The organism is Staphylococcus cornubiensis, assembly GCF_900183575.1.
Taxonomy (GTDB): domain Bacteria; phylum Bacillota; class Bacilli; order Staphylococcales; family Staphylococcaceae; genus Staphylococcus; species Staphylococcus cornubiensis.
In genome coordinates this window covers 288,358-628,445 of record NZ_FXUZ01000001.1, presented here as the reverse complement: position 1 = coordinate 628,445, position 340,088 = coordinate 288,358, and the positions used below count along the sequence as shown (strand labels likewise).

Here is a 340,088-nt window from a genome sequence, read left to right as displayed (position 1 = left end):
ACCGTCAGCAAAATCATATTTGCGATTATTACTATAAATTAAAAAAGCCACCTTACAATAAACATCATAAAGTGGCCATGATTGCTTGTGTGAACAAGCTCATTAAAGTTATTCATTACTTAAACGCAACAAACTCAAGATATGACTATGAACGTGCGACAAGCCATTTAAAGACTAACTCAACAAAGCCTTCAAACTAGGATAACCGCATCCATTAGCTAAGCACTAAACACATCTTGAATTGTGCATACAGGAGAATTATGCATTAGTCATACTCATAATGACTAAACAACTCATCATTTTCCTACATATTTAGTATAACACCTAGAAAAAATTTTTAAAATTAGCTAGGTGTAGTTCAGTGATGCCAAAATACTTAAAAAAACACTTGCAAAACAGTAAGAAAGGGAAGCCTAGATGGCAATCAAAGCAAAAAATCATTGAGGGCAAGTTAAGCAAAATCCCCTGTCAATAGCCTTCAAAATTTTTGTATCCCATCCCCAAATGTGCACAGCATGACAGAAATTTTAATTGGTAAAGTATTTTCTCTTTACAAAATCATGAGTTCCTGTTATTATAATTTCTTGTAGATAACAAAACTTATGAAATTAAAGGAGAGAATTATAAATGGCAGTTAAAATTCGTTTAACACGTTTAGGTTCAAAAAGAAACCCATTCTATCGTATTGTAGTAGCAGACGCACGTTCACCACGTGACGGTCGTATCATCGAACAAATCGGTACTTACAACCCAGCAGCGGTGAATGCACCGGAAGTTAAAATCGATGCAGAATTAGCACTTAAATGGTTAAAAGACGGTGCGAAACCAACAGATACAGTTCACAACCTTTTATCACGTGAAGGTATTTTAAAAACTTTTGACGAACAGAAAAAAGCAAAATAATGTAAGCATATCAACGGGGAAGGGAGAGACACCTTTCCTATTTGATTTTAAGCGATAAAGTATGTTTACAATGTGGTGATTCAAGCCTAATAGCGAATAGCATGGTCGATAAGAGGAACACTCGCCATGTGATAAGTGACTGACTTTTAAACAGTATTTTTCAAGTTTTAAAAATCGAGTCAACTTTGCGGCGTTCAAGTTGATATCTCATTTGAACCTCTATATTCATGGCATCACCAATGACGAGGTGAGACGAGAAGTGACTTGATGAGAGACGCTTCAATGTCTCATCTTTTTTTGTATAAATTGCGATAATAGGAGGCTCACGACATGAAAGTAGAAGTGGGTAAAATTGTGAACACACACGGTATTAAAGGTGAAGTCAAAGTTCAATCTCATTCGGATTTTACAGATATTCGCTTTCAACCTGGTGAAGTGTTACAAGCTGAATATCAAAATCAAACGCTTTCGTTAACTGTGAAGTCACACCGTATGCATAAAGGCTTACATATGTTGACGTTTGAAGGCTATACGAATATTAATGACATCGAATATTTGAAAGGGACACATCTCTATCAAGAACGTGATCATGAAGCGATTGAATTAGATGAACATGAATTTTACTATTCAGACATTATCGGTTGCACGGTATTTGACGGCGATCGTCCAATTGGTCGCGTCACTGAAATTTTTGAAACAGGTGCGAATGATGTCTGGGTTGTTAAAGGCGATAAAGAACATCTCATTCCATATATTGCAGATGTTGTGAAAGAAGTGGACATTGAAGGCCGTCGTATCGTTATTACGCCATTAGAAGGGTTGTTAAACGAATGAAAATCGACTATTTAACGCTCTTTCCAGAAATGTTTGAAGGCGTGCTCAATCAGTCTATTTTAAAGCGTGCAAGAGAAAACGATGTGTTAGAGACACGGACGATTAATTTTCGCGATTATGCCAACAATAAACACAATCAAGTTGATGATTATCCGTACGGTGGCGGTCAAGGGATGGTACTGAAGCCTGAACCGATTTTTAATGCGATGGCGGATTTGGAAGTTTCAGAAACGACACGTGTAATTTTAATGACGCCACAAGGGCAGCCGTTCAATCAAAAGTTGGCGGAATCTCTTGCTGAAGCGGAACATCTCGTCTTTATTTGTGGCCATTATGAAGGCTATGATGAACGTATTCGCGAACATTTAGTCACTGATGAAATTTCTGTCGGGGATTATGTACTGACAGGGGGCGAGTTGCCTGCGATGGTCATGACAGATGCGATTGTGCGCCTCATTCCAGGTGTATTAGGCAATCAAGTGTCGCATGAAGATGATTCATTTTCTAGTGGCTTATTAGAATATCCACAATACACGCGTCCAAGTGATTATAAAGGGATGACGGTACCTGATGTGCTGTTGTCTGGTGATCATGCGAAAATTGCACAATGGCGTCATGAGCAGTCATTGACAAGAACTTTTATGAAGCGCCCGGATTTATTAGAACATTATTCACTGACAGATCAAGATCAGAAATTCATTCAATCGTTAAAAAGAACATTGAAATAAGACTGAATTTGTGCTAGTATAATCTGAGTGTGGAGACACGAAAATCACTATGATCCGCTGCTATATTTTGTCGAGGCAAGAACATAGGTTGAAGGAGAGAATAAATAATGACAAATCACAAATTAATTGAAGCAGTAACAAAATCACAATTACGTGACGATATCCCATCATTCCGTCCAGGTGACACTTTACGTGTACACGTACGTATTATCGAGGGTAGCCGTGAGCGTATCCAAGTATTCGAAGGTGTTGTGATCAAACGTCGCGGTGGCGGTGTTTCTGAAACTTTCACTGTTCGTAAAATCTCATCAGGTGTAGGTGTTGAACGTACGTTCCCATTACACACACCAAAAATCGAGAAAATCGAAGTGAAACGTCGTGGTAAAGTACGTCGTGCGAAACTTTACTATTTACGTAGCCTTCGTGGTAAAGCTGCACGTATCCAAGAAATTCGTTAATTTGAGGATACCAAATACACTTATTAAACAGGGTTGGACATATCAATGTCTCAACCCTGTTTTATTTTGAGTTAGGAGTCCAAATTTCACCATCTCGACATAGCGTCTCTTTTTTGACATGTCATTGAGTCAAAAGGGAAGTATGCACATGCCTCATTATTAATTATAATTCAAACACCCTCTTATTGACTTTCTTTATGACTTTCAACAAGTCCCATGTATGATAATTCGATAAACCTTCTATATTTCGCGATAAATTGTTCGTCAAACAAAAGGCCACTATTTCTTTTAATATCCATAGCAGTGTCATAGATGTTTTCTATAATTTCGGTTGGTCGATGGTTTTCCTTTGCATAATCTTTCGTGAGGAAAAGATAAGCGTTATATAAATCTGCAATCGTTTTGAAATAGCCGTGTTTTGCGATGGATTTACAGGTAAACTCTGGCATATGAACGAGGTTAAAATAATAATCATAAGGCGTCATTTCATCTTCTGACATAGGTCGATGGTCGAGGTGCATGCGATCTCTTAAATCTTCGCCGTATTCACGAATCTGTTGGTGTTCGGATCCTTCCATTTGCGATTCTAAATGTTTCATATTCGAAAATAAAACACTCACTTTGCCGGCACTACTTTCATAATCAACACCACTGACCCGCGTCAACATTTTTGAAATATCTTTCCTAAAAATAACGATGATGATTAAAATGAGCCAAGGAAAATTAAAATGTTCGTACAAGGATGTAAAAAAATGGGCGACACCACTTAAACTTTGAAGCAAAAAATCTAGAAAAACATTTTCAGTGTGGTTCAAAAAATCACCGCCTTTACGAATTTTTGATATAACGTCATTTTAACCTTTTGAAATATAAAATTCCACATTGATTCGATAAAAAAATTATCCGTTTTGTGAAATGAGAGAATTCTAAAACATTCAAGAAAAAGCGATTTCTCGCCTAAGTAAGTAATGGCCGGACCTACTACATATCCAAGCGCCATCCATACTGAGTAGGCGAAAAATCGCTCATGTTTTAATACTGTAATTAATTTGCTTTTGTTTGACGACGTAGCCACCAACGATAAACCACTGTCCCTATAAGTCCGAACACGGTTAATATTGTGAGTAACCGCCAATAAGGAAGTTCATATGTGAGGGTCACTTCACTGTCGCCTTTTTCGACTGGTACGACAGTCATTAACCCGTTTCCTTGTAATACAGGACGTGTTTCTCCATTGACTTCAGCATTCAACCCTTTTCTGTAAGGCGTCGGTAACACGAGATATTGATCTTTTGCTGATTTAAAATGTGCAGTCAAATGGTGATGGTCTGTTTCAACCTTAACTGGTGCCACTTCTGAAGCTGCACGTTTTAATGTACTGTAGTCTTCACCATAAATGCCTTTAAGTTGAAAGCGGTAATCGCCTTGTTTTAACTTCAGTTTTACTGTATCACGAACGGGAACACGTACTGTAATCGGTGTGACGTAACGACGATAGGCATAGTCAAGTTTCGTACGTCTTTGATAAAAGTCATCTAGCTTTAAATAGTGCGGTTGATTCGGTGACAACAATTCAATATCCATTTCAACGTAATAATCGTGATAACGTTGCTGTACATCTTTAGGCAATTGAATATCCACACCGCCATCTTGTTGGCGCACTTTTAACATTTTTCCTTTCATCGATGCATCTCGTGGCGTCACTTTAGCTTTTGATAACAAGTTCGGATTTGCATGAAACGTTTGATTGGCTTTTTGGTTATCGAGCACTACACCTTGCAACATCGCTTGTTCGCGATCTAACGGTGATTTTAAGTCTTTCGCATCATAAACACGAGGGGTTAAATGTGCACTCGGATAATCAATTGTTTGATGTGAATGTGTCCAATTTTGATGTAGATCTTGAATCGTTTCGACTTTTTTCATTCCATATGGTAAAGCATGATCCGGTGCTTTTTTAATGCGATCTGTAACGCCCCATAATGCATATAAATTTTCACGATCACCTAATAAACGATATGTACTATTGCTATCGTATTCCATATTGATTTGCATTTGACGGTCATAATAATCATAAATATCGCCGTCGAAAATACTCGAATACAGTGCGACACCATTAAAGTGATAAATCATACTAGAATTCACAGCGTAAGTGCTCATATAATCGATGCGCTGTAACGGTGATTGATGTTTCTTTATCGTATCAATCTGTTGTTGTAAAGCGGCACTATGATATTTCGATGCTTTCATATCTTGCATGGTAGATTGATATGGCGCGATATTGTTGTGATGATAATTAATCAATAAGACAAATTGTTGTAGGACAAAGAGTATTAAAATCACTCCGCGCATCCTACTTGTTAGTGGTCGACGTTTGTAAATGTGATAGGCAATCAATACTAAAATGACGACACTGACAAGCATCCACCACATTGCCCCGCGTGAAAAGAATAATGTCGCAATCCCAAGAATCCCAACAGGTATGAGCGACTGTAAAAATCCTTTAACAGTGAGTTCGGTAAAATGTTTAATCCATAGCGTGATTAATGCACTCGTCGTTAATGCGAGGATGTATACCCAACGACGCTGTGGAAAAGAAAAGCCATTAAATGCACTGTCAAAATAAGGCGAAAACGAACCGATAATGAGCAACCAAGTTAAAATTGCCACCATTTTGTAATGATAATGACGATACAGTTGGAAAGAACAGAGCGCGACAACTGCAATAAAAGTGACTGTAATGTAAAAACCATTTGTAAAGATATGGTACTTTTGTGAAAAATCGATAATCGGCGAAATGAACACATCATTCGTTTGACGATCGTTATTCAAAAATGACCGCACACCAGTGAAAAAGCCGAATGATGCTATACATAAACTACATAGCACGGCTGGAATGAGTAAATACAATTTTTGCCAACGTTTGACTTGATCATCAGGGTGTTGCCAAATCATCCGATAAACTAAATACACAGTTAAAATAATGGCTTCATAATAACTAAAATAAAAGTTAGAAAAAAGCGTTAATGCAATCGCAACTATAAATAATCCGATACGACGACTTCTAAAAAATCGTTCAATGCCCCAAATAGAAAGAGGCAAGTAAATTAAAATATCGCCGAAAAAGGACCAAGTAAAATTGAAATAATAGACTACAGATGATGTTGCATAAAGGAATGCGCCTAAGTGACTATAAAAACGTTCGAGTTTAAAATTACGAAACATGCCATATGCGGCAAGAAAGGTAAAAATGCAACGCAAATAAGCAGTAAAAATTTGATTACTTGGCCAAAATTCAATGTCACTCGGATTGAAATGTAAGAGCCATTGCCCGATGCCGACAAAGATGAAGTTCAAATACATCATCGGTGAGGTCGTGTAATAATAGGCGAGGTCTGTAAAATAATCGCCACCGAGCCCAAAACCACTGTCATAAAATGAGTGGAATTGAGAAAAATGTTCATATAAAAAGAGTTGAAAAGGCATCATCTGTTTAAAACCATCGCCGTTTCCGCTATAAATGATGCCGTCTTGAATGAAACGGAAAACGACAGGTAAATAAACGACACATCCGACGAGACACGCCACGATGAAGACGGTTAAAAAGCGAGATAAAGTACTTTTTTGTTTATGTTTTTTCAATGTTTTTCACTCTTTCTCAATGATTTATGTTGATACCAACGACTGTAAATGATGCTTATGACAATACTGATGATGGATAGGAAGACCATCGTAATGAAATAAGGCGGACGATAGTGAATTTCGATCTGTTTCGCATGAGATCCAATTGGAATACCAATCATCATGCCATTGACCTTTTGAGCTGTTACGCGCTGTCCGTCAACGCTCGCTTCCATCCCGTTACGATAAGGGATGTTAATGACTGCCATCCCTCCTGAATGCTGGGCTAAATTGACCTGAAGCGTACCATGATGTTCTTGATAATGATGCTCCCCTTTGTTGTTATATGCCCGTTTTAAAGTGTTGTAATCTTCACCGTACAAACTTTGTATTTTAAATTGATAAGACCCAGTAGGTGAAATACGAAGATGAATTTGCCCGTTTTTGTCAGGTTGTACCCGATAGAGTAATGTATATTGTCCAGTGCGATATTTGGAAGCATTGAACAAACGATGATTTTTATAGCCATTGACATCAAGTGTGCTATTACTATCGGGCACACCACGTTTAAAATAGACGGTAACATAAAAATCTTCATATTGTTTGCGCAACTTTTCGGGTACTTGGATGGTCACACCGCCATGAGGTTGAATGACCTTGAGCTCACCGGAACCTTCACTTTGAGCATTGTGTTTCGTCATTCGGACTTCATCAACAAGGTTTTGTGCTTTTTCAGGATAGTTTTCTCCTTGGTGGTCGATAATGACCCCATCCAACATCGCATGTTCTCGATCAATCGGCGTCTTTAAATCTTCTTCACGATAATAATGATTTGTGACACGTACAGCTGGTAAAGGGTACTGATTTTCATACATGTTGTACTGCCCATTATGATCAACTTTTTCAAAATGGGTTGGGAGTTGATGTTGGTAATTTTTCTCCATTTGATAGCGCACAGACAACAGACTCGCAATGTTTGATCGACCACCTGTTGATTGATAGCGACTGACAGATTCTTCTTTTAAATTAATCATCAAATAACGATAGTAAAATTCGATGAGCTGTTGATCGAAAATACTCGAATACAAACTGAGTCCTTTAAAATGTTGATACATCGGGGTATTATCCTGCTCATTAACACGCCAATCTATACGTTCGTCTTCAAGTTTATCTTTTTTCATTTGATTGACTAACGATTGCTGTAAAGGTGTATTGTACAAACTCGCATTCGCATAAAATGTATTTGCACGCGTCTCATGATCTCTATGGAAAATTTGATTTTTAATAAAGACTGAAGAAATCGCAAATTGCAAGATAATGAGTGCTAATGCAAAGCTGATAGTAGTTTGAAAACGAAATGTGGTACGGTGACGATGGATGGTCAATACAATCCAACCTACCAGAACGACAACCGGTATGAGATAGAGCCACTCCACGATACGATCATAAACGAATGCACTAATAACAACGATAGCTACAGCAGGTATTGCAGTCGCGATATATGTATGGCGTGATAATGATTTGAAATGCTGAACATAAGTTGCAATCAAACCACTTGTCACAAAAGCTAATAAATAGTGCCAACGTTTTTGAGGGGCTGAAAAACCATTGAAAATACTATCAACATAAGGAATAAATGCTACAATCATCGTAAAAATACTGAGCAGGGCGAACACTCTAAAATAAAAATGACGATACAGTTTAAATGTAAGTAACGCTTGTACCACGACAAAGGATATGACAATTAAATAGTTGTCATAGAAAATGTTCGTATTTTGATCAAAAGGCGCGATTAACGGAATGTCACCATCAAATGCAATACGTTGATTATTGAAAAAACTGCGTGCCCCATGAAAGAAAAAGAACAAACTTGAGCCTACACCTAAAACCGCTGCCACAATTAAAGGTGGGACTGTCATAACACCTCTTTTTTGGTCATTGGGATGGACATGCAACACTCTTAAAATGTAATAAATCAGCCCCATTAACACTTGATAATATGCAAAGTAAAAATTATTCGCAAAAGATAATGCCGTGATGACAATGAACAGACCTAATTTCCCTGATTTCAAAAATCGTTCGATACTTAACAATAGAAGCGGTAATAAAATGAACACATCACTAAAAAATGGCCAGTACACTGTAAATCGGAAGTAAAGTGGCGACATCGCGAATAATACAGCGAAAACAATTGATGCGACGTGGTGGAGTTTGAGCTGACGTGCATAGGCGTATGTGGCTAACATAATAACGGTACATTTAAAAATTGAAACGACCCATGCTTGTGTAAACCAATACATCATATCTTTTGGGTCAACAAGGTGTGCAAGCGATAAAGCTCGAGTGACCACTGCCGTCAAGATGAAAATGAAATTGGTCGAAAAATAATAGGATAAATCAGTAAAAAAGTCACCACCAAGTCCAAAGTCGGTGGCATAGAAAAAGGTACCTTCAGACCATTTTTCGTATAAAAACATCTGAATGGGTACCATTTGTTCCATACCGTCATTTGGTCCTGTGAATAACAGACCATCTGCGAAAAAACGATACAATATGTAAGCATGTCCAATGAGTGACATGCATAAAAATAAAGCAATAAAGCTCAAGGTTTGAATGAAACGTCTCATAATGCGAACCTCACTTTTAACTTATCGATCTTTAAGGATGAATTTAGATAAAATATAAGTAATGGGTATCGTAATGATGAGTCCTACAAATGGTGCAAAAGTTGCGTTAAAATGCATGAAGTCTACAAATATATAGATGAGTAAAGTTTGTGTCCCCATATTGATTACTTGTGTGAATGGAAACGCTAAAAATTTCTTCAAAGTCGGTCGTACTTTATATACAAAATAACAATTTAAATAAAAAGAGACGACGAACGAAAATATAAATCCTATAGTATGACTAATCAGGTAATGAACATCAAATAAACGTAATAATATTAAGTAGACGATGTAATAATTGAGTGTATTGACGCCACCTACTATAATAAAACGTAAAATTTCAAAAAAACGGGCTGAGTTCACCATTCAATATACCTACCTTTGTTCAACGATATGTGATTGTGAATAGCTATTGACGATAAAGTTGATTATACTTAAAGTGGTGTATATCAAATTATGTTATACAATACATGATGCGGATGGCTTTATTTCGTCATTCAATTTCATACGTATTTATCTTTAAAACTAACAATTAATATAACATATATCATTTAAAAAAACGATTTGTAAGAATAATTAAGAGGAGTTAAAACTATGGTGATTCAATGGTATCCAGGTCATATGGCCAAAGCAAAACGAGAAGTGACGGAACAACTGAAGAAGGTAGATGTGGTCTTTGAATTGGTAGACGCACGCATTCCTTTTAGTTCAAGAAACCCGATGATTGATGAGGTGATTCAACAAAAACCTCGCGTTGTCATCTTTAATAAGAAGGATATGGCCAATTTAAAAGAAATGGAAAAATGGTATGCATTCTTTAGAGAAAAAGGGGCTTATCCTGTAGCCGTTGATGCAAAACATGGTAAAGGCTTAAAGCAAGTGGAAGCAGCTGCAATTGAAGCGACACGTGAAAAGTTTGAGCGTGAAAAGGCAAAAGGTTTAAAGCCAAGAGCGATTCGTGCAATGATTGTCGGCATTCCGAATGTAGGTAAATCAACTTTAATCAACAAACTCGCGAACCGTTCCATTGCACAAACTGGTAACAAACCGGGTGTGACGAAGCAACAGCAATGGATTAAAGTCGGTAAATCATTACAGTTATTGGATACACCAGGGATATTATGGCCGAAGTTTGAAGACCAACTGATTGGTAAAAAGTTGAGCTTAACAGGTGCAATTAAAGATAGCATTGTGCATTTAGATGAAGTGGCGATTTATGGATTAGAGTTTCTTATTGAACATGACTATGAAGCGTTGTTAGCACATTTTAAAATTGACGTGCCGCGTGATGCAGAAATGTTGGATTGGTTTGACGCGATAGGCCGTAAACGTGGTATGTTACAACGTGGCAATGAAGTGGATTATGAAGCGGTCATTGAAGCACTCATCTATGATATTAGAAATGCGAAAATCGGAACATATTGCTTTGACTTATATTCCGAATGGCAGGCCGAGTCCGATGAGTAAAAGTAAAACCATTAAAACGATTAAAGCGGAGTTACAATTCGTGACAACGTTGGAAGATTTAGCCCAGCATCCTGATTTTCAAGACGAACGTAAAGGTGTGCAACAAGCTTTCCAACAACGACGACGTCAACTTGAGAAAAGCCAATTACAGTATCAAAAATATGTTGAAATGTGTCAATATGAGACAGACATTTTAAATGTGCAACCAGATGCGTTGATTTGTGGTGTAGATGAGGTCGGACGTGGACCACTTGCAGGACCAGTTGTCGCAAGTGCAGTGGTGTTACAACCTGGACATGATTTTGTAGGGATTAATGATTCAAAACAACTGTCCGCAGCAAAGCGAACTTTGTTAAATACGTCGTTAAAAGCTCAAGTCCGTGCATGGGCAATCGGCATCGCCACACCCGAAGAAATCGATCAACATAATATTTATGTAGCGACACAAATTGCAATGTACCGTGCCATTCAAAACTTGTCCGTTACACCGACGCACTTTTTAATTGATGCGATGAAACTGGATCAACTGACTGAGCCACAACAAGCAATCATTAAAGGGGATGCGAAAAGTGTTTCCATCGCTGCAGCCAGTATTATTGCTAAAGTGTATCGAGATGACCTTATGGCAGAATATGCACAACAATATCCTGGATATGATTTTGCGCAAAATGCTGGATATGGCACGCAAAAACATTTAGAAGGTTTGAAACAATACGGGGTCACACCTATTCATAGAAAGTCATTTGAGCCTATTAAATCAATGGTTTCGACAATTTAATTAAAGTGAGTATGCATTTAAAAAGTTTTCAAAAAGTTGAAATTGTGTTTTACTAGTAGTAATTTCTATAAAGAAAGGAACATGAAAATCATGGATGAAACTTTACAAAAATTATATAAGGTATTAGTACACTTTGAAGAAAAAGAAGTGGAAATTACAGAAGATGAAGAGAAACTTAAGAAAATTAAGCAAGAAATTGAAGAAAATCTAAATATTTCAATTGAAGAAGAACAACAAGCAGATTTGATTCGTTTGTTGAAAGAGCATCAATTTGTTGTGGAGTCAACTGAGGATGAGCAGAAGATTGTGCAAGTGCCAATGGATGATGATACGCAGATTTCGTTTCAAGTGAATGAAGAGAATTAGTTTGATGTGTGTATGGTTGCGCTAGGATGAGGCGGGAGTGATTCCGTTTTGTCCTAGTTTTTTGTTTGTGGGACATGTTTTGTTTTGGGATACATTTTGCTTTAAGGCACATGATGAGACATTCACAGGTTGGATTGAGTGCGTTTTGTTAGATTACTTAAATCGCGCTACGCTTTCCTATGGGCTGGCCCTTCAACTCAATTCGGCTTGATTGAAATAGACAGTTGTTTGAAGCCAAATTGGATTTTCGGGAGCAGTACAGAAATCTTATAAGCAACAAAGATTTCGTAGTACTATCCCCGCAAGGCTGACTAGATTTCTCAAAAGCGAAAGCATTGAGAAGTCAGACAGCTACTGCGTTAAACAATAGCCACTATTAAAGTTAGAAGATGTCATTTTGATTTCAACTTCATCCCTCAGGAGTCTTGCGCGATTTTTGCAATCTGAGTGTGGTCGTTAAACCGAGATGAGGGGGAGTCCGAGATGTGTTAAAACAAAACCTTCTTCACAACATTCTTCTTTATATAGAGGAGAGGGAGAGGTGCATGATGATGTGATTCTTTCTTCAAATTGAGGTGAGGGGAATCCGAGATGTGTTAACACAAAATCTTTCCCACAACACTTTTTTCTTATTAGAGAAGAGAGGTCCATGGTAGTGTGCGATTTGTAATCAATGAGATGTAAAAAATAATTTTTGTAATTTGATAATAGCTGAAACAATGTATTGCATGTGTTGTAAGGGTGTTGTGCTGTATAAATCCTCATTCGTCTAGAGGGAATCTGTTTACAATAGCGCTTACATTTCCTATAATTGTACTTGAACTTAACCTTAAGAAACAGGAGGATGGAGTATGAATATCCATGAGTATCAAGGAAAAGAAATTTTTCGCTCAATGGGCGTAGCAGTACCAGAAGGGCGTGTGGCTTTTTCTGCTGAAGAAGCTGTTGAGAAAGCAAAAGAGTTAGACACAGATGTATATGTCGTCAAAGCGCAAATCCATGCGGGGGGACGTGGTAAAGCGGGTGGTGTTAAAATCGCTAAGTCTTTATCAGAAGTTGAAACGTATGCAAATGAGTTGCTTGGAAAAGTTCTCGTAACACACCAAACAGGTCCTGAAGGTAAAGAAGTGAAGCGTCTTTACATTGAAGAAGGTGCCAACATCCAAAAAGAATATTATGTTGGATTTGTCATTGACCGTGCGACAGACCGTGTCACTTTAATGGCTTCTGAAGAGGGTGGAACTGAAATTGAGGAAGTTGCAGCGAAAAACCCTGAAAAAATCTTCAAAGAAACAATCGACCCAGTTGTCGGTTTAGCGCCATACCAAGCACGTCGTATCGCATTTAACATCAATATTCCTAAAGAATCAATTAACAAAGCGGTTAAATTCTTAATTGCTTTATATAATGTATTCATTGAAAAAGATTGTTCAATCGTTGAAATCAACCCACTTGTGTTAACAGGTGAAGGTGATGTTTTAGCACTTGACTCTAAAATCAACTTTGATGACAACGCGTTATTCCGTCATAAAGATATCGTTGAGTTACGTGATTTAGAAGAAGAAGATCCAAAAGAAATCGAAGCTTCTAAATACGATTTATCATACATCGCATTAGACGGTAATATCGGTTGTATGGTAAACGGTGCCGGTTTAGCAATGGCAACAATGGATACAATCAATCACTTTAATGGTAACCCAGCCAACTTCCTTGACGTAGGTGGCGGTGCAACTAAAGAAAAAGTTACTGAAGCGTTCAAAATCATTTTAGGCGATGAAAACGTTAAAGGTATTTTCGTTAATATCTTTGGTGGTATCATGCGTTGTGATATTATCGCTGAAGGTATCGTAGCGGCAGTAAAAGAAGTGGAATTAACTTTACCATTAGTTGTACGTCTTGAAGGTACAAATGTTAAAGAAGGTAAACAAATCTTAAAAGACTCAGGTTTAGCAATTGAACCAGCAAATACAATGGCTGAAGGTGCACAAAAAATTGTTAAACTTGTAAACGAAGCGTAAGGAAAGGATGGGACAACTACAATGAGTGTATTTGTAGATAAAAATTCAAAAGTAATCGTACAAGGTATTACAGGGTCAACTGCCCTTTTCCATACTAAACAAATGTTAGAATATGGTACGCAAATTGTTGCAGGGGTAACACCAGGTAAAGGTGGACAAGTGGTTGAAGGCGTACCTGTTTTCAATACAGTTGAAGAAGCGAAAAAAGAAACTGGCGGTAACGTTTCTGTGATTTACGTGCCAGCTCCGTTTGCGGCAGATGCAATTTTAGAATGTATCGACGCAGAATTAGATTTAGCGATTTGTATTACTGAACATATTCCTGTTATCGATATGATTAAGGTTAAACGTTATCTTGAAGGTAAAAAGACACGCTTAATTGGACCAAACTGCCCAGGTGTCATCACTTCAGATGAAACGAAAATTGGTATTATGCCAGGATACATCCACAAAAAAGGCCATGTCGGCGTTGTTTCACGCTCTGGTACTTTAACATATGAAGCGGTACATCAATTAACTGAAGAAGGTATCGGTCAATCTACAGCTGTAGGTATCGGTGGGGACCCAGTTAACGGAACTAACTTTATCGACGTGTTAGAAGCATTTAACAATGACGATGACACGAAAGCAGTTGTGATGATCGGTGAAATTGGTGGTACAGCAGAAGAAGAAGCTGCAGAATGGATTAAAGCAAATATGAAAAAACCTGTTGTTGGTTTCATTGGTGGTCAAACAGCGCCTCCAGGAAAACGTATGGGTCACGCGGGTGCGATTATTTCAGGTGGTAAAGGAACGGCTGCAGAAAAAATCAAAACATTAAATGAATGTGGCGTTAAAACAGCAGCAACACCTTCTGAAATTGGTTCGACTTTAATCGAAGCGGCCAAAGAAGCAGGCATTTACGAATCATTACTTACAGTGAAATAATAGAATGTAAGTACATTCATAAGCGATGTGTAGGTATAATTCTGCACATCGCTATTTGAAGCTATACAAGTATGGACTGGTAGAGCAATGAGGTGCTATCAGTCCGTGTTTGGATAGCTTGGTTTTGGTTTCATTGATTCTCTTTTTTATGAATCTGTATCAATCTATATGCATATGATTTTTCATCCACTTTATGTTTTTATTCTACTTTTTAACAATTCTTCTTTTATCCATTTACTACGCTTATTCTACATCAAGAGGTGAACATGAATTTATGAAACAATTTCTACTATTATTATTGTATGCAGGATTTTCAACACAACATATCCACCACATTTATCCAAAACTTTTGCAATCTACAGGAGCGATTCCCCAAATGATTCAATCTCTCAAAAAGATACTTTCACACATGCCACAATCTCATTTCCAACAAAAGTTAGAACGACTTGAAACATTAAATATCCACACTATTGAAGCGTCATTGCAAGAATATCAAATCACGGCTGTTGCGATTAATGATCCGCTTTATCCCTCGTTATTAAAAGAAATTTACGATCCGCCATTGATTTTATTTTGTAGAGGTCGGCTTGAATTACTCCAAGGTTCAACGCATAGTCTTGGTATTGTTGGAGCGAGACAACATACACCATATACCCTACAAGCGCTGCATATCCTTTTTAATGAATTTCAGCATTTTCCACTTACGATTGTTTCTGGATTAGCACATGGCACAGACGCACTCGCACATCATTATGCAATCCAACAGCACATGTCCACGATTGGTGTGCTCGGTTTTGGCCATTTTCAACATTATCCGAAAGAGACTCGCCAATTACGCCAAACAATGGAACAATACCATTTAACAATAAGCGAGTATCCCCCGCACACGCCTATCGCAAAATTTAGATTTCCTGAACGTAATCGTATTATTAGTGGATTGTCGAAAGGGATATTGATTACTGAAGCGAAAGAAAGAAGTGGTGCCCTCATTACGTTGGATCAGGCATTAGAACAAAATCGCAATGTCTATGTATTGCCGGGGGACATGTTCAATATGCACACAAAAGGTAATATGTTGCGCGTAAAAGAAGGCGCAGAAATTGTTTTATGTGCACAAGATATTTTGAAAGATTATGATGATTTAAATGTTAACGCTTTGTGAAATAAATACAAAAGATTGACAAATATAAAAATAACCGTTTATCATTTATCTTTGTAAACAGAAAAAGCAAGGGGGTAACTACTTTGGCAGATAATCTTGTCATTGTTGAATCGCCTGCAAAAGCGAAAACTATAGAAAAATATTTAGGTAAGAAATACAAAGTGATCGCATCAATGGGTCATGTGAGAGATTTACCACGCAGTCAAATGGGCGTGGATGTGGAACATGATTATGAACCTAAATATATTACTATCCGAGGTAAGGGGCCAGTCGTTAAAGACTTGAAAAGACATGCGAAAAAAGCGAAAAAAGTTTTTCTCGCGAGTGACCCCGATCGTGAAGGTGAAGCAATTGCATGGCACTTGGCAAACATTTTAGAACTAGAAGATAGTAAAGAAAATCGTGTGGTTTTTAATGAAATTACAAAAGATGCTGTAAAAGAAAGCTTCAAAAATCCACGCGGTATTGAAATGGATTTAGTTGACGCACAACAAGCGCGACGTGTATTAGACCGATTAGTAGGTTATAATATTTCACCAGTATTATGGAAAAAAGTAAAAAAAGGTTTGTCAGCCGGACGTGTACAATCAGTAGCGCTTCGTCTAGTGATTGACCGTGAAAATGAAATTCGTAACTTTAAACCTGAAGAGTATTGGTCAATTGAAGGTGAATTTCGTTATGGAAAATCAAAGTTTAATGCCAAGTTTCTTCATTATAAAGATAAGCCTTTTAAATTATCGACAAAAGATGATGTAGCGGTCATAACGAAAGCATTAGATGGTAATCAATTCACGGTTTCCAATGTGACTAAAAAAGAAAAAACACGTAAACCTGCCAACCCATTTACGACCTCCACTTTACAACAAGAAGCGGCTCGAAAACTTAATTTCAAGGCGCGTAAAACAATGATGGTGGCACAACAACTTTATGAAGGTATTGACTTGAAGCGTAAAGGTACGATTGGGCTCATCACATATATGAGAACGGATTCGACACGCATTTCTAAAGATGCGCAAAATGAAGCGAAACAATATATTGAATCAGAATACGGTAGTGAATATTTATCTAAAGTGACGAAAAAGGGTAAACAAGGTGACCAAGATGCCCATGAAGCGATTCGTCCAACAAGTACGTTAAGAACGCCTGCTGAAATGAAAGACTATTTGACACGTGATCAATATCGTTTATACAAATTGATTTGGGAACGTTTTGTAGCGAGTCAAATGGCACCGGCAATTTTAGATACAGTTGCTGTAGATTTAACGCAAAACGATGTGAAGTTTAGAGCAAATGGTCAAACGATTAAGTTCAAAGGTTTTATGACACTTTATGTTGAAACGGATGATGATAAAGGTAAAGAAAAAGAAAATCGTTTACCGAAGCTTGAAGTAGGTAATGAAGTGTTGGCGACAAAGGTTGAACCTGCACAACACTTTACGCAACCACCACCGCGCTATACAGAAGCACGTCTTGTGAAAACGCTAGAAGAACTTAAAATTGGTCGTCCTTCAACGTATGCACCGACGATTGATACGATTCAAAAGCGTAATTATGTGAAGAATGAAAGCAAGCGTTTCGTCCCTACTGAATTAGGTGAAATTGTGCATGAACAAGTGAAAGAATATTTCCCTGAGATTATCGATGTCGACTTTACTGTTAACATGGAAACGTTACTCGATAAAATTGCAGATGGTGACGTAGCGTGGAAAAAAGTAGTAGGTGACTTTTTCAACAGTTTCAAACAAGACGTTGAACGTGCTGAAGAAGAAATGGAAAAAGTTGAAATTAAAGACGAACCTGCTGGCGAAGATTGTGAAGTATGTGGCAATCCAATGGTCATTAAAATGGGACGCTATGGTAAGTTTATGGCATGTTCTAACTTCCCTGACTGTCGAAACACGAAAGCGATTACGAAGCCGATTGGTGTGACATGTCCAAAATGTAAAAAAGGCGATGTCGTTGAACGTAAATCTAAGAAAAATCGTATTTTCTATGGTTGTTCGAATTATCCAGAGTGTGATTTTGTCACATGGGATAAGCCGATTGGTCGTGATTGTCCGAAATGTCAACACTATCTTGCTGAGCATAAAAAAGGACGTTCGACACAAGTTGTTTGTTCGAATTGTGATTATAAAGAAGAAGTTCAAAAATAATATGAGTATTAAAGAGAGGTAAGAACCATGACATCTGTTAATATTGTCGGCGCTGGTTTAGCAGGGTCTGAAGCAGCATTTCAACTTGCGGAACGTGGCATCCATGTGAATCTTTTTGAAATGCGACCAGTGAAACAAACACCTGCGCACCATACGAATCAATTTGCTGAGCTCGTATGTTCGAATTCATTAAGAGGAAATGCGTTAACGAATGCAGTAGGTGTGTTAAAAGAAGAAATGCGCCGTTTAGATTCATTGATTATCGCAGCTGCTGATCATGCACGTGTTCCTGCTGGTGGGGCTTTAGCAGTAGATAGACATGATTTTGCAGGCTACATCACTGAAAAGTTAAGAAATCATCCAAATGTGACTGTGAGCAATGAAGAGGTAACGTCTATTCCTGAAGGGCCAACCATTATTGCGACAGGGCCATTAACTACTGAGCCACTTGCGAAAGAAATTGTTGCATTAACGGGTGAAGATCAACTTTACTTCTATGATGCAGCTGCACCAATTATTGAAAAAGACTCTATCGATATGGATAAAGTTTATTTAAAATCGCGTTATGACAAAGGTGAAGCCGCATATTTAAACTGTCCGATGACGAAAGAGGAATTTGATCGTTTTTATGAAGCCGCACTTGCCGCTGAAGTTGCACCGATGAATGATTTCGAAAAAGAAAAGTATTTTGAAGGGTGTATGCCTTTTGAAGTCATGGCGGGTAGAGGCGAGAAGACGTTATTGTTTGGCCCAATGAAGCCAGTCGGTTTAGAAGATCCAAAAACTGGAAAACGCCCGTATGCTGTCGTTCAATTAAGACAAGATGACGCTGCAGGCACGCTTTACAATATTGTAGGGTTCCAAACGCGCTTGAAATGGGGCGCACAAAAAGAAGTGATTCGTCTCATTCCTGGTCTTGAAAACGTAGATATTGTAAGATATGGTGTGATGCATCGTAATACGTTTATCAACTCTCCAGAAGTGTTGAGTGAGATTTATGAGTTTAAAAATCGCAAAAACTTATTCTTTGCAGGTCAAATGACTGGTGTGGAAGGTTACGTTGAAAGTGCAGCGAGTGGTATGATTGCAGGGATTAACTTAGCACATCGTTTGTTAGGTAAAGCAGATGTGGTTTTCCCGCGTGAAACAATGCTCGGTAGTATGGCTTACTATATTTCGCATGCTTCGAATAACAAAAACTTCCAACCGATGAATGCTAACTTTGGTCTAGTGCCACCGCTTGAGCAACGTATTAAAGATAAAAAAGAACGTTACGAAACTTTAGCGAATCGTGCGTTAGAACAACTTGATCATTTTAAACAAACGTTGTAACAAAACTGTAATTAATGGCAAAATAAGCAAAATTTTGATAAATAGAAAAATTCAATGTATAATCAATGCAGTTCCCCTCATCATTATGCTACAATGCTAATGATGGAGGGGTTTTTGAATTGAAACAAATCCAAGAACAATTTTTAGATATGTTAAAAAGGGAACGTTTTTTCTCAGACCACACGTTGAAAGCCTATCATGATGATCTTGTTCAATTTAATCGATTCCTTGGGCAAGAACAATTAGCGCTTACGGCATTTAAATATTTGGACGCAAGAAATTATTTGCAGACACTTTATGATATGGGACTCCAACGAACTACAGTATCGCGAAAAATATCTACATTACGAAGCTTTTATGCTTTTTGGATGACGCAAGAAGAGGGGATTGTGAATCCGTTTGTTCAGTTAGTCCATCCGAAAAAGGAACGTTACTTACCGACGTTTTTTTACACAGAAGAGATGGAAGCGTTATTTCAAACTGTCATGCACGATCCTCACAAAGGGTTGAGAGACAGAGTGATTTTAGAGTTGTTTTATGCAACAGGCATCCGTGTTTCTGAATTAGTGTCTTTAAAAGTAGAAGACGTTGACCTCGAAATGTGTTGGATTAAAGTGTTAGGTAAGGGTGGTAAAGAACGTATCGTGCCTTTTGGAGAGTTTTGTAGGCAAAGTATTGAACAGTATTTGGTAGAGTTTGCGCCGATTCAAAATGTTCAACATCCTTATTTAATTACAAATTTAAAAGGTCAGCCGATTACTGAGCGGGGTGTACGCTATGTGTTAAATGACATTGTCAAACGAACTGCTGGTGTGACATCGATTCATCCACATAAATTAAGACATACGTTTGCGACACATATGCTAAATGAAGGTGCAGACCTTAGAACTGTTCAAAGCTTACTTGGGCATGTTAATTTATCTACAACAGGTCGTTACACCCATGTGACGAATCAACAATTAAGAAATGTTTATTTAAAGGCACATCCACGTGCGAAAAAAGGAGAGTAATCATACATGAGTTCATCAATACATGCAACAACGATTTATGCAGTGAGACATAATGGTGGCGCAGCAATGGCTGGTGATGGTCAGGTCACTTTAGGTGAAAAAGTGATCATGAAACAAACTGCTAAAAAAGTAAGAAAGCTGTATAATGGCAAAGTCATTGCAGGTTTTGCAGGTAGTGTTGCTGATGCTTTTACACTTTTTGAAAAATTTGAAGCAAAATTACAGCAATACAGTGGCAATCTTGAAAGAGCTGCTGTAGAACTTGCAAAAGAGTGGCGAGGCGACAAACAATTACGTCAACTGGAAGCGATGCTCATTGTTATGGATAAAGATCATATCCTCGTCGTGAGTGGTACAGGTGAAGTGATTGCGCCAGATGATGATTTAATTGCAATCGGTTCAGGCGGCAATTTTGCGTTAAGTGCGGGTCGAGCGTTTAAAAGACATGCGTCACACTTAAGTGCACGTGAAATGGCATATGAAAGTTTGAAAGTCGCTTCAGAAATATGCGTATTCACGAATGATCATATCACAGTGGAAGAACTATAATGGAGGTATCGAGCATGGATCGTAATGCGATTAAATATACACCAAAAGATATTGTAGATCGATTAAATGAATATATTGTAGGCCAAGAAGAAGCTAAGAAAAAAGTTGCTGTCGCGTTGAGAAATAGATATCGCCGTAGTTTAATTGATGATGAAGTGAAACAAGAAATTGCGCCAAAAAATATTTTGATGATGGGGCCGACAGGTGTAGGGAAAACTGAAATCGCACGTCGTATGGCTAAAATTGTCGGTGCACCATTTTTAAAAGTAGAAGCAACGAAATTTACTGAAGTCGGTTACGTTGGTCGTGATGTTGAAAGTATGGTACGAGACCTTGTGGATGTTGCCGTACGATTAGTTAAAGATCAGAAAAAAGCGAATGTTGTTGAAGCGGCGACACAAAAAGCAAATGATAAATTAGTGAAATTACTTGTACCGAGTCTGAAGAAAAAAGCAAGTCAAAATACCAACAATCCATTAGAATCTTTATTTGGTGGCGCGATTCCAAACTTTGGACAGCAAAACGATGAAGATGAAGAAGAACCACCAACTGAAGAAATTAAAACGAAGCGCTCTGAAATTCGTACACAGTTGTTGAATGGCCAACTTGAAGAAGAGAAAGTTAAAGTGAAGGTTGAACAAGATCCAGGTGCTTTAGGAATGCTTGGGACAAATCAAAATGAGCAAATGCAAGAAATGATGAACCAATTGATGCCGAAGAAAAAGGTCCAAAAAGAAGTGCCAGTGAAAACGGCACGTAAAATTTTGGTGGATCAATTTGCTGATGAAATGATTGACCATGAAACTGCGAATCAAGAAGCGCTTGATTTAGCAGAGCAAATGGGTATCATTTTTATCGATGAAATTGACAAAGTTGCAACGTCGAATCAAAACAGTGGTCAAGATGTTTCGAGACAAGGTGTACAACGTGATATTCTGCCTATCCTTGAGGGTAGCGTAGTCAAGACGAAATATGGTACTGTTAGTACGGAGCATATGCTTTTTATCGGCGCTGGAGCATTTCATGTATCAAAACCAAGTGATTTAATTCCAGAGCTACAAGGACGTTTTCCGATTCGTGTAGAGTTACAAGATTTATCTGTTGATGATTTTGTACGAATTCTTAAAGAACCGAAGCTTTCCTTAATTAAACAATACGAAATGTTACTCAAAACTGAAGAGGTTATTGTGAATTTCACAGATGAAGCCATTTATCGACTTGCGGAAATGGCACATCATGTTAACCAAGAAACGGATAATATCGGTGCGCGTCGTTTGCATACCATCTTAGAAAAAATGTTAGAAGATTTATCTTTCGAAGCACCCAATATGCCGCATGCACAAGTGGACATCACACCACAATATGTTGATGATAAATTAAAAACGATTTCGACAAACAAAGATTTAAGCGAATTTATTTTATAAGAAAAAAAGGAGTAATGACATGAGCTTATTATCGAAAACAAGAGAATTGAGTAGTTTGTTACAAAAACATAAGGGCATCTCAGTAGATTTTAAAGATGTTGCACAAACGATAAGTAAAGTGACTGTAACTAATGTGTTCATTGTTTCTCGCCGCGGTAAAATATTAGGTTCTAGTTTAAATGAATTACTTAAGAATGAACGTATTATTAAAATGTTGGAAGACCGACATATCCCAGAAGAATATACAGAAAAGTTAATGCATGTCTATGAAACGTTATCTAATATTTCAATTGATAATGAATTATCAGTATTCCCACCAGAAAATGAAGACGTGTTTAAAAACTCAAAAACGACAGTCTTCCCAATTATTGGTGGCGGTGAGCGTTTAGGTACATTAGTTTTAGGACGTGTATCTGATGAATTTGAAGATAATGACCTCGTGCTTGGTGAATATGCAGCAACAGTGATTGGTATGGAAATCTTGCGTGAGAAACATTCTGAAATTGAATCTGAAGCACGTGACAAAGCTGCAATTTCTATGGCAATCAATTCATTGTCATATTCAGAAAAAGAAGCGATTGATCATATTTTTGAAGAACTCGGTGGCAAAGAAGGATTATTAATTGCTTCTAAAGTGGCTGACCGTGTCGGAATTACGCGTTCAGTGATCGTAAACGCATTAAGAAAGTTAGAAAGTGCGGGCGTTATTGAATCTCGTTCACTTGGTATGAAAGGGACATTCATTAAAGTTAAAAAAGAAGCATTTTTAGACGAGCTTTCACGCACAGAATAAATGGCTTGACTTGTTGCAATTTGTCACATGTTGTGATATATTAATATGCGGCTGAAAAAGTCAAAACACACACGTGCATCAAAGTATAAAAGGGTGCGGTAATTCAAATTATCGTTTTTATATGAGTGGACGTGGCGGATGTAAACCAATAGGAGGAATTTATATTATGGCAGTTATTTCAATGAAACAATTATTAGAAGCTGGTGTTCACTTCGGTCACCAAACACGCCGTTGGAACCCAAAAATGAAAAAGTACATTTTCACTGAGAGAAATGGTATTTATATCATCGACTTACAAAAAACAGTGAAAAAAGTTGAAGAAGCTTATAACTTTGTTAAGCAAGTTTCTGAAGAAGGCGGTAAAGTTTTATTCGTAGGTACGAAAAAACAAGCACAAGAATCAGTGAAAGCTGAAGCAGAACGTGCTGGCCACTACTACGTTAACCAAAGATGGTTAGGCGGAATCTTAACAAACTACAAAACAATTTCTAAACGTGTTCAACGTATTTCTGAAATCGAAAAAATGGAAGAAGACGGTACTTTCGACGTACTTCCTAAAAAAGAAGTTGTAGAACTTAAAAAAGAATATGACCGTTTAATTAAATTCTTAGGCGGTATTCGTGAAATGAAATCAATGCCACAAGCATTATTCGTAGTTGACCCACGTAAAGAGCGTAATGCAATTGCAGAAGCGCGTAAATTAAACATCCCTATCGTAGGTATTGTTGATACAAACTGTGATCCAGATGAAATTGACTACGTTATCCCAGCGAACGATGACGCGATTCGTGCGGTTAAATTATTAACTGGTAAAATGGCGGACGCAATCTTAGAAGGTCAACAAGGTGTATCAAACGAAGAAGTGGCTGCTGAACAAGACATCGACTTAACAGAAGATGAAACAGCAGAAAGCGAATCAACTGAAGCGACAGAAAACACTGAAGCAACTGTTGAATCTAACTAAGACGCATCTTGAAATGGGTGATAAGATAAATATGCTTATCACCTTTTTTTAAAATAAATTAAGTACTTTTTAAAATTGGAGGAATTATGAATGGCAATTTCAGCTAAACTTGTTAAAGAATTACGCGAAAAAACTGGCGCGGGTATGATGGACTGTAAAAAAGCTTTAGAAGCAACTGACGGAGATATTGATAAAGCGATTGACTACCTTCGTGAAAAAGGTATTGCAAAAGCAGCTAAAAAAGCTGACCGTATTGCAGCTGAAGGTATTACACATGTTGAAGTAAAAGGTAATGAGGCAGTTATCGTTGAAATCAACTCTGAAACGGACTTCGTAGCTCGTAACGAAGGTTTCCAACAACTTGTAAAAGAAATTGCTAACCAAATTCTTGATACAAAAGCAGCAACTGTAGAAGAATTAAATGAAACAACATTACCAAATGGTAAAAAAGTTTCTGAACATATGACAGAAGCAATTTCAACAATCGGTGAAAAATTAAGCTTACGTCGTTTCGAAATCAGAACTAAAACTGATAACGATGCGTTCGGTGCATATTTACACATGGGTGGACGTATTGCAGTACTTTCTGTTGTTGAAGGTACAACGGATGAAGAAGCAGCTAAAGACGTTGCAATGCACATCGCTGCAATCAACCCTAAATATGTATCTTCTGAGCAAGTAAGTGAAGAAGAACTTAACCACGAAAGAGAAGTTTTAAAACAACAAGCTTTAAATGAAGGCAAACCAGAAAACATCGTTGAAAAAATGGTTGAAGGTCGTTTACGTAAATATTTACAAGAAATTTGTGCAGTTGATCAAAACTTCGTTAAAAACCCTGACCAAACAGTTGAAGAATTCCTTAAATCTAAAGGTGGAAAACTTGTTGACTTCGTACGTTACGAAGTAGGTGAAGGCATTGAAAAACGCCAAGAAAACTTTGCTGATGAAGTTAAAGGACAAATGAAATAATTAACACGGTTTTGTATAAGAAAGAAGACACCTTTCGTGTCCTCCTTTGCATGACTTCAATGCATGATTGAAGCCGTGTGCAAGGAAGATACTTATTGTGTCTTCTTTACTTGTATTGTTTTACATATTACGAATAGAGAGGTTAAAATAATGACTGAAACTTCAAAATATAAGCGAGTAGTTTTGAAATTAAGCGGAGAAGCATTAGCAGGTGACAAAGGTTTTGGTATCAATCCAATGATTATTAAGAGCATCGCAGAACAAGTAGCAGAAGTTGCTAAAATGGATACTGAGATTGCTGTAATCGTGGGTGGTGGTAATATTTGGCGCGGAAAAACAGGTAGTGATTTAGGTATGGATCGTGGGACTGCTGACTATATGGGTATGTTAGCAACTGTCATGAACGCTTTAGCACTACAAGATAGTCTCGAGCAACTCGACTGTGATACACGTGTATTAACGTCTATCGAAATGAAACAAGTTGCAGAGCCATACATTCGACGTCGTGCTATCCGTCACCTTGAAAAACACCGTGTCGTTATTTTTGCAGCAGGTATTGGTAACCCTTATTTCTCAACAGACACGACTGCGGCATTACGTGCTGCCGAAGTGGAAGCAGATGTAATTTTAATGGGTAAAAACAATGTGGATGGTGTGTATTCAGCGGATCCTAAAGTTGACCCGAATGCTAAAAAATATGATCGCTTAACTTACATTCAATTATTACAAGAAGGTTTACAAGTAATGGATTCAACAGCCTCTTCATTCTGTATGGACAACAATATACCGTTAAAAGTCTTCTCTATTATGGAAGAAGGCAATATTAAACGTGCTGTTCAAGGTGAAGATATCGGTACAATCATTACAAAATAATATAGAGGTGCAAAACAATGAAAGAAATTATTCAAGATGCGAAAAGTCGTATGAAAAAGTCAACTGAGAATTTAACTCGTGAATTAGCTCAAATCAATGCTGGACGCGCAAACTCTAACTTACTTGCTGGCGTTCAAGTCGATTACTATGGTGCGCCAACGCCTGTACAACAACTTGCAAGTATTAATGTGCCTGAAGCGCGTTTACTTGTTGTATCTCCATACGATAAGACGTCTCTAGCTGACATTGAAAAAGCGATTATCGCAGCAAATTTAGGGGTTAATCCGACTAGTGACGGTGATGTCATTCGTATTATGGTGCCTGCTTTAACTGAAGAGCGTCGTAAAGAAATCGTTAAAGATGTGAAGAAAACAGGTGAAAATGCGAAAGTTTCTATCCGTAATATTCGTCGTGATGCGAACGATACATTAAAAAGACAAGAAAAAGATGGCGAAATTTCTGAAGATGAGTTACGTAACGGATCTGATGAAGTGCAAAAAATTACTGATAGCTCTATCAAAGAAATCGATCAGTTAGTGGCAGACAAAGAAAAAGACATTATGTCAGTCTAAATCAAACAGTCATCCGCCTTATGATGAGGTTTGATTTGAGTAAGGTGCGTTAACTCAGTCCAATTTAATAAGAAGACTGTAGAAAATGTTTGTCTACTTTTAAGCTGTACCGAATACGACTTTGGTACAGTTTTTTTCTTTGTTTATTCAATGCAGGTATTGAGTGTGATAAAATGGTAGATAATTGTACGCTTATGAGATTATAATATTTTAAGAGACGAAATAGGCTCGGAGGAACGCGCATGTTTAAGAAATTTAAGAAAAAAAATGACACTCAAAACCATATCGAAGCGCTCGATTTACATAATATACCTGAACACATTGCAATTATTATGGATGGCAATGGTCGTTGGGCCAAACAGCGTAAAATGCCTAGAATTAAAGGGCATTATCAAGGCATGCAAACAATTAAAACAATTACGCGTGCGGCAAGTGACTTAGGTATCAAATATTTGACCCTTTACGCTTTTTCAACAGAGAACTGGTCGCGACCTGATGAAGAAGTGAATTACATCATGGGCTTACCTGTTAACTTTTTAAATACGTTTCTACCTGAATTAATCGAAAAAAATGTCAGAGTTGAGACAGTTGGCTTTATTAATGATTTGCCAGAAAAAACGATTCAGGCAATTGAAGAAGCCAAAATTAAAACATCTGATAATACGGGGTTGACTTTAATATTTGCGATTAATTATGGTGGACGTGCCGAAATTGTTCATGGTATTCAAACATTGATGAAAGATATGCGTCATGCGTCTGATCAGGATATTGATGCGTTAACGGAACAACATTTTCAAAAGTATTTAATGACACGTGACTATCCTGATCCAGAATTGTTGATTCGTACGTCTGGGGAACAGCGAATTAGTAATTTCTTGATTTGGCAACTGTCGTATAGTGAATTTATTTTTAATTCTAAAATGTGGCCGGATTTTGATGAGGCAGAGTTAAAAGCATGTATTAAAACATATCAATCACGACAAAGACGATTTGGAGGATTGTAGATAGGAGTAGTGGGATGAAGGTTAGAACAATCACAACGATAGTGGCACTCATTGTTTTTTTACCTATTTTGCTCATTGGTGGATCAACATGGATGTATTTTACTTTTTTACTTGCATTAATTGCGTTAAAAGAACTTTTAAACATGAATAGAATCCAATTTTTGTCAATACCTGGTCTTCTAAGTGCACTTGCATTAATCATTATGATGCTCCCGCAAGATTTTGGAAGCTGGGTCATCGTGTTACAACAAAAGTCATTGATTGCAATGAGTTTTATTATTTTAAGTTATACGGTGATGTCAAAAAATAGATTTAGTTTTATGGATTCAGCTTTTTGTCTGATGTCTGTCGCTTATGTCGGTATTGGTTTTATGTATTTTTATGTCACACGTGAAGCAGGCCTACAGTTTATTTTATTTGGTTTACTGATTGTATGGTTGACAGACACAGGTGCTTACATATTTGGGCGCCTTTTAGGAAAGCGTAAATTATGGCCGACGATTAGTCCCAATAAAACGATTGAAGGATTTATCGGCGGGTTAATTTGTAGTTTGATTGTGCCGATTGTTTTTATGTTTTTCGTTGACTTTGACTACCCAATAGTTGGCCTTTTACTCATTACAGTTGTATTGAGTATGTTTGGTCAACTCGGTGATCTTGTAGAATCAGGATTTAAACGTCATTTTGGTGTTAAAGATTCGGGTCGTTTATTGCCAGGACATGGTGGCATTTTAGACCGCTTTGACAGCTTTATGTTCGTATTACCATTAATGAATATTTTCTTAATTCAAATGTAAAGAGAAGTGAGAAATGATGAAAAATATCGCTATTTTAGGAGCGTCGGGTTCAATAGGTCAACAGGCTATTGATGTCATTGAACGCCATCCTGAAAACTTTAATTTAATTGCGTTTACTGTAGGAAAAAATGTTGATTTTGCGATTGAAGTGATTCAAAAATTTAATCCTGACATCGTCGCAGTTCAAGAAGTAAGTGCAGTAGAACAATTAAAACCTTATCACAGTCATATCGTCAGTGGTCGCGAAGGCTTAATCGAGGTCGCAACTTATGAAAAAAATGACTTAGTATTGAATTCATTGCTCGGTAGTGTTGGGCTCGAACCGACGATGAAAGCGATTGAAGCAGGTAAGGATATCGCTTTAGCCAACAAAGAAACGTTAGTTGTTGCAGGTGAATTGGTCATGGCACATGCACGTCAACATGGTGTCAATATTTTGCCAGTTGACTCTGAACATGCAGCGATTTTTCAATGTTTAAATGGCGAAGATATGCGCAAAGTGAAAAATGTCGTCATTACGGCAAGTGGCGGCTCATTCCGTGACTTAACACGTGATCAATTGGCTTCCGTAACGGTAGAGGATGCACTGAATCACCCGAACTGGTCAATGGGTCATAAAATTACGATTGATTCTGCAACGATGATGAATAAAGGATTTGAAGTCATTGAAGCAAAGTGGTTATTCGATTTAGATATCGACCAAATTCAAACCATTTTGCATAAAGAAAGTATCATTCATTCAATGGTCGAATTTGTTGATACAAGCGTGATGGCGCAATTAGGGACACCGGATATGCGCATGCCGATTCAGTACGCTTTCACTTATCCTGAGCGTATTGAGCATCAAGCACCATCATTAAACCTTGCTGAAGTTGCGCAGTTAAACTTTAAACCTATGGACTTTGATCGTTATCGCTGTTTACAATATGCGTACGATGCATTACGTATCGGTGGCACGATGCCGGTTGTATTAAATGCGGTGAATGAAGTGGCTGTCGCTAAGTTTTTAAACCGTGAAATTGCATTTTTGGATATTGAGAAAATGATTGAACGTGAAATGACAGCACACGAAGTCATTCAAAATCCAACACTTGAACAAATTTTAGAATTAGATCATTACTATAAAACAAAAGAATATGAGGTGTAAGAAACTGTGCTCATAACCCTTATTGCATTTATTATTGTCTTTGGTGTCCTCGTATTTGTACACGAATTTGGTCATATGTATTTTGCAAAACGTGCTGGTATTATGTGTCCGGAGTTTGCGATTGGTATGGGACCAAAGATTTTTAGTTTTCGTAAAAATGAAACACTCTACACAATCCGCTTGTTACCAGTGGGTGGTTATGTACGTATGGCGGGTGACGGGATGGAAGAGTCCCCTGTTCAACCTGGGATGCACGTTAGAATTAAAACGAATGACGCGAATGAAGTGACACACATCATTTTAGATGATCAACATAAATTCCAACAAATTGAAGCGTTAGAAGTGAAACAAGTCGATTTAACTGAAGACTTGTTTATCGAAGGTGTAACTGCTGATGATGAAACACGTCATCGTTTTAACATCGCCGAAAAAGCTTACTTTGTACAAAATGGAAGTTTAATTCAAATTGCACCACGCCATCGTCAATTCACACATAAAAAGCCTTATCAAAAGTTTTTAACGCTTTTTGCAGGTCCATTATTCAATTTTATTTTAGCTTTAGTCTTATTAATCGGTTTGGCGTATTATCAAGGTGCCCCGGTACCTAAAATTGCGCAAGTCGCTGAAAATTCACCAGCACAACAAATTGGGTTACAAAAAGGTGACGAAATTAAAAAAATCGGTAATCATGACATTCACCGATATAATGATATAAAAAAACAACTTGAAGCAACAGAAGGAAAACCTACAACGATTGTCATTGAACGTGAAGGTAAGACGATTGAAAAGGAATTCTCGCCGAAAAAAGTAGAAATTCAAACGACAAAAACGAGTAAACAAACAGATTATCGACTCGGTTTTATACCCGAAAAAGAACGTTCACTATTTGAACCGTTATTATTCGGTATTCAACAGACAATAGAGTTCGGTAAAATTATTTTCGTTGCAGTCGCAAGTATGATTGCGAGTATTTTCACGGGTGACTTTAGTTTTGATATGTTAAACGGTCCAGTCGGTATTTATAAAAATGTCGATACGGTAGTCAAAACGGGGATTATTAATTTAATTAGTTGGACAGCTGTATTGAGTGTCAACTTAGGTATTATGAATTTATTACCGATTCCTGCACTGGATGGCGGACGTATTTTATTCGTGATTTATGAAGCGATATTTAGAAAACCTGCCAATAAAAAAGCAGAAACAGTGATTATTGCTGCGGGAGCAATTTTTGTATTAATCATCATGGTGCTCGTCACTTGGAATGATATACAACGTTATTTCTTATGATAGGACAAGGAGGAACAATCTAGGATGAAGCAATCAAAAGTTTTTATTCCAACATTGAGAGAAGTGCCTGCTGAAGCTGAGGCCATTAGCCATCAACTGTTATTAAAAGCAGGCTTAATTAAGCAAAATGCTGCGGGGGTATACAGTTATTTACCAGTAGCAACTCGCGTAATCCACAAAATTTCAGATATTATTCGTCAAGAAATGGAACGTATTGATGCAGTTGAAGTGGTAATGCCAGTATTACAACAATCTGAACTGTGGAAAGAATCAGGACGTTGGGATGCATACGGTATGGAGCTCATGCGTTTACGTGATCGCAACCAACGTGAATTTGCATTAGGACCAACACATGAAGAAGTGGTGACATCTCTTGTACGAGACGAATTACGTTCATACAAACAGCTTCCGCTTACGTTGTTCCAAATTCAAACCAAATTCCGGGATGAAAAGCGTCCACGTTTTGGCTTATTACGTGGCCGAGAATTCATTATGAAAGATGCATACTCATTCCATACTGATGAAGATTCGTTGATGGAAACGTATCAAAATATGTACAATGCATACAGTACGATTTTCAAACGTGTCGGCTTAAATGTGAGACCAGTCGTTGCCGATTCAGGTGCGATTGGCGGAAATCATACACATGAATTCCATGCATTAAGTGCGATTGGTGAAGATACAATTGTGTATAGCGACAATAGTGACTATGCGGCGAATATTGAGAAAGCTGAAGTGCCATATTATGAAACAGCTAACATTGATGAAGCGTTACAAGAATTAGAAAAAGTAGCAACGCCTAATGTTAAAACTGCACAAGAACTTGCTGAATTTTTAGGGCAACCTTTAGATCATATTGTTAAAACAATGGTCTTTAAAGTAAATGGAGAATTTATTTTATTACTCGTTCGTGGTCACCATGAAGTGAATGACGTAAAAATTAAAGATTACTTCAAAACAGATGATGTTACAATGGCAACGGATGATGAAATTCGTAATTTGTTAGGCGCATCACCAGGTTCTTTAGGTCCGATTACTGATAGAGATGTCAAAGTATATGCGGATCAATTCGTTCAATCATTGCGTAATTTAGCGATTGGTGCAAATGAAGATGGGTTCCACTACATTAATGCGAATGTTGAGCGTGACTTCCAAATTGAAGGCTATGGCGATTTCCGCTTTATTCTTGAAGGTGAGCCACTTGCAGATGGTTCTGGTCCAGCGCAATTTGCTGAAGGTATTGAAGTGGGGCAAGTTTTCGTATTAGGTGAAAAATATTCTGAAGCAATGAAAGCAACAGTCTTAAATCAACAAGGTCGCGAACAAAACTTAACAATGGGTTGTTACGGTATTGGTGTTTCAAGAACGTTAAGTGCGATTATTGAACAGCACCATGATGAGAACGGCATTATTTGGCCGAAATCAGTCACACCATTTGATGTGCATTTGATTACTGTCAATCCGAAAAAAGACGAACAACGTGAATGTGGCGATCAATTATATGACACATTGTTATCAAAATATGATGTGCTTTATGATGATCGAAATGAACGTGCAGGTGTGAAATTCAACGATGCCGACTTGATTGGTATTCCAGTTCGTGTTGTAGTCGGTAAAAATGCAGCAGAAGGTATCGTAGAAGTGAAGCGTCGTGACACAGGCGATAGCGAAGATGTGCATGTCGATGATTTAGTGGTACACCTTGAAAAATTATACGAACAAATTTAGTAACAACGCATGCTGAATTTGTTATAATACGATTAATCGTTGAACAAAGTGATGGATGAACATTTGATGTTTTAATTTGATTGTTTGTTCACTTTAAAGATTAATATCAGTTTGTCTGATTGCTAAACATGTCCTCGCTTTCCTAGAGGTTGGCGCCTCAACTCAATTTGGCTTGTTAAGTGAAACCATTATATTAATGCCAAATTGGATTTTCGGCTCCAGCTGTTCCCTCAGGAGTCTCGGGCAGTTCTTGCAAACATAGAAAGTTGTCATTGAAAGTTAAAAGTTGATAGGGTGAATGGATGCATTGTTAATACCTCGAACAGCCCTAGTGTAGTAGTTAAGACTCAAATTGATAGAGGCTGGGACATTAAGTTTTCCCAGCCTTTTCTATTGGTATCATGTGTACTTAAATATCAGATGAGACATCAAGCTAGCTATTTTTGGATATTTGAGTCAACATCAATTTCCAAAGTATGATGTTATTTTTTTGTTTTTGAAGAAAGATTGCTAAAATGGATGAGACTCCCGAGGAATCAGCTGAACCGGAAAATCCACCAACGCTTCACTTTATGTCAGATTAAACCATAGCGTTGGTTAGTTAGAGGTTCAGCCCCTGGGAAAGCGAATCCATGAGGGCAATCAAAAAACATCAATCTTAGGAATAGGAAAAGTTATAAAAATATTGCACCGATAGTACTCACGAAAATTGTTCAACATTAACGTATATCATGCATACACGGCAATTCAAATAAGGTGGTTAGGAAAGTGACATTACAGAATCAAGAAAAATTTAAGATTCTTCTTAAACAAATGAATATGTTAGACCATTTTGAGCAAGAATTCGTTGATCAAGGCCAATTGACACGTGTAGATGTATCAGAAAAATCTCGGAAGTGGACGTTTCATATCCAATTACCACGATTGTTAAAATATGAAGACTATGCTGTTTTTACACATGCGATGAAAGAAAGTTTTCAACATATTGCAGATGTGGATTGGAAAATTACCGTCAATGATGCGACACAACAAGATGAATATTTACTGAAATATTTTGGTGACTGTATTGAACAAACGCAATTGTCGCCTAAAGTTAAAGGTCAATTAAAACAAAAACGTATGATTATTTCGGGCGATGTTGTAAAAATATTGGTCCAAAATGATATTGAAGGGAACCATTTCAATAAAGTATGCAACGGTAGTTTAGTACGCGCGATGCAACGTTGCGGTTTTAATGTTCAACAAGTGGTGTTTGAGACGGATGAAAGTGGCCACGATGAAGATTTAGCGTCATTAGAAGCGCACATTCAAGAAGAGGATGAACAAAGTGCACGTGAAGCCACGGCAAAAATTGAAAAAATGAAAGAACAACGTGCGCAACAAGATGATGAGGTCACTGTCGAACGTTGTCAAATTGGTAAGCCGATTCAAGTTGAGAATGTTCGACCGATCGAATCTATTATCGAAGAAGAGTTCAAAGTGGCCATTGAAGGTGTCATTTTCGATATTAATTTAAAAGAACTGAAAAGTGGTCGTCACATTGTCGAATTAAAAGTGACAGACTATACCGATTCATTGGTGCTTAAAATGTTTACGCGCAAAAACAAAGATGATTTAGAGCATTTTAAATCATTAAAAGAAGGGCAATGGATTCGTGCACAAGGTCGTATTGAAGAGGACATGTTCATTCGTGACCTTGTCATGATGATGTCTGATATTGAAGCGATTAAGCGTACACCCAAAACTGATAAAGCTGCGGAAAAACGTGTGGAATTCCATTTGCATACGTCTATGAGCCAAATGGATGGTGTGACGCACATTGGTGACTATGTCGCGCAAGCTGCACAATGGGGTCATGATGCGATTGCTGTGACGGACCATAACGTTGTACAGGCTTATCCTGATGCGCATGCTGCAGCAGAAAAACATGGCATTAAAATGATTTATGGTATGGAAGGGATGCTCGTTGATGACGGTGTGCCAATTGCTTATAAGCCTACTGACATCATGCTTCAAGATGCGACATATGTTGTATTTGACGTCGAGACAACGGGGTTATCCAATCAATACGATAAAATTATTGAGTTAGCAGCGGTCAAAGTGAAAAATGGCGAAATTATTGATAAATTCGAACGTTTTAGCAATCCGCATGAAAAGTTAACAGAAACGATTAAAAACTTGACGCATATTTCAGATGATATGTTAAAAGGTGCACCTGAAATTGAAGAAGTGCTCACTGAATTTAAAGATTGGGTGGGCGATGCAATTTTCGTTGCACATAACGCGTCATTCGACATGGGCTTTATTGATACTGGATATGAACGTCTCGGCTTCGGTCCGTCAACAAATGCCGTTATTGATACGCTTGAGCTCTCTCGTACGATTAATACGAGTTATGGTAAACATGGCTTGAACTTTTTAGCTAAAAAATATGGCGTAGAGCTCACACAACACCACCGTGCGATTTATGATACTGAAGCAACGGCATATATATTTGTGAAAATGTTAGCTCAATTGAAAGCGTTAGATGTGCATAACCATCAAGACATTAACAAAAAGTTATCTAACGAAGATGCATATAAGCGTGCGCGTCCACAACACGTCACATTAATCGTGCAAAATCAAACAGGTCTTAAAAACTTGTTCAAAATTGTCAGTGCATCGCTTGTAAAATACTATTATCGAACACCACGTATTCCGCGTTCATTATTAGATGAGCATCGTGAAGGTTTGCTCGTCGGGACTGCATGTGATGAAGGTGAAGTATTTACTGCGGTGATGCAACGTGATCAGTCAGAAGTAGAACGAATTGCGAAATACTATGACTATATTGAAGTACAACCCCCTGCGTTATATCAAGATTTACTCGATCGTGACTTGATTCGTGATAACGAAACGCTTGTTGAGATTTATGAACGTATTTTAAAAGTGGGAGAGACGAATCAAATTCCTGTCATTGCGACGGGAAATGCCCACTACTTACACGAACATGATGCGATTGCACGTCGTATTTTAATTGCTGCACAGCCGGGTAATCCGTTGAACCGTTCAACTTTACCTGAAGCGCATTTTAGAACGACAGATGAAATGTTAGATGCATTCCATTTCTTAGGAGAGGAACGTGCGCATCAAATCGTCGTTGAAAATACACGTGCGTTAGCGGATCGTATTGACAAAGTAGTCCCAATTAAAGATAAACTGTATACACCTAATATGGACGGGGCCAATGAAGAAATTCGTGAAATGAGTTATCGTAATGCGAAACAACTGTATGGTGAAGATTTGCCACAGATTGTTATCGATCGTTTAGAAAAAGAGTTAGAAAGTATTATCGGTAATGGATTTGCGGTTATTTATTTGATTTCGCAACGACTCGTTAAAAAATCGTTAGAAGATGGCTATTTAGTAGGTTCTCGTGGTTCGGTCGGTTCAAGCTTTGTGGCGACGATGACTGAAATTACAGAAGTGAATCCACTACCACCGCATTACATTTGTCCAAGTTGTAAAAAGAGTGAGTTTTTCGATGATGGTTCAGTTGGCTCTGGCTTTGACTTGCCAGATAAAACGTGTGAATGCGGCACAGAAATGATTAAAGAAGGACAAGATATTCCATTCGAAACGTTCTTAGGTTTTAAAGGGGATAAAGTACCCGATATCGACTTGAACTTCAGTGGTGAATACCAACCTCAAGCGCATAACTACACGAAAGTATTGTTCGGTGAAGACTATGTATACCGTGCCGGAACGATTGGTACAGTCGCTGAGAAAACGGCATTTGGTTTCGTGAAAGGCTATTTAAATGATCAAGGTATTCATAAGCGTGGTGCGGAAGTCGACCGTCTCGTGAAAGGCTGTACAGGCGTGAAACGGACAACAGGTCAACATCCAGGTGGTATTATCGTTGTGCCAGACTATATGGACATTTTTGACTTTACACCGATTCAATATCCGGCAGACGATCAAAGTTCAAGTTGGATGACGACGCACTTTGACTTCCATTCGATTCATGATAACGTGTTGAAACTTGATATTCTCGGGCACGATGATCCAACCATGATCCGGATGTTGCAAGACTTGTCAGGTATCGATCCGAAAACAATTCCAGTAGATGATCAACAAACGATGGGGATTTTCAGTTCTCCAGAAGCGCTCGGTGTGACAGAAGAGGAAATTCTAGCGAAAACCGGAACATTCGGTGTGCCTGAATTTGGGACAGGCTTCGTACGTCAAATGTTAGAAGATACGAAACCAACAACATTCTCAGAGCTCGTACAAATTTCAGGGCTTTCACACGGAACAGATGTATGGCTCGGTAATGCACAAGAACTGATTCGTAGTGGGACATGTACGTTATCAAGTTGTATCGGTTGTCGTGATGATATTATGGTGTACTTGATGTATGCTGGTTTAGAACCGTCACTTGCTTTTAAAATTATGGAAGCAGTGCGTAAAGGTAAAGGCTTGACTGAAGAATTTGAGCAAGTGATGAGAGAAAATAATGTGCCAGATTGGTATATGGATTCATGTAAAAAAATTAAATACATGTTCCCGAAAGCCCACGCCGCAGCTTATGTATTAATGGCGGTGCGTATTGCTTATTTCAAAGTGCATCACCCGCTCTATTATTATGCGAGTTACTTTACTGTGCGTGCATCAGACTTTGATTTAATTACGATGGTTAAAGATAAAGATAGTATCCGCCAAACTGTGAAAGATATGTATGCGCGCTATATGGATTTAGGTAAAAAAGAAAAAGACGTGTTGACCGTATTAGAAATTATGAATGAAATGGCGCATCGTGGTTATCGTATGCAACCAGTTAACTTAGAGAAGAGTCAGGCGTATGAGTTCATTATAGAAGGCGACACATTAATTCCGCCATTTGTTGCAGTGCCTGGCCTCGGTGAAAACGTAGCGAAACGTATTGTTGAAGCGCGTCAAGAAGGCCCGTTCTTATCGAAAGAAGATTTGAACAAAAAGGCTGGCGTCTCTCAAAAAATCATTGAATACCTGGATGATTTAGGTTCATTACCAGATATGCCAGACAAAGCGCAGTTGTCAATCTTTGATATGTAGAGATAAATTTGTCGCAAAATGCAATCTATGGTATAATAAAATTGCTTATAAAATTAGACTCAAGTAGGAAGAGTGGGTGTTACCCGCTCTTTTCTATTTGTTTGTCAGTCATAAGGGGGCTCGTATGAGTAAAGTTACAGAGCAAGTTGAAACCATAATACAACCTGTCCTTGATGAATTGAACTTTGAATTAGTAGATGTTGAGTTTGCTAAAGAAGGTCGTGATCATTATTTACGTATTGCCATTGACAAACCAGGCGGCGTCGATTTAAACGATTGCACACTCGCATCAGAACGTATTAGCGAAGTGATGGATGCGCATGACCCGATTCCACAAGCGTATTATTTAGATGTCTCATCACCAGGTGCAGAACGTCCAATTAAAAATGAAAAAGGCTTTCAAAACGCAATTGAACAGCCAATATTTGTATCATTATATGCGCCAATCGAAGGTGACAAAGAATGGTTAGGTCATTTGAAAGCAGTCACTGAAGACACGATTACAATGGAAGTGAAGGTCAAAGCGAAGACGAAAACCATCACCATCCCACGTGATAAAATTGCGAAAGCACGTCACGCAGTTATGCTTTAAAGACGTAAGGAGGAAATTGAGTGGAAAGTAACGAATTATTATTAGCAACGGAATATTTAGAAAAAGAGAAGAAAATTCCTAGAGAAGTTTTAGTAGACGCAATTGAAGCAGCTTTAATTACGGCATATAAGAAAAACTACGACAGCGCACGTAATGTCCGTGTTGAATTGAATTTAGACAGTGGTACATTCCGAGTGATTTCTCGTAAAGAGGTCGTAGAAGAAGTATTTGATCACCGTGAAGAAATCGATTTATCAACAGCATTAGTGAAAAACCCAGCGTACGAAATTGGTGATATTTACGAAGAAGATGTGACACCAAAAGACTTTGGACGTGTCGGTGCACAAGCGGCAAAACAAGCTGTCATGCAACGTTTACGTGATGCTGAACGTGAAATTTTATATGAAGAGTTCATTGATAAGGAAGATGACATTATGACTGGTGTCATTGACCGTGTGGACCATCGTTATGTATACGTGAATTTAGGACGTACGGAAGCAGTATTGTCTGAAGCAGAACGTAGCCCGAATGAAACGTATCTTCCAAATGAACGCATCAAAGTGTATGTGAACAAAGTGGAACAAACAACAAAAGGACCACAAATTTTCGTATCACGTAGTCATCCAGGCTTATTGAAACGTCTTTTTGAACAAGAAGTACCTGAAATTTTCGAAGGTACAGTTGAAGTGAAGTCTGTGGCACGTGAAGCGGGAGACCGTTCAAAAATTAGTGTGTATTCAGAAAACCCGGATATCGATGCAGTCGGCGCATGTGTGGGTGCGAAAGGTGCGCGTGTTGAGGCAGTTGTTGAAGAATTGGGCGGTGAAAAAATTGATATCGTTCAATGGAGTGAAGATCCAAAAGTATTCGTACGTAATGCTTTGAGCCCTTCACAAGTGATTGATGTCATTGTAGATGAGGAAAATCAATCAACAACAGTGATCGTTCCAGATTATCAATTATCATTAGCGATTGGTAAACGTGGACAAAATGCGCGTCTTGCTGCGAAATTAACAGGCTGGAAAATTGATATTAAATCAGAAACTGATGCAAAAGCGTTAGGTATTGGTGAAGAAGAAGCGGCTACAACAACTGTTGAAACGGAACCTGAAGCGATGACAGCTGAAGATATGGATTTAGCAACAGTGTCTGATGAAGCAATTGAAGAAAATGTAAGCTTAGAGGATGAAAGTAAAGAGAACTAGGAGGGATTTTTATGAAAAAAAGAAAAATTCCTATGAGAAAATGTATTTTATCTAATGAGATGAAACCTAAAAAAGATATGATTCGTGTCGTGAAAAATAAAGAAGGCGAAATTTCAGCTGACGTTACTGGTAAAATGCCAGGACGTGGGGCTTACGTGTCTAAGGACATTGCTTTAATTGAGAAAGCACAACAGGCGCACAAATTAGAGGCATATTTTAAAGCGTCAGAAGAAACATTAGAGCCTGTTTATAAAGAAATTATTCGTCTCATTTATAGAGAAGAGATTCCAACAAAATGAATCAACAACAATTTTTAAATTTTTTAGGTTTGGCGATGCGTGCTGGCAAAGTGAAAACGGGCGAATCTGTCATTATTGCCGAGCTCAAAAAGCATCGTTTGAAGCTTGTATTGATTGCAAGTGATGCATCGGATAGTACGAAAAATAATATCATCAATAAATGTAACAGTTATCAAACACCCTATCGTATTGTCAGCAACCGTAACGATTTAGGAGATGCGTTAGGTAAAGGTACACGGGTCAATGTCGGTATTACGGATCAAGGGTTTGCAAAAAAGTTGATGTCAATGATAGATGAATAATGTTAGGAGTGGTTTAATGAGTAAACAAAGAATTTATGAGTATGCCAAAGATTTAAATATTAAAAGTAAAGATGTAATTGATGAGTTAAAGAAAACGGGGATTGAAGTGTCCAACCACATGCAAACTTTAGAAGACGATCAAGTGAAAGCATTGGATAAAGTTTTCAAAAAAGACCAAGCTCCGAAACAACAAAAAGAGCAAAAAAATACTCAATCAAATCACAAAAACCAAAATCAAGGTAAAAACCAAAAACAAAGCAATAACCAAAAGCAAGGCAACAACCAGCAACAAAAGGGTAAAAACAACGCCTCTAAACAAAACAAGAAAAACAACAAAGGCAATAAAAAACAAAACAAGAAAAATGCACCACAACAACCAAGTGAACCTAAAGAATTGCCTTCAAAAATCACTTACACTGAAGGGATTACAGTAGGCGAATTATCAGACAAGCTCGGTGTAGATTCATCAGAAATTATTAAAAAGCTCTTCTTACTTGGGATTATGGCGAACATCAACCAATCTTTAGATATTGAAGCACTTGAATTAGTCGCATCAGATTACGGTGTTGAACTTGAAGAAGAAGTCGTGATTGATGATAACGACTTATCGATTTATTTTGATAATGTAGAAGAAGATGAAGACGCGATCGTACGTCCAGCTGTTGTGACAATTATGGGACACGTTGACCACGGTAAAACGACGCTACTTGACTCAATCCGTAATACACGTGTGACTGAAGGAGAAGCAGGTGGTATCACACAACATATCGGTGCTTACCAAATTACGAACAACGGCAAAAAAATCACGTTCTTGGATACACCAGGACACGCGGCATTTACAACAATGCGTGCGCGTGGTGCTCAAGTAACGGATATTACAATTTTAGTTGTAGCAGCTGATGATGGTGTTATGCCTCAAACGATTGAAGCGATTAACCATGCGAAAGAAGCAGACGTGCCGATTATCGTTGCAGTCAACAAAATTGATAAACCAACAGCCAATCCTGACCGTGTGATGCAAGAATTAGCTGAATACAACCTCATCCCTGAAGACTGGGGTGGCGACACAATTTTCGTACCACTATCAGCATTAAGCGGTGAAGGTATTGACGATTTACTTGAAATGCTCATCTTAGTTTCTGAAGTACAAGAATTAAAAGCGAACCCGAATAAAGCAGCTGTCGGTACAGTTATCGAAGCTGAATTAGACAAATCACGTGGTCCTGCTGCGTCATTACTTGTCCAAAACGGTACATTAAATGTCGGTGATGCACTTGTAGTAGGTAACACACATGGTAAAGTGCGTGCAATGGTGAATGACCTCGGTAAACGTATTAAAACTGCAGGTCCATCGACACCGGTTGAAATTACTGGTTTAAGCGATGTACCACAAGCAGGTGACCGCTTCGTTGTATTCAAAGATGAGAAAAAAGCACGTCGTATCGGTGAAGCACGTGAACAAGAAAACATTTTACAACAACGTCAAGAAAGCAAAAACGTGACATTAGATAACTTGTTCGAACAAATGAAACAAGGTGAAATGAAAGACTTGAATGTCATCATTAAAGGTGACGTACAAGGTTCAGTGGAAGCATTAGCTGCATCATTAATGAAAATCGATGTTGAAGGTGTCAACGTGCGTATTATTCATACAGCAACGGGTGCCATCAACGAATCTGACGTAACATTAGCACATGCGTCAAACGGTATCATTATCGGTTTTAACGTACGTCCTGATGCAGGTGCGAAACGTGCAGCAGACGCTGAAAATGTCGATATGCGTTTACACCGTGTTATCTACAATGTGATTGAAGAAATCGAATCCGCGATGAAAGGGATGCTTGATCCTGAATTTGAAGAAAAAGTGATTGGTCAAGCTGAAGTACGTCAAACATTCAAAGTATCGAAAGTCGGTACAATTGCGGGTAGTTATGTGACTGAAGGTAAAATCACACGTGATGCGGGTGTCCGTGTCATTCGTGACGGTGTCGTATTATTTGAAGGTGAATTAGATACATTGAAACGTTTCAAAGACGATGCCAAAGAAGTCGCACAAGGTTACGAATGTGGTATCACAATCGCAAAATTCAATGATATTAAAGAAGGCGATATTATTGAAGCATTTGTGATGGTAGAAGTAGAAAGATAATAAACTGAATGAAACCTCCTTGAGTCTATTTTATGGATTGAAGGAGGTTTTTTTCAATTGGAAAGCACAGTGAGTATTTACTTATAAAGTTTAAATTTGGTATAATATTGATAATGAAATATTGTATTGTATAACATATTAATTCTGAAGCGTGCAATGGGTTACATGAGGTATATGATAGAGAGTAAAATCGATTCCTATTTACCAAACGACAACGATAGAATCAAAACTGATAAGGGGATGATTTTTATGACGATTAAAGACATGTGGGAGTACTTTTTGAATCAAAGATGGACAATTAATGGCGTGTTAGTACTGATTGGCATTGTTTTAGTCATCAACTTTTTAATTGATGATTTAGTGGATTTATTTATCTTTGCTACAGTCATCTATCTTGTCTATTTGTATAGAGACGATAAAAAGGCTTCAAAAGAAAAACTTGATATGAAAGATTAAAATTAAGAGCAAGTGAAAGAACTATCATTAACGATTTTCACTTGCTTTTTGTCGTTAATAAAGTATTGATATTTGAATCTTTTTAAAATGGCAAAAATCTCTAATATTATTCCTATCAATTTTAAACTTTTGTATAATAAAGACAAACAAAGGAGGAAATTTATGGGAAAGTTGATTAAGGATTTTGTTATTACATTTGCTATTGGTGTTGCCGTCGTATTATCGGTGTATTGGATCGGCTACGTACCACCGAATCCGCGAATATTCAATGCTGTAGATAAGATTACTGTGACGCATTTCTTTGAGAATCGCATTTATGACAATTGGTTGATGATTGCATTTTTATTTGCGATTGTAGTCACTGTGTTTGATGTAGGGAGTTCAAAGAAAGAGGATAAGTAAAGAGTTGGATTTCGATAATGAATTTACATATGCAGACTAAGGTAGAAAGTATAGAAATATGGCTGTTATGTTAGTTATGCTGCAAAACTGACAAGGATTCGAGGCTTGGATATTGAGGTATCCGAGTCTTTATATTTTTCTAGGTCTAAAAATTTGTTTAACACATAGATACATATATCAGGTTATATTTAGAAATGATATGTAGCATGGCGCGGCGTTTAATGACGAAAGGGTAAGTGAAATTACATTATTGCCCTCAATATACTTTTAAAATAAATACAATGCGCGTATAATACATCTATAAAAACATAGGAGCCTATGAGTCATATGTTTTCACCTACAGCTTGTTAAATTTGTAATAGTAGGGGGTGATACATATGGTGACGATCATTATACACTTAGATATATCTATTTGTTTAAGTATCATTGTCTATTTTTTGATAAGATATCATAATAAAAAGACAAAAAAATAACCCCCGTTATCCGCAAAATAACGAGGGTACCTAAAAATAGGCTGTAATAGTAAAACATATGTCGAGTTTGGACTCACTTATATGTTGCTATGTTTTTAGCTCCTAATCTTCCCTATCAAAGACGGTTAGGAGTTTTTTCTTTTTTTAATCATAGCATGCGCTTGAAATAAATACAAGCATCGCATTCAATAAACCTCAGATACTCATTCAACAATGAACGTTTAAGTGTGATACAAAAATCCGAAGAACATATAAAGCCTAATGAACCATTTTGTGTTTTCTTTTCTCAGTTCTGTAATCTTTAGGAGAGCGATGTACAATTTTTTTAAATGCTTTTTCGAATACAAAATAATCACTAAATCCAACGAGTTGACTGATGATGTTGATAGGATAATCTGTCTCCCTTAATAGTTGTGTTGCTTTATCAATTCTAGCCTCTAAAATAAATTGTTTTGGTGTTTTACCGTACTTCTTTTTAAATTTGGTAAATAACTGACTATTGCTAATGCCAAATTGAAGTGCGATTTCATGAATTTTCATCGGGTTCGTATAATTATTACATATGTATTCGTAAATATGATGAATAATATCTTGATTGTTATTCAAAATAATCATATCAGTTTGCTTAAATTCATCTTCTAAACAAAAGAGTAGCTCATATGTTTTAAACTTGTACCAATAATCAGAAAGGCTCGTGTTTTGCTTCGTTGTATAACAAATTTCTTTAATGATTTTAACTGCATTGCTCTCATCATGAAATTTAAGTATATCTTGATTATTCAGTTGATTCGTCTTTAAAAAGTTTTGTAAGTTTGAGCCTTTTAAACCTACCCAAAACGTCTTCCAAGGTACATTTTTGTCGCCTTTATATGTTACCTTTTGCCCTCTTTTTAAAATGAAACCATTAAAATCTTTCGAATAAAAAGTTTTATGATTGATTTTTAAAAGTCCTTTTCCTACTTCTACAAAATGTAATACAAAATTTTCAGTTACCGTATAACTATACGTTTGATCGGGCAAAAATTGTTGAATCCCACATTCAGAGATGACGATATTGTCAAAAGATATATCAAAATGTTTCCAAACCTCTCTCATTCCCTCACCTCATTACATTTTTCGACATATTTTTCAAACATTATAACATATGCATTCTATATTAGAACTCCTAAAATAAAGGTATAGAAAGCGCTTTCGGATATAAATGTATGCATACGCTATGTTTAAAACAACTATAGTCTTAACCTAAAAGATCGTTCTTCAATAATGAATTTTTAGATTTGATGAAAGGGAGAAGCTTATGAATAAATTTATTGATGAAAAAATCATGCCTGTTGCAGTAAAATTTTCTACAAATAAAGTGTTAGTTGCTATTCGTGATGGTCTTTCTCTAACGATGATTCTTGCCATTGTAGGTTCCATTTTTATGTTAATTGCGAGTTTGCCGATACCAGGTTGGCCTGAATACTTAGACAAAATCGGTATCAGTCAATATTTGTGGAAAGGTGTAGACAGCACGTTTAGTTTGGTTGGGTTAATCGCGAGTTTTTCTGTTGCATGGAGTTATGCAAAGCAGTATCAACAAGATGGTGTAGCGATTGGTATTATTGCACTTTGTTCATTCTTGACAGTGACGCCATTTATTAAAACAGATACTGCTTCTGGTATTACGTTAGGGTATTTAGGTGCTAAAGGGATGTTTACGGCTATCATTATCGCATTAGTGAGCGTACACATTTATAAATTCTTTATTGATCGAGATATTAAAATCAAATTGCCTGATAGTGTGCCGCCAGCAGTTTCACGCTCTTTCGTAGCCATTATTCCTGGTATTGTGATTTTTACTCTTTGGCTCAGTATTTATGCAGTTTTAGATGCCTTTCATTTACCAAACGCTCATGACTTGATTACAACTGCATTGGGTGGACCAATTGGTTTCCTAGGTGGTTCCGTATTTGGTACGGCGATTATCGTTGCGTTAAATAGTTTGTTTTGGTTTGTTGGTATCAATGGTGGTAGTGCAGTCAACTCGATTATGGCACCTGTTTGGTTAGGTAACTTACAAGCGAATATGGAAGCGTACAAAGCGAACGAACCGATGCAGTATATTTTCACACAGCCGTTTATGGATAACTATGTTTACATGGGTGGCGGTGGCGCTACATTAGGTCTTGTGATTGCAATCACGATTATTGCACGCCGAAGAAAAGCAAGTAAACGTACGAAAGCCCTTGCGCCAATCACGTTAGTACCAGGTTTGTTTAATATTAATGAACCTGCAATGTTTGGTTTACCTATTGTGTTGAATGTGTTTTTATTAATTCCGTTTGTATTGACACCAGTTGTCAATCTCTTTATTGCTTATTTTGCGACACTGGCTGGTTTAGTACCTTATACAAGAGCGACAGCCACTTGGACGATGCCACCAATTATTTCTGGTTTCCTAACAACTGGCAGCATTAGTGCATCTATTCTTCAAGCTGTTTTAATTGTGCTCGATATATTGATATATATCGGTTTCTATGCAGCTATTGAAAAATCGTATTTAAAAGAAGAAAAAGACAAATAAATCAAAGCATTAAATGGAAGTAAGATAAATTTTGTTAGATGTAGAGGTGGATAAAATGGTAAAAAGATTAATTAGTGCAGATACCTCAGAAGTCGCACAAATGTCAGCGGAAGAACTTAAACTTAGTATTAAAGCTTCAGAAGGCCGTGTGGTGTTATCAGAAAATGTGGCCACAAGAAATCCTTGGTTACATGAAGTAACGAATGCAGAAATGGCGGCAGCGTTTGGTGCGGATTTAATTTTGCTTAATGGTGTCGATGTGCTAGACGTAAAGATTGCAGGTCTGCTCGATATTGAAAGCAATCCTGTTCAGTCTTTAAAGCGATTGTGTGGTCGTCCTATTGGCGTAAATTTAGAGCCAGTCGATCAAACTGCTGAAATGATGGAAGAACGCTTTGAATTAGAAATTGGGCGTACTGCTCGAGTAGAAACGTTTGAAAAATTAAATGCGCTCGGTATGGACTTCGTGTGTCTTACAGGTAATCCTGGTACAGGTGTATCCAATGATGCCATCGTAGAAAGTGTTAAACGCGCGAAAAATTTATTTGGTGGTTTGGTGTTTGCAGGAAAAATGCATAGTGCCGGTGTAGATGAACCAGTTGTTAACTTAGAACTTGTTCGACGATTAATTGAAGCGGGTGTAGATGTTGTTTTAGTGCCTTCTATTGGGTCTGTTCCTGGTATTACATTAGAAATGGTTAATGAAGTCGTTCAATTATGTCATGCACATGATGTCCTTGTGATGAGTGCAATTGGGACAAGTCAAGAGAGCGCTACGAAAGAGACCATCAGATATTTCGGCATTCAAAATAAAATTGCAGGTGTAGACATTCAACATATTGGTGATGCAGGGTACGGTGGATTAGCGCCAGTTGAAAACATTTATGAACTCGGTGTCGCGATCAGAGGTTTACGTCATACTGTTTCAAAGATGACACGTTCGATTTTAAGATAAGCATTTGAATTAAGGAGGAAACATCATGAAAACAATTCTTTTAGCATGTGCAGCAGGAATGAGTACAAGTATGCTTGTTCAACGTATGGAAAAAGCTTCTCAAGACATTGAAGGTGAATATAAAATCTATGCTGTTTCTGTGCCAGAGGTCGATAAAGAAGTGGAACAAAATGACATTGATATCGTACTTTTAGGGCCACAAGTCAGATACGAAGAAAGGAAACTAAAAGAAAAATTAGATCCTAAAAACATTCCGCTCCGTGTGATTGATATGGCTGATTATGGCATGATGAATGGTCAAGTAGTATTAGAAAAGGCATTAGATATTATTGGGTGATGACTATGGATGAGAAAAATCTAGAAACAGTCATGCAGCTCATCATTCATAGTGGTAATGCGAAATCCTATGCGATGGAAGCCATTCATGTCGTTAAAGAAGGTAAGCGTGATTTAGCTTTTGAAAAATTAAAAGAAGCGGAGAAAACGATTGTTGATGCACATCGCTATCAAACGGAAATGTTGACGAAAGAAGCGGGTGGTGAAAAAACAGAACTCTCACTCCTTGTGGTTCATAGTCAAGACCATTTGATGACCGCTATGAATTTCATTGAGTTAGCAAAAGAAATTGTCACTTTATATGATAAATTAGATTGATTAAAGAAAAAGAGGATGGTACATTGTAAATTTTAAGCCTCAATCCATTCAGAGATTTATGATTCATTAATGACTTTAATGCAGTCGGGAAATGGGGGTGGATGATATACAAAAAATTGATGCTATTGTTTTCTTGATTTCATAAACTTGCCCTCTGTTTCGCTGTGCTGGGTCCAAGATTGCCCAGAAGGCTGAGACTCCTGAAAAATCAGCCCCTCGAAAGCGAAGCCATAAGGGCAATCTAAAACATAAACCTTAGGAAGGGCAAGTTTAACAAAAATAATGCATCAATAGCATCATAAAAAGACAAAAAAATAACCCCCGTTATTTGCAGTAACGAGGGTGCCTAATCATAAGTTGTAATTGTAAAACATATGTCGAGCTACGACTCACTGATATGTGCTATGTTTTTAGCGCCTGATCACTCCTGAGAAAGTTGGTTAGGCGTTTTTTCTTTTTTTTAATCATAGTATGTGCTTAAAATCAATACAAGCATCGCAAGTGTAAAATTACCGTAGACAACAATCAAAAATAATTTCCACAGTGCCTTTTGAAAACGAATGAAAACAAATCATCTTTCCCACTCTGTTTCATTGACGCCTCTTCATACTCTCCTTTATAATGGTGTATTGAGGATAACGCTACGACATTATTTTGAAAGGAGGCACTCTTTATGAATATGCGTGCAGAACGTGTTGGCGAACAAATGAAAAAAGAATTGATGGATATTATTAATAACAAATTAAAAGATCCAAGAGTCGGTTTTCTAACGATTACAGATGTACAGCCAACGAACGATTTATCATTAGCAAAGGTTTATTTAACAGTACTTGGTAGTGATAAAGAACGCGAAAATACATTCAAAGGTCTTGAAAAAGCAAAAGGGTTCATTAAATCTGAAATTGGTCAGCGTATGCGACTCAGAATCGTCCCTGATTTGCAATTTGAATATGATGAATCGATTGAATATGGTAACCGTATCGAGCGATTGATTCAAGATTTAAATCATAACGACTAACAATGTGCGCTAGAGTGCGTGAGATGATCTGCAATTGTAGAGTCCACGTAGTCTAGCTTTTTTATGAAAAGGAGCGATAGTGAATGTATCATGGTATTTTACCTGTTTATAAAGAACGAGGATTGACGAGTCATGATGTCGTTTTTAAATTACGTAAAATTTTAAAGACGAAAAAAGTCGGACATACCGGAACGTTGGATCCTGAAGTAGATGGCGTATTACCCATTTGCATTGGTCAAGCGACGAAAGTGAGCGACTATGTGATGGAAATGGGAAAAACGTACCGTGCTGAAGTGACTTTAGGCGTATCGACGACGACGGAAGATCAAACAGGTGACATCCTTGAACGACACATTGTTACAGCTGATCAAATAGACGTAGCGCAAGTAGACAACGTGTTAGAAACATTTAAAGGATGGACAACACAAATTCCCCCGATGTATTCGTCTGTGAAAGTGAACGGTAAAAAATTGTATGAATACGCACGAAATGGTGAGACGGTAGAACGCCCGGAACGTCGAATCCACATTTCACATATTGCACGTATTTCGGAAGTGATTTTTGAAAATGACATTGCACGCTTTTCGATAGAAGTGACTTGTGGCAAAGGAACATACATTCGAACACTCGCGACGGATATTGGTCGAGCTTTAAGTTTACCCGCACATATGTCATTACTGACACGTACGATGAGTGGCGGTTTCAGTATAGAACAGGCACTCAGTTTAGCAATGATTGAACAAGCCCACCATGACGAAACGCTCAAAAATCAATTGTTACCACTAGCATATGGCTTGAAAGGACTCCCATCTTTTCATGTTCAAAATGAAAGTGATAAAATGAAGATAAAGAATGGACAAAAATTTGCTAAAGGTTATTTTAATGTTCCATTTGAGCATCAACTCGTCATGCTTGATAGTGAAAATGATGATGTACTTGCGATTTATGAGGTGCATCCGACACGACAAGATGAAATCAAACCGAAAAAGGTATTTAATTAAAAGGAGACTTGGTTATGGAAGTTATCGAAATTACACATCCGATTCAACCTGAACAATATATTCAAGAGGATGTTGCGATGGCTCTTGGCTTTTTCGATGGGCTGCATAAAGGGCATCAAGCATTATTTGATGAATTAGATCGCGTTGCAAAGGAAAAGGGTTTGAAGAAAGCGGTCATGACTTTTGATCCACATCCGTCAGTCGTCTTAAATCCTAAACAAAAACGCACAACTTATATTACGCCACTAGATGATAAAATCGAATTATTAGGCGAACAAAATATTGATTACTGCCTTGTGGTAAATTTTTCTTCACGTTTTGCGGAAGTGACACCTGATGAATTTATCCAAGATTATTTAGTGAAAAACCATGCACGTGTCATTATAGCTGGATTTGATTTTACATTTGGCAAATACGGCAAAGGGAATATGGCGATGCTTCAAGAATATCAAGATCAATTTGAAAGCATCATAATCAGTAAACAAGATTTAAATCACGAAAAAATTTCAACGACAGCAATCCGTGAAGCGCTGAAGTCTGGCAACCTTGCAAAAGCAAACGAACAATTAGGTCACCGTTACCGTATGAAAGGAACAGTGGTACAAGGTGAAAAACGTGGCCGTACGATTGGTTTCCCGACTGCGAATATTGAGCCAAGTGATGATTATGTTTGGCCAACGCTAGGTGTATATGCGGTAAGTATGACGATTGGTTCAAGTGATCAAATTTATCGCGGTGTCGCTAACATAGGTGTGAAGCCAACGTTCCATGATGATTTACCACAAGCGGTAATAGAAGTGAATATTTTTGATTTTGCTGAAAATATTTATGGCGAACGTGTAACGATTTATTGGCATCACTACATTCGACCTGAATTGAAATTTGATGGTATTGATCCGCTTGTTGCGCAAATGAACGATGACAAAGCGCGCGCAAAACATTTATTAGCGGTTGATTTTGGTGACAATGTATCATATAATGTATAAGTCTAATAAAGATTAGCACACGACCTTTATCTTGGTAGGTTGAAACTCCGACGCCTGACTCAGATAAGGGAACGAAAAATTTAAAGGAGGAAATTGACAAATGGCAATTTCACAAGAACGTAAAAACGAATTAATTAAAGAATACCGTACACACGAAACTGACACTGGTTCACCAGAAGTTCAAATCGCTGTGTTAACTGCAGAAATCACTGCATTAAACGATCACTTACGTATTCACAAAAAAGACCACCATTCACGTCGTGGTTTATTAAAAATGGTAGGACGTCGTCGTCACTTATTAAACTACTTACGTGACAAAGACATCCAACGTTACCGTGAATTAATTAAGTCATTAGGCATCCGTCGTTAATTTTAATTATTGCGCACGAGCTAGTGGCATTACAGGAAGGAGCTGGGACATTTATCGTATCCGGCTCCTTTTTTAACTATTAAAAGATTATCATGTAAGATATAATTGAAATGTAAAAGGCTACGAAATGTTTAAAGAGGTAGGAGAGGAGATCTATAATGTCTCAAGAAAAAAAGGTATTTAAGACGGAATGGGCGAACCAACCGTTAACGATAGAAACAGGGCAACTCGCTAAACAAGCGAATGGTGCTGTACTCGTACGCTACGGGGACACTGTTGTCTTATCTACAGCGACTGCATCAAAAGAACCACGTGATGGCGACTTTTTCCCATTAACAGTCAACTATGAGGAAAAAATGTATGCTGCGGGTAAAATTCCGGGTGGCTTTAAAAAACGTGAAGGACGTCCAGGTGATGAAGCGACATTAACTGCACGTTTAATTGACCGTCCAATCCGTCCATTATTCCCAGATGGCTATCGTCATGATGTCCAAATTATTAATACAGTATTAAGTGCTGATCCAAACTGTTCACCAGAAATGGCAGCCATGATTGGTTCATCGATGGCATTAAGCGTATCTGATATTCCGTTCCAAGGTCCGATTGCGGGTGTGAATGTCGGTTATGTTGATGGGGAATATGTGATTAACCCGAACTTAGAACAACAAGAAAAGTCACGTCTTGATTTAGAAGTTGCTGGTCATAAAGATGCGGTCAACATGGTTGAAGCGGGTGCCAGTGAAATTACTGAAGCTGAAATGTTAGAAGCGATTTTATTTGGACATGAAGAAATCAAACGTTTATGTGCATTCCAAGAAGAAATCATTGCGCATTTACAGCCTGAAAAGCAAGAATTTATTCCTGAAGAAAAAAATCAAACACTCATTGATTCAGTCACTCAAATGACGAAAGATGAGAACTTAAACGGCGCAATTCAAACGTTTGACAAACAAGAGCGTGATGCGAACCTTGATGAGATTAAAGCGCGTATTTTAGCAAACTTTGAGGATGAAGAAGATCCTGAAAATGAAGCACTATTAAAAGAAGTTGGCCAAATTATTAATACATTAATTAAAGAAGAAGTACGTCGTCTCATTGCGGATGAAAAAATTCGTCCAGACGGCCGTAAACCAGACGAAATCCGTCCATTATCATCAGAAGTGGGTTTATTACCTCGTGCGCATGGCTCAGGTCTTTTCACACGTGGTCAAACACAAGCCTTATCAGTATTAACATTGGGCTCAATTTCTGAATATCAAATTATTGATGGTTTAGGCGAAGAAGAACACAAACGTTTTATGCACCACTACAACTTCCCGAACTTCTCAGTAGGTGAGACAGGTCCAGTTCGTGCACCAGGTCGTCGTGAAATCGGTCACGGGGCATTAGGTGAGCGTGCATTGAAATACATTATTCCAGATGAAAAAACATTCCCTTACACAGTTCGTATCGTGAGTGAAGTGTTAGAGTCTAATGGTTCTTCATCACAGGCTTCTATTTGTGGTTCAACACTTGCGTTAATGGATGCGGGTGTACCGATTAAAGCACCGGTTGCTGGTATTGCGATGGGGCTTGTTACACGTGAAGAAAGTTATACCATTTTAACGGATATTCAGGGTATGGAAGATGCGCTTGGCGATATGGACTTTAAAGTTGCAGGTACAACTGAAGGGATTACTGCGATTCAAATGGACATTAAAATCGATGGCTTAACAAAAGAAGTCATTGAAGAAGCGTTAGAACAAGCACGTAAAGGTCGTTTAGCCATTTTAGAACATATGATGCAAACAATCGATCAACCAAGAAAAGAATTAAGTGCTTATGCGCCGAAAGTAGAAATCATGCAAATTAAACCTGAAAAAATCCGCGACGTAATTGGACCAGGTGGTAAACAAATCAATGAAATTATCGATGCGACAGGTGTTAAACTGGATATTGAACAAGATGGTACAGTTTACATCGGTTCAACTGAACAAGACATGATTAACCAAGCGCGTGCGTGGATTGAAAGTATCGTACGTGAAGCGGAAGTCGGTCAAGTGTATGATGCGAAAGTCAAACGTATTGAAAAATTCGGTGCTTTTGTTGAGTTATTCCCTGGTAAAGATGCATTAGTTCACATTTCACAAATTGCAAACGAACGCATTAACAAAGTGGAAGATGTGTTGAACATTGGCGACACATTGAAAGTAAAAGTGACTGAGATCGATAAACAAGGTCGTGTGAATGCATCTCACAAAGTTTTACTTTAAAAACAAGTATGACATTTAAATAGATGAACTCAAAAACAGAAGTAGATGTGGCGTGTTGACATTGACTTCTGTTTTTTGTTTAATGCATGGGTTTTAGCTGAATGACATCAATGAAGAGGTGGATAATAGTGAGGAAATATAACATGTTTTTTGGTTATCTTATTTTGATGTTGCTATTAGGTGGGATTTTGTTAAGTTTAGTACATATTTCTGATTCAATTTTGGTGATTTATAACATCGGTGGGATGATCATCATATTGCTTTTCTGGATCACTTCTCGTCATTGATGTTTTTTGTTGTAGTTATTATAGTGACTGTTTTATCCAAGCCGAATTGAGTTGAAGGGCCAGTCCCTCATAGAACGCAAAGCCATAAGGGCAATCAAATACCACAAATTTTAGCGAGGGCAAGTTAAACAAAATACTGTATCAATAGCATCAAAAATTTTAATTTCTCATTCCCGTCAATGTAAGTCGTGTTACAACTACGAAAAACCATCCTCCACAAATCACTTTAATAGTGTACAGAGTTTCCATAATCCACTATAATAAAATATGAATGTAAAATGGACGGGCTATATTTATTAGGAGGTAAAATTTTGAATTTAGTAAAGAAGAAAAATAAAGACATACGCATTATCCCCCTCGGTGGCGTAGGAGAAATCGCCAAAAACATGTATATCGTCGAAGTTGATGATGAAATGTTTATGCTTGATGCAGGGCTGAAGTTCCCTGAAGATGAAATGTTAGGGATTGATATCGTCATTCCTGACATCCAATACGTTTTAGAAAACAAACATAAATTAAAAGGTATTTTCTTAACACATGGACACGAACACGCGATTGGTGCAGTTTCATACATTTTAGAACAAGTCGAAGCACCGGTTTATGGTTCTAAATTAACGATTGGCTTAGTGAAAGAAAACTTAAAAGCGCGTCAAATTAATAAAAAAATCCGTTATTATGTGGTCAATAATGAATCCGTAATGCGTTTTAAAGGCGTGAATATTACATTCTTTAATACGACACATAGTATTCCGGATAGTTTAGGTGTATGTATTCATACGTCTTATGGTGCAATTGTGTATACAGGTGAGTTTAAATTTGACCAAAGTTTACACGGCCATTATGCGCCAGACATGAAAAAAATGGCTGAGTTAGGTGAAGAAGGGGTTTTCGCTTTATTAAGTGATTCAACTGAAGCTGAAAAACCGGGTTATAATACACCTGAAAACGTCATTGAAAGTCATATGTTCGATGCGTTTGCGAAAGTGACGGGCCGTTTAATTGTGTCATGTTATGCATCTAATTTTATTCGCATCCAACAAGTACTAAATATCGCAAGTAGATTAAATAGAAAAGTATCATTTTTAGGCCGTTCATTAGAAAGTTCATTTAGTATTGCACGTAAAATGGGCTATTTCAACATTCCAAAAGATCTATTAATCCCTATGAGCGAAGTTGACAATTATCCAAAAAACGAAGTGATTATTATTGCGACAGGCATGCAAGGTGAACCTGTGGAAGCTTTGAGTCAAATGGCACGTCAAAAGCATAAAATTATGAATATCCAAAAAGGTGACTCTGTATTCCTTGCGATTACAGCTTCAGCGAATATGGAAGTCATTATCGGTAATACGTTAAATGAACTTGTACGTGCAGGTGCGTATATTATTCCAAACAACAAAAAAATTCATGCATCGAGTCATGGTTGTATGGAAGAGTTGAAATTAATGCTCAATATGATGAAACCTGAGTATTTCATTCCAATTCAAGGTGAGTTTAAAATGCAAATTGCGCATGCGAAGTTGGCGAGTGAAGCGGGTGTGAACCCAGAGAAAATCTTCTTAGCTGAAGCAGGTGACGTGATTCATTATGATGGCCAAGATATGAGCCTGAATGAAAAAGTCAATGCAGGCAATGTGCTCATCGATGGTATTGGTGTCGGCGATGTCGGTAATATTGTGTTACGTGATCGTCATTTACTCGCAGAAGATGGTATTTTTATCGCTGTCGTCACGCTTGATCCTAAGAATAGAAGAATTGCGGCTGGACCTGAAATTCAATCTAGAGGTTTTGTTTACGTACGTGAAAGTGAAGCATTACTTAAAGAAGCAGAGGAAAAAGTACGTGAAATTGTAGAAGCTGGTTTACAAGAAAAGCGTATTGAATGGTCTGAAATGAAGCAAAATATGCGTGATCAAGTGAGTAAGTTGCTCTTTGAAAGTACACGTAGACGACCAATGATTATTCCTGTGATTTCAGAAATATAGTTTTTAAAATCAGTGTGAAGTTCAAACAAGAAAACGAATCTTACTCTTTGAAAGCCACGCCAATTTGAAGAGGAGATTCGCTTTTTTCATCATACAGGTTGATGATATCATTTTTAGAAAGTAGAAGGTGACGAAGCATGGCGCAAACCAAGAAACGGAAATCCCAAACGACGCGCAAAAGAAAGCGTACTTCGAAAAAGAAGCAGAATGATACGCCTATTCGATTCATACTCGCGATAGTGATGGTTGTTGTCATTATGTTAGGCGTGTTTCAACTTGGCCTCGTTGGAATTGCCATTGATAGCTTTTTTAATTACTTATTTGGTTTAACACGTTATCTTACATACTTTTTACTCTTATTAGCGATTGGTTTCATCGCTTATAATGGCAAATTACCTAAAACGCGTCGATTAACAGGTTCTATCGTTTTACAAGTTGCGCTGTTGTTTGTTGCCCAATTATATTTTATGGCAACAGGCGGCATGAGAGCGAAACGTGAACCAGTCTTATCATACGTATTTCAAAGTTATGATGCAGCCGAACATATGCAATTTGGTGGTGGCTTGTTCGGTTTTTATCTTATTCATCTGTTATTACCACTCATTTCTCTCGTTGGTGTTGTGATATTGACACTTGTCTTACTCGTTTCAAGTGGTATTTTATTACTGAAAAAACGTCATCGTGATGTTGCTAAAATATGGTTAGAGCAGTTTAAACAATCAACGGCATCTTCATATGAAAAGGTGAAGGCACATCAATCTGAAAGACGTTTGACAAGAAAAGAGAAAAAAGAACAAAAGCGAATTGAACGTGAACAACAGCGTGCAGCAGAACCGAAAGATGTTTCAGATTTTCCGGAAGTCAATATTGAACAAGACGAGCCGAGTGATTATCCGTCTATTCCAATATTTAGTCATAAAACAGTTGATGCAGAGACAGACAGCAGCGCGCCACAAAAGCAGCCTGTAGAAACGGCAAAATCATATACACAAGCTAGTCATACAACAGCTTCACGAACAAATGATGATCTAGATACTGGCTCATCTGAAGGTAGTATTGCTGAAGCAGGTGCTGCGGAAAACCATCAATATGAAATCCCGCCATTGACGCTATTAAATGAGCCAAAACGTCAACAAACGACTTCTAAGGCAGAGGTTCAACGTAAAGGGAAGTTACTCGAAACGACATTGAAAAATTTTGGTGTCGATGCGAAAGTGACACAAATCAAAATTGGTCCCGCTGTTACACAATATGAAGTTCAACCAGCGCAAGGGGTTAAAGTGAGTCGTATCGTCAACTTGCATAATGACATTGCGCTTGCACTTGCAGCTAAAGATATCCGTATTGAAGCACCGATACCTGGAAAGTCAGCTGTTGGGATTGAGGTTCCTAATCAAAAAGTTGCGCTTGTGACGTTAAAAGAAGTGTTGGATGAAAAGTTTCCAGCCAAAAATAAATTAGAAGTTGCTTTAGGTCGAGATATTTCAGGTGAACCGATTACGGCGGAACTGAATAAAATGCCTCACTTACTCGTTGCAGGTTCTACTGGTAGTGGTAAATCTGTTTGTATTAACGGTATCATTACGAGTATTTTATTGAACGCGAAACCGCATGAAGTGAAACTCATGATGATTGACCCGAAAATGGTTGAATTAAATGTGTACAATGGCATTCCACATTTATTAACACCAGTTGTGACGAATCCTCATAAAGCTGCACAAGCACTTGAAAAAGTTGTGTCAGAAATGGAAAGACGTTACGATTTATTCCAACATTCTGGAACACGTAACATTGAAGGATACAACGACTTTATTACTCGTAAAAATAAAGAGTTAGAAGAAAAAGAAGCGTTATTACCGTATATTGTTGTCATTGTCGATGAGTTAGCCGATTTAATGATGGTCGCGGGTAAAGATGTCGAAACAGCTATTACGCGTATTACACAAATGGCACGTGCTGCAGGAATTCATTTGATTATTGCAACACAACGTCCTTCTGTGGATGTCATTACAGGCTTGATCAAAAATAATATCCCGTCCCGAATCGCATTTGCGGTGAGCTCACAAACAGACTCTCGTACGATTATTGATAGTGGCGGTGCTGAGAAGCTACTCGGTAAAGGGGATATGCTCTTTATTAAAAATGGTGGCTCAACAAGAACGCGTGTACAAGGTGCCTTTTTAAGCGATAATGAAGTGCAAAAAATTGTGGATTACGTTGTTGCACAACAAAAGGCGAATTACGTGAAAGAGATGGAACCTGATGCTGTAACAGAGGGGAGTTCAGAAAGCGAAAGCGATGATCCGCTGTACAAAGAGGCATATTTATTTGTCATTGAACAACAAAAGGCAAGTACGTCACTGCTTCAACGCCAGTTTAGAATTGGTTATAATCGGGCATCAAGAATTATGGATGATTTAGAACGTAATCAAGTGATTGGCCCGCAAAAAGGTAGTAAACCGAGACAGATTTTAGTTGATTTAAATGATGGAGAGGTGTAACTCATATGTCTGTAAATCCTGATGTAAATATTGTAAAAGAATGGATTCTAAAAGAAATTGAAGCAGAAAACATTAAACCTGGTGAATCATTGCCAGGTTTATTGTCCATTGCCAGAAAACTCGATGTTGCAACAGACCATGTTCAAGTTGCAATTCATGAACTTGTGACAGAGCAAATTATTACGCAAAATTTTGAAGAAGGGGCCCGTGTAAAAATCCCGCAACCTTTCTTTTATCCTCTAGATGAGTTGATGAGCATTGGTCGCATGATTTCTGAAAAAGGGTATGAAAGTGGCACTGTATTTTTAAGTCTTGATGAAGAAATTGCTTCTCTCGACGATTGTAAAATCATGCAATTAGAACCCAATTCACCTATTACTGTAATTGAACGTATTCGTACTGCAGATAGTGAACCAGTCGTTTATTGTTTGGATAAAGTTACAACGAATGTATTGTCACATTTTGGTACACACAACCAACAAACCTCTATTTTAAAAGCCATTGAAGCAGAAAGTCATCAAACGATTGCTTACGCTGAAACTGAGATGGAAGCCATTAGTTATGAACCTTATATTTCTGAGGCATTAGAAGCAGACCCGCAAGATGGTCTTATGTTATTGAAACAAGTGCATTATACAGAAGACGGTACACCGATACTTTATTCTTTAAATTATTTTAAAAGTAGCTTAGTGAAGTTTCGGACAATTCGAAAACGTCTATAACTATGTAAAAACTATTGTTAAAGGAGGAGTTGCATGAAACAACTTCAAGAATACCCGGATCAACGCATATCTGTTTTATCCACGAATAAATTTAAAACGACAACGATGACATTTAAATTCATGGCCCCATTAGATAAAAAGACCATGACACAACGTTCGCTATTGAGTAAATTACTTGTCCGCGCTACACAAAAATATCCGACAGATAAAGCGTTCAATCAATATCTCTCAGAATTATATGGGGCATATGTGAATAGTTACGTGTCAAAATATAAAGACCGACACGTCATTACTGTTACACTTGAAATTGTGAATGAACGTTATTTATTAGATGACGAACCTTTATTTGAAAAAGGGATTGCCTTATTAAAAGAGGTTATACTCAATCCACTGATTACTGATGGTGCCTTTAATGAAACGTTTGTTGCACAAGAGAAAAGTTTATTGAAGAAGAAACTTTCAGCAATTGAAGATAATAAATCACAAATTGCGTATTTACGATTACTTAAACATATGTTTGGTGAACATCCTTACCGTTATATGGCAGCGGGTGACCTAGAAGAAATTGACGCCATTACAGCAACAGATTTATATCATACATACCGTTCGATGATAGACAATGACTACTGTTCAGTATACGTTGTAGGCAATGTTGAGGAAGAAGCAACAATTCGACACATACAAGCGGAATTTAATATTCAACCTTTTACATATCAAGCGACACAATTCGGTCAACATATCCAACACGACGCGCCTGTCAAAGAAGTGATTGAACAGGACGATGTCGATCAAGCGAAATTGAATATGGGTTTTCGTTTTCCAACACATTATGGCGAAGAAGATTTCTATGCATTTTTAGTATTTAATACGATGTTTGGCGGTGATCCGTCATCTGTTTTATTCAATGAAGTCCGTGAACAAAAGAGTCTTGCTTATTCGATTCATTCACAAATTGATGGTAAAAATGGTTTTCTGTTCGTCATCAGCGGGGTATCTGCTAAAGACTATCAATTGGCTAAAGAAACCATTATCGAAGCATTTAACCGTTTTAAATCAGGTGAATTTACAGATGAGAAAATGGAACTCGCGAAAAAGGTCATTTTATCAGGACGTAAAGAATCGAAAGACCGTCCTAAAAATATGATTGAAATGATGCACAATCAATTATTACTTGATGTACCTGAAACAGATGAACAATATGAAGCGCGTATACATGCGGTCAAACACGAAGACATTCAACGCCTCTGTCAAAATGCGCATTTAGATACAATTTATATTTTGACAAAGGAGGATGACACAGATGAAGCAAACGTACTACCAACAAATTGATGAAACGGTCTATCATTCTACTTTGGCGAATGGATTAAATCTTTTCATTATTCCTAAAAAAGATTTTCAAAAAACATTTGTGACTTATACTACACAGTTTGGCTCATTAGACCATCGTTTTAAACCGCACGGCTCTGATGAATTCGTTTCAGTACCAGATGGCGTTGCCCATTTCTTGGAGCATAAGTTGTTTGAAAAAGAAGAAGGCGACTTATTTACTGAATTTGCAGAGCATGATGCACAAGTCAATGCATTTACAAGTTTTGACCGTACGAGTTATTTATTTAGCGCAACGAATCACATTGATGAAAATATTTTGCGTTTATTAAAAATGGTAGAAACACCATACTTTTCTGAAGCATCTGTAGAAAAAGAAAAGGGCATTATTGCTGAAGAGATAAAAATGTATCAAGAGCAACCGGGTTACCGATTGATGTTTAATACGTTACGAGCAATGTATCAAGAACATCCTGTGCGTGTGGACATTGCTGGTTCGGTTGAGAGCATTTATGAAATTACAAAAGAAGATTTGTATTTATGCTATGAAACATTTTATCATCCTTCTAATATGGTGCTGTTTGTCGTTGGAGATGTGGACCCAGAACATATTGAAGATTTAGTGCGTACACATGAAGATGCTCGTGGCATTGTTGCACAACCAGAGATTGAACGTGATCCACTTAGTGAAGCACCGGAAGTCGTTGAGACACAAGTGACTGAAACGATGGCCATTCAATCTCCAAGAATCATGCTCGGATTAAAGCATCCTGTCTATGATACTTCGTTGCAACAAGGCGTGAAAGAAGATATTGAAATGTCATTCTTCTTTGAGATGATTTATGGTGAGGAAACGAATTTTTATCAATCGTTACTAAGTCAAGATTTAATTGATGATACATTTAGTTACCAAACGGTGATTGAGCCGAGTTATAGTTTTTCGTTAATTACTTCAGCAACAACGGAACCTGAACAGTTAAAAACTTTATTGTTAGATGAATTGCGTGCGCGTATCGGTACTTTGGACGATCAACATGCATTCGATTTATTAAAGCGCCAATTTATCGGTGAATATATATCAAGTTTAAATGCACCTGAATATATTGCGAATCAATCCACGAAGTTTTATTTTGATGGCGTGAGCTTATTTGAATTATTGAACGTGATCGACAGCATTACATTAGAAACAATGAATGATACCGTCCGTCGTCGTATGGATTTGAATGCATTAGTCGATAGCCGTTTGGAGATTAAAACGTCATGAAAGCAATCGTTATAGGTGGTTCTGGAACGATAGGTCGTGCAATTACGCATGACCTTCTTTCAAATGGTTATGAAGTGATTGTGACATATCATCAAACCCCTCTAGATACTTTAATGGAGACCTTTCGAGATCAGCCGGTACAATTTGTACAACTCGACTTATCCCAGCCAGTGAGTCTCGAGGAAAAGTTAGGTTTCGTAAGCAATCTAGATGCCATCATTTATGCCAGTGGTCATAGTTTGTTTGGTATGTTACAAGATATGACGGATTCTGACATTCATCAAGCTTATCAAGTTCACGTTTTTCATTTGATTAAAATCACACAATTTTTTGTTAATCAATTGATTCAAAGTCCACATGGAAGAATTGTTGTCATTTCGTCCATTTGGGGTGAGACAGGTGCAAGTTTTGAATCGATTTATTCTAGTATGAAAGCAGCGCAAATTGGTTTTGTGAAATCACTCGCCAAAGAATTAGCGCGTACATCAGTAACGGTCAATGCCATTACACCTGGTGTTGTAGCAGGAACGATGACGGATGCGCTTGACAATGAAGCACGTGAAGCATTATTAGAAGAATTGCCACAAAATCGTTGGGTAGCGCCAAATGAAATTGCACATGCGACACGCTTTTTGTTATCGCCCTTCTCACAAAGTATCACCGGCACAGTTCAACGTATTAATGGTGGTTGGTATTGTTAGTTTGATATAATAGTGATTAAAGATAAAGCCACTGTCGACATTAAGGGGGATTTTGATGATTACACGAGAAAAACGCGAATGGTATTTAGAATATCAAATTAATGTGAACCGTGCAGGGTTATTAGGTGATGTTTCGAGTTTATTAGGGATGATGGGTATTAATATTGGAACGATTAATGGTATTGATAAGTCTATTCGTGCCTTTATTATCAAATCAGATAGTGAAGAAAAAATTAAGCGCTTTGAAACGTTATTGAAGGAAATTGATGACATTTCATTAAGAGTTTTACGCGAGCCTGAACTGAAAGATAGACTTGCTGTAAGACATGGGCGATATGTGAAACAAGATGAACATGACAAAAAAATATTCCGTTTTGAAAGAGATGATTTAGGATTACTCGTTGACTTTATGGCAGAGCTTTTTAAAGAAGAAGGGCACAAGTTAATCGGTATACGAGGGATGCCGCGTGTCGGTAAAACAGAATCCATTGTCGCAGGAAGTGTTTCTGCACACAAAAAATGGCTGTTTATCAGTTCGACGCTCATTAAACAAACTGTGAGAAGCTCGTTAATTAAAGGAGAATATGATAAGGACCATGTGTACATTATTGATGGTGCAGTGACAGCGAGAGAAACGAATCCGAAACATCAGGAACTCGTGAAAGAAGTCATGACCTTGCCATCTGTTAAAGTGGTTGAACATCCTGATTTATTTGTAGAAGCGAGTGACTATATCATGGATGACTTTGATTACATTATCGAATTGCGTGCCGAAGAAAATCAAGAAATAGAGTATGAAGAAATGAAAAAGAAAACAGTCAGAAGTAAAAATAACTTAGATTTTGGTGATACTTTTGGTGGCTTTGGTGACGGTTTCGGTGATGGATTCGGTTCATTGTAATGATTGGGGGGATAACATTTGCGGACTATTGGTGAAGTATTACAAAGCAAAAGAGAACGTTTAGGCATGACGTTAACTGAACTAGAAAAAAGAACACAGATTCAACGAGAGACGCTTGTGGATATTGAACAAAATCGTTTTGATCAATTTAAACATCCGAATCATATTCGAGGTTTTATTCAAAAATATGCCCAATCTGTCAATATTGATGGTCGTTTGCTTATGGAAAAACATCATGAAGAGTTACCAGAAGCACGACGTCAAGCACATGTTATTTTACAAGAAATTGCTGAACATAAAGACGTCCTGACTTTTACACAATCGGATGAACAGCCTAAAAAAGTAGCCATTTTAATCGGCTTATTGACGTGTGTGACAGCTGTACTTTGGGCGCTTATGACCCTTATGTTATAATAAGAACATCAGATATAGATTAGTGAAATGAGGAACAATTAATGAATATACCGAATCAGATTACCGTGTTTCGTGTCATTTTAATCCCTATTTTTATGTTATTTGCACTTGTCGATTTTGGAATGGGTCAAGTGACATTTTTGGGAGGACAGCCGATTCGTATTGAATTTTTAATCAGCGGCATTATATTTATTTTGGCGTCGTTAAGTGACTTTTTAGATGGATATTTGGCACGTAAATGGCAAATTGTTACGAATATGGGTAAATTCTTAGATCCCCTTGCTGACAAATTACTTGTCTCTGCTGCACTGATTGTTTTAGTCGAACTTGGTTTAACGAATTCAGTCGTGGCAGTCATTATTATTGCGCGTGAATTTGCAGTAACAGGATTACGCTTATTGCAAATTGAACAAGGCTTTGTCAGCGCTGCGGGTCAATTAGGAAAAATTAAAACTGCCGTTACGATGGTAGCATTAATTTTAATTTTATTAGGTGAACCATTCAGTCAGTGGATTGGTTTCAGTTTAGGACAGATTTTATTATATATCGGTGTATTTTTCACAGTGCTTTCTGGTATTGAGTACTTTTACAAAGGCCGTGACGTATTCTTACAAGACAAAAAAGCATAGATTTACATATTCAAAATACACTTATAGGGGCTGGAATGTTACCTTTTCCAGCCTTTTTTCTTTTTATAAAATAGTGACGTAAGCTAAAATAAAACGTAATGAACACTTTAATCACCGTGAACGATAAATGGGGGACGAAAACATGAAAGTATGTATTATCGCAGTGGGATCAGAACTGCTATTAGGACAAATTGTAAATACGAATGCACAGTTTGTATCGCAAAAATTTAATGAAGCGGGTCACCATGTGTTAGAACATATCGTTGTTGGAGACAATGCAGAACGACTTGAAAATGTGACAAAACGTGCTTTACAACAATATGACGTCCTCGTTTTTACAGGGGGACTTGGCCCAACAAAAGACGATTTAACGAAGCAAACTGTAGCACAAGTTTTAAATAAAACGCTAGTTATGAATCAAGAAGCGATGGATTATATTGAAGACTATTTTAAACAGCATGGCAAAGTGATGACACCGAACAATAAACAACAAGCGCTAGTGATTGAAGGGGCAGAAGTTTTAGCGAATAAAGTCGGTATGGCACCTGGCATCTATGTCCAACACGACAATAAACATGTTGTGATGTTACCGGGACCACCGAAAGAACTTCAGCCTATGGTCGTGAATGAATTGATGCCACACTTCTCTCAAGGGGGTCAAACGATTGAGTCAGAAGTATTGCGTTTTTGTGGTATTGGTGAATCACAAGTTGAAACGGAGCTGATGGATTTGATTGATGCACAGTCAAACCCAACGATTGCCCCGTTAGCAGGGACGCATGAAGTGACCATTCGACTGACAGCTAGCGGTGAAAATACAGAAATGACAAAACAGTTGATTGCACCGATTAAAGAAGAGATACTGAAACGAATCGGTTTGTATTACTACGGTTCAGACAACATGACACCAGAACGTGTCGTGTTAGCACTGCAACAACAAACTTTTGCAGTTTATGATCAAGTGACTGAAGGCTTATTACATGCACGTTTGAAGCAAGAAGATACAGAACATTTACTAAAAGGGTACATGTTGCATCATCCTCAATTTATAGATACATCTCTTTCTATAGAAGATCAGCTTTATGCAGCAGCGCATTTTGTTCAAGCGCTTTACGATAGCGAACAAGCCATCAGTTTACTCGCTCAAAATAACACGGTTTATATAGGATTGTTGAATGGAGATACGTTCAACATGAAAACGTTTAAAATGGGTCAAATGAGATATTTACAGCGCGATAGAAGTCAAAATTATATTTTAATAACGTGGTTAAATTGGTTAAAACATCTAGAGAATCCGTCTATTATTGATAAAATATAAGCACATGCGTTCTGTTTTGAAGAAAATGAACTTCAAAAATAACGAACAAACATTCGCAAAACACTTGTAATTTGATTTAATACCATGTATAGTAGAATTAAATTAAAAGGAAATTTCGATCAAGTAGGGGGTCCTAAATTGGATAATGAACGTCAAAAAGCGCTAGATACAGTAATTAAAAACATGGAAAAGTCATTTGGTAAAGGTGCCGTAATGAAACTTGGTGAGAATAAAGATCGCCGTGTTTCAAGTGTTTCAAGTGGTTCGGTAACACTAGACCATGCATTAGGGGTTGGCGGCTATCCTAAAGGTCGTATCATCGAAGTTTATGGCCCCGAAAGTTCAGGTAAGACAACAGTCGCTTTACACGCTATTGCTGAAGTACAAAAAAATGGGGGTATTGCTGCATTTATTGATGCTGAGCATGCACTAGACCCTGTTTACGCTGAAGCACTAGGTGTAGATATCGATAACTTATACCTTTCACAACCAGATCACGGTGAGCAAGGTCTTGAAATTGCAGAAGCATTTGTTAGAAGTGGCGCAGTAGACATTATCATTGTCGACTCAGTTGCAGCATTGACACCTAAAGCTGAAATTGAAGGCGAAATGGGTGATACGCACGTTGGTTTACAAGCGCGTTTAATGTCTCAAGCATTGCGTAAACTATCAGCAGCGATTTCTAAATCAAAAACGACAGCTATCTTCATTAACCAAATCCGTGAAAAAGTAGGTGTGATGTTCGGTAACCCTGAAACAACACCAGGTGGACGTGCACTGAAATTCTATAGTTCAGTTCGTTTAGAAGTGCGTCGAGCTGAACAATTGAAGCAAGGACAAGATATTGTAGGTAACCGTACTAAAATTAAAGTCGTTAAAAACAAAGTAGCACCACCATTCAAAGTTGCTGAAGTAGACATTATGTATGGTAAAGGTATTTCACGTGAAGGCGAACTGATTGATTTAGGTGTGCAATACGACATTGTAGACAAATCAGGTGCTTGGTATTCATACAACGGTGAGCGTATGGGTCAAGGTAAAGAGAATGTAAAACAATTCCTACTTGAAAACCCTAAACTCGAAGATGAAATTGACCGTAAATTACGAGAAAAACTCGGTATTTTTGATGGTGATGTCGAAGAGCCTGAGCAAGAAGAAACGCAGACACTTTTTGATGAATAATATCGTATAGTTTTTATTTAGAAGTAGCGCATTCAATGAAAAAGCGATGTGGACAGGATAACTATGTTCTGTGTCCATCGCTTTTTATTTGCAATCACGACAGAAACCTTGATTTTTCGTTGTTCAAAACGTACAATTGAACTTGTATGATTCTTATTTTTATCCATATAATCATATAGATTTATTAACATACAGAACGAAATCCTAGAAAAAGGAGGTGTTTGTGTGAATTTATTAAGCCTCTTACTCATTTTGCTGGGTATCATTCTAGGAGTTGTTGTAGGGTATTTTATCGCCCAAAACTTGATTTACCAAAAGCAGATGCAAGCAAAGCAAACTGCGAAAGATATTCTTGAACAAGCAAACAAAGAAGCAGAAAACCTTAAAAAAGAGAAGTTAATTGAAGCGAAAGAAGAAAACCAAATTCTCCGAGAACGTGCTGAAAACGAACTTAGAGAACGACGTACTGAGCTTCAAAGGCAAGAATCCCGACTTCTTCAAAAAGAGGAAAACTTGGAGCGAAAATCTGATCTACTCGATAAAAAAGATGAGATTTTAGAGCAAAAAGAATCTAAACTTGAAGAAAGACAACAACAAGTAGATGCAAAAGAGAGTAGTGTTCAATCGATAATAATGAAGCACGAACAAGAACTAGAACGCATCTCCGGTCTCACACAAGAAGAAGCACGTAAAGAACAATTAGCACGTGTAGAAGATGAGTTGTCACAAGATATTGCAGTACTTGTTAAAGAAAAAGAAAATGAAGCAAAAGAAAAAGTAAACCAAAATGCTAAAGAGTTGCTCGCTACAGTAGTGCAACGTTTTGCTGCAGATCATACTTCTGAATCGACAGTTTCAGTTGTAAACTTGCCTAATGATGAAATGAAAGGTCGGATTATCGGTCGTGAAGGTCGAAATATTCGTACTTTAGAAACACTTACAGGTATTGATTTAATTATTGATGATACGCCAGAAGCTGTTATTTTGTCAGGTTTTGATCCAATTCGTCGAGAAATTGCAAAAACAGCATTAATTAATCTTGTGTCAGATGGGCGTATTCATCCTGGACGTATAGAAGATATGGTTGAAAAATCAAGACGTGAAGTAGACGAAATTATTCGTGACGCTGGTGAACATGCAACATTCGAATTAAATGTTCATAATATGCATCCAGATTTAATTAAAATTTTGGGTCGCATGCATTATCGTACAAGTTACGGACAAAACGTATTAAAACATTCTATTGAAGTTGCACATCTTTCTGGTATGCTCGCTGCAGAACTGAATGAAGATGTGACATTAGCGAAACGTGCAGGTTTATTACATGATATTGGTAAGGCCATTGACCATGAAGTAGAAGGAAGTCACGTAGAAATTGGTGTTGAGTTAGCTAAAAAATATGGCGAACCTGAAACAGTAATTAATGCGATTCATTCCCACCATGGTGATGTGGAACCAACTTCTATCATCTCAATTTTAGTTGCTGCAGCTGATGCATTATCTGCTGCAAGACCAGGGGCAAGAAAAGAAACATTAGAGAACTACATTAAGCGTTTAGAGCGTTTAGAAGAAATCTCTGAGAATTATGAAGGTGTTGAAAAGGCCTTTGCTATTCAAGCAGGTCGAGAAATTCGTGTTATTGTAGAACCTGAAACGATTGACGACTTAAAATCTCACCGTTTAGCGCGAGATATTAAAAATCAAATCGAGGGTGAACTTCAATATCCGGGTCATATCAAAGTGACAGTCGTTCGTGAGACGAGAGCAATTGAATATGCGAAATAAAAGCGTATGAAAATGAAAAGCAAGTTTCTTTATTGAAGGTGTGTAAAGAAACTTGCTTTTTTATATGCTTCAATTGATGAGAGTACAATCAATGACATAATGAAAACTTTTACCATTGATGTTGGTTTTTAAAATAGAAACTAAAAAATGTCATTCGCTAACTTTATTCTAACTGCACAACCATTAAGAAAAAGAAGATATAAAATTTTTAATCGTCTTACCTTGATATATTTTAATCCAATTGTTCTCATTGATAACCTTTTTAAAATTTCACAATTGCTGTCATGGACTCGTGTTTCCTAGGACTTGCCTCAACTCAATTCGGCTTGATTAAAGCACCTACTTGATGGAAGCCGAATTGGATTTTCGGGGGCAGTACAGAAATCTCATGTGCAACATCGATTTCTGTACTGCCCCCGAAAGGCTGACACTTCTCCTTAATCGTTTAATTTCATTTACTATTTCAATATAAACAAGATGTCTTATTTACAAAGATTTAATTCTGTCTCTTTCAATTCTTCCAATGCACTTGCGGTATCATAGCAATTTGAAGATATGCTTGTGTAGCGTTCTGCCATACGATAAGCATGAATATATAATTCGATACTTTCTTTTGCAATTTCTTCAGGTTCTGACTGTTGTGATGGATTAGCGGTTACTACAAGTTCTGCAAATTTTTCAGGATCAATATGAATCGACATAAATTAAAAAACATCTCCTAGTTTTTTGTCTTATACATGACTTATTCTATGTTAAAGCAATAAGTATGTCTAAAAATGCATTACCCTTTTTTTCAATCATTAATCATCTATTTTCATTCAAACGAACGCTTGAATGTTTTCCTAAAAGAAGTTATAATTTTGTTATAAAAATATTATATAAAAAGGATATGAAGACATGAGGACTCAAAAAATTGCAACTTGTGATACGTTTAGTATTGATGTTGAAGCTGTCCAGCAGTCAAAAGAAGAACTTGCAGCTTCTAATATTGAACAAGTCAGTCAAATGTTTAAAAGTATTGCCGATATCAATCGCTCTAAAATAGTACTCGCGCTTTGTCACCATGATGAGTTGTGTGTTTGTGATATTGCGGAAATTTTAAATGTGACCGTAGCAAATGCGTCTCATCATTTGAGATCTCTATATAAAAATGGTGTTGTAACCTATCGAAAATCTGGTAAACGTGCATTTTATCGTTTGTATGATGAACATATTCGACAATTGATGATGATTTCTATTGAACATAAGAAAGAAGTGGATGAAGATGATTCAAAGTCGTAAAACATACAAAATAGAAGGTTTGTCGTGTGCCAATTGTGCAGGTAAATTTGAAAGAAACGTTCGAGGACTTGCGTCTGTTGAAGATGCACAAGTGAATTTTGGCGCTTCAAAAATTTATGTGACGGGTGACCCAACTGTAGAAGAATTAGAAGGTGCGGGTGCATTTGAAAATTTAAAATTGACGTTGGATGATCGTAAAAAAACGGCTGTTTCATCAGATAAAGCAGCAACGGTTCAAGCAACGTCATGGCTTGGCAGAGCTAAAAATTTTTATGAAACACATCAATCGATATGTGTGGCAACATTATTTATGTTTCTCGGCTATATTTCTCACTTAATGAGCGGCGAAAATCATATGATGACGATTTTATTATTCGCTTGTTCGATTTTACTTAGTGGCAGTGAATTATTGATTCGAGGTGTGAAAAATTTAGTACATCTCGAGTTTGATATGCACACACTGATGACAATTGCGGTCGTTGGTGGCGCGATTATTGGCCAATGGGGAGAAGTTGCCGCGGTGGTGATTTTGTTTGCAATAAGTGAAGCACTCGAGACATTTTCTATGGATAAAGCACGTCAGTCGATGCAATCTTTGATGGATATTGCCCCGGACGAAGCGACAGTTTTACGTAACGGTCAATGGGTGAATGTCCCTGTTGAAGATATTGAACTTAATGAGACGTTGTATATTAAACCAGGACAAAAAATTGCGTTAGACGGCATTGTGATTACAGGACGTGCTGCAGTCAATCAAGCCGCTATTACAGGTGAATCGATGCTGGTAGAAAAAGTGGAAGGTGCTGAAGTGTTTGCAGGTACATTGAATGAAGATGGTGTACTTGAAGTACGTGTAACGAAAACAACTGCACATACGACATTGGCGAAAATGATTCAGCTCGTAGAAGAAGCACAAGTCAATCAAACACCAGCACAAGCGTTTATTGAAAAGTTCGCGCGGTATTATACACCTGCAATTATGATTATTGCGTTACTCGTTGCAATCATTCCGCCTATCGTATTACATCAGTCATTTTTAACTTGGCTTTATCAAGGATTGGCTGTTCTTGTCGTTGGTTGTCCTTGTGCGTTAGTGATTGCTACACCGATTTCAATCGTTTCAAGTATCGGCAATGCAGCGAAAAACGGTGTGCTCATTAAAGGTGGGATTCATCTTGAACAAATGAGTCGTATTCGCGCACTTGCCTTTGATAAAACAGGGACACTGACTGTAGGACAACCTGAAGTGACCACTGTCATATCGTTAACTGAAACTCATGATTTAGCAGATAAATGGATAGGGCAAGTGGCAGCAATTGAAAATCGTTCAGATCATCCACTTGCGCGTGCAATTGTGCGTTATGCCCAAACACAACATCACCATTTTGAACAATATGATGTAACAGACTTTCGTTCGCAAACGGGTCAAGGTGTTACTGCAAATATAGAAGGTCAGCAATTTGTTATTGGACAGCCCCAACTGTTTAAGGCTGCACAATCTTCATCCACAGCAAAACAGGTACAACAATTACAAGAACATGGTCATACTGTGATTCTCGTATCAGTAGACGATCAGTTACGTTTGTTAATAGCGATGCGTGATGAAGTCCGCGAACAGTCACAAAAAGCAATACAAGCATTGCGACGACTCGGAATCCAACATACTGTAATGTTAACAGGGGATAATCGGAAAACTGCACAAGCTATGGCTCAAAAACTTGAATTGACAGATGTGAAAGCCGATTTAATGCCTGTTGATAAATTAAATCAAATCGAACAACTCAAACGCCAATATGGTGCTGTTGCAATGGTAGGTGACGGTGTGAACGATGCCCCAGCCCTTGCAAGCGCGTCAGTAGGGATTGCGATGGGTGGTGCAAGTACAGATACAGCACTTGAGACAGCGGATATAGCATTGCTCAGTGATGATATGTCGAAATTGCCGTTTACATATCGACTCAGTAAGAAAACGATGCGCATTATTAAAGCAAATATTACTTTTGCGATTGCCATTAAACTGTTTGCTTTGTTACTCGTTGTTCCAGGTTGGTTAACGTTATGGATAGCTGTATTTTCTGACATGGGTGCAACTTTGATCGTCGCGTTGAATGCGATTCGATTACTTTATGTGAAAGCAGATGATCCGGAAGTGGTGGCAGATTAATCAAGTATACGCGTTAGCCTGTGTCATTCACATACACGTTTATTTGTGAAGATAAATGTGTATAAGCAAATCATCTCTTCTATTTAGAATTGATTTCGTAAAAAGTAAGGATTGGATTGATTTGAATCAGTAGTTGATTAGAATTTTTCACGCATGCGTTGACATCGTTTGAGAGAACGGTACAATAAAACGTATCAACAGCAATTGTGATATCGTAATGTACATTAAGATATGACGATTCACTTAGGACGTGTCATCACGTAAATGTTGGTGACACGTCCGTTTTCATTTACCCATTTGATATATTTCTATTCGAAAATCATCGAAATAGAAATGAGGGTTATTTAGAGAGGACGAAATATATGAGAATTTTATTTATAGGTGATATTGTTGGAAAGGTCGGTCGCCAAACGATTTCAGAGCTGTTACCGAAACTGAAACAACATTATCGTCCTACGTTAACGATTGTGAATGCTGAAAACGCAGCACATGGCAAAGGGTTAACTGAAAAAATATATAAGCAGTTGTTACGTGAAGGTGTCGATTTTATGACGATGGGTAACCATACGTATGGACAACGCGAAATTTATGATTTTATCGACGAAGCGACACGTTTAGTGAGACCTGCGAATTTTCCAGATGAAGCGCCAGGTGTTGGCATGCGTATGCTTCAACTGAATGCAAAAAAATTGGCAGTCATCAATTTACAAGGACGTAGTTTTATGCCTGTGATTGATGATCCATTTAAAAAAGCAGATGAATTGATTGCAGAAGCGGAAAAAGAAGCAGATTATATTTTTGTCGATTTTCATGCCGAAACGACTTCTGAAAAAAATGCGATGGCATGGTATTTAGATGGCCGTGTCAGTGCTATTGTTGGCACACATACGCATATCCAAACATCAGATAATCGTATTTTGCCAAATGGTACAGCATATATTACTGATGTTGGGATGACAGGTTATTATGACGGTGTATTAGGCATTAACCGTGATGAAGTCATTAAACGATTTATTACGAGCCTACCGCAACGTCATGTTGTACCGGATGAAGGACGCAGTGTGTTATCAGGTGTCGTTATTGATTTGAAAGAAGATGGTACTGCAAAAAAGATTGAACGTATTTTAATTAATGAAGATCATCCATTTGAAGTATAATTAAATAGCTGCATTCAAAAAATGGCTAAATTGTGATGTATCACTATCCGCCATTAGTATGATTTTTTTCAAACCCACTATTTTGTAGAGCAAATAGTGGGTTATTTTGATAAAATATTGAGTGAATTCAAACGTGTAGGAGGCTAAATCTATGAAATCTCAATTATCATGGAAAGTGGGAGGTCAGCAAGGCGAAGGTATCGAATCGACGGGTGAAATTTTCGCTACTGCTATGAACCGCAAAGGCTATTATTTATACGGTTATCGTCATTTCTCAAGCCGTATTAAAGGTGGTCATACAAATAATAAAATCCGTGTTTCGACAACACCTGTGCATGCCATTAGTGATGATTTAGATATTCTGGTAGCGTTCGACCAAGAAACCATTGTGTTGAACCATCACGAAATGCGTGAAGATAGCGTCATTTTAGCAGATAGTAAAGCTAAACCAGAGAAGCCAGAAGATTGTAAGGCGCAACTCATTGTCCTACCATTTACAGAAGTAGCGAAAGAATTAGGTACGACATTGATGAAAAACATGGTAGCGATTGGTGCGACATCAGCATTAATGCACTTGAATACAGAAACTTTCGAATCATTAATTACGAATATGTTCGAGAAAAAAGGGGAGAAAGTTGTTGATTTAAACATTCAAGCATTGAAGGAAGGCTATCGTTTAATGCAAGAACAATTGACTGAAGTGAATGGTGATTTCGAACTTGAAGAAAGTAGTGGCGTTCCTCATTTATACATGATTGGGAACGATGCCATTGGTTTAGGTGCCATTTCTGGGGGCTCAAGATTTATGGCGGCTTATCCTATTACACCAGCTTCAGAAATTATGGAATATATGATTGACAATTTACCAAAAGTTGGCGGTTCTGTCATTCAAACTGAAGATGAAATTGCTGCTGCAACGATGGCGATTGGCGCAAACTACGGGGGTGTACGTGCGTTTACAGCGTCAGCAGGTCCAGGTTTATCACTGATGATGGAAGCGATCGGATTATCAGGTATGACTGAAACACCATTTGTAGTCATTAATACACAACGCGGAGGCCCATCAACAGGTTTGCCGACGAAACAAGAACAGTCAGACTTAATGCAAATGATTTACGGCACACACGGGGATATTCCTAAAATTGTCCTTGCGCCAACAGATGCAGAAGATGCATTTTACTTAACAGTAGAAGCGTTTAACTTAGCTGAAGAATATCAATGTCCAGTGATTTTATTAAGTGACTTACAATTATCATTAGGTAAGCAAACAGTGAAAGCACTTGATCATTCGAAAATTGAAATCCGTCGTGGTGCCACAATTACTGAAGATATTGAAAGAGACGAAGAAGATAAAGACTACTTCAAACGTTATGCCGTTACAGAATCAGGTGTATCACCACGTCCAATTCCAGGTGTCAAAGGTGGGATTCATCACGTGACGGGTGTCGAACATAACGAAGAAGGTAAACCAAGTGAAGCGGCAGAAAACCGTCAAAATCAAATGGACAAACGTATGCGCAAAATAGAAAATTTAATCATTCCAGAACCAGTAGAAGGTACTGTGACACATGATGATGCGGATATTTTATACCTTGGATTTATTTCGACAAAAGGTGCTATCCAAGAAGGGACATCTCGCTTAGAACAACAAGGTCATCAAATCAACCATTTACAAATCCGACAATTACATCCATTCCCGACAAAAGTCATTCAAGACGCTGTCGATAAAGCGCAAAAAGTTGTCGTTGTTGAACACAACTATCAAGGTCAACTTGCCAATATTATCAAAATGAACGTGAACTTAGGTGACAAACTGATTAAACAGACGAAGTACGATGGTACACCGTTTTTACCACACGAAATTGAAAATAAAGGTTTAGAAATTTTGAATACATTAAAGGAGAGAGTGTAATTGGCTACATTTAAAGATTTTAGAAATAATGTCAAACCCAATTGGTGTCCAGGCTGTGGTGACTTCTCAGTACAAGCTGCCATCCAAAAAGCAGCCGCAAACGTTGGATTAGAACCAGATGAAGTGGCGTTAATTACAGGGATTGGTTGTTCAGGACGTCTATCAGGTTACGTGAATTCTTACGGTGTCCATTCCATTCACGGTCGTGCATTACCGCTTGCACAAGGTGTGAAAATGGCAAACCGTGATCTTACAGTCATCGCTTCTGGGGGTGACGGGGACGGTTATGCAATCGGTATGGGTCATACAATTCATGCGTTACGTCGCAATATGAACATCACTTACATCGTGATGGATAACCAAATTTACGGACTGACGAAAGGACAAACATCACCTTCTTCAGCACCTGGATTTGTGACAAAAACAACACCTAAAGGCAACATCGAACAAAACGTAGCGCCGTTAGAACTTGCGTTATCCTCTGGTGCCACTTTTGTTGCACAAGGTTTCTCTAGCGACATTAAAGCATTAACAAAAATGATTGAAGATGCGATTAATCACGATGGTTTTTCATTCGTAAACGTCTTTTCACCTTGTGTCACATACAATAAAATCAATACGTATGACTGGTTCAAAGAAAACTTAACAGCGATTGATGATATTGAAAATTATGACGTCAGCAATAAACAAGCGGCATTACAAACTGTGCTTGAACACGATTCATTAGTGAAAGGGATTGTGTATCAAGATACAACAACACCTTCGTATGAGTCACAAATTGACGGATTAGCAGAAACACCGTTAGCACATCAAGACCTGAATTTAAGTGAAGAACAATTTGAGTCATTCACAAAACAATTTGTTTAATGCATATTTAGAAATGGGATTGAAGTCGAGATAAAGCTTCAATCCCATTTTTTATCATCTTACAAACAAATAATCGGTTTATTGAAGTGAGCGTCAAGCAAACCGACAAAGATAGTTACATAAATTGTACAATAAGAGCTCACAAGTCAATTTTAATGTTAGAAAAATCAAGCGTATCACTAAAAAGTCGTAATTTTTGCAACGCTATCATAACAAAGTCATAATAAAATGTATTAAGGAGGTTTTTCATATGATCGATACGTTAATGAGTATTCAAATTATTCCGCAAACACCGAATGGAGAAGATGTCATTCCTTTTGTAGATGAAGCCATCAAAGTGATAGACGAATCAGGTTTGAACTACCGTGTGGGGCCTTTAGAGACAACAATCGAAGGGGATATGAGTAGTCTGCTCATCTTAATTCAAAAAATGAATGAACGCATGGTCGAGCTGGAATCACCAAGTATTATTAGCCAAGTAAAATTTTATCATGTGACTGAAGGCATCAGTATTGAAACATTGACTGGCAAGTATGATGAAATGGCCTAATCATTTGCACAACTTCAATTGAATTCAGAAGATATCATTTTGCACTTTCGCTAGATTTTTAATATAATGAACTAATGATATATGGGCAGAAAGGGTTTTGCATGTGAATGAAGAACAAAGAAAAGCTGGGACAATTGACGTTTTAGCACATCGTAATAATAAAGAAGAAAAAGATTACAGTAAATATTTTAATTTTGAACACGTTTATCAACCACCAAGTTTAAAAGATGCAAAAAAACGTGGGAAAGAAGCTGTTCAATATAACCGTGATTTCCAAATTGATGAAAAGTATCGCGGCATGGGGAAAGGTCGTACATTTTTAATTAAAACTTATGGTTGTCAAATGAACGCACATGATACAGAAGTGATGGCAGGGATTTTAACAGCTTTAGGTTACACACCAACTGAAGATGTGAATACAGCAGATGTCATTTTATTAAATACATGTGCGATTCGCGAAAATGCTGAAAACAAAGTGTTCGGTGAGATTGGGAACTTAAAGCATATTAAGCAAGAGCGCCCAGATTGCTTAATTGGCGTTTGTGGATGTATGTCTCAAGAAGAATCAGTAGTGAATAAAATTTTAAAATCCTACCAAAATGTCGATATGATTTTTGGTACGCATAACATTCACCGTTTACCACAAATTTTAGAAGAGGCTTATTTATCTAAAGCGATGGTAGTGGAAGTATGGTCTAAAGAAGGCGATGTCATCGAGAACTTGCCTAAAGTGCGCCAAGGCCGTATTAAAGCATGGGTGAATATTATGTATGGTTGCGACAAGTTTTGTACATATTGTATTGTGCCGTTTACACGTGGTAAAGAGCGTAGTCGTCGCCCACAAGATATCATTGAAGAAGTGCGAGATTTAGCGCGCCAAGGTTATCAAGAAATTACGTTACTCGGTCAAAATGTGAATGCGTACGGTAAAGATTTAGAAGACATCGAGTATGGTTTAGGCGATTTAATGGCGGACATTTCAAAAATTGATATTCCACGTGTTCGTTTCACAACAAGCCATCCATGGGACTTTACAGACCGTATGATTGAAGTGATTGCTGAAGGTGGAAACATCGTGCCGCATATTCATTTACCAGTTCAGTCCGGTAATGATCAAGTATTGAAAATTATGGGACGTAAATACACACGTGAAAGCTATCTTGATTTAGTGTCACGTATTAAAGCAGCAATGCCTGATGTTGCTTTAACGACAGATATTATTGTAGGTTACCCAAATGAAACGGAAGAACAATTTGAAGAAACATTATCTTTATATGAAGAAGTTGGTTTCGAACATGCCTACACGTATCTTTATTCTCAACGTGACGGCACACCTGCTGCTAAAATGAAAGACAATGTGCCAACTGAAGTGAAGAAGGAGCGTTTACAGCGTTTGAATCGTCTTGTAGGTGAATATTCTTCACGTGCCTTAAAAGCGTATGAAGGTGAAACAGTACGCGTATTATGTGAAGGTGCAAGTAAGAAAGATGAAGAAGTTTTAGCGGGTTACACTGAAAAGAACAAATTAGTTAACTTCCGTGCGCCGAAATCTGTTATTGGTAAAATTGTAGATGTGAAAATTGTTGAAGCAAAACAATATTCATTAAATGGTGAATTTGTAGGTGTTAGCGAACCTGTGATGGTGACAGTTTAGATGTATTCACGTGAAATGATTTTGGAAGCGGCTCAAAAGTTAGGGGCCTCCATTCAATCATTAAAAACGATACAAGATTATCAACGTATCGAAACACAAATTCATCAAAATGAACAGATTTCACAATATATGTCAGAGTTAAAGCAAAATCAAAAGCAATCAGTCAATCTACAAAATTATGATAAACCTGTCGCATTTGAACGCTCTGAAGCAAAAATTGATGAAATACAAACGAAAATTGACGAAATCCCAATTGTCAATGAATTTAAAGTTGCACAACAAGAAGCAAACGATTTATTGCATGTTGTGATTGGGACATTGTCGACTAGAATTGAACAAGAAAACATCGAGGCTGAGGACGATCACACACATTAATTACTTGTTGTAGATAAAGTGGATAGCGCAGTGATACAATGGACCTCAGCTCTGTCGGAGAGTGATAAGTTTGAACACACGTAAATTAACACTGACCGCTCTCTTTATTGCAGTCAATGTTGTATTAAGTACAGTGATTGTCATACCATTAGGGCCGATTAAAGCAGCACCTGTACAACATTTTGTAAATGTACTCAGCGTCGTTATTCTTGGACCGTGGTATGCGCTCGCACAAGCTTTCCTGTCATCTAGCTTACGCGTGATGTTTGGAACGGGGACACCGTTTGCCTTTCCAGGAAGTATGATCGGTGTATTACTCGCAAGTTTATTTTATTATGTGAATCGTCACTTATTTGTCGCTGCAATAGGCGAAGTGATTGGAACAGGTATTATCGGTAGTTTGGTTTGTATTCCACTTGCTTGGCTATTAAACATCGATCACTTTTTAATCAAACCTTTAATGGCAGCGTTTATCGTTTCAAGTTTGATTGGTGCAACAGTGAGTTATGCCCTGTTGATTTTATTGAAACGTCGTGGCGTATTAAAACATTTAGATTTAAAACGAAAGTACAAAAAGTAATGTTTGAACGATGATGGCAGTGATTTTTAGACTTTGTCGTCGTTGAAACAAGAAACATAACAAGACATTGATGAGGGGCTGGGGGCTTAAACAAACGCGTTTATACTCTCAGCCTTTCATGCTTAAATGTCTTGATGGTTGCATTTTGGTTTGTAATCATGCAGTCTACTAATCATTCAGTTTGCTAAACTTTCCATCGCTTTCCTAGGGGCTGACCACTACAACTAACCAACGCTTTGATTGAACTGTTACATGGATAGTTGAAGCGTTGGTGGATTTTCCGGGTCAGCTGATCCCTTAGGAGTCTCGGAAAGTTGTTGCAAACTGAGATGATTTCACCACTCCAATGGAAAGTTGAAGGCTGAGAGTATTTTTGAATGGGATGAAGAAAATGAGGTGCTGAACTTTCCATCGCTTTCCTAGGGGGTGGCTCCTTAACTAAATTTGGCTTGATTTGAGGTAGGTATTTGAAAGAAGCCAAATTGGATTTTCGGGAGCAGTACAGAAATCTTATGTGCAACAAAGATTTCGTCGTACTGCCCCCGCAAGGCTGACTAGACTTCTCAAAAGTACAACATTGAGAAGTCAGACAGCTACTGCGTTAAACAGGAACCACACACAAAATAAAAAAACTTCACTTTGTTTTCAAATGCATCCCTTAGGAGTCTCGGAAAGTTCTTGCAAACTAACAATGCATGAAAAGCAAAGGCTGAAAGTGTTTTTGAAGGGGACGTAGAGAGGAATTGAGAATTGTTCCTTCAGTTTTAAGAGTTACATATTAGACCAGCAATTGTCATTTGATGAAATGCGAGGTTTTAAATCATAGTTTTGAATGAATACATAGATGAGGTGCTTGTGGAGCACTATTGGTTATACATAAACTCAAATAAAAGGATTGTGAGAAATATATGTCAAATGTCACGCCAATGATGAAGCAATACTTGAGTATTAAAGCACAACATCAAGATGCTTTACTGTTTTTTAGACTTGGAGATTTTTATGAGATGTTTTATGATGATGCGATTACGGCGTCGCGTGTGCTTGAAATTACGTTGACGAAACGTGATGCTAAAAAAGCGAATCCGATTCCAATGGCGGGCGTACCTTATCATTCTGCAGATAGTTATATTGAAACGTTAATCCAGAACGGCTATAAAGTCGCGATTTGTGAACAGATGGAAGATCCGCGGCAAGTGAAAGGTATGGTCAAGCGTGAGGTCGTGCGTGTCATTACGCCAGGTACAGTCATGGAAAAAGGTGGCGTTGATGATACACAAAACAACTACATTTTAAGTTTTGTGAAAGCAGATGCATATGCGTTAAGTTATTGCGACGTTTCAACTGGTGAATTAAAAGTGACACATTTTGAAGATGAGAGTACATTAATTAATGAAATTACGACGATTCGTCCAAACGAAATTGTCGTAACCGAACCTTTATCAGAAGCTTTACAACGCCAATTGAATATGATTACAGAAACGATTACGGTCGTTGAAAAAGTGTCGGATCAAAGTTATGCAGCGAATGGTTTATCTCATCCGTTAATGCATCAAGCTGTTCAAATTGTGTTAGATTATATTTATGATACGCAAAAAAGAGATATGTCACACATTGAAGCTGCCATTCAATATCAAGCGCTTGATTATATGAAAATGGATTACTATGCCAAACGTAATCTTGAATTGACAGAAAGTATTCGTCTCAAGTCTAAAAAAGGGACATTATTATGGTTAATGGATAAGACGAAAACACCAATGGGCGCAAGAAGATTGAAACAGTGGATTGATCGGCCATTAATTCAACAAGCTGAAATTGCAAAACGTCATGATGCAGTGGATCAATTTTTACAATATTTCATTGAGCGTGATACGTTGCGTGACTATTTAACTGAAGTTTATGACATTGAAAGACTCGTTGGCCGTGTCAGTTTTGGAAACGTCAATGCGAAAGATTTAGTGCAACTCAAACATTCTATTGCGCAAATTCCAGCGATCAAAGCACTATTACAGTCTATTGAACATGAAGCGATAGCACATTTTAATGCGTTAGAACCACTCGATGATTTATTGCAAGTGTTGTCGGACAGTCTTGTGGATGAACCACCACTCTCAGTGAAAGAAGGCGGTTTGTTTAAGTCTGGGTTTAACGAGGAGTTAGATCAGTATTTAGATGCTTCCAAAAATGGGAAACAGTGGTTGGCACAATTACAAGCACAAGAACGCGAACGCACAGGCATTAAGTCATTAAAAATTAGTTTTAATAAAGTATTTGGCTATTATATCGAAATTACACGAGCCAATTTAGCACAATTTGACCCGAGTGCATTTGGTTATGAACGTAAACAGACATTATCGAATGCAGAACGTTTCATTACAGATGAATTAAAAGAAAAAGAAGCCATTATTCTCGGAGCACAAGATAAGGCAATCGAATTAGAATATCAATTGTTTGTCGCGTTACGTGAACAGGTGAAAACCTACACTGAACGTTTGCAACAACAAGCGAAAATTATTTCAGAAATTGACTGTTTACAAAGTTTTGCAGAAATTGCACAACAATATAATTATGTGCGCCCACAATTTAGTGAAGATCAAACATTAAATTTAGTCGATTCACGTCATCCCGTTGTAGAACGTGTGATGGATTATAACGATTATGTGCCAAATGATTGTGTTTTAAATCAAGAACAGTTCATTTATTTAATTACTGGACCTAATATGTCAGGGAAATCAACGTATATGCGTCAAGTCGCGATCATTAGTATTATGGCGCAAATGGGCGCTTTCGTTCCGTGTCAATCAGCGACTTTGCCGATTTTTGATCAAATTTTCACGCGTATTGGTGCAGCGGATGATTTAGTTTCAGGAAAAAGTACGTTTATGGTCGAAATGTTAGAAGCGCAAAAAGCTTTAAAATACGCAACTGCTGACAGTTTAATTATATTTGATGAAATTGGTCGAGGCACTTCGACGTATGATGGCTTAGCATTAGCACAGGCAATGATTGAGTATGTTGCAGAAACTTCACAAGCGAAGACATTGTTCTCAACGCATTATCATGAATTGACAGAACTCGAACAACATTTGCCAAGCTTGAAAAATGTACATGTGGCAGCGGATGAATATCAAGGCGAGCTCATTTTCTTGCATAAAGTCAAAGATGGTGCGGTGGCGAATAGTTACGGTATCCAAGTGGCACAATTGGCAGACCTTCCAGAACAAGTCATTGCACGTGCACAAGTGATTTTAGAGACTTTTGAAGCAAATGAAAAAGCGCAAGTGACGCACACATCGACTGTGGACCAAAATTCAGACAATCCAACTAATGTGAAAGCGTCGACAGTTGCTGAGGATAAGCCTCAATTCGAACAGCCGACGTTTGATTTGTTTACATCTGAAGCGGAAGCGAGTGAAATCGAACTTGAGATTAAACAAATGAATATTTCTCAAATGACACCGATAGAAGCATTATTGAAATTAAGCGAGCTCCAAAATAGACTACAATAGAAGGTGAAGAGCTTATGGGTAAAATTAAAACATTACACACCTCTTTAGCGAATAAAATTGCAGCCGGTGAAGTCGTAGAACGGCCAAGTTCGGTCGTAAAAGAGTTGTTAGAAAACAGTATTGATGCAGGTGCGACTGAAATTAACATTGAAGTGTTAGAATCCGGTGTTTCATCTATACGTGTTGTCGATAATGGTTCGGGTATTTTACAAGATGATTTAGGACTCGTCTTCCATCGACATGCGACAAGTAAATTAGTAGAAGATGACGACCTTTTCCATATCCGTACGTTAGGCTTTCGTGGTGAGGCACTGGCAAGTATTGCTTCTGTCGCAAAAGTGACGTTACAAACTTCTACGGACGGTGTGGCAGGTTACGAAGTGTATGCGGAAGAAGGCGAAATCGTTTCAGAAAAGCCTGCGAAAGCACGTAAAGGGACAGATATTCGCGTTGATGCATTATTTTATAATACACCGGCACGTTTGAAATATATTAAAAGTTTATATACAGAACTAGGGAAAATTACAGATATTGTAAACCGTATGGCAATGAGTCATCCGCACATTCGTATCTCCTTGTCGAACGATGGCAAGAAAATTTTACAGACGAATGGTTCTGGACGAACAAATGAAGTGATGGCTGAAATATATGGCATGAAAGTTGCACGGGATTTAATTCGTATTGAAGGGGACACGAGTGACTATCATCTAACAGGTTATGTCGCGAAACCAGAACATTCAAGAAGTAATCGTCATTATATTTCATTGTTTATTAACGGTCGTTATATTAAAAACTTCTTATTAAATAAGGCAGTTCAAGAAGGATATCATACGCTCATGATGATAGGACGTTATCCGATTGTCTATTTAAATATTGAAATGGATCCGATATTAGTAGATGTGAATGTGCATCCGACGAAATTAGAAGTACGCTTGTCAAAAGAAGATCAATTGTTTGATTTGATTGTCGAAAAAATTCGAGAAGCTTTTAAAGACCAATTACTCATTCCGAAAAATGATTTGAAGTCAAAATATGAACCGAAAAAAGTTCTGGAACAGTTTGAACAACAAAAAATGGCATTCGACCAACAACAAAATCATTCATCAGAGACGTCATCGCATACGGATATGACAATTGAGGAACCTTCAGCGCCATACAGTGAAACGACAGATACTCATGAAACATCTCAAACAGCGGCACCAACCTACACAGACCAGAGCGATGATTATGTGATGCGCCAACGTGCATTGTTAAATGATATGTTGGATACCACATCTGAAGACCATAAAGAAGAGACGACTGATAGTAATGATGAAGTCACAGAAGCTACTCGTACACAATCACATATGTCTTCACAGCAGACTCAAAAACCACAGCGCCGTGTGCCATACATGGAGGTCGTTGGTCAAGTTCATGGTACATATATCATTGCGCAAAATGATGAAGGTATGTTTTTGATTGATCAACATGCGGCACAAGAGCGGATTAAGTATGAATATTATCGTGACAAAATTGGTGAAGTGAATAATGAAAATCAAAGCTTACTCATTCCGTTAACCTTTAACTTCTCAAAAGATGAGCAACTGATTATCGAACAACACCTTGAACAGTTACGGGAAGCGGGTATCTTTTTAGAGCCGTTCGGAGGTCATGATTATATTGTCGATAGTTATCCCGTGTGGTTTCCTCAAGAAGATGTAGAAGAAATGATTAAAGATATGATTGAGTATGTCATTCGTCACAAAAAGGTAGATATTGCGAAGTTTAGAGAAGAAGCAGCGATTATGATGAGTTGTAAAAGATCAATTAAAGCCAATCACTACCTTAAACCGAATGAAATGGCCGATTTAATTAATCAATTAGGTGAAATGGAAGATCCGTTTACTTGTCCACATGGGAGACCGGTCATTATTAATTTTTCGAATTACGAGTTAGAACGATTATTTAAACGTATTCAATAAGTTGTTAATTGGAGGAAAATAGGATGAAGCCCCATATTTTACCAGCGATACGATCGACGAAAGATTTAGAGAAGCTTTTGAAAACAGATTATGAAACGTGTGTATTACTTGATACGCATATCGGTCATTTGAATGGCATTATGAAATTAATTAGCCAATATCAGCTCAAGCCATTTATGCATATTGATTTAATTAAAGGGATGAGTCATGACGAGTTTGCTTGTGAATATATTATCCAAACATATCGTCCTCGCGGCATTGTGTCGACGAAAACGAAAGTCATTAAAAAGGCTAAAGCATTAGGTGTCGTGACGATTTTCCGCGTGTTTATTATTGATAGTCACGCATTAGAGCGCAGTATTGAACTCATTCAACGGATAGAACCGGATTATGTTGAAGTGTTACCTGGTATTGCGGATAAAGTGATTCAAGAAATTCATCAAAAAACAGGAACGCCTGTCATTGCAGGTGGCTTAATTAACACACTTGAAGAAGTTAATCGTGCTATTAACAGTGGTGCAGCATACATTACAACGAGCGATAAATCTTTATGGTAATATTCATATTAACAAGGGGGAGATTTGATGATTAAACCACAAAAATTGAAACAAGGCGACACAATTGCGATTGTTTCACCGTCATCTGGATTAGCAGGTGAGCCTCATATTCGTTGGCGGACACAACAAGGTATCGATCGTATTGAAGCACTTGGCTATCGTGTCAAAGTGATGGACAATAGCTTAAATGGTATCTCATGGAACTTCGAACACCCAAAAGAACGGGCTGAAATTCTTACAGCAGCTTTTGCAGATCCAGACGTACAAGCCATTTTATGTACGATTGGGGGCTATGAATCTGTTCGAATCATACCTTTTTTAGATGATGAAGTGATACGACAACACCCTAAAATTTTTATCGGTTATTCAGACATTACACCACTTCATTTACACATGTACAAGTTGGGCATCACATCTTTTTATGGACCAGCATTATTAACTGATTTTGCTGAAAATGTCGCACTGGATGCATATACTGTAGATCATCTATTTTCAGCGATAGGCGAGGCACAACCAGTCGGCGCTATTTCGACATCAGACGAGGTGCGTGTATTTGGTTTGCGTTGGGATGAAGACAAGCGTCATATAGCGCGTGAAAAGATTCCGAATGGTGACTACATGCACATTAGCGGACAAGGTACAGTTGAAGGTGAGCTCATCGGCGGTTGTTTCGAATCATTAGATAAATTAAGAGGTACACCGTATTTTCCGGACTTAGCACATTTCAAAGATAAAATTTTGTTTTTGGAAACATCGGAAGTACAGGTTGATCCTATGAGCTTTGAAGAAACTTTACGTGCGTTTGGCTTAATGGGTATTTACGATGTCGTTGCGGGCATTCTTTTTGGGCGCCCTCAAAATGGTGTCCATCAAGATGCGTATCATGACAAACTTCGCCTTATGATGAAGGAGTTTCATCAAGAAGCGTTGCCTGTGGTAGGTAATGCAAGTTTTGGTCATAACGAACCGAAATGTACGCTCCCTTATGGCGTTCAAGCAACATTATCAGCAGATACGTTAACTTTTAGTATCGACGAAGCTGCTGTCATAGATTCATTTTCAAAAAGTTTATAGTACATATTAATGACGATTGTTAAGAAATAATAAAATGTATTGTAGCAGTATAAAAATTATTGCTCTATTTTAAGAAATAAGGTCAAAGTATTGACAACGCTTTCACGTCAGTGTACTATTATCTCAAGTTGATATTTAGCTAGAGACTAGGAGACTTCTGCTCGCGTTTGATTGTTTTTTAATGCGGATTGGAGTCTCTTTCTATTTAAAGGGAGGAAAAAAAGAATGAACGTCTATTTAGCCGAATTTTTCGGAACAGCATTGCTCTTACTTATGGGTGGGGGTGTTGTTGCGAACGTAAATTTGAAAAAAACAAATGCTAATGGCGCCGATTGGATCGTGATTGCAGTAGGTTGGGGCCTCGGTGTAACGTTAGGTGTCTATGCTGTTGGGCAAATTTCTGGCGCCCACTTAAACCCTGCTGTAACATTAGCGTTAGCCATGAACGGTGATTTTCCTTGGACACAAGTACCAGGATATATCATCGCGCAATTAATCGGTGGGGTGTTCGGGGGCATGCTCACTTGGTTAATGTATTTACCGCATTGGCGTGCTACTGAAGATCAAGCGACAAAACTGGGTGTATTCGCTACTGCGCCAGCATTAAAAAACTATACGGCTAACTTCATTTCTGAGATTATGGGTACAGCTGTATTAACTTCTGGTTTATTATATATTGGTGCAAACAAATTTACTGACGGTTTAAATCCTTTAATCGTTGGTGCATTAATTGTCGCAATTGGATTAAGTTTAGGTGGTACAACAGGTTATGCGATTAATCCTGCCCGTGACTTAGGTCCGCGTATTGCACATGCGATTTTCCCTATCACTGGAAAAGGTGGTAGTGGTTGGGGTTACGCGATTGTACCGGTTTTAGGGCCAATGGTCGGTGGTATGGTCGGTGCGGTACTATACCGTCTTTTCTTTAATGGCATTTTTGATGTATGGACTATTGTTACTATCATTGTTTTAGTATTAACATTATTATTAGGTATGGCAATGAACAAAAAAGCGCCTAAAGATGAAATTGCTAAAATTTAATTGAATTTCAATATTTCAAAATGATATAGAAAGTACATGGATGACGAGGTCGCTATCGTTTTGCTACACAATGGATAGAGGCCTGGTCATTCTTATGAAATTGAAAAGAAATCGTAGCGCTTTATGAGATGTTAAAAACGAAGTGAGCGATGAACTGATCAATTTGAATGAAGCCATATGTTTAAATCAGACATAAAAACGGCTAAAAGTATAGAGAACTTTAATTGGAAAGCACAACATGAATGACATATAACAAGTTAATAATGACTTAGAGATGAAGAGTTGAGAGGAGACAATATTATGGGAAACTACATCTTATCTATTGACCAAGGAACAACAAGTTCAAGAGCAATTCTATTTAATGAGGAAGGGGAAATTGTAGGCGTAGCGCAACGTGAATTTAAACAGCATTTTCCTAAATCAGGATGGGTCGAACATGATGCGAATGAAATTTGGTCGTCTGTATTATCAGTAATGGCATCAGTGATGACTGAAAACAACGTATCAGCGAGTGAAATTAAAGGTATCGGTATTACAAACCAACGTGAAACAACAGTCGTTTGGGATAAAGAAACAGGTCGTCCAATTTATAACGCAATCGTATGGCAATCACGTCAAACACAACCGATTTGTGATGCATTAAAACAAGAAGGCCATGAACAAACATTCAGAGACAAAACAGGTTTATTATTAGATCCGTATTTCTCAGGTACAAAAGTAAAATGGATTCTTGATAAAGTTGACGGCGCACGCGAAAAAGCAGAAAAAGGCGACATCTTATTCGGTACAATCGATACTTGGCTCGTTTGGAAGTTATCAGGTGGCCGTGCGCACGTGACAGATTATTCCAATGCAAGTCGTACGTTAATGTACAACATCCATGAATTAAAATGGGATGACGAATTACTTGAATTACTTGATGTTCCTAAAGCGATGTTACCTGAAGTAAAACCATCAAGTGAAATTTATTGTGAAACGATTGATTATCACTTCTTTGGTCAAAATGTACCAATCGCTGGTATCGCGGGTGACCAACAAGCAGCATTATTTGGTCAAGCGTGTTTCGAACGCGGTGATGTGAAGAATACTTACGGCACAGGTGGCTTCATGTTAATGAACACAGGTGAAGAAGCAGTTAAATCTGGTAATGGTTTATTAACAACAATTGCTTACGGTATCGATGGTAAAGTGAACTATGCACTTGAAGGTTCAATCTTCGTATCAGGTTCTGCAATTCAATGGTTAAGAGACGGTCTCCGTATGATTAACTCAGCACCACAATCAGAAGACTATGCTAAACGTGTTGACTCAACTGAAGGTGTCTATGTTGTACCAGCATTCGTTGGTTTAGGTACACCATACTGGGATTCTGATGCACGTGGCGCGATTTTCGGTATTACACGTGGTACAGAAAAAGAACATTTCATCCGCGCGACATTAGAATCATTATGTTATCAAACACGTGACGTTATCGAAGCAATGGCACAAGATTCAGGTATCGATGTGAACAGTTTACGTGTTGATGGCGGCGCAGTGAAAAATAACTTCTTAATGCAATTCCAAGCAGACTTGTTGAACATTAACGTTGAACGTCCTGAAATCAACGAAACGACAGCGCTTGGTGCAGCATATTTAGCAGGTATTGCGACAGGCTTCTGGAAAGATAAGTCTGAAATTCAAAGACGTTGGAAATTAGAGCAATCATTTGAACCTGAAATGGATCAAAAAGAAAGCAACCGTCTGTACAAAGGATGGAAAAAAGCGGTTGAAGCAACGCAAGTTTTTAAATTAGACGAAGAATAAGCCGTGTGATATACTTGAGTTAAGTTAATAGCTTCACGCGAGATAGTAAGAGACTTTGTTCGTACAACTTGATGAAAGTATGTAGGCGGAGTCTCTCTTTTTTATGAAATTAGGAGGCGAAAGTATATGAGATTATCAACTTTAAAACGAGATTCGGTTAAAAAACGTATGCAAAACGAAGCGTATGACCTGATTGTTGTCGGGGGCGGCATCACTGGTGCAGGTATCGCTTTAGATGCGACTGCTAGAGGTATGAAAGTCGCTTTAGTTGAAATGCAAGACTTTGCGCAAGGTACAAGTTCACGTTCAACTAAATTAGTACACGGTGGTCTTCGTTATTTAAAACAATTCCAAGTTGGCGTTGTTGCTGAAACAGGAAGAGAACGTGCAATCGTTTATGAAAATGGCCCACACGTGACAACACCTGAATGGATGTTATTACCAATGCACAAAGGTGGTACATTCGGTAAATTCTCTACATCTATCGGTTTAGCCATGTACGACCGTTTAGCAGGTGTTAAAAAATCTGAACGCAAAAAAATGTTGAGCAAAAAAGAAACTTCTGCTAAAGAACCACTTGTGAAACAAGACGGTTTAAAAGGTGGCGGTTACTACGTTGAATATCGTACTGACGACGCACGCTTAACAATTGAAGTTATGAAAAAAGCGGCTGAACAAGGCGCAGATATTATGAACTATGCGAAAGTGACAAATTTCTTATACGACAATAAAGAAAAAGTGAATGGTGTTTCTGTCGTTGATCGTTTAGGTAATGAAACATTCGAAATTAGAGGTAAAAAAGTTGTTAATGCTACAGGTCCTTGGGTAGACGAAGTGCGTAGTGCAGACTACTCTAAAAACAACAAACAATTACGTTTAACTAAAGGGGTACACGTTGTTATCGACCAATCTAAATTCCCATTACGTCAAGCTGTGTACTTTGATACAGAAAAAGACGGTCGTATGATCTTTGCGATTCCACGTGAAGGTAAAGCGTATGTTGGTACAACAGATACGTTCTACAACAACGACAAAACAAAACCACTTGTAAACCAAGAAGACCGTGATTATTTAGTGGATGCGATTAACTACATGTTCCCAACTGTTAACGTAACAGATGCAGATATTGAATCAACTTGGGCAGGTGTACGTCCATTAATTTTAGAAGAAGGTAAAGATCCTTCAGAAATTTCTCGTAAAGATGAAGTATGGGAAGGTAAATCAGGCTTGCTTACAATTGCAGGTGGTAAGTTAACAGGTTACCGTCACATGGCTTTAGAAATTGTGGACTTAGTAGAAAAACGACTTAAACAAGAGTACAAACTGAAATTTAAAGAAGTAGATACAAAACACATCCCAATTTCTGGTGGTGATGTAGGTGGTAGTGCAAACTTCGAACAATTCGTTGAAGATAAAGTTGCAACTGCAAAAGCAATGAACCTAGATACTGATTTAGCACGTCGTCTTGCTACAAAATATGGCTCAAACGTAGACGACCTATTTGCCATTGCACAAGCAGCACAACATCAAAATACAGGTCTACCATTAGAACTTTATGTTGAATTAGTTTATGGTATCCAAAACGAATTAGTTGTTAAACCAACTGACTTCTTAGTGCGTCGTACGGGTGCTTTATACTTCGATATTGATACCGTACTTCGTCATAAAGATACTGTTGTAGACGTATTAGCTGATTTACTTGGTTACGATGCTAACGTGAAAGCTGTCTACAAACAAGAATTAGATGAAGCGATTCAAGAAGCAAGACACGGTCAACATCAACCAGCTGAAAAATAATTGAAACAAAACGTCTGAGGTGGACATCATCTCAGGCGTTTTTTCGTCCAAAAATAAAAAGAAAACGGTCGATGAGAGGACTCACCAACCGTTCACCATATATTCATACTCTTAAAATGGTAATGACTTCCCTATATGCGCGAAGAAATGAATGAAGAATTGAAGTGGAAAAATCTGAATCACTTCTCCCTTATTTGTGCTTGTTGTGCACCAAATAATGCCGAATAATGCCCTCACAATAACGACATTGTAGTGACACAAGACTTATCCACTTCAGTTAACATGTTTCTAGTTTGTACCTTCTAAAAATGTACTAATTGCATGTTTGTAAATTAAATGATGACGCCCCTGAGAGAGTATATCAATTACATATTGGTCAAAATCAACAATTGTACCGCGTAATTGGAAACCATTCGTTAAAAATACCGTCAGTTCTTTACCCTCACTTTTAAATTTTTCTAGGTACTCATCTTGAATGTTACGTTTCTCAATCATGTTCATTTCTCCTTTTATTTATTAGGGGTTTAAGCTCAGATAACATTGAAGTAAGTGACATCTTCTCTCTATCTAACCAATGAACATTAAGTTTATTTTTAAACCAAGTCATTTGTCTTTTTGCATAATTTCGTGAATGCTGTTTCAATAATCTCACAGCCTCATCTAACGGCATTTCATTTTTAATTACCGGTATCATTTCTTTATAACCGATAGCTTGCATACTTTGACACGATTCATAACCTAATTCAATAAGTTCTTGCACTTCATCCAATAAACCATGAGACAACATGATGTCGACGCGATTATTTATTCTAGAATATAAGGTGTCACGCGACATTTTTATCCCTATTAATAATGTATCATAATTTTCAGTCAATTGGGTACTTTTCTTGCGATTACTTAAAACTTTTTTTGTACTTAAGTAATATGTAATGGCACGTTCGACCCTTTTACGATTGTTTGGATGAATTTCTCGCTGTGAATCAGGGTCAAATGTACCGAGATAGTCATGTAATGCTTCATTCGAGTACGACTTCAGTTCTTCCAATTGTTGTGCAACCCGTTTTTCAGTTTCGGGTGAGATCGTTTCATCATCAAATTGATAATCATATATGACAGATTGAATATACAATCCTGTTCCTCCAACAATAATCGGTACTTTACCACGTGCAGTGATATCCGTAATTAAATCTTGTGCTTGTTGTTGAAAATCATATGCAGAATATGTTTGATCCGGTTTTAATATGTCAATGAGATGGTGGGGGATGCCGTCCATTTCAGCTGTGCTTACTTTGGCAGTACCAATGTCCATCCCTTGATAAACTTGCATAGAATCCCCACTTATGACTTCTCCATTAATTGCTTTAGCTAGCGCGACACCGAGTTCCGTTTTACCACTTGCGGTTGGGCCAACAATTGCTACGATAAAGGGTTTATTTTTTGACACCCCATTCACCTACTTTTTGCTTTTTAATAATTTGTCGACTCATCCAGTCTAACATATGTCGCCATACGGTTTCTTTATCTTTTTCAAATAAAACTTCATGTCTTTTATTTTTATAAAGTTGGACTGTAATATGATGGACTCCGCCCTTTTTTAAAATTTTACCTAGACGTCGAATGCCTTTCCCATTACCTCCAAACGGATCATCTTTTCCTGAAACGAGTAAGATTGGCAAATCGAGATTCATTTTAGCAATATTTTTAAGGCGTGACGTACGCATCATTGTATGAAGAACACTGTAAATGAGCTGGTTAGATACGAGAAAACCAGTGTGAGGGTCTTGAATAAATTGATCGACCTCTGCTTTATCAGAACTTAACCAATCACTCGTCGTACGTGCAGGTTTAAAATTTTTGTTAAAGCGTCCAGTCGTCATATGGTTAAGCCATTGCATTCGACGTTTCTTACCACAAATGAGGGTAACAATTTTAAGTATAGGTAAAACGAGGCTATAATACCATGTTGAAAAGTATCCTGTCCCGCTCAACACTAATCCTTGTGTTGCTTGTGGAAAAGTTTGGACAAATTGACGTGCAATGATAGAGCCCATCGAATGTCCAATGAGTATCAGAGGCAAATGTGAATCAAATTGAGCCTTCAGTGTACTTTGAATTTCAAAAGCGTCTTGGACCACTTGCTGCACGGAATCAAAATGACCACGAACCCCGTCAACATCATGACCATGACCACGATGATTATGTCGAATCACGTGATAGCCTTGTTGATTCAGTTTTTCAACTAAATGTACATAACGGTCCATATGTTCTGCCATGCCGTGAAAGATATGAACAATGCCAACCGCTTCAAAATCAGCACGATCGACTCTCGCCTCAATCATCGTCCCATCAGTCACTGCAATTTTCATGGCTTCTGATTTTACCATTTTATTCACCTCTCAAGTTCAGATCACTTACTTCAACTTTACCACATCCAGCAGATTGAAACACATTAAAACACACTTGCAATACATAACTTCATATATAAAATAATGATATACAATATAATGGAAGGTTGTAAAAATTGGAATGAATCATCAAGCATATAAAGAAAGCGGCAAATAGAGAAGTGTGGTCGTCATTGGATGTCCAGTGACGAATATACATTTTCAAAAGGTATTATATTTTACAATAGGATTTATGCTAGAACAACATCGAACACTTGTCTGACATTTATTTGAAAAAGATGAAATACAAGGGTGGCTATATGGTCCTGTCATGCCAAGTATCTATATACAGTATCAAGTTTGGCCTAAAAACGTTATGACAGATGAAGGAGAGGTATGTGAAGAACTTAATACTGCCAAAATCAATTCAATCATAGATGTTTTAATACAGGTTGATCCTTTTAAACTTGTGGAAATCAGTCAAGAACATCCTTTTGGCAACAACATGAGCGCGCGATAAGAGAACAAAACGAATGACCTATTTATCGCTTTTCCAATATTGAGCAAGCTTTAGGAAAAGTGAGTTCGCTAAACATTGAAAAACATCACCTATTTCAACGTGGTTAACGTGAAAGGGTGATGTTTAACTTTGTAAATCTATAATAAACTTTCAATATCTTGCTTTAAATTTTCGGGTGTTTTTTGTGGTGAAAAGCGTTTAACCACTTGACCGTCACGATCGATTAAAAACTTAGTGAAATTCCATTTGATTTTATCGCCGAAGATACCTGATTTTTGTGATTTAAGATAGTTATAGAGTGGATGAGCATTGTCACCATTCACTTCGATTTTTTCATGCATCGGGAATGTCACGCCATAATTCAACTGACAATTCGTCGCTGCTTCTTTACCACTACCAGGTTCTTGCTTGCCGAATTGATTGCTTGGAAAACCTAAAATCGTAAATCCTTTGTCGCGATAAGTGTCATAAAGTTTTTGTAGACCTTCAAATTGCGGCGTTAAACCACATTCACTCGCTGTATTCACAATCAGTAAGACATCACCTTTATATTGTGATAGGGAATAGGTTGTACCATCAATTTTTGGGACTTCTATATCATATAAATGCATCGTCTTCACCTCTAAATCTAATATAGCACAATCGGCACGTATAGTCTTAATTCGCACACTATGATAGAATACGTGATGATATGTCAAATAGAAAACGGTGATAATATGCGTAAAACAGAACTTCACTCTACTGAAAAAGTGAAAGAAACAGCGGTACTGATTGGGGTAGATTTGTATCAGTCGGATTATGATTTTGAAAGTACGATGAATGAATTAAACGCGTTAGCTTATACGTGTGATTTAGATGTTAAAGGGCAATGGACACAACAGAAAAATCAAGTGGACCATAAATATTATGTCGGTAGCGGTAAGTTAACAGATATTAAAGATTTTATTGAGTTTCATGATATAGACGTCGTCGTCACAAATGATGAGTTAACGACAGCACAATCTAAAAACTTAAATGCACGGTTAGGTATTAAAGTGATTGATCGAACGCAACTCATACTTGAAATCTTTGCGTTAAGAGCGAAAAGTAAAGAAGGGAAGCTCCAAGTTGAATATGCACAATTAGATTATTTATTACCTCGTTTGATGGGACATGGTAAAAGCTTATCACGTCTCGGTGGGGGTATCGGTACGCGTGGCCCAGGTGAAACGAAGCTTGAGACAGATCGCCGCCATATTCGTACACGGATGCATGAAATCAAACGTAAATTAGTAGAAGTTGAAGCGCACCGAGAACGTTATCGTAATCAAAGGGAACAAAATCGTGTATTTCAAGTTGCTTTAATTGGTTATACCAACGCGGGTAAATCATCGTGGTTCAATACATTAACTGCAGCTGATACGTATGAACAAGATTTGCTTTTTGCAACACTCGATCCGAAGTCGCGTCAACTTAAAATAAACGATGGGTTTGAGATGGTCATTTCAGATACGGTTGGTTTTATTCAAAAATTACCGACAACGCTGATTGAAGCTTTCAAATCGACGTTAGAAGAAGCACGCCAAGCTGATTTACTCATACATGTCGTTGATGCGAGCCATGCAGAATATAAAATTCAATACGATACAGTCAATGACATTATTCAAGAGCTTGAAATGCAAGACATTCCACAAGTCGTTATCTTTAATAAAAAAGACTTATACGAAGGGACATCAACACCTGTAGCTGATGCGCCATCTGTGTTCGTATCCTCAAAAAATAAAGCGGATATTTCGAAAGTGAAAGATTTACTGTTTCAAGTGATTCAAAAGCAATTTGAGTTTTATGCAGTGGCAATTCCGAGCGCTGATGCTGAACAATTGTATTATCTTAAACAACATACGTTAGTGACAAAATTAGAATATGATGAAGCAACAGACCAATATCACATTGAAGGTTATCAAAAATAATAGAAAGAAGCGGAAACATGACACAATTAACCGAACTTATTGAAGAAGTAGAAACAACTTTAGCACCATATTTTAAAGACATTGAAGCGCGTGCATTTGAAAATCAAGCACGGGTCCTCGATGCGTTTCATAAAGTCAAAATTACAGAGGCAGATCTTGTCGGCTCTACAGGATACGGCTATGACGATTACGGTCGAGATCATTTAGAAGCGGTTTATGCTGAGACATTTAAAGCCGAAGATGCCCTCGTACGACCACAGCTCATTTCTGGCACACATGCGATTACAGTCGCTTTACAAAGTACGCTTAAACCAGGTGACAGTTTGATGTACATTACAGGTAGTCCTTACGATACATTATTAGAAGTCATCGGCATTAACGGTAATGGTGTAGAAAGTTTGAAAGAGTATGGCATTCACTACCAAGAAGTTCCATTGAAATCGGGTCAAATCGATGTCGCACGTGTATTAGAAACGATCGATCATACGACAAAAGTGATTGCGATACAACGTTCAAAAGGGTATGATCAGCGCCCGTCTATTAACGTTGATGAAATCGGGGATGCGCTTCAACAAATTAAGGCCAAGCATCCTGAAATCATTGTATTTGTCGACAACTGTTACGGTGAATTTGTTGAGACAAAAGAACCTATAGAAGTCGGCGCAGATTTGATGGCAGGATCACTCATTAAAAATCCAGGCGGCGGACTTGCCAAAATTGGGGGATATATCGTCGGACGTCGTGATTTAGTAGAACGTTGTGGCTATCGTTTAACGGCACCAGGTATCGGTAAAGAAGCAGGTGCGTCACTCTATGCTTTACAAGAAATGTACCAAGGCTTTTTCTTAAGTCCACACGTTGTCAGTCAAAGTTTAAAAGGGGCACTTTTTACGAGTCTGTTGTTAGAACGTGTAAACATGCGTACTTCACCGCGTTATGATGTGAAGCGTACGGATTTAATTCAAACAGTTTCTTTTGACACGAAAGAACAAATGATTCAATTTTGTCAAAGTATCCAACATGCGTCGCCGATTAATGCCCATTTTAGCCCTGAACCGAGCTATATGCCGGGTTATGAAGACGATGTCATTATGGCAGCTGGCACATTTGTACAAGGATCATCTATTGAATTATCTGCTGATGGACCGATTCGCCCCCCATATGAAGCGTATGTTCAAGGCGGTTTAACGTATGAACATGTGAAAATTGCAGTGACACGGGCAGTTGAAAAATTAGTTGAAGACGGACTCATCACATTAAAATAGATAAATTTTACACTTTCACGCCATGTCGCACGTTAAATTAAAGGTCTGAATTGTCAGAAATGTTGTTATATCAAGGGTGTAATGGCTCATGTCAGGTTTTCTGACATATTTTTGAAATGTCCATTTGGGTATGCTATTGTTAAGTCAAGTTCAAAAAGTCAAGGAGATGTAGGAGATGGATAACGATAAGATTCGCCGCAACATGCCTGTATTTCCGATGAGTGTTGTCAGTCGATTAACGGAACTGTCCGCGAGGCAAATTCGTTATTATGAAACACATGAACTTGTAACACCTTCGCGCACAGAAGGGAACAAACGGCTCTTTTCGCTCAATGATTTAGAAACATTACTTTCGATAAAACATTTATTAGAAAAAGGTTTTAATATGAAAGGGATTAAACAAATTATGCTAGCGGACGGCCAGAGTTCCCTAAACGATGAAGAAGAGCGGTTAAGAAAACAAATGCTCGTAGATACGACGCAAAAACCGCAACGTGATTCGATACCATTGAATCGTGGAGATTTATCGCGCTTTTTTAAATAACTTATACTGGAGGACATTTTTCAATGCCAAAACAACACTTTACTAAAGATGATATCAGACGCTTTGCCAAAGAAGAAAATGTACGCTACTTACGTCTACAATTTACTGATATTTTAGGAACAATTAAAAACGTGGAAGTACCAGTAAGCCAATTAGAAAAAGTTTTAGACAATGAAATGATGTTTGACGGTTCTTCAATTGAAGGATTCGTACGTATCGAAGAATCAGACATGTACTTATATCCAGACCTTGACACTTGGGTGATTTTCCCATGGACAGCAGGACAAGGTAAAGTTGCACGCTTAATTTGTGACGTCTATACGACAGATCACGAACCATTCTCAGGTGACCCACGTAGCAACTTAAAACGTGTGTTAAAAGAGATGGAATCATTAGGCTATACAGATTTCAATTTAGGACCAGAACCAGAATTTTTCTTATTTAAGTTAGATGAAAAAGGCGAACCAACAATGGAATTAAACGATCACGGTGGTTATTTTGACTTAGCTCCAACAGACTTAGGTGAAAACTGTCGTCGTGACATCGTTTTAGAACTAGAAGATATGGGCTTTGACATCGAAGCATCACATCACGAAGTAGCGCCAGGCCAACACGAAATTGACTTTAAATATGCAGATGCCGTTACTGCATGTGACAACATTCAGACTTTCAAATTAGTCGTAAAAACAATTGCACGTAAACATAATTTACACGCAACATTTATGCCAAAACCATTATTCGGTGTGAACGGTAGCGGTATGCACTTTAACGTATCATTATTCAAAGGTAAGGAAAATGCCTTCTATGATGAAAATGGCGATATGCAATTAACAGCAGATGCTTGTCACTTCATCGCAGGTATTATGAAACATGCACGTGGCTACACGGCTGTATGTAACCCACTTGTGAACTCATACAAACGTTTAGTACCAGGTTATGAAGCGCCAAGTTATATCGCTTGGAGTGGTAAAAACCGTTCACCACTTGTTCGTGTACCAAGCTCTCGTGGCTTATCAACACGTGTAGAAATCCGTTCAGTAGACCCAGCAGCGAACCCATACATGGCATTAGCAACAATTTTACAAGCAGGTCTAGACGGCATTAAAAATAAATTAGAAGTACCAGAACCAGTGAACCAAAATATCTATGAAATGAACCGTGAAGAACGTGAAGCGGTTGGTATTGAAGACTTACCATCAACACTTTACACAGCATTAAAAGCAATGCGTGAAAACCCTATCGTAAAAGATGCATTAGGTGAACACATCTATCACCAATTCATCAACTCTAAATCAATCGAATGGGACTACTACCGCACACAAGTGTCTGAGTGGGAAGTTGAACAGTATATGAAGCAATATTAATAAGTGGAACCCTTGAAGCAATGCGCTTTGAGGGTTTTTGTTTTGAAATCAAATTGAGACCAGTATGATAAAATTAGTGTTTTGGTCTCTATTTGGTCTCAATTAGGTGCTTAAAAATATTCGAATCATTGAAACAATAAGCTTTGAAAGTTTTTGTCTTTGCACCCAGTTTTTACTTTTTATATGAATTGGGTGCAAAATGGGTGCAGGCTTATCCGAAAAGGTTGCTGTCATTAATAAATTTTTCAAACTTCTCTTTTGCCTTATGATTCATTTTTTCGGTCACAAGGTTTTCAAATTGTATTCTACCCGTTATTCATCAAGAAGAAAATTTTCAGATTGGTAAAATTGCTGATAAAGATGGGAATTTGTTGAAAGAAAAAAAGCTTTGTGGAGTAAGTTAGAAGTTAAGTAACACGTTAAAAAGGTCATACTGTATTATATTTGAGGGGGCATTTCGACTTTCCTGTTTTTGTGTTAAGAAAGTAAATGTCGTATTAAATCCTTAATACTTATACATATTAAAGTAATTGGAATAAAGTACTAATGTGTTATATTTATAATGGGATGTTTATTAAGGGATTGTTTAAACTTTTAAGGGGTTTTTGTAATGAACAAGAAAATCAGTAAAATTGTTACTGCTACAGTTCTTACTTCGCTTTTGACAGGTCCTGTGTATCTCATATTGGATTCTAATAAAGTTAATGCTGAAACGACTAAGGCGATTGATGAAGAAATGAAGCAAAAAAAAGAAATTGCAAATGCTTTATTGAAAGAGATAGACAATAGTAAAAAGGACTTCAAAGATCCAAGTATAGCTGAAAAATTAAAAATTCAAGTTAAAAATTATAGAGATGGTGTTGCTGAAAGAGGGAAAGCTACTTTAACTGCTAAAGCAGGTGCTAAGGCGATTAAGGCAACTGTAAATAAATTTGGCGAAAAGGCGTGGAATAAATTAATTGCTAAGGTAGAAAAAACAAGCGGAACAAAATTAGTTATGTTTCACTATCAAAGTATCAATAAATTTTGCGATGTTTTAACAGGTTTTGAAGGTAATTTAGCGGATGCTATGGCTGCAGGATTGACTAATAATTTTGGTTTTAACAAACAGTTTGCGTATATTGTTGCTAGAGCTTTCATCGCTATAGTATTGTAGGTTTATTTGCTATGAGTACTAATAAAATAGTTTATTTGGTGTTTCTGGTAATAACCTTTATTATTTATGTATCTTTACCTGTTATTCTTGGAAAAAATACATTTGATGCTCGATTATTTGTTATTTTTCCCTTACTGTTCTTTGGAGCCTTTTTATTTTCTTCTGGCAATAATAAAAAGAAGTGATGCTCTAAATGATGAGATTTAAGAGCATATACAAAGTAATATATTTATTCCTCAACTATAGAACAAAAGTGTCTGGAAGTTGAACTGTATATGAAGCAATATTAATACGTGGAACCATTGAAGCAATGCGCTTTGAGGGTTTTTGCTTGGTGCGCCCGGTATGGGTAACATCTTGACGGTGAAAGTCCGTTATAGGCTTGGTAATAGGAACTGTTAGCGAAAGACTAGGTTGTCCATTGTGAAGTGGAATCTGAAGGAAGTCGGACGCAAACACTCGCACTGACAAACAGAAACATCATATTAAGGCTATGTGGAATGGATGAATCTGCTAAACAAGATGAAGTCCGATACTACCCGAGTTCTATATAGTAAATGATGCGGTGACATGAGTGGAAAGGGGTTACACCGTACCCCGGGAGGTCTCATCAGTGGTATCTCTACCGTAGTAACAACGAATGATGAGAAGTCAGCAGAAGTCATAGTAGGGAAAATGTACCGAAGGACTGAACAATATTCAATACCAAGTAAAGATTGGAGGTTATAGATTTACGACGTACAGAATACGGTCTTAACCGGCAACTTATGGAAGGATAACTTATTTCATGCTGCACAAATCTCTCAGCTGACACTCCACGCTTTTATAATTTGAAATATTCTCTTTGATAAAAAAATTCTATTCATTACGTAAAAAATGGGTAGGCATGCTACCCATAAAATTATAAATTTAATAGTTGTTTCTTTTTAGCCTCAAACTCTTCTTGAGTTATAGCATCCATATCTAATAACTCTTTTAACATTTTGATTTTTTTAAAAGCCTCTAATTCGTTATCCAAACTAGAATTATCGGGTTCAGTTTCTAATACATTTTGAGAACCTGTTACTTTACCATTTATCTTTTCGTTTACAAATTCAATAAAATCATCTAACTCGTCATCATTAATCCACTTTATAGAGACTTTATTACCACTTGAATAAAAAGTAATTATGTTACCCATTAATTTTTTACTTAGTTCAAACGTACTTATTTTATTGTAATGAAAAATTTCTGAATCATAGCCACTTAATCTTTTAGCGCAAAATATTATTCTTTCCTCAGTTGCTGCTAAAACACCGTTTTTAACCGTATCGTTTCCTAAGGTTTTAGTTTCATAAGCGCCAAAAATAGAATAAACTATTTCTTCGTTTTTGTGTAAAAAAGAATCTGTAATCAATTCTAAGTTTTTCTTTTTATTAGCCATAATACTATCTCCACTCCTTAAATGTTTTTATATATAGATAACGGCTCAAACCTTAAAATGTATCCACCGTAACTTACAGATCATCCGTAATTTAGTTTGCAGTGTACCTAATACAAATGTTTTTGTGACTTCAAAATATAAAGTCGATTCTAAAACATTTTGCGCACTTTAATGGTATGCGTTAATTAAACCCTACAATGAAATAATAGTCTCTTTTGCAAAGAATCTTGCTTCTAATTCAAGTTTATGATTAAGTATGTTCGACTGATCTAGGATGTTGCAAGAAGAAATTTTATGGGGAGATTGTTTTTGTCTTCGATGTGTATATAATATTATTTTATTAACAGTTCTTTATACTTTTTCAGAAGCTATCATCTTATTAAATAATTGTCACATAATTATCTAATGTTTTCAGTAAACCTCTAAGTTTCAATTGTTGTTTGTCTAAAAATTGCCATATAAATAGGTTTTAAAAATTCCAGTTGAATATACTTATTTTAAACTTGATATTGAACAAAAAACTTATAAATGATTTTATTCGGTTTTAAAAGTAAAAATTTATAATTGTGTTTACTTTAAGGACGACTTGAAACTATTAGTTGATTGACATTGCCATGTTCATTAAGAACTAGTGTCACAAAGTAGTCTTTATTTAACGACTTTGAATGATACTTTTGCTCTGTATCTGTTATATTAGACACAAACTCAGCGTCTTTCGCCATATAATCTTTTGCATGCTCATTCAAAAAGTTTTTGTCTAAATTTTTATCGAGTGGTAGTTTTGAGAAACTTTTTTCAGCTTGTAAAATTTCATCATTTTCACCTAAGACATAAGTCACATCATCGACTACGACTAAGACATAAGTCACATCATCGACTACGACAACGCTATTATTATTATTATGTGGCTGAGATAATTTTCCGTAAACTGTATCATCTTCAGGTGCTATATTAACTTTTTCAACAGTTAAATCAGCTTTTGAATTATCAATTTCAGTATTTTCTTTTTCTTCTTTGCTTGGTGACTTTTCCTCTTTTTTTGATTTTTCTTCAGTTTTTGGGCTTTCATGGTCTTTATCCTTATGAGAGTCTCCAAAAAAAGCGCTACATCCACTAAATAATAAGATTATTAACAGCACTATACCTAAACAGCCAAAACACCCTGAGCATCCAGACTTCTTTTCGTTTTCCTTTGTTAACATGTGCATATCCTCCTTTATAATTTCTAGATTAAATAGATAAAGCTTTTAATCTTCTTATCGTTTATAAGTAAAGGGTTTAATTTAATAATATAATCGTAAAGTTAGTATATAAGTCTTTTGTTTTTCGATCACATTACTATATATTATAAAACTTAATTCTACGTCTAAAAACGGCATCTCGTGGTTAAATGAGATGCCTTTAGTGAAAGTATCTATTAACCCTTACAATGTGATTAAAAGTTATAAATTTTAAAACACTCATCTACTTATTTCTGAATGTTTTTCATCAATAATACTAATTTACAACAATATTTTATGGCGAACAATACTTTTTATTATATCTTTTATATTATATCTGACCGGTGTATTATAATGATAAAGGTCAGTTAAATGAGGATACAGTAAAAATGTAACTGCTCTAAAAAGTAATAGATAAATTAATTATTTAATTTGAGAGTATATAATTAAGGAACTTTAGCAAGTGTATAAATTTGTAATGTAATCATTCTGTATTCGTAAAAAAGTAAAATAATATAGTTACGGTGAATTACCCAAAGTCATTGGTTCTCGTTGTTGATGATTTCAGAAACTCTATCATTATATTCTTCTTGTGGTAAACCTTGAAAATCTTTTTGTATTGTAAGTTCTTCAATTTGCTTTTTCGCTTGTTCAGACATTCCTTCTGTACTAAAGTCTGTTGGAGGTAAACTATTTAAATCGATTTTTGCTTTTTTATTTTCTTGAACAGGATGATTTTGTTGTGATGTATATTCTTTAGGCATTTGTTGACTATCATATTGTGGGGTTTGTTGAATATATTCCAGCTGTGATTGTTCAGATACAGCTACATTATCAGACTGTTGATTATATTCAGAAGTTACAGGACCTTCTGTTGAGGGAGGTTCATTTTCTTTAGTGTTTTTTTCTTCCTTAAGTTCGTCTTTTGTTTTTTCTGGTGATTTAATTTCTTTTTTTGTCGTTTCCTTTTTACTCTCATCATTACCACAGGCACCTAAAAGTAATAAACTGGAAATCAATAAAAATAAACTTTTTTTCATATTTCAAACTCCTTAAATAATTTTTATTCAAAGCATCACATGGGCATATTATCTGTCTTTAATTAGACTGTATTTTAATTATATGTTTAAGACTGTGTTTAATTATTAAATCGTTTTTCTCGTATGTCATATGAAGATTATTTTCTATACGTATTACATTTCTTCATTGACTACAATAAAAACATTTCAATACCGTACAAATAATTAAGGGTACGTAAGAGTACCCCTGAAATTATAAATTATCGACTGCATACTTTGCTTCTTCTTCTGTAAATTTATCACCATAATTTGAAATTAACTGATCATAGATAGCATCTTTGGACATATTTTGGTCTTTTTGATAAGATTTAGCAGCTTTTAAAGCATTTTCTTTATAATCGGCTTTTAAGTGATCGATAGCATATTGTGCATCTTCTTCTGAAAATTTATCACCAGCATCAGATGTTAATTGATCAAAAATACCTTGTTTAGACATATGCATTGTATCAGCATAAACTTTAGCGGAATTTAAAGCAGCCGTCTGATCATTAGTTGCATCTGAATCCTTCTTAATTTCAGAATCACCATTATTTAAGTTTTTATCCACTTCATTCACGAACGCTCCGGTACAGGCAGAGAATAAAATAGCTAAAATGATAAATATACCTAAACAACCTCCGCAGCCCCATAACCAACGCTTTTTAGCTTTAGAAGCCTGCTCTTTTTTGTAATCTTCAAATTGTTGCTGTTGCCTTACTAGCAATTCTTCATTACTGAGTTCTTTCTTTTCTGACATTTTTAAGCCCCCTTAAAATAATTGTGATATTAAACGCATAAAGCGGTTTAATCAGTGCTTTAAACATTATGTAACATGGATTAAAGCTGATGATATGCTCGAAATATCGAGTCGCAAAGTCGCATTTTTTAGTAATCCATCTCAACTTAATTACTGCTAAATCTTCAATATTAAAGTATTCTAAATAAATCACATCTTTTACAACTTTTACACAACTCGAAATTACGGATTAGATCACACTTATTGTTTAAAAATATACTTGTGTTGTATTTATTCTTCTATGCCTTTATTTTTAAATTGGCAACTTAAAATATGAATTTTTAGAGAATGCAACTTTTTGATTCTTTAATAATAATTTACAACAATATACATTGCCCTACAATACTTTTTGTAAATTTTTGTACAATATAAGAATTAAAATAATGATAATGTGTCATCGTAAAGGTGAGAGAATAACAATTTGGATGTCATGACAAGCTATGTGGAGAGAATGTGCTAATAAATTCATGTTTCAATTTTTAACTGTTTGAAAAGAAATATAACTGAGGGAATTAAGAAAGGGTAAAATAGTGTAGTTATTGGAAGGCTCGGATGATAATTTAGGATCACGTGTTTTCAAAATTTTTATAAGAGAACGCTTAAGAGCAGTATTTAATATTTGAATCCATAATTAATTATGCAGCAATTTACCTCTAAAAATGTAGTCGTATGTGTTGAGTTAACAAAAGGAGATTAAATGATTATTACCTAAAGTATTTTGATAAATTGAAGCATAAATTATGATTCTACTCTGTTCAGCTTTTGACTTGACTTAACGACCTTACTTTTCAATCTCTTTATTTTTGGACCGAAAATAGAAATAAACGATGATAATATTGATGATTGCGAAAAGACCATAACCGCGCCCCTCAAATTCTATGAAGTGGAAAGCGACAAGTAAGTTGACGACTAGAGCCAGAAGGATAAAAACGAAAGCAAGATTTGGAATGATTTTTTTGAACATCATGCAACACATCACTTTAATTATTTTTATTATATATTACTTATTGATATGATTTTAACACAAATGAAGAATAGTTTAAATTATTGAAGAAGATACATTAGGTCATTAAACTGTGTTGATTTTATGATATAGTAAACAAGAATATCAATTGTATTTATCGTAATTAATATATGAATAGGGGAATGTGTGATGATATTCAAAATATGTTTAATCGTATTAATATGGCTGCTACCACAAATAATTAGAGTAGCGCGTATTTTACATTTGAAACACTTAGGCTATAAATATATCGGTCACGATCAATATGAGAAAATTGGGGATAAAAAGTACAAGTGGTATGAATGGTTAAGATAATTCAACGTACACACCATTTTGCTGCGTTTGATCAGCATGCATATACAAAATTAAATCAACTGATAGACTAACACTCATGATTTTTAAGTTCAAAAGTCATCGGGTGTTTTTTGTTCGCTACATTTTAATTACTATGTTGCAAAAATGACAAAAAGCTAACTTTATGTAAAAATATGATGCACTTACATTAAAATTTTTCGACAAACTATTGTCATAATTATATTAACGCATTATAATATTGAAAATGTCTAATGGAAACCTTTTCATACGCGTTCTCATCATGTTGTATGCATGCTGTTAATATATGAATTTTCTATTGTGTCACTATTTGAATAAAATAAATGATGTATCGCTTTGATAATAAGCTCCAGTTGCTGCTGGAAAATTAAGCAGATATCGATCATTCATACAAATAACGTATCCACACAGTAGCCATTAAATAAGCATAATGAGAAAAAGTAGGGAAGCATGTTTCTTATTAGAATAATTCATTGACGTAAAAACTAAGAAAGGAAAACTACTCAAACGACATATCAATCAATATAAAAGTCTGTTGTTACAAAAACATATCCTCAATAGAGTTGCACGAGGTACATGTTAAACGTGAATTGTTAGAAAATTCATCGTTTAAACAGACAAAAATAATCATTTGAGTAGTCAGGCACCATTATGACAACAATTTTTGCACACAGAGGTTTGTCGAGTAAGGCACCAGAAAATACATTTGCTGCATTTGATTTAGCTCGAAAAGTGGAAGGCGTGAAATGGCTCGAACTCGATGTTGCGATTACAAAAGATGAAAAGTTAATTATTTTTCACGATGATGACTTAGATCGCACAACAGATACGACAGGGGAAGTAAGTGAAACATTGTATGAAAAGATTGAACATGCCACTTCAGGCGCTTGGTTCGGTCCAGAGTTTGAAAATGAACGTGTCATGACGTTTGAACAACTGATTGACTTTGCGAATCGCTATCAAATGAATCTAAACATTGAACTTAAAGGGGTAACTGGTCCAAATGGCACATATTTGAGTGAACGCATGATTCAATTGTTTAAAGCGCAGATTAAGCAATTGGATTCTAACATCGAAGTGCTCATTTCAAGTTTCAACTTTGCACTGCTTAAATTGGCAGAACAACATGTGCCACAGTATACAAGAGCTGTATTATTTGAACGTTGTGCCTTTTATCCAGATTGGCGAACAATTGTCGATTTTTGTGGCTCATCCATCGTTCATTTAGAGGACATTAATTTAACACGCGATGTCGTACAAGAAATTAAATCATCTGGCTATACATTAAACGTGTGGACGGTCAACGATAAAGATCGTGCAAATACGCTTTTCAATTGGGGCGTAGATGGCATATTTACAGACTGTGCTGACGATTTAATACATTTACAAAAAGCATAGGATTTACAACTTAAAGAAAGGAACATCATCGGTATGCAAAAAATACTTGATAAATTAAATTTTAAAGACCGTAAAACATTGATTGGATTTTTATCAGTTGTGACGGCAGGACAATTAATCTATTCCAGCTTTGAAGCTTTTAAAGGGACATTCTACAACTTATTATTAGAAGTATTGAATGTGAGTAATGCAGAGTTAGGTGCTATTTTCGGTTTAATTGGTATTTCGATATTCTTTTATATTCCAGGTGGATGGATTAATAACCGTTTTTCCATCAAATCAATCTTAATTGTTGGTTTATTGATTCGTTTTTTAACAATTTCAGTGATCATCTTCTTTAGTCCAACATTCCAAGTACTGAAAATTATCGCAATTATTTGGGGGATTGTGGACTCGTTTTTCTGGCCGGCTGTATTGAACGGTGTCATCTTTTTCACAGACCAAAGCAAGCGTGGTATGGGATTTGGTCTATTAGAATCAGTTCGCCGTGCAGAAGAGATGCTCATGAACTTACTGATTGTCGGTATCATGTCATTAGTCAGTGGTATTGTTGTATTTAAAGGTGGTATGTTCGCATATAACTTGCTTATTATTCCATTGATTTTACTCATTATCAAATATGTTCCTAAAAATGGTATTGCCGCAATGGATGAAGAAGAAAAAACTGAAATGAGTGGTAATAAATCTTTAGAGGCATTAAAAGGATTATTTTATGTATTATTGAAACCAAAAGTATGGCTTGCGTCAATAAGTGCGATGTCTATTTATTGGGGCTATATTATTTTGATTTACAGTGTTCCATATTTACAAAAAACGTTTGACTTATCAACAACACAAACAGCACTTTTTGGTATTTTTAACACAGGTTTAATGGGTGTGTTGATGGGTATATCTGCGGGTATCATCTCTGACTATGTGTTTAAATCATCTTCTAAAATGATTTTCGCAGCGTTATTATTATCGTCATTGATTTTACTTGGCGTGGTATTGATTAAAGGTAGTCTTATTGTGAGTATGGCACTACTCATCGCTTTTTCAGTTACGACATTCTTAGCGAAAAGTGTTATTCTTGCGCCAATTGCAGAGTTTGATATTCCTAAAAAATACGCTGGCTCTGCAATGAGTGTCGGTTCATTTGCAGCCTATGCACCAATATTTTGGGTCTATACAATGAACGGAAAGTTACTTGATGCACATCAAGATAACGTTGTTGAAGCGTATCGTATGATTTTTGGAATTGGTATTGTCGTTGCTTTTCTTGGAAGTCTTTGTACATTGATTTTACTTATTTTGAATCGCAAATCAAAAAGTAAAGTTGCAGAATAAGAGAATATGAAATTCAAAAAACGGGTTGGAGTGATTCTGACTCGTTTTTTATTTTACAAATCTCAGAATATCCTATGTCCATTCGAAATTTGATATATCATGCAATCATATTTTTGAAAATATCAGTATAGCCTTTTAAAGAGTGAGACAAAACATTAAAGAAAATTGTTTTTCAGAATCAGAACTTATCGCATGATATTAGGCGAAAATGTGATTTGCTGTTTTCGAAATTGTTTGTTTATAATGTATTAAAAATACGATGAAATTAAGGAGTCGAACGATGTCACAATCATTTAAGCTTGTTATTTTTGATTTAGATAACACATTGTACCCATTTGATGCATTATGGCAAGAAGCAAATCGAGCCACTTTCGAAACTGATGAACGCTTTAAAGATATTGATTATGATCAATTTTTGCCACTATATCAAAAATATGATCAACATTTTTGGAAACAACATGATTCTGGGCATATCAGTTTAGATGAATTAAGACGACTAAGATTGATTAAAACATTAAAGCATTATGATATAGACGTCACGCATGAAGAAGCACAGGCCTATTTTGAGCGTTTTTTCAGTTTACTATTATCCAAAATCACGGTGAATGAAAAGATGAACACATTGCTCAACGAATTAAAAGCACATGTTGAAATTGCGCTTCTCACAAACGGTAAGTTAATTGAACAAAAGACAAAAATAAATAACTTACAACTTAATGAGATATTTAAAGACAATATTTTTATCTCTGAAGCATTAGGAGTTGAAAAACCAGCACCTCAAGCATTTTTAAAGGTGATTGATATTTTAAATATTCGACCAGAAGAAACACTCATGGTAGGGGATTCATGGACAAATGATGTACAAGGAGGATTAAATGTAGGCATGTCTGCAATATGGTTCAATCCGCCACATGAAAATAAACAGTATTCGGATAATCAGCAATTACAAATTTTTAAAGGCGACATTGAACAATTACTGAAAAAGTTAATCGCAAGTAAGAAAGGGACTGAAAGCTTTTCTGATGATTCATTTAAACAGGAATAAGGTGTGGTTACATGGAGAATGATAAAAAATGGGTATGGCGATGAGGGAATTGACATTAAAGAATATGATTATGCGTAAAAAATAGGCTGGAACAATTTAACGTTCCAGCCTTATCACTAACTTACTTATAGATTCACTTCATCAGTAAAATGATTTTTGTTACAGTTATGTTCGTTACTAAGTGCACGGTGATTATCTGATACACCTTATCAAAAATATTGATGTTATGTTTACCGACTCACTTTATTCTGTAACATATTATGATGCGAGTTTTTGCACACTTTCTGATTCATCTTCAAAAGCAGAATTCAAGCTCCATATACCTAATTTCGCTTTTTGTGCTGCTTTCTGTGATTTCTCTAATTTCGCTAAATATCTCGTATTCGGTGGATAAACATAACCGACTTTAGCGAGGCCTTCCTTCACTAAAATGTCATTAACCATTTTCCCATCGACATAAATATAAGCTAAATAACGATGATATTTGTCTTGCTTTTGACCTACATCAAATTCAACTTCTATTTTATTTGCATTTTTAAGTAATTCAGCCGTTCTGTCTGACGCTTCTTGACCGAATGGTTGCTTGCCAACACGTGGATGTTTTGTTTCAGGCGTATCGATTAATAAAAAGCGAAATGTTTCAGTCTTGCCTTCATATTTCAATTTTGCCGTGTCACCATCGACTGCTTTAACAAGTTCTACAGGAAATTTTGCTGTTGTACCTGGTTTAGCGACTTTAGATGATGGTTCTGTTGGCTTTTCCGTAGTTGCGCTAACATTTTCTGGCTTCGTAAAAATTGTAACTGCAAGAGCTACAAGCGTTAAAACAAATACAATTGTTAACCCATTTTTCCAATTTTGATTCCACTTTGTTTGTTTATTCATGCATTTTAGCCTCCTAAAAATTTTCATTTTGTTTCGCTAAAATCCACTAAATCTTAATCAACAAATCCCCAATTTAATATTTTAATTATAAATTGTTTTTACAGTTTATATCAAGTGTATTTTCGAAAAAGACAAAAAATTGTAATACAAAAAAGATTGTGCGAAAAAACAGAACAGCTATATACAACAAGATATTTAACGTACATTAAATCGCGCTTTAAATAGAAAAGTGCTATATTATATTTAACAATTAACGTATGAAGGAGGGGGAGCGCGATGTTTCAATATAAGATTGGTCCACTGAACATAAAGATAAAACTAACTACAAAGGCTCTCAAAGAAAGGGTAAAAGACATCGCAATTTGGAGTATCATCTTTTTAGTAGTAGCCTATTTAAGAAAAAGAAATAAATAACTTGTAAAGATTTGATGGAAAAGGAGAATAAGTTTATGACAAATTTGACAAAAATGCGTATAAGAACAGTATTGAATTATGTAATAGGTGTGGCAGCATTAATTTTTGCGGCATATATTTTATTGAAGTAGCTCATGGGGCTCGGAGGTTATCCTAACCTTTGTTTTTTGAAGACTTGATTTAAGAACATCATATTTGCTAACAAAAAGGGAGTGGACGATTACCGTCACTCCCTGTATTTTTGGCTCAATTTGTTACGATTCACCTTGTTGTATGACTACGATTTGTCGGAGTCACGATGTCCTGTTTTTGATTTAATCATTTGAATGATAAACCCAACAAGTACACCAAGTAACACCCCGATAAATGCACCCGCAATCAGAGGTAAGTTGAATGCGTATTGCAAGCCAAAACCGATTAAAATTGCAATAATAATGATAATCATAGATAGACGATTTTCGCTAAAAGACTTCATGATGATTCACTCCTAATGGTTTTGATTATAACATTTTTGGCTGAAAAGAACAGTGACAGAGATGTGTAAAATTGACGCTTATAGAAAGCATAGCATATGATATGATGGTGTTATCAATGCAAAAAAAGGAGAAGCTATGAAAAAATTTACAACAGGCGTTTTGATCCTCATTGTTGCAATCTTTGTTTTAGCATTTCAATATATCAATAATGATGGGCCATTTAAAAAATCTACGGCTGATGTAAGAGGCGAATCTTACGTCGTTAAACGTGTTATTGACGGTGATACGATTATTATTGATAAAGATGGAGAAGAAGAACGTGTTCGCTTAATCGGAGTGGATACCCCAGAGACAGTTAAACCGAATACGCCAGTACAACCATACGGAAAAGCTGCGTCGAATTTTACAAAGAAACATCTCACGCATCAACGTGTAAGACTCGAGTATGATCGTGAACCAAAAGATAAATATGGTCGAACGTTAGCTTACGTTTGGTTAGGTGATGAAATGTTTAATGTCAAATTGGCAGAAGAAGGTTTAGCACGAGCTAAGTTTTACCCACCTAATGATAAATATCGTATTTTAATCGAACAAGCACAAAAAGAAGCACAAAAGAAACAATTGAACATTTGGGAACGATAAAAAAAGACACTTTGAGACGAATATCAATCTCAAAGTGTCTTTGCTTTAGTAATGACTATTTAATGATGTTTTTTCGGTTCATGATGATTTTCGAACGCCGTAACCAGTTGTTGCATTGTATCGCTTTCTAGTTGTGTATGAGACGTATCAACAAGTTCTTGAATCGCAAATCGAATATCCTTTTCATTTTCAGTTGTATAGATATTACTAAACGGTTGAGCATCTCCATCAATTCGTTCGCCACGTTGATCAACGCAATAGATGACACCAATAGTCGATACAGGGACTTGTATGAAAGATTCAACAACTTCCTGAATATTTTGCGTCGACTTTTCAGCAATTTGATACGGATCATACTCATGAAATTCATACGTAATTTTGTTTTCTGAAATAATTTCATTAAAAGTATACGACGTTTTTAAGTCAGATTGAAATTGAGTATGATATTGGTGCGCAATGTAATGACCTACAATACGATTCAAATCATGTTCATCTGATGCAGGCAATTGCCCTTTAAAATGATAAAATGTTTTTGATTTTAATGATTTAATGTTCATTAAAATCATTCCGACGTTTGTAACAATAATAAAATCAAATTCTGAGATGAGTGGGAATAATGGATTTTTAGGTGCAATCTGACTCGTTGTAATGATACGAAAATCCTTTATCTTATCTTCACTTTTAAAATCTTCCAACAATTGATTTAACAGTTGTCTCGTATTTCTCAAATTAAGATGATACGTCGTTGTTACTGCACGATTGTCTTTAGATTGATATCTTTCTTGTTTTAAAATTGAAATTTTATTAAGCAATTGCGTTTTTGTATAAGCTTCTACATCAAGTTTATGTTGGTAAAACTTTAAACGCAGTAATGCTAATAAAACTAAAATAAAAAGTACGCAAATCAAAAACCATAATAATAATGACATATATGTATCCTCCTTCCTATAGTTTAAAACGCGTCCCATGCCAATCGCATATGCGGTTAACAGACGAAAGGATATAGTTAGTCTTTATCATATGTTAATTATTCATGAATGTCTAATTTTGTGCATTATGAAGGGATTCTTGGTGTAGGATATCGCAAGTAGGTTGCCTGAAGACATAGGAAAGCTGACTCAAAACAAATGTCGCAGGAATCTAAGATGGCATTTCAAGTCAGTCTGTAATTAAAGTTCGCCCTTTAATTACAGACTAGACTGATTCATTTTTGCTATAGTTCATTGTCACAACCACGTTCAAATGATAGTGGTTATATCACTGTATACCACATAGACGCAAAAAATAACAATGCGCTATAAAAAGACAGATACCATGGGGATGATATCTGTAATGTCGATTATATCAATTCAAAGGGGCGCCAATTATTGTAAAATGTCTTTTTGAATTTGATTGAAATTATCTAGCAGTTGTTGCATATTTTCTGCTTGTGCATCATCAATTGTAATGAACACTTTTCTTTCATCCTCTGTCGAACGTTCTTTACCAATGATATTTTTTTCTGTTAAGGCCGTTAACGATTTATGTATCTCCATTAAACTAAAATCAATTGATTGTTTGACTTTGTGTAATGAAATACGACGACTATTTGTCGTTTTCAGGTGATATAAAAACAAAATGTCATTCAGTTTTAGGCCATGTTGTTTCTTAAGCTCACTGATAATTTTCTTTCTATTTGATTCATAAAAGAAGATAGCTTCTGTCTCCATCTCAAAATGGTTGTTCATAATTTCACTCCTTTTCCAACTTTCCTATTACCCTAAGTTATATTATATTAAAAAATTTATACTTTTAAAAGAATATTCTTAAAGTAATTCAAAAAAACAGTATATGGCATTTAAAAGTGCATAAAATATCACATCCACACATGTAAAATTTTAACTGTTATTAAATAGAAATTCAATTATTTTTAAAGTAAAATAGTTATAATTCGAATGTAGGAGTGATATTTTTAATAGCTTACAATGAAATTAGATATAATTCAACGCAAAAGTGAGAATATTAATGATTTTTTTTATTAAATTTGTCGAAACTAAAAACCTTTTTGTCAAATAGACGATAAAGATGTTGTTAAAATAGACTTTTTAATAATTATTAATACAATAGTTTATTAAAATCGCTAGGTATTTTATTTATACTCAATAACGTTTGTGATCATTTTTGCTTATTCATTGATAAAACACAATTAATCTTGTATAATAAAATACAATTGTAAGCGTTTTCTGAGGAGGTGAAAATGTTGGATGTATCAAAAAAAGAAAGAATGGAACACCTGGTACGTACACTTATAGATAAAGTGCCGCATGCGTTTAAATTTCATGGAGAGATGGCCACGCATTTATTTTTAAATGATCAACTTTACTTTGATGAAAAGGTCGACATTTGTGTGAATCGAAATGAGTTGTCGAAAGTTCTGCGGGTCATACCGAAGACTTTTACAATTTATGGTTTGAATAAAGAGGGAGAGCCACTTTCATGTAATGATGTGCAATTGCACCAAATGTCGTCAGTAGAAGTTTATGATGAAGATGTGTTGTTAATGAATATTATTATTTATGATGTGGACGATGAACATTGGCTGTTTCGACTTAACCACAATGTCAGAATTCCTGAAAAGTACATTTACTATCATTCGCTTAAATGGAAAGTAGACTATATTAAACCTGAAATTGTGTTGATGTATTTATTACACGAACCATTTAATGATAAAAAAGTGCCGTTTTATCGCCATTTAATAGATAAAATGAGTTACTTTCAATTTGTAACGCTGAAAGTTGCAGTCGGTGAGGATTTATTAAAAAGAGTGATAACTGAAAGAAGTACTTAACGTGAATGTAAGCTTGATTCCACGCTAAGTACTTCTTTGTTTTTAACGATGATAACAGTGTTCGTAACAGGCTTTAACGGCCTCATCTGCATCTTTAGTTGAAATTCCAAACATCATTGAAATTTCGGAAGAGCCTTGGTTTATCATTTTTAAGTTAATATTAGATTGTGCTAAGGCGTCAGTAATTTTATTCGCTGTACCGACTGTCGCACTCATACCTTCACCAACAATCATTAATATCGCCAAGTCATGTTCAACATTAAGTTCGTCAATTTCACAATAATGACGAATTTCCTCTAAAACTTTTTGCTCTTTGCCGGCCAGTTGACTTGAACGCATGATAATACTGATATTGTCGATTCCAGAAGGCATATGATCAAATGAAATCTGATGTTTTTCCAGTATTCTTAAAATTTTAACCGTAAAACCGACTTGTCTATTCATTAAATATTTTTTGATGTTAATACTTGTGAATCCTTTGTCGCAACTAATACCGGATACAACTTTGTCATGATTGATTTGACGGTCATGGACAATATAAGTGCCCATATCAGTCGGACGATTTGTATTTTTAATAACGACTGGAATGCGGTAGCGATAAAGCGGTTGTAATGCTTCGTCGTGAAATACGCCAAAACCAGCGTACGAAAGCTCACGCATTTCACGATATGTAATTTCAGGAATCACTTCAGGATGTTTAATGACAGTAGGGTTGGCACGGAAAATACCCGACACATCCGTAAAGTTTTCATATAAATCTGCTTTTACACCTCTAGCGACGATGGCACCAGTAATATCAGAGCCTCCACGTGGAAATGTCACAATGTGCTCACTTTCTGAGTAACCGAAAAAGCCTGGAATAATAATTTTCTTATCGGTATTTTTAATTTCTTTTATTTTATCGTAACTGGATTCTAAAATTTGGGCGTTACCTGGATCATCAGTCACAATAATGCCTGCTTCTTGTGGTGATAAATAAATAGTAGGAACACCTTGTTCATTATTATAAGCAGCAATGATTTGTGCATTGAAATTTTCACCTGATGATTTTAACGCATCGAGTAAACGTTCAGGTGAATCTTTTAAAGTGGCAATATGCGCTTCGAGTGTACGATCAATCTCACTCAAGATGTCTGTTTGCAACGGTAATTCGTCGATAATATCTTTGAAGCGATTGAGGATCTCTTGTTTTTTATGTGTGTAATCGAGTTGATTAATTACTTTTTCGTACAACCTAATAAGTAGATCGGTTGTCTTCACATCATCGCTAAATCGCTTACCAGGCGCAGATACGATGATAATACGTCTTTCAGAATCACTATTAACAATGTTTAATACTTTTTTAATTTGTTCAGCTGACGCGACTGAACTGCCTCCAAATTTTGATACTTTCATAACCTTAGACAACCTTTCTGTAATATGAGATACCTATTCAATTTAGCCAGAACTAATGGTAAAATAGAACTGTCTTTTCTAAATTTTTAGAACTTTACAAACTTTATGAATGAATTTATACTAAACCATATTTACATATATTTCAATAGGACAACATGATTAATTTCATGAGATTTAATTCGGAGGGATGATTAATGAAACAACTTAATGTTGCATTATTAGGTTTAGGGACTGTCGGTTCAGGTGTCGTTAAGATTATTGAAGAGAACCATCAGCAAATTAAAGAAACGATTCAAAAAGATATTCACATTAAGCATATTTTGGTTCGAGATAAATCAAAAAAGCGGCCGCTGAATATTTCACGTTATCATTTAACAGAAGACGTGAATGATATTTTAAATGATAACGAAGTCGATATTATCATTGAGGTAATGGGTGGTATTGAACCGACTGTTGACTGGTTAAAAGCAGCATTAAGTCAAAAGAAGCATGTGATTACTGCCAATAAAGATTTATTAGCGGTGCACCTTCGTGTCTTAGAAGATTTAGCTGAAGCAAATGGTGTCGCTCTCAAATATGAAGCGAGTGTCGCTGGCGGAATTCCTATCGTCAATGCCATAAACAACGGATTAAATGCAAATAATATTAGTAAGTTCATGGGTATATTTAACGGAACTTCTAACTTTATTTTGACAAAGATGACTGAAGAAGGTGCGCCTTATGAAGCGGCATTACAAGAAGCACAAGCACTTGGTTTTGCTGAAGCAGACCCGACTGATGATGTAGAAGGTATCGATGCAGCACGTAAAGTAGTCATCACGTCTTATTTATCATTTAATCAAGTCATCACTTTAAATGACGTCAAAACAGAAGGGATTAGCGGCGTCACACCTCAAGATATTGATGCAGCAAAGGCGTTAGGATACAAAATTAAACTGATTGGTAAAGGATCATACACACAAGGCAAAATTAATGCTTCGGTACGTCCTACACTCATTGCGCACTCACATCAACTTGCTGCTGTAGAGAATGAATACAACGCTATTTATGTCATTGGAGATGCAGTGGGTGAGACGATGTTTTACGGTAAAGGTGCTGGAAGTCTTGCTACAGGTTCAGCAGTGGTCAGTGATTTATTGAATGTTGCATTACAATTCGAATCTAATTTGCATACATTGCCACCACATTTTGAATTAAAAACTGAAAAAACGAAAGAGATGATGGATGACGGTGAGACTGTGACATTAAAAGAAAAAGAAAGTTACTATTTTGTTGTGAATACACCAGAAGTTTCACAAAAACAAGTGGAAACCACTATTAAAAGTCATCTACCTTTCCATAAATCCCTTCAAATTGTTGAACTAACACCGACAACATTTGCGGTGATTGTTGTAGGTATTGATGATGATCCGACGTCTTATGTTGAACAAGAAGCGAATTATCGAGTTGAAAAAATTTATCCAGTTGAAGGAGTTTGATACGTATGAAGTTATGGAAAGGTCTCGTTGAAGAGTATAAAGCATTTTTACCAGTAGATGAAAACACACCAAAAGTGACATTAAATGAAGGACATACGCCACTCATTTATTGTGATACGATTTCTGAAATGTTAGGCATCGAGCTCTATGTCAAATATGAAGGTGCCAATCCAACTGGTTCATTTAAAGATCGTGGTATGGTGATGGCGGTAACGAAAGCGAAAGAACAAGGCAAAAAAATGGTCATCTGTGCCTCAACTGGGAATACATCTGCTTCTGCTGCTGCGTATGCGGCTCGTGCAGGTTTAAAAGCCATTGTCGTGATTCCTGAAGGTAAGATTGCTTTAGGAAAGTTATCGCAAGCTGTGATGTACGGTGCTGAAATTGTTTCGATTGAAGGAAACTTTGACGAAGCATTAGAAATCGTTAAAGAAGTTGCTGAAGATGGTGAAATTGAATTAGTCAACTCAGTGAATCCGTATCGTATTGAAGGTCAAAAAACGAGTGCTTTTGAAATTGTAGAACAGTTAGAAGACCATGCGCCAGATATTTTGGCAATTCCAGTCGGTAACGCAGGAAATATTACAGCTTATTGGAAAGGTTTTAAAACATATGAGGAAAAATATCAAACCGGTTTACCGCATATGTTTGGATTCCAAGCAGCTGGTGCAGCACCTATCGTACACAATCAAGTCGTCAAAAATCCTGAAACGATTGCAACAGCGATTCGTATCGGTAATCCGGCAAGTTGGAAGCAAGCAGTGCAAGCGATTGAAGCGTCAGAGGGTCTGATTGAAGCGGTCACAGATGAAGAAATTTTAGAAGCCTATCAATTAATGACATCTAAAGAAGGGATTTTTAGCGAACCTGCAAGTAACGCATCGATAGCTGGACTGATTAAGTTACACCGACAAGGAAAATTGCCTCAAGGTAAAAAAGTGGTCGCAGTGTTAACGGGGAATGGTTTGAAAGATCCAGATACAGCAATCGGGTTATTAGAAAATCCAATTCAAGCATTACCAAATCATAAAGAAAGTATCGTTCAATACATTAAGGACGCGTTAAAATGATAAAAAGACAATTACATTTAGAGATTCCGGCTTCTACGGCGAACTTAGGTTGTGGGTTTGATTCCATTGGCATGGCGCTCAACAAATTTTTACGTATTGATGCCCGCGCGATTGAAGGGGAAAAATGGTGTTTTATACACAATGGACCACACCTTGTTGGCCTACCTGAAGATGAGAGTCATTATATTTATAAAATTGCGCAACAAGTCGCTGCACAATATGAAGTCGCTTTACCTGCACTTGAAATTAAAATGTATAGTGATATTCCATTAGCACGTGGTTTAGGTTCATCCGCTTCAGCATTAGTCGGCGCTTTATTTATCGCTAATTATTTTGGAGATATTGAGTTATCACAATATGAATTATTACAATTGGCCACGCAAATAGAAGGGCATCCAGATAATGTTGCGCCTACGATATACGGTGGTTTAGTTGTTGGCTATCATCATGCTGAGACGAAAGTGACAAGTATTGCACATATTGAAGTGCCTGATGTGGACTTTATCATTTCAATTCCAGAGTATGAGCTTGAAACTGTTGAAGCACGTAAAGTTCTTCCTGAGAGCATCACGCACCAAGAAGCGGTTAAATTCAGTGCAATTAGCAATACGATGATCAGTGCCTTTATTCAACATCATTATGAACTTGCTGGTCAAATGATGGAACAAGATGGCCTACATGAACCGTATCGTCAGCATTTAATTCGAGACTTTGAAGCGGTTAAAAGGATTGCGCATGAACACGATGCATATGCTACAGTGATTTCTGGAGCAGGTCCAACGATTTTAACGATGATTAAAAAAGAAAACAGTGGGCCGCTTGTACGTGCACTGCGTCAACATGTCGAACGCTGCCATTCAGAACTCGTCACGGTGAATACATCAGGTGTTGTTTCGAAAGTGACACACCATTTTTAAATCATACTTTGAAGTTATAATGAAGAGGTTGGGAAATTTGATAAGCCCAACCTTTTTTATTTGTTTCTCGATAGGTATATAACTTAAAAATATGTTAGAAGCCTTGATGATTCACCTTTTATTGAAATTTCTATAATTTTGAATTTACTTCGGTTTAGTGTAAGATAAAATCAAATTGAAAGGAGTTTTCGAGATGAAACCAGATTTAGTCGTAATGGACATGGATGACACGTTAATGACTTCCGAAAACCGTGTCTCTGATAAAACAAAAGCTTATTTATTACAATTACAAAAAAACGGCGTGAAAATCGCACTTGCCTCAGGTCGTCCAACTGCTGGGATGTTACCGACTGCAAAAGCATTAAAAATGGATACGTTTGGTAGTTACATTATGAGTTATAACGGTGCACAAACACTTGAACTTTCAAGTGATGAGGTAGTATCGAAAAAAGTGATTGAAAAAGAAGAGTTCGATAAAATTGTAGACTTTTGCCGTCAACATGAACTTTTTGTATTAACTTATCACGATGATACGATTATTTATGAAGGCGAACATGAGTATATGAATATTGAATCTGAGTTGACAGGACTGCCCATGAAAAAAGTCGACGATATTAAAGATTATATTCAAGATGCAGTACCAAAAGTGATGGGTGTAGATTATGAAGAACACATTTCAGAATTGATTCAATCAATGAACAACAAATTTGATGATGAAGTTGATATGACAACGAGTAAGCCATTTTTCCTTGAGTTTATGAGTAAAGGTGTATCTAAAGGGGAAGCGATTAAAAAATTAGCTGAACGTTTAGATTTAGATGTTAACAAAATGGTTGCATTCGGTGATAGCGCGAACGACATCGAAATGTTTAAAGTTGTAGGAAAAGCCGTTGCGATGGATAATGCATCTGATGAAGTGAAATCTTATGCGCATATGGTGACGAAAAGCAATGACGAAGAGGGCATTCCTTACGCGTTAGATCAAATCTTGTCATAAACAACACGATTCAAGCAAGAGGGAACGGACTATAACATGACGGTTTCTATCTTGCTTTTTGATTTTTTGATACAGAAAGCAGATAAGCGCCTTATAGAAAAAACAGGTTAGGAAGTCGAATGCTCCTAGCCTGTTTGTATTGATTTAGAACCTATTTGCAGTATTAAACAATGATGGCATGGCTCAATTTAAATGTACAACTATTTTGCGGTATGCGTCCACTCATGTTTTCCACGATGACGCTTAATATGTGCATAAACTTGGTCTGCTGCGTAATCCAAATTTGTATACACTGTAATTGCAAAAGCAGATTGAGACGCTTCAAAATCGGTCTCCAAATACAACTCTTTTAAATGTTGAAACAAGCTTTCCATTTGTTCATGTGTTAAACTGCTATACTCTCTTAACGTTCGTTTCAACAACTTTCCATTTTTTTCTTCTAAAACTTGTACCACAATTACAAAGCGTTCTTCCGTCTTTAAAACATCATCGAAAAGGTTTGTTTGTCCTACCATAACGTGCCCACCTTTACAATTTATTAACTTAATTATACATGAAATGACAATAGGTAGGAAATGGAATATGCAAGGTTTTTTGTATGAAATGTAAATTATCAAATCTCACTTTATTGTTATAAAAATCGCAAAAATCAGTAACTAAAAATAAAGAGCCCTGAATACAAGGCTCTTTACATCAAATTTATTCACGATAAGATTCATGTTCACTTAAATCAATTTCTTCAAGTGGAATGATGCGTGTTTTATGGATCATTTTATGTACGATATAAACGATTAATAAAATGAAAATAGGTAAAAAGTTTTGTGCCAATTTCGCCAAATCAAAATGAATAAATGCTTCTGCTGAACTACCGAAAATTAAGAATAGTAAAGTAGCAATAACGATAATTGGACCTACTGGGAAAAATGGTGCTTGATAAGGTAACAATTGATTGATATCTTTATTTTGTTTTTTAATGGCACGTCGTAATCGTATTTGTGCAACAATACTTGAACCCCATACAAATGTAACGAGTGCACCGATAATATTGAGTAAGCCCATGACACTTTGTGGATTAAAGTTTGCATAAATAGTGACTGCTGCAATAAAAACAAATGTCGTGTACAAAGCACGTAACGGCAATTGCGAACGTGAATTAATTTTACCTAAGAATTTCGGTGCTTGTCCGTCTTGGCTTAATGAGAATAACATACGACTTGTTGTGAACACACCTGAGTTTGCAGCTGAAAGCAATGACGTTAAAATCACCGCGTTAATGACAGAAGCTGCAAAAGCGATTCCTACTCTGTCGAATACAATCGTAAATGGACTTTGTGCGATTGATCCACTTTGATTAAGTAATGTTGGATCTGTGTATGCTAAAATTGCAGAAATGACTGCGATAGACAACACATAAAATAGTAAAATACGCCAAAAAACTTGTTTGATTGCACGTGGCATAGACGTTCTAGGATTGTCTGATTCACCCGCTGTCACTGCCACGACTTCTGTACCACCTACTGAAAATCCGGCTACTAATAGAACACTTAAAAATCCTGAAATGCCACCTACAAATGGCGCTTCACCAGAAGTAAAATGTTTGAAACCGTAATAATGACCCCCTAAAATACCGAAAATCATTAAAATACCTAATACAATGAAAATAATAATCGTCACGACTTTGACTAAAGAAAGCCAGAATTCAGCTTCACCAAACGCTTTGACTGTAAAAATGTTGACTAAAAATAATAACACTAAAAAGATTAAACTCCATACAAGCGGTGAGAAGAAATGGAATGCATCCCAATAGTTAATCACACTTGATGCTACGATAATATCAACACTTGTCACTAAAGACCAAATTGTCCAGTACAACCAACCCATTGTAAAGCCTAAAGAAGGGTCTACAAAACGATTCGCGTAACTACTAAATGCTCCAGATACAGGGTAAAAAGTTGCCATTTCTCCTATTGATGACATTAAAAAGTATAACATCACCCCGATTACTAAATAGGCAAGAATCGCACCGCCTGGCCCAGCTTGAGCAATAACGCCACCAGTCGCTACAAAGAGCCCTGTACCAATCGCGCCTCCTATGGCAATCATTGTAATATGCCTTGATTGGAGGCCTCTACTTAATTTTTTTTCTTCCATACATATCTTCTCCTAAACAATTAGCTTTCTATATATTTTACTTGTAAAGGAGTAGAGTTTCAATAAAAATTTGCGACTTTAAAGCGATAAAATATTAATAGGTGTTTAAAAGGAATGTTAAAACGACCAAGATAGTTTTTAAACAGTAGGGGATGTTTTCTGTTCGTAATATAAAGTGTAAGCAATTTGGTGGTAAATACGTCTAAAAGGTGTAGTATAAAAACAAGTGAATTGGGTGATTGTAGGTAAATAAAAAGTCAAATGATTGAAGGTAATGTTCAAAATCATTTGACTTATGTCGTCGTATTTTAATTATAAGCAAGGTGACGCGTTCGTTCATTGATTGTTGCACAAAATAAGTGTTTGACAATCAATTAAAGTGAATCATTCACTATGATTATTTTGTTTCTCTGTGTAGAGTGTGTTTGTTTAATCTTGGGCAATACTTCATCATTTCAATACGCTCAGGATTAGTTCGTTTGTTTTTAGTTGTGATGTAATTACGATCACCACATTCAGTACATGCTAATGTTACATTTACGCGCATGAGTAGTCCCTCCTTTTCAAATTGAAACTATTATGATTTATTATTTTAGCACGTGCTAGGCGATTTGCCAACTCTTTTTTATTTTCCTTCATTAAAGTCTTGCCAAGTAGGAGAGGCGTGTGCTAATATGTAAAACGTAATAATTACGATTTACGAGGAGTGTTCATATATATGGCTAAAAAGTCAAAAATTGCGAAAGAGCAAAAAAGAGAAGCATTAGTCGCAAAATATGCTGAACTACGTAGAGAATTAAAAGCAAAAGGTGACTACGAAGCTTTAAGAAAATTACCAAGAGATTCTTCGCCAACGCGTTTAACACGTAGATGTAAAGTGACAGGTCGACCTCGTGGTGTAATGCGTAAATTTGAAATGTCACGTATTGCATTTAGAGAACATGCACACAAAGGTCAAATCCCTGGCGTTAAAAAATCGAGTTGGTAAAAAGATTTCCTCTTTATTTTACTTTGTTCCTTAAAGGTAGTATATTATCAAAGGAATAAATAGATAAAGGGGCTTTTTTTATGAAAATTTTTGATTACGAAGACATTCAACTTATCCCAAATAAAAGCATTGTGAAAAGTCGCTCAGAAATTGATACATCCGTACAGTTTGGACCGAGACGCTTTAAGTTGCCAGTTGTCCCAGCGAATATGCAAACCGTGATGAATGAAACTTTAGCTGAATGGTTTGCACAAAATGATTACTTCTATATTATGCATCGTTTTGATGAAGCGGCACGTTTACCATTCGTTAAAAAAATGCAAAGTAAAGGACTATATGCTTCAATTTCTGTAGGTGTCAAACCAGGTGAATTTGAATTTATTGATTCATTGAAAGCTGAAAATTTAACACCAGAATATATTACAATTGATATTGCACATGGTCATTCAGATCAAGTCATTGAAATGATTCAATATATTAAGCAACATTTACCTAAAGCATTCGTTATTGCAGGAAATGTTGGTACACCAGAAGGCGTGAGAGAGCTTGAAAATGCTGGCGCCGATGCAACAAAAGTAGGTATTGGTCCAGGTCGTGTTTGTATAACGAAAATTAAAACAGGATTTGGTACAGGAGGTTGGCAATTAGCAGCAGTCAATCATTGTAGTAAAGCTGCGCGCAAACCTATCATTGCTGACGGTGGTATTCGTACACATGGTGACATTGCAAAATCAGTGCGTTTTGGTGCATCAATGGTCATGATTGGGTCACTATTTGCCGCTCACGAAGAGTCACCAGGTGAAACAGTTGAAATAGAAGGTAAAAAATACAAAGAATATTTTGGAAGTGCTTCGGAATATCAAAAAGGTGAACGTAAAAATGTTGAAGGTAAAAAAATGTTTGTAGAACATAAAGGATCCCTTCAAGATACACTTGTGGAAATGCAAGAAGATTTGCAAAGTGCGATTTCATACGCAGGTGGTAAAGACGTCGATGCATTGAGAAAAGTGGATTATGTCATAGTACGCAATTCTATCTTTAACGGAGATCGTGATTAAAAGGAGCTGTTCGTTATCAAAAAATTTCTCTCATTTATTCTTGTCGGTATTATATTTTTGTTACTCATACCTATTCAGCCTAATGAAACGCTTTCTAAAATTGCAGCACCGATTACACAACAAATCGATCAACTTGTAGAAGGTAAAACAAACGAAACAACGTTAAAAACACCGAAATCACAAAATTTTGCAATTAGAAATATTCAGATGAACATGAATCGTAATGAAGTAGAACAAAAACTAGGCCAACCAGAGTCAGAAATTGGTAATGAATATGGTACAAAATGGGAAGTCTATCATCAAAATTTTAATAATTTTGTGATGGTCAGCTATATTGATAATAAAGTGCATGGTTTATATACAAATCAAAATATGATTACATCTAAAAGTGGTGTGAAATACGGGACACCTCAAAAAACTGTGCGTAAAGAATTAGGTCAGCCAATCAAAGGTATTCAAAAAGGGCGTACGATTTATGAAAATGATAATGATGAGTACGATATTTTTGATAAAGATGGTATTTACACAACTGTATTTTATGATCAACACGAAAACAATCAATTAACAGGAATGATGCAAATCAGTCATCAAATGGAAAATAGATTGAACAGTCAATATGCGGCGCCTTCTGATTATTTAAAAGAAAGCTTTGAGAAAGAAGATTATTATTTATTAAATGCAGAGAGAGTTCAAAAAGGATTAAAACCCCTTGAGTATTCAAATGCATTAGCTCAAACGGCACGAAAACATAGCACGGATATGGCAGAGCATCAATTTTTCGATCATACAAACCTTAAAGGTGAGTCACCATTTGATCGTATGGAAAAAGATGGTCATCAGTATCGAACAGCAGCTGAGAATCTCGCATATGGTCAAACGAGCGCGATTTTTGCACATCACGGTTTAATGAATTCGAGTGGCCATCGTAAAAACATTTTGAATAAAAATGTACAAACAATCGGTATTGGTGTAGATTTTAACGACCAACGACAGCCGTATTGGACTGAAAATTATATTGGATAATGTTTTTGGATGATGATTTTTGGGAATATCACTAACGGAAGTGATTCAAATGAAAGCAAAACAGAATGATTCAAAACAAAATATAATAAACAAAAAGAAAAAGCCAGATGATATTTTAATACAAGTGAAAAAAATTCTGCATAAAAAGTAGAGAGAAATGGACCTTACAATTTAACGTAAGGTCCATTTTTTGAAGGAGTGGTCGTCACACGATTACATTTCTCTAAACAAGCCAATGACTTTACCTAATACTGTGACTTGCTCAAGGTAGATAGGCTCTAAACTACTATTCTCTGGTTGTAAACGATAACGATTTTTCTCTTTGTAGAAACGTTTAACAGTGGCTTCATCTTCCTCTGTCATTGCAACTATAATGTCACCATTTTCGGCGATTGATTGACTTCTTACAATGACTTTATCTCCGTCTAAAATACCGGCTTCAATCATACTGTCTCCTACAACGTTAAGTATAAAAATTTGGCCATTGTGCGTTGAAGTGAAGTGTTCGGGCAACGGATAATATTCTTCAACATTCTCAATTGCAGAGATAGGTGTCCCGGCAGTAACTTTACCGATAACAGGGACATATATCGTTTCTTCCATATTAACAGGTTCGCCCATCAATTCATTCACAATTTCTATAGCGCGAGGTTTTGTCGGGTCACGTCGAATATAACCCTTTTCTTCTAATCTTGATAAATGTCCATGTACAGTTGAACTTGAAGCTAATCCCACAGCTTCACCAATTTCACGAACACTCGGTGGATACCCTTTTGATTGAACGACATGTTTAATAAATTCGAATATTTCACTTTGTCTTTTAGTTAATTCTCTCATTTTCCACACTCCTTCTCAGTACTATTTGTTGATATTATATCATACTACACGAACATTAACAAACGTTTGTTCGTTTTGGTGTTGACATAGAACATTCGTTCTGTTAAATTATTAATACAAACAAACGTTCGAGGAGTGACGAAGATGCTTCACATTAAAAATTCTGAAATTTACCTGTTTTTATCAGTGTTTATCATATCATTAATCTTATTCCTATCTTTCTTCTTATTAGCAACTGAGGCAAGTAAAACAGAACAAACGTACGAAATGACGGATCATCAATTAAAAGAGACGCAAACAGAACAACAACAAACATACGAACAGAAACGCAATCATACTAACGAACAGTCCGTTGTAGCAGTGACTCTAAGTTATTAAATAGCATTGGAAAGACCATAGAGAGAAAAGGTATCATGTTATCTACCTTCTTTATGGTCTTTTTTCTATTCCTTCTTTATAAATATATGTTTCATTCAATGATGTGAAAGTGTATTTTTTAATAGGGAAAAATATGGTAGCAAGTGATGTAAAATCATGCGGTTAAAAAACGCTCAAACTATGATAACGCTTACTTTTATGCCGAGTTCAAGCATTTGGTTTTATGACATTTTTCTGTTATATTTTTGTAAAGAAAACTACGGAGGGGAGCAAATATGCTTAGTAAAGAAAAGTTAAACCGTATTAATGAACTAGCAAATAAGAAAAAAAGCGAAGGGCTTACTGAGACGGAAGCAAAAGAGCAATCTAAACTAAGAAGTGAATATTTAGAAGTTTTTAGAAGCAGTTTTAAAAGTCAAATCGAAAATACAAAAGTGATTGATCCGGACGGTAATGATGTGACACCAGAGAAGCTTAAAGAAGTTCAGAAGCAAAATCAATTGCGTAGTTAGTATTTTTGAATATAATGGATACCGCGGTGCCATTTATTAGGTTTAAGACACTGTTTCGGTTATAATGAAATTATGATATGGAATGAGAAAGGAAGGATTTTCAAATGACTCAACAAAATGATAGCTTAGCTATAAACACACTACGTGGATTAAGTATTGACGCTATTGAGAAAGCAAACTCAGGTCACCCTGGTTTACCAATGGGTGCAGCACCAATGGCGTATACTTTATGGACACGCCACTTAAACTTTAACCCAAATTCAAATGAATACTTCAACAGAGACCGCTTTATTTTATCAGCAGGTCACGGTTCAGCATTACTTTATAGTTTATTACACGTGTCTGGTTCACTAGAGCTTGATGAGTTAAAACAATTTAGACAATGGGGTTCTAAAACACCTGGACATCCTGAATACCATCATACTCAAGGTGTAGAAATCACAACTGGACCACTTGGACAAGGTTTTGCAATGTCTGTCGGTATGGCAATGGCAGAAAAACATTTAGCTGCTAAATTCAATAAAGATATCGATGTTGTCGATCACTACACTTATGTATTGGCATCTGATGGTGACTTAATGGAAGGAATCTCACATGAAGCAGCTTCACTTGCAGGTCACTTAAAATTGGACAAATTGATTACACTTTATGATTCAAACGATATTTCTTTAGATGGTGAAGCTTCAAAAGCATTCTCTGAAGATATTAAAAAACGTTTCGAAGGTTATGGTTGGAATCACATTCTTGTTAAAGATGGTAATGATATCGAAGCAATTGATAAAGCCATTGAAGAAGCTAAAGGTCAAAAAGGGCCAACAATCATTGAAGTAAAAACAATTATTGGTTTCGGTTCACCTAATAAATCTAATAGCAATGCTTCACACGGTGCACCACTTGGTGAAGAAGAACGTAACTTAACTTTCGAAAACTATCAACTTGATCCTTCTAAACACTTCCATGTTGAAGAAGAAGTTTATGACATTTTCAAATCAACAATGATTAAACGTGCTGATGAAAATGAAAAAGCATGGAAAGAAAAAGTTGAAAAATATGCTGAAAAATACCCTGAATTATATAAAGAGTTCCAAGATGCAATGGCAGGCAAATTACCTGAAGGCTATGAAAAAGATCTTCCTAAATTTGAACTTGGCCATAAAGGTGCGTCTCGTGCAGACTCAGGTGAAGTGATTCAAGCATTAAGCAAAGCAGTACCAACATTGTTTGGTGGTTCAGCTGACTTAGCTTCATCAAATAAATCAAACGTTAAAGAAGAAACAGACTTCTCTGCTGAAAACGGAGTGGGTAAAAACGTTTGGTTCGGTGTACGTGAATTTGCAATGGCAGCAGCTGTTAACGGTATGGCAGCACACGGTGGTTTACACCCATATGGTGCGACATTCTTCGTATTCAGTGACTATTTAAAACCAGCATTACGTTTAGCAGCAATCATGGGATTACGTTCAACATTCGTATTCACACATGATTCAATCGCTGTAGGTGAAGACGGTCCAACTCACGAACCAATCGAACAATTAGCTGGTTTAAGAGCAATCCCTAACTTAAACGTGATTCGTCCAGCTGATGGTAATGAAACACGTGTAGCTTGGAAAGTTGCTGTTGAATCAAATGGCACACCAACTGCATTAGTATTAACTCGTCAAGGTTTGCCAGTATTGGATGTTGAAGAGTCAACAGTTGAAGAAGGCGTAAGAAAAGGTGCTTACGTAGTATATGAAACTGAAAAATCTCCTGAATATGTATTATTAGCATCTGGCTCTGAAGTAAGCTTAACTGTAGACGTAGCTAAAGCGCTTGAAGAACAAGGTAAAGGCGTACGTGTTGTTTCAATGCCAAACTGGAATGCATTTGAAAATCAATCAAAAGAATACCAAGATGAAATTTTATTACCACATGTTGAAAAACGTGCAGCTGTGGAAATGGCAGCTTCATTAGGTTGGCATAAATATGTTGGTATGAACGGTGTAGTTGTAGGTATTGACCGTTACGGTGCAAGTGCGCCTGGCGACTTAGTTGTTGAAAAATACGGCTTCACTAAAGAAAATGTTTTAGCAGAAATTGAAAAATTATAATTTCGTCTAAAATAGTGTCAAATATACAGTCGAGCTCAATCAGTCGATTTTGAGCTCGGCTTTTCTTTTTTGATTTGGAATAAATTTCTCTTCCATATCTTGAAAAGCATACATAATTTTAGTAAAATGCAAAAGGATAAAGAAAGTGGGTGAAACTATGGCTACATGGTTAGCAATTTTATTAATTGTTATTGCACTTATCGGTGGATTAGTTGGGGGCTTTTTCTTAGCACGTAAATATATGATGGATTATTTAAAGAAAAACCCACCAATCAATGAAGAAATGTTACGCATGATGATGATGCAGATGGGACAAAAACCATCTCAAAAGAAAATTAATCAAATGATGACAATGATGAACAAAAACATGGATAAAAAAATGTAATGTTCTTTAAAGTTAATGATAGCAAGGATTTGAGCCTGTAAAGAAAAATGGCTCAGCCTTGCTATTTTTTCTTTTGGAATGAATTTGCGACAAAATAATATTTAATAATCATTTCACACAAATACCTATTCCCATGAGTTGTGTGTGCTATGAAATAAATCGAAAGATATTTGAACGGTTTTTTGTTATGGCGTGTCGCAAGCAGTCTTAAAAATATCATTCCGTTCTCAATCAAAATGACAAGTGAACAGTATTACTCAATTCACATGTCATATGATATACTTATTGGTATCGTTGGATTACGTTAGGAGGAGCAGCGTTGACATATTTAGTTATATCCATACTCATTGCTTTTGTGATGGGTGCAGGCGTCATTGTCATTAGAATGAAGGCGCAAAAATATCCAGTAAATACAAAGAAAATTATTTTGCCTCCTTTCTTCATGGCTACTGGTGCACTGATGTATGTCGTCCCTTATTTTAGGTTAACTGGATTTGAAATCATTGAGTCCATCGTCTTAGGGGTTGTTTTTTCAAGTGTACTCATCATGACATCGCATTTTGAAGTTAAAGGTAGCCAAATCTATTTAAAAAAATCAAAAGCATTCCCATTTGTACTTGTGACGTTGTTATTAATTCGTACAGTACTTAAAGTCTTTTTAGGAAATTCTGTAGACCCTGGGGAGTTAGCAGGCATGTTCTTCTTGCTTGCGTTTAGTATGCTTGTACCTTGGCGCCTTGCAATGCTTTATCGATATAAAAAAATTAAAAATCAGATTGTGGCATAGTGCATTTTTATGGACCTTAGCAGTGATAGTGCTGCGAGGTCTTTTTCTATAGGCGAAGTGCAGTCAAGTTATGGATCTTTTTATTAGGATAAAAAATGTATGTGTCACTTGAAATGATCATAAGCTTGCTATAAAATAAAATCGAACATTTGTTCTGAGGTGATGGAATTGAAATTAATACATACAGCCGATTGGCATTTAGGCAAAGTTTTAAACGGTCATTCGTTTTTAGAAGATCAACAATATGTACTACAACAATTAATTGAAGTGCTTGAACGTGAACAGCCGGATGCATTGATTATTGCGGGTGATATTTATGATACGGCTTATCCGAGTAAATATGTGATTAAAGTGATGGAAGCAACGATTGCGAAAATAAATTTAGAGATGCAAATTCCAATTATTATGATTAATGGAAACCACGACGGCAAAGAACGTTTACGCTATGGTGCGTCCTGGTTTCGACATAATCAGCTTTATATTACAACGGAAATCGAACAGTTTTTTGAGCCTGTCGTTTTGGGGAATGTAGCCATTTATACACTTCCATTTTTTACTTTATCAGAAGCGCGTGAGTTTTTAGAAGTCTCTGTGGAATACTACGAAGAGGCCGTAAAGAAATTAGTCGATATGGTGCGTCCACAGCTAAATCCTGAGATGACAAATATATTAGTAGGCCATTTTACATTGACAGGTGCGCCGAAAAGTGACTCAGAACGTGATATAACAATAGGGACTATCGAAGCCGTTTCGCCACAGTTTTTATTGGATTTTGATGCGGTCATGCTTGGTCATATTCATCATCCTTTTGCGAGCCATTATCAAAATGTCGTTTATAGTGGTTCGTTATTACAATACTCTTTTTCTGAAACGCAACAAGCTAAAGGGGTCCGTTTGTTTCAAATTGAATCAGAGCAAGCGATGCGACAAGTTTTCATTCCATTAAAACCAATGCGAGAGTTAGAAGTCGTTGAAGCTACTTTTGATGATATCATGAATGGTCGATTTAAACGTAAAAGTGATGATAGTTATTTTCATTTTAATGTTGAGCAATTAACGCATGTCAAAGATCCGATGCAAAAGCTCAAACAAATTTATCCGAATACACTTTCTTTAACGCAACAAATACACCCCTCATCGTATCAGTCTAGCGTGCTTACAGATGTTAAAAAGTTATCGCCATTAGACATTGTGGGTCGATTTTATCATGAAATGACCAGTGACGCGCTATCAGAAACACAAAAAAATAATGTTGTACAGTTGTTAGAAACAATGGATGAGGAGGAGTAATCGTGAAACCATTAAAATTACATCTTCAAAATTTTGGACCGTTCTTAGATGAAACGATTGATTTTTCCCGTATACAGTCTAATCAACTGTTTCTTATTAGTGGTAAGACAGGATCAGGTAAAACGATGATTTTCGACGGAATTGTGTATGCGTTGTATGGACGTGCTTCTACTGAAAAACGAGAAGTCAAACATTTGAGAAGTCATTTTGCAGATTCGACAAAGCCTTTAACCGTTACATTTGAGTTTGAAATTGCGGGACGTGCATATAAGGTTGTTCGAGAAGCTTCATTTTTAAAACCTGGCAACAAAAATGAAACCAAACCTAAACTTGAAGTGTACCGTCATGAGGAAGGAAGCTATGCGCTTATAGAAAGTACGATACAAGCAGGAGAACGTTTTATTCTAGAACTCCTTAAATTGAAGCAAGATCAATTTAGACAACTTTTCGTATTGCCTCAAGGTGAATTTAAGGAGTTTTTAGTTTCAAATAGTACAGATAAACAAACCATTTTACGAACTTTATTTAATACACAATTATACGATGTGTTAAAAAATCGCCTCACAGATAAAACTAAAAATATGAAAATTGAGATCGACAAGATTTATACAAAGATACAAAGTGCTTGGGATGAATTATACACACTTGATGATTCGGATTTAGTGGTGGAAAAAGGATTGAAAAGTGAACAATATGATTTAATGATTGCGGCGTTACCTCAATTTGAATCTACTGCCGAACAACGTGTCTCAGAAGTGGAAAAAGAGAAGTTTAAGGTGGAACAAGCATTAAATACTGTGAATGAAGCAGTGAACCGACAAATCTTGCGTCAACAATTAACTGAACAGCAGGAACAGTTTAAAGTAGAATTAGGTCAATTTGAAACACGTCAAACTCATATCCAGCAACTTGAACAGCAATTAAAGTTAATGAATGAAAGTAAAGTAGCGCTTAAAATGTATCAAAATCTTCAAGAAGTTGAAACGGCACTCAAAGCGCAACAAAATGAGTATGTAGAACTTCAAAGCGAGAGAGAAAAATTAGAAACGCAGCAAGTGGAACAACAACAAGCACTTGAAACCCATTTGTTGCAAGAAGCGGACATGAACAATAAAACGCAATACCTTGAACGGACGCGGCATTTTTATCAAGAAAGTGATCAACTGAAGGAAAAACATGAGCGTCTTACGAAAATTGAGCAAACGATTCAAACCTTAACGCAACAAAACGAGGCAGAATTACGAAAACTTGAAGCAATTGACAAAGACGATTTGGAACGTCAACCTGATTATGAACAAAAATCGCAATTGCAAGCACAGCAAGCTTCATTAGTCGAAACGATAGCGACGTTACAAGCTGCACAAAAAAATGCTGATATGCAAACACGTCAACAACACCAACTTCAAGTCTTCACTGAAGAAATGCATCGAATCCATCAAGAAATCGCTGAACAGCAAGCCAATATTCAAGACATCTCAGACTCTGAACAACAGTTGTTGAATCATGAACAGGCTGTGATGACGTTACGCGCAGTTTTAAGTGAAAACGAGCCATGTCCTGTATGTGGACAAACTGTACATCAAATGGAAGAAGATGCCCAACTAGAGGAAATTAAGCGGATTCAACAAGAGAATCATACAATTGAGCAAGCACTTGAAACACTTAAAGAACAAAAAATCAAATGCGATGCGAATATAGCCCATACAAAAGCACGTCTTGCTGAAATCGGTGATGTAGACTTTAATGAAGTAGACCTCACGAAAGCACAAACTGATCAACGCGAAATTAAGAAAAAAATTGAAAATATCAATACAGAAAATGCACGAATTATAGCAATACAAGAAGAAGTAGGACGTATTCGTAAATCGATGCATGACAATGAGCAACAAATCGAGTTGTTAAAGAAAGAGCAACAATATATTCAAGAGCGTATGGATAGTTTTATGGCGGAAACAGAATACGAGGATATTGACGCCTTTAAAGCATTGTTTATCAGTATGAAATCAGCTGTTGATCAGTTTAATCAACAAAAAGTAAAACTTACTGAACAGTGTGACCAAATCAAAGCGACGTTAAAAGAGCAACAATATGAAATTCAATCGTTAAAACGTCAAATCAATGAGCGTACCAAACAAGTACAAACGTTAAATACTGATATTGATGAGGCACTCACGGCATTAAATATTCAAAACCGCGAAGTATTATTTGATATTTTACAAGAAAGTGTCCATAAAGATGAATATGAACAAGAAGTGACGACGTACTATCAAGAAAAGCAAGCTGTACAATTTAAAATACAAGATGTTTCTCAGCAACTTTCATCAATTAAGGTTGAGGATTTAGATGCTTTAAAAATGCAGCAACAACAGCAACGTGAAACTTTTGAAGATGTTCAACGACGTTTCAATGAATATGCATTTCAGGCGACGCAAAACAAAAAAACCGCTCAAAAAATTAAAGATGAAGTGGCTTACCTGAAGAACACTTTAAATGAACAAATTGAGTTATTCCAACTTGCTGAAATTTTAAGTGGTAAAAATGCACATAATCTGACGCTAGAAAATTATGTTTTGATGCATTATTTAGAACAGATTTTGTTGAAAGCGAATCAAAGGCTACTGAGTATGACGGGACAGCGCTATGAATTAGTGAGAAATGAGAAAAAAGGAAGAGGCTTTAGTGGTTTAGAGATTGAGGTGTTTGATTACTATTCTAACCAAGCCCGTCACATAACGTCATTATCTGGTGGCGAGACTTTTCAAGCTTCACTTGCGTTGGCATTAGGTTTAAGTGAAGTCGTTCAAAGTGAGCAAGGGGGTATCGCGTTAGATGCGATGTTTATTGATGAAGGATTTGGGACGCTCGACCAAGAAACATTAGAAACTGCTTTAGATACTTTAATTCAATTACAATCTAGTGGTCGTTTAGTCGGTATCATTTCGCACGTTTCAGAATTAAAGAATCGTATTCCTATTATTTTAGAAGTTGTTTCGAAAAACTATCAAAGTACAACGTATTTACGAAGCAATGAATAAGTGTAGCTGTCTTTTTGCTACTCTTGTATTAATTCAACATCTAAAACAGTGAAGCGATTCGTCAGTTTTTGAATATAAGCAAATCAGAGTATCCGTATTTTAGTGACAAATTCAACCTTGTTGATGGCTTGTTTGAATGTTATAAAGGGCGTCCGATCAATAAGAGAAGGGCTAGAACAACTTAATGTCCTAGCCCTATCACTTAGTCCTTATTATTTACTGCCTTTACGTAATAAGTCACGAATTTCAGTTAATAATACAATATTTTCTTCTACGACAACTTCTTCTTCTTTTGGTTTCACTACAGTATTTGCAATTTTAACAAAAATGAATAATGCAAATGCGATAATAATAAAGTCGATAATAGATTGAATGAAAATACCATATTTAATACCATACATTGACCAGTTTTTCGCAAAGTCTACTTCGCCGAATAATAAACCGATTAATGGCATGATGATATTTTCAACTAAAGATGTAACGATTTTATTAAAAGCGGCCCCCATAACGACAGCGATAGCTAAATCAAGTACGTTACCTTTTAAGGCAAAGTCTTTAAATTCTTGTAGCATGTCCAATTCACCTCTAATTGTATATATTTGAATAACAAAAATGATTATACACTAAAGAAAAATTATTGCAATACGAAATTTTCGTAAAAATCCTTACATTTTTCAGTACATTGATTATATGATAATGTTTTGTTATGGTATATATGTCGATTGCACTTTTAATTTAATTATTGAGTTTTTTTAATTATTAGTGTCTAGTACTTAAAATTTAATATTAGGAAAGGGAGTATGTTATTTTATGAATTCTTCAACTCCAGAACCAAATGGTAAGAAGTTTTCTCCTGTATTCTTAATTAGTGCGATTATTGTCTTTGCGATTGTACTAATTGGTGTATTCATTCCAACGCAATTTGGTGAATTTACGAATACGATAAAACTTTGGATTACAGATAAACTGGGTTGGTATTATCTTATTTTAACTACGATTATCGTGTTCTTCTGTATCTTTTTAATTTTTAGCCCAATTGGGAAATTGAAATTGGGACGCCCTAACGATAAACCAGAATTCAACACAATTTCTTGGTTTGCGATGTTGTTTAGTGCTGGTATGGGTATCGGTCTTGTATTCTATGGTGCAGCTGAACCGATTTCACACTTTGCGTCACCCCCAAATGCAGACCCACAGTCTACGGAAGCATTTACTGAATCATTGCGTGCGACTTTCTTCCACTGGGGCTTTCATGCATGGGCAGTTTATGGTGTCGTTGCGTTAGCGTTAGCGTATGCACAATTTAGAAAGGGAGAACCGGGATTACTCTCTAAAACGTTACGCCCAATCTTGGGAGATCATGTCGATGGTATTGTCGGAACAATTATCGATGTGTTAGCAGTGTTTGCAACAGTGATTGGTGTTGCAGTTTCACTTGGTATGGGGGCATTACAAATCTCAGGTGGTTTGAATTACTTATTCGGTTTACCTAATACAATTGTGACGCAATCTATCATTATTGTAGTCGTTACGATTTTATTTATCATGAGTGCTTGGTCAGGTTTAAGCAAAGGTATTCAATATTTAAGTAATTTAAACATTGGACTTGGTACATTATTGTTAGTTGCCGGTTTAATTGTTGGACCGACAGTGTTAATTTTAAATATGTTTACAAGTTCAACAGGTAGCCTTTTAAATAGTTTCTTATTCAACAGCTTTGATGCAGCTGCTACGAACCCACAAAAGCGTGAATGGATGTCTGACTGGACACTTTACTATTGGGGTTGGTGGTTAAGTTGGAGCCCATTCGTCGGCGTGTTCATCGCGCGTGTATCTAAAGGACGTTCAATTCGAGAATTTATTTCTGGGGTCTTACTTGTACCTGTTATCGTAAGTTTCATTTGGTTTAGTGTATTTGGCGTATTAGGTATTGAAACTGCTAAAAAACATAAAGAAATTTTTGATATGTCAGCAGAAACACAACTGTTCGGTGTATTCAACCATGTGCCACTTGGTATGGTACTGTCTATGATTGCTTTATTATTAATCGCATCATTCTTTATTACTTCAGCAGATTCAGCGACATTCGTTTTAGGTATGCAAACAACGAATGGTTCCCTTAACCCAAGCTCATTCATTAAAGTGACTTGGGGGATTGCACAATCACTAATCGCATTTGTTCTGTTACTTTCAGGTGGTGGTGACGGCGAAGCAGGTTTAAATGCATTGCAAAGTGCGGCGATTATTAGTGCATTGCCATTCTCCTTTATTGTGATATTGATGATGATTAGTTTCTATAAAGATGCCAATAAAGAGCGTAAATTCTTAGGCCTTACATTAACGCCGAATAAGCATCGTTTGAAAGAATACGTTGCAAATTCACAACAAGATTATGAAGATGAATTAATTTCAAAACGTAAAAGCTTACGCGAACAAGAAAAATAAAAATGACTTTTTACGGTTGGTGATTGCATATCATCAGCCGTTTTTTAATGCGCTTATTACGCTGAAGTCCATCTAGCTACCTCTATTCAACTATGTTATTGAAAATCATTCTCAATTAATAACATATACTTATAACGCTATATCAATATTATAACTTTTACTTATAGCAACTGATTAGAAAGTCAAAACTCCAAATGGTTACTTTTGCTCTCCATTTAGTTGTTTTCATAAAGCGTTAATTATACAATTAAATAAACGGCATATAAAAATATCAGGGGGGATATTCAATGGCTTCAAATTTAAAAGAACAAGCAAAAAAGTCATTCCAGTTAAATGGTAAGCATTTAACGTATTACGATTTAAACACTTTAGAAGAGCAAGGTTACACACAAATTAGTCGTTTGCCATACTCAATTCGTGTATTACTTGAATCTGTATTACGTCAAGAAGATGGGTTTGTCATTACTGACGAGCACATTAAAGCACTTTCAACTTTTGGTAAAGAAAATGAAAAAGGTGAAGTGCCATTCAAGCCATCACGTGTTATTTTACAAGACTTTACAGGTGTGCCAGCAGTAGTGGACTTGGCATCATTACGTAAAGCAATGGATGATGTCGGTGGGGACTTATCTAAAATCAATCCAGAAGTACCAGTGGACTTAGTTATCGACCACTCAGTACAAGTTGATAGCTATGCAAATCCTGAAGCGTTAGATCGCAACATGAAATTAGAGTTTGAACGTAACTATGAGCGTTACCAATTTTTAAACTGGGCGACAAAAGCGTTTGATAATTATAACGCTGTACCACCAGCAACAGGTATCGTTCACCAAGTTAACTTAGAGTATTTAGCCAATGTGGTACATGTTCGTGAAGAAAATGGCGAACAAGTTGCATTCCCTGATACATTAGTGGGTACAGACTCTCATACAACAATGATTAACGGTCTCGGTGTACTTGGCTGGGGCGTTGGTGGTATTGAAGCTGAAGCGGGTATGCTCGGTCAACCTTCATACTTCCCAATTCCAGAAGTGATTGGTGTACGTTTAACAAATGAATTACCTCAAGGTGCAAACGCGACAGACTTAGCCTTACGCGTAACTGAATTATTGCGTAAAAAAGGTGTTGTTGGAAAATTCGTTGAGTTCTTTGGTCCTGGTGTAGACAAATTACCACTTGCAGACCGTGCGACAATTGCGAATATGGCGCCTGAATATGGTGCGACTTGTGGTTTCTTCCCAGTTGACGACGAAACTTTAAAATACTTACGTTTAACAGGTCGTACAGAAGAGCATATTGAAACAGTTGAGAAATATTTAAAACAAAACCACTTATTCTTTGATGTCAATGAAGAGCCAAACTATACAGATGTGGTAGATTTAGATTTATCAACAGTTGAGGCTTCTTTATCAGGTCCTAAACGTCCGCAAGATTTAATTTTCTTAAGCGACATGAAAAAAGAATTCGAAAAATCTGTTACAGCACCAGCAGGTAACCAAGGTCATGGTTTAGATAAAGCAGAATTCGATAAAACAGCGACAGTCAACTTTAAAGACGGCTCAACAACTGAAATGACAACAGGGGATATTGCGATTGCTGCGATTACATCTTGTACGAACACATCTAACCCATACGTGATGTTAGGTGCAGGTTTATTAGCGAAAAAAGCAGTTGAAAAAGGTTTAGCGGTGCCATCTTATGTGAAGACATCTTTAGCACCAGGTTCAAAAGTCGTTACAGGTTACTTACGTGATTCAGGTTTACAAAGTTACTTAGATCAATTGGGCTTTAACTTAGTAGGTTACGGTTGTACAACTTGTATCGGTAACTCAGGTCCATTACTAGAAGAAATTGAAAAAGCGATTGCTGACGAAGATTTACTTGTAACTTCTGTGTTATCAGGTAACCGTAACTTCGAAGGTCGTATCCATCCATTAGTGAAAGCGAACTATCTTGCTTCACCACCACTTGTTGTTGCGTATGCATTAGCAGGTACGGTGGACATCGATCTTCATAACGAAGCATTAGGTCAAGACCAACAAGGTAATGATGTATTCTTGAAAGATATTTGGCCATCAATTCAAGAAGTGGCTGACGCAGTTGAAAGCGTTGTAACACCTGAATTATTTAAAGAAGAATATAAGAGCGTGTATGACAACAACGAATTATGGAACCAAATCGATACGACAGATCAACCATTGTATGACTTTGATCCACAATCAACATACATTCAAAATCCAACGTTCTTCCAAGGTTTATCAAAAGAACCTAGCGCTATTCAACCATTATCAAACTTACGTGTAATGGGTAAATTCGGCGATTCAGTGACAACGGACCACATTTCTCCAGCAGGTGCGATTGGTAAAGATACGCCAGCAGGTCAATATTTAACAGCAAATGGTGTATCTCCACGTGATTTCAACTCTTATGGTTCTCGTCGTGGTAATCATGAAGTGATGGTACGTGGTACATTTGCGAACATCCGTATTAAAAACCAACTTGCGCCAGGTACAGAAGGTGGATTCACAACTTACTGGCCAACGGGTGAAGTGATGCCAATTTTCGATGCAGCAATGAAATATAAAGAAGACGGTACTGGTTTAGTTGTGTTAGCAGGTAACGACTACGGTATGGGATCTTCACGTGACTGGGCAGCAAAAGGTACCAATCTTTTAGGTGTTAAAACAGTTATTGCACAAAGCTACGAACGTATTCACCGCTCTAACTTAGTGATGATGGGTGTGTTGCCTTTACAATTTAAAGAAGGCGAATCTGCAGATACATTAGGTTTAGACGGTAAAGAAACAATTGCTGTGAATATTGATGAAAATGTTCAACCAGGTCAAACTGTTAAAGTAACAGCGACTAAAGAAGATGGTACAACAGTCGAATTTGATGCGACTGCACGTTTCGATTCAAATGTCGAAATTGATTACTATCGTCATGGCGGTATTTTACAACTTGTATTACGTAAGAAATTAGCTTCTAACTAATATAACCTATGATTTTAATAAAGGATTAGTGCCCATATGAGGTGCTAATCCTTTTTTAGCCTCTCATACATGAAGTCACGCTCTCGTTGAATTTAATGAGTTTAGAAAAGGGGTTAAAAAGTGATCGTGCCAAAGAATTTAATATAATTATATTATGTAAACTTATAAAGTGAAGTGGTTCTGTAAAAACTTTTAATAAAGGATAAGGGGTCCACGCTGTATTAAAAGTGGATGAATATGAGATAATAGAATTTAGTTAAACAACGACACGGTTACTATTTGATGAGGTAGTAAGCAAAAGATGCATCATCATATATGGGGACCGTTGTTTGCCTCATTGATCAATAGAAAGAAGGTTAAAGAATGATTTATGCATTGACTGAAATAGAAGCGAGATATCAAGAAACGGATCAAATGGGTGTGATTTACCACGGAAATTATGCAACATGGTTTGAGGTCGCGCGCACGGATTACATACGTAAGCTTGGATTAGATTATGCAGAAATGGAGCAGGCGGGTATTGTTTCGCCAGTGACTGAGCTGAATATCAATTATAAAAAGAGTGTGACCTATCCTGAAAAAGTGACGATTAAAACGTGGGTATCTCGATTTTCGCGTTTACGTTCTCGTTATCAATATGAAATTTATAATGCCAAAGGTGAGTTAGTCACAACAGGTTATACAGATAATGTTATCATTACAAAAGACGCTGGGAAACCAGTACGTTTAGATAAAGCATTTCCAAATTGGTATGCGGTGTATCAAGATGTTGACCAACGTAATCAAGCTGGAGAAGATTTAGAAGTTAAATGATAGAGCGCATGTTCCGAAAACAAATCAAATCAGCGCTATGATGAGGCTCGTTTTAATAAAGATATTGAAATACAAAAAGGTGTCGACTAGAAATCTCGTTATCAAAATCAGATTTCTTGTTCGACACCTTTTCATATGTGATTGATTCATATTATGCTTCGATAGACTCAGCTTGATATATGACTTCATCGTCGTTAATGTCGATGTTTAGTTTGTGATCTTCATAATACCATACATCTTTTTCAGCAATCACAATACGAATATCGTTAAATGTTTCTTCAAAACCAATTTCATCAATATCACTTTCAAATTCTACATTGAAGGCAGGACTGAAGCCTTGTTTTAATTGGAATTCGCCGCCATATCGTACATAAAATTGTAAGACTTTACCTTCTTCAGGCAAGTCTAACTCGTCTTTGAACCATTGGACAGCGTCATCTGTAAGTTCGATTTTCACGTCAAAAAACCCCTTTCAATATTAAGGTGATAATTATTCAACCTTATTGTAAGGGGTTTTCAATGAAATTTAAAACTTTATGATTACATCCATTTAATTTTCGGTTCTGTTCCTTTAATAATTCGTTTAATATTGCTCATATGTCGATAAATTAACAATATCGCAACGACAAAACTTGTGATGAGCATAATATAGTCACTCACAAAAAACGCTCCGATGACACAGCAAATCGCCGCAATGATACTTGATAGAGAAACGTATTTTGTTAATTTCAAAATTATAAAGAAAATCGCTGCAAGAATTAATAACAAAATGGGGTTGACTGCAAGCATCACGCCAGCACTTGTTGCTACCGCTTTTCCGCCTTGGAATTTTAAATAAATAGGGTAAACATGTCCTATAATTGCAAAAATTCCTACAAGTAAACCGTGTATTTCTACGTTGAATATAATCGGTAAAAATACAACGATAAACCCTTTAAATATATCGAAAAAAGTGACCGCAAATCCAGCCGGCTTCCCAAGTACACGAAAACTATTTGTGGCTCCCATATTACCACTACCATAATTTCTAATATCTTTTTTGAAGAAAATCTTACCAATTAAATAGCCACTTGGTATGGAACCAATTAAATAGCTAACGATGAATAGTAGGATTAACACCATGAGTATTCACATCCTTTTAGTACCTACTCCTATTTTAACATAATTTAAGAAAGAATGATGTATTTTTTATGTTTCATTGTATTGCTTTATGCTATTAATGAATTTAAAAATGTATCTTTGATTGATTATGATTTTACATAGATAACAGTTTGTAATCAATAGGCTGTACGCATAAAAATAATATTAATTTTTGCCGCTATTTTGATTCAGGCTTGCATTTTACTTTAATTTATATAAGAATAGCTATTGTATAGTTTGATAAACGAACGTATGTTTGTAGGAGGGGAATTGAGTGTCTGCAAAAAAGGTTAATAATTACTCTGATGATGCGATTCAAGTTTTAGAAGGACTTGAAGCCGTACGTAAAAGACCAGGCATGTACATAGGCTCTACAGATAAGCGCGGTTTGCACCATTTAGTATATGAAGTCGTGGATAACTCTGTAGATGAAATTTTAAATGGTTACGGTAACGAAATTAACGTAACAATCAATGAAGATGAGAGCATCACTGTAGCAGATAATGGTCGTGGTATGCCAACAGGAACACATCGTTCTGGTAAACCGACTGTCGAAGTGATTTTTACTGTATTACACGCTGGTGGTAAGTTTGGTCAAGGCGGTTACAAAACTTCAGGTGGTCTGCATGGTGTAGGGGCTTCTGTTGTGAATGCTTTAAGTGAATCACTTACCGTAGAGATTCATCGCGACGGCCAAATTTTTGAGCAACAGTTCGCACATGGGGGTGTTCCTCAGACGAAACTCATCAAAAAAGGTAAGACGAAAAAAACAGGGACGACTGTCACGTTTAAGCCAGACCCTGAAATCTTCAAGTCTGCAACGAGTTTTAATTTTGAAACTTTAAGCGAGCGTCTTCAAGAGTCAGCATTTTTATTACAAAACTTAAAGATTACATTGGAAGATCGTCGTGCAGGTAAAGAACGTAGCGAAGTATATCATTATGAAGAAGGGATTAAAGCTTTTGTGAGCTATGTCAATGAAGGTAAAGAAGTCCTTCACGATGTCGCGCTATTCCAAGGTACAGCGAACGAAATCGAGGTTGACGTCTCTTTCCAATATAATGATCAATATTCTGAAAGTATTATGAGCTTTGTTAACAATGTGCGTACGAAAGATGGCGGCACACATGAAGTTGGCTTTAAAACTGCGATGACACGTGTGTTTAATGAATATGCACGTCGTATCGGTGATTTAAAAGCGAAAGATAAAAATCTAGAAGGTAATGATATTCGTGAAGGATTAACTGCCATTATTTCAGTGCGAATCCCTGAGCATTTATTACAATTCGAAGGTCAAACAAAATCTAAACTCGGTACGCCAGAAGCAAGAAGTGCAGTCGATGCAATTGTCGCTGAAAAGTTACCATTTTATTTAGAAGAAAAAGGGCAACTGTCTAAATCGCTCGTTAAAAAGGCCATTAAAGCCCAACAAGCGCGTGAAGCAGCTCGAAAAGCAAGAGAAGATGCGCGTTCTGGTAAAAAGAATAAACGTAAAGATACATTATTATCTGGTAAGTTAACACCAGCACAAAGTAAAAATACAGAGAAAAACGAGTTATATTTAGTCGAAGGGGATTCAGCAGGGGGTTCTGCTAAATTAGGTCGTGATCGCAAGTTCCAAGCGATTTTACCATTGCGCGGTAAAGTCATTAATACAGAAAAAGCACGTTTAGAAGATATCTTTAAAAATGAAGAAATCAATACGATTATTCATACGATTGGTGCAGGTGTGGGTAATGACTTTAATCTAGAAGATAGCAACTACAACCGCGTCATTATTATGACCGATGCAGATACAGATGGTGCACACATTCAAGTGTTGTTATTGACGTTCTTCTTCAAATATATGAGACCCCTCGTTACTGCAGGACGTGTGTACATTGCCTTACCACCACTCTATAAATTAGAAAAAGGTAAAGGAAAAAATAAAAAAATTGTATACGCTTGGACAGATGAAGAGTTAGAAAAGTTGCAACGTGAGATGGGCAAAGGCTTTATTCTTCAACGTTACAAAGGTTTAGGTGAAATGAACCCAGATCAGTTATGGGAGACAACGATGAATCCAGAAACACGTACATTGATTCGTGTGCAAATTGATGATGAAGTCCGTTCATCTCAGCGTGTTTCTACATTGATGGGTGATAAAGTTGCACCAAGAAGAGAATGGATTGAGCGTCATGTTCAATTTGGCATGCAAGAAGATTCAAGTATTTTAGAAAATGAGGAAATCCAAATTTTATCAGATGAGGATATAGAAGAGGAGGACGCATAATGACTGAAATCATCCAAAATTTACCTTTAGTCGATGTCATTGGTGATCGTTTTGGTCGCTATAGTAAATACATCATTCAAGAGCGTGCATTGCCGGATGTACGCGATGGTTTGAAGCCGGTGCAGCGTCGTATTCTCTATTCTATGTATTCGAATGGTAATACGTACGATAAACATTTTCGTAAAAGTGCAAAGACAGTCGGGGACGTTATTGGGCAGCTCCATCCGCATGGTGATATTTCGGTGTACGATGCGATGGTACGTTTGAGTCAAGATTGGAAACTGCGTCACGTGCTCGTTGAAATGCATGGGAACAACGGGAGTATTGACAATGATCCTCCTGCTGCGATGCGTTATACTGAAGCGAAATTAAGTCAGTTATCTGAGCAAATTTTACGTGATATTAATAAAGATACTGTCGATTTTGTACCGAACTATGATGACACTGAAATGGAGCCCATGGTTTTACCGGCACGTTTTCCAAATTTATTGGTGAATGGTTCTACTGGGATTTCAGCAGGTTATGCAACTGATATTCCACCACACAATTTAGCTGAAGTGATTACAGCGACGTTAAAATATATCGACAATCCTGAAATTACAGTGAAACAGCTCATGAAATATATGAAAGGTCCAGATTTTCCTACAGGTGGAATTGTCCAAGGTGTCGATGGCATTAAAAAGGCTTATGAGACAGGTAAAGGGAAGGTCATCGTACGTGCAAAAGCTGACATTGAAACGTTGCGTAATGGTCGTAGTCAAATTGTTGTGACAGAAATTCCTTATGAAGTGAATAAAAGTAGTCTCGTGAAAAAGATTGATGAATTACGTGCAGACAAAAAAGTAGAAGGTATTGTAGAAGTGCGTGATGAAACCGATCGAAGTGGTTTACGTGTCGCTGTAGAATTGAAAAAAGATGTAAATGCGACATCGATTTTAAACTTTTTATATAAAAATACAGATTTGCAAGTCGCATATAACTTCAATATGGTTGCAATCACAGAAGGACGCCCAAAATTAATGGGCATTAAACCGATTATTAGCAGTTATCTGAACCATCAAATTGAGGTTGTTACACGTCGTACAAGCTTTGATTTAAAACATACTGAAGAGCGTATGCACATTGTAGAAGGGTTGATGAAGGCCCTCTCAATTCTCGATGAAGTCATCGCGTTAATTCGAAACTCAAAAAATAAACGTGATGCGAAAGATAATTTAGTTGAAACATACGATTTTACAGAAGCACAAGCAGAAGCGATTGTGATGTTACAGCTATATCGTTTAACGAATACTGATATTGTGGCATTGCAAGAAGAGTATGATGCGTTAAAACAAAAAATTGCAGCACTGAAACATATTTTAGAAAATCATGACGCTTTACTCGATGTGATTAAAGAAGAGTTGACTGCGATTAAAAAGCAATTTAAACAACCACGTCTATCGGTCATTGAAGAGAAGATTTCTGAGATCAAAATCGATAAAGAAGTCATCGTGCCAAGTGAAACAGTGATGTTAAGTCTGACGCAAGAAGGGTATATTAAACGTACGTCGTTAAGAAGCTTCAATGCGAGTGGCAAAGAAGAAATCGGGTTAAAAGAACGTGACGGCGTGTTGAAGATCATTGAAACAAACACGCAAGATTATGCGATGGTCTTCACGAACAAAGGCCGATACCTTCTCATACCAGTACATAAATTGCCTGATGTGAAATGGAAAGATTTAGGTCAACATGTGTCACAAATCGTGCCAATTGAAGAAGACGAGCGTGTAGTAAATTGTTATACGGTGTCTGATTTTAATGATGATACTGCGATTATTACGGCGACACGCCAAGGTATGATTAAGAAAAGCTTATTGTCTGGCTTTAAGTCTTCACGTACAACGAAGCCACTTGTTGCGATGAAAGTGAAAGAAGGCGATGCGTTGATTTCAGTGATGCATTTACCAGCTGATGCGTCATCACAACTCATTACACTTTTAACACACCGAGGTATGTCACTCACGTATCCATTGTCAGAACTACCAGATACAGGTCTACGTGCAGCAGGTATTAAAGCCATTAACTTAAAGGATGAAGATCATGTCGTTATGGTTGATCATGTACAAGCTGAGGATACAATTTTAATTGCGACGCAGCGTGGTGCCTTGAAACGTATTGATTTTAAAGTGCTACAACAAGCGAAACGTGCACAACGCGGTATTACGTTATTAAAAGAGTTGAAAAAGCAACCTCATCGTGTCGTGGCAGCACGTGTATGTCGTCCTGAACAGTCACAATATCGACTTGTCTCTCAACAAGATGAGCTAACAGGATTGATTAAAGACATCCACTTGTCAGAGCAGTACACAAATGGTAGTTTTGTGGTAGATACGAGTACGTTCGGTGAAATTGAAGACTTGTATGTTGACTAGTATTAAAAAATAGATAGTCACTTTTGCACAATGATGATAAAATGAGACTAGTTATTTTAATATGACACTGACATTTAAACTGAAGAGTAAAGAGGGGTTCGAGTGAGAGATTTTGATAGTTTAATTCCGGATTGGTTTAAAGCATTTATTCAAATAGGTAACGATTTGATTTGGTCACAATACTTGATCGGGTTACTGTTGACAGTGGGTTTATTTTTCTCGATTAGTTCAAAGTTTGTCCAAATTAGATGGCTCCCTGAGATGTTCCGCGCATTAACCGACAAATCCGAAACTTTAGAAAGTGGTAAAAAGGGGATTTCATCATTCCAAGCTTTCGCCATTAGTGCAGGTTCACGTGTAGGGACAGGAAACATTGCCGGTGTTGCAACTGCAATTGTACTTGGTGGTCCTGGTGCGGTATTTTGGATGTGGATTATTGCAATTATTGGTGCAGCAAGTGCATTTATCGAAGCCACACTTGCGCAAGTTTATAAAGTGCCTGACAAAGAAGGGGGCTTCCGCGGGGGTCCAGCTTACTACATCACAAAAGGGCTGAATCAACGTTGGTTAGGTGTGTTATTCGCGGTATTGATTACTGTGACGTTTGCGTTTGTATTTAATACAGTACAATCTAATACGATTGCGGAGTCATTAAATACGCAATATCACATTAGTCCGGTGGTCACTGGTATTATTTTAGCAGTGATTACAGCCATCGTTATTTTCGGTGGTGTGCGTAGTATTGCAACATTATCATCAGTGATTGTACCGGTGATGGCGATTATTTATATTTTAATCGTTTTAGTCATTTTAGTGATGAACATCGATCAAATTTTCCCGATGATTTCTACAATCATTAAAAGTGCTTTCGGTATCGACCAAGCAACAGGTGGCGCAGTTGGTTTTGCTGTGTTACAAGGTGTTAAACGTGGTCTATTCTCAAACGAAGCAGGGATGGGTTCTGCACCTAACGCAGCTGCAACTGCCGCAGTATCACACCCTGTTAAGCAAGGTTTAATTCAATCATTAGGTGTATTTTTTGATACGATTTTAGTTTGTACAGCGACAGCGATTATGATTTTATTATATTCAGGCTTGAGATTTGGTGAAGGTGAAGCGCAAGGTGTTGCTGTAACACAATCAGCGTTAAATGAACATTTAGGTAGTGCAGGCGGTATTTTCTTATCCATCGCCGTTGCATTGTTTGCGTTTTCATCTGTTGTAGGTAACTATTACTATGGACAATCTAACATTGAATTTTTATCGACTAATAAAGTTGTGTTATTCATTTTCCGTTGTCTTGTTGTGATCCTTGTATTCGTTGGTGCAGTTGTAAAGACTGAAACAGTTTGGAGTACAGCTGACGTGTTTATGGGCTTGATGGCTATCGTCAACATTATCGCCATTATCGGCTTGTCCAATATTGCATTAGCGGTCATGCGTGACTATCAACGTCAACGAAAAGAAGGTAAGCGTCCGATTTTCAGACCAGAAGATTTAGAAATCAATTTATTTGGTATCGAATCTTGGGGCAACGCAATCCATAAAAATAAAAAAGATGATTAATTTGAAAGAGGGCTGAGGCAGCATTTGTCTACAGCCCCTTATTTATAGAGACGCGAAATGATTGGCGCTGTTACAGTTATCATATAGGCTTGTTATTAAAAAGTGGCATATGAATTTCAACTTCGAAAATTAGTACTTTCAATTCTAGTAATTTCGTTATATGATTTGAATTGTACTTTGAAGAGGTGACATAAAAGTGAATCAATATACGATAAAAAAAGTCCTCAACAACAACGTGCTCATTTGTGAATACCAACAATCAGAAGTCATTATTATTGGGAAGGGTCTCGGATTTAACAAAAAGCCAGGGATGAAAATTAATGACCCTGATACGATAGAAAAAGTGTTTAAGCTGGAAAATAAATACGAACAAGACCATTATAAAATGTTAGTCGAGCATACGGATGAACGCGTTTTACGTGCTGTGATTGATTCTGTGCAGATGATTATGACGTATTTTGAACTGCACCATGAAGAGTCATTTATTGTCTCGTTAACGGATCATTTAATTTTTGCGTTGAAACGTTTAGAGAAAGGTCAGCTGATCAAAAATCCATTTTTAAGCGAGACAAAATACAGCTATCCGGAAGCATACAAAATCGCTAAAAAAGTAGTGGCGCGTATTAATTTACAGTTGAATACAGACTTTCCTGAAGATGAGGTTGGATTTATTGCGTTGCATATTGCGTCTCAAACGGATGATATTGATTTGAGTGAAATGCAAAATGTACCTAAGTTGATCAACAATGCGATTCGAATGATTGAGCACGATATGGCTATTCAAATTCCAGTGTCGTCCATTCAATATCAACGGTTTGTCAGACATATTCATTTTCTATTACAACGCTTGAAAAAGGGTGAACGTACAACAATCGAACTGAGTTTTGAAAACCTATTGAAGGCGCAATATCCATTGTGCTATAATGTAGCTGTTAAAATAGTTAAAATGATACAATCACAAATCGATGTACGTGTGGATGAAGCAGAAGTTGCATATTTAACGATGCACATTCAGCAGCTCTCACTTGCATCTCATAATCAATCATAAAACGTGTTACTAAGTGAGATTAGGCATGAGTTTAAATTTGTGGACCAAACGTTCACAGCTTTTTTACTCATGCCTTTTTTGTGTTGTATCAACAAAATAGGAGGGCTTACAGTGAGGAAAAAACTATTTGGACAATTGCAACGTATCGGTAAGGCATTAATGTTACCTGTTGCAATTTTACCTGCTGCCGGTTTATTACTTGCATTCGGTGCAGCATTACAAGGGGAGCAATTACAATCGTACTTACCATTTATTCAAGCGGATGGTGTACAAAACGTCGCAAACATGATGGCAGCAGCCGGCAGTATCATTTTTGAGAACTTACCGATTATTTTCGCAATGGGTGTAGCAATCGGTTTAGCTGGCGGTGACGGGGTTGCGGCTATTGCAGCTTTCGTTGGTTTTATTATTATGAACAAAACAATGGGTCAGTTTTTAGGGGTAACACCTGAAAATGTAGGCGATGCAGCGAAAGGTTATGCGAGTGTCTTAGGTATCCCGACATTACAAACAGGGGTCTTCGGCGGTATTATTATCGGTGCTTTAGCAGCATGGTGTTATAACAAGTTTTATAACATTTCTTTACCGTCATATCTTGGTTTCTTTGCAGGGAAACGTTTCGTACCGATTGTGATGGCGACGACGTCATTTTTACTTGCATTCCCAATGGCACTCATTTGGCCATTCATTCAAAATGGTTTGAACGCATTCAGTGAAGGATTATTAGATTCCAACACAGGTTTAGCAGTCTTTTTATTTGGTTTTATTAAGCGTTTATTAATTCCATTCGGTTTACACCATATTTTCCATGCGCCATTCTGGTTTGAATTCGGTTCATATACAAATATGGCGGGTGAAATTATCCGTGGTGACCAACGTATCTTTATCGAACAAATTCGTGAAGGTACAAATTTAACAGCGGGTAAATTCATGCAAGGTGAATTCCCAGTCATGATGTTCGGTTTGCCAGCTGCAGCATTAGCGATTTATCATACTGCAAAACCTGAACATAAAAAAGTGGTTGCAGGTTTGATGGGTTCAGCAGCATTAACATCATTCTTAACAGGTATTACAGAACCATTAGAATTTTCATTTTTATTTGTAGCACCATTATTATTCTTTATTCATGCTGTATTAGACGGTTTAAGTTTCTTAATTTTATACTTACTTGATTTACACTTAGGTTATACATTCTCTGGTGGATTTATCGACTTTTTATTACTCGGTATCTTACCAAACAAAACACATTGGTGGCTCGTTATCCCAGTCGGCCTTGTGTACGCAGTCATTTACTACACGATCTTCCGTTTCTTAATTACGAAAATGAACTACAAAACACCAGGTCGTGAAGATAAGCAAACAGAAGCGCCTAAGACATCTGCAAGCGAGTTGCCTTATGCCGTATTACAAGCGATGGGTGACAAAGATAACATTAAACATTTAGATGCATGTATTACAAGATTACGTGTAGAAGTGAATGACAAATCCAAAGTCGATGTCGCGCGTTTGAAAGATTTAGGAGCTTCGGGTGTGTTAGAAGTCGGTAACAACATGCAAGCGATTTTTGGACCGAAATCAGACCAAATCAAACACGAAATGCAACAAATTATGTCAGGTCAAGCCGTGCAACATCCTGTAGATTTAGATGAAGATAAGGATGAAGCTGTCGTGATTGATGAGGCTGCGGACACGACTTCTGTTACGAAAACAGGACAAGTTGTTGCGCCAATGGATGGTGAAGTTGTGCCATTATCTGAAGTACCTGACCAGGTGTTTAGCGAAAAAATGATGGGTGAAGGTATTGCAATTCGTCCAACAAGTGGTGAAGTTTATGCACCATTTGACGGTAAAATTCAAATGATTTTCCCAACGAAACACGCATTTGGTTTAGTGTCTGACAATGGTTTAGAATTATTGATTCATGTTGGCTTGGATACTGTGAAATTGAATGGTGAAGGTTTTACAGTTCACGTTGAAGAAGGTCAAACAGTTAAAGCTGGCGATCATTTAATGACTGTAGATTTAGACGTCATTCGTGCATCAGCGAAAAGTGATATTACGCCAATTATTGTGACGCAATCAGAAGTGACAACGTTGAAATATACAGAGGCTACTGAAGTCAAACATGGTGAAAAATTATTTGAAGTTTAAGTTTAATTAAAAAATTAGGGGCATAAACATTTTGATAGTTTCAAATGATATATTTTAATAAAGTTGCTCTCATTAATCATCATAATTAATTTTGATGATTGCTTTTCTGGGCTCACGTTCCTAGGGGCTGACCCTACAACTAACAAACGCTTTGGTTCTACTGTTACATTTGTAGAGGAAGCATTTGTGGATTTTCCGGGTCAGCCAATCCCTCAGGAGTCTCGCTCATTTCAGCAATCTAAATAAAAAAGATTTAAAATTAATGAAGGCAATCTTTTAAAGTGAATCATATCAAAGTTTTTGACCTCATATATCATCTAAAGTGATTTTTATATTTCATCATTATGATTTTCTTCAATCATATGAAGGCTAGGAGAACTTAATTTCTCTCCTAGCCTCTTTTTTAATGCGTTTTTCAAGAGCGTGAAGTGAGGTATCTTATTAGCTTGGATGGAATGGCTTTGAAAATGAGGAAGCGTTCGTCCTGTTGCTTGAGCGATAAGAATGACTAAAAAAGGATTGAAATGAACAGGGAATGTTATTAAAATTCTCATCTATAAAAATACTTTGGTATAATAGGTTTTAAGTTTCAATCTTACGTGAAAAACGATAAACTATAAGTAATTTCTAAAAGGCTTGGTGAATGATATGTCTGAAAAGCAACATAAGCAAAATGGAGTTTCTAAAAACATTGATATCCGAGAAAGCCGCTTCATGAAATTTTTCGGTGGCAAAGATCTCATTTTTGCATTACTCATTTTTATTTTAGTTGGAATTGTGATTTTTATTTTTGATCGCGTTTCATATATTTTTCAGCCCTTTATCATCATTTTTAATACGATTGCAGCGCCTATTATTATTGCGCTCATTCTGTATTACTTATTCAATCCTGTGATTAATTTGATGGAACGGTATAATATTAACCGTGTTTGGGGCATTACGATTTTATTTCTAGGAATCATTGGTATCATCACGATTGCAGTGAATTTGCTGATTCCGATTGTATCTTTTCAATTTGAGCGCTTGATGGACAACTTCCCGAATTATTTAAACAAAATTACATCATTCGCCAATAATATGATGCATATTCCATTTTTATCTGATTACTATTCACAAATTGAGAAAGCCGTGACAGGTTTACAGGAAAAGATTCCTACTTTTGCGGACGGTTTAAGTTCTAAAATACGTGTTTTCGCTGAAGCTGTCGTGAATATTACGGTTGTTATTGTTACTGTACCGTTCGTGTTATTCTTCATGCTAAAAGATGGTCACCGTTTTAAAGAGTTCTCAAACAAAATTGTACCACCAAAGTTTCGTAAAGATGTCCATGATTTGTTGGATAAGATGAGCGAACAAGTAGGCTCATATATTCAAGGCCAAATTATTGTATCGTTTTGTATCGGTATTTTACTCTTTATCGGTTATTCGATTATTGGTTTAGACTATGCATTAATTTTAGCGAGTATTGCGGCTGTGACGAGCGTTGTACCTTATTTAGGACCTACAATTGCCATTTCGCCAGCGATTATTATTTCTATTATTACATCGCCGTTTATGTTGATTAAATTGATTGTTGTGTGGACGGCCGTTCAGTTTATTGAAGGGCATTTTATATCGCCTAATATTATGGGTAAAACACTTAAGATTCATCCGTTAACGATTATCTTTGTCCTCTTAAGTGCTGGAAACTTATTAGGTGTTGTCGGCGTTATTCTTGGGATTCCAAGTTATGCGATTTTAAAAGTACTCGTGTCGCATATCTTCCTTCTGTTCAAACGTCGTTATAATAAATATTATGCTGATGATGCAGGCCCTTATGAGATGCCTAAAGAAGAATACAGTAAAGATTAATTGAGAGTGGCATTACGAGATTGGGCGATTTTGTGAGCTCAATCTCTTTTTATAGGGATGCGCAGAGATTACACTACAGAAAGGAACTCTATTCATGACAAAACAGCATTTGTTAAAATACTTCAAAGTCGCGTTCATTCTGTTTTTGATTGTAACGATTTCTATCGTATTAGGACGAGAATTAGCGCATATTGATTTTAAACGTGTTTTCCTTTTATTTAATCAAATTAGTCGAATGGAAACGTTCAGCCTCTTTTTACTCGGGGGGAGTTCAGTGATTTTATTATCACTCTACGATGTCATTTTAACGGCACGCTTTAAATTAGCATTATCAAAGTTTAAAGCATTACGTGTCGGTTATATTATCAATTCGTTCAACAATATTATCGGTTTTGGCGGTTTTATTGGTGCGAGCGTCAGAATGTGGTTTTATGGGAGTTATACGACAGAACGTAAAAAACTCGTAAAATTTATTTCGTACATGTTGACATCGATGTTAACAGGTTTGAGTTTTTTATCGTTACTGATTGTGACGCACGTGTTAGATGTTAGCTTTTTAAATCGCACATCGGTATGGTTTACTGTTTTTCTTTATATTGTGGCATTTTTATTACCTGTTTTTATTATTATTTCATGGGTATCACCAGTTGATCGTTCGGCGCGTTGGCTAGGTTCAGTCTTTACCATCGTATCGAGTATGGAATGGTTGCTTGCGAGTATCGTACTGTACTGTGCATTTACACTTGTAGGGGTGAATGTATCTTTTCCAATCGTGTTAAGTATTTTCATCGTTGCAGCGATTTCAGGGCTGTTATCGTTTATTCCTGGAGGCTTTGGGGCATTTGACCTCATTGTATTACTTGGGTTACAACAGCTCGGTGTGGCAGAAGAAAAAGTGGTTTTAGGCTTGTTACTTTATCGTTTTGCTTATTATTTCTTCCCGCTACTCATTGCGCTTGTGTTAACGGTATTCGAATTTGGTACTGTGGCACGTAAATATATGCTCGAATCCAAATACTTTTTACCTGCTAAAGAATTATCTGGTTTCATAAAGTCGTTCCAAAAAGATTTGGTCGGATTAGTGCCATCTATCGCTTTAAGTATATTGGTCTTTATGATGAGCCTGATTTTATTGCTCAACAATTTTTCAATTATATTTGATGCAGCCAACAAGAAGCATCATTTATTGTTTACGTTGTTGTATATATTTAACGTCAGTGCAAGCTTGATTTTATTACTGAATTTACGTGGTATTGTGGCACGAAGTAAACGCGCGATTTTATTTGCGATTGTTGCCATGGTGATCTTGTTACTGTCTAATTTCTACGTTTACGGTCTGTCATTGTTAGTCGTTATCATCGTGTTGATTTTAGCTGCATTGATTTTTGCTTATCGTAAATCACGTGTATTGAAACGACCGATACGGATGAAAAGTATGTTAGCCATGGTCGTCATTAGCGTCATTTTACTGTATTTCAACCAAATACTCGTTCGTGAGTTTTTATTGGCGCTCGATGTTTTACCGCCTAAAGTGGATTTCTTCTTGTTACGTTCGACATTTTGGTTATCCATTATCGGTATGACAATTTTAGTTGTTGTGCTCATCTATATCTTTGAATGGAATTATCGTCGTCCTAGAGAGTTGCACGACAGACAAATCGCAAGTGATATTTTAAAGCAGCATGGGGGACATCTCCTTAGTCACTTGCTGTATAGTGATGACAAGCTCGTATTTGTGAACCAACAAAAAACAGCTTTTGTGATGTATCGTCACGATCGAAGTTCATTTATTGTCCTTGGTGATCCGGTCGGCGAAACTTCAGATTTCTATTCATTGTTGACCGAGTTTTATGAGTATGCGACTTATTTAGGTGGCGACGTCATATTTTATCAAGTTTCGAAAGATTATTTGACGTTATATCATGACTTCGGTAACCAGTTCTTTAAATTGGGTGAAGAAGCGCTCATTCCAGTATCTGACTTTACTGTTGCCGGGAAGAAGCGTCGAGGTTTTCGTGCCACATTGAATAAATTGGAGTCGTTAGGTTATCAATTTGAAATACTTGATACACCGTTAGATGAAGCGACATACGAACGCTTACATGAAATTAGCCGTGAGTGGTTAGGTAAACAGCAAGAGTTTTATTTCTCAGTCGGTCGCTTTACCCCTTCTTATGTCAATGCTGCACCGGTTGCAGTGTTGAAAAATGAAGACGGTCGTATTGATGCGTTTTGTACATTGATGCCGGTTGAAGGTTCGACCACGATTTCTGTTGACTTAATTCGTTGGGATAAGTCGTTAGGATTACCATTTATGGATGCACTTTATTTGCACATGATTTTATGGGCACAAGCAGAAGGTTACGAACGCTTTAATATGGGAATGGCCACACTGTCAAATGTCGGTCAAGTGCCATATGGTCATTTGAGAGAAAAGTTTGCTGGGCGCTTTTACGAACATTTTAATGGTTTGTATAGCTTCCAAGGCTTACGTCAATATAAAAGTAAGTTTCATCCGGAATGGGAATCACGCTTTTTAATTTATCATCGAGGTCAAAGCGCATGGGAAAGTTTGTTGAAAGTAACGCGTGTCATTCGTAAAAAATAAAGAAATATATGATTGGGGGATAGGGAGATAAAATTTTTGATTGTCTTATCCTGATATATTTTAATCAAATCGTTCTGATTGATAACTTTTTAAAATTCCACAATTGCCGTCATGGACTCGTGTTCTTAGGGGACTTGCCTCAACTCAATTCGTCTTGATTAAAGTGTACATCTGGAATGAAGCCGAATTGGATTTTGTGAGCAGTACAGAAATCTGATGTGCAACAAAGATTTCGTAGTACTTTCCTCGCAAGGCTGACTCGACTTCTCAAAAGTGAACGCATTGAGAAGTCAGACAGCTACTGCGTTACACAATAGCCCCTATCAAAGTTAAAAGACGACGTTTTGTTTTCAACTTCATCCCTCAGGAGTTTCGTCTATTATAGCAATTTGAATTTAAATGCTACGAATCAATGAGACAAGTTGATAAGATGAAAAATCAAAAATTTTAATTCCCATTCACCTTAATTCATTTTACATTTCCATATTTTAATTTTCGTTCATCATAGCAGAAGGGCTGGGAAACTCATTGTATCCCGGCCCCATATCCTATTGATGGACTTATATCCATTATTAATGATAAGATCGTCGAAAAATGCGGATGACTGGGACGTAAAAATTGGATGCTATGGGTTGTCTTCATTGCATAAACTTGCCCTAAGTGACTGTATTTGATGTAAGATTGCCCAGAAGGCTGAGACTCCCGAGGGATCAGACGCAGTCGAAAATCCGCCAACGCTACATGTATGTCATCATTTAACCAAGCGTTGGCTAGTTGAGACAAGTCCCCTGGGAACGCGAAGCCATAAGGGCAATCAAATATCACAAATCTTAGGGAGGGCAAGTTAAACAAAATACTGCATCCATAGCATCAAAAATGATGATGTCCCTCCCTTTCATCAAAATTCTTGTAGTGATAGTATGAGTTTGTTCATTTGATAGGGGGAAAATCGTTTTAAGCAAGATGGCGCGCATATTGAAAGTGAATGTACAAAGTTATATGATAAAGATGAATTTATTGAAACAAGTAAAAGGATAAAGGGTAAAAGGAACGTTCAATAATGGTGTATCCATAGTGGGCTTCAGCAGTAGATGTCATATGCATTGAAACATATGAGGAAGGGACAAGAGAATACATCAAAATGCATCTTTTCCGCTTTCAAATATTGAAGGGCAAGATACTTTTTAATAGGGGAGATAAAAATTTATAAAAAGACTGGAAACTTTGGTAAGCTTCCAGTCTATTTATGATTACCCTATTGAATGTCGTGTTCTTTAGCGTATGCTTCACGTTCTGCTTCTTGTTGCGCGAAACGTTCAGGTTGTTTTTTATAAAAGTCTTGGTGGTATGCCTCTGCTTCGTAAAATTCTGAAGCTGGTAAAATCTTTGTCACAATCGCTTTATCGTGATTGAGCGTGCCCTCTAATGAAGCAACATAAGATTCAGCTACTTGACGTTGATCTTCATTAGTGTAAAAAATTGCAGTACGATATTGTGAACCGCGGTCTTGGAATTGACCCCCGTCATCTGTCGGATCGATGACTGAGAAGAAGATTTCTAGCAATTTTTGGTAAGAAAAAAGGGCGACATCGTATTCAATTTTTACAGTTTCATAGTGACCTGTTTCGCCTGATTTCACTTGCTCATATGTGGGATGATCCACGTGGCCCCCCATATAACCGGACCGCACCTTTTCAATGCCTTCGTTTTGATCGAAAGGCTGAGTCATACACCAAAAACAACCGCCTGCGAAATATGCTGTGTTGATATTCATCTAAACATCCTTCCCTATATGAGACCTTGGTACCATTTTTATTGTTTTTACTTGATTTTTAAAATAAATTTATATAACGTTAGTGTGTATTTATTATAATACATAAATACCTAATTTTGAAGATATAAGGTTGATAAGATGAGAGAAAACAATTTTAATCGTAGCGCCTCAAACTCTTCTGAGAAAACATTGAAACGTAGAAAAAAGAGAAAGATACGAAAGTTACCTTTTATTATTTTGGCGTTGATCCTTATCATTCTTGTTTTTGTCATGTATTCTATTTCAAGTTACAAATCCGGACTTGAAGTAGCTAAGGACAAGCATCAAGCTCCAAAGTTACACAAATTCAATGGCGCATCTAAAAATGATGGTAAAGCAACAGTACTTATTTTAGGTGCTGACCGTGAAGATGGTGGTGTATCACGTACGGACTCTATTATGGTCGCGCAATATGACTATATTAAGAAAGACATGAAAATCGTCTCTGTCATGCGTGATATTTATGCGGATATTCCTGGATACAATAGTTATAAAATTAATGCGGCTTATTCGTTAGGTGGCCCTGAGTTACTGCGAAAAACGTTAAAGTCGAATTTAGGAATTGATCCAGAGTATTATGCCACTTTAGATTTTAAAGGCTTTGAAGCAATGATTGATGAACTCGCGCCAAAAGGTGTACCGATTGATGTAGAAAAAGATATGTCCGAAAAAATTGGAGTATCTTTGAAAAAAGGGTATCATCGCTTAAATGGTAAAGAGTTACTCGGTTATGCGCGTTTCCGTAATGACCCAGAAGGTGATTTTGGACGTGTACGAAGACAACAACAAGTCATGACTGCATTAAAGCAACAACTGGTTCAGCCTTCATCTATTTTCAAAGCACCGAAACTTGCAGGGATTATGCGAGGTTATGTGAGTACCGATATGCCGGATTCAGCAATATATCAAACAGGATTCAGCTTTATCGTACGAGGAGATAAAGATATTAAAACCCTCAGTGTACCCGTAAAAGGCAGCTATGAAAATATTACGACCAATGATGGGGGTTCAGCTTTAGGCATTGATAAAGCTGAAAATAAAAAGAGAATTCAAGCCTTTTTGGAAGATTAAAGCATAATAAAAAGCGAGTCTGAGACAAACACCTCAGGCTCGCTTTTTACGTTGTAGGACGTACTTGTTAGCATCACTTTATAGATTGTTGAACCGATTGCCCCTCACAATCTTTAAAAATGAAGTTGTATTCATTTTTATTGGTCAGATTTACGTACGCCAGCGACACCGTAATGTTCTTTTTTCATTTCTTGGATGACTACAGAAATGGCACTACGGTCTGCGTTTGTTGTGCTTTCTACGGCATCTGTTACTTCTTTAACTAAGTTTTTTAATTGTTCGTCACTACGACCTTCTAATAATTGAACTGTTACTATTGGCATAGTTCTAACCTCCCTCACCAGTTGTCTTTTTATTATAACATTTTTGTTCATAGTTGCACGATAGAATCCTTACCCGGTATGATAAGGGTAACGAAAATAAAGATGGAGGGTTATTATGGGTTTTGACAACGTATTAACATCTTTAGGCATCAATGGTATGAAAGTTTTTATCCGATTAGAGCAACAGACGTTTGATGTGTCCGATGCGATTGCCGGAACAATCCATTTAAAAGCGGATCAAAGTGATCAAAAAGTCAATTACATCGTTTTAACAATGCTTGAAAAATACGAGAACGATGACGAAACGAGTGATTTTTCGGTGATTTCACATGAATTGAATCGTTTTGAGATTGATGAAGCTTTCACAATTGATGTCGGTGAAGAAAAAGAAATCCCCTTTAAATTCCACCCAGATACATTAAATTTTAAATCTGATAAAAGTCATGTTTATCTCAATACACATGTCTATATTGGTTATGGTGTTGACGAGGAAACTGAAGCAGTCATTCCATATCGTCGTTAAATGAATCATCATAAGGTAGGTGCGGTCGTATATTGACGTATCTACCTTTTTTAATGTGCAATGACAGTGCCTATTTTAGTCTAAAAAGGGAACGTACATTCTTTTTATCTTGATTATAGAACGTGTGTTCGTGTATACTAAAAACATGAGCTTGATAAGTAAGGGTGAAATGTGATGTATGATTATCATTTATTAGAAGATAGGGACATTTTATGTATTGATCAGAAAAGTTTTTTTGCGAGTGTATCATGTATTGAGAAAGGGCTCGATCCATTGACGACGAAACTCGCAGTCGTTGCAGATACAAAAAGACAAGGTTCTGTTGTACTTGCTGCGACACCGCCTTTAAAAGCGATGGGGATTCAGACAGGTTCGCGCTTGTTTGAGATTCCGCATCATAGTGACATTTATATTATTAATCCAAGTATGCGTCGCTATTTAGAAGTATCGCTTAAAATTTCTGAAATTGCACTCCGGTACGTGCCACCTGAAGATTTACATCAATATAGTATTGATGAGTTTTTTATGGATGTGACGAAAAGTTATTACCGCTTCAATACGACGTTACAGACGTTTTGTGAGCGACTGATTAAAGAAATTTATGATGAGACTAAAGTGCATTGTGCGATAGGGATTGGCTCAAATATGTTGTTAAGTAAATTAGCGTTAGATCACGAGGCGAAAAAGATTCCGGGCTACGTTGCAGAGTGGCGTTATCAAGATGTACCTGACAAAGTATGGGAAATTACGCCGCTCAGTTCATTTTGGGGGATTGGCAAAAAGACCGAGAAGAAATTAAATAAAAGAGGGATATTTAAAATCGGTCAGCTGGCACAGTATCCTTATGAATATTTGAAGAGGGACTTTGGTGTTCTTGGTGTGGATTGGCATCTCCATGCACATGGGATTGATCAAAGTCGTATGAATGAGACGTATCAAATTATTAATCCTTCGATATGTAAAAGTCAAATTTTGTTGCGTGATTATACGTACCGTGAAGCGCATGTTGTGATGCAAGAGCTGATTGAAGATGTGGCGCAACGTCTGAGAGCGCGTCAGCAAATTGCGCGGACGATTCATTTTTCTATGGGCTATAAAGAAGGCGGTCATGTGACGAAGCAGTATACGTTACATGCTGGGACGAATTTAGATCAAGATATTTATCGAGAGGTGAAGCGGCTAGCGGATATGCATTGTGACCAGGGGGCGTTGTACCGGACACTCAGTGTATCACTCACACAATTGATGAATGAAAATGAACGGAATTTAGATTTGTTTACAGATGAATTTCAACGGTTGCGTCAAGAGAAATTAGCGAAAACAATCGATGCGTTACAAGTGAAATATGGGAGAGGTGTCGTATCAAGGGCGATTTCCCTTACTGATGCAGGTACGAAATATGGCCGTTTAGGATTAATGGCAGGTCATCAAATGTAAAAGTGATTTTGACATTGTCATAGTGCGATATAGAACATACTAAGATGAGCTGTGAAGAAATTTATGACGATAGACTTCTTCACAGCTATTTTTAAGTTCCTATTCCATTGCTTATATAATGATGAAACACAAAAAATCAACTTAAATACGTATCAAAATCAGCGAGTGCTGTTATCGCAGCGTCACGATCTTCAGCTTTTTTAAAACTAATGCGTAAAGCACCATAAATATCTTCACGCACTTCTAAAATACGAAGGTTACGTATAGAAATTTGATGATGACTGAGTATTTCTGTCACTTTCGAAATCATCCCCGGCTTATCAGGAATATCAACATAAAGATCATACGTACTTTGCATCGCACCTTTACCTCGAACAGGAAGGGCATCTCGGTATGTTTTAGCTTGATCGAAAAATTGATATAACGCATCCTCATGACCTTGTTCAAGCATCGCCACAGTTTGCGTGAGCTGTTGTTGAAGTTGCTTAAGCGATGAAACGATATGCGCTTTATTTTCAATTGAAATGTCGCGCCACATCTCAGGATTACTGCTAGCGACACGTGTAATATCTCTAAAGCCACCTGCAGCTAAATCTTGAATTAACGGTGCGTCTGTTGCGTAAAAGGCATTCAAATGAACGAGACTCGAAGCAATAAGGTGAGGCACATGACTTACGACCCCTGTAATTTGATCATGTTCGTCCGCGGTTAAATGAATAAAGCGTGCGCGCGTCGGTGTAAGCAGTTGTTCGATATGTTGTGCGGCAGCTTGGTTTTCATTTAAGTGATGGACGAGGATGTAGTAAGCATTTTCAAAGAGGTGCTTTTTCGCATTGAGCACGCCTGATTTATGACTGCCTGCCATGGGATGTCCACCGACGAGATGAATATCTGCCTGGAGTAATTCTTTTTCAAATGCTTGGATTGTAGATTTTGTACTCCCTGTATCCGTCACAATTAAACCGGGTTTCGTCTTTAACTGCGTGAGTTGACTTAAATATTGCACAGTCGTTTGTACTGGTGTAGCAAAAATAACGATATCTGCCTCTTGTAAAGTCCTTGTGTAATCTGTAGTCGCATGGTCAATAATTCCAATGGACAATGCACGCTCAAGTTGTACTTCATGTGCATCATAAGCAGAAATCGTGATGTTTGGATGAAAATATTTAATATTGCTTGCTAAACTCCCCCCTATTAAGCCTAAGCCGACAAAAAATACGTGGGTCATGATAACACCGCCTCTATTTTTATAAATATGGCATAGTTTAACATTTTAACGCGTTTAATTGCAATAGTGATTATATGAATACGTGAGATTTTACAGAATCATCGGTACAATAGAGATAAAGATAAAAGGGAGGACGTTACAATGAATGAACCTGTGATTGAAACATTAACAGCACTCACTGCAATCGATAGCCCATCTGGGAATGCGGACCGTGCGATATCCTATGTGAAAGAAACTGTGGAAGCATATGGTTATGAAACACAGTTGACGCGAAAAGGCGGTTTATTAATCGAAGTGAAGGGCGACGATGATGCGCAGAAAAAATGTATTACAGCGCATGTCGATACGTTAGGCGCTATGGTGAAAGAAATTTTAGAGGATGGACGGCTTCGTTTAGCGTTAATTGGGGGCTTTCGATATAACACAATTGAAGGTGAATATTGTACGATTGAAACCGCAACAGGTCAGACGTACCGAGGGACTATACTTTTACATGAAACTTCGCCACACGTCTATGCTAACAATCACGAAATTCCTCGTGATCAAGCGCATATTGAAGTGCGTATTGATGAAAAAGTGACAACAGCAGCTGAAACACGTGCTTTAGGTATTGAAGTTGGCGATTTTGTCAGTTTTGATCCGCGTACAGAAGTTACGTCATCGGGTTTTATTAAATCGCGTCATTTAGATGATAAAGTAAGTGTTGCGGTCATTATAGAATTTTTAAAGCAGTATCGTCAGCGTGAGGAACGTTTACCGCATACGATTCAATTTTATATTTCGAATAATGAAGAAATCGGCTACGGGGCAAACTCAAGCATCGATCCGAAAGTAGTCGAGTTCATTGCATTTGATATGGGTGCGCTAGGAGATGGTCAATCGTCTGATGAATATACAGTGTCGATTTGTGCACAAGACGCTTCAGGGCCTTATCATAAACAGTTACGTCATCACCTCGTATCGTTATGTCAAGAACACAACATCCCATATAAAGTGGACATTTATCCATTTTATGCTTCAGATGCTTCAGCGGCGTTAAAAGCAGGTGCAGATGTAAAGCACGGTCTATTCGGAGCAGGTATTGAGTCTTCTCATGCAATGGAACGGACACATTTAGACTCAATTAAAGCAGCACAAGCCTTATTAGAAGTATACTGCTTTTCAAAATTAGTGTAATCTCATCACATCGTGTCGGGTAATTGTAACGCAATACGTTAACATGTTGGCGAATTATAACGCAATACGTTAAAATGTAGAAAGACTATAAGGGTGCATATGACGGAAATGAATAAAGATCGTATGTCTTTTAAAGATAAAGAAATAAGGGTATATCAGAAAAGGTAATATCGCTAAAAGATATAAAGAGAAATAGGAGTATTAAAAATGAAGTTTACAAATTTAACGACGGCAGAATTCGGTGCGTTCACTGATAACATGCCATATAGCCATTTTACGCAAATGGTAGGGAACTACGAGCTAAAAGTGGCAGAAGGTGTAGAGACACATCTTGTCGGTATTAAAGATAATCAAAACCATGTATTAGCCGCGTGTTTATTAACTGCAGTACCAGTCATGAAAGTTTTTAAATATTTTTATACGAATCGCGGACCAGTCATTGATTATGATAACCAAGAACTCGTTCATTTCTTCTTTAACGAGTTAGCTCAATATGTTAAAAAATACAATGCGTTATATTTAAGAGTTGATCCTTACTTGCCGATGTTAAAACGTAATCATGATGGCGAAGTGATTGAACGTTTTCAAAATGATTGGTTCTTTGAAAAGATGGCACAACTCGGTTTTGAACATGAAGGGTTTACGACAGGCTTTGACACCGTGAGACAAATTCGTTTCCATTCTGTATTAGATGTGGAAAATAAAACAGCGAAAGATATACTGAACAATATGGATAGTTTGAGGAAGCGTAATACGAAAAAAGTGCAGAAAAATGGTGTGAAGGTGCGCTTTTTAGATGAGAGTGACTTACATATTTTCCGTTCGTTCATGGAAGATACATCAGAAACAAAAGACTTTGTGGATCGCGAAGATGACTTTTACTATCACCGTCTGAAACACTATAAAGACCGTGTTCTTGTGCCTTTAGCTTACATTGATTTTACAACGTATATACCAGAACTTAAATCTGAAGCACAAGATTTCCACAAACAAATTGCTAAAACTGAAAAAGAACTTGAAAAACGTCCGGATAATCAAAAAGCCATCAATAAAAAGAAAAATTTAACACAACAGTTAGAAGCGAATCAAGCTAAAATTCAAGAAGCGGAAAAATTACAAGCAGAACATGGTGACACGTTACCGATATCAGCAGGTTTCTTTATTATTAATCCATTTGAAGTCGTATATTATGCAGGCGGTACAGCAAATGAATTTCGTCATTTTGCAGGAAGTTATGCCGTTCAGTGGGAAATGATTAACTATGCGATTGAACATAATATTCCGCGCTACAACTTTTATGGTATTAGTGGTCACTTTACTGAAGATGCAGAAGATGCAGGTGTGGTCAAGTTCAAAAAAGGTTATAACGCAGATGTCATTGAGTACGTAGGTGATTTTATTAAACCAATTCAAAAACCGGTCTATAAGATTTATACGACATTGAAACAACTTAAAGAGAAGATTAAAAGATAAGATAGAGTGAAGAGAAGGGGATTTATTGGTATGAAATTTACAGAATTGACAGTTGAAGAATACGACCAATTTGTTCAAAATCCTGCTTTAGAAAGTCATTATTTTCAAGTAAAGGAAAATATTGCAACACGAGAAGCAGATGATTTTCAAGTAGTACTGTTAGGTGTGAAAGATGACAACAATCAAGTTTTAGCAGCGAGCTTATTTTCCAAAATTCCAACAGCAGGAAGTTATGTGTATTATTCGAATCGCGGTCCGGTTATGGATTATAGTGATTTAGGATTAGCGGACTTTTATTTAAAAGAGCTAGACCAATATTTAAATAGAAATAAATGTTTGTACGTTAAAATGGACCCGTATTGGATTTATCAAGTATATGACAAAGATATTAATCCGATTGGTGATCAAGCGCCGAACGACAAACTTGTACAATTGTTTAAATCACATGGTTACCGTCATCATGGCTTTACGACGTCATATGATACGTCTAGCCAAGTAAGATGGATGGGTGTGCTGAATTTAAAAGACCAAACGCCACAAACGCTGAAGAAACAATTCGACAGCCAGCGTAAACGAAATATTAATAAAGCGGCGAATTTTGGTGTAAAAGTGAGATTTCTTGAAGCGGATGAATTCGATCAATTTTTAGAATTGTATCGTGAAACTGAAGAACGAACAGGATTTGTGTCTAAAACAGATGAATATTTCAAAAACTTTATAGACACATACGGCCATAAAGCATTAGTGCCGTTAGCATATATCGACCTTGATGAGTATATTACATCATTACAAGAAAGTTTAAATGATAAAGAAACGCGCCGTGACCAGATGATGGCGAATGAAAATAAATCAGATAAGCAAATTAAGAAAATTGCAGAGCTAGATAAACAAATTGATCATGATCAAAAAGAGATGTTGAAAGCGAGCGAATTGCGAAAAACAGATGGTTCTGTTTTAAATTTGGCGTCAGGCGTTTATTTTGCAAATGCTTATGAAATTAATTACTTCTCTGGTGGCTCAAGTGAGAAATACAATCATTTTATGGGACCATATGCCATGCATTGGTTCATGATTAATTACTGTTTTGATCATGGTTACGAGCGTTATAACTTTTACGGTTTATCAGGTGATTTTACAGAGAACAGTGAAGATTATGGAGTTTATCGCTTTAAACGTGGATTTGGTGTGCAAATTGAAGAACTCATCGGTGATTTTTACAAACCAATCCATAAGGTGAAGTATTTCGTATTTGATTTGTTAAACCGACTACGCACAAAAATTAAACGATAAAATAACGACAAAAAGCCAGTACTTTGTGAAATGCAAAGCTACCGGCTTTTTATTTTGGCTACATATTGCTCGATTTGATGCTTTTAAAGACATTTTAAGTGAAAAGTGGTGAAAATATTATTTAACTATATTTATGTTATGTAAACCTAATAGATAATTGAAGGTTAAAAACCAGTTATTTAAGGGGGTCGCTTGAGCAAACATTTCGAAGTGTTTTTAATGGTTTGGATTCCTTTACGTGCACCTGTAATGGTATATAACAAGATATTAAATCATCATTTGATAGTATGGCTTTAAATTTTTGAGCTCATATGAATGATTTCGTTACTGACATCTAACTTCATATAGATACAATGTAAACTGTTTTATATACATTTTTTATCATTAACCGGCAATGCGCTATGGAACGTTTGTAAGTCGTAAATTGATGAGTAGCCAATAAGTATGAGCAAAATGACGTACATATATCATACAGATCACGCAGTTGTTGATACTTATGTACATATCTATAGTTAAAGGTTAAATATAGATGATTGAGCTGCTTATTTTTAAATGCGGTTTTTAGTTTACATAATATATATTATAGGAAGTTGCGTATACTTAACGATTCAGAACCTCTTACATCACTATATCAATAAAAACCCAATGATTTAAGTATCACTGGGTTGAAATAATTCATCAATATGGACGATGTTGTTGTTCAAAGCGTGCGCGTTCTTTTTCGTATTTTTTCTGTTGACGTTTTTTACGCCAGTCACGTGTAATAAACCATAATATGAGACTTAACATTAAGCTCAATATTGCGACGAATGCTGCATAGCCCAATAAAGGTTCATAACGAATCGGTTTAAAGTTCGGCAAAATAAATGCTAAAGCGCCTAGTACAATGAACATAATGATTGCTGTAATAAACCATCTATTAAGGACAAGTGTACAAAACAATGTTAAAACAACCATAATGAGAAGTGTTATCCATAGATAATTTGGCATGTCTAAAATGGCCATGTATGAACCTCCTTCTTGTATTTAGCATTCATTATACTAGATTTTTGATTGGTCTGGTAATGATTTTAAATGCGAAAATATGTTAAAAAACGTTATAATGGGATTATATAATTTCTAAGGAGGGTTTATTATGTCACAAAAACTACCACATCGTTCAGAGGTTGCTACAGCAGAGACTTGGGATTTGACTGATTTATATCCTAATTCGGAAAGTTATGAGCAAGCATTAAAATCATTACCACAAGAAGCACAAGCATTTAAAGCGCAATACGAAAATCAACTGAATACTGTAGCGAATATCGAAAAAGCATTAAATACATATTCTCATTTGCTTATTGAATTAGAGCGTGCCGGGAATTATGCGGAATTATTGCATAGCGTAGATACATCAGACTCTGAAAGACAACGTTTAAACGCCCTATTTTCAACACAATACGGCAAAGTTTTAAGCCAATTGACGTTTGTTGAATCAGAATTATTAAGTCTAGACGACGCTATCATGCAACAAGCGATTTCAGAGTTGAATTACGGCTATTATTTAACACAATTACAAAAGAAAAAGCCACATCAACTCCATCCTAAAGCTGAAGAAGCACTCGCAAGTATGGCGACAGCTTTAGATGTACCGTACGATATTTATGGTGTCACTAAGATGTTAGATATTGATTTTGGTACATTTGAAGTCAACGGCAAAACACATGACATGGATTATACAACGTTTGAAGGCTATTACGAAGATCATGACGATACAGCGCTTCGTCGTGCAAGTTTCCGTCATTTTAGTGATACGATTAAAAAGTACGAACATACGACTGCGGCAGTGTATAATGCACAAGTTCAGCGTGAAAAGCTTGAGGCGGATTTGCGTGGCTATGATTCTGTCATTGAATATTTACTAGAAGAACAAGATGTGACTTTAGAGATGTATCACCGTCAAATTGATCTCATTATGTCTGATTTAGCGCCAATTATGCGTCGATATGCGAAACTCATTCAACAAGCAAACAATTTAGATGAAATGAGATTTGAAGACTTAAAAATATCAATCGACCCTACTTTTGAACCAGAAATCACGATTGAAGAGTCTAAAAAGTACATTTTTGGTGCGTTAGACGTATTAGGTCCAGATTATGTTGAAATGTTGAAACAAGCTTATGAAGAACGTTGGATTGACTTCCCTCAAAATAAAGGAAAAGAAACAGGTGCTTATTGCGCAAGTCCGTACGCATCACATAGCTACATCTTTATTTCGTGGACAGGTAAAATGACTGAAGCGTTCGTATTAGCCCATGAACTTGGACATGCTGGACACTTTACATTTGCTCAAAAACATCAAAATTACTTACAATCTGAGGCGTCAATGTATTTTGTCGAAGCCCCATCAACAATGAATGAAATGTTAATGCTCAATTACTTATTTAAAAACAGTAATGATGCACGATTCAAACGTTGGGCCATCGCATCTATTATTTCACGTACGTACTATCACAATATGGTCACACACTTACTTGAAGCAGCTTACCAACGTGAAGTGTATCAACGTGTCGATCAAGGCGAATCATTAAGTGCCCCTACTTTAAATGCGATTAAACGTGATGTCATCGCGCAATTCTGGGGTGACACAGTGACATTAACAGAAGGTGCAGAATTAACTTGGATGCGTCAACCACATTACTATATGGGCTTATACTCTTACACATATTCTGCCGGTTTAACAATTGGTACGATCATGGCGCAACGTATTAAAAATGAAGGTGAGCCTGCAGTTCAAGATTGGTTGAATACATTAAGTGCAGGTGGTAGTAAATCCCCTGTTGAATTAGCACAACTTGCAGGTATTGATGTCACAACGGATCAACCATTGAAAGATACTATTGCTTACATTGGCCAATTGGTGGATGAATTAGAGTCATTAACGACAGAAATTGAATAAGTCATATAAATTAAAAAGAACCCCTCATTGCGTGTTTGTTTGCAATGAGGGGGTTTTTAATGATGTGAGGAATATTTCCTTTACGAACGTTTTTGTTTAGATTGTCTGCGTAGTAAACCGAATCCTAATAGGCTGAGTAAACCACCAAATAATAAAGCGGATTGTTGTGAAGTTGACTCACCTGTTTCAGGAAGTGCTTCATTTGTTTGAGACGATGACTTAGGAGATTGTGTCATCTTGTTTTGCGCTTCTTTCATCGGTTGATGTTCTGGCATCATTGTTGGCTCAGTTTGTTCATTCATACCAGGTTGTTGTGGTGTATCCGGTTGCTTAGGTTCTGGTTTTTCTTTTTCACCTGGATTCATCGGTTCTGGTTGTGGTGTATCTGGTTGTTTAGGTTCCGGCTTTTCGCTTTCACCTGGGTTCATCGGTTCAGGTTGCGGTACATCCGGTTGTTTAGGTTCTGGCTTTTCTTTTTCACCTGGGTTCATCGGTTCTGGTTGCGGTGTGTCCGGTTGCTTAGGTTCTGGTTTTTCTTTTTCACCTGGATTCATCGGTTCTGGTTGTGGTGTATCTGGTTGTTTAGGTTCCGGCATTTCTTTTTCTTCAGGCTGTTTAGGCTCTGGTTGTGGATTCCAGTTTTCTAATGGGAAGAAACCGGCGTCAATCGTCATATCATCTTGCGTCACATCGATATTTGCGATTAAACCATCAGAGTCTTTGGCAGTATTTGCCGTTGTATGCTTGCTTGTCGCTTCATAACCTTCAGGTGTAGTAAATTCAACAATGTACTTCCCTTTTTGTACATTAGTGAAATGATAGTGTCCATTTGCGTCACTTGTAGTAGTAGCTACAACCGTACCTTCAGGTGTTTTAAGTGTCACAAGCACACCTTCAAGACCACGTTCACCATCGTTTTGAACACCATTATGATCTTCATCACGCCATACGAAGTCACCAATTGTGTATGTTTCTTCTTCTTGTTTTGGATTCCAGTTTTCTAATGGGAAGAATCCAGCATCAATCGTCATATCATCTTGTGTCACATCGATATTTGCGATTAGACCATCAGAGTCTTTGGCAGTATTTGCCGTTGTATGCTTGCTTGTCGCTTCATAACCTTCAGGTGTAGTAAATTCAACAATGTACTTCCCTTTTTGTACATTAGTGAAATGATAGTGTCCATTTGCGTCACTTGTAGTCGTGCTTACTACAGCGCCTTCAGGTGTTTTAAGTGTCACAAGCACACCTTCAAGACCACGTTCACCATCGTTTTGAACACCATTATGATCTTCATCACGCCATACGAAGTCACCAATTGTATATGTTTCTTCTTGTTTCGGATTCCAGTTTTCTAATGGGAAGAACCCAGCATCAATTGTCATATCATCTTGAGTGACATCAATATTTGCAATTAAACCATCAGAGTCTTTTGAAGTATCTGCAGTCGTATGTTGACTTGTCGCTTCATAGCCTTCAGGTGTTTTAAATTCAACTACGTATTTTCCTTTTTCTACATTAGAGAAACGGTAATGTCCAGTTTCATCAGTTGTCGTAATACGTAAAATCTTGCCTTCAGGTGTTTTAAGTGTTACGAACACCCCTTCAAGTCCACGTTCACCATCATTTTGAACGCCATTATGGTCTTCATCACGCCATACAAAGTCACCAATTTGATACGTAGCAGATGCATCTGTATTTGGAGCGATAGGTTGAATGTTGAATTTATTGTTTGTATTTGGTGTTGTTAAATCAATTACAGGCGGTACACGATGACCTTTTTCTGATGGAGGTTGTTGATTGATAGTATCCTCTTCAAATTGCATTGTACCGTCATATTCACCTGATAACGTTTCAAGTCCAGTTAACGTATCTACTTGAGATGATTCGTCTATCGTTTCCATCGTTACATCGCCATATTGACCGCTCACATTAGGATTCATTTCATCGTCAAATTCAATGAGTAAGCCATCAGTCGTGTATTCCATCGTATCCTCAGTAGTTGTATGATCAGAAATTGCACCTGTTAACACGCCAGTTGTCGTATCTTCGTCGTATTCAACTACATCAGAGTGGTGTACTGTGTCTTGTTCACCATGGTTCGTTTCTTCTTCAAAATCAATTGCATCAGCGTGAAGTGTTACGTCTTGAATACCGTGATTTGTCTCTTCTTCAAACTCTACATTTTTTGTATCCTCTGAAGTTTCGAGGACTGGGTAAGTACTTTCGAAATAATCTTCACCAGATTGGGAAAGTGTGTTTATTACTACATTATCTTCAATCTCTTCTAAAGATCCCGTAGCTTGGAAAGTCATTTCACCATAATTAGCATGGGTATCTTGAATTGTATTAACAGTTGGACTAAATCCAAAAGTTGGTGGGACGGGCTTATCTTTCCCTTCTCCAGTCGCATTATTCGAGTAGAAAACAACGCCATTCTCCCATTTTAAGTTGAAATAATTATTATATCCTAAATATAAATAGTCTTGAGATTGGTTTAAATTTTGATTCCCTGTCGCATTTGTTGTAAAGTCAAAGTCTTTAGTATCGTTCTTATAATGACCTTTATAAACAATAACATAAGGATTTTGATTCATCTGATCAAAAGTGATTTCATATCCAGTACTAGTGTTTTTGATTGCACTCATCAGGCTATTTGTGATTTCTTTATAGTCTTTGGTATTACTTACATCAGCATAGACACTTTGTGGGAGATCCCCTTTGCCAATGAATTCATAAACTTTGACTTCTCCAGCTTCTCCAATTTGTTTCGTACCTTTAGTAACTGTGCCTGTTAACTTTACATTAGTTAATTGGTTCTTATTAGGTTTAAAAGTTGCATAATGTGTAAATGATTGATCAGCTTTCGATAAATGATCGAGACGACCATTTAATGTGACACCTACGTTATTTTTGACGCCTTCTTCATATTGAACTTTAAATGTTTCTTTAGTTATATTTTTATCTAATGTAGATGAAACAGTGATGTCCCCTTTGTTGAGTACGTTTGCCGGGTTAATGAATAAGTTTAATGATAGTTGTCCTTTTAAATTATCTTTTTCATTCACATAATTCGTAAAGCGATAGCGGACACGATTGTTTGAATCAATTTCACCATAAGCGATAACTCTTTCACCACTTTGGTTATCCATGATATGTGGTACTTTCTTTGTTGCTGATATCCCATTTGTGTCAACATTGTCACTTAATTGAAAGTCAAAATAATCGCCTTCTTTAATACCATCTTCAAATGACCAATCGTATTTTAATGTTACACGTTCAGCATTGTGGGGGTTGACGTCATTAGGTTGACGGTGACTTGTCTTATTATTACTATTATTCTGATGTGCAGTAATTGAAGATGATGTTACTTTCACTTTACTCGTCACGTCTTTACCAGTTTCTACATTAACTTCTTCCATATTAATAGGTGCAGTGACGTTTTTTGCATTTGCTGCTGATGGTTGCTCAATTGATGTTGCTGGTTGTTCCACTGGTGCTGTCTGTGTAACTGGTTTCTCAATGTTTGATACAGGTTGTGCAACTGGTTGTACGTTTTGACGCTCCTTCGCTGTAGTTGTATCTTCTGTTTCAGCTGGAGCTACTGTTGCAGTTGGTTCTGTTACTTTTGCTTCTTTAACTTCTTGTGTGTTTGGTGCTGTAGCTGAGTCTGTTTCTTTAGCTACAGGTGTTGGTGAAGCGACTTCTTGTTGTGGTGCGTTTGATGTTGAATCGGCTTCGGATGCTGTCGCTTTTTCTTTTTCAACATTTTGCTCTTGTGCAGTTTCACTTAACTCTGAAGCGTCGGCGTCATGTGCTTGCCCTACGATGAATAATGTTCCTAATAGAAAAGATGCGACCCCGATTTTATGTTTGCGTATACCATATATATTTTTGTTTTTATTTGTCATCAATTTATTTCCCTCTTTTATATCTTAATCTCATGTTTTATACAACATTTATAAACACATTAATCGCTATTATATACGGTTCTGTTTTAAACGACAATATAAAAACTCTGAGTTAATAAATATTTAAGGATTTCGAAATATGATTTGATGAAAATGAATCAAGTAAACTTTAGTGTAAGAATAAAATGTTTTCAGTGCCATTTGGTGACATATTCATCATTCACTCATATTTAAACCAAAAAAAGAGACTCACCTCTTGGGCAAGCCTCTTGAGAAAATTAAAAAATAATAAGTCAAACGTCGACTATTTGTCTTCCACACGCGACCAACCTTTACGTGTGAGACTGATTTTACCTGTTTCGATATTGATCAGGCGTTGTTTGTATAAATGACCAATTGCACGTTTGAATGCACCTTTGCTCATGTTGAACACTTCTTTAATTGCTTCAGGGCTTGATTTATCCCAAAATGGCAATTCACCTTCGTATTCTACCAATAAGTTAAATATCTTTTCGCCATCGTCATCTAAACGTTCATGTGCAAGTGGTAAAAATGAGCCGTTCAATTCACCTTTATCATTGACACCGATAATGCGAACTTCTAATTCTTGTCCTAAACGCGGTTCTTCTTTACGTTCCGACTCATGAACGAAAATTTTATAACCGTCTTCTGAGAGTAAAAATGTTCCGACACGTAATAAGCGATATGGACGTGCTTTGATGATTTGATTGCGCATTTCCTCAATTTTTTCAGCAGCAACAGGTGTGAACATTTGATGTACTGTCGTTTCAGAAGCTAAACGCGCAAACATTTGTCTGTCACGATCAATACGCAATGTACATAACACTTCGTCGCCTTTTTCTGGCCATAATGACTTCAGTTTAGGTAAATCTTCCCATGGTATCAATACTTCACGAGGTAAACCAACGTCTACACGTGCCCCATCGCGATCGGTGTTTAACACGCGTACAAAATCATAACGTCCAACTGTAATATCTGGCATATTTTGAGTCGCAAACAAATCGCCAGAACGGTTAGGGTAGACGAAAAAGCTATACGACTCCCCTATTTCTAAATCATCATCTTCATTGACTTCAGATGCATTTAATTTAATTTTTTCGTGATTTGGACCTTCTAAGTGATACGTAGAACCTTCAAGTGCTTTGACTTCTAAAAATTCTATCGTCCCTACAATTTCATTTTCTTTAAATGACATAACGTACTCCTCTTTAATAAAGTTACTTCTATTATAGCATGTCGATGTGTGATAAGCAGTGAAATATTTGAATCTCTTAACTTCCGTTTTGAAAATGGTATAAGCATTTAGTTGATATCACAAGATAAAATACAATAGAAATTAGATTTATAGGGCATTCTCATGATATAATGCATCCATTAGAATAAATGAATTAAAGGAGAAAATGCATTTTACAAGTAACGGATGTAAGTTTACGTTTTGGTGACCGTAAATTATTTGAAGATGTGAATATTAAGTTCACACCAGGTAATTGTTACGGTTTAATTGGTGCGAATGGTGCCGGGAAATCTACTTTCTTAAAAATTTTGTCAGGTGAAATTGATTCACAAACAGGTCACGTTTCACTCGGTAAAGATGAACGATTAGCAGTGTTAAAACAGGATCACTTTGCGTATGAAGATGAGCGTGTATTAGATGTCGTTATCAAAGGTCATGAGCGCTTATTTGAGGTGATGCAAGAAAAAGATGCCATATATATGAAACCTGATTTTAGTGATGAAGATGGACTTCGTGCTGCTGAACTTGAAGGCGAATTTGCTGAAATGAATGGTTGGAATGCTGAATCTGACGCTGCGACATTGTTATCAGGATTAGGTATTGGTACGGACTTACATGATAAAACAATGTCAGAGCTTGAAAATAATCAAAAAGTGAAAGTATTACTCGCACAAAGTTTATTCGGTGAGCCTGACGTGTTATTACTGGATGAGCCGACAAACGGTTTGGACATTCAAGCGATTAGTTGGTTAGAAGACTTCTTAATCAACTTTGAAAATACAGTTATCGTAGTTTCGCATGACCGTCACTTCTTAAATAATGTATGTACGCATATCGCTGACTTAGATTTCGGTAAAATTAAAATTTATGTCGGAAACTATGATTTCTGGTATCAATCAAGTCAATTAGCGCAAAAAATGGCACAAGAACAAAATAAGAAAAAAGAAGAGAAAATGAAAGAGCTACAAGACTTTATTGCACGTTTCTCTGCCAATGCGTCTAAATCAAAACAAGCGACAAGTCGTAAAAAACAACTTGAGAAAATCGAATTGGATGATATTCAACCTTCTTCACGTCGTTATCCTTTCGTGAAGTTTACACCAGAACGTGAAATTGGTAATGATTTATTATTTGTTGAAAACCTTTCTAAAACAATTGACGGTGAAAAAGTGTTAGATTCATTAACATTCACGATGAACCCAAATGACAAAGCTGTGTTGATTGGTGAAAGTGAAATTGCAAAAACGACTTTACTTAAAATTTTAGCAGGTGAAATGGAACCTGATGAAGGTAGCTTTAAATGGGGTGTGACAACTTCACAAAGTTACTTCCCTAAAGACAACTCGGCGTATTTTGAAGGTGTTGATATGAACTTAGTAGAATGGCTAAGACAATATGCGCCAGAAGATGAACAGACTGAAACATTTTTACGCGGTTTCTTAGGCCGTATGTTGTTCAGTGGTGAAGAAGTGAAGAAAAAAGCAAGTGTGCTTTCTGGTGGTGAAAAAGTACGCTGTATGTTAAGTAAAATGATGCTTTCTAGTGCCAATGTCTTGCTATTAGATGAGCCGACGAACCACTTAGATTTGGAAAGTATCACATCAGTCAATGAAGGTTTAAAATCATTTAAAGGGTCTATGATTTTCACTTCTCATGACTTTGAGTTTATTAATACGATTGCAAACCGTGTGATCGATTTAGATGTACCTGGTGGTTTATCAAAAGAGATTACTTATGAAGCGTATTTAGAAGAAAAAGGAATTTTGAAATCTAAAGCGTAACACCTTTTAGCGGGACTGGGACATTAAGTTTTCCCAGTCCCTCTCCTTTTTATGGACATATATCGATTAATAATGATAAAACAGGCAAAAATGAGAGTGAATGGGACGTCATCATTGGATGTTATGGGGGTCTCCATTTCATAAACTTGCCCTCAGTGACTGTATTTGGTGTAAGATTGCCAAGAAGGCTGAGACTCCTGAGGGATCAGCTGGTCCGGAAAATCCACTAACGCTTCAACAAATGTAACTGTTTAATCAAGCGTTAGTTAGTTGAAGGACCAGCCCCTAGGAAACGCGAAGCCATAAGGGCAATCAGAAGCCACAAATCACATGGAGGGCAAGTTAAACAAAATACTGCATCCACAGCATCAAAAATGATTATGTCTCCTCTCTGTTTTTTTTCTTTTTGGGGACATCGTTAAATAAATTCGAATGAGATCAACGTAGAAATTTTTAACTGTTTTAAAATGATTAGATTTTTCTGTTTACAGATAAGGTCTTTCTATGTATAATGGTATCCATAATAATTGAATAGTTATTGATGAGGCGCATCGATCATAAGTAGATATATTGAAGTCATGTCTGCAAGCATTGTATATCGAAAGGGTGAGATGCCGAAACGAACAGTATTGCAGTTGCTCGTTTGTTGGATTCTCTGGTTAAGAGCTAAGAATCTGTCATTATTGTTTAAATAATGGAGTGCATCACTTGTATATAGAGTCAACAAGTTCGCACGCCGGGCTTGTTTTTTTTATATCATCTATCAAGAGGCATGGTATCCCCTTTCTCTTGCCGATGTAGCCTCTATTGAACAACATATGATGCCTATCCATACTGCACATAGGCCAATTATTATCTAAAAAGTAAGAATATTAAAATTTTTATGAATTGAAAAATGGAGTGAAGTGGAATGACAAAATTAGCAGTTGTAGGTGCAACAGGTTTAGTAGGTACAAAAATTTTAGAAACACTTGATCGTAAAGGAATCGCATTTGATGAACTCGTCCTCTTTTCTTCTGCGCGTTCAGCAGGTCAAGAAGTAGAATTTCAAAATCAAACGTATATCGTACAAGAACTGACTGATGAAGCGACAGATGGCGGTTTTGATTATGTATTAATGAGTGCAGGTGGCGGTACGAGTGCGCACTTCGCCCCGCTATTTGAATCACACGGTGCGATTATTATTGATAATTCGAGTCAATGGCGTATGACAGAAGATGTTGATTTGATTGTTCCAGAAGTCAACGCCCCTACTTTTAAAAGAGGTATTATTGCTAACCCAAACTGTTCAACCATTCAATCTGTCGTACCACTCAAACCATTACAAGAAAAATATGGGTTAAAACGTGTGGCGTACACGACTTATCAAGCAGTATCAGGTTCAGGCATGAAAGGTAAAAAAGATTTAGAAGATGGGCCAAAAGGTGTAGCACCGCAAGCCTATCCGCATCCAATTTATAATAATGTGTTACCTCATATTGATGTCTTTTTAGAAGATGGTTATACAAAAGAAGAACAAAAAATGATTGATGAAACAAGAAAGATTTTAAATGAACCGACATTAAATGTGACAGCAACATGTGTACGTGTGCCGGTGCAAGATAGCCACAGTGTACATATGAATGTCACATTGGATCAGCCGGCGACAGTTGAAGAGATTCAATCACTTTTCGAACAAGATGACCGTGTTGTCCTCGTGGATAATCCAGAGAAAAATGAATATCCAATGGCAATTCATTCAACGGGTCGTGATGAAGTGTTTGTTGGACGTATTCGTAAAGACGATTCGTTAGACAATACTTTCCATATTTGGGTGACTTCAGACAATTTATTAAAAGGTGCTGCACTCAATGCAGTTCAAGTTTTAGAACAAGTACTTAAATTGAAAGGAGCATAAATGATGTCACATATTTTTGAGGGAACAGGTGTTGCTTTAATTACCCCTTTTTCAAATGGTGAAGTCGATTATGAGGCGATTAAAAGACAAGTGCAATTTTTAATTGAAAACGGCATTCAATCTATCGTTGTCAATGGTACGACTGCTGAAAATCCAACTTTAACAGATGAAGAAAAAGACCGCATTTTAACAACGGTAATTGAAGAAAATGCGCAACGTGTCCCTATTATTGTGGGCACTGGGACCAATAATACGCAAAAATCAATTGAAGCTTCATTACGCGCTAAAGCATTAGGTGCAGATGCGATTATGCTGATTACACCTTACTATTTAAAAACAAGTCAACGTGGCTTAATTGCACATTTTGAAGCGATTGCGAATGCGACTGAACTCCCTGTCGTCCTTTATAATGTACCATCACGAACTAATTCAACGATTGAAGCGGACACAGTCGTACGTTTAAGTCAAAATCCGTATATCGTAGCATTAAAAGATGCGACGAATGATTTTGATTATTTAGCAGAGATTCAAAAGCGTGTAGATACAGCTAACTTTGCACTGTATAGTGGAAATGATGATAATATTGTGTCATATTATGAACAAGGTGGTCACGGTGTCATTTCCGTCGTTGCGAATGTCATTCCAAATGAGTTCCAACAAGTTTATACAAATTCAGAAGATCGAGAAACACGATTTGAACCGATTGCCACACTTCTTGATGCGATGAGTGTCGACATTAACCCGATTCCTATCAAATATTTGGCTGCATTAGAAGGATTTGGTCAATATGAGGTGCGACTCCCGTTAGTGCCGCTCAACGAAGAAGAACAACAACAATTAAAAGTAGTTTATCAACAATTCAAAGCAGGTGTTCGTGCATGAAAATTTTATTGATTGGTTACGGCGCAATGAATCAACGTGTTGCACGTTTGGCTGAAGCGAATGGGCACAACATTGTAGGTGTCATTGCAGGTCGTTCAACGGACCATATCCCCTACCCAATTTATCAAAAAATAAGTGAAGCAACTGAAGCGGATGTCGCAATTGACTTTTCAAATCCGCAATTGTTACTTCCGCTGTTAGAAGAAGATTTCAATCTCCCACTCGTGATTGCCACAACGGGTGAAAAAGCAAAAATTACTGAGAAACTGCAATCTTTAAGCGATAAAATGCCAGTATTTTTCAGTGCAAATATGAGCTATGGTGTTCATGTGCTTACTAAAATTTTGGAAGCGGCCGTGCCATTACTCCAAGATTTTGATATTGAACTCACTGAAGCCCATCATAATCAAAAGGTAGATGCACCAAGTGGCACGCTCGTGAAACTTTATGATGTCATTGAATCTTTACGTCAAGATGTCACACCGGTATACGACAGAAGTCAACATGATGCGAAACGTACGAAAAATGAAATTGGTATTCATACTGTACGTGGTGGCACGATTGTTGGTGAGCACGATGTCTTATTTGCTGGTACAGATGAAACAATTACCCTTTCTCACCGTGCGCAGTCGAAAGATATTTTCGCAAATGGTGCATTAGGTGCAGCGGAAAAGTTAATTCAGCGGGATCCAGGGTATTATACTTTTGATAACTTATAAAAGGAGCGTATAAAACGTTATGGTTAAAAATTTTACAGCTGAGGAAATCATCCAATATATTAGTGATGCAAAAAAATCTACACCCATTAAAGTATACATCAATGGTGAATTCAGTGACGTCCAATTTCCAGATCAATTTAAGGTATTTGGTTCAGACCACTCAAAAGTCATTTTCTGTGAAGCATCAGATTGGCAAGCATTTTATGAAGAAAATCAAATGCTAATTGAAGACTTGGAAATTGAAATGGATCGTCGTAATTCAGCAATTCCGTTGAAAGATTTGATTAATACAAATGCACGTATTGAACCGGGTGCATTTATTAGAGAGCATGCGGTGATTGGTGATGGTGCTGTTGTCATGATGGGTGCAACGATTAATATCGGTGCGATTGTTGGTGAAGGCACAATGATTGATATGAACGCAACACTCGGTGGTCGCGCAACAACAGGTAAAAATGTTCACGTTGGTGCAGGTGCTGTTTTAGCAGGTGTAATCGAACCGCCAAGTGCTTCTCCTGTAGTCATTGAGGACAACGTATTAATCGGTGCAAATGCGGTCATCCTTGAAGGCGTGCGTGTCGGTGAAGGTGCTATCGTTGCAGCAGGTGCGATTGTGACACAAGACGTGCCAGCAGGTGCTGTTGTGGCAGGTACACCAGCGAAAGTGATTAAACAAGCACATGAAGTAGAAGATTCAAAACGTGAAATTGTAGCGGCGTTACGTCAGTTAGATCAGTAATGCTTAAATGGTGATTATTTTCAACACCCTACTTCGACAATGATAACTCATACAGAAGACGTTTCATAACAGAGCAATTCAGTTTATGTATCTTCTGCCAATGATTAACATAATGCTACTTTTTTGACTGGCTGAGACACGTTTGTGTATCTCAGCCTGTTTCCTACAATGAGCGAAAATCATTATATTAAAATATAAAAGCAATTGAGATCAATGGAGCTAAAATTTTGATATCCCTACTTCTCTTTTTATACATAAATGATGGGAGTGAAAGCATATGAATGAATTAGAATTTGTCACTCAGCATCGTCGATATTTACATCAACATCCCGAGCTGAGTCTTCAAGAACATGAAACGACACAATACTTACAAAACTTTTTAGAAGCATTAGAGATTCCTTACGAACGCCCTATTGAAACAGGTATTATTGGATTTTTAAAAGGCCAAAGTGATGAAACGATTGCCTTTAGAGCAGATATTGATGCTTTACCGATTCATGAACAAAACGATGTCGACTATCGTAGTCATGTTGATGAACGGATGCATGCATGTGGACATGACGGCCATACGACGGCACTCATGCTTTTTGCGAAACGTTGTAAAGCGTTGTACGACAAAGGTGAGTTGCCTCACAATGTTTTATTGATTTTTCAACCAGCTGAAGAATCAGGTGGCGGCGCAAATCTTTTAATTAAAGCGAATGCATTTGCGCAATATGATATTAAAGCTGTGTACGGTGTCCATGTAATGCCTTTTGTCGATGAAGGCTCCGTCGTTATTCGTGATCAAGAAATTACAGCGAGTGCGACTGAATTCCGCTTTTTTATTGAAGGTGAATCGAGTCATGTCGCGAATAAAGAACAAGGTAAATCTGCTGGAGAAGCATTGCAACATATTCTGATGCAGTTATCTCAAATTCAGCAGTATCATTTGAATGGTTTACAACGAAATATTGTGCATATCGGTCATTTTCATGCGGGAGAAGCGATTAATACAGTTCCGAGTAATGGTTATTTAGAAGGCACAATCCGTACGTATGATTTAGATGATTTGAGTGTAATTCAAGGTCAAATGCAAAAAATCGTTGACAGTGCAGAATTATTATTCGGTGTGAAATGTGAAGTGCGCTTTGCTGAAGGTTATCCACCGACAATGAATCATCCAGAATTGAAAAAATATGTTGTCGAAAGTTTGGAGTATAACCAACTGAATGTGATTGAAAATGAATTGCCTTACTTGTTTGGCGAAGATTTCAGTTTTTATGGCCAAATCGCACCAGCCTATTTCGTCTTTGTCGGTACACGTAATGAAGAAAAGCAATATGTAAGTGGTTTGCATACGCCACATTTAAACTTTGATGAGCAAGTATTGATTCGTATTGCGGATTATTATGAGCGATTGTTACAAAATTACAATGAGGTGGAAGCATGACGGCATTATGGCAAGTCGATTCGGCGAAATTTCTTCAAAATGCAAAACAAGTCGCTCAACAACAACAGATCATGGCAGTTGTGAAAAATAATGCGTACAATTACGGCTTAGATTTTGCTGTACATACATTTCAACAAGCAGGCATTCATACGTTTAGCACAACCTCTTTAGTTGAAGCGATACGTATCCGAGAAATGGCACCAGACGTAACGATATTTTTAATGAATGCGACTGATGAATTTGACCATTTGCGAACATATGACATCCATATGACGTTACCTTCTTTAGCCTTTTATCATGAACATAAAGCGGCTTTAGCGGGTGTCAAAGTGCATTTGGAATATGAAAACCTACTCCATCGTTCTGGCTTTAAAACAAAAGATGAATTGTTAGCGTTATTAGAGGATCATGAGCGCAATACAGCACATAAGATGATAATTACTGGGTTATGGACTCATTTTGGCTATGCAGATGAATTTGACGTTGATATGTATGAGCAAGAACGCGAAGCATGGCTAGATATTGTGGAAACACTTGTGCATCAAAAAGGATATCATTTTGATCTCGTTCATGCCCAAAACAGTGCCAGTTATTATAGAGAAGGTCAACGTGTCTTTGATGCTCATACACATGCACGTATCGGTATTGCGCTATATGGTTCACGCCCCTACTCTAGCCTATCATCTAATAGCATCACACAAGCTTTGACAGTAAAAGCAAATGTCATTCAAGTGCGCGAAGTCCAACAAGGCGATCATTGTGGTTACAGTTTTGCTTATACAGTAGATCAACCGCATACACGATTGGCTGTTGTAGATGTGGGATATGGGGATGGCATTTTACGGACTAGAGCGCAACATGATGTCTCAATTAATGGCAAACGTTTTCCAATTCGTGCGCTCATGATGAGTCATATGTTTGTGGAAGTAGATGACACAGTATCAGCAAAAGATAGCGTCATTTTATATAATTCAGATTTGCGCATTGATGATTACACATTTAAAGGGGTCGGTGCCAATTCTGAACAATTAAGTGCATTAAATTTGAATTCGTTAATAAAGGAGTATGTTTAAATGACAGTCAGTTATAATCAAAACGGTGAATTAACATTGGGAGGAACAAGTTTAAAAACGTTAGCGCAAAGTTTTGGTACGCCGACGATTGTGTATGATGAAGACCAAATTCGTCAACAAATGAGACGCTATCACAGTGCTTTTCAACAAAACGATATTGGCTACGTGTTATCTTATGCCTCAAAAGCATTTACGTGTCTTCAAATGGTTAAACTTGCGGCTGAGGAAGACTTTGAATTAGATGTGGTGTCAGAGGGTGAACTATACACTGCATTAGAAGCGGGTTTTGATCCACAACGTATTCATTTTCATGGCAACAATAAAACAAAACATGAAATTCGTTATGCACTTGACAGTGGTATCGGCTATTTCGTCGTTGATGCATTAGATGAAATTGACCTCATCGAACAGTATGCCACAAAACCTGTAGATGTACTGCTACGTGTGAATCCAGGTGTTGAAGCGCATACACACGAATTCATTCAAACTGGCCAAGAAAAGAGTAAATTTGGACTTTCTTTAAAACATGGATTAGCATTAGAGGCTGTGGAAAAAATCCGTAATACGAATAACTTAGTGTTAAAGGGCATCCATTTCCATATTGGTTCGCAAATTGAAGAAACTACAGGCATGATTGAAACAGCTAAAATGGTGTTGAACTGGTTGGATGAACATGCGATTGCGATTGATTTACTCAACCTAGGCGGTGGATTTAGCGCAAAATACGTTGAAGGTGATCAATCGTTCGACATTGAATCAGGTATTACAGAAATCGTTCAAGCGATTAAAGCAGAATGTCAGCAATTAAAATACCCTATTCCGACATTAAGTATTGAGCCGGGGCGTTCTATCGTTGCTGAAGCAGGTGTGACCCTTTATGAAGTCGGCACAATTAAAGATATTCCTGGTGTGAACAAATACGTGTCGATTGATGGTGGGATGAGTGATCATATTCGTACAGCTTTATATGACGCGAAATATCAAGCCTTATTGATTAATCGTAATGAAACGCCAGATGATGAGACTGTGACAATTGCAGGAAAATTGTGTGAATCAGGTGATATCATCATTCATGAAGCACAGTTACCTTCTAGTGTAAAACGCGGGGATTATTTAGCGATATTGACGACGGGTGCGTATCACTATAGTATGGCTTCAAATTATAATCAAATGCAGAAGCCTAGCGTTTTCTTTGTAAAAAATGGGAAAGCGAGAGAAGTGGTGAAACGTCAATCATTGCGTCAATTGATTATTAATGATGTGAAGTAAACACCGTTAATCATTTGAGGTGAATATGATTGCTTCTTTAGGACTGACGTTTTCTAGGAAGTGATTTTCGACTTTAATTTTTGCAACCTGTGTAGTCATTATAAAAAATCACTTCCTCCTTACAAATGTGATGACACACAAGATTCAATAAAAATGCAATGATTCACAAAGAGCACCTGATTGAATGCTATACTGTTCCATCAGGTGCTCTTTTTTGTGTATAGGGTTTGTTTTGTTTTTCTATTTCTGCTTGTTGATGCTTTTGTGCTTTTTCAGCTATTTCAAGAAACGCTTTAGCTGCGTCTTCAGGTGACATGTAGGCGTCTAACGTTGTCGAAAAATCCAACTTTATCATCTCACTTTATCATGGTTATGCTTGTTTCCAATATACGAAACCTTCAAAAACTTTTCAACACCATTAGCTATTACAGCCTCTAACTATTTATTTTTAACATGTTGCCTCAAGATCTGAACAATACGGATTAATAGATAATTGTATACATCAGTGAGGATCAGTAGCGTGAGTGGTTCTAAATGCAGTACGTAAATTTAAGGAAAAACGTGGTGTCTTCATTGTGTTGTATATTGATAAATAACAAAAAAACAGCGAAGCGAACTTCACTGTTTTTTTGTAAGTCAATATTGCATCTATTTATTATAGTTTTACAACGTTTGCAGCTTGAGGACCGCGGTCGCCTTCAACTACTTCAAATTCAACTGATTGACCTTCATCTAATGATTTGTAACCTTCTTGGTTGATTGCAGAGAAGTGTACGAATACGTCGTTTTCTCCTTCTACTTCGATAAAACCAAAACCTTTTTCAGCGTTAAACCATTTTACTGTACCTTGTTTCATAATCTGTGAAACCTCCAAGACTAAAATTCAATATGCGCTATTCGCATATTACAAAAAATACTGATTCATTCTTTATAAAATCGATAAATAAAAACTGAAAAATATTCTTTGCAATATGGAATAATGCCATTGCTTACCCCTATTATAAGGTAATCTGACAATATTTGCAATATAGAATTTAAAATTTATTGTTTAGTCTATAATTGGCAAATTCAAATAAATTTTTTCGTTTTTTAAAGTAATGAAGCTATAAAAAATTTGTAAATCTTCATCACAATCCTCACAAAAGTTTAAATCGCAATTATTATAAAATGCATAAATGTTATGTTTTCCGACAATAAAATTATCATAATCGGTTTTAGCTTGTTGAATCATATGCTGATACGCTTGTTCAAATGCTTCGTATGTCTCGAATTTTTGTAAATCAATGATGTGTTCTGGCCAATCATCGAATAACCACCAACCTTCATAGTCTGCACGAATCTTAGCAACTTCCCACATAATGTAATGCCCCCCAGGTAAAAAAATCTTACTCAAAACGATAGTATTTTTAAATTTAAAAAGCAAGCTAAACGACCTAAAAATAAGTGATATGAAACTTAAATATTAGTCTTTTGCACTGAAAATACTTATAATTAAGTGGAGGGGTGAAATGTATGAAACATTATTTAATCCGAGTATACGGACGTGTCCAAGGGGTTGGATTTCGCTATTTTACAGAACGGTTAGCCTTGAAGTACAAAATAAAAGGAACAGTAAGAAATATAGAAGATTATGTAGAAGTGCACGCACAAGGTGAAGAAGCGCCACTTGAAACCTTTACACAAGCAGTGATTAAAGGCGCATCCCCTGCTTCTCGTGTTGAAACTTATACGATAGATGAACTAGAGATTGATGACCAATATCAAAACTTTAGAGCAATTTCATAAAGGAAGATGAATATGAGATATACATTATCACGGATTTGGGGCGTAGTTGTTGGGGTGCCTATCGGAGTGATTGCATTTTTTACAAGTGTCCTTCTAGATATTAACTTTTTAATAGATTATGTTATCGGTATCGCTGCTTTTGTAGTCGGATATGTACCTACACAGCGTTTGACGTCACGTGCCTATTTGAAAGAAATGAATTTGACACGTAAAGATTATCACTATATTATGCATCAAATTAACTTAGTTCAAAATAAAAACAAGCGTATTTTAAAGTCGTTTATTAAAGTTAGATCGATACAAGATTTTAAGTTAGTGAATGATATTTACCGATTATCACGAACAATTAATTCAGCCATTAAGCAACGACCTTTTCAGTTTTTTAATATTGAAAGCTTTTATTATTCACATATTGATAATGCGTTGAACTTAATTGAAGGCTATACGAGGCTCGCTAAAATGCCACTCAAATCAGCAAACGAGCGACAAATGCTACAACAGACTCGAATTACTTTAGAAGAAGTAAAGCGTACACTCATTGCAGACTTAAAACAAGTTAATGCACAAGATTATGAGCAGTTGGATACTGAAATGAGACTCAATGAAATGTACCAAAAAAGAAATGTTAAAGAAATGGAGAATGATTCATGAAGTCAAATGAGCTAACGAATGAAACAAGTACTCATCCATTAGATGCTTATTTTAATGATTTTGATCATCCAAAGACGGCAGAAGTGACGGAAGTCGAGACAAAAAAATTAAATCAACATTTTAACGACCAAGACCGCCAAAAAATTCAAAGTTTGGCAGAACAAATTGAACCGTTGAATCATGATAGCTTATTGAAATTTGGTTCAAATGCACAAACGCACCTTTCTCACTTTTCACATCAAATGTTAGACGAAATTCAGTCGAAAGATGTGGGACCGATTGGGGAGACATTAGAACAGTTGATGAAAAAGTTAAAAGAAGTCAATCCGGATGAGTTATCACAGCAAAATGACAATTTCCTCAAAAAATTGTTCAAGCGCTCAAAAAATTCGATGCAGCAACTCTTTTCACGCATGCAGTCTGTCAGCTCACAAGTGGATCGTATTTCAATAGAGCTCGATAAGAATAAGTCATTGCTCGTGAAAGATATTCAACTGTTAGATGGCCTCTATCAACAAAATAAAGACTATTTTGATGTCCTGAATCTCTATATAGCAGCGGCAGAACAAAAGAAAGATGAGATTGAACAACATGTGTTGCCAGATATGCGTCAAAAAGTGAAGGATGCAGATAATCAAATGGCAGCTCAAGATGTGGCCGATATGGAGCAGTTTGTAGATCGTCTTGAAAAACGTATTTATGACTTAAAATTATCACGCCAAATCTCCTTACAATCTGCACCGCAAATACGTATGATTCAAAATGTTAACCAAGCATTAGCGGAAAAGATTCAAAGTTCTATTTTGACGAGTATTCCGCTATGGAAAAATCAAATGGCGATTGCGTTAACTTTACAACGCCAACAAAAAGCAGCAACTGCACAAAAACAAGTGACGGATACGACGAATGAAATTTTATTGCGTAATTCAGAAATGTTACGTCAAAATGCGCGTGTCACTGCAGAAGAAAATGAACGTGGCATTGTTGATATTGAAACATTGAAAAAGACACAAGACAATATCATTCAAACGATTGAGGAAACATTACAAATTCAGCAAGATGGTCGTCAAAAACGTCAACAAGCTGAGAAAGACTTACTCGCGTTAGAATCAGACTTGAAAGCACGATTAGCAACGGCTAAAGATCAGCGTGACAGTCAGTAATGAATTAACAAAAAGCAGGCTCGGACATTTAGTTGCCAAGCCTGCTTTTTGTGCTAATAGACGTGATCATCTGTCTCTTTTCTCTCGAGTTCATAGTTTTCATCTTTTCTCGACTCGGTCACATATTCACGCATTCTTTCTTTATCTGGTGTGAGTGTCAAACCAAGATGACGGCGTTCTAAATTGGCATCTTTATAGAATGAGATAAGCATGAGTAAAATGATGACACTGAATGGAAGCGCAGAAATAATGGCAGCTGATTGTAATGCACCGAGTCCTTCCCCACCGCTTGAAAGTAATAACACAAATGCAATGAGTGAGAGCAATAAACCCCAAACCACTTTGACGCGTCCAGTTGGCGTTAAGGAGCCATGTGATGTTTGCATTCCGAGTACGAAAGTAGCTGAATCGGCAGATGTAATGAAAAATGAGCCCACTAACAACATCGCAATGATGGATAATATCGGTCCGAGTGGCAATTCGTTAAAAATACCGAAAAGCTGCGTTTCTGGCGTCATATTAAACAATTCTGGTGATGCTTTTCCGATTTCAATACCTGTAACACCAAATACGCTGAACCATAAAATACTCACGAGTGTCGGCACTAATATCACCGCAATGACGAATTCTCTTACTGAACGCCCTTTTGAAACACGTGCGATAAAAATACCAACAAATGGACTCCAACTGATCCACCAACCCCAGTAGTAAATCGACCAACTTTCAAGCCATTTCGCTTTCGTTGCATTGAGTGGCGCGACATCGAGACTATTGAAAATAAATTCATCAAAATAAAGTCCTGTCGCCGATGTCATAATTTTAAAAATTAAGATAGTCGGTCCAACAATTAATGTGATTAAAAGTAAAATGCCAGCAAGCCCCATATTTAAATTGCTCAAATATTGAATCCCTTTACTGAGGCCACTCCAAGCCGAGATTAAAAAGAGCACGGTAACGATTATAATGATTATTGACTGTACCCAAATATTTTGAGGGATGACAAATAAATAGTTAAGCCCACCGTTGATTTGTAGCGTGCCTACACCGAGTGAAACAGCGACACCAATGACTGTAGCAAAGACAGCAAGGACATCAATGACGATACCTAACGCGCCATCTACTTTATCTCCAAATAAAGGTCGAAGTGTTTTTGAAATGAGCCCGTCTTCATTCTTTCTAAATTGGAAATATGCGAGTGCTAACGCAACGATTCCATACATAGCCCATGGATGAATCCCATAATGGAAAAAGGCCGAACGCATGGCATCCATTATGGCAGCATTCGTTTCAGGTTTAGCATTGGGCGGTGTTAAATAGTGCGTCATTGGCTCTGTTGCACCGTAAAATACAAGACCGATCCCCATTCCTGCGCTAAACAACATCGCAAGCCAAGAAATAGTTTTAAATTCTGGCTCATCATCTGGTTTTCCTAAACGTAACTTGCCTATCGGACTAAAAATAAGAAATAGGCTAAAGAAAACTATGAAAGTCATCGTTATCATGTAGTACCAACCAAATGTGTTAATAATCCAACTGCCGATTTGTCCTGATACTTCGCCAAATTGCTTCGGGAAGAATACGCCTAGCAACACCATCAGGAAAACAAGAATAGCAGAATAAAGAAAAACTTTTGATAATTTTTGGTTTTCTTTCATAAAAAATGACATTCCCCTCTAGTAAAATAGGTATTTGCCAATTTCAACCTTGCAACAGTGCTTTAAATGAACATCTATATTATTTTTTGAAGCAGTTTACTTCACACTAATCATGTATGATGAAATGATTATAGACCATGTTGATTTAAAGTACGATTGCAAAATTTTGAAAAGTGGCAATGAAAAAGTAAGTGTTGAAATAAAGTTAATAAAAAACTTTATTGCTCAACGTTCTTTATTTACCACACTATTTATCAAATAAACGTCGAATTACAAATGATTCTACTTAATGAAATAATCTATGCTCTATCGATCACATTTCATTCATAACTATAGATGATGAATTTGATAGTTGTTTTCATGCAAAAAAGACAAGCCACAAAATGCGACTTGTCTTTTGAATGATACTAAATTATTCTTTTTCGTAAACGATGATGTCGGCGTTTTTCATAAATGCACCGACAACGTAACCAATAATCATCGCAATGACAGCGATTGGGAACCACTCTAATGAATACTCATGTAATGGTAATTGATTAATAAAATCGATTTTCACCCATTTATTCGCATTGATGACACTCAAAATCGATTCAATTGTGACCACTGCAACTGTAATTTGTTGTGTAATCGGACGTGTCGGTACAAGACGTGCGATTAAAATTAAGAGTACTGTTGTAATGGCAATCGGATAAACGATTAATAATACAGGAATTGAAAGTTTAATCACTGCATTTAAACCTAAGTTCGATAATATAAAGCTGATGATTGTAAAGATGAATACATAAACTTTATATGAAATTTTAGGTAAAATGCTATTGAAATATTCACTTACCGATACAATTAAACCACAAGCTGTTGTTAAACAAGCAAGTGCCACGATAATACCGAGTAAATATTTACCTAGTGAACCAAAACCTGTATCTGCCATTGTAATGAGTAAATAAGCGCCAATGTTTTGGTTATTTTCGACTAATTTTTTCATTGTTTCTTCAGGAATAATCATGTGGTTACCGATGAATCCTAAAGAAATGTAAATGACTGCTAAAGCGATGGCAGCGATAATCCCCGCCATTGCTGTTTGTTTGAAAATATCATTCGCATGTTTAATACCAGTCGCTTTAATTGCATTCACAACAATCATTGAAAACGCAATGGCCGCAATCGCATCCATGGTTAAGTAGCCTTCAGTGAAACCTTTTGAAAAACCACCTAACGCAGAGGTATATGCTTCAGGATTTGCAGCGTTTTGTGCGCTACCCCCGAAATCTACGAAACCTTTGATAATCATCGCAATAATCGTGATTAAAAGAAGTGGTGTTAAAATGGCACCGATACGGTCAACAATTTTACCAGGGTTCAAACATAAGTACAACACGATTAAGAAATAGACAACGGAGAAGACGAATAACCAAACCGGACTACTTGAATGGATAATCGGCGTTACTGTCATTTCAAAAGACGTTGATGCTGTACGTGGAATGGCAAATAATGGTCCAATTGTTAAATAAATCGAAACTAAAAATACAATTGAGAAAACAGGGTGTATTTTGTTAATCGATCCAATGTAACCTTGTTTATCTAGGGCACCTACCATAACTCCCATTAATGGTAAGCCAATGCCAGTAATGACAAAAGCTAAAATTGACGGCCAAAAGAATTGCCCACTTTCTAGCCCTAAACTTGGTGGGAAAATCAAGTTCCCAGCGCCAAAAAAGATGGCAAATAACATAAACCCAATAAATAAAGTGTTTTTATTCATAATGTGACTCCTTAAAATTCCTAAATAAATATGCTTCATTCTAACACAAGAAAATGTAGCCGTCTATAAAATTTCTGAAAATTTGAAAATTGTTGTTACAAAATATGAAATAATGGCTAAAATGACTTCAATAACAATTTTTTCAGTAATGGTGAAAGTAAGCTTGGCAAATGTTGTACCCCTTCCACAAAAATAGCATATTGCCCATAAATATTATGAATGGTCTGTTCGATAGATTCAGTGATAGGTTCTTGACTTAAAAAGACGTTGAACACTTCGATGCCAAGTTTACGTGAGTTCTCAACGGCTTCATACGTATCTAAAATACCATCTTGGCTGTAATTAAACGCAGAAGGTTCTCCATCAGAAAAGACGATAAGGAAGCGTTGCTGTTCTGAACGCGACAATAATCGGTCACTTGCGATGCGAATTGCGACGCCATCACGGTTATCGTCTTGCGGAGTCAGTGACATAATTCTCGGTGCTTCCGAATTGAATGTTGACTGATGATAATTGATAATCTCATCAATAATGTTGGGTTGATATTGTGCATCTGTATCAAACGCATCTTCATTAAAGGCAAGAATTTCATGTTTGACATTGAGTGCCTTTAAAGTTTCGTGGAATAAGACAACCCCTTTAATCGTTTCATCCATTTTGTCATGCATACTTGCTGAAGCATCAATTAACAATGTAAAAGTTGCATCAAATGTACGGCTTTGATCGGCTTTTTTGTAAAACAATTTATATTGATCATCTATAAACCAATTGACCAAATTGCGTTGTAATCGGCCTTTCGTCAAATTCATACGTACATCTTGATATTCGCGATCAATCGTCTTTTTAATAATTTGAATCAAGTCTTTTGTCTCATATTGGACAGCAGTTTGGACTTGACGGTAACTTTCAATGTATTCAGGCAATATATCGGGTACATTCCATTTGATATCGACATACTGATTGATGCCTTTGAGGCCGAGCATTGTATGGGATGGTCCTTGTTCGCCACCTTCTTGATCGTCAATAGTATCATTTGAGCCTTTGCCCTTTTTACTCATCATGTCCGTCATATCATCGGTGCTGTCGCCTTCACGCGCACTGTCGTCACCGAGCACATCGCTATTTTCGCCTTCATGAAGTTCCATTTCTAAATAAGCGCCACCCGCAGATTCACTATCGATATTTTTAGATTCTATGTTTTCAGTTTCAACGTCATCCTCTTCATTGCCATTATGCTGATCTGTATTTGCAGCATCGACACGCTTTAAATCTTCTAACGTATATTGGCACAATGCTTCATAGACATGGCGTGGGATATGATAATACTCATTCAACATGTCTTCGTCTAACAAATCATCTACTTGAAACATAATACGCTGAGTGAGGTACATCGTTTCTTCACTCGACTGAAGCTGAAAGGCATCTGGCAAATATTGATAAATAAATTCGAGTGTTGATTGAAGATCAGGATGAATATTTGGAATCGTATAAAAATCGTCTCGTAAAAATGAATATTCTAAATTTAAAAAGAACAAATCAGTAAATAACGTTTTTGTTCGATAAACATTAATTTGAGACTGACTATACTGTTGACGAATGCGTTTACGAAGTTGAATCATTGCATGTGTTCGAGGTCGTTTTTGTTCGATTAAACTTAAAATACGCATTTCTTCCATCATTTTAAAGAGTTGACGATAAAGTTTTGGATGCTTGAAATCTTCTTCATTCGCCAACACTGCATTCACAATTTGTGGATCCATATGAAAATAACTATACGTCGCAAGTAAAACGTCTGTCTTAAGACCTGTATGTTCAATGTTTTCAGGTCGATGGGCCCAAAAAGAACTACAAATCAGCTCATCGTTTACCGCATCATAATATGGAAATTTATGAACTTTTACTTGTGTATTTGGATTTTTCAATAACAGTCGCGCAAGATCCTGTAACATCATCATTTTCATTGCGTCGAGTTGTTCGTCGTTAAACATGATAAAGCGATCGCTCATAATATCACCTTCTAAAAGTTAAGTTCTACCGCATTTATTATCGCTTGTTGTTCACGTTCATCTTCTAATTTATCAATGATACTACGTTGAATCGCGCGTTCTATCGGCATGACTGTCGCTAAATCACTCATATCAATGAGCGCACGAATACTTGCCGCCTCTTCTGACAGTTGACCTTGTTGTGTCATTGTACGTAAATCTGCATTAAATTTAATAATTTGATCGATAAGTTGGTCGTCTTGTAATAAACTTTGTGCTTTAATGACATCATGCAATGTTTGGCCATCAATATAATCCACATTGATAACCACAAAACGGTTTTTCAGTGCCTCATTCATCGGTAGTGTTCCGACATAGCCTTCATTAATCGCTGCAATGACTTTAAAGCCAGGTGCCGCTTTAATCACTTCACCTGTAAACGGATTTGTCAATTGTCGACGGTAGTCCAACACACCATTTAAAATCGGTAAAGTTTCGGGTTTTGCCATATTAATCTCATCAATATATAAAATATGGCCTTCACGCATTGCACGAATGACCGGACCGTCGATAAATACAATTTCTTGATGGCCTTCTTCTGATGTTTTAATCGTTTTAAAGCCAAGCAAACTTTCAGCATCTAAATCTACAGAACAGTTAATTTGATGCATCGGTAACTGTGTGATTTCACTTAAAGTTTCGGCTAATCTTGTTTTCCCTGAACCAGTTGGCCCTTTAAGCAAAATATTTTTATTGAGCTCGAACAATTTTGTTGCATCTCCAAGAATCGTTTCATCGGAGTTAATATAACCAGTAAATTCCTTAACCATTGTCATTTCCCTTTCTTTTTAAGTGCATGAAAAAAGACGTGAGTACCGAGATACCCCCGCTTTTTTGAAGTTTTTGATCGCTATAAAGAATGAAGTGTTTAAACTTCTTCAAAATAAGTTTTGTAATAGCCGCCAACGTGACCTGAGTTATCAATAATTTGATAATATTCTTCAGTCTCGTTAACAACAGCATAAGTCTCCCCTACAGTTAACATATCGCTCACTGTAAATTTCTTTGCGTCAGTATGAATCACTTTCACCTTTTTAATCGGTGTACGCGCTTTCCAAGTTTCATGTAACATAATTTAACTTCCTTTCGTTGCATGCGCTAATGTTAAAATGAATGCTAACCCACTAATATCATTGACACGAATAGCACGGGTCCCTTGTTGCTCATTTTGAAGTTGCTGAAAAGGGATGTCGTGATGATTCAGTTGATTAAAGGCATAATTAAATTCATTTTCATCATGGGCTGTAAATTCAAGTTGCTCAACAATGCCATAAGGTGGAAGTTGCATGGCGTCAGTTTCGTAAATATGAACTTCAGCACCTAATCCACCACCTTCACCTTCCATGACGATCACACGCTTTTCTGTCTTGGGTGAAGTGTATTCAGCAATGGCTTCAAAACCAAACAAATCATTCAGTAACATCATTGTCACTGCTGGTTCATGTGTTCTCAACATGACAGGGCCGAGACCCTGAACTTGATGAAGCGGACTAACAGAACTGTCTTCATTAGGCATTCCCAATCCGATACCAACGTTTGCTTCGTCTGAAAAAATATCAAATCGTTGTGCATCGTCGTTGGAAAACTGAATATATTGATGACCATTCATATGTGTCGGTCCTTCAAATGCATGTTGGTATTCTTGCAAAATAGACATGTATTCCTCAACACCGTCATTGCTTGGTGTACGTAAACCAATACTCTCAAAATGTTGATGTGTTGGTTCTATCGTTTCTGCTATTTCAACAAATTGGAGGCGTGTGCCAGGAGCTCGTTCAGCATCTCCAAATTGAACACGATTACCCTTTTTTTCGTAGGCCATACCTAACATATTATGGAATAAATCAATCATTTTGTCTATACTTTTAGTGCCTAATGTCACACTGCGAAATTGCGCCATTTCATCTCACTCCTCTTCACATTTATTATAACGTAAATGTAGGATTCAATCAGAGTTGATGCCTTTATAATTTCAACAGAATACCCGCAACAATAAATGCCAAACCAGCAATCAAATATACCGTTTTAGAACGATTGAACTTCAATGTATCTACAGCAAAAAGAACTAATAAACAGCTGCCAATCAATTGGAAAATCGGATAATAGTGAATGAAACCGAATAAACTTGCAATAATGAAGCCGAGTTGTGCAATAATATTGGCAATCGCTATCACAATCAATATGTAAATAAAATGACGACTCATCCATGTCACCCCTTTCGACGGATTATTATTTTCTATTTATTGTAATACAAATTATCCTCAAATGACATGAGCTTTCTTACATGCTACTTATTATCTGTATTATCCCCTCATACTGAAGACGCACATCTATGCAAGCGCCATGCAAAGCGAAGAAGATTAAGTATTTGTAAATGAAGAAAAGTCTGTTTCACTTTTTCCGGTAAGTGCACAAAACTCAAGATTGCAAAAACTGGGCTTGACTCCTGAGGCATCAGCTGAAACTGAAAATCCATTTTTGCTTCATATTATTATTTGATTAAAGCAAAAATTAGTTGAAGTTTCAGCGCCTCGGAAAGCATAGCCCAGTTCAAGCAATCGGCTAAGCATTACCAAAACAGAAGTAAAAAAGAGAGAAATCCATTACAGATTCCTCTCTTCTATAATCAACAACCCAAATCAATTAAGACTCTAATAATAAATCTTCTGGGTTTTCAATTAACTCTTTAATCATCTTCAAGAAACTTACGGCTTCTTTACCATCGATAATTCTGTGATCGTAACTTAATGCGATATACATCATTGGACGGTTTTCAATTGTATCTTTATCAATCGCAATCGGTCTCGTGATGATAGAGTGCATACCTAAAATTGCAGCTTGACTACCATTAATAATCGGTGTTGACATCATTGAACCGAAAATACCACCATTTGTAATTGTGAATGAACCGTTCATCATGTCATCAAGCGTCAATTTATTATCGCGCGCTTTTGTCGCTAAGTTTGCAATCTCTTGCTCGATTTCAGCGAAGTTTTTCTTATCACAGTCTCTGACGTTCGGTACTAATAAACCACCTGGTGTAGAGACAGCAATGCCGATATCGTAGTATTGTTTCGTCACCATGTAATCGCCATCGATTTCAGCGTTCACTTCAGGGTAACGTTTCAATGCTGCAACGGCTGCTTTTGTGAAGAATGACATGAAACCAAGTTTAGTACCATCATGGTCTTCCATAAACTTTTCTTTTTTGCGTTTACGTAATGCCATGACATTCGTCATATCTACTTCGTTGAATGTCGTTAACATTGCAGTGTTATTACTTACTTCTAATAACTTTTTAGCTGCAGTTTGTTTTCTACGACTCATTTTTTCGCGAATGACTGGTTTTGATGGTGTTTTAGGTGCTTGTGGCGCTGCTGATTCTTTTTCTTTTGATTGAGAAGCACCAGATGATTTTTGTTGTGAGCCACGTTCAACGTCTTCTTTACGTACGACGTCATTTGCTTTACCACTTAATTCGCTTAAGCTAATGCCTTTTTCACGTGCCGCGCGACGTGCTGAAGGTGTTGCATTGATACGCTCATTTGATGAACTGCTTTGGCTCTCTTTGTCAGAAGATGATTTTTCTTCTTTTTTGCTTTCTTGTTGATCTGACGCTTTGTTATCTGCTTTGTCTGAAGCATCTTTTGAGTCAGCTTTTGAATCATCACTAGAAGGTTTAGAAGCGCCACCTTCGCCCACTACGGCAATCGCTTGGCCTACTTCTACAGTGTCGCCTTCTTCAGCAAGTAATTCTTGAATTGTGCCTTCTTCTTCAGAAACAACTTCTACATTGACTTTGTCTGTTTCTAATTCAAGAATAGCTTCACCTTTTTCTACAGTGTCACCTACTTGTTTTAACCATTCTGCAATGGTACCTTCCGTAATCGATTCTGCTAATTCTGGAACTTTTACCTCTGCCATTTTTAATATGCCCCCTAAATATTTAAACTATTTTCAATAATTTTATTTTGAACAAGTTTATGAATTTCACCATCACCCTCGGCAGGTGCAGCTCTATGTTTTCTACCGTGATAAGTCAATTCGTATTGATCTCCAACGATGTCTCGCAACATTGGATAAGCATAATGCCATGCCCCTTGGTTTTGCGGCTCTTCTTGAACCCATGCGACTGTTTTAAGGTTTGGAAGTGTTTCGAGAATTGCTCGAATTTCTTCTTCTGGGAAAGGATAGAGTCGTTCAACAGCTATAAGTAAAATCGCTTCATTTGGTGATTCAGCTAATTGTTCTTTTAAGTCGATAAACATTTTGCCTGAAGCAAGAATGACTTTTTTAACTTTTTTAGCTTCGTGTTCTTCTGGAAGAATGGGTTCAAAACCACCAGATGTGAACGCGCTTATAGGTTGCGCTACTGTTTTATTACGTAATAAACCTTTTGGAGACATAACGACTAATGGTCGCATTGCGTCAGTACCTAGGCTCGCTGCTTGGGCACGTAATAAATGGAAGTAGTTAGCTGAGCTTGATAAGTTACAAATTGTCATATTATTTTCAGCTGCCAATTGTAAGAAACGCTCTAAACGGGCAGATGAGTGTTCAGGTCCTTGTCCTTCAAACGAATGTGGTAATAAGAATGTTAAACCTGAAGATTCACCCCATTTTGCATTACCAGAGAAAATGAAGTTGTCGAAATACATTTGTGCCATGTTTGCGAAGTCACCAAATTGCGCTTCCCAAATGTTAAATGATGACGGATTTTGAACATTGTAGCCATATTCAAAGCCCACAACTGCTGCTTCTGATAATGGAGAGTTGTGAATATCGAACGTCGCTTTTTGATCTGGCACGTGTTGTAACGGTACGAATTTGTCGCCATTTTCTTGGTCGTGTAACACCGCATGACGATGGCTAAATGTACCACGTTCAGAATCTTGACCTGTCATACGAATTGGTGTACCCTCTTGCATTACTGTCGCAAACGCAAGTTGTTCCGCATGTGCCCAGTCCACTAAACCTTCTTCGCTTTCAAATGGTTGCTTACGTTGTTCGAGAATACGATTTAACTTTTTGAAAATGTTGAAACCTTCTGGATAGTTAAACATCGCATCGTTAATTTCTTTTAAGCGATCATATGAAAGTTCGGACTCATTACTTGCTAAAGGTTTAGAAATGCTTTCTGGAATGCTCATATCTGTATTATCATTTTTGTCGTTTTTATCGATTTTGTCATGAGCGGTACGCATTTCTTTTTGAACGTTTTCCATTACTTCGTCCATTTCATCTTGGCTAATGATACCTTCTTCTACAAGTTGCTTACCATAAATCACTTCAGAAGTATCATGCTTTTTAATTTCTTTATATGGTAGTGGATTCGTTAACGTTGGCTCGTCCATTTCGTTATGACCAAAACGACGGTAACCCACTAAGTCAATCACGACATCTTTATTGAATGCTTTTCTGAATTCCATTGCGATATCGATTGCTTCAATTGTCGCCTCAACATTGTCTGCATTGACGTGCATAATTGGTACATCATAACCTTTTGCCACATCTGTTGCATACGTTGTTGAACGGGCGTCTTCTGGGTCTGTTGTGAATCCGATACGGTTGTTCGTAATAATGTGTAATGTACCGCCAGTTGTGAACCCATCTAAACTACCGAGGTTCATCGTTTCAAAGTTCACACCTTGACCTGGATATGCGGCATCACCATGAACGATGATTGGCATAGCATTTGTAAAGTCGGTTTGAACTTTACCAGCATAATCTGTTTGGTCTTGTGCAGCTCTTGTACGGCCAGTCACAACAGGTGCAACAACTTCGAGATGACTAGGGTTGTTAGCTAATGTGATTTTTTGTTCAATACCATGGTCATTAATCGTTTTAACGCCACCTAAGTGGTATTTTACATCACCAGTCCAACCTGAAGTGATTTTTAAGCTACCGTCTTCAGGTAAAAATTTCATTGGATCTGTATGCATAAATTCTGAAAGCATCATTTCATACGGCTTTTGCAGAACATGTGTTAAAACATTTAAACGTCCACGGTGTGCCATACCAATTTGAATGTTTGCAATTTCCTCTTCAGCAGCACGTTTAATTGTTTGAGTAATCATAGGTACGAGGGTATTGACGCCTTGGATTGAAAATCTTTTTGCACCTACAAAGTTCTTGTGAAGGTATTTCTCAAAGCCTTCAACGTGTGCCAGAAGTTTGAAAAGATTGATTTTTTCTTCTTTATTAAGGCTTGCTTTATATGGTGTTTCAATACGACGTTTTAGCCATACACGCTCTTTATTATTGTTGATATGTGTGTATTCAAAAGCAATTGGCCCCTTATAACGTTCTTCCATACGCTCAATAGCTTCATAGGCATTATCGTAAATATCTTTAAAATGATCAGAAACAATTTCGGCTGAGATGCCTTCTAATGTTGCTTGATCGAGATTAAAGTCTTCTGGATTTAATTTAGGAATATTTGTACGCTCTGGTGTGTTCACTGGATAAATATCAGCTTTTAAATGACCATATTGTCTAATATTGTCGATTAATCGCATCACACGTTTAATGGTACTATCCCCTGAGCTTGATTCGGTTGTTGATGATGTAGTCGCTTCACCATCTTTAATTGTACTAAAGAGAACTTGTAAATCTTCAGTAACAGAAGTAGGATCTTCTAAATATTGATCATATAACTCTAGAATGAGTCCTAAATTTGTTCCGAAGTTTACAGGTGCCTCTGTCACCTGTTTATCGTTCTTCATAATCCACCCTCCACAGAAAAAAATAAAAACGCTTACAGGTCAATAATAGCATTAAAATGTGAACATTTAAAGGCAAAAAGCCAGATAATTATAGTTAACAACCTGAATCAAAACTAATTGTAAAAGTTGTAAAATGACCCACTTCACTTTCAACTGAAATTCGACCATTATAGAGCTTTACCATTTTATGGGCAATTGAGAGACCTAAACCATTACCGCCTTGTTGTCGTGAACGAGATTTGTCTACGCGATAGAAGCGGTCAAAGATGTGTTCTTGGTCAGCTTGAGGGATACCTAAGCCGCGGTCTGTAATTTTAATCACAACTTGATTACTAATGAGTTTCGTTTTAATAGAAATATGTTTATTTTGTGTGTCGTATTTAATAGCGTTATCAAGAAAAATAAGTAAAATTTGTTCTAAATGGAACGAATTAATATCTAAGTATATAAAATCTTGGCTTGTATGAAAGTCGAGTTGATAATCTGGATGAATCTGTTGTAATGCATGAAGTCGACTTCTAATTTCATTATTGACGTCAACTTTTTCAGTTTGATTTTCAATTGATCTTGAATCATCTTTTGTAAGTAGCAATAATTCTTCAACGAGTTTCGTAATCCGATTCATTTCTTCTATCGAGATATTCAAAGACTCTTCTAAAATGTCAGGATCTTTTTTGCCCCAGCGTTGAATTAAATTCAAATGACCTTGGATAATTTGAAGTGGTGTACGTAACTCATGTGATGCATCTTCGACAAATTGACGTTGTTGATTAAATGAGCTCTCAAGTTTCATCATCATACTATTAAAAGTGTCAATCAGCGCATCTGTTTCTTCATAATTCGTTGGTACTTCCAATTTTTCTTGGAAACCATTCCGGCGAATTTGTGTCATCTTTTCAGTAATAATATTGATAGGTTGTGTAATTTGTGATGAGAAGAAATAACTGAGCGACGCAGTAACGAATAGCGCAATTAAACCAAATGTTAGGGCGAGATACGTAATGAAGTTCAATAAATCATCGTATTCTTCTAATGAGTGGACAATCGTTGCATGCCCTTTAAAATAAGGCGTATTGATAGGTGTCGACACAATGATGAACGACCCTTTATCTGTGCGTAGTATTTTAATGTTACGTGTATCGTAAGCTTGAAACGGAGGCGTAAATTTCACATTTGTAGTGCTGACATTCTCAAATATTTTTCTGCCTTGTTTGTCATATAAAATCACTTTTTGATAGTTATCAAGAACTGAACTAAATTCCAATGCAGTAATATTTTTTACGGGCTTCGTTTCAAGTAAATTGTATAAATCATCCGCACTTCTTTCCGCTTTATCAAATTCGTTTTGTTTCAACAAACTACTAATCGCATAAATAATTAATAAACAAAAGATAAAAATGATAAGAAATGTAATGAGTGTCGTTACAAAAGTCCATTTTGTTTTCAGCGTTGACTGCTTCATTGTCGAATCACATAGCCGACACCGCGCACAGTTTCAATTAACTTTTGTTTATCAATGCGCTTCAGCTTATTTCTCAAATATCGAATATACACATCAACGACGTTCGTCTCTACTTCTGATTCATATCCCCAAACATGATCTAAAATTTGTTCACGATGAAGGACACGGTTTTTATTTTCAGCGAGTAACAATAATAAATCGAATTCTGTTTTCGTTAATTCGAGCTTTTCGCTTTGATATGTGACGTGAAAAGCACTTTTATCAATTTTAATGCCATCAATATCGACAACATTTGTATCTGTCACATTTTCGTCCGAATAACGACGAATCAATGCACGACTTCTCGCTAAAAGTTCTTCAATTTCAAAAGGTTTAACAATATAATCATCCGCACCAATATCTAATCCCGTGACTTTATCGTATATTTCACCTTTTGCTGTAATCATAATAATAGGCGTATCTTTTTGGGTTCTTAACCTTTTACAAACTTCTAATCCATCCATTTCAGGTAACATCAAATCTAATAGTATTAAATCAAAGTCATGTTGCAATGCACGGTTCAAGCCAGATACGCCATCATATTTTACTTCAACTTCATATTTTTCATGTTTGAATTCAAGTTCAATAAAACGTGCTAAATTTTGCTCGTCTTCAATAATAAGTACTTTTTTCATATTAGCCACCTCTCCCCCTAATGATATGCTAAAAATAAAGATGACGAAAGTTTTTTTAAAAATTTTTGCATTTTTAATTGACAATGATTCTCAATGCGTTATAATGTAATTGAAAATGATTATCAATCCCAACGACCCCCCACTACAATTCGTTCTTATGATTGAGTCATTTTCAATAATATCCCCTTTTATATGCCCGTATAAAATTCGTTGATATTAAACGTTAAATAAAAGCCGTCGCAGTTTATGCGGCGGCTTTTATTGTGTGCGATTGAAATAAATGAAACAGGCCACAGTTTATCATTTTAAAAATGAACCGTATTGTCATAAGGTATTTTTTAGCGACAGTGCGCGACTGCTCGTTACTAAGATAATGCAAATGAACAAAATTGTATGATCATATCAACCATTGTTATGAAAAACCTTGTTAACTTTGTTTTTAAAGCTGATATTCAATTGATTTAATAAAATAGATAAGGATACGTATAGGAACACAATTTCACTACTAAAATTAAAAGGAGAACTGCTCACTTTAATGAAAGACAGTTCTCCTTGTTTAAATTAAACTTTAGATTGCTCTAATTGGTGTCGCAAAATAAGTTGTGTTAAAACGATGCAGAAAAGGCCTCCTACAATACCGGCCATAATATCTGTTGGGTAATGCACGCCCAGATAGACACGTGAGCTTGAGATAAGCACAATCATCAATACACTTAATGTCATAGCGGCTCCTTTTGCTTTACCTTTAAGGATGCGATGTGCAACGTAAATCACACTACCGAAAAAGGCTGTTGAACCCATCGCATGACCACTTGGAAAGCTAAAGCCTGAAATGTCAATTAAGCGTAATAAGGTTGGACGTTCTCGGTCAAAAATATTTTTCAAAATAGGATTCGACACACCTGATAGCAACATCGTTAATGCAAAGAATAGTGCTTCAATTTTGTAGCGATACAACATTAACAAGGCGACCATAACAAGCGATAATGCAATCATAGCCCATACTTCACCAATTTGGGTCGCTCCAAAAAAGATAGCAGTTGAAATAAAGCTCTCTGACGCATAAATTAAATTATATACTTCATTATCAATCCACTTACCGAGACGCGATTCATGAAACATCGCAATCATTGAAAATATTAATGTGAAAACGATTAACAAAGAAATCTTTTTCCAATGTGTCATGCGTCAACCTCCTATTGAAGTGCGTCTTGAATGATTTTTTCGAGTAAATCATGACGCGTGTAGCTTTCCGTAAAACTTTCCATATTTTGAATATATTGATGTCTATTTTTTTCGAGTTCTGCTAATGCGGGCAATAATGTGTCACTCGATAATTCCGATTCGTCTAACATCGTAGCATACCCTTGTTTTTCAAAGTATTTCGCATTGTCAATTTGGTCACCACGAGATTGATCGAGCCCAAGTGGAATGAGTAACATCGGAAGACGTAGCGTTAAAAACTCATATATTGCATTTGCGCCTGCTCTTGACACGACAGTATCGGTAATCGCTAATAAATCTGTCAATTCTTCCTTAACAAACTCATATTGCACATAGCCTTCTTGTTGGATATTTGAAGCGACAAGCCCCTTGCCTGTAAGATGAATCACCTGGTAATTTTGAAGTAATTCATTTAAATGGCGGCGAATCGTTTCGTTAATTTTCAAGCTCCCCATACTGCCACCCATGACAAGTAACGTCTTTTTATCAGGTGTAAAGCCTGTCAGGGCGTACCCTTTTTGACGATCGCAGTGTTTTAAATCTTCGCGAATTGTAGCACCGACAAAATCTGATTTTTCGCGAGGAACATATTTCAACGTATCTTCAAAAGTGGTATACAACCGTTTCGCAAATTTAATCGCAATTTTGTTCGCAAGTCCTGGTGTTAAGTCAGACTCATGAACGATAGTTGGGATGTTGAGTGACTTCGCTGCAAGTATAACAGGGACAGATACGAAGCCCCCTTTTGAAAATACGATGTCAGGTTTTTCGCGTTTTAATACTTTACGTGCATCTCCAATACCTTTGACTACTTTAAAGACATCTTTTAAATTTTCAAAAGATAAGTAACGACGTAATTTACCACTTGAGATTGGATAGTAAGTCGTTTCAGGTAGTTGGGATGTAATCATTTCACGTTCGATCCCCTTCTTTGAACCAATATAAAACGCCTCATGTCCCTTTTCAAGTGCAGCAGGAATCAAGCTTAAATTAACGGACACATGCCCGACTGTACCGCCACCTGTAAATGCAATTTTTACCATAATAACCCTCTATTCTGTTAATTTTTTATAGTATGCGTAAAATGGTTTGCCTTTATCAAAAGGAAATTCTGTACTCGTCATTTCACCAATTTTAATGAACCCATATTTATCAAATAAACGTTGCGCACGTTCATTTTGTGAAAAAGTATCCGTTAATACAATATCGATATCATGTTCTTTTGCTAATGCGATCGCAAAGGTCATCAACGCTTGAGCCGTTCCGCGATATTGTGGTGAAGCGACAAGCCGGTGAATGACGTATGCATTCGACTTATCAACTGGCCATTCAAGTGTATCGTACCAATCCGGCGCTTGCTGATCAATCACGATAAATCCTTGAATGATATCATCTTCATCATAGACAAAGAGACTCCCTGATTCAATATCTGTTTTAAAATGTGCTTTCAATGGATAACGATGGTCCCATTGTGGATTATCATCTTTTACCATGAGCGCTTTTGCCTCTTCAGTCAATTGTTCAATCGTATCGAGATCTTGTAATGTTGCTTTTCTTAACAAGGCAATCACTCCTCTACTTTTTTCAATGTTTTTTCTAACATCGGATCTTCTGACGATGCTTTTTCGACAAGTCTTTCTGTAAATACACGATTTGTGTCCTTGTTAAACATGCCATTTGCAGTTAAATCATTTTTTTGTTGGAATTTCTTCACTGCAGTAGTTAATTGTACGTCATAATGTTCATCGATGGTACCGACGTCATATCCGAGTGCTTTTAGACCGATTTTAATCGATTTAATATGTTCATCTTGTTGTCCTTCTTCATAAGTTGCTTTAGAAGGAATCATCGTGATGTTTTCGTAATCTGCGCCTTTTACAAGCACGTCAGGTTGAATGCCTTTACCGTGAATGTAATGGTCATTTGGTGTGAGCCATTTCATTTCAGTGAATTTTAAGAGTGAACCGTCTTCAAATTCACGCGTCGTTTGTACAATGCCTTTACCGAATGACTTTTCACCATATATTTGAGCCACTTTATGATCGTGCAATGCGCCAGAAAATACTTCAGAAGCACTCGCAGAACCTTCATTAAGTAAAATGGATACTTTTAAATCTTTCACACCTTCTAAAGGATCATTCGTCGTTTTAATCGATTCTTTTTGATCGCCTTTTTCTAACTTCACGACTGTCTCATCTTTATCAAGGAAAATATTTGCCATTTTCACTGCTTCATCGAGAAGGCCACCTGGGTTATTACGTAAATCCAGTACGATATTTTTGATACCGGATTTTTGTGCTTGCTGAATCGCTGACTTTAATTCTCCGGCAGTGCCTTCTTGGAATTTGTTGATTTTAAACACACCGATGTTACCGTGTTTTTCATACTTTACACTTTTGACATGAATTTTATCCCGTGTGACAGTTAACTCTTTTTCTTCTCCGTTACGTTTCACAGTTAATTTCACGTCAGTGCCTTTCTTACCACGAACTTTTGGAATAATGGCATCAAGGGCTTGACCTTTCACTGATTTGCCGTCGATTGCAATCAGTTCATCGCGAGGTTTTAATCCCGCTTTTTCAGCAGGTGAATCTTGCATTGGGCTCGTGATGATAATCTGTTTTCCTTTTTGTTGTAGTTCGGCACCGATACCGACGAAATCGCCTGAGACATCTTCATGAAAAGATGCTGTTTCTTCTTTTGATAAGTATTCCGTATATGGATCTTTCAAGCTTTTTGTCATACCATGAATGGCCTCGTCTAACAATTTATCTTTATCTTGCTTTTGATAAAAATCAGAAGCGAGTATTTCATAAACTTCACTTAATTTTTCAGCATTCTCATTCACTTTTTGGTCTTTGACAGTATGATGTAAATAATAATTGATACCGAAAGCAACGAGGCCAGTAATCAATACAGTAATGATGATACCCAAGATAAAAGTTTTTAATGAGACATATTTACGTGTTTTTCTTTGATTTGGTGAATCCTTCAATCCCTTTTCCGCCCTTCTAGTTTAATCCAAATATGCGTGATGGTATCGTGGGATATACAATGGATGTATTAACGATAATCCATAAAGAAAAAGGGTGAGACATCTTCTGCCAGCACCCTCAAAAATTTATGCATGTAAAAACTTTCAGCAATCACTTAAAATTGAAGCCATTCCTGATATTCTTCATACAAGTCATCAAAAACAGACATCGGTAATGTGTAATTACCTTCTGTTTCAATGTAATCAGACAACGCATCGAAATCTTTATCGTACTTTGGAAAAGATAAATCTTGGAATATTTGCTCTGCAAGTTGTCCTGAATCATCCTTACGACCACGAACAGTTAATGCGAATTGATAGAATGAGACATCTTTCATTATTTCATTGTCACATCAATGACTTGTGTTTCGCCTTTAATCAGTTGCGTTGCTTGTTGAATATCAATTGCTTCTGTCTGATCAGTATTTGTAATAATGACAGGTGATACGATAGATTTCGCGTGTTGGTTAATATAATCAACGTCGAATGTAACTAGTTCATCGCCGACTTTAACTGTATCCCCGCTATTAACCAATGTTTCAAAACCTTCACCATTGAGTTGCACAGTGTCTAAACCGATATGAACAAGGACCTCTAAACCATTGTCAGCTTTTAAACCAATGGCATGTTTGGTTGGGAAAACGTTATCGACTACACCATTGATTGGAGAGACTACTTTACCATCAGTTGGACGAATACCAAAACCGTCACCCATCATTTTTTGCGCAAAGACTGGATCTGGAATGTCTTCAATGTTGACATATTCTCCACTCATCGGTGCATAAACTTTAACATCCTTCTTTGCTTCTTCACTTTTACCAAATAATTTCTTAAACATAAAACTCGCTCCTTTATTGGTCGAACAGCTTGACTAAATCACCATAGCCTAACGATTCGAGCTTTTCATACGGTATGAATTGGATGGCAGCAGAGTTGATACAATAGCGTAAGCCACCACGTTCTTTCGGTCCGTCATTGAAAACGTGTCCTAAATGACTATTACTGCCTTCAGAACGGACTTCTGTTCTAAGCATTCCAAATGATTTATCGACTAATTCGATGATTTCTTGGTCATCGATAGCTTTTGAAAAACTTGGCCAACCACAGTCAGATTCAAATTTGTCATCTGATGTAAATAAAGGTTTGCCTGAAAGTTTGTCGACATATACACCCTTTTCAAAGTGATTCCAATATTCATTTTGAAATGGTGGCTCTGTTCCATCTTGTTGGGTTACGAGATACTCTAAGTCTGTTAAATCTTTTTTGTCTTTTTTAATCATGCTTGATCCCCCCAATGTTTTTTAATAAATGCTTTACGACCTGAACCGCGTTGATATTGCGCATAATGTATCGGGTGTTTTTTGTAATAATTTTGATGCGCTTCTTCTGCTGGGTAAAAATTGCGATACGCTTCAACAGGTGTAACAACGGGATCGCTAAAAATTTGAGCTTGATTTAATGCATCAATTTTCTTGAGCGCGGCTTGTTGTTGCGCTTCGTTGTGATAGAAAATAACAGGTCTGTAACTGTCACCTCTATCGAAAAATTGACCGTTTTTATCTGTCGGATCAAACGTTTTAAAATATATATCTAAAATATCATCATAACTGATAATATTGTCATCATATTCAATTTGTACAGCCTCTACATGGCCTGTTGTATTCGTACAAACTTGTTCATAAGTTGGATTTTCTACTGTCCCACCGCTATAACCTGATGTAACACTTTCAACACCGTCAAAAGTATCAAAAGGTTTAACGAGACACCAAAAACATCCTCCTGCTAATGTCGCTGTAGCCATGTCTGACACCTCCATTGTTATGAATTAGATGAATCTTTAAGCACAACTAAACCAATGGCACCGGCACCAGTATGCGTCGAAATCACTGGAGTAGTATGTCCAAAGTCAAAATTTTGAACAGTAAAAGTTTCATCTAATTTTTCTTTAAATTTATCCATGAAATCTTTTGCTTTCGCATGTGATATACCTATCGATTTAACTGTTGCATCACCGATAAATGGCTTTAAATCTTTGAGTACATACTTAATACAAGCATTTTGTGTACGTGCATTATGAATCATTTCTAACTTACCGTCAATCAATGCACCGATTGGCTTGATTTTCATTAAGTTCCCTATCAAACCTTTAGCTTTACTAATACGACCGCCTTTAATGAGTTGATCTAATTGGCCGATAATGACGTAAAGCTTAATGTTTTTTTGTAAGCTTTCAATTTTCTCGACAATTTCTTCTGTTGGAATCCCTTCTTCAACCCAACGAATTAAGTTTTGAAGCTGATAACCTAATCCAAAAGAAATAGATTGAGAATCAATGACTGTCACTTTAGCATCAACCATTTCACTCGCTTGTACAGCAGTTTGATATGTGCCGCTTAAACCAGATGAAAGATGAATACTGATGATTTCAGCCCCTGTTTCACCAAGTTGTTCATAAGTTTCTACAAATCTTCCAATTGGAGGTTGGCTCGTTTTAAAATCGTAGCTGTTGTCTCCTAAATATTGTGAAAATGACTCAGATGTAATGTCCTTTTGGTCTTCGTATGATTCTCCGTTAATTGTAACACTCAACGGAACAATATGGACATTGTGTTGCTTCAGAAAAGCATGATCTAGGTCAGATGTAGAATCTGTAACAATAATACGTTGTTGCATAATGCTAACCTCCAATAATTACTTTCGAGTGAGATGCAAGAAAGTGTGCGGATATTTATTCTTGTCATCCACAACACCTTCTATAGCAGATGTCACTTCCCATTCTTCAAAAGTGTAAGGTGGGAAAAATGTATCTGCTTGGAATTGGTCTTCAATTACAGTGATATACATATCATCTACGCGATCAATAAATCTTTCGAATAAAGTTTGGCCACCAAAAATAAAGATGTGATCGTCGTCGATGGCATCAATGCCATCGATACTGTGAATGACTTCAACGCCCTCTGGTTTGAAATCAGGGTTACGTGTAATAACGACATTTCTACGGTTCGGTAGCGGTTTGCCAATAGATTCGTATGTTGCACGTCCCATTACGAGTGTATGTCCAGTTGTTAGTTTTTTTACATGTTTTAGGTCATTGGGTAAATACCATGGCAACTGGCCTTCAAAACCAATACCACGATGTTGATCATGTGCGACTAAAATAGATAGCGTCATATGATTACTCCTTTTTATTTATACCGCGATTGGTGCTTTAATCGCTGGATGGGATTCATAATTTACAATCTCTAAATCTTCATATTCAATGTCAAAAATTGAACGGTCTGTATTGATTTTTAATTGTGGCGGCGCGTAACTTGAACGTGCAAGTTGTGTTTCAACAGCGTCCAAATGGTTGCTGTAAATATGTGCATCGCCAAATGTGTGTACGAACTCACCTACTTCTAAACCACATTCTTTCGCGATTAAATGTGTTAATAAGCTATAACTCGCAATATTAAACGGTACGCCTAAGAAAATGTCAGCGCTACGTTGATAGAGTTGACAACTGAGCTTATTGTCTTGCACATAAAATTGAAAGAGTGTATGACAAGGAGGTAAAGCCATCGTCTCAATTTCGGCAGGATTCCAAGCGCTGATGATATGACGACGTGAGTTTGGATTCGTTTTAATTTGTTCGATTAACGTTTTTAATTGATCATAATGTTGACCATCTGCACCGACCCAGTCACGCCATTGCTTACCATAAACATTACCTAAATCACCGTGTTTTTTCATAAAGGCATCATCGTTTAAAATTTGTTGTTTAAACTTTGCCATTTCTTCTTGGTAAACTTCAGCAAATGTGGCATCACTTTGTGCTCTGTGGCCAAAGTCAGTCATATCCGGACCTGTATAATCTTCACTTTGTACATACTTTTCAAAGGCCCACTCGTTCCAAATGTTGTTATTATATTGTAATAAATATCTTAAATTGGTATCACCACGGATAAACCAAATCAATTCAGTTGCAACCAGTTTAAAAGAGACTTTTTTCGTTGTTAACAAAGGGAAGCCTTTTGAAAGGTCAAAACGCAACTGATGTCCAAATTTTGAAATTGTTCCTGTAGCTGTTCGATCATCACGTTGATTGCCAATTTCTAACACTTCTTTACATAAATCATGATAAGCTGCATCAAACGGATTCATGACATTCACCTCTTTCTCTTAGTATCTATAATAGAGGATTTTGTGTCATTTGGGAAACAATATCAACGTTTTAAGTAACGTAAAAGCATCACCAAGCAAACGGAATGTATTCAGTACCTTTCCGTGTATCTTCACATCATCGGATAGACTCAAGCATCGAGAAAAATAATGTGTGCGCATCATCATCTCTTGTGTTAAAAACGTAAAAAGGGGCTTGGGACACAATTGAGTTTCCCAAGCCCCACTCTCTATGATGAGCAAAAATCAAAATATGGAAATGTAAAATGAATTAAGGTTAAGTTGATTTCTTTTATGCGCGGCAATGTGTGTCAAATGCGTCTTTGATGTCCATTGCTATATCATTAATATCACGGCCTTCAATGTGTTCGCGTGGCATAAAGTGCACGAGCTCAGCCCCTTTAAATAATGCGAATGATGGACTAGAAGGCACTTGTTGAATGTATTCACGCATTTTTGCCGTGGCTTCTTTATCTTGACCTGCAAAAACAGTCACTTTATTCGTCGGTTTATATTCATTTTGTTCAGCAACGGCCACAGCTGCAGGACGTGCTAATCCAGCTGCACAACCACATGTTGAATTAATAACAACGAATGTCGTATCTTCATCGCTCACATTGTCCATATATTGTGTTACTGAATCTTCACTTTCTAAACTTTCAAAACCATTTTGTGTCAATTCGCCTCTCATTTGAGCAGCGAGTTCTTTCATATATGCATCATATGCGTTCATATTATAGCGCTCCCTTGTATTAATTTATTGATTACGATTTGCGATCTGTTTCCACACTGATCCAAGTGCTTCTTCCCCGTTTTCGATACGTGTAATGGCCATTTCAATTTGCAACTTCACTTCATAAGCCGGATCATTTTGATGTGCTTTCAAAGCTGGAAGTTGTTCTAGTCCTCCTTCGTCAAAAAGGAACATGGCTGCACGCCATCGAACAATCTTTTGTGGATCATCTAATGCTTTTTCCATTTCAGGTAAAGCTTCTTTAAAGCCTAAATCACTTAAACTATCACCAGCTGTTCGTCTCACTGCAGGACTTTTATCGTGCAGCCCTTTAAATAGGTACGGCAAAGTCGCTTGATCTTCAATCATGCTGAGCAACACGACTGCTTCACGGCGTAATGGCACTTTATCTTCATTTAACGCATAATCAAGTAGTGGATAATCTTCGTGCGTAGGTGTTGGAAATGATTTCAACATACGAAGACGTGCTTTCCAATCCGGTTCTTGTTGATAGGTTTCTAATGTGACATGCTCATATTGTTTTTGTGGTACAGTAACGTCAGTGTTTTTCGCCTCTTCTACAAGTTGATGAAGCACGTGTTCAGGGTAAAGTGCATAAACTTCTTCAACGACACTTTGCATGACTTCGTCCAAATCACCATAGCGAATTCCCAACGTTTCCCATTTTCGTAAAAATACAACATTATCCTCAGGCGCTTGAGTTTCAAGCATAGCATTGACAAAAATGTCGCTCAATTGTTGCCGTTTTTCTTCCTGAGCTGTTGTGAGCTTTACTTGATAAGGAATATTTTTAAATTTGAGCACCTCTGCTTTTACCTCGCCAAAATGTGTATCTGGTTCAGGATTTCGTGTATCGTCTTCTTGGTGATCATGATTGAGTGTCGCCGTGACTAGAGGTAACACAGTTTCCCAGTCTGCTTTTGGTGTTTTATCGACGGCAATAAAATCTAATACATAAAAAACAGATTTCACACCTTCTACTTGTAAAATGGCGTTGATAAAGTGAGGCTGACCATCTGTAACTTGCGTATAAGTATTGGAATGATTGTCTTGCCTTTTTTCAGATAAAATAATTTTCATGGTATTCGGACTAGGTGTAGGTTCGACCTTAATAATTTCCATGTTAAACCTCCTCGTCAATTTACTACAGTCATTATTGTAGCTCATTGCCTAATTGTTGAATTTGTTTGCCGATTGAACATTCATTGATACAGAAGTGATGTGCTTGTGTTCTCCCCTTTGTTTTTCGAAGGTGTGCTTTAACCAAGCAGTGTTCACAATATTGTTGAGACAATTGATCGATTGAAGCAATAGCCTTCTTCTCAGAGTCAGTTAGCACGAATGTCACCTCTTTTAAATATAGTGCGTACAATATTCACTATCGTAACATGATTTAAATGGACATTGAAGCGTTTTAACTTCATCATCATTGCTAACAACGCATCGCTCGTAAAAGTTATTCAAATACTATTGAAAATCGTAAGTCTGTTGATTATAATGGATAAGTTACTGTGAAGAGCGGTTTCTAAACACCCGCGTCAACAAAATTTAGGAGGTTATGCAATTGTATAATGAATGGTTAGGTTTAGGATCGTTTATCGTTACTTTTGTTTTAATGGTTGCGATGTTTCGATTTTTTGGTAAATCAGGTCTGTATGCTTGGGTTGCGATAGGTACGATTATCGCCAACATCCAAGTGCTCAAAACAGTGGATATCTTTACGATTTCTGCTACGTTAGGAAATGTGATGTTCGCGTCAATTTATCTTGCAACAGACATTCTCAATGATATTTATGGGAGAAAAGTTGCGAAAAAAGCAGTATGGCTCGGCTTCTCATCTACGTTTATTATGATTATTATTATGCAGATTTCGCTCGCGTTTCAACCGAGTGAAGCGGATATGGCACAAGGCGCAATGAAGGCTATTTTTGATGTTGTCCCTCGAATTGCCTTTGCATCCATCATCGCTTATATTATCGGGCAACATATTGATGTCTTAGTCTTTAACTTGATTAAAAAAGTATTTCGTTCAGATCGCACGTTTATCCTTCGTGCCTATGGGAGTACAACATTGAGTTCTATTGTTGATACGGCCCTCTTTGTAGCGATTGCTTTTTATGGCAGTTTACCTAACGACGTCGTATTCGAAATTTTCATTACGACTTATTTATTAAAACTGTTATCTACCGTATTAAACGTTCCATTTGGTTATTGGGCGAAATCACTATATCGTCGCAATAAAATTAAAGATGACACGCTATAACGAGTGATATGTTAAGCTTAAGGATGTAAAAAACATTCAAGTGTGGTGTATTGAATTTGGCAAAAATTTATTTTGATGCAGCAACAAAAGGCAATCCTGGAGTCAGTGCATGTGGTGTTGTTATCGTAACAGAAGATGCGCGTCATACTTTCACAAAAGTGCTCGGTGAAATGGATAATCACAGCGCTGAATGGGAAGCGCTCCTTTTTGCGTTAGAACAAGCCGAAGCGTTAACAGTTGAAAATGCCTTAGTTTTTACAGATTCCCAATTAATTGAAGATGCAGTGAATCGTGAGTTTGTGAAGAATACGCGTTTTAAGCCTTATTTATCAGCTTATTTACAGTCAGCGGCACGCTTTGAATTGGCGTTTGTCAAATGGGTTCCGAGAGCGCAAAATAAAGCGGCAAATCAATTAGCGCAAGATGCATTGTATCAAGCTTTACATCGTTCGTAGTGCTTTAATATTAAATGAAAAATGTCGAAGTGGATGACATGTGTAAGGCATGTACATTTCACTTCGACATTTTTTGTTGTTATCTTTTTTACTGATGATTTAATTTATAGGTGTTCACAGTGAGATGACATCACTATAATGAATTACAAATTCTGCACAAAGCGTTTAGAAACAAATAATTCGTGTTGATCTAATACGGCAAGCACGTGATTCAATTCAACATGGTGGGCCATTTGTTCGAATAATGTCTCAACGGATAATGGCACATTCAATTCGATAGTAGCAAGTTGTTTGGATAAACGTAAATTGTTCATATCTTGTTGAATCTTTTTCTGTTGTGCAGGCGTTAATTGTGAAATGTTTGTGATGACTTCTTCTACTGAACCATATTGTTGAATCAGTTTAATTGCTGTTTTCTCACCAATCCCTTTGACACCTGGATAACCATCCGCTGTATCACCCATGAATGCTTTAACATCAATCAACTGTGGCGGTTGTAAATCGTATTCTAATTCAAATCGTGCTCTGTCATACTTACTATATTCCGTAAAGCCCTTTTTAATGAGCCAAACAAAAACATTATCACTCACACATTGTAATAAATCACGGTCTCCTGTAATGACATATACTTCATGGTCAGGTGACTCCGAGAAAGCATGTGTCAACGTACCAATGACATCATCAGCTTCATAATTTTCTACGCCGATATTTAAAAAGCCAAGTGATTCAGAAATATGCTGTACATGATCAAATTGTGGCATTAGTTCTTCAGGAGGTTCCGGCCGATTTTGCTTATAGCCGTCAAACATGTCATTACGAAATGTTGCCTTTCCCATATCCCAACAAACTGCGACGTGTGTTGGTTCAATTTCTCGAATGGCACTATAGACATGTCTGACAAAGCCTTGAGTTCCATTCGTCGGTGTTCCGTTTGTATTGCGCATAAAATTTTTGTGTACACTTGTTGCATAAAAATGGCGAAATAGCAGTGCCATACCATCAATGAGTAAAAGTTTGTGTCTCATGTTTTCAGTCCTTTGAATTAAGTATTGCGAATAATTTTGGTGATTCCGTTTGTAATTGTGCAATCAATGCATCATCAACTTCGACAGCTAACACTGTGTCGATTTCTTCTTGTGCTTGCGACTCAATTTGTTCAAGTGCTTGTTGTGCTTTTGCTATTAATGTCATTAGCATTGCTTCAAGCGCCTGTCGTAAATCGCCTAATCTCGGTTGTAATAGTGTGATTGTTTCGTCTTTAATGTCAGCTTGTATTTGTTTTTGCACTTGTGGTTGTAAAATGTTTTTCTTAGTTAATTGTTTAGGTAGCGCACTGACCATCGCATCTAATGAAATCGTTAAAAATGAATCTTCTACAGGCGCAACTTCAATCGTTTCAATATCTGGTAATAAAATGTGATACTGATGAAATGATTTGATTTTTGGCGCCATTTCTTGTTGTAACGCTTGATTAAAGAAATATTTAATCCGTTCAATCATTAATGTTTGTTCTAAATATAATTTTTGGTGCAGTTGGTTTAAATAATCTTTAGTCGACTGACGTTTTTCTTCATTGAAATGATTTGAATTCGTCATCTGTGTATTATAAATGGCCTTTACATTATCCAACAATTGAATTTTTAAACGCTCATTTAAGTGATACATCTGATCTTCTATTTCATTCACTAATTTTTGTCGAATTGCGTTTAAGCTTTGTGTGTTGAAAATTGTTTTTTGACGCATCTGTTGTAATTGCGTTTTAACGTGCTGCATTTGCTCTGCATTAGATGTGTGATCGTCAATCATTTGTTCATAAGATTGTTGGATATCACGTAACTGATCATACATCTTTGCTTCTAAAATATGTTTAGATTCTACTTCTGAAAAATCGGAAATGCGTGCTTTTAACTGTTGCACACCTACATCACCTTCTGTTAATGCAGCGCGACTTGATACCGCAAAGATTTCGGGTTGCATTCGAACTTGCAATAACGCATCCTTTACATAATCATGAACTGCCTGTTTGTCTGCCTCATTTTCAGCCAAATCTGTCGCATTGATGACCATTTTGAAAGCTTGATGTGCTTTCAGTTGATTCATGTTCTTCATATGTTCGATAAACGCTTTGTCGTTATCAGTAAATGCGTGGTTAAAATAACTCACATATAAAATTAAATCAGAAGTTGTCAGTATTTTTTCAGTTTCATTTGTATGACGCTGGTTATTAGAATGTAAACCTAATGAGTCAACAATAATCTTGTCTTTCAACCAATCGAGCGGCAATCTTAAATGCACCGTTTGAACGAATGTCGCATATTCATCTTCAGCACTCCACTGTTGAACCTCTGACGCTTTAATCGGATGCTCTAAACCTTGCGCAATATACGATTGATAAAGTGCATAATTTTTTTCAATCGCATGAATAAATGCAAGTCGACTTTTTTCGATGCGCCCTTTTAACTTATCTATATTCGCTTCTAAAAAGGTTTCGATACGGTCAAATTGTTGTCCTTCTAATTCAAACACGTCATTTATTTCTTGGAGTAACGTTTCAGGTGTTTTAAACGTAATGTGATGCGTGTCACCATACGCAATTTCAGTTGTTGCTGCTGTTGTAGGGTTGGGTGAACTTGTCAAATAACTGTCCCCTAGCAAAGCATTAATCAAACTACTTTTACCAGCACTGAATGTTCCAAAAACACCGATTTTAACTTTTTGATCTTGCATTCTTGCACGTGTTGCTTCGATATTTTTCACACTTGATTTAAATAGCGGTATATTTTTAACGATAGTTAATGCTTGGTCGATTTGTTCATTATCAATTGCCGATACATCCTTCGCCATTGCGGTCTTTTTTTGTGCAGTAGTCATTACGTGTTCATCATTTGTTTTCACTTGATATTGAATTTCAGTACGGTCAATTAAACGATCCAGTGAATCCTCCATATGAATATAATAATGACGATAATTTTCTGTTTTCAATGATTGGGCTAAGTTACGCAATTCAATATAACGTGAATACAGTGCATTATCGTTCGATTCATCAACTAAATGTTCTTCTGCATGCACATTTTCAATAATTGCATCGTCGAGTGGTTCTTGTTCTTTTAAAATATATTGCTTAATGGCTTTCATTAAATCATTTGAAAAGGTTAATACATATTGATTCGTAATTTGAATTTGTGTCTGATACAGATCGGTTACAATTGATGCAGGTAGTGTCAATTTTTGGTTTAAAATACGTTGGTTCATTTCCGTATCATTAATAAAACGTGTCAGAAATGACAAATCCTCTTGCATCGGTTTAATAATTTGGTGATTCACTTTGCTTTGTAAATCTGCAATCAATGTATTCAGACGGATTTCACGTTCTTCTTCTGTTTTTTTCTTTTTATTAAACAATCCACCCGCTTTAAAATCTTTCGTCATACTTTCAAGGTAGTAGCGAATCGTTTCGCGCATCTCATGTGTCATAATGTATGCATTGTCTATGATAGAACGACGCTTATCTTTTAAATAATGCTTCAACGCGTGGGCATCATTTAATAATTGCGCCTCTTCACTCATTGATTCATTTTGTTGATGTGTTTGATAAGCTTGATCGAATTGCGCAGCTTCAATGTTAAGTTGCTCTAAAATTTCATCCATTTCATGTTGTAAATAATCTAATTGATGCTGATGAATAAATTGTTTCATGCGCACGACATAAGTTTCAACTGCTTCTCGATGTTGATCTTGCTCCATAATAAAGGCGTGCAACTGATCAAATTGGTTATACGGATGGTCAAACTTTGTAATATAAAAAGTATCGAGTAAAGTAATGTCCCACTCTGTTATAGATTGTTCAACACGGGCTTGAAAAGTTTCGAAATCAAGTTCATTATCATCATGTTTATCAATTTGGTTAATAATGAAAACGACAGGAATACCCGCGCGATTTAATCGTTTCATAAATTGAAAGTTCAGTGCAGATTGAACATGGTTATAATCAACAGTATAGAAAACAACATTACTCGTATACAGAAATTGTTCCGTTTGCATACTATGTGATTGTACATTGGAATCAACACCAGGCGTATCTTGGAACGTAAAACCACGATGAAACACATCACTTTGAATACGAATGTCGATGGATTCGACTTGAAAATTTTCACGGTTCATTTGTTTAACGTCATCATAAGAGTTCAGTTGTGTATATTTTTGACCTTCGATGTTCGCTGTAATGCCAGGTTCATTAGCAACGGTCACTAGTGCGGTATTACTCGTTGTTGGGACAGGTGAACTCGGCAAAATATCTTGACCGATGAGACGATTAATGACTGTTGATTTACCTGCCGAAAAATGGCCAACAAAAGTCATCGTGTAATGGTTCAAATACACCTTTTTAATCATTTGGTTAATCGTATGTATGAAAGCGGAATGATCGGACTTTTCCACTTCTTTTTTTAGTTTATATAAAACATCCAGTTGTTCTTGATTTTGCATAGAAATTGGATTCCCCTTGTTTTAAACGTCTATATTTATGTATTATATGGGTTTGTTGACATAAATGCTATTGCAGTGATTAAAAATAAGGGGATTTTATAGATGGAGATTGAAAGGAAAAGGGGGTGAGACACAATTGAAAGTTCCCCCTATCCTAAGATGGGTGAAAATCAAAATATGGAAATGTAAAATCAATTAAGATGAATGGCGCGTTCAGTGTTTTGATTATTTCATCGCATTAGGCTCGCCAAATTGATACGTGGCAATTCTAAAATATATCAAATTAATACAATCAAAAATTTTTATATCTATGCCACCTTTATATTCTGATTAATTTTGATATTTTAATGGTTGAGGACGTTTTTTAATTTTAATGATTTGAGATACAACATAAATCACTATTCCGACCCAAATAAAGCAAAATGTGATAAATTGATCGACATTAAACGGTTCTTTAAACACAAAAATGCCGAGTAAAAAGATGAGTGTTGGTCCGACATATTGGATAAAGCCCATTAAAGACAGCGGAATGCGAATGGCACCTTCCGAAAAAGCAAGTAACGGTAATGCCGTCACTGCACCTGAGAAGAGCAACCAAAACGTTGACATATTCCAACCAAGACTTAGATGTGCAGTTTGTCCAACAATAACTAAATAAATGATAGCCATGGGTGCAGTTGCAAGGGATTCGATCGTAATACTACTTAATGCAGGCATAGGCACAAGCTTTTTCAATAATCCATAAATACCAAATGAAAAAGCTAAAATTAACGAAATGTATGGAAATTCGCCTACTTTTAATGTCATATAAAGCACACCAAGTACCGCAAACAATATCGCAATCCATTCTAAACGGTTGAAACGTTCTTTAAAAAATATCATGGATAATAATATGCTTACAAGCGGGTTGATATAATAACCTAAACTTGTCTGTAAAACAAAACCCGCATCAATCGCAAAAATAAATGTTCCCCAATTCACTGTCACGATATAACCCGCTAATATAATAATAAACAGTTTAAATGGTTTCGCCATCAGTTGTGCCATATCTTGAGAAAATTGCTGCCATCGCCCTATGATGGGTAAAAGGATAAGCATAAAAATGAGCGATAAGACGATACGATACATGAGCGTTTCAATGGGATCAACATCATGAATAAGCGCCCAATATAATGGTAATGTCCCCCACATGACATAAGCCAATAAAGCGAAAAGAATGCCTTTTTTAAATTCTTTATCTTGATACAAAGTACTCCCTCTTTTCGTATAGATTAATCACGGGTTAAGATTTTTGATTTGCCCAATATTGGTAATATGTCGTTTCAATATAGCCATTAAATAATTTGCGTCGTTTTGTAGCCTTGCGATTCACAAGATATTCAAACTCTTTGTTGCTAGTCATAATATAAAGAGATAAATTTGGATGATTTTGCATTAATTTACCTAAATAACGGTACATTGCTTCAACTTCATCGCGATCCCCGATACGTTCACCATATGGCGGGTTACCAATTAAGCCAATTGGACCGTCATGCTCGATTGTAAGGGTATTCACATCTTTCACTTCGAAGCGGATAATATCGCCGACACCGACTTCATCAGCATTTCGTTTTGCAATTTCGACCATTTCTGGATCAATGTCAGAGGCGTAAATTTCTATTTCTTTATCGTAATCGGCAAGTTCATCTGCCTCTGCACGTTTTTGATCGTAAAGCCCTTCTGGTATGATGTCCCATTGTTCTGAAATAAATGAACGGTTAAAGCCTGGCGCAATATTTTGAGCAATTAAACACGCTTCAATCGCAATTGTTCCAGAACCACAAAATGGATCGATGAGTGGTGTATCTCCTGTCCAATTTGCTAACTTCACTAAACTTGCAGCGAGTGTCTCTTTAATTGGGGCCTCACCTTGCGCAAGACGATAACCACGTTTATTCAAACCGGAACCAGACGTATCAATTGTTAATAGTACTTTATCTTTTAAAATAACGACTTCGACAGGATATTTTGCGCCGGATTCATCAAGCCAACCTGATACTTGATGGGCATTTTTCAAACGTTCTACAATCGCTTTTTTAGTGATTGCTTGAACATCTGGGACGCTAAATAATTTAGATTTTAAACTACGTCCTTGTACTGGAAATTGTCCATCTGCTGGAATATATTGCTCCCATGGTAAACTTTTCGTTTGTTCGAATAATGAATCAAAAGTGACAGCTTCGAATTGACCGATGATGAGTTTGACACGGTCAGCAGTGCGCAACCATAAATTGGCTTTAACGATGGCGGATGCGTCCCCTTCAAAATAAATACGTCCATTTTCAACGCGTGTGTCATAGCCAAGTTCTTGTACTTCTTTAGCGACAATAGATTCGAGCCCCATAGGACAAACTGCTAATAGTTGATACACGAAAATTCCTCCTTTTGAATATCAGTTTATGTATTTCATTTTCATCATTGTTTTCATATTATTGCACTTTTTTTATTATATATGTGAGTGGTTATTGACTGTAGTACTTGATTACAGAACTTGCCCTCCATTTCCCAGGGGACTTGCCTCAACTAAATTCGGCTTGATGATAGGGTACATTTGATGGAAGCCGAATTGGATTTTCGGCTGCGTCTGATCCCTCGGGAGTGTCGGGCAGTTCTTGTAAACAAAAAAGCTGTGATGACAAACAGGTGTATTCACCGTATCATATTATTCAAACACTGGATCGATGTGTCATATTTAAATGTTGCAATTCTTTATTCAACTTTAACATAATTGAGACTTCACAGGGGTAGTGAATCGGTGTTAGCTAAAAGAAAGGAGCTTAAAAATGGATTAAACCTCTTAAACTCAGACACATTGATGTACCTTAGTCTCTTTTCTACAATGAGCTATCATCAAAAAGTTAATATATCAATCAAGATAATCACAAAATTTTTGACCTTGCGTTTATAAAATGACGTTGATTTCTATTTATAAGTATCGATGACTGATTCTATGTGATGTCAATACAAATTGAAGGGCTGGAACGTCTTGTTCCAGCCCTAACGTGACTAGTCTGAGATATTTCTATAAGCCATGTTCTGTACTGATGTACTCGTTACGTGCACTAGCTACACTGGTACGTCAGTTGTAATCATCTGTCTGAAAAGTATGCTGAACTTTTCCTCGTCTATACGTTGAATTCCGTTAGACAAGTGCTCCTACCAAATTTGGATTGCTCACTCGAGGGGTTTACCGCGTTCCACCTTCATTATTTCTAACAAAGCTACGTCACTGTGGCACTTTCAAACTATTGTAACCTTATCAAAAGACTTAGGTTAGGTCGTTGCCGTCAATATCGAATATTGCCTTGACTTATTGTTTCATCAAGCACGAACACTACAGTCATCTCAGACTGTGTGAGCATGGACTTTCCTCTATATGTCATGACATATAGCGATTACACGAAATATCCTCAAAAAATTATAGCATTTTTCAATTAAAAAACAATCCCTATTTTCCAAAGACTGCTTTTTCAAGGTTAGAAATTCGTTTTAAAATATCTACATTATTATTTTGGTTCGAACTTTGATTTGCGAAACTCTTATTATCTTGTGGTCGACTAGAGGCAACACGAATACGTAAATCTTCAATTTCTTTTTTTAGTTTGTGATTTTCTTCTGATAATTTGATGACTTCATTATTTAGGTCTGACATTTTTTGATAATCCGCGATAATATCATCTAAAAAAGCATCCACTTCTTGAGGACGATAGCCACGAACCATTGTTTTTTCAAAATCTTTTTCGTAAATGTCTTTTGCTGATAATTTTAACGAAACATCTGACATCTGTTCCACCTCATTTGATTTAAATTTCTTCTGACCATTGTAAATCATTGATAAAGTTCGTAATTTCGTCAAACGTCACAATATCACAAGTATAGTTTGTTTTTTCAACAAAATCAACTAACTTCTTTTTGAAAAATTGTGGGCTTGCGGGTTGTTCTTCATCATAGATTAATACTGTAATATCAGTATGGTCCAACATAAATTGATCGGCTTGTTGAAACTGAAATGGTCCTTCATATGTATGCTGATGCACACTGTTTACATAATCGCTATGTTCGATGATGTGTTGATACTTGAACTGATTTTGTTCATTCCATTTAGAAGTATGTTCTAAAAATGGTGTAATCACGCCTAGTTTTAACTCGGGATAATCTTCTTTCAATGCAATCACACATTCCGCACCCCATAATTCAATACCCAGTTGGCCTTGGATTAACACCCATTCCAAACCTTCCTCTATATATTGAATTAATTTTTGAGTCATAAACTTCTTTAAATACGTCACTTCTGGTGCATTATCATTAAAAATCTGGAGTTCGTATGACTTATAACCCGTCAAATACATCGTTTTAAACATGAGTGTCACGCTCCAATTGCGATAAATAATGTAAGTCATGCTGTACGGCTTTGTATCGATCTAAAAATATTTTTTTGCTCGTTGTTGATTGATGACACGCGACAGCTAACTCGGCCAATAAGGAGGACATGCGTTGTAATTTTTGTGCATTGAAATATTTTTGCTGTGAAATGGTGTGATGATAGCGTTGTAATGCTTGTAAATGCGCATCAATCTGCTGGACAAAAGGTTGCACCTCGTTATAGAAATCATATTGTCTTCCTGCCCTAGCCTCTTCATAACGTTGGTAAATAGCTGTTAAATCGTGAATCAACTGTTGAATGACAATTTGCATGAATCAAAACACCTTTCATTAAACTATATTAATTTTATCATAATGTGTTGAAATATTTTAATAGGAAATGATTTTAGGTCACGTTGAAGGACTATGTATGTTACAATAATGTCAGTTTATGAATCCTTTCGATTTATAAAGCGCCTATCCTATCATGTTTATAGGACAAAAAACATGGATTGTAGGTGAGACAAATGAATTATCCAAATGGTAAGCCTTTTAAGCCGAGTCGGACTCAAGACGGAAGCCCTAGGACAAACAAATCGAGTAAAATTAAATATGGTGGGCGCGGAATGACATTAGAAAATGATATTGAAAGCTCCAACCAATATTATTTAAAGACAGAACGCGCTGTGATTCATAAGAAACCAACACCTGTGCAAATTGTCCACGTGGATTATCCTAAACGCAGTCAAGCTGTAATTAAAGAGGCTTATTTTCGAACGCCTTCAACTACTGACTATAATGGTGTTTATAAGGGCTATTACATTGATTTTGAGGCAAAGGAAACTAAGAATAAAACTTCCTTTCCGTTACAAAACATCCATGCGCATCAAGTTGAACATATGAAACAGGCGGTGGCTCATGGGGGTATTGTCTTTTTACTGCTTCGTTTTAAAGGAATCAATGAAGTTTATCTCTTACCGTTTAAGCGTTTTTTTCCGTTTTGGGAGCGCTATTTAAAAAATGGAAAAAAATCAATTAAGGTTGAAGAAATTCAAGAAAATGGTTACTATATTCCTTATCAGTATCAACCAAGATTAGATTACCTCAGTGCAGTTGATAAGTTGATATTAGATGAAAGTGAGGACCGCTTATGACGGAAAAGAAAGGGACTTCTAAGCAAACGAAAAAGAAGTCCGCTCAAAAAAAGAATAAGAACATCAAGCGTACGATCATTAAAGTGTTGAGCTTTATAGTATTAGCATTTATCATCTTAGCACTCTTATCTGTATTGCTTTTCGCATATTATGCTTGGAAAGCACCTGCATTTAACGAGTCTAAACTCCAGGATCCAAGCCCTGCAAAAATTTATGATAAAGATGATAACTTGGTCAAGACGCTTGATAATGGTGCAAGACGAGAGCATGTGGATTTAAAAGATGTTCCAGATACGATGAAAGAGGCTGTACTTGCAACTGAAGACAACCGTTTCTATGATCACGGTGCACTCGACTATAAACGTTTATTTGGTGCCGTGTTAAAAAATATTACGGGTGGTTTTGGTTCACAAGGTGCTTCTACGTTAACACAACAAGTCGTTAAACGTACGTTTTTAACTGATCAAAAGTCAATTGAACGTAAAGCACAAGAAGCGTATTTATCTTATCGTTTAGAACAGGAATATTCTAAAGATGAAATTTTCCAAATGTATCTCAACAAAATTTACTATTCTGATGGTGTATATGGTATTAAGGCTGCAGCAAGATACTACTTCGATAAAGATTTAAAAGATCTTAACTTAGCTGAATCTGCTTATCTCGCAGGTTTACCGCAAGTACCAAACACATACAACATTTATGACCATCCAGAAGAAGCTGAAAAACGTAAAGATACGGTATTGTACTTAATGGCATATCACCACCGCATTTCTGAAAAAGAGAAAAAAGAAGCGCAAGATACGCCAATTACTGAAAATCTCGTGCAACGTACAGCTGAAGATAGACAAATTAAACCAGATGATGACTCAGAACAATACAATTCTTATGTGAACTTTGTTAAACAAGAGCTGATGAACAATCCTGAATTTAAAGGACAAAATTTATCCGACGTGCTTAACAGTGGTATTAAAATCTACACTTACATGGATAAAGATGCACAAAATAGTTTACAAAATCGTATTGATAATGGTGGTTACTATAAAAATGACGATCAGATGGTTGGTTCGACTATCGTGGACAGTAAAACCGGTGCATTAGCTGCGATTTCAGGTGGTCGTAACTATAGAGATGTCGTTGAGCGTAACCAAGCGACTGACGCACATCCGACAGGTTCGACATTAAAACCATTCTTAGCGTATGGTCCTGCGATTGAAAATATGCAATGGGCTACAAACCATTCTATCCAGGATGAATCAGCTTATAACATTGACGGTGCGACATTTAGAAACTACGATCAACAAAGTCATGGTACAGTGTCAATTTATGATGCATTACGTCAAAGTTTCAACATTCCTGCATTGAAAACATGGCAACAAGTTAAATCTCAAGCGGGTAACAACGCACCAACAGACTTTGCGAAAAAAGTTGGTTTAGAATATGAAAATACAGATATTGGACCTTCCGAAGTATTAGGTGGTTCATCTTCTGAATTCTCACCTACTCAACTGGCTTCAGCCTATGCATCATTTGCAAACGGTGGTACGTACAACAAAGCGCATTCAATCAAAAAAGTTGTAGAAGCAAATGGGAATACGATTGAATTTGACTTTACGAGCCATAAAGCAATGAATGACTACACTGCTTATATGATTACTCAAATCTTAAAAGGTACATTTGAAGCTTACGGTTCTGCATATGGTAACAAAGTCGATGGCGTTAACATGGCTGCTAAAACGGGTACGGGTACGTATGGTGCTGAAACATATCAACAGTACAATTTACCTGACTCAGCTGCGAAAGACGTTTGGATTTCAGGTTTTACACCTAAATATACAATGTCAGTATGGATGGGCTTTAGTGAAGTGAAACAGTATGGTGAAAACTCATTTGTCGGCAGTAGCGAACAGAAATATCCTCAATTACTCTTTAGAGATGTCATGAGTGATATTAGTCCACGTGACGGTTCAGACTTTACACGACCTGACTCTGTTGCAGGCAGCGGTAAGAGCCTATACGTTGCTAAGTCACCAGATGGCAACACAACAAGTAACTTTACAGAATCAAGTAATGGTACAAACAGTGGTTCAACTTCTAACAACAATAGAAATGGCAACAACGGTCAGAATTTGAACAATGGTAATAGCAATTCACAACAAGGCAATAATGGAAATAACAACAATAATAGTGGTAATGGCATTTTCGGTAACTTATTTGGCCGTTAATCCTTCCGTGAAAAAGGAGCTGGGAAAGCTTAATATCCCGGCTCCTTTTTTATCTTTTAACTTGAAAATCTAAAGTCCCTATATCATAAATACAAAAAAGACGTATACAAGATGTTAAAATCGATACGTCTTTTTGGATTTAATATTGAATTTTGATTCATCATTACGATATAGATATAGCCCTGTGTGAATTCCCCATCGCAACATTATGTTAATCGATGACGCGCACGATATGCCGCAAACATCTTCACTAATTCTGATTTTAACGTCTTCATTTGTTGATAACCCATATAATGATGCTTTCGTGTCTCAATATACGCAAAACGCTCATCAATGTTGAATGGTACAATACGTAAAGTCTCTTGATCGACTAAACGATAATCTTCCACCTCGTTAATCGTATTAAAATAACTGATTAACAATTCATAATAATCATCTAAAAGTGAGACAGATGCATCACGACCGATTTTGCGCGCTTTGGCATAAAGGTCAAGTTGTGCTTCTAATTGTGTCATCGTATCAATCATTTCTTGATAACTCATGAGGCACCAGCCGCCTTTTTCAACGAAGCACGATAACGTTTTTGCCCTTCACGACAGTCATCAAATAATGGACAGACACCGCATTTTGGTTTTTTCGCTAAACAGTGATAACGGCCAAAAAAGATAAGCTGGTGATGGCTTTTTGTCCAACGTTCTTTCGGTATAATAGATGTGAGTCGACGCTCTACCTCTGTGACACTATCTTTCCAACGACAAATCCCTAGACGTTTAGATACACGTTCGACATGTGTATCGACGGCTAATGCAGGTTCATCAAATGCGACGCTCATGACGACGTTAGCTGTTTTTCGACCTACACCCGCCAAACTTTCAAGTTGTTCGTGGGTATGTGGCACTGTCCCATCATATTGATCGATTAATGATTGAGAAAGTTTTTGAATATTTTTTGCTTTATTACGATAGAGTCCAATTGAACGGATATCTTGTTGTAACTCTTCTAAGTCTACAGCTAAATAATCCTCAGGCGTATGATACTTTTGAAATAAATCCTTTGTTACTCGGTTCACTGTATTATCTGTACATTGAGCTGAGAGTAAAACGGCTATCGTTAATTCAAAAGGGTTTTGATGCACGAGTTCGCATTGTGCATCTGGAAACATTTGATCAATGACATCAATCATTTCAAGTGCTTTCTTTTTACTTATCAAAAGGATTCTCTCCTTTCAGCCAATTAAATTTTGGAATGTGTTCTACTTTTTGAGAAGGTTGCTGAGGTTGTTTTTTAAATTTTGCCCGTATTGGTTGTGCTTCTTTAACTGTTGTGACATTATTTTTTTGCCAGTTGAGTAAAATTCGATCGATATATTTAAGTGACGGTTTTTGGTGTGCGAGTGCTTCATCAATCGCAGCATCAATGAGAGAAATGGCATAATGGTCAACATCAATCCATTGGTTTAAATGCTCAATTTCTAATGGTGATAAAGCACGACCAAATGCAGTCTCGATTTTTTTGAATACTAATTTAAATGCTTCTTCATCAGACAAGGTTTCATTCGATTGTTCGATTTGTTTGAAAATAGAAGCGAACTGTTCATAAAACCCATCGAGATGAATGTATTCCGTAAATTTGCCCTCACTATTTTTTTCGACGCGCATCGCTAATAAACCAAGTTGAATGAGTTTTTGTATAATAGCGGTCACTTCTGATGATTGCATCGTTGTCCCCTTTTTTAACGTATCGATAGAAGGCTGCTCGTTAGAAGACTCATAAGCATATAAAATTTTGATTAAAATGACTAAATCATTTTCGTTAAGGCCTAATTCTTGATAATGCTCAAATAATTCATATCGAATGACAACAGGCCGTGTTTGTAGTTCTCGTTCGTTCATTACTTCCCCTCCTATTCACATAGTCATTGCGACAACAATATTTTTTCGATTCACCGCTATTGACGGAATAAAAAGAGAGTGAGCGTGAAATCCCTGTTGTTAAAGAATTTCAACCTCTCACCCCTGTATATGATGAAGCGAGGTCTCGTTAGTCGAACATCTGCACTACATCATAGCATCCGTATCTATTATGGATACAAACGATTTAACAAACGTGGGAATGGTGATGTTTCACGCACGTGTTCAACACCAGCAATCCATGCCACAGTACGTTCTAAACCTAAACCGAAACCACTGTGTGGCACGCTACCATATTTTCGTAGGTCTAAGTAATATTGATAGCTTTCTGTGTCGAGTTGATGTTCATCAATACGTTGCTCTAATAATTCGAGGTCGTTAATACGCTCAGAGCCACCAATAATTTCCCCGTAACCTTCAGGTGCAATTAAATCGGCACAAAGTACTGTGTCTTCGTTTTCTGGATTTGGTTGCATGTAGAATGGTTTAATTTTTGTTGGATAGTTGACAATAAATACAGGTAAGTCGTAATGGTTTGCAATCGCTGTTTCATGAGGTGCACCAAAGTCATCACCCCATTCGATATCATCAAAACCTTCTTCATGTAAAAACTTTATCGCATCGTCATAAGAAATGCGTGGAAACGGTGCTTGTACTTTTTCTAATTTAGATGTGTCGCGTTCTAATAATTTTAACTCAATTTTGCAGTTTTTAAGAACAGATTGCACGACATAAGAAACATACGCTTCTTGAACTTCTAAACTTTCTGCATGCGTTGTAAATGCCATTTCAGGTTCGATCATCCAAAATTCGATTAAATGACGACGTGTTTTTGATTTTTCAGCACGGAATGTAGGTCCGAATGAAAATACTTTACCGTATGCCATTGCAGCTGCTTCCATGTAGAGCTGACCACTTTGTGATAAAAATGCATCTTCGTCAAAGTATTTTGTATGGAATAATTCGCTTGTGCCTTCTGGTGCACTCGCTGTTAAAATTGGTGGATCAATTTTTGTGAAGCCATTTTCATTAAAAAATTCATATGTTGCACGGATGATTTCATTACGAATTTTCATCACAGCATGTTGTTTTTTAGAACGTAACCATAAATGACGATGGTCCATTAAAAATTCTGTGCCATGATTTTTAGGTGTAATTGGATAATCATGTGCTTCATGGATGATTTCGATGTTTTTGACTTGCATTTCATAACCTAAGTCTGAACGGTTGTCTTCAGTAATTTCGCCCGTGACGTATAAAGATGTTTCTTGTGTTAAAGATTTCGCACGTTGGAAAATGTCCTCTTCTACATCTGCTTTAACGACGACACCTTGCATAAATCCTGTACCATCACGTAATTGTAAGAACGCGATTTTACCACTTGAACGTTTATTCGCGAGCCAAGCGCCAATTGTAACTTCTTGGCCAATTTTATTCTTTGCTTCTTTAATCGTTGTTTTCATAACCATTCTCCTATTTGTTTTAATACTGTTACTATTTTAACAAAACTATTGGCGAACTTCTACCACATCATGTGTGTTCTAGATTGGATTGCATCTTGTGAAGTAATTGTTCAAATTGATGCATGTTGCCTTGGTGTTGCTGGAAATGGGTTAATGTATTTTGGAAAAAGTGACGATATTGACTATGGACTAAACGGTTGTCAAAAGAAACGACAATCCCTTGATCATTTTCATTTCTTAATAAACGTCCAAGTCCTTGTCTGAATCTCAGTACAGCTTCCGGTAATACATAATCTTTAAATACATTATTAAACTCATTTGCAAGTAACATCGGTTTAACTGCATGATGATTCATAAACGGCAATTTCGCTATCATCACACATTTAATGCCGTTCGCTTGATAATCAAAGCCTTCAAAAAAGGTGCTCGTACCTAGTAAAATCGCTTTATCAAAATGGTTGAACTGTTGCACGATTTTATAATTTTGATTTTGTTGTTGCGATAAAATCACATAATCGTCAAATTCTGCCATTTGATTTAAATAATCCATCACGTTGTATAACATTTTATAACTTGTAAAAAGTACGAGACACTTACTATCAACCGTTGTAACGTAACGTGCAATATACTCAACAATCGTTTGGATATACTCGTCTTGATTTTGATAGCTGTAACGTTTAATGTCATTGGGTACAAAAATATGACCATTAGAGTCAAACGTATGTCGTGACGTAATTTTGTACGTTTGGAACTGCACATCCTCTTCAAACCATTTTTGATAATTTTTAAAGGAACCATTAAACGTAAGTGTCCCTGAGACGAATGAAATCGATTCAAACTGTTTTAAAATTTTCTCTGTCAACAGTTGCTTAATGGATGCATCTTTAATATGAATTTTAATTGTCGACTTTTGTTGAACATTTTTTAGCGTAATATAGAACAAATGCCCTGCTTTCAGTCCTGTTTCGATTTCACGTAATTGATCCACAATATAAAGTAGATGTTTACGCAACGTTTTGACGACCTTATGTTTCATATTGTTAAAATGTTCAAGAGTGACATTAATTTTTGAAATGTATTGATGTAACAATGGAATCAATTGATCACGTTCCATATCATACGCATAATGCAATTTCGATGCTTCATCATCATGTAATTGACCTTCATGTACTTGGTTAAAAATATGATCAAAAAAGTGTTCGTTCATGTCATGAATTTCAATAATATCTTGTTTAATACTAAAAACATCGATAGGTGGAATATCCAATTTTTGTAAAATACGTTGTTGTTCAAGTTGATCAATTTGTTTTAATAATTTTTCATTTTCTGTCTTACCTATTAATCCCAATTGATACTTAATGTCAGCATACCCGAAAGCATGGATGGCACAATCAATCGCATAATCAGGCAATCGGTGTGCTTCATCAATAATACAATGCTTAAACATTTGATACAGTGTATGTTCAGGTGATGAATATAATAAATGTGCATGATTGGTAATGCCGATTTGAATTTTAGATGCGTTAGTACGAATATGATTGTAATAATGAAAATCTTTACGAACTGGTACATACGTCTCGATTTTTTGTTCAAAATACATTTTTTGACCGCCACGTAAATTCAGTTCTTGAATATCACCCGTACGTGTTTCTAAAATCCAAATGAGTAGTTGCATTTTTAACAAATTTACATCGTAGTTTGTCGTTTCATCTTTTAATACTTGGCTAATCAGGCCGAGTGAAATATAGTCCTGTTTACTTTTGATTAATGTCGCATTGATCGATACGTTGAGTGCCCGATTAATTTTTGGAATATCTTGTAATAACAACTGATTTTGCAACATTTTAGTATTTGTTGAAATCATGACATGTTCGCCTGTTTCAATATAATACATCAATGACGCGACAAGATAAGCTAATGATTTACCACTCCCTGTGTCTGCTTCAATCAACGCTTTTTCATTATGCATTAATTGATCAAACACAATTTGTGCCATATAGAGCTGTTCTTCACGATATTGGTAGTGACAAGCGTCAACAATCGTTTGATATAGAGCTGTCAAATCACCGTCAAACTGAACATTGCTTTTTTCAAAATCAGGTGGGGCTTGATAATAAATTTGTTCAAACTGATTTAATCCAGTGATTTCTTTTGCAGGTTGATGTAAGCGCACTTGTTCGAAAAAATAGTCATCGAGTTGATATTTCAATTGTTTACTTAAATAGTACAGTTGTTTTTTTGTATTAATCGGCAATACTTCGAACTTTTCAAACGCTAAAATCATCAAACGCGCTGTCGTATGTGCATCCTCATCTGCTCGATGTGCTTGTGTAAGTGGAACGCCTAATGATTCAGCAAGTTCAGTCAGTTGATAGCTTTTTTCGGTTGGAAAGGCAATTTTAAATAGTTCCAACGTATCAATGACTTTTTTGGGTTGATAATGGATATGACATTTTTTGAAAGAGTGCTTTAAAAAGTTCAAATCAAAATTGACGTTATGTGCGACAAAAATACAATCTTTAATTTTATGATAGATTTCATGTGCAACTTCTTTAAAATAAGGTGCTTGATTTAACATTTCTTCTTCAATGGAAGTTAAGGCTTGAATAAATGTCGGTATGGTCAAATCGGTTTTAATCATTGAGTGATAATGGTCTACAATTTGATTGTTCCGGACGAAAGTAATTCCAATTTGAATAATCTCATCATAATCTGCTTGGTTGCCTGTTGTTTCAAGATCTACAACAGCGTAACAAGGTTGATGCGTCATATGCCCCCTCCTTTCTCTCTTGATGGGTTAGAATTCAATATCTGCACTCATTAAACGGTGAAAATCACCATTGCGGTCGACGACATGTAAAAAGCCTTGGTCGTCAATTTCTACAACTTTACCATAAAATTGCTGTTGACCTTCCGTAAAACGTAATTGCTTATTCCAAATATTTGAACGTTCGACATATTCATCTTTAATTGTCGTAAAAGGTTCAGTTAAAAATTGCGTGTAACGTTGTTCAATACGTTGAATCAACTGTTCTAAAAATGCATAACGGTTCACATTTTTACCAGCATGCATTTTTACGCTTGTCGCTGTTTCGTGTAGCGCTTCTTCAAAATCATCGACATTATGGTTTAAATTAATGCCAATACCACAAATAACAGCTTCAATACCGTCTGCATTTGCAACCATTTCCGTAAGAAAACCGCATACTTTTTGACCTTCTATGTAAATATCGTTCGGCCACTTGATTTCAACTTTTGCTGTGACAAATGACTGAATCGCTTCACTAATGGCTAATGACATAAATAAATTAAAGGTTGTCAACATTGAAAAAGGGATATCAGGTCTTAATACGAGTGACATCCACAAACCTTTCCCTTTTGATGACTGCCATACACGTTTGAAGCGGCCTTTTCCTGCTGTTTGTTCATCACTTAAAATAAGCATCGTACGGTCATCATTTAAAATCGCCTTCTTAGCAACTTGTTGTGTCGAGTCCACAGTTGGATATGCCTGAAAGTGCTCGATAAGCGATTGATGTTTAAAAATTGATGTTAACACACCTGTATGCCAAGCTTCTGGTAAAGCGTTCAATTGATGGCCTTTATTATGAATGGAATCAATTGAAAACCCATCTGCTTTTAACTGATCGACTGTTTTTTTGACAGTCATACGAGAAATATTCAATTTTTCTGCAATGGTCTGACCAGAAATATAATTGGGTCTGCCATCTGTTAATAGTTCTAATATTTGATCACGATATTTTGACATTTGATTTCACCCATTCAATGATAGCTTCTGTTTGGTTGTTGACTTGACGTTCAATGACAGCACGTTCGACTTGACGTAAAACATCTTTAATCCATGGACCACCTTTAAGTTGGAACGCTTGCATTAACAATTTGCCGTCCACTGCTAAATCTTGACGTGACTGAATTGGTAATTGCGCCCATATCTCTTGAATTGAGGAGGCATTAAAGATGACAGGTGTTGGTATGTCAATCGAATTGTTTACCAATGTTTCACGCAGTTCGTTGATTTGAAGTGCAACGTCAATTCCAAAATCGTATACAAATTGTTGTAGCTGAACTTTAGTGTTGATTTCTTGCACGCTTTGAATCGCGGATACGAAGGTTTGAATTGTTCTTACTCGGGCATTACTAAGTTTTAAAGGCTTGAATGCTTGATGATTTGATCGATAGCTGAGTATAGCGAGAAACGATTCGATTTCTAAAGGCGTATTCAATTTCATTGCTGCAACATCTACATCTTTGAAATATGGAATGTAACGCCAAAGTTGCAATGAATGAAGTATCGGAAATGTTTCGGCAACATATGCGCCGTTGATCAATAATGTTAATTCATTCATAATGCGTTCAATCGATAAATATTCAAGGTCGGCCATTCGGTGCGCCATCGCTTCAAAAGTCGCATCTTCAATGGTAAATCCGAGCTGTGATTTAAAACGTAAACCGCGCAAAATTCTTAATGCATCTTCATCAAAACGCGTGTTGGCATCACCCACCGTACGGATGATGCGCGCTTCGATATCACGTTCCCCTTCAAAATGATCAATCCGTTCATACTGGATATCCATTGCAATTGCGTTCATCGTAAAATCACGACGTTCTACATCTTGATACAAATCTCTCACGAAATAAACTTCTGTCGGACGACGATGGTCGACATATTCTGCTTCAGCACGAAAAGTCGTCACTTCATAATTTTCGCCGTTCCATACGACATTGATTGTTCCATGTTCTTTGCCGACTGGAATCGTATGTTCAAAAAGTGATTCGATTTCATCTGGTGTCGCATTTGTTGTTATATCTACATCGTGAATAGGTCGATTCATAATAAAATCTCGCACTGAGCCACCGACAAAATAAGCTTCATAGCCATGTTGCATCAATCGTTCTAATATAGGTTTCGCCAATTCAAATTGAGATTGCTTCATGAACTACAAATCTCCTATCATCTTTTTATAATAATGCTCGTACTGGTCTGCGATAATTTGTGAATGGAACCGTTGTGAAATGTCTGTTAACATATTTTGACGTAAAGATTGATATAATGCATCATCCGTTAATAACTTTATCGCATAGTCGGCAGCTGCTTGACTGTCGTCAATATCGACTAAGAATCCTGTTTCGTGGTGTCTAATCACTTCTTGGATGCCGCCAGCCCGTGTACCAATAGGAACGACACCTGTTTTCATCGCTTCTAATAACGTGAGACCGAAGCTTTCTTTTTCACTCATTAATAATACAATATCGGACATTTGATAAAAGTTACTCATACAATCTTGCTTACCTAAAAAGAGGACATCTTCTGAAAGATCCATTTCACGTACTTTCATGCGCATATCTTGTAATTCAGGCCCATCACCAATGAGCAGCAATTTTGATTTAATGTGTTGACGAACGATGGAAAACGTATCGATAATGCTGTCAATACGTTTCACTTTGCGGAAATTCGAAACGTGAATCAATACTTTTTCATCTTGTTCAATCCCGTAACTTTCTTTTAACTCTGAATTGTAACCAGTCGGAAACTCGGACTCTCTGACAAAATTATAAATCGGCACAATCTCTTTTTGTGGTGCAATAATTTCATTTGTCTCTTCTTTCAATGATTCGCTCACACTTGTCACAATATCGCTTTGTTCTATTCCAAATTTAATGGCATTTCTTAATGAGTGGTCATAGCCGAGTACCGTAATATCCGTCCCATGTAAAGTCGTCATAATTTTAATATCTTTTCCAGACATTTGTCTCGCCAAAATCCCACAAATCGCATGTGGAATTGCATAATGCATATGTAACACATCCAAGTCGTATTCATTAATCACATTGGCGATTTTCGTACTTAACGAAATATCATATGGTGGATATTGGAACACAGCATATTGATTCACGTCAACTTGGTGAAAAGTAATGTTGGGTACAGGTTTATTTAAGCGAAACGGCATATTTGAAGTGATAAAGTGCACTTCATGCCCACGTTCAGCCATTAAAATACCGAGTTCTGTTGCAATGATCCCTGAACCACCGACTGAGGGATAACAAGTAATGCCAATTTTCATATATGTAATACTCCTTTATGACTTTCTTTCAAATCGATATTTATCGCGGGTGTTGAATTTTTCCATTGTTTGGTTAAAACTTTCTGTCATATCGATACCAAGTGAATTTGCAAGACAGAGGAGCACGAAAAGGTTGTCACCTAATTCAGCTTCGATTGTATTTTCAGCTTCACTGTCTTTTTTCTTTTTCTCTCCATGATAATGGTTGATTTCACGTGCGAGTTCGCCAACTTCTTCAGTTAAGCGTGCAAGGTTTGCGAGTGGAGAAAAATAACCTGTTTTAAATTGTGAAATGTATGTATCAACTTCTTTTTGCATATCGGAGAGTGATCGATTCATGATATGACATCCTTTCTATTTTCATTCTTCTTTATCTTACATGAAATGTGTGGCGTTGAGCAATCTATGCACCTTTTTTATAAGTAAAACTCTATCTTGAATCATGGATGATTTTTAATTAATGTGTAAATAAAAAAGAGCTGGGTCCAATGTCCCCCAACTCTTTTTAATGTTTATTATTGATCTGCTGAACGTGCGATTAAAATCAAGCGGACTAGCTCAGCAACTGCAACGGCTGTCGCTGCAACATAAGTCATCGCTGCTGCTCTTAATACGCGACCAGCATGCTTATATTCTTTTTCATTCACGATATGCATTCTTTGTATTTGATTCATTGCACGTTTACTTGCGTCAAATTCGACTGGCAACGTGACAATGGAGAACAATACAGCGAATGCCATTAAGAAAATACCAATCCATAACGCTGTTGAACCAATTGCCATGTGTAATGATGTCATGATAATTCCGGCCATAATGAAAATATATGACATCGAACTACCAATGTTCGCAACTGGTACTAATGCACTACGGAAACGTAAAAAGAAATAACCTTCGTAATGCTGAATTGCGTGACCAACTTCGTGAGCGGCAATCGCAGTTCCGGCAACACTCGGTTTGTTGTAGTTTGAAGGTGACAACACTACGACTTTATTTTTTGGATCGTAATGGTCCGTTAAAAACCCTTGACCTTCTTTGACTTCGACATCGTAAATGCCATTTGCGTGTAAAATTTCTAATGCTACTTCTCGTCCCGTCTTGCCACTTGTTGATCTAACTTGAGCATATTTTTCATAGTTAGATTTAACTTGGTGTTGTGCATACATTGGGAGGATCATAAGTATAACAAAATAAATAATTAAAGACATGATAGACATTATGCTCACTCCTTTATAATCATATTGTACTGGCTTCATCAAACTTGGTCAATCTTTTTACCCCTACTGAGCCAATAAATGATGAACAAAATAGGGAGAATAGACAACCAAAATGCGAGGTAACCAATTTGTGGTTCATAATGTCCGAGTCCCCCATATACTGGATATTGATGAAACACATAATCAATCACATCATTATGAAAAACCCATATGATAGCAACACCTAAACTCATCAAAGTGAATTTGAATTGTGGTAAAAATAACAATGCTTGAATTGCCATAATGCCGTGAGAAATGATTAACATAAGCCCCATGATGTAAATCGTATCGTCCTCAATAAATAATAATAAATTCATCATGACTGCCCAAATACCATATTTTAATAATGTAACGAATGCAAGTGTATCAATAATGGCACTATGTTTCTTAAATAATAGTAAGGTTAAACTGACGACTAAAAATAGCGTCGCAGTTGGGCTGTCTGGGATAAATGGCCAAAAATACCAAGGTGATCTCATGAGTTGTGGCGCGTACCAAATATAACCGTAAATTGTCCCGAGAATATTACACATGATGATAAAGATGAGTATTGGGCGTTGATAGAATAACGTATTTTGTAGATATGTCCACATAATAACGGGTACCTTTCGTATATGAGTGTTTAAGTTTCATCAGTGATGTGCCGTAACTTAATGAGATTTAAAATTTTTGTGTAATGTTTAAAGGACTGGATATCTTTTAAGCTTAAACTGACGTCGATGTGTGAGTTTAACAAGTGAATCAACTGATGTTCAGTGCTTTGTGATAACTCTATCGCATACATATCATTTAAATAAGCATCTCCATTTTGATTTGCTAGTAGTTGTTTGAGTAACAAATGATCCAAACGCAAGTCACGTTCAGCTTCACGCTTAAAATGGATTTTAATATCAAGTTGCTGTGAATGATGAATGACCCGGTTAAATATTTCATTAGAGTTCATTAACAATGTATCGCCATCACGATATTGAATCGCTATGGAGGAAGCATCTGCCACAGCCATTTCTAATGTAGGATGTTCGGATACGATTTGGTCGACAAAATGGATATTTTCAATAAGCGCATGGTTCGTTTTAATTAAATTTAATAACCACACACTGATGCGAGATTTAAATTGATAGTGAAAGAGTAAATACTCGATAAAGTCACGTTTTTCAAAGTTTAAACGCGTGTCTAGCATATGTCATCACCTTACAGTAAACGTCCTTGTTCAGCATCCCACTCTGGGTTACCACTATCTTTTTGTAATAACAATTGAAGTATCGTTTTCGCTTGTTCAATTTGACCGATTTCAATGAGATAATAATAGTAATCTTTCAAGAAATCGATATTTTCACGCATAGATTCAAAAGCTAATGCATAGAAATGTTGTGCTTCTTTGTCGCGCTCTTCTTGTCCTAATGCATAAGCGAGTTGCCACATAAACTGAGGATCCATATCTTCTTCATCCACATACTGCACTAATTCAATTAATGCTTCATAATCTTCTTCGTTACGTAAAAAGTCAGCTAACATAAGTAACGGCTCTTGATAACCAGGGTCTACTTCAAGTGCTTGCTTCAACAATGTGACACCTTCATTTTGATCCCCGTGTTCGATTTGCAATGCGCCTGTACTATACATCAGTTCTTTATAAAATTGGTTGAGACGCAATCCTTCTTGTCCAATTTCAATGGCATCCGCAAATGTTTTTTCATTTTCGTAAAGCTGTTGTAAATAGTAATAACCTTGAATGAAATCAGGGTCTTTTTGTAATAATGTTTTCATCAGTTTAATTGCTTCATGTGTTAAATCATTCTTTTCATAAGCAATCGCCTTTTTAAGATAGTCTTCAGATGAGAGTTCATTATCATTGATTTCATCAAACCAACGTAATGCATCGGTATAGTTCCCGCTTTGAAGACTGCTGTCAGCTAAACGTGAAAATAAGTTGACACCGTTCACTTCATACTCTCCGCTTTCAAGTACAGTGTCATATTCTCGTGATGCACGTAAATATTGACCATCATAATATAGTAATTCTGCTAATGCGAAATGTACGATTGGATCAGCAGGTTGTAATTCAATGGCTTGTTCAATTTTTTCAATCGCAATATCTATCATATTAATTTGTTGATATAAGTCAGCTTCTAACATTAAACGTTCAGGCGTGAGTGGCACTTCATTTAAAAACTCTAATGCTTCATCCGTTTGGTTCTCTGAAATGAGGCCATCAATAAAATAGATTAAAATTTCATCTTCATCAGGATACTTCATATAAAGTGTGCGAAAGACTTCGAGGCCTTGTGGTGTGAGTCCAAACTGGTATAATGTTTCGCCAAGTACAAACAATGCATCGTCGTTATCCGATTGCAATGCCTCCTGAACTCGAGAATCTAGTTGTTCTAATTTTTGTAAGTTGATATCGTCAATTAATTTGTAGATATCTTGCATACTATCCCTCATTTACTAATTGTTTGAGTAGTGGTAAAAAACCTGGGAATGACACATTGACACTTTCGAACTGAGCGATTTGAATCGGTTCAGATGTTAAGAGTGAAGCGATTGCTAACATCATACCAATACGATGATCAGTATGACTGTCGACAGGTTGCATTTGACTGATTGTGGAAGGTTCAATGATCAGTCCATCATCAGTCGGTTGCAGTTTCAAACCTAACTTGTCGAGTTCGTTTGCAGTTGTGTCAATACGGTTGGTCTCTTTCACTTTTAATTCTTCAGCATCTTTAATGATACTTGAACCATTTGCTTGTGTACAGAGTAACGCAATCGTCGGCAGTTCATCAATACATCTTGGAATGAGTCCACCACCGATTTCGATGCCTTTTAAGTTCGGTGTATATTGTACACGAATTGTTGCAGTCGGCTCTGGGCCATTTGTTTGGTCAGAAAGTGAAATGTTACCACCCATACGTTCCACAATTTCTATAATCCCATCACGCGTTGGATTAATTCCGACATTACGAATAGTAATATCACTGCCGGGTGTAATTAACGCTGCAACGATAAGAAAGGCAGCTGATGAAATATCTCCAGGCACATCGAAATCACGTGGTTTGATATGATGAATCCCTTCACCTGGAAGTGTCGCTGTTAAACCTTGAGTTTGAACAGGAATACCGTAATGTGCGAACATCGTTTCAGTATGATTACGGGACACATCTATTTCATGAATTGTCGTTGTCTCTTTAGCGAATAGACTCGCAAATAAAATAGCACTTTTCACTTGCGCACTCGCGACAGGCATATCATAATGAATCCCTTTTACTTCACTCGAACCAATGATAAGCGGTGTGTAATTATCGTCAACACCATTAATATTGATGTTCATTTGTCGAAGCGGTTGAAGAATGCGATCCATAGGTCTTTTGCCAATCGAAGCATCTCCTGATAATACACTTTGAATGCCGAGCCCACCGAGTAATCCTGCCATTAAACGTGTCGTTGTACCGGAATTGCCGGTATATAATGTTTGATGAGGTGTTTGAAAATGGGCGTAACCAGGTGAATCAATGTCAATAGCATCATCTGTAATTTCCATTTTAACGCCTAAAAGTTCAAAAATTTTCGCTGTTCTTAAGCAATCTTCACCTAAGAGAGGACGATGTATCACAGAACGTCCTTGTGCTAATGAAGCAAGCATAATCGCACGGTGCGTCATAGATTTATCACCTGGTACCGTGACTTCACCTTTTAGCGGCCCGTTAATCGCAATTTTTTCCATTTAAATCACCTCTTGATATTGTTGAATCAGTGTATCAAATGCTTGTCGTAATGTAGAGATGTCGACATGCTGTACAGTAGGATTGCCTATCGATTGTAACAGTACCATACGTACGCCGTTAGCATCATTTTTCTTGTCATGTAACATGAGTTTTAATAATGGCTCAAACTCAAATTGACTCATTATCTCTAAAGGATAGCCTAGTGCTTTCATATACGTGATGTAATGATTAATTTCAAAATGGCTGTTTAACATCAGATTTGAGACGATGAATTGATACAAAATCCCGATCATGACTGCATGGCCATGAGCGAGACGATACTTGTATTCAATTGCATGTCCAAACGTATGACCTAAGTTTAAAAACTGGCGCTGTCCGCATTCTTTTTCATCATTGAGCACAATTTGAAGTTTCGTTTGAATGCCTTGTATTAAATATTGTTCAATCGACTGAAGTTGTTTTAATTCGCCCTTGTTTGGATAAACTTGTTCGAGCGCGCGCACAGACGCTTCGTCATTGAGTAGCGCATGTTTATACACTTCGCCATAACCGCTTAATATTTCATCAAAAGGTAAAGAAGTAAGGAATTCTAAATCATAAATGACAGCTTTCGGACGGTGAAAAGCGCCGACCAAATTTTTACCTTGTGTGGTATTAATGCCTACTTTTCCGCCAATGCTTGAATCGTGAGCAAGAATGGTTGTTGGCACTTGAATAAAATCAACACCACGTAATAATGTCGCTGCTAAAAAGCCAACGAAGTCACCTGTTGCCCCGCCACCTATTGCAATTAGACATGTATTACGGGTAGGTTGATGAGCAAGGAGTGCTTCAATATAATGTTCATATTGCGCCATATATTTCACTTGTTCACCTGAAGGAATTTGAAAAGTTGTATAATGATGGTCATTGACGAAACGAGAAATTTTGTTTTCCCAAACAGAGTAGACACTTTGATCGACAAATACAAATACATGTTGATAGTCAGAAACAAATGTATCTAATCTTTCAAAGGCAGAATGTTCAATAATAATCGGATAATTACGATCTGGATACGTCGTTGTTAATTGCATAGTTCATCACCTATCATTAAAATGTTTGGTTCAGTTCACGTCTTTCAGCAACTTGTTGTGCAAGGCGTGCAAAATCATGTGAGCCAAATTCTTCTAAAATGCTTCTTGCAATTTCGTATGAAACAGCATGTTCACAAACGATACTCGCAGCAGGTACAGCACAACTGTCAGATCTTTCAATCGTTGCTTTGAATGGTTCTTTCGTGTCGATATCTACAGATGCAAGTGGTTTATATAATGTTGGAATAGGTTTCATCACACCATTAACGATAATTGGCATACCATTTGACATGCCGCCTTCCAAACCGCCGAGATGATTCGATGCTCTGTAGTAGCCTTGTTCTTCTGAATATAAAATTGGATCTTGAATTTCGCTTCCTAATTTTTCAGCAGCTTTAAATCCTTCGCCGAAACTCACACCTTTGAATGCGTTAATGCCAACAACGCTTTGTGCAATGCGACCATCAAGTTTTCTGTCGTAATGAACATAGCTACCGATCCCCACAGGCATATGGTCGACAATCACTTGGACGACGCCACCGATAGAATCGCCTTCTTTTTTAGCGCTATCGATTTTATCACGGATCGCTTGTGCAATGCTGTCGTCAATCACGCGGACATCATTTTTATCGACGTTTTCAATAATTGTTTGAATATCGTAAAGGCCCTCATCTTTAATGCCACCAATTTCAACGACACGGCTATAAACGTCAATGCCTAACTGTTTTAGTAATTGTTTACATAGTGCACCGACAGCAACACGTGCCGCTGTTTCACGAGCAGATGAACGTTCGAGCACATTACGTAAATCACGATGATTATATTTCATTCCACCAACTAAATCTGCATGACCTGGTCTTGGTTTCGTGATCACACGTTTCATATTCTCTTTCTCTTCATCAGAAATAGGTGCAGCCCCCATAATGTTACGCCAATGTGTAAAATCATCATTCTTAATGACTACTGTGACAGGACTGCCTAAAGTATAACCATGACGTACACCTGAGACGATTTCTACAGTATCTTTTTCAATTTGCATGCGACGTCCTCTGCCATAGCCACCTTGACGTTTAAACATTTCTTCATTAATTTGATCAATATCAATTGCCATATTTGCTGGTAGCCCTTCAATAATTACTGTTAATTGTGGACCGTGTGATTCTCCAGACGTTAAAAATCTCAACATGGTTAGCACTCCCCTTACCTTATAGTTCATATGTTTCATATCATAGCATAAAACAGAAAAGAATTTAACAGAAAATGCTTTTATTATTCACCGCTTTTAATCACTAAAGAATTATTTGTAGTTTTAAAGACCACCCAAACCAGTTTCAGAACGATTTAAATACACTTTAATAGACTTTATTGTTGCATAGGTGAACGTCTATATTGGCGCTTTATTAACAATGATAAATAGCGTCTTAAAACAAATGGAGGGCTCAGACAACTGAATGTCCAAGCCCCGTAAAATGAGTGTATTCATTATGCTTCATATAACCAAGTTTCATCTGGTGTATGGTATGAACTGATTTCTTCGTCTTTAAACCAAAGTGCAATTTCTCGTTCTGCTGATTCCACTGAGTCCGAACCGTGAATCACATTACGCCCTACTGTTAAGCCTAAATCTCCACGAATTGAACCTGGTGTCGCTTCAGAAGGATTTGTGCTTCCGATAATATGGCGTGAAACTGCAACAGCGTTTTCACCTTCTACGACCATCGCAAATACTGGTGCTGATGTAATGAAAGAAATGAGTGATTCATAAAATGGTTTTCCTTCATGTTCACCATAATGTGTTTCGGCTAAAGATTGAGGTACTGTCATTAATTTAGCCCCAACAAGCTTTAACCCCTTTTGTTCGATACGTTGAACAATTTCACCAATTAATTTACGTTGTACCGCGTCCGGTTTAATCATTACAAAACTTTTTTCCATGATGAGAAATGCCCCCTGTGTTTTTATGTATTACAAGACTATCCTATCATTAGTTTAAAGCGCTTTCAACAAGAAAGTAGATTAATTCATTCTGTTTTGTAATCTTTTTATTAATTTTCTGAAATGTGGTTTAATCTCGTTTTTAGGTAGTGTTTCAAGTAACGTTGAAGCTTTATCCAAATACCTTTGACTAATGTCTAAAGAACGTGTAATGGATTCTGATTGACGTATTTGCTCAATACACCAATCAAAATCTTCAGTCGGCGAATTCGGCGTTAACGTTGCAACTTTTTCTTTGAGTTGTGGATTTTGCTTCATTTCTAACAATACTGGTAACGTCATATGTCCATTACGCAAATCACTTCCAACAGGCTTACCTAGTTTCTTTTCTGTACTTGTAAAATCTAATACATCATCTACAATTTGGAAGCTCATCCCGATATGATGACCAATGTCACGCATTTTACGAATCGTTTGGTCATCAGTCCCCGAACTCATGGCACCGACTTCAGTAGCAAGTTGCATCAATAGTGCGGTTTTACGATTGATACGACGTAAATAGTTCGTAATCGACTGTTCCGATCTAAATTGATCTTGGAATTGGAAAAGCTCTCCGCGACAAACTTCAATAATCGCATGAGACAGTGTTTGGTGAATGCGACTGTCTTGAATAGATGATAAATGTTCTAGTGCACGTGCGAGTAAAAAGTTACCTGTTAAAATAGCAGTCGGTTGATCCCACTTCTTTTCAATTGTTAATCTGCCACGTCTTTTATCACTGAAATCAATCACATCATCATGGACAAGCGTCGCCATATGAATCAGTTCCAATGCTGTAGCAACACGATAAGCCGCATCATTTGCAGGATTCTCACCGATGTGACTGCTTAAAATCACAAATAATGGTCGAACACGCTTACCTCCTGATGATAAAAGGTGATCTGCAGCACTTTGTAATGTTGAATCCTCTGATTGAATCAACTGTTTCAAAGCATTTTCAATTTTTTTAATTTCTTGATTCAAATTTAATTTCGACATGCATAATCACCTTTTAATTAGTTCGTTTTGGGTTTATAAGCTAAGTGCATGGCAGCCACGCCACCTGTAAAACTGCGTACTTTGACATTTTCAAAGTTGACATCTTCAAACATACTTTTTAAAGTTTCGCGATCTGGAAAATCGAATGCAGATTGTTGTAACCACTCGTACTCTTCTTTTGATTTCGCAAAAATTTTACCGAAAATAGGCATCACGAACTTAAAATATAAGCGATAGCCTTGCTTGAAAACAGGCAATGTCGGTTGACTTGTTTCTAAACATACGACCATGCCCCCTGGTTTAAGCACGCGATACATTTCTGATAATGCTTTCGTATAGTCTGGAATATTACGTAAACCAAATCCAATTGTTACATAATCAAATGCATCATCATCAAATGGTAATGCCATCGCGTCACCTTGAACGAGACGGATGTTGTCCATATGCGCGGTTTTTTCTTCACCGACTTTTAACATATTTTCACTGAAATCAAGTCCAGTGACTTCCCCGTCTGGCCCTACTGCTTGGCTTAAAGCAATCGTCCAGTCAGCAGTCCCACAACATACGTCTAATGCGCTAGCCCCTGTTTGGACATTCATTTCTTTCATAACTTTTTTACGCCAAACTTTATGTTGTTCGAAGCTAATAATATTATTTAAACGGTCATATTTGCCAGAAATATTTTGAAATACTTCATGGACTTGTGCTTTATTTGCCTTATTTTTAGTCATTTTGAAACCTCATTTACTTTTTGTATAGTTTTGCAATGCGACAATCATGTTTTCAATGTCATCGGTCTGCCAATCAATTAAATAACTGAGCTGTGATACGTCGAGTTGCTGTATGATTTTGTTACGTATTTCTTTAAAAGACGGTTCGATATGATAATGTTTCATCAACACTTGAATTAACAGTGTTTCGATTGTAATCATCATCTCTATTAAATTTGCGTCAGAGCCTACATCATCTTTATGTTGAATGTATGATTTTAATTCATTAATTTTAACAATGGCTTGACTCATTTGAAGTTGTAATTCCACATCTTTTAAATCAGCTAGTAACTGATAATAGTGTGCACTAAGCAAATCACCTATTAATATGGCGTCACGTTCATAATGATAATAACTGATTCTATCAAGATGTTTCATTGATGTATCAATAGAGAGACACGCGAGTTTTGCATTTAAAGGAACGTCAAGTTGATCTAACAATTGACTCAAAGCTTGATTAATATGTATATTTTGGGGGCGATTGAGTTGATTCAACCGTTTATCAATTTGTTGTTTTAAACATTCAAAAGTATTCTCCATCTGACACACCTCTAATTTTAATCACTCTCTATCTTAACACTATCAACCAAAAAATTAAATCTGATTTGCTTTTTTTGTAATAAAAGCCACCATTAAATTTTATGGGTACTGAATTGAATATTGTTAAAAAATGTCTTTACAAATTAGAAAGAAAGGTACATCGTCATCGTGAAGTAAATATCATTGATTTGAAAACTATCGCACAAAAATATGCATAAAGAATATTTGTTATCTGGATATTGTCGAAATGGTATGTATCAAACATTGCTGGAAGTAAAAAGATTAGAAGGTGCTATTATAAAGAAGTTTATGAATGAACATGTATAGAAGTTGTTTTATATTACAGTATTGTAGAGGCATTATGATAGGAAAGGCTGGAAAACGTCAGCGTCCCAGCCCCCTTCATAATAATTGAATTATTTCACAGCATCTTTTAATGCTTTACCTGCTTTGAAAGCTGGAACTTTGCTTGCAGGGATGTCAATTTCTTTACCTGTTTGAGGGTTGCGACCTTTACGCGCGGCACGCTCACGTACCTCAAAGTTACCGAAACCGATTAATTGTACTTTTTCACCTTTAGCTAATGATTTTTGAATTGCTTCAAAAGTGGCATCAACAGCTAAACCTGCTTCTTTTTTAGTTAAATCAGCTTGTTCTGCAACAGCGTTAATTAAGTCAGTTTTGTTCATGTCAATTCACCTCCTCAAAGGTTATGTAATGATAATTCAATTATCATTATGGTATGACTTTAACACAAGCGAATACAAGACTGCAACGATTTATACAAGAAAAACGTTGATTTAATCGCTTTTTGTTGATTTTTTTAGAATTTTGACATGAAAATGGTCAATTTCATACTTTATTCTGATTTTTTCGTACGTCCCATCAACGCTTTAACTGCTTCCTCGACAGGTTGATTTTCGAATAAAACATGATATAACGCTTCAGTTATTGGCATTTCAACATTTTCTTTTTTAGAAAGATTGTACACAGATTCTGTTGTGTACACCCCTTCAGCGACCATGTTCATATGATTCATAATTTCGTCTAAACTTTTCCCATTTCCGAGTTGGAAACCGAGAGAATAATTTCTTGAATGTGTAGAGGTACAAGTTACAATTAAATCCCCTATTCCACCCAAACCTTGAAATGTCAGTGGATCGGCGCCGAGTTTGACCCCTAAACGAGTAATTTCTGCTAGACCACGTGTCATTAATGCAGCTTTTGCATTATCTCCAAAGCCCATCCCTGCAAGGACACCACTCGCGATAGCAATAATGTTTTTAAGTGCGCCACCGAGCTCGACGCCGACAAGGTCATCATTTGTATAAACACGTAAATAATCTGTCATAAATAAATCTTGTATCAGTTTACGCAATTCTGGATTACTTGAAGCAGCTGATACAGTTGTAGGTTGTTTAATGACAACTTCTTCTGCATGACTTGGACCAGAAAGTACACCAATACCTGCGTTATATTCTGGTGAAATAGAATCTTCTAACATTTCTGAGACACGCTTAAATGTAGCATTTTCAATACCTTTAGTGACATGAATAAAAGATTTTTTTGAAGTTAATAATTGATTTACTTCAGACATCACTTCTCTAATCGCTTTTGTTGGCAAAGCAATTAAGAAGATGTCCGCGTGATTAATCGCTTCTTGAATATCTGTTGTCGCTTTGATATTTGAATTCAGCTTAGCCTCTTTTAAATAATTATGATTTGTATGTTCATTGTTGATTTCTTCTATTGTTGTTGATGTTTTGCCCCACATTAATGTGTTGTGGCCATTGTCTGCAAGCACATTAGCCAATGCAGTACCAAAACTTCCTGTACCAAACACTGTAATGTTCGTCATGCTTATCCCCTCCATCTAATTTCGTTTACGTGCAATAATGTGTACTGGTGTACCTTCAAATCCGAATGCGTGTCTAATCTGATTTTCTAGATAACGTTTATAAGAAAAATGCATCAATTCGACATCATTAACAAACACAACAAAAGTAGGCGGTTCGATAGCCACTTGTGTTGCGTAAAAAATATTTAGACGACGACCTTTATCTGTTGGTGTCGGATTCATTGCAATGGCATCTGTAATCACTTCATTTAGTGTTGAGCTTTGAACACGTTTCTTATGATTTTCACTTGCTTCGTTAATTAATGGGAAAAGTGTACGTAGACGTGTCCCTTCTTTAGCAGATACGAAAGCAATTTGAGCATAATCTAAAAATTGGAAGTTCTTTCTTACTTCATCCATGAACTTTTTCATCGTATTGCTATCTTTCTCTAAAGTATCCCATTTATTAACGACAATCACAATCGCTTTTCCTTCTTCGTGGGCATATCCAGCCACACGTTTATCTTGTTCAATAATACCTTGTTCTGCATCTAATACAACAAGCACAACATTAGAACGTTCAATGGCTTTTAATGCACGTAAAACTGAGTACTTTTCAGTAGACTCATAAACCTTCCCTTTTTTGCGCATCCCAGCTGTATCGATGAGCACGTAATCTTGTCCGTCATAGCTGTACATTGTATCAATGGCATCGCGTGTCGTCCCTGCAATATTAGATACGATAACACGTTCTTCGCCAAGAATTGCGTTAATTAAACTAGACTTCCCTACGTTTGGTCGGCCAATTAACGATAAGCGAATGGTGTCCTCATCGTAAGGCTCTGTTGTATCCGCTTTGAAATGTTTAGCGACTTCTTCTAATAGATCGCCGAGACCTAGGCCGTGTGAACCTGAAAGTGGGAATGGCTCTCCAAATCCGAGTGAATAAAAGTCATAAATATCGTTGCGCATTTCTGGATTGTCGACTTTATTAACTGCAAGGACAACAGGCTTTTTAGATTTATATAACATTTGCGCGACGAGTTCATCATTTTGTGTTACGCCTTCACGTACATTGACCATAAAAATAATGACATCAGCTTCGTCAATTGCAATTTCAGCTTGTGCGCGAATTTGTGTTTGAAATGGGGCGTCTCCGATTTCGATACCACCTGTATCAATCACATTAAATTCATGTGTGAGCCATTCGCCGCTTGAATAAATACGGTCACGCGTCACACCTGGTGTATCTTCAACAATGGATACACGTTCTCCGACGATGCGGTTAAAAATTGTAGATTTTCCTACGTTAGGACGACCCACGATAGCAACTACAGGTTTCGTCATGATTGTTCTTCCTCTCTATGAATAACTTAAATATTGAATATATCAGTCTGTGCAAGTATATTTCGCATTGTTCGATACATAACAACGCTATTATATCACGTGAAGTGTTACTGACAAAAGAAATGGTGAAAAGTATGTCAATTCATGTTTCATGGTGACTTGAAAGTTCATTTCACTTTAATTGATGACTTACTCATTTCTATTATCATTGAATATACATATTAGTAGTGGTATATGGAGTTGAGTGGATGAGAAGAATGTTGTGGTTTAGTAAAAAGGTTTTGTAACAAAGTTTTATGAGTGATTTAAAGGTATGTAACATAAGCAGCCAAGATATGTAAAAGTAAAAAAGAACTAAAGTTATATGGTTAACCTTAGTTCTTCGTGTATTGTACCCAATTCAGGTTATAAATCTAAATCTTTAAGCTTATCACCGAAAACATCACCTAATGTCGGATTATTTTCGTTTTCATCTGCTGCTTGTGTATATTGATGTGTTGTTTCTTCAGATGCTTCTTCTGTTTCTTCTTCTGGGTTCGCTGCTTTGATTGAAAGTGAGATACGCTCTTCTTCAGGATTAATACCTAAAATTTTAACTTGTACAGTTTGACCCGGCTCAAGAACTTCTCCAGGCGTACCGATATGTTTGTGGCTAATTTCTGAAATGTGCACAAGGCCTTGTAAGCCGCTGCCAATTTCAACAAATGCACCAAAAGATGCTAAGCGCATCACTTTACCTTCAACAACGTCTCCTTCACTATACTTTTCTTGAATAGTTTCGAATGGGCTCGGTAAAGTATCTTTAATTGATAATGACACACGTTCAGAATCTTGTTCAACTGAACGAACTTTAACTTTGACTGTATCGCCAATAGAAACAACTTCTTCTGGTGATTTAACATGTTCATGAGATAGCTCTGATACATGGACTAAACCATCAACGCCACCAAGGTCGATAAACGCACCGAAGTTTGTTAAGCGCGCAACTTTACCTTCAATCACGTCGCCAGCTTTAATCGATTGTAATAATTCAGCTTTTTTCTTTTCGTTTTCTTCTGCTTCTACAGCTTTACGGCTTAAGATGACGCGATTTTTTTCAGGTTCAAGCTCTTCAACTTTTAATTCAAGCACTCGTCCTTCATAATCTGAGAAATCTTCAATGTAATCAGTTGAAATGAGTGATGCAGGAATGAAACCTCTTTGACCTACATCCACAACTAAACCACCTTTAACGACTTCAGTGACTTTCGCCTCAATCGTTTCGTTGTTGTCTAATTTTTCTTGTAAATATGCATAAGATTTCTCTTCTTCTAATTTACGTTTTGAAAGGATGTAACTACCTGTTTCATTTTCTTCATCAACTTCGATTTTAGTTACATAAGCACCAATTTCGTCACCAACTTTGACTACTTCATTTGCATTTTCAACATGATAAGTGGAAAGTTGACTAATTGGAATAATACCGTTGTATTTACCTCCATTGACATGAACAACAACGTGCTTATCTTCAATTTGTTGTACTTCTCCTGTAATCTTATCGCCCTCTTTAATGTCATTAATCATTGATTCATTGAATTCTTCAGTCATCATGATTGCCTCCTTATACTACTACATAATAATAACTTCTTATAAAAGTCTTGAATTGTCAAGAAATTTAGATAAGTTTGAATAAAATAAATTAAACTGCATTTACTAAAGACAGTATCTTTTCCGTGACTTGTTCAATGCTCAAGCCCGTAGTATCAATTTCAACAGCGTCTTCAGCTTTTCTTAAAGGTGAAATCTCTCTGTTCATATCGTATGCATCACGTTCAGCAATATCTTTTTTAAGTTGCTCAATAGAAGATGCAATACCTCTTTCTTGGTTGTCTTTAAAACGACGCTCAGCTCGCTCTTCTACGGATGCGATCATATAAACCTTTACCTCAGCATCTGGAAGTACGGTTGTTCCGATATCTCGACCGTCCATAACGATGCCTTTTTCTGCAGCGAGCTTTTTCTGTGCCTTCACTAAAAATTGACGCACTTCTTTAATCGACGAAACATAGGACACATTTTGAGTTACGTCGTTTTCACGTAGAAAATCAGTCACATCATTATCATTTAAAAAGACGCGTTGACCTTTTTCTGCATCATAGCCGAGTCGTAAATCAATTTCGGAAATTAAGTCTGTAAAGTTTGTGAAATTTGATTTGTTTTTTAAATAATAATAAGTGATGGCACGATACATTGCGCCTGTATCAACATATATCATGCCTAATTGAGCAGCTACTTTTTTTGCTATCGTACTTTTACCAGCAGCTGCCGGTCCATCTAATGCAATATTAATCGCTTTCATACGTTACCTTCCTTGTCGTTTGTTTAACAATATTTTATCATAATAATGGACCATTTTACGAGGAGGAACCTAAATGAAAAAATTATTAGTCATTCATACAGGTGGCACGATTAGTATGTCAGAAGATGAATCGAATAAAGTGATGACAAATGATGACAATCCAATCAGCCATCATCAAGACGTCATTGCACAATACGCTAAAATAGATGAACAAATGCCATTTAACTTACCCTCTCCCCACATGACGATTGAGGATGTCAAAATTTTAAAAGAAATCATTGAACATCCTGACCAATTGGCACAATACGATGGCTATGTCATTACACATGGAACAGATACGTTAGAAGAGACTGCCTTTTTATTAGACTTGACGGTTTCGACTTCAAAACCTGTTGTCATTACAGGGGCGATGCGTTCTTCAAATGAGATTGGTTCAGACGGTTTATATAATTTTATTTCAGCGATTCGTGTTGCTATTGAAGACGAATCTACCGGTAAAGGTGTGATGGTCGTATTCAATGATGAAATACATACAGCGCGAAATGTTACAAAAACACACACATCTAATACGAATACATTCCAGAGTCCTAACCATGGTCCGCTAGGTGTCATCACTAAAGCGGGTGTCTATTTCCATCATAGACCTTATACACGACAATATTTAACGCACATCAATGCATCACTTCAAATTCCACTAATTAAAGCGCATATGGGAATGGGAAGCGAAATGTTAAATTTTTATGCAGATTGTCATGTGGATGGTATCGTCATCGAAGCACTTGGACAAGGGAATCTTCCTCCTACAGCAATGCCGGGTATCAATAACTGTCTCGATAAAGGTATTCCTATCGTGCTGGTATCAAGATCTTTTAATGGAATTGTGAGTGCGGTTTATGCCTATGAAGGCGGTGGTCATCAATTATTTGAAAAAGGTGTTATCTTTTCGAATGGACTGAATGGTCAGAAAGCGAGATTGAAGCTACTCGTAGCGTTAAGTAATGGTTTTCAACATGATCAGATTCAAAATTACTTTAATGTATAGCGTACGATGATCAAAGTTTTAGATGATTTTTGTATATAAAGAGGTATTTATTTTGTAAATAGCCGCCCCTTTTTTCGAATGAGGGTACGGCTATTTTTTAGAGATAGGCGGTGCATATATACATGTAAATTAGTTCAGTTGTTTTCTCACTTTGAAAACAATCATAGCTTCAATGAGAATCAAAGCGACAGCAACCCAAAAAACGTTTTGAACTTGAATCCACTCTGTTAAACTACTCATCAAAACAAGGCAAATTGAAAAAGCTAAACTACTTACGACATCTATTGCGGAATAGACATTGACTAATGCTTCTTCCTCGACAGATTCTTGAATAATAGTCGCCTCTGGAATTTCTTTTAATTGTGATAAAAATCCAATACACACCGATGAGATTAAGAAAATGATTGGATCAATAAAAATTAATGATAATGAAAATACAATGGCTGTTAAGACAAGCGACATAAAGATCCAAAACGATTTATGATACTTCAAATGATTTGAGAACTTAAGTATGCCCCATCCTCCAAGAATAATGCCAATGGAATGTGTTGTATTAATATAGCCCCAATACGTTTCATCTTGCCTTAAAACGATAGTAATAAAAGCTAAGATGATGGAGGACACCCATATCGTATTCGCTAAAATTTCAAACAAATTGATGCCTAAAATGATTTTTAATTGTGTGTTTGAAAAAATACGTTGCCAACCTTTAAAAATACTTTGTAATGTTGTTTCATTTTTGACCATCTCTTTATTAACAGTTGGTAGCAAAAAGGCCATCAAACTCGCTATCCAAAATAACACGAGTGTAAGCACAATCATTTGAGTGATGCCTAGTGATATTAAGAGCATCCCGCCGATAGCCCAGCCTACAACTTCAACGGTTTCATTTAAGGCAGATAATAGTGAGTTGGCTTTAATTAGGTCTGTCGCGTAACGAGGAATAAGCGCTAAACTCGTTGGACCAGCAAATCCGTCCATGAATGCGATAATCGTCACAAGTCCATATATAAAGAATGTTATTTGATTGTCTAATATGACCGTTAACAAAAGCAAACATGTTAAAGCGATTGTTTTCGTCAACTGTGAAAAGAATAACACTTGATTAAGTTTGTACTTTTTTGTCACAAGTGGTAGGAAAAAACTCGAGATAAAACCTGCACTACCAAAAATAATCGGTATGATTGTAGAAGAGATCACTGATTGTGTAATTAGATACATATGTGAAATAATAGCGACTTTAAAAAATACATCAGCAATATTTGCACATGCTTCTGCTAATAACAATATTTTAAATGACTTTTTCATGTTGTTTCACTTACCATTTCTATAAATTTAAAATTACAGTTAAATGATGAGCCTTGTTTGTTTCTTTTTCGCATCACCTTCTAAAATGAATACGAATATGGCACACATATCAGTGAATTACGTCATTGATGTGGGCGACAATTCCGTTAGACATTATATTTTGCATGCGAATGGTTAATCAAAAGGCTCTATAAATAAGTGGTTTTTAACAGTTGAAATCAGTCATTGTAACAGCTCCAGTCACTCAGTTATTTTTGGTAAGTAAAGTCATTTTATTGTTTGAAAAGTTGTTGAAATCAGTCGCTTTTTAGATCTAATTTTAGAATATTTAGATAATTTAAGGCGTATTTGAAGTTAGTTGCCTCTCTCAATATGTGTAAAGTTTAAGCGATACATTGAGAAGATTATACCACAATCAATGTGTCATGCAAGATAAAATTAAAAGCCTTTCATCAATTGTGCATATGATAAAAGGCCTTGTGATAAAGTTTTAAGTCGGACAATAAAACTATTTATGATTCGAGTGGCGATTGCTTTTTCGTTAATATATCACGGGCAATGGCTTCACCATGGTATTTACCGTTTTCAATAAAAATTGTATTTGCATCGTTCCCAGCGGCTATAACACCAGCGATGTAACAATTTTCAATATTTGTTTCATACGTATCGGAATTGTATATTGGTGCTGTTCCAAATTCATTTGTATTGATGTCGATACCAATGGATTGTAGAAAGTCGTAATCTGGGTGATATCCAATCATCGCAAACACATAATCGTTATCAATAGTAATAGTTTCCCCTTCTTTTTCAAAAGTGACTTGATCTTCAGTAATTTGAGTCACATGACTGTTGAAATGCATTTGAACATTTTCTCGGCGAACGAGTGATTCGAAATTCGGCAAAATCCACGGCTTAATCGCTGGAGAATACGTTTCGCCACGATAGATAACAGTCACACGAGCGCCTGCTTTTTCTAACTCAATTGCCGCATCAACAGCAGAATTTTTTCCACCAATAATCACAACATCTTGATCAAAATATGGGTGTGGTTCTTTGAAATAATGCATGACTTTTGATAATTCAGCACCTTCCACTTCCAACGTGTTGTGCTGACCATAGTAACCTGTAGCAACAGTTAAATAACGACATTGATACACATCTTTAGTCGTTGTTAATGTAAAATGATCTTTCATTTTCTTTACTGTTAGCACTTCTTCAAAAGCATTCACTTTAAGTTGGTGATGTTTGACAACTTCACGATAGTAAACTAATGCTTGATTTCGACGCGGTTTCAACTCTTCTACGATAAAAGGCACGTCCCCAATACTTAATTTATCACTTGATGAAAAGAAAGTTTGATGTGTCGGATAATGATAAATTGCATCTACAATATTTCCCTTTTCAATTACAAGTGTGTCGATTCCTTTTTTCTTTTGTTCAATAGCAGCGCTTAAACCACATGGGCCGCCACCAATAATAATACTCTCTACAGTTTTCATTTTTATACTGAAACATTAAAAATATGAGTTCGCAAACGTCTATTATGCTAATTTAATGTTTCATATTGCCTCCTAATTCTCATACTAGCATCGTATATGATAAGAACTGTGATAATCCTTATACATTATATCAACTTTTATAATGTTTCTAAATGGAAAAGTTTGTGACAGAAGCAATGGATAATATAACGGGCATAAAAAACAACCTTACCCTTTCTAATAAGGATAAGGCTGTGTTTTTATGATAAGAAATCATACTTTATGGAATAATGAGCTGTTGTCCATTCGAAATATTATTGTTTTGTAATCCGTTTGCACGTTTGATTTTTTCAACGTTTTCAGGAGAACCATTACCATAATATTGAATGGCGATACGATATAAGTTTTGGTTACCACTTACTGTATGTGTTTGACCACCTGCAGTTTGACCACCTGCAGTTTGACCTTGTTGATAACCGTTTTGTTGATTATTGATATTGCCATTATTCACGTCATTTGGGTTGTTGTTTTGATCGGAATTCTCGTTTGTTTCAGAGGCATTATCATCATTGGTATTATTATCGTTTGTATTTGATTGATTATTTTCATCGTTGTTTTCATCACTATCTTTTGAAGTTGTTGCTTTATCAGAATCGGATTGTGCGCCATCTTTATCCTTAGATGCGTTATCTTTAGCGTCATCTGAATTTTTCTTCGCATCATCTTTTTGTGTCACTTCTTGTTGTTGATCATTTTGTTGATCTTGATTAAAGAGATACACCCCGCCGAAAATAGCAATCGCACCTAAGATGATAATCGCAGCAAGTAATGGTAAAAGCTTTTTAAAGAAGCCGCCGCCATTACCATTTGAAACGGTTGTTTCCGATGATTCATGATTGGGTTGATGTTCTGACGTTGTCTGAGCATTTGCGCCTGCAGCACCTGTCCCTACAGCACCAGTTGCTGCAACACCAGCCGCCGCCTTTTTACCATTGTCAGACTGCTGTTGATTTTCTTGTGCAGAAGTTTCTTTATTTTGTTTTACGTGTTTGTTGTTATTTACTTTACTTGCTGCTTTTGTCCCTGCTGCCACGCCTACACCTGCTGTAGCACTTTCCTTACCACCATGATGTGCTTTGTCTTCTGGTTGCGTTTTGTTGTCTTTCTCATGTGACGTTTCGCCATCTCGGTTTTTCGTGTTTGTAGTTTTACCGATTGCAGCAGCTCCCACTGCTCCAGCTGCTGCACCATTTGTCGAGACACCTTTACTGTCAGCATCCTTTTTAACTGGTTCTTGAATTGTTTCATGTTGACCTGACTTTTCAGTTGTTTTATCTTCTGCTTGTACGTCTGAAGTTTTTTCATGAGCATTGTGGTGGGTATTATGTAATTGATCGTTATCGCTTTTTTTAATACCACCGACAGGACCTGGTTTTTTATCAGCATGTTGTTGATCTGATGTTTCTTCTTGTTGGTTGGAATGCGTATCTTTTTCAACTGGTTTTGATTTTGCGATACCGAAATCTCTTTTTCTGTGGCGTCTAGAAGCGTTTCGTGGCGGGAATTGCTGTTCGTGATTTTCTTGAGGTTGATCGTCTTCTTCATTATTTATTGCGTCAGCTGTCTCGTGATGATGAGACTTAATTTCTTGACGACTGCGTTCAAACTCATCTTTGAAGTTATCTTTTGACACTTAACATTCATCCTTTCTGTTTAAATTGTACAATAACGATTCGAAACTGAAACCTTGATACATTTTATATCAATTCATCTCATCCATTTAATTCTATGTTGTAGTTAAATCGCCTAATACCATTTACCCTAAATTATAACGGGTTTAAATTAAAAGTAAAAGCATTGTGAAAACTAATGAAACAAATTTTCCAACTTTTCAATGTAAGTTAACTTTCTTTTAACTTTTTTCTTATTTTTTTCATAAACTGGTGCGATCGTTTCACACTGTTCACAACATTGTGTCGTTGTCTCTTTTGTCATACCAAAGTAATTCAGTAAATGTTGACGTCGACACTGTTTTGTTAAAATATAGTGATACATATGACGATAACCTTGTCTTTTCGTTTCTTCATTTTGAGTGAAAATTTGTTTAAGTTGTGGCAGAGAATAAGCTTGTGTGAGTATATCTAAAATTGCAAGTTTTTCATTATCTATCATTTGTCCTGCTTCATATTGCTCCACATCTGAGGCACGCATAATATTTACGAGTGCCAAAGTTTCCATTAGGTATTGATCATCCGGTTGAAATAGTGCAATCGCCTGGCTAGGAAGGCCATCTCTTCCTGCGCGTCCAATTTCTTGTAAATAACTTGAAGGTGTAGGCGAAACATGAAAATGAATAATCGTCCGAATATCGGGTTTATTCACACCCATACCAAACGCACTCGTCGCAACAATAATTCTTATGTCATTTTTCAAAAACTGTTGCTGAACAGTATGGCGTTCTTGATAGGACAAATCTCCATGATAAATACCAGTTAAGTAACCTGCTTGATAGATGGTTGTTGCTAAGTCTAAACTGACTTTTTTAGACGATACATAAATAATCGTGGGTCCAGATGTTGCAATGGCGTCAATCAGCCAGTCCACTTTCTCTTCATAAGATGACATGAATTTTACAGATAAAGCTACATTCGGCCGGTCCATTGAGTGTTCAATCACATTGATCGATTTTTTTATGACACTTTGAATATCATCTTTCAAATGACGCGTTGCAGTCGCTGTCAGTGCTAATACAGTTGCCTCATTAAAATAACTTGTCACTTTTCCAATCAAGGCATAGTGCGGTCGAAAATCAAATCCCCATTCAGACAAGCAGTGTACTTCATCTAGAACGATCATACCAAATGGAATATTTTTAAAAAGATTAAAATGATGTGGTTGTAAAATAAACTCTGGACTTACAAAGATAAAACGTGACTGCGATAATTGTTGAAGTGCGCGCTTTTTAGCTGCATTTTCCATGCCAGAATGAATGGCGACAACACGATGCTCCCCTTGCATTTTCATTTGCATCACCTGATCATCCATTAATGATATGAGTGGTGAAATGACTAATGTAGGCTGTTTTTTTATATAGGTCGGTAGTTGATAACATAGAGACTTTCCACTTCCGGTCGGTAAAATACCCAATGTATGTTGTCCTTCTAATACACTTGAAATAATACATTCTTGACCTGGACGAAATGTTGAGAAGCCAAAATATTGTTCTAAAGCATCTTTAAGCATGTAATTCTCCTTTTGCGCTACCAATAATCGCGAGTTTTAGTTCAAAGTATGAGAGTGTATCAAATTGTTCTTTGTATAATTTTAAACGTTGATACGGTTGATCTTCATAATATTTAAGAAACTGGTTATATGGTGTAGGTAAGAAATCATCATAGTTTGTTAAAATGTTTTTCATAAACAAATCGAGAATGTGGTCTTCTACAGTCGTTTCTCGTACTTGCTCAATTTGTGCTATTTTTTCTATCGTATACCCTTTTTGCAACAACTGCAGTGTTTGTATCACGCGATCAGATACTTCTAACGGCATCATGCATTGCGAAAGGATGGGAAACTGGTCAGCATTTTGAATGATGAGATAAATAGAAAGTAACTCTTCGTAATGTGCAGTGTATAAATCATTGATGTCGATAGATTCTATCATGCTTATTTGTGAAAAAGTATACATCGGCTCATCATAACCGGTCAACAAGTAATGGGCGTAAATGATATCATGCTTTTCAGACAATAACTTAAATAATGATGTCACTTCTTGTTCGAATGCTTCTTGTAACTGCTGATGCTCAATTTCATAATAAATTTGGCGTACAGTATCATGAATTTCCACTTGTGATGCGATAGGCAAAAATGTCCGTTGATTATTTTGAATATAAGAAACCGTTTGAATGAGTAACTGAAATGCTTTAAAAGTACCGTCCAAAGTTTGATATGTCATTGAATTACTCGTCTGAACTTCTTTAATGTCATTTTCTTCTTGACTGATAATTTGTTCGAACTGTTCAAATTTTAATTTGGGTGCACAACCAAAAAGTGATAGTATATTTAAAGAAACAGCGTCAAAAAAAGTTTGATGAGACTTTTTACCTATGATAATATTAAAGATGCTTTTTCTAGTTTTGTAGGCTGATGCATGATGATATATATATTGAATTAAATGTTTCATGTTTAGACCTCGATTAAAAACGTATATATTGAAAAAATGGGTACACAGAACTACAATAAAATTATAATGTTAGTATGGTACTTTGAAAAGGGAGGCGAAAAAATGGCTAAATATACAATTGTTGATATGGATACTTGTATTGCTTGTGGTGCGTGTGGTGCAGCAGCTCCAGACATTTATGACTACGACGATGAAGGTATTGCATACGTAATTTTAGACGACAACCAAGGTACAACTCCAGTACCAGAAGAATTGTATGAGGATCTTGAAGATGCTTTTGAAGGTTGCCCTACTGACTCTATTAAAGTTGAAGAGGAGTCATTTGATGGTGACGCTCTCAAATTCGAATAGTTCATATTGAGGACGTTTGTCTTTAATATTAATATAAAACAACTTAAGGTCTAAGTAAACTAAGATGAGGGTTGAGTAGAGAAATGGATATATTGCCATGCTACTCAATCTATTTTTTTATTTTTGAATGATGTTTGACTTCGGTTAAAGTGTTGAATTACACACATATATAGGGCAAGTTTATGAAATGGAGACAACCCCATAGCATCCATTTTTGCGTTCAATACCTCTTTGCTGTTTGACTGTTTTATCATCATTAGCCGATATAATTCTATAAAAAGAGAAGAGACTGGGTAAAATTGCCCCAACCTCTTCCTACGATTTTATTTTAATATATGTCCAATACGTTTATAGAGTAATACAAAGATAATCGAAATAAGCGCACCTTTTAAGATGTTAAATGGAATAATCCCTGCTGCAATAATTAATTTAAGATTGTTCGCAACATCTGAAAGGTTCATAATCATACCGTACAGCGGTAATAGTACGAAATAGTTCATCACCCCTAGGACAATTGTCATCACGATTGTCCCTGTAATTAATCCTAAAATCAGGCGTTTTGTCGTTTGATTTGCACGATAGATGCCATAACTCACTAGTAATAAACTTGCCCCTGCTAAAAAGTTAGCGACTGGACCTATAGGATCACTCATGTTGAAGAAGAAATTGAGTAAGTTTTTAATCAATTCAACGAGCAAGCCTGCAACTGGACCAAGCGTGAACGTCGCTAATAATGCTGGCACATCACTGAAATCAATCGTTAAATATGGTGGTAAAAATGGTAACGGAAATTTAATAAATGTCAGCACAATCGCTATTGCACTTAACATCCCTATCGTTATCATTCGTTTTGTTTGCTTTTGCTTCATAAAAAAGACCTCCTATTAAATTCATCTTTCTTGAATAGGAGGAATAAAAAGCAACACAAATAAACCTCCATCTTCTCCCATCCAGACTTTAACTGTCGGCTCTAGAATCTCACTAGATCAGCCACAAAGATGATGAACATCATTTGCAGGTCGCAGGCTTATTTTACTGCCGGTTGGGAATTACACCCTACCCCGAAGATGAATTAATTTTTTATTATTTTCGTTAACAGTTTACATGAGATAACTTTTGAATACAATATATTTGCAACGACTTAACATGAATCGTGATATGAAAAAGAACAACAGGACCAGAACTTTTAATATCCTAGTCTTGTCGTTCTATTAATAAACTGCGTATGTCAATTAATTCTCTTGTTCTCCATTCGCCTTTTTCGGCAGTGAAATGATAAATCTCGTTCCTTTATCTAATTCGCTTTCTACTTTAATATGACCGCCATGTGCATTGACAATCATACGCGTAATAAATAATCCGAGACCTGTACCTTGAGATCCGCGTTTACGAGCAGAGTCTACTTTATAAAAACGTTCGAAAAGCTTTTCTAAATGTTGCGGTGCGATACCCACACCCGTATCTTCAACAATTAAAATTTGATTGTCTTCATCAGAGGTCGCTTTAATAGCAATTGTATCTCCTGGTTGTGTGTAACGTGATGCATTGTCGACAAGATTCGTCAACACTTGCTCCATTCGGTCAAAGTCATAATACCAAAGTGAAGCCATCTCGCCGTCTGTTTGGAAATCTAAAGTTAATTCTAACTCTTGTGCTTGTTGGCGATACTTCATAGCCATTTTTTTAACTAAATCTTGCATCGGTTGCTGTTCTTGGGTCACGTTTAACCCTTCAGCATCCATTTTCGCGACATTCAACAATTCATTAACGAGACGGCTTAAACGTTTAGATTCGTCTAACACAACAGTTAAAAATTCATTGATTTCATCAGGCTCAGTAACTACGCCGTCAACAATGGATTCAGTATAACCTTGTAATAATGAAATGGGTGTACGTAATTCGTGAGACACACTTGCGATAAAGTCTTTTTTGACTTGTTCAAGCTCATGTTCATTTGTCATATCACGTACAACAGCAACAAGGCCACCCTCACCATTCGCTTGAATTTTTTTAATATGACTCATAATAATCACATAAAAACGTTGATTCATCTCATATTCTCGGTACTCCGTTTTTTGACTGGCAAAAGTGTCTTCAATTTGCTGATTAAAGAGTTCGCGATCTGATTCATTTAACTCTGACAACATCCGTTCTGCTAAGGCGTTTGATATAATAATTTGTTTTTTATGATTAATACCGAGTACCCCTTCAACCATTGAATTAATCAGGGTGTCACGAATGTTTTTTGAAGTCGTTAATGCATCAATATGTGTCTGAATGCTGCGACTCATTTTGTTAAATGTCATGGCGAGTTCACCAATTTCATCTCTCGTCTGAATGGGCACGCGCTTGTCATAATTCCCTCGAGCGACTTCTTTGGCTTGCGTTTTAAGTTGACGCAGTGGATTTGTAATACGTGTTGATAAGAAAAATGCAAATACAGTCGTTATCGCTAAGAAAATAACTGCGGTAATTAAAATAATAATTGTAATGATATTGTTTGTATCATCAATACTTTTTAAATCTTGATAAATAAATATCGCTGAAGATTGCCCGTTATCATCTTTAGAAGGATAGCCTAACAATACGTATGTATGTGTTTTACCATCAATTTTAAATGTGACGTGTTGCAATTCTGATTTATTATCTTTTAATACGCGGTCGAAATTTTTATGATGACTAATTTCTTTCAGCATTTTCTTTTTAACGGAATCTTTTTCATTGATATTCGCACGGTCTGGCAAAATAATAAGTCCTTTATTATCCTCTAATAAAGCTTCACTATGTTCAATAGCAAGCTTCCGATTATCATTTTTGAGTAACACACGGTTCACATTTTCAGCACTTTGATAGAGCGCATGTTCTGTTTCTTGCGTGAAATAATATTGGAAAAATGTGATTAATGCAGCACTTAATAAAATTAAAACTGTCGTTACTATTAAAATAATAGTTAACCACAGTTTTACGACAACGTTATTAAGTCGTTTCATCCGACTTGCTAACTTCGAATTTATATCCTACACCCCAAACGGTTTGTATCATTTTTGCTGCATCTGCAGAAACACGATTTAATTTTTCACGCAAGCGTTTGACATGTGTATCTACAGTTCGTAAATCACCATAAAATTCGTAATGCCAAACTTCTTTCAATAATTGCTCTCTATCAAATACTTTGTTCGGTGTTTTTGCTAAGAAAATGAGTAATTCGTACTCTTTTGGCGTGAGGTTCACTGGTGTGCCATCTGCCAATACTTTGTGTGCATCATTATCAATAGTTAAATGTTTAAATTCAATCATATCACGGGCATGTGGCTCGTTTTGTTCAGCTTTTGAAGATTCTGTACGACGTAATAATGCTTTCACACGCAATACAACTTCGCGTGGTGAAAATGGCTTAACAATGTAATCATCGGCACCCGATTCAAAGCCTTCTACGCGATTGTTTTCTTCACCTTTAGCAGTGAGCATAATAATAGGCGTATCTTTTAATTCACGTAGTTTAACAGCGACTTCAAGGCCATCCATTTCAGGCAACATTAAATCCAACAAAATACATGAATAATCGTATTTTGTCGCCATTTCCAATGCTTCACGGCCGTCGCTCGCTTCAGCAATGGTATAACCTTCTCTTTCCAAATATAATTTTAATAGTTTTCTAATTCGATGTTCATCATCTACGACTAAGATTTCATTAGTCATCATGACATACCTCCCACACATGGTGACATTTCTAACTCAAAGCATATTATACCATAATGATTTATTTGGGTAATAATAAAACAATGATGCGTTTTCATATCTAGTTTGGACTTAGCGATGTTGTTGGCCGTTTTCAGCAAGTTGACGTAATGATTTCACTTCATGCGGCGATAATACACGGCCTTCTCCAGCACCTAATCCTTTCAAAGTCAATGGACCAAATGAGATACGAGAAAGCTTTTGCACACTAAAACCAAAATGTTCAAACATCCGACGTACCTGACGATTTCGCCCTTCAGTAATCGTAATTTCAACCAGTGACGTATTTTTTTCTTTATTTTGTTTTTTAACTTTCACTTTTGCAGGTTGCGTAAGACCGTCTTCTAGTTGAATGCCTTTTTCAAGTTGTTTCACTTGTTCGCGCAAGATATAGCCTTCAATTTTAGCGACATATGTTTTCGGAATTTTATAGCGTGGATGTGTCATTAAATTTGTAAACGTACCATCGTTTGTAAGTAATAACAGACCAGACGTGTCATAATCTAAACGACCTACCGGATAAATCCGCGTTTTTAAGTCGTCAAAATAATCTGTGACCACTTTTCGACCACGATCATCTGAAACACTTGTAATGACTTGCGCAGGTTTATAAAACAAAATGTAAAGCTTATCTTCTTGTTCGAGCGGTATCCCTTCTACTGCTACCTCATCTGAAGGGCGTACTTTTGTCCCTAATTCAGTCACAGTTTTGCCATTTACCTGCACTTTTCCTTCTTGAATTAATGCTTCTGCTTTACGTCTAGAGGTATACCCACTGTTCGCAATACGCTTTTGTAATCTTTCTAATTCATGACTCATTTAAGAATCTCCTTTCTGATTAACCAATTGGCTGAAAAACGATTCAATTTCCTCTTCTTCTTCATCTGTTGTCGGAAGCGCCTCAAGACTTTCCAAACCAAAGACATTTAAAAATAAATCAGTTGTAAAAAGCTGTTGTCCACGTGCTTCTGGATTTGTTTTAGGTTCAATCAATCCTTTGGCAATCAATGTTTTCACTGGACCGTCAGATTGAATCCCGCGAATCAATTCGATGTCATTACGTGTCATAGGCTGATTATAAGCAATAATGGCTAACACTTCCATGGCAGCTTGCGACAATTTAGCAGATGCTTTATTAATAATAAGTGATTCGATATACGGTTCAGCTTCTTTTCGGGTCGTTAAAACATAAGTTTGACCGAATTTTTGTACGATGAGCCCAGGTAAGTCAAGTGCATCGATAGCGGTGGTTAACGTCTCGCAATCAACGTCAAGCGATGCCATCAGTTGTGTTTCATCTATGCCATCTTCACCAACTGTATAAAGTATCGCAGTCAGCGCTTCAGTAACTTTAAGCGTCATAATTAACTCCTTTTCTAATTTCAAAGTTGTGGAAAGCTTTCACTTGTTGTAATTGTATCATGCCCGTTTTCGACATTTCGAGCAAAGCTAAAAAATGTGTGACAACATGTTCGATAGATTCATTAAATGTAAATAAATCAAAAAAGGTAATCTGAGAGACTTTTTTCAACTTATCATAAATATATGTCGTTGATTGTTGAATAGTATACGTTTCTTTTCGAATATCTACAGTCGTCGGCTTCTTCAAAGAGACACGTGTTTTCATTTTTTGATAAGCAACAATTAGTTTTGTTAAATCAATTGTCGTATCATCAGGAAGTCGCTCTGAATATTCATAATGCGAAAGATCTGTAGGGGCTTTAGTAAAATATTGTTCACGCACTTGACGCTTCTCTTCTAACATTTCTGAATATGCTTTGTAATTTTGATATTCAATTAATTTTTCAACAAGCGCTTCTCGAGGGTCATCCTCTTCAACTAAATCAGGTGAAGTATCAGGCAACAACATTTTACTTTTAATCATAAGCAACTCAGAAGCCATCAATAAATATTCACTGGCAATATTGATTTCTAACTTTTTCATGGCGTGAACATACTGCATATATTGTTCGGTTAATTCACGCATAGGAATATCATAAATATCAATTTCAAATTCATTAATAAGATGCAGTAACAAGTCTAATGGTCCGTTAAAAGCATCCAATTTCACTTCGTACATAGCTGTACCTCATTTCATAACGCATGTAATGTGCATAATAACAAAAAATATTATAACATGTTTGATGTATAACAATAAATTTTTGGAGTGAGCAATGTTGGAAAATGATTTAGTCCATTTTTACTATCAGTTTCATCATGAACAACATTATTTTCTCTGTCATGATATTTTGGAAGAAGCATGGAAAATGCAACAAGTCTTTTCAAAACAAGATGCTGTCGTAAGTTTAATTTTGCTTGCAACTGGGAGCTACCATTATCGTAGAGGTAACTTTAAAGGTGCACATAAAACTTTTAACAAAGCTTATCACATTATAGCGGATTATCCTGAAGATACAATGATTACTTTAGGGCTCGAACGCCAAGCTTATTTAAATATACTCACACAATTGATTCAGGACACTGCGCATGAGATCCCCTTTTCACCTATTCAATTGCCACTTACAGAAGCGATGATTGAGAAAGTTAAGGTGCAGTTTCCGAATTTCCAGGTGACTGATACGGTTGTAGAGACGCCGGGGATATTGCATCATCATCAATTAAGGGACAGAAGTGACGTCATCGCAGCACGAGAAGCGGCATTAGAGGAGAAAAGAAAATAAGGTGTTTTTGAAATGAAAAAGTGGGATGAAGATAAAATTCCATATTTTTTGATTTAGCCGACTTTTATCAATGCATACAAAAACGGATGGGTATTAAGCGACATCATTCGACTTAATACCCATCCATTTTTTATAAATTTTGTTTCTGTTTATTTTACGCTCTTGGATGATAGTCTTGATAAATTTTACGGATTTGATTTTTAGTAATATGTGTATAGAGTTGTGTTGTTGAAATATCAGAATGCCCTAACATATCTTGTACAGCACGTAGATCCGCACCATTTTCTAATAAATGCGTTGCGAATGAATGCCGTAATGTATGTGGTGTTAAACGTTTCATAATGCCTGCTTTGACACCAGTTTGTTTAATCATTTTCCACACACCTTGTCTAGATAATGGCTTACCATGTAAATTAAGAAATAAAACATGGGTAACTGTGTGTTTCAATAGTTGAGGTCTAATGTTTTGAATGTAATGTGTTAAACAATCAATCACTGTTTCCCCTAATGGTACAATACGTTCTTTACTTCCTTTACCAAATACTTTCACAAATCCCATCATTAAATTAATATCCTCTACTTCGATATGAATCAATTCAGAAACACGCATACCTGTCGCATATAGTAATTCGAGCATTGTTTTATCACGATAGCCGTTAATTTTTGTTTCGTCAGGCGTCATTAATAATTGATCAACTTCTGCAATAGATAATACATCTGGAAGTTTTCGATCATACTTTGGTGTTTCAATGAGTACAGTTGGATCATGTGAAGTATAATTTTCCCTTAAAGCAAATTGATGGAAACTGCGAATAGTAGAAGTAAAGCGCGCAATCGTTTTTGCAGATCGGCCTTCATCATGCAAAAAACCGAACCATTCTTGAATCATTTGACGATCCACGAAGTTCAAGTTGGCCACTTTATGCTCTGTCAAATAGTTCAAATAATGATTCAAATCACGGCGATAAGCAGCAATCGTATTGTTGGATAGCCCTTTTTCAATTTGAATAAATCTTAAATACTCATCTCGAATTTCTTCCATAGATTGACCTCGATTCTCGTCAACGTCCTTTGTTCAATTATAACTTGGAACCTTTACCCTCTTTTTGACAAGTTTCACAAATTCCATGAAATGTAAGACGATGGTCTAAAATTTTAAAGTTAAATTCATTTTCAACACGATCTTCTACTTGTGGTAATAAGTCTTCATCGATTTCATCTACACGACCACATTCCATACATACTAAATGATGATGGAAATGCTTGGAGCCTTCTTTACGTAAATCAAATCGAGAAACGCCATCGCCAAAACTTACCTTGTCGACAACTTTTAAATCTGCTAATAGTTCTAATGTACGGTAAACGGTTGCGAGCCCTATTTCTGGTGCTTTTTCTTTCACTTTTAAATAAACATCCTCGGCACTTAAATGGTCAGCTTCATTTTCGATTAACACACGTACGGTTGCTTCACGTTGCGGTGTCAATTTATATGAAGACTGTTGCAACTGTTGCTTCACGCGATTCAGTCTTTCCTCCACGGAAGCCTCACTCCTCTACTGAAAATTATAATTATTACAATTAAATATGTTTTCTTGTTATAAATTACCAGTAATTGAGAAAAAAAGCAACCATTTTCGCATCTTATTTAGAATGATTATAATGTAATAATAGGTGTTGGAAAGCGATAAAAGTTTTTGCATCCTCAATAGTACGGTCTTCTACAGCTTTTTTGACATCATCAAGTGAGTATAGCACTTTCTCAACAAATTCATCTTCATCTAAGTTCACTTCACCTTCAACGAGCGCATCGGCAAAATAAACTGAGATTTTCTCATTTGAAAAGCCAGGTGTTCCATAAACTTCGCCGATTAAAGTAAGCTTTTTGGCTTTATAACCTGTTTCTTCTTCAAGTTCTCTCATTGCAGCAGATTCACGGTCTTCTCCAGGCTCAAGTTTGCCAGCTGGAATTTCTAACAGTTCTTGTTCTAGTGCTTTACGATATTGTTTCACTAAAATGACTTCTTGATTGGGGGTTAATGCACAAATAGCGACTGCCCCGTTATGTTTAACGACTTCGCGATACGCTGTTTCATCGTTAGGTAATGAAACTTTATGTTTTTCAACTTCTATAATTTTCCCTTTATATATCGATTCTTTAGAGATTGTTTTTTCTTCAAAATGCATTGTAAGTTCTCTCCTTTTCAATTGGCTATACGGTTTGCTATCATGAATATACATAAATTCTATCGGAAGGAGTCACATCATGCAAAAAAATGTTTTGAAAAGTGGTATTGAATTGTCAGAGCTCGGCCTTGGATGTATGAGTTTAGGTACCGAAGAAAAGCAAGCAGAGCAAATTATCGATGCAGCAGTTACAGAAGGTATTACATATTTTGACACAGCAGATATTTATGATAAAGGTGTTAATGAGAAAATCGTCGGTCGAGCGCTGAAAAAGTATCAAAATCGTGATGATATCATTATTGGGACTAAAGTTGGCAATCATTTAAAAGAAAACGGGGAAACTTTTTGGGATCCTTCCAAGCGTTACATTAAGGAAAATGTAAAAAATTCACTACAACGTTTAGGATTGGATACACTCGATTTATATATGTTGCATGGCGGCACAATTGACGATCCACTTGATGAAACGATTCGTGCGTTTGATGAACTCAAGCAAGAAGGTGTGATTCGTGCGTATGGTTTGTCCTCTATTCGCCCTAATGTCATTCGTTATTATTTACAGCATAGTCAAATTGAAACATTAATGTCTCAATTTAACTTAATCGATAATAGACCTGTCGACTTACTCAATGAAGTGCATGACAAAGGTGTCAAATTGCTAGCACGAGGTCCTGTATTTAAAGGTTTATTAACGCCAAGTTCTGAAAAAGTGTTAACAACAAAGTTTGAGGACGGAATTTTTGATTATAGTTATGAAGCGCTCAAGGAAACAGTAATTGCTTTACAACAAATTGATCCTGAATTGACGGGACTCGCATTCAATTACTTAAAATCATTTGACGTGTTAGGATCGATTATCGTTGGCGCAAGTTCGGTTGAGCAGTTACAACAAAATGTAAAACAGTATCAACGACAAATCAGTGAAGCCCAGTTAGAACAAGCGTCTACAGTTGTGAAACAATTACATTTTACACAACATTGGGAAATGAAATAGTGATTATCGTTGCTTCCCTAAGAAAAAGCGGCGGCCCACTTTCTCAAATAGACGAGGTGCGAGTTGATAGAGTTTAAGTAAAAAATGAATAGACTGAGGTTCATTCAATTCTTGTTTACGATGTTGAATCGCTAGAACAATTTTTTCTGCAAGTTGTTCAGGGTTCAACATTATTTTTTTCATTTTACGCGCATATTGACCAGATGGATCTGCCTTAGCATGAAACGGGGTTGCGATAGGTCCGACATTGACATTGAGCACATGCCACTGTGGGTGTTCGATGCGTAAGGCGTTCAATACATGATTGAGTGCAGCTTTACTTCCACCGTAATGAGCGGCGAAAGGTTGTGTTGCAGAAGCGGCTTGACTACTGATTCCGACAATTGAAGCACGCGTTGATAAATAGGGTGCACACTGATTGAGGAGCATCGAAAAATGAATCACGTTCACTTGATATGTTTGTAAAATTTCTGTAGGCGTATGTTCCATTAATCCTTTGAAGTAACCGAGTCCAGCACAATGAATGATGCCATCAAAGTGGGTTTGGCTATTAAAATAACGCGTTATTTCAAGAATGTCGCTTTCTTTTGTTAAATCACATTGAATCATTTGTACATCCGAATCTGGAAATAATGTACGTGCTTTGTTTATATCACGTACAAGGAGTGTAATAGAATAATGGGCAGATATAAGCGCATGTGTGAGTGCATAACCTAACCCACTCGTACTCCCTGTGATTAAAAAATGACCTTGTCGCATTCTATATCGCCCCTCTCAACTCAATAATAATGTTGTTATATGTTACTATAAGACAAGAAAATACTTTTAGGAAGTGATATTTCGTATGAAAATCGTATTTTACGGCGCTGGCAACATGGCGCACGCTATTTTTACAGGTATTGTGAATTCGAAAGTCGTCCCAGCAGAAAATATTTATTTAACGAATCGTTCAAATGAAGATATGTTGAAAGAATATGAAGAAGATTTAGGTGTCCAATACAGTTATGATGATGAAACGTTATTAAAAGATGCGGATTATATCTTTTTAGGCTCGAAACCGCATGATTTTGATCAATTGGCAGACAGAATTAAGCAACATGTACAACCGAACAATCGATTTATATCTATTATGGCAGGTCTTCCTATTTCGTATATTAAAGAAAAAATTGACACGACGAATCCTATTGCCCGCATTATGCCAAATACTAACGCACATGTCGGTCATTCTGTGACAGGTGTGAGTTTTTCTTCAAACTTTGGTGGTAAAGCGAAAGATGAAATTTTAGAAATCATTAATGCGTTTGGTACGGCGTTAGAAGTTCAAGAAGACCATTTACATCAAGTGACAGCCATCACAGGAAGTGGACCAGCATTTTTATATCATGTGTTCGAAAAATATGTCATTGCGGGTACAAAATTAGGTCTAGAAAAATCTCAAGTGGAAGAATCGATTCGTGAATTAATTATCGGAACAAGTAAAATGATTGAACGTTCAGATTTAAGTATGGAGCAACTAAGGAAAAACATCACTTCAAAAGGTGGTACAACACAAGCAGGTTTGAATGCATTATCGGAATATGACATCGAGGGTATCTTTGAAGATTGTTTAAATGCAGCAGTGAATAGAAGTATCGAACTGTCGACACAAGACGAAGATTAAAAACGCAACAATCGACGAGGTAAGTTAAGAAAATACGCTTTTTATATATGAGCAATGCTCGAATTTCAATGGTGCTTTCTCATCTGAATTCTACTTAGTGATGCAATGATTAATGTCATTAAGTGCGCATACTGTTCCCAGGACGTGTCTCAACGCTATCATATTTTAATCCGATGATAGTATGTTGAGACATAGACCCCTGAGAAATGGAGAGTGGTTTGACAAAATGTGAAGTTGCTACCTATTCATTGTTCACCGTAATCCATAAAAACTTTAAAAATGATAGCTATCAAAATCCTCTACAAATTGAAAAGATAATGTCGAATGCTCCTTCAACTTTGCCTCAACCTCTTCAATATCTTCTTTTGTATAACGCCCACTTAAATGCGTAAGTAGGCCATGTTTGACTTTAGCTGTATCGATTAATGCCAACACATCATCTACATGACTGTGATGATAAGCATTGGCTAAAGATTTGTCTCCTTCAATATAGGTTGATTCATGAACTAATACATCGGCATCTTTTGCCAATTCAAATGCATATTGACTCGGTTTTGTATCGCCAAAAATAGTAACGACTTGCCCTATTTTATCTGGACCTTTAAATTCATTTGCATCATAAATCTGCCCTTCAAATTCAAATGTATCTTGTGACTTTACTTTTTGATAAAGAGGTCCTGGAGGTATGCCAAGCGCTTGTAGTTTTTGCACATCTAACTTACCAGGCGTGTGCGGTGCTTGAATACGATACCCAAAGCACGGGATACCATGATTAAGCGGTCGTGCGATGACTTCAAATTTGTTAATGATCATGTCGATCTGGTCTTCTATTTCAATGATATGTAAAGGATAATTTAAATGTGAATATGTGAGTGATAGATTGTATTCAACATAGTCTTTGATGCCTTTAGGTCCTATAACAGTCAGCGGTTTTGATTCGCCACCTTGAAATGATCGACTCGTTAAAACACCCGGTAAACCGAAAACATGATCGCCATGCATATGTGTAATGAAAATATGGCTCACTTTTCCGAGCTTTATAGAATGGTGTAAGATTTGATGTTGTGTTGCCTCACCCACGTCAAATAACCAAACATCAGTCGCATAAGGTTCGAGCTTGAGCGCGATAGACTGTGTATGGCGTTCTTTTGTAGGTAATCCTGCACTTGTACCAAAAAATGTAATTTCCATGCATTGTACCTCCTCTAGCGTTATATTATCATAAAACGACTGAGAATCGGCAAAATTTTAAGTGTAAAGCAGAATATATGACCGAGACCGTGATATGTTCTATAATAAACACATAATTGATGTATGAACTAAAATTAAGAATTGGGGTTTTGAATCTTGAATAAGACAAATAATCATGTTCCAGCACTCATAACAATTTTTGGTGCCACAGGTGATTTAAGTCACCGCAAACTATTTCCATCACTCTTTCACTTATACCAACAAGATAATTTAGATGAAAGAGTTGCAATCATTGGTATCGGAAGACGTGAATTAACTAACGATGATTTTAGAGCACAAGTGAAATCGTCTATTCAAGAACACGTACAAGATACAAAACATCTAGATAAGTTTATGCAACATGTATTTTATCAACCACATGATGTGAGTGATGAGGAAAGTTACCAAAAATTACTAGAATTAAGCGAATCATTAGACCGTGAATTCTCATTAGAAGGAAACCGTGTCTTTTATTTAGCAATGGCACCTCGATTTTTCGGTGTCGTAACTGATTTCTTAAAGTCATCAGGTTTAACGAATACAAATGGCTTCAAACGCCTTGTCATTGAAAAACCGTTTGGTAGTGACTTGAAATCAGCCGAAGAATTAAATGAACAAATTCGTCGTTCATTTAAAGAAGAAGAAATTTTCCGTATCGACCACTATTTAGGTAAAGATATGGTTCAAAATATTGAAGTATTACGTTTTAGTAACGCGATGTTCGAACCTTTATGGAATAACAAATATATTTCAAATATCCAAGTCACATCTTCTGAGGTACTTGGTGTTGAAGATCGTGGTGGCTATTACGAAACAAGCGGGGCTTTAAAAGATATGGTACAAAACCATATGTTACAAATGGTTGCATTATTAGCAATGGAACCCCCTATTAGTTTGAACAGTGATGATATCCGTGCTGAAAAAGTAAAAGTATTAAAATCATTACACGTGCTCCAACCTGATGAAGTGAGAAATCAGTTCGTACGTGGTCAATATGATCAAGGTTTCATCAATGGTCAAGAAGTGAAAGCTTACCGTGAAGAAGATAAAGTCGCTTCAGATTCTACAACACCTACTTTTGTATCAGGTAAAGTAGAAATCGACAACTTTAGATGGGCAGGTGTGCCATTCTATATTCGTACTGGTAAACGTATGAAACGTAAATCCATTCAAGTTGTTGTTGAATTTAAAGAAGTGCCGATGAATTTATACTATCAAAAAGATAAACATTTGGACTCTAACTTACTTGTCATTAATATTCAACCTAATGAGGGTGTGTCTATCCATCTTAATGGTAAAAAATATGTTCAAGGTATCGAAACTGAGCCTGTACAATTATCTTATGCGATGAGTGCACAAGATAAAATGAACACAGTGGATGCCTATGAAAACTTACTTTACGATGTGTTAAAAGGTGATGCGACAAACTTTACACATTGGGAAGAATTAAAATCAACTTGGAAATTTGTCGATTCAATTCAAGAAGCTTGGGATAACTTTGAACCAGAATTTCCAAACTATGAATCAGGTACAAATGGTCCTTTAGAAAGTGATTTATTATTGAGTCGTGATGGCTTTAAATGGTGGAATGACATTCAATAGAGATGCGCACACATCTTGGTTTATGATAATCAGCTAAGTGGTTCACATTTTAGTGTCACTTAGCTGATTTTTGTTATATAATCAATAATTGGATACATCATTAGAGGAAGAGACTTTTAGAGTTATAGGGAGTGAAAAATTTGGACGTCATTAAACATTTACAACGCGCAATGGTTTATATTGAGGATCATTTATTAGAACCATTTGATTTACAAACTTTAAGTGAATACGTTGAAATTTCTCCTTATCATTTAGAACAATCTTTTACGATGATTATTGGAAAGACACCTCAAGAATATTGTCGTGCAAGAAGATTGACACTCGCTGCACAAGACTTAATTCATGGTGCAAATCGTCTCATTGATCTTGCTAAGCGCTATCAATATACGGATGCGAATGCGTTTGCACATGATTTTAGTGATTATCATGGTGTGTCACCACTACAAGCCAAGCTGAAAAAAGAACAACTACAAATGCAAGAACGACTTTATTTAAAAATATCGACCACTTCTCAAAAGCCCTACCCTTATCGTTTAGAAAGATTAGGTGACTTTTCATTAGTGGGTTGTTCGAGATTTGTGCCTTCAGCTGAATTGGATAATCACTTTATTATTCCGGATTTTCTTGAAGATTTAAAAATGGATGGGATTTTAAAGGACATCATTCGATATAACGATATTGGACCACATGAGTTATTTGTCGTGAGTTGTCCGCTTGAACAAGGGCTCGAAGTATTTGTCGGTGTACCGAGTGAGCGTTTTCCAGGTCATTTAGAAGATCGATTTTTAGCAGGCCGACAATATGCGATGTTTAATTTACAAGGTGAAATCGATTTCGTTACAAGTGAGGCATGGCATTATATTGAAACGAGCTTGCAACTTACCTTGCCTTTTGAACGAGATGCACTTTATATTGAAATTTATCCACTCGACATTTCTTTTGAAGACCCTTTTACAAAAGTGCAATTATGCGTCCCTGTCAATATTGATGAAAATTAACTATAGAGTAAGCACAATCGTTTTGATGCGTTGTTTTCGATAACGTACGAGAACGGATTGTGCTTATTTTTTATCGACTGAGCCATATAAGCATTTTGAATTGCATTATTTTCTGAATATTCACTCTTTAAAATGGGTTTCATTTGCTGTATGATATTGTTAAGCTTTTAGGAGGTCATTTAAATGCAGAAGTCAGTCATTCTTATTTTGTTTAGTACCATTTCAACTGTGTTTTCAGGCATCTTCACTTTTGCATGCGGTTTTTATGTATTACAACTGACTGGTTCAGGGAGTCTATTTGGGACTTATTTATCGATTCTAGCCATTATTCAAGTATTGACTTTGCCGATATTTGGCAATATGATTGATCGCCATTCAAATAAAAAAATGTTGATTTTAGGACAAGTTTTAAGCGTCGTTACTCTATTCATTTTTTCAATGGTGTATCATGAGGAAATTGCAAGTATTTTTGCCGTGATGATTGTTTTAGTATTTATCGATATGATTGTCAAAACGATTGTCTCATCAAACTTGCAGTACATCACACAAGACTATTTTGAGAGAGTAGTGACCATCAGACAAACCATTCAGTCTGCAACGATGATAGCAGTCCCTATTGTTTCTGGATTTTTAGTCACTGTTGTCCATATTAAAACATTAGCACTATTGAATAGTGTTACTGAGTTTGTGGGCTTGATTCTTATTTTCTTATTGAGTTTTAAACCTGCAAATGCACTGAGCAAAAGTAAAAAATTTACAGAAGGCATGGCAGAAAGTTTTAAGTATGTTGTTAAAAAGCGAAACTTGTCTACACTCTTTTTAACATCAAGCGTTATTAACTTTTTAGGACAATCTTTAACTGTTGGACTTCCAATTATTATCGTGACGAAACTTGGTTATTCGTCAGCACATTTAGGGACGATGGAAAGTATTTTAGGAGGGACACTGTTATTAACATTCCTTGCGTTGAATTTCTTTAACATGAAAAATAATTTGAAGAAAATGAATGTCATATCCATGCTCATTTTAATTGTGTCACTTTTCGTTATCGCATCATCAAACCTTTTTGTAGCGATACCGTTTTGGGCATATATTGTGATGATCATTGGTATCGTATTGATTGGCATTGCCATTCCTATTGATAGTGTTCCATCTCAAATTATGTTACACAATACGATAGATGAAGATTACAAATCGCGTGTATTTGCTTTATTGCAAAGTTTGGCCACTGGACTCAATCCACTCGGGCTCATATTCTTTGGATTTGTCATCCCGTATAGTTACGGACTGGTTTTTATGATTAGTGGGATATGTATGATTTTTGTCATGTTGTATTTTATTAAAAATTATCAAGAACAAGAGGCACAATCATAAATGTGAAAAAGAGGTCAGGATTAATCCTGACCTCTTTATATATCAAGAAGTTCTTATTTCGTCCATTGTGTATGGAAAGTACCTTCTTGATCTTTACGTTGATACGTGTGCGCACCGAAGTAGTCACGTTGCGCTTGGATTAAGTTTGCTGGTAAGTTTTCAGTACGGTAGCTGTCATAGTAGTTGATACTTGCTGAGAATCCAGGAAGTGCAACACCGTTTTGGATACCAGTAGCAACAACATCGCGAAGTGCTGATTGATATTCAGTCACGATATCTTTGAAGTAACCGTCTAATAAAAGGTTTTGTAAGTTGCTATCATTATCGTATGCATCTTTAATTTTTTGTAAGAATTGCGCACGAATGATACAACCTTCTCTCCAAATCATCGCTAAGTCACCTAATTGAAGGTTCCACTCATTGATTTCACTTGCTGTTTTCATTTGGTCAAAACCTTGCGCATATGAACAGATTTTACTCATGTACAATGCACGACGAATTTTTTCAAGGAACTCTTCTTTGTTGCCGTCAAATGCAGCAGAAGGTCCGTTTAAAACTTTAGATGCGTTGACACGTTGATCTTTTAATGAAGAAATGAAACGTGCAAATACAGACTCAGTGATAATTGTTAATGGCGCACCTAATTCTAATGCGTTAATAGATGTCCATTTACCAGTTCCTTTTTGCCCCGCTTTATCCATGATTTTTTCTACAAGTGGTTCGCCATCTTCATCAAGTTTTGTGAAAATGTCACCTGTAATTTCGATGAGGTAACTTTCTAATTCTCCAGCATTCCATGATTTGAAAGTTTCAGAGATTTCTTCATGTGACATGCCTAATAAGTCTTTCATCATGATGTAGCTTTCTGCGATTAATTGCATGTCGGCGTATTCGATACCATTGTGTACCATTTTTACGTAGTGACCTGCACCATTTGGCCCAATGTAAGTCACACATGGTTTACCGTCTTTTGCTTTAGCTGAGATAGATTCTAAGATGTCTGACACTTTATGATAAGCAGCTTCTTGACCACCAGGCATTAATGAAGGACCTGTTAAAGCACCTACTTCACCGCCAGAAACACCCATACCAATGAAGTTGACGCCGCTTTCAGCCAACGCTTTATTACGACGAATTGTATCTAAGTAGTTTGTGTTACCGCCGTCGATTAAAATATCGTCATCGTCTAATAATGGTAATAAGCTGTCGATTGTTTTGTCTGTCGCTTCTCCTGCTTTAACCATTAATAAAATTTTACGTGGCTTTTCTAAAGAATTTACAAACTCTTCTACTGAATAAGTAGGTACAATGTTTTTCCCTTTAGATTCTTCAACCATTAAATCTGTTTTGTCTGAAGAACGGTTGTAAACAGATACACTGTAACCTCTTGATTCAATATTCCAAGCTAGGTTCTTACCCATTACGGCTAAACCTACTACACCGATTTGTTGTGTCATTATACTTAACCTCTCTTATTATAAATTATGGATTCATTGTATCACATAATAGCCGATGAAGCCTTTTATTAGCTTACGAATTCAATTCAATGATTTTTAGGACATAATGCGTTAAATCATATAGAGATTGTTTAGAAATACGTTCATCCGTCGTATGAATTTTTTCGTAACCGACGCCTAAAATAACAGTCGGAATACCAAGGTGATTAATGATGTTGCCGTCAGAACCGCCTCCTCCGACATCCGCTTGCATATCAAAGCCTAATGCGTTTGCAGCTTGTTCTGCCACTTGGTACACTCGATCAGTTGGCGCTACTCTAAATCCAGGATAAGATAATTCAGTTTCAACTTCAGCATGGCAGCCATGTTGTTTCGCGGCATTTTCAAATGTTACTTTCATATGTTCGACTTGTGCGTCTAGTTTATCTTTTGAGTGTGAACGTGCTTCTGCCCAAATATTCACTAAATCCGTCACAACGTTAGTAGGCCCACCACCTTGGAACTTACCAATATTGGCAGTCGTTTCATGATCAATTTGTCCAAGCTTCATCTGACTAATGGCTTCTGCTGCAATATTAATCGCACTAATCCCTTCATTCGGCGTACTCGCATGCGCCTTTTTACCATGAATCGTTGCATTCACCTTCATTTGGTACGGCGCCCCAATCGTAATACTTCCAACAGGCACTGCAGAGTCAATCGCATAGCCATAGTCAGCATCTAAATCTTCTTTGCGTAAAGCTTTTGCGCCAACTAAGCCAGACTCTTCGCCCACTGTAATCACGAATTGTATTTGACCGTGTGGCAACTGTTGCTCATGAATGATTTGGAGTACTTCAAAAATGACAGCTAAGCCTGCTTTATCATCAGCGCCAAGGACTGTCGTTCCATCAGAATAAATGAAGCCATCTTCTTTGATGATCGGTTTTACCTTTCGACCAGGCTCGACCGTGTCCATATGACTAGTGAAATAAATTTTATCTTTGCCTTGTTGATTGGCAGGTAATGTACAAATTAAGTTATTCGCTCCAAAGCCAGTCGTGGCTTTTGCATCATCTTCCACAACCGATAACCCTAATGCTTCAAACTTTTGTTTCAATTTCGGTTGAATGACTTCTTCATGACCTGTTTCAGAATCAATCTGCACTAAATCTAAAAATGTTTCAATTAATCTCTCTTTGTTAAGCATACAGTCACCTTCCCTTATGTTCTACATTAATTTTATCGAACTTTGTATATATTGCAAAACAGACAGACTAGAAAAATAATGTTAAAAGAAATTTTGGCTTTTGTTTAAATGAATGTTATAATTTTAATCATTATGCATGAGATTATTTTAGGTTATTTGGAGGCAAATCATCGTGTTAAATAAAAAAGTAAGAAAAGTGCTTATTATCGTGATGCTTGTGGCAATTGTTCTTGCATTGATCTTAACAGGTATCGCACCATTATTAAGTATGTAAAAGGAAATAAACAGGCTAGGAACCCATTGCATTTACCTAGCCTGTTTATTTATGGACTTATATTTATTATTGATGATTAAAGCGTCAAAAAATAAGGAACAATTAGACATCAAAATTTTATATGTCATATCGCCTTTTTCCTATGATTAAATTTCGTGGTGCATTTTGAGTGAACCAAATTTAGCTTTAATTGTTAAATATTCTTCTGTATCATACAAAATTTGAATCATACTCGAACGTGTCATCAGCTCTTCATGTGTTTGTGGTAAAGGGAGTTGATCAATTTCAAGTCGAATTTGGTATAACGTATGCAATCTTAAGGCGGTATAATTATTTTCATTCACATTTTCAGCCATTTCATTAAATAATTGCGCAACATGTGCACTCATCACATCGTTCGCATTAATATGTTTAATATGATTTTTAATACGCTTCAAGATTTCTAATTGATCTTCACGCATGTCAAAATAGTGATAGTAACTGTTTTCGTTACGCACAAAATGATTTTTGACATCTCTGAACGCAATCGATTTCGCTTCTTGAATCGTATGTGCCAAAGAAGTAAATGTGACATCAGGTCGATTGTTATGCATGGCACATGCTGAACTAAATGTATGGAAAATGCTTTTGAACTGAAACTCAATTTCTTTTTTATATTTAGATAATTGATGGTCTAAATTTGGCATAATTGTATTCATTGTAAAAGCGATGACCAATCCAACGATAATGAGTAATACTTCATTGACAACTAATCCAAAATCGATAACATCAGCATTGAAGAAATGGAGCAAAATGACGATACTTGTCACGACACCCTCTTGCATATTAATCATCACAGTCACAGGAATGAAAAACAGTACGATTAAACCGAGTACCCAGGCGTGCTGCCCTAACAGTGGAAAAATAGCCCAACCAAAACCGATAGCAATTAAACAGGAAATAAAACGAGAAATAATAGCGTGAACGGATTGTATTTTCGTATCTTTAATACATAATACAACTAAAATGGCACTAGAAGCGTAATTATCCAACCCTAGTAGTTGTGCGATGATTACACCTAGTGCCATGCCGACCGCAGTTTTTATCGTTCTAAATCCGATGCGATATGGATTTAAACGTAACATGATGAAACCGCCTTACTTTGCTTCACAGTAACGATCAAATAAGGTTTGTAGTTGCGTGATAACGTCCATTGTGTCGTGGCCTTCAATTTGATGACGTTCAATCATTTCAGTAATTTTACCATCTTTCATTAACGCAAATGAAGGACTTGATGGTGCATAACCTTCAAAATAATCACGTGCGCGTTGCGTTGCTTCCTTATCTTGTCCTGCAAATACAGTAACGAGACGATCTGGTAACACATCATAGTGTAATGCGTGTGTCGCAGCTGGACGTGCAATACCCCCTGCACAACCACATACGGAATTAATCATCACTAAAGTTGTTCCATCTTGTTTGAAGACACGGTCTACATCTTCCTCAGTCGCTAACTGTTCGTAACCTGCGTGGTCCATTTCAGAGCGCGCTTGTTTTACGATATTATTCATATATAAATCAAAGTTCATATCCATTTGAACATTCCTCCATCATCAGTATTTCAATTAATTACATTTTACTAAAGGTCACACACAACTGCAATCATTCGGCAACTTACATGTGAAAAACAGTTGTAGGGACTTAAAATTTTATGACTCATTTTCAAATTTTTGATATCAACAGCACCATTAGGAAAAGACTAGGAAACTTAATCTCCCAGCCTTTGCATACAAATTAATAAACTTGTGTATGTTCAATCGTGTAAGCTTCGATACGTTGTTTCACTTCATTTAAAAATTGCCCAGCTTGTAAACCATCTAGAATACGATGATCGAGTGATAGACATAAGTTGACCATTGAGCGAATCGCAATCATATCATCAATGACGACAGGTCTTTTCACAATCGATTCGACTTGTAAAATCGCTGCTTGAGGATGATTAATGATGCCCATTGAACTCACAGAACCAAATGTGCCGGTATTGTTGACTGTGAATGTTCCGCCTTGCATATCTTCATAAGAAAGCTTGTTTTGACGTGCTTTTTGTGCGAGCTCATGAATTTCTCGAGCAATGCCTTTAATCGATTTTTCATCAGCGTGACGAATCACTGGCACAAATAATTTATTTTCATGTGCCACAGCAATAGAGATATTAATATCTGAATGAAGTACAATTTCATCATTTTGCCAAGTGCTATTGAGTAATGGATATTTTTTAAGTGCTTCGGCTACAGCTTTAATGAAAAATGCAAAGAATGTTAAATTATAACCTTCTTGCGCTTTAAATTGATTTTTATAATGTGCACGTGTTTTTGTTAACTCTGTTGCATCTACCTCAATTGCCATCCAAGCATGTGGAATTTCATGCACACTTTGAACCATTTTATTCGCGATTTGACGACGGACACCGTTGACTGGTATGACTGTATCACCCGCACTTACTGAAGATGTACTGTCATTTTGTGTAGTTGCCGGTGTTACTGGTGTTGACACTTTTTGTGCTACGCTATCTTCAGATTTTTGGCTATTATCCATAACAGAACTACCTTGTTCGATAGCACGTTCGATATCTTTTTTAGTCACGCGACCTTCAAATCCAGTACCTGTCACTGTTGATAAATCGATATTGTGTTCGGAAGCGAGTCTAAACACCACTGGAGAAAAGCGACCGTTATTTTTAGGTTGGTTTGATGATGTTGACGTTGACGGTGCTTGCTGTTTTGGTTGTTCATGAGATTCCGTGTCAGCTTCTGGTGCGACATTTTCAGTAGCTTCACCTGGTGTTCCTTCAACGTCCATTTCACAAATAACTGTACCGACTTCGATCGTTTCGCCGGCAGCAGCGATAATTTTTTTAATCGTTCCTGTGTATGATGAGGGCACTTCAGCTGTAACTTTATCTGTAATCACTTCGCATAATGGGTCATATTCTTCAACATGGTCTCCCTCTTTTACGAGCCATTGTTCAATCGTCCCTTCATGTACACTTTCCCCAAGTTTAGGCATCTTGATTTCCATGAGTGAACCTCCTTAAAATTGCGCTAATTCACGCATTTTATTTTTAATTTTATCAGGATTAATCATAAATTCGTCTTCTAACGGTGGTGAGAAAGGCATGGCAGGTACATCTGGGCCAGCAAGTCGCATCACGGGTGCATCTAAATCAAATAAACAATTTTCTGCAATAATGGCTGCAACTTCCGACATCACACTACCTTCTTTATTATCTTCAGTGACCAATAAACATTTACCAGTTTTTTTCGCACATTCAATAATCGTTTGTTGATCGAGTGGATAGACCGTACGTAAATCCACAACTTCTACATCAATACCTTCACCTTTTAACAAGTCAGCTGCTTGAAGACAATAGTTCACTGCAAGACCATATGAGAATACTGTCAAATCTTGACCTTCTCGTTTCACATCTGCTTTTCCAAGTGGCACCGTATAATAACCTTCTGGCACCTCTTCTTTTAGTAATCGATACGCCTTTTTATGTTCGAAAAAGAGAACGGGGTCGTTTGATGCGATTGAAGCTAAAAGTAAACCTTTTGCGTCATACGGTGTAGATGGAATGACTACAGTTAAACCTGGCGTTGAAGCAAATACACTTTCGATACTTTGTGAATGATAAAGTGCGCCATGAATGCCACCGCCGAATGGTGCTCGAATCGTTAATGGTGCATGCCAATCGTTGTTAGAACGATAACGCATTTTTGCAGCTTCACTCATAATTTGGTTCGTCGCCGGTAAGATATATTCAGCAAACTGTATTTCTGCGATAGGACGTTTTCCCATCATTGCCGCACCAATTGCAGAACCGACAATGTTAGATTCAGCAAGTGGTGTATCTAAAACACGATAGACACCATATTTTTCTTGTAAACCCGCTGTTACACCGAAAACGCCACCTTTTTTACCTACGTCTTCACCAAGAATCATCGTTTGTGGATCTTTTTCTAAAGCGACATCAAGTGCTTGTTTGATTGCTTCAAGATATGAAATTTTAGCCATGTTGAAGCCCTCCTTCTTCATAGACATGTAAGTATGTTTCAGATGGATCTGGATATGGCGCTGCCTCAGCCTCTTTTGTCGCTTGGTGGACCAATTGTTGATTTTCTTTTTCAATCGATTCAAACCATGCTTCGTCAACTAATGATTGCTCGATCAAATACTGTTTAAATTTAAGGTTACAATCATTCTCTTTATCCATGTTTTTCTCTTCATTCGTACGATAGCGGTCATCATCATCTGAAGAGTGTGCTGTCAATCTTGTACATAAAGCTTCAATCAAAGAGGCACCTTCACCGTTCACTGCGCGTTCACGGGCTGCTTTAATAGCACCGTAAACAGCAATCGGGTCATTACCGTCAATCGTTTCTCCATACATACCGTAGCCTTTTGCACGGTCTGATAAATATTCAGCCCCATACTGAAATTCTTTTGGTACAGAAATTGCGTATTTATTATTTTCAATTAAACAAATAAATGGCAAGTTGTGTACACCTGCAAAGTTTAATCCTTCGTGAAAGTCGCCTTGGTTTGAACTTCCTTCACCTAAAGTAGTTAATGCGATTTGAGATTTGCCATCCATTTTGAACGTCAATGCTGCACCAACTGCATGGAGGATTTGTGTCGCAACTGAAGAACCTTGTGACATAATACCGACTTCTTTTTTACTAAAGTGAGAAGGCATTTGTTTACCACCAGAACTGATATCATCACGTTTACCGAATGCTGATAACATCGTTTCTAAAGGTGTCATGCCTAAATATGTAACGAGTGCTAAATCACGGTAATAAGGAGAAGTAACATCTCCTTGTTGTAATGCATAAGCGGTACCAATTTGTGTGGCTTCTTGGCCTTGACAACTAATGACAAACGGAATTTTTCCAGCACGGTTTAACAGCCACATTCTTTCATCTAATTTACGTCCTAAGTCCATAGCACGGTACATGTTTTTCAAGTCTTCAATTTCAAGGCCAACACTTTGATAATCTTTCATATCTATTTTCCTCCTTATTATCTATATGTGAATAGATTGATGATTAGATTTTAATCCTAGTTCCATGAGTAATTCTGAAATGGATGGATGCGCGTGTGTTGAAAGTCCTAATTCAAGTGCAGACCCATTCATAAATTGTAGAACACTTAATTCATTGATTAACTCTGTCACATGAGGACCAATTAAAGATGCACCGATAAAACTACCAGACGTTTGATCAAACAATAATTCTGCAAAGCCTTCTGGTACTTTTGAAGAAGAAATCATTGCTTTCCCGTTCGCCTTAAATGGCGCTTTCATCACTTCATATGTGAGACCACGTTGTTTCGCAGTTTCTTGATTGACACCGATAGACGCAATTTCAGGAGACGTATATACACATCTCGGCATCGTATCATAGTCAATAGGAAGCGGATTTTCATTAAAGATATGCTCGACTGCAATCACACCTTCTCTTGCACCGACATGCGCGAGTTGTAAATGTCCAATCACATCACCAGCGGCATAAATATGTGTGTCGGCAGTTTGCATATATTCATTTGTTTCAATCATTTTTTTATCGTTCAAAACGACTTTTGTATTGTCTAAACCTAGGTCATCGGTATTCACTTGTCGACCAATCGCAACAAGCACTTTTTCAGTGGAGAATGGTTTATCAAGTTTAAAAGTAACTTGATCTTCATCTTGTTGAATATCGTCTGCTTTAAGTGCTGTGTCTACATGGAAATGAACACCCTTTTCTTCCAATTGTTTTTGAATTAATTGACTGATTTGCACACTTTCGGTTGGCAAAATGCGTGGGCCAGCTTCGATAATATGTACAGTTACACCAACACTGCTAAAGAAAGAAGCAAATTCTAGACCGATCACACCGCCACCAATAATTGTAATAGATTGCGGTAATGATTCTAGTGTCATCAAATCGTTACTACTGTATATTTGTTGATGATCAAAAGGTAAAAATGGCAGTGCCATAGGTTTTGATCCAGTTGCGATTAACACATAATCATTTGGTAACAACTCAGAAGTGCCATCTTCATATTCTACGGAAACCGTTCCACTTTGCGGCGTGAAAATAGAAGCGCCCATTAGTCGACCTACGCCTTGAAAGACATCAATTTTATGACGTTTCATTAATCCTTGTACACCTTGATACATCGCATTGACAATATTGTTTTTACGCGCCATCACCTTTTGAAACTGAAGGATAGGCTGTTCAGCGGTTACGCCAAAGTCATCTGCATGTTGAATTAATTGAAACACTTCAGCTGATTTAAGAAAAGATTTTGTAGGGATACAGCCTTGATGTAAGCATGTACCGCCTATTTTAGATTTTTCAACTATAGCAACAGATTTTCCAAGTTGGCTCGCGCGAATAGCAGCAGAGTATCCTGCAATTCCGCCGCCAAGGATTACGATATCGTATTTTTCTTTTGTCATATTCTATCTCCTATTGATATATCTGAATTTTAATTTGCTGATTCAGTGCTAACTGTGCACGTTCGGCAAGTGTAATGAGTTCGTGTTCTCCAGGAAAAACGGAAATCGGTGCAATCCATTCTACGTAGTTTGTAATGCATTCCATGAGTTTGTCACTATGACTCATGCCACCTGTAAAAATAATTTGGTCAACATTTCCTTTTAAAATGGCAGCACGTTCTCCAATCACTTTGGCAATTTGAATGACCATTGTGTCGATAATCAGCTTAACTTTTGCATCTTGTTCGTAGTTTGCCATAATCGTCCTTAAATCTGACGTGTGGAAATAAGCTTTAAGCCCTGACTCGCGACTCAATTGCACTTTCATTTCTTCAGCCGATACTTGATGCGTCTCCATATATTCGACGAGTAAATCATTTGGAATGCTCCCCGAACGATCCATTGCAAACGGTCCCTCACCGTATAAGGCTTCGTTTACATCAATGACACGCCCTTTTTCATGAGCACCAATGCTAATGCCACCGCCCATATGTATTACAATGACATTGAGTGCTTCGTAAGGCTTATTGACAGAAGTTGCATATCGACGTGCCATCGCTTTTTGATTTAATGCATGAAAAACACTGCGACGCTGAATTGAAGGAATGCCTGTATGACGGACTTCGTCTAACAATTCATCTACTACAACAGGATCAGTAGTAAATACGGGTATTGCATATTTTTGGCCAAGCTGATAACCAATCATCGCGCTTAAATTAGATGCATGTGCCCCGTATTTGAAGCTTTTTAAATCTTCATACATTACTTCATTGACTGAATATGTACCCCCTTCTAAAGGTTTGAGTAGACCACCACGACAAGCAATAACATCAATTTGATGCAACTGATAGCCCTGTAATTCGATTTCAGCTTCAATGATTTGCTGTCTCAGCGTTTCTTGCTGCAAAAGAGGCTGATTTAAAACGGTCTCTGTGTGGTTGATATTTTGATTCGCCACGCATTGATTATCTTCAAAAATCGCATATTTACTAGAGGTACTACCTAAATTCAACACGAGTGCTGTTGTCATACAATCCCTTCTTTCAAAAACAAATCAAAAATGGAAGTCGTCCATGTGGTCATTAAAATCATGAATGACTTTATTTTGTTTACATTAGTGTCCAACTTTTAACGCCACTAAAATAGAGTTGATTTTATTTTCAATACTATCTGCTCTTGATGTTAAGACGATTGGGAAGCGCGCACCAAGAATGAGGCTCGCGACTTTAGCTTGCCCAAAATATGTGAGTGATTTATACAATACATTGCCAGCATCTAAACCTGGCACAATTAATACATCTGCATCACCAGCAACTTTTGAATGAATCCCTTTTTGTATCGCACTTTGTTTATTAATCGCATTATCTAACGCAAACGGTCCTTCGACATGGACATCAGAATGGATAGGATGTGCTTCATAGTATTGGCTTAGGTGATCCGCTTGAACTGTAGACGGTATTTTTGGACTCACTTTTTCAACGGATGACAATAACGCAATGTGAAGTTGTTGATATTGAAGGCGCTTTGAAAAATCAACAATATTTTGGATCATCGCCTTCATATCTTCTTCTGTAGGTGCAATATTGAGCGCGACGTCTGAAATCATAAGCAGTTTATGATATGACGGAATTTCACATAACGCAACATGATTTAAAAAAGGTTTTGCACCTTGCGCGTTTCGTTTTAATACTGCGGATAATATTTGAGCAGTTGAAATTTGACCTTTCATCAAAATTTGTGCCTTGCCATGATACAAATCATCTAAACAGCCTTCAATTGCAGCTTCTTGCGTATCAAACGTATGAATGTGGATACGTTTTAAAAACTCGGCTGACAAATCGAATGAGCGAATCATTTCTGCAGCATCTTGGTAGTTATAAAGTTTGAAGTCAGCATCCGTTTGCTTTAAAACTTCAATAATCACTCTAATCAACGGTTCATCCGTCGCGTTAATCATCGCAATGGTTCCTTTTAGAGCTTGAGGTTCTTTAAGCAATTCTTTAAAATTCAACTTTCATCATCCTTTATGCTTTTGGTTTTGTTCAATCATTTCTTTAGCATTTTGTCTCGTCAATTCTGTAACGGTCGCACCCGAAATCATACGTGCAATTTCATCTATACGAGAATCACCTGTTAACTCCTGTACAGTTGTCGTTGTGCGGTCATCCTTTTCGTGCTTTGAAATGTACAAATGATGATCACTCATCGACGCGACTTGTGGTAAATGTGAAATACATATCACTTGAATGACTGAAGCAATTTCTTTCATTTTCTCGGCCATTTTTTGCGCTGCTTGTCCAGAAACACCAGAATCTACTTCATCAAATAAAATCGCAGTTTGTCCTCTGGCACGTACAAAAATACTTTTTAGCGCTAACATAATACGTGAAAGTTCTCCACCACTAGCGATTTTGTTTAAACTTTTTAATGGTTCTCCTTTGTTAGGACTAATTAAAAATTCAATCCGTTCTAATCCGTCCTTTTGAGGTATATCATAAGGTTTAAACGAAATTTCTAAGTTTGCATCTTTCATTTGGAGATATTGGATTTCATTCACTATTCGATCGCGTAACTGTCTAGCTACTATTCTACGCGCTTTCGACAACTTTTGCCCGCTTTCTTGGACTTGTTGCGATAATTGTTGAATTTCTTCTCTTAATTTTGATGTACTTTCTTCATAGTTTTCGATTTTGTTTATTTCATCAGCAATCTTTTCTTGATACGTGATGAGTTCTGAAATATCTTTGCCATATTTTCGTTTTAAATTATTTAACAAATTCATACGAGATTCTAATTCATTTAAATATTGTTCATCAAATTCAGTTTGATTAATTTCTTCGTAGATTTGATGTTTGGCATCTTCTAATGTGTAATAAAATTGATCAACTTCTTCTTTCAGTTTTACAAATCTTTCAGGTAATATTTGATTGACGATTTGTAATTCTGTACTTAATGTATAAAGACGATCAGTAATTGCATGTTCATCCGTTAAGGTAAGGTAAGCTGCATTCAGCGCTAAACTTAAATTTTCGGAGTTTTGAATGCGTTTAATATCAGTTTCTAATTGTTCGATTTCGCCTTCTTTTAAGTGTGCTTCTTTTAATTCATCAAATTGAAACTTCATTAAATCCAGACGTTGCAATAAAGCTTGATCAGCAGATTCTAATGCTTCAAGCTCTTTTATCTTTTCTTGATGCTGCTCGTAAGAATGCGCATATTGTTCGAGTTCTTTAATATATTCACCATCAGCGTAACGATCAAGAAGTTCAACATGATATTTTTGTTTTAATAATGATTGTGTTTCATGTTGACCATGAATGTCGAGTAACGCTTGCATCACTTGTCTCAAATCTTGTAGCGTTACAGTTTGATTGTTAATTCGACAAATGCTTTTACCGGTACTGAAAATTTCTCTTTTAACAATTAAGAAGTCTTCAGTAACATCAATACCTAGCGTTTCAAGTTGCTGTATGGCATCTTTAGCGTCATCAATATCAAAAATACCTTCAATAATGGCTTTTTTCTCACCGTGCCTTACAAATTCAGATGAAGCCCGCATACCAATGAGTTGTCCAATGGCATCAATAATAATCGATTTACCTGCACCTGTTTCACCACTGAGAACCGTAAGCCCATCAGAAAATTGAATATCTAATGTGTCAATAATAGCAAATTGTTTAATGGAGAGGCTTTCTAACATCTAACATCATCCTTATAACATATTGAAAATTCTTTCCTTAATTTCGTCAGCTGAAGGGTTGTCTCTACAAATAATCAAGCACGTATCATCGCCACAAATCGTACCCAATACTTCCTCCCAATCAATTTGATCTAGTATGGCACCGATAGATTGTGCATTACCAGGTAACGTTTTAAGGACAAGTAAATTATTCGCGCTATCAATTTTTACAAAAGAATCCATCAGATAACGTCCTAATTTTTCAAGAGGATGATAACGACGGTCATTTGGCAAACTATAAATGTATTGTCCACTTGGCGCAGGGACTTTAATCAATTGAAGTTCTTTAATGTCACGTGACACTGTTGCTTGTGTGACGTTCATGTCGTAATCATTTAAGCGTTTCACTAGCTCGTCTTGCGTTTCGATTTGTTCATTTGAAATGATTTCTCTAATTTTTATATGTCTTACAGATTTTTTAGGCATAATAGACACCTCGTAACGAATATTTATACAATGATTTTACCACACTCGGTAATGATTTACCTACTTAAGCGATGGAAGAAACGATTAGAAACTATTGATATCACGATTTACACGTCATATTTAAAAACTGCTATACATTTACGTCAATATATACGAAAAATGTATATGACCATCAACTTTTCTATAAACATTGATTGAAAATAGTCACGAACTGAAAAAATTGGGCGATATACGCGACTCAAAAATAAAAACACGAGCAACTAAATGCATTACTCGTGTTTGAATGTTATTTTAAAAATTGTTGAATTGTATGAACGAGTGGATCGTGAGTTAATCCTAAATCTTCTAAAATCTGATCTACATCGCCGTGTTCAATATACTCGTCATCAATACCGAGACGTTTAATGCGATTCGTATAACCATGATCAGTGAAGTAATTGGCAATTTGACTACCTAATCCACCATTTAACATGCTTTCCTCTACTGTAACAACCGCGATGTTTTGCGCACCTAAGTCATCTAATACAGCTGTGTCCATCGGTTTGATATACCGTGCATTAATCACACGTGCATGAATACCTTGTTTAGCTAAAGTTTTGGCTACTTCAACTAAAGTCGTTAACGTTGGACCGTAACTAATAAGCGCAACATCTTGACCTTCTGTTAAGTTTTCCCACGTGCCAATAGGTAAATGTTGACGTTTTTCCGTAATTTCAACGCCTAAACCATTCCCACGAGGATAGCGAATAGCGATTGGGCCTTGTTCGTGATGCATTGCGGTATAAACGAGGTCTTTCGCTTCATTTTCATCTTTAGGCATCATCACAATCATATTTGGAAATTGTGTTAAGAAGCCAACATCAAAGACACCTTGGTGCGTTTCGCCATCTGCACCGACAAGCCCAGAGCGGTCTACACCAAAAATAACATTTAGGTTTTGACGATCGACATCATGTAACACTTGATCATATGCACGTTGTAAGAAAGTAGAGTAAATCGCAACATATGGTTTCATACCTTCTAGAGCTAGACCAGCAGCCATCGTTACGGCGTGTTGTTCAGCAATACCGACATCGAAAAATTGTTCTGGCAACTCAGCTTGGAACTTTGTGAGTTTAGAACCTACAGGCATTGCTGGTGTAATCGCAACAACACGACGATCTTTCTTTGCATATGAAAGAATCTCGTCGCTCATGAGCTGACTCCAAGACGGTCCTACAGCTTTACCTTTAATCTGTTCACCTGTTTCTAATTTATAAGGTCCTAATCCATGCCAAGTGCCAATTTTATCATTTTCAGCCGGATGGTAACCTTTACCCTTTTTCGTTACAACATGAATGAGTACGGGCTTATTAATTGAATCGGCAGCAGTCAATGCGTTTTCTAATTCTTCAAAATTATGGCCATCGACAGGACCGATATAGCGAATGCCAAGCTCTTCAAAAAATGCGCCATCTACAACTAAATATTTTAAGCTGTCTTTAATACGATCAGCAGATTCACGTAATCGACTGCCCCCCGGTAAACGACTCAAAATAGATTCAGCATCAAACTTAAGTCGGTTATACCCTTGATTCATTCGAATACGACCTAGCATATTATGCATTGCGCCAACGTTAGGTGCAATACTCATTTCGTTGTCGTTCAAAATAATTGTCATATTTGTACGGTCATGACCGATATTATTTAAAGCTTCCAGTGCCATACCACCAGTCAATGCGCCATCACCAATGACGGGTACGATATGATTCTTTTTGCCTAAAATATCTCGTGCTTTTGCCATGCCCATAGCAGCTGATAATGAGGTAGAACTATGCCCAGCTTCCCACACATCATGCTCAGACTCTTTTAATTTTGGAAATCCACATAACCCTCTATATTGTCTTAATGTTTCAAACTGGTGACCGCGACCTGTTAAAATTTTGTGAATGTAACTTTGATGACCGACATCCCAGATAATTTTATCTTCTGGACTATTGAAATGCTTATGTAGTGCGATTGTTAGTTCAACAACCCCTAAATTAGCACCGATATGGCCCCCCGTCACAGCACATGTTTGAATTAAGAACTGTCTGACATCGTGACTCAATGCTTCAAGCTCGTTTACAGAAAGACTTTTTAAGAATGAAGGATCCTGTATATTTCTTACGTCCATTGAAATCACCCTTATTTTTTTCTATCGTACTGATTATAACACTTCAACCGTAACATAGATAGACAGAACCTAATTTTGACGTTGATAAAAAAGTGTTAATAAATGTTTTAAATCCGTTGTATCAAATTCAGTTGATAAAGTCGTTAAAATGGCTTCTGCTTTTTGGATGTGCGTTTGAAGTTCCTGTTCAGCACCATTTTCACCTAAAAGCGTGACGTACGTGCTTTTATGGTTAGATTCATCACTGCCTACAGGTTTACCCAGTTTCTCTTCATCCCCATATACATCTAATAAGTCATCTTTGATTTGGAAAATGACGCCTAAATGTTGGGAAAACTGAATCAATTGTTGTGCAGTCGACTGCTCAATTGAAGTGATGATTGTTGCGGCTTCAATCGCGAATTGAATCAGAGCACCTGTCTTATGCATGTGAATGCTTTCCAGTTTTTCAAGTGGTACTTGTTGATGTTCACTTTGCATATCTAACGTTTGACCACCCACCATACCTTGATGCCCACTTGCTTGACTTAATTTCTGGATGAGTGCGACTTTTATATCAGCCTCTAAATTTGGCGTTAGTGCAATCTTTTCGAACGCTTTTGTCAGCAATGCGTCACCAGCTAATATCGCAAGCCATTCACCATAAACTGTATGATTCGTTGGTTTGCCTCGTCGTAAATCATCGTCATCCATTGCTGGCAAGTCGTCATGAATCAATGAATATGTATGAATCATTTCGAGTGCTAAAGCAACATTCAAACCACTCTCAAGTTGGCGGTGATCTAACATTTTAATCGTAGCCAACATGAGTAATGGTCGGATTCTTTTTCCACCGGCTTCAAGTGAATAGCGCATGCTTTCTTCAAGTGACGTGCCAAGTGGTGTATCTTCAATTGCATCATTCAAGTGCGCATTAAACTGTTCTAATAACTTATTCAGACTTTGATTCATCACTTTCATCTGCCTCTTTATCCATTAATTCAGATACTTTTTTCTCGGCATCGCTCAATGTTTTTTCACACGATTTAGAAAGTGCAATGCCTTGCTGATACAATTCTAAAGATTTCTCTAACGATATCGTATCATTATCTAACTGATTCACAATGGTTTCTAGTTCTTTCATCATTTCTTCAAAAGATTTATTCTCGGTCGTCATTTTGCCACCTCACCTTTTCAATTCTTGCATCTAAAGCGCCATCTTTCATTGTCACTTCGATTTGATCGCCTTCATGTACATCATGACTACTCGTAATGACTTCATTCTCTTTTTTAACAATCGAATAACCTCTCAACATTGTTTTTGTAGGACTCAAATTATCAAGTGACAATAGTTGATGTTGGAATAATTGTTTTTTCGAGTTGATAATGCGCTGAATTTGTTTGTCTAATTGGGATGCTAAATCCATTGACGCTTGCTTTTGACGTTGAACATTATCATAAAAATATTTAATGCGTATCCGTTGCTGCAACAACACTAACCTTTGTTGTTCATTTTGTAGTCGGAATTGCATCGATTGATGAAGGGCACGATCTAGTTCATCACGCTTTTGTGTTTGTTGTTCATATAATAAGCCAGGTTGTTTGAACTTATAGTAAGACTGCAACTGGTGTAATTGTTGCGCAGTATGTCTTAAATGTTGTTTAATATGGCGATTCAAGTAAGCTCTAGTTTTATGTAGCACTTGTTTAAGTTCTTGTTGATCTGGTGTCGCTAACATCGCTGCTTGGGTTGGTGTTGCGGCACGTAAATCAGCAACAAAGTCACTTAACGTAGTATCCGTTTCGTGACCGACTGCAGATATGACAGGTGTTTGACAAGAAAAAATAGCTTTAACAACATCTTCCTCATTGAAATTCCACAAGTCTTCAATAGAGCCGCCACCACGACCTAGAATAATGACATCTACACCGAGTTGATCCGCAGCTTTTAGTTTTTCGATAATGTCATCTTTTGCTTGTGACCCTTGGACGAGCGTACTCATCTTAATCTGTTCAGCTAATGGATAACGACTGTTTAAAGTATTTTGAATATCTCGAATGGCTGCCCCTGTGCTCGCCGTGAGTATCGCAATTTTTTGAGGATACTTCGGAATAGGTTTTTTATGAGCAGGGTCAAAGTAACCTTCTTTTGTTAATTTAATTTTTAACTGCTCAAATTTTTGATAAAGATTCCCTACACCATCCAGTTGCATATGGTTAACATAAATTTGATAGCTACCACGACGTTCATAGACAGACACGCGTGCTTCAATAAGAACTTGATCGCCTTCTTTTGGATCGAAGTCAAGTTGGTTTGCTTGAGCTTTAAACATCATTGCTGCGATCACACTATTTTCATCTTTAACAGCAAAGTATAAGTGACCACTACTGTGACGTTTAAAATTAGATAACTCGCCCTTAATATAAACGCTTTGAAGATGTGGGTCTTGATCAAATTTATATTTTATATATTTAGTTAATGCAGAGATTGTTAAATATTTTTCCATGCCATCACTCAATTTCTTTTAATGTGACTTAATACACCGTTGATGAATTTATAATGATCATCATCACTAAATTGTTTTGCTAGCTCTACTGCCTCATTAATAATAACCTTTTCTGGTGTTTCACTATGTTCGATTTCGAAAGTGGCCATACGTAAAATAATACGGTCAGTTTTCAACAAACGTGCAATTGTCCAGCCATTCAAATGGGGACTAATTTTTTCGTCTAATACCTGTTGATGATCCTTGACACCAGAAACAAGCCATTTAATGAAGTCAAAATCTAAATCAGGATAGTCTTCCTTAATAAAACTAATCGCTTCATCAATCGTTAGCTCCGTATTTTTCATTTCTAGTTGGAATAATGTTTGAAAGGCTTGACTTCTTGCTTGTTTTCTACTCATTTTAATTCTCCGTTCATATGTTAATCACGATTATTTTTTGCCATTTCTATATGTGTAATATGCACATTGATTTGTTGAGGTGTGAGTGCAGTCATTGTACGTAATGCACTATGAATGGATTCTTGAACTTTTGACGCTGTTTCAGAAACTTTAACGCCATAGCTTAAAGAACAATAGACATCGATTGTAATTTCGTTGTCTTTCGTTGTAATTTTAACGCCTTTACTCAAGTTTTTACGACCAAAGCGTTCTAAAGTTGAATTTTTTAAATCTGGAAAAGCCCCTTCGACCCCTTTCACTTCTGATACCGCTATGCTTGCGATAACAGAAATGACTTCAGGTTCGATTTCCACAGTTCCGAGATTAGGGTTGAAATGTTCAATCGGCTTTGCCATATAAGTTGCCCCCATTCAATTTAATTTTCTTCATTCATAATATCGTAAATCTCTAAAAACTTGGTGCTAAAGAAACCTTTATTGAAGACAGGATGATGTAATAAACGAATATGGAAAGGAATTGTAGTGTCAATACCGAGCACAACAAATTCATTGAGTGCACGTAAACCGGACATGATTGCTTCTTCCCTAGTCGGTTGATGAACAATTAATTTTGCAACCATTGAATCATAATATGGTGGAATGACATAGTTCGTATAACATGCTGAATCAATACGTACTCCAAAGCCTCCAGGTGTTAAATATTGGTCAATTTTACCAGGAGAAGGCATGAAGTTTTTATAAGGGTTTTCAGCGTTGATACGAAACTCTATCGCATGACCTTGAATCTGAATATCTTCTTGTGTATATGGTAACTTTTCGCCCATAGCCACTTTGATTTGCTGTTTCACAAGGTCGACGCCCGTCACCATCTCAGTTACGGGATGTTCCACTTGAATTCGTGTATTCATTTCCATGAAGTAAAATTGATCTTCATCTAAATCATAAATAAATTCGATTGTTCCAGCATTGAAATAATTGACGGCTTTAGCTGCTCTCACTGCCGCATCGCCCATCTCTTTTCTTTTCGCTTCAGTAAGGATTGGAGAAGGTGACTCTTCAACGAGCTTTTGCATACGTCGTTGAATTGTACAATCACGTTCACCGAGATGAATAACATTTCCGTGTTCGTCGCCAAGAATTTGAATTTCGATATGACGGAAGTTTTCGATAAATTTTTCTAAATATAATCCCCCATTACCGAATGCCGTTTCAGCTTCTTGTTGCGTCATTTTATAACCATTAATTAACTCTTCTTCATTTCGTGCAATACGAATCCCTTTTCCGCCACCGCCAGCAGTTGCTTTTATAATAACAGGGTAACCAATAGAGTTAGCAGTTTGGATGGCATCTTCAATCGTGTTCACAAGTCCCTCGCTACCTGGAACAACTGGGACATTTGCACGTTTCATTTCTTCTTTCGCAATATCTTTTATACCCATTTTTTGAATAGATTCATAGCTTGGCCCAATGAATTTAAGTTGAACAGCTTCGCACAATTCAGCAAAATCACCATTCTCAGCTAAAAATCCATAGCCAGGGTGAATACCGTCACAACCTGTAGAAGTGGCGATAGATAAAATGTTCGGTATATTTAAATATGAATCTTTTGATTGCTTAGGTCCCACACAGTAGGCTTCATCGGCTAATTGAGTATGTAAAGCATCTTTATCGCCTTCAGAATAAATCGCTACAGTTTGGATGCCTAATTCGTGACATGCGCGAATAATACGCACTGCAATCTCGCCACGGTTTGCAATTAATATCTTTTTCATATTATTTCACCTTGAATAAAGCTTGGCCATACTCAACCATTTGTCCATCTTCAACTAAAATTTCAACGATTTCACCTGCAACTTCAGCCTGAATCTCATTAAATAATTTCATTGCTTCTAAAATACAAACTGTCGTATCAGCTGTCACTTGATCGCCTACTTGAACATACGCGCTTTCTTCAGGAGATGGTGATTTATAAAAAGTACCTACCATTGGCGCAGTAATCGTTTTAAGTGATGCATCAGCCTCTACTGGTGGCGCGTCTACTGATGCAGCAGTTGCTTGAGTTGGTTCAGCCGCTACAGTGGGTGCAACGACTTGTTGCGGTGCTGAAATTTGTTGCGTCACAATTTCCTTTTCTTTCTTTAAATTGATTGTCGTTCCTTTATCTTCAATGTTGATTTCAGTAAGGTTAGAATTGTCTAGAATATCAATTAATTCTTTAATCTCTTTAAAATTCATTTTGGTTACTCCCTTATGATTGATTATTTCTACCTTACTATTTTACTTGAGTGTATTGGGCAATTCAAGAAAATACACAATATCTAAAGCATTGTTGTAAGTTTTAATGTAGTTAAACACCTATCATTTGTTTTCATTTTCATCACTTTGTTTCAGCTTTTTCTTATACATTTTGATGAATTTATCGATTGTATAAAGCTTGTTGGTTTACATCGGCTTAGATTGTTAGCGTTAACGAAAAAATAAGGACTAACAAGACATTGTTGCGTCTCATTAGTCCCTTAATTTTGTTTTCATGTCATACATGGAACAGCATAGGTTATTCTGATGTACCTTAAACTGTTGTCATTAAGCACGTGAAACGTAACTACCATCAGCAGTATTAATGACTAACACATCGCCTTCATTGACGAATAACGGCACATTAAGTGTGTAACCTGTTTCAACTGTTGCTGATTTTGTAGCACCTGTTGCTGTGTCGCCTTTAATACCAGGTTCAGTTTCAGTCACTTCAAGTTCAACTGTTTTTGGTAATTCTACACCAATTGTTTCACCTTGATAAGTTTGGATATGTACATCCATGTTCGCTTTTAAAAACTTCAATTCATATTCTAAGTAATCTGTACTTAGTTCTGTTTGTTCGAAAGTTTCGTTATCCATGAACACATGATTATCACCATCTGCATATAAATATTGCATGCGGCGATTTTCAATCATCGCAGGTTCAACTTTTTCACCTGCACGGAAAGTTTTCTCTTGGATAGCGCCTGTTCTTAAATTACGTAATTTTGATCTTACAAATGCAGACCCTTTACCAGGTTTAACATGTTGGAATTCTAAAACTTTCCAGATTCCGTTATCGACAGAAATCGTTAAGCCTGTTTTAAAATCATTTACAGAAATCATTCAGTTTCCTCCTCAGAATCACTCTTCTTCTAAAATAATAAGGTCTTTTGAACAATTAGTAAAGCGTTGGCCGCCATTTTCTGTAATTAAAATGTCATCTTCTATACGTACGCCACCCAATCCTTCAACATAAATGCCAGGTTCAACTGTGACGCAATGATTTTTTTCTAAGACTGTCTCTGATTTTTGAGATAGTGCTGGTTGTTCGTGAATGTCTAGACCAATACCATGACCTAATGAATGACCAAAATGTTTACCATAACCTGCTTCAGTAATAATATCACGAGCAATCGTATCCATTTCTTTTCCTGTCATACCTGGACGAATGGCTGCAATCGCTGCTTCTTGACTTTTTAAAACGATATTATAAATTTTAACCATTTCTTCAGAAGGTTGACCGACAGCAAAAGTACGCGTGATATCTGAACAATAGCCATTGTAGTATGCACCGAAATCTAGTGTTACCATTTCTCCTGACTGAATCACTTTGTCAGAAGCAACACCATGTGGCATTGCACCACGCACACCAGAAGCGACAATGGTATCAAATGACGTGTCATCAGCACCTAAATGCAACATTTTACTCTCTAAATGCGCTTTAACTTCTTTTTCGGTCATTCCAGGTTTAACGACAGTCAAAATATATTCATAAGCTTTGTCAACGATTTCTGCGGCTTTTTGAATGGCCTTGATTTCATTTTCGTCTTTCGTTTGGCGAATCGTTTCAATTGCGCCACCTATAGAAATCAAATCGTGACGGCCGTGGTTGAGCTTTAAAAATGAATCATAAGGGACGAGGTGACCTTCAAAACCGATATCTTGCAAGTTTAAAGTTTTAAATTGTTCTGTTAACGTTGCATATAAATCACCTTGTTGTAAAATGACCTCAAATTCAGTTGCTTGTTGCTTAGCTTGGTCAGTATAACGAAAATCAGTGATCAGTAATGCTTTATCCATTGTTAAAATTAGCGCCCCACTTGTACCAGTAAACCCTGATAAATAGCGGCGGTTAAAGTCAGATAATACAACTAAGCCGTCCAGATGTTTGTCCTGTAATAAAGTTCTTATCTTATGAAGTCTATTTTTCATTTAAAATTTCCTCCTTATATTTGTACTTAATTACATGATACCTTAAAATGTAGTCATATGTAGTGAAAAACAATTGAGTGTTTAGGAGTTTATTATGAAAAAGAGAATCTGCGCGAGTATAAGTGTTGCATTTTTATTGTCAGCCTGTGGAAGTCAAAACCTGTTGCCTTTAGAGGAGAAAAGTACGGATTTGAGTGATAAAAATCATGAAATTAAATTAGAGAACCAACAACTCGAAAATGAAAACGCGAAAAAGCAAAAACAAGTGGACGCATTGAAAAAGGACTCAGAAAATACAAAACAAGCAAAATCTAATCAGAAAAAAGCGGACTATCTTGAATTTTCTTCGCAATACTATGCCTCTGTAACAAAAGCGATTAATGCTTACCAACAAATTGATTCAAAAGTGTTAGAGAATAAAAGAGATGAAAAAGTAACGGATCAATTAGAGCAAATTATAGCGGATCATGAAACTGCCATAGAAAGCTATAAAGACGCCACTGAAGGTGAAACGATTATCAAAAAAGATAAAGATGTCAAAATACAAGATAAAGACATTAAGAAACTACAAAAAGAAATTAAAAGTGCTTTAACAAAAATTCAAAAGGGATATAAAGCCAAAGACAAAGCAGAAATTCAAAAAGGACGTCAGAGCCTTTCGAACATCAATGTCAAAACTACAAAAGCAGAACAAGATAAAGAGGAGTAATTTAAATGACAACTTTCCAAAAAATCATATTCGGTGTGATACTTATCGTTGCACTGATTGGATTAATTTTTAATTTAGATGTCGTACTTTTTAGCATTTTTAGATCTATCATTACAGTAGCTGTTATTGTTGGCATTATCTACTTAGTTTATTTCTTTTTCTTTTTAACGCCAGATCAAAGAGATTATAAAAAGCGCGTTTGGAAAAACAAATTTAAAAGCCGTAGATAATATCAATTAAAACGGCAAAATTTGAGGAGAATGGGGCATCAAAATTTTGATGCCCCATTCTCCTTGTTAAATTACGTGTTAAAGCGCGACATTATTTACGATATAAAAATGCCTCTGAACGATATTTTTCTTCTAATGTTTTCACTTCTTCTTGTTGCGCTGCTGTTAATTCTAATGGTTTAAAATCAATATCCAGTGCTTTTTTGAAACCTTCTTTAAATGCGACTTCCATTTGCTCTAATGTGACTGTTTCATCCGTTAAATCGTTAATCGCAACTGCCTTTTCGACAAATGCCTCTTTCATTTTAGCTTTCAATCTGTCATTTTTGAAAATAAACATATCGAACAAATCATCAATATCCACGTCTTGAAGAATAGAGCCGTGCTGTAAGATAACGCCTTTTTGTCTTGTTTGTGCACTTCCAGCAATTTTTTTACCTTCAACTACAAGTTCATACCAACTCGGTGCATCAAAACAAACAGAACTTCTTGGTTGTTTAAGTTTTTCTCTTTCTTCTTTTGAACGTGGAACAGCAAAATATGCATCAAACCCTAATGATTTAAAACCCTCTAATAATCCGCCTGAAATTACACGATAAGCTTCAGTTACTGTTTGAGGCATATCTGGGTGTGATTCTGGAACGATGACACTATAAGTTAATTCCTTATCATGTAAGACACCTCGTCCCCCGGTTTGGCGTCTCACTAAGCCGTAACCCTTTTCTTTAACCTTTTCAATATCAATTTCTTTGGAGAGTCGTTGAAAATAACCTATCGATAATGTGGGTGGATCCCAAGTATAAAACCGAACGACGGGATCAATTTCTCCTCTTGATACAAAGTTTAATAATGCTTCATCTAAAGCCATATTGTAGTATGGATCATGACTTCCTGTATTTATAAAATGCCAAGTTTCTGTCATTTGCTTTAAAGCCTCCCTATGAAATATCATCGGGCATATGTTATGTTTCAAAATATATAAAATTGCCAACATATGTCACACATAAAAATTTTGATAAATTAGTCTATCAGTCTTATAATAATAATATCGGTATTTTAGGGAGGATGCAAGATGAGTAACATGACATTAATCGTTTTAATTGTGTTAGCTTTGGTCATCATTTGGATGGTATCCAACTTTATCATCAATAAAAGATCAGTGACAGAATTAAACCAAGAAGAGTTTCAAGAAGGTATTAGAAAAGCACAAGTGATCGATCTTAGAGAAAAGGCAGACTATGATTATGGTCATATTATAGGTGCACGAAATATCCCTATGACAATGTTTCGTCAACGATACCAAGGACTAAGAAAAGATCAACCGATATATCTTGTTGATGCAAATGGTATCGCGAGTTATCGAGCTGCACGGACACTTAAGAAAAAAGGTTATACAAACCTATATATGTTAAAAGGCGGCTACAAAAAATGGACTGGTAAGATTAAGTCTAAGAAATAGTGAGAAGAGCTAGTGGATCCAATGTCAATATGGACGACCTAGCTCTTTTTTATGAGCATAACTACAGTTTAAAGCGCTTATCACTACAGTCTCGCCCTCTATCAACGAACAAATGTTCCCTCTTGCTATATTTAGCACTTTTTTAAATTAGTCCACATGACAGTCTAAACATAATAAAAAGTGAGATGACAGATGCCACCTCACTTATAATTGTTCAATTGAATTTATTTTTCCTCTTTTAAGTTTTCAAATTTTAAAATAGGCTTACGAGCAGCTGTCGTTTCATCCAAACGATCAATAATAGTTGTATGTGGTGCTTCTAATACTTTATCAGGATCTTCTTCTGCTTCTTTCGCAATTTGGATTAAAGCATCACAGAAATAATCTAATGTTTCTTTAGATTCTGTTTCTGTTGGTTCAATCATCATACCTTCATCGACAATTAACGGGAAGTATACTGTTGGTGGATGAACCCCAAAGTCTAATAAGCGTTTAGCCATATCTAATGTACGGACACCAAGTTTTTTCTGTTTTGTACCACTCAATACGAACTCGTGTTTACAATACTGATCGAATGGAATAACGAAAGTATCTTTTAAGCGTGCTTTCATGTAGTTTGCATTTAATACAGCCGCTTCAGACACTTCTTTTAATCCTTCATAACCCATTGTACGGATATACGTATAAGCACGTAAATAAATACCGAAGTTACCGTAGAATGGTTTTACACGCCCGATAGAGTATTGAATGTCATTATCATATTCAAAACGATCACCATTTTTCACAACGAGTGGTTTTGGTAAGTAATCACGCAACTCTTTTTTGACACCAATTGGACCTGAACCTGGGCCGCCACCACCATGAGGACCTGTAAATGTTTTGTGTAAGTTCAGGTGAACTGCATCGAATCCCATGTCACCAGGACGTACTTTATCCATAATTGCATTAAGGTTTGCCCCATCATAATACAGTAAGCCACCCGCTTCGTGTACGATATCGCGGATTTCCATAATATTCGTTTCAAAAATACCTAATGTGTTCGGGTTCGTTAGCATGATTGCAGCTGTTTTATCACTTACAACTTCTCTGAGGTGATCGATGTCGACTTCACCTTTATCATTAGATTTAACTGTCACAGCTTTAAATCCTGCAAATGCTGCAGAGGCTGGGTTCGTACCATGTGCTGAGTCGGGTACAATCACTTCATCTCTTTCAGTATCACCATTTTGAAGGTGGTATGCTTTAAAAATCATGAGCGCTGTCCACTCACCGTGCGCACCTGCTGCAGGTTGTAATGAAATCTCATCCATTCCTGTAATTTCTTTTAATTCTTCTTGTAAGCTATAAATAATTTCTAACGCACCTTGTACTTGATCTTCATCTTGTAAAGGATGTGCCTCAGTAAATCCAGGAATACGTGCAACTTTTTCATTGATTTTAGGATTATACTTCATCGTACATGAACCTAACGGATAAAATCCTGAGTCTACACCAAAGTTTTTATTAGATAGTTCAGTATAATGACGAATTAAATCAAGTTCTGATACTTCAGGGAATTCTGCTTTGTTTTTACGAATGAACTTTGAATCGAGTAATTGATTGGCAACGTTATTATCAATCTCTCTTTCCGGTAAAGAATAAGCAAAGCGACCTTTTCTTGAACGTTCAAAAATTAATGGACTAGATTTACTTACCATTGATTTCACCAGCTTTCTGCACAAATGTATCGATTTCTTCTTTCGTTCTTAATTCCGTTACTGCGACCAGCATATGATTGTTAAATGTGTCATCTACAGTGCTTAAGTCGAAACCACCAATAAAACCTTCATCAAGAAGTTGACGGTTCACTTCAGCAATCGGACGATCAAAACGTACGACAAATTCGTTGTAAGATACGCCATCTAAAACTGTAAAGCCGTTATTTTTAAATAGTTCTTTCGCATAGTTTGCATTTTCGATGTTTTGAATCGCAATCTCTTGAATACCTTCTTTACCTAATGCAGACATCGCAATAGATGATGCAAGCGCATTTAATGCTTGGTTTGAACAAATGTTTGACGTCGCTGTTTCACGACGAATATGTTGTTCACGTGCTTGTAAAGTTAATACAAAGCCGCGGTTACCTTCATCATCTGTTGTTTGACCTACAAGACGGCCAGGAATTTTACGCATTAATTTTTTCGTTGTTGCAAAATAACCACAGTGTGGCCCACCGAATTGTGTAGGAATACCAAACACTTGTGTATCACCGACAACAATATCTGCACCAAATTCACCTGGTGGCGTTAATAATCCTAATGATAATGGATTCGCATAAACGATAAAGAGGGCTTTCTTGTCAGCAATCATTGCTTGAATCGCTTCTAAATCTTCAATAGAACCATAGAAGTTTGGATATTGAACTGCAACTGCAGCTGTATCATCATCAATAGCAGCTTCTAATTTTTTCAAGTCTGTTACCGTACCGTCTAAATCAACTTCGACAACTTCATACTGCTCGCGGATTTTTGAATATGTGTCTAACACTTGTAATGCCTGGTAATGTAGACCTTTTGATACGACAATTTTATTTTTTTTCGTTTTACCCCATGCTAATAAACATGCCTCAGCAAAACTTGTCATACCGTCGTACATTGATGAGTTAGCAACATCCATAGCCGTGAGCTCACAAATCATCGTTTGGAATTCAAAAATGGCTTGTAATTCCCCTTGTGAAATTTCAGGTTGATAAGGTGTATATGCAGTGTAGAATTCAGATCTAGAAATCATAGCATCCACCACAGCAGGTGCATAATGATCATAAACTCCAGCACCTAAAAATGATGTGTGTGTTTCTTTAGTTACATTTTTATTTGCGATACGATTTAAACGCTTTAATAATTGCGTTTCTGGTTCTGCATCTGCAATGTTTAAATCTCTATTTAATAAAACATCTTCAGGAACATCACTGTACAGTTCTTGAATGGACTTGACACCAATCGTCTCTAACATTTCTTGCTCGTCTTTTTCAGTTAATGGAATATAACGATGACTCACTGTATTCACTCCCTATTTTTCGATTTGATTCTTCTTAACAATTTGTGCTTTAACTTGACGTTTTCTGACTTGTACTACAACTTCTTTACCCATTTCAAATGCATCACGTTGAATGATACCCATACCGATTGAATAACCAGTTGATGGTGATTGTGTACCTGAAGTGACTTCACCAATTTCTTGGCCATCTAAATCATAAATTTTGTATCCGGTTCTAGGAATGCCTTTATCAATCATGCGAAGACCAACTGTACGTCTTGGTGCGCCGTTTTCTTTTTGTGATTTAAGTACAGCTTTACCGATGAAATCTTCTTCGATTAATGGTTTAGCAGCAAAAGCGATGCCGCCCTCATATGGTGTGATTGATTCAGATAAGTCTTGACCATGAAGTGGTAATCCCGCTTCTAAACGTAATGTGTCACGGGCACCTAAACCACATGGTGTCACATCTTTTGATAAGAGTGCTTCCCAAATTGTAACAACATCTTCGCTATCACAATAAATTTCAAATCCATCTTCACCGGTATAACCAGATTGTGAGAGGATGACTGTTTTACCGAAAATTTCGACATTTTGTTTAAATTCAAACATACCCATTTCACTGACATCTTCAGAAACATTGTCTTGAATGATTTGTCTTGCATTTGGACCTTGTAATGCCAGTTGACCATATTGATCAGATACGTTGTTAACCGTAACGTCAAAACGATCACTATGCTGAACTATCCATTTGTAATCTTTTTCGACGTTGGCCGCATTGACGACTAATAAATAATGCGTGTCGCTAAGTTGATAAATCACTAAATCATCAATAACACCGCCATTTTCATTACATAACGCTGTATATTGCGCTTTTGATAATGTCAGTTGGTTCGTATCGTTAGAAAGTACATATTGTACGAGTTGTACTGCATCTGGACCTTCAATACTAATTTCACCCATGTGACTCACATCGAATAAGCCCACATTCGTACGTACAGCGTTGTGCTCTTCTTTAATACTTGAGAATTGAACCGGCATAGCCCAACCACCAAATTCAACAATTTTAGCCCCTGCATCAACATAATGCTGATAGAGTGGCGTTTTCTTTAGTTCTTCTGACATGTAGTCCCCTCCTAATGTGTAATAAAAAACAGAGGAGTACATTCATACTCCCCTGTTGAGTTGCCTTCAGGAATGCGTCACAATATTATCCTTTTACCTGAGAGATTCGTAATTCTTAATTACTTGCTCCTTCGGTGATGAGTCGTACCCATACTCTCTAATATTGATCATTCGCAAACAATTTAATTTTAATTTCATTAAGCGTTTCTGATAATGATGTTGCAGATGAAATCTTAATGAATGCGATTTCATTATATCTTGAAATACGTTTAGAATACAAGTGTTTTAAAGATTCGAAGCTTTTTTTATTCGCATTAGGTCGGTGTGTATCATCTTTTACTCTTTCATAAAGCGATTCAATAGGTGCATCTACCCATATTGCTTTAACTTGAGTGTCTTTGATAAATTGATATGTTTCATCGTGAGTGAGTATACCACCGCCCGTCGCAATCATATCATATGTTTTCAAAGCTTGTTGTAAACATAGGTATTCATACTGTCTAAAACCCGTTTCCCCTTCTTCTTCAAAAATCTGAGGGATGGATTTTTGTGTTACGGTTTCGATATATTCATCTAAATCAATAAATGAACATTGATACTTGTCCGCTAAAGCTTGACCAATTGTTGTTTTCCCTGCACCCATATATCCGATAAAGAGTAGAGGTGTATCGATTGTTGATTTCATATATTACGCACCTTTGTCGATAATTCGCGCTATTTGATACTCGTAGTCATCTGCCAGCGCATCTATAGTTTGTAATTTTAGACTATAAATCAGTAAATAAAAAGAGATAAATGTAAAATATGCGGATAAAATGATAAATAATAGTGGTAACGTAAAGCCACCTTTACAGTACAATCTCTTTTTCATGTATAGTTGCTCCTTCTTGATACTTTATTTTCATTAAGATTAAATGATGATTGAGAATTTCATAATGGACGTCCAGTACATCATTGCACATCGTAATGTTCCCTCTATGGCCGACCGTTTTAATGATTTTTTTGTTTAAAAGTTTGTAATTAATCGTTGTATATTTGCCTTGTATCTCTAGCTCTCTTCTTCTAATAATACGGTCTTTAACATCATCTCCATTTAATGAGTGGGACATGTCTTTAATCATCAGCTCAATATCATATGTACGGTCTTCAAATAATGTACTTTTTAATTGTCCTAAAGTGAAAATAACGAGAGGTATGAGTAATATAATGGTCATTTGAATGAGTAGTGCAACCAGGCTTTCAATCAGAGTGAAGCCTTGTTTTTCGGTAACAATATTTTTGTTCTGTTTGATGATTTTGTATACAAAGTTGTTGTTCTGATGGAATAATTTCATATTGAGACACCGTCAACTTCTTCTTTGGAATGTCACGCTTAATGACTTCAAACAATGTACGTTTTAAGTTTAAATCTTCAACCGTTTCATGATAAGTTTGAATCATTTGATTTGTCATGGGGATGAGTTGTGCAACGATAATACTAAGAAGAAACATCGCAAAGAGACTTTCTAAAAAAATAAATCCTGATGTTGCTTTAAGTTGTGTTATTTTTGATAAGATATACGGTACCTCCCTTGCTCGATATGGAAAATAAGAGAAAAAGAATGGTTTTTATGTTCGAAGCGTAATGTCCCAAATTGATTCGCTTTACCTTCTTTATCAAATACAATGGCATGGAGATTGGAAGTTGCTTTTAATTGAAGTGGATGAAGTTGAATATAAGACGTTCGATGTGGTTGAACGGTTTCAACTTTGATATCGTTACGGTTAGGACGAAACACGAGCAATACAGGGGCACGACTCTTAATCGCATATGCTTGATAATAGTCGATTTCACTCGTGAGTTTTTTGATTTCGTAACGTGTTGTATTTTGAAGTAAGTTCAATTGTGGATGCGCCATTGATAAAGAAATGCATACAGAAATAATGGTCAATACGAATAACATTTCAATCAGTGTAAAGCCATCACGACGCAACTGCTTCGCCATCTCTGATAGATATATCTTCACCTGATTTACACGTTTTTTGACTTTCTTTAATATAACCTTCACGCACTAAATCATCTATTGAAGTTGGCTTATGGTTAAACTTTAAGGCATATGCTTCAATTTGACTATCGACCATTTTTAATTGCGCGGCACAACCTGTTTTTTGAATATGATCAGATTGTTTCGCAATATTAGGGATAATTAAGATGAGTAGCACGCTAATAATTAAAAGGACAAGTAGCATTTCTATTAATGTAAAACCTTTCTTGTGGTTGAATTTCGATTTAAGTAATTGGATCATTATCAAACACTCCTATTCTTTAATGGATTGCATCATTTCAAAAACGGGTAGCATCATAATCAAATAGACAGATAACACTAGAATACCGATGAAAGCGAACATAATTGGCTGTATCCATTTAATATGTTGTTGAATAAATGCCTCTATACGGTCTAACAGAAAGGTGCTATACACTTCTAACTCAACATCCAATTTATCTCGTTTTTCACCTTGTTTGATATACGTAATCAATTGCGGTTCGAAACAGTTCAATTGAATGAGTATATGTGAAAAAGATTCTCCTCGTTGAAGATGTTCTTTCAGTGTCTGTCCGACATACTGTAAAAATAGATTCGCTTCCTGGGTCAAATAAATTCTGACAACGTCATTTAAAGTAATGCCGTTTCTAAAAAACAATACAAATTGATTTGTCATATGGTATGTTGTAAATAATTTATAATACTTTTTGAATATTGGAAGATGGATTAAAAAGTGGACTTGGCGATGGATAGGTAGTTGTTTCAAGCGTAATTTGACAATGTAAAAAGTTGCCATAATGACAAGAAGTGTAACTAAAAAGGCGACTGGAAAGTTTTGAATAAATAATTTCACCACATATTGTAATGTGGATTGCTTCAATTGCATCGTTTCATACATTTGGTCAAATTGTTGCATGACAGTTTGGTTTAAAGTCACAATAAGTGCTAGAAAAATTAAAATGAGAACGATAGGATATTGAATCGTTTTGATGAGTTGCTGTTTTAACTTTCGGTTTTTGCAATAAAATTGATGACATAATTTCAACGTTTCAGGTAGTGAGCCATAGCGTTCTGCAAAATAAAGCTGCATTAAAATGGTTTCAGGGTAACCAAACATACGAAAAATATCGTAACAGTTTGCGCCTCCTTTCAATTTTTCGATGAGTTGATTTTCAAATGCAAGATGTCGAATATTCAGTTGTTCATATATAAACAGCATCGCTTCAGCAAAAGTAAAGCCATGTAATAATAACTGATAGAGGCGCTCCATAATAAGTAAGTGTTGTGCATTCAATTGTCTTAACGTACGTTTAAGTCGTATATTTTCGTAAAATTTTCTCATCTATAACGCCCTCTTTATTAAGAAGTTGAAGTTTATCAGAAAGACTTGTAAAAGCAGTTGGGAGTTGAAAGTTATTGTTAAGAAAGTATTGAATCTCTTGTTGATCCATCGTTTCATAGACGAGTTGTCGATGATTAGTTTTTGTTGTAATTAGTCTTTGATTAATGATGAGGTTGATCGACTGAGATAAATCTTGATGTGAAAGCCCCATTTCTATGAGTCTTAAGAGTACGCCTTGACAGTCATTAGCATGAATCGTGGATAATACTAAATGTCCACTTAAACTCGCTTGAATCACATCTCTTGCAATGTGACTGTCTCTAATTTCACCAATAAGGATAACGTCAGGGTCACAACGGAGTATTGCTTTTAACGAAGAACCATATGTGATATCAGCCTTTTCATTAACAGAGATTTGGGTGATGCCGTTGACGAGCTGCTCGACCGGATCTTCTATCGTGATAATATTAAGGTTTAACTTCTGTTTCGCGTAAACGACCATTTGATACATTAAAGTGCTTTTCCCTGCACCAGTGGGACCGCTAAACAAAATCAGACCTTGCTTTTTTTCCATATTTGATTTGATGTCTAATACACTGTGTGCTTTCGCATTTTGGAAATATTGGGGTGTGATACGAATAACACAACTTTCAGTCCCTAGATTTAAAGGTAATGTGGATACTCTTAAGTAATATAACTCTTTATGTTCATAAATGTAGCGGCCACTTTGTGCTTTGTGACGTGTTGAAATATCTAATCCTGCTTGATATTTCAATAACGTTAACAATTTCTGATATGTGTCTATATTGAGTGTGTCATATAATACAAGTTGATCTTTGACTCTAAGTTTAACTTCGACTTGTGATTGTGAAGGGATAAAGTGAATGTCCGACGCCTCATTTTGAAGTGCAAATTGTATGACATGGTCTAATAGTAATTGCATAAAAATCACCTCTTGCATATATACACGCAGGAGGTGAGGAAATTACTTGTTATGTTTTGAAAAAATTTGTGTATGTGTGGTCTTTGAATGAAATTGTAGGCTTACACGTAAAAATAGCAGAAGAAAATGTAAACTATAATTTTCTTCTGCTATTATCATTTAACCTTGCCCGTCTAAAAACGGATTCATATATTCAGCTTCAACTGTTGTAGATGGACCGTGGCCTGGATATAATGGCAACTGTTCGTCTAAGTTAAACAATTTATCCTTAATAGAATCGACCAGTGTTTCATAGTCGCCTTTATATAAATCTGTTCGACCAATACCATTGTTAAACAACGTGTCACCTACTACAGCAAATGCATCAAATACATAAGTTAAACTGCCTGGCGAATGACCGGGTGTATGCAATGCTTCGATGTTGAACTGACCGATTTGATGTGCACCTTCATCAAGTGCATGTGGTTCTGCTTGGCTTGTAATAATAGGAAGACCGTAATCTTTAAATTTTGCTGAACCATTTTTTTGAGGGTCCGTTAAAAATGAGAATTCCTCATGATGCATATAAACAGGCACATCATATACTTTGAGTACATCATCTAATGCAGCGATATGATCAAAATGTGCATGTGTTAATAAAATCGCGATCAGTTTCTTGCCGGATTGTTTGATTTTATCCGTAATTTTGTCGATACCACCAGCAGGATCAATCAAAATCATCTCTGTATCATTTTCCACAAAGTAAGTGTTTGTGCTTACAAATCCTAAAGTAAGATAAGAAATATTCATAAGATACCCTCATTATTTCAAATGTTTTTTGACAGATTCTAATTTATCATTCATTTTACGTTCTTTATCGCGACGGTCGTCAATTCGAATGTTTGTACATACACGATCGAGCCCTTTATTGAACGGTAATTCGTGAATGGCTTGAATGACTTCAAATAAATCTTTTAAGTCACCTTCAATTAATGTATTCATCGGCGTCAGTTGATAGTCGATTTTACCTTCTTGCTTGTATTCCTCTAATTTTGTTTGAATTTCAGCAATATATTGGCTGACACTTGGTCCTTCTGTTCCAACTGGAATCACTACTACATCAACAATAGCCATTTAAATACGCTCCTTTTCAATAATATATGTTTTGATGAGTCCTGCTGCACCTACAATACCTGCATCATTGCCAAGTTCTGCACGTACAATTTCAGTCCCTTGTTGTGATGGTGTAAATGCAAGGTGGTAGTATTCTGTTTTAATGTTTTCAATTAAAATATCACCAGCATCAGACATACCGCCACCTAAAATAATGTATTTAGGGTTGGTCGTTACACTAACGATACTTGCAAGATAAGCAACATATTGCGCAACACGTTCTGTGATGAAAATACAGAATTGATCGCCAGCTTTTGCTGCATCGAACACGGCCTTTGCTGTCACTTTATTTTCTTTAATAAGCGGTAAAATTGAAGATTTGAAAGTAAGCTTCGGATAGTAGAAATGAACTAAATTCATCACACCTGTCGCAGAAGCCACAGTTTCGATACAACCTGATTTACCACAATTACATTTAAAGCGTTGATCGTGATCGACACGAAAATGTCCGAGTTCAGCACCTGACCCATTATGACCGTGGACAATTTCACCATTAGCGATGATGCCTCCACCTAAGCCAGTGCCAAGTGTAATCGCAACGACGTCATCTGCATCTTTACCTGCACCATTATGTTTTTCACCAAGTGCAGCCACATTTGCATCGTTGTCTACATACACTGGAAATGATACAAATTGTTGCATGATTTCTGAAACGTTAACGGGCTGTGGCCAATTTAAGTTGACTGCACCATTTACAACACCAGATTCAAATTTAACGGGACCTGGAACACCAATACCCATTCCAATGACCTGGTCCATATCAAAGCTGTTACGTTCCATTTCATCGACAAATGCATCATATATTTGTTTGAGTAATACTTGACCTGTTGGATCTGAGATATCAGTTTCGATTGACCACTTTGATAATTGTGTCAATGCATGATCAAAGATGCCTAGTTTACATGTTGTGCCACCAATATCTGCAGCTAAAATTAAGTTTTTGTTCATCCTCTATTCATCCTTCTTTGATTAATTAATAATTTAGATTGGACAAATTCGTCTCTAGTTATTAATTCATGCCGATATAATGTTTGAATTTCTTGTTCAATCATCTCTAGCATATCATCTTTGTTATCGAAATAAATAATAAAGCCAAATTTTTTTAATAATTGAAGTACATCATAAAAAGTATTCAGTTTTGTTTGCATACTAATCATCCAGTTCTTTTTTCAAATTCTGAAAATCTTGATTGCTCGGGCTTGCTTTAATCGCCTTCTGAATATAAGATTTGGCTTGTTTATCATCTCCTAGTGAGCGATTGGCAATGGCCATATGGTAATTTAACGTTGCAGAGTTTGGAAAATATTTTAAGCCTCGCTCCCATTCTGCCATTGCTTCAGCTTTAGAGTCCTGTGTAGCAATAATAATACCTGATAAGTAATAAGTCACATCATCTGCATATCCATTTTGATAAGTTTGTTTAATCATATCTTTGGCTTCGCTATATTGCCCGTCATGCATTTCTTTTTGAATAATTTGATTGTAAATGTTTGAATCTGACGTCATGAAAATTTTAACGCATAGTAAAATCAATAATACAATTGAAATGCCAAGTAGAATATAAAAATAAAGACGCTTTTTCTCGAAAAAATAACCTAAATACACAACGAGTACGCCACCAAGTAAACCACCCAAATGCGCAACAACATTGACGTTTTGAATGAGGAGTGTCAAGCTTGCCATTACGACAACTGCAATCACCATTTGTAATATCACTTTTTTATCAAAGCGTTGGCTAATCATCATAAGTGCAACTAAGCCACCCATTAAGCCGAAAATAGCCCCACTCGCCCCTAATGAAAAGCTTGTCGTAATAAAGGCAAGTGAAATGAGGTTACCGATAATGCCTGCTAATAAATATGTACCTAACATTTTAAAAGGCCCAATAAACGCCTCTAGAAGTTTACCAAATATAAAGAGTGATAACATATTTAATAACAAATGTTGGAATTCGATATGTAAAAACATCGATGTAATCAGTCGGTACCATTCCCCATGGACGACATTAAAATGAGCTAATGCACCTAAGTTAATAATTTCATAATCTGTATGGTGGGGTGTAAACCATGTCACGATGCTCCAAATTAAAACATTGATTGCAACGAGTGCATATGTAATCGGTGTGAAACGATACATTGCTTTTTCGACGATATTTTGATTAAGTACCCGCTTTTGGTACTCTTTTAATGGTTTCGAGTCTTTTTGACCTAATTTTCTTTTGACGATTGGATGCGTCGTCATATTGCGTAACGCTTTAAAATGATTAATGCTATGAAATTGGACTTGAAGCGGTTCGTGAACGTTAAAATTCACTGTGTTAAAAGATTTATCAGTTAACACGTAGACGTCGTAACGTTGAATATCATAGCCCAAGTATTCTGCAATTTGTTGCTGATGTTCGACAATCCGATCTTTATCAAAATCAAGTTCTTGCGTGGTAAAGGTGCCTTGCTTAAAAATAACGACGTGTTGACGTTTCGCATGTGCAAGCCATACTTCATTTTTATCTTTTTCATAATGAATACAGTCATACTTTAAATACCGCATCCACAGAAAGCTTGTTTGCCATAAATGTTTTTCTTCAAACATGTCTTGCCTCCAATCTTTTATGTTTTTGCAATAATGAGTTCTGACACAGGATAGTCATGCGGTTCGATGCTTAAGATTTCATTAAGTTGTATATCATAGACGAGACTTAAATTGGTAGGTTGATATTCTGACAAGTAACGATCAAAATAACCGCCACCATATCCGATACGATAACCTTCTTGATTAAATACAACACCAGGTACAATGACTAAATCTAAGTCATTGTTAATTGGGCTTTCTGCTTGGATATAGCGAATGCCCTTGTCATCTGTCGCTAACTGGTCAAATGTAGTGAATTGTTGAAACACCATAACTTTGTTTTCATAATCAGTTGTAGGGACATAAACGGCTTTCTCTGCTTTTAAAGCGTGTTTAATAATCGGGTCAGTGGCAACTTCATGCGGCATTGATAACACAAGGCCAATACTATTTGCTTGTTCGTACTTCGGATGTGCGATAAGTTGCTCGAATAACCAATGATCTGCTTTTTCTTTTTGTTCAACTTGAAGCATCTTCATTTTTTGTAATATATTTTGACGTAATGCTTTTTTAGTCATTGCATCTCCCTCACTTCTCAACCTATTATATCGTGCATTTATCGTTGTGTCATGGAAAGTTCGTCTTGAGCTTAAGAACAATATTTTACAAAAAGGGTATAAAAAATGGCTAGAACATAATGTCCTAGCCCAAGATTGAAACAATTATTTTGTTTCGCGGTGTAATGTTTGTTTGTTTTCACGTGCACAGAATTTTTTCATTTCAATACGTTCAGGATTAGTACGTTTGTTTTTAGTCGTAATATAGTTACGATCTCCACAATCTGTACATGCTAAAGTAACGTTTACGCGCATCATAACCCTCCTCTTCTATCATTAAAATACGACTTTATTATCATACCATTTTCAAACGGGATTGGGAAGCGTTATTTCGTATAAGATTCATAGCGTTCGCCAGTAATAAAGTAGTATAAATGCTCGGCGATATTCACCACATGGTCACCAATGCGTTCTAAATAGCGTGCAACGAGATGGGCCTGACCTGCGACAAATGGATCGTTATCAATTAAATAACTGGTATTAATAATCTGCTTATATAAATCATCAATGTCGACGTCTCTTTCGATGATTTCTTTCACAAGATCTAAATCATTGTGACGTGTCGCATCATTTAAATCTTTGAGCATTAACAACGCTAAAGTTCCCATTGTTTCAAGCCGTGTCATAATATAGTGGTCGGTAATTTGCGCACGTGTACGAATTTTAGCGATATTAGCAGCATTATCCCCCATACGTTCAAATTCAGATGCAATTTTAAGTGTTGCAATCATCATTCTTAAATCTTTAGCAATCGGCTGTTGGCGTGTAATGAGCATGACGACTTTTTCATTAATATCATATTCCATTTGATTGATTTTATTGTCGCTTTTAACAATTTCGCGGGCATGTGTGACGTCTTTATCTGATAAGACTTGTACCGATTTTTCAATCATACTGTAGGTGCGTAACCCTAATACACGCAAATCTTTCAGCAAATCATTCAGTTGACCTTCATAACGCTTTCTAATGACTGTCATATTAACCGAAACGTCCTGAAATATAGTCTTCAGTTTGTTTGTCAGAAGGGTTTGAAAAAATCTTATCAGTATCATCATATTCATTCACATAGCCGTTTAAGAAAAAGGCGGTTTTGTCAGAAACGCGCGCGGCTTGTTGCATATTATGCGTCACAATAATAATGGAATAATCTTTCTTTAAGTCTTGTACTAGCTCTTCAACTCTTAATGTTGAAATTGGGTCAAGTGCCGATGTCGGTTCGTCCATTAAGATGACGTCAGGTTCAATCGCTAAACAACGCGCGATACAAACACGTTGTTGTTGCCCACCTGAAAGACCATATGCATTTTGGTCTAAACGATCTTTTAATTCGTCCCAAATTGCGGCACCTTTAAGAGACTTTTCGACAATCTCATCTAAAATTTTCTTGTCTTTAATCCCATGAATACGTGGTCCATACGTGATATTATCATAAATCGACTTTGGAAATGGATTCGGTTGTTGGAATACCATCCCGACTTGCGTACGCAGTTTTTCTACTGGATAGCGTTTATCGAAAATATTTTGATCTCTGTAGAAAATTTTGCCGGACGTTTTAACAGAAGGCACGAGTTCTACCATGCGATTTAACGCTTTGACATATGTTGATTTACCAGAACCAGATGGCCCGATAATCGCAGTGACATTTTTTTCGTAAATGTCTAAATTGATATTTTTTAAAGAATGCTGTTCACCATACCATAAATCTAAGTTTTGTGTTGAATAAACGATAGCTTGATTTGAATTTGTTTGGCTTTGTAAATTGCTTTCTTGCTTATGATTGATTTTCGCGGTTTCTTTTTCTAATGTGTGTATTTCAGTCATAAATTAACCCTCATTTCACTAATACTTTTTAGAATATTTGTTTCGAATAATGACTGCAATTGTGTTTAATATGAGTAAAATGGCAAGTAACACAATAATGGCTGCAGATGATAATGCCTGAAAATCGATGCCAGGTTTTCGTGCCCAATCATAAATTTGTAATGGTAACGTTTGAAACGAATCTAAAATACTATTCGGTGTACGTAATAAAATCGTTGGTATACCAATTGCAACTAAAGGCGCTGTTTCTCCAATGGCACGTGAAATGGCTAAGATTACGCCAGTGACAATACCAGGGATTGCTGCGGGTAACACGACTTGTTGAATGGTTTGCCACTTATTAGCACCTAATCCATATGATGCCTCTTTTACTGAGTTAGGAACTGCGCGAATGGCTTCTTGGCTGGCAACGATAATAACAGGTAAAATAAGTAACGCTAATGTTAATGCAGCAGCAATGACCGAATTGCCCAATTTAAGTAAAGCTACAAAAATCGTCGCACCTAAAAGTCCATATACAATTGAAGGCACGGAAGCAAGATTTGAAATATTAACACGTATAAATTTAGTAAATGCATTATCTTTCGCGTATTCTTCTAAATAAATCGCGCTACCTACACCTAACACTAAGGCGATAGGAATTAAGGTCACCATTAACCAAAGCGTACCGATTAATGCACCTTTCACGCCAGCTGTATTTGCTGACGAGGAAGAAAAGTTTGTAAAAAAGTCAGTACTCATGACAGGAAGCCCTTTTCTTAAAATATCAATAATCAGAATGGCCAACACGATGAGTCCTAACAAAGTACAAATAAAGAAAAACGTTTTAAATACTTTATTTTTAGTCATACGACCAGAGAGTTTCGCTTCAACGCTTTTTTGATCGACTAAATTCATTATTAATACTCCTCTCTGAAACGTTTCGTAATCCATTGCGATATAAAATTCATAAGCAATGTGAAAATAAACAATGTGAAACCGACTGCATAGATACTGTAATATAAATCAGAGCCGTTCGTTGCATCTCCTTGTGACACTTGCACGATATAGGCGGTCATCGTTTGTATCGAATGTGTGAGTGATAAGTCGAACGACGGACTTGAACCTGCTGCAAGCGACACAATCATCGTTTCACCAATGGCACGCGAAATGGCTAATACAATAGAAGCCATAATGCCTGATGTAGCTGCAGGAATAACAACTTTGAATACCATTTCTAGCTTAGTAGAACCGAGTCCAAGTGCACCCTCACGAATTTTTTGAGGGACAGAAGACATTGCATCCTCACTCATACTGGCTATCATTGGTATAATCATCACCCCTACGACTAACCCTGGGCTGATGGCGTTAAAGCTTCCGATATTTGGGAAAATCGTTCTAAGTACAGGAGTCACTAACGTTAGCGCAAAAAAGCCGTAAACAATCGTTGGAATACCTGCTAATACTTCTAAAATCGGTTTAATGATTTGGCGCGTTTTTTTGGAAGCATATTCACTGAGATAAATCGCTGCGCCTATGCCCACAGGTACTGCAAAAATCGTAGCAATAATCGTTATTTTTAAAGTTCCTAAAATTAAAGCCCAAATGCCATATTTGGGTGTGGCACTAAAAGGGTTCCAGTCTGTCTCAAGGAAAAATTTTGATAGCGGGACACGTGTGAAAAAAGTAATTGTTTCGGTAAGTAATGTAATAACAATTCCTAGCGTGGTTAAGATAGATATCGTAGCAATAATCGCTAAAATAATTGGCATAATTTTATCGCTAAGAGATGAGCCTGCATGACTCTTTTGTTGAATAAGCGATCTAATATTATTTTGTGATTTCATCTTAATGACTCCTTTTCTAAAAAGGGTTGAAGCATTATCAAATTGCGACAATACTCAACCCTGGACATTCAACTTCAATGACATTATTCAATTAGAAACGTGCTCACGTCATTTTTTATGATTTGTCTTTACCCGTGATTTCTTCTAATTTTTTTAGTTGCTCATCATAGTCTTTTTCAGGTAATGCGACATAATCGACACCTTTTGCTTCGGCTGCTTTACCTTTATCTTCTAATGTATATTTCATAAATTCAGCAAATGCATCATTTTCTTTTAATTTTTTATTATTTGCATAGATGAATAATGGTCTACTTAATGGATAAGAGCCATCTTGAATTGTTTTTTGATCTGGTCCAACCGCTTTGCCATCCTCATCTTTTACTTTTACGGCTTTTAAGCTATCTTCATTTTCTTTATAGAAGTTGTATGCGAAGAAACCAATACCATCTTTGTTATCTTGTACAGATTTTACAATGACGTCCGTATTTTGGTTTTTCTCTGCTTGAATATCGGCATCATCCATGACCTCTTCGGTAAAGAAATCATATGTTCCGTGTGATTGGTCTGGTGAAAAAGCTTTAATTGGCTCATCAGGATAATCTGAATTAACATCAGACCACTTTTTAGCCTCTCCTGAATAAATCTTTTTCAAATCAGCTAATGTAATCTCTTTAAGGAAATCATTATCCTTATTAACTGCAATTGTTAAGCCATCTCGAGCGACTTTAAATTCTGTATAATCAATCCCTTTGTCTTTTAATTGCGATTTTTCTTCATCTTTAATCGGACGTGATGCATTAGAAAAATCTGTTTTACCTGCAATAAACTGTTTGAAACCGTCACCAGTACCTGATGTAACGTTTTCAACTGTTGCTTTATCATGACTTGAAGAGAAATCTTCGTTCAATTTTTCAATGATTGGGGCTACTGTTGAAGAACCGTTCCCTTTTACTGTTCCTTCAACATTAGAACTTTTAGTATCTCCTTGATTTCCGTTTTGTTGAGATGCACCACCACATGCACTTAAAACGATTGAAGCACCAATGAGTGTACCGCCCAGTGTTTGCCATTTTTTCATTGAAACATCCTCCTAGAATTAACTTTCGATTTGATTACAATTTAAGGATACAAATGTTTTATTAATCAGGAATGAATGATGTGTAAAGTTTATGTTAATTTATTGTTCTATATCTTTTGAAGGATTAAATTCTATTTGATAAAAGATGATTATGATGATGGCATAGTTTTAAGTGAGAGAATGTATTTAGAAGGTTTGTGTGGAAATGCTTGGATATAAGTCGATAAAAACAAAGACTGGGAAAACTTAATCTCCCAGTCCCGTTTATTCAATGTTATTAGAAATATTTATTTGTTGTGACTTAACTGTGTTGTCTACTTATCAAAGTAATAATTAATGACATCTCGTCCTAAGTCTCCACCATTCAGCCAAGGTTCTGGCACTGGTTGGTTCGTATAAACGATAGAAAATGCTAATTGTGGATCATCAGCAGGTGCATAACCGATATAAGTCGAGTTAACACGTGGTTCGCCGTCTTGGAATACTTCGGCTGTCCCTGTTTTACCTGCTGAGCGTACTTTTGTTTTGTTAAAACTCACATAGCCGGTACCTTGTGGCTTATTAAATGCCATGTCGAAACCTTTTTGCACTTCTTTAATTTCTTCAGGTGTATTATTCACTCGATTAAGCACACGACCATTAATTTTATGCTTAACCGGCCCTAGCTCATCATCACTTGTCGCTTTATGAATCTCTTTCCCGATATGGGGCTGAATGCGATAACCATTATTTGCAATGGTTGAAACATATTGTGACAGCTGTAATGGTGAGTACGTATCATATTGACCAATTGCTAAATCAAGGTAATTTCCTGGATTATCTTTTAAAGGTTCAATTTGACCACTTACTTCATTTGGTAAGTCAATCCCTGTTTTGACGCCGAGACCTACCTGATTCAATCCTTTACGTAATTTTTGACCAGGTACCGTGACATCTGTTGGTAGTGGCATGTGTGGTTGATATTCAAGTCCAGCTAACTTCAATGCAGTCTTAAACATGTATACGTTAGAAGAATGCATTAATGCTTCTTTATCGTCAATCAATTTTTGACCATTTTTGTTGAAATATGAACGTTTTGTTAACCCACCTTTAAATGTCAATGGTTCGTCTACCATTTGATCGCCAACGTGAATGACATCATTTTGGTAACCAGTGAGTAGTGTGGCCCCTTTTACAGATGACCCTACTGCATATTGTGAGGTGAATGTCCCAATGTCGTAATCTGTTAAAGACCCATCTTTTGCAATTTTTTTACCAACCATGGCTAAAATATCACCATTTTTCGGATCCTGTACAACCATCATCGCTGAATCCATATCTTGAGCCCCTTCTGAGCGCAACTTTTTAATTTGTGATTCTAAATATGATTCAGCTTTTTGTTGGAGTTTAATATCAATAGTCAGTACTAAATCGTCGCCTCGAGAACCTTCATTCACAACTTCAGAATCGATAATTGCACCGGATTTATCAGTAGTATACCGCATCTCTTTCTTCTTACCACGCAGTACATTTTCATATTGTAATTCAAGGTAACTTTTACCTACCCGGTCATTACGTGAATAACCTTTTGAAAGATAATCGTCTGTCAGTTCTTTCGGTAAACCTTCTTCTGGGGTCGATACACTACCTAAAATGCCTCTTAATGTGTTACCATATGGATATTTTCTATCCCAGTCCATTTCTGTATTAATGCCTGGTAAATCAGCTAACTTTTGAGAAACTGATGCATATTCTTCGTCAGTCACTTTATCTTTTTTAATCGTTCTTGGACTTAAAGTCGAACCTTGCATCATTTCGCGATAAATAGCCAATATTTGTAAGTCTTTTTTGGTTAAAGTGTCGAGTTGTTTATCAGTAATTTTTGTGAGTAACTGTTGATCATAATCTTCTTGTGAAATATCACCATTTTCATACAGTTGCTGTTCTTTTTTCATTAAATCTTTCGCTTCATCTGGATGTTTTTGAATCCAAAAGTCTTTTTTATCACGCTCAGTAATTTTAGACGTATCCATTTTAATCAATTTTGACAGTTTTTGCGCTGTAGTTAGAATTTCTTCTTGCGTCGTTTTTTTACCACGCGTATATGTAATGGATTTTTTAGATGCATTGTCAACAATGACATTACCGTTTCTGTCTAAAATACGCCCTCTTGGCACAGATTCATTTACGGTCACATTTTCACTTTCACGAATCATTTGATTATATTGTGAACCTTGAGCGATTTGTAAATAACCTAACCGTAATACTATCGCGACAAACGCAAAAATGATGATTGCAAATATAAAGTTAATCCGTTTATTCATATGATGACGCATTTTTTCATCATTCGTTTTTTCTTTTAATCGTTTTAACAATACAACCGACCTCTATTCACATAGTTCTCTTTAAAATGATATATGAAATACATCGTTTTTGCTAATGTTTTGTGATGAATCAAACAAAAAAATTACAAGGTTATCAACGATATGTAGTGGGCTTAAGATGAACAGTAGCGTCTATTTCTTACGTACCTTTGATATTTCATAAAATTCTTATCCTTATATTACATATGTCAAACACCACATATTTTTAATCACACAAAAAAGAGACTAAGCAATTTTGCGTTGCCTAGCCTCAATCATTCATTTCACGCTTTAATGGTGAAACTTAAAATTTATTTTGCAGCTTTGTAAAGTTCGTCAACTTTTTCCCAGTTTACAACTTTCCAGAAAGTACCAATGTAGTCTGGACGTTTGTTTTGGAATTTAAGGTAATAAGCATGTTCCCAAACGTCTAACGCTAAAATTGGTGTTAATCCTTCAGTTAAAGGACTATCTTGGTTCGCTGTTGTAACGATTTCTAATTTACCGTTATTTACAACAAGCCAAGCCCAACCTGAACCGAAGCGACCAGCTGCTTTGTCTGCAAATTCGTTTTTGAATTCGTCTAAAGAACCCCATTGCTCTTTAATTTTATCTACTACTTCACCTTTTTCTTCTGAGTTAGGTGATAAAATTTGCCAGAAAATAGAGTGATTTAAGTGACCGCCACCATTATTACGAACTGCTGTACGTAAGTTTTCTGGTACGCTGTCTAAGTTTGCAATTAAATCTTCTAATGATTTATTTTCAAATTCAGTACCTTCAACAGCAGCATTTAATTTAGTTACGTAAGTGTTATGATGCTTGCTGTGATGGATTTCCATAGTTTCTTTATCAATATGTGGTTCTAATGCATCATAAGAATAAGGTAATTTTGGTAGTTCAAAAGCCATAATTAATCATCCTCCTAAATTTGATTCCATATTTATTGTATCAACTTTGTACCTTTAATCAATCAATTTGCTTAAAAGTACTTGTTGTGTAATCAATTAAAGACTTACACTATTTATTATAGCTCAGTTATGGCATTTTTAAACATACAAAATCAAAATAGGTCATTAGTCTGATTGTTGATAACACTAAAGAAAAAATGACGATATCATGAAAAATTTTGCGGTGTTTGAATCATATTGTTTTGAATAAACACGCACGCATATTGTATAATATGAAATAACGTTGATTAATGGTCTCTGAGCAGTACATTTTCAAGTTAAAAATATTTATAAAGGAGTTCCTAACATGGCTGAAATAACACATCGTAAAAATACGCGACCAGTTAAAGTTGGTGATTTAACAATTGGTGGTGCAGATGAAGTTGTTATTCAAAGTATGACAACGACTAAAACTCACGATGTTGAGGCAACAGTAGCTGAAATTAAGCGATTAGAAGAAGCAGGTTGTCAAATTGTACGTGTCGCTTGTCCTAATGAGGAGGACGCACATGCAATTAAAGATATTAAAGCACGTATTAATATTCCACTCGTAGTTGATATTCATTTTAATTATAAACTCGCATTGATTGCGATTGAAAATGGTGCTGACAAGATTCGTATCAATCCAGGTAACATCGGAAGACGTGAAAAAGTTGAAGCGGTAGTAGAAGCATGTAAAGCTAAAGGTATTCCGATTCGTATTGGTGTAAACGCGGGCTCACTTGAAAAGCACATTTTAAAAAAATATGGTTATCCTACTGCAGATGGTATGGTTGAAAGTGCTTTACATCATATTAAAATTTTAGAAGAACTCGATTTCCATGACATTATCGTCTCAATGAAAGCGAGTGATGTTAATTTAGCTATTGAAGCCTATACTAAAGCAGCAAAAGCTTTCGACTATCCATTACATCTAGGTATTACAGAAAGTGGTACATTGTTTAATGGTACAGTGAAATCTTCAGCAGGTTTAGGTGCGATTTTATCTTTAGGTATTGGTAACACAATGCGTATTTCTTTATCAGCAGACCCTGTTGAGGAAGTAAAAGTAGCAAAATCATTATTAAAATCATTTGGTCTTGCAAGTAATGCGGCAACATTGATTGCATGCCCGACTTGTGGACGTATTGAAATTGACTTAATTTCAATTGCAAATGAAGTTGAAGAATACATCGAAAAACTACAAATTCCATTAAAGGTTGCTGTATTAGGCTGTGCTGTTAATGGTCCAGGTGAAGCACGTGAAGCGGACATTGGTATTGCGGGCGCACGTGGCGAAGGATTGCTGTTTATGAAAGGTAAAACAGTACGTAAAGTACCTGAAGAAACAATGGTAGATGAGTTAAAGATGGAGATTGATAAATTGGCTGCTGAATGGGAAGAAAATAAGAAGCAAGAAGCAGCGCAAAATTAATATTTACATTTCGCGCCATTTAAATCAATATTATTTACAACTAAGCTTCCTACATTGGTGGGGAGCTTTTGTGTTTGTAACTCTTCAAATTGCTGAACTATCGCTCGCGTTTGTATTGGTTACGAATGCCACTATGCTAAAACATAAAAAAGCACGCAATGTTAACTTAAATCGAACATTGCGTGCTTTTTGATTATTTACATTTTTCACACATACCGTATACTTCTAGCTTGTGCATTTCAATATCTACATTAGGCAACGATTCTCTAATTTCTGGCATTGGACAGAAATCGATAACTTTAGTATCACCACAAACAGTACAAATAAAATGATGGTGATGATGTGATGTACATGCTGCGCGGAATTTCATTTCTCCATCCAACTCTGTTCCCTCAATAATACCCAAAGTTTTAAATAGATGAAGATTACGATAGATCGTATCAAATGAAATACCTGGATAATTTGTATTCATTTGTTGCTGTACTGTTTTTGCATTAATGTATTTATCCTCGTTGATAAACATTTCAATCATATCTCGACGTTTATCTGTATATTTATGCCCATTATTTTTCAATATACGAATGGCTTCTTCCATTTTCATTACGCTTCACTCCCTTTAGTTTTCCGGTAACAAAGGACTGATAGAAAAGTGTCAAACCTAGCATGATGACTAATATGACAACGATAATACCACCAGGTGAAATATTTAAATAAAACGCTGTAATAAGTCCTACTATGACAGAAAACTCTCCGATAATGATACTTATTAATATAAATTGTTTAAATCCTTTTGTCCAACGCATTGCAATGGCGACAGGTAATGTGATGAGTGCACTGACTAATAATACACCAATGACACGCATCGATGCAGAAATGACGAGTGCAACAATGACGATAAACAAAAATTGAATCCATTTCGGAATACCAATCACTTGGCTATATTCTGTATCGAAAGAAAGGATGAACAACTCTTTGTAAAACAACATAATAAAAAGTAATACTAAAACGGAAATGGTTACAATCGTGATTAAATCACTGATGGATACTGCACTAATTGAACCAAATAATAATCCTACAAGTTCCTGATTAAACCCTTTTGCTAATGAAATAAAGATGGCACTTAAACCAATCCCTGTACTCATAATAATCGGTATTGCAATTTCTTGATAATTTTTATATGACGTTCTCAAATATTCAATTAAGAGTGCACCAATAATTGCAAATAAAATCCCTGTCCAAATCGGATTCACAAATGCAAATATAGGTGAAAAAGTGATTAAAAACATACCGAATGAAATACCACCTAAAGTAACGTGGCTTAATGCATCGGCAATGAGTGAGAGTCGCCTCACAACAATAAATGTTCCAATGAGTGGTGCAATCAATCCAATGAGAATACCACTAATAAATGAATATCTAATAAATTCAAAGTTCAATATTGCATCAATCATACACAACAATCCCTATCATGCTTATGGTCTACAAATTTAATTGGATGACCATAAATTTTTGATATTTCAACTTCATCCAATGATTTAAATTCACTGACTGCACCATGGAAATGAAGATGTTTATTTAAACATGCTACATCTGTAGCCGTATCCGCAACTACACCAATATCATGTGTAACGAGGATAATGGTTACACCTTCTTGTTTGAGGTGGCTCAACGTTTCATAAAATTCACCGACATGTTTGGCGTCGATACCATTGGTCGGTTCATCTAAAACAAGTACAGCCGGATCAGACACCAACGCACGGGCAATCAATACACGTTGCTGTTGCCCTCCTGAAAGTTGAGCAATATTTTTATGCTTTAACGCTGAAATATTTAATCGCTTTAGCACCTGATCAACTTTATGATCATCTTCTTTACTAAACCATTTAAAAAGTTTCTTCTTTCGTGTGAGACCACTTAACACAACCTCTTTCACTGTCGCAGGAAACCCCGCAGTTACAGATGACGCTTTTTGAGATACATAGCTAATTTTATCAGTCGTTAATTTTTTATTATAAGATTCACCGTCAATAAAAATCTCACCTTTTTGTATTGGCAAAATACCTAATATTAATTTGAGCAGCGTGGACTTCCCTGCCCCATTCGGTCCAACAATGGCTAGAAATTGACCATTATGAATTCGAATATTAATATTTTCGAGTACTTTTTTTTGTTCGTAAAAGAAATCTATATTTTTTAATTCAAATACAGGTTGTGACATATTTTCACCTCAATCTATTACTATACCTTTACTCAATGAAAATGTAAATAGTAATGTTTACGATAGAACGATATTATTATACCACAATTTATGGTCGTTTAAAGGTCAAAAGCAGTTTGCAGTGACAAGCATGTTGAGCGTGATACAGAAATGTAAAAAGACCGCACCTCTATTGAGATACGGTTACTTTTCATTGTGATTATGATTGTGCTAAAATTTTATTTTTCATTTCTGGATCAAACGTTTCATTTTTAAATGCTTCAATTTCAAAACGATAAGGTGGTTTTTTGTTTTTCTTATCTTCACCGACATAAGGTGTTTCTAAAATTTTAGGAATGTCTTTAAATTGTTCATGATGTACGACATAATTTAAAGCATCAAAACCGATATGTCCGAAACCAATATTTTCATGACGATCTTTATGTGCTGAAATTGGGTTTTTACTATCGTTAACATGCACTACTTTAATACGGTCCACACCAATGATACGATCGAATTCGTTTAAAACGCCATCAAAATCGTTTACAACATCATAGCCAGCATCGTGAATATGGCATGTATCAAGACATACAGATAATCGGTCATTATTTGTAACGCCATCGATAATCTGTGCAATTTCTTCAAAAGTTCTACCAATTTCTGAACCTTTTCCAGCCATTGTTTCTAATGCGATTCTGACATCGTTTTGATTCGTTAAAACTTCATTTAATCCCTCGATGATACGTTTTATGCCTACTTCTGGCCCAGCACCAACGTGAGCACCTGGGTGCAATACAATATCTTTTGCTCCGAGCGCTTCAGTACGTTCGATTTCATTTTGTAAAAAGTTAACACCTAACTCGAACACTTCAGGTTTTTGTGTATTTGCGATATTAATAATATAAGGTGCATGCACGACGATATTTGAAAGGTTGTATCGTTCCATCGCTTTATGGCCTGCTTCGATATTCAAGTCTTCTATCGCTTTACGACGCGTGTTTTGAGGGGCACCTGTATAAATCATGAATGTTGAAGCACCATATTGATGTGCTTCTTCAGCTGAAGCCTCTAACATTTTCTTACCGCTCATAGAGACATGTGATCCTATTAACATATTTATCCTATCCTTTATTATGAACTATTTTTTTCGAGATTGACGCTTTTTCATACGACTAAATTGACGCTTTTCTTGACGTTTAAGTTGTTCGAGCTCTTGTTTGTATTTCTTTTTATAGCCCGGTTTCACTTTCTTTTTCGTATTGCGTTTCACTTTGTGTTTTACTTTTTGCGTAATGTGATCATCCTGCTTTTGACGCAATTGACGTGTATTGTGTGCTTTAATTGGTTTTAACTCACCATTTTTAATGTCTACATTTTCAAAATGGTAGCCTTTATTTTCAATCGCTTCAATTAAATACGCTTCTTCTGGTGTATAAAGTGTAATGGCTACCCCTTTATAGTTTCCTCTACCCGTACGACCGACACGATGCGTAAAGAAATCAATATCTTTCGGAACATCAAAGTTAATGACGTGACTGACCCCTTCAATATCAATGCCACGAGAAGCAAGGTCACTGGCAATGACATATTGATAGTCTAAGTTACGGATACGTTTCATTTGTTGTTTACGCTCTCGAGGTGTTAATCCGCCGTGAATCATCCCCACTTGAATACCTTGTTGTTGCAGTTCATCCGCAAGCTGATTTGCACTTTCTCTACTATTACAAAAAATAATCGCTAAATACGGATTTAACATATCGAATAAAGAAATTGCTTTTTCGATTTTCTGAGTCCCTTTTGTCGGTATTAAATAAAACTCGATGCTCTTTTTATTTTTTGACTCGCTTTTTACTTCAACAAATTCTGGATGTTCTAAATATTTATTTAAAAATGGATGCAGTGATTTTGGAATCGTTGCACTAAATACAGCCATTTTTGCGTCATCGTCTAATTTTGCAGCGATTTGGTCAACTTCTTCAATTAAACCAAGATCAATCATTAAATCAGCTTCATCTATGACTAAATAATGTGCTAAATGAACGTGAAGTGCACCAATTTTAGCTAAATCATTGATACGTGTTGGTGTACCGATAATGAGTTGGGGTTGCACAGTCGTTTTTTGTTTATCTTTTTCAAAATCCGTTCCTCCGATAAACAAACTGACTTTAATCCCGGTTTTATATTCACTTAATTGTAAAGCTGCTTGATACAATTGAGTTGCAAGTTCACGTGTTGGGGCTACAATAATGGATTGTGGCTCGTGAATAGCAGGATCCAATTGTTGAAATAATGGTAAAAGAAAAGCATGAGACTTTCCTGTACCCGTTTGAGATTGACCAATAAGGTTGACTTGTTTCAAGATTTTAGGGATAACACGCTGTTGTATTTCTGTCGGTTGTTTAAAATTTAATGCCGTTATTGCTTCAATTAAAGTTGAATCAAAACGAAATTGGTCAAATGGATGCTTTGCCATGGTTTGGCCTCCTTAAAGATTCGTCTCTATATTATAAATGAAATTAAGGTTAATGAAAACAAGCAAGTAGATGTTTTTAATTTTTTTGGTGTACTTGACTTTACAAATACCTTGTTGTGTATTAATTTTAAAACTGCTGTGTAATTGATATAATAAGTTATTAAAGGAGGTTCGTGTACAGAATGGAAATCATTAAAATTACCCCACGTGGTTATTGTTATGGCGTGGTCGATGCCATGGTGATTGCACGTAATGCATCACTTGATCCAAACTTACCACGTCCTATTTATATATTAGGAATGATTGTGCATAATAAACATGTGACAGATGCTTTTGAATCAGACGGAATTATTACATTAGACGGACCGAATCGTTTAGAAATATTAGATCAAATTAATGAAGGGACAGTCATCTTTACGGCGCATGGTGTCTCACCCGAAGTTAAAAGACGTGCCAAAGAAAAAGGTTTAACATGTATCGACGCGACTTGTCCTGATGTTGAAAATACACATCAACTCATTCGAGATAAAAAAGCACAAGGTTATCATGTCGTCTATATCGGTAAAAAAGGACACCCTGAGCCAGAGGGAGCTGTTGGTGTCGCACCAGATATCGTGTATCTTGTTGAAACGAAAGAGGACGTTGAAGCATTGCCAGATACACTGAATGACTATCCTTTAATCGTGACGAATCAAACGACGATGTCACAATGGGATGTCGCGCATTTAATGGATGATTTACAAGAGCGATTTCCACATGTTGAACAGCACAAAGAGATTTGCCAAGCGACACAAGTACGTCAAGAAGCCGTTGCAGATCAAGCAGGTGCTGCAGATTTACTCATCGTTGTAGGTGATCCGAAAAGTAATAATTCAAATCGCCTTGCTCAAGTGTCTAAAGATATTGCACATACGAATTCTTATCGTATTGCTGACTTATCACAACTTGACTTGAACTGGTTAAATGATGTGGACACGGTAGCTGTCACAGCAGGTGCTTCTACACCTACACCTATCGTTAAAGAAGTGATTAATTTCTTAAAAGATTATGACCCAATGAATCCAGAAACACATGTGACAGCATCTCATGTGCCAGTCGAAAAAATCTTACCTAAAATTAAAAAAGCAAAACCTGTTAAAATTATGGAATAAAGAATGCTTAATCAACGAAAAGAGTAAGCCCTGTTATCGCGGCTTACTCTTTTCGTGTTTTTAAGAATGTTTAAAAAAGGATTTGTTATTCATCACATCTCACCACCATTTTTAAAAAGCAAATCAGATGTGACTGTACAGTCTGGTTAATACAGCTTACATGTAATCATAAGGGTCTGTGTTTATGGTTGCAGCTTTTATTGGAATTTTGACCGATTCATCTGCCAACCAATCTTTTAATAATGTGACTAACCCTTCTTTCATGACATACTCACTATAATGATTGATATCGAGTAGATTGATACCTGCTGTTTTCGCATCTAACGCTTCATGATGCTTAATATCTCCAGTAATAAATAGGTCTGCGCCACGTTGGTGTGCAAGATTTTCAAAACCAATACCTGAACCACCAACAACTGCGACACGTTTAATTTTGGCGTTACGATTTCCAATAAAACGTACACTCGGCATATGAAGTGACTGCTTCACAGATTGTACAAAACTTTCGACTGATTGTGCTTCAGCTAATTCACCTATCATTCCTAGCCCATACTGACTCATTTTTTGCATAGGGATAAAATCATAAACAGGCGTTTCGTATGGGTGATGTGTTTGAATAAGTTCTTGTGCAAATGCGATTTGAGTACTTTGAATCATAAATTCAATTTTTAATTCTGCAACCGTTTCAATATCACCGATTTGACCGATATGTGGTTGTGCGCCTTGGACGGGCTTAAATTGACCCTGACCTTCAGTGTTGAAGAAACAATATTCATAATTGCCTTCTTTGGCCAATCCATGTGCGTTTAATGTATCTTTAAACGATTTGGCATTTTGTGCAGGAATATACACTTGTACTTTATAATATGCGTCCTCTTGTCTATCGAGTAGTTCATAGTTTTTCAAGCCTATTTTTTCTGCGAGCATGGCATTCACACCTCTAGGATGTACGTCTAGATTCGTATGTAATGCAATGAGGTTAATATTATTTTGAATAAGACGGTATAAAATTGAGCCATATCCGCCATCTTTTGTAATATTTTTGACACCTTTAAAAATTAATGGATGATGTGCAATAATGGTGTTGATATTTTGGTTAACAGCTTCTTCTACAACGTCTAAAGTACAGTCTAATGCCGTTAAAATACCGTTTACTTCACACTGCTTGTCTCCAATCAATAAACCAACATTATCCCACGATTCGGCAGTATGAAAAGGAACTTCATGATTTAAAATACCGAGCAATTCATTTAATTTCACTGTGATAACACCTCTTTAATGTCGTTTTCTTGAGTTTCAATTTCACGATAACGATGATGATGTTTTTCAGGATCGAGTTGTTGTTTAATATCTGCTAATGCCTCTAATTCACGTTCCCATTTTTCTACAAACAATGCATTTTGTTCTGGATGAAGATAAGGTCCGAATTTAAAATCTTTATCTGATAATTGCATCTTCCCTGGATCAGCGACGATGATTTCATAAATATGTGCACGTTCTTTCACCAGTGTTTCAGTTGTAATACGATAGCCGTGTTGTTGTAAAAAACGACGAATGGGTTCGCTTTGAATGTTAGACTGCAATACGAGTCTTGGCTGATTTGGAATATAAGAAATCCCTTCAGTTAAAATACGTGTAATGAGCGGACCTCCCATACCACAAATTGTGACAGTATCCACATGGTCTGTCGGTTGTAATATCGTCAAGCCATTGCCTAAGCGGACATCAATTTGTTGTTGATACCCATGAGTCGTAACATTCGTAAGTGCAGACTGGTAAGGTCCTTTAATCACTTCTCCGGCAATTGCACGTTGAATCGTACCGTTTTGAATGCAATAAATAGGTAAAAAGGCATGGTCGGAACCGATGTCCGCAAGCACTTCACCTTGAACGAACTCGCTTACTTTATCCAGTCGTCTATTAATAGGGATCATGATGTTTCTCCTTCACTTATTAAAATCATAATAAAAAGGAATGGGACATCCTCTGTCGCCATCCCTTTCTTTTGTATTAGTCCATAAAGTCTTTTAAGCGTTTGCTTCGACTTGGGTGTCTTAATTTACGTAATGCTTTTGCTTCGATTTGACGAATGCGTTCACGTGTCACACCGAATACTTTACCTACCTCTTCAAGTGTGCGTGTACGACCATCATCTAAACCGAAACGTAAACGTAGAACATTTTCTTCACGGTCAGTTAACGTGTCGAGTACATCTTCTAACTGCTCTTTCAATAATTCATAAGCCGCATGATCAGATGGACTTTGAGCTTCTTGATCTTCAATAAAGTCTCCAAGATGGCTGTCATCTTCTTCGCCAATCGGTGTTTCAAGTGATACAGGTTCTTGAGCAATTTTAAGAATTTCTCTCACTTTTTCTGGTGGTAAATCCATTTCTTCACCGATCTCTTCAGGTGCTGGATCACGACCTAAATCTTGTAGTAATTGACGTTGTACACGGATGAGTTTGTTAATGGTTTCAACCATGTGTACTGGGATACGAATCGTACGTGCTTGGTCTGCAATCGCGCGTGTAATCGCTTGTCGAATCCACCATGTTGCATAAGTAGAAAATTTGAACCCTTTACTAAAGTCGAATTTCTCTACTGCTTTGATGAGGCCCATATTACCTTCTTGAATTAAATCTAAAAAGAGCATGCCACGACCGACATAACGTTTAGCAATACTGACAACAAGACGTAAGTTCGCTTCAGCTAATCGCGCTTTAGCTACTTCGTCACCTTGTTCAATTCGTTTTGCAAGTTCGATTTCTTCTTGCGCACTTAACAAATCTACGCGACCAATTTCTTTTAAATACATACGAACAGGGTCATTAATTTTAACGCCTGGAGGTGCACTTAAATCATTAGGATTCAATTTATCATCAGTATCGGAACTGTCTTTTTCATTAACAAGTTGAATGTCATTGTCGTTAATCATGTCGAAAAATTCATCCATTTGATCAGAATCCATATCAAAATTCTGTAATTTATCTGCTACCTCTTCATGACTTAGATGACCTTCTTTTTTACCTTTTTCAATAAGTTGTTTTTTTACATCTTCTAATGTGAGTGTCGGATCGATGGTTTCTTTTTTAATTACTTTTACCTGGTTATCTGACATAAAAAGGCCTCCCAAAATTATTCTTGACTCTTCAATCTAGCTCTATTTTTATTTACAATCATCTCTAAATAGTACTTTTGAGATGCAATATCTCCAACACGTGTCGCTTCACGTAATTTTTCGTGGAGTTCTTCAATTGACTCAGAATAACGATGTGCAGTCATCACTTGAATGTAATCAGCGATCTCGTTTTCATACGGTTCCCGGTTAAGTGGATAATCCCATAAATATATCAACACTTCTTTTAATACATCGCGATCAATATACGTGATGAATTCACTCATCGTAAACGAATCAAATTTTGAATAAAATTCTCGTAAGATAATAAATATACGTTTAAAATATTCATTTGTAAAGTCTGTTTCATCAATATCTTGATAAAAACTTAGAAATACTTCCTTATCCATGATGAAATGTTTTAAAATTGCACGCTCAGCTTTTTCGTATTTATTCGGTTGCATTAACTGAGTCGTTTGTATTTGTACAGGCCCGGCTTGTTCGTAATGATGCTGCGGCTGAACCCTTTCTACTTCCTTATTTAGACTATCAGCACTAACTTTAAACACTTCAGAAGCATTTTGGACGACTTTATTTTTTAAAATATGAGATGAAATTAACGCTGCGTCCTCAATAAACATTTGATAATACTTTTCATAAGCCAAATCATTGTTTTGAATTTCATGTTGATGTTGTTGCAATTTAAAACTTACAAACGCTTTTTTCTCAGTATTCACAAATGTATTAAATTTTTCAGCGCCAAATTTCATAATATATTCATCTGGGTCCATTTTTGAAGGCAACTGAACGACATACACATTAAACTGTTGTTGTAAAAGTTGCTGTCCTGTTTTCATAGTAGCTTCAATCCCTGCGAAGTCACCATCAAACATCAGTGTCACATTACTACACAGCTTTTTTAAAAACGTCATATGTTCATTGGATAACTGTGTCCCCATACTTGCTACAACATTTTTTAATCCTGCGTCATCTGCCTTTATAACATCCATAAAGCCTTCTAAAAGTACCACTTCATCTTGTTGTCGAATACTTTTACGTGCTTCAGACAAGTTGTATAACAATTTTCTCTTTTGGAAAATAGGTGATTCAGGGCTATTCAAATATTTAGGTTCTTGTCCAGTATAAGTTCGACCAGAATATCCTACGATTCGCCCTTGTGCATTGGCGAGCGGGAAAATGATTCGATTTCTAAAACGGTCGTAATAGTTGAAATCTGTATCGTTACGGGACAAAATACCTGCTTCATAGCCAAGCTGTAAATCATAGCCTTTCTTTTCCATAAAGTCAGTGGCAAAATGGGATGAATCCGGTGCATAACCTATTTTGCGTGCATCAATCATATCATCTGTAAAGCCACGTTCATATAAATAATTTAAAGCTTGTTCACCTTCAACTGTTTTTTTTAACAAATAATGATAATACGACAATATCTCTTCATGCATTTGAATCATTTTTAAATCATCAGAAGCGATATGCATATCATCATTTGTTTCGCCAATATCAACCTTTATGTTGACGCGTTCCCCAAGATGTTGAACAGCTTCAGTAAAGGAGATATTTTCAATTTCTTGAATAAACTGAAAGACATTGCCTCCTTTTTTACATCCAAAGCAATGACAAATTTGTTTGTCTTCAGAAACTGTAAATGAAGGTGTCTTCTCATCATGAAAAGGACACAAACCGATATAATTGCGCCCTCTTTTTTCAAGCTTTACATATTCACTCACAATGTCGAGTATGTCAGACTGCTGCTTAATTTCTTCAATCGTGTTTTGTGGTATTCTCATGTCATCACCTTGTATCACCATTCATCTCTATGTTATAGGTTGCATTACAAACAGTTGTAATATTATACAATTTATTCACTCATAAAGGAATGATTATGCTCAATAATTTGGATAATGTTATTGGCAGTTTCTTCAATGGCTTTATTAGATACGTCTAACACTGGGCAACCGATACGTTCGACAATTTGGTTGAAATACTCTAACTCTTCAGCAATTCGTTGGTCAGTTGCATAACGCGCTGAATCAGCTAATCCGAGTTGTTTTAATCTTTCTTTTCTAATCGCATTTAATTTTTCAGAGCTAATTTTAAGTGCCACACATTTTTTCGGGTCCACTTCAAATAATGACTCTGGCGGCGTGACTTCAGGTACAATCGGCACGTTCATCACTTTATAACGTTTATGGGCTAAATACTGCGAAATTGGTGTTTTTGACGTGCGCGAAATACCTATCAGCACAATATCAGCTTTAGGTAAGCCTTTCGGATCTTTACAGTCATCATATTTTACTGCAAATTCCATTGCTTCAATTTTTTTAAAGTAGTCTTCATCTAATTTATGCACAACACCAGGCTCATTCAACGGTTTTTGCTGGAAAGTATCTTCCATTACAGTGAGCATTGGTCCCATGACATCGACAGATTTGAGTTGATATTTATCGATATTTTCTTGGATGTAAGCTCTAATATCAGGTCGCACAAGTGTATAAATAATAATAGATTCCACTTCTCTAGCAACCGCTATGACTTCATCTATATTTTCTTTTGTTTCAATATAAGGATAGCGAAGAATATGATTCGAACAATCGCTATATTTAAATTGAGACATACAAGCTTTTGCAACTAACTCGGCGGTTTCCCCTACTGAGTCTGAAGCAATAATGATCTTTACATTCGTCATAGATTATCCTCCTAATAATCGAACAACGATACAAATAGTTTCGTAATCGTCGTTTTGGAGATACGGCCAGTGACTTCGAATTTGCCGTTATCTTTTTCTCTTACAATAGGTATCGAATCGATTTCCTTATGAATCATTTGTCTCGCAGCATATAGCACGAGGTCATCTTCTTTGAGTAAAACAATATTAGGCATACGTGTCATAATGATATTCACCGGCATCGTATGAATATCTTGCCCTGCCATGGAAGCGCGGAGCAAATCTTTTCTAGAACATACACCAACGAGTTCATTTTCTTTATTTACAATAAATAAAGTTCCTACATCTTCAATAAAAATAGAACAAATAGCTTCATAAACTGTCACATTACTTTTTAAAATGACGGGCTGGGATTGATAGTCTTTGACGATATATTTTCTAAATTTTTCGGTCAAAAGTTGGGAACTTGATTTACCTGAATAAAAATAACCGACACGCGGTCTTGCTTCTAAAAATCCCGCCATTGTTAAAATAGCAAGGTCTGGACGCAATGTTGCGCGCGTTAAATTTAGTTGTTCAGCAATTTTTTCCCCAGTAATAGGCCCATCAGATTTTACAATTTCAACGATAAGTTCCTGTCTTGGATTGAGTTCTATCTGAGTCTCTGTCTATTTAAAACCGACTGACATGCGGTTATGCTAATTAAATAGCAGAAGTGCCCCCTTTTTAACATATTAGCACTATATTTTTTACATCTAGTATCATTATTTGAAACTCGAACTGACTGCTATATGTGATTGACAGCAACATCCACCATGTGAACAAGATAGATATTGCTTTTCACATTCAATGGACAAGTGGCGTAAATCAATGCGTCTTTTTATTGAATACATTTTCCATTATAACTTGTTATGGAATATCAGACAATTATGTTTTTCCTTGCCTTTCCTTTTCGTATAATTTAGAATTAAAAATAAAGCGAGTTAAGGGCGGTGAAAGCTTAACACTTTGATTTGGCGTATGAATTCAAATTCAATAAAAGTGAGTGGCTACACTAATTTGGGTGGAACCGCGGATTATCCTAATAATTCGTCCCAAGGCAAAGTTAATTCTTTGGCTTGGGATTTTTTTAATTTTTAAGGAGTGTAAAATATGGAAAAGAAAAACATGGATACGATTGTACAACTGGCTAAGCACAGAGGATTTGTATTTCCTGGTAGTGAAATTTATGGTGGTTTAGCAAACACATGGGATTACGGTCCTCTAGGTGTTGAACTTAAAAATAACGTTAAAAAAGCATGGTGGAAAAAGTTTATTACACAATCCCCTTATAATGTAGGTTTGGATGCTGCTATTTTAATGAACCCTAAAACTTGGGAAGCTTCAGGTCACTTAGGTAACTTTAACGACCCAATGATTGATAACAAAGATAGTAAAATCCGTTATCGTGCGGACAAGTTGATTGAAGACTATATGGCGAACGTTAAAGGTGACGAAAACTTTATCGCGGATGGTTTAAGCTTTGAGGAAATGAAACGTATCATTGATGAAGAAGGTATTACTTGCCCTGTCAGTGGCACTGCAAACTGGACAGACATCCGTCAATTCAACTTAATGTTCAAAACATTCCAAGGTGTAACTGAAGATTCAACAAACGAAATCTTTTTACGTCCTGAAACGGCGCAAGGTATTTTCGTCAACTACAAAAATGTGCAACGTTCAATGCGTAAAAAGTTACCATTTGGTATTGGGCAAATCGGTAAATCATTCCGTAACGAAATTACACCAGGTAACTTCATTTTCCGTACGCGTGAATTCGAGCAAATGGAACTTGAATTCTTCTGTAAACCAGGTACAGAAATTGAATGGCAAAACTACTGGAAAGATTTTGCGGCAAATTGGCTTGAAAGTTTAGGCCTTAACAAAGAAAATACGCGTTTACGTGACCATGACGAAGATGAATTATCACACTACTCAAATGCAACAACAGATATCGAATACCGTTTCCCATTCGGTTGGGGTGAGTTATGGGGTATTGCGAGTCGTACAGACTATGACTTGAAAAAACATAGTGAACATTCTGGAGAAGACTTCAGTTATCACGATCCTGAAACAAATGAAAAGTACATCCCTTATTGTATTGAACCATCATTAGGTGCAGACCGTGTGACATTAGCCTTTTTATGCGATGCCTATGATGAAGAAGGTGTTGAAGGTAGCAAAGATGCGCGTACAGTACTTCATTTCCACCCTGCCATCGCACCATATAAAGCAGCTGTCTTACCATTAAGTAAAAAATTATCTGCTGATGCGATTAAAGTATACGAACAATTAAGTGAAGACTTTGTGGTAGATTTTGACGAATCACAATCTATCGGTAAACGTTACCGTCGTCAAGATGAAATCGGTACACCGTATTGTATTACATTTGACTTTGATTCATTAGAAGATCAACAAGTGACTGTACGTGACCGTGACACAATGGAACAAGTCCGCATGCCAATTAGTGAACTTAATGCGTTTTTAGCTGAAAAAGTTAAATTCTAATCCATTTCATAAAAAACCCTCGTCCGTTATATTAAACGTATTATCGGACGAGGGTTTTGTTTTCATAGTGATAGATGTTTAATTGTTTGGACTGAACATTTCAATCTTCCGATGAATCAGTCACTTTCAATCGGTTCAACTGATTAATCAAACGTTGACTTTTAAAATACATGCCTGCATATTCTTTATACAACAACAAGATGAACTTCGACATTTCTTCTACAATCCCATCTTGAATTCGTAACGATTTGATTTTTTCTAGCGGTAAATCTTTCAATACATATGTTAAATAAATTGTTTTATTAGATAAAGGCAATGCATGAGGATCGCGATTTGTCACTTCTGATGTGATAATGCCATCATATTTAAAACTAAAATGTGTCAGGTGTGCTGGGTTGGTGTCGCCGGTAATGGCACATTTTGATAAATCAATATCAAACCCAAAGCGCGTCATACATTTTAACATGACAATATTTGCAACAAGTTGAGGTGAAACCTCCTCGTGAAGACGATCAAAAGCGAAATTCAATAACTGATACATACTAGGATTGATTTCATCTGCTTCCATCGCACGATCAATCGTTTCCAAACACAAACTGGCATAACTATGTGCATAAATGTCTTGTCGTAACTCATAATTGAGGTTGAGGACATCGACAGAAGTAAGCGTCCCCATCCCTTTCCACTGATTATAAATAAACAAACCTTGGACAAATATTTGAGTCGTCGCTTGAAGGCCAGTTTTAACTTTTTTCGCACGACGTACCATTAATGGTACTTTAGCGCCGTGCTCATTTAAGATGGTAATGATTTTGTCAGACTCACCATAATCAACTGCTTTTATAATGATGCCTTTTTGTTTAACAAGCACTTCATCACCACCTCTGTCTATCGTTTATTCATCTTCTACATAACCCATTTGTTTGATAAAGCTTGATTTGTTACGCCAATCTTTTTGAACTTTAACCCATAGATCAAGGTAAACTTTGGACCCTAACAGATGTTCAATATCTAAACGCGCACGCTTACCGATTTCTTTGAGTTTTTTGCCGCCTTTACCAATCACAATGCCTTTTTGTGAATCGCGTTCGACAAATATGACTGCTTCAATATGGACACGATCTTCAGACTCTTGTGTCATGCGTTCAACGTTTACCCCAATGGCATGCGGAATTTCCTCGCTAGTTGTTTGTAAAATCTTTTCACGAATCAATTCACTCACTACAAATTGTTCAGGATGGTCAGAAATTTGGCCATCTGGATAATATTGCGGGCCTTCAGGTAAATAAGATTTTAAGACATTAATAAAATGATCCACGTTATGGCCTTCTAATGCAGAGATCGGTACAATTTCTGCAAAATCCATATAGCTTTGGTACTGCTCGATTCTTGGCATTAAAGCATCTGGATGAACTAAATCAATTTTGTTTAATACTAAAAAGACAGGTGTTTTAACCGTTTTCAACATTTCCATAATATATTCATCGCCACGACCAATTTCTTCATTGACGTTGACCATAAACATCACAGCATCAATTTCAGAAAGTGTGTTTTTAGCGACTTTCATCATATAATCGCCTAACTTATGTTTCGGTTTATGAATACCGGGTGTATCTAAAAAGACAATCTGAGCATCTTGTTGTGTCATCACACCTTGTATTTTATTTCGAGTCGTTTGCGCTTTATCAG

At 36.6% G+C, this 340,088-nt stretch carries 312 protein-coding genes, 1 other RNA gene, 1 pseudogene and 3 riboswitches (1 of these 317 running past the window's edge); of the genes and pseudogenes, 144 read left to right on the top strand and 170 right to left on the bottom strand.

Features of this window, described 5'->3' with window-relative positions; all coding sequences use genetic code 11:
• The 5 genes and pseudogenes from CCE82_RS13235 to rplS form a co-directional block, all read left to right on the top strand.
• Positions 1–200: pseudogene (locus CCE82_RS13235) on the top strand (hypothetical protein); the annotation flags it as partial.
• A gap of 427 nt (positions 201–627) precedes the next feature.
• Complete coding sequence (gene rpsP, locus CCE82_RS03070; RefSeq protein WP_014614106.1) at positions 628–903, top strand: 30S ribosomal protein S16; 276 nt, start codon at positions 628–630, stop codon at positions 901–903.
• A 330-nt stretch (positions 904–1,233) separates the two neighbouring features.
• On the top strand, positions 1,234–1,737 hold the full coding sequence (gene rimM / locus CCE82_RS03065) for a ribosome maturation factor RimM (RefSeq protein ID WP_086427955.1): 504 nt from the start codon (positions 1,234–1,236) through the stop codon (positions 1,735–1,737).
• Positions 1,734–2,465, top strand: a complete 732-nt coding sequence (gene trmD, locus CCE82_RS03060; RefSeq protein ID WP_086427954.1) for a tRNA (guanosine(37)-N1)-methyltransferase TrmD — start codon at positions 1,734–1,736, stop codon at positions 2,463–2,465. Before rimM ends, trmD begins: the two co-directional genes overlap by 4 nt.
• A gap of 107 nt (positions 2,466–2,572) precedes the next feature.
• Positions 2,573–2,923: a 50S ribosomal protein L19 gene (gene rplS, locus CCE82_RS03055; RefSeq protein WP_086427953.1), complete on the top strand. Its 351-nt coding sequence runs from the start codon at positions 2,573–2,575 to the stop codon at positions 2,921–2,923.
• A 182-nt stretch (positions 2,924–3,105) separates the two neighbouring features.
• Here the strand turns inward: rplS and CCE82_RS03050 are convergent, their stop codons facing one another.
• The 4 genes from CCE82_RS03050 to CCE82_RS03030 all read right to left on the bottom strand — a co-directional run bounded on the left by CCE82_RS03050 (position 3,106) and on the right by CCE82_RS03030 (position 9,576).
• On the bottom strand, positions 3,106–3,591 hold the full coding sequence (locus CCE82_RS03050; RefSeq protein WP_240507149.1) for a hypothetical protein: 486 nt from the start codon (positions 3,589–3,591) through the stop codon (positions 3,106–3,108).
• A gap of 376 nt (positions 3,592–3,967) precedes the next feature.
• Complete coding sequence (locus tag CCE82_RS03040; RefSeq protein ID WP_086427950.1) at positions 3,968–6,565, bottom strand: YfhO family protein; 2,598 nt, start codon at positions 6,563–6,565, stop codon at positions 3,968–3,970.
• Positions 6,562–9,171 (bottom strand): YfhO family protein, encoded by a 2,610-nt coding sequence (locus CCE82_RS03035; RefSeq protein WP_086427949.1) that lies wholly within the window; start codon positions 9,169–9,171, stop codon positions 6,562–6,564. Before CCE82_RS03035 ends, CCE82_RS03040 begins: the two co-directional genes overlap by 4 nt.
• A gap of 21 nt (positions 9,172–9,192) precedes the next feature.
• Positions 9,193–9,576, bottom strand: a complete 384-nt coding sequence (locus CCE82_RS03030; protein WP_086427948.1) for a GtrA family protein — start codon at positions 9,574–9,576, stop codon at positions 9,193–9,195.
• A gap of 228 nt (positions 9,577–9,804) precedes the next feature.
• On the opposite strand from CCE82_RS03030, the gene ylqF reads away from it, so the two are divergent.
• From ylqF to CCE82_RS02885, 29 genes are all read left to right on the top strand, one after another.
• A complete protein-coding gene (ylqF, locus tag CCE82_RS03025) occupies positions 9,805–10,677 on the top strand; it encodes a ribosome biogenesis GTPase YlqF (protein WP_086427947.1) in 873 nt (290 codons plus the stop codon).
• Positions 10,670–11,455: a ribonuclease HII gene (locus CCE82_RS03020; protein WP_086427946.1), complete on the top strand. Its 786-nt coding sequence runs from the start codon at positions 10,670–10,672 to the stop codon at positions 11,453–11,455. The genes ylqF and CCE82_RS03020 overlap by 8 nt, the downstream gene beginning before the upstream one ends.
• Before the next feature lie 90 nt (positions 11,456–11,545).
• Complete coding sequence (locus CCE82_RS03015; RefSeq protein ID WP_086427945.1) at positions 11,546–11,821, top strand: hypothetical protein; 276 nt, start codon at positions 11,546–11,548, stop codon at positions 11,819–11,821.
• 851 nt (positions 11,822–12,672) lie between these two features.
• Entirely contained in the window at positions 12,673–13,839 is a 1,167-nt protein-coding gene (sucC, locus tag CCE82_RS03010; RefSeq protein WP_019167871.1) for an ADP-forming succinate--CoA ligase subunit beta, read from the top strand.
• Between the two features lie 21 nt (positions 13,840–13,860).
• Positions 13,861–14,766 (top strand): succinate--CoA ligase subunit alpha, encoded by a 906-nt coding sequence (gene sucD, locus CCE82_RS03005; RefSeq protein ID WP_086427944.1) that lies wholly within the window; start codon positions 13,861–13,863, stop codon positions 14,764–14,766.
• 274 nt (positions 14,767–15,040) lie between these two features.
• Positions 15,041–15,928 carry a DNA-processing protein DprA gene (gene dprA, locus CCE82_RS03000; protein ID WP_086427943.1) on the top strand — a complete coding sequence of 296 codons (888 nt, stop codon included), beginning with the start codon at positions 15,041–15,043 and terminating at the stop codon, positions 15,926–15,928.
• 83 nt (positions 15,929–16,011) lie between these two features.
• The gene (gene topA, locus CCE82_RS02995) at positions 16,012–18,081 is read left to right on the top strand and encodes a type I DNA topoisomerase (RefSeq protein WP_086427942.1); all 2,070 of its coding nucleotides are present in this window, start codon (positions 16,012–16,014) and stop codon (positions 18,079–18,081) included.
• A 27-nt stretch (positions 18,082–18,108) separates the two neighbouring features.
• Entirely contained in the window at positions 18,109–19,413 is a 1,305-nt protein-coding gene (gene trmFO / locus CCE82_RS02990; protein ID WP_086427941.1) for an FADH(2)-oxidizing methylenetetrahydrofolate--tRNA-(uracil(54)-C(5))-methyltransferase TrmFO, read from the top strand.
• A gap of 119 nt (positions 19,414–19,532) precedes the next feature.
• Entirely contained in the window at positions 19,533–20,423 is an 891-nt protein-coding gene (xerC, locus tag CCE82_RS02985; protein ID WP_086427940.1) for a tyrosine recombinase XerC, read from the top strand.
• A gap of 6 nt (positions 20,424–20,429) precedes the next feature.
• A complete protein-coding gene (gene hslV, locus CCE82_RS02980) occupies positions 20,430–20,972 on the top strand; it encodes an ATP-dependent protease subunit HslV (RefSeq protein WP_019165478.1) in 543 nt (180 codons plus the stop codon).
• A 14-nt stretch (positions 20,973–20,986) separates the two neighbouring features.
• Positions 20,987–22,396: an ATP-dependent protease ATPase subunit HslU gene (gene hslU, locus CCE82_RS02975; protein WP_086427939.1), complete on the top strand. Its 1,410-nt coding sequence runs from the start codon at positions 20,987–20,989 to the stop codon at positions 22,394–22,396.
• Between the two features lie 19 nt (positions 22,397–22,415).
• Entirely contained in the window at positions 22,416–23,189 is a 774-nt protein-coding gene (codY, locus tag CCE82_RS02970; protein ID WP_019167863.1) for a GTP-sensing pleiotropic transcriptional regulator CodY, read from the top strand.
• A 166-nt stretch (positions 23,190–23,355) separates the two neighbouring features.
• The gene (gene rpsB / locus CCE82_RS02965) at positions 23,356–24,153 is read left to right on the top strand and encodes a 30S ribosomal protein S2 (RefSeq protein WP_086427938.1); all 798 of its coding nucleotides are present in this window, start codon (positions 23,356–23,358) and stop codon (positions 24,151–24,153) included.
• A 90-nt stretch (positions 24,154–24,243) separates the two neighbouring features.
• Positions 24,244–25,122, top strand: a complete 879-nt coding sequence (gene tsf, locus CCE82_RS02960; RefSeq protein ID WP_086427937.1) for a translation elongation factor Ts — start codon at positions 24,244–24,246, stop codon at positions 25,120–25,122.
• A 150-nt stretch (positions 25,123–25,272) separates the two neighbouring features.
• Complete coding sequence (gene pyrH / locus CCE82_RS02955; RefSeq protein ID WP_086427936.1) at positions 25,273–25,995, top strand: UMP kinase; 723 nt, start codon at positions 25,273–25,275, stop codon at positions 25,993–25,995.
• 17 nt (positions 25,996–26,012) lie between these two features.
• The gene (frr, locus tag CCE82_RS02950; RefSeq protein ID WP_086427935.1) at positions 26,013–26,567 is read left to right on the top strand and encodes a ribosome recycling factor; all 555 of its coding nucleotides are present in this window, start codon (positions 26,013–26,015) and stop codon (positions 26,565–26,567) included.
• A 242-nt stretch (positions 26,568–26,809) separates the two neighbouring features.
• On the top strand, positions 26,810–27,571 hold the full coding sequence (locus CCE82_RS02945) for an isoprenyl transferase (protein ID WP_086427934.1): 762 nt from the start codon (positions 26,810–26,812) through the stop codon (positions 27,569–27,571).
• Between the two features lie 14 nt (positions 27,572–27,585).
• The gene (locus CCE82_RS02940) at positions 27,586–28,368 is read left to right on the top strand and encodes a phosphatidate cytidylyltransferase (RefSeq protein WP_086427933.1); all 783 of its coding nucleotides are present in this window, start codon (positions 27,586–27,588) and stop codon (positions 28,366–28,368) included.
• Between the two features lie 16 nt (positions 28,369–28,384).
• The gene (locus CCE82_RS02935; protein ID WP_119184400.1) at positions 28,385–29,515 is read left to right on the top strand and encodes a 1-deoxy-D-xylulose-5-phosphate reductoisomerase; all 1,131 of its coding nucleotides are present in this window, start codon (positions 28,385–28,387) and stop codon (positions 29,513–29,515) included.
• 6 nt (positions 29,516–29,521) lie between these two features.
• Positions 29,522–30,802, top strand: a complete 1,281-nt coding sequence (gene rseP / locus CCE82_RS02930; protein ID WP_086427931.1) for an RIP metalloprotease RseP — start codon at positions 29,522–29,524, stop codon at positions 30,800–30,802.
• Positions 30,803–30,826: 24 nt separating this feature from the next.
• Positions 30,827–32,530, top strand: coding sequence for a proline--tRNA ligase (locus CCE82_RS02925; protein ID WP_086427930.1), 1,704 nt, complete (start codon positions 30,827–30,829; stop codon positions 32,528–32,530).
• Between the two features lie 768 nt (positions 32,531–33,298).
• The gene (locus CCE82_RS02920) at positions 33,299–37,606 is read left to right on the top strand and encodes a PolC-type DNA polymerase III (RefSeq protein WP_086427929.1); all 4,308 of its coding nucleotides are present in this window, start codon (positions 33,299–33,301) and stop codon (positions 37,604–37,606) included.
• A gap of 124 nt (positions 37,607–37,730) precedes the next feature.
• Positions 37,731–38,198: a ribosome maturation factor RimP gene (gene rimP, locus CCE82_RS02915; protein WP_086427928.1), complete on the top strand. Its 468-nt coding sequence runs from the start codon at positions 37,731–37,733 to the stop codon at positions 38,196–38,198.
• A 20-nt stretch (positions 38,199–38,218) separates the two neighbouring features.
• On the top strand, positions 38,219–39,403 hold the full coding sequence (gene nusA / locus CCE82_RS02910) for a transcription termination factor NusA (RefSeq protein WP_086427927.1): 1,185 nt from the start codon (positions 38,219–38,221) through the stop codon (positions 39,401–39,403).
• A gap of 11 nt (positions 39,404–39,414) precedes the next feature.
• Complete coding sequence (gene rnpM, locus CCE82_RS02905; RefSeq protein WP_086427926.1) at positions 39,415–39,702, top strand: RNase P modulator RnpM; 288 nt, start codon at positions 39,415–39,417, stop codon at positions 39,700–39,702.
• The gene (locus CCE82_RS02900) at positions 39,699–40,004 is read left to right on the top strand and encodes a L7Ae/L30e/S12e/Gadd45 family ribosomal protein (RefSeq protein ID WP_086427925.1); all 306 of its coding nucleotides are present in this window, start codon (positions 39,699–39,701) and stop codon (positions 40,002–40,004) included. The genes rnpM and CCE82_RS02900 overlap by 4 nt, the downstream gene beginning before the upstream one ends.
• 16 nt (positions 40,005–40,020) lie before the next feature.
• Positions 40,021–42,153 (top strand): translation initiation factor IF-2, encoded by a 2,133-nt coding sequence (gene infB / locus CCE82_RS02895; protein WP_086427924.1) that lies wholly within the window; start codon positions 40,021–40,023, stop codon positions 42,151–42,153.
• 249 nt (positions 42,154–42,402) lie between these two features.
• Positions 42,403–42,609 (top strand): hypothetical protein, encoded by a 207-nt coding sequence (locus CCE82_RS02890; RefSeq protein WP_086427923.1) that lies wholly within the window; start codon positions 42,403–42,405, stop codon positions 42,607–42,609.
• Between the two features lie 162 nt (positions 42,610–42,771).
• Positions 42,772–43,011 carry a hypothetical protein gene (locus tag CCE82_RS02885; RefSeq protein WP_086427922.1) on the top strand — a complete coding sequence of 80 codons (240 nt, stop codon included), beginning with the start codon at positions 42,772–42,774 and terminating at the stop codon, positions 43,009–43,011.
• Between the two features lie 731 nt (positions 43,012–43,742).
• Here CCE82_RS02885 and CCE82_RS02880 read toward each other — a convergent pair.
• Complete coding sequence (locus CCE82_RS02880; protein WP_086427921.1) at positions 43,743–44,579, bottom strand: AraC family transcriptional regulator; 837 nt, start codon at positions 44,577–44,579, stop codon at positions 43,743–43,745.
• A 202-nt stretch (positions 44,580–44,781) separates the two neighbouring features.
• Here CCE82_RS02880 and CCE82_RS02875 point away from each other — a divergent pair, with 202 nt between their 5' ends.
• The 21 genes from CCE82_RS02875 to rny all read left to right on the top strand — a co-directional run bounded on the left by CCE82_RS02875 (position 44,782) and on the right by rny (position 68,301).
• Positions 44,782–46,050, top strand: a complete 1,269-nt coding sequence (locus CCE82_RS02875; protein WP_086427920.1) for a PTS sugar transporter subunit IIC — start codon at positions 44,782–44,784, stop codon at positions 46,048–46,050.
• 55 nt (positions 46,051–46,105) lie between these two features.
• On the top strand, positions 46,106–47,005 hold the full coding sequence (locus CCE82_RS02870) for a DUF7916 family protein (RefSeq protein WP_086427919.1): 900 nt from the start codon (positions 46,106–46,108) through the stop codon (positions 47,003–47,005).
• Positions 47,006–47,030: 25 nt separating this feature from the next.
• Positions 47,031–47,342 carry a PTS sugar transporter subunit IIB gene (locus CCE82_RS02865; protein ID WP_086427918.1) on the top strand — a complete coding sequence of 104 codons (312 nt, stop codon included), beginning with the start codon at positions 47,031–47,033 and terminating at the stop codon, positions 47,340–47,342.
• 5 nt (positions 47,343–47,347) lie between these two features.
• Positions 47,348–47,659, top strand: coding sequence for a PTS sugar transporter subunit IIA (locus CCE82_RS02860; protein ID WP_086427917.1), 312 nt, complete (start codon positions 47,348–47,350; stop codon positions 47,657–47,659).
• A gap of 673 nt (positions 47,660–48,332) precedes the next feature.
• Positions 48,333–48,677 carry a 30S ribosome-binding factor RbfA gene (gene rbfA / locus CCE82_RS02855; RefSeq protein ID WP_014614065.1) on the top strand — a complete coding sequence of 115 codons (345 nt, stop codon included), beginning with the start codon at positions 48,333–48,335 and terminating at the stop codon, positions 48,675–48,677.
• An 83-nt stretch (positions 48,678–48,760) separates the two neighbouring features.
• Positions 48,761–49,678 (top strand): tRNA pseudouridine(55) synthase TruB, encoded by a 918-nt coding sequence (truB, locus tag CCE82_RS02850; protein WP_086427916.1) that lies wholly within the window; start codon positions 48,761–48,763, stop codon positions 49,676–49,678.
• A 14-nt stretch (positions 49,679–49,692) separates the two neighbouring features.
• Positions 49,693–50,664 carry a riboflavin biosynthesis protein RibF gene (gene ribF / locus CCE82_RS02845; protein ID WP_086427915.1) on the top strand — a complete coding sequence of 324 codons (972 nt, stop codon included), beginning with the start codon at positions 49,693–49,695 and terminating at the stop codon, positions 50,662–50,664.
• A gap of 100 nt (positions 50,665–50,764) precedes the next feature.
• Entirely contained in the window at positions 50,765–51,034 is a 270-nt protein-coding gene (gene rpsO, locus CCE82_RS02840) for a 30S ribosomal protein S15 (RefSeq protein ID WP_014614062.1), read from the top strand.
• Positions 51,035–51,192: 158 nt separating this feature from the next.
• Complete coding sequence (gene pnp / locus CCE82_RS02835; protein ID WP_086427914.1) at positions 51,193–53,286, top strand: polyribonucleotide nucleotidyltransferase; 2,094 nt, start codon at positions 51,193–51,195, stop codon at positions 53,284–53,286.
• Between the two features lie 598 nt (positions 53,287–53,884).
• Entirely contained in the window at positions 53,885–55,558 is a 1,674-nt protein-coding gene (gene rnjB, locus CCE82_RS02830; RefSeq protein WP_086427913.1) for a ribonuclease J2, read from the top strand.
• A 137-nt stretch (positions 55,559–55,695) separates the two neighbouring features.
• Complete coding sequence (locus tag CCE82_RS02825; protein WP_086427912.1) at positions 55,696–58,059, top strand: DNA translocase FtsK; 2,364 nt, start codon at positions 55,696–55,698, stop codon at positions 58,057–58,059.
• A 5-nt stretch (positions 58,060–58,064) separates the two neighbouring features.
• The gene (locus CCE82_RS02820) at positions 58,065–58,781 is read left to right on the top strand and encodes a GntR family transcriptional regulator (RefSeq protein WP_086427911.1); all 717 of its coding nucleotides are present in this window, start codon (positions 58,065–58,067) and stop codon (positions 58,779–58,781) included.
• Positions 58,782–58,814: 33 nt separating this feature from the next.
• Entirely contained in the window at positions 58,815–60,110 is a 1,296-nt protein-coding gene (yfmF, locus tag CCE82_RS02815; protein ID WP_086427910.1) for an EF-P 5-aminopentanol modification-associated protein YfmF, read from the top strand.
• Positions 60,082–61,371 carry an EF-P 5-aminopentanol modification-associated protein YfmH gene (yfmH, locus tag CCE82_RS02810; RefSeq protein WP_086427909.1) on the top strand — a complete coding sequence of 430 codons (1,290 nt, stop codon included), beginning with the start codon at positions 60,082–60,084 and terminating at the stop codon, positions 61,369–61,371. Before yfmF ends, yfmH begins: the two co-directional genes overlap by 29 nt.
• Complete coding sequence (gene ymfI / locus CCE82_RS02805) at positions 61,368–62,072, top strand: elongation factor P 5-aminopentanone reductase (protein ID WP_086427908.1); 705 nt, start codon at positions 61,368–61,370, stop codon at positions 62,070–62,072. Before yfmH ends, ymfI begins: the two co-directional genes overlap by 4 nt.
• A gap of 55 nt (positions 62,073–62,127) precedes the next feature.
• On the top strand, positions 62,128–62,973 hold the full coding sequence (locus CCE82_RS02800; protein WP_086427907.1) for a YmfK family protein: 846 nt from the start codon (positions 62,128–62,130) through the stop codon (positions 62,971–62,973).
• A gap of 18 nt (positions 62,974–62,991) precedes the next feature.
• Positions 62,992–63,387, top strand: coding sequence for a helix-turn-helix domain-containing protein (locus CCE82_RS02795; RefSeq protein ID WP_086427906.1), 396 nt, complete (start codon positions 62,992–62,994; stop codon positions 63,385–63,387).
• A 41-nt stretch (positions 63,388–63,428) separates the two neighbouring features.
• Positions 63,429–64,016 carry a CDP-diacylglycerol--glycerol-3-phosphate 3-phosphatidyltransferase gene (pgsA, locus tag CCE82_RS02790; RefSeq protein ID WP_086427905.1) on the top strand — a complete coding sequence of 196 codons (588 nt, stop codon included), beginning with the start codon at positions 63,429–63,431 and terminating at the stop codon, positions 64,014–64,016.
• 142 nt (positions 64,017–64,158) lie between these two features.
• Entirely contained in the window at positions 64,159–65,334 is a 1,176-nt protein-coding gene (locus CCE82_RS02785) for a CinA family nicotinamide mononucleotide deamidase-related protein (protein WP_086427904.1), read from the top strand.
• Positions 65,335–65,472: 138 nt separating this feature from the next.
• A complete protein-coding gene (recA, locus tag CCE82_RS02780; protein WP_086427903.1) occupies positions 65,473–66,516 on the top strand; it encodes a recombinase RecA in 1,044 nt (347 codons plus the stop codon).
• A gap of 225 nt (positions 66,517–66,741) precedes the next feature.
• Complete coding sequence (gene rny, locus CCE82_RS02775) at positions 66,742–68,301, top strand: ribonuclease Y (protein ID WP_086427902.1); 1,560 nt, start codon at positions 66,742–66,744, stop codon at positions 68,299–68,301.
• A gap of 482 nt (positions 68,302–68,783) precedes the next feature.
• Here rny and CCE82_RS02770 read toward each other — a convergent pair whose 3' ends face one another.
• Positions 68,784–69,002, bottom strand: coding sequence for a hypothetical protein (locus CCE82_RS02770; protein WP_086427901.1), 219 nt, complete (start codon positions 69,000–69,002; stop codon positions 68,784–68,786).
• A gap of 196 nt (positions 69,003–69,198) precedes the next feature.
• Here CCE82_RS02770 and CCE82_RS02765 point away from each other — a divergent pair, with 196 nt between their 5' ends.
• From CCE82_RS02765 to CCE82_RS02690, 16 genes are all read left to right on the top strand, one after another.
• Complete coding sequence (locus CCE82_RS02765; protein WP_086427900.1) at positions 69,199–69,582, top strand: ArsR/SmtB family transcription factor; 384 nt, start codon at positions 69,199–69,201, stop codon at positions 69,580–69,582.
• Complete coding sequence (locus CCE82_RS02760) at positions 69,566–71,746, top strand: heavy metal translocating P-type ATPase (protein WP_086427899.1); 2,181 nt, start codon at positions 69,566–69,568, stop codon at positions 71,744–71,746. Before CCE82_RS02765 ends, CCE82_RS02760 begins: the two co-directional genes overlap by 17 nt.
• Positions 71,747–72,108: 362 nt before the next feature.
• Complete coding sequence (locus CCE82_RS02755) at positions 72,109–72,903, top strand: TIGR00282 family metallophosphoesterase (RefSeq protein ID WP_086427898.1); 795 nt, start codon at positions 72,109–72,111, stop codon at positions 72,901–72,903.
• Positions 72,904–73,054: 151 nt separating this feature from the next.
• Complete coding sequence (locus CCE82_RS02750) at positions 73,055–74,815, top strand: 2-oxoacid:acceptor oxidoreductase subunit alpha (protein WP_086427897.1); 1,761 nt, start codon at positions 73,055–73,057, stop codon at positions 74,813–74,815.
• On the top strand, positions 74,816–75,682 hold the full coding sequence (locus tag CCE82_RS02745; RefSeq protein ID WP_086427896.1) for a 2-oxoacid:ferredoxin oxidoreductase subunit beta: 867 nt from the start codon (positions 74,816–74,818) through the stop codon (positions 75,680–75,682).
• 250 nt (positions 75,683–75,932) lie between these two features.
• Positions 75,933–76,232, top strand: coding sequence for a thiamine-binding protein (locus tag CCE82_RS02740; protein ID WP_086427895.1), 300 nt, complete (start codon positions 75,933–75,935; stop codon positions 76,230–76,232).
• A gap of 103 nt (positions 76,233–76,335) precedes the next feature.
• Positions 76,336–77,886, top strand: a complete 1,551-nt coding sequence (miaB, locus tag CCE82_RS02735) for a tRNA (N6-isopentenyl adenosine(37)-C2)-methylthiotransferase MiaB (RefSeq protein WP_086427894.1) — start codon at positions 76,336–76,338, stop codon at positions 77,884–77,886.
• Positions 77,887–78,261, top strand: a complete 375-nt coding sequence (locus tag CCE82_RS02730; protein ID WP_086427893.1) for a YlbF/YmcA family competence regulator — start codon at positions 77,887–77,889, stop codon at positions 78,259–78,261.
• A gap of 70 nt (positions 78,262–78,331) precedes the next feature.
• A complete protein-coding gene (gene thiW, locus CCE82_RS02725; protein WP_086427892.1) occupies positions 78,332–78,841 on the top strand; it encodes an energy coupling factor transporter S component ThiW in 510 nt (169 codons plus the stop codon).
• A 908-nt stretch (positions 78,842–79,749) separates the two neighbouring features.
• Entirely contained in the window at positions 79,750–82,347 is a 2,598-nt protein-coding gene (mutS, locus tag CCE82_RS02720; protein WP_086427891.1) for a DNA mismatch repair protein MutS, read from the top strand.
• A 14-nt stretch (positions 82,348–82,361) separates the two neighbouring features.
• The gene (gene mutL / locus CCE82_RS02715; protein ID WP_086427890.1) at positions 82,362–84,308 is read left to right on the top strand and encodes a DNA mismatch repair endonuclease MutL; all 1,947 of its coding nucleotides are present in this window, start codon (positions 82,362–82,364) and stop codon (positions 84,306–84,308) included.
• Between the two features lie 23 nt (positions 84,309–84,331).
• Entirely contained in the window at positions 84,332–84,865 is a 534-nt protein-coding gene (locus tag CCE82_RS02710; RefSeq protein ID WP_086427889.1) for a glycerol-3-phosphate responsive antiterminator, read from the top strand.
• Positions 84,866–84,892: 27 nt separating this feature from the next.
• Positions 84,893–85,939, top strand: a complete 1,047-nt coding sequence (locus tag CCE82_RS02705; RefSeq protein WP_086427888.1) for a S66 family peptidase — start codon at positions 84,893–84,895, stop codon at positions 85,937–85,939.
• 225 nt (positions 85,940–86,164) lie between these two features.
• Positions 86,165–86,980: an MIP/aquaporin family protein gene (locus CCE82_RS02700; RefSeq protein WP_086427887.1), complete on the top strand. Its 816-nt coding sequence runs from the start codon at positions 86,165–86,167 to the stop codon at positions 86,978–86,980.
• 300 nt (positions 86,981–87,280) lie between these two features.
• Positions 87,281–88,783 (top strand): glycerol kinase GlpK, encoded by a 1,503-nt coding sequence (gene glpK / locus CCE82_RS02695; protein WP_086427886.1) that lies wholly within the window; start codon positions 87,281–87,283, stop codon positions 88,781–88,783.
• A gap of 126 nt (positions 88,784–88,909) precedes the next feature.
• Positions 88,910–90,580 (top strand): glycerol-3-phosphate dehydrogenase/oxidase, encoded by a 1,671-nt coding sequence (locus CCE82_RS02690; protein ID WP_086427885.1) that lies wholly within the window; start codon positions 88,910–88,912, stop codon positions 90,578–90,580.
• Between the two features lie 288 nt (positions 90,581–90,868).
• Here CCE82_RS02690 and hfq read toward each other — a convergent pair whose 3' ends face one another.
• The 4 genes from hfq to CCE82_RS02665 all read right to left on the bottom strand — a co-directional run bounded on the left by hfq (position 90,869) and on the right by CCE82_RS02665 (position 94,095).
• Entirely contained in the window at positions 90,869–91,075 is a 207-nt protein-coding gene (gene hfq, locus CCE82_RS02685; protein ID WP_019165427.1) for an RNA chaperone Hfq, read from the bottom strand.
• A complete protein-coding gene (miaA, locus tag CCE82_RS02680; RefSeq protein WP_086427884.1) occupies positions 91,068–92,024 on the bottom strand; it encodes a tRNA (adenosine(37)-N6)-dimethylallyltransferase MiaA in 957 nt (318 codons plus the stop codon). The genes hfq and miaA overlap by 8 nt, the downstream gene beginning before the upstream one ends.
• Positions 92,011–92,964, bottom strand: a complete 954-nt coding sequence (locus CCE82_RS02675; protein ID WP_086427883.1) for an alpha/beta fold hydrolase — start codon at positions 92,962–92,964, stop codon at positions 92,011–92,013. Before CCE82_RS02675 ends, miaA begins: the two co-directional genes overlap by 14 nt.
• A gap of 657 nt (positions 92,965–93,621) precedes the next feature.
• Positions 93,622–94,095 carry a glutathione peroxidase gene (locus CCE82_RS02665; protein WP_086427881.1) on the bottom strand — a complete coding sequence of 158 codons (474 nt, stop codon included), beginning with the start codon at positions 94,093–94,095 and terminating at the stop codon, positions 93,622–93,624.
• 105 nt (positions 94,096–94,200) lie between these two features.
• Here CCE82_RS02665 and hflX point away from each other — a divergent pair, with 105 nt between their 5' ends.
• The 5 genes from hflX (at position 94,201) to CCE82_RS02635 (ending at position 99,762) form a co-directional block, all read left to right on the top strand.
• Entirely contained in the window at positions 94,201–95,433 is a 1,233-nt protein-coding gene (gene hflX, locus CCE82_RS02660; protein ID WP_086427880.1) for a GTPase HflX, read from the top strand.
• A gap of 17 nt (positions 95,434–95,450) precedes the next feature.
• A complete protein-coding gene (locus tag CCE82_RS02655) occupies positions 95,451–96,698 on the top strand; it encodes a methionine gamma-lyase family protein (protein WP_086427879.1) in 1,248 nt (415 codons plus the stop codon).
• 175 nt (positions 96,699–96,873) lie between these two features.
• The gene (locus CCE82_RS02650) at positions 96,874–97,242 is read left to right on the top strand and encodes a MerR family transcriptional regulator (RefSeq protein ID WP_086427878.1); all 369 of its coding nucleotides are present in this window, start codon (positions 96,874–96,876) and stop codon (positions 97,240–97,242) included.
• Positions 97,243–97,265: 23 nt separating this feature from the next.
• A complete protein-coding gene (gene glnA / locus CCE82_RS02645) occupies positions 97,266–98,606 on the top strand; it encodes a type I glutamate--ammonia ligase (protein WP_086427877.1) in 1,341 nt (446 codons plus the stop codon).
• 610 nt (positions 98,607–99,216) lie between these two features.
• On the top strand, positions 99,217–99,762 hold the full coding sequence (locus tag CCE82_RS02635; RefSeq protein WP_086427876.1) for a hypothetical protein: 546 nt from the start codon (positions 99,217–99,219) through the stop codon (positions 99,760–99,762).
• A 901-nt stretch (positions 99,763–100,663) separates the two neighbouring features.
• Here CCE82_RS02635 and CCE82_RS02630 read toward each other — a convergent pair.
• From CCE82_RS02630 to CCE82_RS02615, 4 genes are all read right to left on the bottom strand, one after another.
• A complete protein-coding gene (locus tag CCE82_RS02630; RefSeq protein ID WP_086427875.1) occupies positions 100,664–101,185 on the bottom strand; it encodes a PH domain-containing protein in 522 nt (173 codons plus the stop codon).
• A gap of 575 nt (positions 101,186–101,760) precedes the next feature.
• Positions 101,761–102,387, bottom strand: a complete 627-nt coding sequence (locus CCE82_RS02625; protein WP_086427874.1) for a hypothetical protein — start codon at positions 102,385–102,387, stop codon at positions 101,761–101,763.
• Positions 102,388–102,944: 557 nt separating this feature from the next.
• Positions 102,945–103,445, bottom strand: a complete 501-nt coding sequence (locus tag CCE82_RS02620) for a hypothetical protein (RefSeq protein ID WP_086427873.1) — start codon at positions 103,443–103,445, stop codon at positions 102,945–102,947.
• Between the two features lie 232 nt (positions 103,446–103,677).
• Positions 103,678–104,220 (bottom strand): Ltp family lipoprotein, encoded by a 543-nt coding sequence (locus CCE82_RS02615; RefSeq protein ID WP_086427872.1) that lies wholly within the window; start codon positions 104,218–104,220, stop codon positions 103,678–103,680.
• 1,192 nt (positions 104,221–105,412) lie between these two features.
• Here CCE82_RS02615 and CCE82_RS13015 point away from each other — a divergent pair.
• The 4 genes from CCE82_RS13015 to CCE82_RS02595 all read left to right on the top strand — a co-directional run bounded on the left by CCE82_RS13015 (position 105,413) and on the right by CCE82_RS02595 (position 109,364).
• Positions 105,413–105,577, top strand: a complete 165-nt coding sequence (locus CCE82_RS13015; protein ID WP_167370952.1) for a hypothetical protein — start codon at positions 105,413–105,415, stop codon at positions 105,575–105,577.
• Between the two features lie 669 nt (positions 105,578–106,246).
• Positions 106,247–106,993 carry a glycerophosphodiester phosphodiesterase family protein gene (locus tag CCE82_RS02605; protein ID WP_086427870.1) on the top strand — a complete coding sequence of 249 codons (747 nt, stop codon included), beginning with the start codon at positions 106,247–106,249 and terminating at the stop codon, positions 106,991–106,993.
• A gap of 33 nt (positions 106,994–107,026) precedes the next feature.
• Positions 107,027–108,319, top strand: coding sequence for an MFS transporter (locus CCE82_RS02600; protein ID WP_086427869.1), 1,293 nt, complete (start codon positions 107,027–107,029; stop codon positions 108,317–108,319).
• Between the two features lie 280 nt (positions 108,320–108,599).
• Positions 108,600–109,364, top strand: coding sequence for an HAD family hydrolase (locus tag CCE82_RS02595; protein WP_086427868.1), 765 nt, complete (start codon positions 108,600–108,602; stop codon positions 109,362–109,364).
• A gap of 258 nt (positions 109,365–109,622) precedes the next feature.
• Here CCE82_RS02595 and CCE82_RS02590 read toward each other — a convergent pair whose 3' ends face one another.
• Complete coding sequence (locus CCE82_RS02590; protein ID WP_086427867.1) at positions 109,623–110,249, bottom strand: thermonuclease family protein; 627 nt, start codon at positions 110,247–110,249, stop codon at positions 109,623–109,625.
• Between the two features lie 276 nt (positions 110,250–110,525).
• Between CCE82_RS02590 and CCE82_RS12955 the strand changes: the two genes are divergently transcribed.
• Complete coding sequence (locus CCE82_RS12955; protein WP_159454516.1) at positions 110,526–110,663, top strand: hypothetical protein; 138 nt, start codon at positions 110,526–110,528, stop codon at positions 110,661–110,663.
• Positions 110,664–110,940: 277 nt separating this feature from the next.
• Here the strand turns inward: CCE82_RS12955 and CCE82_RS02585 are convergent, their stop codons facing one another.
• Entirely contained in the window at positions 110,941–111,138 is a 198-nt protein-coding gene (locus tag CCE82_RS02585; RefSeq protein WP_086427866.1) for a hypothetical protein, read from the bottom strand.
• 136 nt (positions 111,139–111,274) lie between these two features.
• Between CCE82_RS02585 and nucI the strand changes: the two genes are divergently transcribed.
• Positions 111,275–111,781, top strand: coding sequence for a thermonuclease NucI (gene nucI / locus CCE82_RS02580; RefSeq protein ID WP_086427865.1), 507 nt, complete (start codon positions 111,275–111,277; stop codon positions 111,779–111,781).
• 59 nt (positions 111,782–111,840) lie between these two features.
• Here the strand turns inward: nucI and CCE82_RS02575 are convergent, their stop codons facing one another.
• The gene (locus tag CCE82_RS02575) at positions 111,841–112,710 is read right to left on the bottom strand and encodes a hypothetical protein (RefSeq protein WP_086427864.1); all 870 of its coding nucleotides are present in this window, start codon (positions 112,708–112,710) and stop codon (positions 111,841–111,843) included.
• A gap of 435 nt (positions 112,711–113,145) precedes the next feature.
• The gene (locus tag CCE82_RS02570; protein WP_086427863.1) at positions 113,146–113,508 is read right to left on the bottom strand and encodes a transcriptional regulator, SarA/Rot family; all 363 of its coding nucleotides are present in this window, start codon (positions 113,506–113,508) and stop codon (positions 113,146–113,148) included.
• Positions 113,509–114,017: 509 nt separating this feature from the next.
• Between CCE82_RS02570 and CCE82_RS02565 the strand changes: the two genes are divergently transcribed.
• A complete protein-coding gene (locus CCE82_RS02565; RefSeq protein WP_240507146.1) occupies positions 114,018–114,608 on the top strand; it encodes a hypothetical protein in 591 nt (196 codons plus the stop codon).
• Between the two features lie 42 nt (positions 114,609–114,650).
• Here CCE82_RS02565 and CCE82_RS02560 read toward each other — a convergent pair whose 3' ends face one another.
• A complete protein-coding gene (locus CCE82_RS02560) occupies positions 114,651–116,003 on the bottom strand; it encodes an aspartate kinase (RefSeq protein ID WP_086427862.1) in 1,353 nt (450 codons plus the stop codon).
• A gap of 194 nt (positions 116,004–116,197) precedes the next feature.
• On the opposite strand from CCE82_RS02560, the gene CCE82_RS02555 reads away from it, so the two are divergent.
• The 4 genes from CCE82_RS02555 to CCE82_RS02540 all read left to right on the top strand — a co-directional run bounded on the left by CCE82_RS02555 (position 116,198) and on the right by CCE82_RS02540 (position 120,465).
• A complete protein-coding gene (locus CCE82_RS02555; RefSeq protein ID WP_086427861.1) occupies positions 116,198–117,481 on the top strand; it encodes a homoserine dehydrogenase in 1,284 nt (427 codons plus the stop codon).
• A gap of 5 nt (positions 117,482–117,486) precedes the next feature.
• A complete protein-coding gene (thrC, locus tag CCE82_RS02550; RefSeq protein WP_086427860.1) occupies positions 117,487–118,551 on the top strand; it encodes a threonine synthase in 1,065 nt (354 codons plus the stop codon).
• Positions 118,551–119,468 (top strand): homoserine kinase, encoded by a 918-nt coding sequence (thrB, locus tag CCE82_RS02545; RefSeq protein WP_206184368.1) that lies wholly within the window; start codon positions 118,551–118,553, stop codon positions 119,466–119,468. Before thrC ends, thrB begins: the two co-directional genes overlap by 1 nt.
• Before the next feature lie 193 nt (positions 119,469–119,661).
• On the top strand, positions 119,662–120,465 hold the full coding sequence (locus CCE82_RS02540) for a Cof-type HAD-IIB family hydrolase (RefSeq protein ID WP_086427858.1): 804 nt from the start codon (positions 119,662–119,664) through the stop codon (positions 120,463–120,465).
• A 200-nt stretch (positions 120,466–120,665) separates the two neighbouring features.
• Here CCE82_RS02540 and CCE82_RS02535 read toward each other — a convergent pair whose 3' ends face one another.
• The 3 genes from CCE82_RS02535 to rpmG (CCE82_RS02525) all read right to left on the bottom strand — a co-directional run bounded on the left by CCE82_RS02535 (position 120,666) and on the right by rpmG (CCE82_RS02525) (position 123,163).
• Positions 120,666–120,980: a hypothetical protein gene (locus tag CCE82_RS02535; protein ID WP_086427857.1), complete on the bottom strand. Its 315-nt coding sequence runs from the start codon at positions 120,978–120,980 to the stop codon at positions 120,666–120,668.
• Between the two features lie 184 nt (positions 120,981–121,164).
• Positions 121,165–122,616 carry an amino acid permease gene (locus CCE82_RS02530; protein WP_086427856.1) on the bottom strand — a complete coding sequence of 484 codons (1,452 nt, stop codon included), beginning with the start codon at positions 122,614–122,616 and terminating at the stop codon, positions 121,165–121,167.
• A 397-nt stretch (positions 122,617–123,013) separates the two neighbouring features.
• The gene (gene rpmG / locus CCE82_RS02525; RefSeq protein WP_014613994.1) at positions 123,014–123,163 is read right to left on the bottom strand and encodes a 50S ribosomal protein L33; all 150 of its coding nucleotides are present in this window, start codon (positions 123,161–123,163) and stop codon (positions 123,014–123,016) included.
• Positions 123,164–123,334: 171 nt separating this feature from the next.
• Between rpmG (CCE82_RS02525) and rpsN the strand changes: the two genes are divergently transcribed.
• The 3 genes from rpsN (at position 123,335) to CCE82_RS02510 (ending at position 125,685) form a co-directional block, all read left to right on the top strand.
• Entirely contained in the window at positions 123,335–123,604 is a 270-nt protein-coding gene (gene rpsN / locus CCE82_RS02520) for a 30S ribosomal protein S14 (RefSeq protein WP_086427855.1), read from the top strand.
• Positions 123,605–123,684: 80 nt separating this feature from the next.
• On the top strand, positions 123,685–124,662 hold the full coding sequence (guaC, locus tag CCE82_RS02515) for a GMP reductase (protein WP_086427854.1): 978 nt from the start codon (positions 123,685–123,687) through the stop codon (positions 124,660–124,662).
• Between the two features lie 6 nt (positions 124,663–124,668).
• Positions 124,669–125,685, top strand: coding sequence for a CAP-associated domain-containing protein (locus CCE82_RS02510; protein WP_206184367.1), 1,017 nt, complete (start codon positions 124,669–124,671; stop codon positions 125,683–125,685).
• Positions 125,686–125,898: 213 nt separating this feature from the next.
• On the opposite strand, the gene lexA is transcribed toward CCE82_RS02510, so the two are convergent.
• Positions 125,899–126,522, bottom strand: coding sequence for a transcriptional repressor LexA (lexA, locus tag CCE82_RS02505; protein WP_019165388.1), 624 nt, complete (start codon positions 126,520–126,522; stop codon positions 125,899–125,901).
• A gap of 144 nt (positions 126,523–126,666) precedes the next feature.
• Here lexA and sosA point away from each other — a divergent pair, with 144 nt between their 5' ends.
• The 7 genes from sosA (at position 126,667) to sbcC (ending at position 134,999) form a co-directional block, all read left to right on the top strand.
• Entirely contained in the window at positions 126,667–126,900 is a 234-nt protein-coding gene (sosA, locus tag CCE82_RS02500; RefSeq protein WP_086427853.1) for a DNA damage-induced cell division inhibitor SosA, read from the top strand.
• Positions 126,901–127,175: 275 nt separating this feature from the next.
• Complete coding sequence (locus CCE82_RS02495; RefSeq protein WP_086427852.1) at positions 127,176–127,412, top strand: DUF896 domain-containing protein; 237 nt, start codon at positions 127,176–127,178, stop codon at positions 127,410–127,412.
• 104 nt (positions 127,413–127,516) lie between these two features.
• Positions 127,517–129,502 (top strand): transketolase, encoded by a 1,986-nt coding sequence (gene tkt, locus CCE82_RS02490; protein ID WP_086427851.1) that lies wholly within the window; start codon positions 127,517–127,519, stop codon positions 129,500–129,502.
• A gap of 157 nt (positions 129,503–129,659) precedes the next feature.
• Positions 129,660–129,887 carry a YneF family protein gene (locus CCE82_RS02485; protein WP_014613986.1) on the top strand — a complete coding sequence of 76 codons (228 nt, stop codon included), beginning with the start codon at positions 129,660–129,662 and terminating at the stop codon, positions 129,885–129,887.
• Positions 129,888–130,206: 319 nt separating this feature from the next.
• Positions 130,207–130,674 carry a CcdC family protein gene (locus CCE82_RS02480; protein ID WP_086427850.1) on the top strand — a complete coding sequence of 156 codons (468 nt, stop codon included), beginning with the start codon at positions 130,207–130,209 and terminating at the stop codon, positions 130,672–130,674.
• Positions 130,675–130,842: 168 nt separating this feature from the next.
• Positions 130,843–131,964, top strand: a complete 1,122-nt coding sequence (sbcD, locus tag CCE82_RS02475; RefSeq protein ID WP_206184360.1) for an exonuclease subunit SbcD — start codon at positions 130,843–130,845, stop codon at positions 131,962–131,964.
• 2 nt (positions 131,965–131,966) lie between these two features.
• Positions 131,967–134,999: an exonuclease subunit SbcC gene (gene sbcC / locus CCE82_RS02470; protein WP_086427848.1), complete on the top strand. Its 3,033-nt coding sequence runs from the start codon at positions 131,967–131,969 to the stop codon at positions 134,997–134,999.
• Between the two features lie 212 nt (positions 135,000–135,211).
• Here the strand turns inward: sbcC and mscL are convergent, their stop codons facing one another.
• A complete protein-coding gene (mscL, locus tag CCE82_RS02465; protein WP_086427847.1) occupies positions 135,212–135,571 on the bottom strand; it encodes a large conductance mechanosensitive channel protein MscL in 360 nt (119 codons plus the stop codon).
• 238 nt (positions 135,572–135,809) lie between these two features.
• Here mscL and CCE82_RS02460 point away from each other — a divergent pair, with 238 nt between their 5' ends.
• The 3 genes from CCE82_RS02460 to menI all read left to right on the top strand — a co-directional run bounded on the left by CCE82_RS02460 (position 135,810) and on the right by menI (position 141,250).
• Positions 135,810–137,444, top strand: coding sequence for a BCCT family transporter (locus CCE82_RS02460; RefSeq protein WP_086427846.1), 1,635 nt, complete (start codon positions 135,810–135,812; stop codon positions 137,442–137,444).
• 287 nt (positions 137,445–137,731) lie between these two features.
• A complete protein-coding gene (acnA, locus tag CCE82_RS02455; protein WP_086427845.1) occupies positions 137,732–140,437 on the top strand; it encodes an aconitate hydratase AcnA in 2,706 nt (901 codons plus the stop codon).
• A gap of 363 nt (positions 140,438–140,800) precedes the next feature.
• The gene (gene menI, locus CCE82_RS02450; RefSeq protein WP_086427844.1) at positions 140,801–141,250 is read left to right on the top strand and encodes a 1,4-dihydroxy-2-naphthoyl-CoA hydrolase MenI; all 450 of its coding nucleotides are present in this window, start codon (positions 140,801–140,803) and stop codon (positions 141,248–141,250) included.
• 151 nt (positions 141,251–141,401) lie between these two features.
• Here the strand turns inward: menI and CCE82_RS02445 are convergent, their stop codons facing one another.
• Both CCE82_RS02445 and plsY read right to left on the bottom strand, forming a co-directional pair.
• Complete coding sequence (locus tag CCE82_RS02445; protein ID WP_086427843.1) at positions 141,402–141,707, bottom strand: HesB/YadR/YfhF family protein; 306 nt, start codon at positions 141,705–141,707, stop codon at positions 141,402–141,404.
• Positions 141,708–141,790: 83 nt separating this feature from the next.
• The gene (plsY, locus tag CCE82_RS02440; protein WP_086427842.1) at positions 141,791–142,372 is read right to left on the bottom strand and encodes a glycerol-3-phosphate 1-O-acyltransferase PlsY; all 582 of its coding nucleotides are present in this window, start codon (positions 142,370–142,372) and stop codon (positions 141,791–141,793) included.
• A 292-nt stretch (positions 142,373–142,664) separates the two neighbouring features.
• On the opposite strand from plsY, the gene parE reads away from it, so the two are divergent.
• From parE to mprF, 7 genes are all read left to right on the top strand, one after another.
• Positions 142,665–144,662 (top strand): DNA topoisomerase IV subunit B, encoded by a 1,998-nt coding sequence (gene parE / locus CCE82_RS02435; protein ID WP_086427841.1) that lies wholly within the window; start codon positions 142,665–142,667, stop codon positions 144,660–144,662.
• Complete coding sequence (gene parC / locus CCE82_RS02430) at positions 144,662–147,073, top strand: DNA topoisomerase IV subunit A (protein ID WP_086427840.1); 2,412 nt, start codon at positions 144,662–144,664, stop codon at positions 147,071–147,073. The genes parE and parC overlap by 1 nt, the downstream gene beginning before the upstream one ends.
• 102 nt (positions 147,074–147,175) lie before the next feature.
• Complete coding sequence (alsT, locus tag CCE82_RS02425; RefSeq protein WP_086427839.1) at positions 147,176–148,639, top strand: glutamine transporter AlsT; 1,464 nt, start codon at positions 147,176–147,178, stop codon at positions 148,637–148,639.
• A 196-nt stretch (positions 148,640–148,835) separates the two neighbouring features.
• Positions 148,836–149,687: a glucose PTS transporter transcription antiterminator GlcT gene (glcT, locus tag CCE82_RS02420; protein WP_086427838.1), complete on the top strand. Its 852-nt coding sequence runs from the start codon at positions 148,836–148,838 to the stop codon at positions 149,685–149,687.
• 111 nt (positions 149,688–149,798) lie between these two features.
• Positions 149,799–151,838, top strand: a complete 2,040-nt coding sequence (ptsG, locus tag CCE82_RS02415; RefSeq protein ID WP_086427837.1) for a glucose-specific PTS transporter subunit IIBC — start codon at positions 149,799–149,801, stop codon at positions 151,836–151,838.
• A gap of 648 nt (positions 151,839–152,486) precedes the next feature.
• Positions 152,487–153,689 (top strand): AI-2E family transporter, encoded by a 1,203-nt coding sequence (locus CCE82_RS02410; RefSeq protein ID WP_086427836.1) that lies wholly within the window; start codon positions 152,487–152,489, stop codon positions 153,687–153,689.
• Between the two features lie 94 nt (positions 153,690–153,783).
• On the top strand, positions 153,784–156,297 hold the full coding sequence (gene mprF, locus CCE82_RS02405) for a bifunctional lysylphosphatidylglycerol flippase/synthetase MprF (protein ID WP_086427835.1): 2,514 nt from the start codon (positions 153,784–153,786) through the stop codon (positions 156,295–156,297).
• 1,255 nt (positions 156,298–157,552) lie between these two features.
• Here mprF and msrA (CCE82_RS02400) read toward each other — a convergent pair.
• The gene (gene msrA / locus CCE82_RS02400) at positions 157,553–158,071 is read right to left on the bottom strand and encodes a peptide-methionine (S)-S-oxide reductase MsrA (RefSeq protein WP_086427834.1); all 519 of its coding nucleotides are present in this window, start codon (positions 158,069–158,071) and stop codon (positions 157,553–157,555) included.
• Positions 158,072–158,209: 138 nt separating this feature from the next.
• Here msrA (CCE82_RS02400) and CCE82_RS02395 point away from each other — a divergent pair, with 138 nt between their 5' ends.
• Positions 158,210–159,181: an LCP family protein gene (locus tag CCE82_RS02395; protein WP_086427833.1), complete on the top strand. Its 972-nt coding sequence runs from the start codon at positions 158,210–158,212 to the stop codon at positions 159,179–159,181.
• Between the two features lie 137 nt (positions 159,182–159,318).
• Here the strand turns inward: CCE82_RS02395 and CCE82_RS02390 are convergent, their stop codons facing one another.
• Complete coding sequence (locus CCE82_RS02390) at positions 159,319–159,504, bottom strand: 2-hydroxymuconate tautomerase (RefSeq protein WP_015729095.1); 186 nt, start codon at positions 159,502–159,504, stop codon at positions 159,319–159,321.
• 115 nt (positions 159,505–159,619) lie between these two features.
• Here CCE82_RS02390 and CCE82_RS02385 point away from each other — a divergent pair, with 115 nt between their 5' ends.
• Positions 159,620–160,027: a sporulation protein gene (locus CCE82_RS02385; protein ID WP_086427832.1), complete on the top strand. Its 408-nt coding sequence runs from the start codon at positions 159,620–159,622 to the stop codon at positions 160,025–160,027.
• Positions 160,028–160,201: 174 nt separating this feature from the next.
• Positions 160,202–161,464: a Y-family DNA polymerase gene (locus CCE82_RS02380; RefSeq protein ID WP_086427831.1), complete on the top strand. Its 1,263-nt coding sequence runs from the start codon at positions 160,202–160,204 to the stop codon at positions 161,462–161,464.
• A 136-nt stretch (positions 161,465–161,600) separates the two neighbouring features.
• Here the strand turns inward: CCE82_RS02380 and CCE82_RS02375 are convergent, their stop codons facing one another.
• On the bottom strand, positions 161,601–162,692 hold the full coding sequence (locus tag CCE82_RS02375; RefSeq protein ID WP_086427830.1) for a prephenate dehydrogenase: 1,092 nt from the start codon (positions 162,690–162,692) through the stop codon (positions 161,601–161,603).
• A gap of 141 nt (positions 162,693–162,833) precedes the next feature.
• Here CCE82_RS02375 and CCE82_RS02370 point away from each other — a divergent pair, with 141 nt between their 5' ends.
• From CCE82_RS02370 to CCE82_RS02360, 3 genes are all read left to right on the top strand, one after another.
• Positions 162,834–163,868 (top strand): M42 family metallopeptidase, encoded by a 1,035-nt coding sequence (locus tag CCE82_RS02370; protein WP_086427829.1) that lies wholly within the window; start codon positions 162,834–162,836, stop codon positions 163,866–163,868.
• Positions 163,869–164,075: 207 nt separating this feature from the next.
• On the top strand, positions 164,076–165,341 hold the full coding sequence (locus tag CCE82_RS02365; RefSeq protein WP_086427828.1) for an aminoacyltransferase: 1,266 nt from the start codon (positions 164,076–164,078) through the stop codon (positions 165,339–165,341).
• A gap of 30 nt (positions 165,342–165,371) precedes the next feature.
• The gene (locus CCE82_RS02360; protein WP_086427827.1) at positions 165,372–166,631 is read left to right on the top strand and encodes an aminoacyltransferase; all 1,260 of its coding nucleotides are present in this window, start codon (positions 165,372–165,374) and stop codon (positions 166,629–166,631) included.
• Positions 166,632–167,309: 678 nt separating this feature from the next.
• On the opposite strand, the gene CCE82_RS02355 is transcribed toward CCE82_RS02360, so the two are convergent.
• On the bottom strand, positions 167,310–167,636 hold the full coding sequence (locus CCE82_RS02355; protein WP_086427826.1) for a hypothetical protein: 327 nt from the start codon (positions 167,634–167,636) through the stop codon (positions 167,310–167,312).
• Between the two features lie 130 nt (positions 167,637–167,766).
• Here CCE82_RS02355 and pepF point away from each other — a divergent pair, with 130 nt between their 5' ends.
• Positions 167,767–169,569 carry an oligoendopeptidase F gene (gene pepF / locus CCE82_RS02350; RefSeq protein WP_086427825.1) on the top strand — a complete coding sequence of 601 codons (1,803 nt, stop codon included), beginning with the start codon at positions 167,767–167,769 and terminating at the stop codon, positions 169,567–169,569.
• A gap of 80 nt (positions 169,570–169,649) precedes the next feature.
• Here pepF and CCE82_RS02345 read toward each other — a convergent pair whose 3' ends face one another.
• Positions 169,650–173,480, bottom strand: coding sequence for an SdrD B-like domain-containing protein (locus tag CCE82_RS02345; protein WP_086427824.1), 3,831 nt, complete (start codon positions 173,478–173,480; stop codon positions 169,650–169,652).
• Between the two features lie 304 nt (positions 173,481–173,784).
• Positions 173,785–174,696: a CvfB family protein gene (locus CCE82_RS02340; RefSeq protein ID WP_086427823.1), complete on the bottom strand. Its 912-nt coding sequence runs from the start codon at positions 174,694–174,696 to the stop codon at positions 173,785–173,787.
• Between the two features lie 209 nt (positions 174,697–174,905).
• Between CCE82_RS02340 and CCE82_RS02335 the strand changes: the two genes are divergently transcribed.
• From CCE82_RS02335 to lysA, 8 genes are all read left to right on the top strand, one after another.
• Positions 174,906–176,516 carry an ABC-F family ATP-binding cassette domain-containing protein gene (locus CCE82_RS02335; protein ID WP_086427822.1) on the top strand — a complete coding sequence of 537 codons (1,611 nt, stop codon included), beginning with the start codon at positions 174,906–174,908 and terminating at the stop codon, positions 176,514–176,516.
• 533 nt (positions 176,517–177,049) lie between these two features.
• A riboswitch (Lysine riboswitch) is annotated at positions 177,050–177,229 on the top strand.
• 197 nt (positions 177,230–177,426) lie between these two features.
• Positions 177,427–178,413 (top strand): aspartate-semialdehyde dehydrogenase, encoded by a 987-nt coding sequence (locus tag CCE82_RS02330; protein ID WP_086427821.1) that lies wholly within the window; start codon positions 177,427–177,429, stop codon positions 178,411–178,413.
• Between the two features lie 3 nt (positions 178,414–178,416).
• Positions 178,417–179,295 carry a 4-hydroxy-tetrahydrodipicolinate synthase gene (dapA, locus tag CCE82_RS02325; protein ID WP_086427965.1) on the top strand — a complete coding sequence of 293 codons (879 nt, stop codon included), beginning with the start codon at positions 178,417–178,419 and terminating at the stop codon, positions 179,293–179,295.
• On the top strand, positions 179,292–180,014 hold the full coding sequence (dapB, locus tag CCE82_RS02320; protein ID WP_086427820.1) for a 4-hydroxy-tetrahydrodipicolinate reductase: 723 nt from the start codon (positions 179,292–179,294) through the stop codon (positions 180,012–180,014). The genes dapA and dapB overlap by 4 nt, the downstream gene beginning before the upstream one ends.
• A 19-nt stretch (positions 180,015–180,033) precedes the next feature.
• Positions 180,034–180,753: a 2,3,4,5-tetrahydropyridine-2,6-dicarboxylate N-acetyltransferase gene (dapD, locus tag CCE82_RS02315; protein WP_086427819.1), complete on the top strand. Its 720-nt coding sequence runs from the start codon at positions 180,034–180,036 to the stop codon at positions 180,751–180,753.
• A gap of 277 nt (positions 180,754–181,030) precedes the next feature.
• Positions 181,031–182,185 (top strand): M20 metallopeptidase family protein, encoded by a 1,155-nt coding sequence (locus CCE82_RS02310; protein WP_086427818.1) that lies wholly within the window; start codon positions 181,031–181,033, stop codon positions 182,183–182,185.
• Positions 182,182–183,258, top strand: coding sequence for an alanine racemase (alr, locus tag CCE82_RS02305; RefSeq protein WP_086427817.1), 1,077 nt, complete (start codon positions 182,182–182,184; stop codon positions 183,256–183,258). Before CCE82_RS02310 ends, alr begins: the two co-directional genes overlap by 4 nt.
• The gene (gene lysA / locus CCE82_RS02300) at positions 183,259–184,527 is read left to right on the top strand and encodes a diaminopimelate decarboxylase (protein WP_086427816.1); all 1,269 of its coding nucleotides are present in this window, start codon (positions 183,259–183,261) and stop codon (positions 184,525–184,527) included.
• 187 nt (positions 184,528–184,714) lie between these two features.
• On the opposite strand, the gene CCE82_RS12950 is transcribed toward lysA, so the two are convergent.
• From CCE82_RS12950 to msaA, 3 genes are all read right to left on the bottom strand, one after another.
• Positions 184,715–184,873 (bottom strand): hypothetical protein, encoded by a 159-nt coding sequence (locus CCE82_RS12950; protein WP_159454514.1) that lies wholly within the window; start codon positions 184,871–184,873, stop codon positions 184,715–184,717.
• Positions 184,874–185,182: 309 nt separating this feature from the next.
• The gene (gene cspA / locus CCE82_RS02295) at positions 185,183–185,383 is read right to left on the bottom strand and encodes a cold shock protein CspA (protein ID WP_014613945.1); all 201 of its coding nucleotides are present in this window, start codon (positions 185,381–185,383) and stop codon (positions 185,183–185,185) included.
• A 192-nt stretch (positions 185,384–185,575) separates the two neighbouring features.
• Positions 185,576–185,884: a regulatory protein MsaA gene (gene msaA, locus CCE82_RS02290; protein ID WP_086427815.1), complete on the bottom strand. Its 309-nt coding sequence runs from the start codon at positions 185,882–185,884 to the stop codon at positions 185,576–185,578.
• A 155-nt stretch (positions 185,885–186,039) separates the two neighbouring features.
• Between msaA and CCE82_RS02285 the strand changes: the two genes are divergently transcribed.
• The 3 genes from CCE82_RS02285 to CCE82_RS02275 are packed head-to-tail and all read left to right on the top strand — an operon-like array spanning position 186,040 to position 188,126.
• A complete protein-coding gene (locus CCE82_RS02285) occupies positions 186,040–186,312 on the top strand; it encodes an acylphosphatase (protein ID WP_086427814.1) in 273 nt (90 codons plus the stop codon).
• 12 nt (positions 186,313–186,324) lie between these two features.
• Positions 186,325–186,963, top strand: a complete 639-nt coding sequence (locus CCE82_RS02280; RefSeq protein ID WP_086427813.1) for a 5-bromo-4-chloroindolyl phosphate hydrolysis family protein — start codon at positions 186,325–186,327, stop codon at positions 186,961–186,963.
• A complete protein-coding gene (locus CCE82_RS02275; protein WP_086427812.1) occupies positions 186,960–188,126 on the top strand; it encodes a toxic anion resistance protein in 1,167 nt (388 codons plus the stop codon). Before CCE82_RS02280 ends, CCE82_RS02275 begins: the two co-directional genes overlap by 4 nt.
• A gap of 53 nt (positions 188,127–188,179) precedes the next feature.
• Here the strand turns inward: CCE82_RS02275 and CCE82_RS02270 are convergent, their stop codons facing one another.
• From CCE82_RS02270 to CCE82_RS02150, 25 genes are all read right to left on the bottom strand, one after another.
• Positions 188,180–189,781, bottom strand: coding sequence for a BCCT family transporter (locus CCE82_RS02270; RefSeq protein WP_086427811.1), 1,602 nt, complete (start codon positions 189,779–189,781; stop codon positions 188,180–188,182).
• A 412-nt stretch (positions 189,782–190,193) separates the two neighbouring features.
• Positions 190,194–191,540 carry a branched-chain amino acid-like transporter carrier protein BrnQ3 gene (gene brnQ3 / locus CCE82_RS02265; RefSeq protein ID WP_086427810.1) on the bottom strand — a complete coding sequence of 449 codons (1,347 nt, stop codon included), beginning with the start codon at positions 191,538–191,540 and terminating at the stop codon, positions 190,194–190,196.
• Between the two features lie 116 nt (positions 191,541–191,656).
• On the bottom strand, positions 191,657–193,546 hold the full coding sequence (locus tag CCE82_RS02260; protein WP_086427809.1) for a vWA domain-containing protein: 1,890 nt from the start codon (positions 193,544–193,546) through the stop codon (positions 191,657–191,659).
• A gap of 11 nt (positions 193,547–193,557) precedes the next feature.
• A complete protein-coding gene (locus CCE82_RS02255; protein ID WP_086427808.1) occupies positions 193,558–194,355 on the bottom strand; it encodes an ATP-binding protein in 798 nt (265 codons plus the stop codon).
• Between the two features lie 98 nt (positions 194,356–194,453).
• A complete protein-coding gene (locus CCE82_RS02250; protein ID WP_086427807.1) occupies positions 194,454–194,657 on the bottom strand; it encodes a DUF6501 family protein in 204 nt (67 codons plus the stop codon).
• Positions 194,658–194,660: 3 nt separating this feature from the next.
• Positions 194,661–195,485: a VOC family protein gene (locus tag CCE82_RS02245; protein WP_086427806.1), complete on the bottom strand. Its 825-nt coding sequence runs from the start codon at positions 195,483–195,485 to the stop codon at positions 194,661–194,663.
• A 64-nt stretch (positions 195,486–195,549) separates the two neighbouring features.
• Positions 195,550–195,789, bottom strand: coding sequence for a hypothetical protein (locus tag CCE82_RS02240; RefSeq protein ID WP_086427805.1), 240 nt, complete (start codon positions 195,787–195,789; stop codon positions 195,550–195,552).
• A 439-nt stretch (positions 195,790–196,228) separates the two neighbouring features.
• Entirely contained in the window at positions 196,229–197,509 is a 1,281-nt protein-coding gene (sucB, locus tag CCE82_RS02235; RefSeq protein WP_086427804.1) for a dihydrolipoyllysine-residue succinyltransferase, read from the bottom strand.
• Positions 197,510–197,523: 14 nt separating this feature from the next.
• A complete protein-coding gene (locus CCE82_RS02230) occupies positions 197,524–200,310 on the bottom strand; it encodes a 2-oxoglutarate dehydrogenase E1 component (RefSeq protein ID WP_086427803.1) in 2,787 nt (928 codons plus the stop codon).
• A gap of 94 nt (positions 200,311–200,404) precedes the next feature.
• On the bottom strand, positions 200,405–201,772 hold the full coding sequence (locus tag CCE82_RS02225) for a HAMP domain-containing histidine kinase (RefSeq protein ID WP_086427802.1): 1,368 nt from the start codon (positions 201,770–201,772) through the stop codon (positions 200,405–200,407).
• Positions 201,769–202,446: a response regulator transcription factor gene (locus tag CCE82_RS02220; protein ID WP_086427801.1), complete on the bottom strand. Its 678-nt coding sequence runs from the start codon at positions 202,444–202,446 to the stop codon at positions 201,769–201,771. Before CCE82_RS02220 ends, CCE82_RS02225 begins: the two co-directional genes overlap by 4 nt.
• A 561-nt stretch (positions 202,447–203,007) precedes the next feature.
• A complete protein-coding gene (locus CCE82_RS02215; RefSeq protein ID WP_086427800.1) occupies positions 203,008–203,631 on the bottom strand; it encodes a phosphatase PAP2 family protein in 624 nt (207 codons plus the stop codon).
• A gap of 11 nt (positions 203,632–203,642) precedes the next feature.
• Positions 203,643–204,713 carry an undecaprenyldiphospho-muramoylpentapeptide beta-N-acetylglucosaminyltransferase gene (locus CCE82_RS02210; protein WP_086427799.1) on the bottom strand — a complete coding sequence of 357 codons (1,071 nt, stop codon included), beginning with the start codon at positions 204,711–204,713 and terminating at the stop codon, positions 203,643–203,645.
• Positions 204,714–204,722: 9 nt separating this feature from the next.
• Positions 204,723–205,232: a GNAT family N-acetyltransferase gene (locus CCE82_RS02205; protein WP_086427798.1), complete on the bottom strand. Its 510-nt coding sequence runs from the start codon at positions 205,230–205,232 to the stop codon at positions 204,723–204,725.
• Between the two features lie 5 nt (positions 205,233–205,237).
• The gene (locus tag CCE82_RS02200; protein WP_086427797.1) at positions 205,238–206,665 is read right to left on the bottom strand and encodes a S41 family peptidase; all 1,428 of its coding nucleotides are present in this window, start codon (positions 206,663–206,665) and stop codon (positions 205,238–205,240) included.
• Between the two features lie 155 nt (positions 206,666–206,820).
• Positions 206,821–207,042 (bottom strand): YozE family protein, encoded by a 222-nt coding sequence (locus tag CCE82_RS02195; RefSeq protein WP_086427796.1) that lies wholly within the window; start codon positions 207,040–207,042, stop codon positions 206,821–206,823.
• Positions 207,042–207,542: a PTS sugar transporter subunit IIA gene (locus CCE82_RS02190; RefSeq protein ID WP_086427795.1), complete on the bottom strand. Its 501-nt coding sequence runs from the start codon at positions 207,540–207,542 to the stop codon at positions 207,042–207,044. Before CCE82_RS02190 ends, CCE82_RS02195 begins: the two co-directional genes overlap by 1 nt.
• A 13-nt stretch (positions 207,543–207,555) precedes the next feature.
• A complete protein-coding gene (msrB, locus tag CCE82_RS02185) occupies positions 207,556–207,984 on the bottom strand; it encodes a peptide-methionine (R)-S-oxide reductase MsrB (RefSeq protein WP_086427794.1) in 429 nt (142 codons plus the stop codon).
• The gene (gene msrA, locus CCE82_RS02180) at positions 207,981–208,505 is read right to left on the bottom strand and encodes a peptide-methionine (S)-S-oxide reductase MsrA (RefSeq protein WP_086427793.1); all 525 of its coding nucleotides are present in this window, start codon (positions 208,503–208,505) and stop codon (positions 207,981–207,983) included. The genes msrB and msrA (CCE82_RS02180) overlap by 4 nt, the downstream gene beginning before the upstream one ends.
• A 17-nt stretch (positions 208,506–208,522) precedes the next feature.
• Positions 208,523–209,377, bottom strand: a complete 855-nt coding sequence (locus CCE82_RS02175; RefSeq protein WP_086427792.1) for a DegV family protein — start codon at positions 209,375–209,377, stop codon at positions 208,523–208,525.
• An 18-nt stretch (positions 209,378–209,395) separates the two neighbouring features.
• Positions 209,396–209,875, bottom strand: coding sequence for a dihydrofolate reductase (locus CCE82_RS02170; protein WP_086427791.1), 480 nt, complete (start codon positions 209,873–209,875; stop codon positions 209,396–209,398).
• An 18-nt stretch (positions 209,876–209,893) separates the two neighbouring features.
• A complete protein-coding gene (locus CCE82_RS02165; protein WP_086427790.1) occupies positions 209,894–210,847 on the bottom strand; it encodes a thymidylate synthase in 954 nt (317 codons plus the stop codon).
• 310 nt (positions 210,848–211,157) lie between these two features.
• The gene (brxA, locus tag CCE82_RS02160) at positions 211,158–211,598 is read right to left on the bottom strand and encodes a bacilliredoxin BrxA (protein WP_086427789.1); all 441 of its coding nucleotides are present in this window, start codon (positions 211,596–211,598) and stop codon (positions 211,158–211,160) included.
• A 24-nt stretch (positions 211,599–211,622) separates the two neighbouring features.
• Complete coding sequence (locus CCE82_RS02155; protein WP_086427788.1) at positions 211,623–212,741, bottom strand: conserved virulence factor C family protein; 1,119 nt, start codon at positions 212,739–212,741, stop codon at positions 211,623–211,625.
• 31 nt (positions 212,742–212,772) lie between these two features.
• Entirely contained in the window at positions 212,773–212,958 is a 186-nt protein-coding gene (locus tag CCE82_RS02150) for a zinc-finger domain-containing protein (protein WP_086427787.1), read from the bottom strand.
• Between the two features lie 225 nt (positions 212,959–213,183).
• Here CCE82_RS02150 and CCE82_RS02145 point away from each other — a divergent pair, with 225 nt between their 5' ends.
• Together CCE82_RS02145 and CCE82_RS02140 are read left to right on the top strand one after the other, a co-directional pair.
• Positions 213,184–213,882, top strand: coding sequence for a queuosine precursor transporter (locus tag CCE82_RS02145; protein ID WP_086427786.1), 699 nt, complete (start codon positions 213,184–213,186; stop codon positions 213,880–213,882).
• Between the two features lie 56 nt (positions 213,883–213,938).
• Complete coding sequence (locus CCE82_RS02140; RefSeq protein ID WP_086427785.1) at positions 213,939–214,337, top strand: ribonuclease HI family protein; 399 nt, start codon at positions 213,939–213,941, stop codon at positions 214,335–214,337.
• A 143-nt stretch (positions 214,338–214,480) separates the two neighbouring features.
• On the opposite strand, the gene CCE82_RS02135 is transcribed toward CCE82_RS02140, so the two are convergent.
• The 8 genes from CCE82_RS02135 to CCE82_RS02100 all read right to left on the bottom strand — a co-directional run bounded on the left by CCE82_RS02135 (position 214,481) and on the right by CCE82_RS02100 (position 223,556).
• Positions 214,481–215,362, bottom strand: coding sequence for a 5'-3' exonuclease (locus CCE82_RS02135; RefSeq protein WP_086427784.1), 882 nt, complete (start codon positions 215,360–215,362; stop codon positions 214,481–214,483).
• A gap of 4 nt (positions 215,363–215,366) precedes the next feature.
• Positions 215,367–218,822, bottom strand: coding sequence for a dynamin family protein (locus CCE82_RS02130; RefSeq protein ID WP_086427783.1), 3,456 nt, complete (start codon positions 218,820–218,822; stop codon positions 215,367–215,369).
• Positions 218,823–219,152: 330 nt separating this feature from the next.
• Complete coding sequence (gene rarD / locus CCE82_RS02125) at positions 219,153–220,070, bottom strand: EamA family transporter RarD (protein WP_086427782.1); 918 nt, start codon at positions 220,068–220,070, stop codon at positions 219,153–219,155.
• A gap of 34 nt (positions 220,071–220,104) precedes the next feature.
• On the bottom strand, positions 220,105–221,232 hold the full coding sequence (locus tag CCE82_RS02120; protein WP_086427781.1) for a THUMP domain-containing class I SAM-dependent RNA methyltransferase: 1,128 nt from the start codon (positions 221,230–221,232) through the stop codon (positions 220,105–220,107).
• Positions 221,233–221,881: 649 nt separating this feature from the next.
• Positions 221,882–222,268: RNase P RNA component class B (rnpB, locus tag CCE82_RS02115), an RNA gene on the bottom strand.
• 41 nt (positions 222,269–222,309) lie between these two features.
• Positions 222,310–222,645: a cell division regulator GpsB gene (gene gpsB, locus CCE82_RS02110; RefSeq protein WP_014613910.1), complete on the bottom strand. Its 336-nt coding sequence runs from the start codon at positions 222,643–222,645 to the stop codon at positions 222,310–222,312.
• A 19-nt stretch (positions 222,646–222,664) separates the two neighbouring features.
• A complete protein-coding gene (locus CCE82_RS02105) occupies positions 222,665–223,222 on the bottom strand; it encodes an SLOG family protein (RefSeq protein WP_086427780.1) in 558 nt (185 codons plus the stop codon).
• Positions 223,215–223,556 carry a DUF1798 family protein gene (locus tag CCE82_RS02100; RefSeq protein WP_086427779.1) on the bottom strand — a complete coding sequence of 114 codons (342 nt, stop codon included), beginning with the start codon at positions 223,554–223,556 and terminating at the stop codon, positions 223,215–223,217. The genes CCE82_RS02105 and CCE82_RS02100 overlap by 8 nt, the downstream gene beginning before the upstream one ends.
• Positions 223,557–223,750: 194 nt before the next feature.
• Here CCE82_RS02100 and recU point away from each other — a divergent pair, with 194 nt between their 5' ends.
• On the top strand, positions 223,751–224,377 hold the full coding sequence (recU, locus tag CCE82_RS02095) for a Holliday junction resolvase RecU (RefSeq protein WP_086427778.1): 627 nt from the start codon (positions 223,751–223,753) through the stop codon (positions 224,375–224,377).
• On the top strand, positions 224,374–226,599 hold the full coding sequence (locus tag CCE82_RS02090) for a transglycosylase domain-containing protein (RefSeq protein WP_086427777.1): 2,226 nt from the start codon (positions 224,374–224,376) through the stop codon (positions 226,597–226,599). The genes recU and CCE82_RS02090 overlap by 4 nt, the downstream gene beginning before the upstream one ends.
• 206 nt (positions 226,600–226,805) lie before the next feature.
• Here the strand turns inward: CCE82_RS02090 and CCE82_RS02085 are convergent, their stop codons facing one another.
• From CCE82_RS02085 to cmk, 25 genes are all read right to left on the bottom strand, one after another.
• A complete protein-coding gene (locus CCE82_RS02085) occupies positions 226,806–227,141 on the bottom strand; it encodes a YpoC family protein (RefSeq protein WP_086427776.1) in 336 nt (111 codons plus the stop codon).
• Positions 227,138–227,809, bottom strand: coding sequence for an endonuclease III (gene nth / locus CCE82_RS02080; protein ID WP_086427775.1), 672 nt, complete (start codon positions 227,807–227,809; stop codon positions 227,138–227,140). Before nth ends, CCE82_RS02085 begins: the two co-directional genes overlap by 4 nt.
• Positions 227,799–228,491 carry a DnaD domain-containing protein gene (locus tag CCE82_RS02075; RefSeq protein ID WP_086427774.1) on the bottom strand — a complete coding sequence of 231 codons (693 nt, stop codon included), beginning with the start codon at positions 228,489–228,491 and terminating at the stop codon, positions 227,799–227,801. The genes nth and CCE82_RS02075 overlap by 11 nt, the downstream gene beginning before the upstream one ends.
• Before the next feature lie 188 nt (positions 228,492–228,679).
• A complete protein-coding gene (gene asnS, locus CCE82_RS02070; RefSeq protein ID WP_086427773.1) occupies positions 228,680–229,972 on the bottom strand; it encodes an asparagine--tRNA ligase in 1,293 nt (430 codons plus the stop codon).
• Positions 229,973–230,039: 67 nt separating this feature from the next.
• On the bottom strand, positions 230,040–232,742 hold the full coding sequence (locus tag CCE82_RS02065; RefSeq protein WP_086427772.1) for a helicase C-terminal domain-containing protein: 2,703 nt from the start codon (positions 232,740–232,742) through the stop codon (positions 230,040–230,042).
• Positions 232,743–232,769: 27 nt separating this feature from the next.
• Entirely contained in the window at positions 232,770–233,741 is a 972-nt protein-coding gene (locus tag CCE82_RS02060) for a biotin--[acetyl-CoA-carboxylase] ligase (RefSeq protein ID WP_086427771.1), read from the bottom strand.
• Positions 233,725–234,927 carry a CCA tRNA nucleotidyltransferase gene (locus tag CCE82_RS02055; protein ID WP_086427770.1) on the bottom strand — a complete coding sequence of 401 codons (1,203 nt, stop codon included), beginning with the start codon at positions 234,925–234,927 and terminating at the stop codon, positions 233,725–233,727. Before CCE82_RS02055 ends, CCE82_RS02060 begins: the two co-directional genes overlap by 17 nt.
• A gap of 3 nt (positions 234,928–234,930) precedes the next feature.
• Positions 234,931–236,055: an N-acetyl-alpha-D-glucosaminyl L-malate synthase BshA gene (gene bshA, locus CCE82_RS02050; RefSeq protein WP_086427769.1), complete on the bottom strand. Its 1,125-nt coding sequence runs from the start codon at positions 236,053–236,055 to the stop codon at positions 234,931–234,933.
• A gap of 15 nt (positions 236,056–236,070) precedes the next feature.
• Complete coding sequence (locus CCE82_RS02045) at positions 236,071–236,394, bottom strand: nucleotide pyrophosphohydrolase (RefSeq protein ID WP_086427768.1); 324 nt, start codon at positions 236,392–236,394, stop codon at positions 236,071–236,073.
• Between the two features lie 176 nt (positions 236,395–236,570).
• Positions 236,571–237,269, bottom strand: coding sequence for a zinc metallopeptidase (locus CCE82_RS02040; RefSeq protein WP_086427767.1), 699 nt, complete (start codon positions 237,267–237,269; stop codon positions 236,571–236,573).
• Positions 237,270–237,307: 38 nt separating this feature from the next.
• Positions 237,308–237,901: a DUF1405 domain-containing protein gene (locus CCE82_RS02035; RefSeq protein WP_086427766.1), complete on the bottom strand. Its 594-nt coding sequence runs from the start codon at positions 237,899–237,901 to the stop codon at positions 237,308–237,310.
• 29 nt (positions 237,902–237,930) lie between these two features.
• On the bottom strand, positions 237,931–238,488 hold the full coding sequence (locus CCE82_RS02030) for a YpiB family protein (protein ID WP_086427765.1): 558 nt from the start codon (positions 238,486–238,488) through the stop codon (positions 237,931–237,933).
• Positions 238,489–238,499: 11 nt separating this feature from the next.
• Positions 238,500–239,741 carry a tetratricopeptide repeat protein gene (locus tag CCE82_RS02025; protein WP_086427764.1) on the bottom strand — a complete coding sequence of 414 codons (1,242 nt, stop codon included), beginning with the start codon at positions 239,739–239,741 and terminating at the stop codon, positions 238,500–238,502.
• A 1-nt stretch (position 239,742) separates the two neighbouring features.
• Positions 239,743–241,032 (bottom strand): 3-phosphoshikimate 1-carboxyvinyltransferase, encoded by a 1,290-nt coding sequence (gene aroA, locus CCE82_RS02020; protein ID WP_086427763.1) that lies wholly within the window; start codon positions 241,030–241,032, stop codon positions 239,743–239,745.
• Positions 241,033–242,106, bottom strand: a complete 1,074-nt coding sequence (gene aroB, locus CCE82_RS02015; protein ID WP_086427762.1) for a 3-dehydroquinate synthase — start codon at positions 242,104–242,106, stop codon at positions 241,033–241,035.
• A gap of 16 nt (positions 242,107–242,122) precedes the next feature.
• The gene (gene aroC / locus CCE82_RS02010) at positions 242,123–243,289 is read right to left on the bottom strand and encodes a chorismate synthase (protein WP_086427964.1); all 1,167 of its coding nucleotides are present in this window, start codon (positions 243,287–243,289) and stop codon (positions 242,123–242,125) included.
• Between the two features lie 299 nt (positions 243,290–243,588).
• A complete protein-coding gene (ndk, locus tag CCE82_RS02005; RefSeq protein WP_086427761.1) occupies positions 243,589–244,041 on the bottom strand; it encodes a nucleoside-diphosphate kinase in 453 nt (150 codons plus the stop codon).
• 81 nt (positions 244,042–244,122) lie between these two features.
• Entirely contained in the window at positions 244,123–245,079 is a 957-nt protein-coding gene (locus CCE82_RS02000; RefSeq protein WP_086427760.1) for a polyprenyl synthetase family protein, read from the bottom strand.
• 17 nt (positions 245,080–245,096) lie between these two features.
• Entirely contained in the window at positions 245,097–245,810 is a 714-nt protein-coding gene (locus tag CCE82_RS01995) for a demethylmenaquinone methyltransferase (RefSeq protein ID WP_086427759.1), read from the bottom strand.
• Between the two features lie 9 nt (positions 245,811–245,819).
• Positions 245,820–246,389 (bottom strand): heptaprenyl diphosphate synthase component 1, encoded by a 570-nt coding sequence (locus CCE82_RS01990; protein WP_086427758.1) that lies wholly within the window; start codon positions 246,387–246,389, stop codon positions 245,820–245,822.
• A 416-nt stretch (positions 246,390–246,805) separates the two neighbouring features.
• Complete coding sequence (locus tag CCE82_RS01985; protein WP_086427757.1) at positions 246,806–247,078, bottom strand: HU family DNA-binding protein; 273 nt, start codon at positions 247,076–247,078, stop codon at positions 246,806–246,808.
• 170 nt (positions 247,079–247,248) lie between these two features.
• Positions 247,249–248,247, bottom strand: coding sequence for an NAD(P)H-dependent glycerol-3-phosphate dehydrogenase (locus CCE82_RS01980; protein ID WP_086427756.1), 999 nt, complete (start codon positions 248,245–248,247; stop codon positions 247,249–247,251).
• 15 nt (positions 248,248–248,262) lie between these two features.
• A complete protein-coding gene (der, locus tag CCE82_RS01975; protein WP_086427755.1) occupies positions 248,263–249,573 on the bottom strand; it encodes a ribosome biogenesis GTPase Der in 1,311 nt (436 codons plus the stop codon).
• A 405-nt stretch (positions 249,574–249,978) separates the two neighbouring features.
• Positions 249,979–251,163, bottom strand: coding sequence for a 30S ribosomal protein S1 (rpsA, locus tag CCE82_RS01970; RefSeq protein WP_086427754.1), 1,185 nt, complete (start codon positions 251,161–251,163; stop codon positions 249,979–249,981).
• 88 nt (positions 251,164–251,251) lie between these two features.
• Complete coding sequence (gene cmk, locus CCE82_RS01965; RefSeq protein ID WP_086427753.1) at positions 251,252–251,911, bottom strand: (d)CMP kinase; 660 nt, start codon at positions 251,909–251,911, stop codon at positions 251,252–251,254.
• A 73-nt stretch (positions 251,912–251,984) separates the two neighbouring features.
• Here cmk and CCE82_RS01960 point away from each other — a divergent pair, with 73 nt between their 5' ends.
• The gene (locus tag CCE82_RS01960; RefSeq protein ID WP_086427752.1) at positions 251,985–252,953 is read left to right on the top strand and encodes an asparaginase; all 969 of its coding nucleotides are present in this window, start codon (positions 251,985–251,987) and stop codon (positions 252,951–252,953) included.
• A gap of 129 nt (positions 252,954–253,082) precedes the next feature.
• Here the strand turns inward: CCE82_RS01960 and CCE82_RS01955 are convergent, their stop codons facing one another.
• The 5 genes from CCE82_RS01955 to CCE82_RS01935 form a co-directional block, all read right to left on the bottom strand.
• Positions 253,083–254,261, bottom strand: coding sequence for an MFS transporter (locus tag CCE82_RS01955; protein WP_086427751.1), 1,179 nt, complete (start codon positions 254,259–254,261; stop codon positions 253,083–253,085).
• Between the two features lie 512 nt (positions 254,262–254,773).
• On the bottom strand, positions 254,774–255,760 hold the full coding sequence (gene ypdA / locus CCE82_RS01950) for a bacillithiol disulfide reductase YpdA (protein ID WP_086427750.1): 987 nt from the start codon (positions 255,758–255,760) through the stop codon (positions 254,774–254,776).
• Positions 255,761–256,019: 259 nt separating this feature from the next.
• Positions 256,020–257,432, bottom strand: coding sequence for an elastin-binding protein EbpS (ebpS, locus tag CCE82_RS01945; RefSeq protein WP_086427749.1), 1,413 nt, complete (start codon positions 257,430–257,432; stop codon positions 256,020–256,022).
• 173 nt (positions 257,433–257,605) lie between these two features.
• Complete coding sequence (locus tag CCE82_RS01940) at positions 257,606–258,982, bottom strand: RecQ family ATP-dependent DNA helicase (protein WP_086427748.1); 1,377 nt, start codon at positions 258,980–258,982, stop codon at positions 257,606–257,608.
• Positions 258,975–259,922, bottom strand: a complete 948-nt coding sequence (locus tag CCE82_RS01935) for a helix-turn-helix domain-containing protein (RefSeq protein WP_086427747.1) — start codon at positions 259,920–259,922, stop codon at positions 258,975–258,977. Before CCE82_RS01935 ends, CCE82_RS01940 begins: the two co-directional genes overlap by 8 nt.
• A 102-nt stretch (positions 259,923–260,024) precedes the next feature.
• On the opposite strand from CCE82_RS01935, the gene CCE82_RS01930 reads away from it, so the two are divergent.
• Positions 260,025–260,273: a ferredoxin gene (locus CCE82_RS01930; protein ID WP_014613875.1), complete on the top strand. Its 249-nt coding sequence runs from the start codon at positions 260,025–260,027 to the stop codon at positions 260,271–260,273.
• A gap of 323 nt (positions 260,274–260,596) precedes the next feature.
• On the opposite strand, the gene CCE82_RS01925 is transcribed toward CCE82_RS01930, so the two are convergent.
• The 6 genes from CCE82_RS01925 to CCE82_RS01900 form a co-directional block, all read right to left on the bottom strand.
• Positions 260,597–261,142, bottom strand: a complete 546-nt coding sequence (locus CCE82_RS01925) for an ECF transporter S component (protein WP_086427746.1) — start codon at positions 261,140–261,142, stop codon at positions 260,597–260,599.
• 65 nt (positions 261,143–261,207) lie between these two features.
• Positions 261,208–261,346: riboswitch (FMN riboswitch) on the bottom strand.
• Between the two features lie 159 nt (positions 261,347–261,505).
• Positions 261,506–263,263, bottom strand: a complete 1,758-nt coding sequence (locus tag CCE82_RS01920; protein WP_086427745.1) for an ATP-binding protein — start codon at positions 263,261–263,263, stop codon at positions 261,506–261,508.
• Positions 263,250–263,972 (bottom strand): response regulator transcription factor, encoded by a 723-nt coding sequence (locus CCE82_RS01915; protein WP_086427963.1) that lies wholly within the window; start codon positions 263,970–263,972, stop codon positions 263,250–263,252. The genes CCE82_RS01920 and CCE82_RS01915 overlap by 14 nt, the downstream gene beginning before the upstream one ends.
• 111 nt (positions 263,973–264,083) lie before the next feature.
• A complete protein-coding gene (locus tag CCE82_RS01910; protein WP_086427744.1) occupies positions 264,084–264,830 on the bottom strand; it encodes a pseudouridine synthase in 747 nt (248 codons plus the stop codon).
• Positions 264,831–265,373 carry an SMC-Scp complex subunit ScpB gene (gene scpB, locus CCE82_RS01905; RefSeq protein ID WP_086427743.1) on the bottom strand — a complete coding sequence of 181 codons (543 nt, stop codon included), beginning with the start codon at positions 265,371–265,373 and terminating at the stop codon, positions 264,831–264,833.
• On the bottom strand, positions 265,363–266,091 hold the full coding sequence (locus CCE82_RS01900) for a segregation and condensation protein A (protein WP_086427742.1): 729 nt from the start codon (positions 266,089–266,091) through the stop codon (positions 265,363–265,365). The genes scpB and CCE82_RS01900 overlap by 11 nt, the downstream gene beginning before the upstream one ends.
• A gap of 94 nt (positions 266,092–266,185) precedes the next feature.
• Between CCE82_RS01900 and CCE82_RS01895 the strand changes: the two genes are divergently transcribed.
• Positions 266,186–266,692 (top strand): DUF309 domain-containing protein, encoded by a 507-nt coding sequence (locus tag CCE82_RS01895; protein ID WP_086427741.1) that lies wholly within the window; start codon positions 266,186–266,188, stop codon positions 266,690–266,692.
• 154 nt (positions 266,693–266,846) lie between these two features.
• Here CCE82_RS01895 and xerD read toward each other — a convergent pair whose 3' ends face one another.
• The 3 genes from xerD to CCE82_RS01880 form a co-directional block, all read right to left on the bottom strand.
• Positions 266,847–267,734 (bottom strand): site-specific tyrosine recombinase XerD, encoded by an 888-nt coding sequence (xerD, locus tag CCE82_RS01890; RefSeq protein ID WP_086427740.1) that lies wholly within the window; start codon positions 267,732–267,734, stop codon positions 266,847–266,849.
• 37 nt (positions 267,735–267,771) lie between these two features.
• Positions 267,772–268,230, bottom strand: coding sequence for a ferric iron uptake transcriptional regulator (gene fur, locus CCE82_RS01885; protein ID WP_086427739.1), 459 nt, complete (start codon positions 268,228–268,230; stop codon positions 267,772–267,774).
• Between the two features lie 103 nt (positions 268,231–268,333).
• A complete protein-coding gene (locus CCE82_RS01880; protein ID WP_086427738.1) occupies positions 268,334–268,876 on the bottom strand; it encodes an NUDIX hydrolase in 543 nt (180 codons plus the stop codon).
• A gap of 79 nt (positions 268,877–268,955) precedes the next feature.
• Between CCE82_RS01880 and CCE82_RS01875 the strand changes: the two genes are divergently transcribed.
• Entirely contained in the window at positions 268,956–269,870 is a 915-nt protein-coding gene (locus CCE82_RS01875) for an aldo/keto reductase (RefSeq protein WP_086427737.1), read from the top strand.
• A gap of 3 nt (positions 269,871–269,873) precedes the next feature.
• Here the strand turns inward: CCE82_RS01875 and CCE82_RS01870 are convergent, their stop codons facing one another.
• Positions 269,874–270,629, bottom strand: a complete 756-nt coding sequence (locus tag CCE82_RS01870; protein WP_086427736.1) for an SDR family NAD(P)-dependent oxidoreductase — start codon at positions 270,627–270,629, stop codon at positions 269,874–269,876.
• A gap of 85 nt (positions 270,630–270,714) precedes the next feature.
• Here CCE82_RS01870 and proC point away from each other — a divergent pair, with 85 nt between their 5' ends.
• Complete coding sequence (proC, locus tag CCE82_RS01865) at positions 270,715–271,530, top strand: pyrroline-5-carboxylate reductase (RefSeq protein ID WP_086427735.1); 816 nt, start codon at positions 270,715–270,717, stop codon at positions 271,528–271,530.
• A 273-nt stretch (positions 271,531–271,803) separates the two neighbouring features.
• Here proC and rnz read toward each other — a convergent pair whose 3' ends face one another.
• Complete coding sequence (gene rnz, locus CCE82_RS01860) at positions 271,804–272,721, bottom strand: ribonuclease Z (protein WP_086427734.1); 918 nt, start codon at positions 272,719–272,721, stop codon at positions 271,804–271,806.
• A 156-nt stretch (positions 272,722–272,877) separates the two neighbouring features.
• Between rnz and zwf the strand changes: the two genes are divergently transcribed.
• From zwf to CCE82_RS01845, 3 genes are all read left to right on the top strand, one after another.
• Entirely contained in the window at positions 272,878–274,362 is a 1,485-nt protein-coding gene (zwf, locus tag CCE82_RS01855) for a glucose-6-phosphate dehydrogenase (protein ID WP_086427733.1), read from the top strand.
• A gap of 140 nt (positions 274,363–274,502) precedes the next feature.
• Complete coding sequence (locus CCE82_RS01850) at positions 274,503–275,360, top strand: effector binding domain-containing protein (protein WP_086427732.1); 858 nt, start codon at positions 274,503–274,505, stop codon at positions 275,358–275,360.
• 183 nt (positions 275,361–275,543) lie between these two features.
• On the top strand, positions 275,544–276,734 hold the full coding sequence (locus CCE82_RS01845) for an MFS transporter (protein ID WP_086427731.1): 1,191 nt from the start codon (positions 275,544–275,546) through the stop codon (positions 276,732–276,734).
• A gap of 53 nt (positions 276,735–276,787) precedes the next feature.
• Here the strand turns inward: CCE82_RS01845 and gndA are convergent, their stop codons facing one another.
• On the bottom strand, positions 276,788–278,191 hold the full coding sequence (gene gndA, locus CCE82_RS01840) for an NADP-dependent phosphogluconate dehydrogenase (protein WP_086427730.1): 1,404 nt from the start codon (positions 278,189–278,191) through the stop codon (positions 276,788–276,790).
• Positions 278,192–278,264: 73 nt separating this feature from the next.
• Positions 278,265–279,380: a tripeptidase T gene (locus tag CCE82_RS01835; protein ID WP_086427729.1), complete on the bottom strand. Its 1,116-nt coding sequence runs from the start codon at positions 279,378–279,380 to the stop codon at positions 278,265–278,267.
• A gap of 172 nt (positions 279,381–279,552) precedes the next feature.
• Here CCE82_RS01835 and prli42 point away from each other — a divergent pair, with 172 nt between their 5' ends.
• Positions 279,553–279,654 (top strand): stressosome-associated protein Prli42, encoded by a 102-nt coding sequence (prli42, locus tag CCE82_RS12945; protein WP_019168731.1) that lies wholly within the window; start codon positions 279,553–279,555, stop codon positions 279,652–279,654.
• Positions 279,655–279,800: 146 nt separating this feature from the next.
• On the opposite strand, the gene CCE82_RS01830 is transcribed toward prli42, so the two are convergent.
• The 20 genes from CCE82_RS01830 to CCE82_RS01735 form a co-directional block, all read right to left on the bottom strand.
• Positions 279,801–280,778, bottom strand: a complete 978-nt coding sequence (locus tag CCE82_RS01830) for an aromatic acid exporter family protein (RefSeq protein ID WP_086427728.1) — start codon at positions 280,776–280,778, stop codon at positions 279,801–279,803.
• Positions 280,779–280,790: 12 nt separating this feature from the next.
• A complete protein-coding gene (brxB, locus tag CCE82_RS01825; protein ID WP_019168729.1) occupies positions 280,791–281,228 on the bottom strand; it encodes a bacilliredoxin BrxB in 438 nt (145 codons plus the stop codon).
• A 199-nt stretch (positions 281,229–281,427) separates the two neighbouring features.
• Positions 281,428–282,711 (bottom strand): dihydrolipoamide acetyltransferase family protein, encoded by a 1,284-nt coding sequence (locus CCE82_RS01820; RefSeq protein WP_086427727.1) that lies wholly within the window; start codon positions 282,709–282,711, stop codon positions 281,428–281,430.
• A 12-nt stretch (positions 282,712–282,723) separates the two neighbouring features.
• Positions 282,724–283,707 carry an alpha-ketoacid dehydrogenase subunit beta gene (locus tag CCE82_RS01815; protein WP_086427726.1) on the bottom strand — a complete coding sequence of 328 codons (984 nt, stop codon included), beginning with the start codon at positions 283,705–283,707 and terminating at the stop codon, positions 282,724–282,726.
• Positions 283,700–284,698, bottom strand: coding sequence for a thiamine pyrophosphate-dependent dehydrogenase E1 component subunit alpha (locus CCE82_RS01810; protein ID WP_086427725.1), 999 nt, complete (start codon positions 284,696–284,698; stop codon positions 283,700–283,702). Before CCE82_RS01810 ends, CCE82_RS01815 begins: the two co-directional genes overlap by 8 nt.
• A gap of 21 nt (positions 284,699–284,719) precedes the next feature.
• Entirely contained in the window at positions 284,720–286,138 is a 1,419-nt protein-coding gene (gene lpdA, locus CCE82_RS01805; RefSeq protein ID WP_086427724.1) for a dihydrolipoyl dehydrogenase, read from the bottom strand.
• 10 nt (positions 286,139–286,148) lie between these two features.
• Positions 286,149–287,207, bottom strand: coding sequence for a butyrate kinase (buk, locus tag CCE82_RS01800; RefSeq protein ID WP_086427723.1), 1,059 nt, complete (start codon positions 287,205–287,207; stop codon positions 286,149–286,151).
• Between the two features lie 84 nt (positions 287,208–287,291).
• Positions 287,292–288,188, bottom strand: coding sequence for a phosphate acyltransferase (locus CCE82_RS01795; RefSeq protein ID WP_086427722.1), 897 nt, complete (start codon positions 288,186–288,188; stop codon positions 287,292–287,294).
• A gap of 6 nt (positions 288,189–288,194) precedes the next feature.
• Positions 288,195–289,877: a DNA repair protein RecN gene (gene recN / locus CCE82_RS01790; protein ID WP_086427721.1), complete on the bottom strand. Its 1,683-nt coding sequence runs from the start codon at positions 289,875–289,877 to the stop codon at positions 288,195–288,197.
• A 12-nt stretch (positions 289,878–289,889) separates the two neighbouring features.
• Positions 289,890–290,342, bottom strand: coding sequence for a transcriptional regulator AhrC/ArgR (gene ahrC, locus CCE82_RS01785; protein WP_014613844.1), 453 nt, complete (start codon positions 290,340–290,342; stop codon positions 289,890–289,892).
• A 286-nt stretch (positions 290,343–290,628) separates the two neighbouring features.
• Positions 290,629–292,497: a 1-deoxy-D-xylulose-5-phosphate synthase gene (gene dxs / locus CCE82_RS01780; RefSeq protein WP_086427720.1), complete on the bottom strand. Its 1,869-nt coding sequence runs from the start codon at positions 292,495–292,497 to the stop codon at positions 290,629–290,631.
• Positions 292,498–292,566: 69 nt separating this feature from the next.
• The gene (locus tag CCE82_RS01775) at positions 292,567–293,448 is read right to left on the bottom strand and encodes a polyprenyl synthetase family protein (RefSeq protein WP_086427719.1); all 882 of its coding nucleotides are present in this window, start codon (positions 293,446–293,448) and stop codon (positions 292,567–292,569) included.
• Complete coding sequence (locus CCE82_RS01770) at positions 293,429–293,653, bottom strand: exodeoxyribonuclease VII small subunit (RefSeq protein ID WP_086427718.1); 225 nt, start codon at positions 293,651–293,653, stop codon at positions 293,429–293,431. Before CCE82_RS01770 ends, CCE82_RS01775 begins: the two co-directional genes overlap by 20 nt.
• Positions 293,637–294,983 (bottom strand): exodeoxyribonuclease VII large subunit, encoded by a 1,347-nt coding sequence (gene xseA / locus CCE82_RS01765; protein WP_086427717.1) that lies wholly within the window; start codon positions 294,981–294,983, stop codon positions 293,637–293,639. Before xseA ends, CCE82_RS01770 begins: the two co-directional genes overlap by 17 nt.
• A gap of 8 nt (positions 294,984–294,991) precedes the next feature.
• Complete coding sequence (nusB, locus tag CCE82_RS01760; protein ID WP_086427716.1) at positions 294,992–295,384, bottom strand: transcription antitermination factor NusB; 393 nt, start codon at positions 295,382–295,384, stop codon at positions 294,992–294,994.
• A gap of 20 nt (positions 295,385–295,404) precedes the next feature.
• Entirely contained in the window at positions 295,405–295,779 is a 375-nt protein-coding gene (locus CCE82_RS01755; RefSeq protein WP_086427715.1) for an Asp23/Gls24 family envelope stress response protein, read from the bottom strand.
• 20 nt (positions 295,780–295,799) lie between these two features.
• Positions 295,800–297,155 (bottom strand): acetyl-CoA carboxylase biotin carboxylase subunit, encoded by a 1,356-nt coding sequence (gene accC, locus CCE82_RS01750; protein WP_086427714.1) that lies wholly within the window; start codon positions 297,153–297,155, stop codon positions 295,800–295,802.
• Position 297,156: 1 nt separating this feature from the next.
• Positions 297,157–297,618: an acetyl-CoA carboxylase biotin carboxyl carrier protein gene (gene accB / locus CCE82_RS01745; RefSeq protein WP_086427713.1), complete on the bottom strand. Its 462-nt coding sequence runs from the start codon at positions 297,616–297,618 to the stop codon at positions 297,157–297,159.
• 348 nt (positions 297,619–297,966) lie between these two features.
• Positions 297,967–298,524 (bottom strand): elongation factor P, encoded by a 558-nt coding sequence (gene efp, locus CCE82_RS01740; RefSeq protein WP_086427712.1) that lies wholly within the window; start codon positions 298,522–298,524, stop codon positions 297,967–297,969.
• Between the two features lie 18 nt (positions 298,525–298,542).
• A complete protein-coding gene (locus CCE82_RS01735) occupies positions 298,543–299,613 on the bottom strand; it encodes a M24 family metallopeptidase (RefSeq protein ID WP_086427711.1) in 1,071 nt (356 codons plus the stop codon).
• A gap of 94 nt (positions 299,614–299,707) precedes the next feature.
• On the opposite strand from CCE82_RS01735, the gene CCE82_RS01730 reads away from it, so the two are divergent.
• On the top strand, positions 299,708–300,322 hold the full coding sequence (locus CCE82_RS01730) for a hypothetical protein (RefSeq protein WP_086427710.1): 615 nt from the start codon (positions 299,708–299,710) through the stop codon (positions 300,320–300,322).
• 5 nt (positions 300,323–300,327) lie between these two features.
• Positions 300,328–300,552 carry an SA1362 family protein gene (locus tag CCE82_RS01725; RefSeq protein WP_086427709.1) on the top strand — a complete coding sequence of 75 codons (225 nt, stop codon included), beginning with the start codon at positions 300,328–300,330 and terminating at the stop codon, positions 300,550–300,552.
• Positions 300,553–300,643: 91 nt separating this feature from the next.
• On the opposite strand, the gene CCE82_RS01720 is transcribed toward CCE82_RS01725, so the two are convergent.
• Positions 300,644–301,474: a lipoate--protein ligase family protein gene (locus tag CCE82_RS01720; protein WP_086427708.1), complete on the bottom strand. Its 831-nt coding sequence runs from the start codon at positions 301,472–301,474 to the stop codon at positions 300,644–300,646.
• Positions 301,475–301,633: 159 nt separating this feature from the next.
• Between CCE82_RS01720 and CCE82_RS01715 the strand changes: the two genes are divergently transcribed.
• Positions 301,634–302,011 (top strand): rhodanese-like domain-containing protein, encoded by a 378-nt coding sequence (locus CCE82_RS01715; protein WP_420822104.1) that lies wholly within the window; start codon positions 301,634–301,636, stop codon positions 302,009–302,011.
• 224 nt (positions 302,012–302,235) lie between these two features.
• Here CCE82_RS01715 and gcvPB read toward each other — a convergent pair whose 3' ends face one another.
• From gcvPB to CCE82_RS01590, 25 genes are all read right to left on the bottom strand, one after another.
• Positions 302,236–303,708, bottom strand: coding sequence for an aminomethyl-transferring glycine dehydrogenase subunit GcvPB (gcvPB, locus tag CCE82_RS01710; RefSeq protein WP_086427706.1), 1,473 nt, complete (start codon positions 303,706–303,708; stop codon positions 302,236–302,238).
• Positions 303,698–305,047 (bottom strand): aminomethyl-transferring glycine dehydrogenase subunit GcvPA, encoded by a 1,350-nt coding sequence (gene gcvPA / locus CCE82_RS01705; RefSeq protein ID WP_086427705.1) that lies wholly within the window; start codon positions 305,045–305,047, stop codon positions 303,698–303,700. The genes gcvPB and gcvPA overlap by 11 nt, the downstream gene beginning before the upstream one ends.
• 12 nt (positions 305,048–305,059) lie before the next feature.
• Positions 305,060–306,151 carry a glycine cleavage system aminomethyltransferase GcvT gene (gene gcvT / locus CCE82_RS01700; RefSeq protein WP_086427704.1) on the bottom strand — a complete coding sequence of 364 codons (1,092 nt, stop codon included), beginning with the start codon at positions 306,149–306,151 and terminating at the stop codon, positions 305,060–305,062.
• A gap of 75 nt (positions 306,152–306,226) precedes the next feature.
• Positions 306,227–306,322, bottom strand: a riboswitch (glycine riboswitch).
• Positions 306,309–306,836 (bottom strand): shikimate kinase, encoded by a 528-nt coding sequence (locus CCE82_RS01695; protein ID WP_086427703.1) that lies wholly within the window; start codon positions 306,834–306,836, stop codon positions 306,309–306,311. Its footprint overlaps the riboswitch before it by 14 nt.
• A 3-nt stretch (positions 306,837–306,839) precedes the next feature.
• Positions 306,840–307,022 (bottom strand): hypothetical protein, encoded by a 183-nt coding sequence (locus CCE82_RS01690; protein ID WP_086427702.1) that lies wholly within the window; start codon positions 307,020–307,022, stop codon positions 306,840–306,842.
• Positions 307,000–307,485 (bottom strand): prepilin-type N-terminal cleavage/methylation domain-containing protein, encoded by a 486-nt coding sequence (locus CCE82_RS01685; protein ID WP_119184397.1) that lies wholly within the window; start codon positions 307,483–307,485, stop codon positions 307,000–307,002. The genes CCE82_RS01690 and CCE82_RS01685 overlap by 23 nt, the downstream gene beginning before the upstream one ends.
• Positions 307,391–307,642 carry a hypothetical protein gene (locus tag CCE82_RS13310; protein WP_276205629.1) on the bottom strand — a complete coding sequence of 84 codons (252 nt, stop codon included), beginning with the start codon at positions 307,640–307,642 and terminating at the stop codon, positions 307,391–307,393. The genes CCE82_RS01685 and CCE82_RS13310 overlap by 95 nt, the downstream gene beginning before the upstream one ends.
• Positions 307,643–307,692: 50 nt before the next feature.
• The gene (gene comGD / locus CCE82_RS01675) at positions 307,693–308,157 is read right to left on the bottom strand and encodes a competence type IV pilus minor pilin ComGD (RefSeq protein ID WP_240507143.1); all 465 of its coding nucleotides are present in this window, start codon (positions 308,155–308,157) and stop codon (positions 307,693–307,695) included.
• On the bottom strand, positions 308,114–308,437 hold the full coding sequence (gene comGC, locus CCE82_RS01670) for a competence type IV pilus major pilin ComGC (protein WP_086427699.1): 324 nt from the start codon (positions 308,435–308,437) through the stop codon (positions 308,114–308,116). Before comGC ends, comGD begins: the two co-directional genes overlap by 44 nt.
• 12 nt (positions 308,438–308,449) lie before the next feature.
• Positions 308,450–309,517: a competence type IV pilus assembly protein ComGB gene (gene comGB / locus CCE82_RS01665; RefSeq protein ID WP_086427698.1), complete on the bottom strand. Its 1,068-nt coding sequence runs from the start codon at positions 309,515–309,517 to the stop codon at positions 308,450–308,452.
• Positions 309,486–310,460, bottom strand: coding sequence for a competence type IV pilus ATPase ComGA (gene comGA, locus CCE82_RS01660; RefSeq protein WP_086427697.1), 975 nt, complete (start codon positions 310,458–310,460; stop codon positions 309,486–309,488). Before comGA ends, comGB begins: the two co-directional genes overlap by 32 nt.
• 159 nt (positions 310,461–310,619) lie before the next feature.
• On the bottom strand, positions 310,620–311,249 hold the full coding sequence (locus tag CCE82_RS01655) for an MBL fold metallo-hydrolase (RefSeq protein WP_086427696.1): 630 nt from the start codon (positions 311,247–311,249) through the stop codon (positions 310,620–310,622).
• 12 nt (positions 311,250–311,261) lie between these two features.
• Positions 311,262–311,573 (bottom strand): MTH1187 family thiamine-binding protein, encoded by a 312-nt coding sequence (locus CCE82_RS01650; RefSeq protein WP_086427695.1) that lies wholly within the window; start codon positions 311,571–311,573, stop codon positions 311,262–311,264.
• Positions 311,574–312,560 (bottom strand): ROK family glucokinase, encoded by a 987-nt coding sequence (locus CCE82_RS01645; RefSeq protein WP_086427694.1) that lies wholly within the window; start codon positions 312,558–312,560, stop codon positions 311,574–311,576.
• The gene (locus CCE82_RS01640) at positions 312,557–312,760 is read right to left on the bottom strand and encodes a YqgQ family protein (protein ID WP_086427693.1); all 204 of its coding nucleotides are present in this window, start codon (positions 312,758–312,760) and stop codon (positions 312,557–312,559) included. The genes CCE82_RS01645 and CCE82_RS01640 overlap by 4 nt, the downstream gene beginning before the upstream one ends.
• A 1-nt stretch (position 312,761) precedes the next feature.
• On the bottom strand, positions 312,762–314,201 hold the full coding sequence (locus tag CCE82_RS01635) for a rhomboid family protein (protein ID WP_086427692.1): 1,440 nt from the start codon (positions 314,199–314,201) through the stop codon (positions 312,762–312,764).
• Positions 314,202–314,218: 17 nt separating this feature from the next.
• Positions 314,219–314,758 carry a 5-formyltetrahydrofolate cyclo-ligase gene (locus CCE82_RS01630; RefSeq protein WP_086427691.1) on the bottom strand — a complete coding sequence of 180 codons (540 nt, stop codon included), beginning with the start codon at positions 314,756–314,758 and terminating at the stop codon, positions 314,219–314,221.
• A 144-nt stretch (positions 314,759–314,902) separates the two neighbouring features.
• Positions 314,903–315,052 (bottom strand): 50S ribosomal protein L33, encoded by a 150-nt coding sequence (rpmG, locus tag CCE82_RS01625; RefSeq protein WP_014613813.1) that lies wholly within the window; start codon positions 315,050–315,052, stop codon positions 314,903–314,905.
• 71 nt (positions 315,053–315,123) lie between these two features.
• On the bottom strand, positions 315,124–315,774 hold the full coding sequence (phoU, locus tag CCE82_RS01620) for a phosphate signaling complex protein PhoU (RefSeq protein WP_086427690.1): 651 nt from the start codon (positions 315,772–315,774) through the stop codon (positions 315,124–315,126).
• 1 nt (position 315,775) lies between these two features.
• Positions 315,776–316,618 carry a phosphate ABC transporter ATP-binding protein PstB gene (pstB, locus tag CCE82_RS01615; RefSeq protein WP_086427689.1) on the bottom strand — a complete coding sequence of 281 codons (843 nt, stop codon included), beginning with the start codon at positions 316,616–316,618 and terminating at the stop codon, positions 315,776–315,778.
• Positions 316,619–316,636: 18 nt separating this feature from the next.
• On the bottom strand, positions 316,637–317,515 hold the full coding sequence (gene pstA, locus CCE82_RS01610) for a phosphate ABC transporter permease PstA (protein WP_086427688.1): 879 nt from the start codon (positions 317,513–317,515) through the stop codon (positions 316,637–316,639).
• 2 nt (positions 317,516–317,517) lie between these two features.
• A complete protein-coding gene (pstC, locus tag CCE82_RS01605; protein ID WP_086427687.1) occupies positions 317,518–318,444 on the bottom strand; it encodes a phosphate ABC transporter permease subunit PstC in 927 nt (308 codons plus the stop codon).
• Between the two features lie 115 nt (positions 318,445–318,559).
• Positions 318,560–319,522, bottom strand: a complete 963-nt coding sequence (locus CCE82_RS01600; protein WP_086427686.1) for a PstS family phosphate ABC transporter substrate-binding protein — start codon at positions 319,520–319,522, stop codon at positions 318,560–318,562.
• 314 nt (positions 319,523–319,836) lie between these two features.
• Entirely contained in the window at positions 319,837–321,876 is a 2,040-nt protein-coding gene (locus CCE82_RS01595) for a peptidoglycan D,D-transpeptidase FtsI family protein (RefSeq protein ID WP_086427685.1), read from the bottom strand.
• A 299-nt stretch (positions 321,877–322,175) separates the two neighbouring features.
• Positions 322,176–322,775, bottom strand: a complete 600-nt coding sequence (locus CCE82_RS01590; protein WP_086427684.1) for a superoxide dismutase — start codon at positions 322,773–322,775, stop codon at positions 322,176–322,178.
• Positions 322,776–323,121: 346 nt separating this feature from the next.
• On the opposite strand from CCE82_RS01590, the gene ispG reads away from it, so the two are divergent.
• The gene (gene ispG, locus CCE82_RS01585) at positions 323,122–324,228 is read left to right on the top strand and encodes a flavodoxin-dependent (E)-4-hydroxy-3-methylbut-2-enyl-diphosphate synthase (RefSeq protein WP_086427683.1); all 1,107 of its coding nucleotides are present in this window, start codon (positions 323,122–323,124) and stop codon (positions 324,226–324,228) included.
• Positions 324,229–324,421: 193 nt separating this feature from the next.
• On the opposite strand, the gene CCE82_RS01580 is transcribed toward ispG, so the two are convergent.
• From CCE82_RS01580 to CCE82_RS01560, 5 genes are all read right to left on the bottom strand, one after another.
• Entirely contained in the window at positions 324,422–324,829 is a 408-nt protein-coding gene (locus CCE82_RS01580) for a Fur family transcriptional regulator (RefSeq protein WP_086427682.1), read from the bottom strand.
• Entirely contained in the window at positions 324,792–325,679 is an 888-nt protein-coding gene (locus tag CCE82_RS01575; protein ID WP_086427681.1) for a metal ABC transporter permease, read from the bottom strand. Before CCE82_RS01575 ends, CCE82_RS01580 begins: the two co-directional genes overlap by 38 nt.
• Positions 325,676–326,446 (bottom strand): metal ABC transporter ATP-binding protein, encoded by a 771-nt coding sequence (locus tag CCE82_RS01570; protein ID WP_086427680.1) that lies wholly within the window; start codon positions 326,444–326,446, stop codon positions 325,676–325,678. Before CCE82_RS01570 ends, CCE82_RS01575 begins: the two co-directional genes overlap by 4 nt.
• 199 nt (positions 326,447–326,645) lie before the next feature.
• A complete protein-coding gene (locus tag CCE82_RS01565) occupies positions 326,646–327,539 on the bottom strand; it encodes a deoxyribonuclease IV (RefSeq protein ID WP_086427679.1) in 894 nt (297 codons plus the stop codon).
• A 24-nt stretch (positions 327,540–327,563) separates the two neighbouring features.
• Positions 327,564–328,898: a DEAD/DEAH box helicase gene (locus CCE82_RS01560; RefSeq protein ID WP_086427678.1), complete on the bottom strand. Its 1,335-nt coding sequence runs from the start codon at positions 328,896–328,898 to the stop codon at positions 327,564–327,566.
• 182 nt (positions 328,899–329,080) lie between these two features.
• Here CCE82_RS01560 and CCE82_RS01555 point away from each other — a divergent pair, with 182 nt between their 5' ends.
• Positions 329,081–330,049 (top strand): 4-hydroxy-3-methylbut-2-enyl diphosphate reductase, encoded by a 969-nt coding sequence (locus CCE82_RS01555; RefSeq protein ID WP_086427677.1) that lies wholly within the window; start codon positions 329,081–329,083, stop codon positions 330,047–330,049.
• Between the two features lie 156 nt (positions 330,050–330,205).
• Here CCE82_RS01555 and CCE82_RS01550 read toward each other — a convergent pair whose 3' ends face one another.
• From CCE82_RS01550 to ccpN, 6 genes are all read right to left on the bottom strand, one after another.
• The gene (locus tag CCE82_RS01550) at positions 330,206–331,309 is read right to left on the bottom strand and encodes a Nif3-like dinuclear metal center hexameric protein (protein ID WP_086427676.1); all 1,104 of its coding nucleotides are present in this window, start codon (positions 331,307–331,309) and stop codon (positions 330,206–330,208) included.
• Positions 331,306–331,983 carry a tRNA (adenine(22)-N(1))-methyltransferase gene (locus CCE82_RS01545; protein WP_086427675.1) on the bottom strand — a complete coding sequence of 226 codons (678 nt, stop codon included), beginning with the start codon at positions 331,981–331,983 and terminating at the stop codon, positions 331,306–331,308. The genes CCE82_RS01550 and CCE82_RS01545 overlap by 4 nt, the downstream gene beginning before the upstream one ends.
• Positions 331,984–332,059: 76 nt before the next feature.
• Positions 332,060–333,169, bottom strand: a complete 1,110-nt coding sequence (gene rpoD / locus CCE82_RS01540) for an RNA polymerase sigma factor RpoD (protein WP_019165210.1) — start codon at positions 333,167–333,169, stop codon at positions 332,060–332,062.
• A 17-nt stretch (positions 333,170–333,186) separates the two neighbouring features.
• Positions 333,187–334,974 (bottom strand): DNA primase, encoded by a 1,788-nt coding sequence (gene dnaG, locus CCE82_RS01535; protein WP_086427961.1) that lies wholly within the window; start codon positions 334,972–334,974, stop codon positions 333,187–333,189.
• A 71-nt stretch (positions 334,975–335,045) separates the two neighbouring features.
• Entirely contained in the window at positions 335,046–335,873 is an 828-nt protein-coding gene (locus tag CCE82_RS01530; RefSeq protein WP_086427674.1) for a pyruvate, water dikinase regulatory protein, read from the bottom strand.
• Positions 335,874–335,884: 11 nt separating this feature from the next.
• Positions 335,885–336,508, bottom strand: coding sequence for a transcriptional regulator CcpN (gene ccpN, locus CCE82_RS01525; RefSeq protein ID WP_086427673.1), 624 nt, complete (start codon positions 336,506–336,508; stop codon positions 335,885–335,887).
• 496 nt (positions 336,509–337,004) lie between these two features.
• Here ccpN and CCE82_RS01520 point away from each other — a divergent pair, with 496 nt between their 5' ends.
• Positions 337,005–338,399, top strand: a complete 1,395-nt coding sequence (locus tag CCE82_RS01520) for a glycine--tRNA ligase (RefSeq protein ID WP_086427672.1) — start codon at positions 337,005–337,007, stop codon at positions 338,397–338,399.
• Positions 338,400–338,499: 100 nt separating this feature from the next.
• Here CCE82_RS01520 and recO read toward each other — a convergent pair whose 3' ends face one another.
• Both recO and era read right to left on the bottom strand, forming a co-directional pair.
• On the bottom strand, positions 338,500–339,270 hold the full coding sequence (gene recO, locus CCE82_RS01515) for a DNA repair protein RecO (protein ID WP_086427671.1): 771 nt from the start codon (positions 339,268–339,270) through the stop codon (positions 338,500–338,502).
• Between the two features lie 24 nt (positions 339,271–339,294).
• Positions 339,295–340,088 carry the 3' portion of a GTPase Era gene (gene era, locus CCE82_RS01510; protein WP_086427670.1) on the bottom strand. It continues 103 nt past the right edge of the window, so the window shows 794 of its 897 coding nt (coding positions 104–897); the start codon falls outside the window, past its right edge; its stop codon occupies positions 339,295–339,297.

Coding starts and splice junctions, on each gene's coding strand:
- rnpM (WP_086427926.1), top strand. CDS start 39,415: ATGAAAAAAAGAAAAATTCCTATGAGAAAATGTATTTTATCTAATGAG.
- CCE82_RS01720 (WP_086427708.1), bottom strand. CDS start 301,474: ATGACAGAAACTTGGCATTTTATAAATACAGGAAGTCATGATCCATAC.
- lysA (WP_086427816.1), top strand. CDS start 183,259: ATGACAGTCAGTTATAATCAAAACGGTGAATTAACATTGGGAGGAACA.
- recN (WP_086427721.1), bottom strand. CDS start 289,877: ATGTTAGAAAGCCTCTCCATTAAACAATTTGCTATTATTGACACATTA.
- gcvT (WP_086427704.1), bottom strand. CDS start 306,151: ATGTCAGAAGAACTAAAGAAAACGCCACTCTATCAGCATTATGTTGAT.
- efp (WP_086427712.1), bottom strand. CDS start 298,524: ATGATTTCTGTAAATGATTTTAAAACAGGCTTAACGATTTCTGTCGAT.
- tsf (WP_086427937.1), top strand. CDS start 24,244: ATGGCAATTTCAGCTAAACTTGTTAAAGAATTACGCGAAAAAACTGGC.
- CCE82_RS02135 (WP_086427784.1), bottom strand. CDS start 215,362: ATGAGACACAAACTTTTACTCATTGATGGTATGGCACTGCTATTTCGC.
- CCE82_RS02530 (WP_086427856.1), bottom strand. CDS start 122,616: ATGGAAGAAAAAAAATTAAGTAGAGGCCTCCAATCAAGGCATATTACA.
- CCE82_RS02825 (WP_086427912.1), top strand. CDS start 55,696: ATGGCGCAAACCAAGAAACGGAAATCCCAAACGACGCGCAAAAGAAAG.
- phoU (WP_086427690.1), bottom strand. CDS start 315,774: ATGACAGTCATTAGAAAGCGTTATGAAGGTCAACTGAATGATTTGCTG.
- gndA (WP_086427730.1), bottom strand. CDS start 278,191: ATGACACAACAAATCGGTGTAGTAGGTTTAGCCGTAATGGGTAAGAAC.
- CCE82_RS02155 (WP_086427788.1), bottom strand. CDS start 212,741: ATGGAAATTATTAAGGTCGAACCTACACCTAGTCCGAATACCATGAAA.
- CCE82_RS02310 (WP_086427818.1), top strand. CDS start 181,031: ATGAATGAATTAGAATTTGTCACTCAGCATCGTCGATATTTACATCAA.
- CCE82_RS02635 (WP_086427876.1), top strand. CDS start 99,217: ATGAACAAGAAAATCAGTAAAATTGTTACTGCTACAGTTCTTACTTCG.
- trmFO (WP_086427941.1), top strand. CDS start 18,109: ATGACATCTGTTAATATTGTCGGCGCTGGTTTAGCAGGGTCTGAAGCA.
- CCE82_RS02800 (WP_086427907.1), top strand. CDS start 62,128: ATGATTACACGAGAAAAACGCGAATGGTATTTAGAATATCAAATTAAT.
- CCE82_RS02075 (WP_086427774.1), bottom strand. CDS start 228,491: ATGAACGAACGAGAACTACAAACACGGCCTGTTGTCATTCGATATGAA.
- CCE82_RS02085 (WP_086427776.1), bottom strand. CDS start 227,141: ATGAGTTATCAAGAAATGATTGATACGATGACACAATTAGAAGCACAA.
- brnQ3 (WP_086427810.1), bottom strand. CDS start 191,540: ATGAATAAAAACACTTTATTTATTGGGTTTATGTTATTTGCCATCTTT.
- CCE82_RS02060 (WP_086427771.1), bottom strand. CDS start 233,741: ATGTCAAAATATCGTGATCAAATATTAGAACTATTAACAGATGGCAGA.
- ispG (WP_086427683.1), top strand. CDS start 323,122: ATGGCTGAAATAACACATCGTAAAAATACGCGACCAGTTAAAGTTGGT.
- hflX (WP_086427880.1), top strand. CDS start 94,201: ATGCGTAAAACAGAACTTCACTCTACTGAAAAAGTGAAAGAAACAGCG.
- CCE82_RS02340 (WP_086427823.1), bottom strand. CDS start 174,696: ATGTCATTTAAAGAAAATGAAATTGTAGGGACGATAGAATTTTTAGAA.
- CCE82_RS02195 (WP_086427796.1), bottom strand. CDS start 207,042: ATGAAAGATGTCTCATTCTATCAATTCGCATTAACTGTTCGTGGTCGT.
- msaA (WP_086427815.1), bottom strand. CDS start 185,884: ATGTGGGAAGTTGCTAAGATTCGTGCAGACTATGAAGGTTGGTGGTTA.
- CCE82_RS02730 (WP_086427893.1), top strand. CDS start 77,887: ATGTATTCACGTGAAATGATTTTGGAAGCGGCTCAAAAGTTAGGGGCC.
- recU (WP_086427778.1), top strand. CDS start 223,751: ATGAATTATCCAAATGGTAAGCCTTTTAAGCCGAGTCGGACTCAAGAC.
- scpB (WP_086427743.1), bottom strand. CDS start 265,373: ATGACGCTTAAAGTTACTGAAGCGCTGACTGCGATACTTTATACAGTT.
- comGA (WP_086427697.1), bottom strand. CDS start 310,460: ATGCAATTACTATTAGACCATGTCATACAATTTGCACTTCAAAATGAG.
- dprA (WP_086427943.1), top strand. CDS start 15,041: ATGAAACAATTTCTACTATTATTATTGTATGCAGGATTTTCAACACAA.
- sucD (WP_086427944.1), top strand. CDS start 13,861: ATGAGTGTATTTGTAGATAAAAATTCAAAAGTAATCGTACAAGGTATT.
- buk (WP_086427723.1), bottom strand. CDS start 287,207: ATGACAACAGCACTCGTGTTGAATTTAGGTAGTACCTCTAGTAAATAT.
- CCE82_RS02625 (WP_086427874.1), bottom strand. CDS start 102,387: ATGTTAACAAAGGAAAACGAAAAGAAGTCTGGATGCTCAGGGTGTTTT.
- menI (WP_086427844.1), top strand. CDS start 140,801: ATGATTTATGCATTGACTGAAATAGAAGCGAGATATCAAGAAACGGAT.
- CCE82_RS01730 (WP_086427710.1), top strand. CDS start 299,708: ATGAAAAAGAGAATCTGCGCGAGTATAAGTGTTGCATTTTTATTGTCA.
- CCE82_RS02585 (WP_086427866.1), bottom strand. CDS start 111,138: ATGAAGTCTTTTAGCGAAAATCGTCTATCTATGATTATCATTATTATT.
- CCE82_RS02225 (WP_086427802.1), bottom strand. CDS start 201,772: ATGAAGCAGTCAACGCTGAAAACAAAATGGACTTTTGTAACGACACTC.
- CCE82_RS02665 (WP_086427881.1), bottom strand. CDS start 94,095: ATGCATTTATATGATATAGAAGTCCCAAAAATTGATGGTACAACCTAT.
- CCE82_RS02275 (WP_086427812.1), top strand. CDS start 186,960: ATGAAGTCAAATGAGCTAACGAATGAAACAAGTACTCATCCATTAGAT.
- CCE82_RS01690 (WP_086427702.1), bottom strand. CDS start 307,022: ATGAAAAAGAGATTGTACTGTAAAGGTGGCTTTACGTTACCACTATTA.
- CCE82_RS02875 (WP_086427920.1), top strand. CDS start 44,782: ATGAATAAATTTATTGATGAAAAAATCATGCCTGTTGCAGTAAAATTT.
- CCE82_RS01915 (WP_086427963.1), bottom strand. CDS start 263,972: ATGACTAATGAAATCTTAGTCGTAGATGATGAACATCGAATTAGAAAA.
- pepF (WP_086427825.1), top strand. CDS start 167,767: ATGTCACAAAAACTACCACATCGTTCAGAGGTTGCTACAGCAGAGACT.
- CCE82_RS02175 (WP_086427792.1), bottom strand. CDS start 209,377: ATGCAACAACGTATTATTGTTACAGATTCTACATCTGACCTAGATCAT.
- thrC (WP_086427860.1), top strand. CDS start 117,487: ATGAAGTTATGGAAAGGTCTCGTTGAAGAGTATAAAGCATTTTTACCA.
- CCE82_RS13015 (WP_167370952.1), top strand. CDS start 105,413: ATGATATTCAAAATATGTTTAATCGTATTAATATGGCTGCTACCACAA.
- CCE82_RS01735 (WP_086427711.1), bottom strand. CDS start 299,613: ATGAAAAATAGACTTCATAAGATAAGAACTTTATTACAGGACAAACAT.
- CCE82_RS02190 (WP_086427795.1), bottom strand. CDS start 207,542: ATGTTTAAGAAATTATTTGGTAAAAGTGAAGAAGCAAAGAAGGATGTT.
- CCE82_RS01600 (WP_086427686.1), bottom strand. CDS start 319,522: ATGAAAAAATGGCAAACACTGGGCGGTACACTCATTGGTGCTTCAATC.
- CCE82_RS01930 (WP_014613875.1), top strand. CDS start 260,025: ATGGCTAAATATACAATTGTTGATATGGATACTTGTATTGCTTGTGGT.
- CCE82_RS03050 (WP_240507149.1), bottom strand. CDS start 3,591: ATGTTGACGCGGGTCAGTGGTGTTGATTATGAAAGTAGTGCCGGCAAA.
- CCE82_RS12955 (WP_159454516.1), top strand. CDS start 110,526: ATGTTTCAATATAAGATTGGTCCACTGAACATAAAGATAAAACTAACT.
- CCE82_RS02105 (WP_086427780.1), bottom strand. CDS start 223,222: ATGTTTAAAACGATGTATTTGACGGGTTATAAGTCATACGAACTCCAG.
- CCE82_RS01635 (WP_086427692.1), bottom strand. CDS start 314,201: ATGTTTGAAGAAAAACATTTATGGCAAACAAGCTTTCTGTGGATGCGG.
- CCE82_RS02860 (WP_086427917.1), top strand. CDS start 47,348: ATGGATGAGAAAAATCTAGAAACAGTCATGCAGCTCATCATTCATAGT.
- proC (WP_086427735.1), top strand. CDS start 270,715: ATGAAAATCGTATTTTACGGCGCTGGCAACATGGCGCACGCTATTTTT.
- CCE82_RS01940 (WP_086427748.1), bottom strand. CDS start 258,982: ATGCTTAAAGATGCTTTAGAACAATATTTTGGCTTCTCAACATTTCGT.
- CCE82_RS01980 (WP_086427756.1), bottom strand. CDS start 248,247: ATGACGAACATTACAGTGTTTGGTACAGGAAGTTTTGGTACTGCATTG.
- CCE82_RS02540 (WP_086427858.1), top strand. CDS start 119,662: ATGAAACCAGATTTAGTCGTAATGGACATGGATGACACGTTAATGACT.
- rpmG (WP_014613994.1), bottom strand. CDS start 123,163: ATGCGCGTAAATGTAACATTAGCATGTACTGAATGTGGTGATCGTAAT.
- CCE82_RS02555 (WP_086427861.1), top strand. CDS start 116,198: ATGAAACAACTTAATGTTGCATTATTAGGTTTAGGGACTGTCGGTTCA.
- CCE82_RS02100 (WP_086427779.1), bottom strand. CDS start 223,556: ATGCAAATTGTCATTCAACAGTTGATTCACGATTTAACAGCTATTTAC.
- asnS (WP_086427773.1), bottom strand. CDS start 229,972: ATGAAAACAACGATTAAAGAAGCAAAGAATAAAATTGGCCAAGAAGTT.
- parC (WP_086427840.1), top strand. CDS start 144,662: ATGACTGAAATCATCCAAAATTTACCTTTAGTCGATGTCATTGGTGAT.
- mscL (WP_086427847.1), bottom strand. CDS start 135,571: ATGCTACAAGAATTTAAAGACTTTGCCTTAAAAGGTAACGTACTTGAT.
- msrB (WP_086427794.1), bottom strand. CDS start 207,984: ATGATTAAAAAAGACAAAAAAGATTTAACAGACTTAGAGTATCTCGTA.
- CCE82_RS01520 (WP_086427672.1), top strand. CDS start 337,005: ATGGAAAAGAAAAACATGGATACGATTGTACAACTGGCTAAGCACAGA.
- CCE82_RS02045 (WP_086427768.1), bottom strand. CDS start 236,394: ATGAATCGATCACTCTCCGATATGCAAAAAGAAGTTGATACATACATT.
- CCE82_RS01835 (WP_086427729.1), bottom strand. CDS start 279,380: ATGCTTAACAAAGAGAGATTAATTGAAACATTTTTAGATTTAGTGCAG.
- CCE82_RS02385 (WP_086427832.1), top strand. CDS start 159,620: ATGGGTTTTGACAACGTATTAACATCTTTAGGCATCAATGGTATGAAA.
- CCE82_RS02880 (WP_086427921.1), bottom strand. CDS start 44,579: ATGAGAGAGGTTTGGAAACATTTTGATATATCTTTTGACAATATCGTC.
- CCE82_RS01955 (WP_086427751.1), bottom strand. CDS start 254,261: ATGAAAAAGTCATTTAAAATATTGTTATTAGCAGAAGCATGTGCAAAT.
- CCE82_RS02820 (WP_086427911.1), top strand. CDS start 58,065: ATGTCTGTAAATCCTGATGTAAATATTGTAAAAGAATGGATTCTAAAA.
- CCE82_RS02130 (WP_086427783.1), bottom strand. CDS start 218,822: ATGCAAAATCAAGAACAACTGGATGTTTTATATAAACTAAAAAAAGAA.
- ahrC (WP_014613844.1), bottom strand. CDS start 290,342: ATGCCTAAAAAATCTGTAAGACATATAAAAATTAGAGAAATCATTTCA.
- rpoD (WP_019165210.1), bottom strand. CDS start 333,169: ATGTCAGATAACCAGGTAAAAGTAATTAAAAAAGAAACCATCGATCCG.
- pstB (WP_086427689.1), bottom strand. CDS start 316,618: ATGACTGAAATACACACATTAGAAAAAGAAACCGCGAAAATCAATCAT.
- mutL (WP_086427890.1), top strand. CDS start 82,362: ATGGGTAAAATTAAAACATTACACACCTCTTTAGCGAATAAAATTGCA.
- sosA (WP_086427853.1), top strand. CDS start 126,667: ATGCTTCACATTAAAAATTCTGAAATTTACCTGTTTTTATCAGTGTTT.
- CCE82_RS02285 (WP_086427814.1), top strand. CDS start 186,040: ATGAAACATTATTTAATCCGAGTATACGGACGTGTCCAAGGGGTTGGA.
- dnaG (WP_086427961.1), bottom strand. CDS start 334,974: ATGAGAATACCACAAAACACGATTGAAGAAATTAAGCAGCAGTCTGAC.
- CCE82_RS02365 (WP_086427828.1), top strand. CDS start 164,076: ATGAAGTTTACAAATTTAACGACGGCAGAATTCGGTGCGTTCACTGAT.
- CCE82_RS02485 (WP_014613986.1), top strand. CDS start 129,660: ATGGCTACATGGTTAGCAATTTTATTAATTGTTATTGCACTTATCGGT.
- CCE82_RS02355 (WP_086427826.1), bottom strand. CDS start 167,636: ATGGCCATTTTAGACATGCCAAATTATCTATGGATAACACTTCTCATT.
- CCE82_RS02245 (WP_086427806.1), bottom strand. CDS start 195,485: ATGGCGCAATTTCGCAGTGTGACATTAGGCACTAAAAGTATAGACAAA.
- CCE82_RS02630 (WP_086427875.1), bottom strand. CDS start 101,185: ATGGCTAATAAAAAGAAAAACTTAGAATTGATTACAGATTCTTTTTTA.
- CCE82_RS02870 (WP_086427919.1), top strand. CDS start 46,106: ATGGTAAAAAGATTAATTAGTGCAGATACCTCAGAAGTCGCACAAATG.
- CCE82_RS02360 (WP_086427827.1), top strand. CDS start 165,372: ATGAAATTTACAGAATTGACAGTTGAAGAATACGACCAATTTGTTCAA.
- CCE82_RS02255 (WP_086427808.1), bottom strand. CDS start 194,355: ATGGTTAAGGAATTTACTGGTTATATTAACTCCGATGAAACGATTCTT.
- CCE82_RS01570 (WP_086427680.1), bottom strand. CDS start 326,446: ATGTCACAACCTGTATTTGAATTAAAAAATATAGATTTCTTTTACGAA.
- CCE82_RS02240 (WP_086427805.1), bottom strand. CDS start 195,789: ATGAGTCGTCATTTTATTTACATATTGATTGTGATAGCGATTGCCAAT.
- CCE82_RS13310 (WP_276205629.1), bottom strand. CDS start 307,642: ATGTTTCTTCTTAGTATTATCGTTGCACAACTCATCCCCATGACAAAT.
- CCE82_RS02945 (WP_086427934.1), top strand. CDS start 26,810: ATGTTTAAGAAATTTAAGAAAAAAAATGACACTCAAAACCATATCGAA.
- CCE82_RS02760 (WP_086427899.1), top strand. CDS start 69,566: ATGATTCAAAGTCGTAAAACATACAAAATAGAAGGTTTGTCGTGTGCC.
- CCE82_RS01810 (WP_086427725.1), bottom strand. CDS start 284,698: ATGAAAGATTATCAAAGTGTTGGCCTTGAAATTGAAGACTTGAAAAAC.
- yfmH (WP_086427909.1), top strand. CDS start 60,082: ATGAAGCAAACGTACTACCAACAAATTGATGAAACGGTCTATCATTCT.
- rpmG (WP_014613813.1), bottom strand. CDS start 315,052: ATGCGCGTAAACGTTACTTTAGCATGTACAGATTGTGGAGATCGTAAC.
- CCE82_RS02710 (WP_086427889.1), top strand. CDS start 84,332: ATGAAGCCCCATATTTTACCAGCGATACGATCGACGAAAGATTTAGAG.
- CCE82_RS01820 (WP_086427727.1), bottom strand. CDS start 282,711: ATGGAAATCAAGATGCCTAAACTTGGGGAAAGTGTACATGAAGGGACG.
- CCE82_RS01725 (WP_086427709.1), top strand. CDS start 300,328: ATGACAACTTTCCAAAAAATCATATTCGGTGTGATACTTATCGTTGCA.
- ylqF (WP_086427947.1), top strand. CDS start 9,805: ATGGTGATTCAATGGTATCCAGGTCATATGGCCAAAGCAAAACGAGAA.
- truB (WP_086427916.1), top strand. CDS start 48,761: ATGTATCATGGTATTTTACCTGTTTATAAAGAACGAGGATTGACGAGT.
- cspA (WP_014613945.1), bottom strand. CDS start 185,383: ATGAAACAAGGTACAGTAAAATGGTTTAACGCTGAAAAAGGTTTTGGT.
- CCE82_RS01770 (WP_086427718.1), bottom strand. CDS start 293,653: ATGACGACCGAGAATAAATCTTTTGAAGAAATGATGAAAGAACTAGAA.
- CCE82_RS01985 (WP_086427757.1), bottom strand. CDS start 247,078: ATGAACAAAACTGACTTAATTAACGCTGTTGCAGAACAAGCTGATTTA.
- CCE82_RS01925 (WP_086427746.1), bottom strand. CDS start 261,142: ATGAAGCAAAAGCAAACAAAACGAATGATAACGATAGGGATGTTAAGT.
- CCE82_RS02595 (WP_086427868.1), top strand. CDS start 108,600: ATGTCACAATCATTTAAGCTTGTTATTTTTGATTTAGATAACACATTG.
- rpsB (WP_086427938.1), top strand. CDS start 23,356: ATGGCAGTTATTTCAATGAAACAATTATTAGAAGCTGGTGTTCACTTC.
- CCE82_RS03030 (WP_086427948.1), bottom strand. CDS start 9,576: ATGGTGAACTCAGCCCGTTTTTTTGAAATTTTACGTTTTATTATAGTA.
- CCE82_RS02250 (WP_086427807.1), bottom strand. CDS start 194,657: ATGTTACATGAAACTTGGAAAGCGCGTACACCGATTAAAAAGGTGAAA.
- CCE82_RS01920 (WP_086427745.1), bottom strand. CDS start 263,263: ATGAAACGACTTAATAACGTTGTCGTAAAACTGTGGTTAACTATTATT.
- CCE82_RS01695 (WP_086427703.1), bottom strand. CDS start 306,836: ATGAAATCAACAATCGATACACCTCTACTCTTTATCGGATATATGGGT.
- CCE82_RS02740 (WP_086427895.1), top strand. CDS start 75,933: ATGATCGATACGTTAATGAGTATTCAAATTATTCCGCAAACACCGAAT.
- CCE82_RS01960 (WP_086427752.1), top strand. CDS start 251,985: ATGAAAAAATTATTAGTCATTCATACAGGTGGCACGATTAGTATGTCA.
- CCE82_RS02395 (WP_086427833.1), top strand. CDS start 158,210: ATGAGAGAAAACAATTTTAATCGTAGCGCCTCAAACTCTTCTGAGAAA.
- CCE82_RS01815 (WP_086427726.1), bottom strand. CDS start 283,707: ATGGCTAAAATTTCATATCTTGAAGCAATCAAACAAGCACTTGATGTC.
- CCE82_RS02600 (WP_086427869.1), top strand. CDS start 107,027: ATGCAAAAAATACTTGATAAATTAAATTTTAAAGACCGTAAAACATTG.
- CCE82_RS01565 (WP_086427679.1), bottom strand. CDS start 327,539: ATGTTAATAGGATCACATGTCTCTATGAGCGGTAAGAAAATGTTAGAG.
- CCE82_RS02535 (WP_086427857.1), bottom strand. CDS start 120,980: ATGGTAGGACAAACAAACCTTTTCGATGATGTTTTAAAGACGGAAGAA.
- CCE82_RS02345 (WP_086427824.1), bottom strand. CDS start 173,480: ATGACAAATAAAAACAAAAATATATATGGTATACGCAAACATAAAATC.
- CCE82_RS02675 (WP_086427883.1), bottom strand. CDS start 92,964: ATGGTAAAATCAGAAGCCATGAAAATTGCAGTGACTGATGGGACGATG.
- CCE82_RS01900 (WP_086427742.1), bottom strand. CDS start 266,091: ATGTACGAAGTGAAATTGGATGCTTTTAACGGACCATTAGACTTGTTA.
- dapA (WP_086427965.1), top strand. CDS start 178,417: ATGTCACATATTTTTGAGGGAACAGGTGTTGCTTTAATTACCCCTTTT.
- accB (WP_086427713.1), bottom strand. CDS start 297,618: ATGAATTTTAAAGAGATTAAAGAATTAATTGATATTCTAGACAATTCT.
- CCE82_RS02925 (WP_086427930.1), top strand. CDS start 30,827: ATGAAGCAATCAAAAGTTTTTATTCCAACATTGAGAGAAGTGCCTGCT.
- CCE82_RS02560 (WP_086427862.1), bottom strand. CDS start 116,003: ATGAAAGTATCAAAATTTGGAGGCAGTTCAGTCGCGTCAGCTGAACAA.
- CCE82_RS01990 (WP_086427758.1), bottom strand. CDS start 246,389: ATGGAGAATACTTTTGAATGTTTAAAACAACAAATTGATAAACGGTTG.
- CCE82_RS02040 (WP_086427767.1), bottom strand. CDS start 237,269: ATGTCTATCATGTCTTTAATTATTTATTTTGTTATACTTATGATCCTC.
- CCE82_RS02755 (WP_086427898.1), top strand. CDS start 72,109: ATGAGAATTTTATTTATAGGTGATATTGTTGGAAAGGTCGGTCGCCAA.
- CCE82_RS01590 (WP_086427684.1), bottom strand. CDS start 322,775: ATGGCTTTTGAACTACCAAAATTACCTTATTCTTATGATGCATTAGAA.
- CCE82_RS02055 (WP_086427770.1), bottom strand. CDS start 234,927: ATGAAGCAATCTCAATTTGAATTGGCGAAACCTATATTAGAACGATTG.
- acnA (WP_086427845.1), top strand. CDS start 137,732: ATGGCTTCAAATTTAAAAGAACAAGCAAAAAAGTCATTCCAGTTAAAT.
- CCE82_RS02065 (WP_086427772.1), bottom strand. CDS start 232,742: ATGACGCATCAACCTTGTTACGCTGTTGTAGATCTTGAAACAACAGGC.
- CCE82_RS02700 (WP_086427887.1), top strand. CDS start 86,165: ATGAACGTCTATTTAGCCGAATTTTTCGGAACAGCATTGCTCTTACTT.
- CCE82_RS01755 (WP_086427715.1), bottom strand. CDS start 295,779: ATGGCAAAGCCGATTGAACATTTCAACCCTAATCTCGGAACTGTGGAA.
- CCE82_RS02215 (WP_086427800.1), bottom strand. CDS start 203,631: ATGACACATTGGAAAAAGATTTCTTTGTTAATCGTTTTCACATTAATA.
- yfmF (WP_086427910.1), top strand. CDS start 58,815: ATGAAACAACTTCAAGAATACCCGGATCAACGCATATCTGTTTTATCC.
- CCE82_RS02410 (WP_086427836.1), top strand. CDS start 152,487: ATGTCTGAAAAGCAACATAAGCAAAATGGAGTTTCTAAAAACATTGAT.
- rpsN (WP_086427855.1), top strand. CDS start 123,335: ATGGCTAAAAAGTCAAAAATTGCGAAAGAGCAAAAAAGAGAAGCATTA.
- CCE82_RS02650 (WP_086427878.1), top strand. CDS start 96,874: ATGGATAACGATAAGATTCGCCGCAACATGCCTGTATTTCCGATGAGT.
- ypdA (WP_086427750.1), bottom strand. CDS start 255,760: ATGAAAACTGTAGAGAGTATTATTATTGGTGGCGGCCCATGTGGTTTA.
- CCE82_RS01870 (WP_086427736.1), bottom strand. CDS start 270,629: ATGCGACAAGGTCATTTTTTAATCACAGGGAGTACGAGTGGGTTAGGT.
- CCE82_RS02570 (WP_086427863.1), bottom strand. CDS start 113,508: ATGAACAACCATTTTGAGATGGAGACAGAAGCTATCTTCTTTTATGAA.
- CCE82_RS02615 (WP_086427872.1), bottom strand. CDS start 104,220: ATGTCAGAAAAGAAAGAACTCAGTAATGAAGAATTGCTAGTAAGGCAA.
- aroB (WP_086427762.1), bottom strand. CDS start 242,106: ATGCAATTAACAACGACGTATCCAGATCGTAATTATCCGATTATTATT.
- CCE82_RS01555 (WP_086427677.1), top strand. CDS start 329,081: ATGGAAATCATTAAAATTACCCCACGTGGTTATTGTTATGGCGTGGTC.
- xerD (WP_086427740.1), bottom strand. CDS start 267,734: ATGGAAGAAATTCGAGATGAGTATTTAAGATTTATTCAAATTGAAAAA.
- CCE82_RS02900 (WP_086427925.1), top strand. CDS start 39,699: ATGAATCAACAACAATTTTTAAATTTTTTAGGTTTGGCGATGCGTGCT.
- trmD (WP_086427954.1), top strand. CDS start 1,734: ATGAAAATCGACTATTTAACGCTCTTTCCAGAAATGTTTGAAGGCGTG.
- lpdA (WP_086427724.1), bottom strand. CDS start 286,138: ATGACAAAAGAAAAATACGATATCGTAATCCTTGGCGGCGGAATTGCA.
- CCE82_RS02390 (WP_015729095.1), bottom strand. CDS start 159,504: ATGCCAATAGTAACAGTTCAATTATTAGAAGGTCGTAGTGACGAACAA.
- rplS (WP_086427953.1), top strand. CDS start 2,573: ATGACAAATCACAAATTAATTGAAGCAGTAACAAAATCACAATTACGT.
- ribF (WP_086427915.1), top strand. CDS start 49,693: ATGGAAGTTATCGAAATTACACATCCGATTCAACCTGAACAATATATT.
- CCE82_RS02260 (WP_086427809.1), bottom strand. CDS start 193,546: ATGAGCGATCGCTTTATCATGTTTAACGACGAACAACTCGACGCAATG.
- plsY (WP_086427842.1), bottom strand. CDS start 142,372: ATGGTGTTAATCCTACTATTCATCGTTAGCTATTTAATTGGTTCCATA.
- rpsP (WP_014614106.1), top strand. CDS start 628: ATGGCAGTTAAAATTCGTTTAACACGTTTAGGTTCAAAAAGAAACCCA.
- accC (WP_086427714.1), bottom strand. CDS start 297,155: ATGAAAAAGATATTAATTGCAAACCGTGGCGAGATTGCAGTGCGTATT.
- CCE82_RS02890 (WP_086427923.1), top strand. CDS start 42,403: ATGACGATTAAAGACATGTGGGAGTACTTTTTGAATCAAAGATGGACA.
- dapB (WP_086427820.1), top strand. CDS start 179,292: ATGAAAATTTTATTGATTGGTTACGGCGCAATGAATCAACGTGTTGCA.
- CCE82_RS01630 (WP_086427691.1), bottom strand. CDS start 314,758: ATGACTAAAAAAGCATTACGTCAAAATATATTACAAAAAATGAAGATG.
- CCE82_RS01580 (WP_086427682.1), bottom strand. CDS start 324,829: ATGAAAATGGAAGAAGCCATTCGTATATTGAAAAATAATGGGCATAAA.
- CCE82_RS01830 (WP_086427728.1), bottom strand. CDS start 280,778: ATGTTACGTTTAAATCCATATCGCATCGGATTTAGAACGATAAAAACT.
- CCE82_RS02705 (WP_086427888.1), top strand. CDS start 84,893: ATGATTAAACCACAAAAATTGAAACAAGGCGACACAATTGCGATTGTT.
- mprF (WP_086427835.1), top strand. CDS start 153,784: ATGACAAAACAGCATTTGTTAAAATACTTCAAAGTCGCGTTCATTCTG.
- CCE82_RS02565 (WP_240507146.1), top strand. CDS start 114,018: ATGTTGGATGTATCAAAAAAAGAAAGAATGGAACACCTGGTACGTACA.
- frr (WP_086427935.1), top strand. CDS start 26,013: ATGAAAGAAATTATTCAAGATGCGAAAAGTCGTATGAAAAAGTCAACT.
- rpsA (WP_086427754.1), bottom strand. CDS start 251,163: ATGATGACTGAAGAATTCAATGAATCAATGATTAATGACATTAAAGAG.
- pyrH (WP_086427936.1), top strand. CDS start 25,273: ATGACTGAAACTTCAAAATATAAGCGAGTAGTTTTGAAATTAAGCGGA.
- CCE82_RS02885 (WP_086427922.1), top strand. CDS start 42,772: ATGGGAAAGTTGATTAAGGATTTTGTTATTACATTTGCTATTGGTGTT.
- CCE82_RS02655 (WP_086427879.1), top strand. CDS start 95,451: ATGACACAATTAACCGAACTTATTGAAGAAGTAGAAACAACTTTAGCA.
- CCE82_RS01880 (WP_086427738.1), bottom strand. CDS start 268,876: ATGCATTTTGAAGAAAAAACAATCTCTAAAGAATCGATATATAAAGGG.
- CCE82_RS02690 (WP_086427885.1), top strand. CDS start 88,910: ATGAGATTATCAACTTTAAAACGAGATTCGGTTAAAAAACGTATGCAA.
- infB (WP_086427924.1), top strand. CDS start 40,021: ATGAGTAAACAAAGAATTTATGAGTATGCCAAAGATTTAAATATTAAA.
- xseA (WP_086427717.1), bottom strand. CDS start 294,983: ATGGAAAAATATTTAACAATCTCTGCATTAACTAAATATATAAAATAT.
- guaC (WP_086427854.1), top strand. CDS start 123,685: ATGAAAATTTTTGATTACGAAGACATTCAACTTATCCCAAATAAAAGC.
- CCE82_RS02620 (WP_086427873.1), bottom strand. CDS start 103,445: ATGAAAAAAAGTTTATTTTTATTGATTTCCAGTTTATTACTTTTAGGT.
- CCE82_RS02220 (WP_086427801.1), bottom strand. CDS start 202,446: ATGAAAAAAGTACTTATTATTGAAGACGAGCAAAATTTAGCACGTTTT.
- sucB (WP_086427804.1), bottom strand. CDS start 197,509: ATGGCAGAGGTAAAAGTTCCAGAATTAGCAGAATCGATTACGGAAGGT.
- CCE82_RS02025 (WP_086427764.1), bottom strand. CDS start 239,741: ATGCAAGATATCTACAAATTAATTGACGATATCAACTTACAAAAATTA.
- CCE82_RS01655 (WP_086427696.1), bottom strand. CDS start 311,249: ATGAATATTTCTTATCTTACTTTAGGATTTGTAAGCACAAACACTTAC.
- CCE82_RS02770 (WP_086427901.1), bottom strand. CDS start 69,002: ATGTCGATTCATATTGATCCTGAAAAATTTGCAGAACTTGTAGTAACC.
- CCE82_RS02785 (WP_086427904.1), top strand. CDS start 64,159: ATGAAAGTATGTATTATCGCAGTGGGATCAGAACTGCTATTAGGACAA.
- CCE82_RS01685 (WP_119184397.1), bottom strand. CDS start 307,485: ATGAAATTATTCCATCAGAACAACAACTTTGTATACAAAATCATCAAA.
- CCE82_RS02330 (WP_086427821.1), top strand. CDS start 177,427: ATGACAAAATTAGCAGTTGTAGGTGCAACAGGTTTAGTAGGTACAAAA.
- ymfI (WP_086427908.1), top strand. CDS start 61,368: ATGAAAGCAATCGTTATAGGTGGTTCTGGAACGATAGGTCGTGCAATT.
- CCE82_RS02210 (WP_086427799.1), bottom strand. CDS start 204,713: ATGGTAAAAATTGCATTTACAGGTGGCGGTACAGTCGGGCATGTGTCC.
- ndk (WP_086427761.1), bottom strand. CDS start 244,041: ATGGAAAAAAGTTTTGTAATGATTAAACCGGACGCGGTACAACGTAAA.
- rbfA (WP_014614065.1), top strand. CDS start 48,333: ATGAATATGCGTGCAGAACGTGTTGGCGAACAAATGAAAAAAGAATTG.
- cmk (WP_086427753.1), bottom strand. CDS start 251,911: ATGAAAGCGATTAATATTGCATTAGATGGACCGGCAGCTGCTGGTAAA.
- glnA (WP_086427877.1), top strand. CDS start 97,266: ATGCCAAAACAACACTTTACTAAAGATGATATCAGACGCTTTGCCAAA.
- CCE82_RS01640 (WP_086427693.1), bottom strand. CDS start 312,760: ATGCAAACAAAACTGAATACTTTTTATGATGTACTTCAATTATTAAAA.
- CCE82_RS02605 (WP_086427870.1), top strand. CDS start 106,247: ATGACAACAATTTTTGCACACAGAGGTTTGTCGAGTAAGGCACCAGAA.
- tkt (WP_086427851.1), top strand. CDS start 127,517: ATGACTCAACAAAATGATAGCTTAGCTATAAACACACTACGTGGATTA.
- CCE82_RS02035 (WP_086427766.1), bottom strand. CDS start 237,901: ATGTGGACATATCTACAAAATACGTTATTCTATCAACGCCCAATACTC.
- CCE82_RS02230 (WP_086427803.1), bottom strand. CDS start 200,310: ATGAAGAACGATAAACAGGTGACAGAGGCACCTGTAAACTTCGGAACA.
- CCE82_RS01895 (WP_086427741.1), top strand. CDS start 266,186: ATGTTGGAAAATGATTTAGTCCATTTTTACTATCAGTTTCATCATGAA.
- CCE82_RS02165 (WP_086427790.1), bottom strand. CDS start 210,847: ATGAATCCGTTTGATGCAGCTTATCATGATTTATGTAAAGAAGTGTTA.
- hfq (WP_019165427.1), bottom strand. CDS start 91,075: ATGATTGAGAAACGTAACATTCAAGATGAGTACCTAGAAAAATTTAAA.
- hslU (WP_086427939.1), top strand. CDS start 20,987: ATGGATCGTAATGCGATTAAATATACACCAAAAGATATTGTAGATCGA.
- rpsO (WP_014614062.1), top strand. CDS start 50,765: ATGGCAATTTCACAAGAACGTAAAAACGAATTAATTAAAGAATACCGT.
- comGB (WP_086427698.1), bottom strand. CDS start 309,517: ATGAGAAAATTTTACGAAAATATACGACTTAAACGTACGTTAAGACAA.
- CCE82_RS01910 (WP_086427744.1), bottom strand. CDS start 264,830: ATGAGTCATGAATTAGAAAGATTACAAAAGCGTATTGCGAACAGTGGG.
- CCE82_RS03015 (WP_086427945.1), top strand. CDS start 11,546: ATGGATGAAACTTTACAAAAATTATATAAGGTATTAGTACACTTTGAA.
- brxB (WP_019168729.1), bottom strand. CDS start 281,228: ATGGATATGAACTTTGATTTATATATGAATAATATCGTAAAACAAGCG.
- CCE82_RS02375 (WP_086427830.1), bottom strand. CDS start 162,692: ATGACCCACGTATTTTTTGTCGGCTTAGGCTTAATAGGGGGGAGTTTA.
- CCE82_RS02865 (WP_086427918.1), top strand. CDS start 47,031: ATGAAAACAATTCTTTTAGCATGTGCAGCAGGAATGAGTACAAGTATG.
- rimM (WP_086427955.1), top strand. CDS start 1,234: ATGAAAGTAGAAGTGGGTAAAATTGTGAACACACACGGTATTAAAGGT.
- CCE82_RS01875 (WP_086427737.1), top strand. CDS start 268,956: ATGCAAAAAAATGTTTTGAAAAGTGGTATTGAATTGTCAGAGCTCGGC.
- gpsB (WP_014613910.1), bottom strand. CDS start 222,645: ATGTCAGATGTTTCGTTAAAATTATCAGCAAAAGACATTTACGAAAAA.
- CCE82_RS01645 (WP_086427694.1), bottom strand. CDS start 312,560: ATGAACAAAAACTTAATTTTAGCTGCAGATATTGGTGGCACAACATGT.
- CCE82_RS01995 (WP_086427759.1), bottom strand. CDS start 245,810: ATGACTAAAAATAAGGCAAATAAAGCACAAGTCCATGAAGTATTTCAA.
- CCE82_RS02030 (WP_086427765.1), bottom strand. CDS start 238,488: ATGCTAGACACGCGTTTAAACTTTGAAAAACGTGACTTTATCGAGTAT.
- CCE82_RS02765 (WP_086427900.1), top strand. CDS start 69,199: ATGAGGACTCAAAAAATTGCAACTTGTGATACGTTTAGTATTGATGTT.
- CCE82_RS01545 (WP_086427675.1), bottom strand. CDS start 331,983: ATGATCCCTATTAATAGACGACTGGATAAAGTAAGCGAGTTCGTTCAA.
- pgsA (WP_086427905.1), top strand. CDS start 63,429: ATGAATATACCGAATCAGATTACCGTGTTTCGTGTCATTTTAATCCCT.
- CCE82_RS01575 (WP_086427681.1), bottom strand. CDS start 325,679: ATGATTGATGCAATATTGAACTTTGAATTTATTAGATATTCATTTATT.
- lexA (WP_019165388.1), bottom strand. CDS start 126,522: ATGAGAGAATTAACTAAAAGACAAAGTGAAATATTCGAATTTATTAAA.
- CCE82_RS02460 (WP_086427846.1), top strand. CDS start 135,810: ATGAATTCTTCAACTCCAGAACCAAATGGTAAGAAGTTTTCTCCTGTA.
- CCE82_RS02090 (WP_086427777.1), top strand. CDS start 224,374: ATGACGGAAAAGAAAGGGACTTCTAAGCAAACGAAAAAGAAGTCCGCT.
- CCE82_RS01775 (WP_086427719.1), bottom strand. CDS start 293,448: ATGAATCAAAGTCTGAATAAGTTATTAGAACAGTTTAATGCGCACTTG.
- CCE82_RS02575 (WP_086427864.1), bottom strand. CDS start 112,710: ATGTCATTATTATTATGGTTTTTGATTTGCGTACTTTTTATTTTAGTT.
- pstA (WP_086427688.1), bottom strand. CDS start 317,515: ATGAATTTAGTCGATCAAAAAAGCGTTGAAGCGAAACTCTCTGGTCGT.
- brxA (WP_086427789.1), bottom strand. CDS start 211,598: ATGAACGCATATGATGCATATATGAAAGAACTCGCTGCTCAAATGAGA.
- CCE82_RS01560 (WP_086427678.1), bottom strand. CDS start 328,898: ATGGCAAAGCATCCATTTGACCAATTTCGTTTTGATTCAACTTTAATT.
- CCE82_RS01935 (WP_086427747.1), bottom strand. CDS start 259,922: ATGAAACATTTAATTCAATATATATATCATCATGCATCAGCCTACAAA.
- CCE82_RS01845 (WP_086427731.1), top strand. CDS start 275,544: ATGCAGAAGTCAGTCATTCTTATTTTGTTTAGTACCATTTCAACTGTG.
- mutS (WP_086427891.1), top strand. CDS start 79,750: ATGTCAAATGTCACGCCAATGATGAAGCAATACTTGAGTATTAAAGCA.
- bshA (WP_086427769.1), bottom strand. CDS start 236,055: ATGAAAATTGGCATTACTTGTTATCCCTCAGTCGGTGGTTCAGGGATC.
- CCE82_RS01650 (WP_086427695.1), bottom strand. CDS start 311,573: ATGGCTATTGTTGATGTAGTAGTGATTCCAGTTGGAACAGAAGGACCA.
- CCE82_RS01530 (WP_086427674.1), bottom strand. CDS start 335,873: ATGACGAATGTAAAGATCATTATTGCTTCAGACTCAGTAGGGGAAACC.
- nucI (WP_086427865.1), top strand. CDS start 111,275: ATGAAAAAATTTACAACAGGCGTTTTGATCCTCATTGTTGCAATCTTT.
- CCE82_RS02170 (WP_086427791.1), bottom strand. CDS start 209,875: ATGACGCTATCTATTTTAGTCGCACATGATCAACATCGTGGTATTGGT.
- aroA (WP_086427763.1), bottom strand. CDS start 241,032: ATGGAAAAAATTGCGATTAACGGGCCGCTAAAAGGTGAAGTCACGGTA.
- CCE82_RS02370 (WP_086427829.1), top strand. CDS start 162,834: ATGAATGAACCTGTGATTGAAACATTAACAGCACTCACTGCAATCGAT.
- glpK (WP_086427886.1), top strand. CDS start 87,281: ATGGGAAACTACATCTTATCTATTGACCAAGGAACAACAAGTTCAAGA.
- comGC (WP_086427699.1), bottom strand. CDS start 308,437: ATGATCCAATTACTTAAATCGAAATTCAACCACAAGAAAGGTTTTACA.
- CCE82_RS02270 (WP_086427811.1), bottom strand. CDS start 189,781: ATGAAAGAAAACCAAAAATTATCAAAAGTTTTTCTTTATTCTGCTATT.
- CCE82_RS02495 (WP_086427852.1), top strand. CDS start 127,176: ATGCTTAGTAAAGAAAAGTTAAACCGTATTAATGAACTAGCAAATAAG.
- pnp (WP_086427914.1), top strand. CDS start 51,193: ATGTCTCAAGAAAAAAAGGTATTTAAGACGGAATGGGCGAACCAACCG.
- rnz (WP_086427734.1), bottom strand. CDS start 272,721: ATGGAAATTACATTTTTTGGTACAAGTGCAGGATTACCTACAAAAGAA.
- CCE82_RS02380 (WP_086427831.1), top strand. CDS start 160,202: ATGTATGATTATCATTTATTAGAAGATAGGGACATTTTATGTATTGAT.
- CCE82_RS03020 (WP_086427946.1), top strand. CDS start 10,670: ATGAGTAAAAGTAAAACCATTAAAACGATTAAAGCGGAGTTACAATTC.
- hslV (WP_019165478.1), top strand. CDS start 20,430: ATGAGTTCATCAATACATGCAACAACGATTTATGCAGTGAGACATAAT.
- CCE82_RS02935 (WP_119184400.1), top strand. CDS start 28,385: ATGAAAAATATCGCTATTTTAGGAGCGTCGGGTTCAATAGGTCAACAG.
- CCE82_RS02590 (WP_086427867.1), bottom strand. CDS start 110,249: ATGAATAAACAAACAAAGTGGAATCAAAATTGGAAAAATGGGTTAACA.
- CCE82_RS01715 (WP_420822104.1), top strand. CDS start 301,634: ATGACATTAATCGTTTTAATTGTGTTAGCTTTGGTCATCATTTGGATG.
- rimP (WP_086427928.1), top strand. CDS start 37,731: ATGAGTAAAGTTACAGAGCAAGTTGAAACCATAATACAACCTGTCCTT.
- alr (WP_086427817.1), top strand. CDS start 182,182: ATGACGGCATTATGGCAAGTCGATTCGGCGAAATTTCTTCAAAATGCA.
- dapD (WP_086427819.1), top strand. CDS start 180,034: ATGGTTAAAAATTTTACAGCTGAGGAAATCATCCAATATATTAGTGAT.
- msrA (WP_086427834.1), bottom strand. CDS start 158,071: ATGAATATCAACACAGCATATTTCGCAGGCGGTTGTTTTTGGTGTATG.
- CCE82_RS02280 (WP_086427813.1), top strand. CDS start 186,325: ATGAGATATACATTATCACGGATTTGGGGCGTAGTTGTTGGGGTGCCT.
- CCE82_RS03035 (WP_086427949.1), bottom strand. CDS start 9,171: ATGAGACGTTTCATTCAAACCTTGAGCTTTATTGCTTTATTTTTATGC.
- pstC (WP_086427687.1), bottom strand. CDS start 318,444: ATGAAATCACAAAATAATATTAGATCGCTTATTCAACAAAAGAGTCAT.
- sucC (WP_019167871.1), top strand. CDS start 12,673: ATGAATATCCATGAGTATCAAGGAAAAGAAATTTTTCGCTCAATGGGC.
- nusB (WP_086427716.1), bottom strand. CDS start 295,384: ATGAGTAGAAAACAAGCAAGAAGTCAAGCCTTTCAAACATTATTCCAA.
- dxs (WP_086427720.1), bottom strand. CDS start 292,497: ATGGACGTAAGAAATATACAGGATCCTTCATTCTTAAAAAGTCTTTCT.
- der (WP_086427755.1), bottom strand. CDS start 249,573: ATGACGAAACCTGTAGTTGCTATCGTGGGTCGTCCTAACGTAGGAAAA.
- msrA (WP_086427793.1), bottom strand. CDS start 208,505: ATGGCTACAGCGACATTAGCAGGAGGATGTTTTTGGTGTCTCGTTAAA.
- CCE82_RS02000 (WP_086427760.1), bottom strand. CDS start 245,079: ATGTCGAAATTAAATTTGAATCAAGAAATTAAAAAAATTGAAAATGCT.
- gcvPB (WP_086427706.1), bottom strand. CDS start 303,708: ATGGTAAGTAAATCTAGTCCATTAATTTTTGAACGTTCAAGAAAAGGT.
- CCE82_RS02940 (WP_086427933.1), top strand. CDS start 27,586: ATGAAGGTTAGAACAATCACAACGATAGTGGCACTCATTGTTTTTTTA.
- CCE82_RS02750 (WP_086427897.1), top strand. CDS start 73,055: ATGAAATCTCAATTATCATGGAAAGTGGGAGGTCAGCAAGGCGAAGGT.
- codY (WP_019167863.1), top strand. CDS start 22,416: ATGAGCTTATTATCGAAAACAAGAGAATTGAGTAGTTTGTTACAAAAA.